Annotated in this window: 446 protein-coding genes, 9 tRNA genes, 3 rRNA genes, 1 other RNA gene, 6 pseudogenes and 1 other annotated feature (2 of these 466 running past the window's edge); of the genes and pseudogenes, 270 read left to right on the top strand and 195 right to left on the bottom strand. The window is 40.4% G+C overall.

Going from position 1 to position 461,373, the window contains the following annotated elements; genetic code table 11:
* From ygfZ to tsf, 4 genes are all read left to right on the top strand, one after another.
* Nucleotides 1–783: the 3' portion of a CAF17-like 4Fe-4S cluster assembly/insertion protein YgfZ gene (ygfZ, locus tag PNEUHYL_RS03865; RefSeq protein WP_059365950.1), read on the top strand. Its footprint begins 57 nt before the window's first position; only the last 783 of its 840 coding nucleotides appear in the window; its start codon lies beyond the left edge, outside the window; the stop codon is at nucleotides 781–783.
* 1 nt (nucleotide 784) lies between these two features.
* A complete protein-coding gene (locus PNEUHYL_RS03860) occupies nucleotides 785–1,909 on the top strand; it encodes an anhydro-N-acetylmuramic acid kinase (RefSeq protein ID WP_059365949.1) in 1,125 nt (374 codons plus the stop codon).
* Nucleotides 1,910–2,112: 203 nt separating this feature from the next.
* Complete coding sequence (gene rpsB / locus PNEUHYL_RS03855) at nucleotides 2,113–2,841, top strand: 30S ribosomal protein S2 (RefSeq protein WP_059365948.1); 729 nt, start codon at nucleotides 2,113–2,115, stop codon at nucleotides 2,839–2,841.
* Between the two features lie 135 nt (nucleotides 2,842–2,976).
* The gene (tsf, locus tag PNEUHYL_RS03850; RefSeq protein ID WP_059365947.1) at nucleotides 2,977–3,828 is read left to right on the top strand and encodes a translation elongation factor Ts; all 852 of its coding nucleotides are present in this window, start codon (nucleotides 2,977–2,979) and stop codon (nucleotides 3,826–3,828) included.
* A 53-nt stretch (nucleotides 3,829–3,881) separates the two neighbouring features.
* Here tsf and PNEUHYL_RS03845 read toward each other — a convergent pair whose 3' ends face one another.
* On the bottom strand, nucleotides 3,882–5,444 hold the full coding sequence (locus PNEUHYL_RS03845; protein WP_059365946.1) for a phosphoethanolamine transferase: 1,563 nt from the start codon (nucleotides 5,442–5,444) through the stop codon (nucleotides 3,882–3,884).
* Between the two features lie 131 nt (nucleotides 5,445–5,575).
* Here PNEUHYL_RS03845 and pyrH point away from each other — a divergent pair, with 131 nt between their 5' ends.
* From pyrH to PNEUHYL_RS03740, 21 genes and pseudogenes are all read left to right on the top strand, one after another.
* Nucleotides 5,576–6,289 (top strand): UMP kinase, encoded by a 714-nt coding sequence (gene pyrH / locus PNEUHYL_RS03840; RefSeq protein ID WP_059365945.1) that lies wholly within the window; start codon nucleotides 5,576–5,578, stop codon nucleotides 6,287–6,289.
* Nucleotides 6,290–6,380: 91 nt separating this feature from the next.
* On the top strand, nucleotides 6,381–6,938 hold the full coding sequence (frr, locus tag PNEUHYL_RS03835; protein ID WP_059365944.1) for a ribosome recycling factor: 558 nt from the start codon (nucleotides 6,381–6,383) through the stop codon (nucleotides 6,936–6,938).
* 188 nt (nucleotides 6,939–7,126) lie between these two features.
* Nucleotides 7,127–8,320: a 1-deoxy-D-xylulose-5-phosphate reductoisomerase gene (ispC, locus tag PNEUHYL_RS03830; protein WP_059365943.1), complete on the top strand. Its 1,194-nt coding sequence runs from the start codon at nucleotides 7,127–7,129 to the stop codon at nucleotides 8,318–8,320.
* 27 nt (nucleotides 8,321–8,347) lie between these two features.
* A pseudogene (gene uppS, locus PNEUHYL_RS03825) lies at nucleotides 8,348–9,070 on the top strand (polyprenyl diphosphate synthase); the annotation flags it as partial.
* Nucleotides 9,071–9,081: 11 nt separating this feature from the next.
* Complete coding sequence (locus PNEUHYL_RS03820) at nucleotides 9,082–9,948, top strand: phosphatidate cytidylyltransferase (protein ID WP_059365941.1); 867 nt, start codon at nucleotides 9,082–9,084, stop codon at nucleotides 9,946–9,948.
* A 9-nt stretch (nucleotides 9,949–9,957) separates the two neighbouring features.
* Nucleotides 9,958–11,289 (top strand): sigma E protease regulator RseP, encoded by a 1,332-nt coding sequence (rseP, locus tag PNEUHYL_RS03815; RefSeq protein WP_059365940.1) that lies wholly within the window; start codon nucleotides 9,958–9,960, stop codon nucleotides 11,287–11,289.
* A gap of 27 nt (nucleotides 11,290–11,316) precedes the next feature.
* A complete protein-coding gene (gene bamA / locus PNEUHYL_RS03810) occupies nucleotides 11,317–13,698 on the top strand; it encodes an outer membrane protein assembly factor BamA (protein WP_059365939.1) in 2,382 nt (793 codons plus the stop codon).
* Nucleotides 13,699–13,799: 101 nt separating this feature from the next.
* Nucleotides 13,800–14,411, top strand: coding sequence for an OmpH/Skp family outer membrane protein (locus PNEUHYL_RS03805; protein ID WP_059365938.1), 612 nt, complete (start codon nucleotides 13,800–13,802; stop codon nucleotides 14,409–14,411).
* Nucleotides 14,412–14,423: 12 nt separating this feature from the next.
* The gene (lpxD, locus tag PNEUHYL_RS03800) at nucleotides 14,424–15,449 is read left to right on the top strand and encodes a UDP-3-O-(3-hydroxymyristoyl)glucosamine N-acyltransferase (RefSeq protein WP_059365937.1); all 1,026 of its coding nucleotides are present in this window, start codon (nucleotides 14,424–14,426) and stop codon (nucleotides 15,447–15,449) included.
* A 102-nt stretch (nucleotides 15,450–15,551) separates the two neighbouring features.
* Complete coding sequence (gene fabZ, locus PNEUHYL_RS03795; protein ID WP_077545184.1) at nucleotides 15,552–15,998, top strand: 3-hydroxyacyl-ACP dehydratase FabZ; 447 nt, start codon at nucleotides 15,552–15,554, stop codon at nucleotides 15,996–15,998.
* A 19-nt stretch (nucleotides 15,999–16,017) separates the two neighbouring features.
* Nucleotides 16,018–16,806, top strand: coding sequence for an acyl-ACP--UDP-N-acetylglucosamine O-acyltransferase (lpxA, locus tag PNEUHYL_RS03790; protein WP_059365936.1), 789 nt, complete (start codon nucleotides 16,018–16,020; stop codon nucleotides 16,804–16,806).
* Nucleotides 16,807–16,895: 89 nt separating this feature from the next.
* Entirely contained in the window at nucleotides 16,896–18,068 is a 1,173-nt protein-coding gene (lpxB, locus tag PNEUHYL_RS03785; RefSeq protein WP_059365935.1) for a lipid-A-disaccharide synthase, read from the top strand.
* Entirely contained in the window at nucleotides 18,061–18,654 is a 594-nt protein-coding gene (gene rnhB / locus PNEUHYL_RS03780) for a ribonuclease HII (RefSeq protein ID WP_059365934.1), read from the top strand. Before lpxB ends, rnhB begins: the two co-directional genes overlap by 8 nt.
* Nucleotides 18,655–18,670: 16 nt before the next feature.
* Entirely contained in the window at nucleotides 18,671–20,527 is a 1,857-nt protein-coding gene (locus PNEUHYL_RS03775) for an SLC13 family permease (RefSeq protein WP_059365933.1), read from the top strand.
* Nucleotides 20,528–20,562: 35 nt separating this feature from the next.
* On the top strand, nucleotides 20,563–21,156 hold the full coding sequence (gene mog / locus PNEUHYL_RS03770) for a molybdopterin adenylyltransferase (protein WP_059365932.1): 594 nt from the start codon (nucleotides 20,563–20,565) through the stop codon (nucleotides 21,154–21,156).
* A 1-nt stretch (nucleotide 21,157) separates the two neighbouring features.
* On the top strand, nucleotides 21,158–21,496 hold the full coding sequence (gene glnB, locus PNEUHYL_RS03765) for a nitrogen regulatory protein P-II (RefSeq protein WP_059365931.1): 339 nt from the start codon (nucleotides 21,158–21,160) through the stop codon (nucleotides 21,494–21,496).
* Nucleotides 21,496–22,542 carry an AI-2E family transporter gene (locus tag PNEUHYL_RS03760; RefSeq protein WP_059365930.1) on the top strand — a complete coding sequence of 349 codons (1,047 nt, stop codon included), beginning with the start codon at nucleotides 21,496–21,498 and terminating at the stop codon, nucleotides 22,540–22,542. Before glnB ends, PNEUHYL_RS03760 begins: the two co-directional genes overlap by 1 nt.
* Before the next feature lie 153 nt (nucleotides 22,543–22,695).
* On the top strand, nucleotides 22,696–23,031 hold the full coding sequence (locus tag PNEUHYL_RS03755) for a hypothetical protein (protein ID WP_164703636.1): 336 nt from the start codon (nucleotides 22,696–22,698) through the stop codon (nucleotides 23,029–23,031).
* A 6-nt stretch (nucleotides 23,032–23,037) separates the two neighbouring features.
* Nucleotides 23,038–24,162, top strand: a complete 1,125-nt coding sequence (locus PNEUHYL_RS03750; protein ID WP_059365928.1) for a DNA cytosine methyltransferase — start codon at nucleotides 23,038–23,040, stop codon at nucleotides 24,160–24,162.
* Nucleotides 24,162–25,202, top strand: coding sequence for a restriction endonuclease PLD domain-containing protein (locus PNEUHYL_RS03745; RefSeq protein WP_059365927.1), 1,041 nt, complete (start codon nucleotides 24,162–24,164; stop codon nucleotides 25,200–25,202). The genes PNEUHYL_RS03750 and PNEUHYL_RS03745 overlap by 1 nt, the downstream gene beginning before the upstream one ends.
* Nucleotides 25,203–27,095 carry a Z1 domain-containing protein gene (locus PNEUHYL_RS03740; protein WP_059365926.1) on the top strand — a complete coding sequence of 631 codons (1,893 nt, stop codon included), beginning with the start codon at nucleotides 25,203–25,205 and terminating at the stop codon, nucleotides 27,093–27,095. It abuts the gene before it with no gap.
* Between the two features lie 44 nt (nucleotides 27,096–27,139).
* Here PNEUHYL_RS03740 and dsbB read toward each other — a convergent pair whose 3' ends face one another.
* Both dsbB and nhaB read right to left on the bottom strand, forming a co-directional pair.
* Nucleotides 27,140–27,673: a disulfide bond formation protein DsbB gene (gene dsbB, locus PNEUHYL_RS03735; protein ID WP_059365925.1), complete on the bottom strand. Its 534-nt coding sequence runs from the start codon at nucleotides 27,671–27,673 to the stop codon at nucleotides 27,140–27,142.
* 9 nt (nucleotides 27,674–27,682) lie between these two features.
* Nucleotides 27,683–29,224 carry a Na(+)/H(+) antiporter NhaB gene (gene nhaB / locus PNEUHYL_RS03730; protein ID WP_059365924.1) on the bottom strand — a complete coding sequence of 514 codons (1,542 nt, stop codon included), beginning with the start codon at nucleotides 29,222–29,224 and terminating at the stop codon, nucleotides 27,683–27,685.
* 133 nt (nucleotides 29,225–29,357) lie between these two features.
* Between nhaB and fadR the strand changes: the two genes are divergently transcribed.
* Genes fadR through ruvX form a run of 4 tightly spaced genes read left to right on the top strand, consistent with a single transcriptional unit; the run spans nucleotide 29,358 to nucleotide 31,854 of the window.
* On the top strand, nucleotides 29,358–30,083 hold the full coding sequence (gene fadR / locus PNEUHYL_RS03725) for a fatty acid metabolism transcriptional regulator FadR (RefSeq protein WP_059365923.1): 726 nt from the start codon (nucleotides 29,358–29,360) through the stop codon (nucleotides 30,081–30,083).
* Between the two features lie 54 nt (nucleotides 30,084–30,137).
* Nucleotides 30,138–30,875 (top strand): 16S rRNA (uracil(1498)-N(3))-methyltransferase, encoded by a 738-nt coding sequence (gene rsmE, locus PNEUHYL_RS03720; protein WP_059365922.1) that lies wholly within the window; start codon nucleotides 30,138–30,140, stop codon nucleotides 30,873–30,875.
* The gene (locus tag PNEUHYL_RS03715) at nucleotides 30,872–31,432 is read left to right on the top strand and encodes a YqgE/AlgH family protein (protein WP_059365921.1); all 561 of its coding nucleotides are present in this window, start codon (nucleotides 30,872–30,874) and stop codon (nucleotides 31,430–31,432) included. The genes rsmE and PNEUHYL_RS03715 overlap by 4 nt, the downstream gene beginning before the upstream one ends.
* Complete coding sequence (gene ruvX / locus PNEUHYL_RS03710) at nucleotides 31,432–31,854, top strand: Holliday junction resolvase RuvX (RefSeq protein ID WP_059365920.1); 423 nt, start codon at nucleotides 31,432–31,434, stop codon at nucleotides 31,852–31,854. The genes PNEUHYL_RS03715 and ruvX overlap by 1 nt, the downstream gene beginning before the upstream one ends.
* Nucleotides 31,855–31,889: 35 nt before the next feature.
* Here the strand turns inward: ruvX and pgeF are convergent, their stop codons facing one another.
* Together pgeF and rluD are read right to left on the bottom strand one after the other, a co-directional pair.
* Nucleotides 31,890–32,624, bottom strand: a complete 735-nt coding sequence (gene pgeF / locus PNEUHYL_RS03705; protein WP_059365919.1) for a peptidoglycan editing factor PgeF — start codon at nucleotides 32,622–32,624, stop codon at nucleotides 31,890–31,892.
* 1 nt (nucleotide 32,625) lies between these two features.
* A complete protein-coding gene (gene rluD, locus PNEUHYL_RS03700) occupies nucleotides 32,626–33,600 on the bottom strand; it encodes a 23S rRNA pseudouridine(1911/1915/1917) synthase RluD (RefSeq protein ID WP_059365918.1) in 975 nt (324 codons plus the stop codon).
* 110 nt (nucleotides 33,601–33,710) lie between these two features.
* On the opposite strand from rluD, the gene PNEUHYL_RS03695 reads away from it, so the two are divergent.
* Nucleotides 33,711–34,502 carry an outer membrane protein assembly factor BamD gene (locus tag PNEUHYL_RS03695; protein WP_059365917.1) on the top strand — a complete coding sequence of 264 codons (792 nt, stop codon included), beginning with the start codon at nucleotides 33,711–33,713 and terminating at the stop codon, nucleotides 34,500–34,502.
* A 93-nt stretch (nucleotides 34,503–34,595) separates the two neighbouring features.
* On the opposite strand, the gene PNEUHYL_RS13400 is transcribed toward PNEUHYL_RS03695, so the two are convergent.
* From PNEUHYL_RS13400 to pnp, 6 genes are all read right to left on the bottom strand, one after another.
* The gene (locus PNEUHYL_RS13400) at nucleotides 34,596–34,745 is read right to left on the bottom strand and encodes a hypothetical protein (protein WP_164703639.1); all 150 of its coding nucleotides are present in this window, start codon (nucleotides 34,743–34,745) and stop codon (nucleotides 34,596–34,598) included.
* 9 nt (nucleotides 34,746–34,754) lie between these two features.
* Complete coding sequence (gene mltF / locus PNEUHYL_RS03690; protein ID WP_059365916.1) at nucleotides 34,755–36,176, bottom strand: membrane-bound lytic murein transglycosylase MltF; 1,422 nt, start codon at nucleotides 36,174–36,176, stop codon at nucleotides 34,755–34,757.
* A 33-nt stretch (nucleotides 36,177–36,209) separates the two neighbouring features.
* The gene (locus PNEUHYL_RS03685; protein WP_059365915.1) at nucleotides 36,210–36,677 is read right to left on the bottom strand and encodes a hypothetical protein; all 468 of its coding nucleotides are present in this window, start codon (nucleotides 36,675–36,677) and stop codon (nucleotides 36,210–36,212) included.
* A gap of 61 nt (nucleotides 36,678–36,738) precedes the next feature.
* Entirely contained in the window at nucleotides 36,739–38,538 is a 1,800-nt protein-coding gene (locus tag PNEUHYL_RS03680) for a DEAD/DEAH box helicase (RefSeq protein ID WP_059365914.1), read from the bottom strand.
* A 93-nt stretch (nucleotides 38,539–38,631) separates the two neighbouring features.
* A complete protein-coding gene (nlpI, locus tag PNEUHYL_RS03675; RefSeq protein WP_059365913.1) occupies nucleotides 38,632–39,576 on the bottom strand; it encodes a lipoprotein NlpI in 945 nt (314 codons plus the stop codon).
* Between the two features lie 81 nt (nucleotides 39,577–39,657).
* The gene (pnp, locus tag PNEUHYL_RS03670) at nucleotides 39,658–41,787 is read right to left on the bottom strand and encodes a polyribonucleotide nucleotidyltransferase (RefSeq protein WP_059365912.1); all 2,130 of its coding nucleotides are present in this window, start codon (nucleotides 41,785–41,787) and stop codon (nucleotides 39,658–39,660) included.
* A gap of 316 nt (nucleotides 41,788–42,103) precedes the next feature.
* Here pnp and nanQ point away from each other — a divergent pair, with 316 nt between their 5' ends.
* Nucleotides 42,104–42,574 (top strand): N-acetylneuraminate anomerase, encoded by a 471-nt coding sequence (nanQ, locus tag PNEUHYL_RS03665; RefSeq protein WP_059365911.1) that lies wholly within the window; start codon nucleotides 42,104–42,106, stop codon nucleotides 42,572–42,574.
* A gap of 170 nt (nucleotides 42,575–42,744) precedes the next feature.
* Here the strand turns inward: nanQ and PNEUHYL_RS13395 are convergent, their stop codons facing one another.
* Nucleotides 42,745–43,044 carry a hypothetical protein gene (locus PNEUHYL_RS13395; protein WP_164703638.1) on the bottom strand — a complete coding sequence of 100 codons (300 nt, stop codon included), beginning with the start codon at nucleotides 43,042–43,044 and terminating at the stop codon, nucleotides 42,745–42,747.
* Between the two features lie 209 nt (nucleotides 43,045–43,253).
* On the opposite strand from PNEUHYL_RS13395, the gene PNEUHYL_RS03655 reads away from it, so the two are divergent.
* Nucleotides 43,254–49,109 (top strand): GA-like domain-containing protein, encoded by a 5,856-nt coding sequence (locus PNEUHYL_RS03655; RefSeq protein ID WP_059365910.1) that lies wholly within the window; start codon nucleotides 43,254–43,256, stop codon nucleotides 49,107–49,109.
* Nucleotides 49,110–49,303: 194 nt separating this feature from the next.
* Here the strand turns inward: PNEUHYL_RS03655 and PNEUHYL_RS03650 are convergent, their stop codons facing one another.
* The 8 genes from PNEUHYL_RS03650 to polA form a co-directional block, all read right to left on the bottom strand.
* The gene (locus PNEUHYL_RS03650; protein ID WP_059365909.1) at nucleotides 49,304–49,525 is read right to left on the bottom strand and encodes a sulfurtransferase TusA family protein; all 222 of its coding nucleotides are present in this window, start codon (nucleotides 49,523–49,525) and stop codon (nucleotides 49,304–49,306) included.
* 14 nt (nucleotides 49,526–49,539) lie between these two features.
* Complete coding sequence (locus PNEUHYL_RS03645; protein ID WP_059365908.1) at nucleotides 49,540–50,580, bottom strand: YeeE/YedE family protein; 1,041 nt, start codon at nucleotides 50,578–50,580, stop codon at nucleotides 49,540–49,542.
* 390 nt (nucleotides 50,581–50,970) lie between these two features.
* A complete protein-coding gene (locus PNEUHYL_RS13950) occupies nucleotides 50,971–51,117 on the bottom strand; it encodes a DUF1868 domain-containing protein (RefSeq protein WP_110890499.1) in 147 nt (48 codons plus the stop codon).
* Nucleotides 51,118–51,311: 194 nt separating this feature from the next.
* Nucleotides 51,312–52,613: an L-cysteine desulfidase family protein gene (locus PNEUHYL_RS03635; RefSeq protein WP_059365906.1), complete on the bottom strand. Its 1,302-nt coding sequence runs from the start codon at nucleotides 52,611–52,613 to the stop codon at nucleotides 51,312–51,314.
* 9 nt (nucleotides 52,614–52,622) lie between these two features.
* Nucleotides 52,623–53,894 carry an SLC5/6 family protein gene (locus PNEUHYL_RS03630; RefSeq protein WP_059365905.1) on the bottom strand — a complete coding sequence of 424 codons (1,272 nt, stop codon included), beginning with the start codon at nucleotides 53,892–53,894 and terminating at the stop codon, nucleotides 52,623–52,625.
* Nucleotides 53,895–53,968: 74 nt separating this feature from the next.
* Nucleotides 53,969–54,484 carry a PAS domain-containing protein gene (locus PNEUHYL_RS03625; protein ID WP_059365904.1) on the bottom strand — a complete coding sequence of 172 codons (516 nt, stop codon included), beginning with the start codon at nucleotides 54,482–54,484 and terminating at the stop codon, nucleotides 53,969–53,971.
* A gap of 173 nt (nucleotides 54,485–54,657) precedes the next feature.
* Entirely contained in the window at nucleotides 54,658–54,975 is a 318-nt protein-coding gene (locus tag PNEUHYL_RS03620) for a cupin domain-containing protein (RefSeq protein ID WP_059365903.1), read from the bottom strand.
* 11 nt (nucleotides 54,976–54,986) lie between these two features.
* On the bottom strand, nucleotides 54,987–57,785 hold the full coding sequence (polA, locus tag PNEUHYL_RS03615; protein WP_059365902.1) for a DNA polymerase I: 2,799 nt from the start codon (nucleotides 57,783–57,785) through the stop codon (nucleotides 54,987–54,989).
* 160 nt (nucleotides 57,786–57,945) lie between these two features.
* On the opposite strand from polA, the gene PNEUHYL_RS03610 reads away from it, so the two are divergent.
* The 4 genes from PNEUHYL_RS03610 to clpB all read left to right on the top strand — a co-directional run bounded on the left by PNEUHYL_RS03610 (nucleotide 57,946) and on the right by clpB (nucleotide 61,812).
* Complete coding sequence (locus PNEUHYL_RS03610; protein ID WP_059365901.1) at nucleotides 57,946–58,242, top strand: cell division protein ZapA; 297 nt, start codon at nucleotides 57,946–57,948, stop codon at nucleotides 58,240–58,242.
* A 76-nt stretch (nucleotides 58,243–58,318) separates the two neighbouring features.
* Nucleotides 58,319–58,524, top strand: a non-coding RNA gene (gene ssrS / locus PNEUHYL_RS03605) — 6S RNA.
* A gap of 12 nt (nucleotides 58,525–58,536) precedes the next feature.
* Nucleotides 58,537–59,103, top strand: coding sequence for a 5-formyltetrahydrofolate cyclo-ligase (locus PNEUHYL_RS03600; protein WP_059368809.1), 567 nt, complete (start codon nucleotides 58,537–58,539; stop codon nucleotides 59,101–59,103).
* A 138-nt stretch (nucleotides 59,104–59,241) separates the two neighbouring features.
* Entirely contained in the window at nucleotides 59,242–61,812 is a 2,571-nt protein-coding gene (gene clpB, locus PNEUHYL_RS03595) for an ATP-dependent chaperone ClpB (protein ID WP_059365900.1), read from the top strand.
* A gap of 42 nt (nucleotides 61,813–61,854) precedes the next feature.
* Here the strand turns inward: clpB and folA are convergent, their stop codons facing one another.
* The gene (gene folA, locus PNEUHYL_RS03590) at nucleotides 61,855–62,337 is read right to left on the bottom strand and encodes a type 3 dihydrofolate reductase (RefSeq protein ID WP_059365899.1); all 483 of its coding nucleotides are present in this window, start codon (nucleotides 62,335–62,337) and stop codon (nucleotides 61,855–61,857) included.
* Between the two features lie 119 nt (nucleotides 62,338–62,456).
* Between folA and proB the strand changes: the two genes are divergently transcribed.
* From proB to PNEUHYL_RS03575, 3 genes are all read left to right on the top strand, one after another.
* Nucleotides 62,457–63,557: a glutamate 5-kinase gene (gene proB, locus PNEUHYL_RS03585; protein ID WP_059365898.1), complete on the top strand. Its 1,101-nt coding sequence runs from the start codon at nucleotides 62,457–62,459 to the stop codon at nucleotides 63,555–63,557.
* 11 nt (nucleotides 63,558–63,568) lie between these two features.
* On the top strand, nucleotides 63,569–63,913 hold the full coding sequence (locus tag PNEUHYL_RS03580) for a hypothetical protein (RefSeq protein WP_059365897.1): 345 nt from the start codon (nucleotides 63,569–63,571) through the stop codon (nucleotides 63,911–63,913).
* Between the two features lie 93 nt (nucleotides 63,914–64,006).
* Nucleotides 64,007–64,294 carry a hypothetical protein gene (locus tag PNEUHYL_RS03575; RefSeq protein WP_129582397.1) on the top strand — a complete coding sequence of 96 codons (288 nt, stop codon included), beginning with the start codon at nucleotides 64,007–64,009 and terminating at the stop codon, nucleotides 64,292–64,294.
* Nucleotides 64,295–64,369: 75 nt separating this feature from the next.
* Here the strand turns inward: PNEUHYL_RS03575 and PNEUHYL_RS03570 are convergent, their stop codons facing one another.
* Together PNEUHYL_RS03570 and asd are read right to left on the bottom strand one after the other, a co-directional pair.
* Entirely contained in the window at nucleotides 64,370–64,993 is a 624-nt protein-coding gene (locus PNEUHYL_RS03570; protein ID WP_059365895.1) for a BamJ family beta-barrel-assembly machinery protein, read from the bottom strand.
* A 22-nt stretch (nucleotides 64,994–65,015) separates the two neighbouring features.
* Nucleotides 65,016–65,885 carry an archaetidylserine decarboxylase gene (asd, locus tag PNEUHYL_RS03565; protein ID WP_059365894.1) on the bottom strand — a complete coding sequence of 290 codons (870 nt, stop codon included), beginning with the start codon at nucleotides 65,883–65,885 and terminating at the stop codon, nucleotides 65,016–65,018.
* 191 nt (nucleotides 65,886–66,076) lie between these two features.
* On the opposite strand from asd, the gene tatA reads away from it, so the two are divergent.
* The 13 genes from tatA to PNEUHYL_RS03500 all read left to right on the top strand — a co-directional run bounded on the left by tatA (nucleotide 66,077) and on the right by PNEUHYL_RS03500 (nucleotide 77,303).
* Nucleotides 66,077–66,307: a twin-arginine translocase TatA/TatE family subunit gene (gene tatA, locus PNEUHYL_RS03560; RefSeq protein ID WP_059365893.1), complete on the top strand. Its 231-nt coding sequence runs from the start codon at nucleotides 66,077–66,079 to the stop codon at nucleotides 66,305–66,307.
* A 3-nt stretch (nucleotides 66,308–66,310) separates the two neighbouring features.
* A complete protein-coding gene (gene tatB, locus PNEUHYL_RS03555) occupies nucleotides 66,311–66,862 on the top strand; it encodes a Sec-independent protein translocase protein TatB (RefSeq protein WP_059365892.1) in 552 nt (183 codons plus the stop codon).
* A gap of 9 nt (nucleotides 66,863–66,871) precedes the next feature.
* A complete protein-coding gene (gene tatC, locus PNEUHYL_RS03550; RefSeq protein ID WP_059365891.1) occupies nucleotides 66,872–67,648 on the top strand; it encodes a twin-arginine translocase subunit TatC in 777 nt (258 codons plus the stop codon).
* A gap of 59 nt (nucleotides 67,649–67,707) precedes the next feature.
* Complete coding sequence (gene hemB, locus PNEUHYL_RS03545) at nucleotides 67,708–68,730, top strand: porphobilinogen synthase (protein WP_059365890.1); 1,023 nt, start codon at nucleotides 67,708–67,710, stop codon at nucleotides 68,728–68,730.
* Between the two features lie 230 nt (nucleotides 68,731–68,960).
* Nucleotides 68,961–70,310, top strand: a complete 1,350-nt coding sequence (gdhA, locus tag PNEUHYL_RS03540; protein ID WP_059365889.1) for an NADP-specific glutamate dehydrogenase — start codon at nucleotides 68,961–68,963, stop codon at nucleotides 70,308–70,310.
* Nucleotides 70,311–70,534: 224 nt separating this feature from the next.
* The gene (gene rpsP, locus PNEUHYL_RS03535) at nucleotides 70,535–70,783 is read left to right on the top strand and encodes a 30S ribosomal protein S16 (RefSeq protein ID WP_005540791.1); all 249 of its coding nucleotides are present in this window, start codon (nucleotides 70,535–70,537) and stop codon (nucleotides 70,781–70,783) included.
* A 31-nt stretch (nucleotides 70,784–70,814) separates the two neighbouring features.
* Entirely contained in the window at nucleotides 70,815–71,342 is a 528-nt protein-coding gene (rimM, locus tag PNEUHYL_RS03530; RefSeq protein ID WP_059365888.1) for a ribosome maturation factor RimM, read from the top strand.
* Nucleotides 71,343–71,399: 57 nt separating this feature from the next.
* The gene (trmD, locus tag PNEUHYL_RS03525) at nucleotides 71,400–72,149 is read left to right on the top strand and encodes a tRNA (guanosine(37)-N1)-methyltransferase TrmD (RefSeq protein WP_059365887.1); all 750 of its coding nucleotides are present in this window, start codon (nucleotides 71,400–71,402) and stop codon (nucleotides 72,147–72,149) included.
* Nucleotides 72,150–72,173: 24 nt separating this feature from the next.
* Entirely contained in the window at nucleotides 72,174–72,524 is a 351-nt protein-coding gene (gene rplS / locus PNEUHYL_RS03520; protein ID WP_059365886.1) for a 50S ribosomal protein L19, read from the top strand.
* 191 nt (nucleotides 72,525–72,715) lie between these two features.
* Nucleotides 72,716–73,567 carry a formate transporter FocA gene (focA, locus tag PNEUHYL_RS03515; protein ID WP_059365885.1) on the top strand — a complete coding sequence of 284 codons (852 nt, stop codon included), beginning with the start codon at nucleotides 72,716–72,718 and terminating at the stop codon, nucleotides 73,565–73,567.
* 52 nt (nucleotides 73,568–73,619) lie between these two features.
* Nucleotides 73,620–75,932: a formate C-acetyltransferase gene (gene pflB / locus PNEUHYL_RS03510; RefSeq protein WP_059365884.1), complete on the top strand. Its 2,313-nt coding sequence runs from the start codon at nucleotides 73,620–73,622 to the stop codon at nucleotides 75,930–75,932.
* A 127-nt stretch (nucleotides 75,933–76,059) separates the two neighbouring features.
* Complete coding sequence (gene pflA / locus PNEUHYL_RS03505; RefSeq protein ID WP_059365883.1) at nucleotides 76,060–76,800, top strand: pyruvate formate lyase 1-activating protein; 741 nt, start codon at nucleotides 76,060–76,062, stop codon at nucleotides 76,798–76,800.
* Between the two features lie 35 nt (nucleotides 76,801–76,835).
* Complete coding sequence (locus PNEUHYL_RS03500; protein WP_059365882.1) at nucleotides 76,836–77,303, top strand: surface-adhesin E family protein; 468 nt, start codon at nucleotides 76,836–76,838, stop codon at nucleotides 77,301–77,303.
* A gap of 53 nt (nucleotides 77,304–77,356) precedes the next feature.
* Here the strand turns inward: PNEUHYL_RS03500 and PNEUHYL_RS03495 are convergent, their stop codons facing one another.
* Nucleotides 77,357–77,695 (bottom strand): helix-hairpin-helix domain-containing protein, encoded by a 339-nt coding sequence (locus PNEUHYL_RS03495; protein WP_059365881.1) that lies wholly within the window; start codon nucleotides 77,693–77,695, stop codon nucleotides 77,357–77,359.
* A 187-nt stretch (nucleotides 77,696–77,882) separates the two neighbouring features.
* Between PNEUHYL_RS03495 and PNEUHYL_RS03490 the strand changes: the two genes are divergently transcribed.
* From PNEUHYL_RS03490 to PNEUHYL_RS03475, 4 genes are read left to right on the top strand one after another with little or no spacing between them, the layout of a single operon-like run.
* Nucleotides 77,883–78,677 (top strand): TroA family protein, encoded by a 795-nt coding sequence (locus PNEUHYL_RS03490; RefSeq protein ID WP_059365880.1) that lies wholly within the window; start codon nucleotides 77,883–77,885, stop codon nucleotides 78,675–78,677.
* Nucleotides 78,678–78,687: 10 nt separating this feature from the next.
* The gene (locus PNEUHYL_RS03485; RefSeq protein WP_059365879.1) at nucleotides 78,688–79,263 is read left to right on the top strand and encodes a L,D-transpeptidase family protein; all 576 of its coding nucleotides are present in this window, start codon (nucleotides 78,688–78,690) and stop codon (nucleotides 79,261–79,263) included.
* A gap of 27 nt (nucleotides 79,264–79,290) precedes the next feature.
* Entirely contained in the window at nucleotides 79,291–80,262 is a 972-nt protein-coding gene (locus PNEUHYL_RS03480) for a FecCD family ABC transporter permease (protein ID WP_059365878.1), read from the top strand.
* Between the two features lie 13 nt (nucleotides 80,263–80,275).
* Complete coding sequence (locus tag PNEUHYL_RS03475) at nucleotides 80,276–81,013, top strand: ABC transporter ATP-binding protein (protein WP_059365877.1); 738 nt, start codon at nucleotides 80,276–80,278, stop codon at nucleotides 81,011–81,013.
* Nucleotides 81,014–81,080: 67 nt separating this feature from the next.
* On the opposite strand, the gene PNEUHYL_RS03470 is transcribed toward PNEUHYL_RS03475, so the two are convergent.
* The 4 genes from PNEUHYL_RS03470 to metH form a co-directional block, all read right to left on the bottom strand.
* Nucleotides 81,081–81,545, bottom strand: a complete 465-nt coding sequence (locus PNEUHYL_RS03470) for a hypothetical protein (protein WP_059365876.1) — start codon at nucleotides 81,543–81,545, stop codon at nucleotides 81,081–81,083.
* A 453-nt stretch (nucleotides 81,546–81,998) separates the two neighbouring features.
* Nucleotides 81,999–82,889 carry a retron St85 family RNA-directed DNA polymerase gene (locus PNEUHYL_RS03460; RefSeq protein WP_059365875.1) on the bottom strand — a complete coding sequence of 297 codons (891 nt, stop codon included), beginning with the start codon at nucleotides 82,887–82,889 and terminating at the stop codon, nucleotides 81,999–82,001.
* Nucleotides 82,890–83,837 carry a retron St85 family effector protein gene (locus PNEUHYL_RS03455; RefSeq protein WP_059365874.1) on the bottom strand — a complete coding sequence of 316 codons (948 nt, stop codon included), beginning with the start codon at nucleotides 83,835–83,837 and terminating at the stop codon, nucleotides 82,890–82,892. It abuts the gene before it with no gap.
* A 253-nt stretch (nucleotides 83,838–84,090) separates the two neighbouring features.
* On the bottom strand, nucleotides 84,091–87,783 hold the full coding sequence (gene metH, locus PNEUHYL_RS03450; protein WP_059365873.1) for a methionine synthase: 3,693 nt from the start codon (nucleotides 87,781–87,783) through the stop codon (nucleotides 84,091–84,093).
* A 128-nt stretch (nucleotides 87,784–87,911) separates the two neighbouring features.
* Between metH and PNEUHYL_RS03445 the strand changes: the two genes are divergently transcribed.
* Nucleotides 87,912–89,549 (top strand): ShlB/FhaC/HecB family hemolysin secretion/activation protein, encoded by a 1,638-nt coding sequence (locus PNEUHYL_RS03445; RefSeq protein WP_059365872.1) that lies wholly within the window; start codon nucleotides 87,912–87,914, stop codon nucleotides 89,547–89,549.
* 583 nt (nucleotides 89,550–90,132) lie between these two features.
* Here PNEUHYL_RS03445 and PNEUHYL_RS03440 read toward each other — a convergent pair.
* From PNEUHYL_RS03440 to PNEUHYL_RS03430, 3 genes are all read right to left on the bottom strand, one after another.
* Nucleotides 90,133–94,401 (bottom strand): two-partner secretion domain-containing protein, encoded by a 4,269-nt coding sequence (locus PNEUHYL_RS03440; RefSeq protein ID WP_059365871.1) that lies wholly within the window; start codon nucleotides 94,399–94,401, stop codon nucleotides 90,133–90,135.
* Between the two features lie 455 nt (nucleotides 94,402–94,856).
* Nucleotides 94,857–96,005, bottom strand: a complete 1,149-nt coding sequence (locus PNEUHYL_RS03435; protein WP_059365870.1) for an esterase-like activity of phytase family protein — start codon at nucleotides 96,003–96,005, stop codon at nucleotides 94,857–94,859.
* Between the two features lie 321 nt (nucleotides 96,006–96,326).
* A complete protein-coding gene (locus PNEUHYL_RS03430) occupies nucleotides 96,327–97,673 on the bottom strand; it encodes an MFS transporter (protein WP_059365869.1) in 1,347 nt (448 codons plus the stop codon).
* A 287-nt stretch (nucleotides 97,674–97,960) separates the two neighbouring features.
* Between PNEUHYL_RS03430 and PNEUHYL_RS03425 the strand changes: the two genes are divergently transcribed.
* The 3 genes from PNEUHYL_RS03425 to PNEUHYL_RS03415 are packed head-to-tail and all read left to right on the top strand — an operon-like array spanning nucleotide 97,961 to nucleotide 102,332.
* Entirely contained in the window at nucleotides 97,961–99,178 is a 1,218-nt protein-coding gene (locus PNEUHYL_RS03425) for an ABC transporter substrate-binding protein (RefSeq protein WP_059365868.1), read from the top strand.
* 59 nt (nucleotides 99,179–99,237) lie between these two features.
* On the top strand, nucleotides 99,238–101,094 hold the full coding sequence (locus tag PNEUHYL_RS03420) for an ATP-binding protein (protein WP_255204486.1): 1,857 nt from the start codon (nucleotides 99,238–99,240) through the stop codon (nucleotides 101,092–101,094).
* Nucleotides 101,088–102,332 carry a sigma-54-dependent transcriptional regulator gene (locus PNEUHYL_RS03415; RefSeq protein WP_059365866.1) on the top strand — a complete coding sequence of 415 codons (1,245 nt, stop codon included), beginning with the start codon at nucleotides 101,088–101,090 and terminating at the stop codon, nucleotides 102,330–102,332. The genes PNEUHYL_RS03420 and PNEUHYL_RS03415 overlap by 7 nt, the downstream gene beginning before the upstream one ends.
* A gap of 1,237 nt (nucleotides 102,333–103,569) precedes the next feature.
* Here PNEUHYL_RS03415 and PNEUHYL_RS13670 read toward each other — a convergent pair.
* From PNEUHYL_RS13670 to PNEUHYL_RS03395, 5 genes and pseudogenes are all read right to left on the bottom strand, one after another.
* A pseudogene (locus PNEUHYL_RS13670) lies at nucleotides 103,570–104,015 on the bottom strand (IS1595 family transposase); the annotation flags it as partial.
* Nucleotides 104,016–104,182: 167 nt separating this feature from the next.
* A complete protein-coding gene (gene yczE, locus PNEUHYL_RS03410; RefSeq protein ID WP_059365865.1) occupies nucleotides 104,183–104,833 on the bottom strand; it encodes a membrane protein YczE in 651 nt (216 codons plus the stop codon).
* A gap of 160 nt (nucleotides 104,834–104,993) precedes the next feature.
* Nucleotides 104,994–105,323 (bottom strand): DMT family transporter, encoded by a 330-nt coding sequence (locus PNEUHYL_RS03405; protein WP_059365864.1) that lies wholly within the window; start codon nucleotides 105,321–105,323, stop codon nucleotides 104,994–104,996.
* 76 nt (nucleotides 105,324–105,399) lie between these two features.
* On the bottom strand, nucleotides 105,400–107,058 hold the full coding sequence (locus PNEUHYL_RS03400; RefSeq protein WP_059365863.1) for a phospho-sugar mutase: 1,659 nt from the start codon (nucleotides 107,056–107,058) through the stop codon (nucleotides 105,400–105,402).
* A 180-nt stretch (nucleotides 107,059–107,238) separates the two neighbouring features.
* Nucleotides 107,239–107,805 (bottom strand): DUF5358 domain-containing protein, encoded by a 567-nt coding sequence (locus PNEUHYL_RS03395; protein WP_059365862.1) that lies wholly within the window; start codon nucleotides 107,803–107,805, stop codon nucleotides 107,239–107,241.
* 147 nt (nucleotides 107,806–107,952) lie between these two features.
* Between PNEUHYL_RS03395 and menB the strand changes: the two genes are divergently transcribed.
* The 5 genes from menB to accC all read left to right on the top strand — a co-directional run bounded on the left by menB (nucleotide 107,953) and on the right by accC (nucleotide 112,402).
* A complete protein-coding gene (gene menB, locus PNEUHYL_RS03390) occupies nucleotides 107,953–108,810 on the top strand; it encodes a 1,4-dihydroxy-2-naphthoyl-CoA synthase (protein ID WP_059365861.1) in 858 nt (285 codons plus the stop codon).
* A 54-nt stretch (nucleotides 108,811–108,864) separates the two neighbouring features.
* Complete coding sequence (menC, locus tag PNEUHYL_RS03385) at nucleotides 108,865–109,857, top strand: o-succinylbenzoate synthase (RefSeq protein ID WP_059365860.1); 993 nt, start codon at nucleotides 108,865–108,867, stop codon at nucleotides 109,855–109,857.
* A gap of 57 nt (nucleotides 109,858–109,914) precedes the next feature.
* On the top strand, nucleotides 109,915–110,364 hold the full coding sequence (aroQ, locus tag PNEUHYL_RS03380; protein ID WP_059365859.1) for a type II 3-dehydroquinate dehydratase: 450 nt from the start codon (nucleotides 109,915–109,917) through the stop codon (nucleotides 110,362–110,364).
* Nucleotides 110,365–110,533: 169 nt separating this feature from the next.
* A complete protein-coding gene (accB, locus tag PNEUHYL_RS03375) occupies nucleotides 110,534–110,995 on the top strand; it encodes an acetyl-CoA carboxylase biotin carboxyl carrier protein (protein ID WP_059365858.1) in 462 nt (153 codons plus the stop codon).
* Between the two features lie 60 nt (nucleotides 110,996–111,055).
* Entirely contained in the window at nucleotides 111,056–112,402 is a 1,347-nt protein-coding gene (accC, locus tag PNEUHYL_RS03370) for an acetyl-CoA carboxylase biotin carboxylase subunit (protein WP_059365857.1), read from the top strand.
* A gap of 64 nt (nucleotides 112,403–112,466) precedes the next feature.
* Here accC and rhlB read toward each other — a convergent pair whose 3' ends face one another.
* From rhlB to PNEUHYL_RS03330, 8 genes are all read right to left on the bottom strand, one after another.
* Complete coding sequence (gene rhlB / locus PNEUHYL_RS03365) at nucleotides 112,467–113,714, bottom strand: ATP-dependent RNA helicase RhlB (RefSeq protein WP_059365856.1); 1,248 nt, start codon at nucleotides 113,712–113,714, stop codon at nucleotides 112,467–112,469.
* Nucleotides 113,715–113,814: 100 nt separating this feature from the next.
* The gene (locus PNEUHYL_RS03360; protein WP_059365855.1) at nucleotides 113,815–114,087 is read right to left on the bottom strand and encodes a GNAT family N-acetyltransferase; all 273 of its coding nucleotides are present in this window, start codon (nucleotides 114,085–114,087) and stop codon (nucleotides 113,815–113,817) included.
* Entirely contained in the window at nucleotides 114,084–114,290 is a 207-nt protein-coding gene (yacG, locus tag PNEUHYL_RS03355) for a DNA gyrase inhibitor YacG (RefSeq protein ID WP_059365854.1), read from the bottom strand. Before yacG ends, PNEUHYL_RS03360 begins: the two co-directional genes overlap by 4 nt.
* A complete protein-coding gene (gene coaE, locus PNEUHYL_RS03350) occupies nucleotides 114,283–114,903 on the bottom strand; it encodes a dephospho-CoA kinase (protein WP_059365853.1) in 621 nt (206 codons plus the stop codon). Before coaE ends, yacG begins: the two co-directional genes overlap by 8 nt.
* Before the next feature lie 9 nt (nucleotides 114,904–114,912).
* Entirely contained in the window at nucleotides 114,913–115,602 is a 690-nt protein-coding gene (locus tag PNEUHYL_RS03345) for a prepilin peptidase (protein ID WP_059365852.1), read from the bottom strand.
* The gene (locus PNEUHYL_RS03340) at nucleotides 115,602–116,819 is read right to left on the bottom strand and encodes a type II secretion system F family protein (protein ID WP_059365851.1); all 1,218 of its coding nucleotides are present in this window, start codon (nucleotides 116,817–116,819) and stop codon (nucleotides 115,602–115,604) included. The genes PNEUHYL_RS03345 and PNEUHYL_RS03340 overlap by 1 nt, the downstream gene beginning before the upstream one ends.
* 1 nt (nucleotide 116,820) lies before the next feature.
* The gene (locus PNEUHYL_RS03335) at nucleotides 116,821–118,209 is read right to left on the bottom strand and encodes a GspE/PulE family protein (protein WP_059365850.1); all 1,389 of its coding nucleotides are present in this window, start codon (nucleotides 118,207–118,209) and stop codon (nucleotides 116,821–116,823) included.
* Entirely contained in the window at nucleotides 118,206–118,643 is a 438-nt protein-coding gene (locus tag PNEUHYL_RS03330) for a prepilin-type N-terminal cleavage/methylation domain-containing protein (RefSeq protein WP_059365849.1), read from the bottom strand. Before PNEUHYL_RS03330 ends, PNEUHYL_RS03335 begins: the two co-directional genes overlap by 4 nt.
* A gap of 123 nt (nucleotides 118,644–118,766) precedes the next feature.
* On the opposite strand from PNEUHYL_RS03330, the gene ampD reads away from it, so the two are divergent.
* From ampD to tadA, 6 genes are all read left to right on the top strand, one after another.
* On the top strand, nucleotides 118,767–119,336 hold the full coding sequence (gene ampD / locus PNEUHYL_RS03325; protein WP_059365848.1) for a 1,6-anhydro-N-acetylmuramyl-L-alanine amidase AmpD: 570 nt from the start codon (nucleotides 118,767–118,769) through the stop codon (nucleotides 119,334–119,336).
* Between the two features lie 508 nt (nucleotides 119,337–119,844).
* Complete coding sequence (gene rppH, locus PNEUHYL_RS03320; protein WP_059365847.1) at nucleotides 119,845–120,426, top strand: RNA pyrophosphohydrolase; 582 nt, start codon at nucleotides 119,845–119,847, stop codon at nucleotides 120,424–120,426.
* Nucleotides 120,427–120,429: 3 nt separating this feature from the next.
* Nucleotides 120,430–121,227 carry a sulfite exporter TauE/SafE family protein gene (locus tag PNEUHYL_RS03315; RefSeq protein ID WP_059365846.1) on the top strand — a complete coding sequence of 266 codons (798 nt, stop codon included), beginning with the start codon at nucleotides 120,430–120,432 and terminating at the stop codon, nucleotides 121,225–121,227.
* A gap of 8 nt (nucleotides 121,228–121,235) precedes the next feature.
* Nucleotides 121,236–122,039, top strand: a complete 804-nt coding sequence (gene lgt / locus PNEUHYL_RS03310; protein ID WP_259370290.1) for a prolipoprotein diacylglyceryl transferase — start codon at nucleotides 121,236–121,238, stop codon at nucleotides 122,037–122,039.
* Between the two features lie 9 nt (nucleotides 122,040–122,048).
* Nucleotides 122,049–122,900, top strand: a complete 852-nt coding sequence (locus PNEUHYL_RS03305) for a thymidylate synthase (protein WP_059365844.1) — start codon at nucleotides 122,049–122,051, stop codon at nucleotides 122,898–122,900.
* 9 nt (nucleotides 122,901–122,909) lie between these two features.
* The gene (tadA, locus tag PNEUHYL_RS03300; RefSeq protein ID WP_256892853.1) at nucleotides 122,910–123,404 is read left to right on the top strand and encodes a tRNA adenosine(34) deaminase TadA; all 495 of its coding nucleotides are present in this window, start codon (nucleotides 122,910–122,912) and stop codon (nucleotides 123,402–123,404) included.
* Between the two features lie 56 nt (nucleotides 123,405–123,460).
* Here tadA and PNEUHYL_RS03295 read toward each other — a convergent pair whose 3' ends face one another.
* The gene (locus PNEUHYL_RS03295) at nucleotides 123,461–123,820 is read right to left on the bottom strand and encodes an MmcQ/YjbR family DNA-binding protein (RefSeq protein ID WP_059365843.1); all 360 of its coding nucleotides are present in this window, start codon (nucleotides 123,818–123,820) and stop codon (nucleotides 123,461–123,463) included.
* Between the two features lie 79 nt (nucleotides 123,821–123,899).
* Nucleotides 123,900–124,559 (bottom strand): uracil-DNA glycosylase, encoded by a 660-nt coding sequence (ung, locus tag PNEUHYL_RS03290; protein WP_059365842.1) that lies wholly within the window; start codon nucleotides 124,557–124,559, stop codon nucleotides 123,900–123,902.
* 248 nt (nucleotides 124,560–124,807) lie between these two features.
* Here ung and grcA point away from each other — a divergent pair, with 248 nt between their 5' ends.
* The 5 genes from grcA to era all read left to right on the top strand — a co-directional run bounded on the left by grcA (nucleotide 124,808) and on the right by era (nucleotide 129,796).
* Nucleotides 124,808–125,191: an autonomous glycyl radical cofactor GrcA gene (gene grcA, locus PNEUHYL_RS03285; protein WP_059365841.1), complete on the top strand. Its 384-nt coding sequence runs from the start codon at nucleotides 124,808–124,810 to the stop codon at nucleotides 125,189–125,191.
* Nucleotides 125,192–125,351: 160 nt separating this feature from the next.
* Nucleotides 125,352–127,148 carry a translation elongation factor 4 gene (gene lepA, locus PNEUHYL_RS03280; RefSeq protein ID WP_059365840.1) on the top strand — a complete coding sequence of 599 codons (1,797 nt, stop codon included), beginning with the start codon at nucleotides 125,352–125,354 and terminating at the stop codon, nucleotides 127,146–127,148.
* A gap of 8 nt (nucleotides 127,149–127,156) precedes the next feature.
* Nucleotides 127,157–128,206: a signal peptidase I gene (gene lepB / locus PNEUHYL_RS03275; RefSeq protein ID WP_059365839.1), complete on the top strand. Its 1,050-nt coding sequence runs from the start codon at nucleotides 127,157–127,159 to the stop codon at nucleotides 128,204–128,206.
* A 1-nt stretch (nucleotide 128,207) separates the two neighbouring features.
* Nucleotides 128,208–128,891 (top strand): ribonuclease III, encoded by a 684-nt coding sequence (rnc, locus tag PNEUHYL_RS03270; protein ID WP_059365838.1) that lies wholly within the window; start codon nucleotides 128,208–128,210, stop codon nucleotides 128,889–128,891.
* Nucleotides 128,888–129,796 carry a GTPase Era gene (gene era / locus PNEUHYL_RS03265; protein WP_059365837.1) on the top strand — a complete coding sequence of 303 codons (909 nt, stop codon included), beginning with the start codon at nucleotides 128,888–128,890 and terminating at the stop codon, nucleotides 129,794–129,796. Before rnc ends, era begins: the two co-directional genes overlap by 4 nt.
* 111 nt (nucleotides 129,797–129,907) lie before the next feature.
* Here the strand turns inward: era and PNEUHYL_RS03260 are convergent, their stop codons facing one another.
* The 12 genes from PNEUHYL_RS03260 to radC form a co-directional block, all read right to left on the bottom strand.
* On the bottom strand, nucleotides 129,908–131,116 hold the full coding sequence (locus PNEUHYL_RS03260) for a BaiN/RdsA family NAD(P)/FAD-dependent oxidoreductase (protein ID WP_059365836.1): 1,209 nt from the start codon (nucleotides 131,114–131,116) through the stop codon (nucleotides 129,908–129,910).
* Nucleotides 131,113–132,168: a heme lyase NrfEFG subunit NrfF gene (nrfF, locus tag PNEUHYL_RS03255; protein ID WP_059365835.1), complete on the bottom strand. Its 1,056-nt coding sequence runs from the start codon at nucleotides 132,166–132,168 to the stop codon at nucleotides 131,113–131,115. Before nrfF ends, PNEUHYL_RS03260 begins: the two co-directional genes overlap by 4 nt.
* Nucleotides 132,165–132,695, bottom strand: coding sequence for a DsbE family thiol:disulfide interchange protein (locus tag PNEUHYL_RS03250; RefSeq protein ID WP_059365834.1), 531 nt, complete (start codon nucleotides 132,693–132,695; stop codon nucleotides 132,165–132,167). Before PNEUHYL_RS03250 ends, nrfF begins: the two co-directional genes overlap by 4 nt.
* Nucleotides 132,695–134,602 (bottom strand): heme lyase NrfEFG subunit NrfE, encoded by a 1,908-nt coding sequence (nrfE, locus tag PNEUHYL_RS03245; RefSeq protein WP_059368807.1) that lies wholly within the window; start codon nucleotides 134,600–134,602, stop codon nucleotides 132,695–132,697. The genes PNEUHYL_RS03250 and nrfE overlap by 1 nt, the downstream gene beginning before the upstream one ends.
* A gap of 88 nt (nucleotides 134,603–134,690) precedes the next feature.
* A complete protein-coding gene (nrfD, locus tag PNEUHYL_RS03240) occupies nucleotides 134,691–135,656 on the bottom strand; it encodes a cytochrome c nitrite reductase subunit NrfD (protein WP_059365833.1) in 966 nt (321 codons plus the stop codon).
* Complete coding sequence (nrfC, locus tag PNEUHYL_RS03235; protein WP_059365832.1) at nucleotides 135,653–136,330, bottom strand: cytochrome c nitrite reductase Fe-S protein; 678 nt, start codon at nucleotides 136,328–136,330, stop codon at nucleotides 135,653–135,655. The genes nrfD and nrfC overlap by 4 nt, the downstream gene beginning before the upstream one ends.
* Nucleotides 136,327–136,965: a cytochrome c nitrite reductase pentaheme subunit gene (nrfB, locus tag PNEUHYL_RS03230; protein ID WP_059365831.1), complete on the bottom strand. Its 639-nt coding sequence runs from the start codon at nucleotides 136,963–136,965 to the stop codon at nucleotides 136,327–136,329. Before nrfB ends, nrfC begins: the two co-directional genes overlap by 4 nt.
* Before the next feature lie 72 nt (nucleotides 136,966–137,037).
* Nucleotides 137,038–138,561, bottom strand: coding sequence for an ammonia-forming nitrite reductase cytochrome c552 subunit (nrfA, locus tag PNEUHYL_RS03225; RefSeq protein WP_059365830.1), 1,524 nt, complete (start codon nucleotides 138,559–138,561; stop codon nucleotides 137,038–137,040).
* A 540-nt stretch (nucleotides 138,562–139,101) separates the two neighbouring features.
* On the bottom strand, nucleotides 139,102–139,917 hold the full coding sequence (mutM, locus tag PNEUHYL_RS03220) for a DNA-formamidopyrimidine glycosylase (RefSeq protein ID WP_059365829.1): 816 nt from the start codon (nucleotides 139,915–139,917) through the stop codon (nucleotides 139,102–139,104).
* A gap of 71 nt (nucleotides 139,918–139,988) precedes the next feature.
* Nucleotides 139,989–140,159: a 50S ribosomal protein L33 gene (gene rpmG, locus PNEUHYL_RS03215; protein ID WP_005613503.1), complete on the bottom strand. Its 171-nt coding sequence runs from the start codon at nucleotides 140,157–140,159 to the stop codon at nucleotides 139,989–139,991.
* Nucleotides 140,160–140,175: 16 nt separating this feature from the next.
* On the bottom strand, nucleotides 140,176–140,412 hold the full coding sequence (gene rpmB, locus PNEUHYL_RS03210; protein WP_005542826.1) for a 50S ribosomal protein L28: 237 nt from the start codon (nucleotides 140,410–140,412) through the stop codon (nucleotides 140,176–140,178).
* Between the two features lie 211 nt (nucleotides 140,413–140,623).
* A complete protein-coding gene (gene radC, locus PNEUHYL_RS03205; protein WP_059365828.1) occupies nucleotides 140,624–141,286 on the bottom strand; it encodes a RadC family protein in 663 nt (220 codons plus the stop codon).
* Nucleotides 141,287–141,462: 176 nt separating this feature from the next.
* Here radC and coaBC point away from each other — a divergent pair, with 176 nt between their 5' ends.
* The 9 genes from coaBC to rpoH all read left to right on the top strand — a co-directional run bounded on the left by coaBC (nucleotide 141,463) and on the right by rpoH (nucleotide 149,398).
* A complete protein-coding gene (gene coaBC / locus PNEUHYL_RS03200) occupies nucleotides 141,463–142,662 on the top strand; it encodes a bifunctional phosphopantothenoylcysteine decarboxylase/phosphopantothenate--cysteine ligase CoaBC (RefSeq protein ID WP_059365827.1) in 1,200 nt (399 codons plus the stop codon).
* Between the two features lie 52 nt (nucleotides 142,663–142,714).
* Nucleotides 142,715–143,170, top strand: a complete 456-nt coding sequence (gene dut / locus PNEUHYL_RS03195) for a dUTP diphosphatase (protein ID WP_059365826.1) — start codon at nucleotides 142,715–142,717, stop codon at nucleotides 143,168–143,170.
* A 3-nt stretch (nucleotides 143,171–143,173) separates the two neighbouring features.
* Nucleotides 143,174–143,830: a nucleoid occlusion factor SlmA gene (gene slmA / locus PNEUHYL_RS03190; RefSeq protein WP_059365825.1), complete on the top strand. Its 657-nt coding sequence runs from the start codon at nucleotides 143,174–143,176 to the stop codon at nucleotides 143,828–143,830.
* Nucleotides 143,831–143,851: 21 nt separating this feature from the next.
* Nucleotides 143,852–144,070, top strand: coding sequence for a YheU family protein (locus PNEUHYL_RS03185; protein ID WP_059365824.1), 219 nt, complete (start codon nucleotides 143,852–143,854; stop codon nucleotides 144,068–144,070).
* Between the two features lie 19 nt (nucleotides 144,071–144,089).
* Nucleotides 144,090–144,761: a cAMP-activated global transcriptional regulator CRP gene (gene crp / locus PNEUHYL_RS03180; RefSeq protein WP_059365823.1), complete on the top strand. Its 672-nt coding sequence runs from the start codon at nucleotides 144,090–144,092 to the stop codon at nucleotides 144,759–144,761.
* Between the two features lie 547 nt (nucleotides 144,762–145,308).
* The gene (gene narQ / locus PNEUHYL_RS03175; RefSeq protein WP_059365822.1) at nucleotides 145,309–147,012 is read left to right on the top strand and encodes a nitrate/nitrite two-component system sensor histidine kinase NarQ; all 1,704 of its coding nucleotides are present in this window, start codon (nucleotides 145,309–145,311) and stop codon (nucleotides 147,010–147,012) included.
* A 9-nt stretch (nucleotides 147,013–147,021) separates the two neighbouring features.
* Nucleotides 147,022–148,047 (top strand): UDP-N-acetylmuramate dehydrogenase, encoded by a 1,026-nt coding sequence (murB, locus tag PNEUHYL_RS03170; protein WP_059365821.1) that lies wholly within the window; start codon nucleotides 147,022–147,024, stop codon nucleotides 148,045–148,047.
* A 70-nt stretch (nucleotides 148,048–148,117) separates the two neighbouring features.
* Nucleotides 148,118–148,435 (top strand): DUF2322 family protein, encoded by a 318-nt coding sequence (locus tag PNEUHYL_RS03165; RefSeq protein WP_059365820.1) that lies wholly within the window; start codon nucleotides 148,118–148,120, stop codon nucleotides 148,433–148,435.
* Nucleotides 148,436–148,552: 117 nt separating this feature from the next.
* Nucleotides 148,553–149,398: an RNA polymerase sigma factor RpoH gene (gene rpoH / locus PNEUHYL_RS03160; protein WP_059365819.1), complete on the top strand. Its 846-nt coding sequence runs from the start codon at nucleotides 148,553–148,555 to the stop codon at nucleotides 149,396–149,398.
* Between the two features lie 55 nt (nucleotides 149,399–149,453).
* On the opposite strand, the pseudogene PNEUHYL_RS13665 reads toward rpoH, so the two are convergent.
* The 3 genes and pseudogenes from PNEUHYL_RS13665 to dapA form a co-directional block, all read right to left on the bottom strand.
* Nucleotides 149,454–149,756 (bottom strand): annotated as a pseudogene (locus PNEUHYL_RS13665) (IS3 family transposase); the annotation flags it as partial.
* A gap of 1,045 nt (nucleotides 149,757–150,801) precedes the next feature.
* A complete protein-coding gene (gene bamC / locus PNEUHYL_RS03150; protein ID WP_059365818.1) occupies nucleotides 150,802–151,806 on the bottom strand; it encodes an outer membrane protein assembly factor BamC in 1,005 nt (334 codons plus the stop codon).
* Between the two features lie 94 nt (nucleotides 151,807–151,900).
* Nucleotides 151,901–152,797, bottom strand: coding sequence for a 4-hydroxy-tetrahydrodipicolinate synthase (dapA, locus tag PNEUHYL_RS03145; RefSeq protein WP_059365817.1), 897 nt, complete (start codon nucleotides 152,795–152,797; stop codon nucleotides 151,901–151,903).
* Between the two features lie 106 nt (nucleotides 152,798–152,903).
* Here dapA and bcp point away from each other — a divergent pair, with 106 nt between their 5' ends.
* The 4 genes from bcp (at nucleotide 152,904) to PNEUHYL_RS03125 (ending at nucleotide 155,615) form a co-directional block, all read left to right on the top strand.
* Entirely contained in the window at nucleotides 152,904–153,377 is a 474-nt protein-coding gene (bcp, locus tag PNEUHYL_RS03140) for a thioredoxin-dependent thiol peroxidase (protein WP_059365816.1), read from the top strand.
* Between the two features lie 599 nt (nucleotides 153,378–153,976).
* Nucleotides 153,977–154,429 (top strand): TonB-system energizer ExbB, encoded by a 453-nt coding sequence (gene exbB / locus PNEUHYL_RS03135; RefSeq protein ID WP_059365815.1) that lies wholly within the window; start codon nucleotides 153,977–153,979, stop codon nucleotides 154,427–154,429.
* A gap of 2 nt (nucleotides 154,430–154,431) precedes the next feature.
* A complete protein-coding gene (gene exbD, locus PNEUHYL_RS03130) occupies nucleotides 154,432–154,836 on the top strand; it encodes a TonB system transport protein ExbD (RefSeq protein ID WP_059365814.1) in 405 nt (134 codons plus the stop codon).
* 8 nt (nucleotides 154,837–154,844) lie between these two features.
* Entirely contained in the window at nucleotides 154,845–155,615 is a 771-nt protein-coding gene (locus PNEUHYL_RS03125; RefSeq protein ID WP_059365813.1) for an energy transducer TonB, read from the top strand.
* Nucleotides 155,616–155,656: 41 nt separating this feature from the next.
* Here the strand turns inward: PNEUHYL_RS03125 and glmU are convergent, their stop codons facing one another.
* On the bottom strand, nucleotides 155,657–157,027 hold the full coding sequence (glmU, locus tag PNEUHYL_RS03120; protein ID WP_059365812.1) for a bifunctional UDP-N-acetylglucosamine diphosphorylase/glucosamine-1-phosphate N-acetyltransferase GlmU: 1,371 nt from the start codon (nucleotides 157,025–157,027) through the stop codon (nucleotides 155,657–155,659).
* Between the two features lie 121 nt (nucleotides 157,028–157,148).
* On the opposite strand from glmU, the gene PNEUHYL_RS03115 reads away from it, so the two are divergent.
* From PNEUHYL_RS03115 to PNEUHYL_RS03045, 15 genes are all read left to right on the top strand, one after another.
* Nucleotides 157,149–157,898: a DeoR/GlpR family DNA-binding transcription regulator gene (locus PNEUHYL_RS03115; RefSeq protein ID WP_059368806.1), complete on the top strand. Its 750-nt coding sequence runs from the start codon at nucleotides 157,149–157,151 to the stop codon at nucleotides 157,896–157,898.
* Between the two features lie 228 nt (nucleotides 157,899–158,126).
* Nucleotides 158,127–159,896, top strand: coding sequence for an L-fucose isomerase (gene fucI / locus PNEUHYL_RS03110; protein ID WP_059365811.1), 1,770 nt, complete (start codon nucleotides 158,127–158,129; stop codon nucleotides 159,894–159,896).
* Between the two features lie 122 nt (nucleotides 159,897–160,018).
* Complete coding sequence (gene fucK, locus PNEUHYL_RS03105; protein WP_059365810.1) at nucleotides 160,019–161,440, top strand: L-fuculokinase; 1,422 nt, start codon at nucleotides 160,019–160,021, stop codon at nucleotides 161,438–161,440.
* A gap of 11 nt (nucleotides 161,441–161,451) precedes the next feature.
* A complete protein-coding gene (gene fucU, locus PNEUHYL_RS03100) occupies nucleotides 161,452–161,886 on the top strand; it encodes an L-fucose mutarotase (RefSeq protein WP_059365809.1) in 435 nt (144 codons plus the stop codon).
* A 20-nt stretch (nucleotides 161,887–161,906) separates the two neighbouring features.
* Complete coding sequence (fucA, locus tag PNEUHYL_RS03095) at nucleotides 161,907–162,554, top strand: L-fuculose-phosphate aldolase (protein ID WP_059365808.1); 648 nt, start codon at nucleotides 161,907–161,909, stop codon at nucleotides 162,552–162,554.
* Between the two features lie 43 nt (nucleotides 162,555–162,597).
* Nucleotides 162,598–163,887 (top strand): L-fucose:H+ symporter permease, encoded by a 1,290-nt coding sequence (gene fucP, locus PNEUHYL_RS03090; RefSeq protein WP_059365807.1) that lies wholly within the window; start codon nucleotides 162,598–162,600, stop codon nucleotides 163,885–163,887.
* Nucleotides 163,888–164,112: 225 nt separating this feature from the next.
* A complete protein-coding gene (pyrG, locus tag PNEUHYL_RS03085) occupies nucleotides 164,113–165,747 on the top strand; it encodes a glutamine hydrolyzing CTP synthase (protein ID WP_059365806.1) in 1,635 nt (544 codons plus the stop codon).
* 260 nt (nucleotides 165,748–166,007) lie between these two features.
* Nucleotides 166,008–166,889: a pirin family protein gene (locus PNEUHYL_RS03080; RefSeq protein ID WP_059365805.1), complete on the top strand. Its 882-nt coding sequence runs from the start codon at nucleotides 166,008–166,010 to the stop codon at nucleotides 166,887–166,889.
* A gap of 174 nt (nucleotides 166,890–167,063) precedes the next feature.
* Entirely contained in the window at nucleotides 167,064–167,864 is an 801-nt protein-coding gene (gene nudC, locus PNEUHYL_RS03075; protein WP_059365804.1) for an NAD(+) diphosphatase, read from the top strand.
* Nucleotides 167,865–168,929 (top strand): uroporphyrinogen decarboxylase, encoded by a 1,065-nt coding sequence (gene hemE, locus PNEUHYL_RS03070; protein ID WP_059365803.1) that lies wholly within the window; start codon nucleotides 167,865–167,867, stop codon nucleotides 168,927–168,929.
* A gap of 8 nt (nucleotides 168,930–168,937) precedes the next feature.
* Nucleotides 168,938–169,528, top strand: coding sequence for a YjaG family protein (locus tag PNEUHYL_RS03065; protein ID WP_059365802.1), 591 nt, complete (start codon nucleotides 168,938–168,940; stop codon nucleotides 169,526–169,528).
* Nucleotides 169,529–169,675: 147 nt separating this feature from the next.
* Nucleotides 169,676–169,948, top strand: coding sequence for an HU family DNA-binding protein (locus tag PNEUHYL_RS03060; RefSeq protein ID WP_059365801.1), 273 nt, complete (start codon nucleotides 169,676–169,678; stop codon nucleotides 169,946–169,948).
* A gap of 133 nt (nucleotides 169,949–170,081) precedes the next feature.
* A complete protein-coding gene (locus PNEUHYL_RS03055; RefSeq protein WP_059365800.1) occupies nucleotides 170,082–170,855 on the top strand; it encodes a DeoR/GlpR family DNA-binding transcription regulator in 774 nt (257 codons plus the stop codon).
* A gap of 57 nt (nucleotides 170,856–170,912) precedes the next feature.
* On the top strand, nucleotides 170,913–172,745 hold the full coding sequence (glmS, locus tag PNEUHYL_RS03050) for a glutamine--fructose-6-phosphate transaminase (isomerizing) (protein WP_059365799.1): 1,833 nt from the start codon (nucleotides 170,913–170,915) through the stop codon (nucleotides 172,743–172,745).
* A 182-nt stretch (nucleotides 172,746–172,927) separates the two neighbouring features.
* A complete protein-coding gene (locus tag PNEUHYL_RS03045) occupies nucleotides 172,928–174,145 on the top strand; it encodes an MFS transporter (RefSeq protein WP_059365798.1) in 1,218 nt (405 codons plus the stop codon).
* 337 nt (nucleotides 174,146–174,482) lie between these two features.
* Here PNEUHYL_RS03045 and nagE read toward each other — a convergent pair whose 3' ends face one another.
* From nagE to PNEUHYL_RS03025, 4 genes are all read right to left on the bottom strand, one after another.
* The gene (nagE, locus tag PNEUHYL_RS03040) at nucleotides 174,483–175,946 is read right to left on the bottom strand and encodes an N-acetylglucosamine-specific PTS transporter subunit IIBC (protein ID WP_059365797.1); all 1,464 of its coding nucleotides are present in this window, start codon (nucleotides 175,944–175,946) and stop codon (nucleotides 174,483–174,485) included.
* A 78-nt stretch (nucleotides 175,947–176,024) separates the two neighbouring features.
* Entirely contained in the window at nucleotides 176,025–177,152 is a 1,128-nt protein-coding gene (locus tag PNEUHYL_RS03035) for an N-acetylneuraminate epimerase (RefSeq protein ID WP_059365796.1), read from the bottom strand.
* Nucleotides 177,153–177,261: 109 nt separating this feature from the next.
* On the bottom strand, nucleotides 177,262–179,112 hold the full coding sequence (locus PNEUHYL_RS03030) for a TRAP transporter large permease subunit (RefSeq protein ID WP_059365795.1): 1,851 nt from the start codon (nucleotides 179,110–179,112) through the stop codon (nucleotides 177,262–177,264).
* Nucleotides 179,113–179,188: 76 nt separating this feature from the next.
* A complete protein-coding gene (locus PNEUHYL_RS03025) occupies nucleotides 179,189–180,175 on the bottom strand; it encodes a sialic acid TRAP transporter substrate-binding protein SiaP (protein ID WP_110890427.1) in 987 nt (328 codons plus the stop codon).
* Nucleotides 180,176–180,457: 282 nt separating this feature from the next.
* Here PNEUHYL_RS03025 and PNEUHYL_RS03020 point away from each other — a divergent pair, with 282 nt between their 5' ends.
* The 7 genes from PNEUHYL_RS03020 (at nucleotide 180,458) to PNEUHYL_RS02990 (ending at nucleotide 186,921) form a co-directional block, all read left to right on the top strand.
* Complete coding sequence (locus PNEUHYL_RS03020; RefSeq protein WP_059365793.1) at nucleotides 180,458–181,144, top strand: N-acetylmannosamine-6-phosphate 2-epimerase; 687 nt, start codon at nucleotides 180,458–180,460, stop codon at nucleotides 181,142–181,144.
* An 18-nt stretch (nucleotides 181,145–181,162) separates the two neighbouring features.
* Nucleotides 181,163–182,065: an N-acetylmannosamine kinase gene (locus tag PNEUHYL_RS03015; RefSeq protein ID WP_059365792.1), complete on the top strand. Its 903-nt coding sequence runs from the start codon at nucleotides 181,163–181,165 to the stop codon at nucleotides 182,063–182,065.
* Entirely contained in the window at nucleotides 182,058–182,924 is an 867-nt protein-coding gene (locus PNEUHYL_RS03010) for a MurR/RpiR family transcriptional regulator (protein WP_059365791.1), read from the top strand. The genes PNEUHYL_RS03015 and PNEUHYL_RS03010 overlap by 8 nt, the downstream gene beginning before the upstream one ends.
* A gap of 9 nt (nucleotides 182,925–182,933) precedes the next feature.
* Nucleotides 182,934–183,812, top strand: coding sequence for an N-acetylneuraminate lyase (gene nanA, locus PNEUHYL_RS03005; RefSeq protein ID WP_059365790.1), 879 nt, complete (start codon nucleotides 182,934–182,936; stop codon nucleotides 183,810–183,812).
* Between the two features lie 139 nt (nucleotides 183,813–183,951).
* Nucleotides 183,952–184,758: a glucosamine-6-phosphate deaminase gene (gene nagB, locus PNEUHYL_RS03000; RefSeq protein WP_059365789.1), complete on the top strand. Its 807-nt coding sequence runs from the start codon at nucleotides 183,952–183,954 to the stop codon at nucleotides 184,756–184,758.
* 123 nt (nucleotides 184,759–184,881) lie between these two features.
* A complete protein-coding gene (gene nagA / locus PNEUHYL_RS02995; RefSeq protein ID WP_059365788.1) occupies nucleotides 184,882–186,036 on the top strand; it encodes an N-acetylglucosamine-6-phosphate deacetylase in 1,155 nt (384 codons plus the stop codon).
* 129 nt (nucleotides 186,037–186,165) lie between these two features.
* Entirely contained in the window at nucleotides 186,166–186,921 is a 756-nt protein-coding gene (locus PNEUHYL_RS02990) for a class I SAM-dependent methyltransferase (protein WP_059365787.1), read from the top strand.
* A gap of 113 nt (nucleotides 186,922–187,034) precedes the next feature.
* Here PNEUHYL_RS02990 and PNEUHYL_RS02985 read toward each other — a convergent pair whose 3' ends face one another.
* The gene (locus tag PNEUHYL_RS02985; RefSeq protein ID WP_059365786.1) at nucleotides 187,035–188,132 is read right to left on the bottom strand and encodes a porin; all 1,098 of its coding nucleotides are present in this window, start codon (nucleotides 188,130–188,132) and stop codon (nucleotides 187,035–187,037) included.
* Between the two features lie 214 nt (nucleotides 188,133–188,346).
* Nucleotides 188,347–188,823 carry a ribonuclease HI gene (gene rnhA, locus PNEUHYL_RS02980; protein WP_059368805.1) on the bottom strand — a complete coding sequence of 159 codons (477 nt, stop codon included), beginning with the start codon at nucleotides 188,821–188,823 and terminating at the stop codon, nucleotides 188,347–188,349.
* Nucleotides 188,824–188,883: 60 nt separating this feature from the next.
* Here rnhA and dnaQ point away from each other — a divergent pair, with 60 nt between their 5' ends.
* The 4 genes from dnaQ to der all read left to right on the top strand — a co-directional run bounded on the left by dnaQ (nucleotide 188,884) and on the right by der (nucleotide 191,575).
* On the top strand, nucleotides 188,884–189,651 hold the full coding sequence (gene dnaQ, locus PNEUHYL_RS02975) for a DNA polymerase III subunit epsilon (RefSeq protein ID WP_059365785.1): 768 nt from the start codon (nucleotides 188,884–188,886) through the stop codon (nucleotides 189,649–189,651).
* A 77-nt stretch (nucleotides 189,652–189,728) separates the two neighbouring features.
* Nucleotides 189,729–189,805: transfer RNA gene (locus tag PNEUHYL_RS02970), tRNA-Asp, on the top strand.
* Between the two features lie 60 nt (nucleotides 189,806–189,865).
* Nucleotides 189,866–189,942 (top strand) — tRNA-Asp (locus tag PNEUHYL_RS02965).
* A gap of 118 nt (nucleotides 189,943–190,060) precedes the next feature.
* On the top strand, nucleotides 190,061–191,575 hold the full coding sequence (gene der, locus PNEUHYL_RS02960) for a ribosome biogenesis GTPase Der (protein ID WP_059365784.1): 1,515 nt from the start codon (nucleotides 190,061–190,063) through the stop codon (nucleotides 191,573–191,575).
* 39 nt (nucleotides 191,576–191,614) lie between these two features.
* Here der and hda read toward each other — a convergent pair whose 3' ends face one another.
* The 3 genes from hda to upp form a co-directional block, all read right to left on the bottom strand.
* Nucleotides 191,615–192,310, bottom strand: a complete 696-nt coding sequence (gene hda, locus PNEUHYL_RS02955; protein ID WP_059365783.1) for a DnaA regulatory inactivator Hda — start codon at nucleotides 192,308–192,310, stop codon at nucleotides 191,615–191,617.
* Between the two features lie 65 nt (nucleotides 192,311–192,375).
* The gene (locus PNEUHYL_RS02950) at nucleotides 192,376–193,632 is read right to left on the bottom strand and encodes a nucleobase:cation symporter-2 family protein (RefSeq protein WP_059365782.1); all 1,257 of its coding nucleotides are present in this window, start codon (nucleotides 193,630–193,632) and stop codon (nucleotides 192,376–192,378) included.
* A 112-nt stretch (nucleotides 193,633–193,744) separates the two neighbouring features.
* On the bottom strand, nucleotides 193,745–194,371 hold the full coding sequence (gene upp, locus PNEUHYL_RS02945) for a uracil phosphoribosyltransferase (RefSeq protein ID WP_059365781.1): 627 nt from the start codon (nucleotides 194,369–194,371) through the stop codon (nucleotides 193,745–193,747).
* A 291-nt stretch (nucleotides 194,372–194,662) separates the two neighbouring features.
* Here upp and PNEUHYL_RS02940 point away from each other — a divergent pair, with 291 nt between their 5' ends.
* The 6 genes from PNEUHYL_RS02940 (at nucleotide 194,663) to PNEUHYL_RS02915 (ending at nucleotide 205,097) form a co-directional block, all read left to right on the top strand.
* Nucleotides 194,663–195,271 carry a hypothetical protein gene (locus PNEUHYL_RS02940; RefSeq protein WP_059365780.1) on the top strand — a complete coding sequence of 203 codons (609 nt, stop codon included), beginning with the start codon at nucleotides 194,663–194,665 and terminating at the stop codon, nucleotides 195,269–195,271.
* A 10-nt stretch (nucleotides 195,272–195,281) separates the two neighbouring features.
* Nucleotides 195,282–197,471: a 1,4-alpha-glucan branching protein GlgB gene (gene glgB, locus PNEUHYL_RS02935; protein ID WP_059365779.1), complete on the top strand. Its 2,190-nt coding sequence runs from the start codon at nucleotides 195,282–195,284 to the stop codon at nucleotides 197,469–197,471.
* A gap of 63 nt (nucleotides 197,472–197,534) precedes the next feature.
* Nucleotides 197,535–199,529, top strand: a complete 1,995-nt coding sequence (glgX, locus tag PNEUHYL_RS02930; RefSeq protein WP_059365778.1) for a glycogen debranching protein GlgX — start codon at nucleotides 197,535–197,537, stop codon at nucleotides 199,527–199,529.
* 21 nt (nucleotides 199,530–199,550) lie between these two features.
* Nucleotides 199,551–200,846 carry a glucose-1-phosphate adenylyltransferase gene (gene glgC, locus PNEUHYL_RS02925; RefSeq protein WP_059365777.1) on the top strand — a complete coding sequence of 432 codons (1,296 nt, stop codon included), beginning with the start codon at nucleotides 199,551–199,553 and terminating at the stop codon, nucleotides 200,844–200,846.
* Nucleotides 200,847–200,961: 115 nt separating this feature from the next.
* Nucleotides 200,962–202,389 (top strand): glycogen synthase GlgA, encoded by a 1,428-nt coding sequence (gene glgA, locus PNEUHYL_RS02920; RefSeq protein WP_059365776.1) that lies wholly within the window; start codon nucleotides 200,962–200,964, stop codon nucleotides 202,387–202,389.
* A gap of 242 nt (nucleotides 202,390–202,631) precedes the next feature.
* Nucleotides 202,632–205,097: a glycogen/starch/alpha-glucan phosphorylase gene (locus tag PNEUHYL_RS02915; protein WP_059365775.1), complete on the top strand. Its 2,466-nt coding sequence runs from the start codon at nucleotides 202,632–202,634 to the stop codon at nucleotides 205,095–205,097.
* Between the two features lie 76 nt (nucleotides 205,098–205,173).
* Here the strand turns inward: PNEUHYL_RS02915 and PNEUHYL_RS02910 are convergent, their stop codons facing one another.
* The 3 genes from PNEUHYL_RS02910 to gap form a co-directional block, all read right to left on the bottom strand.
* Complete coding sequence (locus PNEUHYL_RS02910) at nucleotides 205,174–206,976, bottom strand: AMP-dependent synthetase/ligase (RefSeq protein ID WP_059365774.1); 1,803 nt, start codon at nucleotides 206,974–206,976, stop codon at nucleotides 205,174–205,176.
* A 289-nt stretch (nucleotides 206,977–207,265) separates the two neighbouring features.
* Entirely contained in the window at nucleotides 207,266–208,993 is a 1,728-nt protein-coding gene (gene ltrA / locus PNEUHYL_RS02905; protein WP_059365773.1) for a group II intron reverse transcriptase/maturase, read from the bottom strand.
* 1,582 nt (nucleotides 208,994–210,575) lie between these two features.
* On the bottom strand, nucleotides 210,576–211,595 hold the full coding sequence (gap, locus tag PNEUHYL_RS02895; protein ID WP_059365772.1) for a type I glyceraldehyde-3-phosphate dehydrogenase: 1,020 nt from the start codon (nucleotides 211,593–211,595) through the stop codon (nucleotides 210,576–210,578).
* Between the two features lie 363 nt (nucleotides 211,596–211,958).
* On the opposite strand from gap, the gene PNEUHYL_RS02890 reads away from it, so the two are divergent.
* The 11 genes from PNEUHYL_RS02890 (at nucleotide 211,959) to rrf (ending at nucleotide 224,304) form a co-directional block, all read left to right on the top strand.
* The gene (locus PNEUHYL_RS02890; protein WP_059365771.1) at nucleotides 211,959–212,300 is read left to right on the top strand and encodes a hypothetical protein; all 342 of its coding nucleotides are present in this window, start codon (nucleotides 211,959–211,961) and stop codon (nucleotides 212,298–212,300) included.
* An 80-nt stretch (nucleotides 212,301–212,380) separates the two neighbouring features.
* The gene (locus PNEUHYL_RS02885; RefSeq protein ID WP_059365770.1) at nucleotides 212,381–212,734 is read left to right on the top strand and encodes a transferrin-binding protein-like solute binding protein; all 354 of its coding nucleotides are present in this window, start codon (nucleotides 212,381–212,383) and stop codon (nucleotides 212,732–212,734) included.
* Nucleotides 212,735–212,754: 20 nt separating this feature from the next.
* On the top strand, nucleotides 212,755–213,393 hold the full coding sequence (gene gmk, locus PNEUHYL_RS02880) for a guanylate kinase (protein ID WP_059365769.1): 639 nt from the start codon (nucleotides 212,755–212,757) through the stop codon (nucleotides 213,391–213,393).
* A 54-nt stretch (nucleotides 213,394–213,447) separates the two neighbouring features.
* Entirely contained in the window at nucleotides 213,448–213,714 is a 267-nt protein-coding gene (gene rpoZ, locus PNEUHYL_RS02875) for a DNA-directed RNA polymerase subunit omega (RefSeq protein WP_059365768.1), read from the top strand.
* A gap of 77 nt (nucleotides 213,715–213,791) precedes the next feature.
* The gene (spoT, locus tag PNEUHYL_RS02870) at nucleotides 213,792–215,903 is read left to right on the top strand and encodes a bifunctional GTP diphosphokinase/guanosine-3',5'-bis pyrophosphate 3'-pyrophosphohydrolase (RefSeq protein ID WP_059365767.1); all 2,112 of its coding nucleotides are present in this window, start codon (nucleotides 213,792–213,794) and stop codon (nucleotides 215,901–215,903) included.
* 6 nt (nucleotides 215,904–215,909) lie between these two features.
* Entirely contained in the window at nucleotides 215,910–217,991 is a 2,082-nt protein-coding gene (recG, locus tag PNEUHYL_RS02865) for an ATP-dependent DNA helicase RecG (protein WP_059365766.1), read from the top strand.
* Nucleotides 217,992–218,018: 27 nt separating this feature from the next.
* Nucleotides 218,019–218,828: a glutamate racemase gene (gene murI, locus PNEUHYL_RS02860; RefSeq protein ID WP_059365765.1), complete on the top strand. Its 810-nt coding sequence runs from the start codon at nucleotides 218,019–218,021 to the stop codon at nucleotides 218,826–218,828.
* 321 nt (nucleotides 218,829–219,149) lie between these two features.
* Nucleotides 219,150–220,685: ribosomal RNA gene (locus tag PNEUHYL_RS02855) — 16S ribosomal RNA — on the top strand.
* A gap of 141 nt (nucleotides 220,686–220,826) precedes the next feature.
* Nucleotides 220,827–220,902 (top strand) — tRNA-Glu (locus PNEUHYL_RS02850).
* Between the two features lie 215 nt (nucleotides 220,903–221,117).
* Nucleotides 221,118–224,015, top strand: a 23S ribosomal RNA gene (locus PNEUHYL_RS02845).
* A 173-nt stretch (nucleotides 224,016–224,188) separates the two neighbouring features.
* Nucleotides 224,189–224,304: ribosomal RNA gene (gene rrf, locus PNEUHYL_RS02840) — 5S ribosomal RNA — on the top strand.
* The 16S, 23S and 5S rRNA genes sit together here with 1 tRNA gene alongside, the layout of an rRNA operon.
* A 158-nt stretch (nucleotides 224,305–224,462) precedes the next feature.
* Here the strand turns inward: rrf and PNEUHYL_RS02835 are convergent.
* The gene (locus tag PNEUHYL_RS02835) at nucleotides 224,463–225,167 is read right to left on the bottom strand and encodes a YggS family pyridoxal phosphate-dependent enzyme (protein ID WP_059365764.1); all 705 of its coding nucleotides are present in this window, start codon (nucleotides 225,165–225,167) and stop codon (nucleotides 224,463–224,465) included.
* Between the two features lie 309 nt (nucleotides 225,168–225,476).
* On the opposite strand from PNEUHYL_RS02835, the gene thrA reads away from it, so the two are divergent.
* From thrA to PNEUHYL_RS02765, 14 genes are all read left to right on the top strand, one after another.
* Nucleotides 225,477–227,924, top strand: coding sequence for a bifunctional aspartate kinase/homoserine dehydrogenase I (thrA, locus tag PNEUHYL_RS02830; RefSeq protein WP_059365763.1), 2,448 nt, complete (start codon nucleotides 225,477–225,479; stop codon nucleotides 227,922–227,924).
* Nucleotides 227,925–227,936: 12 nt separating this feature from the next.
* Nucleotides 227,937–228,881: a homoserine kinase gene (gene thrB / locus PNEUHYL_RS02825; protein ID WP_059365762.1), complete on the top strand. Its 945-nt coding sequence runs from the start codon at nucleotides 227,937–227,939 to the stop codon at nucleotides 228,879–228,881.
* A 79-nt stretch (nucleotides 228,882–228,960) separates the two neighbouring features.
* Nucleotides 228,961–230,235, top strand: coding sequence for a threonine synthase (gene thrC, locus PNEUHYL_RS02820; protein ID WP_059365761.1), 1,275 nt, complete (start codon nucleotides 228,961–228,963; stop codon nucleotides 230,233–230,235).
* A 49-nt stretch (nucleotides 230,236–230,284) separates the two neighbouring features.
* On the top strand, nucleotides 230,285–230,992 hold the full coding sequence (locus PNEUHYL_RS02815; protein ID WP_059368804.1) for a 4'-phosphopantetheinyl transferase family protein: 708 nt from the start codon (nucleotides 230,285–230,287) through the stop codon (nucleotides 230,990–230,992).
* A 125-nt stretch (nucleotides 230,993–231,117) separates the two neighbouring features.
* Complete coding sequence (gene hflK / locus PNEUHYL_RS02810) at nucleotides 231,118–232,332, top strand: FtsH protease activity modulator HflK (protein ID WP_059365760.1); 1,215 nt, start codon at nucleotides 231,118–231,120, stop codon at nucleotides 232,330–232,332.
* Entirely contained in the window at nucleotides 232,332–233,219 is an 888-nt protein-coding gene (gene hflC, locus PNEUHYL_RS02805) for a protease modulator HflC (RefSeq protein WP_059365759.1), read from the top strand. The genes hflK and hflC overlap by 1 nt, the downstream gene beginning before the upstream one ends.
* Nucleotides 233,220–233,362: 143 nt before the next feature.
* A tRNA-Gly gene (locus PNEUHYL_RS02800) sits at nucleotides 233,363–233,438 on the top strand.
* A 2-nt stretch (nucleotides 233,439–233,440) separates the two neighbouring features.
* Nucleotides 233,441–233,527 (top strand) — tRNA-Leu (locus PNEUHYL_RS02795).
* Nucleotides 233,528–234,284: 757 nt separating this feature from the next.
* The gene (locus tag PNEUHYL_RS02790) at nucleotides 234,285–234,614 is read left to right on the top strand and encodes a YbaB/EbfC family nucleoid-associated protein (protein ID WP_005629464.1); all 330 of its coding nucleotides are present in this window, start codon (nucleotides 234,285–234,287) and stop codon (nucleotides 234,612–234,614) included.
* A gap of 63 nt (nucleotides 234,615–234,677) precedes the next feature.
* Nucleotides 234,678–235,280, top strand: coding sequence for a recombination mediator RecR (gene recR / locus PNEUHYL_RS02785; protein ID WP_059368803.1), 603 nt, complete (start codon nucleotides 234,678–234,680; stop codon nucleotides 235,278–235,280).
* A gap of 8 nt (nucleotides 235,281–235,288) precedes the next feature.
* The gene (locus PNEUHYL_RS02780) at nucleotides 235,289–237,214 is read left to right on the top strand and encodes a DNA topoisomerase III (RefSeq protein WP_059365758.1); all 1,926 of its coding nucleotides are present in this window, start codon (nucleotides 235,289–235,291) and stop codon (nucleotides 237,212–237,214) included.
* A 144-nt stretch (nucleotides 237,215–237,358) separates the two neighbouring features.
* Entirely contained in the window at nucleotides 237,359–237,700 is a 342-nt protein-coding gene (gene secG, locus PNEUHYL_RS02775) for a preprotein translocase subunit SecG (RefSeq protein WP_059365757.1), read from the top strand.
* Nucleotides 237,701–237,723: 23 nt separating this feature from the next.
* Nucleotides 237,724–237,809 (top strand) — tRNA-Leu (locus PNEUHYL_RS02770).
* Between the two features lie 217 nt (nucleotides 237,810–238,026).
* Nucleotides 238,027–239,016 (top strand): tyrosine-type recombinase/integrase, encoded by a 990-nt coding sequence (locus PNEUHYL_RS02765; protein ID WP_059365756.1) that lies wholly within the window; start codon nucleotides 238,027–238,029, stop codon nucleotides 239,014–239,016.
* 32 nt (nucleotides 239,017–239,048) lie between these two features.
* Here the strand turns inward: PNEUHYL_RS02765 and PNEUHYL_RS02760 are convergent, their stop codons facing one another.
* The 11 genes from PNEUHYL_RS02760 to PNEUHYL_RS02710 all read right to left on the bottom strand — a co-directional run bounded on the left by PNEUHYL_RS02760 (nucleotide 239,049) and on the right by PNEUHYL_RS02710 (nucleotide 244,933).
* Nucleotides 239,049–239,330: a helix-turn-helix transcriptional regulator gene (locus tag PNEUHYL_RS02760; protein WP_059365755.1), complete on the bottom strand. Its 282-nt coding sequence runs from the start codon at nucleotides 239,328–239,330 to the stop codon at nucleotides 239,049–239,051.
* On the bottom strand, nucleotides 239,317–239,886 hold the full coding sequence (locus tag PNEUHYL_RS02755; protein ID WP_059365754.1) for a MazG-like family protein: 570 nt from the start codon (nucleotides 239,884–239,886) through the stop codon (nucleotides 239,317–239,319). The genes PNEUHYL_RS02760 and PNEUHYL_RS02755 overlap by 14 nt, the downstream gene beginning before the upstream one ends.
* A 10-nt stretch (nucleotides 239,887–239,896) precedes the next feature.
* Nucleotides 239,897–240,208 (bottom strand): hypothetical protein, encoded by a 312-nt coding sequence (locus PNEUHYL_RS02750; protein WP_059365753.1) that lies wholly within the window; start codon nucleotides 240,206–240,208, stop codon nucleotides 239,897–239,899.
* 17 nt (nucleotides 240,209–240,225) lie between these two features.
* Entirely contained in the window at nucleotides 240,226–242,406 is a 2,181-nt protein-coding gene (locus PNEUHYL_RS02745) for a replication endonuclease (protein ID WP_059365752.1), read from the bottom strand.
* A gap of 108 nt (nucleotides 242,407–242,514) precedes the next feature.
* A complete protein-coding gene (locus PNEUHYL_RS02740) occupies nucleotides 242,515–242,727 on the bottom strand; it encodes a hypothetical protein (protein WP_255204457.1) in 213 nt (70 codons plus the stop codon).
* Nucleotides 242,728–242,736: 9 nt separating this feature from the next.
* Complete coding sequence (locus PNEUHYL_RS02735; RefSeq protein WP_059365751.1) at nucleotides 242,737–242,934, bottom strand: hypothetical protein; 198 nt, start codon at nucleotides 242,932–242,934, stop codon at nucleotides 242,737–242,739.
* A gap of 119 nt (nucleotides 242,935–243,053) precedes the next feature.
* Entirely contained in the window at nucleotides 243,054–243,299 is a 246-nt protein-coding gene (locus tag PNEUHYL_RS02730; protein WP_059365750.1) for a hypothetical protein, read from the bottom strand.
* Nucleotides 243,300–243,662, bottom strand: a complete 363-nt coding sequence (locus PNEUHYL_RS02725) for a hypothetical protein (protein WP_059365749.1) — start codon at nucleotides 243,660–243,662, stop codon at nucleotides 243,300–243,302.
* A 15-nt stretch (nucleotides 243,663–243,677) separates the two neighbouring features.
* Nucleotides 243,678–243,947 carry a hypothetical protein gene (locus PNEUHYL_RS02720; protein WP_059365748.1) on the bottom strand — a complete coding sequence of 90 codons (270 nt, stop codon included), beginning with the start codon at nucleotides 243,945–243,947 and terminating at the stop codon, nucleotides 243,678–243,680.
* A gap of 90 nt (nucleotides 243,948–244,037) precedes the next feature.
* Complete coding sequence (locus tag PNEUHYL_RS02715; RefSeq protein WP_059365747.1) at nucleotides 244,038–244,283, bottom strand: hypothetical protein; 246 nt, start codon at nucleotides 244,281–244,283, stop codon at nucleotides 244,038–244,040.
* Nucleotides 244,284–244,423: 140 nt separating this feature from the next.
* Nucleotides 244,424–244,933, bottom strand: a complete 510-nt coding sequence (locus PNEUHYL_RS02710) for a hypothetical protein (protein ID WP_059365746.1) — start codon at nucleotides 244,931–244,933, stop codon at nucleotides 244,424–244,426.
* Between the two features lie 133 nt (nucleotides 244,934–245,066).
* Between PNEUHYL_RS02710 and PNEUHYL_RS02705 the strand changes: the two genes are divergently transcribed.
* A complete protein-coding gene (locus PNEUHYL_RS02705) occupies nucleotides 245,067–245,300 on the top strand; it encodes a hypothetical protein (protein ID WP_059365745.1) in 234 nt (77 codons plus the stop codon).
* Here PNEUHYL_RS02705 and PNEUHYL_RS02700 read toward each other — a convergent pair.
* On the bottom strand, nucleotides 245,287–245,538 hold the full coding sequence (locus tag PNEUHYL_RS02700) for a helix-turn-helix domain-containing protein (RefSeq protein WP_059365744.1): 252 nt from the start codon (nucleotides 245,536–245,538) through the stop codon (nucleotides 245,287–245,289). The genes PNEUHYL_RS02705 and PNEUHYL_RS02700 overlap by 14 nt on opposite strands.
* Nucleotides 245,539–245,666: 128 nt before the next feature.
* Here PNEUHYL_RS02700 and PNEUHYL_RS02695 point away from each other — a divergent pair, with 128 nt between their 5' ends.
* Genes PNEUHYL_RS02695 through PNEUHYL_RS02670 form a run of 6 tightly spaced genes read left to right on the top strand, consistent with a single transcriptional unit; the run spans nucleotide 245,667 to nucleotide 248,843 of the window.
* The gene (locus tag PNEUHYL_RS02695) at nucleotides 245,667–246,362 is read left to right on the top strand and encodes an XRE family transcriptional regulator (protein WP_059365743.1); all 696 of its coding nucleotides are present in this window, start codon (nucleotides 245,667–245,669) and stop codon (nucleotides 246,360–246,362) included.
* 31 nt (nucleotides 246,363–246,393) lie between these two features.
* Nucleotides 246,394–246,726: a zinc ribbon domain-containing protein gene (locus PNEUHYL_RS02690; protein ID WP_059365742.1), complete on the top strand. Its 333-nt coding sequence runs from the start codon at nucleotides 246,394–246,396 to the stop codon at nucleotides 246,724–246,726.
* Nucleotides 246,727–246,741: 15 nt separating this feature from the next.
* Nucleotides 246,742–247,176, top strand: a complete 435-nt coding sequence (locus PNEUHYL_RS02685) for a hypothetical protein (protein ID WP_129582406.1) — start codon at nucleotides 246,742–246,744, stop codon at nucleotides 247,174–247,176.
* A 9-nt stretch (nucleotides 247,177–247,185) separates the two neighbouring features.
* On the top strand, nucleotides 247,186–247,410 hold the full coding sequence (locus PNEUHYL_RS02680; protein ID WP_059365740.1) for an excalibur calcium-binding domain-containing protein: 225 nt from the start codon (nucleotides 247,186–247,188) through the stop codon (nucleotides 247,408–247,410).
* A 28-nt stretch (nucleotides 247,411–247,438) separates the two neighbouring features.
* Complete coding sequence (locus PNEUHYL_RS02675; protein WP_059365739.1) at nucleotides 247,439–248,056, top strand: hypothetical protein; 618 nt, start codon at nucleotides 247,439–247,441, stop codon at nucleotides 248,054–248,056.
* A 10-nt stretch (nucleotides 248,057–248,066) separates the two neighbouring features.
* Nucleotides 248,067–248,843 (top strand): DUF3800 domain-containing protein, encoded by a 777-nt coding sequence (locus PNEUHYL_RS02670; RefSeq protein ID WP_059365738.1) that lies wholly within the window; start codon nucleotides 248,067–248,069, stop codon nucleotides 248,841–248,843.
* A 201-nt stretch (nucleotides 248,844–249,044) separates the two neighbouring features.
* On the opposite strand, the gene PNEUHYL_RS02665 is transcribed toward PNEUHYL_RS02670, so the two are convergent.
* The 17 genes from PNEUHYL_RS02665 to PNEUHYL_RS02585 form a co-directional block, all read right to left on the bottom strand.
* The gene (locus tag PNEUHYL_RS02665; RefSeq protein ID WP_059365737.1) at nucleotides 249,045–250,223 is read right to left on the bottom strand and encodes a phage late control D family protein; all 1,179 of its coding nucleotides are present in this window, start codon (nucleotides 250,221–250,223) and stop codon (nucleotides 249,045–249,047) included.
* Complete coding sequence (locus tag PNEUHYL_RS02660; RefSeq protein ID WP_059365736.1) at nucleotides 250,223–250,660, bottom strand: phage tail protein; 438 nt, start codon at nucleotides 250,658–250,660, stop codon at nucleotides 250,223–250,225. The genes PNEUHYL_RS02665 and PNEUHYL_RS02660 overlap by 1 nt, the downstream gene beginning before the upstream one ends.
* The gene (locus PNEUHYL_RS02655; protein ID WP_059365735.1) at nucleotides 250,661–250,999 is read right to left on the bottom strand and encodes a hypothetical protein; all 339 of its coding nucleotides are present in this window, start codon (nucleotides 250,997–250,999) and stop codon (nucleotides 250,661–250,663) included.
* A 162-nt stretch (nucleotides 251,000–251,161) separates the two neighbouring features.
* Entirely contained in the window at nucleotides 251,162–251,281 is a 120-nt protein-coding gene (locus tag PNEUHYL_RS02650; RefSeq protein ID WP_059365734.1) for a GpE family phage tail protein, read from the bottom strand.
* A gap of 29 nt (nucleotides 251,282–251,310) precedes the next feature.
* Nucleotides 251,311–251,607 carry a phage tail assembly protein gene (locus PNEUHYL_RS02645; protein ID WP_059365733.1) on the bottom strand — a complete coding sequence of 99 codons (297 nt, stop codon included), beginning with the start codon at nucleotides 251,605–251,607 and terminating at the stop codon, nucleotides 251,311–251,313.
* Nucleotides 251,608–251,702: 95 nt separating this feature from the next.
* The gene (locus PNEUHYL_RS02640) at nucleotides 251,703–252,209 is read right to left on the bottom strand and encodes a phage major tail tube protein (protein ID WP_059365732.1); all 507 of its coding nucleotides are present in this window, start codon (nucleotides 252,207–252,209) and stop codon (nucleotides 251,703–251,705) included.
* A 3-nt stretch (nucleotides 252,210–252,212) separates the two neighbouring features.
* Nucleotides 252,213–253,397: a phage tail sheath protein gene (locus PNEUHYL_RS02635; RefSeq protein ID WP_059365731.1), complete on the bottom strand. Its 1,185-nt coding sequence runs from the start codon at nucleotides 253,395–253,397 to the stop codon at nucleotides 252,213–252,215.
* 134 nt (nucleotides 253,398–253,531) lie between these two features.
* A complete protein-coding gene (locus PNEUHYL_RS02630; protein WP_059365730.1) occupies nucleotides 253,532–253,801 on the bottom strand; it encodes a hypothetical protein in 270 nt (89 codons plus the stop codon).
* Nucleotides 253,786–254,388 carry a hypothetical protein gene (locus PNEUHYL_RS02625; RefSeq protein ID WP_059365729.1) on the bottom strand — a complete coding sequence of 201 codons (603 nt, stop codon included), beginning with the start codon at nucleotides 254,386–254,388 and terminating at the stop codon, nucleotides 253,786–253,788. The genes PNEUHYL_RS02630 and PNEUHYL_RS02625 overlap by 16 nt, the downstream gene beginning before the upstream one ends.
* Entirely contained in the window at nucleotides 254,379–256,178 is a 1,800-nt protein-coding gene (locus tag PNEUHYL_RS13655; RefSeq protein ID WP_077665737.1) for a phage tail-collar fiber domain-containing protein, read from the bottom strand. Before PNEUHYL_RS13655 ends, PNEUHYL_RS02625 begins: the two co-directional genes overlap by 10 nt.
* Nucleotides 256,179–256,180: 2 nt before the next feature.
* A complete protein-coding gene (locus PNEUHYL_RS02615) occupies nucleotides 256,181–256,720 on the bottom strand; it encodes a phage tail protein I (RefSeq protein WP_059365728.1) in 540 nt (179 codons plus the stop codon).
* On the bottom strand, nucleotides 256,710–257,624 hold the full coding sequence (locus PNEUHYL_RS02610) for a baseplate assembly protein (RefSeq protein ID WP_059365727.1): 915 nt from the start codon (nucleotides 257,622–257,624) through the stop codon (nucleotides 256,710–256,712). The genes PNEUHYL_RS02615 and PNEUHYL_RS02610 overlap by 11 nt, the downstream gene beginning before the upstream one ends.
* Nucleotides 257,621–257,959: a GPW/gp25 family protein gene (locus tag PNEUHYL_RS02605; protein WP_059365726.1), complete on the bottom strand. Its 339-nt coding sequence runs from the start codon at nucleotides 257,957–257,959 to the stop codon at nucleotides 257,621–257,623. Before PNEUHYL_RS02605 ends, PNEUHYL_RS02610 begins: the two co-directional genes overlap by 4 nt.
* Complete coding sequence (locus PNEUHYL_RS02600) at nucleotides 257,956–258,546, bottom strand: phage baseplate assembly protein V (protein ID WP_059365725.1); 591 nt, start codon at nucleotides 258,544–258,546, stop codon at nucleotides 257,956–257,958. The genes PNEUHYL_RS02605 and PNEUHYL_RS02600 overlap by 4 nt, the downstream gene beginning before the upstream one ends.
* 137 nt (nucleotides 258,547–258,683) lie before the next feature.
* On the bottom strand, nucleotides 258,684–258,968 hold the full coding sequence (locus PNEUHYL_RS02595) for a type II toxin-antitoxin system RelE/ParE family toxin (protein WP_059365724.1): 285 nt from the start codon (nucleotides 258,966–258,968) through the stop codon (nucleotides 258,684–258,686).
* Nucleotides 258,961–259,140, bottom strand: coding sequence for a hypothetical protein (locus PNEUHYL_RS02590; protein ID WP_059365723.1), 180 nt, complete (start codon nucleotides 259,138–259,140; stop codon nucleotides 258,961–258,963). Before PNEUHYL_RS02590 ends, PNEUHYL_RS02595 begins: the two co-directional genes overlap by 8 nt.
* 82 nt (nucleotides 259,141–259,222) lie before the next feature.
* Nucleotides 259,223–262,120 carry a phage tail tape measure protein gene (locus PNEUHYL_RS02585; protein WP_059365722.1) on the bottom strand — a complete coding sequence of 966 codons (2,898 nt, stop codon included), beginning with the start codon at nucleotides 262,118–262,120 and terminating at the stop codon, nucleotides 259,223–259,225.
* A gap of 71 nt (nucleotides 262,121–262,191) precedes the next feature.
* On the opposite strand from PNEUHYL_RS02585, the gene PNEUHYL_RS02580 reads away from it, so the two are divergent.
* Complete coding sequence (locus PNEUHYL_RS02580) at nucleotides 262,192–262,491, top strand: hypothetical protein (RefSeq protein WP_059365721.1); 300 nt, start codon at nucleotides 262,192–262,194, stop codon at nucleotides 262,489–262,491.
* Here PNEUHYL_RS02580 and PNEUHYL_RS02575 read toward each other — a convergent pair.
* The 12 genes from PNEUHYL_RS02575 to PNEUHYL_RS02520 form a co-directional block, all read right to left on the bottom strand.
* A complete protein-coding gene (locus tag PNEUHYL_RS02575; protein ID WP_059368802.1) occupies nucleotides 262,488–262,958 on the bottom strand; it encodes a phage virion morphogenesis protein in 471 nt (156 codons plus the stop codon). The two genes, PNEUHYL_RS02580 and PNEUHYL_RS02575, sit on opposite strands and share 4 nt — an antisense overlap.
* Nucleotides 262,958–263,425 carry a phage tail protein gene (locus PNEUHYL_RS02570; protein WP_059365720.1) on the bottom strand — a complete coding sequence of 156 codons (468 nt, stop codon included), beginning with the start codon at nucleotides 263,423–263,425 and terminating at the stop codon, nucleotides 262,958–262,960. Before PNEUHYL_RS02570 ends, PNEUHYL_RS02575 begins: the two co-directional genes overlap by 1 nt.
* Nucleotides 263,422–263,637, bottom strand: coding sequence for a TraR/DksA family transcriptional regulator (locus tag PNEUHYL_RS02565; RefSeq protein ID WP_059365719.1), 216 nt, complete (start codon nucleotides 263,635–263,637; stop codon nucleotides 263,422–263,424). Before PNEUHYL_RS02565 ends, PNEUHYL_RS02570 begins: the two co-directional genes overlap by 4 nt.
* A complete protein-coding gene (lysC, locus tag PNEUHYL_RS02560; RefSeq protein WP_059365718.1) occupies nucleotides 263,630–263,899 on the bottom strand; it encodes an Rz1-like lysis system protein LysC in 270 nt (89 codons plus the stop codon). The genes PNEUHYL_RS02565 and lysC overlap by 8 nt, the downstream gene beginning before the upstream one ends.
* Nucleotides 263,814–264,173, bottom strand: a complete 360-nt coding sequence (locus PNEUHYL_RS02555; protein WP_059365717.1) for a hypothetical protein — start codon at nucleotides 264,171–264,173, stop codon at nucleotides 263,814–263,816. Before PNEUHYL_RS02555 ends, lysC begins: the two co-directional genes overlap by 86 nt.
* The gene (locus PNEUHYL_RS02550; protein ID WP_059365716.1) at nucleotides 264,149–264,676 is read right to left on the bottom strand and encodes a lysozyme; all 528 of its coding nucleotides are present in this window, start codon (nucleotides 264,674–264,676) and stop codon (nucleotides 264,149–264,151) included. The genes PNEUHYL_RS02555 and PNEUHYL_RS02550 overlap by 25 nt, the downstream gene beginning before the upstream one ends.
* Nucleotides 264,657–264,884, bottom strand: coding sequence for a phage holin (locus tag PNEUHYL_RS02545; RefSeq protein ID WP_059365715.1), 228 nt, complete (start codon nucleotides 264,882–264,884; stop codon nucleotides 264,657–264,659). Before PNEUHYL_RS02545 ends, PNEUHYL_RS02550 begins: the two co-directional genes overlap by 20 nt.
* 1 nt (nucleotide 264,885) lies before the next feature.
* Nucleotides 264,886–265,095, bottom strand: a complete 210-nt coding sequence (locus PNEUHYL_RS02540) for a tail protein X (protein ID WP_059365714.1) — start codon at nucleotides 265,093–265,095, stop codon at nucleotides 264,886–264,888.
* Complete coding sequence (locus PNEUHYL_RS02535) at nucleotides 265,095–265,604, bottom strand: head completion/stabilization protein (protein WP_059365713.1); 510 nt, start codon at nucleotides 265,602–265,604, stop codon at nucleotides 265,095–265,097. The genes PNEUHYL_RS02540 and PNEUHYL_RS02535 overlap by 1 nt, the downstream gene beginning before the upstream one ends.
* 119 nt (nucleotides 265,605–265,723) lie before the next feature.
* Complete coding sequence (gene gpM / locus PNEUHYL_RS02530; protein WP_059365712.1) at nucleotides 265,724–266,374, bottom strand: phage terminase small subunit; 651 nt, start codon at nucleotides 266,372–266,374, stop codon at nucleotides 265,724–265,726.
* Between the two features lie 4 nt (nucleotides 266,375–266,378).
* Entirely contained in the window at nucleotides 266,379–267,434 is a 1,056-nt protein-coding gene (locus tag PNEUHYL_RS02525; protein WP_059365711.1) for a phage major capsid protein, P2 family, read from the bottom strand.
* 21 nt (nucleotides 267,435–267,455) lie between these two features.
* Nucleotides 267,456–268,253, bottom strand: a complete 798-nt coding sequence (locus PNEUHYL_RS02520; protein ID WP_059365710.1) for a GPO family capsid scaffolding protein — start codon at nucleotides 268,251–268,253, stop codon at nucleotides 267,456–267,458.
* A gap of 159 nt (nucleotides 268,254–268,412) precedes the next feature.
* Here PNEUHYL_RS02520 and PNEUHYL_RS02515 point away from each other — a divergent pair, with 159 nt between their 5' ends.
* The 3 genes from PNEUHYL_RS02515 (at nucleotide 268,413) to PNEUHYL_RS02505 (ending at nucleotide 273,094) form a co-directional block, all read left to right on the top strand.
* Entirely contained in the window at nucleotides 268,413–270,191 is a 1,779-nt protein-coding gene (locus PNEUHYL_RS02515; protein WP_059365709.1) for a terminase large subunit domain-containing protein, read from the top strand.
* A gap of 10 nt (nucleotides 270,192–270,201) precedes the next feature.
* A complete protein-coding gene (locus tag PNEUHYL_RS02510) occupies nucleotides 270,202–271,212 on the top strand; it encodes a phage portal protein (protein ID WP_059365708.1) in 1,011 nt (336 codons plus the stop codon).
* A 682-nt stretch (nucleotides 271,213–271,894) separates the two neighbouring features.
* Nucleotides 271,895–273,094, top strand: coding sequence for a tyrosine-type recombinase/integrase (locus tag PNEUHYL_RS02505; protein WP_059365707.1), 1,200 nt, complete (start codon nucleotides 271,895–271,897; stop codon nucleotides 273,092–273,094).
* 163 nt (nucleotides 273,095–273,257) lie between these two features.
* Here PNEUHYL_RS02505 and PNEUHYL_RS13945 read toward each other — a convergent pair whose 3' ends face one another.
* The 24 genes from PNEUHYL_RS13945 to gpU all read right to left on the bottom strand — a co-directional run bounded on the left by PNEUHYL_RS13945 (nucleotide 273,258) and on the right by gpU (nucleotide 288,208).
* A complete protein-coding gene (locus PNEUHYL_RS13945; RefSeq protein ID WP_239690317.1) occupies nucleotides 273,258–273,950 on the bottom strand; it encodes a primase-like DNA-binding domain-containing protein in 693 nt (230 codons plus the stop codon).
* Nucleotides 273,947–275,026 (bottom strand): hypothetical protein, encoded by a 1,080-nt coding sequence (locus PNEUHYL_RS13940; protein ID WP_059365705.1) that lies wholly within the window; start codon nucleotides 275,024–275,026, stop codon nucleotides 273,947–273,949. The genes PNEUHYL_RS13945 and PNEUHYL_RS13940 overlap by 4 nt, the downstream gene beginning before the upstream one ends.
* The gene (locus tag PNEUHYL_RS02495) at nucleotides 275,010–275,429 is read right to left on the bottom strand and encodes a hypothetical protein (protein WP_059365704.1); all 420 of its coding nucleotides are present in this window, start codon (nucleotides 275,427–275,429) and stop codon (nucleotides 275,010–275,012) included. Before PNEUHYL_RS02495 ends, PNEUHYL_RS13940 begins: the two co-directional genes overlap by 17 nt.
* Nucleotides 275,413–275,634, bottom strand: a complete 222-nt coding sequence (locus PNEUHYL_RS02490) for a hypothetical protein (protein ID WP_059365703.1) — start codon at nucleotides 275,632–275,634, stop codon at nucleotides 275,413–275,415. Before PNEUHYL_RS02490 ends, PNEUHYL_RS02495 begins: the two co-directional genes overlap by 17 nt.
* Nucleotides 275,631–275,846, bottom strand: a complete 216-nt coding sequence (locus PNEUHYL_RS02485) for a hypothetical protein (protein ID WP_059365702.1) — start codon at nucleotides 275,844–275,846, stop codon at nucleotides 275,631–275,633. The genes PNEUHYL_RS02490 and PNEUHYL_RS02485 overlap by 4 nt, the downstream gene beginning before the upstream one ends.
* Nucleotides 275,824–276,012 (bottom strand): hypothetical protein, encoded by a 189-nt coding sequence (locus PNEUHYL_RS02480; RefSeq protein WP_059365701.1) that lies wholly within the window; start codon nucleotides 276,010–276,012, stop codon nucleotides 275,824–275,826. Before PNEUHYL_RS02480 ends, PNEUHYL_RS02485 begins: the two co-directional genes overlap by 23 nt.
* Complete coding sequence (locus PNEUHYL_RS02475; RefSeq protein ID WP_059365700.1) at nucleotides 276,005–276,340, bottom strand: hypothetical protein; 336 nt, start codon at nucleotides 276,338–276,340, stop codon at nucleotides 276,005–276,007. The genes PNEUHYL_RS02480 and PNEUHYL_RS02475 overlap by 8 nt, the downstream gene beginning before the upstream one ends.
* Complete coding sequence (locus PNEUHYL_RS02470; protein WP_059365699.1) at nucleotides 276,333–276,524, bottom strand: host cell division inhibitor Icd-like protein; 192 nt, start codon at nucleotides 276,522–276,524, stop codon at nucleotides 276,333–276,335. Before PNEUHYL_RS02470 ends, PNEUHYL_RS02475 begins: the two co-directional genes overlap by 8 nt.
* Nucleotides 276,525–276,850: 326 nt before the next feature.
* Nucleotides 276,851–277,645: an antA/AntB antirepressor family protein gene (locus tag PNEUHYL_RS02465; RefSeq protein WP_059365698.1), complete on the bottom strand. Its 795-nt coding sequence runs from the start codon at nucleotides 277,643–277,645 to the stop codon at nucleotides 276,851–276,853.
* Nucleotides 277,646–277,656: 11 nt separating this feature from the next.
* Entirely contained in the window at nucleotides 277,657–278,397 is a 741-nt protein-coding gene (locus PNEUHYL_RS02460) for an antA/AntB antirepressor family protein (protein ID WP_059365697.1), read from the bottom strand.
* A 9-nt stretch (nucleotides 278,398–278,406) separates the two neighbouring features.
* Complete coding sequence (locus PNEUHYL_RS02455) at nucleotides 278,407–278,610, bottom strand: helix-turn-helix transcriptional regulator (protein WP_059365696.1); 204 nt, start codon at nucleotides 278,608–278,610, stop codon at nucleotides 278,407–278,409.
* Between the two features lie 179 nt (nucleotides 278,611–278,789).
* Nucleotides 278,790–279,389 carry a hypothetical protein gene (locus PNEUHYL_RS02450; protein WP_059365695.1) on the bottom strand — a complete coding sequence of 200 codons (600 nt, stop codon included), beginning with the start codon at nucleotides 279,387–279,389 and terminating at the stop codon, nucleotides 278,790–278,792.
* Nucleotides 279,390–279,552: 163 nt separating this feature from the next.
* Complete coding sequence (locus tag PNEUHYL_RS02445; RefSeq protein WP_059365694.1) at nucleotides 279,553–280,104, bottom strand: hypothetical protein; 552 nt, start codon at nucleotides 280,102–280,104, stop codon at nucleotides 279,553–279,555.
* 18 nt (nucleotides 280,105–280,122) lie between these two features.
* Nucleotides 280,123–280,494: a hypothetical protein gene (locus PNEUHYL_RS02440; RefSeq protein WP_059365693.1), complete on the bottom strand. Its 372-nt coding sequence runs from the start codon at nucleotides 280,492–280,494 to the stop codon at nucleotides 280,123–280,125.
* Between the two features lie 370 nt (nucleotides 280,495–280,864).
* Nucleotides 280,865–281,335: an HK97-gp10 family putative phage morphogenesis protein gene (locus tag PNEUHYL_RS02435; RefSeq protein ID WP_059365692.1), complete on the bottom strand. Its 471-nt coding sequence runs from the start codon at nucleotides 281,333–281,335 to the stop codon at nucleotides 280,865–280,867.
* 72 nt (nucleotides 281,336–281,407) lie between these two features.
* Nucleotides 281,408–283,063 (bottom strand): terminase large subunit, encoded by a 1,656-nt coding sequence (locus PNEUHYL_RS02430; protein ID WP_059365691.1) that lies wholly within the window; start codon nucleotides 283,061–283,063, stop codon nucleotides 281,408–281,410.
* The gene (locus PNEUHYL_RS02425; protein WP_059368801.1) at nucleotides 283,060–283,419 is read right to left on the bottom strand and encodes a phage terminase small subunit P27 family; all 360 of its coding nucleotides are present in this window, start codon (nucleotides 283,417–283,419) and stop codon (nucleotides 283,060–283,062) included. The genes PNEUHYL_RS02430 and PNEUHYL_RS02425 overlap by 4 nt, the downstream gene beginning before the upstream one ends.
* A 326-nt stretch (nucleotides 283,420–283,745) precedes the next feature.
* The gene (locus PNEUHYL_RS02420) at nucleotides 283,746–284,108 is read right to left on the bottom strand and encodes an HNH endonuclease signature motif containing protein (protein ID WP_059365690.1); all 363 of its coding nucleotides are present in this window, start codon (nucleotides 284,106–284,108) and stop codon (nucleotides 283,746–283,748) included.
* Nucleotides 284,109–284,117: 9 nt separating this feature from the next.
* Entirely contained in the window at nucleotides 284,118–284,426 is a 309-nt protein-coding gene (locus tag PNEUHYL_RS02415) for a head-tail connector protein (protein ID WP_059365689.1), read from the bottom strand.
* Nucleotides 284,413–284,769 (bottom strand): phage head closure protein, encoded by a 357-nt coding sequence (locus PNEUHYL_RS02410; RefSeq protein WP_059365688.1) that lies wholly within the window; start codon nucleotides 284,767–284,769, stop codon nucleotides 284,413–284,415. The genes PNEUHYL_RS02415 and PNEUHYL_RS02410 overlap by 14 nt, the downstream gene beginning before the upstream one ends.
* On the bottom strand, nucleotides 284,753–285,991 hold the full coding sequence (locus PNEUHYL_RS02405; RefSeq protein WP_059365687.1) for a phage portal protein: 1,239 nt from the start codon (nucleotides 285,989–285,991) through the stop codon (nucleotides 284,753–284,755). Before PNEUHYL_RS02405 ends, PNEUHYL_RS02410 begins: the two co-directional genes overlap by 17 nt.
* Nucleotide 285,992: 1 nt before the next feature.
* On the bottom strand, nucleotides 285,993–286,559 hold the full coding sequence (locus tag PNEUHYL_RS02400; protein WP_059365686.1) for an HK97 family phage prohead protease: 567 nt from the start codon (nucleotides 286,557–286,559) through the stop codon (nucleotides 285,993–285,995).
* Between the two features lie 46 nt (nucleotides 286,560–286,605).
* Entirely contained in the window at nucleotides 286,606–287,796 is a 1,191-nt protein-coding gene (locus PNEUHYL_RS02395) for a phage major capsid protein (protein WP_059365685.1), read from the bottom strand.
* A 13-nt stretch (nucleotides 287,797–287,809) separates the two neighbouring features.
* Complete coding sequence (gpU, locus tag PNEUHYL_RS02390; protein ID WP_059365684.1) at nucleotides 287,810–288,208, bottom strand: phage tail terminator protein; 399 nt, start codon at nucleotides 288,206–288,208, stop codon at nucleotides 287,810–287,812.
* A 607-nt stretch (nucleotides 288,209–288,815) separates the two neighbouring features.
* Here gpU and PNEUHYL_RS02385 point away from each other — a divergent pair.
* The gene (locus PNEUHYL_RS02385; RefSeq protein WP_059365683.1) at nucleotides 288,816–290,237 is read left to right on the top strand and encodes a sucrose-specific PTS transporter subunit IIBC; all 1,422 of its coding nucleotides are present in this window, start codon (nucleotides 288,816–288,818) and stop codon (nucleotides 290,235–290,237) included.
* Between the two features lie 45 nt (nucleotides 290,238–290,282).
* On the opposite strand, the gene mtgA is transcribed toward PNEUHYL_RS02385, so the two are convergent.
* From mtgA to PNEUHYL_RS02350, 7 genes are all read right to left on the bottom strand, one after another.
* Nucleotides 290,283–291,026, bottom strand: a complete 744-nt coding sequence (gene mtgA, locus PNEUHYL_RS02380) for a monofunctional biosynthetic peptidoglycan transglycosylase (protein WP_059365682.1) — start codon at nucleotides 291,024–291,026, stop codon at nucleotides 290,283–290,285.
* Nucleotides 291,013–291,318 (bottom strand): trp operon repressor, encoded by a 306-nt coding sequence (trpR, locus tag PNEUHYL_RS02375; RefSeq protein ID WP_059365681.1) that lies wholly within the window; start codon nucleotides 291,316–291,318, stop codon nucleotides 291,013–291,015. Before trpR ends, mtgA begins: the two co-directional genes overlap by 14 nt.
* A gap of 32 nt (nucleotides 291,319–291,350) precedes the next feature.
* Nucleotides 291,351–293,531 carry a transglycosylase SLT domain-containing protein gene (locus tag PNEUHYL_RS02370; RefSeq protein ID WP_059365680.1) on the bottom strand — a complete coding sequence of 727 codons (2,181 nt, stop codon included), beginning with the start codon at nucleotides 293,529–293,531 and terminating at the stop codon, nucleotides 291,351–291,353.
* Nucleotides 293,532–293,663: 132 nt separating this feature from the next.
* Entirely contained in the window at nucleotides 293,664–293,960 is a 297-nt protein-coding gene (locus PNEUHYL_RS02365; RefSeq protein WP_059365679.1) for a YciI family protein, read from the bottom strand.
* Nucleotides 293,961–293,971: 11 nt separating this feature from the next.
* Complete coding sequence (yciA, locus tag PNEUHYL_RS02360; RefSeq protein WP_059365678.1) at nucleotides 293,972–294,454, bottom strand: acyl-CoA thioester hydrolase YciA; 483 nt, start codon at nucleotides 294,452–294,454, stop codon at nucleotides 293,972–293,974.
* On the bottom strand, nucleotides 294,454–295,014 hold the full coding sequence (locus PNEUHYL_RS02355; RefSeq protein ID WP_059365677.1) for a septation protein A: 561 nt from the start codon (nucleotides 295,012–295,014) through the stop codon (nucleotides 294,454–294,456). Before PNEUHYL_RS02355 ends, yciA begins: the two co-directional genes overlap by 1 nt.
* Nucleotides 295,015–295,761, bottom strand: a complete 747-nt coding sequence (locus tag PNEUHYL_RS02350; protein WP_059365676.1) for a hypothetical protein — start codon at nucleotides 295,759–295,761, stop codon at nucleotides 295,015–295,017.
* A gap of 279 nt (nucleotides 295,762–296,040) precedes the next feature.
* Here PNEUHYL_RS02350 and PNEUHYL_RS02345 point away from each other — a divergent pair, with 279 nt between their 5' ends.
* On the top strand, nucleotides 296,041–296,724 hold the full coding sequence (locus tag PNEUHYL_RS02345; RefSeq protein ID WP_059365675.1) for an OmpW/AlkL family protein: 684 nt from the start codon (nucleotides 296,041–296,043) through the stop codon (nucleotides 296,722–296,724).
* A gap of 57 nt (nucleotides 296,725–296,781) precedes the next feature.
* Here the strand turns inward: PNEUHYL_RS02345 and purN are convergent, their stop codons facing one another.
* The 3 genes from purN to PNEUHYL_RS02330 all read right to left on the bottom strand — a co-directional run bounded on the left by purN (nucleotide 296,782) and on the right by PNEUHYL_RS02330 (nucleotide 298,933).
* Nucleotides 296,782–297,420 (bottom strand): phosphoribosylglycinamide formyltransferase, encoded by a 639-nt coding sequence (purN, locus tag PNEUHYL_RS02340; protein WP_059365674.1) that lies wholly within the window; start codon nucleotides 297,418–297,420, stop codon nucleotides 296,782–296,784.
* Between the two features lie 58 nt (nucleotides 297,421–297,478).
* A complete protein-coding gene (purM, locus tag PNEUHYL_RS02335) occupies nucleotides 297,479–298,516 on the bottom strand; it encodes a phosphoribosylformylglycinamidine cyclo-ligase (RefSeq protein ID WP_059365673.1) in 1,038 nt (345 codons plus the stop codon).
* A gap of 129 nt (nucleotides 298,517–298,645) precedes the next feature.
* Nucleotides 298,646–298,933 carry a YfcZ/YiiS family protein gene (locus tag PNEUHYL_RS02330; RefSeq protein ID WP_059365672.1) on the bottom strand — a complete coding sequence of 96 codons (288 nt, stop codon included), beginning with the start codon at nucleotides 298,931–298,933 and terminating at the stop codon, nucleotides 298,646–298,648.
* A gap of 197 nt (nucleotides 298,934–299,130) precedes the next feature.
* On the opposite strand from PNEUHYL_RS02330, the gene PNEUHYL_RS02325 reads away from it, so the two are divergent.
* The 3 genes from PNEUHYL_RS02325 to mutH all read left to right on the top strand — a co-directional run bounded on the left by PNEUHYL_RS02325 (nucleotide 299,131) and on the right by mutH (nucleotide 301,721).
* Nucleotides 299,131–300,438 (top strand): outer membrane protein transport protein, encoded by a 1,308-nt coding sequence (locus tag PNEUHYL_RS02325; RefSeq protein ID WP_059368800.1) that lies wholly within the window; start codon nucleotides 299,131–299,133, stop codon nucleotides 300,436–300,438.
* Between the two features lie 69 nt (nucleotides 300,439–300,507).
* Nucleotides 300,508–301,047 (top strand): methylated-DNA--[protein]-cysteine S-methyltransferase, encoded by a 540-nt coding sequence (locus tag PNEUHYL_RS02320; protein ID WP_059365671.1) that lies wholly within the window; start codon nucleotides 300,508–300,510, stop codon nucleotides 301,045–301,047.
* The gene (gene mutH, locus PNEUHYL_RS02315) at nucleotides 301,044–301,721 is read left to right on the top strand and encodes a DNA mismatch repair endonuclease MutH (protein WP_059365670.1); all 678 of its coding nucleotides are present in this window, start codon (nucleotides 301,044–301,046) and stop codon (nucleotides 301,719–301,721) included. The genes PNEUHYL_RS02320 and mutH overlap by 4 nt, the downstream gene beginning before the upstream one ends.
* Nucleotides 301,722–302,158: 437 nt before the next feature.
* Here mutH and PNEUHYL_RS02310 read toward each other — a convergent pair whose 3' ends face one another.
* The 6 genes from PNEUHYL_RS02310 to znuC form a co-directional block, all read right to left on the bottom strand.
* Nucleotides 302,159–302,776, bottom strand: a complete 618-nt coding sequence (locus tag PNEUHYL_RS02310; protein ID WP_059365669.1) for a MarC family protein — start codon at nucleotides 302,774–302,776, stop codon at nucleotides 302,159–302,161.
* 84 nt (nucleotides 302,777–302,860) lie between these two features.
* A complete protein-coding gene (gene tilS, locus PNEUHYL_RS02305; RefSeq protein ID WP_059365668.1) occupies nucleotides 302,861–304,150 on the bottom strand; it encodes a tRNA lysidine(34) synthetase TilS in 1,290 nt (429 codons plus the stop codon).
* Nucleotides 304,150–305,016, bottom strand: coding sequence for a pyridoxal kinase (gene pdxY / locus PNEUHYL_RS02300; protein ID WP_059368799.1), 867 nt, complete (start codon nucleotides 305,014–305,016; stop codon nucleotides 304,150–304,152). The genes tilS and pdxY overlap by 1 nt, the downstream gene beginning before the upstream one ends.
* A gap of 183 nt (nucleotides 305,017–305,199) precedes the next feature.
* Nucleotides 305,200–306,147, bottom strand: a complete 948-nt coding sequence (accA, locus tag PNEUHYL_RS02295; protein ID WP_059365667.1) for an acetyl-CoA carboxylase carboxyl transferase subunit alpha — start codon at nucleotides 306,145–306,147, stop codon at nucleotides 305,200–305,202.
* A gap of 90 nt (nucleotides 306,148–306,237) precedes the next feature.
* A complete protein-coding gene (znuB, locus tag PNEUHYL_RS02290) occupies nucleotides 306,238–307,023 on the bottom strand; it encodes a zinc ABC transporter permease subunit ZnuB (protein ID WP_059365666.1) in 786 nt (261 codons plus the stop codon).
* Complete coding sequence (znuC, locus tag PNEUHYL_RS02285) at nucleotides 307,023–307,826, bottom strand: zinc ABC transporter ATP-binding protein ZnuC (protein ID WP_059365665.1); 804 nt, start codon at nucleotides 307,824–307,826, stop codon at nucleotides 307,023–307,025. Before znuC ends, znuB begins: the two co-directional genes overlap by 1 nt.
* Nucleotides 307,827–308,003: 177 nt before the next feature.
* Between znuC and mepM the strand changes: the two genes are divergently transcribed.
* Together mepM and PNEUHYL_RS02275 are read left to right on the top strand one after the other, a co-directional pair.
* A complete protein-coding gene (mepM, locus tag PNEUHYL_RS02280; RefSeq protein ID WP_059365664.1) occupies nucleotides 308,004–309,449 on the top strand; it encodes a murein DD-endopeptidase MepM in 1,446 nt (481 codons plus the stop codon).
* Between the two features lie 347 nt (nucleotides 309,450–309,796).
* A complete protein-coding gene (locus PNEUHYL_RS02275; protein WP_059365663.1) occupies nucleotides 309,797–310,750 on the top strand; it encodes a sigma 54-interacting transcriptional regulator in 954 nt (317 codons plus the stop codon).
* 25 nt (nucleotides 310,751–310,775) lie between these two features.
* Here PNEUHYL_RS02275 and hflX read toward each other — a convergent pair.
* From hflX to rluC, 3 genes and pseudogenes are all read right to left on the bottom strand, one after another.
* Nucleotides 310,776–312,132: pseudogene (gene hflX / locus PNEUHYL_RS02270) on the bottom strand (ribosome rescue GTPase HflX).
* Between the two features lie 8 nt (nucleotides 312,133–312,140).
* Entirely contained in the window at nucleotides 312,141–312,419 is a 279-nt protein-coding gene (gene hfq, locus PNEUHYL_RS02265; protein WP_059365662.1) for an RNA chaperone Hfq, read from the bottom strand.
* Nucleotides 312,420–312,509: 90 nt separating this feature from the next.
* Entirely contained in the window at nucleotides 312,510–313,478 is a 969-nt protein-coding gene (rluC, locus tag PNEUHYL_RS02260) for a 23S rRNA pseudouridine(955/2504/2580) synthase RluC (protein WP_059365661.1), read from the bottom strand.
* Nucleotides 313,479–313,880: 402 nt separating this feature from the next.
* Here rluC and rne point away from each other — a divergent pair, with 402 nt between their 5' ends.
* Both rne and PNEUHYL_RS02250 read left to right on the top strand, forming a co-directional pair.
* A complete protein-coding gene (gene rne / locus PNEUHYL_RS02255; RefSeq protein WP_059365660.1) occupies nucleotides 313,881–316,682 on the top strand; it encodes a ribonuclease E in 2,802 nt (933 codons plus the stop codon).
* Between the two features lie 139 nt (nucleotides 316,683–316,821).
* Nucleotides 316,822–316,911 (top strand) — tRNA-Ser (locus tag PNEUHYL_RS02250).
* A gap of 48 nt (nucleotides 316,912–316,959) precedes the next feature.
* On the opposite strand, the gene priC is transcribed toward PNEUHYL_RS02250, so the two are convergent.
* The 4 genes from priC to gloA all read right to left on the bottom strand — a co-directional run bounded on the left by priC (nucleotide 316,960) and on the right by gloA (nucleotide 320,400).
* On the bottom strand, nucleotides 316,960–317,544 hold the full coding sequence (gene priC, locus PNEUHYL_RS02245) for a primosomal replication protein PriC (RefSeq protein WP_059365659.1): 585 nt from the start codon (nucleotides 317,542–317,544) through the stop codon (nucleotides 316,960–316,962).
* A gap of 35 nt (nucleotides 317,545–317,579) precedes the next feature.
* Nucleotides 317,580–318,932 (bottom strand): Na+/H+ antiporter family protein, encoded by a 1,353-nt coding sequence (locus PNEUHYL_RS02240; RefSeq protein ID WP_059365658.1) that lies wholly within the window; start codon nucleotides 318,930–318,932, stop codon nucleotides 317,580–317,582.
* An 89-nt stretch (nucleotides 318,933–319,021) separates the two neighbouring features.
* Nucleotides 319,022–319,144: a sequence feature (His leader region), on the bottom strand.
* A 123-nt stretch (nucleotides 319,145–319,267) separates the two neighbouring features.
* Nucleotides 319,268–319,918 carry a ribonuclease T gene (gene rnt, locus PNEUHYL_RS02235; protein WP_059365657.1) on the bottom strand — a complete coding sequence of 217 codons (651 nt, stop codon included), beginning with the start codon at nucleotides 319,916–319,918 and terminating at the stop codon, nucleotides 319,268–319,270.
* A 74-nt stretch (nucleotides 319,919–319,992) separates the two neighbouring features.
* Nucleotides 319,993–320,400, bottom strand: a complete 408-nt coding sequence (gene gloA / locus PNEUHYL_RS02230) for a lactoylglutathione lyase (RefSeq protein ID WP_059365656.1) — start codon at nucleotides 320,398–320,400, stop codon at nucleotides 319,993–319,995.
* 271 nt (nucleotides 320,401–320,671) lie between these two features.
* Between gloA and pgtP the strand changes: the two genes are divergently transcribed.
* The gene (gene pgtP, locus PNEUHYL_RS02225; RefSeq protein ID WP_059365655.1) at nucleotides 320,672–322,003 is read left to right on the top strand and encodes a phosphoglycerate transporter protein PgtP; all 1,332 of its coding nucleotides are present in this window, start codon (nucleotides 320,672–320,674) and stop codon (nucleotides 322,001–322,003) included.
* 67 nt (nucleotides 322,004–322,070) lie between these two features.
* On the opposite strand, the gene cmoA is transcribed toward pgtP, so the two are convergent.
* Nucleotides 322,071–322,796, bottom strand: a complete 726-nt coding sequence (gene cmoA / locus PNEUHYL_RS02220; RefSeq protein ID WP_059365654.1) for a carboxy-S-adenosyl-L-methionine synthase CmoA — start codon at nucleotides 322,794–322,796, stop codon at nucleotides 322,071–322,073.
* Nucleotides 322,797–322,939: 143 nt separating this feature from the next.
* Between cmoA and aspS the strand changes: the two genes are divergently transcribed.
* From aspS to ruvB, 9 genes are all read left to right on the top strand, one after another.
* On the top strand, nucleotides 322,940–324,706 hold the full coding sequence (aspS, locus tag PNEUHYL_RS02215; protein WP_059365653.1) for an aspartate--tRNA ligase: 1,767 nt from the start codon (nucleotides 322,940–322,942) through the stop codon (nucleotides 324,704–324,706).
* Nucleotides 324,707–324,791: 85 nt separating this feature from the next.
* Nucleotides 324,792–325,115, top strand: coding sequence for a MazG nucleotide pyrophosphohydrolase domain-containing protein (locus tag PNEUHYL_RS02210; RefSeq protein WP_059365652.1), 324 nt, complete (start codon nucleotides 324,792–324,794; stop codon nucleotides 325,113–325,115).
* Nucleotides 325,112–325,672, top strand: coding sequence for an LOG family protein (locus tag PNEUHYL_RS02205; protein WP_059365651.1), 561 nt, complete (start codon nucleotides 325,112–325,114; stop codon nucleotides 325,670–325,672). The genes PNEUHYL_RS02210 and PNEUHYL_RS02205 overlap by 4 nt, the downstream gene beginning before the upstream one ends.
* Complete coding sequence (gene nudB / locus PNEUHYL_RS02200) at nucleotides 325,673–326,143, top strand: dihydroneopterin triphosphate diphosphatase (RefSeq protein WP_059365650.1); 471 nt, start codon at nucleotides 325,673–325,675, stop codon at nucleotides 326,141–326,143.
* A 27-nt stretch (nucleotides 326,144–326,170) separates the two neighbouring features.
* Complete coding sequence (locus PNEUHYL_RS02195; RefSeq protein ID WP_059365649.1) at nucleotides 326,171–326,911, top strand: YebC/PmpR family DNA-binding transcriptional regulator; 741 nt, start codon at nucleotides 326,171–326,173, stop codon at nucleotides 326,909–326,911.
* Nucleotides 326,912–326,932: 21 nt separating this feature from the next.
* The gene (locus PNEUHYL_RS02190; protein ID WP_059365648.1) at nucleotides 326,933–327,460 is read left to right on the top strand and encodes a hypothetical protein; all 528 of its coding nucleotides are present in this window, start codon (nucleotides 326,933–326,935) and stop codon (nucleotides 327,458–327,460) included.
* A gap of 63 nt (nucleotides 327,461–327,523) precedes the next feature.
* Nucleotides 327,524–328,096, top strand: coding sequence for a crossover junction endodeoxyribonuclease RuvC (gene ruvC / locus PNEUHYL_RS02185; protein WP_059365647.1), 573 nt, complete (start codon nucleotides 327,524–327,526; stop codon nucleotides 328,094–328,096).
* Between the two features lie 60 nt (nucleotides 328,097–328,156).
* The gene (gene ruvA, locus PNEUHYL_RS02180) at nucleotides 328,157–328,771 is read left to right on the top strand and encodes a Holliday junction branch migration protein RuvA (RefSeq protein WP_059365646.1); all 615 of its coding nucleotides are present in this window, start codon (nucleotides 328,157–328,159) and stop codon (nucleotides 328,769–328,771) included.
* A gap of 10 nt (nucleotides 328,772–328,781) precedes the next feature.
* On the top strand, nucleotides 328,782–329,789 hold the full coding sequence (gene ruvB / locus PNEUHYL_RS02175) for a Holliday junction branch migration DNA helicase RuvB (protein WP_059365645.1): 1,008 nt from the start codon (nucleotides 328,782–328,784) through the stop codon (nucleotides 329,787–329,789).
* A gap of 65 nt (nucleotides 329,790–329,854) precedes the next feature.
* On the opposite strand, the gene PNEUHYL_RS02170 is transcribed toward ruvB, so the two are convergent.
* Entirely contained in the window at nucleotides 329,855–330,160 is a 306-nt protein-coding gene (locus PNEUHYL_RS02170; RefSeq protein WP_059365644.1) for a DUF5339 domain-containing protein, read from the bottom strand.
* A gap of 410 nt (nucleotides 330,161–330,570) precedes the next feature.
* Here PNEUHYL_RS02170 and PNEUHYL_RS02165 point away from each other — a divergent pair, with 410 nt between their 5' ends.
* The 21 genes from PNEUHYL_RS02165 to iscX all read left to right on the top strand — a co-directional run bounded on the left by PNEUHYL_RS02165 (nucleotide 330,571) and on the right by iscX (nucleotide 346,034).
* The gene (locus PNEUHYL_RS02165) at nucleotides 330,571–332,136 is read left to right on the top strand and encodes a cytochrome ubiquinol oxidase subunit I (protein ID WP_059365643.1); all 1,566 of its coding nucleotides are present in this window, start codon (nucleotides 330,571–330,573) and stop codon (nucleotides 332,134–332,136) included.
* 14 nt (nucleotides 332,137–332,150) lie between these two features.
* A complete protein-coding gene (gene cydB, locus PNEUHYL_RS02160) occupies nucleotides 332,151–333,287 on the top strand; it encodes a cytochrome d ubiquinol oxidase subunit II (RefSeq protein WP_059365642.1) in 1,137 nt (378 codons plus the stop codon).
* Nucleotides 333,288–333,397: 110 nt separating this feature from the next.
* Nucleotides 333,398–333,682, top strand: a complete 285-nt coding sequence (ybgE, locus tag PNEUHYL_RS02155) for a cyd operon protein YbgE (protein WP_059365641.1) — start codon at nucleotides 333,398–333,400, stop codon at nucleotides 333,680–333,682.
* Between the two features lie 89 nt (nucleotides 333,683–333,771).
* A complete protein-coding gene (gene ybgC, locus PNEUHYL_RS02150; RefSeq protein ID WP_059365640.1) occupies nucleotides 333,772–334,182 on the top strand; it encodes a tol-pal system-associated acyl-CoA thioesterase in 411 nt (136 codons plus the stop codon).
* A gap of 18 nt (nucleotides 334,183–334,200) precedes the next feature.
* On the top strand, nucleotides 334,201–334,893 hold the full coding sequence (tolQ, locus tag PNEUHYL_RS02145) for a protein TolQ (protein WP_059365639.1): 693 nt from the start codon (nucleotides 334,201–334,203) through the stop codon (nucleotides 334,891–334,893).
* Between the two features lie 67 nt (nucleotides 334,894–334,960).
* On the top strand, nucleotides 334,961–335,380 hold the full coding sequence (tolR, locus tag PNEUHYL_RS02140; protein ID WP_059365638.1) for a colicin uptake protein TolR: 420 nt from the start codon (nucleotides 334,961–334,963) through the stop codon (nucleotides 335,378–335,380).
* Nucleotides 335,381–335,396: 16 nt separating this feature from the next.
* Nucleotides 335,397–336,563 carry a cell envelope integrity protein TolA gene (gene tolA, locus PNEUHYL_RS02135; protein WP_059365637.1) on the top strand — a complete coding sequence of 389 codons (1,167 nt, stop codon included), beginning with the start codon at nucleotides 335,397–335,399 and terminating at the stop codon, nucleotides 336,561–336,563.
* Nucleotides 336,564–336,607: 44 nt separating this feature from the next.
* Nucleotides 336,608–337,891 carry a Tol-Pal system beta propeller repeat protein TolB gene (gene tolB / locus PNEUHYL_RS02130; RefSeq protein ID WP_059365636.1) on the top strand — a complete coding sequence of 428 codons (1,284 nt, stop codon included), beginning with the start codon at nucleotides 336,608–336,610 and terminating at the stop codon, nucleotides 337,889–337,891.
* Nucleotides 337,892–337,912: 21 nt separating this feature from the next.
* Nucleotides 337,913–338,380 carry a peptidoglycan-associated lipoprotein Pal gene (pal, locus tag PNEUHYL_RS02125; RefSeq protein ID WP_059365635.1) on the top strand — a complete coding sequence of 156 codons (468 nt, stop codon included), beginning with the start codon at nucleotides 337,913–337,915 and terminating at the stop codon, nucleotides 338,378–338,380.
* Nucleotides 338,381–338,550: 170 nt separating this feature from the next.
* A tRNA-Lys gene (locus PNEUHYL_RS02120) sits at nucleotides 338,551–338,626 on the top strand.
* Nucleotides 338,627–338,647: 21 nt separating this feature from the next.
* Nucleotides 338,648–338,723: transfer RNA gene (locus PNEUHYL_RS02115), tRNA-Lys, on the top strand.
* Nucleotides 338,724–338,916: 193 nt separating this feature from the next.
* Complete coding sequence (gene trmJ / locus PNEUHYL_RS02110; protein WP_059365634.1) at nucleotides 338,917–339,651, top strand: tRNA (cytosine(32)/uridine(32)-2'-O)-methyltransferase TrmJ; 735 nt, start codon at nucleotides 338,917–338,919, stop codon at nucleotides 339,649–339,651.
* Between the two features lie 50 nt (nucleotides 339,652–339,701).
* Complete coding sequence (gene iscR, locus PNEUHYL_RS02105) at nucleotides 339,702–340,157, top strand: Fe-S cluster assembly transcriptional regulator IscR (protein WP_059365633.1); 456 nt, start codon at nucleotides 339,702–339,704, stop codon at nucleotides 340,155–340,157.
* 59 nt (nucleotides 340,158–340,216) lie between these two features.
* A complete protein-coding gene (locus PNEUHYL_RS02100) occupies nucleotides 340,217–341,431 on the top strand; it encodes an IscS subfamily cysteine desulfurase (protein WP_059365632.1) in 1,215 nt (404 codons plus the stop codon).
* Between the two features lie 71 nt (nucleotides 341,432–341,502).
* A complete protein-coding gene (iscU, locus tag PNEUHYL_RS02095; RefSeq protein WP_059365631.1) occupies nucleotides 341,503–341,886 on the top strand; it encodes a Fe-S cluster assembly scaffold IscU in 384 nt (127 codons plus the stop codon).
* A 51-nt stretch (nucleotides 341,887–341,937) separates the two neighbouring features.
* Complete coding sequence (iscA, locus tag PNEUHYL_RS02090) at nucleotides 341,938–342,261, top strand: iron-sulfur cluster assembly protein IscA (RefSeq protein WP_059368798.1); 324 nt, start codon at nucleotides 341,938–341,940, stop codon at nucleotides 342,259–342,261.
* 19 nt (nucleotides 342,262–342,280) lie between these two features.
* Nucleotides 342,281–342,802 (top strand): Fe-S protein assembly co-chaperone HscB, encoded by a 522-nt coding sequence (gene hscB, locus PNEUHYL_RS02085; protein WP_059365630.1) that lies wholly within the window; start codon nucleotides 342,281–342,283, stop codon nucleotides 342,800–342,802.
* Between the two features lie 44 nt (nucleotides 342,803–342,846).
* On the top strand, nucleotides 342,847–343,533 hold the full coding sequence (locus tag PNEUHYL_RS02080) for a DUF2625 domain-containing protein (protein ID WP_059365629.1): 687 nt from the start codon (nucleotides 342,847–342,849) through the stop codon (nucleotides 343,531–343,533).
* A gap of 26 nt (nucleotides 343,534–343,559) precedes the next feature.
* Nucleotides 343,560–345,419, top strand: coding sequence for a Fe-S protein assembly chaperone HscA (gene hscA / locus PNEUHYL_RS02075; protein WP_059365628.1), 1,860 nt, complete (start codon nucleotides 343,560–343,562; stop codon nucleotides 345,417–345,419).
* A 79-nt stretch (nucleotides 345,420–345,498) separates the two neighbouring features.
* A complete protein-coding gene (gene fdx, locus PNEUHYL_RS02070) occupies nucleotides 345,499–345,840 on the top strand; it encodes an ISC system 2Fe-2S type ferredoxin (protein WP_059365627.1) in 342 nt (113 codons plus the stop codon).
* Nucleotides 345,840–346,034: a Fe-S cluster assembly protein IscX gene (iscX, locus tag PNEUHYL_RS02065; protein ID WP_059365626.1), complete on the top strand. Its 195-nt coding sequence runs from the start codon at nucleotides 345,840–345,842 to the stop codon at nucleotides 346,032–346,034. Before fdx ends, iscX begins: the two co-directional genes overlap by 1 nt.
* Before the next feature lie 102 nt (nucleotides 346,035–346,136).
* On the opposite strand, the gene recF is transcribed toward iscX, so the two are convergent.
* From recF to dnaA, 3 genes are read right to left on the bottom strand one after another with little or no spacing between them, the layout of a single operon-like run.
* Entirely contained in the window at nucleotides 346,137–347,237 is a 1,101-nt protein-coding gene (gene recF / locus PNEUHYL_RS02060; protein ID WP_059365625.1) for a DNA replication/repair protein RecF, read from the bottom strand.
* Between the two features lies 1 nt (nucleotide 347,238).
* On the bottom strand, nucleotides 347,239–348,339 hold the full coding sequence (gene dnaN, locus PNEUHYL_RS02055; protein WP_059365624.1) for a DNA polymerase III subunit beta: 1,101 nt from the start codon (nucleotides 348,337–348,339) through the stop codon (nucleotides 347,239–347,241).
* Nucleotides 348,340–348,348: 9 nt separating this feature from the next.
* On the bottom strand, nucleotides 348,349–349,713 hold the full coding sequence (gene dnaA / locus PNEUHYL_RS02050; RefSeq protein WP_059365623.1) for a chromosomal replication initiator protein DnaA: 1,365 nt from the start codon (nucleotides 349,711–349,713) through the stop codon (nucleotides 348,349–348,351).
* 326 nt (nucleotides 349,714–350,039) lie between these two features.
* Between dnaA and rpmH the strand changes: the two genes are divergently transcribed.
* The 11 genes from rpmH to rlmC all read left to right on the top strand — a co-directional run bounded on the left by rpmH (nucleotide 350,040) and on the right by rlmC (nucleotide 359,451).
* Complete coding sequence (rpmH, locus tag PNEUHYL_RS02045; RefSeq protein ID WP_005539760.1) at nucleotides 350,040–350,174, top strand: 50S ribosomal protein L34; 135 nt, start codon at nucleotides 350,040–350,042, stop codon at nucleotides 350,172–350,174.
* An 11-nt stretch (nucleotides 350,175–350,185) separates the two neighbouring features.
* Complete coding sequence (gene rnpA / locus PNEUHYL_RS02040; RefSeq protein WP_059365622.1) at nucleotides 350,186–350,545, top strand: ribonuclease P protein component; 360 nt, start codon at nucleotides 350,186–350,188, stop codon at nucleotides 350,543–350,545.
* Nucleotides 350,509–350,769: a membrane protein insertion efficiency factor YidD gene (gene yidD / locus PNEUHYL_RS02035; RefSeq protein WP_059365621.1), complete on the top strand. Its 261-nt coding sequence runs from the start codon at nucleotides 350,509–350,511 to the stop codon at nucleotides 350,767–350,769. Before rnpA ends, yidD begins: the two co-directional genes overlap by 37 nt.
* A complete protein-coding gene (gene yidC / locus PNEUHYL_RS02030; protein ID WP_059365620.1) occupies nucleotides 350,769–352,388 on the top strand; it encodes a membrane protein insertase YidC in 1,620 nt (539 codons plus the stop codon). Before yidD ends, yidC begins: the two co-directional genes overlap by 1 nt.
* Before the next feature lie 139 nt (nucleotides 352,389–352,527).
* Complete coding sequence (gene mnmE, locus PNEUHYL_RS02025; RefSeq protein WP_059365619.1) at nucleotides 352,528–353,886, top strand: tRNA uridine-5-carboxymethylaminomethyl(34) synthesis GTPase MnmE; 1,359 nt, start codon at nucleotides 352,528–352,530, stop codon at nucleotides 353,884–353,886.
* Nucleotides 353,887–353,897: 11 nt separating this feature from the next.
* Nucleotides 353,898–354,464, top strand: coding sequence for a manganese efflux pump MntP (locus tag PNEUHYL_RS02020; protein WP_059365618.1), 567 nt, complete (start codon nucleotides 353,898–353,900; stop codon nucleotides 354,462–354,464).
* A 62-nt stretch (nucleotides 354,465–354,526) separates the two neighbouring features.
* Nucleotides 354,527–356,389: a peptidylprolyl isomerase gene (gene ppiD / locus PNEUHYL_RS02015; RefSeq protein WP_059365617.1), complete on the top strand. Its 1,863-nt coding sequence runs from the start codon at nucleotides 354,527–354,529 to the stop codon at nucleotides 356,387–356,389.
* Between the two features lie 142 nt (nucleotides 356,390–356,531).
* Nucleotides 356,532–356,882 (top strand): purine nucleoside phosphoramidase, encoded by a 351-nt coding sequence (hinT, locus tag PNEUHYL_RS02010; RefSeq protein ID WP_059365616.1) that lies wholly within the window; start codon nucleotides 356,532–356,534, stop codon nucleotides 356,880–356,882.
* Complete coding sequence (locus PNEUHYL_RS02005; RefSeq protein WP_059365615.1) at nucleotides 356,882–357,232, top strand: DUF1425 domain-containing protein; 351 nt, start codon at nucleotides 356,882–356,884, stop codon at nucleotides 357,230–357,232. Before hinT ends, PNEUHYL_RS02005 begins: the two co-directional genes overlap by 1 nt.
* 3 nt (nucleotides 357,233–357,235) lie before the next feature.
* A complete protein-coding gene (gene nagZ, locus PNEUHYL_RS02000) occupies nucleotides 357,236–358,279 on the top strand; it encodes a beta-N-acetylhexosaminidase (RefSeq protein WP_059365614.1) in 1,044 nt (347 codons plus the stop codon).
* Nucleotides 358,276–359,451 carry a 23S rRNA (uracil(747)-C(5))-methyltransferase RlmC gene (gene rlmC, locus PNEUHYL_RS01995; protein ID WP_059365613.1) on the top strand — a complete coding sequence of 392 codons (1,176 nt, stop codon included), beginning with the start codon at nucleotides 358,276–358,278 and terminating at the stop codon, nucleotides 359,449–359,451. The genes nagZ and rlmC overlap by 4 nt, the downstream gene beginning before the upstream one ends.
* A 31-nt stretch (nucleotides 359,452–359,482) precedes the next feature.
* Here rlmC and PNEUHYL_RS01990 read toward each other — a convergent pair whose 3' ends face one another.
* From PNEUHYL_RS01990 to PNEUHYL_RS01970, 5 genes are all read right to left on the bottom strand, one after another.
* A complete protein-coding gene (locus tag PNEUHYL_RS01990; protein WP_059365612.1) occupies nucleotides 359,483–360,295 on the bottom strand; it encodes a metal ABC transporter permease in 813 nt (270 codons plus the stop codon).
* Nucleotides 360,288–361,136, bottom strand: coding sequence for a metal ABC transporter permease (locus PNEUHYL_RS01985; RefSeq protein ID WP_059365611.1), 849 nt, complete (start codon nucleotides 361,134–361,136; stop codon nucleotides 360,288–360,290). Before PNEUHYL_RS01985 ends, PNEUHYL_RS01990 begins: the two co-directional genes overlap by 8 nt.
* Before the next feature lie 3 nt (nucleotides 361,137–361,139).
* On the bottom strand, nucleotides 361,140–362,045 hold the full coding sequence (locus PNEUHYL_RS01980) for an ATP-binding cassette domain-containing protein (RefSeq protein ID WP_059365610.1): 906 nt from the start codon (nucleotides 362,043–362,045) through the stop codon (nucleotides 361,140–361,142).
* A complete protein-coding gene (locus tag PNEUHYL_RS01975) occupies nucleotides 362,045–362,926 on the bottom strand; it encodes a metal ABC transporter substrate-binding protein (protein WP_059365609.1) in 882 nt (293 codons plus the stop codon). Before PNEUHYL_RS01975 ends, PNEUHYL_RS01980 begins: the two co-directional genes overlap by 1 nt.
* Nucleotides 362,927–363,175: 249 nt before the next feature.
* Nucleotides 363,176–364,060 (bottom strand): D-alanyl-D-alanine carboxypeptidase family protein, encoded by an 885-nt coding sequence (locus PNEUHYL_RS01970; RefSeq protein ID WP_059365608.1) that lies wholly within the window; start codon nucleotides 364,058–364,060, stop codon nucleotides 363,176–363,178.
* 211 nt (nucleotides 364,061–364,271) lie between these two features.
* Between PNEUHYL_RS01970 and rlmN the strand changes: the two genes are divergently transcribed.
* The 7 genes from rlmN (at nucleotide 364,272) to PNEUHYL_RS01935 (ending at nucleotide 370,557) form a co-directional block, all read left to right on the top strand.
* A complete protein-coding gene (gene rlmN, locus PNEUHYL_RS01965; protein ID WP_059365607.1) occupies nucleotides 364,272–365,426 on the top strand; it encodes a dual-specificity RNA methyltransferase RlmN in 1,155 nt (384 codons plus the stop codon).
* A gap of 25 nt (nucleotides 365,427–365,451) precedes the next feature.
* Complete coding sequence (pilW, locus tag PNEUHYL_RS01960) at nucleotides 365,452–365,997, top strand: type IV pilus biogenesis/stability protein PilW (protein ID WP_059365606.1); 546 nt, start codon at nucleotides 365,452–365,454, stop codon at nucleotides 365,995–365,997.
* Nucleotides 365,998–366,088: 91 nt separating this feature from the next.
* Nucleotides 366,089–367,051: a RodZ domain-containing protein gene (locus PNEUHYL_RS01955; RefSeq protein WP_237184476.1), complete on the top strand. Its 963-nt coding sequence runs from the start codon at nucleotides 366,089–366,091 to the stop codon at nucleotides 367,049–367,051.
* Between the two features lie 12 nt (nucleotides 367,052–367,063).
* Nucleotides 367,064–368,170 (top strand): flavodoxin-dependent (E)-4-hydroxy-3-methylbut-2-enyl-diphosphate synthase, encoded by a 1,107-nt coding sequence (gene ispG / locus PNEUHYL_RS01950; protein WP_059365605.1) that lies wholly within the window; start codon nucleotides 367,064–367,066, stop codon nucleotides 368,168–368,170.
* A gap of 9 nt (nucleotides 368,171–368,179) precedes the next feature.
* On the top strand, nucleotides 368,180–369,451 hold the full coding sequence (hisS, locus tag PNEUHYL_RS01945; protein WP_059365604.1) for a histidine--tRNA ligase: 1,272 nt from the start codon (nucleotides 368,180–368,182) through the stop codon (nucleotides 369,449–369,451).
* Between the two features lie 18 nt (nucleotides 369,452–369,469).
* Nucleotides 369,470–370,084: a YfgM family protein gene (locus PNEUHYL_RS01940; RefSeq protein WP_059365603.1), complete on the top strand. Its 615-nt coding sequence runs from the start codon at nucleotides 369,470–369,472 to the stop codon at nucleotides 370,082–370,084.
* 29 nt (nucleotides 370,085–370,113) lie between these two features.
* Nucleotides 370,114–370,557, top strand: a complete 444-nt coding sequence (locus PNEUHYL_RS01935) for a methyltransferase family protein (RefSeq protein ID WP_059365602.1) — start codon at nucleotides 370,114–370,116, stop codon at nucleotides 370,555–370,557.
* Nucleotides 370,558–370,598: 41 nt separating this feature from the next.
* Here the strand turns inward: PNEUHYL_RS01935 and sodA are convergent, their stop codons facing one another.
* Nucleotides 370,599–371,246 (bottom strand): superoxide dismutase [Mn], encoded by a 648-nt coding sequence (gene sodA, locus PNEUHYL_RS01930; RefSeq protein WP_059365601.1) that lies wholly within the window; start codon nucleotides 371,244–371,246, stop codon nucleotides 370,599–370,601.
* A 291-nt stretch (nucleotides 371,247–371,537) separates the two neighbouring features.
* On the opposite strand from sodA, the gene ccmA reads away from it, so the two are divergent.
* From ccmA to PNEUHYL_RS01875, 11 genes are all read left to right on the top strand, one after another.
* Nucleotides 371,538–372,176 carry a cytochrome c biogenesis heme-transporting ATPase CcmA gene (gene ccmA / locus PNEUHYL_RS01925; RefSeq protein WP_059365600.1) on the top strand — a complete coding sequence of 213 codons (639 nt, stop codon included), beginning with the start codon at nucleotides 371,538–371,540 and terminating at the stop codon, nucleotides 372,174–372,176.
* A gap of 4 nt (nucleotides 372,177–372,180) precedes the next feature.
* Nucleotides 372,181–372,846, top strand: coding sequence for a heme exporter protein CcmB (gene ccmB, locus PNEUHYL_RS01920; RefSeq protein ID WP_059365599.1), 666 nt, complete (start codon nucleotides 372,181–372,183; stop codon nucleotides 372,844–372,846).
* Nucleotides 372,847–372,905: 59 nt separating this feature from the next.
* Nucleotides 372,906–373,649, top strand: coding sequence for a heme ABC transporter permease (locus tag PNEUHYL_RS01915; RefSeq protein WP_059365598.1), 744 nt, complete (start codon nucleotides 372,906–372,908; stop codon nucleotides 373,647–373,649).
* Nucleotides 373,650–373,676: 27 nt separating this feature from the next.
* The gene (gene ccmD / locus PNEUHYL_RS01910; protein WP_059365597.1) at nucleotides 373,677–373,880 is read left to right on the top strand and encodes a heme exporter protein CcmD; all 204 of its coding nucleotides are present in this window, start codon (nucleotides 373,677–373,679) and stop codon (nucleotides 373,878–373,880) included.
* Nucleotides 373,877–374,401, top strand: coding sequence for a cytochrome c maturation protein CcmE (ccmE, locus tag PNEUHYL_RS01905; RefSeq protein WP_059365596.1), 525 nt, complete (start codon nucleotides 373,877–373,879; stop codon nucleotides 374,399–374,401). The genes ccmD and ccmE overlap by 4 nt, the downstream gene beginning before the upstream one ends.
* The gene (locus PNEUHYL_RS01900; RefSeq protein ID WP_059365595.1) at nucleotides 374,398–376,344 is read left to right on the top strand and encodes a heme lyase CcmF/NrfE family subunit; all 1,947 of its coding nucleotides are present in this window, start codon (nucleotides 374,398–374,400) and stop codon (nucleotides 376,342–376,344) included. Before ccmE ends, PNEUHYL_RS01900 begins: the two co-directional genes overlap by 4 nt.
* 126 nt (nucleotides 376,345–376,470) lie before the next feature.
* Nucleotides 376,471–377,019, top strand: coding sequence for a DsbE family thiol:disulfide interchange protein (locus PNEUHYL_RS01895; protein WP_059365594.1), 549 nt, complete (start codon nucleotides 376,471–376,473; stop codon nucleotides 377,017–377,019).
* Complete coding sequence (locus PNEUHYL_RS01890) at nucleotides 377,016–377,480, top strand: cytochrome c-type biogenesis protein (protein WP_059365593.1); 465 nt, start codon at nucleotides 377,016–377,018, stop codon at nucleotides 377,478–377,480. Before PNEUHYL_RS01895 ends, PNEUHYL_RS01890 begins: the two co-directional genes overlap by 4 nt.
* Entirely contained in the window at nucleotides 377,481–378,398 is a 918-nt protein-coding gene (ccmI, locus tag PNEUHYL_RS01885) for a c-type cytochrome biogenesis protein CcmI (RefSeq protein ID WP_059365592.1), read from the top strand.
* Nucleotides 378,399–378,712: 314 nt separating this feature from the next.
* Entirely contained in the window at nucleotides 378,713–379,270 is a 558-nt protein-coding gene (locus PNEUHYL_RS01880) for a DUF8095 domain-containing protein (protein ID WP_059365591.1), read from the top strand.
* Nucleotides 379,267–379,560 carry a hypothetical protein gene (locus PNEUHYL_RS01875; RefSeq protein ID WP_059365590.1) on the top strand — a complete coding sequence of 98 codons (294 nt, stop codon included), beginning with the start codon at nucleotides 379,267–379,269 and terminating at the stop codon, nucleotides 379,558–379,560. Before PNEUHYL_RS01880 ends, PNEUHYL_RS01875 begins: the two co-directional genes overlap by 4 nt.
* Before the next feature lie 246 nt (nucleotides 379,561–379,806).
* Here the strand turns inward: PNEUHYL_RS01875 and mglC are convergent, their stop codons facing one another.
* The 4 genes from mglC to PNEUHYL_RS01855 form a co-directional block, all read right to left on the bottom strand.
* Complete coding sequence (gene mglC, locus PNEUHYL_RS01870) at nucleotides 379,807–380,817, bottom strand: galactose/methyl galactoside ABC transporter permease MglC (protein WP_059365589.1); 1,011 nt, start codon at nucleotides 380,815–380,817, stop codon at nucleotides 379,807–379,809.
* A 22-nt stretch (nucleotides 380,818–380,839) separates the two neighbouring features.
* Nucleotides 380,840–382,360 (bottom strand): galactose/methyl galactoside ABC transporter ATP-binding protein MglA, encoded by a 1,521-nt coding sequence (mglA, locus tag PNEUHYL_RS01865; RefSeq protein WP_059365588.1) that lies wholly within the window; start codon nucleotides 382,358–382,360, stop codon nucleotides 380,840–380,842.
* 68 nt (nucleotides 382,361–382,428) lie between these two features.
* Entirely contained in the window at nucleotides 382,429–383,421 is a 993-nt protein-coding gene (mglB, locus tag PNEUHYL_RS01860; protein WP_059365587.1) for a galactose/glucose ABC transporter substrate-binding protein MglB, read from the bottom strand.
* A 175-nt stretch (nucleotides 383,422–383,596) separates the two neighbouring features.
* Nucleotides 383,597–384,598: a substrate-binding domain-containing protein gene (locus PNEUHYL_RS01855; protein ID WP_059365586.1), complete on the bottom strand. Its 1,002-nt coding sequence runs from the start codon at nucleotides 384,596–384,598 to the stop codon at nucleotides 383,597–383,599.
* Between the two features lie 212 nt (nucleotides 384,599–384,810).
* Here PNEUHYL_RS01855 and galT point away from each other — a divergent pair, with 212 nt between their 5' ends.
* The 12 genes from galT (at nucleotide 384,811) to murA (ending at nucleotide 395,505) form a co-directional block, all read left to right on the top strand.
* Nucleotides 384,811–385,857: a galactose-1-phosphate uridylyltransferase gene (gene galT / locus PNEUHYL_RS01850; protein WP_059365585.1), complete on the top strand. Its 1,047-nt coding sequence runs from the start codon at nucleotides 384,811–384,813 to the stop codon at nucleotides 385,855–385,857.
* 75 nt (nucleotides 385,858–385,932) lie between these two features.
* Nucleotides 385,933–387,087: a galactokinase gene (galK, locus tag PNEUHYL_RS01845; protein ID WP_059365584.1), complete on the top strand. Its 1,155-nt coding sequence runs from the start codon at nucleotides 385,933–385,935 to the stop codon at nucleotides 387,085–387,087.
* Between the two features lie 9 nt (nucleotides 387,088–387,096).
* Nucleotides 387,097–388,119, top strand: coding sequence for a galactose-1-epimerase (gene galM / locus PNEUHYL_RS01840; RefSeq protein ID WP_059365583.1), 1,023 nt, complete (start codon nucleotides 387,097–387,099; stop codon nucleotides 388,117–388,119).
* Nucleotides 388,120–388,246: 127 nt separating this feature from the next.
* Nucleotides 388,247–389,140 (top strand): CNNM family magnesium/cobalt transport protein CorC, encoded by an 894-nt coding sequence (gene corC, locus PNEUHYL_RS01835; RefSeq protein ID WP_059365582.1) that lies wholly within the window; start codon nucleotides 388,247–388,249, stop codon nucleotides 389,138–389,140.
* A 71-nt stretch (nucleotides 389,141–389,211) separates the two neighbouring features.
* Complete coding sequence (gene lnt / locus PNEUHYL_RS01830) at nucleotides 389,212–390,750, top strand: apolipoprotein N-acyltransferase (protein WP_059365581.1); 1,539 nt, start codon at nucleotides 389,212–389,214, stop codon at nucleotides 390,748–390,750.
* A 93-nt stretch (nucleotides 390,751–390,843) separates the two neighbouring features.
* Entirely contained in the window at nucleotides 390,844–391,638 is a 795-nt protein-coding gene (gene mlaF, locus PNEUHYL_RS01825; RefSeq protein ID WP_059365580.1) for a phospholipid ABC transporter ATP-binding protein MlaF, read from the top strand.
* Complete coding sequence (gene mlaE, locus PNEUHYL_RS01820) at nucleotides 391,635–392,417, top strand: lipid asymmetry maintenance ABC transporter permease subunit MlaE (RefSeq protein ID WP_059365579.1); 783 nt, start codon at nucleotides 391,635–391,637, stop codon at nucleotides 392,415–392,417. The genes mlaF and mlaE overlap by 4 nt, the downstream gene beginning before the upstream one ends.
* An 11-nt stretch (nucleotides 392,418–392,428) precedes the next feature.
* The gene (gene mlaD / locus PNEUHYL_RS01815) at nucleotides 392,429–392,935 is read left to right on the top strand and encodes an outer membrane lipid asymmetry maintenance protein MlaD (RefSeq protein WP_059365578.1); all 507 of its coding nucleotides are present in this window, start codon (nucleotides 392,429–392,431) and stop codon (nucleotides 392,933–392,935) included.
* Nucleotides 392,936–392,959: 24 nt separating this feature from the next.
* Complete coding sequence (mlaC, locus tag PNEUHYL_RS01810; RefSeq protein ID WP_077663953.1) at nucleotides 392,960–393,607, top strand: phospholipid-binding protein MlaC; 648 nt, start codon at nucleotides 392,960–392,962, stop codon at nucleotides 393,605–393,607.
* Nucleotides 393,608–393,611: 4 nt separating this feature from the next.
* Nucleotides 393,612–393,947, top strand: a complete 336-nt coding sequence (locus PNEUHYL_RS01805; RefSeq protein ID WP_059365576.1) for an STAS domain-containing protein — start codon at nucleotides 393,612–393,614, stop codon at nucleotides 393,945–393,947.
* A 13-nt stretch (nucleotides 393,948–393,960) separates the two neighbouring features.
* Entirely contained in the window at nucleotides 393,961–394,218 is a 258-nt protein-coding gene (locus PNEUHYL_RS01800; protein ID WP_059365575.1) for a BolA family protein, read from the top strand.
* A gap of 15 nt (nucleotides 394,219–394,233) precedes the next feature.
* Nucleotides 394,234–395,505, top strand: coding sequence for a UDP-N-acetylglucosamine 1-carboxyvinyltransferase (gene murA / locus PNEUHYL_RS01795; RefSeq protein WP_059365574.1), 1,272 nt, complete (start codon nucleotides 394,234–394,236; stop codon nucleotides 395,503–395,505).
* Nucleotides 395,506–395,537: 32 nt separating this feature from the next.
* On the opposite strand, the pseudogene PNEUHYL_RS01790 reads toward murA, so the two are convergent.
* Both PNEUHYL_RS01790 and tesB read right to left on the bottom strand, forming a co-directional pair.
* Nucleotides 395,538–396,394: pseudogene (locus PNEUHYL_RS01790) on the bottom strand (ferritin-like domain-containing protein).
* A 17-nt stretch (nucleotides 396,395–396,411) separates the two neighbouring features.
* Nucleotides 396,412–397,272 (bottom strand): acyl-CoA thioesterase II, encoded by an 861-nt coding sequence (gene tesB, locus PNEUHYL_RS01785; protein WP_059365573.1) that lies wholly within the window; start codon nucleotides 397,270–397,272, stop codon nucleotides 396,412–396,414.
* A 229-nt stretch (nucleotides 397,273–397,501) separates the two neighbouring features.
* Between tesB and PNEUHYL_RS01780 the strand changes: the two genes are divergently transcribed.
* The 8 genes from PNEUHYL_RS01780 (at nucleotide 397,502) to PNEUHYL_RS01745 (ending at nucleotide 404,417) form a co-directional block, all read left to right on the top strand.
* Nucleotides 397,502–399,460, top strand: coding sequence for a site-specific recombinase (locus tag PNEUHYL_RS01780; RefSeq protein WP_059365572.1), 1,959 nt, complete (start codon nucleotides 397,502–397,504; stop codon nucleotides 399,458–399,460).
* 131 nt (nucleotides 399,461–399,591) lie between these two features.
* Nucleotides 399,592–400,230 carry a nucleoside recognition domain-containing protein gene (locus PNEUHYL_RS01775; protein WP_059365571.1) on the top strand — a complete coding sequence of 213 codons (639 nt, stop codon included), beginning with the start codon at nucleotides 399,592–399,594 and terminating at the stop codon, nucleotides 400,228–400,230.
* Nucleotides 400,227–400,697: a YjiG family protein gene (locus tag PNEUHYL_RS01770; protein WP_059365570.1), complete on the top strand. Its 471-nt coding sequence runs from the start codon at nucleotides 400,227–400,229 to the stop codon at nucleotides 400,695–400,697. The genes PNEUHYL_RS01775 and PNEUHYL_RS01770 overlap by 4 nt, the downstream gene beginning before the upstream one ends.
* A gap of 17 nt (nucleotides 400,698–400,714) precedes the next feature.
* Nucleotides 400,715–401,845, top strand: coding sequence for a M20/M25/M40 family metallo-hydrolase (locus PNEUHYL_RS01765; protein WP_059365569.1), 1,131 nt, complete (start codon nucleotides 400,715–400,717; stop codon nucleotides 401,843–401,845).
* A 206-nt stretch (nucleotides 401,846–402,051) separates the two neighbouring features.
* The gene (locus PNEUHYL_RS01760) at nucleotides 402,052–402,990 is read left to right on the top strand and encodes a LysR family transcriptional regulator (RefSeq protein WP_059365568.1); all 939 of its coding nucleotides are present in this window, start codon (nucleotides 402,052–402,054) and stop codon (nucleotides 402,988–402,990) included.
* Nucleotides 402,991–403,713: an azaleucine resistance protein AzlC gene (azlC, locus tag PNEUHYL_RS01755; RefSeq protein ID WP_059365567.1), complete on the top strand. Its 723-nt coding sequence runs from the start codon at nucleotides 402,991–402,993 to the stop codon at nucleotides 403,711–403,713.
* A complete protein-coding gene (locus PNEUHYL_RS01750; protein ID WP_059365566.1) occupies nucleotides 403,710–404,039 on the top strand; it encodes a branched-chain amino acid transporter permease in 330 nt (109 codons plus the stop codon). Before azlC ends, PNEUHYL_RS01750 begins: the two co-directional genes overlap by 4 nt.
* 132 nt (nucleotides 404,040–404,171) lie before the next feature.
* Nucleotides 404,172–404,417: a YgjV family protein gene (locus PNEUHYL_RS01745; RefSeq protein WP_059365565.1), complete on the top strand. Its 246-nt coding sequence runs from the start codon at nucleotides 404,172–404,174 to the stop codon at nucleotides 404,415–404,417.
* Between the two features lie 127 nt (nucleotides 404,418–404,544).
* On the opposite strand, the gene PNEUHYL_RS01740 is transcribed toward PNEUHYL_RS01745, so the two are convergent.
* On the bottom strand, nucleotides 404,545–404,883 hold the full coding sequence (locus PNEUHYL_RS01740) for a hypothetical protein (protein ID WP_059365564.1): 339 nt from the start codon (nucleotides 404,881–404,883) through the stop codon (nucleotides 404,545–404,547).
* 170 nt (nucleotides 404,884–405,053) lie between these two features.
* Complete coding sequence (gene ffh, locus PNEUHYL_RS01735; protein ID WP_059365563.1) at nucleotides 405,054–406,442, bottom strand: signal recognition particle protein; 1,389 nt, start codon at nucleotides 406,440–406,442, stop codon at nucleotides 405,054–405,056.
* Nucleotides 406,443–406,580: 138 nt separating this feature from the next.
* Between ffh and PNEUHYL_RS01730 the strand changes: the two genes are divergently transcribed.
* The 4 genes from PNEUHYL_RS01730 (at nucleotide 406,581) to PNEUHYL_RS01715 (ending at nucleotide 410,062) form a co-directional block, all read left to right on the top strand.
* Nucleotides 406,581–407,366, top strand: coding sequence for a cytochrome C assembly family protein (locus PNEUHYL_RS01730; RefSeq protein ID WP_059365562.1), 786 nt, complete (start codon nucleotides 406,581–406,583; stop codon nucleotides 407,364–407,366).
* A 79-nt stretch (nucleotides 407,367–407,445) separates the two neighbouring features.
* Nucleotides 407,446–408,708, top strand: coding sequence for an HlyC/CorC family transporter (locus PNEUHYL_RS01725; RefSeq protein ID WP_059365561.1), 1,263 nt, complete (start codon nucleotides 407,446–407,448; stop codon nucleotides 408,706–408,708).
* Between the two features lie 117 nt (nucleotides 408,709–408,825).
* Nucleotides 408,826–409,596, top strand: a complete 771-nt coding sequence (locus PNEUHYL_RS01720) for a threonine/serine exporter family protein (protein WP_077663954.1) — start codon at nucleotides 408,826–408,828, stop codon at nucleotides 409,594–409,596.
* A 4-nt stretch (nucleotides 409,597–409,600) separates the two neighbouring features.
* Nucleotides 409,601–410,062: a threonine/serine exporter family protein gene (locus PNEUHYL_RS01715; RefSeq protein WP_059368796.1), complete on the top strand. Its 462-nt coding sequence runs from the start codon at nucleotides 409,601–409,603 to the stop codon at nucleotides 410,060–410,062.
* A gap of 61 nt (nucleotides 410,063–410,123) precedes the next feature.
* On the opposite strand, the gene PNEUHYL_RS01710 is transcribed toward PNEUHYL_RS01715, so the two are convergent.
* The gene (locus PNEUHYL_RS01710; RefSeq protein ID WP_059365559.1) at nucleotides 410,124–411,431 is read right to left on the bottom strand and encodes a nucleobase:cation symporter-2 family protein; all 1,308 of its coding nucleotides are present in this window, start codon (nucleotides 411,429–411,431) and stop codon (nucleotides 410,124–410,126) included.
* Nucleotides 411,432–411,624: 193 nt separating this feature from the next.
* On the opposite strand from PNEUHYL_RS01710, the gene PNEUHYL_RS01705 reads away from it, so the two are divergent.
* From PNEUHYL_RS01705 to PNEUHYL_RS01695, 3 genes are read left to right on the top strand one after another with little or no spacing between them, the layout of a single operon-like run.
* Nucleotides 411,625–414,042: a type VI secretion system Vgr family protein gene (locus tag PNEUHYL_RS01705; RefSeq protein ID WP_078061246.1), complete on the top strand. Its 2,418-nt coding sequence runs from the start codon at nucleotides 411,625–411,627 to the stop codon at nucleotides 414,040–414,042.
* 9 nt (nucleotides 414,043–414,051) lie between these two features.
* On the top strand, nucleotides 414,052–416,214 hold the full coding sequence (locus PNEUHYL_RS01700) for a phospholipase D-like domain-containing protein (protein ID WP_059365558.1): 2,163 nt from the start codon (nucleotides 414,052–414,054) through the stop codon (nucleotides 416,212–416,214).
* Between the two features lie 2 nt (nucleotides 416,215–416,216).
* Nucleotides 416,217–417,374: an SEL1-like repeat protein gene (locus tag PNEUHYL_RS01695; RefSeq protein ID WP_059368794.1), complete on the top strand. Its 1,158-nt coding sequence runs from the start codon at nucleotides 416,217–416,219 to the stop codon at nucleotides 417,372–417,374.
* Nucleotides 417,375–417,651: 277 nt separating this feature from the next.
* On the opposite strand, the gene PNEUHYL_RS01690 is transcribed toward PNEUHYL_RS01695, so the two are convergent.
* From PNEUHYL_RS01690 to pth, 6 genes are all read right to left on the bottom strand, one after another.
* On the bottom strand, nucleotides 417,652–419,193 hold the full coding sequence (locus tag PNEUHYL_RS01690) for a glycosyltransferase family protein (RefSeq protein WP_069029744.1): 1,542 nt from the start codon (nucleotides 419,191–419,193) through the stop codon (nucleotides 417,652–417,654).
* A gap of 552 nt (nucleotides 419,194–419,745) precedes the next feature.
* A complete protein-coding gene (locus tag PNEUHYL_RS01685; protein WP_059365556.1) occupies nucleotides 419,746–421,161 on the bottom strand; it encodes a basic amino acid/polyamine antiporter in 1,416 nt (471 codons plus the stop codon).
* 38 nt (nucleotides 421,162–421,199) lie between these two features.
* Entirely contained in the window at nucleotides 421,200–421,781 is a 582-nt protein-coding gene (locus tag PNEUHYL_RS01680; RefSeq protein ID WP_059365555.1) for a uracil-DNA glycosylase family protein, read from the bottom strand.
* A 49-nt stretch (nucleotides 421,782–421,830) separates the two neighbouring features.
* Nucleotides 421,831–422,730, bottom strand: coding sequence for a homocysteine S-methyltransferase family protein (locus PNEUHYL_RS01675; protein ID WP_059365554.1), 900 nt, complete (start codon nucleotides 422,728–422,730; stop codon nucleotides 421,831–421,833).
* 65 nt (nucleotides 422,731–422,795) lie between these two features.
* A complete protein-coding gene (gene ychF, locus PNEUHYL_RS01670; RefSeq protein ID WP_059365553.1) occupies nucleotides 422,796–423,887 on the bottom strand; it encodes a redox-regulated ATPase YchF in 1,092 nt (363 codons plus the stop codon).
* A 48-nt stretch (nucleotides 423,888–423,935) separates the two neighbouring features.
* A complete protein-coding gene (pth, locus tag PNEUHYL_RS01665; protein ID WP_059365552.1) occupies nucleotides 423,936–424,520 on the bottom strand; it encodes an aminoacyl-tRNA hydrolase in 585 nt (194 codons plus the stop codon).
* A gap of 176 nt (nucleotides 424,521–424,696) precedes the next feature.
* On the opposite strand from pth, the gene PNEUHYL_RS01660 reads away from it, so the two are divergent.
* Genes PNEUHYL_RS01660 through xseA form a run of 3 tightly spaced genes read left to right on the top strand, consistent with a single transcriptional unit; the run spans nucleotide 424,697 to nucleotide 427,546 of the window.
* The gene (locus tag PNEUHYL_RS01660; protein WP_059365551.1) at nucleotides 424,697–425,011 is read left to right on the top strand and encodes an RnfH family protein; all 315 of its coding nucleotides are present in this window, start codon (nucleotides 424,697–424,699) and stop codon (nucleotides 425,009–425,011) included.
* Nucleotides 425,008–426,234 (top strand): ribosomal protein uL16 3-hydroxylase, encoded by a 1,227-nt coding sequence (locus tag PNEUHYL_RS01655; protein ID WP_059365550.1) that lies wholly within the window; start codon nucleotides 425,008–425,010, stop codon nucleotides 426,232–426,234. Before PNEUHYL_RS01660 ends, PNEUHYL_RS01655 begins: the two co-directional genes overlap by 4 nt.
* Nucleotides 426,227–427,546 (top strand): exodeoxyribonuclease VII large subunit, encoded by a 1,320-nt coding sequence (gene xseA, locus PNEUHYL_RS01650; protein ID WP_059368793.1) that lies wholly within the window; start codon nucleotides 426,227–426,229, stop codon nucleotides 427,544–427,546. Before PNEUHYL_RS01655 ends, xseA begins: the two co-directional genes overlap by 8 nt.
* A 159-nt stretch (nucleotides 427,547–427,705) precedes the next feature.
* Here the strand turns inward: xseA and PNEUHYL_RS01645 are convergent, their stop codons facing one another.
* Nucleotides 427,706–428,077, bottom strand: a complete 372-nt coding sequence (locus tag PNEUHYL_RS01645) for a helix-turn-helix domain-containing protein (protein ID WP_059365549.1) — start codon at nucleotides 428,075–428,077, stop codon at nucleotides 427,706–427,708.
* Nucleotides 428,078–428,932: 855 nt separating this feature from the next.
* On the opposite strand from PNEUHYL_RS01645, the gene PNEUHYL_RS01635 reads away from it, so the two are divergent.
* Nucleotides 428,933–438,802, top strand: coding sequence for a YadA-like family protein (locus PNEUHYL_RS01635; RefSeq protein ID WP_059365547.1), 9,870 nt, complete (start codon nucleotides 428,933–428,935; stop codon nucleotides 438,800–438,802).
* Nucleotides 438,803–439,372: 570 nt separating this feature from the next.
* A pseudogene (tnpA, locus tag PNEUHYL_RS01630) lies at nucleotides 439,373–439,808 on the top strand (IS200/IS605 family transposase).
* Between the two features lie 132 nt (nucleotides 439,809–439,940).
* Here tnpA and PNEUHYL_RS01625 read toward each other — a convergent pair.
* From PNEUHYL_RS01625 to PNEUHYL_RS01605, 5 genes are all read right to left on the bottom strand, one after another.
* Entirely contained in the window at nucleotides 439,941–441,113 is a 1,173-nt protein-coding gene (locus PNEUHYL_RS01625) for a hypothetical protein (RefSeq protein ID WP_059365546.1), read from the bottom strand.
* 3 nt (nucleotides 441,114–441,116) lie between these two features.
* Entirely contained in the window at nucleotides 441,117–444,053 is a 2,937-nt protein-coding gene (locus PNEUHYL_RS13640; protein WP_059365545.1) for a toxin VasX, read from the bottom strand.
* Nucleotides 444,054–444,057: 4 nt separating this feature from the next.
* On the bottom strand, nucleotides 444,058–445,473 hold the full coding sequence (locus tag PNEUHYL_RS01615) for a DUF4123 domain-containing protein (protein ID WP_059365544.1): 1,416 nt from the start codon (nucleotides 445,471–445,473) through the stop codon (nucleotides 444,058–444,060).
* 262 nt (nucleotides 445,474–445,735) lie between these two features.
* Nucleotides 445,736–447,826: a type VI secretion system Vgr family protein gene (locus tag PNEUHYL_RS01610; protein WP_059365543.1), complete on the bottom strand. Its 2,091-nt coding sequence runs from the start codon at nucleotides 447,824–447,826 to the stop codon at nucleotides 445,736–445,738.
* Between the two features lie 63 nt (nucleotides 447,827–447,889).
* Entirely contained in the window at nucleotides 447,890–448,159 is a 270-nt protein-coding gene (locus PNEUHYL_RS01605) for a PAAR domain-containing protein (protein WP_059365542.1), read from the bottom strand.
* A 288-nt stretch (nucleotides 448,160–448,447) separates the two neighbouring features.
* On the opposite strand from PNEUHYL_RS01605, the gene tssB reads away from it, so the two are divergent.
* The 12 genes in view from tssB to tssM are tightly spaced (at most 17 nt apart) and all read left to right on the top strand, a layout consistent with a single transcriptional unit that may run on beyond the window.
* Nucleotides 448,448–448,945 (top strand): type VI secretion system contractile sheath small subunit, encoded by a 498-nt coding sequence (gene tssB / locus PNEUHYL_RS01600; protein ID WP_059365541.1) that lies wholly within the window; start codon nucleotides 448,448–448,450, stop codon nucleotides 448,943–448,945.
* Between the two features lie 10 nt (nucleotides 448,946–448,955).
* Complete coding sequence (gene tssC, locus PNEUHYL_RS01595) at nucleotides 448,956–450,443, top strand: type VI secretion system contractile sheath large subunit (RefSeq protein ID WP_059365540.1); 1,488 nt, start codon at nucleotides 448,956–448,958, stop codon at nucleotides 450,441–450,443.
* A gap of 8 nt (nucleotides 450,444–450,451) precedes the next feature.
* Nucleotides 450,452–450,868, top strand: coding sequence for a type VI secretion system baseplate subunit TssE (gene tssE, locus PNEUHYL_RS01590; RefSeq protein ID WP_059365539.1), 417 nt, complete (start codon nucleotides 450,452–450,454; stop codon nucleotides 450,866–450,868).
* Nucleotides 450,869–452,620 carry a type VI secretion system baseplate subunit TssF gene (gene tssF / locus PNEUHYL_RS01585; protein ID WP_059365538.1) on the top strand — a complete coding sequence of 584 codons (1,752 nt, stop codon included), beginning with the start codon at nucleotides 450,869–450,871 and terminating at the stop codon, nucleotides 452,618–452,620.
* Nucleotides 452,584–453,582 carry a type VI secretion system baseplate subunit TssG gene (gene tssG / locus PNEUHYL_RS01580; protein ID WP_059365537.1) on the top strand — a complete coding sequence of 333 codons (999 nt, stop codon included), beginning with the start codon at nucleotides 452,584–452,586 and terminating at the stop codon, nucleotides 453,580–453,582. The genes tssF and tssG overlap by 37 nt, the downstream gene beginning before the upstream one ends.
* A complete protein-coding gene (locus tag PNEUHYL_RS01575) occupies nucleotides 453,583–454,359 on the top strand; it encodes a hypothetical protein (RefSeq protein WP_059365536.1) in 777 nt (258 codons plus the stop codon).
* A gap of 13 nt (nucleotides 454,360–454,372) precedes the next feature.
* Nucleotides 454,373–455,050: a type VI secretion system lipoprotein TssJ gene (gene tssJ / locus PNEUHYL_RS01570; protein WP_059365535.1), complete on the top strand. Its 678-nt coding sequence runs from the start codon at nucleotides 454,373–454,375 to the stop codon at nucleotides 455,048–455,050.
* Nucleotides 455,050–456,396 (top strand): type VI secretion system baseplate subunit TssK, encoded by a 1,347-nt coding sequence (gene tssK / locus PNEUHYL_RS01565; protein WP_059365532.1) that lies wholly within the window; start codon nucleotides 455,050–455,052, stop codon nucleotides 456,394–456,396. The genes tssJ and tssK overlap by 1 nt, the downstream gene beginning before the upstream one ends.
* Nucleotides 456,396–457,241, top strand: a complete 846-nt coding sequence (icmH, locus tag PNEUHYL_RS01560; protein ID WP_059365529.1) for a type IVB secretion system protein IcmH/DotU — start codon at nucleotides 456,396–456,398, stop codon at nucleotides 457,239–457,241. The genes tssK and icmH overlap by 1 nt, the downstream gene beginning before the upstream one ends.
* Before the next feature lie 17 nt (nucleotides 457,242–457,258).
* Nucleotides 457,259–457,894: a type VI secretion system-associated protein TagO gene (locus tag PNEUHYL_RS01555; RefSeq protein ID WP_059365528.1), complete on the top strand. Its 636-nt coding sequence runs from the start codon at nucleotides 457,259–457,261 to the stop codon at nucleotides 457,892–457,894.
* 1 nt (nucleotide 457,895) lies between these two features.
* Nucleotides 457,896–459,353: a type VI secretion system protein TssA gene (gene tssA, locus PNEUHYL_RS01550; protein WP_059365527.1), complete on the top strand. Its 1,458-nt coding sequence runs from the start codon at nucleotides 457,896–457,898 to the stop codon at nucleotides 459,351–459,353.
* A protein-coding gene (gene tssM / locus PNEUHYL_RS01545; protein WP_059365525.1) for a type VI secretion system membrane subunit TssM crosses the window boundary here: on the top strand, nucleotides 459,350–461,373 show its 5' portion. Its footprint extends 1,663 nt past the window's final position; only the first 2,024 of its 3,687 coding nucleotides appear in the window; it begins with the start codon at nucleotides 459,350–459,352; the stop codon falls past the right edge of the window. The genes tssA and tssM overlap by 4 nt, the downstream gene beginning before the upstream one ends.

The following is a 461,373-nucleotide window of genomic DNA, read 5'->3' as shown; positions in this document are numbered from 1 at the left end:
GCTGAAAAATATTTACAAGGACAACTTACCACTGATGTTGTGGCATTAGCCAGCGGAGCGAGCACGATCACTGCACATTGTGATCCGAAAGGCAAAGTGAATGCCATTTTTCGTTTATTGAAAGTGAGTAGCGAGCGGTTTTTTTTATTAGTGAACAAGGATTTGCTACCAAGTGCCCTAGAGGCCTTGAAAAAATATGCCGTGTTTTCCAAAGTCAGCTTTGATTTACGTGATTGGCAAATTGTTGGTGTGATCGGTGAAAGATGCGGAAAAATTCAACCGCTCTTTACATTAGAAATTGATGAACAGCGAGCGATTTTATTAAATGAAATCCCATTCGCAATGACTTTCAATGCCGATGAGAAAGCATGGCATATTGCCGATATTCAAGCCGGAATTCCTCATTTAAGTGCAAAAATGCAGAATGAATTGATTCCTCAAGCAATGAATTTACAAGCTATCGAGCAGGCTATTTCCTTTACTAAAGGTTGCTATATCGGGCAAGAAACCGTAGCACGGGCGAAATATCGCGGAGCAAACAAGCGGGCGATGTTTGTTTTCAAAGGTGACACCCAAGAAACACCTGAAGTCGGTAGTGAAATTGAAATGCAGCTTGAAAGCCACTGGCGCAAAACCGGCACAATTATAAGTGCGGTCAATATTGAGGGCGTTTTATGGTTACAAGTCGTGATGAACAATGATATTAATTCGATTCAAACCTTCCGTTTACCGGAAGACGGTTGCATTCTGACTATTCAACCTTTACCTTATATACTCAATTAAAATGAATGCAAAATATTATATCGGCATTATGTCCGGTACGAGCTTGGATGGCGTAGATATTGCATTAGTCGATTTTAGTTTACCCAAACCCAAATTAGTGGCATCGGATTTTACCCCGATGCCAAAGGATTTACGTGAAAAAATAACCGAACTTGTACGGTTGGGCGAGACAACATTACAGCAGTTGGGTGAGTTGGATCATCAACTTGGCTTACTTTATGCGGATTGCGTAAACCGTTTTTTACAGTCTAGCCAGATTCCTGCGGAACACATTCAAGCCATTGGCTGCCATGGACAAACCGTATGGCATTCACCGCAAGGGCAATTTCCTTTCACAATACAAATTGGCGATATGAATTTGCTTGCCGCCCGTACCAATATAACAACGGTGGGGGATTTCCGTCGTAAGGATATGGCATTTGGCGGACAAGGTGCACCGCTCGTGCCGGCGTTCCATCAAGCGGTTTTTTTTGATCCGAATTATGCCACCGTCGTGTTGAATATCGGCGGAATAAATAATCTATCTTTATTGATTCCAAATCAGCCTGTTATCGGGTTTGACACCGGTACGGGGAATACTTTGCTTGATCAGTGGATCGAAAAACACCGCGGCATACCCTATGATAAAAATGGTGAATGGGCGGCAACAGGTCTGGTTAATGAAGCCTTGTTAGAGCATTTGTTAGACGAGCCTTTTTTTCGACAAGCTCCACCTAAAAGCACAGGGCGGGAATTATTTAATCTGCCTTGGTTAGCACAAAAAATTCAGCATATTGCAGCAAATTCAACCGCACTTTTACCACAGGATGTACAGGCAACATTGGTAGAATTTACCGTGAGTAGTATTACCGCAAGTCTGAATAGTATTGATACTACCTTGCCAAAACGACTACTGGTTTGCGGTGGAGGGGCAAAAAATAAATTCATGATGCAGCGTCTTGCAAATTGTTTATTGCACTGGGAAATTTTTACGACTAACGAATTTGGTATGGAGGCGGATTATGTGGAAGCAGCGGCTTTTGCATGGTTGGCTTATCGAAGAATGAATCACCAAACAGGCAATTTGCCCGAGGTTACCGGGGCGCAAAGTGCGGTAGGATTAGGTGCTATTTTTCCTATGCCATAAATATCGTTATTGCGCATTTTCGAATAAAAATAAACTAGAATTTAACCGCACTTTGTGGTATAAATCGCACCACTCTTTTTCTATCTGAAAAGAGTAAATTTTTAACTTAAATAACACACACATATCACCAAGGCTTCATCGGGGTGCCAAACGGTCGATGAGCTGATATGTGGAGGCTCAACCCCAATTAAAAGGAAAATATTATGGCACAAGTTTCAATGCGCGATATGATCAACGCAGGCGTACACTTCGGACACCAAACCCGTTATTGGAATCCACAAATGAAACCTTTCATTTTTGGTGCCCGTAATGGTGTTCACATCATCAACCTTGAAAAAACCTTACCATTATTCAACGAAGCATTAGCGGAATTAACCCGTATTGCAAGCAACAACGGTAAAGTGCTTTTCGTCGGTACAAAACGCGCTGCGTCTGAAGCCGTTCAAGCTGCAGCATTAGACTGTCAACAATATTATGTAAATCACCGTTGGTTAGGTGGTATGTTGACTAACTGGAAAACAGTACGTCAATCAATTAAACGTTTAAAAGATTTAGAAGCGCAATCTCAAGACGGTACATTTGATAAATTAACTAAAAAAGAAGCGTTAATGCGTACCCGTGAGATGGAAAAACTTGAATTAAGCCTTGGCGGTATCAAAGATATGGGCGGTTTACCGGATGCATTATTTGTGATCGGTGCTGACCACGAACATATCGCTGTGAAAGAAGCAAATAATCTGGGTATCCCTGTATTTGCTATCGTCGATACCAATTCTACTCCGGCCGGCGTAGATTTCGTTATTCCGGGTAACGATGATGCGACCCGTGCGATTCAACTTTACTTAACGGCTGCAGCTGCGGCAGTAAAAGAAGGTCGTGGCAACGAAGCAGCGGTGACTGAAGAATTAGTGGCTGCGGTTGAAGCGGAATAATTTAAGTTTTGCAATAAGGCGAAAGCCCTTATTAATCAAACGATTAATTGGCACAGGGGCGAGAAATTGCCCCTGTATTTTTATCTAAAAAGTTCGGTAAAAAATAACCGCACTTTCAGACAGAGGATTGGAAAAATGGCTGAAATTACAGCAGCATTAGTTAAAGAACTTCGTGAACGTACCGGCGCAGGTATGATGGAATGTAAAAAAGCATTAGTTGAAGCGAACGGCGATATTGAATTAGCCATCGATAATATGCGTAAATCCGGCCAAGCAAAAGCAGCGAAAAAAGCGGGCCGTGTGGCAGCTGAAGGCGTTATTATTGCACGTGTTGAAGCAGGTTTCGGCGTGTTAGTGGAAATGAACTGTGAAACCGACTTCGTGGCAAAAGATAGCGGTTTCTTAGCATTAGCCAATGAAGTAGCTGATTACGCAGCGGCAAATAAAGGTTCTACTATCGAACAATTACAAGCACATTTTGAAGAAAAACGTGCAGCATTAGTTGCGAAAATCGGTGAGAATATGACTATCCGCCGTGTTGCTTACTTAGAAGGTAACGTTATCGCACAATACTTACACGGTGCGAAAATCGGTGTATTAGTTGCCGGTGAAGGTTCTGTTGAAGAATTGAAAAAAGTGGCGATGCATGTTGCCGCATCTAAACCTGATTTCGTCAATCCGGAAGATGTTTCTGCCGAAGTTGTGGAACACGAGCGTCAAATCCAAATCGATATAGCTATTAATTCAGGAAAACCAAAAGAAATCGCAGAGAAAATGGTTGAAGGCCGTATGAAGAAATTCACCGGTGAAGTTTCTTTAACCGGTCAAGCGTTCGTTATGGATCCTTCTCAATCTGTGGGTGACTACTTAAAATCAGTCAATACTTCTGTTTCTAACTTCATTCGTTTAGAAGTGGGTGAAGGGATTGAAAAAGTAGAAGAAGATTTCGCGGCAGAAGTGGCGAAAATCACTGGCGGTAACGCTTAATTCTTCTATTTTAAAAGATTAAAAAAGCCGATAAATTAATATCGGCTTTTTTATTATTTGCGTTTTAGACGAATATCAATGGCGGGATCATCTCCTTTTTCGTATTTTTCATCGATCCGTTTTTGTAACCCAAAATCATCTTTATCCGCTTCAGGAGAAAATAAATCTTCGTCCCTTGTGAGTTTTGGATTTTTGATACCTATCCAATTTGCAATGCCTTCCACAAAATTCAAACCGGATTTAAATACCTTATATTCTTTACGTTCGGTATCGTCAGAAGCGATTTTAAACAATGGAATATTGTGATGGCTGCGGCTAAAGCAGTTTTGATTGAACAATATTAGATTATGTTTTTCATCTTTTTGGTGGCATAACCCGTGATCAGAGAAATAAATCATCGAAAAAGTGCGGTGATTTTTTTGTGCGTTTTGTTGCAGTTGTTTATAGACGCGTTCTAAAAATTCATCGGTTTTCTTGATAGAAGAAATATAACAATTTAAATAGGCATATTTCGGATCAATTTCGTCATCCTTAAAAATTTTCGGGTAGTCTTCCACACGATCGCAAGCCCAAGGGTGAGAACCGTAAATATGCAAGACAATGAAGCGTTTGTTTTCTGTCGGGTTTTCCAATATTTGGACGAATTTGGGTAATAAATCAAAATCGCTATAATTCGTGGAGTTGGAACTGCCGCCTTTTTTTAAAAAGAAGGTTTCATCGGATTTTGCAGCAAGAGAGGAAACCGGCGTATCAAATTCACCCAGTAACCCTTGATTGGATAACCAATAGGTTTTAATACCGGCAGATTTGATGAGATCCACTAAACTTAAATCATAGTTCGGTTCCCATTTTTCTTTGTTTGGTAGCGTAAGCATTAAACGTAAAGAGGCGATTGTATTGGTACCGGCAGAGCGGAATCCGTTAATGAGAGTACCTTTTGCATTTGACATAAAAGGCGTGTTTTTCACGGGATAACCATAAGCATGATGATAATCTTGGCGTGCACTTTCTCCAATGATTAACACATAATCATCGTAGCGGGAATCTTCTAAAGTTGATTTTCCCCAGTTATGCGAATGCGACATTTGTTTGAGTTTTTTGACTTCATCATAAATTTTTAACGTTGAATTAACGCTTTCTTTTACGGGAGCGGCGAGGGGAAGATGATAAGCAAAAAGTAATGCCGACAGGGTAAGAAAAGTTTTGTTACGATAAAATTTAATGCTGAATTTGACCGCACTTTTATATTGGATAAATATTAAAATCGGAATAGCCAAAGCAATGAGGTAGCCGAGCGTCGGAATTTGCAATAAAAATTCTCTGGTTTCCAACATATCCGTGGCAAAAACCGAGGCAATATATTGATAGCTCGGTGCGCCGAAATTGAGGCCGACAGGTGTGTAAAACGCATGTACACAGGCGATCGGCAACAAAATAAAATAGAACGTTTTTTTACTGCTACTCAATAAAAGAATCAGGACGGCGGCAAGTAAAATGAATCCAATATTGGGTTGAGGAAACATTCCTGTGCCAATCAGTATGAAATAACCTGCCACCATGGCACAAATAAAAATCCAAAGTGTGGTTAAAATCAGCGGTATTTTTAGGGTGTTCATACTATCTCTATGGAGAAATAAATGCGCTTATTATCCAGTTTTTAATGAGAATTTCAATCTCTAATATCTTCACTCTTGCGCAGTTATTTTATAGAATAGGGCAATTTTTTAAGCCCAAAAAGGAAAAGACAATGAGTCAACCAATTTACAAACGTATTTTATTGAAATTAAGCGGTGAAGCATTACAAGGTGATGAAGGGTTTGGGATTGACCCGTCAATTCTCGATCGTATGGCATTAGAGATCAAAGAATTAGTGGAGATGGGGGTTGAAGTTGGTGTTGTGTTGGGCGGCGGTAATTTATTTCGCGGCGCAAAATTAGCGAAAGCCGGTATGAATCGTGTAGTGGGCGACCATATGGGTATGCTTGCTACGGTGATGAACGGTTTGGCAATGCGTGATGCACTACATCGTGCCGACGTGAATGCAAAATTAATGTCGGCTTTTCAGTTAAACGGTATTTGCGATACTTATAACTGGTCGGAAGCGATTAAAATGTTACGGGAAAAACGTGTGGTGATTTTCTCGGCAGGAACGGGCAGTCCATTCTTCACGACCGATTCTGCTGCCTGCTTGCGTGGCATTGAAATTGAAGCGGATGTGGTGTTAAAAGCGACTAAAGTGGATGGCGTGTATGATTGCGATCCGGCTAAAAATCCACAAGCAAAATTATATCAACATCTTACCTATGCAGAAGTAATTGATAAGGAATTACAGGTAATGGATTTAGCCGCGTTTACCTTAGCCCGTGACCACGGCATGCCGATTCGTGTCTTTAATATGGTTAAACCCGGCGCATTACGCAATGTGGTACTGGGTACAACGGAAGGCACAACGATTTGTTAATTGAATCGGATTGGTGAATTGAACTAGGAAAACGCAATGGAATTGAGTACAATCGTTGCGTTTTTAATTTTTACTAAAAGGAATAGAATACATGATTAATGAAATTAAAAAAGATGCGCAAGATCGTATGGATAAGAGCCTTGAAGCGTTAAAAGGACATATTGCTAAAATTCGTACAGGTCGTGCCCAACCAAGTTTATTAGATGCGATCCAAGTAGAATACTACGGCGCTGCAACACCACTTCGCCAATTAGCCAATGTAGTCGCGGAAGATGCGCGTACACTTGCGGTAACGGTATTTGATCGTTCATTAATCGGAGCGGTGGAAAAAGCGATTTTAACTTCCGATCTCGGTTTAAACCCGTCTTCTGCCGGTACGACGATTCGCGTACCGCTTCCGCCATTAACGGAAGAACGCCGCCGTGATTTAATTAAAATTGTTAAGGCAGAAGGTGAGCAAGGCAAAGTCGCTATCCGTAATGTACGTCGTGATGCGAATGATAAAATCAAAGCATTGCTAAAAGACAAAGAAATCAGTGAAAACGAACAGCATAAAGCGGAAGAGGATATTCAAAAAATTACTGATCAATTTATTAAGAAAGTTGATGAAGTTTTAGCAGAAAAAGAAAAAGAGCTATTAGATTTTTAATTGTTACCAAGGTAAAGATACAAACATGTTTGGCGGATTAATGATAAAAAATATTAAATCTGATTTGGTTACAGGTTTATGTTTTTCTATTATTTTGCAAGTATCTTTGAAACAAAAATAATCTTAATCGCGAAATAAAGGACGCATTGGCGTCCTTTTTACTCAATATAAAGTGCGGTCAAAAATTTATGCAAAAACAAAATATTGTGATTCTTGGTGCAACGGGCTCGATTGGACAAAGCACCTTATCCGTAATTGAACATAATCCGGAAAAATATCATGCCTTTGCCCTTGTCGGTGGAAAAAATGTTGAGGCAATGTTTGAAAAATGCGTGAAATTTCGACCGCACTTTGCTGCGCTTGATGATGTCGCGGCCGCCAATATGCTAGGTAAAAAGCTTTCGGCACAGGGCGTGGTAACGGAAGTATTGGCGGGACAAAAGGCAATTTGTGAACTCGCCGCACATCCTGATGCCGATCAAGTTATGGCCGCCATTGTTGGTGCGGCGGGGCTATTACCGACTTTATCTGCGATAAAAGCCGGTAAACGCGTGCTATTAGCCAATAAAGAGGCGTTGGTAACTTGTGGAAAAATTTTCATTGATGCGTTGAAACGGCACAATGCCACTTTGTTGCCGGTAGATAGCGAACATAATGCGATTTTCCAGTCTTTACCGCCTGACGCACAACAAAAAATCGGTTTTTGCCCGTTAGCCGAATTAGGCATTAGTAAAATTGTGCTAACCGGATCAGGTGGCCCTTTTCGTTATACCGCATTAAACGAATTTAAACATATCACACCGGAGCAAGCGGTTGCTCACCCGAATTGGTCAATGGGTAAAAAAATTTCGGTGGATTCAGCCACAATGATGAATAAGGGGTTGGAATACATTGAAGCACGTTGGCTGTTCAATGCCAACGCGGATGAAATGGAAGTTATTATTCACCCGCAATCCATCATTCATTCTATGGTGCGTTATGTGGACGGATCGGTTATTGCACAAATGGGGAATCCTGATATGCGAACGCCGATTGCCGAAACGATGGCTTATCCCTATCGTACCTTTGCCGGGGTTGAACCTTTAGATTTCTTTAAAATCAAAGAACTCAGCTTTCTTGAGCCTGATTTTAACCGTTATCCGAATTTAAAACTTGCGATAGATGCCTTCGCCGAAGGGCAGTATGCGACAACCGCAATGAATGCCGCAAATGAAATTGCGGTACAGGCTTTCTTGGAGCGTCGTATTTCATTTACCGATATTGCCAAAATTAATCAAGAATCGGTATTAAAAATGCCAAGTATGGTTATCTCAAATATTGATGATGTGTTAGCTGTTGATGAGCAGGCTCGTATTATTGCCAAACAATTAATTGAACGATAGTAAAAGTGCGGTCACAAACAAACTTATTTTATGATAGAACTTGATAAGAATAATATCCCGTTACATGTCGCCATTATTATGGATGGTAACGGACGTTGGGCAAAGCAGCGTAATAAATTACGTGTATTTGGTCATACCCAAGGTGTCGGTGCGGTTCGCCGGGCTGTCAGCTATGCCCGTCAAATCGGTGTGAAAGTGCTGACACTTTATGCTTTTAGCAGTGAAAATTGGAATCGTCAGGAACACGAAGTCAGTGCCTTGATGCAACTTTTTATGCAAGCATTGGATCGTGAGGTGAAAAAATTACATAAAAATAATATTTGCCTAAAAATTATTGGCGATACCTCACGTTTTAGTGAAAAATTACAAGAAAAAATTAAAAGAGCAGAAAATTTAACGGAAAAAAATACCGCACTTACTCTAAATATTGCCGCGAATTACGGTGGTTGTTGGGACATCGTACAGGCAACCAAACAAATCGCGAATAAAGTAAAAAATAATGAGATAGAGTCGGAAGAAATTACCGAACAATATTTTCAGCAACATTTGATCACGCAAGATCAGCCGCAAGTGGATTTATTAATTCGTACCAGCGGTGAGCAGCGGATTAGTAATTTTCTACTTTGGCAAATTGCCTATGCGGAACTGTGTTTTTTAAATGTTTTATGGCCGGATTTTAATGAACAGGATTTTAATCAAGCCATTGCGAGTTATCAACAACGTCATCGCCGTTTTGGCGGGACAGAATAAATGGAGAAATTATGCTTAAGGAACGTGTATTATCGGCTATTGTGCTTATTGCGCTGGTACTTTGTGCCTTGTTCTTGTTTAGCCCTTTTTATTTTGCTTTAGGATTAGGTTTTGTCGCCACATTGGGGATCTGGGAATGGACTCAATTTGCACGTTTTAAACAACCACTGATACGCTTAGGTATTGCCGCATTTTTAGGGTCGTTTATCTTCTTATGGATTTTCACCGAAAGTCATTATTTAGATGCCGGTCGTGTTTTTGAGAATTATCTTCCGTTTATATTGCTTAATTCGGTGATTTGGTGGGGGATTGCATTATTGTTTGTTATCACTTATCCCAATTCTGCAAAATATTGGGGCAAAAATAAGCCTATTCATTTGCTATTTGCTTTTGCAACCTTGATTCCTTTCATTGCTGCTGTCTTGCGTTTGCGTCTGGAACAATATACGCAAAATCCTCATCACGGCTTATTTTTACTGCTTTATGTGTTTGTGCTGGTTTGGGCGGCAGATTCCGGGGCATATTTTGCCGGTCGGGCATTGGGTAAACATAAACTTGCCCCAAATGTTTCACCAGGTAAAACTTGGGAGGGCGTATTCGGTGGGTTAATTACCGCGGCACTCCTTGCTTGTGCATTTATTTACTTTTCTCGTGAAACCTTACTTGGTAACCGTGCGATGACAGAATTTGTGATTCTCTCGGTGGCGACGGTTGCGATTTCGGTTTTAGGTGATTTAACGGAGAGTATGTTTAAGCGGGAATCAGGGATCAAGGACAGCAGCCAACTTATTCCCGGTCATGGCGGGATTTTGGATCGTATCGATAGCTTAACGGCAGCCGTCCCCTTTTTCACCTACTTTTATTTCTTTGTATTGTAAGGATTGATCATGTCATTTTTATGGTCGCTAGGTTCTTTTCTGATCGCTATCTCGGTATTAGTGGCGGTTCACGAATACGGCCATTTTTGGGCGGCACGCAAGTGCGGTGTAAAAGTACATCGTTTTTCTATCGGTTTCGGTAAAGTGCTTTGGCGGCGCACCGATAAACAAGGAACGGAATTTGCCCTATCGATGCTCCCCTTGGGGGGCTACGTTAAAATGTTAGACGGACGGGTGGAAGATGTCCCTCAATCATTAAAATCCCAAGCGTTTGATCAAAAGTCGGTATTACAACGCGCCTTTATTATTGTCGCGGGACCGTTAGCCAATTTTATTTTTGCGATTATGGCGTATTGGCTGATTTATTCCGTTGGTATTCCAAGTGTAAAACCGGTGATTGAAAGTGTTGCACCGAACTCCATTGCCGCGCAGGCAAAAATTGAAGCAAACTCACAAATTATGACAATCGACGAACGAGAAGCGCCGGATTGGGAAACCATTAATATGCTACTGGCTGCAAAGTTAGGGGAATCTCAAGTGGATATTGGTTTTGCACCTTTTGGCTCAAGTGTTACTTATGAAAAACGCTTGGATTTATCCGATTGGCGATTTGATCCTGAAAAAGAGAATGCTTTTGAATCTTTGGGAATGAACCCGGTTCGTGCGAAAGTGGAAATGACTTTATCTAAAGTAGTCGATAATTCACCGGCACAGAAAGCTGGCTTGCAAGTCGGCGATAGAATTTTAAATGAAAATTTGACCGCACTTTCTTGGCAGGATTTTGTTAAACAGGTCGAACAAGGCTTGCCGATTCCTTTAAAAATTGAACGTGACGGCAATATTTTTGACAAAACGGTGCAGCCGGAAAAAAATCAAGAGAATCGTTGGTTTGTGGGAGTAAGCCCAACCTTTTTAAATATCGGTGAGCAGTACCGTACAGAATTAAAATATGGTATTCTTGACGCGCTATCGAAAGGCATAGAAAAAACGGGACAATTATCTTGGTTAACCGTTAAAGTGATTGGTAAATTATTTACCGGTGATCTTTCTTTAAATAATTTAAGCGGCCCAATTTCGATTGCAAAAGGCGCAGGCGTTTCATCAAGTATAGGATGGGTTTATTTCCTGAGCTTTATGGCGTTAATCAGCGTCAATTTAGGTATTATGAATTTATTTCCGTTGCCGGTTCTGGATGGAGGACATCTGGTGTTTTTGGCAGCTGAAGGTATTAAAGGAAAACCTGTTTCCGAACAGGTACAAAATTTAAGTTATCGCATTGGGGCGGCATTGCTATTAAGCTTAATGGTATTTGCACTTTTCAATGATTTCTTACGTTTATAAATTTTTATAGTAAATAGGATACAGTCGATGAAAAAACTTCTAATCGCAAGTTTATTATTCGGTACGACAACAAGCGTGTTTGCTGCTCCTTTCTTGGCAAAAGACATTCGCATAGATGGCGTTCAGGGTGAATTAGAACAGCAAATTCTCGCAAGTTTGCCAGTTCGTGCAGGTCAACGTGTGACCGATAATGATGTGGCAAATATTGTTCGCAATTTATTCGTAAGTGGTCGATTTGATGATGTAAAAGCTTATCGTGACGGAGATTCTCTTGTCGTGAGTATCATTGCTAAACCGATTATTTCGGAAGTGCATATTAAGGGGAATTCTTTAATTCCAACGGAAGCATTAAAACAAAATTTGGATGCGAACGGCTTTAAAACCGGTGATGTACTGAATCGTGCAAAACTTGATGAATTCGTGAAAGGCGTAAGAGAACATTATAAAAGTGTTGGACGCTATAATGCGAAAGTCGAAGCGATTGTAAATACGCTGCCAAATAATCGTGCGGAAATCAATCTTCAGATTGATGAAGATGATACGGCAAAATTAAAATCCGTTACCTTTAATGGTAATACGGCGGTTTCCAGTAGCACATTGCAAGAACAAATGGAGTTACAACCGGACTCATGGTGGAAGCTATGGGGCAATAAATTCGATGCAACCCAATTTGATAAAGATTTACAATCTATCCAACAGTACTATCAAAATAATGGTTATGCAAAAGCGCATATTACTAATACGGATGTCCGGTTAAATGATGAACAAACCAAGGCGGAAGTCACTATCGATATTAACGAGGGTGAAAAATACGATTTAACCGGCGCGCGTATTGTTGGTAACTTAGGCGGTATGGCAGAAGAATTACAACCGTTATTAAACACCCTTCACTTAAACGATACTTTTAGCCGAGCTGATGTTACCGACGTTGAAAATGCCATCAAAGCAAAATTGGGTGAGCGTGGTTACGGTAGTGCAACCGTTAATGCGGCTCCGACATTTGATGATGCGAATAAAACAATCGCACTAACTTTTGTGGTTGATGCCGGTCGCCGTTTATCTGTTCGTCAAGTTCAATTTGAAGGTAACACCGTTTCAGCCGATAGCACGCTACGTCAAGAAATGCGTCAACAGGAAGGCTCTTGGTACAACGCTCAATTAGTTGAATTGGGTAAAGTTCGTTTAGATAGAACGGGTTTTTTTGAAACCGTTGAAAGCAGAGTTGATCCGGTTGAAGGTACTAATGACGAAGTTAATGTGGTGTATAAAGTAAAAGAGCGTAATACAGGTAGTATTAACTTTGGGGTAGGGTATGGTACGGAAAGCGGTATCAGCTACCAAGCCAGTATTAAACAGGACAACTTTTTAGGTACGGGAGCTGCGGTAAGTTTAGCCGGTTCGCGTAATGACTACGGTACGACAATTAACCTTGGGTACACCGAGCCGTATTTCACGAAAGATGGCGTAAGTTTGGGCGGAAACGTATTTTATGAAACTTACGATAACTCTGATAGCGATACATCGTCTAACTATAAACGTACGACTTACGGTGGCAATGTTACTTTAGGTTTCCCGGTAAATGAAAATAACTCCTACTATTTAGGACTAGGTTACACCTATAATAAAATTAGTAATTTCTCTAGAGAATATAACCGTGACCTCTATTTGGCATCAATGAATTTCAATTCTACCTCAATTAAATCGAGTGACTTTGATTTTTCCTTTGGCTGGAACTATAACAGTTTGAACCGTGGTTATTTTCCAACTAAAGGGGTGAAAGCAAGTATTGGTGGTCGTGTCACCATTCCGGGATCCGATAACAAATATTACAAACTTAGTGCTGATGTTCAAGGCTATTACCCGCTTGATCGTGAACACCATTGGGTTATTTCTGGGAAAGCCGGCGTGGGTTATGCAAACGGTTTTGGCGGTAAACGTTTACCGTTCTACCAAAACTACACGGCGGGTGGCATTGGATCATTACGTGGCTTTGCGTATGGTGCAGTAGGACCGAACGCGATTTATTGGGTAAAAGATCAGAGTGGTAATGAAGGATATAACACTAAAGGTAGTGATGATATTGTTGGTGGGAACGCTATTGCCACAGCGAATGTTGAATTGATTATACCGACGCCGTTCGTGGCAGAAAAAAATCAGAATTCTGTAAGAACCTCGTTGTTTGTTGATGCGGCAAGCGTTTGGAATACAAAATGGAAGGAACAGGACAAAGCAAGATTCCCTAATTTACCGGATTACAGCGATCCAAGCCGCGTTCGTGCTTCTGCCGGTGTGGGCTTTCAATGGCAATCACCAATCGGGCCGTTGGTATTCTCTTACGCTAAACCGATCAAAAAATATGAGAATGATGATATAGAACAGTTCCAATTTAGTATTGGTGGTTCTTTCTAATCGAACTTTTTATTTATCTTCTAGTCAAAACAAACACTTGCACAGCACTTATTCAGGCTGTGCAAGCATGATTAACTACTTAACCTAACAAGGAAATTTCAATGAAAAATGTTTTAAAAGTGACCGCACTTTCAGTAGGTATTGCACTTGCATCAGGTTTTGCTGCGGCAGATGAAAATATCGCATTCATTAATGCAGGATATTTATTCCAAAATCACCCGGATCGTCAAGCTATTGCCGATAAATTAGATGCAGAATTGAAACCGACGGCAGACAAATTAGCCGCAAGTAAAAAAGAAATTGATGATAAAATTGCCGCAGCACGTAAAAAGGTAGAAGCAAAAGTTGAAGCATTGAAAAAAGATGCGCCGCGTTTACGTCAAGCTGAAATCCAAAAACGTGAAGAAGAAATTAATAAATTTGGTGCGAATGAAGAAGCTGCATTGACTAAATTGATGCAAGAGCAAGATAAAAAAGTGGCGGCGTTCCAAGAAGAAAGCGATAAACGCCAAGCAGAAGCCCGTGCAAAATTATTAGAAAGTATTCAAGTGGCAACCAACAATGTGGCAAAAACAAAAGGTTATACCTATGTGCTTGATGCAAACTCTGTGGTATTTGCAGTAGAAGGTAAGGATATTACCGAAGAAGTATTAAAATCAATTCCTGTGACAGAAAAAGCTGCCGCACCGGCTAAAGCGGAAGAGAAAAAATAATAGGTTCTCATAATGCAAAAATCCTATTCTTTACAAGAATTGGCCAATCAAATCGGCGCGACCATTCGTGGTAGCGCCGATACTATTGTCACAAACATCGCTCCTCTTGATAAAGCGCAAGCTCATCAACTCACTTTCATTTCCAATGCAAAATTTCGCCCATTATTAAAAACATCTCAAGCCGGTATTTTAGTGGTGTCCGAAGCAGACGTTGAGTTTTGTGCGAAAGAAAGTAATTTACTCATTGTTAATGATCCTTATGTAGCTTATGCGATTTTAGCGCAATATATGGATACTACACCAAAAGCAGCGCAAGGTATCGAACCAAGTGCGGTGATTTCTGAGGGCGTTTCTTTGGGTGAAAATGTGTCAATTGGAGCAAATAGCGTTATCGAAGAAGGGGCGGTATTAGGCGATAACGTGATTATCGGTGCAAATTGCTTTGTGGGTAAAAACACAAAAATTGCGGCCGGCACGCAACTGTGGGCGAATGTAACCATTTATCATGATGTGGAAATCGGCAAAAACTGCTTAATTCAATCCGGTGCGGTGATTGGCAGTGATGGTTTTGGTTATGCCAATGATCGTGGTCGTTGGATTAAAATTCCACAAGTAGGGCAAGTTATTATCGGTAACAATGTTGAAATCGGCGCTTGTACCTGTATCGATCGGGGCGCATTAGATGCAACGGTGATCGAGGATAACGTTATTATTGATAATCTTTGTCAAATTGCCCATAACGTTCATATTGGCACCGGCACGGCAGTTGCGGGCGGTGTGATTATGGCGGGTAGCCTGACAGTAGGACGCTACTGTTTGATTGGTGGTGCGAGTGTGATTAACGGTCATATGGAAATCTGCGATAAGGTGACAATTACCGGTATGGGAATGGTAATGCGGCCAATTACCGAACCGGGGGTTTATTCTTCCGGTATTCCATTACAAACCAATAAAGAGTGGCGTAAAACAGCGGCGCTGACTTTAGGTATTGATGGAATGAATAAGCGTCTAAAAGCGCTTGAAAAGAAAATCGGCTAATCCGTTTTAAAAACGCACCGCACTTTAGTGGTGCGTTTTGTTTTTAACCGTAAATATCGTATAATTCATGCGAATTTAGTGTTTATTTGTAAAGGTATCAACGTGTCAGAACAGCAAACAAGAGTGATCGAAGCAAAAGAAATTATGACTTTATTACCACACCGTTATCCGTTTTTGTTGGTGGATCGCGTGTTGGATTTTAAGGAAGGCGAATGGTTAAAAGCAATCAAAAATATCAGTGTAAATGAGCCTTGTTTTACCGGTCATTTTCCTGGTGAACCTATTTTACCGGGCGTGTTGATTTTAGAAGCGCTTGCACAAGCCATGGGAATTCTGGCATTTAAAACCCATGAATTAAAAGGTGGAGAATTATTTTATTTTGCGGGAATTGACGAAGCGCGTTTTAAACGTCCTGTGTTACCCGGTGATCAAATGGAATTGAACGTTCAAGTCGTCAAAGAACGCCGCGGAATTACCGCTTTTACCGGTATTGCAACGGTAAACGGTGAAGTAGCTTGTGAAGCTAAATTAATGTGTGCTCGTCGTTAATATAAATAAGGGGATAAATATGATCCATCCAAGTGCAAAAATTCACCCGACGGCACTCGTTGAACAAGGGGCGGTTATTGGTGAAGATGTTTTTATTGGCCCTTTCTGTATTGTTGAAGGTTCCGTTGAGATTAAAGCACGCACCGTGTTGAAATCACACGTCGTTGTACGCGGCGATACCGTGATTGGTGAAGATAACGAAATTTACCAATTTGCGACGATTGGTGAAGTCAATCAAGATTTAAAATACAAAGGCGAAGCAACGAAAACCGTTGTTGGCAATGGCAATCGAATTCGCGAGCATGTCACCATTCACCGTGGCACAATCCAAGGCGGAGGCGTAACGAGTATCGGTAATAATAATCTTCTGATGATTAACGTACATATAGCGCATGATTGCCAAATTAAAAATAATTGTATCTTGGCAAATAACGCGACTCTTGCCGGTCATGTCGAATTGGATGATTTCGTGATTGTAGGCGGTATGTCGGCGATTCATCAATTTGTCGTTGTGGGGGCGCATGTGATGTTAGGCGGTGGCTCCATGGTTAGTCAAGACGTGCCGCCTTATGTGATGGCACAAGGTAATCATGCCCGTCCGTTTGGGGTTAATTTAGAAGGTTTAAAACGCCGAGGGTTTGATAAGCCGACTATGCACGCAATTCGTAATGTGTATAAAATGATTTATCGCAGCGGTAAAACTCTTGAAGAAATCATCCCGGAAATTGAACAAATTGCTGAAACCGATTCCGCAATCAGTTTCTTTACCAATTTCTTTAAACGCTCAACCCGCGGAATTATTCGTTAACAGCGTTTCTCTCTTTAGACAGAGTAAACCTCATTAACCAATTAACCGCACTTTAGTCCAAAGTGCGGTTATTTTTTAGGATAAATTTAATGAACAAGGAAAATCCTACTATTGCGCTTGTGGCCGGAGAAATCTCGGGGGATATTCTCGGTGCAGGCTTAATTAGCCGGCTTAAAGCCCATTACCCCAATGCTCGTTTTATCGGAATTGCCGGCCCTAAAATGATCGCTGAAGGTTGCGAAACTTTAGTGGATATGGAAGAACTTTCCGTTATGGGCTTAGCAGAAATTGTTAAACATCTGCCACGCCTACTAAGAATCCGTAAAAATGTGATTCAAACCATGTTACGTGAAAAGCCCGATGTCTATATCGGCATTGATGCACCGGATTTTAATTTAGATGTAGAACTGAAACTCAAAGCTGGAGGCATCAAAACTATTCATTATGTCAGCCCTTCCGTATGGGCGTGGCGACAGAATAGAATCCACAAAATTGCTAAAGCGACAAATCAAGTGCTGGCATTTTTACCTTTTGAAAAAGCGTTTTATGATAAATTCAATGTGCCTTGCCGATTTATCGGTCACACGATGGCGGATGCAATCCCTCTAAAACCTAATCGGGCGGAGGCTTGCCAATTTCTCAACATTGATCCTGCACAACGTTATTTAGCGATTCTTGTGGGAAGTCGGGGCGCTGAAGTAGAATTTTTAACCGAGCCTTTTTTGAAAACGGCATTATTGCTGAAAGCGCAATTTCCGGATCTGCAATTTCTTGTTCCCTTAGTGAATGAAAAACGGCGACAACAATTTGAAGCAATTAAAGCCCGAGTGGCTCCGGATTTAGCGATGCATCTGATTGACGGCAATGCACGTCAAGTATTAATCGCAGCGGATGCCACTTTACTGGCTTCCGGCACCGCTGCTCTTGAGGCGATGCTGTGTAAATCACCCATGGTGGTAGGCTATAAAATGAAACCGCTCACTTATTTCTTAGCGAAGCGTTTGGTGAAAACCGACTATATTTCTCTGCCGAATCTATTAGCAAATGAAATGTTAGTACCGGAAATGATTCAAGAAAATTGTGAGCCGACATTACTCGCAGAAAAACTGGCAGTCTATTTTTCGGATGAACAAAGTGCGGTTAAAAATCGCCACATATTAATTCAACGTTTCACGGATTTACACCGACAAATTCAATGTGATGCGGATAAGCAGGCCGCTCAAGCGGTGATTGAGCTATTAGAGGAAAAACAACATGTTTGAATATCCGCAAGGTTATCAGTTAATTGCCGGCGTAGATGAAGTGGGACGGGGGCCTTTAGTGGGAGCTGTCGTGACGGCGGCGGTGATTTTAGATCCCAATAATCCCATTGAAGGATTAGCCGATTCAAAAAAACTCACTGAGAAAAAACGTCTTGCCTTAGCAGAAGAAATTAAACAAAAAGCACTTGTATGGTCATTAGGGAGAGCGGAAGCGGAAGAAATTGATGAACTGAATATTTTGCAGGCATCCTTACTTGCCATGACGCGAGCGGTAAAATCGTTAAAAATTCAACCGCACTTTGTACTGATCGATGGTAATAAAATTCCTAAAGATCTCAATATTCCTGCCCAAGCTATTGTGAAAGGCGATAGCTTGGTGGCGGAAATTAGTGCCGCTTCTATTTTGGCAAAAGTTGCACGGGATCAAGAAATGGAAGCGTTGGATCGCCAATACCCGGAGTATGCTTTTGCCCAACATAAAGGATATCCGACGAAGTTACATCTAGAAAAATTAGCCGAATTAGGGGCATTGCCACAGCACCGCCGTAGTTTTGCTCCGGTTCGTAAAGTATTAGAACGTCGCTAAACATAAGAGGTAGGAGATGAATACCATATTCACAAATGCACTTTGGGTTAGCCCGCTTTTCTGGACACTTGCTCTGTTAGCCGTTGCAGTGATTTTATTCGTGAGAAATAAAGTGCGGATGGATGCCGTGGCACTTTTAGTGATGTTGGCGTTTTATTTGAGCGGTATTTTAACCACCAACGAAATTTTTGCCGGATTTAGCGATCCGAATATTATTTTGATCGCATTGTTGTTTATTATTGGCGAAGGATTGGTGCGTACTGGGGTTGCCTATCAAGTGAGTGAAGGGATCTTAAAACTTGCCGGAAATAGTGAAACCAAAGTCTTGGTGTTACTCATGCTTGCCGTGGCAGGCTTAGGGGCGTTTATGAGCTCCACAGGCGTGGTGGCGATTTTTATCCCCGTGGTTCTGATGATTTGTCGCCAAATGAACCTTTCCCCAAAACGCTTAATGATGCCGTTGAGTGTGGCAGGTTTGATTAGCGGTATGATGACACTTATCGCCACCGCGCCTAACTTGGTGGTGAATGCAGAATTAGTCAAAGATACCGGCACTCGTTTAAGATTTTTTGACTTCACCCCGATTGGTCTTGTCATTTTGTTGTTAGGTATCGGGTATATGTTGCTAACCCGCCGCTGGCTTGGGGGAAACATTGCTACGGATCACCAAGAAAATAACCAACGCTCCATGGCTGAATTGATTGATGAATATGGTTTACGCGGTCGAGCAAAACGTTTTGTGGTGCGTACCGGTTCGCCTTTTATCGGCAAAAATTTAGATGAATTACATTTACGTTCTAACTATGGGGTGAATGTGTTAGCGATTGAACGTTGGAAACGTTTTCGCCCAACTTATATGATGCCCCTTGCCACCTCTGAAATTCACGAAAAAGATATTTTAATGATCGATATCGGGCAGCAAGAATTTAATTTAGCGGAGTTTTGTCAAACCTATAATTTGGAGCCGGCAGAGATCAAGTCTCAATCTTTTGACGAACAGGCAAAATCTATTGGGATGGCAGAATTAGCCTTAGTACCAGGTTCGGCGTTGATTGATAAAACCACACAAGAGGTGGCGTTTCGCTCTCGTTACGGATTAAATGTGGTGGGTATCAAGCGGGATGGCGAATTGATTTCCGACAGTTTTTCCGGCACGCCTTATAAGCTTGGCGATTTAATTCTTGTTATTGGCGATTGGAAAGTGATTCAACAAATGCGTAACCGCACCAAGGATTTTGTTGTGCTCACCTACCCGAAAGAAATAGATCGTGTTGCACCAGCACAAAGCCAAGCTCCGCAAGCCTTGCTTTCTGTATTGGTGATGGTGTTGTTAATGGTATCCGGCCTTGTACCGAATGTGATAGCCGCCCTCATCGGCTGCTTAATGTTAGGCTATTTCCGTTGCGTCGATGCGAAAAGTGCTTATGATTCTATTCATTGGCCAAGTTTAATTTTGATTATCGGTATGATGCCGTTTGCCACCGCATTACAAAAAACCGGCGGGATTCAACTTGCTGTGGAGACGATGTTGCAATTAGTGGGGGATTGGGGAATGCATTTCGTGTTGATGATGTTATTTCTTTTTTGTGCTGTGATCGGATTATTCATTTCTAATACCGCGACAGCGATTTTAGTTGCCCCTATTGCCATTTCATTGGCACAGCAACTCCAAGTATCGCCTATCCCCTTTGCGATGGTGGTGGCAATTGCCGCATCAGCTGCCTTTATGACACCGGTTTCTTCACCGGTTAATACAATGGTTGTGGGGCCCGGAGGATACAAGTTTAGTGATTTCTTAAAAATTGGTGCTCCCTTTACATTGATTGTAATGGTGGTGAGTGTATTTTTAATTCCACTTTTATTTCCATTTTAAACATATAGATTTAATACAAAAATTTAAGGAAAAATATGACCGCACTTTTAAAAATAGGCCTTGTTTCCGTATCTGATCGGGCTTCATCAGGTGTCTATCAGGATCAAGGTATTCCCGAATTACAGGCTTGGTTAGAGAACGCGCTAATCGATCCTTTCCATCTGGAAACCCGATTAATTCCCGATGAACAAGAAATTATTGAGCAAACCCTAAAAGAATTGGTGGATGAACAAGGTTGCCATCTTGTCTTAACCACCGGCGGAACGGGGCCGGCAAAACGTGATGTTACCCCGGATGCCACGCTTGCCGTTGCCGATCGTGAAATGCCCGGTTTTGGTGAGCAAATGCGCCAAGTGAGTTTATACTTTGTACCTACGGCAATTTTATCCCGCCAAGTGGGTGTGATTCGTAAAGCAAGTTTGATTTTAAATTTACCGGGGCAACCCAAAGCCATCAAAGAAACCTTAGAAGGCGTGAAGGATAAAGACGGAAACGTGCTTGTGAGCGGTATTTTTAGCGCCGTACCTTATTGTTTACAACTCATTAATGGTTTGTATATTGATACTCACCCTAATGTGATTGAGAGTTTCCGCCCAAAAGCGGCAAGACGAGAAAATTTGGAGAAATAGGATGAAAAAGATCGAAGCGATGATTCGCCCCTTTAAACTTGATGATGTGCGTGAAAATCTTTCCGATATAGGCATTGCCGGGATGACCGTGACCGAGGTACGTGGTTTTGGCCGCCAAAAAGGGCATACGGAACTTTACCGAGGGGCAGAATATATGGTGGATTTTTTACCAAAAGTCAAAATGGAAATTGTGGTGCCTGATGATTTGTTGGAACAGTGCCTTGAAACTATTATCGAAACCTGCCAAACCGGTAAAATTGGTGATGGAAAAATTTTTGTTTATGACGTGGAACGGGTGATCCGCATTCGCACAGGTGAAGAAAATGAGGAAGCGATTTAGTGGAAAATAACCTAAATTTACACCGCACTTTACTGGGGATCGCCGCCGTTATTATTATTTTAGCGGGCATCAAATTAGCCGCTGAAATTGTTGTGCCGTTTTTGCTGGCACTCTTTATTGCGATTATTTGTTCACCTATCGTTAAAACAATGACTGACCGCCGTATCCCCCATTGGCTTGCGATAGTATTACTCTTTGTCTTGATTTCCCTGATTTTCTTCTTTTTAGTCGGACTAATTAATAGCAGCGTACGAGAGTTTACCCAGTCTATTCCTCAATATAAAGTCTTGCTTTCCGAACGAGTGAATGATCTGATGGCATTGGCACAACGTTTCAATTTGCCCGTTTATTTTTCACGGGAAACCATTCAAGAAAATTTCGACCCAAGTATCATTATGAATTTTGTGAGTCGTGTCCTGCTCAATTTTTCCGGTGTGGTGAGCAATGTGTTCGTCTTAGTGCTTGTGGTGATTTTTATGCTCTCTGAAGCCCCGACAATGAAACACAAAGTTGCGGTGGTAATAAGCGCTGCACCGAATGATGTAGAAAAGGAGGAACGCCATATTAACCGCATTTTGCAAGGTGTGATTGGCTACCTTGGAATTAAAACTATCACCAGTCTGCTTACGGGGATTGCTGTGTTTATTCTATTGGAAGTATGCGGTGTACAATATGCGATTTTGTGGGCGACATTAAGTTTTTTATTAAATTACATTCCGAATATCGGTTCTATCATTGCCGCTATTCCTATTATCGTACAGGCTCTGTTGTTGAATGGTTTCGGTATCGGTTTTGGTGTGACAGTTGGTGTGATTGTGATCAATATGGTCATCGGCAATATTCTTGAACCTAAAATGATGGGGCAACGCCTCGGGCTTTCCACTTTAGTCGTTTTTCTTTCCCTCTTATTTTGGGGATGGTTGCTAGGGACGGTGGGAATGCTACTTTCCGTTCCCCTTACCATGGCACTAAAAATCGCCTTAGAATCCAGCCCAAATATGGTGAAATATGCCGCCTTGTTGGGCGATGTGGAAAGTAAATTTTGAGTATATTAGAAGGCAAAGTACAATTAATTTAAGATCTTAATAAATTTAATTATACTTTTTTATTATGTTTATATTTTTTGCGGCATAATACTAAAAATTTATACGGAAAATAAAAGATGTACTTTACTTCATTAATAAAACCAAAATACACTTTTGCGTTGCGTTGCGTTGCGTTGCGTTGCGTTGGGCGTTGCGTTGCGTTGGGCGTTGCGTTGCGTTGGGCGTTGCGTTGCGTTGGCGTTGCGTTGCGTTGCGTTGCGTTGCGTTGCGTTGCGTTGCGTTGCGTTGCGTTGCGTTGCGTTGCGTTGCGTTGCGTTGCGTTTGCGTTGCGTTGCGTTGCGTTGCGTTGCGTTGCGTTGCGTTGCGTTGCGTTTGCGTTGCGTTGCGTTGCGTTGCGTTGCGTTGCGTTGCGTTGCGTTGCGTTTAAAACGTATCAGTTTTTACAAAAATTCTTTCAAAGAATTTTCTCAATTTGTTGTATGGGAGTGATATTCCATGCAATCTAATCAACTCTCATTTTTTAATACTTCTGATTCCTACAAACCCAAAATCCTATCTTTATTTTCTGGTTGTGGAGGCTTAGATCTAGGTTTTCATCAGGTTGGCTATGAAACAGTTTGGGCAAATGATTTTTCCCATTGGGCTTGTGAAAGTTTTCGTAAGAATATTGGGGATGTCATTGTAGAAGGTGATATTGAAAAAATTGATCCAAACGATCCATCCATTCCTGATTGCGACATCATTTTAGGTGGTTTTCCCTGTCAAGATTTTTCAATGATTTGGAAACAACCTGGCTTAGATGGCGAACGAGGTAATCTTTACAAAAGTTTTCTACGATTTGTGAATGCCAAAAAGCCAAAGGTCTTTGTTGCAGAAAATGTAAAAGGTTTGCTGACTGCTAATAAGAAAAAAGCTATTCAGCAAATTATTACTGATTTTGAAAGTTGTGGTTATTACGTCCAAGCAAAACTTTACAATTTTGCTGAGTTTGGAGTGCCACAATTTCGTGAACGGGTATTAATTGTTGGTATTCGATTAGATACGGGGTTTGATTTTAATCATCCAAAACCAACGCATAATGAAAATGGAGATGATGGTCTAGAGCCATATGTTACGGCAGGTCAGGCTATATCTGATATTCCTCAGAATGCGACGAATAACGAGTTGTTAAGGATTAGTGATAAAACTCGCAAAATGCTAAGCATGATTCCTGAGGGAGGGAATTTTACAGATATTCCTAAAGATCATCCTTTATATGTAAAAGGAATGATTAGCCATGTTTATCGTCGTATGCATAGAGATGAACCTTCAAAAACAATTATTGCTGCTGGGGGAGGTGGAACTTGGGGATATCATTATCCTGAACCAAGGGCATTTACTAATCGAGAAAGAGCAAGATTACAAAGTTTTCCAGATGATTTTGAGTTTGTTGGTTCAACTACAGAAGTTCGTCGTCAAATTGGAAACGCTGTACCACCACAGGGAGTCATTGAATTAGCAAAAGCTATTCTCCCTATTTTTGATGGAAATTATACAAAAGTAGATCTAAACAGAAAATTGGAATCAGAAAAAGCTTCTCTATTTCAGGATCGCCTTAATAAAATTCGTGGAGGTAAGTGATGAATGCTACAGTTTTCTCAAATATTGCGAATGCAAAAATTACAGAAAAGCCACTAAATAACGTTTGGATGGACTTGTTTAAATCCTCTGATGAAATCTTAATGGCTACAGGCTATGTTTCAAACGATGCGATCATTGAACTACATAAAATATTAGAGCTAAACAATCGAATTAGAAAAATTGATTTATTAATAGGAATGCACTATTTAGAGGGATTTAGTCGTTTACAGTATGACAGTGTATGTAGATTGAATCAGTTTCTTCAAAGAGAAAAACGTGGTTCAGTCTATGTCTCACCATTTGTGAAATTCCATGGAAAAATGTATTCCTTTAAGAATCAGCAAAAGATTAACGGTTTAATTGGTTCTGCGAATTTAACATGTTTTTGGGATAGAACAGAGAGAACTTATGAAACTATGCTGTATTTGGAAGGAAATTCGGCATTAAGTTTACAAACTGATATTAAAAATACGATTCAAAAATTAGGCAGAAATATAAGTGAGGTTGAAAAACCTAGAAAATTCATTGAATACAACAATAATTTAGAAAACTGTCTAGGAGTACAAAAAGTTGATTCTACAGAAGTCGCTAGATTATTTATTCAATCATCTATTTATCAATTTTTTATACCTGCGAAGACCGAAGAAAAAAGCAATCTTAATGTGTTTTTTGGTGAAGGGCGCAAGGATAAACGTGGTTTTATAAAACCACGTCCATGGTATGAAGTCGAAATAATTGTACCGAAACAAATTACATCTCAAGAAGGCTATCCTTTACACCGTACGTTTACTGTTATTACTGATGATGGTTGGAAATTCCAATGTAAAACATCTGGTGATTATTCAAAAAATTTTCGTTCCGAAAATGATCTAAAAACATTAGGGAAGTGGATTAAAGGAAAGTTAGAGGGTTCTGGGTGTTTACAAACTAATGAAATGATCACTGAAAAAACATTGCTTAAATATGGCAATGACCATTTTGAATTTCGTTCTACCGATAACCCTGATATTTGGTTACTTTCATTTAAGGGGAAGAATTAAATGCTACAAACCTACTTGAACCAACTTACTCCACATGAATTAGCTGAATCAGTAGAAAATACAGTTAAAGGCTTTATTACAAAGCTTTCTAAAACTGGATATGAACAGAAGAAGGCTCAGAATGTATTATTGTTAGGAAATGTACAAAGTGGCAAAACTGCTCAGGTATTAGGTATCTTAAGTGCATTAGCTGATGGAGATAATAAAGTTTTTCTCTATCTCACTACTGATAGTGTTGATTTGCAGGAACAGACAGTAAATCGTGCCAAATCTAATTTAGAAAACTTTATTGTTTTATCAGAAAATGATGATAAAAGTTTTACTCAGGTTATGAAAGCAAACAACCCTATTTTAGTGGTGATTAAAAAGAATGCTAGAGTGTTAAAACGGTGGAGAAATTTATTTACTAGCCAAACAAATTTGAAAGGTTACCCTTTAGTTATTGTTGATGATGAAGCGGATGCTGCAAGTTTAAACACTAATGCAGATAAGAAAAATAAAGAGGCGAGTACAATTAATAGATTGCTTGATGATATAAAAAATGCTTGTTGTCAAAGTTTGTTTATCCAGCTTACAGCTACACCTCAATCACTTCTTCTACAGCATGAAGAATCTAATTGGCAACCTGAGTTTATTCATTTTTTTGAAGCGGGAGAACAATATATTGGTGGTAATTTTGTTTTTTCCGTTCCACCAAGCTATATTGTTCGCTTTATTGATAGTGAGTTAGAAGAAATGAAAGATGAAAGTGATGAGCTTTCTGATGGTGTTGCTCAAGCATTGCGAGGTTTTCTTTTAACATGTTCCGAGTTTGATTTATGTGGAAAAACAAATTGTAATTTTGCCTTACATCCTAGTTATAAGATCCAAGATCACCAAGCTTTTGCTAATAAAATTCAAGCAGCTTTAAATGATTTGGTGCAAGCAATTAATAATGGCGAAGATTTAGTAGTAACATTTCAAGATAGTTATAACGATCTAAAGAAAACTAAACCAGATATACATCATTTTGAAGATTTATACGAAAAAGTGACCGCTCTTTTGGAGAATAAGCAAATTAATGTTGTGGTATTAAACTCTAAAACAGAAGCAAATTTTGAATTAGAAAAAGGTTTTAACGTTATTATTGGCGGTAATGTTATTGGACGAGGTTTGACTATACCTAAATTGCAAACGGTTTATTATAGTCGTACTTCTAAGAAACCAAACGCAGATACTTTCTGGCAACATTCCCGTATTTTTGGTTATGACCGTGATAAATCATTACTAAGGCTTTATATACCGGATGATGTTTATCATTTTTTCGTACAACTTAATCAGGCTAACAATCTTATCATTGAACAGGCTAAGAAAACAAATGGTGAAATTCAGGTAATTTATCCTAAAAATATTAGCCCTACGAGAAAAAACGTACTGAAGTCAGAAAGTGTAAATCAACTTGTTGGTGGAGTTAATTATTTCCCATTCAAACCAAATGAAAGAAATTTACAGGCGGTAAATGAATGTTTACCTACGATTTTAGGAGAGAAAGTTCAAGACGATTTATATCAACTCGGTATGGAGGATTTATTCTTGCTTTTAGATAAGCTGGGGAGATATTCTCCTGATGATTGGAATAAAGAAAAATTTATTTATAGTATAGAAGCATTGAATAGCCAGAGACCAAGTTTTAAGATTTATGTTTTAGTTAAACGAGAAAGACATTTATCTAAGGGGACAGGAACAATGCTTTCTGAAGATGATCGTAAGTTGGGAGAAAAATATCCGGATGATTTATTTTTAACTCTTTATCAAGTTATTGGAAGTAAAGAGAAAAAATGGCAGGGAAATGATTTTTGGTTACCAAATATTAAACTACCGCATAAAGGAATGGTTTATTGGAGTGTGAAATAAACGATATAAGAGATGCCATTTGGTTTTATTCAAATGGCATTTTGTTAATTAAACAACATTCTCTGTTTTCTGCTTTTCTTCATTTGTGCAACCAATATCACCACGAGAACAAGCACATATACGGCAAAGATAAACACCAACCATTGCACCATGGTGATACCGAATAGCGACCATTGGATGTTATCGCAGGAGCCTGTGGGCTTGAAAATGCTTGGTAACCATTGGTGGAATGGGAGGGTTTCCGGGAAATTAGGGATAAATTCACATTGTTTCCAAGGTGCAGGGTTCATTTGTAGATCAAGGTGACGAATGGAGATCATCAAGCCTTTAACCGCACTAAATAAACCTAATGCAAGGGCGATTAAGCGCAGGAACAGCGAACGGGGCGCGAGAAGACCAATAATGCCCGCAAGGAATAAACCACTCATTGCCAAACGTTCATACACGCAAAGAACACAGGGTTGTAACCCCATACCATATTGGAAATAAAGTGCGGTCAATTCTAAGGCTAAACTCGAAAGCACAAGTAATAACCAGGATGAGCGTTTTTCTGAAAATTGTTTAAAAAATGCGAGCATTTGTTCTCCTTAAATTGGCTGAATTAGGCCTAAATTTGCTAACCAAACGGTAGCAGTCGGTAAAATATACTCAATGGCAAATAAGCCCACTAAGGATAACACAATGGTATAAGGTAATGCCATGTAAACCATTCTGCCATAGGAGAGACGAATTAACGGGGCAAGCGATGAGGTTAATAAGAATAAGAAGGCGGCTTGACCGTTTGGTGTTGCAACTGACGGCAAGTTTGTTCCGGTATTGATTGCAACAGCAAGTAATTCAAATTGATGTGGTGTAATCACACCGTTAGTAAGTGCAGTTTTGACCTCATTAATATAAACAGTTGCGACAAAAACATTATCGGAAATAGCAGAGAGCAAGCCATTAAAGGCATAGAATAAAATAAGCTGCGTGCTTTCACTGGCAGATAAAACATAGTGAATAATGGGTGAGAACAGTTTTTGATCGATAATCACGGCAACCACAGTAAAGAATACGACAAGTAATGCGGTGAATGGTAAAGATTCTTGGAATGCTTTGCCAATCACGTGTTCATTGGTAATGCCGGTTAATGCAGTTGCGAGAACGATCACGCTTAAACCTATTAAGCCCACGGCAGCTAAATGAAATGCCAAACCGATAACAAGCCAAAGTGCGATAACAGCCTGCACAATCAATTTTATCTTTTCTTGTTTTGACATTTTTTGCGTGTTATTGCGATCTAAACGTGCTAATACCGCCCATACTTTACGAGGTAGTTTTGCACCGTAGCCAAATAATTTAAATTTTTCTACCAAATAGCAAGTCAGCAAACCAAACATTAAAACAGGTAGGGTGACGGGCGCCATACGGAAGAAAAATTCAATAAAGTGCCAATTTGCTTGTTCTGCAATAATTAAATTTTGTGGTTCGCCTACCATGGTCATAACACCGCCGAGTGCGGTTCCTACCCCGGCATGCATCATTAGACTTCTTAAAAATGCACGAAATTGTTCCAATGTAGCACGTTTATCACCTAATTTATCATCGTTGGTGATATCCACAAGATCATTTAATTTATTGCCTGAGGCAACTTTATGATATACACCGTAAAAGCCCATGGCGACACTAATAATTACGGCTACGACGGTTAATGCATCTAAAAACGCAGATAAAAATGCGGCACTGATACAGAAAGCTAAAGAAAGGGTAATCTTAGATTCAATGGCGACCAGCAAGCGGGTAAATACAAACAATAGGAGCTGTTTCATAAAATAAATGCCTGCCACCATAAACATCAGTAATAAAACAACTTCAAAATTTGCCATAATTTCAGTCTTTACATGGGCAGGATGTGTCATGCCGATAGCAATGGCTTCAATGGCGAGTAAACCACCGGGTTGTAGCGGATAGCATTTTAACGCCATTGCGAGGGTAAAAATAAACTCGGCAACTAAAACCCAGCCGGCGAGAAAGGGACTGATAAAAAAGAAGATAATCGGGTTAATAATAAGAAAGAGGATAATGGCAAATTTATACCAATCCGGGCTGGCGCCTAGGAAATTTTTCATAAAAGCTTGTGTGTAAGTCATAAATGGCTCCTGTTTTTTATAATACGCTCATTGTAATATAGTGTGCTTTAAAGGATAATAACGAAAGTAAGAATTTGTCAAATAAGTTACATTTTTTTGATCTTGTTAGGTTTTTTCCTAACATCTGGTTATTATGAATACAGAAAACACACTTTTAAAAGCACAAAGTCCCGCAGCGCTTGCCGAAGAATATATTGTAAAAAGTATTTGGAGTAATGTATTTCCTGCTGGTAAAAATTTGCCTTCAGAACGGGATCTCGCCGATAAAATCGGAGTAACCCGTACGACATTACGAGAAGTTTTGCAACGCTTAGCACGAGACGGTTGGTTGACTATTCAACATGGTAAACCAACCAAAGTAAATAATATTTGGGACACTGCAAACCCCAGTATTATTGAAACCTTGATTACCCTTGATCAAAATTCCGCACCGCTCATTATTGATAATATGTTGTCGTTACGTAGCAAAATGTCGGAGTTTTATATTTATGAAGCGGTGAAAAACTCCCCGCAACAATCTGCCATGTTATTTAGTGAATTGAGCGAATTAAAAAATTCGGCGGAAGATTATACGGAGTTTGATTATTGTATCTTTCGCCAATTTACCGTACTGGCAAAAAAACCTTTTTACCGTTTAATCTTTAACAGTTTGAAAGGGGTATATCAGAAAATTGGGCTGCTGTTTTTCAGTTATGAAAAACACCGTGAATTGGCGAAGCAGTTTTATCTCGAATTACAAAAAATTTGTCAAGAAGGCAACGCAGATGCCGTGGTGGACTGTATTCGTAAACATAATCTAAGATCGGCAACTCATTGGCGTATGATTTTAGAACATCTGCCTCAAAATCTTTCCGATTAATCATCAAAAGTGCGGTTAAATTAATCGTACTTTTTACATATATCTTTATATCTTATGCGCATACCTCGAATTTATCATCCTGAATCCCTTGAAAATCAAACTCAGTGCCATCTTTCTGACGAGGCGGCAAATCATGTCGGTCGAGTGTTGCGGATGGTTGAGGGCGAGCAAATAGAGTTATTTGACGGCTCTAATCATATTTATCCGGCACGGATTATTGAATCGGGCAAAAAAAGAGTCAAAGTTGAGATTTTAGGATCTGAATTTGTCGATAAGGAATCAAATCTCAAGATTCATTTGGGGCAGGTCATTTCTCGTGGCGAGCGTATGGAATTTACCATTCAGAAGTCAGTAGAGTTGGGCGTGAATGTCATTACGCCGCTTTGGTCGGAACGCTGCGGGGTGAAATTAGACGGCGAGCGTATGGATAAAAAAATTCAACAATGGCAAAAAATTGCTATTGCCGCTTGTGAGCAATGCGGTCGTAATGTGGTGCCCGAAATTCGACCGCTAATGAAATTGCAGGATTGGTGTGCGGAAAATGACGGCGCACTAAAGTTGAATTTACATCCTCGTGCCCAATATTCGATTAAAACCTTGCCGAATATGCCGACGGCGGGCGTGCGTTTGTTGATCGGTTCCGAAGGCGGTTTATCGCCACAGGAAATTGCTCAGACGGAGCAGCAGGGTTTTACTGAAATTTTATTAGGAAAGCGTGTATTGCGTACTGAAACCGCCTCTTTAGCGGCAATCAGCGCATTACAAATTTGTTTTGGAGATTTAGGTGAATGATGGAATTACAAGGAAAATTGTTAATTGCAATGCCTCATTTGGAAGATTATTTTCAGCGGACGGTAATATTTATTTGTGAGCATAACGATCAGGGTTCTATGGGATTAGTCATCAACCAACCGACTGATTTAAGCATTGCAGAACTTTATTCCAAACTGAATTTTATGATGAAAAATGACCGCACTTTTGATGATGCGATGGTGGTGGCAGGCGGTCCTATGCATACGGAACGCGGTTTTATTGTTCATAAAAAAACAGCAAATGATTTTCAACATAGCTACAAGATAACGGAGAATCTTTTTCTTACAACCTCTGCCGATGTTGTAGATACTTTCGGTGCATTGCAAGCGCCGGAAAAATATTTAGTGGCATTAGGGTGTTCAAGTTGGTCAGCCGGTCAGTTAGTGAAAGAAATCGCAGATAACGCTTGGTTGGTTGTGTCATTGGATGAAACCATTTTATTTGATACGCCTTACGAAGAACGTTATCTTGCGGCAAATCAATTGTTAGGTATCAATTTGCATAATTTTGCTCCGGCACAAGTGGGGCATAGTTAATGGGCATTACCGCACTTGCTTTTGATTTTGGCACAAAAAGCATCGGATGTGCCGTGGGACAGAGTATTACCGGTACGGCACAGGCTTTACCGGCTTTTAATGCGCGAGACGGTATTCCAAATTGGGAAAATATCGAAAAATGCTTAACGGAATGGAAACCCGATCTTGTTGTTGTGGGGCTTCCGTTGAATATGGACGGTACGGAACAGGAATTAACATTGCGGGCGAGAAAATTTGCTCATCGCTTAAACGGGCGTTTCGGCGTTAAAGTCGTATTCCAGGATGAGCGCTTAACCACAACTCAAGCACGTAGTGAAATCTTTGATCGCGGCGGTTTTCGAGCATTGAAAAAGGGCAAAGTGGATGGCATTTCCGCTTGTTTAATTTTAGAAAGCTGGTTTGAAAATAATCCGGATTTTTGATGAAAAATCGGGTTTAAATAGGATACTTCAAAGACCTAATCAAACCAAATAACACTCGCCATTCTGCCTGTTTTTCCGTCTCGTCGATAAGAGAAAAACAGGTCTTTCTCATTAAATGTGCAATGATCCCCGCCCGAAATTTCTGTAATCCCCAATTTATTTAAGCGTTGTCTGGCAATCTGATAAAGATTACCGAAGTACTTGCCTTGTACGGAAGAATCGGTTCGGAAAGCGGTTTCTGCAATCGGGTCAATGCGTATAAATTGTTCAAGGACTTCACCCCCTACCTGAAATGCGTTCGGTCCGATAGCGGGGCCAAGCCAAACGATAATATCTTGTGCTTGAGCTTTAAAACATTTTACCGTTTCCTCTAATATCCCATCACATAATCCACGCCAGCCGGCATGAGCCGCAGCCACTTCATTGCCTTGACGGGTAGTGAACAATACGGGCAAGCAATCGGCGGTCATTACGGTACACACTTGATTGGACTGTCGGGTATAGACCGCATCCGCATTAAAATTATTGCCGGAATAAGGGAGTTGGATAACCTCAGTGCTATGAGTTTGAGTGAGAAATAACGGCGGTTGCGGTAAATTGAATTTTTCCACTAATAAAGTGCGGTTAGTTTTGACCGCACTTTTTTCATCATCAACGTGATCGCCTAAATTAAAACTATCAAACGGTGCAGCACTCACTCCCCCTTGGCGTGTCGTTGTAAACGCGTGGATATTGGAGGGTGCTTGCCAATTGGGAAAAATCGCCTGCATATTAATAATCCAAACTGTCTTTGTGTTCAAGATAATCTGTTTTTAGCGCATTAAGCAATTCGACAAAATCCTCCGGTAGAGGGGCGTGCCATTCCATCATTTCACCGGTAATAGGGTGGGCTAAACGTAGCATAACCGCATGCAAAGCCTGACGTTTGAAATTACGCAATACTTCCATAAAATTTTCACTGGCATTTTTGGGTGGGCGAGGGCGACCGCCATAAGTTTGATCGCCTAATAACGGGTGGGCGATGTGTGCCATATGAACGCGAATTTGATGGGTTCTGCCCGTTTCCAAACGTAAGCGTAAGCGGGTATAGTTACGAAAGTTTTCCATAATGCGGTAGTGGGTTACTGCCGGTTTTCCCATTGGATGAACCGCCATAAGTGTACGCTTAGTCGCATGGCGTGCCATCGGTTGATCGACCAAGCCACCTTTGGTCATAATGCCTAGGGCTACGGCTTCGTATTCACGGGTAATTTTTCGTTTTTGTAAATCTCGCACCAATTTTGTTTGGGCGGGTATAGTTTTTGCTACGACCATTAAGCCGGTAGTGTCTTTATCTAAACGATGCACAATACCTGCACGTGGTACTTCGGCAATTGGCGGGTAGTGGTAAAGAAGAGCGTTTAATACCGTACCGTTTGGGTTGCCCGCACCAGGGTGAACGACAAGATCTTTGGGTTTATTGATAACGATAATGTGCTCATCTTCATAGACGATATTAAGTGGGATATTTTCAGGCTCAAAGCGTGTTTCGTCTTCTATCTCAACGATGATTTCGATATGCTCGCCGCCCAATACTTTTTCACGGGGAATATTGGCAATGCAATTGTTGATTTTCACCAGATCCGCTTCAATCCAAGTTTTTAGACGTGAGCGGGAATATTCGGGGAACAACTCAGCAAGAGTCTGGTCTAAGCGCTGTCCGATTTGTTCAGGTTGTACCTCTGCCGAAAGGGTAATTTGTGGCATAAAATTTATCTCAATAAGTTTAAAAAGTTGGCTTATTTATTAATGTTCTATACAATGTCGGCTAATTGTATCTTATTTATTGGTTTTCGTAAAAATTAAGGAAAAAAACAATGCGTAAAATGAAATCATTGGCTTTGCTTGCGGTAGTATTTGCTGTGATCGGTTGTTCAAGCGGTAAACAAGAAGTCGAGCAATTATCGGTAGATGAACTTTACAATAAAGGTGCGAGTTCTTTACAGGAAGGCGGTTATTCCGAAGCTATTCGTTATTTAAATGCGACCACGGAACGTTTCCCGGGAAGTACATATCAAGAACAAGCAATGTTGGATCTCATTTATGCAAACTATAAATCGCAGGATTACACAGCCGTATTGGTGACGGTAGATAATTTCTTAAACCAATTTCCACAAAGCCCTAATCGCGATTATGCGGTGTATATGGCAGGTCTCACTAATGTTGCAACGGCGGATAATGCTATTCAGGATTTCTTTGGCATCGATCGTGCAACGCGTGAAACAACCTCTTTAAAAACCGCATTTTCAAATTTCCAAAGTTTAGTACGCGCATTTCCTAATAGTCCTTATGCACAAGATGCCTTAGCCCGTATGGTGTATATTAAAGATTCTTTAGCACGCCATGAATTGGAAATTGCTAAATTCTATGCAAAGCGTAATGCGGATGTTGCGGTGGCAAACCGTATTGTAGGAATGCTGCAATTATATCCTGACACGCAAGCGACTTATGAAGGTTTATTCTTAATGCGTGATGCGTACCAAAAAATGGGGCTGGACACTTTGGCAAATCAAACCCAACAAATTATTGATGCAAATAAGGATAAACAGTTTGCAAAAGTAGAAAGACCGGAAGAACCGGAATTGGTTGTTCCCACGGCAACAAAATAATTAATAAAAACCCCGATACTGATGTCGGGGTTTTCTATACATAAAATACCTTAAGATTTAACCGCACTTTGGGAAACGAAAGTGCGGTTTTATTTAGCAATAAATTTCTTGTACGACAAATTGCATAGCATGGCGTTCAAATTGCTTTTGTTTACGATGTTTTAATCGTTTTAAACGTAAGTTACGTGAAGTGGAGATATCGCGTGATTTTATTTTCTTCAAAAAGGTTTTGCGTTTTAACATATTACTCTCCTATTCTGGTTTATTTTCCATGATATTGTCAGAATCGTTGTTGTTCTGATTTCCTTGAACCCGATGGTAATTCACAATACTTTTCATATAGCGGCGGATATTTTCCACATATTGGTAGGCTTCATAGCCACGGGCATAACCATATTTTAGATTATTATAATGACGTTTTTCTGACAGTAAGGGTAAGTTATTTTTTACATCCAGCCAATTATCCGGATTTCCCCCTAATTTTTTTGTTAAGCGACGTACATCCAACACATGGCCCAATCCCATATTATACGCGGCGAGAGCGTACCAAATGCGATCCTCTTGTGTAATGCTGTCGGGTATTTGGCTCAATAACCAATGTAAATAATCCGACCCTGCTTTGATACTTTGTTCCGGATCCGTTCGATTGCTGATTTTCATTCGTTCCGCCGTATCTTTGGTGAGCATCATCATTCCCCGCACACCGGTAGGTGAGGTGGCATCAGGGTTCCAATGGGATTCCTGATATGCCATGGCTGCCAACAAACGCCAGTCTAATGTGCCTTTGTATTTTTCAAAGATCGGTTGATACTGGGGGAGCGTTTTTTCTATGGCATTTAAATAGGCACGGCTATCGACATAATCGAATTGGGCGATATGACGGAAATATTTCTCTTCAATACGATCAATTAAACCGGTGTCTAATGCATTGTTCATAAAATCTAACAAACCGGCTTGTAGTTCATTATAAGAATTATTGGCGAGATACCAATGAACCGTCGCTTCATCCGTTACATCAAAGGCGATCGCAAGATTGGGACGGATTTGTTGCGTCGTGGCGACATCAATGGAGTTAGCAATCGTGTAAGGAATCTTACCTTCTGCCACTTGAATTAATAATTCTTCTTGAGTGAGTTGCTTGTTATTTTTCCACTGTAAATTAGGGAATTGTTTCTTAAATTGAGTCAATAACTCATTGAGTTCTTCTCCACCGGCGATGGTGATTTCTTGTTGTATTTGGCTTAAATCTTTTGGTCGATTTTCCCCTTTTTTATAGACTAATTGCCAAGACGCAGAGGTATAAGCCGGCCCGATTTGGAACTGTTCCGCACGGCGGGGGTAAAAAAGTAAATTGGCGGCGGCAAAATCAATTTGGTTATTGGCGAGCGCATTAAAAAGTGAATCCGTATTTTCAAGGGTTTTAATTTCAAGCGTTACGCCTAAATAATCAGCAAAATTTTTTGCTAATTCGTATTCTAAACCGGATTCCCCTTCAGGGCCGATCAAATAATAAATAGGGTTGTTGATTGTTCCAACAATAAGGCTGCCTCGAGATTTAATTGCCGTATAATGATTTTCTTCCGAGCGCATTATTTTTTGCCAAGGAAACACCATATCAATCGCCCAAAGTAGCAGCGCAAGCGCAGCGATAATACGTAAAAATAAACCTTTCAAATATATGTTCCTATTTATAAGAGTACCAAATAGCTAATTTATATCCGATGAATGATACCAGCGATTGTTCCGGTTTGTATCATCATATTCATCAAGTAGATGGCATTTAAAATCAATGGAATCAAAGATTTCATTGAGAAATTTTTGTGTTTTATTCATACTGGAAACTACTTTATCATCATAGTTTGCTTCATTATCATAATTTAATTTTTCATAGATGTGAATTTCCAACAACCAAGCACAATTTTTATATTGTTCTTCCCGCCATTTCCTCGCTAAGTCTTGATTGGGAATAATAGCAATGAATGTTTTCATTTCTTTATTTAAATTCCAATAAAAATGCTTATATTTAAAAGGTAAATAACTTTCCAAAAGAGTAGATTTGCATTTTGTGAAGGTTCTATTGTGTGTTTTAAAGTAGGCTTGAATTGGTTTTATTAACCTGCTTTCATCTTTTGCTACGCTTTGAATGGCCCAATAACTGTGATTTTTAAAATTCATTTTTTTATCCTTAATAGAAAGGGTAGGGATATATCCTATCTCTACCCTTTAATATTAACTATTAACTACGGCGACCTCTTCGAGGTTTCTCGTTAAAAGTGCGGTTATTTTTTTCACTAAATTTCCGCCCGCCGCGATCACCATTATCGTTACCACGACCTTTCCGTTTTCCTCCGAAATCATCACGTTCGCGTGAGTTTTCAGCTTTTACCTCGCCAAGGAATGACATTCTCATTTGCTTGTTTAGCACTCGGGTTTTGCCGAATTGTTGAAGCAATTCTTTTGGCATACCTTGTGGTAATTCCACCGTGGTGTAGTCATCATAAAGTTTAATATGACCGATATAACGACTATTAATATCGCCTTCGTTTGCAATTGCTCCGACGATATGACGAACTTCAACACCATCCATTCTTCCGACTTCAATACGATATAAATCCATCGGTTGCGGATTGCCGTAACCTTTTCGTTCACCGCGACGCTCTGCCGAACGAGGATTTTCGCGACGCTCACCACGATCACTACGGCGACGTTTTTCCATTGGCGGATCCGGTGGAAGAATCAGTTTTTGCTTGCCTTGTAGTAACATTAGCATAGCTGCCGCAATATCTTCTTGATCTTGATCCGCGGTAAATAAATCTTCTAACAGGCTACGATATTGTTCTAAATCGTGATGTTCAAGTTGTTTGGTGATTTTCGCCACAAATTTTTTACGGCGGCATTCTTGCAATATTAAATGATTCGGCAGTTCTACTTCATTAATCGGTTTTTTCATCAAATGTTCAATATTGCGGAGTAAACGGCGTTCCCGAGACTCTACAAACAACAATGCACGACCGGAACGACCGGCACGACCAGTACGACCGATACGATGCACGTAAGATTCAGCGTCAAGCGGAATGTCGTAGTTCACGACAAGGCTGATTCGTTCAATGTCAATACCGCGTGCAGCAACATCCGTTGCGACAACAATATCAAGACTGCCGTTACGTAAGCGATCAAGGGTTTGCTCACGCAGTTGTTGGGTCATATCACCGTTCAGTGCGGCAGAACGGAAACCGTTTTTCTCTAATAGCTCGGTAATATCCAATGTGCCTGTTTTAGTACGGGCAAAGATAATGGCGGCATCAAAATCTTCCACTTCTAAGAAACGAAGCAGTGCTTCATTTTTACGCACACCGTGCACATACCAACAACTTTGTTCAATATCCGGCGCATTTTCGTTATTAACTTTAATCTTCACTTCTTGCGGATCATTCATAAAACGCTTGGTGATACGACGAATCGGTTCCGGCATTGTGGCAGAGAAAAGGGCAGTTTGATGATGTTCCGGTAATTCGGCCATTACCGTTTCAACATCGTCAATAAAGCCCATGCGTAGCATTTCATCAGCTTCATCTAACACGATGAAGCGAAGTTCGGATAAATCTAACGTGCCACGACGAATATGATCAAGGATACGCCCCGGCGTACCTACGACGACTTGTGCACCTTGTTTTAATGCGCGTAATTGAATGTCATAGCGTTGCCCGCCGTAAAGGGTAACAACACGTATGCCCTGTATATGTTTTATAAATTGATCGCAGGCATCCGCCACTTGAATGGCAAGTTCACGTGTCGGAGCCATTACTAACATTTGAGGGTGTTTTGCTTCAGTATTAATTTGAGCCAGTAAAGGCAATGAGAAAGCTGCAGTTTTACCACTGCCAGTTTGTGCCATACCCAACACATCTTTGCCGTTGAGCAAGTGAGGGATACAGGCTTGTTGAATTGGAGAAGGTGTTTCAAAACCTAGGTCAGAAACGGCTTTTAAGATGAACTCAGGCAGCCCTAAGTCATTAAAAGTGATTTTTTCAGTCATTAAAATACTCGAATATAAAAAGGAAAGCTCAATAGGGCCTTCGGTTTAATTGTTGAACACCAAGAATAAATTATCCTCAATGTAAAGTGCGGTCTAAAAATTTCCTGTTTTTGTCACCGCACTTTTTACTTCTTTTTCCTGTTCTGTTTGAGCCGGTTTTAATTTCATTAGCTCAAAAGAGGCAAAACGATACTCAACAAAGTCATAAACCTGATTCGCCATAGCCAGTTTAAATAAAGCTGCCGCTTCATCAACCAGCCCTACATTGAGTTTTTGTTTTGCTAGATAAAAATAGGTTTCTGTGAGAATTTCAGCGTATTGTTGTACGTTTTCAGCGAATTTGCCGGCACGTTGCTGTAATTCTTCCAAAGAAATGTGTCCTAAGTAGTATTGAACGATATTTGTACCCCAGAAGTCCTTTGACAGCCCTTTTGCTCGTTCGACAAGGTTTTTACGGGCTTCTTGCGGTTTTAATTTTTGTTCGTTCAAATACAACCATAAAACACGATAAGGATCAGTTGTATCGGCTTGGTAGAACTGTAAGAAATCCTGTTCGGCAAGATTATAACGTCCTACATAATAAAAATTTAAACCACGATTAAGGTGGGTGTAATTATAACTTGGATCTAATTCAAACACGGCATTGAACGTTTCCAATGCGCCGTCATAATCTTCCTCAAGCAATAAATAAAGCCCTAAATAATTATACACGGCCGCCATTTTCGGCTGCAATGCAAGGGCTTGAGTAAAATCGTAACGAGCCAGCCCCCATAAACCGAGGGAGTCATACAGAACGCCGCGTTCAAAATGCAACAAAGCACGTTCTTCATTACTCATTTTTCCAACCAATAATACTTGGCTAATCCGTACAATCATCACTTCTTGTTCAAAGTGTGAATTCGGGTTTTGCTCAGCAAGTATTACGTGATTTTTAGATACAAAAGTGCCTCTATACTGGACACAGCCGGCAAGAAACAATATCGCGCATAAGCCAAATAAATAGGCTAAATAATGGCGGGATAATCGAAAACACTGCATTGGCTTTCTTCTTGTGTACTAATATTTGTTGGAAACAACCAAACTTGACGGAATTTACCGTCAAGTTTTGATTTATCAAGATTATTCTTGTTCTTCGCTAGAATTTTCTTGGATTAGTTCAGCTTCTTGTTTTGGTACAAGGTCTTTCATCGTTAAGCGAATACGACCCTGACGATCGATTTCCACCACTTTCACACTAACCTCTTGACCTACTTGAAGATAATCGCTGACTTTTTCAACGCGTTCTTCGGCAATTTGTGAAATATGGACTAAACCTTCTTTATTGCCGACAATAGCAACGAATGCACCGAAATCAGCCAAGCGGCTTACTTTACCTTTATAAATTGCACCGGTTTCAACTTCCGCCACAATTTCTTCAATACGAGCCATCACATTTTTTGCCGCATTATTATCGACTGCGGCAATTTTTACCGTACCATCATCGTCAATATCAATTGACGTACCGGTTTCTTCGGTTAATGCACGAATTGTCGCTCCGCCTTTACCAATTACATCTTTGATTTTTTTCGGATCAATCTTCATTGTGTGAATACGCGGTGCGTAGTCGGAAATATCTTCACGCGGAGCAGGAATTGCTTGTTCCATCACACCAAGAATGTGCATACGTGCGCTTTTCGCTTGGTTTAAAGCGATTTGCATAATTTCCGGTGTAATCCCTTCAATTTTGATGTCCATTTGAAGTGCGGTCACACCTTCACGTGTACCTGCTACTTTAAAGTCCATATCGCCAAGGTGATCTTCATCACCCAAAATATCGGAAAGTACAACGAATTTTTCTTCTTCTTTCACGAGCCCCATAGCGATACCGGCTACTGCTGCTTTAATCGGTACACCGGCATCCATTAAGGCAAGAGAAGCACCACATACGGAAGCCATAGAGGAAGAACCGTTAGATTCGGTGATTTCGGATACGACACGTACTACATAAGGGAACTCTGCAAGGCTTGGCATCACCGCAGCTACCCCGCGTTTTGCTAAACGTCCGTGACCGATCTCACGACGTTTCGGTGAACCGATCATGCCGGTTTCGCCGACAGAGTATGGCGGGAAGTTATAGTGGAATAAGAAATGATCGGAACGCTCACCGGTCAATTCATCAATAATTTGTGCATCACGCTCAGTACCAAGAGTTGCAACCGCTAATGCTTGGGTTTCACCACGGGTGAAAATTGCTGAACCATGGGTACGCGGTAATACGCCTGTGCAAATATCTAAAGCTCGAACTGTATCTACGGTACGACCATCAATGCGTGGCTCGCCGGCAATGATACGACCGCGTACGATTTGGCTTTCAAGTGCAGTGAAAATATCAATGATTTTGCCTTCACTGATTTCCTCGTCTTCTGCAGTAATTTGTGCGATAACATCAGCTTTAATCGCATCAATTTGCTCATAGCGAGTTTGTTTTTCTGTAATACGGTACGCATCACCTAAACGTGCTTCCGCAATGACTTTTACTTTATTGATTAAATCGGTATTTGGTTCAGGAGCTACCCAATTCCAACGAGGTTTACCGGCTTCTGCTGCAAATTCTTTGATCGCTTCAACCACAACTTGTTGTTGCTGATGACCGAATACTACGGCAGACAGCATTTGTTCTTCCGTTAAAATATCGGCTTCGGATTCCACCATTAATACGGCTTTATCCGTTCCCGCCACGACTAAATCCAAACGGCTTTGTTTTTGTTCCGCCATGGTCGGATTCAATACAAATTGATCGTTAATAAAACCAACGCGTGCTGCGCCGATTGGACCGTTAAACGGCACACCGGATAAAGATAACGCGGCAGAAGCACCAATCATCGCCACTAAATCAGGGCTAATTTGCGGATTGACGGAAACAACGGTTGCTACGACTTGAATTTCATTGAAGAAACCTTCCGGGAATAATGGACGGATAGGACGATCGATTAAGCGGGCAATTAAGGTTTCGCCTTCGGATGGACGACCTTCACGCTTGAAAAAACCGCCGGGAATACGACCGGCAGCATAAGTACGCTCTTGATAGTTAACGGTTAACGGGAAGAAATCTTGGCCTTCTTTCACATCTTTTTTAGCCACAACGGTAACGAACACACTGGTGTCGTCCATACTAGCCATCACTGCGGCTGTGGCTTGGCGAGCAATCGCACCGGTTTCTAACGTGACGGTGTGTTGCCCGTATTTAAATTGTTTAACAATTGGATTCACAATGTTTTCCTTTGATTTTGATATTAAAACAACGCTTTATTTTCCAGATTGCGACTAGCAAAAGAAATCTTTGAGAAAATTATTCACAAACCCGTTTACCCATCTTTATACGTGGTATTAGCAAAGCTAAAGTTCAAAAAACGTTGTTTTTTGTGACCGCACTTTTGCGAAAAAATTTCTTTTGTTAGCCGCACGCTAATACAGAAAATAAAACTTGTACATTATACAGATGTTTTGATGTGATTGGTAACTTTATTTCATACCACCAACTTGTTATGATAGGTCAATTTTCATTCAGGCATCATAAGGAGGAAATATGATTATTAGTAGCCTAACCAATCCGAATTTTAAAGTGGGTTTACCAAAAGTGATTGTAGAAGTGTGCGATTATCTCAATACATTAGACCTAAATGCATTAGAAACCGGTCGCCACGATATTAACGATCAAATTTATATGAACGTGATGGAGCTGGAAACCTCCGAATCAAGTAGCAAAAAAGCGGAATTACACCATGAATATTTAGATGTGCAAGTCTTAATTCGAGGAACGGAAAATATTGAAGTCGGAGCAACCTATCCGGATTTAACAAAATACGAAGATTACAATGATGCTGATGATTATCAACTGACTGCAGAGGATATTGAGAATAAATTTACGGTTACATTAACGCCTAAAGTGTTTGCCGTATTCTACCCTTACGAACCGCACAAGCCATGCTGTATTGTGAATGGGAAATCGGAAAAGATTAAAAAATTAGTTGTCAAAGTACCGATTAAATTACTTTGATTTTATATAAAAGTAGCACTCTATCGGAAGGGCGCTACTCCTATCATATTCGCTTAGTTTCTTTCTATCGCTTTTGGCGCAGATTTCAGTTAAATAGTTTCAAAAAAGTTGCATTCTGATCTTGATTTTCTTATATTAGCACTTGACTTCGTTTAGGAGGATTTATCTAATCATGACGAGCAACGAGCAACGAGCAACGAGCAACGAGCAACGAGCAACGAGCAACGAGCAACGAGCAACGAGCAACGAGCAACGAGCAACGAGCAACGAGCAACGAGCAACGAGCAACGAGCAACGAGCAACGAGCAACGAGCAACGAGCAACGAGCAACGAGCAACGAGCAACGAGCAACGAGCAACGAGCAACGAGCAACGAGCAACGAGCAACGAGCAACGAGCAACGAGCAACGAGCAACGAGCAACGAGCAACGAGCAACGAGCAACGAGCAACGAGCAACGAGCAACGAGCAATTAGCTACTAGAACTGCATCGGAAAAAAGAACAGAACACAGGGATAATTTAATTATCCCTGTGTTCTGTTCTTTTTTTTAGATAAGGGACAGAGTGCTGCTTAGAGAATGCTAATTTTGATCCGTTAATAAAGTAAATTTATCGGAACAATTTTAGCTTTAGCGGAAATTTAGAAACATTTATTTTATTGACGAATTTAGGGGGGATGTATGTCTACCACATTAAAAGTGTTAAATGCCAAAACGGTTATTGCAGAGCACAAAATTAAGCAAGGCGAAACGTTAACGTTAGCTGCAAAAGTCGAAGCTAATTATCAACTTATTGATGATAAAACAGGCTTTGGGCCGGAGAATATTATTACTAAACGGGAAGATAATGATTTAAAAATCTTCTTAAAAGATGGTGACGTTAAAGAAGATATTGTCATCAAAGATTACTATGATGAAGAGGCAGGAAAAGAAACAAGCAACTTATTAATTGGTCAAGCCGATAATGGCAAGATCTATGCATATATTCCAGAATCGGGTGTAAAAACTGATGCGGTGAGTTTACTTGCTGATCAAGTAGCAGCACCACAAATTCTAGGTGGTGACGAATTAGCTAGTGCGTTCTGGGCATTTAACCCATGGTGGTTAGCCGCATTAGTTCCATTGGCAGCAGGTATCACTATTGCAGCGAGCAACAGCGGAGGTAGTTCAGGCAACAATAATGGTTCTAATAATGAAGAACCGGACAATACAGCTCCAGTAAAAGCAGCAAAAAATGCAGTAGCTGCAGCAGAGAAGGCAGCATCTGACCTAGATAAAGCGATTGCGGAAGCCCAAAAAGGCGGTTTAACTGCGGAAGAAAAGTCTAAGTTAGACGAGCAAGCAAAAGAAGCGGATGCATTAAAAGATGCAGCGAAAGCGGCAGTGGATGCGTTACCGGATACGAGTACGGATAAAACGGATTTAACTACACGTGTTGAGGTGATTGACAACCGTGTGCCTGATGTAACGGAAGACCCGGCAACTGAAGCGAAAGCCGCAGTAGAAGCAGCAGAAAAAGCGGCCAAAGTATTAGATGAAGCGATTGCAAATGCGGAGAAAAATCCGGATGGCAGCTTAAAAGATGAAGCGGCATTAAAAGCCCAGCAAGATGAAGCGAATGCATTAAAAGAGGCGGCGAAAGAAGCGATTGCGAAAGTGACCGATGATGCACAGAAAGCCGAGCTTGATAAGCAAGCAGATGCGATTAACAACGACTTCCCGACGGCAGACCCGGTGAAAGCGGCGGATGAGGCGTTAGCGAAGGCAAAAGCAGCGGAAGCGGCATTAGATGAAGCGATTGCAAATGCGGAGAAAAATCCGGATGGCAGCTTAAAAGATGAAGCGGCATTAAAAGCCCAGCAAGATGAAGCGAATGCATTAAAAGAGGCGGCGAAAGAAGCGATTGCGAAAGTGACCGATGATGCGCAGAAAGTCGAGCTTGATAAGCAAGCAGATGCGATTAACAACGACTTCCCGACGGCAGACCCGGTGAAAGCGGCGGATGAGGCGTTAGCGAAGGCAAAAGCTGCGGAAGCGGCATTAGATGAAGCGATTGCAAATGCAGAGAAAAATCCGGATGGCAGCCTCAAAGATGAAGCAGCATTAAAAGCACAGCAAGATGAAGCGAATGCGTTAAAAGAGGCGGCGAAAGAAGCGATTGCGAAAGTGACCGATGATGCACAGAAAGCCGAGCTTGATAAGCAAGCAGATGCGATTAACAACGACTTCCCGACGGCAGACCCGGTGAAAGCGGCGGATGAGGCGTTAGCGAAGGCAAAAGCAGCGGAAGCGGCATTAGATGAAGCGATTGCAAATGCGGAGAAAAATCCGGATGGCAGCTTAAAAGATGAAGCGGCATTAAAAGCCCAGCAAGATGAAGCGAATGCATTAAAAGAGGCGGCGAAAGAAGCGATTGCGAAAGTGACCGATGATGCGCAGAAAGTCGAGCTTGATAAGCAAGCAGATGCGATTAACAACGACTTCCCGACGGCAGACCCGGTGAAAGCGGCGGATGAGGCGTTAGCGAAGGCGAAAGCAGCGGAAGCGGCATTAGATGAAGCGATTGCAAATGCGGAGAAAAATCCGGATGGCAGCCTCAAAGATGAAGCAGCATTAAAAGCACAGCAAGATGAAGCGAATGCGTTAAAAGAGGCGGCGAAAGAAGCGATTGCGAAAGTGACCGATGATGCGCAGAAAGTCGAGCTTGATAAGCAAGCAGATGCGATTAACAACGACTTCCCGACGGCAGACCCGGTGAAAGCGGCGGATGAGGCGTTAGCGAAGGCAAAAGCTGCGGAAGCGGCATTAGATGAAGCGATTGCAAATGCAGAGAAAAATCCGGATGGCAGCCTCAAAGATGAAGCAGCATTAAAAGCACAGCAAGATGAAGCGAATGCGTTAAAAGAGGCGGCGAAAGAAGCGATTGCGAAAGTGACCGATGATGCACAGAAAGCCGAGCTTGATAAGCAAGCAGATGCGATTAACAACGACTTCCCGACGGCAGACCCGGTGAAAGCGGCGGATGAGGCGTTAGCGAAGGCGAAAGCAGCGGAAGCGGCATTAGATGAAGCGATTGCAAATGCGGAGAAAAATCCGGACGGCAGCTTAAAAGATGAAGCGGCATTAAAAGCCCAGCAAGATGAAGCGAATGCATTAAAAGAGGCGGCGAAAGAAGCGATTGCGAAAGTGACTGATGATGCACAGAAAGCCGAGCTTGATAAGCAAGCAGATGCGATTAACAACGACTTCCCGACGGCAGACCCGGTGAAAGCGGCGGATGAGGCGTTAGCGAAGGCGAAAGCAGCGGAAGCGGCATTAGATGAAGCGATTGCAAATGCGGAGAAAAATCCGGACGGCAGCTTAAAAGACGAGTCAGATGTAGACTTACTAGTCGCTCAAAATAACGCTAATGCCTTTAAAGAGTTTGCTGAAAGATTAATTGAACGTTTGCCGGATAGTATGAAGAAAACTGAGTTAGCAGAACAAGTTGAGTCAATTAACAATGATTTTCCGGTAGGGGATCCCCTGAAAGCGGCGGAATATATCTTAGCAGAAGCGAAAGAGGCTGAAGCGGCATTAGATGAAGCGATTGCAAATGCGGAGAAAAATCCGGATGGCAGCCTCAAAGATGAAGCAGCATTAAAAGCACAGCAAGATGAAGCGAATGCGTTAAAAGAGGCGGCGAAAGAAGCGATTGCGAAAGTGACCGATGATGCACAGAAAGCCGAGCTTGATAAGCAAGCAGATGCGATTAACAACGACTTCCCGACGGCAGACCCGGTGAAAGCGGCGGATGAGGCGTTAGCGAAGGCGAAAGCAGCGGAAGCGGCATTAGATGAAGCGATTGCAAATGCGGAGAAAAATCCGGATGGCAGCCTCAAAGATGAAGCAGCATTAAAAGCACAGCAAGATGAAGCGAATGCGTTAAAAGAGGCGGCGAAAGAAGCGATTGCGAAAGTGACCGATGATGCACAGAAAGCCGAGCTTGATAAGCAAGCAGATGCGATTAACAACGACTTCCCGACGGCAGACCCGGTGAAAGCGGCGGATGAGGCGTTAGCGAAGGCAAAAGCAGCGGAAGCGGCATTAGATGAAGCGATTGCAAATGCGGAGAAAAATCCGGATGGCAGCTTAAAAGATGAAGCGGCATTAAAAGCCCAGCAAGATGAAGCGAATGCATTAAAAGAGGCGGCGAAAGAAGCGATTGCGAAAGTGACCGATGATGCGCAGAAAGTCGAGCTTGATAAGCAAGCAGATGCGATTAACAACGACTTCCCGACGGCAGACCCGGTGAAAGCGGCGGATGAGGCGTTAGCGAAGGCAAAAGCAGCGGAAGCGGCATTAGATGAAGCGATTGCAAATGCGGAGAAAAATCCGGATGGCAGCTTAAAAGATGAAGCGGCATTAAAAGCCCAGCAAGATGAAGCGAATGCATTAAAAGAGGCGGCGAAAGAAGCGATTGCGAAAGTGACTGATGATGCACAGAAAGCCGAGCTTGATAAGCAAGCAGATGCGATTAACAACGACTTCCCGACGGCAGACCCGGTGAAAGCGGCGGATGAGGCGTTAGCGAAGGCGAAAGCAGCGGAAGCGGCATTAGATGAAGCGATTGCAAATGCGGAGAAAAATCCGGATGGCAGCTTAAAAGATGAAGCGGCATTAAAAGCCCAGCAAGATGAAGCGAATGCATTAAAAGAGGCGGCGAAAGAAGCGATTGCGAAAGTGACTGATGATGCACAGAAAGCCGAGCTTGATAAGCAAGCAGATGCGATTAACAACGACTTCCCGACGGCAGACCCGGTGAAAGCGGCGGATGAGGCGTTAGCGAAGGCGAAAGCAGCGGAAGCGGCATTAGATGAAGCGATTGCAAATGCGGAGAAAAATCCGGATGGCAGCTTAAAAGATGAAGCGGCATTAAAAGCACAGCAAGATGAAGCGAATGCGTTAAAAGAGGCGGCGAAAGAAGCGATTGCGAAAGTGACCGATGATGCACAGAAAGCCGAGCTTGATAAGCAAGCGGATGAGATTAACAATGACTTCCCGGAGGTAGAAGAGCCATATCCATTGCCAGATCAAACGGATACAAGCGCTTGGGAAGATGATGGCGAGGATTCGGATGACCCGAGAGATGCAGATCCTAGAGATGATAGTGAAGTAGATGATACACCGCAACTTGAACCGAATGTTATTATAACAGGTCGTCCAATTCCATCGGCTAAGCCTAGTAAATCGGTTGTTGATAAGATCAAAGCAAAAAATCCTAATTCAGTTGATCAAATTAATGATCAAGCTCAGATTGATGGAAATGAGGCAGCCAATCTTGTTGTCGTTGGTCGGGGGACGGATAGTACTAATATTGCGGGAAGACAATCAATCACTGCTGGTAGTATTAAAACTAACGGTGGTGATGATACGGTGGTTATTACTAATAATGTGATTCGTTCCACAATTGATACCGGTGCTGATAATGATAAGTTGGATATTCGAGGTAATTCCCGTTCCTCTATCTTATCAATGGGAACCGGAGATGATGTACTCACCATTCGTGGTAAGTTAGCCGGTGTAAATAATCAAGTGAACCTTGGAGATGGTGATGATACGATGATTGTTGCTGGTGGTGCGGTATTCAACGGTTCTGCAGCGAGTAGCCATGCAACTAAGACAAACTGGAATAAGATTGATTTAGGTGCAGGTAATGACAAATTATCAATTGGTGAAAAAGGTGCAGGTAATATCCAATATACGGATATTCAAGCAGGTAGCGGAGATGATGTGATCACGTTATCTCCAAACAGAGGCAAAGGGGATTTATTCTGGGTCAATGTTGATTTGGGCGATGGAAATGATGAACTTATCGTCAAAGCCAGTGATTTACGTATGACGTATATCAATGGAGGGGAAGGTAATGATACGATTGATTTAAGCCAAGCTCAATTCACAACCACTTATCATACTCATGTAGGTGATACACGTATTGATGGTGGAAACGGCAACGATAAGATTATTTTAGGTGATGTTGGTTATACTACAGATGCTCATTACTATAAGATAACTGGTGGTGCTGGCGATGATATTGTTGAATTTACTCAAGATTATAGTATTCATGAATATAATACTGGTGGAGCTGAAATAAACACTAATCGTAATCAAGTTGATATTCAAGGCGGTGAAGGTTTTGATACCGTATCAATTACTGGTAGTGGTACAACAGTGGATATGAGTTCGGGCACTAGCGGTTCAAATAGACCGGAAGGACTGAGAGATTTTGAAGCGGTTGATATGACTGCGAGCGGGAGTCAAACGGTAAAAGTGAAATTAGCTGATGTATTGGCAAATTCTGGTACTCTTTATGTTGCAGGGGATAGTTCCGATACCGTTGATCTTGGATCTGACGGAAATGGCAGTTTAGGTGGATTTAGTAAAACGACCGAAACAACGACAAGAACTGCGTTAGACGGTTCAGAACATACTTATACTGCTTATACAAACGGGAATGCTAAAGTATATATTGATGATACAATCACTAATATTATCTAATTGCAGATAACTAAAGTTTACCAAAGAGGGTAAACTTTTAAGTAAGCTGAATCAAAATGGTACGATTGGCAATATTTGCTGTTCGTGCCGTTTTTTATTCTTGTAAAATAATATCTTAATTTTGTTTTCACTATGGAAAGGAAAAATAAAAGTGCGGTTAAAAATCAGAAAGTTTTTAACCGCTCTTCATTGGGTTATTTCTGGATGGTAATTGTCCACTTTGCATCACCGATTTGTTCAAAATTGGTGATTTCATAACCTTCCTCTGCCGCCCAGGCTGGGATAGCTTCTGTGGCTTGAGTACAGTCAAATTCAATTTCAAGACCGTCGCCTTTATTGAGTTTCGCCATTTCTGCCTTTGCTTCCACTAATGGAAAGGGGCAAACTAAACCAAGTGTCGGTAATTTAACAATCATTTTTTCTCCTCAAATTAAGCGGTTACTGCTTTTAATCGTTGTGGACGGATAATGGTGAAATAAGCGGCAAACCAAGTGCCAAGCACCATTAATGGGAGGGAGATCCAACCCTGCCATGAAAAGTATGCCGTGGCGACAAGGGCATTACCGATTGAGCAGCCTCCTGCTAAGCTCGCCCCGATACCCATTAGTGAGCCGCCGAATGCACTATGTACCATGGTTTGCGTATCCGGTAGGCGGAGACGAAATTCATTACTGCCTTTTGCCGCAATAAATGAACCGATAAAGATTCCCAATACTAAGAATATGCCCCAATTAATAAATTTTGCTTCATTGGTGATGAGGTATTGCATAATGTTTGCCGATGGTGTGGTGATACCCAAACCGCCAATTCGTCCGGTTGCCACACTTAACGGCCAAGCTGCAAATGCAATCAAACCGATTAATATGGCTGAAACAAAGGGATGCCAACGTTTTTCAAATAAAATGTGGGCAATGCCGGTTTTTTTAGGTTTTAGCGTGGCGACCTTTGCCTGTGGCTTCGCAAGATGTTTGTACACGTAATAGCCTGTGATAACGGTTAATAATGCCACGAGCCACCATGCGGATACACCGATGCTTTCATAAATATTGCGTTCGTCTATTTTGATACTACGCAGTGTTTGATTGAATTCGCCAAGCGGGCCGGTACGCATCATGGCACTAAATAACATATACATGATTAACGCCGCCCAGCTACCGATTAAACCTTCCGCTGCACGATACCAAGTTCCCGTCGCACAACCGCCGGCATAAATAATACCGATACCGAAAATAAATGATCCGACGATCACGGCAACAAATTCAAAATTTTTGGTGGGCTCAATATTCAACCAGCCAATTTCTTTTAAAATGAAAAAACCGATAGATTGCACGGTGATAGCAATGAGTAAGGCGACAAACATTTTATTGTTTTTTGTCACATATAAATCACGAAATGCGCCGGTGATACAAAAACGTCCGCGTTGCATGACAAAGCCGAGCAAAATACCACAACATAACCCTGTCAAAAGCATAAAACCTCCTTAGATTAAAAATCGTTGGTTTTATTTTTAATAAAATTAAGTTATATGCGCCAAGAATTTTTAGTTAATTGATATGTGCTTTTGGAATAAAAAGTGCGGTTAAAAAACGGGCTCTGTATAGCAGCCAGATAAAAATTTAATCGACTAAAAAGGGTAAAATCCCGATTGAATTTAACTCAATCGGGATTTTATTATGTTCGAAAGCGATTTGAGTTCGCCGCATTGAATATCGCTTAATACGCTTAGACGGAAGTATTTAAGTGGTATTTTAATAATGGAGAATAGGCTAACATATCGTCGAAAATAGAAAATTCAACCGTATTTATTTCAAGCAACGGATTTTGTTGTTTAAACGTGTCGGACCAAATTTTTCTTTGGATTTCAATACGGACTAATTGTTCCGGTGTATATTTTTTCCAGTTGTGTGCTAGTATCTTGTGGAACATGGCTAACAATTGAATTTCCGGGATAACGTAGTGCTTGCCCGTCATAATCAAATTTATAGCTTGTCCCTACGGTTGGTAAAATTCATTTTGAAACAATAATTTTTACAGGCGAAAACAACTGTTTTAATTATAAAAATTGCGGTGAATTGAAGAGTATTTACCTTGAGAGTGACTCTGTAAATTGGATTGGTCGATAAATTGCGCTTTTGCAACGGTCATCGGGGAAATCCCCTTAATTGGCGGTATCGCCTTTGGGGGGAGTTTTTGACGAAGAAATTAAGAGCAGGGTTTACTCACCATAATTTCAATCACTTGGCGATCAATATACTGCATACTTTTTGAGGCGATGGCGCAGAGGTTGTCGATAGTGCGATCGAGATCATGTTCAACGATACCCTCGTTGCCAGTGACACGGGTTTCATCCATTGCCATCAATACGGATTTGTAGCCTGATGCCACACTGGTGGAGACTTTCATTGCACAGCTGTTTGCCGCACCGTCGCAAATGATGCCGCTAATATCGCCGATCATACTGCAAATGCCCATGCTGGCAGTTTCAAATTTCCCCGTTAATAAATAAGCAATGCCGGCACAGCTTCCCATGGATGCGGTGGTTACCGCACAAAGTGCGGATAATTTCGGCAGTTTACTGTGAATATAAATCGCCATTAAATGTGATAAAAATAACGCGCGTAGGCGTTTTTCTTCATTGATATTTAAATAATCGGCGATCACCACCACGGGCATGGTGGCGGTAATCCCTTGATTTCCCGAACCGGAATTACTCATTGCAGGCAAGGTTGCCCCACCCATTCGGGCATCGGAGGCTGCGGTGGTTTCGATCATTATTTTGCTAAGTAGATCGTCTGAAATTAGGCCGCTGCCAACTTGTTTACGTAAAGTTCGCCCGATATGTAAGCCGTAGTTTTCCCGTAAACCCTCATTAGAAAGGGCTCGATTGAGTTCGGCGGTTTGCCCGATAAAGCGAATTTTGTCTAGCGGAACTTGGCAGGAAAATTCAAAAATTTCACGCGCGGTGACCTGTTTGAAAATCTCGTAGGGATCATCATCGGTATATTCATTTTCTGTTTTTTCAAAGAGGATTTCGCCATTTTTTTCAACCAAAATTACATTCGTATGTTGATCTTGAATGACCACTCTCACCCAATCTTTATCGGCTAAAAGCACCGCCTCTGAATAGAGAATGTGATCCGTTGGGTGAATATCAACAGTCACAAGTTTTTGATTAAGCATGGCTCTTGCTACTGAAACTTGTTGTGGTGTGATATGTTTTAACACTTCCAATCCCCCCTCAGAATCGCCACCTAATGCACCAATTGCTGCGGCAATGGGCAAGCCAACCATACCCGTTCCCGGCACGGCTACACCCAAACCGTTTTTCATTAGGTTTGGTGATACTTTGGCTGCAATACGTTCCGGCTTTTTGCCTAAATATTTAGCCGCTGTTGCAGAGGCAAGGGCAAGAGAAATCGGTTCGGTACAACCGAGTGCCGGAACCACATCTTTTTGAACGATGGCGATGAGTTGATCGCTAATTTGTTGTAATTTGTTATTCATAATGGGCTCCTATAAAAAGGTAAGGAAAGGAGATATGCACAATAAAATACCTGTGATGATAATGATGTAAAGTGAGACACCTTTGTATTTATGTAACATTGGCACTTTATACACTAAGTATGCAGGGATTAAACAACCGACTAAACCAAAAATGGGGCTACAAATTGAAGTGAAGCTCAATACTGGCGCATTGAGTACAATAGCTCCCCAAGCCAGTAAAATTGCGCCAATCATAATGCCTTTTTGTACATAATGTTGATTGATTTTATCTTCAGGCATAATACGCGCGAGTAGGTTTATTACAATCCCTTGGGTGGCTTCACGAAAGCCAAGATATACACCAAAGAATGCTGTCATTACGGCGAAGATATTTAAAATCATGCCAACATAGGTTGCCCAAGAGCCCGGGAAGAATTGTGCGACGATGGCAAGGGCTGAAATATTTTGTTCATAGGCTTTTACCGCTTCTTCGTGCCCTATGGCAAGGGTGAAAGATACTGCGTAGAAAAATACTGTGGTAAACAAAATAAAGAATGCGATATTCATGGCGCGTAAGGCTTTACGGCGGGCTATTTCATGATTCACTTCTTTTTGACGGTAGGATATGACCATCGGACTCAAGGTTTGAATAAATAAAATTGAGGTTAAGGTGAACGGCAGGGTGATGATTGCGTTTTTAATTAACAAACCGGCAGGCGGCAGTGCAGCAATGTTATATAAATGCCACATACCGATCATGGCAAAGCCAAGTGCAGCGACGACAAATAATTTAGTCAGAACCATAAAGCTGGAAAGTTTAAATAATAGTTTTTCACCTCTAGATGAAATTGCTACCAAAATACAGATAAGAATTAAACCGTAAAATGGATTTTCAGAGAGTAAGGTTTTGGTTACGCCAAAGGTGTGTAAATATGAGGCACTGTCATTTGTAATCGCGGTGGAATACACAAACATCCAAATAATTAACATCACAAAATAAAGTGCGCCTAATAAAATCCCCCAGTTTTTGCCAAGATAACCTGAAATGACACTTGGATAATCTTGACATTTTGGTGATTCGGCAAGGGTGTTAATAAATAATCGTTGAAACAAATACATGGCGGGGTAGCCAATGACGGAGGACAACAAAAATACCCACATGCCCATCAATCCCACTTGTACAGGCAAAAATACGATGCCCGCACCAATTGCCATACCAATACTCATAATGACCCAACCGAAATCGGTAGCATCAAATTTCATTACGGCTTTAAGTTCCGCTTTTGAAAGTTCATTTTTCATCGTTTTCTCCAAGTAAGAAAATAAGTTTGTTTCTTTATTTGCTTTCCTTGAGTGAAAAGAACATCAATTAAAAATTATTCACCTTTGAGTTGGCGAAGGTGCTTATAAAGGGCATATTTGGTTAAACGAAGGTTCTCTGCCACAAACCTTTCGTCTTTTGATGGAATCGCTAAATTTTGTTGTGGCATTAAATTTGCCATAGTTTTATCTAATGGGTAAGACAAATTCAGATTCATGCAAAGTAATCCAGTGGGGTTGCCGTTTCCGACTAAAATAACAGGCGTGGTGGATTTGACTAAATGTCCATCATTTCTGGTGGAAAAATAAATTTGTTCTAACTGTTTGAGGGCTTTTTGATCGTTTTTGAGAATTTTTAAGGCGTTATCTGTAATCGGCGCCCCGATAGAACGCCCTGTGTGAAAGCCGTTTACAATTTTTACTACAGAACAACTGAGTTCACCTAACCGGTGAACCACTACTTCGCAACATTGCCCCAGTAAATTGGCGAGGGAGTCGGCTAAATGAAAATAAGATTGTAGTATATGTTGAACGACATCTTGTGTAATTGAAGTTGGCTGTGCATCGTTCATTTTTTCTTCTCATCACTTTACGGTTGAGGCAAAGTATGATGAAGTTATTTTGAACGGTCAAACTAATTTAACTACAATCTTGATTTTGGTTAAGTTTTTTATACTTTTTAGAAGAAAAAATCCATTGTGAAAACACAGGGGATGTTAAACTTAGCAACTATTTTATGGCTCAATTAAATTGAACCTGCTTTCTCGATCACCAAAATCCGAGCTTCACCTTGTGGGATAGCGAGATGTTCAGTGCCAATTCCGGCGTAGAAAATGTCGCCGGTTTTAAGTAATGTCATTTTTTCTTCGTTATTTTCTTTGTAATGCATTTCTACTATACCATCCAAGACAGCAAAAACTTCTTCGCCATCATTGATATGCCATTTATAAGGTTGATTCGTCCAATGTAAACGTACACTGATACCGTTCATTTCAGTGATATCTAGGGCCCCCCAGGGACGTTTGGCTGTGAAATCTTTACTACAAATAATTTGATATGTCATATTGCCTCCATTTAATGCGCTTCATCCCAGTTTTTCCCGACGCCGACATCTACAATCAAAGGTACGACAAGTTCAGCGGCGGTTTCCATATTTTGTTTGATTAGTTTGCTAAAAAACTCGACTTTTTCCGACCGCACCTCAAACACTAATTCATCATGTACTTGCATAATCATATCAATATCGGGATCCTGGCGAAAGAGTTCGTCAAGTTTAATCATCGCACGTTTAATAATATCTGCTGCCGTGCCTTGCATTGGGGCATTGATGGCAACCCGTTCCGCTCCTTTTCGGCGCATTGCGTTAGCGGCATTAATATCCGGCAAATATAAACGACGACCGAATAGGGTTTCCACATAGCCTTGTGCTTTGGCTTTCTCGCGGATATCCTGCATAAAGGTTTGTACCCCCGGATAACGTTGGAAATATAAATCCATATATTTTTGTGCATCGCCACGTGGAATGCCAAGTTGGCGGGAAAGCCCAAAAGCGGACATCCCATAAATCAAACCAAAGTTGATGGCTTTTGCATTGCGGCGTTGCTCACCGGTTACTTCATTCAATGGTACGCCAAAGATTTCAGCAGCAGTGGAACGGTGAATATCTTTACCTTGTGCAAAGGCATTAATCAAACCTTGATCCTGAGATAAATGCGCCATAATGCGCAATTCGATTTGGGAATAGTCGGCAGCCAAGACGGAATAGCCTTCACGGGCAATAAAAGCTTGACGAATACGGCGACCTTCTTCATTACGGATCGGAATATTTTGTAAATTCGGATCACTGGAGGATAAACGCCCTGTTGCGGTTACCGCTTGATGGTAAGAGGTATGAACACGCCCTGTGTTCGGAGCTACCATTTGCGGTAATTTATCCGTATAGGTCGATTTTAATTTGCTTAAGCCTCGATGTTCCACTAATACTTTTGGCAATTCGTGACTGTATGCCAATTCTTCCAATACTTCTTCATTAGTAGAAGGAGCACCTTTCGGGGTTTTTTGCAGTACCGGTAAACCGAGTTTATCAAATAAAATTTCTTGTAGTTGTTTGGTGGATGCTAGATTAAAGGTTTGCCCGGCGAGTTCGTAAGCGCGTGCTTCAAGTGCGGTCAATCTTGTTGCAATTTCATTAGATTGCATGAACAAGGCATCACTATCAATCAATACGCCGGTGCGTTCCATACGGGAAAGTACGCTTAACAACGGCAATTCCATTTCTTCAAAAAGTGTGACTAAACTTGGCGTTTGCTGTAATTTCTGCCATAGTGCTTGTTGGAGTTTCATCGTGACATCTGCATCTTCGGCGGCATATTCCGCCGCTTGTTCCAATGGAATTTGATTGAATGTCAGTTGATTTTTACCTTTACCGGCAATATCTTCAAAGCTGATAGTCTGATGTCCTAAATAGCGTTTAGCGAGATCATCCATATTGTGACGACCGGTGCTGTCCAGCACATAGGATTCTAACATCGTATCAAAAGCAACACCTTGCACATCAATGCCATTTCGCACCAAAATGGTGAGATCATATTTGATATTTTGTCCTACTTTTTTGATGTTGGCATTTTCAAGAATCGGTTTGAGTGCAGAAAGTGCGGTTGTTTTTTCGAGTGTTTGAGGCGCACCGAGATAATCCAGTTGTAGCGGAAGGTAAGCCGCTTCACCGTTCTCAAGCGCAAAAGAAAGCCCGACAAGATTCGCCGCCATATAATTCAGACTGTCGGTTTCGGTATCTAAGGCAAATAGGGAGGCTTTTGATAGCTTATCAATCCAACGCTCAAGATCAGCTGAAGTGAGTAAGGTTTCATATCGGCTGCGATCAATTTGAATTTCCGGTAATTTTTCAACCGCACTTCCCGACGGAATACTTTGTGTGGCTTGATACGGATTTATTTTCACCGATTGATCGTTTGCCTGTGTGATGGAATCCGAACCGTTCATGACTTCATTTAACCAACGTTTAAATTCATAGCGACCAAAATATTCAATCAATCGGTCATTATCACTTTCACCGAGCAATAATTCGTCAGGCGTTATGTTTAATAGCACATCGGTTTTAATCGTTGCAAGGGTGTAAGATAAATCCGCATTTTGTTTTTCGGCAATCAATTTTTCACCGAGCTTTTTTGCCCCTCGAATCGGCAACTCAGCCACCTTATCAAGATTGGCATAAATTTCGGCCATATTGCCGAGACCTTGTAAAAGCCCCAGTGCGGTTTTTTCTCCCACACCGGCAACCCCCGGAATGTTATCCGAGCTATCGCCCATCAGTGCAAGGTAATCAATAATGAGTTCCGGCGGAATACCGTATTTTTCAATCACACCTTGGCGGTCCAATAAGCTATTGTTCATGGTATTGATGAGCATAATATTGTCATCTACCAGTTGTGCCATATCTTTATCGCCGGTGCTGATAAGCACTTTTTTACCGTTGTGGGACGCTTGTCTGGCGAGTGTGCCGATAACATCATCCGCTTCTACGCCCTCTACCACTAAAAGGGGAATACCAAGGGCGCGGATCATATCGTGTAACGGTTGAATTTGCTTTCTGAGATCATCGGGCATAGGCGGGCGATGAGATTTGTATTGTTCGAACAGCTCATCCCGGAAGGTTTTCCCTTTGGCATCAAATACCACGGCAATGTGGCTAGGCTGCACCTGTGAAATCAGGCTTTTAAGCATATTTAATACACCATACATTGCACCGGTTGGCTCACCAGCGGAATTCGTTAAAGGGGGAAATGCATGAAATGCGCGATATAAGTAAGAAGAACCATCCACTAATACCAATGGATTTGCTGCGATCTGTGCCATAAAAATCTCATATGAAAGCTAAAGATGGCGACATTATAGCGTAAATTCAGAGTCGGAGCGAAGCGCTAAAGCCGACTGACGCGATGTAAAAAATATGACGAAAAAGTTTGCTTATGGCATAATGCCGTCCCGTTCAAAAATGAAAATTAAAGGAAATACAATGTCATTAAAATCGGTTGAAATTGTCGTATTGGGACAAGTATTACGTTTAAATGTGCCTTATGAGCAGGAAGAGGATTTACGCCAAGCGGCACGTAATTTAGATGCGTTGGTTTCTGAAATGAAAGAAAAAACAGGGTTAATTCAGCTTGATCGTGTGCTTTCTATTGTGGCATTAAATTTGAGTTTTGAACTGACTCAAGAGAAACACAAAAATGCACAAATCGAAGAAGTGTTGAAAACACGGATTCGCCAGTTAGATCATTCTTTGGAGAGCATTCGTTCTGCAAGAGAATAATTTGTGAGCAAGATCGCAGATTTTAAAAATAAAGGCTGGTAAAAACACCTGCTTTTCGCTAGTATAACGGCATAGAGATTTCCTGGAATGTTCGACAATGGGTTATGTCCCTGAGCCGATACTTAAAATCTTATAAATCGGTTTCCGTCATTGGTGTGTAGGCTTTGCCTTTATTCTTCTCCTGAAAAATAAAGGAATTAAGAAACCTGAAAATGACCTTATCGATTTCCTTGAACCGTCGGGTTCAAGGACTACCACCCATAACGGCATTCCGGGTTCTTTCCTTCTACCTTTATGAATATTCAGCAACAACGCCAACAAATTCGTCGTCAGATTCGAAAAACTCGCTCGAATTTGACCGCACTTCAACAACAGCAGGCAGAGCAAACCGTTACGCAGCAAGCCCTTAATTTGATAGAACGCCGTCAGGCAAAAAATATCGCGTTATATCTCTCTTTTGATGGTGAAATTTCAACCCAATCCCTAATAAAAACCCTCTGGAAAAAAAATAAAAAAGTATTTTTACCCGTCTTGCACCCTTTTGCGAAAAATCACTTACTCTTTTTACAGTATTTGCCTGACACTCCGATGGTGCAAAACCGTTTTGGCATTTGGGAACCAAAATTGAATGTTCAGAATGTGTTACCAATCAATGAGTTGGATATTCTTTTTACTCCCTTGGTCGCATTTGACAAACAGGGAAACCGATTGGGAATGGGCGGTGGATTTTATGATCGTACATTGCAGAATTGGCAACAAAAAGCCTTTATTCCTGTTGGTTTAGCCCATGCTTGCCAGCAGGTTGAGACATTGCCAATTGAACATTGGGATATCCCGCTTTTTAATATTTTGATTGGGTAAAATCTATCATTTCAATTTAATTGATAGGTAAAATCAAAAATATTTCATTTTTCCCCTTGAAATCCCCCCAAATGATCTTACTTACCTTGTGTGAACGGCGAAAGCCAAATTGAATGTAACTTAAGAGGGAAAGATAAAATGAATATAGAAAAATTTACCACAAAATTCCAACAAGCCTTGAGTGAGGCACAATCTCTCGCGCTTGGCAAAGATAATCAATTTATCGAACCGGTGCATTTATTGACCGCACTTTTAAACCAACAAGACGGCTCGGTTGCCCCGATTTTAACTGCAAGCGGGGTAAATGTTGCCTTATTGCGTAATGAGTTAAATAGCGAACTCAATAAATTGCCGCAAGTTTCCGGCAATGGGGGAGATGTGCAAATTTCCCGTCAATTACTTAACTTATTGAATTTATGCGACAAACTTGCCCAACAAAGACAAGATAAATTTATTTCAAGCGAGTTGTTTTTGCTTGCCACATTAGAGGAACGCGGCGTGTTAAAGGATGTTTTAACCAAATGCGGGGCGAAAAAAGAACAAATTGCGCAAACGATTCAACAAATTCGTGGAGGACAAAGCGTGAACGATCAAAATGCGGAAGAAAGCAGACAAGCTCTTGAAAAATATACGATTGATTTAACTAAACGGGCAGAAAGCGGCAAACTTGATCCGGTGATTGGACGTGATGAAGAAATCCGTCGAACCATTCAAGTTTTGCAACGCCGGACTAAAAATAACCCGGTCTTAATTGGCGAACCGGGCGTGGGGAAAACCGCCATTGTAGAAGGTTTGGCGCAGCGTATTGTAAACGGTGAAGTGCCGGAAGGGCTGAAAAATAAACGTGTTCTTTCTTTAGATATGGGCGCGTTGATTGCGGGCGCAAAATATCGTGGTGAATTTGAGGAACGCTTGAAAGCGGTATTGAATGAATTAGCAAAAGAAGAAGGCAGAGTCATTCTATTTATTGATGAAATTCACACCATGGTTGGCGCTGGTAAAACAGATGGTGCCATGGATGCCGGTAACTTGTTAAAACCAAGTTTGGCACGTGGTGAATTGCACTGTGTAGGGGCGACAACCTTAGATGAATATCGTCAATATATTGAAAAAGATGCGGCATTGGAGCGTCGTTTTCAAAAAGTGTTTGTGGACGAACCAAGCGTAGAAGATACTATCGCCATTTTACGTGGTTTAAAAGAGCGTTATGAAATTCACCACCATGTGGATATTACCGACCCAGCGATTGTGGCGGCGGCGACCCTTTCACATCGTTATATTTCCGATCGCCAATTGCCGGATAAAGCCATTGATTTAATTGATGAAGCAGCATCCAGTATTCGTATGGAAATTGATTCCAAACCGGAACCGCTTGATCGTCTTGAACGTCGCATTATCCAATTAAAATTGGAGCAACAAGCACTGAAAAAAGAGGAAGATGAGGCAAGCCGTAAACGTTTGGAAACCTTAGAAAAAGAACTTGCCGATAAAGAACGTGAATATGCGGAATTAGAGGAAGTATGGAAATCTGAAAAAGCCACACTTTCCGGTTCACAACATATTAAACAAGCACTGGATGCGGCGAAAACTGAAATGGAGCAAGCCCGCCGTGCCGGTGATTTAAACAAAATGTCGGAACTACAATACGGTCGCATTCCTGAATTGGAAAAACAACTTGCTCAGGCTGAAACGAGCGAAGGCAAAGAAATGAGCTTATTACGTTATCGTGTGACCGATGAAGAAATTGCAGAAGTGCTTTCCAAAGCGACAGGGATTCCAGTGTCCAAAATGATGGAAGGGGAAAAAGAAAAACTGTTGCGGATGGAAGAAGAATTGCACAAACGTGTGATTGGTCAGAACGAAGCGGTGAATGCCGTAGCCAATGCGATTCGCCGTAGCCGTGCCGGGCTTTCCGATCCAAACCGTCCGATTGGTTCTTTCTTATTCTTAGGGCCAACCGGTGTAGGGAAAACGGAATTGTGTAAAACTTTGGCAAAATTCCTCTTTGACAGTGATGATGCAATGGTGCGCATTGATATGTCGGAATTTATGGAAAAACACAGCGTTTCCCGTTTAGTCGGTGCGCCTCCGGGTTATGTGGGCTATGAAGAAGGCGGTTATTTAACGGAGGCGGTTCGTCGTCGTCCTTATTCTGTGATTTTACTTGACGAGGTTGAGAAAGCGCACGCCGATGTATTCAATATCTTGTTACAAGTGTTGGATGACGGGCGTTTAACCGATGGTCAAGGAAGAACGGTGGATTTCCGTAATACCGTGGTGATTATGACCTCAAACTTGGGTTCCCATTTAATTCAGGAACATCAAGGCGAAGGCTATGAGGAAATGAAAAATCGAGTGATGTCGGTTGTGGGGCAACATTTCCGTCCGGAATTTATCAACCGTATTGATGAAACCGTGGTGTTCCACCCGTTGGAGAAAGAAAATATCCGTTCCATTGCAAGCATTCAATTAGAACGTCTGGCAAAACGTATGGAAAGCCGTGGCTATGAAATTGTATTCAGCGAAGCACTCATTGATTTCATTGGTGAAGTAGGCTATGACCCTCTTTATGGTGCGCGCCCGTTAAAACGAGCGATTCAGCAAGAGATCGAAAATCCATTGGCACAACAAATCCTTTCCGGTAAATTGCTGCCAAGCAGTGTGGTAACTGTGGATTATACCGATGGCAAGGTTGTAGCAAAACAATAAATCTAAAATACAAAAAGTGCGGTCATTTTTAACCGCACTTTTTTACTTTCTACTTAAAATCAAAAACCGACAATTATAAGGATTTTTTTTGTCTTTTTCTCGATATTCTTCAAATTCAATATGCCATTCATCCCAATTTAATTCAGGGAAAAAGGTATCGCCATCAATTTCCGCTTGAATTTGGGTTAAATAGAGTTTATCCGCTTGGGGTAAATATTGTTTAAACAGTTCACCGCCGCCAATTAGCATAGTTTCCTCAGAATCTCTGACAAAATCAACCGCACTTTCGAGGCTGTTTTTCCAGATGATACCTTCCTGTTCAAACGGTTTGCGCGAAAGCACAATATTCACCCGTTTAGGGAGAGGGCGACCAATACTCTCAAAGGTTTTGCGCCCCATAATGACCGGTTTCCCTGTGGTATTTTTTCTGAACCAAGCAAGGTCAGCCGGCAGATGCCAAGGCATTTGGTTATCTTTGCCGATTACATGGTTAAGGGTTGTTGCGACAATTAAACTGAACGTCATAAAAGCTCCTTGTTGAATTGCTGAGCAATATATCATAGCACAATACAAATTTAATGCTTTTTAATGAGTTTAGTGCTAACGTATGCGACATTTTTTGATAATTAAAAAGGGTTAATAAAATGAATAAAACCATTGTTGTGAAGTTCGGTACCAGCACCTTAACCCAAGGTTCACCCAAATTAAATTCACCGCATATGATGGAAATTGTGCGACAAATTGCACAACTTCATCATGAAGGTTTTCGTATTGTGATTGTTACCTCCGGTGCTATTGCCGCAGGTCGCTATTATTTGAACCACCCGCAATTACCGCCAACCATTGCATCGAAACAATTACTTGCCGCTGTGGGGCAAAGCCAGCTCATTCAAGCGTGGGAAAAATTGTTTGCGATTTATGATATTCATATCGGTCAAATTTTACTGACTCGTGCGGATATTGAAGATCGCGAGCGTTTTCTTAATGCGCGGGATACCTTGCACGCATTGTTAGATAACCGAATCATTCCCGTGATTAACGAAAACGATGCGGTGGCAACGGCGGAAATTAAAGTAGGGGATAATGATAACTTATCGGCATTGGTGGCGATTTTGGTGCAAGCGGAACAACTTTATCTTTTAACGGATCAGCAAGGGTTATTTGATAGTGATCCGCGTAAAAATCCGGAGGCAAAATTGATTCCGGTCGTGGATAAAATTACCGATCATATTCGTTCCATTGCGGGAGGAAGTGGTACAACCCTGGGTACGGGCGGAATGAGTACTAAGATTATTGCCGCTGATGTAGCAACACGTTCCGGTATTGAAACGATTATTGCTCCGGGTAATCGTTCAAATGTGATTGTGGATTTGGCACACGAACAGGATATTGGCTCGAAGTTTACCGCCCATCATACCGATCGCTTGGAAAGTCGTAAGCAATGGTTATTTGCCGCACCTTCAGCCGGTGTGATTACTATTGATGAAGGGGCGGAACAGGCGATGCTGGTTCAAAATAAATCCCTTTTACCGGCGGGGATTGTTGCTGTGGAGGGGCGTTTTTCCCGTGGTGAAGTCGTGAAAATTCGCAATCAGGCGGGCAAAGACATTGCGCTCGGCATGCCACGTTATAACAATGAGGCTTTGTTACGCATTATGGGAAAAAAATCGCAAGATATTGAAGCGATTTTGGGCTATGAATATGGCGCAGTTGCGCTTCACCGTGATGATATGATTATTTTATAAAGGATGTAGTTGTGAAAAAAGTGTTTATTTTTAGTTTTTTATGTGGTTTTTTTACGTTAAATGTGTCGGCAGATAGTGGTGTCGGGCGTTCTCCCTTTTATGTGAATGCCTCAACAAAACGCCTAAATACGGCTGATTGTAATGATGTCGATGATTGGTACTTGGATGGTTTTAGAGTGGGAAAAACGTTCAGCACCTATCAACAAAGTTTATTGCAGCAGCGTATTAGCTACTGCCAACAGTACGGTGGCGTTTCTAATGGGTTGAAATCTGCATGGATGCAGGGCTACAAAAAAGGTGCGCCGGTTCAGAAAAAACAAGGGAAGAAAAAACGAAAAAAACAAGCTCGAGTTTAGTCTTCAAGTGCGGTCAGAAAATCACATAACTTTTTGACCGCACTTTTCTTTTAAATTATTGTCCTCAATTTGTGTTTTTATTTAAGGAAGTAAATGATGAAAAAATTAATGCTCGCGTCGATGATTTTAGCTTTATCCGCTTGTGGGCAACATTCCACACGTTCGCCTATTTCAGTCAATCAATATGAAAAGCGCCTTAACACCATTGTTTGTCATGATGTGGATGATTGGTATTTGGATGGCTATCGTGTGGGAAAGGATTATGCCAAATACAGTCAAAGCCAATTAAATCAACGTATTCAATATTGTGACGGGATGACAAGTACGCAACGTAGCGCATGGTTTGACGGATTTAGTTCGGGTAATGGGGGGACGCAATAGATACCGTTAAAAAGACGAAGAATAAAAAAGTGCGGTGAATTTCAACCGCACTTTTTATCTTTTTGTTATTGAGAATTAAAGAATATCCAATAATTCCACTTCAAATACAAGGGTAGAGAATGGTGGAATAGAAGCACCTGCGCCCCGTTCACCGTAGGCTAATTCGTGTGGAATGGTGAGTTTCCATTTAGATCCTACCGGCATCATTTGTAATGCTTCTACCCAGCCGCGAATCACACCATTTACCGGAAATTCCGCAGGCTGACCGCGTGATACCGAACTATCAAACACGGTTCCGTTTGGTAACGTACCGGTATAGTGAACGCGAACTTTATCGGTTGCCGACGGTTTTGCGCCCGTACCTTCCGTCATGATTTCATATTGAAGTCCGCTGTCAGTGACGGTTACACCTGATTTTTTCGCATTTTCTGCTAAAAAGGCTTTCCCTTCTTCTTCAATGGCTTTGAATTGAGCTTGTTGCGCTTCTGCCGCTTGTTGCTGAAGTTGTTGTACGGAAAGCATTAATTCATTAATGTCTAAGGCAGGTTGATTATGATTTAACGCATCGAAAATGCCTTTTGCGAGAGCTTCTACGGTAATATCCATTTGGCTTTCGAGTAATTGCTGACCGATTTGTAAACCAATACCGTAGCTTCCTTTTTCAGAAAGGTTTTCTAATTTAATTTGTTCAAAATTCATGTGTTTTCCTTTTAATTAAAAATTAATTTTTATATGCCAAAATTTCACCCATGCGCACCGGCTCGCCCGCAGTGAGGTGAGAGGCTAAATGCACTTGATTTTCTTGGAATAAATTGATGACGGTCGAGCCGAGTTGGAACCAGCCCATTTCTTGACCTTTGGTAAATTTCACCGCACTTTCACCTTCATAAGTCCAAGTTTTCACTTCATTGTGACGTGGCGGATTAATTATTCCCGCCCACGTTGTGCCGATACTGGCGGTAATGGTTGCACCCACGAGGATTTGCACCATTGTGCCGAATGTCGTATCAAAAACACAAATAAGGCGCTCGTTACGGGCGAATAAATTTGGTACGTGTCGGGCTAAAAACGGATTCACTGAAAATAAATCGCCCGGTACGTAAATCATTTTACGAAGCGTCGCATCACAGGGCATATGTACACGGTGATAATCACGAGGTGAAAGGTAAGTGGTGGCAAACTCCCCGTTTTTAAAGGTTTCGACCAATTCTTTATCCTCTGCTAAGAGATCTTCTAAACGAAAAAAATGGCCTTTTGCCTGCAATAAAAGGTTGTCATCAATATGACCGCATTCGCTAATATGGCCGTCCGCCGGTAGGCAAAGTGCGGTCGGATTTTGATTAATTGGGCGACTGTTGTTTTTTAGCGGACGAATAAAAAATTCGTTAAAACTGGCGTATTCATTGAATTGTTCTTTTTGTGCAATGCTCATATCAATGTTGTATTTTTTGGCAAAGGCTTTAATGGCAAGATGTGTCACGGCTCCCCATTTTTGCTTTGCAAACCACCCGGCAAATCGGGTTAAATAGAGTTGAGGCATCACATATTGAAAAGCGATTTTCAGGCGTTGCCAGTAAGAAATTGAGTTCATACTTGTTTTTCCTCATAAAAAATGAGGGGTGATTATAGCAATTTTTGTCGTTCTTCCAACTTTTAAATTTATAGAAAAAAACTACCGCACTTTGCGTTAGATCAGAAAATAATCCCCCTTAGCTATTGTTCAACGAAATCAAAAAGAGTATATTCAGCCCCAAATTTTCATTTTTAGAACGGAGTTTTATTATGTTTGGTTTATCCCCTGCACAAATGATCATTTTATTAGTGGTGATTTTGTTGGTTTTCGGTACGAAAAAATTAAGAAATGCAGGCTCTGATCTTGGTGCTGCGGTAAAAGGTTTTAAAAAAGCGATGCAAGATGATGAGCCAAAAACCAAGGATGCAGAGTTTAAGTCTATTGATAACAATACTGAAGCTGCAAAAACTGAGACAGTAAAAGAAAAAGAACAGGTATAACCCGTGTTTGATGTTGGTTTTTCCGAACTTGTTTTATTAATGATCGTGGGGCTGGTTGTACTGGGGCCTAAGCGCTTGCCTGTGGCGATCAGAACTGTTATGGGCTGGGTAAAAACCATTCGCGGGCTAGCGGCTAATGTTCAAAATGAATTAAAACAAGAACTGAAATTACAAGAATTGCAGGATAGTATTAAGAAGGCGGAATCTTTGAATTTGCAAACGCTTTCTCCCGAGCTAAGTAAAACCGTTGAAGAGTTAAAAGTACAAGCGGATAAAATGCGTGCCGAACTGGAAAGTAAGGCGGCAGAGGCGGGGACAACGGTAGAAGAGCAAATTAAAGAAATTAAAAGTGCGGCTGAAAATAGGGATAAATTTACGGAGTCGCCAATTCCTGAAGAAGAGCCTATGGAAAACCAAGAGGATGAAAAAACGGCGTCGAATTTGACCGCACTTGAGCCGCATGAGCAAGCGGAATTAACCGAACGCTTATCTGATTATTATCCGCCGGATGATATAGGTGTTGCGCCGCCAACAAAATTAAAATCCCAACCATAGAGAGTTTTTATGAGTCACGTGGATGAATCTCAACCCCTCATAACCCACCTTGTCGAATTAAGAAACCGCTTGCTACGTAGTGTGATTTGCGTGGTTTTGGTGTTTCTTGCCTTGGTGTATTTTTCAAACGATATTTATCATTTTGTCGCTGCGCCGCTAACAGCGGTGATGCCGAAAGGGGCAACAATGATTGCGACAAATATTCAAACACCGTTTTTCACACCGATTAAATTAACCGCAATTGTGGCGGTGTTTATTTCCGTTCCTTATTTGCTTTATCAAATTTGGGCGTTTGTTGCTCCCGCGTTATATCAGCATGAAAAACGAATGATTTACCCATTACTGTTTTCCAGCACGATTTTATTCTATTGCGGCGTTGCATTTGCCTATTACGTGGTATTTCCGTTCGTATTTGGCTTTTTTACCCAAACTGCACCGGAAGGGGTTGCTATTGCTACGGATATTAGTAGCTATCTTGATTTTGCTTTAGCATTATTCCTTGCTTTCGGTATATGTTTTGAAGTACCGGTTGCCATTATTTTGCTTTGCTGGACAGGCGTTACTACGGTGAAATCCCTTTCTGAAAAGCGCCCTTATGTTATCGTTGGGGCATTTTTTGTTGGGATGATTTTGACACCGCCCGATATCTTTTCACAGACTTTACTTGCCGTGCCGATGTGTTTATTGTTTGAACTCGGCTTATTAGTGGCACGTTTTTATCAACCGAAAGACAATGATGAAGAAAGTGCGGTTGAAAATTCGTCAGAATCTGAAAAATCAGAATAATGAATGGGGGCATAGCCCCCCTTATTGTAATTAAGCAGCCAGATAATTAAGGATGAAATATGACTCAACAAATTTTTACCGGATTTCCTGCCCGTCGCCTACGCCGTTTGCGTAAACAGGATTTTAGCCGCCGTTTAGTGGCCGAAAACAAATTGACAGCGGATGATTTAATCTATCCCGTGTTTATTTTAGAAGGCGAAAACTACCGTGAGCCCGTGCCTTCTATGCTGGGCGTGGAACGTTTAACCATTGATCAATTATTAATTGAAGCCAGACTTTTGGTGAAATATGGTGTGCCGGTTATTGCTCTTTTTCCAGTCATTGAGGCTGGCAAAAAATCCCTCATGGCAGAAGAAGCCTACAATCCGAATGGTCTGGTTCAACGAGCGGTAAGCGCGTTAAAATCGACTTATCCCGAATTAGGTGTGCTGACGGATGTAGCGCTTGATCCGTACACGATTCACGGGCAAGACGGTATTATTGATGAAGAAGGCTATGTACTAAACGACACGACAACGGATGTTTTAGTTAAACAAGCCCTTTCTCATGCCGAAGCCGGGGCGGATATTGTCGCACCTAGCGATATGATGGACGGACGTATTGGGCGAATCCGTCAAGCATTGGAAGACAACGGTTTTGTTAATACGCAAATTATGGCGTATTCTGCAAAATATGCCTCTAATTATTACGGGCCTTTCCGTGATGCGGTCGGATCATCGGGTAACTTGAAAGGCGGTGATAAGAAAACTTATCAACTGGATCCGGCAAACGGTGATGAAGGTTTGCAGGAAGTTGCCTTTGATTTACAGGAAGGTGCTGATATGGTGATGGTGAAACCGGGTATGCCGTATTTGGATATGGTTTATCGGGTAAAAGAATATTTCGGTGTGCCGACTTTTGCTTATCAGGTATCCGGTGAATATGCGATGCATATGGCGGCCATTCAAAATGGTTGGCTGAAAGAGAAAGAATGTATTATGGAATCGCTACTTTGTTTTAAACGCGCCGGAGCAGATGGTATTTTGACTTATTTCGCCAAACAAGTAGCTGAATGGTTGTATTTGGAAGGAAAGGATAAATAGCCTTTTTCGGTAAAATGTGATCTTTATCATCAAAATTAGATAAAATTCAATAGAAATGAGAAAATATTAAATATTTTCTCATTTTTTATTTTTTCTTCATTTTTTCCTTAAAAAAATAATTGCAATATTAAATAAGTCATTGCATATTGTTTCTCACTCCGTCATAGAACGGTGGTAAATAATAAAAAACAAACACAACATTAATACGTTAAGAAAAGAAGGAAACGAGTATGTCAACAATCACATCTTTAGACGAGTTTTTAGCAAAAGTTGCACAACGTGATGGTCACCAACCGGAGTTTTTGCAAGCGGTTCGTGAAGTTTTTACGTCCATTTGGCCGTTTTTGGAAGCGAATCCGAAATATCGTTCCGAAGCGTTATTGGAGCGCTTGGTCGAACCGGAACGAGCCTTTCAGTTTCGTGTAGCGTGGACGGATGATAAAGGTCAAGTTCAAGTAAATCGTGCATTCCGTGTACAATTTAATAGTGCAATCGGGCCTTACAAAGGCGGAATGCGTTTTCATCCTTCCGTTAATCTCTCAATCTTAAAATTTTTAGGTTTTGAACAAATTTTCAAAAATGCGTTGACAACCTTACCAATGGGGGGCGCTAAAGGCGGTTCGGATTTTGATCCCAAAGGTAAATCTGATGCGGAAGTGATGCGTTTTTGTCAGGCGTTGATATCAGAATTGTATCGCCATATCGGGTCGGATACGGATGTGCCTGCCGGGGATATTGGAGTGGGTGCTCGCGAAGTAGGATACCTTGCCGGTTATATGAAAAAATTATCCAATCAGGCTGCTTGTGTATTTACCGGTCGTGGTTTATCTTTCGGCGGTAGCTTAATTCGCCCTGAAGCAACCGGCTATGGTTTGGTTTATTTTGCCCAAGCCATGTTAGCGGAAAAAGGAGATAGTTTTGCAGGGAAAGTGGTGTCTGTTTCAGGCTCGGGAAATGTGGCGCAATATGCTATTGAAAAAGCTTTGTCACTAGGTGCAAAAGTCGTCACTTGCTCGGACTCATCTGGTTACGTCTATGATCCGGAAGGCTTTACCGCTGAAAAATTAGCCGCACTTTTAGATATCAAAAATGTGAAACGCGGTCGAGTGAAAGACTATGCGGAACAATTCGGCTTACAGTATGTGGAAGGTAAACGCCCTTGGGAAGTTAAAGCGGATATTGCGCTTCCTTGTGCAACACAAAATGAACTTGAAATTGCCGATGCAAAAGCATTAATTGCAAATAGGGTACAATTGGTGGCAGAAGGTGCGAATATGCCAACTTCTATTGAAGCAACCGATGCGTTTTTAGAAGCCGGTGTATTATTCGGCCCGGGTAAAGCGGCAAATGCAGGTGGGGTGGCAACCTCCGGTTTGGAAATGGCGCAAAGTTCGCAACGTTTATATTGGACGGCAGAAGAAGTGGATGCCAAATTACACCGCATTATGTTGGATATTCATGCGAACTGTAAAAAATACGGTGTGGAGAAAGGTCAAGAAAACATTAATTATGTTGTTGGCGCAAATGTTGCCGGTTTTGTAAAAGTGGCTGATGCGATGTTGGCGCAAGGGGTTTATTAACTTCTAAATGTTTAACAAAAATGACTGCTCTTTTTGTAAAGTGCGGTCATTTTGTTTATAGAATTTATGTCTCTCCATCGTTGTTTTAACTTGCCTTTTTGTTCAAAAAGTGTAAAATCCTTGGGCTTTTTGTCTATATATACAGAGAAAAAAGTAAGTTATATTTTAAGTGTCTTTCGAACTTGAAAATATTCTTTTAGTAATCAAACATTTAGAGGAAGGTTATGGTAACCATTCGTTTATCTCGTGGCGGAGCTAAAAAACGCCCATTTTATCAAATCGTAGTCGCTGACAGCCGTTCACCGCGTGACGGTCGTTTCATTGAGCGTGTAGGTTTTTTCAACCCTATCGCACAAGGTAAAGCAGAACGTGTTCGCATTGATTTAGACCGTGTAAACCACTGGGTAGGTCAAGGCGCATCATTATCTGATCGTGTTGCGAGCTTGGTAAAAGAAGTTCAAAAAGCGGCTTAATTCGCTTTTAAACGAGAGATAGGTGAAAAATATGGAACAACAACGTATTGAAGTTGTGGGCAAATTAGGCTCAACTTACGGTATTCGTGGGTGGTTGCGTATTTATTCATCAACCGAATATGCTGAAAGCATTTTTGACTATCAGCCTTGGTTTTTAAAAATTAAGGGTGAGTGGCAACCAACAGAACTTGAAAATTGGCGTCATCATAACCACGAACTGATTGTTAAGCTGAAGGGCGTGGATGATCGTGAATCCGCACAGGTTTTAGCAAATATTGAAATCGGTGTGGATTTGTCCGTTTTCCCTGAGCTTGAAGAAGGCGATTATTACTGGCATGATTTAATCGGCTGTTCCGTCGTAAATCTTCAAGGTTATACTATGGGAACGGTAACGGAGATGATGGAAACCGGTTCTAATGATGTTTTGGTGGTTAAAGCAAATACAAAAGATGCTTTTGGAAAACAGGAACGGTTAATTCCGTTTTTGTATGAACAAGTAGTTAAAAGAGTCGATCTCACCACGAAAACTATCGAAGTGGATTGGGACGCTGGTTTCTAATCTCAAGTATGCATAAACGTAATGCTGTATGTTTTTAAACTAAAGTAGGGTCAAATCATGTGGATTGGGATAATTAGTTTATTCCCCGAAATGTTTAAAGCGATTACGGAATTTGGGGTAACCGGCAAAGCTGTAAAACACAATCTCTTGCAGGTGCAATGTTGGAATCCTCGTGATTTCACGCATGATAAGCATAAAACCGTTGATGACCGACCTTATGGTGGTGGTCCGGGGATGCTGATGATGGTACAACCTTTACGGGATGCTATTCATGCGGCAAAAGCGGTTGCGGGAGAGGGTGCAAAGGTAATTTATCTTTCACCGCAAGGACGTAAACTTGATCAAAACGGTGTAACGACATTAGCACAAAACCAAAAATTAATTTTGGTCTGTGGTCGTTATGAAGGTATTGATGAACGATTGATTGAAACTGAAATTGATGAAGAATGGTCAGTCGGAGATTACGTCTTAACCGGCGGAGAATTGCCGGCAATGACATTAATTGATGCTATTGCCCGTTTTATTCCTGGTGTATTAGGCAAGCAGGCTTCGGCAGAAGAGGATTCTTTTGCAGACGGATTGCTGGATTGTCCGCATTACACCCGTCCGGAAGTGTTAGAAGGCTTAACCGTACCACCAGTGCTGATGTCGGGGCATCATGAAGAAATTCGTAAGTGGCGATTAAAACAATCACTAAAACGAACATGGCTCCGCCGCCCTGAGCTCTTAGAAAGCCTAGCTCTGACTGACGAACAATGTAGGCTGTTAAAACAGGTGCAAACCGAGCGTAACAGTAAAATCAGTTAATTCTAGGATAACAAAGGATTAAAAATGTCTAACATTATCAAACAACTTGAACAAGAACAATTAAAACAAAATGTACCTAGCTTTCGCCCAGGTGATACTTTAGAAGTTAAAGTATGGGTTGTTGAAGGTAGCAAACGCCGCTTGCAGGCATTCGAAGGCGTGGTTATTGCAATTCGTAACCGTGGCTTGCACTCTGCGTTCACTTTACGCAAAGTATCTAATGGCGTAGGTGTTGAGCGTGTATTCCAAACTCACTCACCGGCGGTAGATTCAATCTCTGTTAAACGTAAAGGTGCGGTACGTAAAGCGAAACTTTACTACTTACGTGAGCGTTCAGGTAAGTCTGCTCGTATTAAAGAGCGTTTGGGTGAATAATTTCACTGAAAAAAATATAAAAGCTTGGTTTTTTCCAAGCTTTTTTTATATTAAAAAATAAAACTTTAACAAAAGTTGTAAAATATCAAATTTTGTTTATTAATGTTTATTGCAAAGAATAGTTAAGAGAGTAAAATGTCTCCAAATTATAACTACAATACTAAAAATGAAGGCTCTATATAAGGTGTTTTATGCCAGATGTTAAAAATTCTTCAATAGTAGCATTAACTCCAATCGAAGCGACAAATTTCGCAGAAGATAGCGCAACTTATAAAGCTCGAAAACGACCTTTACTTTCTTTTATGTCGGGTATCAGTGCCGGTGCTTGCATTGCACTAGCATTTGTATTTTATACAACCACGCAGACCGCACTTGTTGAAGTATCATGGGGATTAGCTAAACTGGTAGGCGGAATAGTTTTCTCTATCGGAGTCATTATGGTGGTGTTATTGGGGGCGGAACTCTTTACTTCATCCACTATCACATTTATTGCCCGTATTGCTGGTAAAATCACAACATGGCAAATGCTTCGTAATTGGATTGCAGTATATTTTGGAAACTTTATCGGTGGTCTAATTATTACCGCGCTTATTTGGTTTGGCGGTCAAACTATGGTTGCAAACGGTCAATGGGGTCTAACTATACTTACAGTGGCACAACATAAAATTCATCATACTTGGTTTGAAGCCTTTAATTTAGGCATTTTATGTAACATTATGGTGTGCTTGGCGGTTTGGTTATCTTATTCGGGAAAGACAGTTGTAGATAAGGCATTTATTATGATTTTGCCGATTGCCTTATTTGTGGCATCAGGTTTTGAACACTGTGTGGCGAATATGTTTATGATTCCTATGGGAATTATGACCGCACATTATAGTAGTCCTGAATTTTGGCTACAATTAGGCATTGAAGCGAACAAATACGCTGATTTAAATGTCTACAATTTTATTGTAAAGAATTTAATACCGGTAACGTTGGGTAATATTGTAGGCGGTGCAGTTTGCGTTGCCTTATTTCAACGTTACTTGACAAGATCTCATTAGCCATTAATGAATTGAAAGGGTTTATTTTTAATAATTAACAAAGGAAATGACTATGTCAGAACTTAATGATGCACAAAAAGTTGCTTGGGCTGGTTTTACAGGCGGTGATTGGCAAGAAAATGTCAATGTACGTGATTTTATTCAAAAAAACTATACACCATATGAAGGTGACGATTCTTTCTTAGCAGGGCCGACCGAAGCGACAACTAAGCTTTGGGAAACCGTTATGGAAGGGATTAAAATTGAAAACCGCACACATGCCCCATTGGACTTTGATGAGCATACACCATCAACGATCATTTCTCACGCACCGGGTTATATCAATAAAGATTTAGAAAAAATCGTTGGTCTTCAGACCGATGCACCTTTAAAACGTGCGATCATGCCATTTGGTGGTATCAAAATGGTAGAGGGGTCATGTAAAGTTTATGGTCGCGAGCTTGATCCGGAAGTGAAAAAAATCTTTACCGAATATCGTAAAACCCATAACCAAGGGGTGTTTGATGTTTATACTCCGGACATTTTACGTTGTCGTAAATCCGGTGTGTTAACCGGTTTACCGGATGCTTATGGTCGTGGTCGTATCATCGGGGATTATCGCCGCGTTGCACTTTACGGTGTCGATTTCTTAATGAAAGATAAATACGCCCAATTCTCCTCTCTACAAGAAAATCTTGAAAATGGTATTGATCTTGAAGCAACGATTCGTTTACGTGAAGAAATCGCAGAGCAACACCGTGCACTTGCTCAAATGAAACAAATGGCGGCAAGTTACGGCTACGATATTTCTAATCCGGCAACGAATGCACAAGAAGCAATTCAATGGATGTATTTTGCTTATTTAGCAGCAATTAAATCGCAAAATGGTGCGGCAATGTCATTTGGTCGTACTGCTACCTTCATTGATATTTACATTGAACGCGACTTAAAAGCAGGCAAAATCACGGAAGGGGAAGCACAAGAATTAGTTGATCACTTAGTGATGAAACTACGTATGGTGCGTTTCTTACGTACGCCTGAATATGATCAATTATTCTCCGGCGACCCAATGTGGGCAACAGAAACCATCGCCGGTATGGGATTGGACGGTCGTACATTAGTGACCAAAAATACCTTCCGTATTTTGCATACCCTTTATAATATGGGAACTTCTCCGGAGCCAAACCTTACTATTCTTTGGTCTGAACAATTACCGGAAAACTTCAAACGTTTCTGTGCAAAAGTTTCTATTGATACTTCATCCGTTCAGTATGAAAACGATGATTTAATGCGTCCTGACTTCAATAACGATGATTATGCAATCGCATGTTGCGTATCACCGATGATTGTCGGTAAACAAATGCAATTCTTCGGGGCTCGTGCGAACTTAGCGAAAACCTTGCTATACGCAATCAATGGTGGTGTTGATGAAAAATTAGGTATGCAAGTTGGACCTAAAACTGCACCGATTACAGATGAAGTATTAGATTTTGATACTGTAATGACCCGCATGGATAGTTTCATGGATTGGTTAGCAAAACAATATGTGACTGCGCTAAATATTATCCACTATATGCATGATAAATATTCATATGAAGCGGCATTAATGGCATTACATGATCGTGATGTATATCGCACAATGGCGTGTGGTATTGCTGGTCTTTCTGTGGCGGCGGATTCACTTTCTGCAATCAAATATGCCAAAGTAAAACCAATCCGTGGCGACATTAAAGATAAAGAAGGGAATGTTGTTGCTTCTAACGTAGCAATCGATTTTGAAATCGAAGGCGAATATCCACAATATGGTAACAACGATAACCGTGTAGATGACATTGCGTGTGATTTGGTTGAACGCTTTATGAAGAAAATTCAAAAACTCAAAACTTATCGCAATGCAGTACCTACTCAATCCGTACTTACTATCACCTCTAACGTGGTATATGGTAAGAAAACAGGTAATACACCGGATGGTCGCCGTGCCGGTGCACCATTCGGACCTGGGGCAAACCCAATGCATGGTCGTGACCAAAAGGGTGCGGTAGCGTCATTAACATCTGTAGCTAAACTTCCGTTTGCTTATGCAAAAGATGGAATTTCTTACACTTTCTCAATCGTACCAAATGCATTAGGTAAAGATGCAGAAGCACAACGTCGTAACCTTGCAGGTTTGATGGATGGTTATTTCCATCATGAAGCAACAGTTGAAGGTGGCCAACACTTAAATGTTAATGTGTTGAACCGTGAAATGTTGTTAGATGCAATGGAAAATCCGGATAAATATCCACAATTAACTATTCGTGTATCAGGCTATGCGGTGCGTTTTAACTCTTTGACTAAAGAGCAACAACAAGACGTGATTACCCGTACCTTTACGGAAACCATGTAAAATTTTGAAAAAATTGACCGCACTTTAGCGGAAATATCGAAATAGTGAGCCTGAGTGAAATCAGGCTCATTTTTTATTATTGTATATTCTGATAAAATTTAGCTATATTTTTAATTGTGAGTTTATTATGTCTGTTTTAGGAAGAATTCATTCATTTGAGTCTTGTGGTACGGTAGACGGTCCGGGCATTCGTTTTATTTTATTTATGCAAGGCTGTCTTATGCGTTGTAAATACTGTCACAACCGAGATACTTGGGATTTGGATGGCGGTAGAGAAATCAGTGTTGACGAGCTAATGAAAGAAGTGGTGAGTTATCGTCATTTTATGAATGCAACGGGTGGCGGTGTGACGGCATCAGGTGGTGAGGCGATTCTTCAGGCGGAATTTGTACGGGACTGGTTCCGTGCTTGTAAAAAAGAGGGGATTAATACTTGTCTTGATACCAATGGTTTTGTCCGTCATTATGATCCCGTGATTGATGAACTCTTGGATGTTACCGATCTTGTTTTACTCGATTTGAAGGAATTAAATGATCAGGTTCACCAGAATTTGATTGGTGTACCTAATAAACGAACGCTGGAATTTGCTAAATATTTGCAAAAACGTAATCAAAGAACCTGGATTCGCTATGTAGTGGTTCCGGGTTATACAGACAGTGATCATGATGTCCATCTGCTTGGACAATTTATTGAAGGAATGGAAAATATTGAAAAAGTTGAGCTATTGCCTTATCACCGTCTTGGGGCGCATAAATGGAAAACACTCGGTTTTGATTATGAGCTTGAAGATGTAATGCCGCCGACACGTGAATCGTTGGAACATATTAAATCAATTTTAGAGGGTTACGGACATATTGTTAAATTCTAATTGAAGATAAACTCATTAAATCTAAGGAGGAAATGATGAAAAAACTGATTTTGGCCTTTCCTATTCTGTTACTGACCGCTTGTTCTATCCACTCGCAACAAAATACAGCGTTTCAGAATGTTAAACTGACACCGCCAACGCAAGATCGCCAGGGATATGTGCGCTTGGTGAAAGATGTGACTTATTACATAGATACGGATTCTATTTGGGTTGATAACGAAGAACCTAAAGAAGTGCATTTTGACGCAGTAATTAATTTAGACCAAGGTTTATATGTTTACCCAAAAGAATCGAAACGCTATGCACGTTCTGTTCGCCAATATAAAATTTTAAATTGTAAAAATTATCGCCTAACACAAGTACGCACTGATTTTTATGATGAGTTTTGGGGAGAGGGGCTACGTGCCGCACCGAAAAAACAAGAGAAGTATAGTATTCGTTTAATACCCAAAACCACGCTTTATAATGCAGCACAGATTATTTGTGTGAATTACAGTAAATAATCTAGTTAGATAGTAAAAGGTCGCTCATCTGCGACCTTTGCATATTTCAATATTTAAAAAGTTAAGCGATCACGATTTTTTTCAAGGGTTGCTTTGCCAATCCCTTGCACTTCAAGCAGTTGCTCGGCTGTAGTGAAATTACCGTATTTTTCACGATATTGCACGATTGCTTCTGCTTTTTTCGCCCCAATACCGGTTAAGAATTTTTGAATTTCACTTGCCGTTGCCGTATTGATATTGAGTTTATCGCCTATATTTTTTGAGAGCACATTTTCGGTAATCTCGGTTTGTGTAGCCGTAGGCTCCACAGTTTTTTCTTCTGCAAATGAGCTTGCACTAATTAATGCACTTCCTAAAAGGAGTGTGCGAATTAAGGTTTTAATTAATTTCATAGTGTTTCCTTGTTAATGATGAAAATGTTGATAAAATCAACACCAATATTTTTTCTATTTCCATGAAAATAAACAAGAAATCAACCGCCCTTTTGCGATCATGCTCGAAAAGTTTAGGTGTTATGAAATAAAAACGGCTGTTTATGAATAATGGTCGCCATTGATTTAGTATCAAAATTGGTATGCTATGTTTAAATTTTTAGTTTGTTCAACCGCCCTTTTTTTTGCGATGGCAACGGCACGGGCAGAACAGTTTGTCTCCTTGACCCTGTGTAGCGATCGCCTGTTACTGGACATTGCCCGCCCGGAGCAAATCGCAGCAATGTCCGCCTACTCTAAAAAACCGTTGATGATGTTAGACAAAGTGAACACCGATAAGCCCGCTCTTGAGCCGCAGCTAGCCGTTTTATTACCTTATTTAGACAAAACTATATTTATCAACGAAACATTTTATCCTCAGCTTGTACAGGATTTGAAAAAACTGGGAGCAAATATTATCCCCCTTAACGATACTCCGCAAACACCCGATGAACTCTTCGCGTTGATATTGAAGCTGGGCAAAATCACCGGTAATGAAATTCATGCAACGCATTTGGTAAAAACATTGCAATTAAAGAATTTTAAGTTAAATCTATCTTTTACCGATACCTTAATGCTTTCTGATACAGGCGTAGCGGAGAGTGATTTTCCACAATATTCCACGTTGCTTAATGTGCTTGGATTAACCCCGCTGAAAATGCTGCTCACTGCACAAAATTTTTCTCTCGAAAGAATGTTGCTTTCCCAGCCGAATGTACTGATTGAAATCTCAGATAAACAAAGTTATAACCAACAAGCGGCGTTACTTAATCATCCGATTTTACAAAAACTTTTTCAAAACCGACCGCACTTTCGTATTCCAATGAAATACACCTATTGTTTTGATCACGGCGTGTGGCAGGGGGCAGAACTGATTTATAACCAATACAACACCTTACATTAGGGCTAGCGAAATGAAGAAAATAATATCCATTGTACTGTTATTTGTTGTGATTATTGGTGGTGTGGCTTTTTTAATGCTAAAATCAATGCCCGACAGTATTTTAAAAGGCGAAAAAGAAGCCAATCCACAGGTTTTAAATACGCAACCATTACCCGAAAATACGCCGATTACCCGATTAGTTGTGATGAAAAGTGAACGGCAAATGTGGGCATATCATCAAGATAAACTTGTGAAAATTTACCCGATTTCTCTTGGCAAATCACCGGTGGGACATAAGCAATTTGAAGGGGATAAAAAAACACCGGAGGGGGTTTATCGTATTAACGAACGTAATGCCAATAGTCATTATCACAAAAATTTAGGCATTTCATACCCCAATTCTACCGATAAAGCCTATGCCCAATCTCAAGGAAAATCGCCCGGCGGATTAATAAAAATTCACGGATTACCCAATAAATCCTTTGATATTGGTCGCCAACATTTACGCAAAGATTGGACCGATGGCTGTATTGCCGTAACTAATGAGGAAATTGATGAACTATTTAATGCCGTGATACACAATGCTGAAATTGATATTCGCCCATAAACGTAAATTAAAATGACCGCACTTTAAATGAAAAAATATCTTAACCTATTATTGTTTATACTTTTAATATTGATTGTGGTGTTGGCTCTCAATTACCAACTTCATCATTTCAGCGCATTACGCAACGCGGACGGTATTATCAGCGATATGCGTTCATTAGTGATATGGGATATTCGCCTCCCCCGCATTTTATTGGCTGTGCTGACAGGGGCAAGTTTAGCCCTAGCCGGCAATGCAATGCAGGGCATTTTCCAAAATCCCCTTGCCAGCCCCGGTTTACTCGGCAGTGCCAACGGGGCAACCACCACCAGCGTTTTTCTACTCTACTATTTTTCTCTTCCCGCCGTGCTATTGCTGATGGGGGGCGTATTGGGCGCATTAGCCAGCTTTATGCTGGTTTATATGATCGCCCGCAAACAAGGCTCAACAGTGATGATCTTAAGCGGTGTGGCAGTCAATATGCTGTTAGGCTCAGCAATCGCCCTATTGCTCTCGAACGCTGACAGCCCGTGGGCATTGGCAGAACTCTACCGCTGGTTACAAGGCTCGCTGGTTTGGGCAAAAAGGGAGACACTATTGTGGTCGTTACCGATTATATTACTCGGTATACTTTGCATTTTTCAGCAACGCCGCTATGTGGATTTTCTCACCTTTGGCGAAGAAACCGCCGCCACAATGGGCATCAACCCCAAACGGAGCTTTTTCATCACCGCACTCGGCGTAGCGTTATTGGTCGGGGCAACCATTCCGCAAACCGGCACAATCGGCTTTATCGGTTTAATCGCCCCCCATTTAGCCCGAATATTACTCAAAAAACGTCCGTCCCAACTCTATTTGACCAGTGCGTTAATCGGGGCATTATTGTTATTGATCGCTGACTTATGCGTGTTATACCTCCCACTCTTCTCCCATATCTATATCGGCACGCTCACCGCTATTATTGGTGCCCCTTGCCTGATCTGGATTTTACTGACTCAACAACGCAAACTCGCCGGCTAAACGGAGTAACGCAATGATTAAAATCGACAATTTAACCCTAGCTTATGCTTTAACCGACGTCAGTTGCCATATATCCAAAGGAAAATTGGTCGGCATAATGGGGGCAAATGGGGCGGGAAAATCCACGCTGTTGAAAAGTATTGCAGGGATCTTACCCTTTGTAAGCGGTCAGATTTGGCTAAATGCTTGCAAATTAAGCGAAATGACCGCCCGCCAAAAAAGCGAGCAGTTGGCATATCTGGCACAAAATACTGCTATTCAATGGGACTTATCCGCCTATGACGTGATTGCGTTAGGTTTGCCTTTCCCGCTCAAGCCCAAGTATGAGCAGGAAAAAGTGCGGTCGATTTCAGACAGATTTTCTGTTTCCGCCTTATTGGATAAACCCTTTCAGCAACTTTCAGGCGGTGAAAAAGCCCGTGTACAACTGGCACGTTGCTGTATTAAAAATGCCCCATTACTGCTTGCTGACGAGCCAATCGCTTCGCTCGATCCTTATTATCAGCTCGACATTATGGAGCAGCTTAAATCCCTCACACCCAAACAGACGTGCGTGGTGGCAATCCATCATTTACCACTGGCATATAAATTTTGTGATGACGTGATTTTGCTTGATAAAGGGAAAATACTCGCCTACGGCGAAACGCAAGCGGTGTTAAATGCGGAAAATCTTGCGAAAGCCCTTGGCGTACGTGCCAAATTTGATTTAGAAAAAAAAGAGATGTTTTGCGTAGAGAAGTTGGAACGCTGATCCCAACTTCTTAGATTTTTAAAATTGGAAAGCCGATTTCCAATTTTCAAATCAACCATGCAACCGCCTAACCTTCTTTACAACTCAGCCAACGCACTCGAGAGCCTTGATCGTTTTTATAATAAGTCGAACTATGCTGACGTGCGACTAAATCCACAACGCTCCCCTCAATCGGCTGATAAGAGCGATAAATCACCTCAAATCTCGAACCTCGGGTGTTTAAAGCTCGGTTTTCAATATGATCAAATGGTACTGCTTTACCCCCATCTAATTGAAAATAGATCCCAAAATTCTCTTTCAAACGGCTCTCTCTCGACAGCGGGAAATAGGTTGTTAAATAAGAAGTGGACTGGGTTTCTCTGTTTTGACAAGTATAGTCATAGCGTTTATAAGCCGTTGGATTATTTAGCTCTGCTTGGGTGATATTTTCTTTTAAGAAACGGGTTTTAATGGGTTTCTTCGGTGACTGTGTGGTACAGGAAAAGAGTACGAAGACCATAGCCGAAAGGATAAGTAATTTAAATTTGTTCATCGTCAAAAATGAATAATAGGAAATAGATGCGTATGATAGCGGAAATTGGGGAGAGTGCAAGTTGGAGAAAATAGACGATTGGAAGCTGATTCCTATTTATAGGAAAATTTCACAACACTGAACGATATTACCCATTGAGTAGGCGTTAACGATATGTATATTCTCAAGTTATCTTTAAAATCCCTGAAAATATCCAAGAAAATAATAATTTGTTGCATATTAAGGATAATTATAAAAAGGTCTTATAGAGAAATACTATGAACAGAATAAAATTGATAAGGCTGAGGTGGTTTTACAAAGTTTTAAATGAAAGTGACTGTTTGATAACGGCCTAAGGCTCACATCGTGAGTTCGTATAGTGTTGTTCTGCTGAGGCATGCTAGAAATATAGCATTATGTTCCATCTAGGGAAAGTCCCTAGATAGATTAGGTCATAGGAAAAGAAAAGGGAATTTAAATTTTGGCTTTGTTCTTTAAAGAACGGGATAATTCAGGATCTATGCTTAGTAAAAAGGCAAGCATTCCTTTAAACTTTTCAATTTCTATAGATTCTAAAAGCCCTAAACTAGCTTTATGAGCTATAGCTCTTAATTGACGTTTTTTTTCTCTACCTATACTTATATCTCCATTATTAGAAATTACTAATCCCGTTAAAGTTCTATTATGTTTTCTAGACGTAAATACTGTTTTTTCTTTATTAATTTTCAATTTTTTGGGACAATCAATATTTTCAAGGATTTTTTCTATTTCTAATGGTAAAAGAGATAATTTATTAGGAGTATTTGTAGAAAAAGCCAAATCATCAGCATATCTAGTATAAACTATGTCATTTTTAGCACAAAAATCAGATAATCTTGTGTCAAAATCCAACATTATTATATTTGAGATAAATGGGGAAGTGGGTGCTCCAATTGATAGATAAAGATCATCATTATTTTTACAGAAAAAGATGTTCGTTATAAGCTTAATATCATCTTTATCTAAAGTGATATTACTTTTCTCTAAAAAATATTGAAAATCATGGCTTTTAATAGAGTTAAAGAAATCTTTAAAGTCCATTTTCAAAAGATAGTTATTTTTAGCGTGTGGTGACACAAAGTCTTTAATATTTTTATTTTTGATATATGCTACTGCTGCGGAGTGAATCTCAAAATTTATAAGAAATTTGTTTAACACCCAGCGTTGGAGAGTTTTCAAACTTTTTGTAGGCTCTGCTATTTCCCTTTCTCCTCCATGTCTTTTCTTTATGTTATAGCGTTTATATCTGTTAGGGGCTGAGTTTATAAAACTAAGTGCTTCAGTTTCATTAAGGGAAAAGTATTTTCTCAATTTTTCGAGTAACATTTAGTATTTCCTTATTTTTATTTTAAAATCAGCTCTCTCAAATTTCTTAGGTGAATCCGCTTGATAATTTAGACAGCTAGTGTATAACTTTGAAGGGTTGATTTTATATAAAACATTTTTGCCAGATTGTCTAATTATTATTAACTCTAACAACTCTAAAATAGTTATAATTTTCCTAAAAACATCATTAACTAGTTTGATTCCAAATTTTTCTAATATTATTCTATAAAAACGTATTGTTTGAGATGGAAATAAGTCTATTAAATCTAATATCAAAAGAATTATATGATATCTATTCTTTTTATCAAATTTGATTTTTATGTTTTTAGCAGTAATAATATCTAAAAAATGATTAGATATATCTAGAAATAATTTATTGTATGATTCGGTATCATTACTTATACCACTATCTAACGCCCAAACATTAATAAGTTCATCAGAAAGCATATTTTCTTTTATTTTACGAATTGCACCATAGTTAAAAAAACTTTCACAACTATCTTTTATATATTTTTCAGGTGCTATAACTAAAATATTTTTATGTAATTTAGGAAAGCAAGAAAACATTCCAATTTCTGTATAAGCTCCGATGCTTTCTGAAAAAATAATTGTGCCTAAAGATATAGATACAATATCTAATTCAAAATCTACTAAATTAGAATATTTGTTAAAATTTAACCATTCTGGGTATGTTTCAGGAACACTTAAATATTCTGAAATATCATGTTTGTTAATTTTACTCCACTGAATAAACTTTGCTCGGTTAGATTGAATGCTGTTATATAATTTAAATGCTTTATGCCCGGGGTTTAGCGGATCTTTTATTTGTTCTATTTTTTTTATATCATCACCGCCAGAACCAAAAACCCAAATAAAGGGTAGCTTTCCTTTAATTTGGGTTTTGTCTGGATTAATTAATTCAAGAAATTTATCTTTAGCATTATTCATATATTACTAACTACCTAAATAAGCGAGCTTAAGGAAAAATTTCCGTTTAGCGGGCGAGCGGAAATTTTTCCTTAAGCTCGCCATAAATGGAACAATTAATATTCAGTCTGGCGATCCGCCCGACAATAGATAGAAATGTCTACCCAAACGCGTAATTAGTGTTTGCTATTATAGTTTGAAATATTTACTAATAAAAGTATAAAATGAAGTGTAGTATCAAATTTACAAAGTACGTTAGCAACGCACTCTACGATCACTTCATCACCACCTCTAACCCCAACCACTTCTCTACATCCTTCTCTCCCCAACCTTTCCGCTTAGCATAATCCTTCGCTTGATCTTCATCAATTCTGCCTAATGTGAAGTAATTGGAAGCTGGGTGGGTGAAATACCAACCACAAACACTGGCCGCTGGCCACATTGCGTAGCTTTCGGTGAGTTTCATTCCGATGCGTTGTTCCACTTCAAGCAAATCCCAGATAATCTGTTTTTCAGTGTGTTCCGGGCAGCTTGGGTATCCGGGGGCGGGGCGGATGCCGATGTAATCTTCTCGGATCAAGCGGTCGTTTTCAAAGGTTTCTTTGCTATATCCCCACACTTTGGTGCGTAGCTCAAAATGCAGATATTCCGCCATTGCTTCGGCGAGGCGGTCGCCGACCGCTTGCAGGAGAATAGCGTTATAGTCGTCCCCTGCCGCTTTGTAACCTTCGACTAAATCGTGTTCTTCAATGCCTGCGCAGACGGCGAACATTCCGAACCAATCTTGTTTTCCACTCGCTTTGTCGGCGATAAAATCGCTCAAACAGAGGTTGTACGGGCTTTTGCTGTTTTTGCCTCGTTCGCTTTGTTGGCGAAGATGATAGGCTTTGCCTGCGACTAAAGTGCGGTCAGCATTTTGGTAGATTTCAATATCATCACCCACGCTGTTAGCAGGGAAAATCCCCATTACACCACTTGGGTTGAGTTTGCGGTTTTGTTCGAGCTCGTCTAGCACTTTCTGCGCATCATTATAAACTTTGCGGGCTTCTTCGCCACCTTCAGGGTAATCAAAGGCATCGGGATAACCACCCATCAAGCCCCATAAGCGGAAAAACGGCGACCAGTCGATAAATTTTCGCAGCGTGGAAATCGGCACATTTTTATATTCGATAATGCCCGTTTGATTGGGTACAGGCACTTGGTAATCCGCCCATTCGCCACTGAACCCGTCAAAACGGTTTGCCCGTGCTGCCTCAATCGGTAACTGTTTACGGGGTGCTTTTTTATTGGCAAACGCCTGTTGAATTTGCTCGTACTCTTTTTTCGTTCTCGCCCACAATTCCGCTTTGGTATCGGGGTTCATTAAGGCAGCACACACGGTTACAGCACGGGAGGCGTTGGTGGTGTAAATCACTTCGTGTTGATATTTCGGGTAAAGTTTAATTGCCGTATGTTCTTTGGAAGTCGTCGCCCCGCCGATAATCACCGGAATATTGAGGTTGAGACGGTTCATTTCACCCAAAAAATACTCCATTTCATCAAGGGACGGCGTGATTAAGCCGCTCAAGCCGATAATATCCGCCTTTTCCCTGATCGCCGTGTCGATAATTTTATCCGCCGGTACCATCACGCCAAGGTCAATCACCTCAAAATTGTTACATTGCAACACCACACTCACAATATTTTTACCGATGTCGTGAACATCGCCTTTCACGGTCGCAATCACTACTTTGCCGCTACTTGAGCCTTTTTGTTTGGTCGCATTGATAAACGGCTCTAAATAGGCGACCGACTGTTTCATTACCCGAGCGGATTTCACCACTTGTGGCAGGAACATTTTGCCGTCCCCGAACAGATCGCCCACCACGTCCATTCCAGCCATTAGCGGCCCTTCAATCACCTCCAGCGGCGAGCTGAACTGCCGGCGGGCTTCTTCGGTATCTTCAATAATAAAATTGGTGATCCCTTTCACCAAGGCGTTTTTTAAGCGTTCTTCTACCGCCCACGTCCGCCATTCCGCCACGCTGTTATCCTCATTGCAAGCGGTCTGATTGCGGTATTTTTCTGCAATCTCCAACAAACGTTCGGTTGCATCCGAGCGGCGGTTTAGCACTGCATCTTCCACTACTTCACGCAATTCCGGATCGAGATCGTCATAAATCGCCAACTGCCCGGCATTGACAATCCCCATATCCATTCCCTGCTTAATGGCGTGATAGAGGAACACGGCGTGAATCGCCTCACGCATTGGATTATTGCCTCGAAATGAGAACGATACGTTCGACACACCGCCGGAAATCTTGGCGTGCGGCAAGGTTTGCTTAATCCGCCCTGTCGCATTGATGAAATCCACGCCGTAGTTATTGTGTTCCTCAATCCCCGTGCCAATCGCAAAAATATTCGGGTCGAAAATAATATCTTCCGGCGGAAAACCGACTTGATCGACCAAGATCCGATAAGCACGGGTACAAATTTCGACCTTGCGTTCTTCCGTATCCGCCTGCCCGACCTCATCAAACGCCATTACCACCACAGCCGCACCGTAGCGGCGGACTAATTTGGCTTGTCGGATAAATTTTTCCTCTCCCTCTTTGAGTGAGATGGAGTTCACAATCCCTTTGCCTTGAATGGACTGCAAACCTGCTTCAATCACTTCCCATTTTGACGAGTCGATCATCACCGGCACTTTTGCAGCTTCCGGTTCGGTCGCCATAATGTTGAGAAAACGGGTCATACATTTTTGGCTGTCGAGCAATGCCTCGTCCATATTGACGTCAATCACCTGCGCCCCGTTTTCCACTTGATCGATCGCAATTTCAATCGCTTCCGCAAATTTTTCTTCTTTAATCAAGCGTTTGAATTTTGCCGAACCGGTAACATTGTTCCGCTCGCCCACATTCACAAAGAGACTTTCATCATCAATCGTCAGCGGCTCTAAGCCCGACAAACGCATTGCGGTTTTAATGTTGGGAAGTGGACGAGGTTTTATCCCCGCCATTGCCTCTGCAAAGGCTTTAATATGCTCTGGTGTTGTGCCGCAACAGCCGCCAACAATATTCAAAAAGCCGCTTTGCGCCCATTCTTTGAGTTGTGCCGCCATTTCAGCTGTGCCCAAATCGTAACCGCCAAAGGCATTCGGCAAGCCGGCGTTCGGGTGTGCCGACACATAACATTCGCAAATTTTCGACAGTTGCTCCATATACTGACGCAGCTCTTTCGGGCCGAGCGCACAGTTCAAGCCAAAACTGATCGGCTTAACGTGGCGGAGGGAGTTATAAAACGCTTCGGTCGTCTGCCCTGACAAGGTACGCCCCGATGCATCGGTGATCGTGCCGGAAATCATAATCGGCAATTCTACGCCCAGTTCTTCAAACACGGTGTCAATGGCAAAGGCTGCCGCTTTCGCATTCAAGGTGTCAAAAATCGTTTCGATCAACAACAGATCTGCCCCACCTTCGATCAGCCCTCGCGCTGCCTCGGAGTAGGCTTCGACTAATTGCATAAAGGTAATATTGCGAAATCCGGGGTCGTTCACATCGGGGGAAATCGAGGCAGTGCGGTTGGTCGGGCCTAAAATCCCTGCCACAAAGCGCGGCTTTTCGGGGGTGCTATATTTATCAGCGGCAAGGCGCGCCAATCTCGCTCCTGCAACATTCAGCTCATAAGCGACCGCTTGCAGATCGTAATCGGCTTGGGCAATGGTGGTCGCACTGAAAGTATTGGTTTCAATAATATCTGCCCCTGCCTCAAGGTATTTTTCGTGAATGGCGGAAATCAATAAAGGCTGGGTAAGGGTCAGTAAATCATTATTGCCACGCAAATCAATCAGACTATCGGCAAAACGCTCGCCCCGGAAATCGGCTTCGGTCAGCTTATATTTTTGGATCATCGTCCCCATTGCACCATCTAAAATTAAAATGCGTTGGGCGAGGGCGGTTTTTAAAAGTGCGGTTGTTTTTTCTGACATATTATCTCGTTATTTATGAATAGGGTGAGGAATAGAAAAATAATAGAAAGATGTCACAATGCTGTCAAATTTTATCTCTAGCAAAATATAGAGTATGATTAGACGCTTAGTTTATTTTAGGATCTCGTATGAAATATCTTATCCCCCTTATCTTTTGCAGTCCTTTGTTCGCTTTGGCAAACAACGTAATAACTTCCTCAGCGACTGAATTTAACCGCTTTCAACAGCAAAACAAAAACCGAAATGAAGAATTACAACAGGCGCAGCAGCAACGTTGGGTAGAACAACACCAATATCAACCCAAACAAAAAGAGGAAACCGTTTCCGATTTATCCCAAGTTTGCTTGCCTTATGAGCGTGTGCGCTTTGTCGGTTTCACCTTGATTGATCCAACGACGTTTGCACCAAAGCCGAACGAATGTTTAAACGAAGTGAGATTAAATCAGCTCAGCCAAGACATCACCGCTGCCTATTTACAAAAAGGCTATATTTACAATCCATTCCGATTTGAGAACGACCACAGCGGAACGCTCACCATGCGAGTAACGGAAGGGCGGGTGAGTAAAATATCAGGCGACAGCAAGCGATTAAATTTTTCGACCTTATTACCCAATGTAGAGGGGCAGGCGCTTAATATTAAAGATTTAGACCAAGCCCTTGATCAAGCCAATAAAATGCCGGGGAGTAAAGTGACGGTTGATGTGTTGCCGGCAACAAATGGGGAAATCGAACTCGCTTTTGTTAATGAGGAAAAATCCCGCATTAGTGGATTTATCGGGTTGGATAATTTCGCCTCTCAACGTGCGGGACGTTGGCAGGCAAAAACAGGGGTTCAATTCGATAGTCCGCTCGGTTTATCCGATACCCTCTATGTGAATGCCGCCCACACCTTAAAATCGTTTCATCGAAATTACAGCCGCTCCCTCTCATTTTTTCATACCATCCCTTACGGCTATTGGACATTCAGCAGTTTTGGTTCTTTTTCGTCCTTTAAATCCGATGTACCGTTACAATATCTTAAAGCACAACAAAACGGAAAAAACTGGCAAATTGCGTTCCGCACAGATTACACGTTCCAACGGGATTCAAATTCTATCTCTTCTCTCTACGTCCAACTTGAGCGAAGCAAAAACAGAAGTTATTTTCAAGACAGTCTGATTCTATTACAAAGCCCAACGCTGACGACAGCCCAATTTGGTATCAATCATCTACAACTCTTTCCGAACGGTTCATTAATTGCTGATTTTAGTTACGAACGGGGATTAAAATGGTGGAATGCCACGCCAAGTCAAGGACGGGATCAACCTGAAGGGCAATTCAACCTATGGCGTTCGGATTTACAGCTCCACTATTATCACCAAGTAAAATCGCAAATTATTCACCAATCCGCACGCCTAATCGGACAATACAGTAAAAATTATTTACCTGCCATTAAACAAGCGGATCTATTAGGGCGATATTCCGTGCGGGGCTTTAATGATCTTTTTCAATCTGCGGAAAAAAATCTCGTGTTACAAAATAACATAGGGTGGCTATACCGATACAATCAATGGCAACTGGAACCTTACCTTGGTGTGGATTTCGGCATACAAAAAACCACTGCCAGCGATGCGAAAAGCCAAAAAGCCTTCGGATATGCCGTCGGTATCAAAGCTACTCACCCACATTGGCAAATGCAACTGGAATGGGCGACTGGACGGCTGTTTCAAGCAGATAAAATTCAGCAAGAGCGTAGTGTTAATGCAAATATCAGCTATATTTTCTAAGCAGTTGTAAAAAGGTCGGCAAGCCGACCTTTTATTCTGACGAAAAGTGCGGTCTAAAAAATCATTGATTCTTAATAAGTGAACCCGTTCCCTATTTAATCAATGTTAAGTAGGGAATAGCGTTATCACTTCACCGATTAAGGCATTTTTCTTGAAGTCGTTTAATCATGTCGCTTTAACCGACCGGCTATTGCTCTTTAAGACCGTTAGTTTTCGTAGTGATAAGCTTTAGCCGCACGGTTTTTAGTTGCGCTAAGTCAGCTCTCTATTCAATTCGCCTGCTAACTATTACTTTCCGTAGTAATTTATTTTCTTTCCAATCCTAGTTAATAATGAGCGATAAATTTCTTCCGAAATTTTGACCGCACTTTCCTGTGCGTCGCTAAATCTGTCGGTATAAAAACCGTGGCTAACCACGAATCTTAGCGCATTTCTGGTACTCAAATTAATATGAAACATATTCCTTAAAAGCAAGCAATAGCTCTGTACAGAGGTTAAATAAGCCAGTAAATGAAAACCATGATCAAAACAAAAAAATTGGCTAAGTTTCCTTAGCCAATTTTCGTTCTTTAGAAAATAATGATTATCTGCGTCTTCTGGCTTTCATCATATTGAGAAGCTGTTCTTTCTTTTTGGTGGTTAAAACAACATTGGTTTTCACCACCTTGTCTTTGACTACTTGAGGTTTCTCCTGATTAATCCCGCCTTGTTTTATTGTTTCGGTTTTGGTGGAATCTACTTTCACATTCACATCGGCTTTCACGCCTGCGATTGTGCCGTTATCCCAATCCTTCTTAACACTTTCAGTCCATTTATCCGCCGGATATGGAGTAAATTTACCACTACCGTTCGCAGAAAGATGAACGCTGGTTTCATTGATTTTATCAGTAACCGGAGTAGTGGTAATGCTACCTGTAAGATTGTTATTCATATTTTCCGCATTAATGCTACTGCCGTTAAAATGGGCATTATTACCGGAGATTGTGGCATTTTGAACATTCAAATCAGTTGTCGTGTGAGTTTCATTACGCACCACATCAACATTTAATTTTCCCGAGCCTTCTGCCGGCGTCCATTTATTCTCGCTAATGCCACCACTCAGTGATAAACCGACATCCACTCCAGTTTTGTTCACATTGTTTTTCGCCGCATTTAAGATCACATCACCTTTGCCACTATTGAGGTTAAGGTCGGTGCTGTTTGAGCTTACACCGGTTAAATTCACACCATTATTAGCTTGAATGTTCACGTTTTGACCGTTGATCGACACACCTTGATGAGTGGTACTGTTTTCGTGTTGTACGTTCACATTGCCGTTAATGCCAAGACTAGAGGTATTTGCACCGACGCTTACTCCGCCACCAACACTTACATTGAGATCCTGTACTTGGCTTTTACCTGGCTGTACGTTGACGATTTCGCCAGTGATCGATACATTATTGCCTGCCACAACATTTGTTCCTTGTAAATTCACACCCTCTTTACCGTGAATACCCACATTGTTGCCACTTTGAACATTATGCGAGACAGCATCTGTACGCTTACCTTTATGCCCATTAGCCGTGAAATTTACATCGACAGATGGTACTGCTGCACCAGCAGCTGGAACGACAATCGCACCAACACCAACATTAAGGGTAAAACCCCCTCCTTTATGGCTACTAGTATTTTGCGATTGAGTAAAGTTTGCTTGATCAGCATTGATATTCACATTGTGTGTTGCCGAAATATCCCCCTGGCTGTTTAATGTCCCTGTGGTGATATTAACATTATCCCCCTGTACATTTGCTTTATGAGCTGTTGTTGAATTGCTCTGATCTTTTTGGAAATGAATGCCTGCATTTACCCCAACATTTGCACTTGCAAAATCTTTTGTACTGGCACTAACCCCAATAGTAACCCCCGCATTTAATTTATCATTCTGCTTGGTGTTTTGAGCCGATTGAATATTGTGCGACTGTGAGTTGAGATTTACATCGCCACCACCTTGATATTGTGTCCCTATATCAGTTAGTTGATTGGCATTCACGTTTACATTTTTACCTGCAGTTATAGTCGTACTTTGAGCATTTGTCGCAGAGCTTTGCTCACGACCACCCGAAGCTCCCAATACAAGGCTACCACTTACAACTTTGTTTTTATCAAGGGAGGTCGTTAAGGTTAAGCCAACATCAACATTTTTCTTATTGCTGTTTTCTGTATTTTTTTCCGATTTATGACTCACATTTTGTGCGTTTTCAGCTATATTCTGTCCGGCATTAAGCTGTGAACCGTTATGGTTAATGGCTTGATTTGCATTGATATTCAGATTATTAGCAGCAGATAATTGACTGCCTTGTGCGGAAGTTGTTGAACTATTGGCTTGTGAATGTTGGATTCCTAATGAGAGTTTATTTGTAATACCGCTTTCGGTTACGGTTACCGTATTAGTAATCCCTACATCCGTATTTTTCTTCGTAGAAGTCGCAGAATTATGCTGTGCCTGCGTATTGACATTGTTTGCATTGATATTCAAATCGGTCTTTGTTGCAGACACTTTACTCCCCGCTATATTTACATTATTAGCGGCTAAATTGGTTTCACCACCGCTCACTGACGATACGGTATACGTACCTTCCATCAATGATTTATTATGTTTATAAAAACCGAGAGTGGCGCTAGCTTCGCCTTTAAACTTCAAATTGTCTTTGACATTACTCACTAAATTTTTAGCGAACTCATCACGTTTAACCTTACCCTCAATCACATTGACAAGAAGATCAACGGAAGATTTTACAACGCCTTCTTTATCCAGCGATAATGTTGGTTTTTCCACTTTAGTGGTAAACCCAATACCTGATTGGGTATGATTTTGGGATAAATAGTCTCGGCTGCCTTGAATATTAATATCGCCACCGGCAACAATATCAAGTACGGCACCAGCTTGTATGCGACTACCAATAATATCTACATTTTTATCGGTAACTAATTTCAAATTGGACTGAGAACGTAAAACTGCCCCCTGTTGGGTAGAAACAACCTTATAGCCCTTAGTACGCTCTTTCGTAATATTGAAAATTGTCCCTATACGACCTTGTTCTTGATAAGAGCTGAAGTTTTCTACAGAATCTAATTGCAGGCTCCCTTCATTCGCTTTAACTAACGCATCTTTACCTGCAATGACCCGGCTACCTGAAATATTCACTCCTTTCTTAGCATCAGCTAAAATTGTCCCTTGTACAGTAAAATCCGCTCCGTGCTGCTCTCTATCATTACGGGTAGAAACCAAGGTTTTCGAGCCTGCTAAACCTCCCCAGTATTTTTCTTTATCATCAACATTATGACTATTTTTAACTTCCTCTGACTTGAACTGAAGTTCCCCATTATTTGCAACAACCACATCACCATCAATACGTCCAATTGTTCCTGCAAATTGAATATCTGCCCCACTTGAAATAATCAAATTATCTTTCACATTCAATTCGCTTGCCACATAATTCTGAGTAGCTGCAGATTGTGAACTTTTACCGGTCTTACGTTTAGACGAAATATTTTTAAAGGTTGAAGAATCAGCATAGTAGCTCTGTTCTGTTACTCCTTGGAACGTAATCCCTTTTTCACCGTGTAAAACAAGATTTTTAGCATTAATCTTAGACGCATCACCTGTTAATTTTCCATTTGTTGCAATGAGTTTAAGATTATCCGATACAATTTTTGTGCTGTGAGCCTTTTCAGTCGTACCAAATGAACTTTCGGATATTTTTGCATTTCCTTTTGCACGATCTTCAGATGATATAGTTCTTTCTTTCGTTTTTACCGTGCCTAAATGGGTTTTTCCACCGACTAATACTACATCTTTAGCTTGAATATCTGCACCCTCTAATGTCAAGTGATTAGACGCAACCACAGTCGCAGAATCCGCATTCACATAGGTTTTATCAAACTGTTGAGTGTCTTTACGTAATTTACCTTTACCGACAAGCCGATCCTTATCACTAATATTTTTAGAGGAAGAAGCAGTATTGTTAACCATCTTCCCATTTAATTTCACATTACCGCCAGTTACTGTCACTTGCTTCGCGGTTAAGTTGCTACCGGTAACCTCTAAACTAGCACGCTCGTCTGTTGAATGGATACGAATACGCCCCGCTTGAATACTACCTGCGACTGTGCCGTCTAATACTTTTTCTTGCTGTGGTAGTACACTAACGGTTAATTGACCATCATCCGCACGTTCAATTTTATTACGACCTTGTAAAATATTAACACTACCGTCTTTAGCCTGAATTTTGCCGGAAATATTCACTGTTGGAGCAATTAAATCAATATTTGATGCACCAGATATTTCACCTTGAGTGGTTAAACGATTTTCGCCATCCACTTGATAGCCGGTTAATTTACCGCTTTCAACCGTTGCTTTACCAACGACTAATGATGCTCTTGGTGTATTAATAAAACCACCGCCATCAACACTGATACCGTTCGGGTTAGCTAATACATAGTCCGCTTTTTGCCCTGCAATTTCCTGTTTACCGGCAATATGTGAAGGATTACGGCTCACCACTTCATTAAGAATAACCGTTGCCGCTTGCCCTCTTAAATTTGGGTTGGCAGAAACCTGACCGGCTAACTGGGTTTGAGCATTTTGCTGAGCATTATTTAAAACTGCACCCGCTTTATCTACGTTATATTTATTATATTGGTTATGTGACAGCCCCGACTGACTTGGCGTAGCAATATTAATAATTTCCACACCTTGTTGACGGGCAACTTGAGTATTACCATTAGCGGATTGAATATCAGCGTAGCTGAACGGAGTTACATAGCATAGAGATAATGCAATTGTAATTTTGGAAGGAGACATTTTCTTCATAATATATCCAAAAAATAAGGGGAACTTGAATCGACAAACACTATTAGTGATATTTGCCACCGGAAGCTAAATCACGACAATTTATGATGTGATTGTGCCTATTTTTAACAAAACCAAACCATCATTTGGTACACCGCGTATGTTATATCACCTCCACATTAAAATTTGGTGACATGTTTCAATAAAAATGTAAATTTTGTGATGAGTATCACAAAATTTAATGTAATTAAATTCGAATTCTATTGCCTTTGGTACTGAATCAAAATAATAAGATAGTTTAAGAAAATACATTTGATCGAGAAAAAGCCGGCTATCCGCTACACGGCACACGAATTTAAATTTATTTGATTCTAGAGTGAAAGGGGAACATAGATCAATGTCGTTCATCAGTTGAATTATACGGCGGATACAGTGAAATAAAGGCATTATTAATTAGGTGATGTGAGGAAAATTTGTTACCTATTTTGTAACGATAAGCGAATAATGCGTATTTTATCCCCATCAATACCAAAATCATTGTCATTAACTAAAATCCATTCTTGAGGTGAAATAATCGCTAATCCTTCGATTTTAGTTGGAAACTTGTCTAAATCATCTGTGTTGACTATTAATTCTTTATTTACGGCTTTTTCAGTTGTGTTAGGTTTAAGTTTAATTTTGTAAAATTTAGTCGTTTTACTAATCCGTTCTAAAACGATCAGTTCATTATCACCGATGGTGGCTATTTCGCTTATTTTTACATCATTTTGAATACGTGCTTTTTTAGCATTATCTTTGATAAAAGTATCTGGAGTATCCAATTCATATAGCCATTGCCCGTTAATGGTTTGAGATTGAATATCCATAGAATATAGTGTAACGGTTCGTTTTTCGGGATCATAAGGACTTTGTAACATAAAAAAGAGTGTTTTTTCATCTTCGCTTAAGGCTAGGGCTTCAAAACCTCGGTTAAGTTGGCGGTTTCTCAATTCTGCCGGTAAGTTCTCTGTTACGGTATAATCTGCGCCGTTTAATTCAGATTTCACACCCTTAGGCACAAAACGATTCTTAATCCCCCCATTTTGATCCGCATAAATAATACTCGGGCCATATTCATCGGCAAGGTAAAATTCACCGCTTTGTGTGACAACTAATGCTTCGGTATCAAAACCGTTTACCTCATCCTTGAGTAAGTTTTTATTAATATCATACGCCGTTTCGGTATTCGGATTGGATATACCCGAGGCAAGTTTTCCTGATTGTGTTCTGAGCGGTATTTTATCTAAAATCTTTGCGGAAGATTGGTTATTTTCAGACAGTTGTAGGCGGTAAATAGTGGGGGCAAAATTAGGAACAGGAAAAACTTTACCTTTAGCACAATATGATAAGCCTAAAATTTTAGGGCTATCGCCACAATCAATATTAGGTCCTCGATCCGTCACCGTATAAAAAACATCGGCTGGATCGCTCCGGCGATGAAATGCCCCACTTCCGATTCCGACCGATAAGTTTAATGTTTTTTCTGGTGTGGTTATTGTACCGAGTGCTTCATGAAATGATGAACTACTATAAGTATGCGCCATCGCGATACTTGGTATAAAAACAAATAAAGCCAATTTTTTCATATTTTTCCTCAACGGATTTAGCGATTATCGGCAGTATTTTATTGTTCTTTGATGTCAAAAAGATGACATCGCTTTACTCATACTTCACCCGTAGGCCTTTTCCATCAGTTTTGCAAAAATTTAGTGAAATTTGACCGCTCTTTTCTGTTTTAACAGTTATCACATCAAGTCACGTAACCCGGAAAAGTGCGGTCAAAATTCCTTGATTTTTTGGTTAATTCTCAGTGCTAACCATGGAGGGAGGATTAAGATGATCCCCGAAAGTTATCTTTTGGGGATCTTTTATAAATTAGTGTTATATCACGATTGTTGATGGCTAATTTATTTAGACTTATTATTTCTTCTTTCTAAACGTAGCACACCTAGGTGGGTCATATAACAGCAAAAAATACAACCGCATACTGCAAACAGAAGTAAATAAAAGCCTGCATTCCAGCCAAAACGTTCGGCGAGAATACCAAACAATGCAGTGCCGGAGAAACTTCCGAGAATATAGCTGAGTAATCCTCTTAAACCCGTTGCGGAACCCGCAGCAAATGAAGGCACAAGTTCAATGGTTTGCAAAGAAGAAAGGAACATTGGTACATAGATTAAGCACCCGATAACACCTGCACCGATAGTAACGGTGAGCAAATCTTGCCCTCCCCAGTACGCAAACATCGCTATACCGACCCCAAGCAGTGTTATGATTGCTAATGGCATACGGCGACCTTTAAAGTAGGTATCCGTCAACCAACCTGCTAACAGGGTAGAGGGGATGGCAGCCCATTCAAAGATAGCAAAAGCGGTTGCCATTTGCCCCTTAGAAAAGCCTTTAGTTTCCAGTAAATACAGAGGAAGCCAAGTTAATACCCCGAAACGGATCATATAGGTGAATACATCAATAAAAGAAACAAACCAAACGTTAATGTCTTTAACGATATAATCTCTAAAAATTTCCCATGTGGTTAAATTGACATTTTCTTCTTTGGTGACAACCAATTCTTCTTGTTCTGTTCCCAGAATTTTACTGGTAGGCGGTAAACCTTCGTTATAGGTTCGACCCGTGCCGAAAATATAGAAAATAATCGCAACCACAGTAGCTATGGCAGTAGGCACGATAAAATGTGCCGCTTGCCAATGTTCCTGTCCTAACCAGGCAATACTTGCACCCGCTATCGGTGCAACCAAGCCACCTCCCACATTATGAGAAATATTGAATGCCGCCGTTGTAACGCCACGGGACTTTCGAGGGAACCAACTGGCTAGTACAACATAAGCAGGCCCGGCTCCCATTCCTTGAAAAATACCATTCAAAATACATAAAAATAAGAATACCCAAAATGATGCACTAAATCCCATCATTAGGTTTACGACTGCTGACATCATTAAGCCGAAAATCATAAAATGTTTTGGATTGGATTTGTCGGCAAAAGCAGACATAAATCCTTTACTCAATCCGTACACAATCAGCATTGTGCCGGAAATAAAACCAATATCTTTTTTGCTAAAGCCAAATTCACTGATTAGTTCTGGTGACGAAAGTAAAAAATTATTGCGTAAAATATAGTAGGCGGCATAGCCTATAAAAATCCCAAACAATGCGTGCCATCTCAGACGGTTGTAACGTTCTCTGATTTCACTGTCGGGAATGGGTTTACCCGGTTTAGATGCTAAAAAAGAAAGCATAGAAATTCCTCTTATTTAAATGATGAAAAAAGAATGTTTCTTACTTTGTAGTAATTATTTGGTATGTTAGCCTGATTAAAACGATGGGTAAAATCAGTGAAAAATGTACAAAAATGACCGATCTTTTATTTTTTCCGTGTCAAAAATGACCCATAACTTATTAAGCTGAAGAAAGTGATTTGTTGAATATCGAAATTGAGTTAATTTCACGCCATAATGAAAAATAATTAGAAAAAAGAAAATTTAAAATTTGTGATTTAGATCACAAAATAGAGACGAACTGTGTGATGAAATTTTTACTTTTTATTTTGCTGTCTTGGATTAGTCCGTTGTTATTAGCCAATGAAATTGTGATAGCGACGACCTTTTCTCCGGAAACGACCGAACATATCATTAAACAATGGCAAAATAGTTTTCCCAACCAAGAAGTCCGTTTGATTAATCGAACATCAAATTCACTTAAGCGTTTATTAGTCCAACCGGATATAGAAAAAGTCGATTTAGTGTTGAGTTCTTCTCCTTTTCTGTTTCAAGATTTACAGGAAAAGGGATTATTGTTGGAATTGCCGAAAACTTATCAAAATGCACTTGTACCCTCTCAACTAAAATCAACGACAACGGCGATTGCTTTTTCCGGTTACGGCATTTTATTCAACCGAAATTTACTTAAACAACGCCATTTAGCCGAGCCTACTGATTGGAACAGTCTCTCTGATTCGGCTTATTTTAATAGTTTGCTAATCAGTTCTCCTTCTCGCTCGGGCAGCACCCACATTATGTTGGAAATGCTTTTACAACAAAAAGGGTGGGGTAGCGGATGGCAAGAAATTTTAACGCTATCAGGTAATCTATCCTTGATTTCTTCCCGTAGTTTTAATGTGGCAGAAAAAATTAAACTAGGCTTAGCAATCGCTGGCATTAGTATTGATAGTTATGCGAATAATCTAAATAGTGATCCTGATTTTGGTTTTGTTTATTTTCCTCATTCTATTGCTTCACCGGCATTTATTTCCGTATATAAAAATAACCAAAATCCGAAACAGGCTCTTGAATTTATTCAATTTTTGTTAAGTGCGGAAGGGCAGGAGGTTGTTACTTCTCCAAATATTGCAAAATTTCCACTTAAACCTTCTGCGCCGAGTAACCAGCAATACAAACAACAGCAAAAATTGTTGACGCAGACACCGATTGATTACGAGATTTTGTTATTAAGACAACATTTAATCGAGAAATTATTTGATAATGCAATCACATTTCGTCTCAATCAGTTTAAAGATGTGTGGGCGTTAATTTATCAACAAGAGCAAAAAACAGCTCGCAAATTGACCGCACTTCGTCATCAATTAACTTTAGTTCCGGTGAGTGAACAGCAAGCGATAGATCCTATTTATTTGGAAAAAATTAAAAATGACCGATATTTTTTGTTGGAGCAAGAGAAGCAATGGACGGACTTTTTCCAACAACGGATTAATACGGTACTTGCACAATTAGAGGACATAAAATGAAACAGGGAAAAATAACCCAACATTTGAAAAGAGCCTCAATGATCGGATTAATATTGACCTTGTTTATTGGTATTGTGAGTTTATCTGCTTGGTATATTCAGTATCGGCAAGTGAATTATATTATTGAAGATTATTTTCCAAAAACCAATGCCGCCCTAAAATTGGAGGATAAGTTTAATGTTTTTTTTAATGATCTGGAACGTTTTTACTATTTACAAAATAATTTGAACCGGCAGGTTATGTTTAAAAATCTTAAACATCAGCTAAATGAAATTGAAACATTATCTTCTTTGTTATTTGAACAGAAAAAAAGATCAACGATTAAGCAATACTTAAATGATTTAATTCAACTCACTACCCAAATTGATAATAATTTATCTAATAATTTTTTGATTTTACAGCAAAAACAAACATTATTAACGAAGATTCAATGGCTAAATGATGATTTTAATAATGAAATTATTTCTCAAATTCAAGAATTAAACTGGCAGAATAATTATTTTTTGAAACATTCTTCTTTGCTTAATGAGAAAAACCAAGCTAAATCAGAGAATGAGTTATTTTATTTATATCAATTAGCAGATAAAGAAGAGCAAATTAGAACCGAGTTAGTACAATTTTTATATAACTTATATCCTAATCAAACTACAATTTTGCAGGATTATGCTTATTTAAAGCAACTAATTACAGCATTAATTCAAGCCCCTTCCCACATGATCAAGAATCCAAGTATTGTGCCATTGCAACAGATGTTTAATGATTTATATCAAATGATTGAACCTCATCATGAATTAGATAATCTTGTTCAGGAAATCACTCATTATCAAACTGAATTAAAAAATATTCAATCTCAGAAAAATGATATCGTTGCAAAAACTCAAGAAATGATAAAGCAAGAATTAAATGAAACCAGAGGAAGTTTTACCCGACTAAATGAGAATTTAAAACAACAGACAAAAATAAGTGGAGTAATTATTATTTCTTCATTGCTTATTTTTCTTATTCTAATTGCTTTATTTAATCAATATTATGTTAAGCGCCGTTTAAGTTACCGTTTTTCACAACTCATTTATGCTATCGAAAACCTTAATCTGGGTAGAATAAATCAACCGATCAATGTCAGTGGAAAAGATGAGCTGACAGAAATTGGTTTATTATTAAATAATCATATTCAAATTTTGCAAGAACGAGAAAAAATTGAAAAAGATTTACAGGAAACCCAAAATGAATTGCTCCAAGCGGCTAAAATGGCGGTTGTCGGGCAAACAATGACGACACTTGCTCATGAAATTAATCAACCTTTGAATGCCATATCAATTTATCTTTTTACGCTAAAAAAACGTCTTGAACAGCAAAAAGATAAGCAAAGTTATCTTGATATTGAAAAGATAGAAAAATTAATAGAGCGCATCGCTAATATTATTAAAGCATTACGTCAATTTGCTAAAAATGAAATTTCATCGACACCCCATCAAGTGGTTTCCCTTAAACAAAGTTTGACTGAAGCATGGAATGTATTAGAACTCCGTCATAAACCTCTCAATGCCGAGCTGCAGATTAAAGGGGATGTTTGCTTGCTTGTAAATCCAATTTTGTTGGAACAGGTTTTCGTTAATATCCTCTCAAATGCTCTGGAGGTGGGTCAAGCTATACCTATTATTCAAGTTGATGTAGTCTGCTATCAAGACAAAACTTGTGTTTTTATTGAAGACAATGGTAGTGGCTGGCAAACGGATAATGCTGATAAATTATTACAACCTTTTTTCACCACTAAAAGTGTCGGATTAGGATTAGGTTTAACAATTTGCCAGCGTATTATGCAACAATTTGGGGGGAAATTGGCGATTGCTTCCAGCTTTTCTAAAAGTGCGGTTGTTATTTTAGAATTTTTACATAGTGGGGAAGAAAAATGTTAGATCAAGAAACGGTGTTACTGATTGATGACGATAATGATGTATTGACTGCCTACCAATCACTATTAAATGCAGAGGGATATCGAATTAAGGCGATCAATAATCCGTTAGATGCACTGGAGATCATACCTGAAAATTGGAAAGGTGTCGTGGTGAGCGATATTTATATGCCACAACTGTCAGGCTGGGAACTCTTGAGCCGTTTACATCAAAGGGATAAACATCTTCCGGTGATTTTCATCACCGGACACGGTGATGTGCCAATGGCCATTGAAGCCATGCAACAAGGGGCGTTTTATTTTATTGAAAAACCCATCAAACCGGAAAAATTATTAATACAGCTTGAACAAGCGTTGAGCCAACGACAACACCAACTCGCGATTAAAAATGCCCAGCAAGAAGCATTAGAAACCGGTTTTATCGGACAGAGCCATTGGATTAAACAATTTCGCCAACGTTTACAACAACTCGGGGAAACCTCATTACCGATTTTTATTTTTGGTGAGGTTGGCACAGGGCGAACTCTAGCCGCCCAACATCTTGCCCGCTTTTCGGCAGACCGATTTTCGCCTCAACATAGCCTAGAATTGCTTGCCCCCTGTGATATTGAAGCATTACAGCCCCATCTTGAACAAGCCAAACAGGGGCTGTTACAGCTTAAAAATATAGAATATCTCTCACAAGCGGCACAGAAAAGGCTGGCATTATCAATTCAGCAACAGCATTTTCGTTTTATTGGAATTAGTCAATATTCACCATACCAATTATTGACAGAATTTAATCTTTTACCGGAGCTTTTTTATGCGTTTAATTTAACGCAAATAGAATGTTTGCCGCTTTCTCATCGAACTTCTGATATCGAGCCGATTTTCCGCCATTATTTAGCCCAAACCTGTCAAAAATTAAATAAAAAGAAACCGCTTGTGAGTGAAAATTTTATTAAGCAGCTACTCTCCCAACAGTGGCTTGGCAATATCACCCAATTAATTCACACAGCCGAACTTTATGCAGTCGGTGTTACCGTCCAAAATGATCGTTTCTCGTTGATGCAGGAACAAAGTGAACTATCGCTTGATCATCTTATTGATGAGTATGAAAAGCAGATCATTATAGAGGTGTTAGATCGCTTTCAAGGAAGAATTAATGACGCGGCAAATTATCTACAAATTCCCCGTAAGAAATTGTATTTACGAATGAAAAAATATGCCTTGAATAAAGCGGATTATAAAGAGTTGTTTTAACTTTTTTATAGGTGAGAGTGGTTGAGCGTAGTACAAAGTAGCAATGTGATAATAAATATATCTGGTATTGTGTACCAACCAAGTCACTTTGGTATAGTAAAATGTCTGGAAGTCTTATAGAAATATTTAGTGTTTAGAGGCAACATGAATAGTATATTAGGTTAGATAATATTTCCTCGAAGTTTTCTCTGTCGATTGTTCTATTTAGAAATATATAAAGCCGAATTATATTGATGCTATTTTATACGCCTTAAATAAGGACGTTTATGACAAGTCAATCTGGCTACTGTTATACCCTCAATACAATTTTGATGTAGTTAGTTTTCATTTAACTTAAGGGTTTTACGAATCGTTTAAATTAGAATTGATGTTATTAAGTTTTGACCCGAATATTCTGTTTTCGGTATTGATGGTAAATAGGTGATCCTCACTTTTAGGGCAATGACCGTGCCGAATAAGTTAGTTATAACGAAACCGTCCCCCAAGCCCGCACTATCAGTCGAGACCAAATCCAAAATATTGGATGCAATCACATTACTAAAGTGGAATAAAGCAACATACTCAAGGCTATAAACTGATATGTGAATGTCCATGGTGACACCATCACCACGTTGGTAATGATCTCAACACCGAAGTAGTGTAAACGGCATCTGGTATATTGGCTAGTTGTTTGAGCAGATTTTTTGAACAATTTGATTTGTAAGGTTATGAAACAGTAAGAATCAGTGGGCAGAGTGGTTTAATAATCATTAACTGAGAGGGGATGGAGTTGGTGGGGAATGTGTATATTGAGGAGGGACTTTGCAAGTAAAATGCAGCTAGTGGAAAACGTTACGTGTTCTGAAATGGAAAATCATACGATAAATTTTCCTATAATGCAGATTCACTTTTTCTTATCGCCTAATTCAATAGGACCATTAGTGGGAACCTATACGATATATGCTGATAGAAAATAAATTAGCAAAGATATTACTGATGATAAAGGGGAAATTGAAAATAATATGAAGTTAAATTTATTAATCGTACTTATTATGAAATTTTAATGAGTTAAGGATTTGAAGTGAATTCTGAAAAAGATGAAGTAGTGAACCAAGGTATTTACTTAGATTTAGGAAAACATAAATACTGCTTTGGAAAAATCTAAAAATTACGTAACGTTAATTGGAAAACTGATATAAGAAAAGGTAATTGTATGATTAGACACCAAAAAATAAGGGGTTGCCCTAGATAACTTGGCTAATCTATTCTTCACTAGATGTTTTAAAATGGAAATCAGAGATTTTTTATATCTCTGTGATTGCAACTTGCATTCCCTTAAACAGAGCTTAAAATGCGCTGCACTTTAGAATACCCTTAAACTTGTACAAATGACCTTATTTGGTTCCAAAAATTCTCAATTTCGTTTATGTGCTCATGATTTTCAGTAAAATGTGTGTTGCGATGAGTGCAAAATCGGCTAAATTCATCATCAAGGAGATCATAACTACGATAGATATCGGTACAAGTCTGACTCTAGCTTCTCTCTAATAATCGGGAGCAATGTTGATTGTGTATTCGGTACAGCAACGGTATAAATCTTACCATTAAGTTTGGGAAAACCAAATACTGCGGCTTTGCCCCATGCATAATACCGCCTTTACTTTGAGCGTCATTGGAATAGCTTTCATCGGCTTTAATTTCACCATAAAGCACTCTATTTAGACAACAAGCTATTGCAAATAGGGTAACTAAAATTGTAAATAATGACCTAAATGATAGAATATCTAGTACAGTAAGATTTTAAATAGTATAAACTAATGCTCCTAGAGGATATATAAGAGTTATTTTAATGTTTTTTAATTTATTACCTCTCAGGTTTCTAATGAATGCGAGAAACGAACGATTAATTCTAGGCAACCTTGTACAATCCAACCGATTCCAGCGGCAAAAATAAGCGTGCCGATACCCACTGTTCCTCCCAGAAAAAAACCGAATAAGCAAACCGATATTTCAATAGCGGTACGGACGAATCCTACTTTTAGGTGGAAGCGTTGACAAATCCCCACCATAAGCCCGTCACGAGGGCCCGCCCCCAAATGGCAAGTGAGATATAATGCTGTGCCTAACCCATAGAGAAAAATCCCGATTATTCCAAAAGCCATGCGTGACAAAAGTGCGGTCGGTTCCGGTAGAATTTTTGTCGTAATGTCTAAGAAAAAAGCAATCATAATAATATTTAGAAGAGTGCCTAGTCCAAAACGTAGTTTTAAAGGTAGCCATGCCAACATTACTACAACGCTGATAAAAAACGATGTCCAACCAATGCTGATTCCACTTTGTAAGGCAATGCCTTGAGAAAGTACTGTCCAAGGCGTGGAACCAAAATTGGACAATACAATTAGCCCGTCGCCGATTCCCAATATTGCTAATGCAAATAACAACACGCAGATCGTTTTACTTTCTATCGACCATAATGAACTTGCCGCCCAGTTTGTATGAGGTATTGCTCGTGCTTTTTTCATAACGTACCTATTTAAGAAGATATGGCTATCATAAAGGGGAATAAGTGAAAGGCAAAACACTTTAATACCATATTATATAGCGGAATTAACTATGTAGATTTTCACTTTTTGTGAAATCTAGGTATTGGTTAATATAGGAATGACATAATACAGCTCTTTTTTAATGGGATGCACTTGAAAATAGGTTAATAACCAACACGCCGGCAATAATTAACCCGATTCCAATTGTTCCAGCCGTATCAATTTTTTGTCCAAAAGCAAAATAGGCAACGACTGCCGTAAGGACAATCCCCACCCCTGACCAAATGGCGTAAACCAAACCAACGGGTAAAGAACGAAAAATAATTGAAACAAAATAAAAAGAAATTGCATAGAGCGTGAGTGAGCCTACGGTAGGAAGAAGTTTGGTAAAACCATCGCTCAGTTTTAATAAATTTGTTGCAGCAATTTCTAAGCAAATGGAAATTGCGAGTAAAATCCAAGGGTTCATTTGTTTATTCCTCATGAAATAAAAAAGAGATGCAATTAGGCATCTCTTTTATTGCATTATCGTAACTGTTTAATTATTAACATTCTTGTTTGCCGTAGGCATCTTGGCGAAGAATGTTACGCACGCCTTCATCAAAATCAGCAAGCACTTGTTCTGCATTTTTCGGATCGGTACCCCGTGCATCCAAATAGAATTTAATTTTCGGTTCGGTACCGGAAGGACGAACGATTAAGCGACCACCGTTTTCAAGTGTGAACACCAGAATATCACTTTGACGATCGGTTTTGGTGTGGTCAATCAATTGTGTCACATTCACACCGCCGATGATACTTGGCGGTGTATTGCGAAGTGCGGTCATTAATTTACCGATTTCGGCAAGATCGCTGACACGAATAGAGATTTGTCCGCTTACATAAGCGCCAAATTCTTGAGTAAATTCATCGGCATAATCCGCCAAGGTTTTACCTTGTTTTTTCAAGTTACGAACAAGATCTAAGAACATAATCGCCGCCGAGATACCGTCTTTATCGCGTACTTTATCTGGATCAACTAAATAACCGAGCGCTTCTTCAAAGCCGAATAATAAGCCCTGTACTTTACCGATATATTTGAAACCGGTTAAGGTTTCTTCCGATTGGAAACTGTACTTTTTGGCAATTTCCGCTAGTGCCGGTGAGGAAACGAGCGAGCAAGCCAATACTCCTTGTTTGCCTTGTGCGTGGTATTGTTTGGCTAAATACCAACCTAAGAAACACCCCACCACATTGCCGTGTAAAGATTTCCAGTTACCTTCCGCATCAGGTACGGCAACGGCTAAACGATCAGCATCAGGGTCGTTTGCGATAATAAATTCTGCATTGTTTTCTTTCGCCACTTTAATTGCAAGATCCAAGGCGCCTTTTTCTTCCGGATTAGGGAAATTAACCGTTGGGAAAGAGCCGTCCGGCCAGACTTGTTCTGCGACAATATGAGGTTGTGGTAAACCCGCTTTGGCTAGCGTTTTGCTTAGGACTTCATAACCCACGCCGTGCATAGCGGTGTACACATAGTTGATGTCGCATTGCGGTTCTTTGGCGAGAGAGGCGGTTTTCGTAATATAAGCCTCCACCACTTCATCATTTAATACCACATAATCATCACTACGCGGTAAATCTTGAATATTGCCGGCTGCGACCTTGTCGATTAATGCGGCAATTTGTTGATCTGCAGGGGAAACGATTTGACCGCCACCGTTGGCCTTACCCAAATAGACTTTATAACCGTTATCTTCAGGTGGGTTGTGACTTGCGGTCACCATCACGCCTGCTGTGGTATCGAAATATTGAATCGCATAAGCTAATACCGGCGTTGGCAGTTTGCGTGGTAACAAATACGCTTTCACGCCGGCGCCCGCCATAATCTCCGCGGTATCGCGTGCAAACACATCTGAATTTTTACGTCCGTCGTAGCCTATCACGATAGAAGGTTGTTTGTCGTAGTCTTTCAAGAAATCCGCTAAACCGCCGGCGGCTTGCGCCACTAAAACACGGTTCATCCCCATTGAACCGGCTTGTAAGGGGCCGCGTAAGCCGGCAGTACCAAATTGCAAACGACCGTCAAAACGAGCCTGTAATTCAGCTTCGGCTTTTACATCGCCTTCTTTTGCCGCTTCTAAAAGTGCGGTTAATTCTGCGCGGGTTTCTGCATCAGGATCCTGGTTTAACCAATTTTGTGCTATATCAAAAAGAGTTGCCATAATTTCACCTTCTTAAGTTAAAAGAAATATTCTCGCTAGACTATCGGAAAACGATTAAAGTTCAAAGGCTTATTTACTGAAAGTTTGATCTGTTTAACACTTTTTATTCGTCTAATCGTTTACTTAAAAAACGGTATTTGATTTTTTATGTTAAGTGATGTCTGGGGTTATTGATCAACCTTATAGTAGTAGCGCCGAACCCCATTTTATAATGTCAAAAAAGAATTTATTTTGATTGGTTGCAACACCGTCAGTATTTTTTTGTGTGCCGTCTTCATTCTTTGAATTATCCACCATGCCGTTTTTATATTGCCCTTTCACGACATCTAAGTCATCACGTGCTTGGGTGCGTAAAATTAGGCAGTTTTTATTTTCCAACGGTTCAACATTAGCTATTTCCGTCCGAAATTTTTTAAATTGATACGTGGCGTAATTCATCGATTTTTCATCGTTCTGAATGATTTTGACATAATCTTCACCAATAATTTTTTCCAATGGATAGAAAAAAATATATTGGGAGTGAATATAACTGTCCTCTTTAGCGAAATGCTGTTGCTGAATACGGGTGAGATTGGGATAAATGCATTGTTCCGCCTGTTTGCTGGCTATCGCCCATTGTTTCGCATTTTTATCCGACAGTTGATAATCCGCCCCCGCAAATTCGGCCGGAATAGGGGATTGTGAAGCGTTGAAAAAGCTGCAAGCACTGAGTAATAGTATGCTGCCGAGTGTAAAAATAAATTTCATATTTGATCTCGAGAGATTGCTTTAATGTGGACTAAATTTTAGCAATAAGCACAGAATAGATAAAGGCTGAAATAAATTTTCATTTTCCCGAACCGAAAAACTTCCGTTATAATGACCGCACTTTTCATTAATTAAAAAGGAATATTCATGCAAAATCCAAAAGATGATGTGCTTTATGCACCCGTTGAATGGGTCGATCACAGTGAGGGCTATACGGACATTCGTTATCATAAGTCCACCGATGGTATTGCAAAAATCACCATTAACCGCCCTGAAGTGCGTAATGCCTTCCGTCCGCAAACCGTAAAAGAAATGATTCATGCCTTTTCTGATGCCCGTTTTGATGAAAAAATCGGGGTAATTGTTCTGACCGGCGAAGGTGAAAAAGCATTTTGTTCCGGCGGAGATCAGAAAATTCGTGGGGATTACGGCGGCTACAAAGATGAAAGCGGCGTACATCATCTAAATGTATTGGATTTCCAACGGGATATTCGTACTTGTCCAAAACCGGTGGTGGCAATGGTGGCTGGTTATGCCATTGGCGGCGGCCATGTATTACATATGTTATGTGATTTAACCATTGCCGCGGATAATGCTATTTTTGGTCAAACGGGGCCGAAAGTAGGATCCTTTGACGGTGGTTGGGGGGCAAGCTATATGGCGCGTTTAGTCGGTCAGAAAAAAGCCCGTGAAATTTGGTTCTTATGTCGTCAGTATAATGCGCAAGAAGCCTTGGATATGGGCTTAGTGAATACCGTAGTACCTTATGCCGATCTTGAAAAAGAAACCGTGCGTTGGTGCCGTGAGATGTTGCGTAACAGCCCGATTGCTTTACGTTGTTTAAAAGCCGCATTAAATGCGGATTGCGACGGTCAATCCGGTTTACAAGAGCTCGCAGGCAATGCCACTATGTTGTTCTATATGACGGAAGAAGGTCAAGAAGGTCGCAATGCGTTTAATGAAAAACGTGCGCCGGACTTCAGTAAATTCAGACGTAATCCTTAATTATTCAGTCAAAAGTGCGGTTTATTTCAACCGCACTTTTTGTAAGCAAAATTTATGACAATTCGACACTATAATCTTTATCGTTATTCTATTCCTGTTGATAGCCAACTCATTTTGCGGGGGCGCTTTCTAAAACGTCGTGAAGGCTTGCTCGTGCGTATCCAATGTCAGCATAATGAAGGTTGGGGAGAAATTGCGCCGTTGCCGGGATTTAGTGAAGAATCCTTAGAAATGGCGGAAAGCCAAGCGATACAATGGCTTGTCGATTGGGATGTGGCACGTAGTCGTGATGAAAAATTATCTCTTGATGGGCTTTATCCGTCCGTAGCCTTTGGCTTGAGCTGTGCACTGGCAGAACTCAAGGGTAAACTCAATGCAGAGGGAAATTATCACACTGCTCCTTTGTGTTATGGCGATCCCGATGAGCTTTATGGAAAATTATCCCATCTTTCCGGTGAGAAAGTGGCAAAAATCAAAGTGGGGATGTATGAAGCTAACCGAGACGGGTTGATCGCGGATATGTTTTTAGAAGCCATTCCCGACTTACAACTGCGTCTTGATGCAAACTGTCGTTGGTCGCTTGAAAAAGCGTTGTTGTTTGCGGCAAAAATAAAACCGGCGCATCGTGCCCGCATTCAATTTTTGGAAGAGCCTTGTCATACGCAGGAACTAAGCCTTGAGTTTGCGGCTCAATCTGGAATTGCTATTGCTTGGGACGAATCGTTACGAGCTCCTGATTTTCAGCTTAAAAAAGCGCCTCAGCTGATGGCAATTGTGATTAAGCCGACATTAATCGGTTCCCTTGAGCGCTGTATTGAATTAATCAAAAAAGCTCATACGTTGGGATTAAAAGCAGTGATTAGTTCAAGTATTGAAAGTAGCTTTGGCTTAACCCAACTGGCACGAATGGCACAACAATATACACCGAATGTGACACCGGGTTTAGATACGTTGGATTTAATGGCTTATCAAGTGCTTCGTCCATGGAAAGAATCGACATTACCGCTTATTGATTTGGATTCCGAATTGATCACAAGGATTATCTGATTCGACCACCGTTTATTGAAAAATCCGTATAATGCACAACCTTAAAAGGAAGAGAAAATGTCGCAAAAATCCCGAATTTTGTTACTAAATGGCCCGAACTTAAATATGTTAGGCGTGCGTGAGCCTAAACATTACGGTAGTTTATCCCTTACGGTCATTGAAGAAAATTTGAAAGCATTAGCTAACCGGCACAATATTGAACTGGATTGTTTCCAAGCAAATAGCGAGGAAAAATTGATTGAGAAAATCCACCAAAGTTTCCAAACGATAGATTTTATTTTAATTAATCCTGCCGCTTATACGCATACGAGCGTAGCTTTGCGAGACGCGTTATTGGCGGTATCCATTCCTTTTGTGGAAATTCATTTGTCTAACGTACACAAACGTGAGCCGTTTCGTCATCATTCTTATTTTAGTGATGTTGCGGAAGGTGTGATTTGCGGGTTTGGCGCAAAGGGGTATGAATTTGCCTTTTTATTTGCCTTGGATTTTTTGGCGAAAAAGTAATGAAAATAAGCATTTTAGGCGAAATTCATAGAATTTTATCGCAATTTAGCTAAATTTAATGTAATCTTTGCCTGTTTAAAGACAAGTTTATAACTGATCGCAATTTTGTGTACTTAATTTGGATAGATAAAAGTGCGGTCAAAAATTTTATTCTTTTAGGAAGAACATAATGGACATTCGTAAAATTAAAAAACTGATCGAATTAGTGGAAGAATCAGGTATCACTGAATTAGAAGTTCAAGAAGAAGAGGGGACGGTTCGTATTAGTCGTGCCGCTCCTGCCGTTGTACCGGCGGCGGTACAATATTCCGCACCTGTTGCGGCACCGGCAGTTGTACCGGCTCAGGTCAATGCACCTGCGCCAACTGCTGCTCAGGCAGTGTCTGAAGAAGTGGTTGGTCACCAAGTTCGTTCCCCGATGGTTGGCACATTCTACCGTAGCCCAAGCCCGGAAGCGAAAGCATTTGTTGATGTAGGACAGTCGGTTAAAGTCGGTGATACGCTTTGTATCGTTGAGGCAATGAAAATGATGAACCGTATTGAAGCGGACAAAGCCGGCGTAGTAAAAGCAATCCTCGTCAATGATGGCGAGCCGGTTGAATTTGATCAACCATTGATCGTTATCGAATAATCCTATCAATTATCCAAAATGGCGGGCTTGCCCGCCATTTTTTAACAAGTGGAATTTCTTATGTTAGAAAAAGTTGTGATTGCCAACCGTGGTGAAATTGCGTTACGCATTTTACGCGCGTGTAAGGAATTAGGCATTAAAACCGTTGCGGTTCACTCCACAGCAGATCGTGATTTAAAACATGTATTATTGGCAGATGAAACTGTTTGCATCGGGCCCGCACCTTCGGCAAAAAGCTATCTAAATATTCCTGCGATTATTGCAGCAGCCGAAGTAACGGGGGCAGATGCCATTCATCCGGGATATGGTTTTTTATCTGAAAATGCGGATTTTGCCGAGCAAGTAGAGCGTTCCGGTTTTACCTTTATTGGGCCGACAGCAGATGTTATTCGTTTAATGGGTGATAAAGTCTCTGCGATTAAAGCAATGAAAAAAGCCGGGGTGCCTTGTGTGCCGGGGTCTGATGGCCCTGTAGGAAACGACATAGCCAAAAATAAAGAAATTGCAAAACGTATCGGTTATCCAATTATTATTAAAGCCTCCGGTGGCGGTGGCGGTCGCGGTATGCGTGTTGTCCGTAGCGAAGAAGCATTAGAAGAATCCATTGCGATGACAAAAGCGGAAGCAAAAGCGGCGTTTAATAATGATATGGTTTATATGGAAAAATACTTAGAAAATCCACGTCATGTGGAAATTCAAGTACTGGCGGATACTCACGGCAATGCGGTGTATTTGGCGGAGCGTGACTGTTCTATGCAACGCCGCCATCAAAAAGTGGTGGAAGAAGCGCCGGCACCGGGAATTACCGAAGAATTACGCCGTGATATCGGTTCTCGTTGTGCCAATGCTTGTGTGGAAATTGGTTATCGTGGTGCGGGTACCTTTGAGTTCTTATATGAAAATGGTGAGTTTTATTTCATCGAAATGAATACCCGTATCCAAGTAGAGCACCCTGTTACCGAAATGATTACCGGCATTGATTTGGTGAAAGAGCAGTTACGCATTGCCACAGGGCTACCACTTTCCTTTAAACAAGAAGATGTGAAAGTGAAGGGGCATGCGATTGAGTGCCGTATCAATGCGGAAGATCCAAAATCCTTCTTGCCTTCACCGGGCAAAGTTGCTCACTTACATTCACCGGGTGGGTTTGGTGTACGTTGGGATTCTCACGTGTATGGTGGTTATACTGTGCCTCCGCATTATGATTCCATGATTGCAAAATTGATTACTTATGGCGATACACGTGAAGTGGCAATTCGTCGTATGCAAAATGCCTTAGCGGAAACTATTATTGATGGCATCAAAACAAATATCCCATTGCATGAAATGATTTTAGAAGATGAAAATTTTCAAAAGGGAGGAACAAATATTCACTACCTTGAGAAAAAACTAGGATTACATGATTAACAAAAAAGCTCACATCGGTGAGCTTTTTTTATTACCAACTAAAAATCTTTCTAAAGATGAAGTTTTATTTCCGATGTACGCGATTTCTTAGCGGTACTCGGGAATTATTTGAGCGGGATTTTAAAGGAAACGGCTTAGGTAAACTTAATAAAGAATTCTGATCATATTGGCTTACCGGAATTGAATGCCCGATATATTCCTCAATAGCAGGCAGATTCATTGCATATTCTTCACAGGCAAAACTAATTGAAACACCGCTTTCACCGGCGCGACCGGTACGCCCGATACGATGTACGTAATCTTCACGATCATCCGGTAAATCATAGTTAAATACATGGGTAACATCTGCAATGTGTAAACCTCGAGCCGCCACATCGGTTGCGACAAGAATATCTAGCACACCGTCAGTGAATTGTTTTAATAGTGTCAAACGTTTTTTCTGTGCGACATCGCCGGTGAGTAATCCCACACGATGTCCGTCAGCCGCTAAATAACGCCAAATTTCTTCACAACGATGTTTCGTATTCGCAAATACAATACAGCGCTCAGGCCATTCTTCTTCTATTAATGTTAGCAATAATGCCATTTTGTCTTGGTTAGAAGGGTAAAATAATTCTTCCTTAATACGATGACCGGTTTTTTGTTCGGGTTCAATTTCGATGTACTCCGGATCATTCATATCTTCAAAGGCAAGTTCACGTACTTTGTAAGATAGGGTTGCCGAGAAGAGCATTGTTAAACGCTTTTGTGGGGAAGGACATTTACGCAATAAATAACGAATATCGCGAATGAAACCTAAATCAAACATTCGATCCGCTTCATCCAATACCACAACTTGGATCTGTTCCAAACGAATCGTACCTTGTTTTACATAATCAATAATACGCCCCGTGGTGCCGATTAAAATATCTACTCCGCGCTCAATGGATTGTAGTTGTTTGTTATAACCGTCCCCACCATAGGCAAGCGCGGTTTTTAATCCGCTTGCATTTGCCAAAAACTCCGCATCGTTGCTAATTTGAACTGCAAGTTCACGGGTTGGAGCAAGGATCAAGGCGCGTGGTTGGTTATAGTCCGTCTTATCTTTTTGATAAGCCAGTAAATGATGAAAAGTTGTAGTTAAAAACGCGATGGTTTTACCGGTACCAGTTTGCGCTTGTCCTGCAATATCTTTACCTTGCAAGCTTATAGGCAATGAAAGTGCCTGAATAGGTGTACAATACTCAAAGCCTTTGATCTGTAAGGCTTTTAAAACAATCGGGTGTAAAGGAAAATCAGTAAATCGCTGTTGGCTTAAATAATCTTGTTGCATGGAAATTATAGTTTCTTAAAAATGCACTGAGGATAGCACAGATGGGAAAATTACTCAAAAATGACCGCACTTTACATTAACATAGAATAGGAAAATGATTTTATCCCTTGTTATTATTTCTTTCCCATTTGCATTTGATATAACTGCAAGTCGGATGAAGTGCTAACTGCTTTTCCGTGATAAAGGTAAGTAATGCTTGATAAAGTTTATCGGCGATACCTTGCCCGCGGAGTTGGTTTGATACAAAGGTGTGATTCGCATTAATTGTATTTTCCGTTTCGTAAAAATACGTGAGTTCGGCGATTTTCTCCCCTTGTTCATTTAAAATAAAAAATTCACCTTGTTGGTGATCTTCCTGATGTTGAATTCTCATTTTATATTCCATTCATCGCTTAAATTAGGATCCATAGCAAAATCGGCGGTATCGCTTGGAATGGCTTTTTCTTCAGCGGCCCATTCGCCAAGATCGATAAGTTGGCAACGTTTGCTACAGAAAGGTCGAAACAGACTTTCTGTCGTCCAGGGAACGGCTTTTTGGCAAATCGGGCAGGGGACTTCAATAATTTCTTCAGACATGTGTCATTTTCGCTTGTTGTAAATAAAATTGGTGCAATTCTAGCACTTTTTGCTTTAAGTGCGGTAAGTTTTCAGCCAGATCTTTATCATTGTTAATGATATCCGTTGCCCATTTTAAGCGTTCTGCCCGACTGACTTGTGCATTCATAATTTGTCGGATTTGTTCAAGGTTATTTTTATCGCGTTTTGCCGCCCGCATCAGTTGGGTTTGTGGGCTGACATCAATAACAAGCACACGATGACAAAGCTCGGTAAGGTTATTTTCAATAAGCAGCGGTACAACAAAAAGCGTATAGGGAGCGGTTTGTGCGGAAAGTTGTTTTAGCATGGATTCCCGAATAGCCGGGTGTAATAAACCGTTGAGCCAATTTTTTTCCGATTCCTTAGCAAAGATAATCTTGCGTAGTGCAGGGCGATTGAGTTCGCCATTTTCTAATAAAATAGATGTACCGAAATGTTCGGTAATTTGTTCAAGCAAAGGTGTGCCTTTTGCAACTACTTCACGTGCAACAATATCAGCATCTACTATGGGTACGCCAAGCTCGGCAAATAAATTGGCAATTGTGCTTTTGCCGCTGCCAATACCGCCGGTCAATCCTACGATATAAGTCATTGCGATTCCTTATGAGTAATAATTGAATAACCATACTACAAAACTTGAGAGACAGAGAAAAGGCGCAAAAGGCAAAAAAGCCTTTCTTTTTTGGGAAAGTAGGGCAAATAAAATACCGGATAAACAGGCGAGCAATAAAAAGACGGGTAATTGTTTTAACGGTAAGTAACTACCGATTCCAAGTGCGAGCCAATAATCACCTTGTCCAAACGCTTCTTTTTTATAGTGCCACTTTGCTAACCAATAAATACTATAAAAAACGAAGAAAAAAATAACCGCACTTTGTAGGCTTTCTTCCAATATTAAAAAAGAAAAGGATTGAGAAGCACCAATGAAGCCTAAAGCAGTTAATATGAGACAAGATGTTGTTGATATCAGTTGATATTGCCAGTCGAGATAAGCGATTGTCCACAGTAAGAGGAGTGTACAGGCTAACCATAAACTAAAAAAAGCATTTTCTGTGGTGAAGAGCAGCACGCTAAATAGCGATCCAACGGTAAAAAAATAGCGAAAAAAATGACCGCACTTTTTTTCTTGAATAGCGGCAAAATGCGGTTGAAATATGGGGGGATTTTGTGGGAACAGCGCTGTGTAAGTGCTATAAATATCGGTTTGTAAGCGTTCAATAAAAGTGGAGATATAAAGCCATAAAGTGATACCGAAGATTCCACCGAGTAAAAAGCCAGCAAGATAGATCATTACACCACCGATCCCATATTAAAAATCGGTAAATACATTCCCATCATAATGATGCCTATGAGGCTTCCAATAATCACCATCATCATTGGTTCTAACATTTGAGAAAGGAGGTCAATTTGATGATTGAGTTTTTCCTGATAGTTTTCTGCAATATGTTGTAACATCAAAGCCAGTTTTCCACTTTTTTCTCCGATTTGCAGCATTTGTTGTGCCTCCATAGGAAATAGGTGGCTACTTATGCTATCTGAAAAGGCATAACCTTGTGAAACCCAATGTAAAATTGACCTAACTTCAGTATCAAGAATTTGATCACTCAAGATGGCTTTTTTAGTTTGCCAAGTTTGTATGCGTGGTAGAAAACTATGTAAAGCCTGATTAAGTGGCACACCGGCTTGTAACATAATGTATAGACTTTGGCTGAAATTTACTAAACGGGAGAGCTGCTGAATATTGCCAAAAATCGGCATCACAGCAATGATTTGAGCTTTTTTCCGTTGAAAGTGTGAGGAATGCTTTAATTTTAATTGATAAAACAGGATGAATATCAGCGTAAAAAATAGCAAGATGCCGATATCTTCTTTAAGCAGATTTGAGGTGGAAAGTAACAGCGAAGTGAGTGCGGGTAACTCAGTATTATTACCTTGATACATTTCGGCAAATTGCGGCACGATAAAAAGTAAAAGTGCAAGTGTTAGCAATAAAGAGATTCCCAATACCATAGCGGGATACAGCATAATTTTTTGTAATCTGCGTTGTAGTGTTAGGGATTGATGGCGATGTGATGCAATTTTGCTGCAAACAGTTGCCAGTTTTCCCGTCATTTCGCCAACCTGAATTAATTGAATTTCTTGTTGGGTAAGATACTTGCCTTGTTGCTCAATACTTTGGGAAAAAGATAATCCGGCTTCAATAGATTTTAACAGCTGTTCCAGCCAGGCATTTAAAGCAAGTTGGGTACAATTTTGTTGCAAAATTTGTAAACTGTGTTTAAGCGGAATCGCAGATTGTAGAAGCGTGGTAAGTTGATTCAATAATGCACTAATTTCTGTTTTTTTCGGTTTACTGTTGAGTTGCCAGTTTTTTTGTAATTTGACATTGGTGAGCCCTCGGTTCATCAATCGAAATTGCGCTTGTTGCATTGAGTCGGCAATGATTGAGCCTCTTTGCATTTGCTTTAGGGCATTATGTGCCCGGTAGTAAAAAAGTTTTTTTGCCATTTTATTCGCCTCCCAAAACACGATAAATTTCCGCCTCATCGGTGATGCCTTGTTTTACTTTTTCTAACCCGCTTTGACGGAGATTGGCAAAATCGGTTTGATAGTTGTTTTGTTGACGATGTAAGAATTGATAAACGCCAATTCTGCCGCGATAACCTTGATGGCAATCGCAAGAATCAATGGAAAATTGACCGCACTTTTGGCAGCGTTTTCGCACAAGCCGTTGGGCTATCACCAGTAATAAACTACTTTCTATTTCGTGTTGTTGAATCCCAAGTTGTTGTAAGCGTGATATAGCAGAAATGGCATCATTTGTATGTAAGGTTGAAAGCACTAAATGTCCGGTTTGCGCCGCCCGTAGTGCCATTGTCGCACTTTCTTCATCTCGGATTTCACCGAGCATAATAATGTCGGGATCTTGTCGTAAAAATGAACGTAATAAGCGGCTAAAATCCAGTCCGATTTGCGGATTAATTTGGCTTTGGATAATCCCCGTTAATTCAATTTCGATGGGATCCTCTGCGGTCATAATGTGTTTATCGGGTGTATTTAACCACTGAAGTGCGGTATAAAGGGAGATACTTTTTCCGCTACCGGTTGGGCCGGTAACCAGAATTAAACCTTGAGGTTGACGGAGTGCCTGCTGAAAAGTGTGTTGTTGTGATTCCGTCATGCCCAGTTCTGCAAAACTCAATTCCACCGGTTTATTTTGTTGTGCGCGAAGTACGACTTTTTCGCCCCAATGGGTAGGCAGTGTAGAAAGGCGAAAATCAAGAATATCGGAGAACGTTGTTTTAAATTGAAAACGCCCGTCTTGTGGTAATCGGGTTTCGCTGATATCAAGTTTAGCAAGCAGTTTTAATCGGGAAATTAACCGATTGGCTAAATTTTTACTAATCGGTGCTTGGGGTTGTAAAACCCCGTCAATTCTAAACCGCACTTGAAAACAATCCTGTAAAGTTTCTAAGTGAATATCGGAAGCGTTTTTTTGTAGTGCTGCCTCAAAAATACGATTGAGTAATTGGATAATAGGTTCGTCATCGTTTTTTTCCTGATGTTCTTGCTCTTGAGGGTGGTAGAAATTTATTTGCTCTTCTACTTGTACGGATTGCGGCGAAAGTTGTTGCAGAAGATCTTTGAGTTGTGTGCTGTCAAGCAAAACCGGTTCAACCAATTTTCCGGTAACAAAAGCAATAGTTTCGCAAGCTGAGAGATTGGAGAGAGAATCGACACCGAGCCATAGACGATTTTCCTCTTCTTTTAAAGGCAGGGAAAAATAGTGCAAAAATAGAGCCTGTTGCTGTTTATTGCGTTCCCATAGCTCTGATGAGATCGAAAAGATCTCACCGTTTTGTGCCGTTATACGATGTTCAAGTAATGCCGGTGTCATTTTGAACAGAATCCTGCCGGAAATAAGGACGTATCGCCGATACAGGTGGTTGACCAAGTCACACCTTTCGATTTATCGCCGTTTGCGGTGAGGGTATATTCTATTCCATCTAATGTGCCGTTACCTGTAACAGTTATTACGCCTGCACTCGTGTTTACACTTTTTATGTAGCCTTTTGCGGTGGTAATGTTGGCGGCAACACCATTTGAGCCGCCACTACAATTTGAGGTGTTGCCGGTGCCGTAAACACAGAGTTCGACATCTGATTTAAATGGGGCAGAGGCTTGTAGCAATTCGGACATTGCCGCCTTTTTGGTATAATTTTGATAAGACGGAATGGCGATAGTGGCAAGAATTGCAATGATTGCAATCACGATCATTAATTCAATGAGCGTAAATCCTTTTTTCAGTCCGGGTTGAGAGATGAGTTTCATTGATTTTCCTTTATAAATGCGGGTTAAGCCGATATTGGCGAGAGCATTGTCTAGAAGGAAAAAAACTTTGTAAAATTGACCGCACTTTTTCTGCGATCATACTCGCAAAAATAGGAGAAAATAATGAAAAAACTGAAATGTATTGAACAAGGTTGGTTGACTGATTGCCGACGAATTCTTTCGCCCCATTTTGATGAACGTTTGGATAAGGAAGATATTTCTTTGTTGGTGATTCATTATATTAGCCTACCACCGGAACAATTTGGTGGTGGGTATATTGATGATTTTTTTCAGGGTAAGTTAGATCCTAAACTTCATCCTTATTTTGAGGAAATTCATTCAATGCGTGTATCGGCCCATTGTTTGATCGATCGTTGTGGCATTATTACACAATATGTGAATTTTAATGATCGTGCCTGGCATGCTGGGATCTCCAGCTTTGAGGGACGTGAAAGATGTAATGATTTTTCCATTGGTATTGAGCTTGAAGGGAGTAATGAGCAACCTTTTACCGATGCTCAATACGACGCGCTACAACAACTTACCAAGTGTATTATGGCGGCTTATCCAAACATCACGCAAAACCGTATTGTGGGACATTCGGATATATCTCCAGGGCGTAAGATCGATCCGGGTCAATACTTTGATTGGGAACGTTATTTGAACGGGATCGACGGTCAGCCTAAAAAATAGACAGCAATATTTATTCTGTTATTCACATTACAGCTGCTTGATAGAATTTAATCTAACTATTTGAATTATAAAGAATTAAATTAACTGTAAAATCTCGCCTAGCGGATTGGGAAAAGTTATACCGCCTTTTGAATTTTCTCAATCACAATTTTATCCACAGAAATATTGGATAATCTTCAGGAGAAGCTGAAATTTCAGCTGACAATTGCTTACTTGGGAATAATGAATAGTTTTCAACCGTACTTTGATGAAATAAAGTGCGGATCCTTTTTAAAAAAGGATCTTGGCAAAAAATTTTATTAAAGTGAGAGGATCCAACGAGAATAAAAGCCTCTTGTAATTTTTCACACAGATTTATTGTGGATTATGATTGAGTTAATCACAATGTTATCCACAATCTGAAAATGGTTTGAGAAATGACCGCACTTTTGCCGCTTTGGTTGATAAAAACACGGATTTATGGAACAATTCACAGATTATTTTTATAAAAATTTAAGGTAAAACGATAGTGATCGATTTTGATGGCTACCGTCCAAATGTGGGAATTGTGATTTGCAATCGAAAAGGACAGGTGCTTTGGGCTAAACGCTATGGGCAGAATTCTTGGCAGTTCCCACAAGGCGGCATTAATGATAATGAGAGTGCCGAGCAAGCGATGTATCGCGAATTATATGAAGAAGTGGGATTACAGCCGAAAGATGTACGTATCTTATCTGTTTCGAAACATTGGCTGCGTTATAAATTACCAAAGCGTTTGTTGCGTTATGACAGTAAGCCGATGTGTATCGGGCAAAAACAGCGTTGGTTTTTATTACAGCTGATTTCTGATGAAAAAAATATCAATATGCAAACGACTAAATCCCCTGAATTTGATGGCTGGCGTTGGGTAAGTTTTTGGTATCCCGTACGCCAAGTCGTATCATTTAAGAAAGAAGTGTATCGTCGGGCGATGAAAGAATTTGCTACTTTTTTATTTTCTAATGAGAAAGAGAAATCGGTAGATCAATCGGAACGAGAACAAAAATTCACACCTTCGCGTAAATCCCATTATTCAAAATATTCTAAACGTCCGTTTAATAAAAGAGGTTAGGCTATGCTGGCTTTTATTGTAATTTGCCTGTTAGTTGGCGCCCTTGTCGGGTTTCTTGCCGGCTTATTCGGTATTGGCGGCGGTTTGGTGATCGTGCCTGTATTGGTTTATTTGTTGCCAATGATGGGGGTACCTGAACCGTTGCTGATGTCAACCGCACTTGGCACTTCTTTTGCTACTATTGTGATTACAGGATTTTCTTCGGCACAACGTCATCATAAATTGGGCAATATTGTGTGGGAGGCTGTAAAAATTCTCGCTCCCGTGATTATGATTACAGTCTTTATTTCCGGTTTATTCATTGGCAAATTAGATCGCGATATTGTGGCAAAGTTATTTGCTTGCCTTGTGGTTTATTTAGCCGTAAAAATGGTAATTTCTATCAAACCGAAAGCAACGGAATCGACAAAAACACTGACGACAAAATCCTCCATTATCGGCGGTATTTTAATCGGTATGGCATCCAGTGCGGCAGGTATTGGCGGTGGCGGTTTTATCGTGCCGTTTTTAAATTCACGCGGAATCGATATGAAAAAAGCGATCGGTTCCTCCGCTTTTTGCGGTATGTTACTTGGTCTATCCGGTATGTTGAGTTTTATGGTGAGCGGTTGGGATAATCCTGCTATGCCCGATTATTCTTTGGGTTATATTTATTTGCCCGCAGTATTCGGTATTACCGCTACCTCGTTTTTCACCTCGAAATTAGGCGCAACGGCAACCGCGAAATTACCGGTGTCAATGTTGAAAAAGGGCTTTGCATTATTATTAATTGCCATCGCCATTGATATGTTTCTGAAATAAGGAAAATTATGAATCAATATCTACTCCTTCCCCATTTTGATCCGAGCATTTTTACCTTTGGTGATAGCAATATCGGCTTGCGTTGGTACGGTTTAATGTATTTGCTTGGTTTTGTTTTTGCCCGTTGGCTTGCCGTGAGACGTGCTAACCAACCCAATAGCGGTTGGACGGTTGAACAAGTGGATACCTTACTTTTCAACGGTTTTATGGGGGTATTTTTAGGAGGGCGTATTGGTGATGTGTTCTTCTATAACTTGGATCATTTCTTACGGGATCCGCTTTACTTATTCCGAGTATGGGAAGGAGGAATGTCGTTCCATGGCGGGTTAATCGGGGTAATTGTTGCGATGATTTGGACTTCCCGTTCGCAAAAGCGTCAGTTTTGGGTAACGGCAGATTTTATGGCACCGTTGATCCCATTCGGTTTGGGTTTAGGGCGTATTGGCAATTTTATTAACCTTGAACTTTGGGGACGTGAAACCGATGTACCTTGGGCGATGATTTTCCCGAATGACCCGCTTTTATTGCCACGCCATCCTTCACAGCTTTATGAAGCCTTTTTAGAAGGCTTGGTGTTATTTACTATCCTTAACTTTTTCATTAAAAAACCACGTCCGGCAGGATCGGTTTCCGGTCTATTTTTAATCGGTTATGGTGTATTTCGTTTTGTTGTGGAATATGTGCGTGAACCGGAGGTTGAATCATTCCTAGGGGTGATGACCCGCGGTCAAGCATTATGTTTACCAATGATTATTGGCGGCGGTTTGATTATGTTATGGGCTTATACCCGCAAAAGTGCGGTGAAAAATTAAGGAGTTTTTATGAAACAATATCTTGATCTTTGCCGTCGAATTATTGATGAAGGAGAATGGATCGCCAATAAACGCACGGGCAAACGTTGTCTAACGGTGATTAATGCCGATTTGGAATATGATGTTGCGAATAACCAATTTCCGCTTATCACGACTCGCAAAAGTTATTGGAAAGCCGCGATTGCGGAATTTTTAGGCTACATTCGGGGCTATGATAATGCGGCGGACTTCCGCAAACTCGGCACCAAAACGTGGGATGCAAATGCTAATGACAATGTGGCTTGGTTGGCAAATCCTCATCGTAAAGGCACTGATGATATGGGGCGTGTTTACGGTGTTCAGGGCAGATCATGGCGAAAACCGAACGGCGAAACCGTCGATCAGTTACGTAAAATTGTGAATAATCTTACTCAAGGCATTGATGATCGTGGTGAAATTATGACGTTTTTCAACCCGGGGGAGATTGATCTTGGCTGCTTGCGCCCTTGTATGCACACCCATACCTTTTCCCTGGTAGGCGATACTTTACATCTCACCAGTTATCAACGTTCTTGCGATGTGCCGTTAGGATTAAATTTCAATCAAATTCAAGTTTTTACTTTTTTAGCGTTAATGGCTCAAATTACCGGAAAGAAAGCGGGCAAAGCCTTCCATAAAATTATTAATGCACACATTTATGAAGATCAATTGGAATTAATGCGTGATGTGCAATTAAAACGTGAACCGTTTCCGTTACCGAAACTGGAGATAAATCCGGATATCAAAACCCTAGAAGATTTGGAAACTTGGGTAACGATGGATGATTTCAAGGTGATTGGCTATCAATCTCACGAGCCGATTAAGTATCCTTTCTCTGTATAAGGCGGAAAAGTGCGGTCGGATTTTGATGAAAAATTTATGCGTCTTGCTCTAGACTTGGCGGATAAGGCCGAATCTTTAGGGGAAATTCCGGTGGGAGCTGTGTTGGTGGATAGCGAGGGGAATGTACTCGGGGAAGGTTGGAATCTTTCGATTACTGAAAATGATCCGACCGCCCATGCAGAAATTGTGGCATTACGCCATGCGGCAAAAAAGGTACAAAACTACCGTTTGCTTGATACTACCCTTTATGTGACACTTGAACCCTGCACGATGTGCGCCGGTGCAATTTTACACAGCCGAATTCGGCGTTTGGTATTTGGTGCGTCTGACTATAAAACCGGGGCGGTTGGTTCCCGTTTCCATTTCTTTGATGATTATCAAATGAATCATACCGTAGAAATTACCGGCGGAATATTAGCGGAAGAATGTGGTGAGAAATTAAGTGCATTTTTTCGTAAAAGGCGGGCTGAGAAGCGGTCAGAAAAGGTAAATGCAAGATTGTAGGTTACACTTTTCCCTCCCATAAACATTTTTTAATACTTATTTAAGCGGTTTTGGAATTACCCTGTTAATCTATAACTTTCTTCCATTAACCGACATAACTCATCATCAGGGACGTTGTTATCCAGTATAACGGTAATCCAATGCTCCTTGTTCATGTGATAAGCGGGGAAAATATTTTTATTTTGTCGTAAGGCTCCGACTAATTCGGGAATACACTTAAAATTGGCAATTTCTACATTTCCTTCCTCGTTTAAACCCAGTTTCATTTTAGGTACGTTTGCAATGAGGGCATACCATTTTGCTCTCAGATTATTATGGCGAAGAACGGCATAACTTGGGAATTTTTTCCATAAATATTCAGGTGATGTACCATATTGTTCGGCAGCGTAGGTCAGCAACATCTCACGCTGATTCATTACTTTCCTCCTTTAATTGGAATTTACTTAGCGAATCACTAAATGTCTCTATAAAAAACCATGAAAAATTGACCGCACTTTAAACTTGCCAATTAATTTCTTTGATCCCGTTTTCCCTCAGGTAAGCATTGGTTTGGGAAAAATGGCGGCAACCTAAAAAACCTCGATGTGCTGAAAGGGGAGACGGGTGAGGCGCACTAAGAACCAGATGACGAGAGCGATCAATCATTCTACCTTTTTTCTGCGCATGGCTACCCCAGAGCAAAAAAACTAAATTTTTACGATAGTGATTAAGTGCCTCAATAACGCGATCGGTAAAGGTTTCCCAATTTAAATTGGCATGTGAATGGGCAAGTCCCCGCTCAACGGTTAATACGGTATTGAGCAATAACACCCCTTGTTCCGACCATTTCACTAAATAACCGTGGGAGGGCATTTGAAAACCGGCAATATCTTGGCTTAATTCTTTATAGATATTCACGAGGGACGGAGGGATTGCCACCTCCGGTTTAACTGAAAAAGCAAGCCCGTGTGCTTGATTTGGACCATGGTACGGATCTTGACCTAAAATGACCACTTTAACATCTTCAAATGCGGTGTATTTAAACGCGTTGAACACTTCATCTTGCGGAGGATAAACGGTTTTCCCACTTTGTCTAGCAAGGTGAACTTGTTTTAATGTGTGCTGGAAATAAGGTTGCTCTTTTTCTTTGCCGATCACATCTGTCCATGTTTTCATTATTGAATCCTCTTTAAATTGAGTTGTCGCATTATAAACTAAGTTATAACCTATGGAACGAGATAATTTGTTGATGAACTGTTAATTTAAGTCTTGTAACTCGATTAGGCTACAAGAAAATTTTTTGATCTCACGAAAAATTTGCAAAAAGCTGCTTATTCTTAATCAAAAGAATTTGATGTATTAAAATTTTTTGATAAAATTTGCACAGTTTTATGATTATACCCATACCAACTTAGGAGTCTATTATGATTAAAGGTATTCAAATTACCCAAGCAGCAAATGACAATTTACTCAACTCATTCTGGTTGTTAGATAGTGAGACGAATGAGGCTCGTTGCCTATGCGCAAAAGGGGATTTCAAGGAAGATCAAGTTGTTGCAGTAAGCGAACTTGGTCAAATCGAATACCGTGAATTATCGGTAAACGTTGCGCCAACCGTAAAAGTGGAAGGCGGTCAACACTTAAATGTGAACGTGTTACGTCGCGAAACATTAGAAGATGCGGTAAACAATCCGGATAAATATCCACAATTAACAATCCGTGTTTCCGGTTACGCAGTGCGTTTCAATTCTTTAACTCCGGAACAGCAACGTGATGTTATTACCCGTACTTTCACTGAAAGTCTGTAATTGAAAGATTAAATAGAAACCCCGATTTTGTCGGGGTTTTGTTTTTCTAAAACTCAGAAAAAATCCACCGCACTTTCCTTTCTTCCCTAGCGGTTTTGGTGCTTTTCAGGTACAATCCGCCAGTTAAATTTGATGATTTTTTGAGAAAACCAAAACTTTTATGAAGAATATTCGTAACTTTTCTATTATTGCCCATATTGACCATGGTAAATCAACCCTTTCCGACCGTTTGATTCAAACCTGTGGAGGTCTTTCAGATCGTGAAATGGAAGCACAAGTGTTGGATTCAATGGATCTTGAACGTGAACGCGGTATCACCATTAAAGCTCAAAGCGTAACTTTAAATTACCAAGCCAAAGATGGGGAAACCTATCAATTAAACTTTATTGATACACCGGGACACGTGGATTTTTCCTATGAGGTTTCCCGTTCTCTTGCCGCTTGTGAAGGCGCATTGTTAGTGGTGGACGCCGGGCAAGGGGTAGAAGCACAAACTCTAGCGAACTGCTATACCGCCATTGAAATGAATCTGGAGGTTGTGCCGATTTTAAATAAAATTGATCTACCGGCAGCAGATCCTGAACGGGTTGCCGAAGAAATTGAAGATATTGTGGGTATTGACGCGATGGAAGCGGTGCGTTGTTCTGCAAAAACCGGACAGGGTATTGAAGATGTATTAGAAGAAATTGTGGCGAAAATCCCTGCTCCTGAGGGCGAACCGAATGCGCCGTTACAAGCCCTGATTATTGATTCTTGGTTTGATAACTATCTTGGCGTGGTTTCGTTAGTACGGATAAAAAATGGCGTATTACGAAAAGGCGATAAAATTAAAGTGATGTCCACAGGTCAGGCTTATAATGTGGATCGTCTTGGTATTTTCACACCAAAGCAAGTGGACACAACGGTATTAAATTGTGGCGAAGTCGGTTGGGTCGTTTGTGCGATCAAAGATATTTTAGGTGCACCGGTGGGGGATACATTAACTCATCAACATAACCCGGCAAGTAGTGTTTTACCCGGCTTTAAAAAAGTAAAACCTCAAGTTTACGCCGGTTTATTCCCTGTCAGTTCGGATGATTATGAGGCGTTTCGTGATGCGCTGGGTAAACTAAGTCTCAATGATGCCTCATTATTCTATGAACCGGAAAATTCAACCGCACTTGGCTTTGGTTTCCGTTGCGGCTTCTTGGGACTTCTTCATATGGAGATCATCCAAGAACGCTTAGAACGGGAGTATGATCTTGATTTAATCACCACGGCACCAACGGTAATTTATGAAGTTGAAATGACTAGTGGTGAAGTGGTGTATGTGGATAGTCCGGCTAAATTACCGCCGCTTAATAATATTTCCGAAATTCGTGAGCCGATTGCAGAATGTAATATGCTCGTGCCGCAAGAATACTTAGGAAACGTTATTACATTATGTGTGGAAAAACGTGGTGTACAAACCAATATGGTCTATCACGGGAATCAAATTGCATTGACTTATGAAATTCCAATGGGCGAAGTGGTGCTGGATTTCTTCGATCGTCTAAAATCAACCTCTCGCGGTTATGCCTCATTGGATTATGGTTTTAAACGTTTCCAAGCGGCGGATATGGTGCGTGTCGATATTATGATCAATGGTGAGCGTGTGGATGCGTTAGCGTTAATTGTACACAAAGATAATTCCCAATATCGTGGTCGTGAATTAGTGGAAAAAATGCGCGAGCTGATCCCTCGCCAACAATTTGATATTGCTATTCAAGCCGCTATCGGTAATCACATTATTGCACGTTCAACGGTGAAACAATTACGCAAAAACGTGTTAGCGAAATGTTATGGTGGTGATGTTAGCCGTAAGAAAAAACTTTTACAGAAACAAAAAGAAGGTAAAAAACGAATGAAATCCTTAGGTAATGTAGAAGTACCGCAAGAGGCGTTTTTAGCAATTTTACACGTAGGTAAGGATAAATAAGGAAAGCTATGTCGAATTTATTTTTTATCATTTTACTGGCCGTTGGTTTCGGTATTTGGAAAGCTTTGGATTATTTCCAGTTGCCGAATACCTTCGGTATTTTATTGTTGATTTTGACCACGGTTTCAGGCGTATTATGGTGTTACCATCGCTTTGTTGTTATGCCGAAACGCCAACGTAAAATAGCTCGTGCCGAGCAGCGTTCTGGTCAGGCATTAACAGATGAAGAAAAGGCAAAAATCGAACCTATTTCAGAAGGTTCGGAGTTTTTGTCTTCATTATTTCCTGTGCTTGCTGTGGTGTTCTTTGTCCGTTCGTTTTTATTTGAACCTTTCCAAATTCCTTCCGGCTCAATGGAATCAACATTGCGTGTAGGTGATTTTCTGGTGGTGAATAAATATGCTTATGGCGTCAAAGATCCTATTTTTCAAAATACGATTATTGCAGGTGATAAGCCACAACGTGGTGATGTCATCGTATTTAAAGCGCCGGAACAAGCCTTACTTCGTACCGGATTGGGGGCAACCCGAGCGGCTTATGCGGAAAATTTAGCGTTAACCTCAAAAAATAATATGTCCGGTGTGGATTATATTAAACGTATTGTAGGGCAAGGCGGAGACCGTATCATTTTCGATATGGATCAAAAAACATTGAAGATTGTGTATGGTAAAGAAGGTAAACCTTGCGAAGTAAACTGTGAAAGTAAAGCGTTTGAATATAGTCAAAATCCAACGAATCCGGCATTTCCGAATGAATTGGAATTGACAGAAAAAGGTGATGTGGTACACAACGTATTGATTAGCCCGTATCGCTATTATGCCGGCCCGGAATTTTTTACCCAAGAGGGGAATCCGATCGCAGAATGGGTCGTACCGGAAGGGCAATATTTTGTCATGGGTGATAATCGCGATCACAGTGATGATAGTCGTTTTTGGGGATTTGTGCCGGAAAAAAATATCGTCGGTAAAGCCACTTATATTTGGATGAGCTTAGAAAAAGAACCAAACGAATGGCCGACAGGCTTACGTTTCGAACGTTTCTTTACAGCAATTAAATAAAATGAATCATTTAGAGAGATTAGAGCGAAAAATCGGTTATCAATTTAGGGATATCTCGCTCTTAAAATTAGCACTCACCCACCGAAGTGCTGCCACAAAACATAATGAACGCCTAGAATTTCTAGGCGATTCTATCCTCAATTTCACGATTGCCGAAGCCTTGTATCATCAATTCCCTCATTGTAACGAAGGTGAACTGAGTCGTATGCGGGCGACTTTAGTGAGAGAAAAAACATTAGCAGTGTTAGCACGTCAGTTTGAACTGGGAGAATATATGTCGCTTGGTTCCGGGGAGTTAAAGAGCGGCGGTTTTCGCCGTGAATCAATCCTTGCGGACTGTGTGGAGGCTATTATTGGCGCGATGTCGTTGGATCAAGGCATTATTCTAACGACACAAGTGATTCGAACTTGGTATCAAACTCTGTTGGCAGAAATCAAACCGGGTGATAACCAAAAAGACGCGAAAACCCGCCTACAGGAATATTTACAAGGTAAAGGGTTGGCATTGCCAAGTTATGAAGTTATTAATATTCAAGGTGAACCCCATTGCCAGACTTTCACTGTTGAATGCAAAGTGAAAAATGTAGCTAAAATTGACCGCACTTTCGTGGCGAAAGGATCAAGTCGCCGTAAAGCAGAACAGGCTGCGGCAGAACAAATTTTACAAGAATTGGAAATCAAATGACCGAACAATTTAACAAAACCTATTGCGGCTTTATTGCCATTGTAGGTCGCCCGAATGTCGGGAAATCAACGCTCTTAAATAAAATTTTAGGGCAGAAAATCTCAATTACTTCACGTAAAGCCCAAACCACCCGTCACCGTATTGTGGGGATCAAAACAGAAGGGGCTTATCAAGAAATTTATGTGGATACTCCGGGGCTTCATATTGAAGAAAAACGTGCTATCAATCGTTTAATGAACCGTGCGGCGAGTAGTGCCATTGGCGATGTGGATCTTATCATTTTTGTGGTGGACGGCACCCATTGGAATGCCGATGATGAAATGGTGTTAAACAAACTTCGCAACGCGAAAGTACCGGTAGTATTGGCGATTAACAAGGTAGATAACATCAAAAATAAAGATGATTTATTGCCGTTTATCACTGAATTAAGCGGTAAATTTGATTTTGCACATATCGTACCGATTTCTGCCCAACGTGGTAATAATGTTGGTGAACTTAAAAAAATTGTGCGTGTTTCCTTACGGGAAGGTGTACATCATTTTCCTGAAGATTATGTCACAGATCGCTCGCAACGTTTTATGGCATCGGAAATTATCCGTGAAAAATTAATGCGTTTTACCGGCGAAGAATTGCCTTATTCGGTCACTGTTGAAATTGAACAATTTAAACTGAATGAACGTGGCACTTATGAAATCAACGGGTTGATTTTGGTTGAACGTGAAGGGCAAAAGAAAATGGTGATTGGCGCACAGGGGCAGAAAATTAAAACTATTGGTATGGAAGCCCGTGCGGATATGGAACGTTTATTTGATAACAAAGTCCATCTCGAACTTTGGGTAAAAGTGAAGTCCGGCTGGGCGGATGATGAACGTGCATTACGTAGCTTAGGCTATATGGACGAATAAAAGTGCGGTTCGTTTTCCGTAAGTTTTATCATGTAGAAAGCCAAGGTGAATCCTTGGCTTTTTGTTTGAAAATGAACTAAAAAAACAACCGCACTTTATGCTTAAAAAGGATTAAGCCTCATTGCCAATCCCTAAGGCACAAGCATAAGCGGAACTCCATGCCCATTGGAAGTTATAACCCCCAAGCCAACCGGCAACATCCAATACTTCACCGATAAAATATAGTCCTTTTATTTGCTGACTTTCCATAGTTTTGGAAGAAATATGATGAGTGTCCACCCCACCCATGGTAACTTCCGCCGTACGATAACCTTCCGTTCCATTTGGTACAAATTGCCAATGATGAACTAAATCCAGCAGATTTTTTAACCGCTCTTTGTTGAGGTTAGCGATCGCTTCATCTTGAATAAACCCTTGTTCGAGCCAAAGCTCGACTAATTTTTTCGGCAGTAATCGCGTCAGCACGGTTTTTAGCATGAGTTTTGGTGATTGTTGCTTGGTTTGATGGATTTCTTCTTGCAGATTGTGTGTCGGCAATAAATCAATTTCCACACTTTCATTCAGTTGCCAATAATTAGAGATTTGTAGTACGGCGGGACCTGAAATACCACGATGAGTGAAAAGTAACTGATTGTGAAAAGACTTTCCGCATGTTGCCGTGATCGTGACCGGTAGGCCAATGCCTGAAAGTGCGGTCAAAAATCGATCGGTTTCCCGATAAGTGAAAGGCACAAGGCTGGCTCGTGGTGGAATGACGTTAATGCCAAATTGTTCCGCCAGTTTATAACCAAAGGGGGTTGCGCCTAAGCCGGGCATTGAAAGTCCGCCGGTTGCGATAACCAAATTTCTACATTGCCATTGAGCTGAATTTACCTGCAAAATGAACCGCACTTTCTCATCATTTTCAATCCGTTCGACCTGCGATATTTCATTGCGTAAGTGTATCTTTACTTGGTATTTCTTACATTCATTCGCCAACATTTCTACAATCTGTTCTGCGCCTTCATCACAAAAAAGCTGTCCAAGCTCTTTTTCATGATAAGCAATACCGTATTCTGCAACCATTGAGATAAAATCCCAGTTGGTATAACGGGCAAGCGCGGATTTCACAAAATGTGGATTTTGCGAAAGATAGTGTGCCGGTGTCACCTCAAGGTTTGTGAAATTACAAAATCCGCCGCCAGACATTAAGATTTTTCGTCCAATTTTTTTACCATTATCCAGCACGGTTACTTCTTTGCCTAATTTTCCTAGTTGTGCCGCACAAAATAAGCCGGCTGCACCGGCACCGATAATCAGGGTTTCGGAATAATGGCTCACTGTGTTTGTCCTCGGTCTAAAAATTCTAACATCTTCATACGTTGAATCACCATGCGGCGATCAACAGCAGCATTACCGGTATCTAATAATTGCTGTAAATAATTTTTTGCTTGTGAATAATTACGTTGTTCAAGTTCAATTGTAGCCAGCAAAGAAATACTCGACACTTCTTTTTTATCCTGTTCTAGGGCTTGTGTTAAAAGTTGCTGAATTTCGGGCGTAAGCCGCTGACCTGCTTGGTAATAAAGTGCGGTCGCTTTTAAGCCTAAAATATTCGGTTTGCTGCCCGATAATTTTTCTGCGTTTGCATAGGCAATGAGGGCATGGTCAAACTCATTATTTTGTACATAAGCCTCGCCGAGTTGAATCCACGCCTCGTCGTTATTTGGATTGGCACGTAATTTATCTTGGATTTTACTAATTACATCTTCTTTTTTGTGAAAGTCTGCCATTTCAATTTGCTTGTTATGTTGGGAAATCATCGCTTGCTTACCTTCTTGTAAGCGTGAAAAACGATCAAGAGATAAATAATAGCTAAGTGGGATGGCTAGGAGTAACGCAAAAATACATAGCATGATTTTTCCATTGCTCTTTTGCGGAAAATGCGTATTTTGCTCGACTTGCTCAAGGTTATTGAATGCTGAAAGGGAAGTATTATCCTCAAGCCGAGAAGTTCTTTGTCGGGAATACCAAATCAACCCGAAGGCTAAAATAAGTAATCCTATCGGTAATAGCCATAATAATGCCGTATTCCATTGGAAAGGCGGTTTGTAATTGACAAAATCACCGAATCTTGCCTTCATTGTGTCGATAATTTGCTGATTTGTTTTGCCTTCATTCACCATATTATAGACTTCAATCCGCAAGTCATAAGCGATGGGTGAATTGGATTCTACCAAGTTTTGGTTTTGGCATTGCGGGCAACGTAAAGATTTTGCCAGTTGTACGGCTCGGGTGCGATCCGCCTGGTTTTTAAATTGGTAGGTATCGACTATTTCAGCTTGGGCAAACAAGCTGAATAGGAATAAAAGTGCGGTTAAAAACGTTCTCATTTTTTCATTAATTCTTGAATTTTCGGCACAAAAATGTTTTCCCAGGTTTCACGTTCAAGTAATCCTGAATGGCGATAACGAATCACGCCGTGCATATCCACCAAATAAGTTTCCGGTGCGCCATCTACGCCAAGTTTTAGAGCAAGCTCGCCGTGGCTGTCATCAATCGTGAAAAGAAAGGGATTGCCCATTCTTTTGAGCATTTCACGTCCATTTTGTGGGTTGTCCCGATAATCAATACCGATGATCGGTGTGGTTTTGGCAATATCCATTAATAGCGGATGTTCTTCCTTGCAATAGCCGCACCAACTGCCCCAAACATTCAATAAAAATGCTTGCTTCGGGAAATTTTTCGGGCTGATCTTTTGCGAGGGGGCAAGTAAATTTGCCTGATAAAATTCCGGTACGGGTTTATCAATTAGCGCAGAGGAGATTTTTTTCGGATCCTGATTTAGCCCGGCGATTAATAAAATACATACCGCTAAAAGCATAAAGAGCGGTGTAAAAAAAAGTAGTTTTTTCTTCATTATTTTTCCCGTTTTCGACGCAAAGTCAGCGTACTAAAAAATGCGCCCAATGCCATTAAAATTCCGCCAGCCCAAAGCCAACGAATCAGCGGTTTATAATGTAGGCGGAAGGTAAATTCGCCTTTGCCGAGGGCATCGCCCATGACGATATATAAATCCCCCCAAAAATTTCCGTTTAAGCCGACTTCACTCATAGTCATGGTTCGAACATCGTAATAACGGCGTTCGGGAACAATTGTTGCGTAAACTTTACCATTTTCGGTTACATCGAAAACAGCGACTTCAGCGGTGAAATTCGGGCCGATTTCATTAGAAAATTGACGGTAATAAAATTCATATTGCCCTAGTTTTTGGCTTTGTTGCGGCGCAAGACGAGCACCAATTTCACTACCAAAATAACTGCTCATCACCGCCCCCATCGTTGCAATAGCAACACCGCAATGGGCAAGAATCATACCAAACTGAGTTAAACGAATTTTGCGCCAGTTTTGCCATAAAGTAGCAAAGAAAAGCCAGATAGCAAGACTTAATAATGAGAAAGCAAAGCTGTGAAAAGTGAGCGTATCATTATTGTGAATTTGCTGCCAAATCATTAAGGCGGATAGTCCGAAAGAGGGGATGAGTAGTAATAAACAACGTGCGAAAAAAGCACGATCAAATTTTGATTGGCGTAATGCGAGGGAAACGACCATGGCAATGAGCATCCCCGTTAAAATAGGTAAGAAAATACTGTTGAAATAGGGGCTGCCGACAGAAATCGATCCCCAATTCATAGCTTGAAACAGCATAGGATAGAATGTGCCTAAAAAGGTGGAAACAATCGCAATCGTTAATAGAATATTGAATAATAAAATACCGCCAGTTTTAGAAATCAGCCGAAATCTGACCGCACTTTGCGTATTATTGCTTGCGCGCAGAGCAAATAACCCGAAGGCAAATAGCGTGAGTAAAAAGAAAATTAATAGCAGTATATAACCACGGGTGTTATCCAAAGCAAAAGCATGAACCGAGGTGAGTGCACCGGAGCGTACGATAAATGTTCCCAGTATGCTGAAGGCGAAAGCAAGGAGAGAAAACAGGGTTGTCCAATAATTAAACGCCCCTTGTTTTTCAGTAATCGTTAAACTATGCAACAAACCAAGCCCCACTAACCATGGCATCAGCGAGGCATTTTCCACCGGATCCCAAAACCACCAGCCGCCCCAACCCAGCTCGTAATATGCCCACCAAGCACCCAATACAATACCAAGTGTGAGAAATAACCAAGAAAACAATATCCAGCCACGCATTTTATGGGCAATTTGTTTGACAGGCAGGTTATAAATCAGCGCGGATAGCGTCATTGCAAAATTCACTGCAAAGCCCACATAACCAATATAGAGCAATGGCGGGTGAAAAATTAATCCCACATCTTGAAGCATTGGATTGAGATCCCGCCCTTCCATTGGTGCGGGAAAAATACGCCCAAAGGGATTAGAATAAAATAGAATAAAAACGGCAAATCCTAAGCAAATTAAACCGAGTAAGGAGAGCGTTTGCGTGGAAAAAGTGCGGTCATTTTTTCGGTTGAAAATAGCAAAAGCGGCAAGCCATAAACTTAATGAAAATAACCAGAACAGCATGGATCCTTCGTGTCCTCCCCACGTGGCGGCGACTTTGAAGAATGTCGGTAGCTGGGAATTGGAGTGCGCTGCCACATATTCAAGCGTGAAATCGTCCACGGCAAAAGAATAGGCGAGAATGCTAATGGAGATGATCGTTGAGAGGGTAAAAATATAGCTTAACCACCAAGCGGAATTAATTAACGTTGAATTTTTTTTGAGTAAGCCGATTTGTGGCAGCAATGCAAGGAACAAAGCACTAATAGTGGCAACTAAAAGAGAAAGGAAACCAAGTTCTGGGAGCATAATAAAATTTATTTTTAAATGATTAAAATCGGGTTTCAAAAAAGAAAGGCGCATATTAATACGCCTTTCTCTATAAAACAACTATTACCTAAGCAACCGTTAACTGTCCCGCATACAAAATAAAGTACCGCAGACAGAGTACACCGATTAAGTCAAAAACCGATACTAGAATGATAAAGTTACGGTTATATTTGAGTCGTTCGGATGAAAGCATATTTGCAATTAACGGTGTTAAAATCCCGATAAAGAATACACCAATCCAGAATACCATTCCCCAAAATCCGGAAAGCGCGTTGTGAAGTGCAACGGTTTTTTGCCCGCCACCAAAATGTAATCCCACAAAGAAACACACTAACAATCCAAGCTCTGTTACCATAACCGGCACTTCAAATTTGTGTATAAAGTGGGATTCGTGGGAATCGCCTTTTAGTTTGCCGGCAATCAAAATCATTAAGAATGTTGCCGCAATACCGGAGGATGTGCCTGAAGCTAAGAACAATGCCGGCAATACAGGGTTATTCAGCATTGGATAACTAATTAGGGCAGAAAGTAAGAAACCGGTGTAAGCGCCTAGTACTGCCGCCAATATGAATAAAAGTACTTCCACCGGATTGGTTAAACGTTCTGCAAAGTTAATTAGCTTCATCACAAATTTTAGTTTTGGCATAAAGCGATGGACGATTGCTTCAATTTCATTTTTGAATATCGTAATGCCCCATAATACCAAGAACAGCATATAAATTTGGAAGAGCATAACCCCCATAGACATGACGGAATCAAACTGATAGTTGAACATCAATTTCCAGAATGTCCAAGGGCGTGCCAAGTGGAAAATTAACAGTGTTAAGCCGATTAATGTCGGTACCGAGCCTAAAATCAAACCGGCACGAATAATCCAGTTTTGGCTTGGATTTTCCAATTTATGGCTACGTTTAAATGCAACGGCTAATTGTACTGCACCGGATGAGATCCCGAGTAAAAACAAATAGATCGCAATGGTTGAGTCCCACACTAAATTTGGTGTGTGGAACGGAACTGGATAATCTAACATCATCTTCTAGGCTCCCCATGTTGGAATGGAATATGGTAGAGATTTGGTTGTGTCCCTAATTCCACTTTTGTGCGATAAACCGGTTTTTCTTTTACCTTACGGGCTACTTCACTGGTCGGATCGTTCATATCGCCAAAGGTTAATGCTTTTGTCGGACAAGCCTCTACACAGGCAGGCTGTTTACCATTGGCTAAATTAGTGTCACGACAGAAGTTACATTTATCTGCTGTTAAATGTTCCGGATGAATGAAACGTACACGATACGGGCAAACTGCAATACAATATTGGCAGCCTACACATAAATCTTTATGCACATCGACAATACCGGTTTCTTTATCAATGAAAGATGCCCCGGTTGGACAAACCGCCACACAAGGCGCATTTGTACAGTGTTGGCAAGATTGACGGAAAAACTCATATTTTTGGTTTGGAAATTCGCCATAAGGTTCGCTGCGCAAAATCTCTAAACGAGATACGCCTTGCGGCACTTGGTTGACATCACGGCAAGCATCCATACAGGCCGTACAGCCAATGCAAGTCGTTTCATCATGCACCATTGCGTAACGTTTGGTTTTATCCGCCTTGTCTTCTTTTGCTAAAGAAGTTAAGGATGTTCCCGTCATAAGGATCACTGCCCCCATGCCGGAAACAAAGTTTCGGCGTGAGCAAGTTGTCATTGTTTATCCTTTTGTTCGGTTGATTTTTCTTGTTCGGCTTGGCGTTTTTGTTGTTCACCATGACAGTCAACACAAAGTTTTACACGTTGTTTTGGTTCAATACCTTTCATAGCATCATCTTTAGGATGAAGTGTGTGGCAGCTGGCACAAGGTAATTTCATTGCGTGAACGTCATGAGCCCAAAGTTTTTCACGTAATTTATCAGGTTGGTGGCAAGCAAAACAAACTTGATTTTGTTCTTGCACGGAATACATCGGTTTTTTCTCACCAAAAATATCACCTTCAAAACGCATTACATCTTTTGCACCACGGCGGTGGTTTTCAGTGATATCTCCGTGACAGCTTACGCAGGTGATCGGTTTGCCGTTGTTTGGATTTTTTTGGTTTAAGTGTGCACCATGGAATTTGCCAAAGTGTAGCTCACCACCGGATTGATCCAATGTTTGATTTTTATCTACTTTGTCAAATTTATGACATTTCGCACAATATTGGTTTGGATCACGTTGGTTGTCTAATTGCGGTTCGTAATTTTGTGTAGAATCCGTTTGTGCATGTGCAATCATTGGTGTTGCAGCAGCAAAAATAAGCAATGCTACTGCTTTTGCCATATTGCGAATAAAAGAAGTTAAATTCATTTGGATTACCTCAAATTTATTGTTGAAAATAACCGCACTTTTTTGTTAAGACGCAAAGTGCGGTGATTTTTCTTATTGTTTTGGCCCTGCACCTTCAGCTAATTTGCCGTTGGCTTTTGCTTCTTTTTCCCATTGAGGTACAACTGTTTTTAAGAATTCTTCTTTTGCTTGACGTTCTTTTTCAATATCAATACCCATTACTTTCCAAGCTTTTTCTGCTGTGGAAATATCAGGGATTTCAACCGGTGTTTTCACGCCATGTTTGGTTAAAATAACGGCAAGTTTAGTGCGTGCATCAGCGGCTTTATCTAAACCGGAACCTAGTACACGAAGCATAATATCCGGTGCGTGCATATGACCGCCATGGCTCGCTGCCGAATAGTCCCAACGCCATTGTGCGTGACGGATATTCATTAATGCAGGTTCCATTTCTTCTTTACTTGCACCCGCATCCCAAGCTGCTTTTGCCTCAAAGTGAGCTTTCACAACTTGATCTTCTAAACGACCCATTACATCTTTAACATCTTTTTTACGTGAAGCAACGATGTCTTTTAGTTTTTCTTTGCTTTGATCGTGACAGTTTGCACAAGTTGATTCAAAGGCATCAAACGGATTTTGGATTTGGTGATCGGTATAAACTTTTCCATCTGCATCCTGTACTTTTGGCATATGACAATCCACACAGGTTACGCCGTTTTTACCGTGCATCCCTAAAGACCAAATTTCAAAGTCCGGATGCTGTGCTTTCAACATTGGTGCTTTAGAAAGAGAGTGAGTCCAGTCGCTGAAGCCAATATCATCATAGTATTTTTCAATGTCATCAACCGTTTGACCGTTATTCCAAGGGAATGTGACTTGTTTTATATCACCGGCAAAGTAGTATTCAACATGGCAGTTTGCACAGATTTCCGCACGTTGTTCTGTACGTGCAGCTGTGTTGAAACTAAGGTTCGCTTGCTCTTTTCCTTCTGCTTTTGCCTTGGCTTGTAAAGCATTGTTGAGGTGATCTAACGCACGTAAAACGTGTGGGCGTGCAATACGCAACGCAGGCTTTCCTTCTGCAAAATCTTTAGAGGTGGTATCGTGACAATCTGCACAACCTATTGCATTCACGATTTCAGGCCCGCCTTTTGCCCATTTCGCATTAAAGTAACCTTCTTCGCCCCATTCAGCGATTAAACGGGGAACATCAGGACCTTTACATGTCCAACATGCCATAGGCTGAGGACCGTCATTGGCCGTTTTCGGCGCACCGGTACGCAAAATATCACGCACGTCTTTAACCGCATAAGCGTGACCACGTGGTGCATTATATTCTTTAGAGAAAGCATATCCGCCCCAAAGTACAATCAAGCGTGGATTTTCTTCATTGGCATAAATTAATTTATCCCCTTTCTCCGTCGCTTTCCAAGACTGGAATTGTTTTGGATATTTTTCTGCGAATTTTTCATTTACGGCTTCAATTTTTAAATTTGGATTTGGTGCTTCAACCGGTTGTTCAACAGGTTTATAGACCATTTCTGCCATAGCTGAATTGTAGGTACCTAAAGTTGCGAAAGAAATTGCCAAAATCAGGCTTTTTCTCAATGCTTTCATAATAATCACTCCATAAAAAATAAGGAAAGTAAAATAGCATTAAATGCGAACCATTATTATTGATAAGCTATTGAAATAGCTTAAAAAAATAGAGGTTCATGTAATGGTAACAATAGCAAAAGTTCAATGATTTTCTAGAACGATTTGAGAAAAAGCTGTTTTAGATCAAAGTAACAATAAAAAATACCTCTAAATGAGTAATGATTTAATATGGTTAAAATGAGGATGTAGAGAGAGGGAAAACAGAGAACTGTTTGGTTATAAATAGTCTGCTTATCTAAATGATTCTTTTAGTTTTTTTATAATATTCATTACAGAAAAACCACTACTGTAATCTGTGTTTTATTATTAAATAAAATTCTTTTTTGACAGATAAAAAATTGTGTTTTTTATAGGTAGATCCCATCAGATTTGTTATTCATTTGCAATGAAATAGTCGGATAAATAAAAAGAAACTTTTGCGATCCGGTTTGAGCAGGTTTTTACGAAAACTTCAAATTTAAAGCCCGTTAAATCGGGCTTTAAAATAGAGATAAGCGTTTATTTTTTCTTCTGGCAATTCGGACAAATATAGCTATTGCGTTGTCCAATAATTAAACTTTCAATTTTTGTACCGCACTTTGGACAAGGTTTGTCTTTGTTACCATATACTAATAATTCTTGTGCGAAATAGCCGGGGCGGCCATCCGGTTGTAAAAAATCTTTGAGTGTTGTTCCACCCTGTTGTATTGCTTTTTCTAACACAGATTTGATCGTATCTACTAATAATATGCATTGTTTTCGGGTGAGATTTGCTGTCACTTTTTGTGGATGTAAGCCGCATAAAAATAAACTTTCATTGGCATAAATATTACCGACGCCGACCACGACGGCATTATCCATTAAGAAAGTTTTAAGTGCGGTCAATTTTTTACGGGATTTTTTGAAGAGATATTCAGCATTAAACTCATCGGAAAGTGGCTCAGGGCCAAGTTTCAAGAAAAGATGAAATTCGTCAAGATTTTCTGTCCATAGCCATGCGCCAAAGCGGCGGGGATCGTTATAGCGCAATAATTTCCCGTTATTCATAATAATATCTAGGTGATCGTGTTTATCAATAGGGCTGTCGTGCGGCACAATTCGAACTGAGCCGGACATACCTAAATGCCCGATGATATAGCCTTGTTCTGTATGGATGATAAGATATTTTGCCCGACGTGAGAGTTTTAGAATTTTCACATTGGTCAGTTCCATTAATTCAGGTGAAACAGCCCAACGTAATTTAGGTTGGCGAACAGTTATTTTTTCAATAGTAAAACCTGTTAAATAGGGGCTTATACCACGTAGGGCAGTTTCAACTTCAGGTAATTCCGGCATAATTGAGTTCTCTAATGAATTTTTTGTACAAAAAAACCCGAGCGATGTCGGGCTTTTTCAAATCGGCAAAATTATTTGATTTTTGCTTCTTTATAGATAACGTGTTTACGTACTACCGGATCAAATTTTTTGATTTCCATTTTTTCAGGCATGTTACGTTTGTTTTTATCGGTTGTGTAGAAGTGACCGGTCTCTGCAGTAGAAACTAAACGGATTTTCTCACGAGCGCCTTTCGCTGCCATGTCTTAGCTCCTTTTATTAGATTTTTTCGCCACGAGCACGGATTTCAGCTAACACTGCATCAATGCCTTTTTTATCAATAATACGCATACCTTTTGCTGTTAAGCGCAAAGTTACGAAACGGTTTTCACTTTCAACCCAAAAACGGTGAGTGTGAAGGTTTGGAAGAAAACGACGACGTGTCGCATTCATTGCGTGTGAGCGGTTATTACCCACAGCCGGACGCTTGCCTGTTACTTGACAAACTCTAGACATAATAATCTCCAATAATTAAATATAAGCTCGAGCTTACGGTTCGGATTGCTCTAAATCTGGCTTAACCAGATTTGCTGCCTCGTCAGGTCGCGCAAATCCGACCCGCTTACTATATTAAAGGTGGCAGATTATACTGACTTTATTTCCATTTCTCAAGCATAAATACGATTTTCCTAAGGGAGTAGAAAAAAATCAGTAATTTTTATGAGAACTAAAGGAAATTATGCTCGGCAAAGGAATAGCAATCGCTTTTTCCCACAATGAAATGATCAAGAACACGAATTTCCATTAATTCTGCCGCCTCACAAATTTTTTGTGTGACGAGTTGATCCGCCTGGCTAGGTTCTGCTACCCCTGAAGGATGGTTATGTACCAAAATGAGCGCTGCAGCATTGCAATAAAGCGCTTCTTTGATTATTTCACGCGGATATACGTTTGCGACATTAATTGTGCCTAAAAACAACCGCTCTTTTTTAATGAGTCTGTGTTGATTGTCTAAAAATAACACCATAAAAATTTCACGTTCTTCATGTTGTAGCTCAATTCTTAAATAGAGTTTGACTGTCTCCGGGTCGGTAAAAATTTGTGAATGAAGCATTTCTTGTTTAAGGTAGCGCTTGGTCATTTCAGTAGTCGCTTGGAGTTGAATAAATTGCGTAATACCTAAACCTTTCATTGCACAAAAAGAAATTTGATCGGCTGAAAGCAGGGCTCGAAGCGAACCAAAATGCTCAATGACTTGCTGTGAAAGTTGCAGAACAGGGCAGTCTTTTATGCCGGTACGTAAAAAAATTGCTAAGAGTTCTTGGTCTGAAAGAGTGGCGGCTCCATATTTTAATAACTTTTCTCGCGGCATAAGTTGGTGAATTTCCATTGGTTTTACCTTATATCAATAAAAATCTCCCAGATTTTGACCGCTCTTCTATGATTTGACTATTGAGGCATGTAAATACTGCGTAGCGGATCGTGAAAATAAAATTTTTTATTCAACTAAATTGAAGTAAAATACATAAATTGTGGTTAACCACTAACAAATTAAACGGAGAGGAAATGAAGCTAAGTGGAAAATGTATTGTTGTGGGAATAACAGGAGGAATTGCAGCCTATAAAACCATTGAGTTTATTCGCTTATTGTGTAAAGCGGAGGCTGAAGTCCGTGTGGTATTGACACCCGCTGCCGCAGAATTTGTTACCCCCCTGACTTTACAAGCTATTTCCGGTAATGCGGTCGCACAATCTTTACTTGACCCGCAGGCGGAACTCGCTATGGGACATATTGAGCTTGCAAAATGGGCTGATGCGGTGATAATTGCGCCGGCTAGTGCGGATTTTATTGCTCGTTTTGCGGTGGGGATGGCAAATGATTTGCTTTCTACAATTTGTTTAGCAACCGATGCACCGATTTTTCTTGCTCCGGCAATGAATCAACAAATGTTCCGTCAACAAATTACCCGACAAAATTTGACCGCACTTCAAGCGAGAGGCATACAGATGATAGGTCCAAATAGTGGTTTTCAGGCTTGTGGTGATATGGGAGCAGGGCGGATGTCGGAGCCGATGGAAATATTTACGGCACTTTCGGTTTTTTTCACACAACGCCAAGACTTACAAGGATTAAATGTGGCGATCACTGCAGGCCCGACTCGAGAAGCCATTGATCCTGTCCGTTATATTTCCAATCATAGCTCTGGAAAAATGGGCTTTGCTATTGCAGACAGTTTTGCAAAACGTGGGGCGAATGTCACATTAATTAGCGGCCCTGTAAATTTACCGACACCGAATAATGTGACACGTATTGATGTCGTATCGGCAAAAGAAATGTGGCAAGTTTCCCTTGAAAATGCCGTTAAAAATCAGATTTTTATTGGCTGTGCAGCGGTGGCCGATTATCGTGTTGCGGATATTGCCGAACAGAAAATTAAAAAATCTGCTGAGGAAATGTTGCTTAAATTAGTTAAAAATCCGGATATTATTGCAGATGTAGGGCATTTAACGAGAAATCGTCCTTTTACAGTGGGATTTGCAGCAGAAACGCAAAATCTTGCTGATTATGCAAAGGCGAAACTAAAACGTAAAAATTTAGATATGATTTGTGCGAATGATGTATCTGGCGGGCAAGTGTTTAATGCTGATGACAATGCTTTACAGCTTTTCTGGAAAGCAGGCGGGGCAACCCTTTCTTTTAAATCGAAAACTGAACTTGCAGCTGATTTAGTTGATGAGATCGTTAAACAATATCAAAAAACATAGTAATTTTTGACCGCACTTTATGCAAGAAATAGAATTTCAAACGGAGTATAAAATGAAAAAAATTGATGTAAAAATTTTAGATCAACGTATTGGAAAAGAATTTCCTTTACCTACTTATGCCACTGCAGGCTCTGCCGGTCTGGATTTGCGGGCTCTAATTGATGAAAGTTTTGAAATTCAACCGAATGAAACAAAATTGATTCCGACAGGTTTATCCGTCTATATCGCCGATCCCAATCTAGCAGCGATTATTTTACCGCGTTCCGGTTTAGGGCATAAACACGGAATCGTGTTAGGAAATTTAGTGGGGTTGATTGATTCGGACTATCAAGGTCCATTGATGGTTTCCGTGTGGAATCGAGGTTCTGAACCTTTTAAAATTGAAGTGGGTGATCGGATTGCGCAGTTAGTATTTGTTCCCGTGGTACAGGCAGAATTCAATCTTGTTCAGGATTTTCAACAAACCGAGCGTGGTGAAGGCGGTTTTGGACATTCAGGCAAACAGTAACCTATGATAGAAGAACAGTTATCTTTATCCGGTGTAGATGAAATTGCACCGGAAGTAAAAATACCGAAAATTGAAAAACGTACCGTGAAAGAGCGTCGTCAGCAAGTATTAACGGTATTAACCCATATGCTACATTCTGAACGGGGAATGGAGCGTATGACTACTGCCCGTCTGGCACAGGAAGTTGGTGTGTCGGAGGCTGCACTCTATCGTTATTTCCCGAGTAAAACAAAAATATTTGAAGCGTTGATTGAAAATATTGAAAGTAATTTATTGAGCCGAATCAATGCTTCTATACGTAATGAAACCAATACGCTGAATCGTGTCCATGATATTTTACAAATGATTTTGGATTTTGCCCGTAAAAATCCCGGTTTCACACGCATTTTAACGGGGCATGCGCTAATGTTTGAAGGGGCGGAATTACAGGCACGCGTAGCAATGTTTTTTGATCGCCTTGAAATGCAATTTGTGAATATTCTACAAATGCGTAAATTACGGGAAGGAAAGGGATTTGCAGTGGATATTCGTATTATTGCCGCACATTTAGTAACCTTATGCGAGGGACAATTTATGCGTTATGTTCGAACGAATTTCCGCGTAACATCAAGCCAATCTTTTGAACAACAATGGCGCTTTATTGAACCTTTATTTGCCTAATTGACTTTCTTAAGGAAATGTATGATTATTCCATGGCAGAGTTTGGAATCCGAAACCCTTGATAATATTGTTGAAAGTGTCATATTACGCGAGGGTACCGATTACGGAGCGGAAGAAATTCCATTTGCACGTAAAAAAGAACAATTATTAGAAAAAATCCGTAATGGAAGTGCGGTCATTATCTGGTCAGAATTACACGAATCCATTGATATAAAAGATAAAATGGAGTTTTTGAAGTAGAAACTGCTAAGGAGTCAATATGTCAAATTACATTGATGCTGACATTGAGGTGGAACAATTACATGCTGAGCACCCAGCAAGAGATCCGGCTTTAGATTGGTTTTTGACACATTGCCATTTACATAAATACCCAGCGAAATCAACTTTGATTTATGCCGGGGAAGATGCAACCACGCTTTATTATGTAATTAAAGGTACTGTGATGGTTTCAGCAAAAGATGATGAAGGCAAAGAGATGATTTTAACTTATCTCGGCGCGGGGGAATTTTTTGGTGAAGCGGGTTTGTTTGATGAAGGATCAAAGCGCTCGGCTTGGGTAAAAACCAAAACACCTTGCGAGATTGCTGAAGTTTCTTATAAAAAATATCGTCAATTGATCCAAATTAATCCTGAGATTTTAATGTTTTTAACTGCACAATTAGCACGTCGGGTGCAGAATACTTCTCGCCAAGTAAGTAATTTGGCATTTTTAGATGTTGCCGGACGTATTGCTCAAACGCTGATTAACCTTGCCAAACAACCTGAGGCAATGACTCATCCGGATGGTATGCAAATTAAAATTACCCGCCAAGAAATTGGGCAAATGGTCGGCTGTTCTCGTGAAACAGTAGGACGCATTATCAAAATGCTAGAGGATCAAAATTTGATTTATGCCCATGGTAAAACGATTGTTGTTTATGGCGTAAGATAACAGGTAAGACCACTGAAAAGTGGTTTTTTTATAATGTCGGAAAAGTTTTTTGCATATTTAATATTCAAATAGATATACATTAAATTGACAATAGGGGAAAAGGATTCTATTATACGCACATTCTTACAAATGTGTAGGAATACAGGATTGGTCTCCTGAAAAGTGGCTTAAAAGGTTGAAAAACCTTTTTTATTGTTTTATGTCGCGCAGACTAGAACACCTCCATGGTGAGCTAGGTAGAAATTCCGCAAGGATGCGTACAGTAAGCCACTTGCTGTTAAGACCAATTCTGCTTAGTTCACCACCCTAGAAATAGTCTAATAAACTTTCCAAATTTTATTCTCCCAAATTAACGTGTCATAAATAATCCTGAGCGTAGTTTTTATCTTTAGTTTTTTATTAAAATATTGCTTAATGGTTTGAATAGTATGTAAAGTCATTATTTTTTAGCTAACTAAAAACTCCCTTCTGTGAAAGTGGATTTTCACTTAAAAATCAGGGTATTTTTATGTTAGACTGACACGAATTTTTCTATAAAGGCATTCCAGTGCAGTTCACTCGTTCAGTTTCTTTACGTATTGCAAAATATCTTTCTCTTATCATTATTGCTGCCGGGGTTATCAGTTCTCTGAGTTTAGCGATTATGGCGAGTAATGAATCCGATGCTGAAGCGATTAACGTTTCCGGTTCATTGCGTATGCAAAGTTATCGTTTGTTGTACTTGATGGAAAAGCGGCCGGATACCGTTGAAAAAAATCTAGGTTTTTATGAAAAAAGCCTCTATGCCCCAAGTTTGGTGAATATTCAGCATCAATTATTTGCTCCCGATGCAGTGAAACAATCGTACCAAACTATTCTTCAACGTTGGGCAGTAATGGAAAATTTTGCCCGACAAAATGATATTCAACAATACAGTCAAAATCTCATGGATTATGTGAGTGAAGTGGACTATTTTGTGTTTGAATTGCAGCGTTTTAGTGAGCAAAAATGGATTTTTGCGTTATCCGTACTGTGTTTTTCGATGTTACTCATTGTGGGGATGGTGTCTTATGTCATTTGGTTTACGCAACGTGAAGTGGTTAAACCGTTAAAATTGCTCACACGAGCCAGTATACAAGTACAAATGCGCCAGTTTAACCATATTCCGCTTGATACGAAAAATGATAATGAGCTTGGTACGTTAGCGCGTGTGTTCACGCAAATGTCAACAGAATTGGGTAAACTGTATTCACGTCTTGAAGATGCAGTGAATGAAAAAACGCAAAAATTACGTCAAACCAACCGCTCTTTATCGACCCTCTACCAAAGCTCACAGTTACTTACTGTGAATGCCATTAATGATAAAATTCTTAGCCAAGTATTGCAGCAGATTTTTGTTAGTGAACATTTGAGCTATATTGAACTGGATATTTTGGGGGCGGAACATTGGGATATTGCATTAGGACAGAAAAACACGTCTCAGAGTTTGGAAACACAAGAATTGAAAGTGGAAAGTGAGACCCTGGGTGTACTTTCATGGCAAGCAGGACTACCTTGCCCTGATCCTCGAATGATGCAAAATTTGGTGCAAATGTTAGCTCGAGCCTTATATTTCCACAAAAATCAACGTCAGCAAGAACAACTTTTATTAATGGAAGAACGATCAATTATTGCACGAGAGTTACATGATTCATTGGCTCAAGTATTATCTTTTTTACAGATCCAACTTGCCTTGTTGAAATATAATTTGAAGAAGAATGATGAGGCGGCACAACAGAAAAGTTTTGCCATTATTGATAGCTTTGAACAAGCCCTTTCTAGCGGTTATGTGCAGTTGCGTGAGTTGTTGGCTACCTTTCGTCTAACCGTACAAGAGGCTAATTTACAACAGGCATTGGAACAAGTTGTTGATTCTTTGCGTCCGCAAACCAATATGCGAATGAGGGTAAATAGCCAACTCCCGTCACAAAGCTTAAATCCTCAGCAACTCGTCCATTTGCTGCAAGTTGTACGTGAAGCTACTTTAAATGCGATTAAGCATTCTCAAGGAACAACAATTGAAATTACCGCGCATATCAATACGGAGGGGGAGTACGAAATCCTTATTCAGGATGACGGTGTTGGTATTCCAAGTTTAGATGAACCGGAAGGTCATTACGGATTAAATATTATGGCGGAACGTTGTGGTCAGCTTGGTGCAGAATTAACCATTAGTCGCCGTGAACTGGGCGGGACACAAGTTAAAATCACGTTGCCGCAAAAATTATTTTAAGGAAATACAATGAAAAGTTTACAACCCTTTCACACCTTTCATATCTCAGCCAATGCAAATGAGATTATTGAAGTAAAAAATCTTGAACAGTTGAAAAGGGCTTGGATTGGAGCAAAGGCTCAAAATCTTCCCGTGCTTTTTCTTGGGCAAGGGAGTAACATGCTTTTTGTCGAAGATTTTAATGGGATCGTTATTATCAATCGACTGTTGGGGATTACTCATGAACAAGATGAGCATTTTCACTATCTCCATGTTAATGCCGGGGAAAATTGGCATAATTTAGTGAGATACAGTCTTGAACAGGACATTGGAGGGCTAGAAAATCTTGCACTGATTCCGGGCTGTGCTGGGTCGGCACCGATTCAAAATATTGGCGCTTACGGTGTGGAATTTAAAGATGTTTGCCATTATGTTGATGTACTTGATTTGGCAACGGACAAACAATTTCGATTAAGTACGGAAGAATGTGATTTTGGTTATCGGGAAAGTATTTTTAAGCGCCGTTATCGGAATGATCACGTGATTACCGCGATAGGATTAAAACTGTCAAAAAATTGGCAACCCGTATTGGAATACGGTACGCTTGTGAACTTTGATAGGGAAAAGGTAACCGCGAAGGAAATATTTGATGAAGTTTGCCATATTCGTCAAAGTAAATTACCGAATCCTGACGAGTTTGGCAATGCGGGGAGTTTTTTCAAGAACCCGGTGGTTAGTGCCGAACAGTTTGCCGAACTGAAAAAACTTAACGAAAATCTACCGCACTTTCCACAGCCTGATGGACGTGTAAAGCTCGCGGCAGGTTGGCTAATTGATCAATGTAATCTTAAAGGCTTTAAAATTGGTGGTGCCTCAGTGCATAAAAAACAAGCATTAGTGCTGATTAATGAAAGTAATGCTATGGGACAAGATGTCGTGGATCTCTCTCGTTATATTCGTCGGTCGGTAGCTGAAAAATTTGCTGTCTATCTCCAACCGGAAGTTCGTTTTATCGGTGCAGAGGGAGAGATCGATAGTGAAAAGGCGATTGCTTAATTTTTTCGTGTATAAGTGGTAGAATCTGTCGTCATACTGAATAAAGATTCCTATCGATAAAGGAAATAAAATGAGTTTTAAAGAGATTTTGGATACGTTTCCAGCAATTGATCACCTAACAGGGTTAAATGTAAAACAAGATGGCGAGATCATCCATAATATTCCCGCCATAGCGGGAAAACTAGGGTCATTGCGCCTTTATAATGCCCTTGCAGAAAAATTTAATGGAAAATTAGACCGCACTTCGGCGCAACAGGGCATAGATTGGTTTGCGGAATATGTGGAAGATGCGAAGAAAAATCCGGGTAAACACCCTAATATTGACTTGCTTTTTAAGGTACTTAATGAAGGTTTGGTTTTAGAACTTGAAGTGCTAAAAAATAACTAAGTATATTGAACTTTTAATAGGTAAAACCTGTCTTAGAAAGCAAATTAGTTCAATAAACCTTTTTATTGTGCTATAAGGAAAATCACTAATTGGCAAAGTCCAAACAGAAGGAAAAAGATGGATAAAGAGACACAAATGATGTTAGTTCCTCAAGGTAGCATTGAAGGCTATATTCGTGCGGCAAATGAATATCCAATGTTGACCGCAGAGGAAGAAAAAGAATTAGCGGAACGTTTATATTATAACGGTGATATTGACGCAGCTAAGAAATTAGTGTTGTCACATCTTCGTTTTGTTATTCACGTTGCGCGTGGCTATTCCGGTTATGGTTTACCGCAGGCAGATCTTATTCAAGAAGGCAATATCGGTTTAATGAAAGCCGTGAAACGTTTTAATCCGGAAGTCGGGGTGCGTTTAGTTTCCTTTGCTGTTCATTGGATTAAGGCTGAAATCCATGAATATGTATTGCGCAACTGGCGTATTGTGAAAGTGGCGACTACAAAAGCACAGCGCAAACTATTTTTCAATCTACGCAAAATGAAACAGCGCTTAGGTTGGTTCAATGAAAATGAATTAGACATCGTGGCAAACGAGTTAGGCGTATCAAAAGAAGATGTGATCGAAATGGAATCACGTATGACCGGTGCCGACGTTGGCTTTGACTTACCAACCGATGACAGTGAAAGCGAAACTTATTCACCATCGCTTTATTTGGAAGATAAAAGTTCTAACTTCGCTGCGGAGTTAGAGAACGAAAATTTTGAAAGCCAAGCGACTGAGCAGTTAAGCAATGCCTTGCAAAGCCTTGATGAACGTAGTCAGGATATTATTAAAGCTCGTTGGTTAGATGAGAATAAAGCGACATTACATGATTTAGCAGCAAAATATAATGTGTCTGCAGAACGTATCCGCCAACTTGAGGCTAATGCTCTTAAAAAATTGAAAAATGCGGTGAGTTTTTAGTGACTTTTGAAGAAAGAAAACCTGCTAAATGATCAGCCCAAAAAGTTAGATTCATTTAATTTGAGGACTGAGTCCTGTGGAATACAGAGCTCAGTCCTTTTAACTTTACTTGAATACGCTCATTATTGTAGTAATGAATAGACTGGTGAATCGTTTCTTCAAGTTCGACGAAAGTATCAAACCGCCAGCCCAAATAACATTCTGTTTTTAACCGACCGAAAAGCTTTCCATCATCCTGTTATCCAAGCAATTTCCTTTTTTCGACATACTTTGCACAATGCTATTTGTCTCCAATATCGCTCAATAGTCCGGCAATTTGATATTGCCAACCTTGGTCGGAATGCAATATTGGCTTCGACCTGGTAAGTCTGACCGTTGCATGATGATCTGAACCCGTTTGTGGTTAATTGTCCGGTTTTTTCAATGCAAGCGTGATTCGTCGGTAACTATAGTTTCTATTGTTTTCATGATAAATCTCGGTAACTGCCTGTGTAGTCGAAAATTACCTATTTTTAACCACTTGTATGACGGACAATTTAAATTCAGGTAGGTTTTGTACCAAGTACAGCTAATTCGTTGCAACCATTAATGATTATATTGGTTAATCTAATACTGTAATGTTATTTCTTCCAGCTGAAAAGATTGATGGGTGAGTACGATTTTTCTATTTCGAAGATAAAACTCAATCACTTGTTATTTGAAAGACAGGCTGTATTCAGTCGTAAAAAATCTGCATCTCAATCAGTTGGTTGTTTACTCCAACTTTTGAGGGTAGAGCAGTTTTATGTGCGGATTGTTATTTGCTAACTCAAAAAACTATTTGTGAGGATAGTTATAGGTTTAAAAGTTTTATCTGGGTAAATTGCCTCAGAGAATATCCTTTTGGAAGTATTTCCATAATCAATGTATGGAAAATGTATGAGGCGGTTTAAAAGATCATCGCATTTGATATGGATACCGAAATTCTGTTTTAGAATATTAAAAGATAAAAGAGCCTATGTTCAGCTAGGAGTTTTATATGGATAACTGAAAATGGAAATAATAGAATTAAATGTCTAAGTGGCTTATGTTTATTTGTTAGTCTAAACTTCATTCGAAACTGTCAGTTTCAGCGGTAATGGGATCTTTAGAAAGTAGGATAGTGATAAGGTTGTTCAATAAGTTCTCGTATTTAAGGACAAATTAATTATGTGGTGAATAGTTTTGGACAAGAGAGTTACTGTGTATACCGCAGGTGTTAATGCAGAAATGATACAAAGATATGTGAAGTATCAAGAGATGAAGATAAGTAATTAAGTCTTTTAACAATTTAAAAATGTAAACTTGGGTTCTAAGAGTCGGTACTTAGAAACGCCTCTATGAGGCGTTAATCAAGGTCATCTTCTATCTATGAAGGATTATTTCTATTTAGCCAGTAGAACGCTTAAAGCAGTATAGAGCGTTTTAGCCGCTTCGTCGTTTATTGTGTTGCCATCTTCATCGCTAATGACAACGGCACTTTGTTTTCCGATAGCAGAAATCTGCATCATATAAGTGCCTTTTTCAAGCTCCAGTTCATCGACTCCTAAACGTAACCAATCTTCTTTATCCAACGGCGAATATTTCAATTCCCGTTGTCCGCGACCGGCAGTTTCCGATTTGATGGCAAATCCCAATTTTGGCAAGACAGCACCTAATTTTTCCCATGCTTGACCAAAGGAGGCATTCATACCCAATGCGGTTCTCCCGTTTGTATCGGTAATTAACTCAGATTGAAATGCGTCCACTGAGACATTATTGAGATCTTGCTGTTGCTTATTGTAATTATGGGTTAATGTTGAAACAAAACGATTTAAACGAGCAGAGGTGTAGCGCTGTTTTTCTGCTACACTTGGCGTGAAAAGAATATTATTGCGACGCATCTGCGCTACCGAAACACCTAATGCACTGGCGTCATGTGTGGTAAATTGTTCCACTTGATAACGAATTTCCATGTCGGATTTGTCGTCTGCCCGTTCCGTACTGTGCCAATCTGTTAATAAAACCGCACCATCAATAGTAGAATCAATCCCTTCTTCTTTTAGTAAGCGTTGAATTTGCTGTAAGTTGTAGAGAGAGGCTTGCTCGTTGGAATAAACGATTAAAGCACGTTCACCATCAAATTGTGTGAGTGAATTTTTTATGATCGCCAAGGGGACTGATGGCGGACGAATATCAACGGTTGTATCTTTTTTTATGGCAATATTGGGTAAATCATAGGTGGATGCCTGTTGTGGCAGATTAACCCCACCGCTTGCTAAAGGTGCGAAATTTGGAATAGGAGAGTTTGATTTTTGATAACTATCATTTGCGCTTTGTAATTTTTCAGGATCGGTCGAACAGGCGGATAGTAAGGCTGCCGTTGCTAATCCTAAGAAAATTTTCTTCATAATAAATCCTTAAAAATAAATGAAAAACTGACCGCACTTCGACAATTAGTTATTCAGAAAGTTTGGGGGCTGGCAGTCAGTCCCTTATGATTAATTAAATCAAACCTGCTGTTTTTAATGCTGCTTCAACTCTTGGTTGTGCGTTTTCACTGAGAATTGTTAATGGTAAACGAAGAGAAGGCGATTTTATTAATCCCAAACGATAAGCCGCCCATTTCACCGGAATTGGGTTGGGTTCCACAAACAAATCACGATGTAATGCCATTAAACGCCGGTTAATTTCTTCTGCTTTGGAAAGTTCGTCAACACGCACTAAACGACACATTTCCGCCATATCTTTTGCAGCCAGGTTGTTGGTAACGGAAATGACACCTTCAGCCCCTAGCTTCATCGCTTCTAATCCCGTTGCATCATCACCGCTTAATACGATGAAATTTTCTCCTGCTAATTTTTTGATTTCTGTTATACGATGGACTTCACCGGTTGCTTCTTTAATACCAACGATATTTTCAATCTGTGCCAAACGGGCAACGGTTTCAGGTTTCATATCGCTTCCCGTACGCCCCGGTACATTGTAAAGAATTTGAGGTAAATCGGTACATTCCGCAATAGCTTTAAAGTGTTGGAACATTCCTTCTTGTGTCGGCTTGTTATAATACGGCACAACGGAAAGACACCCGGCCACACCGCTATCACGCAATAGTTTTGTCATCACAATCGCTTCGCTGGTTGCATTTGCGCCTGTTCCTGCAATGATTGGAATACGTCCTTTTGCCAGTTCTACAGTTTTCTCAATCACCTTAACATTTTCTTCAATACTTAATGTAGCGGATTCACCGGTCGTGCCTACTGAAACGATAGCATTAGTGCCTGCATCAATATGAAACTCTACTAATTTTTCTAGAGCTTCAAAATCAATTCCTCCGTGATTATCCATTGGGGTGACTAAAGCAACAATGCTGCCAAAAAATAAGGGATTTTGCGTAGACATAAAACCTCCGTTTCAGATTATCGTGATTAATATTTGAAAAACACCTGCTAGGATCGCTAAAATGATTAAAATTTGCAAATCATTTTTTTATTTTAAGGAATTTTCTATGAAAACATTACAAGCGGGTGATACCGCGCCGCAGTTTACATTACATAATCAGGCTGAAATACCGGTTTCCCTTGCGGAATTTAAAGGTAAAAAAGTGCTTGTTTATTTTTACCCCAAAGCACTCACACCCGGTTGCACAACACAAGCTTGCGGATTACGGGATGCAAAAAATGAATTAGAAAAATTGGGTATAGTCATTTTAGGTATTAGCCCTGATAGCCCTAAAAAATTAGCGCAGTTTGCTGAGAAAAAAGCACTCAATTTCACTTTACTTTCGGATGAAAACCATCAAGTTGCCGAGCAATTTGGCGTATGGGGCGAAAAGAAATTTATGGGAAGAACTTACGATGGTATCCATCGAATAAGCTTTCTCATAGATGAACAAGGCAAAATTCAGCAAGTATTTGATAAATTTAAAACCGGCGACCATCATCAGGTGGTTTTAGACTATCTTCAATCCCTCTTTTTATAAAATTGACCGGTATGATGTTGCAAACTCACAAAACAAAATGTAGGTGCGAATTGTATGTGCCCTAATCGATAAATTTGATAGCGGGCGCACATAGTGTGTTCCTACACTCAGATTAAATCGAAAAAATTGACTGTACTTTAAGATTTAAACAATAGGAATCAAATGAAACTTCTCGAAAAATGACTTCATTTTACCGCACTTACACCTTGAGTTATTCCATTCGCCGGGTGAATCCCGATGAATTGGAAATTCGCCAAGTCTGAAATATATCGGACGTTGCTATACATTCCCGTATCTATTTTGAAAAAAGTAGGGCGTTTTGCTATCAAGCGGTTAATTTTTACGGATAATTTGAAAAAAATTGCGTAGGGGTAAAAGCCTACGTAGTGTCATATCAATCCACTTTTACAGTGTTACAAGAGCGTTGAAACTGCTCATCTTTCGACAGGCTCAGGAATCATAATTTCAGCGTTGTACAATGGCTACGCAATTTCGGCGTTTTTCCCCAATTAATATTTACGAGCTCATTTCCTTTTGCTAGAATTTAGTTTCTAATTGAAACTAATTCTCAATTGCCTTTTATGTTTTAAGGATAAAAAATGCCTCAACTTTTTGAATTTTTACAACAATACAGTGATTACATTATTATCGGGCTTTTATTTGTGATGAGCGTGATTATGCTTGCGATGGTTATTGAACGCTTTATTTTTCTAAGCAGGATTAATGTAGGTAAATATTCTAATATCCATGCGCTGGATATTGATTTGAAGCGTAATATGACCACGATTTCAACTGTTGGTGCGAATGCGCCCTATGTAGGGTTATTAGGTACGGTTATCGGTATTTTATTAACTTTCTATCAAATTGGTCAGGGTGGTGGCGATGTGGATGCCGGTAAAATTATGCTGCATCTTTCTTTAGCGTTAAAAGCAACCGCACTTGGGATTTTGGTGGCTATTCCGGCGATGGTGTTTTATAGCGGTTTAAACCGTAAAATTGAAGTAAACCGCTTAAAATGGAAAGTGTTAAATTCACAGAAAGATAAGGAATAATCGTGAAAAAATTTGATGAAATCAATATTATTCCTTTCATTGACATTATGTTGGTGCTGTTAGCCATTGTTTTGATTACCGCTTCTTTTATTTCTCAGGGAAAAATTCAAGTCAATGTGCCAAAGGCAAGTACGGCGGTCGCTTTTAAATCTGATGATTTGGCTAAATTACTCACGGTTACGGCGAAAGGAGAGCTCTACTTCAACGATAAACCTATCTCACAAGATGCACTAGAGGTGGAAATTAACCAATGGGATAAGGGGCAAAAAGTGACATTAAAAATTGATGCGGAAGCGAGTTTTCAGGATTTTGTCACTATTACCGATTTACTTGCCAAAAATGAGATCAAAAATGTGGCATTGGTATCAATGAAAGATAAAAAACGTATGACACCTGCCGGAAAATAGGAATGGTTATGCAACAAGCTAAACGTTTATCCCTAGCTTTGCTTATTTCTCTTCTCGTTCATAGCTCTGTGGTTGGGGCATTGTTGTGGAATTGGCAGGAATCTGATGATAGTGCAAATAACCATATTGGTGAGTTGGCGACGACAATTTCAATGGAAATGTTGCAGGGAATGCGCATTGAAGAGCCGGAATCGGAGCCGACATCTCAAAAGAGTGAGCCAGAGCCGGAGCTAAAAGAAGAGATAGTCGCGGATCCGACAAAAAAACCGGAACCTGAGAAGAAAAAACAACCTGAGAATAAACAGGAAAAACCAAAACCGCCCAAAGAAAAACCAAAAAAACAGGTTCAACAAGCTGAAAAACCACAGAAATTACCGCAACATTTGCCGGTAGGCGAGCGTAATGTCAATTCTGCTTCGGTGGTAAATTCAAAAGCGACAACAATTGGAACGGCGGTAAATACCAATGCCAATATGGTAGGGAGCGGTTCAAATACCAATGAAATTGCTGCGTATCGGGCCGCACTTTATCGTGAAATAGAGCGTCGAAAAGAATATCCGACACGGGCTAAAATGATGCGTAAACAGGGAATCGCTTATGTTTCATTTAGTGTTGGTCATGACGGCTCATTAAGCGGAGAAAATTTGGTGAAATCCTCCGGCGATGAAAGCTTGGATAAGGCCGCATTAAAAGCAGTGAAAAGAGCAAGATCTGTTGGACCTAAACCAAATGGATTTGAGAGTAGAGTTTCTGTCCCGATTCGCTTTAGTTTGCAATAAAAGCAGAGTTTAACTCTGCTTTTTTATTATGACATCAGCTCTTATTTTTTCTTAACAGGGCGTTGCCAGCCCTGAATATGACGTTGTGGCACACGTGTAATCACTAACTCATCTTTTGCGACATTACGCGTGATGGTTGAACCCGCACCAATTGTTGCACCGTCTTCAACCGTAACAGGTGCTACTAATTGTGTATCGGAACCCACGAAAACATTATCACCAATAATGGTTTTAAATTTATTTGCTCCGTCATAATTACAGGTGATAACCCCTGCGCCAATATTACAATGTGCGCCGATTTTACTGTCTCCTACATAGGTTAAATGGTTCACTTTTGAACCTTTACCGACGACGGATTTTTTAATTTCTACAAAGTTACCAATGTGGGTTTCGGCAGCAAGTTCTGTGCCGGGACGTAAACGGGAGAACGGACCGATTGCCGCTTTTTCGCCAATGCTGGCATCTTCTAGTACGGAATAAGGTTTTACTTCCACATCATCACCGATCACTACATTTTTCAATAGACAACCGGCACCAATTTTTACCCGATTTCCTAACCGCACTTTGCCTTCAATAATCACATTCACATCAATTTCAACATCTTTACCGTGTTCTAGCGAACCACGTAAATCGAAACGAGTCGGATCAAATAACATCACACCTTCTAACAATAAGCGTTCAGCTTGTTTATGTTGATAGTAACGTTCAAGTGCGGCTAGCTGTAAACGATTATTCGCCCCTTCCACTTCCATTCTATCCATTGCTTGAACGGCAACAACTTGGTAACCGTCTTGGTTTGCGAGAGCAATTAAATCCGTTAAATAATATTCGCCTTGTGCATTATTGTTGCCGACACGTGCAAGCCATTTTTTGAGGCTTGCCCCATCGGATACCATCACACCGGTGTTTACTTCCTGAACCTTTAATTGTTCTGCATTCGCATCTTTTTGTTCCACAATGGCAACGACACGACCATTTTCACGAATAATACGCCCATAGCCGGTCGGATTGTCGAGCTGTACGGTCAATAAGGCAATGCCGTTTTCCGGTTTTGCTGCGATCAGTTTTTCTAGGGTTGCTTTGGTAATGAGCGGTGCATCGCCGTAAAGCACCACAATATTTTCATCGTCTTTAAAAAACGGCGCAGCCTGTTGCACTGCGTGTGCCGTGCCAAGTTGTTCGGTTTGCAATACCCAATTAACGTTCTCATTGGCAAGGCGTTCACGCATTAATTCACCGCCATGTCCGTAAATTAAATGTACGTTTTCAGCCCCTAATGAATTTGCCGTATCAATCACGTGCTTCACCATTGGCTTGCCTGCCACCGTATGCAATACCTTTGGCAAATCCGAGTACATCCGCGTACCTTTTCCTGCCGCCAAAATGACCGCACTTAATGTTTTGTTTATCATAAATTCTCTCTTGTAATCAAAAAGTCGAAATATTTTATCGTAGAAAGGAAAAGATGATAAGTTGTTTATTTTTTCTAAAAAACTCTATAATGAGACAATTTTTGAGCGATTTGGGGTGAATATGCGTAATAGAGATGACATGATTTTGCAATGGATTAATCAGCAAGGAAAAGCGAGTGTGATTGAACTGGCTGAAAAGTGCGACATATCTGTTGAAACCATCCGACGTGATCTTAATCGACTTGAAAAACAAGGATTGCTTTATCGTACCCATGGTGGGGCGATAAGTAATAAAACGACAGATCTGGGCTCTTTTTTTCAGACTCGGCGATATATTAATGCAACAGAAAAACGCTATATTGCTAAAAATGCGCTTGAATTACTTTATGAAAATGCGGTGATTGGATTAGATGCAAGTTCTACAAGTTGGTATTTTGCACATTTAATGCCGGATATCCCTTGTACTGTGGTAACTAATTCTATGCTGAATATCAACGCATTGGTTAATAAGCCCAACATCAAAACCATTGTGACCGGTGGAGTTTATTCATCAAAATATGAAGCATTTTATGGGCCGTTATCAGAATATTTATTACAACGCCTCCATATTAACTTTTCTATTTTTTCTTGTTCCGGTATTGATAATCAAGGAAACATTTGGGAGTCCAACGAGTTAAATGCATCTGTAAAGCGTAAAATGATGGAAGCATCAGAGCATGCTTATCTTTTGGCGGATCATTCCAAATTTGAGAAAAAAAGCCTTATCCAATTAACTGAATTGAGTGAAATTAATACTCTTTTTACTGATTCCGATTTGTCCGAAACGCTTCAGGCATATTGTGAAAAAAACGATATTTTGACCATTTTATAATAAATAATGACCGAATTTACCGTTTTCTAAAAATATAAGCAATAATCGGGCATTATTTTCCCGAAAAAATACCCAATTATTGTGATCCCTTTCACAAATTTGAAATCAACTTCATTTTTCTCCTATTTTCTTTCATTTTTTTATTCAAAAATAATTTCAAGTTAAGCAGATAAACCGCTTATCCGAGATTTCAATATGAATGTTAAAAATGATAGGAGAGACTCTATTATGACATCTTTTACCCAAACCAATCGTATTAAAATCGGTATTCGTCCAACCATTGACGGTCGTCGTATGGGCGTACGTGAATCGTTAGAAGATCAAACCATGCGTATGGCAAAATCTGTTGCAGACTTATTACAAACACATATCCGCCATACTGACGGTTCTTTTGTCACTTGTGTGATTGCCGATACTTGTATCGGTGGCGTTGCGGAAGCCGCAGCTTGTGCGGATAAGTTTAAACGTGAAAACGTGGGATTAACCATTACTGTAACCCCTTGCTGGTGCTACGGTTCCGAAACTATTGATATGGATCCACATATGCCAAAAGCCATTTGGGGATTTAACGGCACTGAGCGTCCGGGCGCGGTTTATCTTGCCGCTGCACTTGCAGGTCATTCCCAATTAGGTTTACCGGCATTCTCAATTTATGGAACAGAAGTTCAAGAAGCGGATGACACAGAAATTCCGGAGGATGTAAAAGAAAAACTCTTACGTTTTGCCCGTGCCGGTCTCACCGTCGCAACCATTCGCGGTAAATCTTATTTGTCCATCGGTTCTGTTTCTATGGGGATCGCCGGCTCCATTGTGAACCAACAATTTTTCCAAGAATACCTCGGTATGCGTAATGAATACGTTGATATGACCGAAATCAAACGTCGTTTAGATCGCAAAATTTATGATCAAGAAGAAGTGGATCTCGCACTTTCTTGGGTAAAACAATATTGCAAAGAGGGCGTTGATGTAAATAGCCTTGAAAATCAACGCAGTGCAGAAGAACGTGCCGAGCTTTGGGAAAATGTGGTGAAAATGACCATCATTACCCGAGATTTAATGGTGGGCAATCCAAAATTAGCGAAATTAAATTATGCGGAAGAAGCATTAGGTCATAACGCCATTGCAGCCGGTTTCCAAGGTCAACGTCATTGGACCGATCATTTACCAAACGGTGACTTTATGGAGGCGATGTTGAATTCTACTTATGATTGGAATGGCGTTCGACCACCCTATATTCTCGCCACTGAAAATGACAGTTTGAATGCGGTGTGTATGCTGTTCGGACATCAATTGACCGGTCAGGCTCAAGTTTTTGCTGATGTGCGTACTTATTGGAGCCCTGAATCCGTTGAGCGTGTGACCGGTTGGAAACCGGAAAGCGGCTTTATTCATTTAATTAACTCCGGTTCCGCAGCGCTTGACGGTACGGGGCAACACAGAGATGAAAGTGGCAAACCCGCCATTAAACCGGTTTGGCAAGTAACCGAACAAGACGGCAAACGTTGTTTGGCGCATACCCGTTGGTGTCCGGCAGTACATGAATATTTCCGTGGCGGTGGTTTATCTTCTCAATTTTTAACTCAAGGCGGTATGCCGTTCACAATGCATCGTATTAACCTGATCAAAGGATTAGGGCCGGTATTGCAAATTGCCGAAGGTTGGTCAATCGATTTACCAGAACAAGTACACGATATCCTCAACAAACGCACGAATGAAACTTGGCCGACGACGTGGTTTGTTCCTCGTTTAACAGGCAAGGGCGCATTCACCGATGTGTATTCCGTCATGGCAAATTGGGGAGCGAACCATTGTGTCGCCACTTATGGACATATTGGTTCAGATCTCATCACCCTTGCCTCAATGTTACGTATTCCGGTTTGTATGCATAACGTTGATGAACGCAATATATTCCGTCCAAGTGCTTGGAATGGTTTTGGTCAAGATAAAGAAGGCCAGGATTATCGCGCCTGTAAAAACTTCGGGCCACTTTATAAATAAGTGATGATTGGCACGTGCTTTGCAACGCGTGTCACCATTCCATCCAGAACCCACATTGAAGTGCGGTCAAAAATTCATTTATTTTTTCAACCGCACTTTTTTCTCAATTTTAGGGAGGGCTTATGCCTATCGTACTGATTTTTGATTGCGGTGCGACCAATTTACGTACTATTGCGATGAGTGATAAAGGCGAAATTTTGGCATCCCATCATATTGCGAACAATACCCAACCTGATCTCAAATTCGCTGATTATCATATTTGGGATTTTGAAGAAATTTGGCAAAAGTTATCCGATTGTGCTGATCACACGATTAATCAATTAAAACAACAACATATTGATCTAAACGATATTGTTGGCATTTCCGTTACCACATTTGGTGTGGATGGCGCGCCATTTGATCATGAGGGGCAACAGCTTTATCCGATTATCTCTTGGAAATGCCCGCGTACACTTCCGGTGATGGAAGCCCTACCACGGTTGCTTGATATTGAAGATCTCTATCAACGCAATGGTATCGGGCAATACAGTTTTAATACCTTATTTAAATTGCTTTGGTTGAAAGAACATGAACCGGAAATTTTCCAAAAAATGGATAAGTTTATGTTCATTTCTTCCATGATAACCCAACGTTTAACCGGCGAATGGACAACCGATCACAGCATGGCGGGCACCTCTATGATGACGGATCTTGCTAGCGGTGATTGGGACGAAGGCATTTTGCAGTTGCTTGGGTTAACCCCAAATCATTTTCCACCAATGCGTCATGCCGGTGAAAAAGTGGGAGAACTCACCAGCGCACTTGCCGCCCGTTGGGGGCTAAATTGCATTCCGGTGATTGCTTGCGGACATGATACTCAGTTTGCCGTATTCGGTTCCGGAGCAGCATTAAATCAACCTGTGCTGAGTTCCGGTACGTGGGAAATTTTAATGGTTCGTACGCCATATGCAAAACCGCAATTTGATTTTATTTCGCAAGGATTAACAACGGAATTTGACGTTCAACCGAATTGCTTTAACCCGGCGGTGCAATGGGTCGGCTCAGGCATTATGGAATGGCTTGGAAAACTGTTGTTTGCAGATGTATATGGCGCAGACAAATATTATTCGACGATGATTGCAGAAGCGATAGCGGCTGAGAAAAGTGCGGTTGATTTTCAGGGCGTTTTTAGCCAACTAGGACAAGGGCATATTGCCGGACTTTCTATGTTTACTTCTCGTGGCGAAATTTATCGTGCGGCACTTTATTACATGGCAAATCAGCTTAAGCAAGGCTTGGCGGTGCTACAACAGGTGAGTCATTTTAAAGCGGAAAGTTTGATCTGCGTTGGCGGCGGATCAAAAAATTCATTATGGAACCAAATTCGTGCCGACGTTTTAGGTTTGCCCATTGATGTAGTTGATGTTGCAGAAACAACAGTATTAGGTGCAGCGATGTTTACTTTTGCCGGTATTGGTGTTTATGACAACGCGGAAGCGGCACAAAAAGCGATGCAACCGAAGCGCAAACGTATTTATCCTCAGTTTAATTTTGCAAACCAATAGGAGCAAATCTCATGTTAAAAGGTATTCATCCGGCAATTTCCCCGGAATTACTCAAAATTCTAACCGAAATGGGGCATGGCGATGAACTCGTGCTTGCTGATGCGCATTTTCCCGCTCATTCGCTTCATCACAATGTAGTGCGTGCCGATGGGATTTCTGTTGCCACCTTATTACAAGGAATCGCACCGTTATTTGAGTTTGATGCTTATGTGGCGGCGCCGCTTGTCATGATGCAGGTAGTACAAGGGGATACCTTGGATCCCGAGGTGGAAAAACGCTATTTAGCGGCAATTCAATGTGCGGTCGATTTTGTGCCGAATCTCAGCCGTATCGATCGCTTTGATTTCTATCAGCGTGCAAAACATGCTTATGCCGTTGTCGTGAGTGGCGAAACCGCAAAATACGGCAACATTATTATCAAAAAAGGGGTTACACCTGTTTTATAACAACTTAGAGGTACTTAAAAATGAATAGAAAAGCGCTTTCACAAAAAATTATTGACACCTGCCTTGAAATGACCCGATTAGGGCTAAACCAAGGTACCGCAGGAAATGTAAGTGTACGCTACAAAGACGGTATGCTGATTACCCCCACAGGTATGCCGTATCATTTAATCACACCGGAAAACATCGTTTATGTCGATAGTAACGGTAAATACGAGGACGGAAAGTTGCCTTCCAGCGAATGGCAATTTCATTTAGCCGTCTATCAAGTCCGTGCCGAAGCCAATGCGGTGGTACATAATCATTCTCTTCATTGCGCCGGTTTATCCATTCTCCAAAAACCGATTCCGGCTATTCACTATATGGTTGCGGTAGGGGGAACCGATCATATTCCTTGCGTACCTTACGCAACATTTGGTACGCAGGAACTTGCCTCTTATGTGGCGGATGGAATCAAAAAAAGTAAGGCAATTTTGTTGGCTCACCATGGTTTAATTGCTTGTGCTGAGAATCTTGATAAAGCGTTGTGGTTGGCGCAAGAAGTAGAGGTATTGGCTTCTTGGTATTTGAAATTACTTGCCACCGGGTTGGAGATTCCGCTTTTGAGCCGTGAGCAAATGCAGGTGGTATTAGGAAAATTCCATACGTATGGATTACGCATTGAAGAATAGCAATTCTTTACTCCTCTCTACTAATTAATATAAGGAAGGTATTATGAGTGCCAAAGTATTAGAAAAGAAATTTGTTGTCCCATTTATTTTAATTACCAGCTTATTTGCATTATGGGGATTTGCAAATGATATTACCAATCCCATGGTGGCGGTATTTCAAACCGTGATGGAAATTCCGGCTTCAGAAGCGGCTTTAGTCCAGTTCGCTTTCTATGGCGGTTACGGCACAATGGCGATTCCTGCTGCGATATTCGCCAGTCGTTATAGCTACAAATCAGGGATTATGTTAGGGCTTATTCTCTATGCTATCGGTGCTTTTTTATTCTGGCCGGCGGCAAAATATGAAGTGTTTAATTTTTTCTTGATCTCGCTTTATATTTTAACCTTTGGTCTGGCTTTCTTAGAAACGACGGCAAACCCTTATATTCTCGCGATGGGCGATCCGCAAACGGCGACTCGTCGCTTGAATTTAGCTCAATCTTTTAACCCGTTAGGTTCAATTACAGGTATGTTTGTGGCTTCTCAACTGGTGCTAACAAATCTTGAGTCCGATAAACGCGATGCGGCGGGTAGTTTGATTTTCCATACTTTATCTGAAGCAGAAAAAATGAGTATTCGTACACATGATTTGGCTGAAATTCGTGACCCCTATATTGTATTAGGTTTTGTGGTGATTGCAGTACTCGTGATTATAAGCCTCTATAAAATGCCGAAAGTAAGAGTTGAAGAGGGAGATTGTCATATTACCTTTAAAGAGGCGGTTAGTCGCCTGATACAAAAAGCAAAATATCGCGAGGGCGTTATTGCGCAAGTCTTTTATGTCGGTGTGCAAATTATGTGTTGGACATTTATTGTTCAATATGCGGAACGTTTAGGCTTTACTAAGGCGGAAGGGCAAAATTTCAATATTATTGCGATGGGTATTTTTATTGCCAGCCGTTTCATTAGTACCAGTTTAATGAAATATCTCAAAGCCGAATTTATGTTAATGCTCTTTGCTATCGGTGGTTTCTTTAGCATTCTCGGGGTGATTTTTATTGATGGTATCGGGGGATTGTATTGCTTAATTTTAACTTCCGGGTTTATGTCACTGATGTTCCCGACTATTTATGGTATTGCGCTTAATGGTTTAAAAGAAGAATCGACAATCGGTGCCGCAGGCTTAGTGATGGCGATTGTAGGCGGTGCATTGATGCCGCCACTGCAAGGTATGATTATTGACCAAGGTGAAGTCATGGGGCTACCAGCGGTGAACTTCTCCTTTATTCTACCGCTTGTCTGCTTTGTCGTCATTGCTATCTACGGATTTAGATCTTGGAAAATTCTTAGCTAATCGTAAATTTGACCGCACTTAAAGTGCGGTCATTTTTTTATCAGTTTATTGATAATCCTGACGTTTAATTCCCGTATCCCCGTTGAGTTGGATCAATAAATCGGGTAAACTATCGTCCCGTCTTTGATAGCTAATCTTCTTCAATTTCCGACCGCACTTTTGTGAAATGTCTAGCAAGATGATTAGCTATAATCATTTATATCCCAATAAAGAATTAGGTTCCCTATGGCTACAAATTATATTTTCGTCACCGGCGGTGTTGTATCATCGTTAGGTAAAGGCATTGCGGCGGCATCATTGGCGGCAATTTTAGAAGCGCGTGGTTTAAACGTTACGATTATGAAACTTGATCCCTATATTAATGTGGATCCGGGAACGATGAGCCCTACTCAGCATGGTGAAGTCTTTGTGACACAAGACGGCGCGGAGACCGATTTGGATTTAGGTCATTATGAGCGTTTTATCCGCACGAAAATGACAAAACGCAATAATTTCACTACCGGTAAAATTTATTCGGAAGTGTTGCGTAAAGAACGCCGTGGTGATTATCTCGGTGCGACCATTCAAGTGATTCCGCATATTACCAATGAAATTAAAGATCGCGTAATTGCCGGTGCGCAAGGTTATGATGTGGTTATCGTGGAAGTGGGCGGAACAGTAGGTGATATTGAATCCCTCCCATTTTTGGAGGCGTTACGCCAGCTTGCCGTACAAGTGGGGCGCGAGCATACGTTGTTTATGCACTTAACCCTTGTTCCTTATATCCCGACAGCCGGTGAAGTAAAAACCAAACCGACCCAGCATTCGGTGAAAGAATTATTGTCTATCGGGATTCAGCCGGATGTATTAATTTGTCGCTCCGATCGTATGATCCCGCCAAATGAACGGGCGAAAATTGCGCTATTTTGTAATGTACCGGAACGTGCGGTAATTTCGTTAAAAGATGTGAATTCGATCTATCAAATTCCTGCGTTATTGAAATCGCAAGGTTTGGATAGTTTTGTCTGTGATCGTTTCCGTTTAAATTGTCCAGAAGCGGATCTTTCCGAATGGGAACAAGTACTTTATAAACAAGCTAATCCGGTAGGTGAAGTGACGATTGGTATGGTGGGTAAATATACGGAATTGCCGGATGCTTATAAATCGGTGAATGAAGCCTTAAAACACGCGGGCTTGACCAATCGTTTATCGGTGAACATTAAATACATTGATTCGCAAGATGTGGAAACTAAAGGCGTAGAAATACTGAAAGGTATTGATGGGATTTTGGTTCCGGGCGGATTTGGTTACCGTGGTGTAGAGGGGAAAATTCGCACGGCGCAATACGCACGTGAGAACAACATTCCTTACCTCGGTATTTGTTTAGGGATGCAAATTGCACTGATTGAATACGCACGTAATGTAGCGGGGCTAACCAAAGCAAATTCTTCAGAATTCGATCGTGATTGCGAACAGCCGGTAGTGGCATTAATCACCGAATGGCAAGATGCCGAAGGCAATACTGAAGTGCGTTCCGACAAATCCGATCTTGGCGGAACAATGCGTTTAGGGGCGCAGCAATGTCATTTGGTAGAGGGTAGCCGAGTTCGTGAATTATATGGAGCCGAAACGATTGAAGAACGTCATCGTCATCGTTATGAAGTGAATAACGTATTACTTCCGCAAATTGAAAAAGCCGGATTAAAAGTAACGGGTTTATCCGCAGATAAAAAATTAGTGGAAATCATTGAAGTGCCAAATCACCCTTGGTTTGTTGCCTGTCAATTCCATCCGGAATTTACTTCCACACCACGTGATGGTCATCCGTTATTTGCCGGTTTTGTGAAAGCAGCCTACGAAAATCATAAAAAATCAGCCTAATTTTTGAATATAAAAAGTGCGGTTAAAAATCTTGATGAATTTTAACCGCACTTTTTTGTTTTATTAAGCATTGGAAGTGCGCTGGGCTAGTAAAGTGATTTGTCAAAAAGCTGCCAAAATTTATTCATATAATTAAGACTATTATTTCTTTTTAGTAAATTATATTTTAACTGATTGGTTGTTTATTTAATTTTTTGAAATTATATAATGCGCTCCATCAACAGAACAATTGGTTCTAACAAGAAATGAAGGAGTTTTATATGAAAAAAGTAGCAAACGTTTTTACTGCACCGGAAAAACACTGGGTAGGTAATGGTTTCCATGTTGCGTCAATGTTTAGTTACAACGATAAAGATAAAAATCTTGATCCGTTTCTTTTAATGGATTACAACCCGCCAAAATACTTCCAAGGCGGTCGTCGTGATAATTCTGAATTTGATTTACGCGGTGTAGAAGAACATCCTCACCGTGGTTTTGAAACAGTAACGATTGCTTATCAGGGCGAAGTTTCTCACCGCGATTCTCACGGTGGCCGCGGTACAATCGGTACGGGCGACGTTCAATGGATGACAGCGGGTTCCGGTGTGATGCACGAAGAAATGCACTCAGAAAAATTTGCTAAAGAGGGCGGATTATTCGAAATGGTGCAACTTTGGGTAAATTTACCGGCAAAAGATAAAATGACCGAACCGAAATATCAAGCGATTAAATCGGCGGATATTCCGGTAGTAAAATTGCCTAACGATGCCGGTCAAGTCCGAGTGATTGCCGGTGAATTGTTAGGAGCAACAGGGTCTGCCAGTACTTTTAGCCCGATTAATATGTGGGATACGACCATGAATGCAAATGCGACACATACTTTTAGTGTGCCGGAAAGCCATAATGTCGTCATCCTTGTATTAGAGGGAACGATCCAAGTCGGCGGAGAGGCGATTGCACGGCGTGGAGAGTTAGTCACTTTTGAGCGTGGCGGTGCGGATGTACTCATTGAATCTAACAATGAAGCGAAATTGTTAATTCTTACCGGTGAACCGCTTAATGAACCGATTGTCGGTTACGGCCCGTTCGTGATGAATACCCGCGAGCAAATTGTTGAGGCTTTTAACGATGTGCAAAGCGGTAAATTCGGTCGTTTAAACTAAAAAATGCTTTAGGTATGATATGACTCAATCTAGGGGTAAATTCTATTAGTTAAGGATTTACCCCTTAATTTTTCCCGAATGTTTGACAAATTTTATCGTGAATTAAAGCTAACCTTGTCGGTTTGGAAATTGCTACAATAATTAAAAAAGTGCGGTCATTTTGGAGAAGATTTTATGCGCGACATTCAATCAACGGACTTAGGCTATTGGCTCCTCACACAGGGTTCCAATTTACATTTAATACAGGGCAAATTACCTTACGGAACGGCTGCCTCATTTGGCTTGGAAAATTTAAAAGGTATGTTAATTGGCGAATGGGAAGAGCAGCCCCTATGGCTTATTGAAGAACAGCAAGATGATCAACGCGCCTATTTTAGTTTACGGGATTTGCTTTTTCTTCCCGAAGAAAAGTTTTATTTATTAAATCGTGGTGTGGAAATTAATCATTTTTTGAAAACCCACCAATTTTGTGGTCGGTGCGGTCATTCCAATAGCCAAACGGAAGATGAACTTGCTATGCAGTGTACACAGTGCGGTTATCGTACTTATCCCGTCATTTGCCCTTCCATTATTGTTGCCGTACGCCGTGACACGCATATTTTACTCGCCAATCATAAACGCCATTATCAGCCCGGTGGAGGAATGTACACAACGCTTGCCGGTTTTGTCGAAGTAGGGGAAACGTTTGAACAAACGGTTCAACGCGAAGTTTTTGAAGAAACCGGTATTCGAATTAAAAATATTCGTTATTTCGGTAGCCAGCCTTGGGCATTTCCGAATTCACAAATGGTAGGATTTTTGGCTGACTATGAAAGTGGTGAAATTGCTTTACAAGAAACGGAAATTCATGATGCACAATGGTTTTCTTATCATCAACCCTTGCCAGAATTGCCGCCAACAGGTACTATCGCACGTAAATTGATTGATGCTACGCTTCAACTTTGCAAAGCATCTGATAACAGAAAGGAAACCTAAATGTCAGCACTAAAAAATGATCGTTATTTAAAAGCCTTATTACGCCAACCTGTGGATTGTACGCCGGTTTGGATGATGCGTCAGGCAGGACGTTATTTACCGGAATATAAAGCAACACGGGCGCAAGCAGGGGATTTTATGTCGCTTTGCCGCAATGCGGATTTGGCATGTGAGGTGACTTTACAGCCGCTCCGTCGTTATGCTCTAGATGCAGCAATTTTATTTTCCGATATTTTAACCATTCCGGATGCCATGGGGCTTGGTTTAAGTTTTGGTGTTGGCGAAGGCCCTAAATTTGCCAGACCGATTGAAAGCAAAAGTGCGGTTGAAAATCTGCCGATTCCTGATCCGGAAAAGGAATTGCAATATGTGATGAATGCAGTACGCACTATTCGCCGTGAACTAAACGGCGAAGTCCCGCTTATCGGTTTTTCCGGTAGCCCGTGGACGCTTGCTACTTATATGGTGGAAGGCGGCAGCAGTAAAACTTTCAATAAAATCAAAAAAATGATGTATGCAGAACCGCAAACATTGCATTTATTGTTAGATAAACTTGCAGATGCCGTGATCCTCTATCTTAACGGGCAAATTAAAGCCGGTGCGCAATCGGTGATGGTTTTTGATACTTGGGGCGGAGTATTGGGCCATCGTGAATATTTGGATTTTTCTCTTCAATATATGCATAAAATTGTTGATGGTTTGATTCGTGAAAATGAGGGACGTGCTGTACCAGTAACGCTGTTTACCAAAGGCGGCGGATTATGGCTTGAAGCGATCGCGAATACCGGTTGTGATGCTATCGGCTTAGACTGGACGGTCAATCTGGCTGAGGCAAAAGCACGTGTCGGACATAAAGTCGCTTTGCAAGGCAATATGGATCCAAGTGTACTTTACGCGCCGGCAGAACGAATTGAGCAAGAAGTGCGGTCAATTTTGGCAGATTTTGGAGAAGGCAGTGGCCATGTGTTTAATCTCGGGCACGGTATCCATCAAGATGTGCCGGAAAATGCACCAAAAGTGTTTGTTGATGCGGTTCACGAATATTCTAAAATCTATCATAAATAAAAAATAAGATGCGAAATCCTATCCATAAACGTCTGGAAAACCTTGAGAGCTGGCAGCATTTAACTTTTATGGCGGCATTATGCGAGCGTATGATGCCGAATTTTAAATTATTCTGCCAAATGAATAATCAGGAAACCGAAGGCAAAATCTACCAAAATATTCTCAACTTAGTGTGGGAATATTTAACGGTAAAAGATTGTAAAATTAATTTTGAGAATCAGTTGGAAAAATTGGAAACCGTTATTCCCGATGTGAATAACTATGACAATTTTGGTGTTGTACCCGCACTTGATGCTTGTGAAGCCTTGGCAGAGATTTTGCATGCTATTATTGCAGGAGAAACCTTAGAAAGAGCGGTTAAAATTAGCCACATTTCTTTGGGGACGGTGACGGCATTATTGGAAACGGAAAACGGCCGCCATTTTTCTGAAACTGAGCTCAAAGAAAATGGAGATATTCAAGCCGAATTGGATGTGCAGTGGCAAATTTATCGTTTGTTAAAAGAATGTGAAAAACGAGATGTTGCACTGATTTTAGATCTAAAAAATGAGATTAGAACTGAAGGTATATCCAATATCGGTATAGAATTTAACCAATAACGTGAGATTTATCACAAATTTAAAAAATCTTACTTTTATTTCATTGAAAGTTAGATTATGCTTTACGTAGCCGTTGTTGCCTGGGCTGAATGCTTGGTGGCGCGCTTTATTAAAGAAACAAATTAAATTTAACGAAAGGTAAAGTCTATGAACAAAACAGATTTAATTGATGCAATCGCAAGTGCTGCAGAGCTAAATAAAAAACAAGCTAAAGCAGCATTGGAAGCAACTTTAGAAGCAATCGCTGCAAGCCTTAAAAAAGGTGAGCCGGTACAATTGATTGGTTTCGGTACATTTAAAGTAAATCAACGTGCGGCACGTACAGGCCGTAACCCACAAACCGGTGCGGAAATTAAAATTGCTGCATCTAAAGTGCCTGCATTTGTATCTGGCAAAGCATTAAAAGAAGCAATCAAATAATTCATTGCATAAATTATTATAAACCCTGCTTTGAGCAGGGTTTTTTGTTGCTTGAAATTTCCTTTACAAAATAGTTCTATTTCTATAATATTTTGAACCGAAATTTTATTCGAAAGTTATTTTGCATTTTAAGATGAAACGAAATAATCAACCCCGTAATACACAGCAACGTCGCCACAAGATAATGCAGCTTTTACAGCAACAAGGTGAAGTTGGTGTGGAGCAGTTAGTTAGGCTATTTGACACCTCTGAAGTCACCATTCGTAAAGATTTAACCGCGTTGGAGAGCAGCGGTTTTTTATTGCGTAAATATGGCGGCGCGATCTTAATGCCAAAAGAAATTATTGATGAAAGCGAAAATGAAGAACTTTCGAAACGAAAGATTGTCATAGCCAAGGCTGCAGCAGAGCGTATTCGCGATCATAATCGTATTATTGTAGATAGTGGTAGTACGACGGCGGCTTTGATTAAGCAGCTCAACCGCAAACAAGGTTTGATTGTGATGACAAATTCCCTTTCTGTGGCAACAGAGCTGAGGGCTTTGGAAAATGAACCGACGCTACTAATGACTGGGGGAACATGGGATACACGCTCCGAATCATTCCAAGGCAAAGTAGCGGAGCAGGTATTACGATCCTATGATTTTGATCAGCTCTTTATTGGAGCGGACGGTATTGATTTAGAACGGGGAACAACGACATTTAATGAGTTAGTCGGGCTAAGTCAAGTGATGGCAGAGGTTTCTCGTGAAGTGATCGTGATGGTAGAGTCCCAAAAAATTGGCAGAAAAATGCCCAATTTAGAATTAACTTGGCAGAAAATTGACGTACTGATTACCGATAACGGGCTGTCCGAACAAGACAAGCAAGCAATTTTGGCACAAGGTGTCGAAGTCATCTGTGTGTGAAAGTGCGGTCAAAATAACAATTATTTTTTAAATTAATCAACAAATAAAGGAAAGCTTATGTGTGGTATTGTTGGCGCAGTGGCGCAGCGTGATGTTGCAGAAATCTTAATTAACGGGTTACATCGTTTAGAGTATCGCGGGTATGACTCTGCTGGAGTGGCGGTGGTCAATGAACAGCATGAATTACAACGTGTACGTTGTTTAGGTAAAGTTAAAGCATTGGACGAAGCTGTTGCGACGAAGCCGTTAATTGGCGGGACGGGGATTGCCCATACCCGTTGGGCAACTCATGGTGAACCGTCAGAAGCCAATGCCCACCCTCATATTTCAGGCAATTTTGCCGTGGTACATAATGGCATTATTGAAAATCACGAAGAATTGCGTGAATTACTAAAATCACGGGGCTATGTGTTCCTTTCTCAAACCGATACCGAAGTGATAGCACATCTTGTGGAATGGGAAATGCGTAGCACGGATTCTTTGCTTGAAGCAGTACAAAAAGTAGTGAAGCAACTCACAGGTGCTTATGGTATGGTCGTGATGGATCGTAATCAACCGAAGCATCTTGTGGCAGCCCGCTCAGGCAGCCCATTAGTCATCGGTTTAGGTATCGGTGAAAATTTCCTAGCCTCAGATCAACTGGCATTATTAAGTGTGACCCGTCGTTTCATTTTCTTGGAAGAGGGGGATATTGCAGAAATCACCCGTCGTACGGTAGATATTTATGATGTGCAAGGTAACAAGATTGAACGTGACGTGCATGAATCCAATCTTGAGAATGATGCTGCCGAGAAGGGCAAATTCCGTCATTTTATGCAGAAAGAAATTTTTGAACAACCGACCGCACTTATCAACACAATGGAAGGGCGTATTAATCACAGTAACGTGATTGTAGAATCTATCGGCAATGGCGCGAAAGATATTTTAGAGAAAGTACAACATATCCAAATTGTCGCTTGTGGTACATCTTATAATGCCGGTATGGTGGCACGTTATTGGTTTGAGGCGCTTGCAGGTGTCAGTTGTGATGTAGAAATCGCCTCTGAGTTTCGTTATCGCAAATTTGTTACCCGTCCAAATAGTTTGTTGCTTACCCTTTCTCAATCCGGTGAAACCGCGGATACATTAGCTGCACTCCGTTTAGCAAAAGAAAAAGGTTACATGGCGGCAATGACAATTTGTAACGTTGCAGGTTCTTCTCTGGTGCGTGAATCCGATCTTGCCTTTATGACTCGTGCAGGGGTAGAAATTGGCGTGGCATCAACAAAAGCCTTTACTACCCAATTAGCTGCAATGCTAATGTTAGTGACAGCGATTGGAAAACTTAACGGTAATATTTCCGATGAAAAAGAGAAAGAAATTGTTAAAGCATTGCATTCTCTTCCGGCCGATATTGAAAAAAGTTTAGCTTTTGACAAAGATATTGAACTTCTTGCCGAAGATTTTGCTGAAAGACATCATGCGTTATTTTTAGGTCGTGGTGAATATTATCCGATTGCCATGGAAGCCTCTTTGAAATTAAAAGAAATTTCTTACATTCATGCGGAAGCCTACGCAGCAGGTGAATTAAAACATGGCCCGTTAGCATTAATTGATGCGGATATGCCGGTGATCGTAGTGGCTCCAACTAATGATTTATTAGAAAAAGTGAAATCGAATGTTGAAGAAGTTCGCGCCCGTGGTGGTCAGTTATATGTCTTTGCCGATCAAGATGCCGGTTTTACCGAAACGGCAGGGATGAAAATTATCACTATGCCAAAAGTGAATGAAATTATTGCGCCAATTTTTTATACGGTACCGATGCAATTATTGGCTTATCACGTGGCTTTAATTAAAGGAACGGATGTGGATCAACCGCGTAATCTTGCAAAAGCGGTAACCGTTGAATAAAGTACGGTTGGTTTAGTCATTATTTTAAAGGCACGAAATATGGTTTTCGTGCTTTTTTATTTGCCTAAAATAAAAAGATTCTTTAAACTACGCCCCGGTTTTGAGCATGGGCAATTTTGCCGCTCATGACATAGTCTTATCCCTCTTTAAACACTACCTGTGAGTAGTAAAAGGACATCAACATGACAACTAAAGTCAATCAATATGGCTGGAAAGCCCTTATCGGATCTGCCGTCGGTTACGCTATGGACGGTTTCGATTTACTTATTCTTGGTTTTATGCTCAGCGCTATTTCTGCCGATCTGAGTCTTACGCCTGCTCAGTCAGGATCGCTTGTTACTTGGACGCTAATCGGCGCCGTATTCGGTGGCATTGTATTTGGTGCATTAAGTGATAAATACGGTCGTGTACGTGTACTGACTTGGACAATCGTATTATTTGCCGTTTTCACCGGTTTATGTGCATTAGCCCAAGGTTACTGGGATTTGCTTATTTACCGCACTATCGCAGGTATTGGTTTGGGCGGTGAGTTTGGCATCGGTATGGCACTTGCGATTGAGGCTTGGCCGGCACGCCATCGTGCTAGAGCTGCCTCTTATGTCGCTTTGGGCTGGCAAGTCGGCGTGTTAGGCGCAGCATTATTAACGCCGGTATTACTACCGTATATTGGCTGGCGTGGTATGTTTATTCTTGGTATTTTCCCTGCATTTGTGGCGTGGTATTTACGGGCCAGATTGCACGAACCTGAAATTTTCACCCAAAAACAGACCGCACTTTCAGCACAAAAAACATCAAAATTGGAATCCTTTAAACTTTTAGTGAAAGATAAAGCGACGGCTAAAGTGAGTTTAGGCGTTGTTGTGCTGACATCCGTACAAAATTTTGGTTACTACGGCATTATGATCTGGATGCCAAATTTTTTAGCTAAACAACTTGGCTTTAGTCTAACAAAATCAGGTATTTGGACAGCGGTAACGGTATGCGGAATGATGTTAGGCATCTGGGTTTTTGGTCGCCTTGCCGATAAATTAGGGCGAAAACCAAGTTTCTTATTATTCCAATTCGGTGCGGTTGTCAGCATTATTGCCTATTCTCAACTTACCGATCCGACCATAATGCTTATCGCCGGTGCGTTTCTCGGGATGTTTGTGAACGGTATGATGGGAGGATACGGAGCATTAATGGCGGAGGCTTACCCTACGGAAGCGCGGGCTACTGCACAAAATGTCTTATTCAACTTAGGACGGGCTGTCGGTGGTTTTGGGCCTGTTGTAGTCGGCGCGATTGTTTCTGCCTACTCATTTAGCCTTGCTATTGCATTCTTAGCGATTATTTACCTCATTGATATGATTGCCACCCTTGTGCTTATTCCGGAACTAAAAGGTAGCGAATTAAAATAAAGGTTGATTTTGAGCTTATTTTAAATCCGTCTTATGGTAAGGCGGATTTTTTATTGCTAACGAAACACCACTATTGAAAAGATAGCACCGCCATAAGGTTGCGAATAAGTTTCCGTATTTAAAAAAACGAAATGATATGGGATTTACTTTTGAGCAAGAGGTGGCTGTGCGGACAGAGTAGGTATCAATGTAGAAATGATATGAAGGTATGGTGAAGTCTCAAAAGAAACATGAGATTAAGGATAAGCAATGAAAGTTTTCAACGAGGTAAAATTCGGATTCAGGGAGGCGGAATTTAGAAACGCCCCTTGGGCGGGGCGTTAATTAAAAGCGTTGCTTAATGGAGCTGGCGTTTAATGGCGTCAGCAACTAATTCCGCTTCAGGGCCTAAGATAACTTGTAAACCATCATTACCAATTTTTACCGTCCCTTTCGAACCTAATGATTTGAGTTGTTCTTCATTAATATTATTGTGATCGTTCAAGGTTAGTCGCAAGCGGGTAATACAAGCATCAATATTCTTGAGGTTATTTTTTCCACCCAACGCATCAATAAATTTAATCGCTCTTTCTTCGCGCGAAGATGTTGTTGTAGCGGGAGCCTCAAGAGACTCTTCTTGTTCCTCACGACCAATTGTTTTAAGGTTAAACGCTTTGATTGCCACACGGAAAATGACATAGTAAATCACAAAGAAAACAATGCCTTGTATGATGAGCATATACCAATCTACGGCAAGTGGATTACGTGAAGAAAGTACCATATCAACTAAACCGGCACTGAAACCAAAACCGGCGATCCAATGCATACTTGCTGCAATAAATACCGAAATCCCGGTTAAAAATGCATGGATAACATAAAGAATTGGCGCGACGAACATAAATGAAAATTCAAGCGGTTCGGTAATTCCGGTAAAGAACGAAGCAAATGCACCGGCAAGCATAATTGAGGCGACTTTTGCTTTTTGACTCGGTTTTGCACTGTGATAAATAGCAAATGCCGCGCCGGGTAAGCCAAACATCATAACTGGGAAGAAGCCTGCTTGATACATTCCTGTTACCCCTACGGTTGCGGTTCCTTCAGCAAGGGATTTTGCCCCGCCAAGGAAGTTCGGAATATCGTTAATGCCTGCCACATCAAACCAGAAAACAGAATTTAATGCGTGGTGTAAGCCTACCGAAATCAGTAAGCGGTTAAAGAAACCGTAAATTCCGGCACCAACCGCACCCAAATCTTTAATTGATTCACCAAAAGAGACAAGCGCATTAAAAATATGCGGCCAAACATAGAGGAGAACAAAAGAAATGGCGATCATAACAAAAGCGACCACAATGGGTACGAGACGTTTTCCACTAAAGAAGGAAAGGGCTTTTGGTAATTCTACTTGGTAGAAACGATTATAAAGTTCTGCAGAAATCACACCTATCAAAATCCCAATAAATTGGTTATTGATTTTATTAAATGCTGCCGGAACCTGATCCGATGCAATATGTTGTAGCTGTGCAACTCCGGCTGGAGAAAGAAGGGTGGTAACTACATAGAACCCGACCAGACCGGAAAGTGCGGCCGAACCGTGCTTATCTCTTGATAAACCGAAAGCAACCCCCACGGCGAATAATAAGCCCATATTATCAATAATTGCCGCTCCGGATTTGATTAATAATGCCGCTAATTGACTGTTGGCCCCCCATCCGTCAGGATCGATCCAATAACCGATTCCCATTAATAACGCCGCTGCCGGTAATGCAGCCACGGGGACCATTAAGGCTTGACCAATTTTTTGTGCATAACTGAGAATACTCATAAATACTCCTTAGGTTTCACTAAAATGCTTGTGAACAAATAGAATGTTCCCAAGCAGTCCTTGTTACGTGATTGACGATTATTCTATTGTCAATTTTTTACCGTCGTAGCTTAATGTTTTCACGGAAGTTAAGGCTTTTCCGCCATCAGTTTCACCACCAATTAATAGCATTTTATTATCATAAGAAACGGATAATCCATAGCCGATATTCATTGGTAACTCGCCAATAATACGCCATTTGCCATTATTTAACGTATAAATATCCTTGTGCCATGTTTTGGTTAAACCTTTGTGTGCGTGTAGCATACCTTCTTTAAATTGTTTAACGGAGCCGGGGAAGTTTGCCCCTCCGGTCACTAAATAATGACCATGGCTATAGCCCGCCATAGCGCCGGCTAAACCATCTTGGCTTTTACCTTTTGGAGCCGGTAAATCCGGTAAGTTTTTCCATTGCACGCCTTTGGCGGTGAATTTACCTTGGTGGGTTTCAGCAGTACGAAGTCCGGGCTTAATTTCCCCATTTACGACGATTAAATCATTGCCTTGAATGGTAAATGCCGCACCTGCACGACCGGAGAACGGTACTCGACTTTCGTTACGCCATTTATTCGTAGAAGGTTCATAACTTAATAATTCCGTAGTAAAGAAGTAATCTTCCGGACGTTGGTTGAAATAGGCCGCCGTTATTTCGTCCTTTTTCATTTTATCTTCTCCGGCAGCGATTGTATCTTGAAAGAAACCGTTAAAGATAGACAGATTGGAGCCACCTATAATATAAACTTTATCACCTTGTGAGGCACCGGATGAGCCGACTAAACCACGTGGAGAACGAGTTGGCAGCTGCGTCCAAGTATTATCTGTCGGGTTATATTGATAGGCATCATTGATCAGTTGCAGCTCGCCTTTTTCATTTTTTTGCAAGCCGCCAAACACGTAGAGTTTCCCATCTACGGCGGCAGCAACGGGCTGGTTACGCTCTCCACCCGGGAACGTGGCAATCTCTTTCCATTGTGCAGCCGGATCTTTTAAGTTGAGGGAGTAGAACTTGTCTCCGCCGGAACCTAATCCTACATATACAATATCGCCGATTAACGCACCTGCACCGCTTTTAATGCCTACCGGAAGATCAGGATAGGCTTGAATGCTTGCGGAAAATGCGAGGGTGGTGAAAAGTGCGGTGCATAATGCTGTTTTTGTTAATGTCATAATAAACCTCATTTGAGTAATGTTATGATTTGCTATTCATAAAACGGCATTGAATAGAGTGTTATTTAAAGTGCGGTCAAAAATGTGATGATTTTTAACCGCACTTTAGCTATGGAATCAAGAGATTCGGTATAAAGGTAATAATTTGTGGGAAGACAGTGATTAAAACCAACATAGCAAAAATTGGAATTAAGAACGGTAGTACACCTTTTGTTACAGTGGATACCGACATATTGCCAACACGTGCTACGACAAAGAGAGCCATTCCCATTGGTGGTGTTAAAATTCCGATCATCATATTTAGTGTTGTCATCACACCGAAAAAGACAAGATCGATATTAAACTGCATGGCAATTGGAATCAGCATCGGCAGAACTAAGAATTGTAATGCCAGAGCGTCAATAAACATACCGAGGAAGAGCAACAAAGCATTGATCATCACAAGTACCATTAACGGTGAATCCGCAACGGCAACAAAGACATCGGCAATACGCATTGCCACTTGTTCACGGGCGATCATATCTCCGAAGAAGGTAACCGTCATAATCATTAATGCAACGACACCGGTAATCGCCATGGCTTCCACACAGCTGTTGAAGAGCATTTTTAAGGTGAGCTCTTTATAGACAAACTTACCAATAATGACGGAGTAAGCCGCCGCAACTACGGCAGATTCTGTCGGGCTGAATAGACCGGAGAATATACCTCCAATAATCAATATTGGCGTTAAAATTGCCCAGAAAGCACGCTTGAATGAATCGCATAGCTCTGCACGAGTGGCTTTTGGCGTTCTTGGATAGCCGCGTTTTTTAGAAACGTAATAGTTCATTGCCATGAGCGCGATAGTCACTAATACACCGGGTACAAAGCCGGCAATAAAGAGTTTGGCAATGGATTCGTTAGCAATAACACCATAAATAATCATTGCAATACTTGGCGGTACCAAAGGGCCGATAATGCAAGAAGCCGCGGTAATTCCACCGCAAATGTCATCATCATAACCTGCATCGCGCATCGCTTTAATTTCTAACTGGCCTAAACCGCCTGCATCAGCAAGGGCTGATCCGGACATACCTGAAAATAGTAAACTTGCACCGATATTTACGTGCCCCATTCCGCCGGTGTAGTGGCCGAGTAAGGCTTTTGCAAAGTTGAAAATACGTTCCGTGATTCCGCCCGTATTCATCAAAATACCGGTTAAGATGTAGAACGGTACGGCAAGCAGTGGGAAACTATTCAGGCTATATACTAATTTGTCCGATGCCGCATTCACGACATTCCACCGAGTCATGGTGAAATAGAGAAGGGTTGCAATGAAAAGTGACCAACCCACAGGCACACCTAAGAACATAATGACAAGCCATACAAGCAGGGCGACATAAACGGCACTAGAACCCAGTTTTATGTAGTTTGTAATACGTAAAACTTTAAACCAATCCGGCGCAAAAAATAAAATTGCCAGTAAAATGACCGCACTTACAATAAAGAAAGTGGCGGGTAAATAGCTTTTATCTTCCTTGAAATTTTGTGCTTGAGCCTGAAAAAAGCGAATCATCATTAAGGCAGCAACAACAGGTAAAGCGGCAAAAATCCACTTTTCCGAAATACCGCCCAAAGCATCAATCGGGAAAGACGCATTGGTAAAGGTTCGAATGCCGAAATGGATAAAAAAGAAGATACAGGCAAAAATAATGAGTTGTACAAAGGTATTTGATAGCTTTCTCACTTTAGCCGGCATTAAATTGGTTAAGAAATCAATGTAAACATGATCTTGTTTTCTGATAGCAACGCTAATGCCGAGCATACCTACATATACAAAAAGCAGTTTGGTAAGTTCCTCACTCCAAATAAGGGGGGAGTGAAATACCTGTCTGGAAAGAATTTGCGCGATAAGAATGCAGAAAATGACGAGAAATAGAGCGCCACCAATCCATTCCTCTAATTTATTAAAAATTTTCATGCTTTACTCCATGCACGAAGACGAAAAGAAAAGGACGAAATTGAATGCACCGGACAGTAGGTGCATTCAAGGTTAATTATTTGATTGCTTGAATTTCTTTTAAAGCTTCTTCACCTTTGCTACCGGTTTGTTTTACAAAGTCATCATAGAAAGGTTTCATTGAGGCTTTGAACGGTGCAAGATCAGGTTTGGTTACTGTGACACCTTGCTTTTCAAAGAAAGAAATCAAATCTTTTTCACCATCGGAAAATAATTGGGTGTGATATTTTGCTGCCGTTTCAGCAGCCTCTTTCACCACTTTTTGTAAATCTTCCGGTAGATCTTGGTAGGTTTCATTGCTCACCAAATACAGTTGATCGTTCAAAATGTGGTTTGTCATGGCTAAGAATTTTTGTACTTCATAGAATTTTTGTGCTTGTACGGTCGCTAACGGATTTTCCTGACCGTCAACCGAGTTGGTTTGAAGGGCAAGATATACCTCAGAAAATGCCATCGGTGTTGGAGAGGCTCCTACATATTTTGCGTATGCCAAGTTGGTTGCCGCATTAGGTACACGGAGTTTCAAACCCTTCATATCTTCAATACTGTTAATGGCACGATTTGAGGTCGTTTGACGTGTTCCGTTATAGGCTTGAGAAAGTAAAGTTACCCCGAGATCTTTATTCATTTTTTGAATTAAATCTTTACCGAATGCGGTTTCATACAAGGCTTTCTGTGCTACATTGTAATCAGTGATCACATAAGGAAGGGCGAATACGGCAACTTCAGGATAGAATAATTGGAAACGTGCCGATTCAGCAAAAGTGAAATCAAGGGAACCATCTTTTAGCTGTTTTAGCATGGCACGATCATCGCCCAATTGTGAGCTGGGATAGAGTGATACTTCAATTTTGCCGCCTGATTTTTCTTTTACTTCTTTCGCGAACATTTCTGCAGCTTTATATTCATTAGACGATGTTCCGGCATTCATACCGAATTTTAAATCATAGTCTGCAGCGAAAACGGCGGAAGACAGACCGGCAGTCATGGTAGCTGTAAGAAAAAGTTTAGTAAATTTCATAATGTGGCTCCTAATGTGGAAACTATCAGATTGGTAGTACTAGCATAAGAATTTTGGTAAAACAGTACCCAAAACAATTCTTCAATTTTTATTCTAAGAGTAAAAAAACAGTTTTTAAATAGCCCTATGGAGTTTTATTTCAAAATTGAGACATTGATCACATTTAAGAAAATATGCTTCAAAAATAAATTTAAAATGAAGTTTTATTTCTATATAATGAGGAAAAGTAACGGAACTTGAGATTTTAATGATCTCGGTTTATCCGAAGATGAAATGAGGGTTTTTATGTCTAGATTTACACACGAACAGATTTTTCAGCGTATTCAAAATGGTTTAATCGCCTCTTGTCAGCCGGTGGATGATGGTCCGATGGATAAACCGGAAATTGTGGCGGCAATGGCTCAAGCTTCAGTAGTAGGCGGTGCGGCCGGTCTCCGTATTGAAGGCGTAGAAAATTTAAAAGCAACCCGTCCAACGGTAAATGTTCCGATTATCGGCATCGTAAAGCGTGATCTACCCGATAGTCCGGTTCGTATTACCCCGTTTCTGAATGACATTGAAGATCTTGCTAATGCGGGGGCGGACATTATTGCGGTGGACGGCACTCATCGCCCTCGTCCGGTTGAATTGGAAAGTGCGGTCAAAAAAATCCATGAATTGGGTTGTCTTGCGATGGCGGATTGTTCCAATTTGGAAGAAGGATTACACTGCCAAACATTAGGATTTGATATTATTGGTAGCACTATGTCGGGTTATACCGGCGGAACAGTGCCAGAAGAACCGGATTATCAATTAGTGAAAGATTTAAAAGCCGCTGGTTGTCGGGTGATGGCGGAAGGGCGTTACAATTCTCCTGAATTGGCTAAAACCGCCATCGAAATCGGGGCGGATTTTGTGACGGTTGGTTCCGCATTGACCCGTCTTGAACATATTGTCGGTTGGTTTGCCGAAGCAGTGAAATGGGCAAAATAAGATAAGAAGGAATTCACGATGCGTTGTTTGGCTTTAGATATTGGCGGAACTAAGATTGCCGCTGCAATTGTTGAAAAGGGCGGAGTTGCTCAACGCCAACAAATTTCTACCCCTCAAAATAATGCAGCAGAAGCATTACACCAAAGTATCGCTCAATTATTAACGGAATATGCCGGCCAGTTTGATTATGTTGCGGTTGCTTCTACCGGAATTATCAATCAGGGTATTTTGACCGCACTGAATCCTAAAAATCTAGGGGGACTAGCGGAATTTCCGCTTAAAGCAAGTATTGCCCGCCATACGGATAAACCGATAGGATTGCTAAATGACGTTCAGGCTGCCGCTTATGCGGAATATCAATTACAGGAACGGGATACATTAGCCAATTTTGCCTTTATCACTGTTTCGACTGGAGTGGGCGGCGGATTGATTATTAATCGTCAGTTACTCACGGAACCGAATGGTATTTCAGGGCATATCGGTCATACCTTGGCAGACCCGAATGGGCCGTTGTGCGGTTGTGGTCGTCGCGGTTGCGTAGAAGCAATCGCTTCAGGTCGTGCTATTGAAGCGGTATCTTCCACTTGGGATGTTTCTTGTTCTCCAAAAGAAGTATTTGATCGTTTTAGAAAAAATGATGAAAAAGCAACCGCACTTGTTGCCCGTTCAGCCATTGCCATTGCTAATTTAGTCGCCGATTTAAAAATTACTCTAGATATGCAGAAAATTGCTATTGGAGGAAGTGTTGGTTTGGCGGAAGGTTATTTGCCTTTGGTGCAGCAGTTTTTGAATGAAATGCCGAAAGTTTATCATTGTGAACTGATTCCCGCCCAACTCGGGCAAGATGCCGGTTTAGTGGGAGCCGCCTATTGGGTAAAAGATTGCTTACTCGCACAATTGCAAGGAGGAAGTCATGACTAGAAATGGGAATATTTTAAATACCATAAGCTCGCTTTATCAAAGTTTGACCAAAACCGAGAAAAAAATTGCCGATACCGTTTTAACCTCTCCGGATCTTGTTGTGGGGTATCCGCTTTCCGAAATTGCCGAGAGTTTAGGCGTAGGAGAAGCTACTTTCGTCCGTTTTTGTCGCTCGGTGGGCTTTAAAGGTTTTAGTGATTTTAAACTGGAGCTTTCCATTGAATTGGCGACAAAAGACAATCATTCCCACCCATTGTTAGAAAACGATATTGAACCTACCGATAGCTCACGCCATATTGCACAAAAATTACAAACCTCTATTACTAGCGTAATAGATGAAACCATTAATTTACTCGATTTTAATCAGTTAGAAGAAACCGTTAGTGCGATACGCCGTGCAAATCGTGTTTTTTTATTTGGTGTGGGTTCATCGGGGATAACGGCAGAAGAGGCAAAAAATAAATTAATGCGTATCGGGTTCCAAGTCGATGCGACCGGCAATAACCATTTTATGTATATGCAGGCGGCATTACTCAAACCGCGGGATGTTGCTATTGGGATAAGCCATTCAGGGTATTCGCAAGAAACCGCACATGCGTTAAAAATTGCCAAACAAAATGGGGCAACGACAGTGGCAATCACTCATAGCTTGCGTTCGCCGGTTACAAGCTCTGCGGATTTTGTTTTAGTAAACGGTAATAAACAGGGTAAATTGCAGGGGGATTCCATTGGTACCAAAATCGCCCAGCTTTTTGTATTAGATTTGATTTACGCTTTATTAGTGCAAAGTGAGCAAGATAAAGCGATAGAGATAAAGCAAAAAACGCTCGATGTGATTCTTGAACAACGTATAAAATAGGAGAAAAGTATGCGTGATTTAAAGGGTATTTTCAGTGCGTTATTAGTGTCATTCAACGAAGACGGTTCAATCAATGAAAAAGGATTGCGCCAAATTATTCGTTATAACATTGATAAAATGAAAGTGGACGGTTTATATGTCGGTGGTTCTACCGGTGAAAACTTTATGCTTTCTACCGCAGAGAAAAAAGAAATTTTCCGTATTGCAAAAGATGAAGTAAAAGATCAAGTAGCGCTTATCGCCCAAGTAGGTAGCGTCAATTTGCAGGAAGCCGTTGAATTAGGTCAATATGCAACCGAATTAGGCTATGACTGTTTATCGGCAGTTACTCCTTTCTACTATAAATTCAGTTTTCCTGAAATCAAACATTATTACGATACCATCATTGAGAAAACCGGTAATAATATGATCGTCTATTCCATACCGTTTTTAACCGGTGTTAATATGGGAATTGAGCAATTCGGCGAACTTTATAAAAACCCAAAAGTGCTTGGTGTGAAATTTACTGCGGGCGATTTCTATCTCTTAGAACGTTTGAAAAAGGCGTATCCAAATCACCTCATTTGGGCTGGGTTTGATGAAATGATGTTACCGGCAGCCTCTTTAGGGGTGGACGGTGCAATTGGTTCGACATTCAATGTGAATGGTGTACGTGCCCGCGAAATCTTTGAATTAACCAAAGCGGGTAAACTTCAAGAAGCCCTAGATATTCAGCATGTAACTAATGATTTGATTGAAGGTATTTTAGCCAACGGTTTATATTTAACCATCAAAGAATTGCTCAAATTAGAAGGGGTCGAAGCGGGGTATTGTCGTGAACCGATGACGGCAAAAGCCACACCGGAACAGCTTGCAAAAGCAAAAGAATTAAAACAGAAATATTTATAAATTCATAAAAATTGATCGCACTTGTTGAATGAGTCTTTCTTTTTATTTATAGAAAGGGGAGGGGAAACTAAACGTTTATATTAAAGTTTTCCGTGAGATATGATGGGATAAGTGCGGTCAAACTAAAGGAAGTTTTCTTATGCGTCTTATCCCTTTACAAACAAATGATCAAGTGAGCCGTTGGGCAGCTCGTCATATTGCGGATCGAATTAACCATTTCAAACCGACTGCAGAACGTCCGTTTATACTTGGTTTGCCTACCGGTAGCACACCGCTTAAAACCTATCAGGAATTGATCAAACTTTATCAAGCCGGTGAAGTGAGTTTCAAACATGTTGTTACCTTTAACATGGATGAATACGTGGATTTACCACAAGATCATCCTGAAAGTTATCATAGCTTTATGTATAAAAACTTCTTTAATCATATCGATATTCAACCGCAAAATATTAATATTTTGAATGGTAATACGGAAGATCATGATGAAGAATGTCGCCGCTATGAAGAAAAAATTAAATCTTACGGAAAAATCAATTTATTTATGGGCGGAGTGGGAAATGACGGACATATAGCCTTTAATGAGCCGGCATCATCATTGAATTCTCGCACACGGATTAAAACTTTGACGCAGGATACGCTTATTGCCAATTCCCGTTTCTTTGATAATGATGTGAATAAAGTGCCGAAGTATGCTCTAACCATTGGCGTTGCCACCTTATTAGATGCGGAAGAAGTGATGATTCTTGCCACCGGGCATCAAAAAGCCCTTGCCGTGCAAGCCGCTGTTGAAGGGGCGGTGAACCATATGTGGACGGTCAGCGCATTACAGTTGCATCGCCACTTTATCTTAGTATGTGATGAACCGGCACAGCAAGAATTAAAAGTGAAAACAGTAAAATATTTCAGTGAATTAGAGCAACGAGCCATTCATAGCGTGTTGTCATAATTCAGCAACACCGCAGAAAGTGCGGTCACAAAAACACTGTTTTTGGAATGTTGGCTTTGCCAACGACCCCTTTAGGGGGAACAAACGAGTAAGCGAGTTTGTGAATAATTTTAGGAAGATAAAATGAAATACGCATTAGTTAATTCAGTGATTTACACAAAATACGAGGTATTGCGTGATTTTGCGGTGGTGATTAACGGGGAAATCATAGAAGCCGTTATTCCGCAAAATGAACTTGAGGCGGGCATTAAAACCATTGATTTACAGGGCAATAATTTAACTGCCGGTTTTATTGATCTTCAACTCAACGGTTGTGGCGGTGTGATGTTTAATGATCAAACCACGGTGGAAACCTTGGAAATTATGCAAGCCACCAATTTAAAATCCGGCTGTACCAGTTTCTTACCAACCTTTATTACCGCACCGGACGAAGGCATTAAAAGTGCGGTTAAAATTATGCGGGAATATTTAACTAAGCATAAGAACCAAGCACTCGGTTTACACATTGAAGGGCCTTATATTAGCGTGGAGAAAAAAGGCGTACACCGTCCTGAATATATCCGTGAAATCTCGCCTGAAATGAAAGGTTTTCTGTGTGAGAACGGTGATGTGATTACTAAGATCACGATTGCCGCGGAAAATCCAACCTCACAATATATTCCCGATTTTGTAAAAAGCGGTATTGTTGTTTCCATTGGGCATTCTAATGCGACTTATGAAACCGCTAAAGCGGCATTCCGTAAAGGCGCAACCTTTGCAACACATCTACATAATGCTATGTCGCCAATCAGCTCCGGTCGGGCTATGGGGGTTGTCGGTGCGGTGTTGGATTCTGATATTTACACCGCTATTATTATAGATGGCGTGCATGTTGACTATGGTAACGTCAGAATCGACAAGAAGATTAAAGGTGATAAATTGTGCATTGTGACCGATTCTATTGCGGCAGCGGGTGCAGGGCCTGAATTAGAAAGTTTCACCTTTGAAGGCAAAACCATTTATGTAAAAGAAGGTCGTTGTTATGATGCTAACGGTACTATTGCGGGAGCTTCGATCACGATGATGGAGTCCATCAAAAATGCGGTGGAACATGTAGAAATTCCTCTTGCAGAAGCGATTCGTATGAGTAACCTCTATCCGGCACGGGCTATTAGCGTGGATGATCGTTTAGGTTCGGTAGAAAAAGGTAAAGTGGCAAATCTTGCCGTGTTTACACCAAATTATGAGGTGATTGGCACGGTGGTGAATGGGGAATGGAAACCGAATTTGTCATCATAAAAAATAGACTGAATAAAAAATAAGAAAAATCCATATCGTAGCCACGGTATGGATTTTTTTCTTTATTGCTTTAATAAGAATAATTTTTATCTATAATGTAAAAACTTAGTTTAAGAGTAGGAGATTAAAATGGCGAAAGAAGAAGTCGGACATAATTTTTTGGCCCGTTTAGGAAAAACACGTTTACGTCCCGGCGGTAAAAAAGCAACGGATTGGTTGATTGGTAACGGTGATTTTAATCAGAATAAAAAAGTATTAGAAGTGGCGTGTAATATGGGGACAACGGCGATTGATTTGGCGAAACAATTCGGTTGTCAGATTGAGGGCGTTGATTTAGATGAGGAGGCGTTAGAAAAGGCGAAAGCCAATATCGTCGCCAATAACTTGCAAGATAAAATTCACGTTCAGCGTGCCAATGCAATGAAATTACCTTTTGAAGATGAGACTTTTGACATTGTGATCAATGAGGCGATGTTGACGATGTTGCCGGTAGAGGCGAAGAAAAAAGCCATTGTAGAATATTTTCGAGTGTTAAAACCGGGCGGTTTTTTGCTCACTCATGATGTGATGCTGGTAGGCGAAGATCATCAAATTATTCTTGATAATATGCGTAAGGCGATTAATGTAACGGTAACCCCTTTAACTAAAGAAGGTTGGAAAGGGCTTTTCCAAGAAAGCGGATTCCGTAATGTGGATACATTTTCAGGCGAAATGACATTACTTTCACCAAAAGGAATAATTTACGACGAGGGCGTTTTAGGCACACTAAAGATTGTTAAAAATGCGATGAAAACAGAAAACCGTGAGCAATTTAAACGTATGTTTAAAACCTTCAATGATCCGAAACATAAATTGCATTTTATTGCAGTGTGTAGCCAAAAATAATCAGGAAGTTGAAAAAACAATGTTCAAAAAACGTTGGTTTTTATGACAGGTGGTTAAAAGTAAAAAGGCGAATCTTAAGATTCGCCTTTCTTGTGAGTTCTCTAGTTTAACAATTAGAAGAATACACGCAGACCTACACCAATAGCTTTATCTTTGACTTTTGAATTTTCGTCATAATTGCCGTTAGTATAGTCTTTAGACTGAACATACTTACCTTCTACATAAGTGATAACTTGTTTATGAAGTTTATAATCAACACCTAACAAGAAACCATGAGTTTTGGTTTTATCATCACCAGATTTAGATTGCTCATATAAGTAGTTACCATATACCTTACTGACATCAGCAATTACAGGAACTTGGAAACCTGGAGAAACGAAGAAAGATTTAGTAGATTCACTACCATCAGTTTTATCTTTTTTGTAGCCTGCATCAACTGATACTAAGAAACTTTTGAAATCATAACCTGCACTCAACATCAAACCATCGACATTGCGTTTAGCATTTGAATTAAGTTCTGATTTATAGTTAGTGCGACCATAAACCCCTTCAAGGATTAACCCATTGTTTTCATATAAGAAACCTGCTTGAACACCATTTGATAATGAGCCGTGGTTAACTTCATTGTTAGTACGGTCTTCAGCAAATTGATAGCTTGCACCTAATTGTAAACCTTCAACACCATAGTAGTCATAACGGATTACAGAGCGACCGGATGTTGGTACATAATCCGGTAAAATACCATAGTCGTAGTCTTCTGCAATACCGACATCATCGCCGATAGTTACTTGGCGACCAAAGGTTACTTGACCTAATTCTTTTTTACCAAGACCAATATAGGCACGGTGAGCTCTAACAGAACCAAATCCGTCTTCTTTTGCCGCACTCTTCCCGCTCTCATCTTTTCCATCAAAACGTAGCTCTGCACGACCCAAAGCATAGAAATCATCGCTTAAATCATGTTTCACTTTAAATTCAACGCGAGATCCCGCATTTCTTAAGCCAGTATGAGAATACTTTTTACCTTCAGAAGTAACATCCCCATTGGCATCTTTCTTTTCCCAATGACCGCCTTGGTTAGACTTCTCTAACATAAGACGAAGCGAACCGTTTACTTCAAATTTAGTACCTTCGTTGTCATAAACTACTGCTGCATTCGCTGCTGAAGCTGCAAATGCACCGACGATTAATGCTGCTAGTGTTTTTTTCATAATTGTTATTCCTTATTGGTATGTTAATGACCAAGACTGAACTTTTCATTATTTAAAATGTCAATCGCCTAAATAGGCGATTCGGATCTTTACAAAAAGCAATTTTTCTGTCAATGGAAAAGGGCTGTAAAATTTTAAATATCAGATCAAGATCACATTTTTAAATGTGATAAGTTCGAAATTTAAACAATCTTTGCTTATAAAACAGAAAAATTTAATCATCATTTTGTTCTAGAGAGTAGCCTTTATCCTCAAAAGTAGGATTTTCCGCCCCTTTTTTTGCCAAAACATCACAAATTTCATTTTCACGGTGTCCTACATGGCCTTTTACCCATTGCCATTCAATTTTGTGAGGTTGAATAGCATCATCAAGTGCCAACCATAAATCTTGGTTTTTTACCGGCTTACCGTTGCTGGTTTTCCAATTATTTTTCTTCCAATTTGTTATCCACTTAGTGATACCGTTTTTCATATATTGGCTATCACTGTAAAGAGTAACTTGGCAAGGTTCTTTTAATGTATTGAGCGCTTCGATTACTGCACGTAATTCCATGCGATTGTTTGTGGTGTTGAAATAACCTTTGGAAAGTTGTTTTTCATGCTCTTTATAGCGTAATAGAATACCAATTCCCCCTGTACCGGGATTGCCGAGGCACGAACCGTCAGTAAAAATTTCAATCTGTTTTTGCATAACAAAATCGTTGTTGTGTAAAATACCGGTCATTCTAAAGGAAAGAAATAGGTTGAACAAATGATTAATCCAAATCGCCAAATTGTACTGGATACGGAAACAACGGGGATGAACCAGCTAGGTGCACATTATGAAGGACACGGTATTATTGAAATTGGTGCGGTTGAATTGGTGAATCGCCGTTATACGGGAAATAATTTCCATATTTATATTAATCCGAACCGACCGGTCGATCCAGAGGCAATTAAAGTTCACGGTATTACCGATGCGATGCTTGCCGATAAACCGGAATTTAAGGCGGTCGCCCAAGAATTTTTAGATTATATTAAGGGGGCGGAACTTTTAATTCACAATGCGCCCTTTGATGTGGGATTTATGGATTATGAATTTCGTAAATTAGGATTGGATGTCAAAACAACGGATATTTGCGTGGTAACGGATACCTTGCAAATGGCACGTCAGATGTATCCGGGGAAGCGTAATAGTTTGGATGCGTTGTGTGATCGATTAGGTATTGACAATAGTAAGCGAACGTTGCACGGGGCATTACTGGATGCGGAAATTTTAGCAGACGTTTATCTTTCCATGACAGGCGGACAAACCAGCTTGTTTGAGGAGGGGGAAGAGGAAACCCCTATGGTAGCCACGATGGAAAGAAGTGCTGTGGAATCAATGGAAAGTGCGGTTACTTTTTCTAATAATTTAAAACGCTTACAACCGAATGAAGAAGAATTACAAGCCCATTTGGAGTTATTGAAAATGATCAATAAAAAGAGTAATGGAAAATGCCTGTGGGATTTACGTGCAAATGATGAATCCGTGCATTAAATGAACGAATAGGTGTGAAATTAGAAAAAAAAGATTGACGAGACAAAGGCGGATCATTATTATACGCTCCACTTAGCGGAGTGGTAGTTCAGCTGGTTAGAATACCTGCCTGTCACGCAGGGGGTCGCGGGTTCGAGTCCCGTCCATTCCGCCAATTTTCGTTTACTCCTTATTGATGTGTTTACAAAAGTGAACAATAACGATATTTAGTTGCGGAGTGGTAGTTCAGCTGGTTAGAATACCTGCCTGTCACGCAGGGGGTCGCGGGTTCGAGTCCCGTCCATTCCGCCAATTTTTTAACAATAAATAGCACCTATAGGTGCTTTTTTATTTGTTTTCAAATGATTTTTTACCAACACCCTAACTTCCGCTATAATGCCCCCATTTTTGACAAGATAAGAGATTTTTTATGGCAACTCCTGTTGTAGCCCTTGTTGGGCGTCCAAATGTAGGGAAATCAACGCTGTTTAATCGCCTAACACGCACCCGTGATGCCTTGGTAGCAGATTTTCCCGGTTTAACCCGTGATCGTAAATACGGTCATGCACATATTGCCGGACATGAATTTATTGTGATTGATACCGGTGGTATTGATGGTACGGAAGAAGGCGTAGAAGAAAAAATGGCAGAGCAATCACTGCTTGCTATTGAAGAAGCGGATATTGTGCTTTTTCTCGTTGATGCTCGTGCGGGGCTGACCGCCGCAGATATCGGCATTGCAAATTATTTGCGCCAACGGGAGAATAAAATCACGGTTGTGGTTGCAAATAAAACCGATGGCATTGATGCTGATTCTCACTGTGCGGAATTTTATCAATTAGGCTTGGGCAATATCGAACAAATTGCCGCATCGCAAGGTCGTGGCGTTACCCAGTTAATGGAACAAGTGCTTGCTCCTTTTGCCGAACAAATAGAAAACGTAGAAGAAACCGACCGCACTTCCGATGAAGAGCAGGATGAATGGGCGCAAGGGTTTGATTTTGATTCGGAAGAAGATACCGCATTACTTGATGAAAGTCTGGAAGAAGAAATTGATAGCGAACAAGATAAACATATCAAAATTGCGATAGTCGGTCGTCCTAATGTCGGTAAATCCACGTTAACCAACCGTATTTTAGGGGAAGATCGGGTGGTGGTTTACGATATGCCGGGAACCACACGTGATAGCGTTTATATTCCAATGGAACGTGACGGCCAGCATTATACGTTGATTGATACGGCAGGGGTGCGTAAGCGGGGGAAAGTACATCTTGCGGTCGAGAAATTCTCCGTGATAAAAACCCTGCAAGCTATTCAAGATGCGAATGTGGTGTTGCTTACCATTGATGCACGTGAAAATATTTCAGACCAAGATTTGTCTTTGCTTGGTTTCATTTTGAATGCAGGTCGTTCTCTTGTCATTGTGGTGAATAAATGGGACGGTTTGGATCAAGAAATCAAAGATCGTGTGAAATCGGAACTTGACCGCCGTTTAGATTTTATTGATTTTGCCCGTGTGCATTTTATTTCTGCGTTACACGGCAGTGGTGTGGGTAATTTGTTTGATTCCATTAAAGAAGCTTATGCTTGCGCCACACAAAAAATGACGACCTCAATGCTTACCCGCATTTTGCAAATGGCGACAGATGAACATCAACCGCCAATGATCGGGGGGCGTCGTATTAAATTAAAATATGCCCATCCGGGTGGTTATAACCCGCCGATTATCGTAGTACATGGTAATCAAATGGAAAAATTGCCGGATTCCTACAAACGTTATTTATCAAACTATTATCGTAAAAGCTTGAAAATTATCGGTTCGCCGATTCGTTTGATCTTCCAAGAAGGCGATAATCCGTTTGCCGGACGTAAAAATAAGCTCACGCCGAATCAGTTACGCAAACGTAAACGTTTGATGAAATTTATTAAGAAATCGAAAAAATGATAGGGAAAAGTGCGGTTAAATTGACCGCACTTTTTGTCTTTATAGTCCCAACGTTTCCTTCACAAAGGGAATAGTAAGGTTACGTTGAGCCTGTAATGAGGCTTTATCGAGCCTTTCTAAGGCTTGTAATAAGGTGTGTGTGTCGCGATTTAGGCGTTTAAGTAAAAACTGTGCCGTTTCAGCAGGTAAGTCAATACCGCGTTGACGGGCGTTTTTTTGTAACACCTCAAGTTTTTGTTCATCCGTTAGCGCTGAAAGATGATAAATTTCACCCCATTTTAAACGTGACGCTAAATCGGGTAATTGTACGTTTAATGCGGAAGGAGAGAGTGTGGCACTCACGAGCAAAAGCGTTTGACCGCTTGCTTTGATTCGATTAAATAAATCGAAAATTGCGATTTCCCACTCCGGATCGCCCATAACGGAATCAAGATCATCCAAACAGACTAATTCCTGTTGTTCTAAATTTTCCAGCACTGCCGGAGAGAAATAACGGGATTTGCTTAGCGGCACATAAATTGCGACACGTTGTTCATTTAAATATTGATTGTTGAGGGCGCGAAGTAAATGGCTTTTACCACAGCCTGTCGTTCCCCAAATATAGAAAAATTGTTGTTGAATCTGCTGTGAATTTTTGCGTAGAGAATCAAGCAGTAACAAATTATTGTCTGCATAAAAATTCTCAAATGTACAATCATCAATTTGATGAATGGGCAAAGGTAATTGCTGATTCAAAATGATATAACGCTGTTGATTTAGGGGGAAGAAAGGGCTATTTTTTTAGCCCTTAATTTTAGGCTTTATTCTACGTTATTTTTTGCTTTTGGCAAAATCAAGTTCAACACAATTGCAACGATCGCACATAAACTAATGCCTTTTAACGCAACGATATCGCCGACATTGACAAACATATTGCCGATACCAAAGGTCATTACTACGGAGATAATACAAAGGTTGCGAGGTTCGGTCACATCGACTTTACCTTTGATTAAGGTACTCATCCCTACTACGGCGATAGAGCCAAAGACCAGCATCATAATGCCGCCCATAACGATGGTAGGAATGGTGGAAAGGAATGCGCCTACTTTACCGCAGAACGAGATTGCAATTGCCCACACCGCTGCCCAAGTCATGATATTAGGGTTAAAGTTACGGGTGAGCATAACCGCACCGGTGACTTCCGCATAAGTTGTATTTGGCGGGCCGCCAATCAATGAAGCGGCAGTGGTTGCTACGCCATCACCTAATAAAGTGCGGTGTAATCCCGGTTTTTTTAGGAAATCTTTTCCCGTCACGGAGCTAATCGCCATAATACCGCCCACGTGTTCCACAGCAGGGGCAATAGCAATCGGCAGCATATAGAGAATGGCTTCAAGGTTAAATTCCGGTTTTGTTAATTTAGGCAGTTCAAACCAAGGGGCGTCTATTACTGGTTGAAAATTGATTAAACCGAGGAAAAGACAAAGAATATAACCTGCCGTGATACCAAACATAATCGGGATTAACTTCATTAATCCTTTTGCAAATACCGCAACAGAAAGGGTAACGATTAAGGTGATCATAGAAACGAGCACGGCGTCGTTATAAGCATAGGCACTATCTTTGCCCAATGCCATATTGACGGCAACAGGGGCAAGCCCCATCCCAATAATGATGATTACCGGCCCGACAACAACCGGTGGGAAGATACGCTCTAAGGCTTGGCTGCCACGAATTTTAACCAGTGAAGAAAGGGCAAAATAGACCAAGCCGGCACAAGCCAAGCCTCCCATCGTAGTTGGGATTCCCCAAGTTTGTACGCCATATTGAATAGGGGCAATAAAAGCGAAAGAGGAGGCTAGGAAAATGGGCACTTGTTTGCCGGTACAAAGCTGAAATAATAGCGTGCCTATGCCGGCGGTAAGTAAGGCGGTATTTGAATCTAAACCGGTGATGAGCGGTACAAGCACAAGGGCACCAAAGGCAACGAAGAGCATTTGTAAGCCGACAAAGGATTGCTTGGCAAGGCTTTGTACTTCTTCTGTTTGAGTAGAAGGTGTTTGATTTTGATTGGTCATTTTAGTTTCAACTCTCTGTTTGAATTAACTTGAAAGTGCGGTCAGTTTGATATCTGTTTTCCGCCCGAAAAAAGACGGCTTGAAAGCCGCCTTGATGTTTTAGAACCTTGTCTTATTTTGTTCCAAAAATTTTATCACCCGCATCACCCAATCCCGGGATAATGTAGCCGTGTTCATTTAAGTGATCATCGACAGAAGCGCAATAGAGCTCAATATCGGGATGTACCGCTTCTAATGCTTTAATTCCTTCAGGGGCTGCCACAAGCACTAATACTTTAATGTGTTTACAACCTTTCGCTTTTAATAAATCAAGGGTTGCAATCATTGAACCGCCGGTCGCCAACATCGGGTCGACCACAATCGCAAGACGTTCTTCCAAATCGCTCGCTAATTTTTGAAAATAAGGTACGGGCTCAAGGGTTTCTTCATTACGGTAAATCCCCACAACGCTGATACGTGCGCTTGGAATATGTTCCAATACGCCGTCCATCATTCCGAGACCGGCACGCAAAATCGGTACGACGGTTACTTTTTTTCCTTTAATGCGATCAATTTCAACGGGGCCGTTCCAACCATCGATAATGACTTTTTCCGTTTCTAAATCAGCCGTAGCCTCATAGGTTAATAAACTGCCGATTTCTGTTGCAAGTTCACGGAATTTTTTCGTATCAATTTCTGCTTCGCGCATAACACCCAATTTGTGTTTTACCAGCGGATGTTTAACTTCGACAAGTTTCATGATTTTACCCCTTAGCTGCAAGTGAATGGATTAATGTGAGTGATGAAAAATTAAATCGCACGATTCTAAATCAGAAAATAGAAAAACTCTAGTAATTTATTGATAAAAAATCTTATATAGCGTTTATATTTCTGTGGTTTAAAACGTGATTTTGGAAAAAATTTTCAAGAAAAACGAGGAGATAGAAAATTAAATTTTGACAGAGATCACTAATTTAAATAAAAGTCGTTGTATTTATTTTAAGCAAGACTAGAATGAAATTAAGTTGTTATTTGTTGTGTGTTTAGTCGTATGGAATGGGAACTGCTTCAACAAACCGCCCAAAAGTTGGGAATTACCCCCACAAATGATAATCTTGATGGGAGGCTCATTTATGCAGAAACGGAAAGGTTATCACGTTTTATTGAGTTGCTGAAGCCGATTGAAAGTAAATGCCGAATAACTGAGTTTGATGATGTTTTGGCTTGCTTTGAAAATGAGCCTATCAGTTATAATGTTGAACGGATTGCTCTTACCGAACCGATAATATCCCTTGAATTGCTTGATGAACATAGCGTTTCAATCGCACAAAAAACTACTCAAAATTCTACCGCACTTTCTTTACCTCCGCTTTCTTTTGGTTATTGTCAATTACTTGTTTCAACAAAATCCCAACAGGCTTCAATTCGGCTACCGGTTGCTGCAAAGAATGTTTCTGCCGTACTGAAACGGGTAAGATCTTATAATGTTTTTTTTCTCTGTTGGTTGAAGTTCCTCTATTTAAATATTCCAAGTTTATCCGGCATTTTGTATGAATATCCGAATTGGCGTAAAAAACTCACCCAATTCTTGGAATTGATGTTTAACAATGAATCATTAAAAACTTGCTTTGCGATGCTTAAGACAGGGCGAAAAGTGTAAGGAGTCTGCTATGACAACAGCGATTACCCATTCCATAATTGATAGTTTCTTTGAAGCAACCAATGGTGATCCTTTTACCACATTGGGAATGCATAAAACGGAAAACGGCATTGAAGTTCGAGCCCTATTACCCGATGCAAATCGTGTGCTAGTGATAGATCGTGAGTCCGGTGAATCGGTTGCTGAACTAGCACGATTAGACGAACGTGGTTTTTTTGCTGCGGTGATGTTGAATCGTCAGCAATTTTTTGCCTATCAATTACAGGTTTTTTGGGGAAATGAAGCTCAAATTATTGAAGATCCATATCGATTCCCTTCCATAACGGACGACTTAGCGCAATGGTTACTTTCAGAAGGTTCGATGTTACGGCCTTATGAAGTTTTAGGCGCGCATTTTATTGAGTGCGATGGGGTGAGCGGGGTGAATTTCCGATTATGGGCGCCGAATGCAAAACGGGTTTCCTTGGTTGGAGATTTCAACTACTGGGACGGTCGCCGTCACCCGATGCGGTTTCATTGCAATAGTGGTATATGGGAACTGTTTTTGCCAAAAGCCAGCCTTGGGCAGCTCTATAAATTTGAATTAATTGATTGTTACGGCAACCTTCGCTTGAAAGCCGATCCTTATGCTTTTAGTTCACAGCTCCGCCCTGATACGGCTTCTCAAATCGGTGTTTTACCGAATGTGGTCGAAATGACGGATACCCGTGCTAAGGCAAATCAAGCAAATCAACCGATTTCTATTTATGAAGTACATTTAGGATCGTGGCGGCGTAATATTGAAAATAATTTCTGGTTGGATTATGACCAAATTGCGGCTGAACTGATTCCCTATGTGAAAGATATGGGCTTTACCCATATTGAATTTTTACCGCTTTCTGAATTCCCCTATGACGGTTCCTGGGGCTATCAACCGCTTGGACTTTATTCGCCAACCAGCCGTTTTGGCACGGCGGAAGGTTTTCGCCGCTTGGTGAAACAGGCGCATGAAGCCGGTATTAATGTGATTTTAGATTGGGTGCCGGGGCATTTCCCAAGTGATACCCATGGACTGGTGGCTTTTGACGGCACAGCGTTGTATGAATACGCAGATCCGCGTGAAGGTTATCATCAAGATTGGAATACGCTGATTTATAACTACGGTCGCAATGAAGTTCGTAATTTCCTTTCAAGTAATGCACTTTATTGGCTGGAGCGTTTTGGCTTGGATGGTATTCGGGTTGATGCGGTTGCTTCAATGATTTACCGAGATTATAGCCGTACTGAGGGAGAATGGATTCCTAACCAATATGGCGGACGTGAAAACCTCGAAGCGATTGAATTTTTAAAACATACCAACTGGAAAATTCACCATGAAATGAAAGGCGCTATTTCTATTGCGGAAGAATCCACGTCATTTACAGGGGTAACCCATCCTAGTGAAAATGGCGGTTTAGGCTTTAATTTCAAATGGAATATGGGTTGGATGAATGACACGCTTTCTTATATGAAGCTTGATCCGATTTATCGCCGATATCATCACGATAAAATGACTTTTGGTATGGTGTATCAATACAGTGAAAATTTTGTGTTACCGCTTTCGCATGATGAAGTGGTGCATGGAAAATGCTCTTTACTTGACAAAATGCCGGGCGATACATGGCAAAAATTTGCCAACTTACGTGCTTACTATGGCTATATGTGGGGATATCCGGGTAAAAAATTGCTCTTCATGGGAAATGAATTTGCTCAGGGGAGAGAATGGAATTACCAAGAAAGTCTAGATTGGTTCCTACTTGATGAAAATATTGGCGGTGGTTGGCATAAAGGTGTGTTGAAACTGGTTAAAGATCTGAATCATATTTACCGAAAAAACTCACCGCTCTTTGAACTTGATCATTCCCCGGAAGGATTTGATTGGTTAGTGGTGAACGATGCGGAACATTCCGTTTTCGCCTTTGAACGTCGAAACAGTAACGGCGAACGAATTATAGTCATCAGTAATTTTACCCCAGTTCCCCGTCATCATTACCGTATGGGCGTGAATATGGCAGGTAAATATGAAGAAATTTTGAATACCGACTCCATGTATTATCAGGGTTCTAATTTGGGTAATTTTGGCTGTGTTCAAAGTGAACCGATCGAAAGCCACGGAAGGGAAAATTCATTCTCTGTTTCCATTCCTCCGTTAGCAACGATTTATTTGAAATATTTGGGATAGTTTATTTTTTTATCTTCGCCGATTAGCCGGGCGAAAACATATTTAGGAATGGATGGTAAGGCGATGTTCAAGGTTTTTGATTTAGGCGAACCCACCCCGTTTGGCAGTTCGGGAAAGGTCGAAAATGGCGTGAAATTAACAAATTTTAGCCTGTTTTCGGCTGCGGCGAGTAAAGTAGAACTCTGTTTATTTGATGGTGAAATTGAAACCCGTTTCCCGATGGCTTGTACCGATAATATTTGGCATTTGGCACTGACCGGTGTACGACATGGCACGCAATACGGCTTTCGTATTCACGGCCCGTATGCAAACCCGCAAAAATTAATGCTCGATCCTTACGCTAAAGCGGTAAGTCATAAGCCTGATTTAAGTAGCTCGGAAAAACGGCAGTGGTTTTTGCTCAATGATCATCGTGACAACGCCCATATTGCCCCAAGAGCGGTTATTTTTGAAGAGGATTTCGACTGGAGCGGTGAGCAAAAACCTCATATTCCTTGGGGGGAAACCATCGTATATGAATTGCATGTTAAAGGTTTTAGCCGATTAAACGAGAAAATCCCTGCAACCTTGCGGGGGACGTATGCCGGGTTGGCACACCCGATTAACCTTGCGTATTTAAAAGAGTTAGGTGTGACGACAATAGAATTATTACCTGTCAATTTTCACCTCAATGAACCGCACTTACAGGCACGTGGTTTGCAAAATTATTGGGGATATAATCCCCTTGCTATGTTTGCTGTTGAGCCTAAATATGCCGCAACGGATCAGCCGCTGACCGAATTTAAGTCGATGGTGAAGGCTTTTCACCAAGCGGGTATCGAAGTGGTGTTAGATGTCGTATTCAATCATTCCGCAGAATCAGAACAACATTTTCCCACATTTTGTCAGCGCGGAATTGATGATCAAACCTACTATTGGCGCAACGATAACGGGCATTACATTAACTGGACGGGCTGCGGCAATATGCTTAATTTATCCTCTGAGGTCGGGCGTAAATGGGTGGTGGATTGCTTACGTTATTGGGTGGAAGAATGTCATATTGACGGCTTTCGGTTTGATTTGGCAACGGTGCTTGGGCGGGATAAACCCGATTTTAATTCTTCAGCCCAACTTTTTGCCGATATAGTCAATGAACCGGGTTTACAAAATATTAAATTGATTGCAGAGCCATGGGATATCGGACATTACGGTTATCAGGCGGGGCATTTCCCCGATTATTTTGCCGAATGGAATGATCGTTTCCGTGATGATATTTGTCGTTTTTGGTTGTGGAAAAGTGGCGAAATCGGAGGATTTGCCGAGCGTTTTGCCGGTTCGAGCGATTTGTTTAAAAAAGAGGGGCGTTTGCCGCATTGTTCACTGAATTTTATCACTGCCCATGATGGTTTCACGTTACGGGATTTAGTCAGTTATAACGAAAAACACAATGAAGCGAATGGCGAACAAAACCGAGACGGGCGTAATGAAAATTACAGTTATAACCATGGCGTAGAAGGGGAATCCGTTACTCTTTGCGAAGCACAAAAAAATAGGATAGAAAACGACCGCACTTGCGCTCAAACGGCATTGTTAATGACTTTATTGCTCGCTAATGGAACGCCAATGTTGTTAGCAGGCGATGAGTTTGGTAATACGCAGAACGGTAATAATAATGCTTACTGCCAAGATAACGAAATTGCTTGGTTGAAATGGGAAAACTTTAATAAAAATTTATTTGAAGTTACGAAGCAAACGATTGCACTTCGCAAAAAAATTTGGAGTTTGCAAAAAAATGCTTGGTGGTCAAATGATAATGTCAGTTGGTTGAGTGTATGGGGAACACCTATGCAGCAAGAGGATTGGCATAACTTTGGAGTTAAAGCGTTACAAATTTTATTGGACGAAAAATGGCTCTTTTTAATTAATGCGAAAGCAGAATCTCAGACTTTCATATTGCCTAATAGTGCTGTAAGCCAATGGAAAGCCTTTGTGGACACAACAAACTTAACATTTATCCAGTCACAGGAAGTAACGGTAAGCAGTATGGCATTTTGTTTGTTGTATAGCGTGGATAACTAAAGACAAACGGAGTTAATTATAATGAAAAGCCCTGACAAAAACGCTCTTGTAAAAGATACCTTGGTTCTTATTTTAGCCGGTGGACGCGGCTCACGTCTTCACGAACTAACCGATAAACGAGCGAAACCCGCACTCTATTTTGGCGGTAATCGTCGTATTATTGATTTTGCCCTGTCAAACTGTATTAATTCCGGCTTAAATCGGATTGGTGTCGTGACACAATACGCGGCGCATTCCTTATTACGCCATTTACAAACCGGTTGGTCATTTTTGCCACAGGAACGCGGCGAGTTTGTGGATATGCTCCCCGCCCGTCAACAAATTGACGATACCACTTGGTATCGCGGTACGGCTGATGCGGTTTATCAAAATATGGCGATTATTCGTGATCACTACTGTCCGAAATATATTTTAATTTTGGCGGGGGATCATATTTATAAGCAAGATTACAGTGTGATGTTGATGGATCATATAACCAGTGGTGCAAAATGTACCGTCGGTTGTATTGAAGTTCCCCGTTCGGAAGCCCATGAATTTGGTGTGATGGCGGTAAACGAAAACTTAAAAGTGAAAGCGTTTGTTGAGAAACCGAAAGATCCGCCGGCGATGGTTGGCAAGCCTGATATATCGCTTGCCTCAATGGGCATTTATGTATTTGATGCGGATTATCTTTATAAAATGCTGGAGTGTGAGGTACATAAGCCGCAAACCAGTCATGATTTTGGCAAAGATATATTACCGAGATGTTTAACGGAAGAAACACTTTATGCCCACCCATTCAGCCGTTCTTGCATGGGACGTAATACGGAGGGGGAAATCTATTGGCGCGATGTGGGAACATTGGATAGTTTTTGGCAATCCAATATCGATTTAGTATCGGAAAGACCACAATTGGATATTTATGATCAAAGTTGGCCGATTCGTGGTAATCCGGTACAAGCGTATCCTTCAAAATTTTTCTATAAAAATGCGAATATTCGTCCGGTTGATAATTCTTTAATTGGTGGCGGTTGTGTGATTACGGATGCGTCCATTAATTATTCCGTGCTTTTTGATCGCATCAAAATTGAAGAAGGCTCCCGTATTGATTATTGTGTTATCTTACCTGAAGTGGAAATCGGTAAAAATTGTACTTTAAGAAATTGTATTGTTGATCGTAATTGCAAAATTCCTGACGGTATGCGAATCGGTTTTGACATCGAAGAAGACAAAAAACATTTCCGAGTCAGCTCGACAGGCAAAGTCATTTTAGTAACTCATAGTATGCTACAAAGATTGAAAGGAGAGGAAGTGGCTTCGGAAGCGCATTTAGACTAATCAAATAAAAAGTGCGGTTGAAATTGACCGCACTTTGTTAATTAAATTTCTCCTGATTTTGATTAAATAATGGAAGTTGGGAGCGTGGTGTATGGTTAAAAAAATAGGATATCTAATGAAAGTATTACATGTTTGCTCGGAACTCTATCCCCTATTAAAAACAGGGGGGCTTGCCGATGTTATTGGCGCGCTGCCTTTTGCTCAAAAACAGATAGGGATAGATGCAAGAATTTTATTGCCTGCCTATCCTGCTATTTGTCGGGGGATTGGCGAAACTCATATTGTGGCTGAGTTTGATAATTTTGCGGGGCATGTTGTATTACGCTACGGCGAACACAAGGGTGTGGGAGTTTATTTAATTGATGCACCACATTTATATGATCGTGAGGGCAATCCTTATCACGATATACATTACAATGACTATACGGATAACTATAAACGTTTTGCTTTGTTAGGTTGGGTAGGGGCTGAATTGTCCACCGGGCTTGATTCGTGGTGGCGGGCTGAAATTGTACATGCGCATGACTGGCACGCCGGACTTAGCGCCGCGTATTTGTTTAATAAAGGCAAACCGGCAAAATCCGTTTTTACTATTCATAATTTAGCTTATCAAGGGATATTTCATCATCGTCACCTATATGAAATTGGGCTACTGGAAGGAATGTTCCACATAAATGGTCTGGAATTATTTGGTCAAATATCTTATTTAAAAGCCGGTTTATATTATTCCGATGTGGTTACTGCCGTGAGCCCGACTTATTCTCAAGAAATTACCACAGAAGAATTTGCTTATGGTTTGCAAGGTTTGTTAATCGGATTACGTGAACAGGGGAGATTGGTCGGTATTTTAAATGGCGTAGATGAAACAATTTGGCATCCGAGTGGTGATGGGTATATCCAGTATCACTACAAACAAAAAGCTATGGATGGCAAAAAGAAAAATAAATCGGCGCTTCAGACTTACTTCAATTTACCGGTAAGCGATGCGTTACTTTTTGTTATGGTTACCCGTTTAACAGAGCAAAAAGGCGTTGATTTGTTAGTTGAGAGTGCGGACGACCTTGTTAAACAAGGCGGGCAACTCGTCATTCTCGGCTCAGGTTCCGCCCATTTGGAAGAGGCTATTCGCCGGCTTTCTGCCACTTACCCTCAAAATATTGCAGTGAAAATCGGATATGACGAAGCGCTTTCCCATTTGATGATCGCAGGCGGAGATGTGATTTTAGTGCCAAGCCGTTTTGAGCCTTGTGGCTTAACCCAACTTTACGGCTTGCAATATGGGACGTTACCGCTGGTAAGAAAAACAGGAGGACTAGCCGATACCGTTGTAAACAGCACATCGGAAAACATCAAAAAGCATACAGCAACAGGCTTTGTTTTCGACCATGCTAATCCGGAGGAACTTCGTTGTTGCTTACAAGAGGCTTTTGCTCTCTGGCAAGAACCTCGTACATGGGCAACGATTCAACGCAATGCAATGGAACAAGATTTTAGTTGGCGTAAAGTTGCCAAAGAATATGTTGGCTTATATCAGCGTTTATAATGGTGATTAAAAAACACCCAAATAAATATAAAATTTGGTTGTTTTTTAACTAATAAAGGCTAAAATTCACACGTTTTTTTGTGGTTAGATACTTGATAGTTAATCCAAAGGGATGTTTAGAAATAGGCTGTATTATTTTTGAAGTTTAGTATTTTTTTAAAATGCCTACTTGGTTCACGATGGAATTTTATATTGTTTAGCTATCTCTCCTGTTTCTCATTTTTTAATAGAGGTTTATTACCATGATAATGGATAATTTTGATTCTCCATTTCTTTATAATCGTCCTAAATTGGATGTTCAAGCACTAAAAAAATCCATCGTTTATAAATTAATTTTTTCTATCGGCCGCTCACCGCGGGAAGCAAGTAAACGGGATTGGTTAAATGCAACCTTATATGCGGTACGGGATCTTGTTACCGAAGGTTGGATTACCGCTGCACGTCAAGCTCGTACTGAAGGTGCTCGGCGCGTTCATTATCTTTCAATGGAGTTTTTAATCGGACGAACACTGTCTAATGCTCTGATTGCAGAAGAAGTCTATGATTTAACGAAAGAAGCGTTAAGTGAGCTTAATGTCGATTTAGAAGACATTATTGCAAAAGAAGTAGATCCGGGGTTAGGAAATGGCGGTTTAGGCCGTTTGGCTGCGTGCTTTATGGATTCTATCGCTACGCTTGGTTTGCCGGGAATGGGATATGGGATTCGTTATGAATACGGTATGTTCCGTCAAAAAATCGAAGACGGTCAGCAAGTAGAACGCCCTGACGCGTGGTTGGAAAAGGGGGCTCCGTGGGAGTTTTTACGTTTGTCCAAGCGTTTCCATGTTGCCTTTGGCGGCAACATCCATTTTGAGGGGGGAAAATGTATCTGGAATCCACAGGAAAAAGTCACCGCACTTGCTTATGATCAAATGATTCCGGGTTATAAAAATGATTCGGCAGCGACTTTACGCTTGTGGTCGGCTCATGGCGGTGAAATGTTTAATCTTGCGGAATTTAATCGTGGAGAACATTTGGCTGCGGTAGAGGCTCGTGCTTCCAGCCGAAATTTATCACGGGTTCTTTATCCTGATGATTCCACATGGAATGGGCGGGAGTTACGTTTACGTCAGGAATATTTTTTGGTGTCGGCGTCTCTACAAGACATTATTCGACGTCATAAGCGTGTTCACAATAGCCTTGAAAATTTAGCCGATAAAGTAGCGATTCACTTAAACGATACGCATCCAGCCTTAGCGATTCCGGAATTAATGCGGATGTTAGTTGATGAGGAAGGCTTTGAGTGGGAAAACGCCTGGGATATGACATGCCGTATTTTCTCTTACACTTGTCATACACTCATGTCAGAAGCGCTAGAAACTTGGCCGGTTGAGATGATGGCGAAAGTCTTGCCACGTCATTTACAAATGATTTTTGACATTAATGACCACTTCTTAGAATACGTGCGGACTTACATTACAACGGATAATGAGTTTATTCGTCGCGTATCACTGATTGAGGAAGGTTATCAACGCAAAGTACGTATGGGATGGTTATCCGTAGTCGGTTCACACAAAGTAAACGGCGTGGCGGCAATCCATTCCGATTTGATGGTGAAATCCACTTTCGCTGATTTTGCACGTATTTATCCGGAACGCTTTACTAATGTGACGAACGGTATTACGCCTCGCCGTTGGTTGGCTGTGGCAAACCCTCAATTAGCCGCGTTATTTGATCAATATATCGGTCAGGAATGGCGTTGTGATTTAAGCCAAATCAAAAAATTAGAAACCGTAGCGCATGAAAAGGCGTTTAAAGAAACGATTGCAGATATTAAATATGCCAATAAAGTTAAACTTGCCGATTATGTGAAACGGGAACTCGGTATTGAATTGAACCCTAAAGCTTTATTTGATGTACAGGTAAAACGTATTCACGAATACAAACGCCAAATATTGAATGTGTTACATATCATCGCCCGTTACAATGCGATGATTGCTAACCCTGAAAAAAATTGGCAACCGCGCGTATTTATCTTAGCGGGTAAAGCAGCCTCGGCTTACTACGCGGCAAAACAGACGATTCATCTTATCAATGATGTAGCCAAAATCATCAATAATGATGAACGCTTACAAGGGCGTTTAAAAGTAGTGTTTATTCCGAATTATAGTGTGAGTTTGGCACAACTTATCATTCCTGCGGCGGATATTTCCGAACAGATTTCCCTTGCGGGTACTGAGGCTTCGGGAACCAGTAATATGAAATTCGCGCTCAACGGCGCATTAACACTCGGAACCTTAGATGGTGCGAATGTGGAAATTTTGGATAATGTCGGCGAAGATCACATTTTTATTTTTGGTAATATGGTAGCACAAGTAGAGCAGCTTCGTCGTGATGGTTATCATCCGTTTGATTATTATCAAAATGATGTGGAATTACGCACGGTGGTTGAGCAGATTATTGCCGGGGTGTTTTCACCGGAGGAGCCGCAACGCTATTTACCACTATTGCAGGGATTACAATATTATGATTACTACCAAGTGTTTGCCGATTTCCGTAGTTATGTAGAGGCACAAAAATTGGTGGATGAAAAATACAAACATCGCGACCAATGGATTGAAAGCACCATCCAAAATATCATTAACATGGGATTTTTCTCATCAGATCGGACGATTTTGGAGTATGCAAAAAATATCTGGAAAATTGAGCCGCTTAATAAAACCAACTAAATAAAAATCCCCGTAAGGGGATTTTTTCTTTCGTTTACATAAAAAGTGCGGTTAAAATTGACCGCACTTTTCTTGTTTATGTCTCATTATTTTGCTTATACATCGCCTCAATCTGATTGCGATAACGCTCCATAATGACCTTACGTTTTAATTTCAACGTTGGTGTAATTTCCCCCAATTTAATACTAAAAGCTTGAGAGAGTAAGGTGAATTTTTTGACCTGTTCAAAATGAGCCAACTCTTTTTGTACCGTATTAATACGTTGTTCAAACATCTTCAAAATGTCAGAATTTTTAATCAATTCCATCCGATCTTTATATTTGATATTCAGTTGTTTGGCGTATTCTTCCAAACTATCAAAACACGGCACAATGAGAGCTGAGACATATTTCTTGGCATCGGCAACGATAGCAATTTGTTCGATGAATTTATCTTTACCGATTTTACTTTCAATATATTGTGGGGCGATATATTTCCCGTTAGAGGTTTTCATTAATTCTTTAATACGATCGGTAATAAAAAGGTTACCCTTTTCATCAAACTTGCCGGCATCGCCGGTTTTTAGGAAACCGTCTTCTGTAAAGGCTTGAGCGGTTTCTTCCGGTTTTTTGTAATAACCTTTCATTACCATGTCGCCACGCACCAGAATTTCGTTATTTTCACCAATTTTGACTTCTGCTTTCGGCATTAAAGTGCCAATAGAATTAGGGTTGAATTGATTATCCTGCCAACATGAAACAGTGGCGGTAGTTTCTGTCATCCCGTAACCAAGTTTAACGTTAATACCAATGCTATGAAAAAACAGCCCGATAGCCGGTTCTAATTTTGCACCGCCACAAGGCATCATTTTAATTCTTCCACCTAATAGACGGCGAAGTTTGGATAAGACGAGCTTATCTGCAAGTACATATTGTTTTTTTAGTAAAAAATGAATCGGTTTTTTTTCTGTTATCAATGTGAAATATTTTTGTCCGACAGCGATCGCCCAGTGAAAAAGAATCTGGCGAAATTTAGGCGCCTTTTGTACTTTATCTAATACGGCTGCGTAAATTTTTTCGTAAAAACGCGGTACGGCACACATGAGTGTTGGACGAATCTCGGCTAAAACCGACCGCACTTGGTTTGTGTCCTCCAAGTAACAAAGCATTGCACCACGATGAAGAATATAAGCCGCCCATGCCCGCTCGAAAATATGTGAGAAAGGCAAGAATGAGAGAGAAATATCCTGTGGTGTGACGTGAAGTGTAAGATCGTGCGCTTTTAATTGATGAGCAAGATTTGAATAATCCAACATCACGCCTTTTGGTTCACCTGTTGTTCCTGAGGTGTAGATAATGGTGAATAAGTCGTCCATTCGTTTATCATGCAAACGTCGATTTAATTCGGTTTGATGGTCCATTGTGCCTAGCTCAATAAATTGCTCCCAAGAACAAGAAAGAGTGCTGGGCTGAAGTTTGATACTAGGTTTCATCGCCACGATTTTTTGTAATTGAGGACAGAGTGAAGCAATGTCTAAGGCGTGGTCATATTGTTCTTGATCGCCTACGAATAGAATTTTGACATCGCCATGATTTAGTACAAATTCAGCCTGTTGTGCCGTGTTGGTTGCATAAATAGGAACTGTCACAGCGCGAATTTGTAATGCTGCAATGTCGGCAACCGTCCAACGTGGCATATTATGGGCAAAAATTGCAATTTTATCTTGTACTTGAATACCGCAAGCAAGTAATGCACGAGAAAGTTGGTTTAGCTGATTTTGGAATGCTATCCAAGTGATGTCTTTCCAAATGCCGTTTTCTTTATGGCGAAGTGCGGTCGTATTTCCCCGTGTTTTTACTTGTTGTTCAATACGATGAATAAAATGAAGATTGAGATTCATATTAACCTTATTTAGTTTAATGTTAATTGAGCTAACAATTGTGCGCTAATATAAGGTTAAATGAAAAGAAAAGCCAGATAAATCTTTAATATTTTTGATGATTTTGAGTGAACTTTTGTTCAATTTGTGAGGGGCGTAATATTATTGAAGATAAAAAAACCGCTCCGAAGAGCGGTTAGTCTGTGAGCTATTTTAAATCGGGTAGCCAAGTTGTATTACTACAACTTAGCCCCCTAAGAACTGTACAGGCAAATTTCTCTGCATACAGCTCAAGCCTTTCTATTAACTGCTACGCAGTCGGTTTCGCAACGTTCAAATTCAGGCGATGAATTTGTTGGTGACACTCAGGATGTACTAAACATCTGTTATTTAGTGAATCTGTTCCACCATACATTTTGTAAATTATATGATGATCGTGCCAGCCGCTTTCTTTCGTTATTGACGTATTACACAATGCACATTTTCCTTTCTGCTCTTTGTAAAGAGCTTGCCATTGCTGTCTGTGTGATTGTTCATCATACATTCTGGCTTGAGCAAGGTTTTCTCCATACATTTCCCATTCAGGTAAAAATGGTTTGTATTGTGATTTTATCTTTCTGTGTCGCTTAATTTTCACATATCCACAATAGAGTAAATCTATTGGGATTTGTTCTCCTTTATTGCTGTTGGTGACTGTGCCGAAAATCCAATTCCGAGTTGCATTTGAATAAAAGTATTTCTCTTTAATCCAAATTTTTCCTTTGTTTGGATGTCTTCGTCTGCACCAACGCCATAAGGCTTTCCAAATTAAACTATCCATTCGGTTAAATATCACTTTAGCCACAACGTGTTTATGATAGTTTGTCCAACCTCTTATCATTGGATTTAATACTTTTATTAGGTCATCTTGTTTCGCCATTTTCATTTTTGAAATTGATTGTTTTACCTTGTCATAAAATGCTTTTGCATTTTTCTTACTTGGTTTAATAATCAATTTTTTATCAAAACGTTTAACAGTCCAACCTAAAAAGTCAAATCCGTGTTCGATATGCACTACCTTGGTTTTACTTTCCGATAAGGAAAGTCCTCTTTCTGCAAGAAAGTTTTTCACCATAGGGATAACTTGTTCTTCCAGTAATTCTTTTGATATACCTGAAATAATAAAGTCATCTGCATACCTAACGAGGTAGGTCCGATGTTTTGCTATTTTAAGACTATTCTTTGCACCAAAGTGCTTGATTAGCTCTTTTTCTAACCCATCTAACGCCATATTTGCCAACGTTGGAGAGATAATACCACCTTGCGGTGTCCCCTCCGTTGTTGGTTTTAGTTGACCGAACTCAACAACACCTGATTTTAACCATTTCTTGAGTATTCGCTTATTCATTGGAATATGCTTGAGTAGCCAGTCGTGGTTAATAAAATCAAAACAACCATGTATATCTGCATCCAGTACCCATTCTGCCATTTGACGAGATTGGTTTCCTTTTGTTGAAAATATACTATGTATATGTGATATAGCATCTGCCGTTGAACGGTTTAATCTAAATCCATACGAATTATTGTCTGCTGTTGTTTCTGCTATGGGTTGCAATGCTAGTAAATACAACATTTGCATTGCTCTATCTTTCATCGTGGGTATGCCTAATGGACGTTTCTTCCCATTTGACTTTGGAATGAAAACCCGTCTTAATGGTTTAGGTTGATACCCTTTACTTGATAGATCTTGTATAGCAATCCATTTGGATTCAGGTGTATCCCAAATCCGTTTATCAATACCAGCGGTTCGTTTGCCTGTATTTTCCGTCACCCGTCGTACTGCTAATGCTTTTGCATAAAACGAGTGGGTAAGCATTCGTTGTAAGTTTTTAACCTTACGCCAATTGCTTTCCTGTGTTGCCTTCGCAATCCGCACCTGCATTCCTTTCACATATCGGTTTGCTTTATACCAATTGATATAATGCCATTGCGATATATGTGAGGTCGCTGGAGCTAGACTGCTTACTAATTTCTTAGTATGATGAGTTTGCTCTTTCATACTTACCTCCGTTGAGAGATAAGTTTTCTTGGTAAATTAATAGTTCCTCTTTCTGTTTGGACACTTCAAGAGCTGCTATGATTACCAATAAACTTACACTCTTGAATCACTAAGGATAAAGAGTGCGTGCGTTGGTTTTATTTGATTGGTTTTCAATCTGCAAGCCAACGCTCGCTTTTATCCCGTCAAACTTTAAAGGAATTTGTCAGACATCTTGCGATGAAAGACCGGTTAGAAGTCTGCACCCTTTCGGGTTAGGTCATATTTCATACCCTATTTGCACCATTACAGTACAACCTTCGCTTTCTCTAACTTCTTTTACCTACACCACCAACAGCATTGCTTACGCGTTGCCTGCCATTTTTCAGGCGGAGATATAGGCTTACCAAGTTCCATTATTACTACATGGATAGGGAAGATATAGTCTTTTTTCCCGACAGTGTTTATGATGACGTATCCCAAGGCTAAAATGAGATAACCCACTGCATACCTTTTGGTTCAAGCCGATAGCGACCGTAGGCTTGTTCTACATAACGAGAATTACGACTATTCACTTACGTTTATCTTTCTATCCAACCTAGTCCCTCAACCCAGTGGTCGTTTCGAGTCTCTTATTAATACTTCACAGTATTAATAACCTTATCGGGGGTACATTGTCAGGAAGCTCCGCACAAAATCGTTGCCAATTATGCACTATCCCTAGGTTACTGTTAGTCATATAACAGGTTACACTCATTTATTTCTTCGCAACTGCATATATCAACGTTGAAACAAATTGTAACAATAGTAATAACAGCTTACTCATACTTAACTAAGTTGTTACCTAATACAGCAATAAATAAGCCCTTGCTGGTTTACTTTAAAACTTACTTTATCCATTAAACAAATGTTTAATAGTACTTTGTTTACGTTTAATCCTCTAATAGGAAATAACTAACCTTTAACAAATAAAAGCTCATTTGTTAGTAATGATTATTTCAATGAAAGGGAATTTGGGTAAATTTAGACCGAGAAGTAGCCGTGCTGTTCCGCAAGCCATTCACGGGCAACTATTACTTTCAAGTTGCTGAGGGTGTTTCTTAATAAAAGAATATCCCGAAGTACAGTAAATAAAGATAAGTGTAAAGGTGGCAACCAAATAGAAGAAATTCCACTTTCTTATACTCGAACCGTCTCAGATTGCTACGGTATCTTTCGGACTTTATTTATAGTAGGGTTGAATAATCATTCTTTATGGACGATATGACGTTTTGGATTTGACCCAAGTCACTCTATAAATAGGCGACTAACGGTAGTCCTATCTTTCGATAACAGATCTTGCTTGCTTACTCCTCTTAATATTTATCTAAATATTAAGTACATAAAAGTGAAGACCATACCTTATTACCGCATAAAGTTGGAGATATTCTTACCAACTTAGAACTAGATCTTGAGCAACGCTCCTTTTCTAGTCTGCTACCCAAACTCTTCCCGAGAAGATCTGAATAGTCAAGAGAAAGCTACATTATATAGCTTTCTCTTAATTGAGTTAAATCCTTGATATATAAGGACTTAACCCCAGTAAGCACGACACTTGTCGCACTTAGCCTTTGTAGTTGTAAACGTGTGCGACTAAGTCTAACACTTTGTTTGAATAACCGGTTTCGTTGTCGTACCAAGATACAAGTTTAACGAAAGAATCGGTTAATGCGATACCCGCATCAGCGTCAAATACAGAAGTTAATGCACAGCCGTTGAAATCGGTAGAAACTACCGCATCTTCGGTGTAACCTAAAACATCTTTTAATTCGCCGTTGAAGGTTTTACCTTCTGCCGCATCTTTGATCGCTTGTTTGATTTGTTCGTACGTTGCTGGTTTTTCTAAATTAACGGTTAAGTCAACTACTGAAACGTTTGGCGTTGGAACACGGAAAGCCATACCGGTTAATTTACCGTTTAATGCCGGTAACACTTTACCTACTGCTTTAGCCGCACCGGTAGAAGAAGGAATGATGTTTTGTGCTGCACCACGACCACCGCGCCAGTCTTTTGCAGAAGGACCGTCAACAGTTTTTTGGGTTGCTGTGGTTGCGTGAACGGTTGTCATTAAACCGTCTTTAATACCAAAGGTTTCGTGAATAACACGTGCTAAAGGTGCTAAACAGTTTGTTGTGCAAGAAGCATTAGAAACGATATCTTGACCAGCGTATGCATTAAAGTTTACACCACGCACGAACATTGGGGTTGCATCTTTAGATGGACCGGTTAATACGACTTTTTTCGCACCGGCAGTGATGTGTTTACGTGCAGTTTCATCTGTTAAGAATAAACCTGTCGCTTCAACAGCGATATCAACACCGATTGCACCCCAGTTTAAGTTTGCCGGATCGCGTTCTGAAGTTACGCGAATAGTTTTACCGTTAACCACTAAGTTACCGTCTTTAACTTCAACAGTGCCATCGAAACGACCGTGAGTTGAGTCGTATTTTAACATGTAAGCCATGTATTCAACATCAATTAAGTCGTTGATACCGACAACTTCAATGTCATCACGTTGTTGTGCTGCACGGAATACGATACGACCGATACGACCAAAGCCATTGATACCAATTTTAATTGCCATAAGATTTTACCTTCTTAGTTAAGTTAAACAAATCGTTGTGTTTAAGAAAAAAGAGTATTCCCTAAAACTTTTGGCAGATTATAGCATGAGCGTTTAGATAAAACTAGAAATCCGATTTTTTTGTGATCTGCATCAAAATTTAGAAATGAAAACTATCACTTTTAGCGATTTTTGAGCGAATGGCGTGTTTACTTTATGTTTCAATAATATTATATTAACCGGCTCAGTAAAAAGCATGTTTCATTTAAGGTAGTGTTTATTTGACACACTTTTTTGAAGAATTTAATGAAGAATGAACCTCATGTGAGGTTTAGCTGGTCTATTTAAATTTCATTTGATTAAAAACAACAAGGAGAATACAAAATGAAAATTTTGTTAAAATGCAGTTTATCCGCGATTTGTTTAGCATTAGTAGTTGGTTGCTCCGGTTCGGGCGATCACAGTGATGCACAACCACAACCACAACCACAACCACAGCCACAACCACAACCACAGCCGCAACCGCAGCCACAACCACAACCGCAGCCGCAACCGCAGCCACAACCACAACCTGAAGCTCCTCAATTATCTAAAAATATTGTTGGTTTTTATAGTAACTATTTGGAGAGTAACGGAATAAAAGAAACCGGTGATAATACGGTGGGGCTGACAACTTTGGTCATTGATGGTCAGTCGCTTGATTTAATAGGTATGTTCAATCTATAGAATATTCACGTTATGGTGGTGATAAATCACCTACTGGTAGTGGTGATTGGGTTTTTTTCTCACAAGGACATGATGTAACTGTGCTACCAACCGGAAAGGCAACATATGAAGGTGGTTTTTTGGGGTTTGCAGGTCTCGGTGAAAATATATCCGGAATTACCCATTTTGATGTGGATTTTGCAAATAAGAAAATAGATGGTCGTTTTGAAAGGAATGTTAAGGTTGGAAACACTCCTTATTTTCGTTTTTCTGGCTCTATCGCAGGCAATAAATTTGAAGGAAAAGGGACTGCGGAGGAGTATCAGGTAGGTTCAAATTTGGATATAAAAGGGCGTTTTTATGGTCCGAACGCTGAAGAACTAGGCGGCATTTATGAATCTGATGCGACCAAGGGGGCGTTTGGTGCGAGTCAAATTAACAAACAAGACAGATAGTCCTAAAATTAGAGGTTTTTATGTCGCAAGGCAATTTGTACATTGTATCCGCTCCTAGTGGAGCGGGAAAATCGTCGCTGCTTACCGCATTGTTGGAAAAAGAGGACAACATGCCGAAAATGATTTCCGTTTCGCATACAACACGCGATCCGAGACCTGGTGAAATTGATGGCGTACATTATTATTTTGTTTCTAAAGAAGAATTTGAATCCTTGATCAAACAAGATTTATTTTTGGAATATGCTACGGTATTCGGTGGGAATTATTATGGCACCTCTTTACCGGCAATTCAGGAAAATCTCGCAAAAGGAATTGACGTTTTTTTAGATATTGATTGGCAAGGCGCACAACAAATTCGTAAAAAAGTGGAAAATGTGAAAAGTATTTTTATTCTTCCTCCTTCGTTACAGGAATTGGAGAGCCGTTTGATTGGTCGCGGTCAAGATAGCGAATCGGTGATTGCGGAACGTATGGCAAAAGCCAAGGATGAAATTTCTCACTATGATGAGTACGATTATGTCATTATCAACGATCATTTTGACCAAGCATTAGCGGATTTACAGAGTATTTTGCGTGCGGAGCGTTTAACAAAACATTATCAACAAACAGAAAATATCGGCTTAATTGATCAGCTACTGGATAAAAAGCATAAGATTTAGTATGATAGCTCTCTTTTATATCCCTTATTTATAGATGAACCGGAGTAATCGAATATGGCACGTGTTACAGTACAAGACGCAGTAGAAAAAATTGGCAACCGTTTTGATTTAATTTTGACCGCAGCACGTCGTGCGAGACAATTGCAATTGCATCAACGTGATCCCTTGGTACCGGAAGATAATGATAAACCGACCGTTATTGCATTGCGTGAGATAGAAAAAGGATTAATCTCTGATGAGATTATGGATGCTCAGGAACATCAAGCTATTACAGCAGTTCAGCATGTAGAAGCAGCTGCAGTGGCATTAATTTCCGAATAATTTCAAAAGTGCGGTTGATTTCAACCGCAGTTTTATTTCAACCATTCATTTAATAATCCGAAAAAGTCAGGTGTCCTTTGGAATTGTTTGCAGATTTAGAACGAATTATTCAAGGGTATTTGCCCGAAGATAAAGTTGAATTAGTCAGACGTGCATTTGTTATAGCAAGAGATGCGCACGAGGGACAGTTTCGTTCAAGTGGTGAACCCTATATTACCCATCCTGTATCAGTGGCTTCCATTATTGCGAAAATGAATCTTGATCATGAAGCAGTGATGGCAGCGTTGTTGCACGATGTTATAGAGGACACACCTTATACGGAAGAAAATCTTAAAAAAGAATTTGGTGCAAGCGTTGCCGATATCGTTGAGGGGGTCTCAAAACTTGACAAGCTAAAATTCCGTACCCGCCAAGAAGCTCAGGTGGAAAATTTTCGCAAAATGATTTTGGCAATGACCCGTGATATTCGAGTAGTATTGATAAAACTTGCAGACCGTACTCACAATATGCGTACGTTGAGGTCACTGCGTCCTGATAAACGCCGTCGTATTGCTAAGGAAACCCTTGAGATTTATTGTCCGCTTGCACATCGTTTAGGTATTGAACATATCAAAAATGAATTAGAGGATTTATCCTTTGAAGCGATGTATCCGTACCGCTATGATGTGTTGAAAAAACTAGTGGAAGTTGCGCGAAATAATCGTCAGGATCTTATTGAACGTATTTCTAATGAAATTAAAGAGCGGTTAGAAAATACGGGAATTTTTGCACGAGTGTGGGGACGAGAAAAACATCTCTATAAGATCTATCAAAAAATGCGTGCAAAAGATCAAGAATTTCACTCTATTATGGATATTTATGCGTTCCGCATTATTGTGAAAAATATTGATGATTGTTATCGCGTGTTAGGTCAAATGCACAACCTATATAAGCCCCGTCCGGGACGTGTAAAAGATTATATCGCCGTACCGAAAGCGAATGGCTACCAGTCTTTACAAACCTCTATGATCGGCCCGCATGGCGTACCGGTAGAAGTTCACATCCATACTGAAGATATGGAACAAGTAGCGGAAATGGGGGTGACGGCATATTGGGTATATAAAGAAAGTGGTAAAAATGACAGCACAACCGCTCAAATTCGCGCTCAACGCTGGTTGCAAAATTTGGTTGAAATTCAACAAAGTGTAGGAAACTCCTTTGAGTTCATTGAAAATGTAAAATCTGAATTTTTCCCAAAAGAAATTTTTGTTTTTACTCCAAAAGGACGTATTGTTGAATTGCCGAAAGGAGCAACTGCGGTAGATTTTGCTTATGCGGTGCATTCTGATATTGGTAATACTTGTGTAGGGGTAATGGTTGAATATAAACCTTATCCGTTATCAAAGGCGTTGGAATCCGGTCAAACGGTGAATGTTCTCACTGACCCGAATGCACATCCTAACACTTCTTGGTTGAATTTTGTTGTAACTGCTCGTGCTAAAACCCGCATACGTCACTATTTAAAACAACGCTGTGAAGATGATGCTGTAAAACTTGGTGAAAGAGAATTAAACGCTGCATTGCAACCGCATCGTTTATCGGATCTTTCTCTACAACAAATTCAAACGGTTTTGGATGAACGAAAACTTTCTTCACTTGATGGATTGTTGCGCGAAATCGGTTTAGGCAATCAACTTGCCTCTGTTATTGCCCATCAATTAGTAGGAGAGTCAATGGAAATTGATGTGGACGGTAATACGGAAAATCATTCAAATACCTTAACAATTGCGCCAGCTTTAATGACTAACATGCAATTTGCCAAATGTTGCCACCCGATTCCGAATGATCCAATTATGGGATGTAGTACTCTGAATCATGGGCTCATTATTCACCACCAACAATGTGAAAATCTTAGAAATGCCCACCAATTAGTCAAAGCTAAATGGGAAAAAATGCAAAGTGCGGTTAATTTTGATGCTGAATTACAAATTGAAATCTTAAATGAAAAGAGTGCTTTGCCAAGTTTAATGACAGCGATCGGAGCAAGCGAAAGCAGCATTCAAAATATTTGGACGGAAGGGCTGGAAAATAATCTATTGCTCGTGATTTTACAAATTAGTGTAAAAGACACAAAACACCTCGCCAATATTTTATATCGCATTAAGAGAATTACCGGTGTGGTGAGTGCAAAGCGTAATATTAATGCCTAGTACATTATGGTTTCTTCTCTTCTTGACTCCGTCCCTCTTACCACGCTTTCAGGTGTAGGGGCTGCGGTTTCCAATAAACTCGCTAAAATCGGTATTCATAGTTTACAAGATCTGCTTTTTCATTTGCCGATTCGTTACGAGGATCGTACTCGTATCACACCGATTGCCAATTTACGACCTGAGCAATATTTCACGATTGAAGGGATTGTGCAAACCTGTGAGGTTACTTTTGCCCGCCGTCCGATTTTATCTGTCAGCTTATCTGATGGTACCTCAAAAATTATGTTACGTTTTTTCAATTTTAATACGGGAATGCGTAACAGTTTTCAAATCGGTGTGCGTGTTAAGGCGTTTGGTGAAGTAAAACGCGGGCGCTATATGCCGGAAATCCATCATCCGGAGTATCAAATTATCCGTGACAATACACCGATTGTACTGGAAGAAACGCTGACGCCTATTTATTCCACGACGGAAGGGCTAAAACAAAACTCATTACGAAAGTTGGTAGATCAAGCCCTAAATTTACTGGATAAAGTGAAAATTGAGGAAATTTTACCTAGTGAATTTAATCCACATCAATTCAGCTTAAAAGAAGCATTGTATTTATTGCATCGTCCGCCACCGGATATCCCCCTAGAAATATTAGAAAAAGGGCAACATCCCGCTCAACAACGATTAATTTTTGAAGAATTGCTCGCACATAATCTCGCTATGCAAAAAGTGCGGTTAGGAACACAACAGTTTTCTGCCTTGCCTTTAGGTTATCAAACGGATTTAAAACAACGATTTTTGATAAGTTTGCCTTTTCAATCAACGAATGCCCAAACGCGGGTCGTTGCCGATATCGAACAAGATTTAATAAAAGATTATCCCATGATGCGCTTAGTGCAAGGGGATGTCGGATCGGGAAAAACATTGGTAGCGGCATTAGCGGCGTTAATGGCGATTGATAACGGTAAACAAGTGGCCTTGATGGCACCAACAGAAATTTTAGCCGAGCAACATGCGAATAATTTTCGTCATTGGTTTGAGCCTTTAGGGATCAATGTTGGTTGGTTGGCCGGCAAAGTGAAAGGCAAAGCACGTCAAGCCGAGCTGGAAAAAATTAAAACCGGTGCAGTGCAAATGGTGGTGGGGACACACGCGCTATTCCAAGAAGAGGTCGAATTTGCGGATCTTGCTTTGGTCATTATTGATGAACAACATCGTTTTGGCGTACATCAACGTTTGATGTTACGTGAAAAAGGTGAAAAAGCGGGATTTTACCCTCATCAATTAATTATGACGGCAACCCCGATACCGAGAACGTTGGCAATGACAGTGTATGCGGATCTGGACACCTCTATTATTGATGAATTGCCGCCGGGGCGTACGCCAATTACAACGGTCGTGATTTCAGAAGAACGTCGCGATGAAATTGTTCAACGTGTGAAAAAAGCTTGTATAGATGAAAAGCGCCAAGCTTATTGGGTGTGTACATTGATTGATGAATCGGAAGTCTTAGAAGCACAGGCCGCCGAAGCGATTTGGGAAGATTTAACCAAAGCCTTACCAATGTTGAGAGTTGGTTTGGTACATGGAAGAATGAAACCGCAAGAAAAGCAAGACGTTATGCTGCGCTTCAAAAATGCCGAATTGGATTTGTTGGTGGCAACGACTGTGATTGAAGTCGGTGTTGATGTGCCGAACGCAAGTTTAATGATTATCGAAAATGCCGAACGTTTAGGATTATCGCAACTTCACCAATTACGTGGTCGTGTCGGACGGGGCAGTACGGCATCTTTTTGCGTATTGATGTATAAACCGCCATTAGGAAAAGTTTCACAAAAACGTTTGCAGGTGTTACGAGATAGCCAAGACGGTTTTGTTATTTCTGAAAAAGATTTGGAGATTCGTGGCCCCGGTGAAGTGCTAGGTACAAAACAAACGGGGGTTGCTGAGTTTAAAGTCGCCAATTTAATGCGTGATCGTAAAATGATTCCAACAGTGCAGTATTACGCTAAGCAACTAATACAGCAATATCCTGATGTTGCAGAGAGTTTGATTAAACGTTGGTTAAATAATAAAGAAATTTACTCAAACGCCTAAAGTGCGGTCAATAAAGGAAGCGTTTTTATGGATATAAAAAAAGAACGCCCGACAATCCTCTTCTGTGATTCGGGAATGGGCGGATTGAGTGTATATCGCGAAACAAAAAAATTATTACCCGATTGGCATTACCTTTATTGTTTTGATAATGGCGGTTTTCCCTATTCGGAACGCAGTGAAGAAAGCATTGTTCAACGAATGTTGGCGATATGCCAACGGATTGATGATTCACATCCTTTAGATGCGATTGTGATTGCTTGCAATACGGCAAGTACGGTCGCATTGCCGGTGTTACGGGAAAACTTTTCTATCCCCGTTATCGGTACAGTGCCAGCAATTAAACCGGCAGCAGAGGTCTCAAACACAAAACATATTGGTTTGCTGGCGACAAAAGGGACGGTAAAGCGTCACTATGTAGATGAACTGATCAATAAATTCGCGGTAGATTGCAAAGTAGAACGGCTAGGCTCGACAAAATTAGTTGAAATTGCCGAACAAAAGATTCGTGGACATTCCGTGGATATGAGTGCGTTAAAAAGTGAATTGTTACCTTGGATTAATATAATGGATTTGGATACAATGATTCTTGGGTGTACGCATTTCCCTTTAATTCGGGATGAAATTCAGTTTTGCTTACCGCAAGTGAAACACTTTATGGACTCGGGGGAGGCCATTGCAAAACGAGTTCAATCTTTATTGAGAGAAATAGAGATCAAAAATAAAAGTAAAAAATATAATGAAATGTTTTGTACCCAACATTTTGATGAAGAGGTGGGGTTCAAACAAATATTAGATTTGTGGGGATTTGAGTCCATAGAGGTTATAAAAATCGGGTAAAATATGTTGCTCTGTATGATTTTTCGGCAAACTAAACTTTTTTAAATTTTTTTGTAAAAAAGTGCTTGCATTGATTTTGAATTTCCCTATAATGCGCACCACACAACGACGCGCTGTTGTGAAGTAAGAAGATTTGCCGGTGCGTCGTTATTTTTTGCTCTTTAACAACGAATCAGACAATCTGTGTGGGCACTTGTTAATAGACTTGTTGAAAATATTTTTAATTTTGAAGTCTTAATAGGTGCTTAAACTAGAAATTCATTATTACTTTTATAGTAGTGTTTATTAATAGCTAAGCAGTTTATTGAGCGATTGAACTTTGAATTGAAGAGTTTGATCATGGCTCAGATTGAACGCTGGCGGCAGGCTTAACACATGCAAGTCGAACGGTAGCAGGAAGGAAGCTTGCTTTCTTTGCTGACGAGTGGCGGACGGGTGAGTAATGCTTGGGAATCTGGCTTATGGAGGGGGATAACTGCGGGAAACTGCAGCTAATACCGCGTAAAGTCTTTGGACTAAAGGGGGCGTTTGCTCTTGCCATAAGATGAGCCCAAGTGGGATTAGGTAGTTGGTGGGGTAATGGCTCACCAAGCCGTCGATCTCTAGCTGGTCTGAGAGGATGACCAGCCACACCGGGACTGAGACACGGCCCGGACTCCTACGGGAGGCAGCAGTGGGGAATATTGCGCAATGGGGGGAACCCTGACGCAGCCATGCCGCGTGAATGAAGAAGGCCTTCGGGTTGTAAAGTTCTTTCGGTGATGAGGAAGGCAGTTTGGTTAATAGCCAAGCTGATTGACGTTAGTCACAGAAGAAGCACCGGCTAACTCCGTGCCAGCAGCCGCGGTAATACGGAGGGTGCGAGCGTTAATCGGAATAACTGGGCGTAAAGGGCACGCAGGCGGATTTTTAAGTGAGGTGTGAAAGCCCTGGGCTTAACCTGGGAATTGCATTTCAGACTGGGAATCTAGAGTACTTTAGGGAGGGGTAGAATTCCACGTGTAGCGGTGAAATGCGTAGAGATGTGGAGGAATACCGAAGGCGAAGGCAGCCCCTTGGGAATGTACTGACGCTCATGTGCGAAAGCGTGGGGAGCAAACAGGATTAGATACCCTGGTAGTCCACGCTGTAAACGCTGTCGATTTGGGGGTTGGGGTTTAACTCTGACGCCCGTAGCTAACGTGATAAATCGACCGCCTGGGGAGTACGGCCGCAAGGTTAAAACTCAAATGAATTGACGGGGGCCCGCACAAGCGGTGGAGCATGTGGTTTAATTCGATGCAACGCGAAGAACCTTACCTACTCTTGACATCCAGAGAATCCTGTAGAGATACGGGAGTGCCTTCGGGAGCTTTGAGACAGGTGCTGCATGGCTGTCGTCAGCTCGTGTTGTGAAATGTTGGGTTAAGTCCCGCAACGAGCGCAACCCTTATCCTTTGTTGCCAGCGATACGGTCGGGAACTCAAAGGAGACTGCCGGTGATAAACCGGAGGAAGGTGGGGATGACGTCAAGTCATCATGGCCCTTACGAGTAGGGCTACACACGTGCTACAATGGCGTATACAGAGGGAAGCGAAGCAGCGATGTGGAGCGAATCTCACAAAGTACGTCTAAGTCCGGATTGGAGTCTGCAACTCGACTCCATGAAGTCGGAATCGCTAGTAATCGCGAATCAGAATGTCGCGGTGAATACGTTCCCGGGCCTTGTACACACCGCCCGTCACACCATGGGAGTGGGTTGTACCAGAAGTAGATAGCTTAACCGTAAGGGGGGCGTTTACCACGGTATGATTCATGACTGGGGTGAAGTCGTAACAAGGTAACCGTAGGGGAACCTGCGGTTGGATCACCTCCTTACCGAACGAGCTATAGTAAGTGTCCACACAGATTGGCTGATATGTTGTAAACAACGTAGTGAAGAGTCCGTGACTTAAGAGCAACATCTAATTGACTCAAATAGTCTGCGTAAAGATAAGTAAAAGGGTATCTTTTATTGTTGTCCCCATCGTCTAGAGGCCTAGGACATCGCCCTTTCACGGCGGTAACCGGGGTTCGAATCCCCGTGGGGACGCCAATGAAAGATAACTTTAACGAATTATCTTCTGTTCTTTAAAAAATTGGAAACAAGCTGAAAACTGAAGAGACTTTTAAGTTCCAAAAGGAATAGAGGAAGTCTGAGTAGAAAAATCTTGACTGGAGAAAGGCAGTCAAGTGTTTAGTTGAATTAAAGATTCGCTTCAAGATGTAGGCCTGACTGAGTAGGCAGGCTGAAAACATTTGAGGTTGTATAGTTAAGTGACTAAGCGTACAAGGTGGATGCCTTGGCAATCAGAGGCGATGAAGGACGTGCTAATCTGCGAAAAGCTTGGATGAGTTGATAAGAAGCGTTTAATCCAAGATATCCGAATGGGGAAACCCGATGGATGAAGAATCCATCATTTCATTATGAATTCATAGTAATGAAAAGCAAACCGGGAGAACTGAAACATCTAAGTACCCCGAGGAAAAGAAATCAACCGAGATTCCGTGAGTAGCGGCGAGCGAAGGCGGAAGAGCCGGTAAGTGATAGTGAGCGTGTTAGGAGAATGAGTTGGGAAGCTCAACCGTAGGGGGTGATAGTCCCGTATCTTAAAACATGTTGATGGTACTAAGCTTACGATAAGTAGGGCGGGACACGTGATATCCTGTCTGAAGAGGGGGGGACCATCCTCCAAGGCTAAATACTCCTGATTGACCGATAGTGAACCAGTACTGTGAAGGAAAGGCGAAAAGAACCCCGGCGAGGGGAGTGAAATAGAACCTGAAACCTTGTACGTACAAGCAGTGGGAGCCTGAAAGGGTGACTGCGTACCTTTTGTATAATGGGTCAGCGACTTATATTTTGTAGCAAGGTTAACCGAATAGGGAAGCCGAAGGGAAACCGAGTCTTAACTGGGCGATTAGTTGCAAGGTATAGACCCGAAACCCGGTGATCTAGCCATGGGCAGGTTGAAGGTTGGGTAACACTAACTGGAGGACCGAACCGACTAATGTTGAAAAATTAGCGGATGACTTGTGGCTGGGGGTGAAAGGCCAATCAAACCGGGAGATAGCTGGTTCTCCCCGAAATCTATTTAGGTAGAGCCTTGAGCGGACACCTTCGGGGGTAGAGCACTGTTTCGGCTAGGGGGCCATCCCGGCTTACCAACCCGATGCAAACTGCGAATACCGAAGAGTGATACTCAGGAGACACACGGCGGGTGCTAACGTCCGTCGTGGAGAGGGAAACAACCCAGACCGCCAGCTAAGGTCCCAAAGTGTATGTTAAGTGGGAAACGAAGTGGGAAGGCTTAGACAGCTAGGATGTTGGCTTAGAAGCAGCCACCATTTAAAGAAAGCGTAATAGCTCACTAGTCGAGTCGGCCTGCGCGGAAGATGTAACGGGGCTCAAACATAGCACCGAAGCTGCGGCATCAGGATTAATCCTGTTGGGTAGGGGAGCGTTGTGTAAGCGGATGAAGGTGTATCGGGAGGTATGCTGGACGTATCACAAGTGCGAATGCTGACATAAGTAACGATAAAACGGGTGAAAAACCCGTTCGCCGGAAGACCAAGGTTTCCTGTCCAACGTTAATCGGGGCAGGGTGAGTCGGCCCCTAAGGCGAGGCTGAAAAGCGTAGTCGATGGGAAACGGGTTAATATTCCCGTACTTGGTAAAGCTGCGATGTGGGGACGGAGCAGGTTAGGTTAGCGTGCTGTTGGATATGCACGTTTAAGTTGGTAGGTGGGGTGCTTAGGCAAATCCGGGCGCTTATTAACACCGAGAAATGATGACGAGGCCTCAAGGGGCTGAAGTAACTGATACCACACTTCCAGGAAAAGCCACTAAGCTTCAGGCTTTATTAAACCGTACTGAAAACCGACACAGGTGGTCAGGTAGAGAATACTCAGGCGCTTGAGAGAACTCGGGTGAAGGAACTAGGCAAAATAGCACCGTAACTTCGGGAGAAGGTGCGCCGGCGTAGCTTGTAGCCCCTAGCGGGTGAAGGGTGAACCGGTCGAAGATACCAGCTGGCTGCAACTGTTTATTAAAAACACAGCACTCTGCAAACACGAAAGTGGACGTATAGGGTGTGATGCCTGCCCGGTGCTGGAAGGTTAATTGATGGTGTAATCGAAAGAGAAGCTCCTGATCGAAGCCCCAGTAAACGGCGGCCGTAACTATAACGGTCCTAAGGTAGCGAAATTCCTTGTCGGGTAAGTTCCGACCTGCACGAATGGCATAATGATGGCCAGGCTGTCTCCACCCGAGACTCAGTGAAATTGAAATCGCCGTGAAGATGCGGTGTACCCGCGGCTAGACGGAAAGACCCCGTGAACCTTTACTATAGCTTGACACTGAACATTGAATTTTGATGTGTAGGATAGGTGGGAGCCTTTGAAGCGGTCACGCCAGTGATTGTGGAGGCGTCCTTGAAATACCACCCTTTAACGTTTGGTGTTCTAACGAAGATTGCGGAACGCGGTCTCGGACAGTGTCTGGTGGGTAGTTTGACTGGGGCGGTCTCCTCCCAAAGAGTAACGGAGGAGCACGAAGGTTTGCTAATGACGGTCGGACATCGTCAGGTTAGTGCAATGGTATAAGCAAGCTTAACTGCGAGACGGACAAGTCGAGCAGGTACGAAAGTAGGTCATAGTGATCCGGTGGTTCTGAATGGAAGGGCCATCGCTCAACGGATAAAAGGTACTCCGGGGATAACAGGCTGATACCGCCCAAGAGTTCATATCGACGGCGGTGTTTGGCACCTCGATGTCGGCTCATCACATCCTGGGGCTGAAGTAGGTCCCAAGGGTATGGCTGTTCGCCATTTAAAGTGGTACGCGAGCTGGGTTTAGAACGTCGTGAGACAGTTCGGTCCCTATCTGCCGTGGGCGTAGGAGAATTGAGGGGGGCTGCTCCTAGTACGAGAGGACCGGAGTGGACGCACCACTGGTGTTTCGGTTGTGTCGCCAGACGCATTGCCGAGTAGCTAAGTGCGGAAGAGATAAGTGCTGAAAGCATCTAAGCACGAAACTTGCCTCAAGATGAGTTCTCCCAGACTTAGAGTCTGTAAGGGTTGTTGGAGACGACGACGTAGATAGGTGGGGTGTGTAAGTGTAGTGATACATTGAGCTAACCCATACTAATTGCCCGAGGGGCTTAACTATACAACGCTCAAGTGTTTTTGGGCGGTTAATGTGAAGTACAACGAATTAAAGTATACCGTAATCAGTCATCAGCTTGTATCCGATAGAACAGATGAAAAAGATAAAAGAGATAAAACGAGATAAAAAGATAGAACAAGATAAAACTTGAAGAGAAGAAGTTATCGAAGAATTATCCCGGCGGCGAGAGTGCAGTGGTTCCACCTGAATCCATCCCGAACTCAGAAGTGAAATGCTGTAATGCCGATGGTAGTGTGGGGTATCCCCATGTGAGAGTAGGGCACTGCCGGGTGTATACTATACAATCCCCCTGAATCGAGCGGTTCAGGGGTTTTTTGTTATATGTAGAAAAAATGTTCTTTATACATTTATACATATGAAATTAAAGAATGAGAGTTTTAGCCCAAAAAAATAATCCGTACGTTTTACGTGCGGATTTATTGATATAAATTATTTGTGTGAATAATCTCTAGCACCAAAAATAGCCGTACCAATTCTAACCATGGTTGAACCACATTTTATGGCGATCGGCATATCATCTGTCATTCCCATTGAAAGTGTATCAATTGGCTGATTTGGAAAGGCTTGTTTGAGTTGTTCAAATAACTCCGCCATTTTTTTAAAGACATTTTCTTGCTCGGCAGTATTTGCTGTTGGGGCAGGAATTGCCATTAAACCGCGTAAACATAAGTGCGGTAGATTTTCGACCTGTTTTGCAAGGTCGAACAGTGTTTCGGGCTGAATACCGGATTTGCTTGCTTCATCACTGATATTAATTTGAATCAGCACATTTAGCGGGGCTTTATTTATGGGTCTTTGTTCATTCAAGCGTTCGGCAATTTTTACTCGATCAAGAGTTTGCATCCAATCGAAATGCTCTGCTACCAAACGGCTTTTATTGGATTGCAAAGGCCCGATAAAATGCCACTCAAGTTTGATTTTTTGTTGTTCAAAATATTGAATTTTTTCCACCCCTTCTTGCACATAATTTTCACCAAAAGCGATTTGTCCTGCTTGATAGGCGGCTAGAATATTAGAAACAGGTTTGGTTTTGGAAACAGCCAGTAGTTTTACCTCATTTAAAGGTCGCTCGGCTTGTTCACACGCAGTATGAATACTTTGCTGAATACGTTGTAAGTTATGTTGAATATCCATTGAATTCTCCTTATTCAAAGTGCGGTTAGTTTACACGAAATTTAATGAGTTGAGAAAATTTCAGCTAAATTGTTATTTTATGTTTGACAACTTTATGAAATTTCGGTATTTCTTAGTGCGCTCGTTTTTGAAAGATAAAAACACTGTGAAAATTAACCGCACTTTTTCTATTACCATTATTATGATGACCATTACGATGTTTAATGGAGCGGGTTAGTGCATGAAAAACAGAGTATTGAAAGCCCGCAATTCTGCTGAATGCGGGTTTTTTTATCAGTTTAAATAAAAATATTTCTAGGAGAATCAATTATGCGTGTACTCAAATTTGGTGGCACTTCCCTTGCGAATCCGGAACGTTTTTCCCAAGCCGCAAAACTTATTGAACAGGCTCATTTAGCTGAGCAGGCTGCCGGTGTTTTATCTGCCCCCGCTAAAATCACCAATCATCTTGTTGCTCTTTCCGAAAAAGCTGCTTTAAACCAACCTACCGATACGCATTTCAATGAGGCTCTTGAAATTTTCCATAATATTATTAATGGGCTGCATGCTGAAAATAATCAATTTGATTTAGAGGGTATGAAAGCTTTAATTGAGGCGGAATTTGCTCAAATTAAGGGGCTATTGGAAGGAATTCGCCAAGCGGGCAAAGTAGAAGATGCGGTAAAAGCGACGATTGATTGTCGTGGCGAAAAACTTTCAATTGCTATGATGAAAGCTTGGTTTGAAGCGCGTGGTTATGGCGTTCATATTGTTGATCCGGTAAAACAATTATTAGCTAAGGGCGGCTATTTAGAGTCTTCTGTTGAAATTGCCGAATCGACCAAACGTGTGGATGCGGCAAACATTGCAAAAGATAAAGTCGTATTAATGGCAGGTTTCACCGCAGGTAATGAAAAAGGCGAATTAGTACTTTTGGGACGTAACGGATCTGATTATTCTGCCGCCTGTTTAGCTGCCTGCTTAGGTGCAAGCGTATGTGAAATTTGGACGGATGTTGATGGCGTTTATACTTGTGATCCTCGTTTAGTGCCTGATGCTCGTTTGTTACCAACTCTATCTTATCGAGAAGCAATGGAGCTTTCTTATTTTGGTGCTAAAGTGATTCACCCTAGAACCATTGGTCCATTGTTGCCAAAAAATATTCCTTGTGTCATTAAGAATACCGGTAATCCGTCTGCACCGGGATCAATTATTGACGGTAATGAAAAATCCGAGGGGTTACAGGTTAAAGGCATCACCAACTTGGATAATTTGGCTATGTTCAATGTTTCCGGACCGGGAATGCAAGGTATGGTTGGCATGGCATCTCGAATCTTCTCTGTTATGTCAGGAGCCGGCATTTCAGTAATTCTCATCACTCAGTCTTCCTCTGAATACAGTATTAGTTTTTGTGTGCCGGTAAAATCTGCCGAGGCGGCACTCTTAGCACTTGAGAGTGAGTTTACGAGTGAGCTGAAAGCTAATCAATTAGAGCCGATTGAGGTGATTAAAGATATGTCTATCATTTCTGTCGTAGGAGATGGCATGAAGCAAGCGAAAGGTATTGCTGCCCGTTTCTTCTCGGCATTAGCTCAAGCAAATATTAATATTGTTGCGATTGCGCAAGGTTCTAGTGAACGCTCTATCTCTGCGGTGGTGCCACAAAATAAAGCAATTGAAGCAGTCAAAGCTACCCACCAAGCCCTTTTTAACAATAAGAAAGTTGTGGATATGTTTTTAGTCGGGGTAGGCGGTGTAGGCAGCGAATTAATTGAACAAGTAAAACGCCAGAAGGAATATTTGGCAAAGAAGGATATTGAAATTCGTGTTTGTGCCATTGCAAACTCTAATAAAATGCTGCTTAATGAAAATGGCTTGAATTTGGATAATTGGAAAACTGATCTTGAAAATGCAACACAGCCTTCCGATTTTGATGTATTACTTTCTTTCATTAAATTACATCACGTGGTCAATCCGGTGTTTGTGGATTGCACTTCGGCGGAATCTGTGGCAGGTCTTTATGCACGTGCTTTAAGAGAAGGTTTCCACGTAGTAACACCAAATAAAAAAGCGAATACGCGTGAATTGGCATACTATCACGAGCTACGCAAGAGCGCTCAGGTCGGTCAGCATAAATTCCTCTATGAAACAAACGTAGGGGCGGGTTTACCTGTGATTGAAAATTTACAAAATTTATTGGCTGCCGGTGATGAATTGGAACGTTTTGAAGGGATTTTATCCGGTTCGCTTTCCTTTATTTTCGGTAAATTGGAAGAAGGTATTTCGTTGTCAAAAGTGACCGCACTTGCCCGCGAAAAAGGTTTTACCGAACCTGATCCGCGTGATGATTTATCCGGTCAAGATGTGGCCCGCAAATTATTAATTTTAGCCCGTGAAGCCGGATTGGAATTGGAGCTTTCCGATGTCGAAGTAGAAGGCGTATTACCGAAAAGTTTTGCGGAAGGTAAATCCACCGATGAATTTATGGCTATGCTGCCACAGCTTGATGCTGATTTTAACGCTCGTGTAGAAGCAGCAAAATCAGAGGGTAAAGTATTACGTTATGTGGGGCAAATCAATGGAGGAAAATGTAAAGTTTCGATTGTGGCAGTAGATCAAAACAATCCGCTTTACAAGGTGAAGGACGGTGAAAATGCCCTTGCTTTCTATACCCGCTATTATCAACCGATTCCGTTGTTATTACGTGGCTATGGTGCAGGCAATGCGGTTACCGCAGCAGGTATTTTTGCCGATATTTTAAGAACATTACAACATTAACAAGGAGCCACAATGTTAAGAATTTATGCACCGGCATCCAGCGCAAACATTAGTGTAGGCTTCGATACATTGGGGGCGGCGATTTCCCCCATTGACGGTTCATTATTAGGTGATGTTGTTCAAATTGAAGAAATTGCAAGCGGTTTTGAATTGGAAAGTGCGGGCTATTTTGTCCGTAAATTACCGAAAGAACCGCAAAAGAATATCGTCTATCAAGCCTATGTACTGTTTAGTGAACGCTTGAAATTACGTGGAACTCAAGTGAAACCGCTACGTTTAACGCTCGAAAAAAATATGCCGATTGGCTCAGGCTTAGGTTCAAGTGCTTGTTCCATTGTTGCGGCATTAGTCGCATTAAATCAGTTTCATCATGACCCCTTTTCTAAAATGGAATTACTTGAAATGATGGGCGAGTTAGAAGGGCGAATTTCCGGTTCTGTGCACTACGATAATGTTGCACCTTGCTATCTTGGCGGTGTACAGTTTATGGTGCAGTCGCTCGGTAATATTTGCCAAACACTGCCGTTTTTCGATCATTGGTATTGGGTATTGGCTTATCCTGGAATTGAAGTTTCTACTGCTGAAGCTCGGGCAATCCTGCCGAAAAGTTATACCCGACAAAATGTGATCGATCATGGTCGTCATTTGGGTGGTTTTGTGCATGCCTGCCACACGCAACAAGAAAATCTTGCTGCGATTATGATGAAAGACGTCATCGCTGAACCTTATCGTGAATCCTTGTTACCTAATTTTGCAGAAGTGAAACAGGCTACACGTGATTTAGGGGCATTAGTGACGGGAATTTCAGGATCGGGGCCAACTATTTTTTCTATCGGCTCGGATTTACAGACAGCGACGAAACTTGCAACTTATCTAGAAAACCATTATTTACAAAATAACGAAGGTTTTGTACATATTTGCAAAGTGGATAATCAAGGGGTAAGAAATTTAGCCTAATGTAAAGAAAACAGAGGTTTAATTTCAAAACAAGATAACGTTTAATCTATTTTATTTATCATTTATAAACGGTTTAACAATGAATTTATATAACATCAAACACCCGGAGGAACGGGTTAGTTTCGCTCAGGCTGTTCGTCAGGGGCTTGGAACAAATCAGGGCTTATTTTTTCCGGAAATCATTCCAACATTAAATAACATCAATGAATTATTAGATTTGCCATTGGTTGAACGTAGCCAAAAAATACTTTCCGCCATGATCGGCACGGAAATTCCAACGGAGACGCTCAATGCGATGGTCAAAAATGCCTTTACCTTTCCGGCACCTTTAGAAAAGGTAGAAGATAACATTTATGCCTTAGAATTATTCCACGGGCCGACCCTTGCTTTTAAGGATTTCGGTGGACGTTTTATGGCCCAAGCACTTGCTAATGTGCGTGGTGACGGCAAAATTACCATTTTAACGGCTACTTCAGGGGATACCGGCGCAGCGGTGGCTCATGCCTTTTATGGTTTAGAAAATATTAATGTAGTGATTTTATATCCGAAAGGTAAAATAAGCCCACTGCAAGAAAAATTATTCTGTACCCTTGGCGGTAATATTCGCACTGTTGCTATTAATAGTGATTTCGATGCCTGTCAGGCATTGGTTAAGCAAGCCTTTGATGATGCGGAACTGCGTGAAGCGATAGGGTTAAACTCCGCCAACTCCATTAATATTAGCCGTTTACTTGCACAAATTTGTTATTATTTTGAAGCGCTTGCTCAATTACCAAAAGAAAAACGCAATAATGTAGTTGTTTCTGTACCAAGTGGGAATTTTGGTAATTTAACGGCAGGATTAATTGCCAAAGCCTTAGGTTTACCAATTAAGCGCTTTATTGCGTCAACCAACGCTAATGATACCGTGCCGCGTTATTTACAATCAGGCAAGTGGGAACCGAATGAGACTGTGGCAACACTCTCTAATGCAATGGATGTTAGCCGTCCGAATAACTGGCCGCGTGTGGAAGAATTATTCAAGCGTAATGGTTGGGAACTAACCGATTTAGGTTCAGGTATGCTTACCGATGAGCAAACGGAAGAAACCTTAAAAGCATTGCATACAGAGGGGTATATTTGTGAACCGCACGGTGCGATAGCTTATCAGCTGTTAAAAGATCAACTAAATGCCGATGAAACAGGTATTTTCCTTTGCACGGCACATCCGGCGAAATTTAAAGAGTCCGTTGAGAGAATTTTGAACCTTGAATTACCTCTCCCGGAAGCATTAGATAAGCACAATAAGTTACCGCTACTTTCCGATGAAATGGAAAATGACTTTGCGCAATTACGTGCTTATTTACTGAAATAACAAAAAAGTGCGGTTAAATATGACCGCACTTTCACTTTTCAACTGTGCTATGACAACCTTAATCGCTTACGCCAATATTCAACTGCCTTTCTCTTTTGGTGAAATTCCGTCTGAACTGGTGCCGGAAAATTTACTTGCCCCTCAATCTGACAATCCACGAGTGTGGCAACGTCATCAATGTCGGAGATTAGCACATTTCTTACTTTGGCAATTATTAAAAATGACAGGAAAAAATACCGCACTTTTAGGACAAATTGAACGCACAGAGAGTGGGCGACCTTATTTTTCTAATGAAACCATTGATTTTAATATGAGCCATTCGGGAGATTGGGTGGCGGTTATTTTAGAGAACAATGGGGAAAGGGAAAGTGTGGTTGGTATTGATATAGAATTTCCAAAACAACGTCATTTCCTTGACTTAATGAAACATTTTGCAGCGGAACAGGAAGTTATGTGGTTTACTCAACAATCGGACAGCGAAAGAGCGTTTTATCGTAGCTGGTGTTTGCGTGAAGCCATACTAAAATCCCAAGGTGTGGGCATTATGAAATTGTCTGAAGTGCGTCATTTACCCAATGAGTTAAAAATTTTTTCGGATTATTGTCCGCAGGGCGAACTGTTTTTTACTGATGAACTGCCTTTTTATTTAGCGTTTTTTGTCAATCAACGCCAAAATCAACCGCACTTTTTCCATTGGAATGGTGAAGAATTAGTGAAAAGAACGCCAAATCATCTTGTTAGATATAACGTAAATTAGCGCAAAAAATCCTTGAAACCACTCAAGGATTTTTTATTGCTTGCATTCCTTGTATTTTCATAGACTAACCCCATTTATTTCGCTAAACTCGTAACAATTTTTTGACAAATGGAGAATGAAACGACATGTCGCAGAATTCAGGGCAAGACCCTTGGGGCAAGCCGGGGCAAAGCAATGAGCAAAAACCTGAAAACTCATCAAATAACGGATGGGATTCAAATCAAAACCGTGGAAAGCAAGATCAATCTCCACCGGATATTGAAGAAATTTTTAATAATTTACTGAAAAAACTCGGTGGTGGTAAAAAGGGCGGTCAAAATAATAGTAGTTCTAACAATCCGCCTTCTATTCCATTTAATTGGGGTAAAGTGTTACCGATTGCAGTTGCATTAGGTGCGATTGTTTGGGGCGCAAGCGGTTTCTATACCATTAAAGAAGCCGAGCGTGGCGTTGTGTTGCGTTTTGGCGAATTACATTCTATTGTTCAACCCGGTTTAAACTGGAAACCGACTTTTGTGGATAAAGTCTTGCCGGTCAATGTGGAACAAGTGAAGGAATTGAAAACCCAAGGTGCGATGTTAACCCAAGATGAGAACATGGTAAAAGTGGAAATGACCGTGCAGTACCGTGTGCAAGATCCGGCAAAATATCGTTTTAGCGTGACAAATGCTGATGATAGCTTAAATCAAGCGACAGATAGTGCGTTACGCTATGTGATCGGTCACATGACAATGAACGATATTCTTACCACGGGGCGTGCCGTGGTGCGTGAGAATACTTGGAAAACTTTAAACGAAATTATCAAACCTTATGATATGGGGCTTGATGTCATTGACGTGAACTTCCAATCTGCGCGTCCGCCGGAAGAAGTAAAAGATGCTTTTGACGATGCAATTAAGGCACAAGAAGACGAGCAGCGTTTTATTCGTGAAGCGGAAGCTTATGCCCGTGAAAGAGAGCCGATAGCAAGAGGTGATGCACAACGTATTTTAGAAGAGGCAACGGCTTATAAAGATCGTATTGTGTTAGATGCGAAAGGGGAAGTAGAGCGACTACAACGCTTATTGCCGGAATTTAAAGCCGCGCCTGATTTATTGCGTGAGCGTTTATATATTCAAACCATGGAAAAAGTGATGGCTAATACACCTAAAATTATGTTGGACGGAAACAACGGTAATAATTTAACGGTGTTACCACTTGAACAAATTATGGGAAAAAGAACTGAATCAAAAGTACAAAGTGCGGTTGATCCTATGCCTGTTTTAATGCAACCGGAAAATCAATCAAATAATTCCAAAAATAATATGGTTGAACCGATTCGCCAAGGGAGATTCAATTAATGCGTAAATTTTTATTACCCGTTATTTTCGTTATCGCTGCGGTGATTTATTCAAGTGTTATTGTTGTCGCTGAAGGTACGCGAGGCATTATGTTGCGGTTTAACAAAGTGCAGCGTGATTCGGATAATAGAGTTGTTGTATATGAGCCGGGCTTACATTTTAAACTGCCGCTTATCGATAGTATTAAGGTGTTGGATGCTCGTATTCGCACTTTAGACGGTTCTGCAACACGCTTTGTCACCGTGGAGAAAAAAGACTTGTTGGTGGATTCCTATGTTAAATGGAAAATCAGTGATTTCGGGCGTTTTTACACCTCAACCGGTGGTGGAGATTACAGCCAAGCAGCAAGTTTATTAAGCAGAAAAGTAAATGATCGTCTTCGTTCTGAAATTGGTTCGCGCACAATTAAAGACATTGTTTCCGGTACCCGAGGCGAATTAATGGAAGGGGCAAAAAAAGCCCTGAATTCCGGTCAGGACAGTACGGCTGAACTTGGGATTGAAGTAGTTGATGTACGTGTAAAACAAATTAATTTACCGGACGAAGTTTCTTCTTCGATTTATCAACGTATGCGGGCAGAGCGTGATGCAGTGGCACGGGAACACCGTTCACAAGGTAAAGAAAAAGCTGCTTTCATTCAAGCTGACGTCGATCGTAAAGTCACATTGATTTTGGCAAATGCTAATAAAACGGCGCAAGAGTTGCGCGGTTCGGGCGACGCGGCAGCGGCAAAACTTTACTCTGAGGCATTTTCACAAGAGCCACAATTTTTTAGTTTTGTGCGTAGCTTAAAAGCCTATGAAGAGAGTTTTTCAAATCCGGATAATATGATGATCTTAAAGCCGGATAGTGATTTCTTCCGCTTTATGAAAACACCGAATAAGTAGTTTGAAATAGCATAGAAGTGCGGTCTTATAATACCGCACTTTATTTTTGAGTTTTTTTTAAGCAATCAATCTATTTTTTACTATTTCTGTTTGACAGCATTTCATAAATCAGTAAAATGCACCCCGTTGTCCTGACAACAAATGCGGGAATAGCTCAGTTGGTAGAGCACGACCTTGCCAAGGTCGGGGTCGCGAGTTCGAGCCTCGTTTCCCGCTCCATCGCCCGAGTGGTGGAATCGGTAGACACAAGGGATTTAAAATCCCTCGCCTTTCGAGGCGTGCCAGTTCAAGTCTGGCTTCGGGCACCATTTGAGATATCCACAAAATCAAGAATATAGTATCATCAAGTTCCTTTTTATACCAGAAATTTACTACTTAGTTTGCCACTGATAGTTAGGTAGCGTCTAATTTTATATTGTTAATACTCTTCAAAGGTTGAACCGCGAAGCTCATTACAAAAGTTCTCCGTTTATCATGCGAGATTACTGATGTTTAAAACGGTAAGATTCATTGCCTCTTTAAGTCATGAAGGATCGATATTCTTTTGTACTGTCCCCTCAAACTGATATAAATACTTTCCAACAACCAATCTAAATAGAGTTTTGTGCATAAACCATCCAATACCACAGGATGTTGTTATAAAACCCCGTTAGTAGACTTACTGATTATAGTAATCGGTACGCTTGATGCGTTGAGATTTTTGTCTTACATTTACTGTCGTAAATGAGGTATCTCCAAGCATCATGCTCAAATCTGTTTGCTCTGACTGTCGGCTATGTCCTGTGGTATACTGATTTGGTCGTAGTAGAAGTAGTTTATCTCTAGTTTGATTTAGTTACCTATATTCATCAATATAGTCAATACATTGTGGCAGCGGCTTGTAACTGTTTGGGGCTGGTAGATGTAGGTAAAAGTACTGGTCATTTTCTAGGGCGTTTTGCACTGGGTGACTACCAAATAGGGTATAACGACTATCCTAGCTTATTGAAAATAAGACAACATGTTCCCAAAGACGAATTTTTTCGCTAGAATGCGCCTAATTTTTTGACTTAAAAGGATAACATCATGTTTGGAAAAGGCGGTTTGGGCGGTTTGATGAAACAAGCTCAACAAATGCAAGAAAAAATGCAGAAAATGCAGGAAGAAATTGCACAACTTGAAGTGACCGGCGAATCGGGCGCAGGATTAGTGAAAATCACAATTAATGGTGCGCATAACTGTCGTCGCATTGATATTGACCCTTCTTTAATGGAAGATGATAAGGAAATGTTGGAGGATTTAATTGCCGCTGCATTTAATGATGCTGTTCGTCGTGCGGAAGAATTGCAGAAAGAAAAAATGGCATCAGTAACCGCAGGTATGCCATTACCGCCAGGAATGAAGTTTCCGTTTTAATTCATAGGGTATGTGAATATCATTATTCACATACCATTTCACCTTTCCTTATCATTTATCATTATGCAAAGTAGTCCGCTTTTAGAACATCTCATTGAAAATCTTCGTTGTTTGCCGGGGGTTGGCCCTAAATCGGCACTGCGTATGGCATATCATCTTCTGCAACGCAATCGTAGTGGAGGAATGAATTTGGCTCGTGCGCTAACGGAAGCGATGTCTAAAATTGGACATTGTTCACAATGTCGTGATTTCACGGAAGAAGAAGTGTGTAATATTTGCAATAATCCGCGTCGTCAAAATTCAGGATTATTGTGTGTGGTGGAAATGCCGGCGGATATTCAAGCCATTGAACAAACAGGGCAATTTTCCGGTCGTTATTTTGTATTGATGGGGCATTTATCTCCACTTGACGGCATTGGTCCTCGTGAAATCGGTTTGGATTTATTACAAAAACGTTTAGCGGAAGAATCGTTTCATGAGGTCATTCTTGCCACCAATCCGACCGTAGAGGGTGATGCTACGGCAAATTATATTGCGGAAATTTGTCATCTGCATAATATCAAGGTGAGCCGCATTGCTCATGGTATTCCGGTAGGCGGTGAGCTTGAAACCGTGGACGGTACAACACTTACTCATTCCTTTTTGGGACGACGCCAAATCGATTAGTTTTCATTATGCGTTTGTTTATCGCCGAAAAACCGAGTTTGGCCCGAGCCATTGCCGATGTATTGCCAAAGCCTCATCAGCGGGGCGATGGCTTTATTAAATGTGGCGATAATGATGTCGTAACCTGGTGTATTGGGCATTTATTAGAACAAGCCGAACCCGATGTCTATGATCCCAAATTTCAAAAATGGCGTTTAGAACATTTACCTATCATTCCTGAAAAGTGGAAACTGTTGCCTAAAAAATCGGTGAAGAAGCAGCTATCCATCGTAGAAAAACTTATTCATCTGGCAGATGAGCTGATCAATGCAGGTGACCCGGATCGAGAAGGGCAGCTTTTAGTGGATGAGATATTTAGCTATGTTAATTTAGGTTCGGAAAAACGTAATAATATCCAACGTTGTTTAATCAGCGATCTGAATCCAAGTGCGGTAGAAAAAGCCGTTAAAAAATTACAACCGAACCGTAATTTTATTCCTCTTGCCACCTCCGCTTTGGCTCGTTCTCGTGCCGATTGGCTTTATGGTATTAATATGACGCGGGCTTACACTATTCGAGGACAGCAAGTCGGGTATAAAGGCGTACTTTCTGTCGGACGGGTGCAGACGCCCGTATTAGGGTTGATCGTACGCCGAGATCTTGAAATTGAGCATTTTCAGCCGAAAGATTTTTACGAAGTATTGGCTTGGATCAATCCTGAAGGCAAAACTGAAAAAACACAGGAAAAATCGACCGCACTTTTTAGCGCATTATGGCAGCCGAGCAAGGCATGTGAAGATTATCAAGATGAAGATGGGCGTGTACTTTCTAAAGGTTTGGCGGAAAATGTCGTAAAACGCATTACGGATCAGCCTGCTGAAGTTACGGATTATAAAGATGTACGGGAAAAAGAGGCTGCGCCTCTACCTTATTCGTTATCAGCTTTACAGATTGATGCAGCAAAACGATTCGGTATGTCAGCACAAACGGTATTAGATACCTGTCAGCGCTTGTATGAAACTCATCGTTTGATTACTTATCCACGTTCTGACAGTCGCTATTTGCCAGAAGAGCATTTTGCCGAGCGGCACAATGTGTTAAATGCTGTTTCCGTTCATTGTGAGGCGTTTCAAACTTTGCCAAATGTAGTGGATGTCAATCTGCGTAATCGTAGTTGGAATGATAAAAAAGTAGAGGCTCACCACGCGATTATTCCTACCGTTAAAAATCGTGTGGTAAAACTGAGTGATGATGAACGCAATATTTATGGCTTAATTGCTCGTCAATATTTAATGCAATTTTGCCCTGATGCGGAATATCGTAAAAGCAAAATAACGTTGAACATTGCCGGCGGCACATTTATTGCTCAAGCCCGAAATTTACAAAAAGCAGGTTGGAAAGAATTGCTCGGTAAAGAAGATGAAACGGAAAACCAAGAGCCGTTGTTACCGATTGTGAAAAAAGGGCAGATTTTGCATTGTGAACGGGGTGAAATCCTGAGTAAAAAAACGCAACCGCCAAAACCTTTTACTGATGCAACGTTGCTTTCAGCCATGACGGGAATTGCGCGTTTTGTGCAAGATAAAGAGTTGAAAAAAATTCTGCGTGCCACTGATGGATTAGGTACGGAAGCAACCCGAGCAGGGATTATTGAGTTACTTTTTCAACGAGGCTTTTTAATGAAAAAAGGACGAAATATTCACAGTACGGAAACGGGACGGATTCTAATTGGCGCATTACCGGATATAGCCACTCAACCGGATATGACCGCACATTGGGAGGCTCAACTCACCGACATTAGCCAAAAACAAGCCACTTATCAACAATTTATGTCTGATCTGGAGCGGATGCTGCCGGACTTGGTGCGATTTGTTGATCTTAATGGATTGCGGCAGTTGAGTAAGATCAATCAAATGCCAAAGACAGTAGTAAAATCACGAAAAAAGAGCGGTTAAAAATAAATGGATTCTATATGGCGAAATCTATTGCTTAAACTTGAGCCAATTAAATTAGAAATAGGAAAAATAACTTGCCAAAAAGGTGAAATGTTTATATTATTCGCCCCAGTTTTTGCGTAACCCGCAATTTAGAGTGGAAAAATGTATCAAGTTCTTTTATTTATTTATGTTGTTGTTGCAATTGCTTTGATCGGGTTTATTCTCGTTCAACAAGGCAAAGGGGCAAATGCTGGTGCTTCCTTTGGCGGCGGTGCATCGGGTACAATGTTTGGTTCGGCGGGGGCTGGTAACTTTTTAACCCGTACCAGTGCTATCCTAGCAACAGCATTTTTCGTTATCGCACTTGTATTAGGAAATTTAAATTCTCATCGTAGTAATGTAGAGAAAGGTGCGTTTGATGATTTATCAAAAACAGCGGAACAAGTTCAGCAACAACAATCTGTTCCTGCAGTGGAAAATAAAAATAACGATATCCCGCAATAATTAAAACAGATAAAAAATTTAACGCTCTGGTGGTGGAATTGGTAGACACGCTATCTTGAGGGGGTAGTGACCGTAGGTCGTGCGAGTTCAAGTCTCGCCCAGAGCACCACAACATAAAACCCAATGCTTTGCATTGGGTTTTTACTTTTCTAAAATACACCTTATTTTTCAATACCTTACATCGCCACAAATAACTTCTATTTTGTCATTTGCTGTATTAAAATACAGTTATTTGATGTATAAGCGATCACTATTTATGATCTGTTATGATCTGCTTTACAATTCTTTTGCACCAAACTTTGCACCAAAAAAATAGAAGACTGAATATGGCAACTTTTACCAAAAGAAACAATAAATGGCGTGCGCAAGTGCGTAAAAAAGGCATAAGTAAATCTGCTGAATTTGAAACAAAATCAGAAGCCCAAAAATGGGCCGCTGCGCTAGAAAAAGAAATTGAGTTAGCCAACTACAACCCATTGGCAAACACAACATTTTCTCAAGTTATCGACCGATACATCAAAGAATATACGGTTAAAAAACGCGGAGCACGTGAGGAAAAACTACGACTATTTAGAATTTGCGATACCTCACTAGGGCAAGTAGCAATGGACGAGTTAAGCCAACAGGATTTAAGCGAATGGCAGAATAAACGACTATCTGAAGTATCATCAGCAAGCGTACTACGTGAACGTATTGCAATTTCTGCCGTATTAACTCAAGCAGTAAAATGGGGATATATTGAAAAAAATCCACTTTATGGCTTAGATAAACCCGAACAACCGAAAGCCCGCACCCGTTGCTACACAAAACAAGAAATCAATGCGCTTGTTGAAGCATCAGGGTTTACTTTTGATGAAGAACCCAAAACAAAATATGCCGCCGTTGGTGCTGCATTTTTATTTGCGTTAGAAACGGCTATGCGAGCCGGAGAAATATGTTCACTAACGTGGGAAAATGTAAATCTAACTGCTCGCACGGCTTTTCTACCTCTCACTAAAAACGGTCACTCCCGAACAGTGCCACTTACACAGAAGGCAATTAAAATTATTGAGAGAATGCAACGAGATGATGAATCAACGGTTTTTGGTTTAAATGTAAATGTACTGGGTTCTTTGTTTCGGAAGCTAAAAATAAAGGCGGGATTAAATGATGCTGACTTACATTTTCACGATACAAGACGAGATGCTCTGACCCGTCTATCAAAAAAAGTGGAAGTGATGACATTGGCAAAAATTAGCGGTCATCGTGATCTAAAAATCTTACTTAACACCTATTATGCACCTAATATGTCAGAAATTGCCAAGATGCTTGATTAAAAAATAAAGGCATTGTTTCCAATGCCTTCCCTTTAGACTCTATGCTTTTTCTTTTTATTTTTTACGAAAAATTCAATCACTTCATCTTTCACAAAAAGGGTTTTACATTTTCCCCCTGTGCGTGATTGCAAATTGACAGGAGCGGGAAATTTCGGATCAGAAATAATATTGCCGTAAGTGTGGCGGTAACTAAAACCGCTGTAATCGGCGACATCTTGAATATCCCATAATCCTTTAGATTCTTTTGCCTGAACAGCAAGAATTAACCCTTCAAGCTCCACTAATTTTTCCATCACTTGTTCATTTGTTACCATAGCTTGCCCCTAGTAATTTACTTCGTCCCACTGGTCGAAAATCCCCCTCTTTCACAAACACCCCATCAATCATTTTTCCCTTTCTGTCTTTGATTTGGTCGTATGCATGTTGAACACAGTCCTTAAAGCTCAAATTGTTAAATAATGAAATAATAACTAGGTTAATGAAAAACAATTCAAGCCACTCTTTTTGAAAGGTCCACCCTTGGTTTATGGGGATTGATATTGCGCCTAAATTATGAATGGCTTCCAATAATTGTTCTGTAGTTGATGTATCTTCGTATTTTCTATCGTGGTATTCATCGATTACATCAGAATTATAGAAATTTACACAGTTTGAAAGTCCAAGTTGTTTACATAAAATAATGGATACCACAAAACAATCCCCAATACTGTCTTTCACCACATCTACTTTATTTTTAGACACACCGGCGCAAAGCTCACCAAATTCTTCCATCAATTTAATAAACTGTTTTTGTGGAGTAGAGCCGTTAATTAAATTTCGCTCTTCTGCCCATTGCTCAATGTTTTTGATTAGTTGTTGTAAATTAGCCATTTAGTTTCTCCTATATAATTCTCAAGCTATTAAGCAAATTTATCTTGTGTTGAATTAGCTCTGCTAATGTACTTCGCCCTTCAGTAGTAAGTCCTTCAGTTCTTTCAATTGCCATATACTTCTTGATTTCCGCTTCAATATTATCTAGTTCAATCTCCTTATCTGAAAAATCTTGTTGTGGTATTTCAGGGAACTTTATCCATTCTTGCTCTTTAAACAACCATAGTGTCCCGTCATCACATAATGCAATAACTTTTCTTGATTGACTGTCACTCGATACATACTCGGCTATTTGAACGATCTTTCTTTTTCTAGTTTCCATAATTCACCTCTTTTTACTTAATTAACCCTAAAATCCCCCAAACTCTCACCCCAACCAAAGGCTTGAGCCAAAGGAATTTTCACTTCTTCGATGAAAACGTGGTCGTTTTCACAACAAATCCACCGATAGTCATTAAGCCGTAACCTTCCATATTTCATCAACATATCAATTTGACGTGGTTTTAACGGAAAACCGATAGACAACATCAATTGATTGGCTTGATGCTCAATTTTTGAACGGTTACAGTTACTGACACAAGTCCAAGCGGCGCGCTGCGCCTTGTTTGTTTCGGTGGACTCCGAATCGGCAGACGTGGAAACCACACTGCCTTTCTTAATCACCCAATTTTTCACTTTGGTGATAATGGTTTTTAAACTAAATCTGTTTTTCACCCCCACAATTTTCTTTCTTGTTTCGCCGTATTTATTCGGCTCGGTTTCTTCATACTCAATGCAAATCGGCTGATCGCAACGTTTCACCATTGCCCCGCCTTGCACATTCAAATAACTGCCAAAACAGCCCACATCAGCCACCGCACGTCCGGTGTCTAATACATCATCATCGGCATAAGATGCCATGGCATCATCAATCTTGCGTAACTCACGCCATGTCGAAATTGGCGGTGTGCCGTAGAATTGAAATTGACGAATGCCCCAAAGATTCGCCCATGCACTCACACGCATCACGTTTTCACGCAAGGTTAAATCTTCCACTTCATCTGATTTTTCGTCCGCCTGTTTGCCGGCATAAATATTTTTGGCGATATATTTCGCAATGTAGCCAATGGCAGAACCTTTTTCAGGGTCGATTTCATCCACCTTACAACGGTGTTTTTTCGCCCCAAATTCCTCTCCATCAAGCTCCAATGCTTTTTTCTTGAATAACTTAATCACCGTTTCTTTGTGTTCCGGTGCGACATAAATCAGTAAATGCCAGTGTGGAGTGCCATCATGGTGCGGTTCCACACCACGAAAACCGAAAAAGCCAATATCACGTTTGGCAAATTGTGCACGCAACTGCGCCCACACTTTATTTAAATAGCGTTGGGTATCTCGTGGGCTTGAACCTTGCCAGTTTTTATTATTTGTTCCATTGTGATGTGTCGCATGGAAAGAAGAGGGTGCAGTCAAAGTTAAAAACAACGAAACATAGTGGTTTTCCTCCGCCCATTCATCAATGCCACGCAAGCGGTTCATCATCTCGTTAAAACGAATGGCAGGGTTGCCGACCGATTTTTTCCACATCTCAATCAGCGGCATACGTTCCGTTTCATCGTCTAAATTTTCCAACTCCATCTGCTCGAGATACTCCATATTCGCCGCTCTCTGCGTACGGTATTCACTCAACGCACTTTGTGAAACATAAGGACTGACTTTTGCCGAAACCGCCCCACAACCAATTTCCACGTGTTCTTTTAATCGTTTTTGAGCGGTTTTTAACTGACGTGTCCAATGCTTTTCACAGACGGATTTCTGTAAATCAATGTCGATTTTGTTCACATCTAAAAAAGGATTCTCAAGAAAGGCGTGCCAGTTCTTGAGTGGAAAACCAATGTCCGCACAGACTTCACCGCATAAGCGGTACATCTCATGCGCAAGATCAGCAAAGTCATCAAGCGTGATTTCACCTTTTGCCTTGCGTTCCGCTTGTTCATTGACAAAATCCGACTGCAAACCGGAAAACAACAAAGCCAGTTTGTATGCCATATCTTTTAACTGGTGTTCTCCCAACAAATAAAATGGCAACTGCGGAATAGATTTACCTTTATTAAGTGCAACTGCACGGGAATGAGTATCCCGTTCGGCAAGCCAATCAAGGCTAATGTGATAATGTTGAAAAACCGCTTTTAATCGTTTGGTTAAAATTTCGCGTAAATAGCTATTGGCATAAGCCGCTTGTTTATTGCCAAATTTAAACCCGATAGAACCGTCATCAGCAACAGAATCAAAGGCACGTAACCAAACATTGCGAAAATGTTCACGTTGGCGTTTGCGTGGTAGAACGGAAAGCAGTTTTTCAACATAATCAAACTGGTGTGGTGCAGCAGAAAATAACGCCATTTGTGCACTGGTTGCCTGTGCATGGTCTAAAGTGCGGTTGATTTTGACCGCACTTTCCATTATCAACGCACGTGCTTCTGCCATCGCGTTTTCACGCTTGGCAAGATTAAGATCACGTTCTGCTACCCAGTTCATCATTTAAAACCTATTACATCGCCGTATTGGCTAAATATTCACTATGCAATTCAAAGTATTCTTTAATTTTGGCGTTGGTCGAATTCACCGCACTTAGCAAATCTTCCAAACTCAATACTTCATATTGAGCCAAGTCATAACGGCGGACTTCTTCAATCGCACCCCAAACCGTGCTATGCAAGCCACCAATCGCACGGGTTTTTTGTTTGCCATGCCAACTATTTGATCACCTAAAATTTCCAATACTTGAAAACGTGCGCCAATTGGCATAATTTCTAACGTCGCCCCACAATCTAATGCGATACAAATATTTGTTTCTGCCATTTTTTCTCCTTATTCAATCTTTCCTGCACCACGTAACCATTCACCAATCCATTCATATAACTTGAGCAATTCATCGGGTTCTAATGAAAAGCCATTGTCAAAATGGAGTATCGGCTTTCCTTCAACTGTTGTACCTACATAAATTTCAAACGAATCTTCTTCCGTGTCTATCACGCCAAGCGTGCCAAAATCAGTAAAAATCGCCATATTTGCCCCCTAAAAATATTGACTAAGCCAATCCGCTAACAATCCCAACACTACATTCAACACTGCAGCCAAAAGCATTAAACCTAGCACTGCCACAATGAATCCCACAATTACATCAATCATCTTCTATTCGCTCTCCACATTGCCCAATCGTTATGTTTTTCTAAATAAATTTTGTGTGCATCTGCCGCCTCGTTGCCACATCTTAAAAATTCATTAAAAGCGGCTATTGCTAGCTCATCATCTCCACTGTTTAAGTGGTGGTAGTAAGCAAAGAGCTGTTCTTGCGCAAGTTCTCTTTTTTCGTAGTAATCTTTAGCAGCAGAAACAGAAATTGCAGCAGGAGTAAAAATCACGGTTGCCATTTATTCCCCTCGTCTGTCGATTTGTAAAAATTCCCGTTCTGTAATACTTTCCGGAAATGCTTGTGAAAGTAACCGCACTTTGCGAAAAGCACGGGCTATCTTGCGTTGCCCTTGTTTGGTGTAGTGGTGTAGTTTGAAACCCGTGTAATGACGGCTTTTTAAATCGCTCAAATCCACTTCGGCGATAGTCAGCAAAAGCTCACTAAAACCTTGTTGTAAACGGTCAAAGCTCCGTTCAACACGGAAACGGCTTTCACCGTTTAAATAATGCAGTGAATCATCAATACTGCTGATTTGTGGTACAGCTACTTGATGTTCTTTGCAGAATTTTTCCGCTGCGCTTTCTGTTTCTAAAACGTACACCGCACACCCCCTCGCTTATTTCCCCGTGACGAAATCAACCCATTTCTTAAACCAACGTTTCACAGGGTTGTGCCACTTCGCCATTTCGAGTTCTGCTACACGGTCGTGCAAGGATTCATTCAATAAAACCTGTTGCGCATTTAAGCCGACTTGATGTGTGATATGACGTTCCAACACCTTCACTTTCAGCTCCAATGCTTTCACCTTTTGGTTTAGCTGCCACATATTTACCCGCTCACGCTTGCGGGCATTTTGGCTGTCGTAGGTATATTTTTTGCTTGTCATTTGCTCAAACTCCTAAATTTTGGTTGCAAAAATCCTGTCGATTGATTTTCATCAAACGACAAGGGTTAAAATTAAAAGGAAAATTAAAGATTAATCGGTGGCGATTTCTAACTGACGCTCATCAATCTGTTTTAACGGCTTACTCACCCTCAACGCCTCAGGGCGTTCGTGATAAGTCGGTGTTCTCACCCGCGTGATTTGGCTGGTGACTTTCAACTCCGTCCCACAATTGTTGCAATAAGCAATCACATCAATCACCAACAACCCGATTTTTTCAGAAGTCCGAACCCGAATATTATTGCTTCCGCAGTTCGTACATTTATGATCTACATTCATTCACACACCTTTGTTATACTTTGCCCTAAACAACTAATCAGGAGACACTATGAAAACCGCATTAAATCCGCCCCACATTCCAGAAAATGACGCTGAACTTCTTGCGTTTTTAAACACCTTTGAAACAGACACAGATCAAATCATTTCTTGTCAACGCATTTATCGCATTGGCATTGCCCATCTTGGTTATCTTTATCGAACAATTGAATGTCACCATTGGCAGGAATTTGAACAGATTGAGCAATATCTTCGCCGCTCTTATTACCTTGATGAGGAACATTGTCCAAATCCTTTTGACCGTCTGTTTTACACGGATGACAAGCACGCTTGGTTTGCTCAAAATGAATAAATGCACGACGCCACTTTTCTTCATAATATTGTTTGAGCAATTTTTCCTGCTCGGCAAGCGCAGCACGATGTAACACCCAATTTTGCTCGGCAAAATCTAATTCAAGTTTTGCATAAGCCTGCTCAAAACCTTTCTCTTTCGCCAAATCAAGATAAGCTCGAGATTTAGCCAAGGTTTCTTTCTTATCAAATTGGCTCTTCACATCGACCTTTTCCCAATTGGCTTGTGAAACCGCCAAAAATTTATTCATAAAATACTGCTCAAAAATCCCAATTTCTTGTGGATCACGTAATTCACACATACACATCCCCTTTCTCTTACTCAAAAACCTTTCTCAATTGTTCATCAACGTTGTTTGCCATAATGCCTCCTGTTATGCCAAAATGTGTACTAACACACCTGAAAGAAAAACAACTAACGCTGCGATATACGCTATGTTTAAACGATTATTAAATTTCATCATTAATTGGTCTCTCTTTGCCGCCATCTCCACCCTCACTTTTATCTTATTGAGTGATAATCCTACGCTAACAATACAAAACTATGCGTTTACGCAAGGTCACCTTCGTTGGTTTATTGGTTTACTGATGGCACTGTTTACTTATAAAGAACGCCATTACATCAAAAACGAAATTGAGCGTTTTGTTCGTTGGATTAAAGCGCTTTAGCTTTCTTCTCAAAAACCTTTTTCAACCCTTCATAAATCGTCTGCCAATCCACATCCGGTCGCAATTCTGTTGGGTTCACTTCAAAATTTGTGGCTTGCAGAAAGGGCGGAATATATTTCACGTCCATTTTTCCTCCATTTAGCCAAAGATTTACTGTAGGTTGGCTAACACCACATGCTCTTGCTAATGCAGATTGACTTTTACAAATATCAATCGCTTTACTCACAGATTCATTCATGTTCTAGATTATAACCTTACTTATAATTTATCTTTGAATTAAATTATAGGAAAACTTTAAATTATTGCAAGAAATATTTTATTGTTTTGTTCAAGGTTTACCTATAACTTATACGCAAGGAGAAATTTATGTCTGATTTATCGACCCGTCTTAAAACTTTACTTGATGAAAAAGGGCTATCAATGAACGCTTTTTCAAAGTTAGTAGGAGTGAGCCAACCAGCCATTAGCGATATTGTGAGTGGTAAAACGCGTGCGCCTAAAAATATTGTTGAAATTGCGACCGCACTTGGTGTGAACGTGCATTGGCTGAAAACAGGGGAAGGGGAGCGAGAACTTAACGATAAAGTGATCACTGCACTTTATACGGAGGAACAGGACGAACAACATCATTTACGGGTTGATTTGTTAGATGTGCAGTTGGCAGCAAACTCAACAGGCATTATCAATAGTGATTATCCTGAAGTATTATCCCGCCTGTATTTCACAGAAGAAGGCGTGCAACGTTTACTCGGACGCTCAACAACAAAAGGGATTTATCTCTTTAGCGTGCCAACCGACAGTATGGTGCCGACCATTATGCCCGATGATTTAGTGTTTATTGATACCAAAATTAAAGAATATATCGGCGATGGGGTTTACGCCTTTAACCTTAACGGCGAACTCTATATCAAACGCCTGCAACGTTTGCCGACCGGTATTTTTCGGGCATTAAGCGATAACCCGCTTTACCCCCCGTTTGATATTACAGACGAATTATTCGACACCGCCGTGATTATCGGTAAGTTTATTCGGGCGGTTGAGTTGAAAGCGAAGGTTTTATAAAACAATATCAGGAACCAATAGGAGAAAAATTATGGCATTAATTAATTGTCCAGAATGTAGTAATCAAGTGAGTGATCAAGCTCTAAAATGTCCATCATGTGGTAAGCAACTAAGGAAGCCTAAACGCACTTTTATGGGAAAGGTGTTTAAATGGGTGTTCATTTTGTTTAATGTGCTGATGTTAATTTGGCTTGTTGGCGGTGTTGGCTCTAGTGCTGAAGTAATCAATAGTGCAACAAGTGAGGCTGAAAGAGCCGGAGCTGCAATCGGTACGGGATTAGGTGCAAGTATTATTTTAACCCTTTGGGTGATTGGTGATGTTATTCTTGGCTTGTTCGTATTGTTCACTCGCCCTAAATCTTAATTTTATAGATGCCCAATGTTATGGGCATTTTTTATAGAGGAAAAGATGAGAAAGAATTTGCTATTTCTCGCTTTATTATTTTGTAATTTTTCTCAAGCTCAAACTGTACCTGATGAAATTGTGGATTTATTCGATGAAGTTTTATCTGTGGCAGATCCGGAAGAAGATGTGAATTATAAAAATTACATTTTTTCAGTAAAAATTGATAAATCAGTGATTCAACGTGATTATGCAAAATATATTGTTAGTTTGATTTGTGAAGATTCTTATTCAGAACCTGATTACTGGCGTAATATTAATTTTAAATCAATAGAAGTGAGAAACCGTGATAATAATTCAGGGTTCAAAATAAATATTAATAAAGACCGTTGTGCCTATTTTTTCAAGAAAGATCTATCTGATTATGAAATTGAACAACAAATTTTCAAATATGAGTTACAAAAATTTTAAGGATAGGTAATGAAAAAACTCACCTTCATTTTAACCGCACTTTTTCTGATTTCTTCCCCTGTACTTGCCAAAGGGAAGAAAGCGGATTCAGAGCAATTTAGTTGTAATGATGGCAAACGCACCTGCAAAGATATGGATAATTGTGACGATGCCAAATTTCATTTACATCAGTGCGGTATGAAAAAACTTGACCGTGATCGTGATGGTGTGCCTTGTGAGAGTATTTGTGGGTAGATGTGCTATGTATGGGGGATAAAAGAGAATGTTTATAGAATTACCTAATATAGATGAAGAAATCTATCCCATTGGAGGTTTTAATAAACCGGAAGATTTCTTTCAGTTCTTTATCTTTGAGAAAAATTCCGCTTTATTAGATGAGCCTTTATGGAACAGTGCTAAACGTAAAGAATGGGTTAATAACTCACCCGATTTACAACAATTTCCATTTACAACACAATATATCAAGGAGGAAAAATCTGTTGAATTATCTGATGTAGCACAAGAATTATCAACAGTTAATTTTATTTTACCCGTCGAACAAGTGCTATTTCATCAAGGAGATCTTCCTCCGTCAATTCCATTAAACAAAGAGGCAATAGGAAAAGAATTTAAATTATTAGAGATTTTTTCAACCACATTAGATCCATATATCGCTAATGTTCATGAAGATAGTGACGTTCATTGGTGTATAAGAATAAAAGGAGATAATATCCGTTGTTATCCTATTCCTGAACAAGATTGCAATGAATATGAAGTAATTATTCTTGGCTCACCTAAAGCAAGAATAGTAGATATCGTACAAAAAGAAAGAAATCCTTATTATGTAGGGGTAGAGTATAGAGGCTGCTTCAAAACATTGGTTTTCTTAGAATTATATTAGGTTATTAAATATGAGTCATACTTGGCATTTATTCTGTGATGAATCTGGTATAAGTGGGAAACCGTTTTATGCTTTTGGGGCATTATGGATTCGGGAAGATAATTTGGCTCGATTCGAAAAAGAAGTCACCGCACTGCGCCAAAAACATTTCTGTACAGATGAGATAAAGTGGCAAGGCGCAAATTCTAAGCGTTATGCAGAATTTTATAATGACTTGGTTCGATTCTTTTTTCAGTCTAATTATCTATTCTTTAATTGTATTGTTGTGCAATTAGCCATAGTAAATAAATCTTTTCATAAGGGTAATTATGAAACAGCTAAGCAGAAACATTTTAATATGTTGCTTTGTAATAAAATAGAGAGATCACTCTATAAAAACAGAGAGCATCGTTTTATTTTATCTGTTGATGATTTACCCTTTAGCTATCATAAAGCCGATGAAGCAATGCATATTATCGCCAATCATATTATTCGTAGAAAAACAGCTATCCCCAATGCTATTTTAAAGTTAAATGAAGTCAATTCTAAGAGCTGCCATGGTGTTCAACTTTGTGATTTATTGCTAGGAGCTGTATTGAGTGGGTATCAGAAAGATTCATCTTCAGAGCGAAAACAAGCACTTTCGGCTTTCATTGCAGAACATCTTGGTTGGGATAAATTGATGTACGATACCTTAGATACAGAAAAAAAATTTAATATTTGGTATTTTTATGATCCGACTAAAGGACCAAGAATAGTGCAGACAAAAGAAACGAGGCTAAAATACCCGCTTTTAGAAAAAAAGTGACGGACCTTTCAGCCCGTCCGTTGAGTGTCCTCGCACACACATGCAATTTCCCCACTGGGCGGGATCACACAAAGTAGCCGCCCCTATTACTCTTTGTGCTTTGTTACTATTACATAACGTCAGTGCAATAATAACTTTTTTTGCCTTAAATGCAATCTTTTATTATTGTGAATTTATAAATTTGTGAGTCACTTCTCAATTTTATTTTTCTTCTTTCTTAATAGCCATTTCTTCCCCCTCAACCTTCAACTCACACTCCACTTGCGAAGTATAGCCATTATCACTGATACTATGCGAAACCTTCGTAATCAACCAATCCGCTCCATCAATTTCTTGCTTAAATCCGCTCAACTGCACCGGGGTTTCCGGCATTAAATCCGGTATGCCGTAGGCAAGGGTGATGCTAAAACTGGCTACACCACGCTTGAGTTTGTCAAAAGCGGATTTTGCCGCGTTAATCGCACTGGCTTCTGTGGCGTAAGTGTGGCGTAGGGTTTTGATTTGATCACTATTGCTTGTGACCGGCTCTTGTTGTTCTACGGTGTTGTATTTCCGCTTGCTCAATCGACTGCCTTTTACTGTGCCGTTTTTCAGCGTTCTGCCTTTTGTCATACGTTGTTTTTTCACAATTTTAGTATTGGTATCAACGGTGATCTCCCCCCGTTTGCCGGTGTCCGTATTGTGCCAATAGGCACGCACGGCTTTGTAGTTGTCGCTTTCGGCAATGCTGAAGTTGTAACTGTCGCCTTTCGATTTAGTGATTTGCACCGTTGGAATAGGTTTGCCCGTGGCGGTTTTGGCTGCGCCCAATGGCATAAACAGCAACACGCCATTTTTCACTGTTGCCATTGCGCCATATTCTTCTGCAAGACGTGTCAGTAAATTAATGTCGCTTTCGTTGGTTTGGTCAATGTGCGAAATGGTTTGTTCGGTATATTCTTTGGCACATTGGCTTTCCAATTTATTTTCTTTGGCGATTTGGTCAATCAATGCACCTAATTTTATGTTGTGAAATGACCGCTCTTTTTGCTCGCTAAGACTTCCTTTTAAATCTGCCGCTCTTGCCCGAATGGTGAGGGTATCGGGCGAGCCGGAAAACTGCACTTCATCAACCAAATATTTTCCTTTATCAATCAACGGCTCACCTTGCCAGCCTATCGCCACTTGAATGGCGGCGTTACGAGGGGGAAGGGCGAGTTTGCCGTCGTGGTCGGAAAGCTGCAAATCAAGCATATCCGCTTCAAAGCCTCGATTGTCCTCAATCTGCATACTCATTAAACGGTCAGCGACAGTTTGGGTGATGTCGTTCTTCTGTTTGTCCTGTGTGATCACCACTACAGAAAATTTAGGTGTGCGGTGATTCGTGGCAAACTCAAACATTAAAATGCTCCCATTATATTTTGCGCAAGATCAATCAATAGCGGATCATCAGTACGTTTTAAATTAAGGGTAAAATCAATGGCGCGTGCCGTGCCATCTCCAAATAGTTCGGTTCGGGTTTCTTGGATTGATTCGATGACAAAGAACCCCATCAACATAAAATTTGCCCCTTCAATCAGAGGAAATGCCGCACCGCTTTCCGCCATTAATTCCAACATGGCAAGGCTTAATGTACCACCTGTGATTTCAGGGATTAATCGACCGCTAATAGTAACGGTTTCAGAATCTTTACCAGTAAACTGGGTTTTTGGCATTTGCCCCACAACGGAATTGGTGGGATGTCGCCACGATGATTGACGGTCTAAACTCTGAAAAGGTACAGTTTGACGGGTAAACACAAACACGCCAAGAGCAGCAAGGGTGGAGTTTTGGAGCATTTAGTTGTCCTTTTTATCCTGATTTATGCAAGAGGCTATAAATACAAAATTAGAGACAAACACCAATGTTGCAATGACCCAATGCTCAAAATAAACCACGATAAGACACAAGGCTAAAAGTGTACAAAACTCAAACCTTGTTTTATTTTGAGTGAATCTTGTTTTAGGATTTGAACTGTTTACGCCGGCAGCCATAAATGCCAAAAATGAAATTAAACAAAAAAACCAAAGAAGAGTTTCTTCTGCCGCTGAATTACCAAAAAGAAAAATGGCAAGTACAACGGAAAAAATAAATAATTCACGGAAAAAATCTAAAATATGTAATGATTTAATCTTCATAATAAAATCCTGTAAAAATGCGGTCAAAAAATCCCTTGATTTCTGACCGCTCTTGATTAGTGAAAAAGAAAAGCAATGCTAAAGATAACAATCAGCCAAAAGCAGAGAAGTGCGGCCAACAAAATGCGCCAAATCACATAACGGGGTTTTGCCATTAAATAATCAATCACTTTCTGTCTCATTGAGTTCTCTCGCTTTTTCCCGCCATTGCATAAGCTCGCTAAATGTCATCTCGTCAAAGGCTTGTGGTTGCCAGTGGAAAATCAGGGCAATATCTGCCATGGCATCTTCCACCGTGGCAGCGATTAAGATTACTCGGTCGGATCTTCCGTTTCCGAGTTCTTCCCTAAAAAACCGACAGCCGCCGCAGATAATTCGGTGAAATCTGCCACTTCCATAGTGTCAAAATCAGCCTTGTGTAAAACAGGTTGTGTTACGCGCGGCAATAATTTTTGCAATGAATCGACATCCATTTGCAACACATCAAACATTTTCAAGCCTTTTAGTGCCGGCACAGTGGGTTTAATCACGGTGATGTCGGTGATTTTCTTGTCACCACGCATAATCGGCAAGCTAAGTGTAATAATTTTTGAGGTTTCGTTTTTCATAACATAATTTCCGTTTTTAAATTGGAAATTTCCAAAAATAATGTGGAAATTTCCAAGAGTGAATAAATGCCCCTTTCGGGGCAAGGTGTGTGAAATTAAATGCCGATGGCTGCACGGTGTTCCGCTAAGCGGTCTTTACCGTCCACGATAAACACGGAATTGAGCAGATCAATTTCGATAATATCTTTGCCGTTTTCGATGATTTTGTAATAAGTCAAAGGCACAGTGTAGCTTTGTTCGGTGTCATCGCCCGATTTACTGGTACCATTGTCGATTTCACCAAAACGACCACGCATAACAAGTTCAATACCGGTGACTTCTTCGGCGTCGTCTTGTTGATATGCACCGGCAAAACGTAGAGGTGTGCCGTCAATCGCTCCGCCAAATTGTTTCAAAAGCTCGGTCATATAACCGCCCATTTTGAATTGTGCTTCAAGGGCTTCAACACCGAGATTGACTTTAACCGGTCCGAACATACCGCCTGCACGGTATTCTTCCAGTTTCAATGCCAATTTAGGTTGAGTGATTTCGGTGACTTGACCACGATAAGAATTGCCGTCAGCCAAGAAATTCATGAGTTTTAATTTGCGGGGTAAAGCCATTTGTTACGCTCCTACTTTTGCGATGTTGGCTGCAAATTCAACCAAATATTCATCGCTGATATATTGGTTAAAGCCAAGCTGTTCTAATGGTGGCACAGGGCAGTAATCATAAGAGACAATCAATTTCGCATCTTTTAAGGTTGCTGCGGTGTTTAATTCAGGATTGATAAAGGCTTTGCCGCCAACCAAATAACCTTTCGCCACAAACTCACGCCATTTCGCATTGATTGCTTCCACAATCTCTTTTACAAGATTGACGGAAATATCTTTATCCACTGCCCAATCGAATGATTGCGCAATAGTGTCTTTCAGCACTTGTGCGGTGCGGGTGTAGTTTTCGTAGATGAACAATTTGTCGGCAGAACAGGTACGCAAGCCCCAGAATTTGTAGCCGTTGTAATTGATACAAGCGGTAATGCCTTGTTCATTGAGATAATTCACATCCGTTGCGGAATCATTAATATCAAAGGAAAGTGGCTTAGTAACACCTGTCACACCGTTTAAGCCTTTGTTTGAAATGGAGGTATGCCAGCCAAATTCTTTGTCTTGATACGCACGCATCGCTGCAGCGCGGGTAACGGCATAGTCGATTTCTGTTTGTTTAGTGTGCGGATTGAAGGAAAGGAAATCGCCAAAAATCAACATCAACTCACGCTGTGAGAACTGGCGGCGATAAGTGACGGCTTGTTCTTTCGTGTTGCAACCGTAGCAAGAGGCATAGACAAAACCGTTGAGTTTTTGCGCCACGCTGATTAATTCAACGGCGACATCTTGCGAATCATATTTCGGCACACAGAAAATGCGGGGTTTAACACCGCAAACGGCAGCGGAAACTAAAAAGGCTTTTAAGCCGGTGTAATTGCCTTCTTCATCCACACCGCCGATCACGTTTGCTTTCATTTGTGATTCATCGTCACTTTCTTCCACACGGATCACAATGACTTTACAATTGACAATATCTAAAATGCCGTCTAATGCACGGGAAAGTGTGCCTGTTTTGCCTGCTTTGGCAATCATTGACGGTGTAATGCCGGTGAGTAAGGTCGGTTTATTGAGTGGGAAGGTGTCATTGTCTGCATCAGATGCTGTCGCAACCAAGCCAATGACGGCAGTAGAGGATGTCGTCAAGGTGCGCAAGGCTTCGGAAATTTCCGTAACTTTGACACCGTGTAGATATTCTTCAGACATAATTTAGCCCTATGGTTTCAGATTGAAATATAAAAAAGCAAGGCTATTTTGTCGGAAGCTGTGAGGGAGTGCGAGTGGGGGAAAGTGTGAGCAGTAAATTAACAAAATGCGGTCAGTTTTGACCGCATTTTTTGTTATGCAAAATCCTGTGGATATTGTTTGCGTGAAATCTCGCTTTCATAGGCTGTTTTGCAGTGATTTTTGTCAAGGAACAGCCCATTAATCACACGATATAACACGCGCCACCGTTTTTTCGGCTTATCTGCCAATATTGCACCACGATAACAACGGCTTGAAAAGGTTTCATCTGCCGCACCGCCTACCAAGGCATTACATAGTTGATCAACAGCGATTAAGATGTGATAAGCCCAATTCTTCATTTTTTGTTTTACAGTTTTTGCCATTGTTCAATCTCCTGTTCAATTTTGTCTAAGTCTTCCAATGTTTCAGCTTGCTCAATATGGGTTTCAAAATTTTGTTTAATCGCAAAAAGTTTACCCATGACGATAGCGAATAAATCTGCTTTTTCGATGACTTTCTTTTTCAGCTCTTCAATATTTTCTAAGTCGTCGCGACCTTCAAAAATTGTCGTTAAAATCATTTCCGGCAATTCATTTCTCGCTTCACGTTCTTGACGGTAAAAACTGTCAATCTCGGCTTGAGAATACCCTTGCAGATATTGCATTTTAAATTGATCGGTTTTGTCCGCAATGCGTTGTAAAAGGGTTGTTTTGCGTTGGGTGGTAAGTGCGGTTATTTTGGTTTTTGAAATAATCCACTCACCATCTTTTAATTCGTGAGCCGGACTGGGTTGTGGCTCAAGCAGTACTGGGGTTCCTTGTTTATCACTGATGATTTGTTTTCCTTGCTCTTGCCCCTCAAGCAACTCAATATATTTTTCTTCGCTGATTTCTATCGCGCCTTCCGGCACAAACCCGCCAAAATCATCATTAAAAAATCCGTCTTTAAAATAAATTGCCATTATCTCCATCTCCCGATTGCCAAAAATTGCAAGCGGCACAACCTCTGATTAGCGCTACCACTCTCATAGTTATACCAATATAATGTAGTGTTTGTTGATTTAGTAAGTATATTTACTCCTGCATTATGATTCTCCTCTAGAGATGTGGTGATGTTGCCAAACACTATGGGTTTACCAACAAAAGCCGCAGCCCAAGTTAATTGTTTTTGCCCAGAACCGCCCAGTCCGGAGTTAGCGCCGAAAATATCATTGAATTCAGCGAAATAAGTCTGAATCATCGTTCCGTCTGGATAGCGTCTAACTTCGAAATTACCAATTTTTTGATAGGTAAAATCTTCAAGTAATGCCAGCGTACCGCCTTTCTTCCGCAAAGAAACCGTATTAATATTTGTTCCGTTTGCTTCCCTATACATAATAGTCAGCATGTTAGTTGCGGAATGAGGATTGCCTTCAAATCTGACGTAGCGACCCGATAAATTTTTTATATTTAATCCCGTCCAATCAGAATCCTCCAGAATCATTCCCGGCGCGACAAGCGTTTTATTTGAGTAAACCGAATTCGCAAGCAATTCGATCGAGGTATTATCAGTATAATTGAGCACGACAACATCGTTACTTGTACTATTTCGTAGCCCGACAGCATATTTATTCACCCCGCTTCTTTTACCTTTAAGCAACGAATCATCCGTATCAATGACCAGATTTCCGGTCATCGTATCGCCCGATTTTGACACTCCGTTTAAGCCGTCAATGCGTTTCCAGTCACTCCAACCATTTTGATTTTTCCCTCGCGCATAAATGTGATTATCGTGATAACTGATATAAAGCTGCTGTGCGCCAAAGCCGGAGCTTCCAGTCACTATCAGCTTCCCGGCTTGTTCTATTGGATAATGTCGAGCTGATGTTGAGTTGGAATTTAAAGATTGTCCGTAAATGCCGGTAACAGCAATGCTGTTTAAATCCTCGTTTGATAATGCAAGTCCAAACGCACGTCTGTTTACATTGTTGTTAGCATTATCAGCAGCGTTTTTTGCTTCCACTCCTTTGTCATAAGCTGTTTTAACCGCAACCGAAGTTGCCACCGTATCAGATGACGCACTATTAACCGCATTGGATTTTTTGCTGTTGGGAATGTAGTTATCCAACAAACGCCGCAATCCGTCATAAAGCCCTTTGAGTTTTTTAATCGCTTTTAATGTCGGGGCTTTGGTTTCATCATCGCTGTTGTCGTCATTTGAGAGCTGAACAATACCGGCTTTTTCCGTATTCGCACGATCAATTTCGTGAGTGTGACCACTTTCATCAAATCCGTTTTGTGTTTCTGCGGTGATAGTTTTAGGGTTTAGTTGTTGGCGTGTAACAAAAATCACGCTGTGATCAATGCTCAATGTGACTGCATCTGATGATGAAACTTTGAGAATCATGCGTAATACTTGAACTTTTCCGCTACCACTGCTTTCGGTCGGTTTAAAACTTTCTGGGCAGTTGGCATAGGCAACCAGTTTGTTTTGATTATCAAATACGCCCATTTCGCGAATATAGAAACCGCCCACATTTTCAGGAATGGTCAGTTCGACAATCACTTGTTTATTGTTGCGAGGATCGAGCGAAACTGCACTTACCGGCGCACGGTGTTTTTCACGTGCAAGTGCGGTGCGATTGGCTGTTGGGGTAACGACTTGTCCGTTCCCGTCACCCACGGCAAAGGTGGTGAGTTGTAACGGCTGTTTACTGCTTAATGCGTTGGCAAAAGCGGTTGTGCCGTAATCCGTCAAAATTGCAAAATATTGTGAAGCCATAATTATCCTTGTGGGTAAATGGTGATAACTTCGCCCTCTTGTTGCCCGACAAATGTGTTAAGTGAGCCGGTAGGCGAGATAGCGATAGCAAGCTGTATTAAGTGGCGTGAGACAGGTTTTACATCATTGACCAGTCGCACTAATTCATTGTAGGTTTGTTCACTCAGGCCACTTTCCGGCACTTCCACAGTTAGGCTAAATGTGCCGGGGATTCCTTGCGGTTGAGTGTTAAACCATTCTTTCAGCTCAACTAAATAGCCGATAGGTTCAATCACCCGTTTAACGGCGGCAATCGTCCCCTTATGTTTATGTACAAAGTAGGATTGTTTGATCGCAATACGTTTTACTTCCTCCGTCCAATGTTCGTCCCATTTATCAACGGAAAACGCCCATGCAAGATAGGGGAGCAATTCAACAGGGCATCGGTCAGGATTGATTAAATCCGCAATAATGATGGGATTTTCAACCGCACTTTTTAGAATTTCCGCCGCCCGTTTTTCCAGTGGTGTTGAACCAATCGGCAATAAGTGGCTAGTAATCATCACTGGTCACAATCTCAAGATTAATGTCGGTGCAATAAGCGGATTTTGAGCTTGGTAGCACAATGTCGGCAGTGGGGCTTAATAATTCCACACGTTGCACGCCTTCTAAATGCAAAGCGGCATAAATACCAGAAAGGCTAATATCACGCCCAAGTCTTCGTTTTTCTTCCGTGTAGGCAGTGAGTTTTTTCAATGCCTCGGCTTTGATTGGTTCATATTCCGGCCCACGGTATAAGTGTAATTTGGCTCGGATGCTATAAGCGTGGATCACCGCACTTTGCACAGTCACACGATCACCAATAGGGCGGATATTTTCATCATTGAGTTTTTTACGCACCGCATTTAATACGCTTTCACTTGCCGTGCCTTGCCCGATTCGGCTTAAAATCGTGACGGTCACTTGTGCCGGTTCGGGTGAAACCACTGAAACATCGGCGACTTCCGGATGAGCGGAAAGGGCGTGAAAGACGTAAGCGGAGCGAGGACCCGCAACGGAAAGCCCCTCAAATGCAAGTTGGGTGCGTAATCTTAATGAGGTGTCATTTTCTAAAATAGCCGGTATTTTTGGCGTAACGCTGTTGTCCTCTGCTTGAATGACTTGTCGTTGCACGTTGAAGTTGGCAGCGATGACATCAAGATCCGAACCTGTGGCATACGCCAACATAGTCGCCTGTGCCGCTTGGTTAATTCGAGAACGTTCAAGCAACTGCAGATAAACCACTTCTTGCAGTAATTTAGTGATAGGTTCGCTTTCAAGGTTTAATCGGGCTTGCCAAAATGCGCGTTCTTCTTGTGGGAATAAAGCAATAAATTCTGCCTTACGCTCGGCGAGTAAGGTTTCAAAATTTAAATCTTCAAGCACTTTGGGTGCATCAAGTTTTGATAAATCGACAAGTTCACTCATTGTTTGCCACCGAGTAAGAGTTGTTCATTACGAATTTCTTGATTATTTTTGCGATAACGTACTACATAACTGGCGGTAATACCTTGCTCTGTCAGTTGCGGTTTAAATTGGGTAATTTGTACACGGGGTTCCCAACGGTTAATCGCCGTCACCGCACAAGCGGCAAGTTGTAGCATAAGAATGCGACTAATCGGGCGGTCAATCAGCATAGGAATTAGGCTGCCATATTCCCGCCGTTGGATACGTGAGCCAATGGGGGTGAGTAAAATATCTGCAATAGACTGTTTGATGTGGGTGGATTCGTCCGCTAATCGTTCGCCTGTGAATCTGTTCATCTTGCTTTGCTCGTTTCTTGTCCGTCACCTTGTTCAAGGTGTTTATGGTTTTGTAGGCTAATACTGCCGCCTTTAATATCACCGCTTGCCGTTACGCTGCCTTGTGTACTGATATTGCCTTTTGTGGTGCTGGTACCGCTTGTAGAAAGTGAACCATTAATATTGACATTGCCTTTGATGTTTACTGTGGGGCAAAAAATATCTATTTGTTCACTGGCATTGATAAAGGCGGATTTAATCCCTACAACGTTCAATCTCCCGCTTACTTGGTTGTATTCAATGGTTGCATCATCGGCGAATTGAATAATGTGTAAATCAGGGGAGTGGCTTGGGCTGTTTTGCGTGTAAAGCCCAACCAATACGCAAGCCGTAGTAAATTCTCCGCTTGCCGCCAAAATCACACATTGCTCACCCACAGTAGGGGGCGACCACGTTTTTGTTGTGCCGGCACGGAGCGTAATAAAAGGTAAAAAATCCGTCAAAATTTGACCGCTCTTTACCCGTACACGGGCTGTTGTGTAATCAACTTCGTCAATGGTGCCAAAGCGAATAAGGTTATCTAATCGGCGGTTGAACTCGGCGGACATAAAGCCTTTTTTCAGTTGTAATAAATAGCGTTATTGTTGGCGAGATGGGGGATAAATGCGAGGGTGGGGAAGTGTGGATTTTGGTGTAACAAAAAAGCAAGTCATCAGACTTGCTTTCATAGATAATTCAAAAAGAATTATGGACGAGGATATAATCGGCGGGAGTGGATAATGGTTTGAATATAGACCTCATTTCCGACAATATCATAAACAATACGATAACCACGACAGAATGCCTCACGGCGGTTATCCTGAATAATTCTACCAGCAGCGGCAGGCATATAGGCGATAACATCAATTTTAGCTAAAATATCATTGGCTAATTTAATTCCACTGACCTCATAACCCGTATATTCAATCACGTTGGCAACAATTTCATTTAAGTTGCGGTCGGCTTCTTGGGTAAAAATGATATTAGCCATAAATCAACATTTCACGTTCGGCTGCTTCAAGCTCCTGTGCTTTTTGTTCGATCGTTTTTTGTAGATGTGCTTTGGTTTGTTCTAAAGTAAAGACACGCCCTGCCGCAACATCTTCTTCACCACGTTTAATACTTGCCACTAGAAATTCATCATAGCCTTTTTCTTTAAACATTTTTCACACTCCTATGGGTAATGCCCCTACTATAACGCGAGTTATTTTTTTAATCAAACAAAAAAGGGCTTTCGCCCTTTGGTTAAACACGATCTCGTAAAATGCTCCGTGAACGTGCTTGTTCTTGGTTTTGGATTTGCCTAAATTTTTGTTCAATAATGCGTCCAATATCTTTTTCATTCATGCCCGGGGCAGCATTGATGGTGATTTGCACATTCATCGGCTGTGCAACCTGTGTTGCAACAGGGCGTGCCGAAATTGGCGGTCGTTGATCTACTTGCACCGGTGCGGCTGTGGCGACACTGATGCCTAACCCACCTGCAATCAAGGCTTGTTTGCCGTAATTGAGGGCGTTTAGGGTGTGAATGCCAAGGCGTGACGTGGCTTCTTTTGTCATCACATATTCGCCACCGTGGAAAATGCCTTTAGGCTCATATTTTCCACCGTTGCCTGCATAACCACCTGACCATTTGTTTACATTTGGTACTTTTGGGGGCGAGGGGATAAACTCTTCCATGCCCATATAATTCGCCATATTTGCCGTTTTTTCGAGTTGTGCAGCATGCTCTTTAGATACAAGCGTTGTAGCGATTTTATCTACACTTGGCATATTATCAACAACCCACTTGATACTATCCATCACCCATTGCAACGGTTTAGTGACTAAATCAATCCCTGCAGCAAGCCATTCACCAAATTTTTTACCGGCACTTGCGGCGGCATCTAGATCATCTCTGGTGCTTTGAACCGGTGAGAGTAAATCAGTAAACCATTTTACTGCTTTTTCAATCCAACCGACCACAACACCAAACAGATCGCCCAATGGTTTGAATTTTTCAATGACAGGGGCGAGACCGGATTTTAATCCTTCCCAAAAGCCACCAAAAAATGCCCGCACTTTTTCCCAATTTCGGTAGATATAAACACCGGCAGCTACAAAAGCGGCGGTGAGTAAGCCAATCGGCGATAGCAAGAAACTTAATATAGAACCGATTCCTACCAATGCCAAACGCAACGGTGAGAGTGCTACACGAGCAAGCATTTTTAATCCGTTCAGCCAAAAAGAAAGGGATTTCATTTTACTCAATATGGCAAGGAATTTTGCTGGTATTAATTTTATCAATGATAAAAATTGCCGTCCTGCATAAGAGGCTCCATTGAATGTTGTTTTGCTGGAAAATAAGGATTTATTAAGTAATTTAAATTTATTATCAGAATTAAATAAAACGAGATTTAATAATTTACTTGCACCGGTAAATTTATTGAAAAATAAAATAGCACGTCCAACAGGATATAATAAGTAACTAAAAACTAAACTTAATGCGCCTACGGCGACTAATCCGGCACTAATTCCTGCAACCCACTTAGTAATGCTTGCGGCAAGTTGTGGATTAGCTTTTATCCATTGATTTGCGGTGCGTAAAAATTGAGTTGATTGTTGAATGAGTTCCCGTAGGCTATCTGATGTTTCATCAAAGATAGAAATAGTAAGAGCTTCACTCGCACTTTGCAGATTTTTAAGATCCCCCATAACATTATCTGCCATGGTTTCTGCTACTTTTTCTGCTGTGCCGGCAGCGCTTTGGAGCTTATCACTCATTTCTTGAATGCCATTAATTCCGGCTTGTTTAACCAGTTCTACCATTGCTGTTGCGGCTTCTGCACCAAAAATAGCTTTGTAATAGGCCATTTTGTCCGCAGATCCCATCTTAGCCGTTTTCTTTTCCACATCGACAAGAATATCGGTTAATGCCCGCATGTTGCCTTTGCTATCTTTTGCGGATAAACCTAATTTTTTCATTGCTTTTGCAGCTTGTTTTGGCGGCCCTGCAAGGCGTAACATAGCGGAACGTAGAGATGTACCGGCTTGAGAACCTTTAATCCCTACATTACCTAATAACCCCACCATAGCTGACATTGTTTCAAAATCCTGCCCGGTACTCGCAGCAATAGGGCCAAGATATTTCATCGTTTCACCCAATAATTCAAGGTTGGTATTACTTGAGGTGAACGTGAGAGTTAGCACATCGGCGACACGATTCATTTCTGCTGCAGGAATTTTAAACCCGGATGAAATATCCGAACTAATATCTGCAACCCGTCCCATTTCCATTCCAGCTGCTTTAGTCATATTTAACACGGCAGGCATAGAGTCTAAAATTTGTTTATCATTAAACCCAGCCATAGCTAAATAACCTTGCCCTGCAGCAACATCTCTTGAGGTAAATGAGGTGGTTGCGCCAAGTTGAATCGCTTGATCTCTTAATTGCTTAATTTTTTCGGCATCTTTGGTTTTATCTAATCGAGCTAAAGCCTGCACATTGGAAAACTCTTGTTCAAATTCAAGGGCGGGTTTCATCATCAATGAACCACTTCCCAATACAGCGCCACCGTGAGCCATAGCACGCATACCAAAACCTGCAGCAAAATCACTGCCTGATTTTAATTTTTGCACTTGTTTTTGATAACGGGCTTGTTCTTTGGTACGTTGATTTAATTTTTGTAGCCGCTGTTCTTGCTTTTGAATAGATTGATTAGCCGCTTCTATTTTTCTTTTTAGTTCCCTTTGTGACTGTGACAAGTTTTTTGTACTTATACCAGCTTCAGATAATGCACGGCGAGCTTGATTGAGTTTATTATTTTCGGCAATTTGCGCTTGTTTCAATTGGGTGATTGCACGTTTTGCATTTTCAAATTCTCGTTTTAGTTTTTTGGTTGGATTACTCGTCGCATTAAATTGTTTCGCTAAATCTTGTGCTTTCTTTTGCGCTTCCGTCAATGCTTGTTTATTTTGACTGACTGATTGTTTTAGCGCAGTAAAACTATTAATTAATTTTTGCTGATCTTCTAAACCTTTCTTTGCTGTTTTGGTTTGATTAAGTGATTGAGCGAGCTTTTGCGCCTCTTTAGAGGCATTGCGAAAGGGCGCAGTTAATTTATCAATCGCATTTAGGGTGACTTGAATGGCTAATTTATTCATTTTTTATACTCTTTATATTGACAAAGTTTGATTATTTTTCAAAAATGAAAATATCTACTAAGGAGAATGCCATGGAACTTATCCTAACCTTACTGTTACTTGTGTTTGGATTGCCTGCTATTATTGCTATGGCTATCAGTGGTGTTGTCACTATTGGTTATCTAGCTATAGTAGTATTTGGTCTTGCTATGCGGTTTTGGTATATCACGTTAGCTGCTATAGTATTGGCTCTAGCCCCGCTTTTTTATTTAAGCGATTGGTTTATTTATGCGCTTTGTGCCGTTCTTTTTTATGCAGCGGCAACTATTCTTTTGTATATCGTTAATTGGTTAAATAAACACCTTGATCGCCTCAATCAAAAACTAAGTTAATTAATCCCTTCTGCAATAGCTTTTATAACAAAGCGTTTAATCATCTCAATATCTTCATCATTAAAGCCTAGCAATTCACGCTGGGCGTATTTCACTTTGAACGCTTTATGTTTAGATGGGCTACTCTGTAATCCGTATTGGTGAACAGAAGCGATAACTGCATCTCCCCCATAAAAACCTAACAAAATTTCATCTTGTCCATAACGTAATTTCATATGTGCGGGCATAGCGAGCTTTCTAAACATTAATTGACGTTTAATTCGCCCTTTTTTCTTACCAAATTGTTTTCGGGGTTTTCTAGGAGCATAATTTGAACCATCGGGATTTTGTTGCGCTTTAATCCTTCTTCTTTGATTCCGAGCAAGCTCCCGACCAATTTGTTGATAGAGTAAACGTCGGCGTGGTTTACTAATATTTTTCAACAGTTCGGCAAAAGCGAGTTTGACTTGTTGAATGTTGTCTTTCATCATGCTTTACCCTCAAAAATCAAATTATCCCAAGTCTGCAAATAAACTTTTACCAAGCGTGGATCCTCAAGTACCGGTTCTTTTGCATAATTCAGTTGCACGCTGTCGCCGTCTTTTTTTGAGATCACACGCTCGGTGAGTTTGATTTCAAAACTGATGTCTGCGGTGTCGTTATTGTTGTAATCCACCTGAAACTTGAAGGCATTTTCACGCAGTTGGGGATTTTCAAAGATTTCCGGTTGATTGGTGCGTAGATAGGCAATCATCGGCACAACCAATGAAGCAATGTCACCGGCATAATCGGTCACAATGATGTTCAGTGTGTAGCGATATTCAAAACTAAATGAGCTTGCTCCGGTAGCGATGATTTGTCCGCCATCCGTGTAGAGCTGTAATTTGTCGGGATTTTCAATAAAATCCGGCAAACTTTGCTCAAGGATTTTGCGCAGTTGGTTGGGCTTTTTCATTTTCTAACATTCCGTTGGCGTTTTTCCTCAATTTCTTGGCACGTCACGCAACGGGTGACACCCTGAATGGTTTGGCGGCGTTTTTCGGGAATGGGCCCATCGCAATCTTCGCAGTAAAGGCGGCTGACCGCTTTAAAAGTGCGGTGTTTTTTAAGGGCGATTTCGCGGTGCATTTCTTCTAATTGTTGTGCACGGTCAAATTGATCAGTCATTGGCTTTTTCCTTTTGATTAAACTCATCAATACATTGTTTCAGGCTGTGATTTTCAACCACGCATAAATTTAAACGGTGTTGTGCCTGTTGATAGGCTTCCGCCAGTTCGCCGTTGGTGCGAATTTGTGGCGAAAATTGACCGCACTCTGCCGTTTGCGGACAAAGTATCGGTTGTTTAATGGCTTGCGGATCCGTTGAGCACGCCACGCACGCTGTCAGGAATAGGGCTGTCAGCCCAAGTTTGATGTTGTTTAAGTGCATTTTTTAAATCCTGTGTTTGCTGGGTTTGTTGTTGTTTTAATTCATTGACGGCTTGGGTCAATTGCTTTTGTTGTTCGGCAAACTGTTGCACGTGTTCGTTTAATGCCATGTAAGAGGCTTGCCATTTGGCTTTAAGCTGTTCTTCTTTCACCATTTCGGCGTGCCAGTGGTTAGCCTGCCAACCTTGAAATAGGATTAGCAGCACGAGTAGTAGCGGGCCAACTAATAACAACCATTTTTCTTTTGAACTTAGGAAGTTAAGGAAGTTAAACATAGGGCTTTTTCCTTTTGTCTGCGCTCGATTAAGCCTTTCAGCGGTTTGCCACCGGCATAAATCCAACGTTCAAATTGACCGCACATAGCTTTGCTGTAACCTTTTCTTGCCATTTTAAAAAGCGTGCTGTTTTTGAGTTTTCCGCACCCGACATTGAACGTGATGGATGTGAGCGCATCAAACGCACCTTGCGGCATAGCTTGTCCGTTGGCGTAGGTGTTTACACATTTTTCTGCTTGCTTAATCCCTTTGGCGAAAGCGTGGGCGATTTCTTCATCGGTATAAGTTTTATTGGGGATGATTTTTTCTACGGCTTCCGTTGTGCCGATACCAAAGGTTAGAATATCAGAAGGGCAGTGATAGGGTTTTCGTTGGCAACCTTCCGCATTGCCAATTAGTAATACCCCTTTTTCCGAGGTGCGGATCTCATTGCCGTATAAAGCGAGGGTTAAACCGACAATGGCGGTGATACCGCAAGCCCATTTAGCGGTTTTTCTTATCATTGATTTTTCCTTCTACTTCTAATTTTCTTAATTCAAAATCTTTTTTCTTGTAATACCAATTAATCAGAAATGTGGCGACAGCGATGACAATACCGACCACAGATGCGACATCGGCCCAATTAATATTTGCGAACATATCGGCAATGCGCCCCATAATAAAACTTGTGAATGCGCCCGTGTAGGCGGTTTTAGTGGTTGTTTCGTGCATATCAGCTCCAGAGTTGCAAGGTATCTTGTGCAACGCTGATTTTTTCGTTGTCAGGCTCGGGTAATGTCACCTCTGTTCCAATTGGAATAATGGGTAAGTGCATTAAGTGCGGATTTAATTCGCATGCGATTTCTAAATAGCCTTGGCTTTTGCCTAAATGGCGGTAAACAATGGCATCGAGATTGTCATTTTGTTGGGCTCGCACTTTCATTAGATCAGCTCCACGTCAATTCTTCGGCGTTTCAACATATCGCTAATAGCAAAACGGGCATCTCGGCGGAGTTGGTCGATGATGTCTTTAAGTTGTTCCATTTTCTTTTCGCCCTCATGGGTGCTGTCGTAGCTGGCATAGCGTTCGTATAAATTGGCAACGGCAAGGCAAATGACGGCACGTTGATAACGTTGCACTAAGATGCTTTCTTCATTGATAACCGGCGCAGGAATATTTTTCAAATGAGCGTATTTCGCATTTTCCTGTTGAAATTCGGTTAATTCTTCATTGACCGATGCCATCGCTTCAATTAATGAATCTTTTAATCGATATTCGGTCACTGTGCCGTCAAGTCGCATTTGATTTCGACATTGCGACATCGACAAATCAGGGAAAAAGGGTTCATTGGTGATTAAATCATCGGTGTTAGGGTAGGTTTCGACCTGTTTTTGCACTGCGCCCATTTCATAATCGGGGGCAAGTTTGATTGAGATTGCACCGTCTGACATTGTGTTTACCTATAAAAAAAGCGGGGTGGGGATTCATCAAGTGCGGTGTAAATTTAAGTAAATTTGACCGCACTTTGAATCCGCCCCGCGGCTGCGTGGTTTGCTCTGTATAAAAACCGTTATTCTTCGGTTTTGTTTAATTGTTTCCGGAGTTTTTTAATTTCACCTTTCACGCCGATTTTCTGATCTAAACCGAGGGCAGATTCAAGGTATTGCAAGGCTTGTTCGGGATTTTTTACTGCAGTAAGCAAGCCCAATTCACGCAATAATCTGGCACGGCTTTCGTCCGGCATATCGCAATCGGCAGTGATGCGATTGGCTTGTTCCAAATACGTCACTTCAAAAGGTTGATTTGCCGCTTGTGCCGCTTTGGCTTGGTCGGCAAATTCTTCTGCGATAAGCGTGCCTAGTGTTCGGCTGAACGGTTCAGGCAGTCGCAAATCGTGAAAAACAGCATATTCGGCAATGGTTAAAGCAAGGTGATATTCGCCACAATCAATCGCCCACACGCACCACGTCATCACCACATTATCTTGTTTACCTGTTCCGGCAGATAATGCGCCTTCAATCCAAGGCAGATAATCCGGCAAAATACGTTTTTTAAACGCTGCTTTACGTACCGTGGATTGAATTTGTTTCAAATCCTTTTTGTGACGGGCAAGCAAACGTAGCATTTTGTCGTATTCGCTAAATTGGCTTAAATCTTCGGTTTCTGCCGCATTGGCTAAAGCGGCAGAGACTTCGATAAAATGACGTTTAGTCGGGCGCATTGGCTTATTCCGTTGCGCCGTTAGTGGTTTCGGTAGCCGGTGCATCAACAATCGTGATGTTTTTCGCCAGTGCGACAGCCTCATAGTTTTCGACTACATACGCCTCATTTGAGGATAAATAGTCTTCTACACGGTTGCGTTCCGGTTTATCTTTAAAATGACGGCGCACTCTGCCTTCTTGTACGTAGATTGACAAGTTATCCAATGCAGTGATAAGCACTGTGCCTTTCGGGAAATACGGCACGGAAACTGCTTGTAAACCGCCCACGCGTTTTTGGCTGATGACTGTATCACCGGCAACCTGTTCGCTTGGTTTTTCTTGGTTAAATAGTGGGAAGTATTTATCCGCTAATAAATCACTACCCATGATTGCCACTAATTTAGTGTCGTCACGGTATTGTTCGGGGATAAAGTCTTCTTTGAGGGCGAACACAAAGGCATCAAGATTTTTGTAGGTTTTACCTGTGCCAATTTCGATTTTGCCGCTACCTTTGGTTTCTTCTTTCATCACACGGGCGGTGGCTTTGGTTTCGATTTGGTGTAACCAGCCGACATTAACATCTTGCAATAATGGGTTTGTTTTGAGGTTAGTTGTTGCGGCAACACTTGAACCATGAAACCCGATCATAATACGGTCATGGGCAATGCGTTCGGCTTTGAGATTGCCTATGCGTGCAGCAAAGTCGGGGAATTTTGACCAACTATCCAAGGTGGCATAGTTTAAATGGGTGTCAAAATTGGTTTGCTCACAAGAGTAGGTGTTTTCTTCAAGACTGTGAATGTCTCTTGTTTCACGTTCTTTTTTGTTGGTATCGGTGCGGCTTGCAATCGGACCTAATACGCCTAAGCGCAAAGTTGCCCCTTTCATTTCAGTGACCATCACCACATTAATGCGTTTTAGAAAATCGGAGTTTTCCAATACGGCATTTTCGAGTTTTTGTTGAATGGTTGGCTCAACGGTAAATTGACCGCCTGCGGCAACAAATTCTACGGATTCACCATTGTCTGCAGCAACACCGGCGAAATAATGGGCTAATTTGGTTTTGGTAAATTTATTCATTTTGGCTTCCTGTGGTGATGATTAGAAGAAACGTCCGTCTGCTTCGGCTTTTTCGCCTGCTACAAGAGGGCGTTCGGTATAGTCGGCAGATGGCGTTTGTTCAAGTTGGGTAAACTTGCTTTGCATAGCGGAAAATTCCGTTTTCTGTTTTTCAAAATCGGCAGAAAGTGCGGTCAATTTTTCCAAGGTTTCTTTGGTCTGCTCGGCTAACAATTCGATGGATTGCTCATGCACGGCAAAACGTTCATCATCGGATTTTTCTTTTTTGGCGAATAATCCTTTGATTTTTTCAAGAATAGACGGGGATTTTTCCGCTTCTTCCACAAATTCCAATTCTGTTTCAATGGCCGCTGTAAAAAGGTTATCCGCTTTTAATTTGCGTGAACTTAATCCGTTATGTGAAAAAGAAAGCATTTCTGTGCCAAGGCTTGCCGGATTGTCTGTCACCGCTAATCCGACTAAATAGGCTTTGCCGGTATCGGCAAAATTGGTGTCGATTTCAACGGATGTATAAACTTTTTGCCCTGCCTGATTGAGTTTAATCAAACTTTCCGTCGGGATGATTTCAGCTAATAATTGCAATTTACCGTCTTCACGTTTTTGGGTTTTCAACGCAATCACATCACCGAAACAATGGGCATTCGGCATATCTTCAAAAAATAGGGTGAATTTGATGTGATCTAAGTTAATGCGTGCGCCGTAAGTATTTTTCGGATCATAGCTTTCAGCCATTTCCTCAATCCACTTACCCTGAATTTCACGACCGTCTGTGGTTGCGCCCTCTGTCGCAACAACAAACCATTTTGATTTTTTCGGCATGGGTTATCCTTTTTATGGTTCAAGTTGCGCTCATTCTGAAAGACTTTTCACACCTGTGCGAGTGCTTGCCATTGTTGCTTTAGCTTTCACAAAACGCCTTGAAAGACGACCGCACTTATCCTTTCTACTATGCCGTTATTAAAATTTAAGAGATAACGCATGACAGAACCTATCAACAATACACCTCAACAGGAAACCACGGCAGACATAAAACGCCAAGCACAAGTGATGTATTTCAGCGGTTATAAAATTGCGGAAATATCACGTCAGTTAAATATTCCGACATCGACGATTTCCAGTTGGAAAGAGCGTGAAAAATGGGATGACTTCGCACCAGTCGGGCGTGTAGAACTGACCCTTGAAAGCCGTTTGAATTTGCTCATTCTGAAAGAAAACAAAAATGAGAAAGACTATAAAGAAATTGATTTACTCGGTCGCCAAATGGAACGTATGGCACGAGTGAAAAAATATTCCTTTGGAGAAGGGAATGAAGTGGATTTGAATCCGAAACTGGCTAATCGCAATAAAGGCGAACGCAAGAAAGCCGAGCAGAATGCCATTGATCAGGAACAAGAGGAATTGTTGATTAATGGCTTTCTTGAGGGAATGTTTAATTATCAGCGGGTGTGGCACAAGGCGAAGGAATATAGAATCCGCAATATTTTGAAAAGTCGTCAGATTGGGGCGACTTATTATTTTGCCCATGAAGCTTTTATTGATGCGTTGACAACGGGGCATAATCAAATCTTTCTTTCAGCCAGTAAAAAACAGGCGTTGCAGTTCCGTTCTTATATTGTCAATTATGCCAAGCAGACGGCAGACGTGGATTTAAAAGGGGAAACGATCAAATTGCCGAATGGGGCAGAATTGATTTTCCTTGGTACAAACTCGGCCACCGCCCAATCCTATCACGGCAATTTGTACTTTGACGAAGTATTTTGGGTGCCGAAATTTGATGTGATGCGTAAAGTGGCATCGGGGATGGCAGCGCAAAAGATGTATCGTCAAACCTACTTTTCTACGCCCACTACCATTGCGCACCCCGCTTATGCGTTCTTTTCCGGCAAAGCCTTTAATCGCAACCGTGCGAAATCGGAAAAAGTGGAAATTGATATTTCCCACGAAAATTTAAAAAGTGGGAAATTGTGCGCAGATCGCCAATGGAAACAAATTGTGAGCATTTATGATGCGATGGAAGGTGGCTGCGACCTGTTTAATATTGATGATTTGATTGCAGAGAACAGCAAAGAAGAGTTTGAGCAGTTGTTTTTGTGTCAATTTGCCGATGATGATAGCTCTGCTTTCAAATTTGCTGATTTGCAGCTATGCCAAGTGGATAGTTTAGAAGAGTGGACGGATTATAAACCCTTTTGGCAACGGCCTTTCGGCAATCGTGAAGTTTGGCTCGGTTATGACCCCGCATTTACCGGCGACCGTGCGGCACTCGCCATTGTTGCCCCGCCTAAAGTGGAAGGGGGCGACTATCGTGTGTTGCATTGGCAAACCTTTCACGGCATGGATTATGAAGCGCAAGCAAATCGAATCAAACAATTTTGTGATGATTATAACGTCACCCGTATTGTGATTGATAAAACTGGGATGGGTTCGGGCGTGTATCAAGAAGTGAGAAAATTTTACCCGATGGCGCAAGGGTTAGATTATAACGCTGATTTAAAAAATGAAATGGTGCTGAAAACGCAAAACCTCATTCAAAAACGCCGCCTAAAATTTGACGGCAAAGAAATTATCACCAGTTTTATGACAGTGAAAAAACGCACAACCGGAACAGGCAGAATCACTTATGTTTCCGACCGTTCGGAAGAAGCAAGCCACGGCGATTTATCGTGGGCGATTATGAATTGCATTTTAAACGTTCCTTATGGCTCCGGCGGTGATGTTGCCGGCAGCGCACAAACCACAATTTTCACCTTTGAATAGGATTTAATAAATGAAAAAATCACGTAAAAAAACGACCGCACTTTCTTCACATTCCAACGCTGAAGCCTTTAGTTTTGGTGAGCCGATTCCCGTGCTTGACCGTGCGGAAATACTCAATTATTTCGAGCCGGTGTTGATGTATCAAAAATATTACAATCCGCCAATTAATTTGAGTTATCTCTCTAAAGCATTGAACGCCTCGGCACATCATCAAAGTGCGATCACGGTGAAGAAAAATATTTTGCTTTCAACCTGTAAAACGACCGCACTTTTACCACGCACGCAACTTGAAAAATTGGTGCAAGATTATTTAGTTTTTGGTAATGCCTATATTGAAATCAAACGCAATCGCTTTGGGAATGTGATGGCATTAAATGCACCACTGGCGAAATATATGCGGGTTGGCGTAGAACAGGGCGTATTTTATCAAGTGGTGAACGGCTTTGATGAACATGAGTTTGCAAAAGATTCGGTTTTCAATCTGGTTAATCCTGATGTGAATCAAGAAATTTATGGCGTGCCGGAATATTTGGCGGCATTGCAATCCGCATTTTTAAATGAGAGTGCAACATTGTTCCGCCGTAAATATTATTTGAATGGTGCACATGCAGGGTCGATAATTTATTTAACAGATCCGACGCAGAATAAAGATGATGTTGAAGCCATTAAAGAGCAGATTCGACAAACCAAAGGTAAGGGCAATTTCAAAAATTTGTTCATCAATATTCCTAATGGTAAAAAAGACGGATTGCAAGTGATTCCACTGTCGGACGCAGTTGGCAAAGATGAATTTTTAAATATTAAAAACACCAGCCGTGATGATGTGTTAGCGGCGCACCGTGTACCTCCGCAATTGATGGGGATTATCCCAAACAATACTGGTGGCTTTGGTGATGTAGAAAAAGCGACGAAAGTGTTCTTCGTGAATGAGATTATACCTCTACAAGAACGCTTGAAAGAAATTAATATGATTGTTGGAAAAGAAGTAATCACTTTCAGCGAATACAAGCTGTTTGAATAAAAACAGATCCTTTTAAAATAAAAATTCCCGTGCTTGACACGGGTTTTTTACCGCCAAAACAAAGCTGTTTTTGTCCCTTATTTATTAAATTCCACCCCAGTTTATTATATCAAAACACCCCATAACACAAAGGCGAAAACCTTATTTTCCCCTGATTTTTCAGCCACTTTCACGCACGAAAAATCGCAGACAAACCTTCGCCACGCCCGCACACTAAATGTGTGTATTTCAACGCAAATTGCGATCTTCGTTCAAGGCTTTTCAGATCTAAAGCCTTTTAGATCTTTTTATTCAGATCTTTCAACGCAAAACAACGCAGAAAAACGCATTTTCCGATTGGATTTAAACGTGCGAGTTCAAGTCTCTATATTTTTTTAATCAAAAAAATGTAAAAAATATTTGGTTCATTAAAATTTGCACCAAGATTTGAATAAGGCTTTGATAAATATAGTAAGCATTTTCACGCCCAGAGCACCAAAATACTTTTCAAAGCCTTTCGTAATCACTCGAAAGGCTTTTTTAATGCCAGTAACCACAAGGGTTTATCGCTATTTTACCTTTCTTAGCTTATCGCCTTTATTCGCCTTTGACCGCTGATTTTAGTAACACAGATAGTAACACAGTTTAAAATTGTGTTACCATGCCGCAAAACTGTGTTACTAAAACTGATGAGGTGCTAGATATGGCAAGGGCTGTCCTACCTTTAAACAATACCAAAATAGAAAAATCTAAGCCTAAAGAAACGGAATATAATCTCTCTGATGGGGAAGGGCTTAACTTAAGGATAAAACCGTCAGGAAGTAAAATTTGGTTGTTTAATTATGTTTCACCAGCCACTAAAAAACGCACTAATTTAAAAATAGGGAGGTATCCTGAAGTTTCTCTCGCTGATGCCCGTCTTAAGCGTGGAGAATATCGCACTCTTTTAGCGCAAGGAATCGATCCGCAAGCACAGAAAAAACTGCAGGAACAAGCAGAAGAGAAAAAGTTAGAAAACCAGTTCTATTCAATCGCTGAAAAATGGAAAGAAAAAAAAGCCACCGAGATTGAGCCGCTAACATTAAAAAAGAACTGGCGCAGATTAGAAACTTATGTTTTCCCAATTTTAGGGAATATGCTCGTTGCTGACATTCTTCCTAATGTTGTGATTGAAATGTTAGAACCGTTAAATAAACAAGGCAAAGGCGATACATTAAAACGCATTATTCGGTTGATTAATGAGATTTTAAACTATGCCGTTAATTATGGTTTACTGCCGTTTAATCCTTGCCTAAATGTCAATGCGGTATTTAATTTTGGCAAAAATGAGAATAATCCCACAATCAGTCCAGAAGAATTGCCGGCACTACTGCGTAAAATTCAACACTCAAAATTATCATTATTTACCCGTTGTTTACTTCGTTTTCAATTATTGACAATGACCCGTCCGGCTGAAACCAGTAATGCAGAATGGGCGGAAATAGATTTAGATAAAAAAGAGTGGTTGATCCCGCCTGAAAAAATGAAAACAAGAAAGGCACATAGAGTACCTTTATCAAGACAATCTCTTGAAGTGTTGGCAATTATGTATGAATTTACAAGTAATGCTCAATATGTTTTTCAAAGTGTCAGGGCGCGTGATAAACCAATGAATAGTCAAACGGCAAATAAAGCACTTGTTGATTTAGGCTATAAAAATAAATTGACCGCCCACGGTTTACGATCTATTGCCAGCACTTACCTTAATGAGAAATTGATTAATTATGATGTCATTGAGGCTTGTTTATCTCATGGCATAAAAGATCAAGTAAGAAAAGCATACAACCGATCAGATTATTTTGAAGAGAGAAAAGCAGTAATGCAACTTTGGGGCGACTATGTAGAACAATGTGAAAAAGAGTAAAAGTATAACGTGTGAAAAAATATACCCCAAAAGGTGTTTACCTATTCACTTTCACTATTTTTATTTTATTTATCATATAGTTAAGCAGTGATGACTGAGTTCACAAGGTATGCACACTTTTAGTGAACACCATACACAAAAAAGGGCATTTCTGCCCTTTCTGCTAATTTCTCTTGATAAAATGCTCAAAAAATTCATCAAGATTTTTAAATTTTACATTGGTTCTAATCCCTTGATTTGTCCGCCTGCTTTGATAGTCAAAAGGGTTTTTATATTGATCTAATCCTTGTCGCAGAGCCTCGGAAAAGTTATTCAAGTTTAGTTCCCCTTTAATGTTATTTGCATCGACAAAAGCTAAATAAGCCGGATAGAGATGTGTGCGCTCCTTATTAAACATTCGGGCGTTACCGATAAATAGCCCGTCTGCTTGCTCGGTTGTATAAAAATAGCCACAAAATGCGGTGATATGGTCGGCTTTTACCTTAAATCTCAAGGCTTCTTGACTGCTCATTTGTTTATCGAGGGCTTTCTTTGCTGTCATTGGGTCGGGAAAAGTATTCAGCAATTTATGCACGATTCCACCGACTTCCTGCGCCAGTTTGTCAATAAGATATGGATCTCGTTTATCTTTCGGAACGGCTTTGTCAAAAGCAAAAATAACCCTGCGCCGCTCAATACCACCTGCCCGTTCAGTAAATCGGGTCGGTTCGTTATTGACTATCAAAATGATTGCCGGAATAATCGCTTTAAAGGCTTTTTTATTCTTCGGGTCAATCGTAACCGGGTCGCCTCCGCTGATACTTTTTAATCCCGAACCGTCTCCGCCATAGCGAGATTGTTCCGGGCAAATAATCAAGGTTTTATCTTTGTAAGGCTCTCGCCCTCGAGGTTCGTCAAAATCGCCAATCTCGCCGTGTCAGTGTTTTCTTCTCCGGCTAACATTGTAGCAATTTGTGCAAAAATAGATTTACCACTTCCCCCTACGCCTGTTATTTCAAAGAACATTTGCCAGTTATAGCGGTTGGTTAAAATAGCGTAAAGTGCGGCTAAAATATTGTGCTTTTTGTCGGCGTTCCCCTCTGAAACAAAGTCTAGCCATTTATCAAAGTGCGGTGTATTTTGCGCTTGATTTTGATAATTGACCGGGATTAATGATGTTAGCCAATGTTCCCGACTACTCGCCTCAAAAACAAGAGTATTACGGTTTAGCACACCGTCATTGAATGCAAGCAAGCCGGATGATTGATCACCCATTCGCGGTAGTTGCGCTTTCAATGTCCCGATTAAACTTTCAATGCTGCGGATACTGTAACCTAAATCGCTATCATTGAAAAATTGCACTGCTTTTTCCTCTAAATCTTCGCTATCTAATTGCGCCCAGATTTTACCGTCATAATGATAAATTTCTCGGCTGCCACGCTGTAAAGCAAGGTCTAAATTTAACCATTGGCGGAATGATTGCGCCTTTTCACTAAAAGGGGATTTGTCCTTGATTTTCGCAGGTTCGACGACTAAATTCGCAATGCTCCTATCCTCGCTTCGCAACCGCTGAATATAAGCGCTTAAATCTTCTTTTAGCTGTGCTGAATTATCGTAAAGTTCGACGGCTTTAACCTGTGTATTATCGGCTAAATTTAAGCAAATAGCGGTAATTTGTGCGGCTGTAAGCTCGCCATATTGAAACAGTTTGATGGTTTGTTGTTCCGGTTCGGCAAGTTTAATCCCTGTAATATTATCAAGCTGCTTGTCGCCTAGAATAACAGGTTTTTCAGTCGGTTTTAACCCGTATACCAATTCAAACAATAATAACCATTCTTCGCCTTTCCCTTTATTCCATGCTTGCCAGGCTTTACGCCCAGCAAGAATAATTAAATCAGAATAAGGTTCATGCGGTTGATCGGCAAGGTGAGGTGCATTAATTAATCGTGCCATTGTATGCTCCCATGATTTCAAGCCCATTTTTTGAAATAGTCATTAATCGTATATCTGCCGCATTTTGTAATGTGGCCAATATATCAAGAATGCTTTCGGCTGCGGCAATCATTAAGCCCACTTTTACCAATCCTTCATCGCTTAATGGTTTTTTAGATAAACGCGCTTTTATGGTTTCATCTTTCAATTCAGTAAAATGAAGTCTAAGGAAAAGCAGCTCATTTCTTGTCTTTGTTAATTGTTCGCGCTGTGTTTCCGGCATAGTTTTAAAGACTTCCGCCAATTCGGCTATACATGCCATCAAATAAGGAATCGGGCTAACATCTTCTCCGTTAAGTTGTCTTATTCTCGCTGTTAGTGCGGTTACTTCTGTTTCATTGAGGTTATTAATATCTATGTTCATGCTTTGCCACCTTTTTAATCTGTTGGAGCGTTTTTTCTATGCATTGTGAATAATGAAGGCATACGATAATTTGATGCCGCAGTACATCGTCTTGAATGTTTTCCGGCTCACCGGCTATCGCCAATATCTGATTATTTAAAATCATTTGGTCGTATAGCCCACGTTCACAAATTGCGGTGAGTTTATCGCTTGTTTTGCTATTCATCGTCCACCGCCTGTCGCTGTTCTCGGCTTTCTAATCGTTGCCGCTTTCTTAATTTGCTCGATTGATGTGACTAACCCGTTATAGTGTCCGTTATGCAAATAATCTTCAGCGAATGCTAAAAACTGCTTGATACGTTTTACCGATTTTTCTAACTGCTCCGGTGTAGGGCTGTATGGTTCCTTGAGTGCTTTAATCGTTCTCGGCTTTTTCATCATTTCCCCCTGTGTGCTTAATCTCCACTGCCACAACATCACGATAGCTAAAATCATCTTTGTTTGATTCAATGTAGGCTTTGATTTCTTCCGCTCGTGCAAGGGTGACACCTTCCGCGCCAATAAACGTGCGCCCGTCTTGATAGTGTAGGATAACGTTATTCATTTACGCCCCCTTTCATATTGCTAAGGTGAAATTCGGCATTGCTTGCGCTATCTCGTAACGCATTGAGAAGATAAGCATTAGCGGAAATTAATCCGCCTAATTGTCTAATCGAGCGATTGTCTAAGGCTTGATTGCTGAAATTCTGCTCTTTCTCATCGGCAAAAAAGCCTAAGTGTTCCATCATCTTCCCTATGGCAAATAAACCATGTTCGATTGATTCGCAAAGATGTTCGCTTTCGGTGCGGATAGCCTCTAGGCTTTCTTTGGTGGTGTCGTCACTATCTACTTTTTCAAATAGTGTGCATTGAATAGCGTTATATTTAAGCATGATTCACCCCCTTATGACTTAAAGAGGAGGTTGGGGATACTTTTATTCTTCCCGCAAAAATAAGCACGAATTGACGGGATAACTTGGCTCTCGCCTCATTTTCTGTTTTAGCTGTAATTCGTAAATAATGGATTTGATTAGATAAGTCTGTGCGGATTACGCCCGCAAATAGGTAAGTAAACATTCTGATAGCTCCGTTAGTAAACTCGAGGGCTACCGCTAAACTTTCCTACGGTTTGGGCGGTAGCGTAACGGGGTAGGAAATATCGCCACTAACGGAGAGCGATCAGCCTTTCGGCTGCCCGTTACACTACCATTGAGAACAAGCCTATTGGCTTATTTTAGGTGTGTGGGTGCTACAAACAAAAATAACACGATTAAAAGGCGTGTTACTGTTCGCCGTTAATTAAATTTTCGAGTTTCCTACGCTCGGCAATCTCTTTTTCAGACTGCCTTTTTACTCTATGCCTATCGTGGGAAAGTGTCAAGCGGTAAATTTATTTTGTTGTCTTATGCCGCCAACTGCTCGCTTAAATAACGCTGACTTAATTTCTCCAACTGTGCCTTACGTTCTTGATACGGCATATCTAAATTAATCAGGCTTGCATTGGTCTTTAATAAGAGTTTGAGTAAAGTCATTTGATTCACATTAAAACTATCTCGTACTCTGCCTAAAATTCCGTGCTTAGCTTTCCACTGTCGAACGTTCTCACCTAAGACAAGGCTATCTACCAGTTCATGATTAATGCTGAAATGGTGCGGTTTTGGGGCTTTCCCTTGTCGTTTTAAACTGGCTTGGATTGCGTCAGTCATTTCCCGGTTATGATCGATAGCCTCTAATCTTGCTTGGGTTTTGGCTAAGGTGTTTTTATAAATCTTTGGTGCAACCTGTTTGAGCTGTTTCTCTGCCTCGATAAAGTGTTGGCGGATAGCTCGCCCGATTTCGTTTTTCTCCATCAAGCAAAGGTGCTTAGCAGTGTCTAGGGTGATGATGTAGTCAATAAGTTTTTGAGGGCGTGCCATTGATAACCGCTTATTTTTTGCGCTCGCCAAATTTGGTGAGCTCAATTCTTCATCACTTTTGCTTAACAAAGCTGGCGAGCTCAAATTTTCTACAATCACAAAATCTTGATTTTCAATAAATCCAGCTTGTTTAATTCGGGCTTTAATCCAGTTTGAATAATCACGCCCCACTTTCAAAAGTCTATGCACATTACGGGCATTAATGCCTTCTACTCCCTCAAATAAATTCAAAGGGTGAGCAAGTAGAGCTGTGATTTCGGTTTTCGCTTGGGTAGTTTTCACTTGTTATTCTCCTATGCTGCCAATTTCTCAAAACGATTGTTCCGCATTGCAATTAGCTTTAATCGACGGGCTTCAAAGTCGTTCACATCACTGTCTAACAGCATTTCGTCCGCTCGTTCTAGATATTCCAGTTCGGCGAGTTGGTCGGCGGTTAGGTGAGAACGGATTTCGCCCGTGATTTGATGAATTGTTTTGTATTTGTGAACACTCATTCCTAGCACGATACTTGTCAGCATGTTGGTTTCGTTAGTGAACAAATAACGAGGAATGGGTTTTCCTTGCCGTTTGCGATTGCGGTCAAGCGCGGCGCATAGTGGGCGGTAGCCTTTGCCGGTGCTGTCTCTTGTCGCTTTCCATTGTGTTAATAGTTCGGAATGAATCTGCGGTGCGACAGTCTGTAAGGCTTTTTCGCATTGAATAAAATAACGTCTTGCTAATTTTCCCTGCTCGTTGCTTTCCACCATGGCTAACTCCTTCGCCATATCAAGAGAAATGCGGTAATCAATTTTGTTATGCCCACCTCGCCCTTTTGATTTTTTGCGTGATAAATTTATTACGCAAAAATCTTCATTTTCGATAAAGTCATATTTCTCTACACGGCTATCGAACCAGTTTGTAAACTTTTGCTTGCTCCCTAAAAAAGCGTGCAATGTTCTTGCAAAGGTATATTGCATAACTTCGCCTTTGATACTGATTTCTTGTACCGGCAGAAGTAGATTAATATCTTGGGTAACTTGTTTAGTTGTCATCATATTCCCTCCTTAAACTCGAGCCGCTTTTTGTTCTTCAATCCAGTTATTCACTTCTTCTAAATCCCACCGGATAAAGTTTTGTGAAAAGCGGATCGGCTGTGGGAATTGTTTGGCTTTAACTAATTCGTTTAATTTAGTTCCACCAAAAGAAACTAAATGTAATACATCTGCTTTGCTGATTAATTTTTTAGGTTGGGTTTGAGGTCTGTTCATAAGATACCTTCCGTTAGTTAAATATTTGTGAGGTTGTGTAACGTTACGGGTGGTATTAGAAGGGATTTTTGGAAGGTTGAAAAACGGATAAGCAGCTTTTCAACGTATAAAAGCTGCTTTTGAACATATATAAGTTGCTTTTCAACATACAAAAGCAACTTATGATCATTGGTAAATTTTTATTTTTTCGGCTGAAAAGGTTTAATCCAGCGGATGATTGTTTGGATACTTTGTTTCAGCTCTAACTTATCTTTGAGTTGATAAGCCATATTTTCTTGAGTGATACTCGAATCTTTCTCCCATATATCTTTAGCAAGCTGTTCGGCTTCAATTTGGGATTGTTTTTTGCGTTTAGGTGCTTTTCCTCTGATATGGTTTTGAACTTTTGGTGAAACTTTGGCGCAAATTAAAATCTCATTTATATCTTTCTTTATAGATGAGGTTATCATTTTTAACCCTAATAAATATTTTCTATCTATATCTTTATGCTCGCTTGTTAAATTATTTCCTATTAACTTATTTTTATTATAGATAAAATTTAAAAATAGTTTTTCTAAAATATTTATAAAATACAGGGCATTCTCCTTTGTGTCTGATATATCTATTTCATTATTTAATAAGTCATCAAGTATATCATCCTCATCTAGTCCAAATTCACTAAACATATTAATGCATTTTTCTAATGATTTATTAAAATCCTTTTCTGTAAGCCCATATTCAGATGTTATTTTTTGTATTTTATTTACGCCATTTAAAACAATAGATAACATTTTATCCATACATGCCCCTTTCGCATTTTCCCTTATGATAGGAACGCACCAACAAGATAAGGTGTCTTGCTTTCGGGGATCAGCCTAGGTGCGTTAAAATTATTCTTATAGCTATTTATTTTTTCTAGCCAAGAATAAATAAAACCACCTATAATAGGTGGTTTTAACTAGCTTATGTTAGATTGACATATTTCTCATCTAATTTCTCTATATTTGCATTGGATATTCTAATTTCATATATTAGATCTTTTATAGAATTTGCTAAAAGTCTATATAATAAATACAATAAAACTATAGGTAGCCAAGTTAAGAATGTAATTAAATTATTATATAAAGAAACTTTTTGTAATATATCCATCATATCTATAAAACTTTCTTTGATTTCAATGGTAGAACAGTTTATTAGTAAATCAAACTCTTTTTTTACCTCAATATCTATTTTTTTTGCTATTTCAGGATTGTTCTTCATAAATACTTGCGTTCTAATTTGGTTACTCATATTCAAAATATGTAACCTATTAATAAAACTATTTAATCTAGAATTCATCAAATTTGCAGCGTTTAAATCAGTTTTGTTTAAATTACCTTCAATTATTCTAATTCTAATTTTATCTCGTATTTGAAAGAGTCTATCTCTATATTGTTGTCGAATAGAAGGTAAAATAATTTTTCTATAAATAAAATCTATAAGTAAGTATGTTACTAATATATGGATCGTTAACATATATTCACCTTTAGTTTATTAATCGTCACTACTGCCTAAATTCTTTCCGGCTAGCTTACTTTGCAATTTAGATTTTTCTAATCCTGCAGCTCTCATATTACTACTATGTAATTGGCGAATGAGCTTTACGTGAATAAACCAAATTATCGCCATAATAACTATTACTACATAGGGCCATATTGGAGCTGAGTCTTTCTCAAAAATGGTGCTTAAGATTGACTCTCTTTTTTCATCGCTTAAGTAAATTGTACTATATATAATAAAAAAACTAAATGCCACAGCTGGAGCATTGGTCAAAGCAGTAACGGCAATATGTGTAAGATTATCACCTACACCATACCCGTATCTAGGTTGTGTACTTGAATTTTTTTTAGAATTTTTTCTGGTCATCGTTTTAGATTACTAAACAGGCAGTTAGTTCATATTTTATTTGGGTATTCTAATATTAAGAATGATCTGTAGTCAATTATGATTACATATCATTCATTGTATTAGTTCAATCTTTAATCGTTAAACCCCTATAAGCTACGGCTATTTATCTCAATGATTGGGCGTTGTATAATATTGGCACTATGTATTTAGGCATATTTGCATAGTTCTTTAGTTGGCGGTGAGCTTGAAAGAGTAAACCGCCCGATTGAAAACCTTTGATAGCGCATATTGGCGACAAATCAAGTTCGGTTGTCTTATCGTTTTGGTGATTTCATGTTTTTCCTTTTGGGGTTAAACAAAAAAGCCCGTAGTGATTACGGGCTTTTGTTCATTTTGGCATTCTTTCTTTAAGTTCTTTTTTAAAGGTTTCTTCCGTTATTCTCAGCGCTTCAGTTTTGCCGGTTTGCGCGCCTTTTTCCATATAATGACGACCTTTCATTTTAACCGTGCCATATTCCACCATCCACCAGTAAAATGGATCTCGTCTATCTTTGGTATTTTCTCCTACTTTCGCCATTCTTTGACCTTTAGGACGTATAACTTTGATCGTTGTAATTCCGCTTAATCCGTGTTTGGCGACTTTTGTTTTATGGCGAACATTGTTTTTTATTGTGCCTTTTTGGCGAAAATCGGTACTTTTACTAATAACCGGTACTTTAGGTTTAATTGATTTCTTAAGCGATTTTGCACCGGCATTTAGGGCTTTTCTAATTGATGGTTTTACCGCTTTCTGTGTATCTTTTACATAGCGTTTAATATTTCGCTCAAGTTCTTTTAAACCTTCTATTTTTGCTGCCATTTTATTTACTCCAATAATAAAAAAGAGAATAAAGCACTAATGCATAAGCGAGCGTATTTAGTAACTCTATGTTCATAAGTCTAGTCCGTTGAAATTCTCTAGTGCTTGTTTGTGTTCTTCTGATAACTCAAAAATCAGATCACCATATTCAAGTTGATAGGTTCCGAATGACATCAAGAAAGCCACTGCCGGATCGATTTTATTCGCTGCCTTCTTCTTGTTTGGCTTAATGTTTGCGTTTGCGTCTGTTTCCATCACTACGTTTGATAATGCCCATTCAAGCACCGGATCGCCGTTGTGTTCTATCACTTGGCGATTAATCAGCACTTCCGTACTTTTTGCCACTGGGCTAAAGCGTTGATAGGTTTGTGGGAATGGTTCAACCTCAAGCCCAGCCGCTTGTAATTGGGTCCTAAGGTGGGTGGCGTTCCATACATCAAAGCCAATCATTTTGATATTGAAGTTTTCGGCATCTTTTAAAATATCATCTCGGATTTTGTTATAGTCGATACAGTCACCCTCTGTAGCAATAAGCCAACCATTTCGCACCGAGTTTTGATATATGGCCCGGTTTTTATTTGCCACGTTCTCAAGCTGAAATTCGGGGATATAGTGGCGCGTAAGTAACCGCACTTTTTTCCCTTGTGGGAAGGTGTAGCAAAGGCTGGTTAAGTCGTTCGTACTGGATAAATCCAACCCTAAATAGCAATCCTGATGCAGTAAATCGCTTTCGGTGTAGTCTCTAGTACATTGTGCCCAATTTCCTTCGCCTAGCCATGGTGTTGTTCCCTGACACCAGACATTAAAGCGTTTAGTGAGCATTTCTACCCATTCAGACGGAATGCCACGGGCTTTTTTAATGGTGTTCTCAAAATCAAGGTAAGGAATGGATTTGCCAATATTCGGATTGGCTTTTATCCAGTTTTCCGGGTTATCTATTTCGCTTTCTTCGTCCAATTCAAAAATCATGATGAAAATACTGTCGTTTTGTTCGTTTCCCTCTAAGATTTGGCAGCAATAATCATAATGTTGTTTACAGGCGGAAATGGTGTTACTTCCTGCCGTGGTGATAGCAAATAAAAGCCCTTCGGGGCGTGCGCCTTGACCTAATTCTAAGGCGCTATAAACGCTGTTATCCGGGTGTAAATGAATGGCAAGGCTAGGATTTGTTCCCTCAATGGTGCTTGATTTAGCCGCCAATGGTCGCATTAAGCTGTTTGATTTGGGATTGATCATCTTGTGTTGCAAAATGCTGATCCGCTTTTTTAACGGTTTGGATAATAAGCACATTTGACGGGCATCATCAAAGACAATTCGGGCTTTGTCTCGGCTGACGGCGGCGGTGTAAATATCCTGTTGTCCGTTTTCCATTAATAAAAACCAGTTGGCAAGCACAGCGGCCACGGTTGATTTTGCGTTTTTGCGGGCAACTTGTACATAAGCGGAACGATATTTACGCAATTCCGTGTCTTTGTATTTAAAGCCTAGTAGATTCGCAAACAGGAAGATTTGCCAGTCTGAAAGCTCGATTGGCTTTCCTCGCAGTGGTCCTTTAACGTGCGGGCATAACCGGGAGAACTTAATAAACCGTTCCACAATGGCATTATCAAAGTAGAAATTCGGGTTTTCTAAGTCTAGAAAGTAACGGTTCACGGCTTGTCTTATGCGTTTGCAAGCGATAATTTCACCGCTTTTAACCTGCTGTGCGTACATTTCCCACGCTTTCATAGTTCGTCTAACTCGTCTTTTTCTTCGGTATCTATTGGGGTTTTACGGCGACTAACCGGATCAAAGCCTAAAAGTGCGGACATTTTTATCATTATTTTTTCAGCGTCTGCTTTGGCGGTAAGTGCCGGATTACGTGCTTCCGTGCCTTGTGAGTTGGTAATACTAAACCCTCGTTCGGATAAGTCTTTTACTTCGGCCCGATAAAGAGAATAGTTTGTACAGTACATTTCAAGGTGGATTAAATCAGCGTCTTGAATATCTCCCCGTTCAATCAGTTGTTTGATATGCGCTTTCCATTGTGATTTAGCTATATCGTCTAAATAATCGGGGGCTTTGGGTATCTTTTTTCGTGTCATTGATATTCCTTGTGATTCTTTTGGTCGACGCAATTTTGCGTTCACCTTTAACCAATCCATTTTTGGTTTCGTTGTTTATCCTCAAATTTGAGGAGACCGATCCAAAATTGGATCGGCTACTATATTTTCAAAAAAATTGCCGTGCGTAAAAATTGAGTTGGGGGGGCGGTTCTTAGCAAGGCGGATTTTCTTTCCAAAACTCCCCCCACCCGGTCTATCTGATTGTTTTAAAGGTATGGTGATAATAACCATTCCTTAGCTGCCTGTATGATAAGGTGTTCGTGTTATACGAATAGTTCAACCGTTACCATATAACCACGATTGATTTACTTCTTCGCACCATAACCACGCTTATCTATCACTCTTGTCTTATAACTGTGGCAATCACGACATAAGGCTTGATGATTAGATTGCACCCAAAACAACGGATCAGCCTGCCCGTTCTCTACGGGTTTAATATGGTCTATTACAGTTGCTGGTGTGTAGATTCCTTTCTCTAAACACATTACACAAAGCGGGTTATGCTTTAGATATTGTGTGCAGTATTTCGTCCATTTATGATCGTAACCGCGCTGACTTGCCGGCAATCGGTTATCTTGTTTCTTCTGTTGATGTTCATCACATCGCCCGCTTTTCACCCGGTTACGACAACCGGGAAAGGAACAACGTCTTAACGGTTGATATGGCATAGATTCACCTTAATACGCGCAAGGTTCTCTATAGACTTCCCATAATGCACTAATCGCCATGGGTGCGGGTGCAAGGTTAGCTGTATCGGTTACTGCTTCACGGTTTGCATAGAGATAGGCAATATACATTAAGCAACCAATCTTAATAGAATCATAGAAAGGGATTGTTTTATCCGTTTCATCATCGGCAAAGGTTTTCCCGATATGGCGTTGTGCAACCTCAAGGGCTGCGGATTTATAACCTTCAAGCAATGAATCATCATAATCGTGATCGATGTTTAAATGCGCTTTGATTTCATCAAGATCAATGTTCGCCATAGGCTTCACCTTCCTTACACATTAATTGCAGTTCTCTGTGTGATTCTCTGCTATCAATAACCGAATAAATATCAAATAGACGTTTACCATACTTAACCCGCATTTTATTTGTTATTCCTTCTTGATAACGAATGCGGATTCTTATAATGTTCTCACCCATTTGGAATGGGCCGCTAAAATATTCTCGCCCTTGTAATGGTTCAATACTTGCCCGCACTTCTGCAACGTCTTTCCAAATGGGTGTTGATGCGCCGTAAGTATTGTTCTCTCGTTCCTTTTTGTAGTTACGTTTTTGAATAGTGATCACCTTGTTGTAAATACCGGCTCTAATTATTCTCGCCATCGTTTACCCCTGTTTTCTGATTCCCACCATCACCGCGCTTAACTTCTACAGTTTGTTTCCATGCTTGGCTAAATTCATCTCCACCGTTATAAGGTGGCAAGCCTTCACGTCTGCGCACTTCATTCGGCGACATCACTCCCGCTTTAATTGCTACGTCATAACTATTGAATCGTTCGCTTTGACTTGTTCGTAAAAGATCGCTTGTGTCAAACTCAATCAAATAACGTTTTGAAGAATTGACCATTAAATCAATCATCAACGCGTCCTTTAATTGCTGTTCAAAGTTAGTGAGCCACGGACGCAAAGTTTGAGATAAAAACGCCCGGCTTGCTTCACTGAAATTGGCATAGCTACTGTTTGAATAATCTTGAAGAAAAATTGGGCTGATGTTGTAAATTCGAGCAATATCGGAAATAGTAAACGTGCGGCTTTGTAACCATTCCGCATCTTGGTTTGTCATACCTAATTGTTTATATTCCATTGAGCCTTCAAGAACGGGTGTTTTCCCCGCATTCCTTGCGCCTTTGTAACGTTCAAGTGCTTTGATTGCTTTCTGCGCTTTCGCCTCGTCTAGCCACTCTTTTGTTGTAATTAAACCGCTAGCCATCAATCCGTTTTTCATAATGGCTGATCCGTGTTTCTGTTGGGCTAATCCTAATCCCACTGTTTCACGACAAATTGTTACCGGCGAACGTCCCATAAATCCATCAAGGGAAGAATGGCGCAAATGCAAGATTTCATCTTGTAAATAGTTTGTGGTCTTACCGTCTAAATCAATGATTTGATAAATATATTCACCACCGACTTTACGATAAATATTAACCGAACTTGGCGGATAAGGAATTAAGCTGATTGGTTCGCCCTTGCTATCCCACCCAATCACCGCATAAGCATTGCCAGTTAAAAGACAATGGCGCATCGTGGTATATTTGAACTGATACGGGGTTTGGCTACGATTCGGCATTTCATTTAATAAATAATCTACCGGATGTTTATAAATTCGTTCTCGGCCATCGTCCTTTAATCGATACAAATAACAAGGCATAGACGCGACCGCTTTGGCAATCACCGTGACCGCATTCATCACTGCCGGCAAGGCTTCGGCTGTTTGTGGGCTGACAAATTCACCTGCACCGGTATTAGATACGCCTAAGTAAGAGAGAAGTTCATCAATAGCAATGGGCGCACTACGTTGTTCTTTTCGTTTAAATGGATTCCACATATTAAGCCCCCACCACATCAAGCCATTGTTTAAAAAGTGCGGTCGGTTTTGATTGTGTTTTTTCTTTGGCGGCCACCATCGAGCGCTTAGCAATTTCTACGCTACTTTCCGGATATGCCGGAATGCTTGTTACGGTGATCTCAAATAGTTCAGCTTTGCTTACCGTGCGTTGACAAGGTTCGGTGTCAAAATTCCATTTTTCTTCTTTGGCCCAAAAACCGAAAGACATTCCTCGAATATCACCACGTTCTACGCTAATTAATAAATCTTTTCCGAGCGTAGTTTCAGGTGGGGTAAGTTCAAAACGCAAACCAATAGAATCTTCTTCAAGTTTCAATGTTCCCGCACTGGTGCGTCCTAATAGTTTCGTGTGATCGTGTTCAAATAACGCTCTCACATCATCGCTACTGCTTAAACTCTCTGTAAAGGCATTCGGGCTAAATTGCTCGACAAAATCGCAATATAGGACTTCCGAGGGGCTATTCCACCGAACCACATAACCGACTAATTTTTGATTTTCTTTATCCGTTGAAAGTGTGGAAGAACGGATCTCAAATTCTTTACTCATACATGACCTATTAAGCAAAAAAGGGGCTTTCTTCGCCCCTTGTGGTTTATGCTGTGGTTTCAATCAATTTGATAGCATTAGAATCAACCACGCCACCACCTAAATATTTATCGGTGTGGACCTTATAAAAGCCCGGCTTGGTTAAATTATCCGGTCGGGTTCTTACGCCTGTTTCATGATCGACAATGAAATAACCGCGTTTAAAATCACCGAAAGCTAACACGGCTTCATTTGCACCACCCGCTGGAATCGTTTCGAGGAAATAAACAGGGCGACCCAAAAGGGTAGAAGGTGCACCAACAGTTAAACCATCACGCCAAATAAAATCACCGTTTTTATTTTTGAGTTTCTGCAATGCAGCAGCAATAGTAGAAGACATCACCCAAACGGCATTTTTACGGTATTTACTATGAAGGGTATAGAACAAGTCAATTAGTGTGTCTGCCGTGATTTTATCTGCGCCGGCAACCTCTAATTTCTGTAATTTACCAAAGGCGCGCACTTTGTCGTTTTCGGTTGTGCGCTCATAAGTCAGTAAACCTTTTGATTTTTTAGATCCATCACCGGAAGTTAAATCCACTTCTTCGGTTTCGGTGAAAGTTTCTGAAATTTCATCAGTTAGCCAACCTAAAACATCAATGCTTGAGAAGTCCAAAATCTCTTGTGTGGTTTTCGGATAAGCATAGATAGAATTTAATGCAATGGTGACTTCATGAAGTTTTGGCGTTGCCGTACCATTACGCGCAACACCTTCCTCACCATGTTCCACTACTGCGCCACCGGCGGAGACTAATTTTTTGTATTCTTTCGCACCAATAGGCAAACGCACCACATTACAAATTTGGCGCATTACGCTATCATCGGTTAAGCGTTTCATGACTTCTTTGTCTAATTGAGGGATCACGGAATAGCCGCCATCTTCTCCATTGGCCGTGGTAAGGTTACGTAGTTCACCTGTTTTAATGTAATGGCGCAATTCATCATTTGAGAATTGTTTTGCGCTGCGCTGTTCTACCGGATTTACATTGCCGGCAAGATTGCGTTCTTCATCTGCTACGGTTTCATAACGGGTGATTTCATCAGTTAATTGATTAATTTCACCTTTTACCGCTTCAAAGTTTGCCGTTTCGGTTTCATCTAAAGAGCGGTTTTCTTTTTCTGCTTTTTCAAGCATAGCGCGCATTTCTGCGACTTTAGCTGCCTTTTGTTGGCGTAATTCTAAAAGTTTTTTAAACATAATTTTCTAATCCTTAATCATCATAAGAAACGGCAAATTGAACAGTCGCACTAATCCATGTTGCTTGCTCTTCGTCATAATCATAACGATAACCTTTTAAAGAAGTATCATTTAAAAAGTTGAATTCATTATTACGGATAGCAAGGCGAACCGTTTCCGCAATATCGTCTAATTCGCCTTCTCCACTATTCGGTTTCAAGTAGATAGCAACATTCAAAAGTGCATCAAATTCACCATCACACATTGATACTTCTTGAGCGCCAATATCTTCTAAATAGATAGATAATGCCGGACATTGTTCTGTTGCGTTTAATGCAACCAATCGACCATTAAAGAAACGGCTGATTTTATTTTTTAATAAGGGTGTTAAAACACTGATAACTTCAGTTCTAATCTGATCGTGGATAATCATAATCTGTCCTTTTGGGTAGCCTTAATTAAGACGGCTTATAAAAAGCCCATAGAACAATATAATCACCTGAAAACTAAAGTAAATAGCTTAAATTTCAATAGATTAGCTACGAAAAGATACGATAGGTAAGCTAAATTTAATTGATTGTTTTTTAATCAGGCGAGTAAAAGAAAAAAGGATTTTTTATAGATTATTTGAAATTTTATATTAGTGAATAGTAGTGAATACCTAGTGAACACTATAATAAAAGGTATTCACTAATATAAATATATAATAAATAAAGAGTTTTTATAGAAAAATAGTTAAAAGTGAACAGGTGAACACCTTTTTATAAAAAAATAAACTATTAAGCAAAAAAATGGTAAAATCCGATACACGATTAGGTAATTTTAGTCTGGGTTTAAAATATAGTAACACGTTTTGTAACACAGATTCGTGTGTGCAAAAATAAGTCTTTTAATATTAATGTCTTATGGCTTATATCAAGTCTCGCCCAGGCACCAAAATACTTTTCAAAGTCTTTCGTAATCACTCGAAAGGCTTTTTTACGTTAGTTAATTTAGTCAGAATTTGTCAGTTTTATTTTTTAACTAATTAGGAGAAATCTATGAACTTCCCCAAAATCGCTGAACAAGTGATAGAAAAGCTAGGTGGTAAAAGTAATATCGCCACGGCGGCACATTGTGCGACGCGCTTACGTATCGTTTTAAATGATGAAAGCAAAGTTGACAAAGAAGGTATTGACAATATTGAGGGGGTGAAAGGACAGTTTTCTGTTGCCGGTCAATATCAAATTATCTTCGGCTCCGGTACTGTGAATAAAGTCCATACAGAGCTTACCAAACAACTAGGTATTGGTGATGTCAGTAAAGCGGAAGTGGCGGAGGTTGCAGCTGGTAACCAAAGTTTATTACAACGTTTGGTGAAAGGTTTGGCGGATATTTTCGTACCAATTATTCCGGCAATTGTGGCGGGCGGTTTATTGATGGGGATCCACTCCATGCTAACCTCTGTCGGTTTCTTTTGGGAAGGGCATTCAGTCGTCAGTAAATATCCTAAAGTGTCTGATTTAGTTGATTTCATCAATACGATTGCTAACGCGCCATTTGTGTTTTTGCCGGTATTACTTGGTTTCTCGGCAACCCGAAAGTTTGGTGGCAATCCGTTCTTAGGGGCGGCTTTAGGGATGCTTTTAGTTCATCCGGCGTTGGCTGATGGTTGGAATTATGCAAAAATCTTAATGGAAGATAAGATTCAGTATTGGAATATATTTGGGCTTGCAATTGAGAAAGTCGGCTACCAAGGAACCGTGATCCCAACTATTATTTCTGCTTGGGTATTAGCGACGTTAGAAAAAACACTCCGTAAATTTGTGCCTTCTTATCTGGATAATCTTGTCACACCATTATGCTCGCTTTTTATTGCCGGTTGCTTGGCATTCACTGTCATTGGGCCGATTGGTCGTGAAGCGGGTTCATTAATTTCAACGGGTTTAACTTGGCTATATGATACGCTTGGCTTTGTGGGCGGGGCAATTTTCGGTACTTTCTATGCGCCAATCGTGATTACCGGTATGCATCAAACCTTTATTGCGGTGGAAACCCAGTTATTGGCAGAGGTTGTCCGCACAGGCGGTACATTTATCTTCCCAATTGCCGCGATGTCAAATATTGCGCAAGGGGCGGCATGTTTAGGGGTAGCATTGGCATTAAAAGATCCAAAAGTGCGTGGTTTAGCCGTACCATCAGGGATTTCCGCATTATTAGGAATTACGGAACCGGCAATGTTTGGTGTGAACTTACGTTATCGTCAGGCTTTCTTTGCTGCAATGATTGGTTCTGGCTTGGCAAGTGCTTTTATCGCATTCTTCAACGTGAAAGCCATTGCATTAGGGGCGGCGGGGTTCTTAGGTGTGCCGTCTATTAAACCGGATAGTTTGGCTATGTATAGCGTTGGTATGGCAATTTCCTTTATCGTAGCATTTAGCCTATCTTTTGTTATGGTAAAACGTGCGAACGTAAAAGCTTAATCTACTATTAAAAAGTGCGGTCAATTTCGACCGCACTTTTATCTTCTAATCTAATTGTTTTAAATAATTTATCCCTAGATTTCTCATTTGTTTGATAATCCATTGCTGTTTTTTACGTACCAATGCACTCGGTTTTTTGACTTTATAAATAATGGGGTTTGGCAAAACTGCTGCCAGTAATGCCGCCTCGGATTGCGTTAGATTTTTAGCTGATTTATTAAAATAAAAACGACTTGCTGCTTCAACACCAAAGATTCCATCACCAAATTCTGCAATATTTAAATACACCTCTAAAATCCGTTTTTTTGACCAACTCAGTTCTAATAACATAGTGGCGGGAACTTCCAATCCTTTACGGAACCAACTTTGTCCATGCCAAAGCATCAAATTTTTAGCCGTTTGTTGAGAAATGGTCGAGGCGCCACGGACTTTACGTGTCGATTTCTCGTTATATTTGAAGGCTTTTTGAATTGCAGTGAAATCGAAACCGTAGTGAGAGGGAAATTTTTGATCTTCCGCTGCAATCACTGCAAGTTGCATATGGGGCGAAATTTTCTCAATATTTACCCAACTTGACGTTGCCCGATAATAGAAATCGCCTTGTAGCCAATGTCCGACTTGCTGTTGAATCATATAAGAAGAACAAGGTACGGGAACAAAACGAAAAAGAAGGATAAAAACAAAAACAGCGAAAAAAAGCCAGATTGTAATACGTTGCCAATTTTTCTTCCACCATTTAGGGCTGAATAACCGTAAAAGTGCGGTTAAAAGTTGCTTAGTTTTTTTCAACGCTATCAAGATGTTGTTTCATCCATTCCATAAAATCCGGATCCATCGTTTTGATCATATTTGAACCGCGTGTAATGGTGGCGGCACTGGTATTCAGATTTTGCTGAATTTCACGTTGAGATAAACTTTTATCTAAGAGCTGTGAAACAATTTGTAGGCGTAAGCCCACCGCATCACGTTCGTCAGCGGTGAGAAGTAAGGTTAAAAAATCTTGTGCTTTACCTTGTTCAAAAGCGGTTTGTAGCATGGCAAGAAAAGCGTTCCATTGATCTAAATTGCGACTGATATACATGAATCTCATCCTATACTATTAAACTAGTGCGCTTAGTATAGCCGATCAAACTCTTCCTGGCTAAAGGTTTGTGGATTTTCTTTATGTTGTAGCAGTTGGTAGTAAAAATCATAGGCTAACACATTTTGCACATAACCACGGGTTTCAAAAAATGGAATTGAGGCGATAAATTCATCCATCGCTAATTTTCCTCCTGCCCTTGACAGCCATTTTTCCACCCTATTTGCTCCGGCATTGTATGCGGCGGCAATGAGAATACGATTATTCGGGTATTTCATATTCAGTTCATTTAAATGTGCCGTACCGAGCAAAATATTATTGAACGGTTTGAATAAATCCTTTTCCGTTTGATAAGGTAATTGATTGTTATCGGCGGTTGCTTTGGCGGTACTTGGTAAAAGTTGCATTAATCCGCGTGCATTGGCGGAAGATTGCGCCATTGGATTCCAAGCACTTTCCTGACGAGCTATTGCCATTGCAAAGGTTTTACTTATAGAGTTATTAACTTTGACTGATTGGGGCATTAAAGCAATATCAAAATAGCTTTGGTAAGCGTTTGGCAGGCGTAAGGAAATATGATTCCAAGCTTTCGCAATAATTGATCCGTCCACACCTAAATCAAACCAACCTTGCCGATTAGAATATTCACTCAAAGCAATTTGTTTCGCTTGTTTTGACTCGGCGGAAATATGCTCAAGTAAAAAACGCCAACGCTGTTTAGCTGCACCTAGACGATCTAATTGTCGCAGTTCGGCAATTTCCTCTAGTGCGGCACGGTGATGCTTTATAAGAGCAAGTGTTGCTTTCTCATTTAATGTGGTTTGAGGCAATTCAATGCGATAGTCCGCACCACGATTTTGAGGGTTAAGCATGGCTTTGGCTAACATTGGATAAAAACCACGTTCTTTGGCAAGTGCGGTTAAAATTTCTTGTGTTTTTTGTGGATCACTTTTTGCGAGCCAATAACGCCATTCTTGTTTTTCCTTGCCTTCTTTCGAAAGCGCATTTAGCCAAGGCATAAGATCGGTTTTCTGCCAAATTGCCATACGGAGTCGGCGTTCAATCAGATTATCGGCATTTAATGCTAAGATCTCAGCATCACGCCATTGCTGAAAATGAGGGGTTTCATTATCAAAAAAACGGCTGATAAACGCGATTTTCCAATCACGAATTTGCGTGTCGCTTAGTTGCCAATTTTTCGCCCATTGTAAATAAGGGGCAAAATCAGGATTATCCATATTTTCGGGGAGCGTACGTAAATAACGTGAAAACCCTTGTATGACGGCAAATTGGTCTCGGATTTTGCCATTCTTGTCATCAGGTAATGTATCCGCAAGTGTTTTTAAATTTGCCGGATTTTTTAGTAAATCAGCATAAACTTTTAGTTTGATCAGGATTGTTGGATCTTCTTTTATATTATTAGAGTTCTCTAATTCTCCCGCCAGTAATACTAAGCCTTTCACATCATTTTTTGTGAATAAGTTTTGCGCTTTTTGATAAATTTTGTCTGTTGTTCTGCCACCTTTGGAATACCATTTTTTCCATAGCTCGGAATCGTTCGTAAGTTCGCCATTATTGAGCCAGAATATTTCAAAGCGGTTCAAAATATCCGTTTCTTGAGTGGGTTGATTTTTATTGGACGCTGATGGTTTTTGAGCGAGCTGATATTCCATGTTTAATGTGGCAATTTGCATTGCTAAACCATTTGGTTTGATCTTTTTGGCATAATCCGCTAGGTACTCGGAGCCACTGTTATTTAGCAAGGTAAGAATACTTTGTTCTAAACGGGAACGGAGAAAATGTTGGGGATGTTTAGAGATATAATCCTCAATATCTTTTTTTAATGCCATCAGTTCAGTTGAAGGTGTATCACGAGTAACCAATTTTATTTGGCTGTCAAAATAGGCAAACCAAGCATCGGCTTGCAACGGATAGCCTTCCAAAAAATGGAGTAATGATAGAAAAACAGCTCGGTTTTCAAAAACACGGTTATTTTTTACCGCACTTTTCAATAGATTCTCAAGTTGTAAGAACGTTGCCCGCTGCTTTCGCTGTTTTAACTCGGCATGGTGTTGGCTTTGCTGCCATTTCAACTGTTCTTCCGCGAGATTAACGGTTGGTGTGTTTGCGAATTTATCGGTATTTGTATTCGCTCTGATGGATTGAGAAAGTGCGGTTAAAATTGCAAGCGAAATAAGGGGGAGTTTTTTCATACCATTCCTGTAAAATGAGAATTTATGCCTTGTTAGGTGGCGTTAGCTTTACGGTATTGATGTTCAAATTTATACGGTTTAATTAACAAAAAAAGCGAATTCTTAGATTCGCTTTTTCATATATTAGTTCCCTTAGAACACTTTTTTGAACGGTTTCACCGTCACTTCACCATAAACCCCTGCTGCTACATAAGGATCTTGTGCAGCCCAGTCTTTTGCAGCGAGCAGGCTGTCAAATTTTGCTATGACGGTAGAACCGCTGAATCCCGCATCGCCGGGATTTTCGTCATCAATAGCCGGATTTGGGCCGGCAGTAAGCAAACGATCTTCGGCTTGTAACTGTTTTAAACGGGCTAAGTGTTGTTCTCGAACGGCAAGGCGTTTTTCAAGCGTGCCGGGAATATCTTGAGCAAAAATAACGTAATACATGGTTTTCTCCTTTAAATATTTTTAGTTTGTTGGTTTTCATATTCTTGAATGGAGGCGAGGGCTTTTTCCAGTTCATGGTTGCCTTCGCGTGGAATACTACGTGATTTACCGTTGCTATCTACTGCGACAAAGGTAAATACAGCATCGGTTACGCAGTAGCGTTCACCGATAGGTTCACTGGCAACTTTTTTCACCCAGACTTCAACTTTAATTTGAATAGAAGAGCGCCCGATTTTTAGGCATTGACCGTAGCAGCATACCACATCACCCACTGCAATAGGTTTGATGAAATTCATTCTTTCTACGGCAACGGTAACAACCCGTCCGTGAGCAATTTCTTTAGCTAAAATTGCACCGCCCATATCCATTTGCGACATAATCCAGCCACCGAAGATATCTCCGTTTGCATTGGTGTCGGAAGGCATAGCAAGGGTGCGGAGTAGTAATACGCCTTTCGATTGGCGACCATCTTTATCAATAAAATTTGAGGACATTAATTCTCTCCATCTTTATGGTTATTTTGTTCGTCTTTTGGTAAATATTTATAAATGTAAGCCGCGGAAATCAGCGTGGCAATGATCGTCATTCCAATTAAGCCGAAAGATTTAAAATCAACCCAGGCTTCTTCCGACATATTGCGGCTAATATAAATATTCACCAACATACAAATGATAAAGAAAATTGCCCAGCCGAGATTGAGTTTATTCCAAGCCTGCTCCGGTAACTTAATTTCTTTACCGAGTAATTTTTTCACTAAAGGTATTTTGAATTGAAATTGTGCCACAAGCAATATGATGGCAAAAAGCGCATTTACAATAGTGACTTTCCATTGCAAATAACGTAACTCATTGAAATAAGCGGTTAAAAGTCCGAAAAAAACAACCGCACTTGCCATGATTTTTTGTTGTTTTTCAATGGCGCCGTATTTCCATTTTAAGATCACCATTTGTAAGATGGTCGCCACCACTAAGACGATTGCCGCATCGCGTACGCCGCTCAGTTTATAAGTGATAAAAAATAAGATTAGCGGAATAAATTCAAGTAGTTGTTTCACTTATGACTCCTTCATAAATAAGCTGTAAAAACGATAGGTTACCACCAGCATTAGGATATTTAATAATGAGGCAAAGCCGCTTACGATCAGTATAAAAATCATATTGTTAGATAGGGTGGTGAGCTGAAAAACTAATGTCGGTACAACAAAATACACTAGTAGGGAGTAAATAAACAATGCGCTTTTTTGCGTTCGCCCTTGTAGCCAAATTTTTTGCAGACTTTGTCCGATACCGTCTTGTGTCGTTAAGTAGTGGGTAGTCGATAAATTTACACGTATAAAGAACCAAATACCGAAAATAACCGCTACAAGCGAAATTATTGAGGGAGAGGTTTTAGTGAGTACTGCCGCACCGATTTCAAATAAGCCAAGAAATATAGGAATAACAACAATAAGTTCTAAGATCACAACACCGATAAAACGTGAAAGAGTTGTACTGAATGTTTGCCCTAAAGTGCGGTAATTTTGTTGGCTGATTTTATGAATTGTCAGCAATCCCCACGCACTCAAAAAAGTGGTTGCTAATTGTGCGATAGAAAAGGATGTTAAAAAGCCAATGACATCTATATTTGCCATATCAAAAGTATTGGTATCGACCAAGGCTTCTTGAGAATTAATCGATGGGCTTAATAATATGCTTAAAACTTGTATCATAAATAGGATTAATACAAGTTGAAGCATTATTTTTTGCTGATTACGGAAAAAATTCCAGCTATCTTGTAAAACCTGCGTAAAGTTAATTTTCATTCAATTTTCTCTTTGTCAAAAGTGAGGCAATTATACCTTGTTTATAGGGTTCTGCCATTTATCTATATAAAAATTCTACCCCTTGATAGGGAATAAATTTTGTGATTTTAAGTTTTTAGGCTGAAAATTGTACTGATTTCACCTAAATAATTTTATTAAATGTTTAAAACCTTGAATTAGATCACAGAATTGATACTCAATATGGAGTATATTACAAACCGCAAATAGCCATAGTCTTTTTATGGTTATGAATTAAACATTATACTTAAGGAGTTCAATATGAAAAAAACAGCACTAGCATTAGGTTTAACCGCCGCATTATTTGCCGGTGTAGCAAATGCTCACCAAGCCGGGGATGTGATTTTACGTGCCGGTGGCGTGTTTGTGTCAGCAAATTCTGAATCTACTACTAAAACTGCAGTGCCGGTTAATTTAGAGGTAGGTGATAATGCACAGTTAGGCTTAACCGGTACCTATATGTTTACTGATAATATCGGTTTAGAATTGTTAGCTGCAACGCCATTTTCACACAAAGTGAAAGCAAACGTGCCAGGATTAAGTGCTTTAACGAATGGTGCTGTTGGCGATAATTTAGGTAATGTAGTGAAAGTGAAACAATTACCTCCGAGTCTATATTTACAATATTATTTCTTAGATAAAGATGCTGGTTCTCGTCCATACCTTGGTGTAGGTTTAAACTACACTCGTTTCTTTAATGCAAAATCAACAAATACGTTAATTACCGATGTTAACGTGAAGAAACATTCTTTTGCTCCGGTTGTCAATGCGGGTATTGATATTAAATTAACCGATAGTTTATATTTGAATACGGCAATGTGGTACACCCGCATTAAAACTACCGCTAAATTTAAAGTTCCGGCTGTAACAGCTGGCTATGAACACGAAGTAAAACTTAAACTTGATCCATTTGTGTTCTTCGCAGGTTTAGCGTATCGTTTCTAATTGTAAATTGTCCTCTAGTTATCAAAAAAGCGATGAAATCATTCATCGCTTTTCTTTTTACTCACAGGCATAACCTTGCTTTGGTAGTGGTTTTCCGTCTAAATAGGCAATGCCTTCTTTTAGACTTAAGCGATCTTCAATAAACCATTTAATCACCATCGGGTAAATACGATATTCTTGCTCTCTTGTACGTAATTCAATATCTTCCACAGTATCGTTTGGGAAAATGGGAACTTTTGCCTGCAAAATAATGGCACCGCCGTCCATTTCTTCATTAACAAAATGAATGGTTGTACCGTGTTCCGTATCGCCCGCCTCTAAGGCACGTTGGTAGGTATTAAGTCCCGCATATTTCGGCAGTAGGGAAGGGTGAATATTTAAAATTTTTCCTTGGAAGCGTTGGGTAAACTCAGGCGTAAGAATCTTCATATAGCCGGCAAGCACAATCAGGTCAACGTCAAAACTTTCCAAATAATCGCCAATTTTGCGATCCATTTCCTGATTATTTATAAAATCTTGGCGCAAAAAAACACTTGTAGGAATGACCGCACTTTTAGCCCGTACAAGCCCGAAAGCCTCAATTTTATTACTAACAACGCATGCAATTTTGGCCGGGATAAAACCTTTTTCACAAGCATCAATGATAGCTTGCAGATTACTTCCTTGTCCTGAAATCAGAACGGCAATTTTTTTCATAAGTGTCCTAAATATAAAAGAAAAGGCGAATTTTTATTCGCCTTAAATGGAAAGAAGATTATTGAATCACAACTTGCGCTTCGTCGTCCGCAGCCTGTTCAATATGCCCAATAAGCCAAGCATTTTCACCGGCTTGTTTTAAAATCGCTAAAGCGGTTTCCACTTGATTTTGTGGAAGGGCAATTACCATACCGACACCACAGTTAAAGGTGCGGTACATTTCATAAGTGGAAATATTACCTTGTTCTTGCAACCATTTGAAAATCGGCTGCCATTCCCAACTTTTTTCATCAATGACAGCTTTAGTATTTTTTGGTAAGACGCGTGGAATGTTCTCCCAAAAACCGCCGCCGGTAAGATGGGCGATAGCGTGAACATCCGTTTGTTTGATCAGAGATAAAATAGATTTTACATAAATTTTAGTCGGCGCAAGCACTTGTTCGCTTAATGGTTTACCGGCTAATTGTTCGGTTGCCGGATTCACACCGGAAACATCAATCACTTTACGGATTAAAGAATAACCGTTTGAATGTGGGCCGCTTGAACCTAAAGCAATTAATGCATCACCGCTACGTACTTGACGACCATCAATAATTTCGGATTTTTCAACTACCCCAACACAGAAACCGGCTAAATCGTAATCGCCTTCATGGTACATTCCGGGCATTTCGGCTGTTTCACCGCCGACCAAGGCACAGCCTGATTGAACACAGCCTTCTGCAATACCTTTCACCACATCCGCCGCTACATCGACTTCTAGTTTTCCGGTTGCATAATAATCTAAGAAAAAGAGAGGCTCAGCCCCTTGTACCACCAAATCATTGACGCACATTGCCACCAAATCCACGCCGATAGTGTCGTGTTTTTTTAAATCAATCGCTAAGCGTAATTTTGTCCCGACACCGTCCGTACCTGAAACCAAAATAGGTTCTTTGTATTTACTTGGGATGGCACACAATGCACCGAATCCGCCTAAACCGCCAATCACTTCAGGGCGGGTTGTACGTTTTACGTGTGGTTTGATTCGTTCGACAAGTTCGTTCCCGGCATTAATATCCACACCGGCATCTTTGTAACTTAATGATGGTTTGCTCACAATGTTTTCCCGTATTAATTAAATGAAAAAATCAGTGCGGATTGTAACAGCTTAGGCAATCGTTTGCGACAAAATTTTGAGATAAAAAAGACCGCACTTTTTGAAAGTGCGGTCAAATTTAATGGGGTTTTAACGATTAGCCAATTCAAAGATCATCGCTTCCGCTTGGCAACTAAAGGTAAAACTTGCGCTTAATTGTACACCATCTTCAACCGGTGATATTTCACTCACAATCTCGCAAGGCTCACTTTCTGTTTTACGTGCTTTTTCCGTTAAACGGGCAAGGACTTGCTCTGCTTCAGCTTGGGTAGAGTAGATTTGAACCATATTTACGGTACAATCCGAGCCGTCAATAATTGTGCCGACATCTACACAGCTACAAGTTAAAGATTCTTCTGCTTTACATTTTACAGTCATATTTCGTCCTTATTTTTGAAATTTAGTGGCGTTATTTTAGCATTTTTAGAAATCGATTGAAAACCGACCGCACTTAAAATCAAAATTTCTACTGGTCGGAACTCTATAAAAATAAACAAAATAAATTTGCACTCTAATCAATGGAGTTTTAGAATTCCGCGTATTTTATTTTTTGTATGAATAACAAAGGGTTCCAAATGAAAAAATTTAATCATTCCTTATTAGCAAGTATAGCGTTAATTACAGCAGGTGGTGTAAATGCCGCAGCATTCCAGTTAGCGGAAATTTCTACCTCCGGTTTGGGGCGTGCCTATGCCGGTGAAGCTGCGATAGCGGATAATGCTTCTGTCGTGGCAACAAACCCGGCGTTGATGACTTTATTTAAACGTCCTGAAATTTCTTTTGGCGGTGTTTATGTTGATGCAAAGGTTAATCTAAAAGGAGAATTTACTTCAGATTCACCACAAGTCAGTAGATTGTTGGCTAATAAAAATGCAAATCAAAACAAGGTTGTACCTTCGGCTTTTGTTCCAAACGCTTATTTTGTTTATCCGATTAACGAGAAATTTTCTGTTGGTGGAGGAATGAACGTTCCTTTTGGATTAAAAACGGAATTTGATTCAGATTATAGTGCGGGTATATTTGGCGGAAAAACAGATTTAACGGCGATTAATTTAAATCTTAGCGGTGCTTACCGTATTTCAGAGGGCTTGAGTTTCGGTTTAGGTATTAATGCACTTTATACCAAGGCAAAATTAGAGCGAACAGCTGGTGTTGGAGCTGATTTAATTAATGCCCAGGTAAGTGCTCAAGCTGGTCGCCCTGTGAAAGTGTTGGATAGCAGTGATGTTGTGACACGTTTACAAGACAATGAATGGGGATTCGGTTGGAATGCCGGATTAGTTTATGAATTTAATGATCGTAACCGTTTAGGGGTCGCTTATCATTCTCCAATTACTGTGAATTATAAAGATAATACCGCTTTCAATCGTACGTTAAATCGTACCGATACGGCAGAATTGGATCTTGATTTACCGGCGTATTGGGAGATTTCCGGTTATCATAAAGTAACGGATAAATTTGCGTTCCACTATAGCTATAAATATACAGATTGGAAACGTTTTAAAGAGCTGAAAGCAACCTATAATAGTGATGGCACTACCGCTTTACAAAAAGATGAATATTTCCGTGGCAATTCCCGTATTGCCTTAGGGGTTTCCTATGAGGCGACAGATAAACTGACTTTACGTAGCGGGATTGCCTATGATGAAACAGCCGCAGATTCGTATCATTCTGCTTCTATCCCGGATACGGATCGGACTTGGTATAGTTTAGGCGCAACCTATAAAGTGACGCCGGATTTATCAATTGATCTTGCCTATGCTCATTTAAAAGGTAAGAAAATCACCTTTAAAGAGGAGCAAGAAAAAGTTCCTTTTGCGGTGAATTATACGAGCAAATCCACGGCTAATCTTTACGGTTTAAACGTAAATTATCGTTTCTAATTTAGTTAAAAATTTCGCATAATAAAGCGTACTTCGGTACGCTTTTTTTATATTAAAACGAGGCTCAAAATGACCGCACTTTACTACACTTATTATCCTTCTCCGGTGGGAAAACTCTTGATCTTGTCTGACGGTGAACACATCACGCATATTGATTTTGAAAAAGAGCAGTTCGAGCCGAATCCTAAATGGGTTGAAAAAAATGATCTCCCCCTTTTTCAAAAAGTGCGGTTGGCTTTTGATCGTTATTTTAAGGGAGAAGCGGAGACATTTTCAGATATTCCCTTGAAAGCTGAGGGAACGCCATTCCAGCAAGCAATTTGGCAGGCTTTACGACAAATCGGTTATGGTGAAATATCGAGTTATGGCGAATTGGCGAAAATGATTAACAATCCAAAAGCGGTGCGTGCTGTGGGCGGCGCGGTTGGCAGTAATCCGATTAGCATCATCATTCCGTGCCATCGTATTTTAGGCAAGGATAAAACTCTAACCGGCTTTGGTGGTGGCTTAGCTGCAAAACGCTTTTTACTGGAGCTAGAAAAAATTTCTTACGTTGATAAAGGAACGGAATATACCCGCCCCCGTTTTTTTAAGAAATATAACGAATGATGCCACAAACATTAACGCAACTTCTTCAACGGGCGCAATCTATTGCCGGATTAACTTTTGGTGAACTTGCCGATGAGCTTACTATCCCCGTTCCCCCCAACTTAAAACGTGATAAAGGCTGGGTGGGTATGCTTTTAGAAACGGCATTAGGGGCTACTGCAGGCAGTAAAGCCGAACAGGATTTTGCCCATCTAGGGGTGGAGCTTAAAACCTTGCCGATTAATGAGCAAGGTTTTCCGTTAGAGACGACATTTGTCAGCCTTGCGCCATTAACACAAAATTCCGGTGTGCAATGGGAAAATTCACATGTTCGCCATAAATTGTCTTGCGTACTTTGGATCCCGATTGAAGGGAGCCGACATATTGCGTTGCGTGAGCGCCATATTGGCACACCGATTTTATGGCAGCCTAGTTCTGAACAAGAGCAGCAATTAAAGCAAGATTGGGAGGAATTGATGGAATATATCACCATGGGAAGGCTTGATGAAATTACCGCCCGAATTGGGGAAGTGATGCAGTTACGACCAAAAGGCGCTAATAGTAAAGCGATCACAAAAGGGATTGGAAAAAATGGGGAAGTGATAGATACGCTGCCATTGGGATTTTATTTGCGGAAGGAGTTTACAGCGGGGATATTAAGGGAGTTTTTGAACGATGAGTTTTTCCGATGGTAGCTTACTTTTTTCTGCACGACTCTTTTTCCTTGTTTCCTTTGTTCAATTAAATTGGATTAACAGAAATTTTCTGAACTCGCTACAGGCTGCTCAAACAGACTAAAATTTTCTATTGTCAGTGATGGTTAATTAAAGAAAAACAATCTCAAAATCAACCGCACTTTTTTAATATTCGAATGAAACAGTGCCCCATATAAATCGCCTTTACGACTTGGCATTTTTAGCTAAATTTGTATTGTTTGAGCGTAGCGAGTTTACAAATTTAGCGTTAAGAAAATGACAATAAAGTAAAGAGCAGTGATTTAACTGGGGAGTGTTTTCTTTTACACTAGTAAAAGAAAGTAGGTCGCCATCGGCGAAGCCCGATATTAATATCCCTAAAAGAAAAAGGTTTCTACTACAGAAACCTTTTCCAATATCAATTTTATTTAAATTCTTTACGCCACCTGAGTAAAAAAGTCCTTCAATCCGATTAATACATTATTTACCGCCACGGTTGCCAAAATTAACCCCATTACACGACTGATAATTGCTGCGCCGGAATTTCCAATAAAATGCTGAATCCGATTCGCGGCAAGTAATAGGATATAAGTGATTAATAATACGGCTAACATGATTCCAGCCGTAATAAATTGTTCGGTAAAATTAAAACGATGGTTATCGGTTAACAGTACAATCGCCATCATCGCACCCGGAGAGGCAATAGAAGGCACGGCAAGGGGATAGACGGCAACTTCGGTGATATTTGCCCTCATTTTCATTTCTTGTTCCGGTTTGCTTTCACCAAAAATCATGGTTAAAGCAAATAAGAAAAGCACAAGCCCGCCGGCAATTTGGAATGCCGGAAGCGGTACTTCCATTGCTTCAAATAAAACTTGCCCGCCTACAAGGAAAAAAAGCAAAATTCCGGCAGAAATAATCACTGCATTACGTGCGATTTTTCTGCGTTCTTCAAGAGAGAATCCTATGGTTTTTGAAAGGTAAACGGGAATTGAGCCGATAGGATCAATCACCGCCCAAAGTACAACGAACTGAACAATCAAAGAATCAAACATTTGCCTTCCTTTATTTATAGATTAAAAAACAACAAGTCCCAGCATTCTATCAGATAAATCGCGTAAAGTGCGGTTCGTTTTGCGCTATTTTGTGATATTTCCGGAAATGTGAAAAAAACCGACCGCACTTTGTAATTCATCGCCATAAAAAATTAACGGTATGCGGTTACGTTGCCAAGGTGGGACTTGTAATTCTTGCCAAATTTTTTTGATATCTTCTTTTGGGCGTTTAGGATGGCGTTTTATTTTTCCGGAATAACCAAAGCGAATTTGAATCGGTAAATCAGTGTGTGGCAGCTCGACAGAATATTGTTGCCAAGAAAAAATTAAATTTTCCGTTGTGCGCTGCAAATAAAGTTTACCAAGCTTGTCGGGAAGCGAAAGACAAGAATCCTGCATTTCAAGACAAATACCGCTTAGATCGGCAAAATTATCGGTAAGATACAGACAGGATTGATAACGGCGGATAACTTTTTTGCCTAAATGAAATTGCGGATTGGCCTCTTTTTTTGCCGTAATCACATCTTGTATCAGCTGTTCAATTTGGCGTTTACTCGGCATTTCACATTGATTTTGAGCCAACCACATTCTTAAAAGTGCGGTTTGTTTTGAGTATGAATATTGAAGGAAATTGTGCAGTTGGAATTCCGTTGGCGTTTGACAATGTTCAAGAAAACAGTCTTGTAGTAATTCATCAATCAGTTGTTGTTGCTCAAAACAATGTTGCGCGGAGCGTTGAACGGTCTGATCAAAATGTCCCCAACGTTCACGTAGTTTAGGCAAAATTTTATTGCGTAAAAAATTGCGCTCATAACGGCTATCATCGTTACTTTCATCGTGAACCCAGGTCAAATTTTCAGCCTGTGCATAGTTTTCTAATTGCTCACGGGTAACATTCAACAATGGGCGAAAAATGCTCATCCCGAATAATTCGCTTTGAGGCTGCATTGCGCTCAAGCCTTGTAGTCCACTCCCACGTTTGAGTGCAAGGAAAAAAGTTTCCGTTTGATCGTTTAAATGGTGGGCGGTTGCTAAGCATTCATTCGGCAGTATATGACGTCGAATAGCCTGATAACGAGCCTCACGAGCCCCCGCTTCAATGCCCTTGGTTCGATCGACTTGAACATATTCGATAACTAACGGAATATAAAATTGCTCGCATAAAGATTGACAGTGTTTAACCCAACTGTCGGCATTAGCGCTTAAGCCATGGTGGATATGGATTGCGCGAAGGTTAAAGTGCGGTTGGTTTTCGCTGTATTTTTTAAATAAAGCAAGCAGTGCGGTAGAGTCTAAACCACCGCTCAAGGCAATAAGGTAGTCTTGAGCGGGATTTTTTTTGAGTTGTTGTTCAAAAATAGAGAACAGATCCATCAGGCAATTTTTTCAGCTTTATATTGGCTGGTCGGATTTAAAATTTCAAAGCGTGCAGCAATGGTTTGTAATTCGTAAGAATTCAGTTCGAAGGTGGTTTTCATCACACCGGCAACTTCATTATTCATCGCTTCAAAGGCTTCGACATCCGATTTTCCGTTGAGTAAGTTCGCTAAGAACGTACCGGCAATTAAATCACCCACACCGACCGGTTCAAAATTGAACTGATAAAGCGGACGGCTTAAATGCCAGATCCCTTCAGGGGTTGCCATGATAATTTCAAAGGTATCGGGATCATTAATTTTTCCAACTTTACCCAAATGTTTTACCAGCACTTTTTTAACGCCTTTATCCAGCAAACCCCGTACTGCTTTTAATACGTCATCAAAAGAATTGATAGGGAAATCGCTGAGTTGGCGTAATTCATTAAGGTTTGGCGTCATAATATCCGCAACAGGGATAGCTTTCTCAATCAGTGCTTCTCGAACGCCATTTGCCACGACACAAATTTTTTCCGGATTCGGCATGACGGGATCGCATAAATAAAGCGCATTAGGATTGTGTTTCTTAATTTGTTCTAAGGCGTAAAGAATTTGATCTACTTGTTCCGGCGAACCTAAATAACCGGAAAGCAATGCATCGCATTCTTGTAATTTTTCGATATTATCTAAGCCGGTAACAATTTCACGAATTTGTTCTTGCGGAATAACCATCCCTGTCCATTTACCATATTGAGTATGGTTGGAAAATTGTACGGTATTTAATGCCCACACATCTACGCCTAATAGTTGCATTGGGAAGGTGGCGGATTTATTGCCGGCAAAGCCATACACGACGTGTGATTGGATGGAAAGTACGTTTTTCATAATTGCCTCTTGTTGGTTAATATTACATTCCATTATAAAACTTAGATAGCGCAAGCAGTATCTTGGATAGTTTATTGTTTAGGGGTAAGCCGTTTAATATCTTGGTAGATAATAGTTAATCAAAAATGGCTTACGGTTAAATTGAAAAGAGCGGATAAAATAACCGCTCTTTTTTTAAATTAATTAGCAATAGCCGTAAGACATCAAACGTTGATAACGTCTATTTAATAATTCTTCTTTATCTAATTTGTCAAGTTCTGCCAAATCTTCATTTAGGCGTTTTTTCAAATTGTTTGCCATCAACGTGTAGTCACGATGCGCACCGCCTAACGGTTCCGGTACAATGTTGTCGATTAATTCAAGTTCTTTTAAACGGGGAGCGGTAAGCCCCATTACTTCAGCCGCGGTTGAGGCTTTTTCTGCACTTTTCCATAGGATTGAGGCACAACCTTCTGGTGAAATCACGGAATAAGTAGAATATTGCAACATGTTTACTTTATCACCCACCCCGATCGCCAAAGCACCGCCTGAGCCTCCTTCGCCGATGACGGTACAGATTACCGGTACGGTCAATTGCGCCATTTCCCGTAAGTTATGTGCAATAGCTTCGGCCTGTCCGCGTTCTTCCGCACCGATTCCCGGATAAGCCCCCGGCGTGTCAATAAAGGTGATTATAGGAAGTTTAAAACGCTCAGCCATTTCCATTAAGCGTAAAGCCTTGCGGTAGCCTTCCGGTGCTGGCATACCAAAGTTGCGTTGTACTTTCTCTTTTACCGTGCGACCTTTTTGATGACCGATTACCATCACCGGACGACCGTCCAAACGTGCCAAACCGCCAATAATCGCTTTATCATCGGCAAATGCACGATCACCGGCAAGTTCGTCAAATTCAGTGAAAATATGGTTAATATAGTCAAGCGTATAAGGACGGTTTGGGTGACGGGCCATACGTGAAACTTGCCACGCATCAAGATTGGCAAAGGTTTTTTTGGTTAATTCATCGCTTTTCTTTTGTAAGCGTTTAATTTCATCGGTTAAATCAACTTCATCATTAGAGGCGGAGCGCAATGCACCGATTTTTGCTTCTAACTCGGCAATCGGCAATTCAAAATCTAAATATTCCGGAGTCATTTTTGTTATCCTAAAAAACACCATAAAAATCCACCGCACTTTATCAAGAATTAACTGGCGGCGCAAATAGTTTTCACTGGTTGGGCGAGCTTACAAACGAGCCTTTTTTAGTAATGACAGAACAAATAAAAATGTCGAGCAAATGACAACCGATGGGCCGGCTGCGGTGTCATAAAATGCCGAAAGCATTAATCCGCCAATAATTGAAAGCATACTGATCCCCACCGCAAAACCAGCCATGGATTCGGGGGTTTTGGCGAAACGGCGTGCCGTCGCTGCCGGAATAATTAATAGTGAGGTAATAATTAATGCACCGACAAATTTCATACTTAGCGCAATCGTCAGTGCGGTTAAAATCATCAAAATAAAACGCATTTTTTTGATGTTGATGCCTTCCACTTGGGCGAGTTCGGGCGAAACGGTAGTGGAGAGAAGGGCTTGCCAAAAATAGAGTAACGTACTGAGTACGATGGCTACACCGATACTGATATAAATTAAATCGGTGTAATTGATTGCCAACAAATCCCCGAATAAATAACTCATTAAATCAACCCGAACATTTTTTAATAAACCAACGGTTACAACGCCGAGTGATAAGCAACTATGGGCGATAATGCCCAATAAGGTATCAATAGAAAACTGCGTATGACTTTCTAGCCATACCATAACTATCGCTAAAATAAGAGTGAGGACGACTATCGCAATATAAGGATTGATTTGTAAGAAAATCCCCAATGCAACGCCAAGTAAGGCCGAATGAGCAAGCGTGTCACCAAAGTATGCCATTTTACGCCATACTACGAAGACCCCAAGCGGTGCGCTGATAAGAGACAACAAAATGCCGGTGAGCAGTGCCGGAAATAAAATTTCAAACATTACATATCCTTATTTTGACAACGATCGGCTGTGCCGTTACAACTACAGACATCGCCGTGTAAATTATGATGGTGATTGTGGCGATGAGTATAAAAGCCGACATTTTGTGAGAGTCGGTTGCCCCATAAACGTATAAATGTAGGATCATTTGACAGGGTTTCCGGTGTTCCGGCGCAGCAAATGTGTTGATTAATGCAAATCACTTCTTTACTGTCCGCCATTACAATATGTAAATCATGAGAAACCATCAACACGGCACAATTTAATCGTTGTTGGGTTTGATGAATGAGTTGATAAAGTTCCGCCTGACCGGTGATATCCACGCCTTGAGTAGGTTCGTCTAATACTAATAAATTCGGTTTGTTTAAAATTGCACGGGCGAGCAAGACCCGTTGCATTTCACCGCCGGAAAGTTTTTGCATATTATTTTTGCGTAAATGTGTAATGGAAAGTTGCTCAAGTGCGGTTGAAATTTCCTGTGTTTTCGCCCCTTTTTTTAAGGCAAGAAAACGTTCTACCGTAAGAGGTAAATTATGATCTAAGTAAATTTTTTGCGGCACATAGCCGATACGTACATTTTTACTATAAATGACTTCGCCTGAGGTCGGTTGTTGTAATTTTAAGAGGGTTTTTAATAATGTGGATTTCCCCCCGCCGTTTGGCCCGACGATAGTAATAATAGAGTGGGGATAAATACTTAAATTAATATTTTGTAGTGCTGTTTTTTGTTCAAATACCACATTGATATTCTTGAGTTCAATTAATGGAGAACTCGGATCGCATTGAATGGAATGAATTTGCATAATGCCGCCTATGTCAAATTTAGCGGCTAACCTTAGCTCATTTTGCCGTCTTTCTCAAGATATTCTCTCTTTGTGATGAATATTTCTACAACTTTTTTATCTGTTTTAGGGTAGAATGAACCTCTTTTATGATTCGTAGTCTGAAGACGATATTATTTCCACTTTAGGTATTTACCTTTGCAACACGTTAAATTAGCCCGAGACAGACGAAAGAGAAAATCCCGCATTAAAGTGGCGATTTTTTTTGTCGCATTGGCGTTAATTTTCAGTGGCGTTATGTTGGGTTTAAAAGAGAGTACGGAATCGGAACCTTCGGTTCAAACTAATCTTGAACCCGAAATGGTGGACGATGTGCAGTATCAACCCCTTAAACCTGAAGAAAATACACAGATCTCACAGGCGCCCGAGCAATTACAGACTGAGGAAGCAACTTCTTATGACGATGAATTGCAGGAACAAGACGATGAAGTGGAAGAAGTTAAGCCTGAATTTGATGATCTTAATGATCTTCCGCAAGATGCTCAGGATGCGTTGAGCGGTTTATTGGATGTCGCAGATCAAGCCTTACGTATTACTCATCAATTTAGCCATACTGTTGTACGTGGCGATACGTTAAAAGATGTATTGGAACTTTCGGGATTAGAAGATGATACGGCAAAGGGATTAATCGCTTCTTATCCGGAACTTAAAAATCTCCGTGTCGGGCAGCAATTTTACTGGATTTTAGATAAAAACGATCAATTGGAATATTTAAATTGGCTTGTTTCTGAAAAAGAAGAGCGAATTTATGAGCGTGTCGAAGAGGGAAAATTCAAACGTCAAATCTTAGAGAAACAAAGCGTTTGGAAAAAAGAAGTATTGAAAGGGAAAGTGAGCGGCTCTTTTGCAGCCAGCTTACGTTCTTTAGGTTTAGAAGGACGCCAAATTGCCCAATTAACTTCCGCGTTACAATGGCAAGTGAGTTTGAGAAAACTTAAGAAAGACACCAAATTTTCAATTTTGGTTTCCCGTGAATATTTGGGTGACAAATTGACCGGACAGGGTAATGTTGAGGCGATCCATATCCTTGCGGACGGCAAGAGTTATTACGCAATTCAAGCGGCAAACGGCCGTTATTATAATCAACAAGGTGAAACCCTAGGCAAAGGTTTTGCTCGTTACCCATTGCAACGTCAGGCTCGGGTGTCTTCAGGTTTTAACCCGAATCGCCGTCATCCGGTGACCGGACGTATACGCCCTCATAAAGGCGTGGATTTTTCTGTGCCGCAAGGTACACCGGTTATTGCACCGGCAGACGGTTTGGTGGAGAAAGTCGCTTATCAAGCAGGAGGAGCGGGGCGCTATGTCGTGCTACGCCACGGACGTGAATATCAAACGGTATATATGCACCTAAGCCGACCGTTGGTTCGAGCCGGACAAGCGGTGAAAAAAGGTGAACGTATCGCGCTTTCCGGTAATACGGGGATTTCAACCGGTCCGCATTTGCATTATGAATTCCACATTAATGGACGGGCGGTTAATCCGCTTACCGTAAAATTGCCGGGAACAAGCAGTATGGCAACCGCAGAACGTAAGCAATTCCTGAGAAGGGCAAAAGAAGCGGAGCGAATGTTAAAAATATAATTTAGATTTAATGGAAAAAAGTGCGGTTAATTTAACCGCACTTTGAGTTTCTCGATATTATGTAGCCGTTGTACCATACCTAAAAAGTGCCGGATAATGACATCATCAAGCAGACGAAAGCTTATCAAAACGAACATATCATTTTTGGGATTCGGTAAATTGGTATCTCGCCTTTAGCGGTTTAGAATTTATGGAGATCATCTCAAAAGAACTGAATAATACAGTACAGAAATAAGTTTAATAAAAGCCCCTTTTACGGGGTTTTTGTTTATCTGTAAAATAATCTTTACAGGCTTGTGTAAACCACTTATTATAGGTTCGATTTCCATTTATTCGGACTGTTCAACATGACTTCTAAATTTGATCCTCAACATCCTTTCGCTTGCTTTGTTACCCACAGTGAAACCATGAAAAGTGCGGTAGAAAATGCCCAACGTTTTGCGATGTTTGACGTGCCGTTATTGATTCAAGGTGAAACCGGAACGGGAAAAGATTTATTGGCAAAAGCATGCCACTACCAAAGTTTACGCCGAGATAAAAAATTCATTGCGGTAAATTGTGCTGGTTTGCCAGATGAAGATGCGGAAAGCGAAATGTTTGGGCGGAAACGGGGAAACAGTGAGACGATCGGTTTTTTTGAATATGCTAATGAAGGGACGGTATTGTTGGATGGGATTGCGGAATTATCGCTCAATCTTCAAGCTAAATTATTGCGTTTTTTAACGGACGGTTCATTCCGCCGAGTAGGGGAAGAACAGGAACATTATGCGAACGTGCGGGTTATCTGCACTTCTCAAGTTCCTCTCAACCTTTTAGTTGAACAAGGTAAAGTACGTGCCGATTTATTTCATCGTTTGAATGTGTTGGTCATTAACATACCGCCGTTACGGGAGCGTATTGCGGACATTCAACCCTTGGCAGAAGGCTTTTTACAAGAAATAAGTGATGAATTGAAAATAAAATTACCTACCTTTAATCAGGATTTTCTTGTTTATTTGCAGCAATATGATTGGCAGGGAAATGTTCGGGAACTTTATAACACCTTATATCGTGCTTGTTCTTTATCGAAAGACAATCAGTTGAGTGTGGAAAGTTTAAATCTTACCTTGCCGCAAAGTGCGGTCATTTCTGTTGATGAATTTGAAAATCAAACATTAGAGGATATTATCGGGCAATATGAAGCGAAGGTTTTGCAGGCTTTTTACAAAGAATATCCGAGTACCCGCAAACTGGCGCAACGCTTGGGCGTATCGCATACCGCGATTGCAAATAAGCTAAAGCAATATGAGATTGGAAAATAGTATTGCTTGGTATAAAAATTGCCGACTAAATCTTTATCCGCATTAAAGTTGGAAATTGCTTACATAATTTTAGCCATTCCACTCGATTGATTTGCACATCTAAGGCAAATTCGCCTTGTTCTGTAATTTGTTCGTTGCGGATTGTATCTTGTTGATAAAGGGTATGACGAAGTTTTCCTTCATAAGGTTGAAGAATAAGATTTAGCGAAAGTATTTCATTTTTTAACCGCAGTTTGATGGCTTCCAATAATAAATCAATGCCTTCCCCGTTATGTGCAGAAAGATAAACTGCGATGGGTTTATTGTCATCATCATATTCAATATGGGGTAACACGCCATTTAGTAAATCAATTTTATTGTAAACCAACAAGGCGGGAACATTATCCGCTTTGATTTCTTCCAATACTGAAACTACCGCTTCTATATTTTCCGACATTCGAGGATCAGTTGCATCAATGATATGTAATAAAAGGTCGGCTTCGACGGTTTCTTGTAAAGTGGATTTGAATGCGGAAACCAAATCGTGCGGCAGTTGGCGTACAAAACCTACCGTGTCGGCAAGAATGGTTGTGCCGACATCTTGAATGTGTAAACGGCGTAAAGTGGGATCGAGTGTGGCAAAGAGCTGATCCGCCGCATAGACCTTAGCTTGTGTGATTGCATTAAAAAGGGTTGATTTTCCTGCGTTGGTATAACCCACCAGTGAAATAGTCGGAATATCTGCCTTTTGTCTTGTTTGACGATTTTGATGACGTTGTTTTTCGACTTTTGCTAAACGATTTTGTAACTGACCAATACGCACTTTGATGAGACGGCGATCTGTCTCTAAGCTGTGTTTCCCCCGGCCCTCTTAGCCCAACCGCACCTTTTTGTTGATCTAAACCGGTTTTACGGCGAACCAAACGCGTTGCTAAATGTTTTAATTGTGCCAGTTCTACTTGTAATTTCCCTTCGTGAGATCTTGCCCGTTGGGCAAAAATATCTAATATGACACCCGTTCGATCGACAACACGACAGTGACATAAATTTTCTAAATTACGTGTTTGGGCGGGCGTAAGTTGATGATTAACCAATATCACATCCGCATTGTATATTTTTACCGTATCGGCAATTTCTTGGGCTTTTCCTTCTCCCACAAAATATTTAGCTTGGGGCGTACTACGACTGGTTGTTATTACTTCCAAAGTATTCACATTGGCTGATTTAGCAAGCAAGAGAAATTCTTTGAGATCGTCAAGATTTTTATTTTGCGAAAAGAAAACATGTACAACGATAGCGGTATCACACTGAGAAACCGAGTCTTGATGAGCTTGGGGCAAAGAAAGTGCGGTTGAAATTTCAGGTAAATTTTCAACCGCACTGAGTGTTTTTTTACAATCCATTGAATCAATTATTCTGATTGTGTTCCGGTTTCTTCCGTAGCTTCTACAGGCTGCACATTATGGTGATTATTATTGTGATGAGAAACAGAACGCGCCGGCACAACAGTAGAAATTGCATGCTTGTACACCATTTGGTTTACGGTGTTTTTTAACAAAATTACAAACTGATCGAATGATTCAATTTGCCCTTGTAATTTAATCCCGTTTACCAGATAAATTGATACGGGAATACGCTCGCGACGTAGCGCATTTAAATAAGGATCTTGTAAAGATTGTCCTTTTGCCATTTTGCTATCCTTTGTGTTGTCGTTATTATGAAATCATGATAGAAACGAGTTGTCTCCGGGTCCAAATATAACAATAAATGCCAAATTTGTCTATTTGCTTTCCCGTAACTTTTTCAATACGGCTTTTATTTTTTCATCAAGCGGTGCATTGAAGCGTAAGGTTTCGCCTGTTTTGGGATGTTCAAAGCGAATCGAAAAAGCGTGTAAAAACAAGCGGTTTAAGCCAAATACTTGTATTTGTGCATCAAAATCCTTATCTCCGTATTTGGCATCTAATGCAATGGGATGACCGGCATACTGAGTATGCACGCGGATTTGATGGGTTCGTCCGGTGATCGGTGACGCCTTTATTAAGGTTGCGTTAGAATAACGTTCCTCAATAGAAAAACGTGTTTCGGAAGGTTTACCTTGTTCACTCACACGCACGATACGTTCTCCGCCGGCAAGCTCATTTTTTAGCAACGGAGCTTTTACCACTTTAACATGCGATTGCCATTGTCCTCTTACTAGTGCCAAATAATCCTTTTGCACAGTTTTAAGGCGGAGTTGCTCGTGTAGATTGCGTAATGCCGATCGTTTTTTAGCGATTAACAAAATGCCCGAAGTATCGCGATCTAAACGATGAACGAGTTCTAAAAAACGTGCTTCGGGGCGTAATGCCCGTAAGGCTTCAATTACGCCGAAGTTCAAGCCGCTACCGCCGTGCACAGCAATACCTGAAGGTTTATTTAATATGATTAACTGATCGTCCTCAAATAAAATTTTATGTTCAAGATCCGCAACTTTATTTAAATTCTTAGAGACCGGCGGATTATTTTTTTCTGTTGTACGCACAGGCGGTAAGCGCACTACATCACCGCTCTGCAATTTATATTCCGGCTTAATCCGCCCTTTATTTACCCGTACTTCACCCTTACGTACAATGCGATAAATCAAACTTTTCGGCACACCTTTTAACTTTGCCAACAGATAATTATCAATGCGCTGACCGGCTTCGTCTTCATTAATTGTGAGCATTTTTACGGAGGAATTGATGATATTTTCTTTTTGTTCTGTCATTTTTTCACCTTTTGAAAATTGGCATAAATCATATCATAAAAGCCTTATCTAAGGTAATTATGACCTTGCTAATTTATCGGTTTCTATGGATAATAGAGCGTCTTTTTACGTATAAAATTGGGCGTAAAAAATGACAAATCAGGTTGGTGGAAACTCAATGCGGCATTTGGCATAAGACATTGATAATCAACATTTTTCTTGAAAATAAACAAGCTGCTTGTAACGCGTGTGAAACATCGCGTTATTTTATTAAACAATCCTTTTATCGTTTCATAACGTTATCAATGCACCCAGCAACATACAATCGTGAGATTGATTGGCGCGAGAAACACGAGGTCGATAACGAAGCAAGGTGCGGTTTATTTTGAGGTACTTTTAAAAATTTTAAAAAGAGAATCGACAATGAAAAGAATGTTAATCAATGCGACTCAAAAAGAAGAGTTGCGCGTGGCGCTTGTTGACGGACAACGCCTTTTTGACTTGGATATTGAAAGTCCGGGACATGAACAAAAAAAAGCCAATATCTACAAAGGGAAAATTACCCGAGTAGAACCAAGCCTTGAAGCGGCTTTTGTGGATTATGGTGCGGAACGCCATGGTTTTTTACCTTTGAAAGAAATTGCACGAGAATATTTCCCGGCTGATTATGTATTCCAGGGGCGTCCTAATATTCGTGATATTTTGAGCGAAGGACAAGAAGTTATTGTTCAAGTAAATAAAGAAGAGCGCGGTAATAAAGGTGCTGCGCTGACAACCTTTGTTTCCCTTGCCGGCAGTTATTTGGTGATTATGCCGAATAACCCGCGTGCGGGTGGGATTTCTCGCCGTATTGAAGGCGATGAACGCGTAGAATTAAAAGAAGCACTAAGTTCATTAGATGTGCCGGAAGGTGTGGGCCTCATCGTTCGTACTGCGGGCGTAGGTAAGTCGCCGGAAGAATTACAATGGGACTTAAAAGTGCTATTACATCACTGGGAAGCGATTAAACAAGCCTCGCAAAGCCGTCCGGCACCGTTTTTGATTCATCAAGAAAGTGATGTGATAGTACGTGCAATTCGTGATTATTTACGTCGTGATATCGGGGAAATTTTAATTGATAGTCCGAAGATCTTTGAAAAGGCGAAAGAACATATCAAGTTGGTTCGTCCGGATTTTGTGAACCGTGTGAAATTATATCAAGGCGAAGTTCCTCTCTTCAGTCATTATCAAATTGAATCTCAAATTGAATCTGCCTTTCGACGCGAAGTCCGTTTGCCGTCAGGCGGTTCAATCGTGATTGATGTAACGGAAGCCTTAACTGCGATTGATATTAACTCTGCGCGTTCAACCCGTGGCGGCGATATTGAAGAAACCGCACTGAATACAAACCTTGAGGCCGCGGATGAAATTGCACGCCAACTACGTTTACGCGATTTAGGCGGATTAGTGGTTATCGACTTTATTGATATGACGCCAATTCGTCATCAACGCGAAGTAGAAAACCGAATTCGTGATGCGGTACGCCAAGATCGTGCTCGTATTCAAATTAGCCGTATTTCACGTTTTGGCTTGTTGGAAATGTCTCGTCAGCGGTTGAGCCCGTCACTTGGCGAATCTTCCCACCATATTTGCCCACGTTGTCAAGGAACGGGCAAAGTGCGTGATAATGAGTCCCTTTCTTTATCAATTTTGCGTTTAATTGAAGAAGAGGCTCTGAAAGAAAATACTAAGCAGGTTCATACCATTGTGCCGGTGCAAATTGCCTCTTATCTGTTAAATGAAAAACGTAAAGCAATCAGTAGTATTGAGAAACGTCATGACGTTGATGTGATTGTCGTTCCAAATGAAGCCATGGAAACGCCGAATTTTAGCGTATGCCGTATGCGTGAGGGGGAAGAACTGAATGAGCTCAGTTACAATTTAGCAAAAATCCATTGCGCGCAGGATGATGTTGCTGATGAATCATCGGTTTTACGAAGCATTGAAACGACGGTTGTTTCCGAGCAACCGGCAGTAGAAAGTGCGGCACTCTCACTTTCTATTTCCGAAGCCGCTCCGACACCGTTAGAACGTAAATCGAACGAGTTGTCGTTATTGGCAAAAATTATTGCAAAAATTAAAGCGTTATTTACCCCTGAACCGGTTGTTGAGGAAAAACCAAAACACAATCGTAATAGCAATCGTCACCAACGTCGTTCTCAAGATCGCCGTAATGCGTCGCATCGTTCTAAATCCGAGAATGCGGCAGAGAAAACAGAGCAGGAAAATGCACCTTCTACGCGTGAGCGTAATCAACGTCGCTTACGTCGTCATTCCGTTGCAAATGAAAATCCAAATGAAAGTGCGGTCAATTCTACGCTTGTTTCCGATCATTCTGATAATAAAGCTGATAAAGCAGAGCAGCCGGCGCAACAACGTCGTCAACGCCGTGATTTACAGAAACGTGTGCGCATTGATGAGCCTACTGTTAATGTCTCTCCTGCACCGGTGTCAAACGTTGAAGTTGTTGAGGAGACGGTAGAAACAACACCAACTGAAGTTACCCAAGTAGTAGAGGTTGAGGAGAAACAAAATCGTCATGATCGTCAGCGTCGTACGCCACGTCATTTGCGTGCAAATAATCAACGTCGTCGCCGTCAAGAGCCTAAATCGCCAATGCCGTTGTCTTTCGCTGTTTTTTCTCCTGAATTGGCAAGCGGGAAAGTATGGGTGGATTATTCGACATTGAATGCGGCGACAAAAGAAAATAGTTTCTTGTCTGTTGATGAATTGCTTGAGCAAGAAAAAACGAAGAAAGGATTTATCACGCCGGCTACCGGTATTGTGATTGAAAATACTTCAGTCGAAGTAAAACCTGCTTTAGATTTTATTACGCAACCGGCAAATGAATCGGTACAGAAAAAAGTTCAGGAGTCATTGGAGCGTCTTAATGCAGAGAAAGGGCAAGAGCAAGATGAAGTTGTTCCCAATGAGATTGCTGAAGTCGAAAACTCGGCTAAATTTGACCGCACTTATGAATTTTCAGGCCGTTTAGGCACGATTTCTTCGGTTACTCACACTAAGGCTGAGATGACACTTGCAAAAGCCGGCGAAGAAATAGCCGATCCTTTCCCGATTGTGGAATGGTCGGAGTCGCGTTACTACTTCTACGGAAAAGGGGCGGCGGGGCATCATAGTGCGATTAGTCATGTGTATTCCGAGCCAACTCATGCAAAAGCGGAATAGATAAAAATTAAATTGGTACGAAAGTACCAATTTTTTTTGCGTTTAAAATTGAACTAAAAATAAGCACTCAAGAAAAAGAGGCCTTTTTATTCTTGACGAGATTGGGGAAAAAACGTATTATTCCCCTCGCTTAAATCACGGAGGAATGGTCGAGTGGTTGAAGGCACCGGTCTTGAAAACCGGCGAGGGTTTACGCCCTCCGTGAGTTCGAATCTCACTTCCTCCGCCATCAAATTCAAAAAATCCCTTAATCTTTTGGTTAAGGGATTTTTCTTTGCTATTTATCTGTTTTATTGTTGCTTTTTTGTTCGTCTTTAAAGCTTAAATATTCTTCTAATAAATCAATTGCTTCTTGGCATTTTTGACGACGACATTTATAGCTATTGGCTAGCTCCTCCATTCTTTTTTGTTCTATAGGATCATTTTTTGTTTGAGCGGAATCTCGATACTGTTGATACAAATTATTCAGCTGCTCAAGTGCTTCGTAGTATTTCTCTAAACGTTCGCGAGGAGGTAATTTATGGATACTATGCTGTGCTTTTTTTACAGCCGGATTTGGTTGCCGTTTTTGTCGGGTAAAAACCGTATTGTTTCGATTTAGCGTTTCGGACAATGCGTTACATTGCTTGAACAAATGTTCTGTCATAAAGCGGTAATGATTTGCATCATTAGAATTAAGCGATTTTATTCTTATCAGCGTTTGGTTAATTTCAGCAAAATAAAATGACAGGGTTTGCCCGTTTTCACTAAATAAAGTGCGGTCAAATTTCGTGAATATTTTTTCTTCAAGTTGGGCTGAATGGATTTGATAAAGCTGTTGAACCTTTTGTTCCAGCTTTTCAATGAGTTGTTGAATGAGCATAAAAAAATCCCCCGATGAGTGGGGGATTATAATCGTTAAAGATACATTGCTGCAATCCAACCGAATACCAATAATGGAATATTGTAGTGAATGAAGGTTGGCACAACAGAATCCCAAATGTGATCATGTTTACCATCTATATTCAATCCTGAGGTCGGCCCTAAGGTGGAGTCGGAGGCCGGAGAACCTGCGTCACCAAGTGCCGCAGCTACGCCCACTATTGATACGGTTGCCAGTGGTGAGAAACCAAAGGAGAGACAAAGCGGTACGTAAATTGAGGTTATAATTGGTACGGTAGAGAAAGACGAGCCGATTCCCATCGTGATTAATAAACCGACAATCAACATCAGAAACGCGGCTAAGCCCTTACTTTGAATTGCGCCATTACTGAGGCTCTGCACCAAATCCGTTACGCCAGTGGTGGCATTAATTACATTTGCAAAACCTGAGGCGGCAATCATCACAAAGCCGATCATAGCCATTAAACGCAAGCCTTGTTGGAAAATATCATTACTTTCTTTGAGTTTGAAAATACCGAATAGGGCAAAGACCGTTAAACCGACTAAACCGCCAATAATTGTCGAACTGGTAACAAGTTGCGTTGCAAAAGTTGCAAAAATTGCAATCAGGCTTGCTGTAATTTGTTTTGGTTTAATATTGGCAATATGTGCTTCAATTTCTTTTGTTGTTGGTTCTTCAACAAGAACGTTGTATGTACGAGGTTTGCGATAGGTGATAAATACGGCGGTTAATAAACCTAAGATCATACCGATTACCGGTAGTAACATTGCAAGAGAAACTTGGGCGATATCCGTTTGCAAGCCAAGATTTGCCCCTGCTTGATTGATATTTTTTACCAAGATACTTTCAATAAAAATTTTACCGAATCCCACCGGTAGCAACATATAAGTGGCGGTTAAACCGAAAGTGAGCACGCAAGCAATAGCACGGCGGTCAATGTTTAAGCGATTAAAGATTGAAAGCAATGGCGGCACGACAATTGGGATAAAGGCAATGTGAACGGGTAGTAGGTTCTGGGATGAAATAGAAAATAAGACTAAAATGCCGAAAATTAAATATTTTAACCATGCAAGATTGTTACTTGTCGGTGTTCTATTTATTTTTGTGATGATTTTATAGGCGATTAAATCAGTAATACCGGATTTAGAAATCGCGATAGCAAAAGCGCCGAGCATGGCATAGTTCATTGCGACTTCCGCTCCGCCTCCCAGTCCACCGGTGAAGGTTTCAATGGTTTTAGTTAAACCAAGACCACCGCATAAACCGGCTGTAAGTGCGGCAATGACTAGCGCGATAATGACATTAATACGCAGTAAGCTGAGCGTCAGCAAAACGATAATTGAGATAACAACGGGGTTTGATAACATTGTGTTTTTCCTTATAAATTAATGTGTAAATTGAATTGGTTATAATTTTATTGAATGTGTAATATTGATGGTTTGCACTCCTCTAATCATAAAATAACCCCTCGAAAGTTGCCTTCCGAGGGGTAAGATTTTTTATTATCCTGTCTGCTCGGAAGAAATCTTCCAAGCACACCAAAAACCTGAAAGATTATTCAGTTAAATGGTGGCGATGATGGCGACGGATTAGGTTCATTTTTAAATCTCCAAATAAGAATTGCTGTCTAAGCTACTGTAAAATGAGAAAAATTGCAACCTAATTTTTAAAAATAAAGTGCGGTTATTTTTTATTCCGTTTTTCATTGTGCGGCAATATGCGGAAAACCACCTAAATTTTTTAAATGATTTACCATATAGCAAAATAATTCAGCAGTACGTTCCGTATCATAGAGGGCTGAATGGGCTTGTTTTCCATCAAAAGGAATATTGGCGGCTTGACAGGCTTTTACTAATACTGTTTGACCAAACATTAAGCCTGCCAGACTTGCCGTATCAAACATGCCGAAAGGGTGAAACGGATTGCGTTTTACACCGGTGCGTTCTGCCGCTGCCATCACGAAACTTTGATCAAAGGTCGCATTATGGGCTACGATGATGGAACGCTGGCATTCAGCCTCTTTTTGCCCTCGGCGTACCATTTGAAACAGTCCGGTAATTGCATCTAACTCTGATACGGCACAGCGCAACGGGTTATGAATATCGATGCCGTTAAATTTTAATGATTCCGGATTGATATTTGCGCCTGTAAAAGGCTCAATATGAAAATGGCATTTTTGATCCGGCTGTAAATAGCCGTTTTCATCCATTTTTAACGTAATTGCCGCTAGTTCTAATAAGGCATCTTTTTTGGCGTCAAAACCTGCGGTTTCCACATCAATGATGACAGGAAAATAACCGCGAAAACGATTTTTTAATTGATTGTGATAAGGAATTTCTGGAGAATCGGGCATTATTTATCCTTAAAAAATAAAATAACGCAGGTGAACCTACGTTATTAAAACATTGTAGAAAATGACCGCACTTTTTAATTACCCAGTCCGGCTTTTGCGTTTTTATTTTCAATAAATTCGATTTTGTAACCATCAGGATCTTCTACGAAGGCAATTACCGTGCTACCGCCTTTCACCGGACCAGGCTCACGGGTAACTTTACCGCCGTTTGAACGCACTGATTCGCAGGTTGCATAGATATCATCCACGCCAATCGCAATATGTCCGTATGCCGTACCGAGTTCATATTCCGTGACGCCCCAATTATAAGTCAGTTCAATAACCGAGGATTTATCTTCATCGTCATAGCCTAAAAATGCTAAGGAATATTTATATTCGGGATTTTCACTGGTACGCAATAAACGCATTCCTAATACATCTTGATAAAATTTAATTGAGCGCTCTAAATCACTTACTCGTAACATAGTGTGTAAAATTCGCATGGGTCTAATCCTTTTTGAACAGGGAAAGAAACGGGCTGATTATGTCATAAATTGAGTAATAAATCAGTAAAAGCGATTAATAAAGCATTATCTTTTTGAAATTATTGGGATGAAAGTGACATTATTTGATTTAAAACAAAATTGTTAAACAGTACAAATGCTACACTTCACCCCCTATTTTGTGCTGATGTTCATTTCAAATGTGTTAGTAACAAAACACAAATCTTTTGTTTCAATCAGTGTGTTTAAATCTTACCTATAAGGGGTTTGTATGTTTTCTTTTTTAAAGGCCTCTCCACCGGCTCCACGAATTGATCGTTCTAGAACCGATTCTGAATATAAAAAATTACGTTGGCAGGTTTTTGCAGGAGTGTTCATCGGTTATGCTGCGTATTATCTTATTCGCAAAAACTTTTCTCTCGCAATTCCTTATTTAATTGATGAATATGGTTTTACCAAAGCCGACTTAGGTACTGTCGGGGTTGCATTATCACTTGCTTATGGTTTTAGTAAGTTCATTATGGGGAATGTATCTGACCGGAGTAATCCAAAATATTTTATTACTATTGGTTTACTTGGTTCTGCCGTGGTGAGCTTGATTTTTGGTTTAGTGCCGGCTGTGTTGGCTTCTATTCCGTTAATGATCATTTTAGCTGCCTTAAATGGTTGGTTTCAGGGGATGGGATATCCACCGGGTGCAAAAACGATGACTAACTGGTTTTCTGTGTCTGAGCGTGGTGTTTGGTGGAGTTGGTGGAATATATCTCACAATTTGGGCGGCGGTTTAATTGGGCCGTTGGCGATCCTTGGATTAGCCATTTTCGGTTCATGGCAATCGCTATTTTATTTGCCTGCATTAATAGCCATAGTGTTAGCTTTTATTATGTTTGGGCTAATGCATGACACACCGGAATCTAAAGGACTACCGCCGGTTGATGAATGGAAAGGCGAAAAAATCGTGCAGCATGTTGAGTCTGCGCATACGCTTTCTTCTAAAGACATTTTCAAAAAATATATCATCAATAACAAGTTTTTATGGTCAATTGCTATTGCAAACGTTTTTGTGTATTTCATTCGTTACGGCATTATTGACTGGGCGCCAACATACTTAAAAGAAGTGAAACATTTTTCTGTGGATAAGCAGAGTTGGGCATATTTCTTATATGAATATGCGGGTATTTTCGGTATGTTAGCCAGTGGTTATTTAAGTGATAAAGTCTTCAAAGGGCATCGGGCGCCGCCAATGTTATTATTTTTAGTCGGTGTATTAATCGCAATTATTGTTTATTGGAAAAACCCGGCGGGTAACCCGTTAGTTGATAATGTTTGTCTTGTTGCAATCGGTTTCTTAATTTATGGACCGGTGATGATGATTGGGTTACAGGCAGCCGATCTAGTTCCGCGTATCGCAACAGGTACGGCAACAGGTTTAACCGGTTTGTTCGGTTATTTATTAGGATCGGCAAGTGCAGGCTATGTAATGGGTAAACTGGTTGATTTATTTGGATGGGACGGTGGTTTTTATGCACTGATTGTGTCTTGTTTCTTAGGATTCCTCTTTATTGCATTCACTTTATTTCATAAACCAAATGTATCGAACTAATTCTTAGTTTTTCTATAAAAAGCGCTCATTTTAAAGCCTATGTAACATTGAGCGCTTTTTTATTTCACTATTTCACTGCCACCATTGAGCCAAAATTAAAACATTGGAACCAAAGCTCGACTTGTGAAAATCCTACGTTTTTTAACCGCACTTTGTGGGTTTCAATGCTATCTGTACGCATCACGTTTTCCAAGGCCGTACGCTTTTGGCTCACTTCCAATTCGCTGTAACCGTTGGCACGCTTAAATTGGTGATGTAAATTAATCAGCAATTCATTCACTTTTTCATCTTCAAAACGAAATTTTTCTGAAAGCACTAAAACGCCATTAGGATTTAAACCTTGGTAAATTTTGCTGAGTAACGCTACGCGATCTTCAGGCGGTAAAAATTGCAGGGTGAAATTTAAAATCACCATGGAAGCATTTTTGATTTCAACATGGCGAATATCGTCACATAAAATTTCTACAGGCACGTCGCTATGATAGGCGGTAACATGTTGGCGACAGCGTTCCACCATTGGTTGGGAATTATCAATACCAATAATTTTTACATTGGGGTGATGAATATTACGACGTACGGAAAGGGTGGCGGCACCCCGCGAGCAGCCGAGATCATAAACATTGCTGTTTGCCGTCACAAAGCGTTCGGCAAGCATACCGATGGCAGTAATAATATTGGAATAGCCGGGAATCGATCGTTGAATCATATCGGGGAAGACTTCGGCAACGCTTTCGTCAAAAGTAAAATCGCCCAGTTTTTCAATAGGCGCGGAGAAAAGGGTATCTTTTTGCATATCATTTTGAAGAGAGTTAAAAGTGCGGTTATTTTAGAGAAAGTTTTATCAGGCGCAAATAAATTTCCGTTTCCAATTTAAAAGCAACATCAATTTCCGTATAATCAGCCCGTTAATTTCAGAATATAAAAGGAATATAAAAAATGATGCGTACACATTATTGCGGTTCTCTAAACCGTAGCCATGTCGGACAAGAAGTGATATTAAGCGGTTGGGTTCATCGTCGTCGTGATTTAGGCGGTTTGATTTTTATTGATATGAGAGATCGCGAAGGGATCGTACAAGTCTATTTTGATCCGAAATTTCAAGATGCCCTTACTGCCGCAAGTACGTTGCGTAACGAATTTTGTATTCAAATCAAAGGGGAAGTAATCCCGCGTCCAGACAATCAAATTAATCAAAATATGGCAACGGGTGAAGTGGAAGTGCTTGCCAAAGAACTCAAAATTTATAATGCTTCCGACGTATTACCGCTCGATTTCAACCAAAATAATACCGAAGAGCAGCGTTTAAAATACCGTTATTTAGATTTACGCCGTCCGGAAATGGCGGAGCGTTTGAAAACCCGTGCCAAAATCACCAGTTTTGTGCGCCGATTTATGGACGATAACGGCTTCCTTGATATTGAAACCCCAATGCTCACTAAAGCCACACCGGAAGGCGCGCGGGATTATTTAGTGCCGAGCCGTGTGCATAAAGGCAAATTTTATGCCCTGCCACAATCGCCGCAGCTTTTCAAACAGCTTTTGATGATGTCGGGGTTTGACCGTTATTACCAAATCGTCAAATGTTTCCGTGATGAAGATTTACGTGCCGACCGCCAACCGGAATTTACCCAAATCGATGTGGAAACCTCTTTCTTAACCGCGCCGGAAGTACGTGAAATTATGGAAAATATGATCCATGTCTTATGGAAACATATTCTCAATGTCGATCTCGGCAAATTCCCGATCATGACGTGGCATGAAGCGATGAGTCGTTTTGGTTCCGATAAACCGGATTTACGTAATCCGCTAGAGTTGGTCGATGTCGCAGAGATTGTTAAAGATGTGGATTTCAAAGTATTCCAGGGACCTGCGAATGATCCGAATGGCCGTGTTGCCGTGATTCGTGTGCCGAACGGTAATGAAATGACACGTAAGCAGATTGACGAATACACCCAATTTGTCGGCATTTACGGCGCAAAAGGCTTGGCGTGGTTAAAAGTGAACGATGTGAATACCGGTCTTGACGGTGTGCAAAGCCCGATCGCTAAGTTTTTAAATGAAGACGTGCTAAAAGCCTTGTTTGCCAAAGTTGGCCCGCAAACTGGAGACATTCTATTCTTTGGTGCGGATAAATGGAATGTTACTACCGATGCAATGGGCGCATTACGTTTGAAGTTAGGGCGTGATCTCGGTTTAACCCGTTTAGACGAATGGCAACCGCTTTGGGTTATTGATTTCCCAATGTTTGAACGTGATGAAGAAGGCTGTCTTGCCGCAATGCATCATCCGTTCACTTCACCGCGTGATTTTACCCCAGAAGAATTGGAAGCCAATCCGACTAATGCTGTTGCCAATGCCTACGATATGGTGATTAACGGCTATGAAGTCGGCGGTGGTTCTGTGCGAATTTTCGATCCGAAAATGCAACAAACCGTATTCCGTATTCTTGGTATTAACGAGCAGGAACAGCAAGAAAAATTCGGTTTCCTACTTGACGCTTTAAAATTTGGTACACCGCCGCACGCAGGCCTTGCCTTCGGTTTAGATCGCTTAGCGATGCTGCTTACCGGCACGGAAAATATCCGAGACGTAATCGCTTTCCCGAAAACCACCGCAGCAGCGTGTTTGATGACAGAAGCGCCGAGCTTTGCGAATCCGCAGGCGTTGAATGAGCTGGCAATTAGCGTTACTGCTAAAGAATAATCACAAAGCCCTTTAACTCACGGATTTAAGGGGCTTTTGTTAAGCGCAAGGGGTTACATTTCCTTGAAATGATGCAAAAAATAAAATGACACTACAAACTTATCAACACTGGCTAGTAAAATATTATAAACGTCGGCAGTGGTATGACTATAATCCCTTTATTCGTTTGAATTTTTTAACGGAGGAAGTCGGGGAATTAGCACAAGCGGTGCGGGCGTATGAAATCGGGCGGGATAGAGCTGATGAGTCGCAATTATCTCGGCAAGCCCGTTTGGCACATATTCGGGAAGAGTTAGGCGATGTGCTAAATAATGTGCCGATTTTAGCGGACAAATACCAACTTGAGCTGGCGGGGATAATGCAAGACAATCAACAAAAATTACAACGGCGTTTGGAGGAGACAGAATGAATATTACCGTTTATTGCGGTGCAAGTTTGGGCAATGATCCGGTTTATCAGGCTTCGGCGGTAAGTTTGGGTAAATGGATCGCCGCTAATCGGCATACGTTAATTTACGGTGGCGGACGAGCGGGGCTGATGGGCGTGATTGCCGACACCGTACTGGCTGAAGGCGGTAAGGTTATCGGCGTTATCCCAACTTTTTTGCAAGCGAGGGAATTGGCTCATGGCGGCTTAACTCAGCTGATCACCGTAGAGACGATGCAGGCGCGTAAGAAAAAGATGATTGAGCTGGGCGATGCTTATATTGCCTTAGCCGGCGGGCCGGGGACGCTAGAGGAAATTAGCGAGGTGATTTCGTGGGCGAGAATCGGGCAAAACCCGAACCCGTGTATTCTGTTTAATCAAAGTGGCTATTACAATTCCCTCAAAATGTTGTTTGAGCAAATGGTGAAATCAGCATTTCTCACAACAGAGGATTACCAAAAAATTTTATTTTCCGATGATTTAGAGGAAATCGCCCGCTTTATTGCCACCTATCAAGCGCCTGAGATTAGACGTTATTAAATGAAGTATAAAAATCCCTATTCCGTTTTAGTGCTGATCTATGCCCAAAGTAGCGGGCGAGTGCTAATGCTTCAACGTCAAGATGATCCGACTTTTTGGCAATCCGTTACCGGTTCTTTAGAAGAAAATGAAACGCCACGTCAAGCGGTAATTCGGGAGTTGTGGGAAGAAGTGCGGTTAAAAATAACGGAAAATTCTACCGCACTTTTTGATTGCAATAAGAGCATAGAATTTGAAATTTTTCCACATTTCCGCTATAAATACGCACCGAATGTTACCCATTGCCGGGAACATTGGTTTTTGTTGGCAGTGGAACGGGAATTTATCCCACAATTATCGGAACATTTGGCGTATCAATGGGTCTCGGCGGAACAAGCCGTTAGAATGACAAAATCCCCGAATAATGCTGAAGCGATCAGAAAATATTTATTAAATGATACATTTGTTGAAACGAAAAATTATCCGTTTTAACAAAATAATTTTAAGAAGGAAAACAAAATGGCAGGTCATAGTAAGTGGGCTAACATTAAACACCGCAAAGCGGCACAAGATGCGCAGCGTGGGAAAATTTTTACAAAATTAATTCGTGAATTGGTGACTGCCGCAAAATTAGGTGGTGGCGATGTGTCGGCAAACCCACGTCTGCGTGCAGCGGTGGATAAAGCCTTATCCAGCAATATGACACGGGATACGATTAACCGCGCGATTGAGCGGGGCGTCGGCGGTGGCGATGACACCAATATGGAAACAAAAGTGTACGAAGGTTACGGTCCGGGTGGAACTGCTGTGATGGTTGAGTGTCTAAGCGACAACGCAAACCGGACAATCTCTCAAGTTCGTCCAAGTTTTACCAAATGTGGTGGAAATTTGGGTACGGAAGGCTCGGTCGGCTATCTCTTTAGTAAAAAAGGCTTGATTTTGATTGGAGCCGCAGATGAAGACGCTTTAACGGAAGCGGCGATTGAAGCGGGCGCAGACGATATTCAGCAGCAAGAAGACGGTAGCTTTGAGATTTATACCGCTTGGGAAGAATTAGGGACAGTGCGTGACGGTATTGAAGGAGCCGGTTTTAAAGTGGAATCTGCTGAAGTAACAATGATTCCTTCAACTACTGTTGATTTAGACGCAGAAACCGCACCGAAATTATTAAAATTGATCGATATGCTGGAAGAGTGTGATGATGTCCAGAATGTCTATCACAACGGTGAGATCAGCGATGAGGTTGCTGCACTACTTTAGTTTTTGCTCGAAGGAGTTCGAATGAAATTGATGAAATTTGCCCCGGCACTTGCAGCGGCACTCGTATTATCTGCCTGTTCAACCGCATCTGATGTTGTCTCAAACACCACAGATGCTATCAGCAAAACAACTAATGCGGTTGTAGGCGGTGCTTCACAAGCGGTAACTAGCGTGAAAGATGGTGTATCTAGCACAGTGAAAACCGTAACGGATAAATTAGATACTGCAACAAAATCGGCTGTGTATCTTTGTAAAGATAACACATTGGTTATTGCCACTTATGGTTTTGAGGCCGGTAAAGCGAAAAATGTAAATATTGCTTTTGGTAAAAAAGCGATCAAAGACTTAAAAGTCAATGAAAAAGCCCCAAACCCAGTAACCTTTGAATCTAAATCTTACCGTTGGAATGCTGATGTAGATTTCTCACTTGAAACATTTGATAAATCGTCTTCAGTAATGTTGACCAAATTAGGTAAACAAACCGATCAAATTTTAGTGAAAAACTGTAAAATTGATGAATTGGCTACCGCTAAAATGAATAATGAATAAGTAAGTATTTCAATTTGTTTTAAGGGACACCCAGTGTGTCCCTATTTTTTAGGTTGAGCGTAAATGACAATAATTTTAGGTATCGATCCAGGATCAAGAGTGACTGGTTACGGTGTCATTAAGCAAACAGGGCGACAATTAGATTACCTCGGCAGCGGCGCAATTCGTACGGTGGTGGACGATCTCCCCAGCCGTTTAAAACGCATCTATGCCGGAGTCAGTGAAATTATTCAGCAGTTTCAGCCGGATATGTTTGCGATTGAACAAGTCTTTATGGCAAAAAATGCAGATTCAGCACTGAAATTGGGGCAGGCAAGGGGCACAGCGATTGTCGCTGCGGTAAATCACGACTTGCCGGTATTTGAGTATGCGGCGAGATTAGTGAAACAAACCGTTGTTGGTGTGGGGGCAGCAGATAAGATTCAGGTTCAGGATATGGTTACGCGTATTCTGAAACTTTCCGATAAACCGCAATCGGATGCGGCAGATGCCTTAGCAATTGCGATTACCCACGCCCATACTATGAATCATTCTTTGCATATTGCGGGTTCTGCAAAAATAGTGGAAACCCAAGAAAAAATCACCGCACTTTTAAAAACTCGTTATAGCCGAGGGCGTTTTCGGTTAAAGAAATAACTGGATGTTCGTCCAGTTTTATTTTATTCTATGCAAAACTTTTATGCTTATGGATAAATTATGATTGGTCGTTTAACAGGTATTCTATTAGAAAAACAACCTCCTGAAATTTTAATTGATGTGCAAGGCGTTGGGTATGAGTTACTTTTGCCGATGACGAGCTTTTATGACTTGCCTGAGCTCGGACAGGAAACAACCTTGTTTACTCATCTTGCTATTCGAGAAGACGCCCATTTACTTTTTGGATTTGCACAAAAAACTGACCGCACTTTATTTCGTGAATTAATTAAAACCAATGGTGTTGGACCAAAATTGGCACTGGCAATTTTATCAGCAATGTCTGTTGAGCAATTTGCTTATGCAATTGAACATGAAGAGCTTTCCAAACTCGTTAAAATTCCGGGCGTAGGCAAAAAAACCGCAGAGCGTCTATTGGTTGAATTAAAAGGAAAATTTAAAGGTGTGAAACAAAATGAATTCTTTATAGAAAGTAAGCATATATCTAGCGAGCCTGCGGCTATTTCATATCAAGAAAACTCAGAAAATGAAGCCGTTTCGGCATTGATCGCATTAGGGTATAAACCAGCGGATGCTGCAAAAATGGTTAAAAGCGTGATAAAACCGGAATTAAATAGCGAACAACTAATTCGTGAAGCCTTAAAAGCGGCGTTATAAGGGAAAACGGATGATTGAAGCAGATAGAATTATTAGTAGTCAAGCGAAACTTGATGAAGACGTGATCGACCGTGCAATTCGTCCCAAATTACTGGCTGATTATGTTGGGCAGGCACAAGTATGCGAACAAATGGATATTTTTATTAAAGCCGCAAAATTACGCAAAGATGCTTTAGACCATTTGTTGATTTTCGGCCCTCCCGGGTTGGGTAAAACGACGCTTGCCAATATTGTAGCGAATGAAATGGGCGTGAATATTCGTACAACCTCAGGCCCTGTTTTAGAAAAAGCCGGTGATTTGGCAGCAATGCTAACGAATCTCGAACCCTATGATGTGCTGTTTATTGATGAAATTCATCGCCTTTCACCGGCTATTGAAGAAGTGCTTTATCCGGCAATGGAAGATTACCAATTGGATATTATGATTGGGGAAGGGCCGGCGGCACGTTCCATAAAATTGGAGTTACCTCCCTTTACTTTAGTAGGAGCAACAACGCGAGCCGGCTCTTTGACTTCGCCTTTACGCGATCGTTTTGGTATCGTACAGCGTTTAGAATTTTATTCGGTAGAAGATTTAACCTCAATTGTTGCTCGAAGTGCGGTTTGTTTAAACCTTGAATTAGAACAACAGGCTGCTTTTGAAGTTGCCCGCCGTTCTCGCGGCACTCCACGTATTGCTAATCGTTTATTACGCCGTGTACGTGATTATGCTGATGTAAGAAATGGAGGGGTGATTTCTTTGGATATAGCGAAGCAAGCGCTTTCTATGTTAGATGTTGATGATGCCGGCTTTGATTATTTAGACCGAAAATTATTGAGTGCCGTAATTGAGCGTTTTGATGGCGGGCCGGTTGGATTGGATAACTTGGCTGCAGCGATAGGTGAGGAGCGTGATACTATTGAAGATGTATTGGAACCTTACTTAATTCAACAAGGCTTTTTACAGCGTACTCCACGTGGAAGGATTGCAACAGCACAAACTTATCGCCATTTTGGTTTGCAAAAACTGGCATCTTAAACAAACGAATAACAAAAAAGACTTACTGAAATTTTCAATAAGTCTTTTTTGATTTAATACTTAGGTTAATTAGTTTGTTCGGAACTATCTTTCATACTATTTAGTTTCGCCAGTCCTACATTACAACTTTTTAGTTGGGTAGCAAGTTCCATTTCGAGAATTTGTTTTTTACTTTGATTGAGTTTATTTTTAATTTTACTAACCTGAGTATGTGTACCGGGCTGTTTTTCCGCTTGAATGATTAAATTTTCTGCTTCTTTAAATAATTGAGCACATTGCGGTAGCATTTCATTAGATTTCTGCGGTGCGGCAATTGTTGAAAATGACCCGAGTGAAAAAAGTGCGGTCAAAATCATTGAAATTTTCTTCATTGTGAAATCCTTTAACAAAAATTATCCAAATATCTCTAAATTTAGCCGTCGGTGAAAATAGCAAAATATGCAGTGAATGTCTAGATATTAATCAATATTTTTGTAGATGATTAATTTTTATTAGAAAATAGGCAAAATTTTTTCCAGTTTATATCAAAAATGTGAGCGAGATAACATTTTAGCTGTTTTTTATCCTTATGATTAGTTGTAGAATACTACCTATTCTGAGTTGTCTGCTTCATAATTCATCGTTTTATTTTATTGTAATTCTTAAAAAGGTTTATTATGTGTAGTGATTTAGTGTTTGCTTAATTGGATCTAGTGGTTTAATTAGGTATTTGGGGTGGTTATTTAAAGAATAGTCTTTATTAATCATAGTGAGTGACTTGTCATTTTTACAAGAGGTTGGGATGTTAGACGTTGTTGAACTTTCTCGCTTACAGTTTGCCTTGACTGCGTTATATCACTTCATTTTTGTCCCTTTAACATTAGGTTTGACTTTCGTATTAGTAATTATGGAAACCACCTATGTTGTAACAGGCAAAGAAGTCTATAAAGATATGACAAAATTCTGGGGTAAGTTATTTGGTATTAACTTTGCCCTTGGGGTGACTACCGGTATCATTATGGAATTCCAATTTGGTACTAACTGGTCTTACTATTCTCATTATGTAGGTGATATTTTCGGTGCGCCGTTGGCGATTGAAGCATTGCTTGCATTTTTCTTAGAATCAACATTTGTTGGTTTATTTTTCTTCGGTTGGGAGCGTTTATCGAAAGGTAAACATTTACTGACCACATACTGTGTTGCGTTTGGTTCAAATCTCTCCGCAATGTGGATCCTTGTTGCAAATGGTTGGATGCAAAATCCGGTCGCATCAGAATTCAACTTTGAAACTGTACGTATGGAAATGACCAGCTTCATGGATTTATGGTTAAATCCGGTTGCACAAAGTAAATTCTTACATACGCTTTCTGCCGGTTATGTAACGGGGGCATTCTTCGTATTGGGGATCAGTGCATACTATTTATTAAAAGGTCGTGATCTTGGATTTGCAAAACGTTCTTTCTCTATAGCTGCAACCTTTGGTTTTATTGCTTCTATCTCAGTATTAATTCTTGGTGATGAATCAGGTTACGATATTGGTAAAGCTCAACCGGTAAAATTAGCAGCGATGGAGGCAGAATTCGAAACCCAACCAGCTCCGGCATCATTTCATATAGCTGCAATTCCTAATACTGCTGAAATGAAAAATGATTTTGAAATCAGCGTACCGATGGTTGGAGGTATAGTTGCAACCCGTTCTTTTGATACTGAAATTACAGGTTTGAAAGAACTTCAAGCTTTAAATGAGCAAAGAGTGCGCAATGGTATTGTTGCTTATGATCTTTTCACTCAATTGAAAGCAGAGAAAAAAGCATCAGGTCAAGTTAATCCGGAAACGAAAGCAAAATTTGAAGATGTGAAAAAAGATCTTGGTTTCGGTTTATTGTTAAAACGCTATACGGATAAAGTAGTGGATGCGACAGAAGAACAAATTAAACAAGCTGCACGCGACACTATTCCAAATGTAGGCCCTAACTTTTGGGCATTCCGCGCAATGCTTGCTGTAGGCGGTTTACTTGCACTATTAGCACTGGGTGCTTTTGTTCAAAACTTACGTAATAAAGTGACTCAAAGTCCATTATTGTTAAAAGCATTATTATGGAGTTTGCCTTTACCTTGGATTGCTATTGAATGTGGTTGGTTCTTAGCTGAGTATGGTCGTCAGCCATGGGCTATTTATGAAGTGTTACCGGTCGGTGTATCCGCTTCAAATTTAGCTGTAGGTGATCTTTGGTTCTCTATTGGTTTAATTTGTGCACTTTACTTAGCGTTTATCATTGTTGAAATGTATTTAATGTTTAAATATGCACGTTTAGGTCCGAGTGCATTGAAAACCGGCAAATACTACTTTGAACAATCATCTAAATAAGCAGGAGACGAATTATGATTGATTATGAATTTCTACGTTTTATTTGGTGGGTGTTAGTCGTTGTATTGCTAATCGGTTTTTCTGTAACCGACGGATTTGATATGGGCGTGACCGCACTTTTACCTGTTGCGGGTAAAAAAGAAGTGGAACGCCGTATTATGATTAACTCAATTGCTCCTCACTGGGATGGTAACCAAGTTTGGTTATTAACTGCCGGTGGTGCAGTGTTTGCGGCATGGCCAATTGTATATGCTGTATCGTTCTCAGGTTTCTATATTGCACTTGTGTTAGTATTAGCCGCACTATTCTTCCGTCCAATCGGTTTTGAGTATCGTGCAAAAATTGATAACCCGACGTGGCGTGCTGTATGGGATTGGGGCTTATTTACCGGTGGTTTTGTTCCTGCATTAGTTTTCGGTGTGGCATTTGGTAACTTATTACAAGGTGTTCCATTTGAATTTAATGAAATCGCACAGGTGACTTATACCGGTTCGTTCTTTGCATTGTTAAATCCATTTGCTTTGCTATGTGGTGTGATTAGCTTAGCAATGCTTGTAACACACGGCGCAAATTGGTTACAAATGAAAACGACCTCCGAATTAAGAGATAGAGTCCGTGCAATAACTCAAGTTGGTGCATTTGTAACTTTAATCGCCTTTATCCTTGCAGGTGTATGGTTATACTTCAAAGATGGCTATGTTGTTACCAGTACTATCGATCACTTTGCGCCATCTTCACCTATGGGTAAAGAAGTGGCAGTTGAAACCGGAGCATGGTTCAGAAACTTCAATGAGATGCCTATTTTGTGGATTTTCCCAGCCCTAGCAGTGGTGAGCGCATTATTGAATGTGATTTTCTCAAAAGCGAATCGTTGTGGTTTTGCATTTTTATTTTCTTCATTAACTATGGCTGGTGTGATTATTACTGCAGCAGTTTCTATGTTCCCATTTGTGATGCCTTCAAGCTCACATCCTGAACAGAGTTTATTAATGTGGGATGCAACATCAAGCGAATTAACGCTAACTTGGATGCTTTTCTTAGCGCTGGTATTTGTGGTTATTTCCCTTGCTTATACCGTTTGGTCATACTTCAAAATGTTTGGTCGTTTGGATGAAGGCTTTGTGGAAGAAAACACAAACTCATTATACTAAAGGAGATATGAGATGTTATATGTAATTTGGGTAGTGGGTATTTTAGCGGCAATTTTTGCTAGTGTAAAAGTCACAAAAAACAAAGAAAATTTAGGGCAATTTGACGAATAATGATTCAATTTCTCTATCAATATGTTAATAAGGGTTCGTTAAGAACCCTTTCATTTATCTTGGCGATTCTATTAACGCTTGCCTTTTTATTTAACTTCGATCTGTTTTCCACTCAATTAAGAACAACTAATCCATTTTGGGTTCTTTTCATTCTATGGGGAGTAGTTTGTGCATGGATTCATGGAATTGGCTTTGAAATTAACCGCACTTTTTGGCAGATAGTTTTTTTTCCTTATTTTGGCTATTTTGCGTTTTTACTTGCAATAGTTGTACATTATACATAAATCATACTCTAGCCATTTGAAAGTACTTGCGCAGAGTGAAAACTGACTCTAGAATAGCCGATTTCAAGCTGTTGAATGAGGAAAACAAAATGGATTCAAAAGTTTTTCGTTTCTCTGTGCGTGTTTACTATGAAGATACTGATGCCGGCGGTGTGGTTTATCATGCTCGTTATTTGCATTTCTTTGAACGAGCACGAACGGAGTATTTAAGAAAACAACGTTTTTCTCAGCAAAAATTATTGCAGGAACAACGAGGCGCATTTGTTGTCAAATCGATGGCAATTGATTACTGTGTTCCGGCAAAACTGGATGATTTTCTTATTGTTGAAACAGAGGTCGTCACAATAAAAGGGGCAACAATCCTCTTTGAGCAACGACTAATGAGAGATACAGTAATTTTGTCAACGGCTACTGTTAAGGTAGCCTATGTTGATCTAGGTAAAATGAAACCGGTAGCTATTCCAGCGGAAATAAAAGCTGCCTTTTCAGATAATATATAACCTTTCTCGGAGTAGGTAATGACTGCAGAATTGAACTTTTTAGATCTTTTTCTAAAAGCAAGTATTGTTGTTCAACTTGTAATTGTAATTTTGATTTTATTCTCAATTATTTCGTGGGCAATTATTATTCAACGTAGCCGTGTATTAGCTAGCGCGTTGAAAGAGGCAAACACATTTGAAGATCGTTTTTGGTCCGGTGAAGATCTTAATAAATTATACGAGGGGCTATCAAACCGCCGAGACGTATTAAGCGGCAGTGAACAAATTTTCTTTGTAGGATTTAAAGAATTTTCACGTTTAAAACAAGTCAATGCTGATGCGCCGGAAGCGATTATTAAAGGAACGACTCGAGCGATGAATTTGGCTATGAATCGTGAAATTGAAGGTCTTGAAAGTCGGGTTCCGTTTTTAGCGACCGTTGCTTCCGTCAGTCCTTATATCGGCTTATTCGGCACGGTTTGGGGGATTATGCATGCATTTATGGCGTTAAGTGGTGCGAAACAAGCTACATTACAAATGGTTGCTCCGGGTATTGCAGAAGCATTGATTGCTACGGCGATTGGTTTATTTGCAGCGATTCCTGCTGTAATGGCTTATAACCGTTTAAGTTTGCGTGTAAATGCAATTGAGCAAAATTATGGTAACTTTATTGATGAATTTACTACAATTTTACACCGCCAAGCCTTTGGTAAAGCACCACATTCCCATTAAAAAAATAACAGAAAAATCAACCGCACTTTAAAGTGCGGTCATTTTTAGCGAAGTTTTAGAGGAAAATATGGCTCGTCGCTCACGTAAAGAAATTAAATCTGAAATTAATATTGTCCCGTTTTTAGATGTTTTACTTGTATTGGTGTTGATTTTTATGGCAACTGCGCCGATCATTAGCCAAAGTGTTCAAGTTGAACTTCCCGATTCAGTGCAAAGTCAAAATGTATCGAACGAAGATAAAACCCCTGTTATCCTAGAGGTATCCGGTGTTGGTCAATATACACTTTCTATTGCGGGTGATCGTCAAGAAGGTTTAACGGAAGAAATGGTGACTCAGTTATCAAAGCAGGAATTTGATAAAGACAATAATACAATGTTCCTCGTTGGAGGTGCAAAAGAAGTGCCTTATGAAGAAGTCATTAAAGCGTTGAATTTACTTCATCTGGCAGGAATTAAATCGGTTGGTTTAATGACAAACCCAATTTAATAAAAGTAGGTAACACGTGCAGAATAATCGACAGAAAAAGGGGGCGAATGCGTTTGTTATTTCGATCCTAATGCACCTTGTCATGTTCGGATTGTTAATTTGGAGTTCTTTCTATCAAACCGTTGAGATTATGGGCGGCGGAGAAGGTGATGGCGATGCATTAGGTGCTGTTATGGTTGATACCGGAAGTGCTGCGCAGGAATGGGGACGAATCCAACAGCAGAAAAAAGGTCAAGCCGATAAGCAGAAAAAGCCTGAACCTGTTGTTGAAGAGAAACCGACAATAGAACAAGAGGATGTTCGTCAACAAGAAATTGCGAAACAGGAAGAACTAAAACGCCAACAGGAAATTCAGCGTCAAAGGGAAATTGAACGTCAGAAACAAGAGGCTGCGGAAAAACAGAAACAGCTAGAAATAGCTCGTCAGGAAACCTTAAAAAAACAGGCTGAAGAAGCGAAGGTAAAACAGATGGCTGAAGCCGCTAAACTAAAAGCAGAGGCTGAGGCAAAACGTTTAGCAGCAGCGGCAAAACAGGCGGAAGAGGCGAAAGAAAAAGCAGCAGCAGAAGCTGCTGCGGAAAGAGCAAAAAAACAGGCAGAAGAAAAAGCTAAAAAACAAGCAGAAGAAAAACAAAAAGCTGAATTAGAAGCTAAAGCTAGAGCTGCCGCCGAGGCAAAAATAAAAGCTGAGGCAAAGGCTAAAGCTGATGCCGAAGCAAAAGCTAAGGCCGCAGCAGAAGCTAAAGAGAAAGCTGCCGCTGAGGCTGCTGCGAAACGTAAGGCAGATCAAGCTGCTTTAGATGATTTTATGAATGGCGGTAATATTGGTGGCGGTAGTGCTTCTAAAGGAGGCAGTGCCAATAAAGGGGGAATTCAAGGTAGTGGAGCCGGATTAGGCGCTGGTGACGGAGGCAAGGTTGGTGATCAATATGCCGGTGTAATTAAGAGAGAAATTCAGCGTCGATTCTTGAAAGATCCTAGTTTTGCCGGCAAAGTTTGCCGTATCAAAATTCAGTTAGGCAGAGATGGTACGATTTTGGGTTATCAAAAAGTATCAGGCCTGGAAGATATTTGTACAGCTGCGTTGAGTGCTGTTGCAAGAACAAAAAAAGTTCCTGCTGCGCCGTCTGATGCAGTGTACAATAAGTATAAAGCACCAATTATTGATTTTGATATTAAATAATTAATTTTTGGAAAGTGTTAATCAGTTTACTCAAGGGTAACAAAATGAAATTAATTAAAAAGCTTGTAGGCGTGTTTACAATCGTTCTTGCTGTTGTAGGCAATGCTGTTGCAGAAGATGAAGTTCGTATTGTGATTGATGAAGGTGTTGATGGGGCTCGTCCAATTGCAGTTGTGCCATTTGCAGGATCCGCAGCGGAAGATATTGGTAAAATTGTTGCGGACGATTTACGTAATAGTGGTAAATTTAATCCAATCCCTGTGGCTCAAATGCCGCAAAAGCCGACTTCCGCGTCTGAAGTTAATCCGGAGGCTTGGAGTGCTTTAGGTATTGATGCCGTTGTGGTAGGACAAGTAACAGCAACAGGTAGCGGTTATAACATTTCTTATCAGCTTGTTGATACGGTTGGCGCATCCGGTAATGCGGGGGGGGTGCTTGCTCAAAACAGCTATACTGTAACGAACAAATGGTTACGTTATGGTGCGCATACTGTAAGTGACGAAGTATTTGAGAAATTGACAGCTATTCGCGGTGCTTTCAGAACACGTATTGCCTATGTGGTACAAAAAAATGGTGGTTCACAACCTTATGAAGTACGTGTAGCGGATTATGATGGTTATAATCAGTTTGTAGTAAATCGTAGCTCCCAACCAATTATGTCTCCGGCATGGTCTCCGGATGGTAAACGTTTGGCGTATGTATCATTTGAAAATAGAAAATCACAGTTAGTTGTTCAGGATCTAGGTTCCGGTGCTCGCAAAGTTGTCGCTTCATTTTCAGGTCATAATGGTGCTCCGGCATTTTCACCGGATGGTTCTCGTTTAGCTTTTGCTTCGTCACAAGACGGAACCCTAAATATTTATGTGATGAGTTCAAATGGTGGAACGCCAACACAATTAACACGTGGATCTGGTAATAATACAGAGCCATCATGGTCACCAGATGGCAGCTCAATTTTGTTTACTTCAGATAGAGGCGGTTCACCTCAAGTTTATCGTATGAGCGCAAGTGGTAGTGGAGTAACCTTAGTAGGTGGTCGCGGTAGTGCTCAAATTAGTGCTGATGGTAAAACGCTTGTTATGATCAATGGTAATAACAATGTGGTTAAGCAAGATCTTGCAACCGGTGCTTCTGAAGTTTTAAGTACATCTTTCCTAGGTGAAAGCCCGAGTATTTCTCCTAATGGTATTATGATTATCTATAGTTCTACCCAAGGATTAGGAAAGGTGCTACAATTGGTTTCTGCTGATGGTCGCTTTAAGGCGAGTCTTCCAGGAAGTAATGGCCAAGTAAAATTCCCAGCTTGGTCTCCATATTTAACTAAATAAAAATGTGATTAGGAGAATCTAATGAACAAATTTATTAAATCATTATTAGTTGCAGGTTCTGTAGCAGCATTAGCAGCATGTAGTTCTTCTAGCAACGATGCAGCTGGCAACGGTGCAACAAACGGTCAAACTTTCGGTGGTTATTCTGTTGAAGATCTTCAACAACGTTACAACACAGTATATTTTGGTTTTGACAAATATAATATCGAAGGTGAGTACGTTCAAATCTTAGATGCGCATGCTGCATACTTAAATGCAACTCCGGCATCAAAAGTGATTGTTGAAGGTAATACTGATGAGCGTGGTACACCTGAGTACAATATTGCTTTAGGTCAACGTCGTGCGGACGCTGTTAAATCTTTCCTAGCCGGTAAAGGTGTGGAAGGTAGCAAAGTTTCAACAGTTTCTTATGGTGAAGAAAAACCTGCAGTATTAGGTCATGACGAAGCGGCATATTCTAAAAACCGTCGTGCTGTATTAGCATACTAATTTTAGATAAGTTTGATTTTCTAAGGGTAGAGATTTAGATCTCTACCTTTTAGTTTTTATCCCTATATTTAGAAAATTGGTGACTATTCCATCAATTAAATAAAAAATAGAAAAATTTTCTTGCGTAGAAAAATAAAATCAGTATTATACGCGTCTGTCACAAATGATGTGGGTCGTTAGCTCAGTCGGTAGAGCAGCGGACTTTTAATCCGTTGGTCGAAGGTTCGAATCCTTCACGACCCACCACTATCGTACAGATCTCATTATGGGTCGTTAGCTCAGTCGGTAGAGCAGCGGACTTTTAATCCGTTGGTCGAAGGTTCGAATCCTTCACGACCCACCATCTAATTTTATACTTCTCCTCTAGTCATTACTAATTAGTGCTTGTACTTAGGTATCTAATCTCTTTCTAACTAAGTCTGACTTTTCGTTTTATTGATAAGTAATCCTTATTTTTAAAATAAGGAAATTCTTGACCTAAATTCAAGGTTATTATGATAGAATGCCCCGAGTTTTTAATCAGATAATGAGGCGTAATGTTTGATCGTGTTCGAATTGTTCTCATCGAAACCTCACATAGCGGGAATATTGGATCTGCAGCAAGAGCGATGAAAACAATGGGGCTGTCTCAGTTGTATCTTGTTTCGCCTAAATCTATTGATGAGCAATCTATTGCACTTGCCGCAGGTGCGGATGATATCGTTAATAATGCAAAGATAGTGTCAAGTTTTGACGAAGCGGTGGCTGATTGCTCTTTAGTAATTGGAACAAGTGCACGCTTACGTCATTTACAAAACACATTAATCGAACCAAGGGCATGTGCAGAAAAAGTGGCAAAGCATCAGGGTAAAGTCGCCATTGTTTTTGGGCGAGAGCGTGTGGGATTGTACAATGATGAATTATTGAAATGCCATTATCACTTAACGATTCCGGCTAATCCTGATTATTCTTCATTGAATTTAGCAATGGCTGTTCAGTTGGTTAGTTATGAATTGCGTATGGCGTATTTAGCCAAGGAGCAGGATTTCTCGTCGCTTGTCTCAAAAAATTCGACAGAAAGCCAATCGGTGACGCTTCAAGATATGGAGTATTTTTTTAATCATACCGAACAGCTGTATCAATCTCTTGGATTTATTCAAAATCAAGGGGTGATGCAGAAATTAAGACGTTTATACAATCGTGCAAATATAGAAAAAAATGAGCTAAATATTCTGCAAGGTATGCTAAGTGCGGTTGAAAAACGGTTAAATTTGCCCAAGATAGATAGTTGATTATTTTGGTCAGATATGTAAACATTGGCGCAATTTTTTAAGGAAACTTTATGAAACTTACCTCAAAAGGACGCTATGCGGTGACCGCAGTGCTAGATATCGCACTAAATGCAGAATCTGGTCCGGTGAGTCTTGCTGATATTTCTGAACGTCAAAATATTTCATTATCTTATCTAGAACAACTTTTTGCTAAATTGCGTCGTGACGGATTAGTGAAAAGCGTCCGTGGACCTGGTGGGGGGTATCAGCTTGGATTACCAAGTGATAGCATTTCTGTAGGCATGATTATTTCTGCAGTAAATGAAAATATCCACGTGACAAAATGTCTAGGTAGAGGAAATTGCCAAAACGGGAAAGAATGTTTAACTCATGCTCTTTGGGAAGACTTAAGTAATCGTATTGAAAGTTTTTTGAATGAAATTACTTTAGCGGAACTTGTTAGTAAGCGTGAACAAAAGCGCCAATCGCATCATGATTTTGAAAATTTAATATTAATGAATCCATAAAGGAAAGTAGTCGCACGTTTTAAAGTGCGGTCAAATTTGGAATGTTTTTAGGAGTGAAAATGAATTTACCTATTTATTTAGATTATGCAGCAACCTGTCCGGTAGATGAGCGTGTTGCAAAAAAAATGATGGAATTTTTAACCATTGATGGCACCTTCGGAAATCCGGCTTCGCGCTCACATAAATTTGGTTGGCAAGCGGAAGAAGCCGTGGATATTGCTCGTAACCAAATTGCCGATTTAATCGGTGCGGATTCTCGCGAAATCGTATTTACATCCGGTGCAACGGAATCTGATAACTTAGCAATTAAAGGGGCGGCTCATTTCTACCAAACCAAAGGTAAGCATATTATTACCTGTAAAACAGAACATAAAGCGGTATTGGATACTTGCCGCCAGTTAGAGCGTGAAGGTTTTGAAGTAACATATTTATCGCCGGAATCCGATGGGATAATTGATTTAGAAAAATTCAAGGCCGTACTTCGTCCGGATACGATTTTAGTTTCCATTATGCATGCAAATAATGAAATTGGTGTGTTGCAGGATATCAAAGCGATTGGGGAACTTTGTCGTGCAAATAAAACCATTTTTCATGTAGATGCGACCCAAAGTGTCGGTAAGATAGCAATTAATCTTGCCGAATTACCGGTGGATTTGATGTCTATGTCCAGCCATAAATTGTATGGACCTAAAGGTATTGGGGCGTTGTATGTTCGTCGTAAACCGCGAGTGCGTTTAGAAGCGATTATCCATGGTGGTGGCCATGAGCGAGGTATGCGTTCCGGTACGTTACCAGTTCATCAAATTGTGGGGATGGGCGAAGCCTATCAAATTGCAAAAGAGCAAATGGCAACTGAAATGCCGCGTTTAAAAGCACTTCGTGATCGCTTATATAACGGTTTAAAAGATATCGAAGAAACCTATGTAAATGGCTCAATGGAACATCGTTTAGATAATAATTTAAACATTAGCTTTAACTATGTAGAAGGAGAATCTTTAATGATGGCATTGCGTGATATCGCGGTATCATCAGGTTCTGCTTGTACTTCTGCAAGTCTTGAACCGTCTTATGTATTACGTGCATTGGGTTTGAATGATGAATTGGCTCATAGTTCGATTCGTTTCACACTAGGGCGTTATACTACCGAAGAAGAAATTGATTACACCATTAATTTAGTAAAAGGTGCGGTTGAAAAATTACGCGCATTATCCCCATTATGGGATATGTTTAAAGAAGGAATTGACCTCAACACGATTGAGTGGTCAGCTCACTAGGACTTCACTTGCCGTTCGTGATGTTTCGGATCAAAACGGCATTTATCTCAATTTAAAAAAGGAAAGTTAAAATGGCTTATAGTGAAAAAGTAATCGATCATTATGAAAACCCGCGTAATGTAGGTTCTATGGATAAGAAAGACAGCTCGGTCGGTACCGGTATGGTCGGTGCACCGGCCTGTGGTGACGTGATGCAGTTGCAAATCAAAGTAAATGATAACAACATCATTGAAGATGCAAAATTTAAAACTTATGGCTGTGGTTCTGCTATTGCCTCAAGTTCACTCATTACGGAATGGGTGAAAGGTAAATCTCTAGAGGAGGCCGGAGCGATTAAAAATAGCCAAATTGCTGAAGAGTTAGAGCTTCCTCCGGTGAAAGTTCACTGTTCGATTTTAGCTGAAGACGCTATTAAAGCGGCGATTGCCGATTATAAAGCAAAACAAGGCAAATAATGGAAAGTGCGGTTGATTTTGACCGCACTTTTACTGATTTTGGGGAAAATCATGAGCATAACATTAACAGAAAAAGCGGCACAACGTGTTAAGGCTTTTTTGGATAATCGAGGTAAGGGGATTGGTTTACGCTTAGGTGTGAAAACATCCGGTTGTTCAGGTTTGGCATACGTGCTGGAATTTGTCGATGTATTAAATGATGAAGATCAGGTTTTTGAACAAAATGGCGTGAAATTGATTGTGGATCCGAAAAGTTTGGTATATCTCAATGGTATTGAGTTGGATTATGTAAAAGAAGGGCTAAATGAAGGCTTTAAATATAATAATCCAAATGTGAAAGAATCCTGTGGTTGTGGTGAAAGTTTCCACGTTTAACACTTTAGGTTAAAGAATAATGTTAAATCCCTTTGAAATTTTTAATTTACCGGTTGATTTTCAACTTGATATGCAAAGTTTAAATACACGTTATTTAGAGATGCAAAAAACCTTGCATCCAGATAATTTTGTCTCTTCAACTGCCGTTGAGCAACGCATTGCAATGCAAAAATCAACAGAAGTGAATGATGCCTTAAAAACGTTAAAAGATCCTATTTTACGAGCCGAAGCAATTATCTCAATGAATACTGGAGAACAAAAAGATCTTGAACAGAAAAGTGTGCAAGATGTGGCGTTTTTAATGCAACAGTTACAGTGGCGTGAACGATTGGAAAACCTAGAAAATCAAAAAGATGAAGCGGCGTTAGATAATTTTGCAAAGGAAATTAAGCAAGAAACATTGCAATTATTAACCGCTCTTTCCGATACATTGCGCTCCCAACAATGGGAAAAAGCCTCACAGTTATGTGATAAATTACGTTTTACGCGGAAACTAACCGAAGAAATTGAACGTGTAGAAGAACACCTATTTACGTTTTAAAGTACAATGAAAATTGCTCGAACTTAGCGATATATCCATAAATTATGCAAACCATTGAACAATTGACTTCTCAGGAAAATTCCGCTTGGCCAATCCTTTCCCAATGGATCGCTCAGGCACGCAATGATTGCCAGGTGATCAAAAAAGAGCAAACCAGTGCTGAGCGAGAACTGTTTATGATGCAAATGCCGATTTCCTCCCCAATAGGAGCAGTAATTTATGAAACAGGCGGTATTCTCATTCATTACGGTTGGTTACGAATTTTGGGATCCGGTAGCTTTACATTGCCACGCGGTTTAATGGATTGGAATTTCAGCAAATCATTCCAAAAATCAGGTGAAAAACCTAAATATTTATTAGTGGCAGATGATGTCATTGGCGGTTATTTTGCTTTAAACGGTGGATCTTTGGGTGATGCGCTCGGCAAAATTTATTATTTTTCACCAAAAGATTTAACTTGGCATAATCTGAATTTTACTTATACCGAATTTTTAGCTTGGGCGTTAAATGGCAATGTAGAGGCATTCTACCAAGATCTATTTTGGCAAAATTGGCAAGAAGATGTGAAACAGCTTGATGGTAATCAAGTGGTTGTATTTACACCGGATCTAAGTGAAGACAAAACAACTGCAATCGGATTACGCCAAAAACGTGAAGTGAATATTGAAACCCACTACAATGCTTGTTTTGCTGAAAAAGAAAAATTTGACATGGCATACTCTGTGACATAACGAATAAAAAAATAGAAAGAAATATTATGGCATTATTACAAATTGCAGAACCTGGGCAAACACAAGCACCCCATCAACATCGTTTAGCGGTAGGGATTGATTTAGGTACAACCAACTCTTTGATTGCGACGGTTAGAAGCGGTCAAGCCGTGATTTTAAATGATGAGCAAGAGCGTAGTTTGGTTCCTTCAGTGGTTCATTATGGTAAAAATGAAAAACAAGTGGGTGTGGAAGCCTTTGCTCAAGCATCAAGCGATCCTAAAAATACTATAATTTCTGCGAAACGCTTGATTGGACGCAGCCTGACAGATGTACAGACACGTTATCCGAATATGCCTTATGATTTTGTGGCGAGTGAAAATGGCTTGCCATTAATCATTACAAATCAAGGAAAAAAAAGTCCGGTAGAAGTTTCTGCGGATATTTTGGCGCATTTAAACTGTATCGCAGAACAGCGTTTTGATAACGCGCTTTCAGGAGTGGTGATTACCGTTCCCGCCTATTTTGACGATGCCCAACGCCAAAGTACAAAAGATGCGGCACGTTTGGCGGGTCTGAATGTATTGCGTTTACTGAACGAACCCACTGCTGCAGCGGTGGCGTACGGTTTGGATAGTGGGCAAGAAGGCATTATTGCCGTTTATGATTTAGGTGGCGGTACTTTTGATATTTCTATCTTACGTTTGTCTAAAGGCGTGTTTGAGGTACTAGCGACCGGTGGCGATACGGCATTGGGTGGTGATGACTTTGATCATTGCATTGTCGATTGGGTGATAAAACAAACACAATTCCAACCACAGAATGTTAATCAACAACGTGAGCTATTAACCCTTGTCGGTCAAGCTAAAATTGCCTTGAGCAAGGCTGAAAGTGCGGTCATTTCTTGGCAAGATTTTTCCATTACAATAACGCGTGAACAATTTAACGAAGTAATTCACCCGCTGGTAAAACGTTCTTTGCTCGCTTGTCGGCGTGCATTAAAAGATGCCAATGTGGCGGCAGATGAGATTCAAAATGTGGTGATGGTTGGTGGTTCAACACGAGTGCCTTATGTTCGTGAGCAAGTGGGCGAATTTTTTGGCAAAACACCATTAACGTCCATTGACCCGGATAAAGTGGTTGCACTAGGGGCGGCGATTCAGGCGGATATTTTAGTCGGTAATAAAACTGATACTAATATGTTATTGCTTGATGTGGTACCGCTTTCGCTTGGTATTGAAACTATGGGCGGATTGGTAGAAAAAATTATTCCACGTAACACAACCATTCCTGTCGCCCGTGCACAAGAATTTACCACTTTTAAAGATGGGCAAACGGCAATGACAGTGCATGTGGTACAAGGTGAACGTGAATTAGTGGCGGATTGTCGTTCACTCGGGCGTTTTACTTTACGTGGTATTCCGCCAATAGCGGCAGGTGCAGCACATATTCGTGTGACGTATCAAGTGGATGCCGATGGGTTGTTAAGTGTAACTGCGATGGAAAAATCCACCAAAGTGCAGGCATCTATTCAAATTAAACCTTCTTATGGTTTAACTGATGAAGAAGTGACGGCAATGATTAAATCTTCTTTTGACCATGCACAAGAGGATTTGCAGGCACGTGAACTAGCGGAGCAACGCGTAGAAGCAGATCGTGTGATTGAGAGTGTGATCGTTGCATTACAGGCAGACGGCTCGGAATTGCTGAGTACTGAAGAATTTCATCATATTGAAGCGGTGTTGAAGCAATTAGTGGAGGTCAAACAAGGTGTTGATCGTAATGCCATCGCACAGGGTATTAAAGCCTTAGATGCCGCAACGCAAGAATTTGCCGCAAGACGAATGAATGCCAGTATTAATCGAGCCTTAACCGGTAAGAATGTATCGGAGATGGAAACGCTATAAAAGTGCGGTAAGATTTAGCCGAGTTTTTAAAGTTTAAAGGAAGTTGTTTTTTTAATCATTGTGAGTTGAGGAAAGTATTATGCCAAAAGTGATTTTTTTACCTAATGAAGAATTTTGTCCGGAAGGAATGGTCGTGGATGCGGCTGCCGGTGATAACTTATTAGAAGTGGCACATAATGCAGGGGTAGAGATTCATCACGCTTGTGATGGTTCTTGTGCTTGCACAACCTGCCATGTAATTATTCGTGAAGGGTTTGATTCTTTAAATGAAACCAGCGATCAAGAAGAAGATATGTTAGATAAAGCATGGGGCTTGGAAATGGATAGTCGCCTTTCTTGTCAATGTATCGTGGGGGATAAAGATTTAGTAGTGGAAATTCCAAAATATAATCTTAATCATGCAAATGAGGCTGCTCACTAATGAAATGGACAGATTCACAACTCATTGCAGAAGAATTGTATGATCGCAACCCGGAGCTTGATCCCAAAACAGTACGTTTTACAGACTTACATCAATGGATTTGCGAGCTAGAGGATTTTGATGATGATCCGCAAAAATCTAACGAGGCGATTCTTGAAGCGATTTTGTTGAAATGGTTAGACGAATTTGAGTAAAAAACACCCGCACTTTTGCGGGTTTTTTAATCAAGGTTAAGGTCTTTTTTGCTTAATTTTTTGATCTGGCTAGTAATTCAAGTATCACTTATTGAGTTTTTCCTAAATCATCAATTGATTTGTTTTTTCAAGTGGAGATATCACACCGTTTTCTACTTCAAATAATCTTCCTTTTTCGGCTTCCATTTCTTTTAGCTGTCTCTGTGTAATTGCCGTTACAAATACCTGTGAACCGCTTTGTTGTAACCGTTCGGCAAGTAGTTCACGTTTGAATTGATCCAGTTCTGAAGCAAAATCATCAATTAAGAAAATACAAGGACGTTGTTTTTCTTTCATCAAATGTTCACCCTGAGCAAGACGTAAGGCACACATAAGTAGTTTTAATTGACCGCGTGAAAGCACGTCTTCAACCGGTAATCCGTTTGCTTTAAAACGAAAATCTGCTTTTTGTGGGCCTGAAAAAGTATAGCCTAACAATTTATCCCGTTCAAAATTTTGTCGCAGCAAATCGCTATATTCGGTATTTTTGTCCCACCCCTGATGAAAACTCACATTAATATCTAATTCCGGTAAAAAAAGTTGGCAGGTTTGTTCAATTTCCGGCCGTAGTGCTTCGGCATATTCTGCACGCCAATCGCTTACTTGATGAGCAAGTTTTGCAAGCTCAATATCCCAGGCTTTTATTGCTGTATAAGATTGCTGTTGGGTGAGTGCCGCATTACGCTGTTTTAGTAGGCGGTTCAGATTGCTCCAAGCGGAATGAAAGTGAAGGTGATGATGAAATAATCCCCAATCTAAAAATGCCCGACGATAACTTGGACCGCCATTTAGCAAAGTTAATCCTTCCGGTGTAATGAGTTGCATTGGGAGTAAATGAGCCAAGTCTGAAATTTTGTTTCCATCTTCACCATTGATTTTAACAAGGGTATTACCTTGTCGAAATTTTTGTAGTCCTACCGACCATTGATGCTGGCTTTCTTTAATTTGTCCGAAAAGAGTGAAATGTGGTTCGTCGTAAAAAATAATACGATTTGTGACCGCACTTTTAAAGGATCGCCCGTGACCAAGATAGAATATTGCTTCTAAAAGACTGGTTTTTCCACTGCCGTTATTACCGACCAAAAAGTTAAAGCCGTGATCAAATTCCAGATCCACGGCATTTAAATTTCTAAATTTTTCAATGAGTAAGCGAGAAATAGCCATCTTACAGACGCATCGGCATAATCACATATTCACTACTGTTGTCTTCACAATTTTCAATAAGACAGCTGGATGAAGCATCCGTTAAGCGGATACGGACTTGTTGACATTTTAGGGTATTTAATACGTCCAAAATATAGGTGACATTGAAACCAACCTCCAATTCTTCTCCGGAATACACGACATCCACAATTTCCTCCGCGACTTCGTGTTCCGGATTGGAGGCGGTAATTTTGAGTTGATTTTCGGTTAAATTCAAACGTACGCTACGTACACGTTCATTAGAAAGAATTGAGGCACGAACAAAAGCCTGTTTTAAGGCTTCCCAGCTACCTTCTACAATTTTATCCGCATTGCGTGGTAGCACGCGACGGTAATCAGGGAAACGCCCATCAATCAATTTTGATGTAAAGATAATATGATTTAAATGGATACGCAGGTTATTCGTACCTATTTGTAAACGAGCTGTTTCCTCTGTGTTTTCCAACAGTCGATTGAGTTCTAATACCCCTTTTCGTGGCAAAATTACTGAGTGATTTTGTAGTTCTTGTTCTAGGGCAATAGTACAAACTGCAAGGCGATGACCATCGGTTGCAACGGTGCGGAGTAAATTACCTTCCGTTTCAAATTTCATCCCGTTTAAGAAATAGCGGGCATCTTGGTTTGCCATAGAAAATTGTGTTGCTTCGATTAAACGGCGTAAGGTATTTTGTGGTAAAGCAAAATCCACTTCTGATTGCCAGTCTGTGAGATTGGGATATTCTTCTGCCGGGAGCGTAGCAAGGTTAAATTTACTTCTTCCTGATTGTACGATGGCGCGATCTTCTTCAAATGTGACGGTAATTTCAAATTCATCGGATAAAGTACGGCAAATATCTAAGAATTTTTTTGCCGGAATCGTGAAGTTACCGTTAGCGGAAGAAGAGGAAAGCTGAGTTTGAGTTGAAAGCTCAACTTCTAAATCAGTACCGGTAATGGTTAAACGATTGTCTTTAATCTGTAGCAAAACATTATTTAATACGGGAATATTTGGGCGACTGCTCAATACGCCACAAACTTGTTGTAACGGTTTTAAAAGGTTTTCTCTAGAAATACTGAATTGCATAGTGGCTCCTTATGCTGATAAGGTACGAATTAAATTCGCCCAATCTTCTTGAATGCTGTTATCTTTTTCACGAAATTTTGGCACTTCACGGCAAGCGTTCAGCACAGTAGTGTGATCCCGATCAAAGGCCCGACCGATTTCCGGTAAACTACGATTTGTTAATTCTTTTGCCAATGCCATCGCAATTTGACGTGGACGTGTAACAGAACGTTGGCGACTTTTTGATTTTAAATCGGATACTTTAATTCGATAGTACTCCGCCACGGTTTTTTGAATGTTATCAATTGTGACTAAACGTTCTTGCAATGCAAGAATATCTTTTAGGGTTTCACGCACAAAATCAATATCAATTTCTCCGCCTTTGAAATCTTGCATGGCTTTTACGCGATTTAATGCTCCCTCAAGCTCTCGAACATTGGTGCGTAAGCGTTGGGCAATAAAAAACGCGACTTCTTCAGGTAAATGAATCTGATGTTCCTCTGCCTTTTTTAACAAGATTGCCACGCGGGTTTCTAGATCGGGAGGCTCAATCGCAGTTGTTAATCCCCAGCCAAAACGGGATTTTAAACGTTCTTCAATTTTTTCAATTTCTTTTGGATAGCGATCGGACGTTAAAATAATTTGGCGACCGGTTTCAAATAAATTATTGAAAATATGAAAAAATTCTTCTTGGGTTTTCTCTTTCTCAGCAAAAAATTGAATATCATCGACTAATAGTGCATCCAAAGAACGATAAAACTTTTTGAATTGATCCATATTGTTATCACGCATGGCTTTCACCATATGCTGCATAAAATTGTTGGCGTGAATATAAAGTACCCGTGCATTGGGTTTATTCGCCAATATACCATTGCCAATAGCGTGTAATAAGTGAGTTTTTCCGAGCCCCGTTCCGCCATACAAAAAGAATGGATTGGCGGTTGCTTCACCGGGCGCTTGTGCCAACTTTTGTCCGACTGCTCGAGCTAATTGGTTTGATTTACCTTCGACAAAATTTTCAAATACATGCTTGGTGTTAAGATGCGAATCAAATTTTAGTGGTTTTTCTACTTCGGATTTAGCATCGGAATTGACCGCACTTTCTGTCGGTTGCACTACCGGCTTAATAACGGCTTTAGGTGTAGGTTTTACCCCCTCTTTCAGGATAATTTGTAGGTTTGGATTTTGTGAAAGCGCTTGGCAAATTTGGTGAATCAGCTTGAGGTAATGTGTTTCAACCCAGCCTTTTACAAACATATTTGAAGCATAAAGTACCATTTTATCTTGAGAGACAGTATCAGCTTGTAGTGGACGAAGCCAAGTGCTTAAATCGGTAGCGGAAACTTGATCTTGTAATTGAGAAAGGCAATCTTGCCAAAGGTTAGAGAGACTCACGATAGACTATCCTTAATGCTACGTTTTCTACTTACAATGAATTGGCGATACGGTAAGTACAATCAAAAAAATTTTTAGAGATTCTACAATAATCTCAAGAAAAAATCTTCTCCCGAAAAAGGAAAAAACGAAAAAGGTGACTTGATATTTTATTTGAATTACGTATGATTGCGAAGATTTGGGAAGGGCTAGCAGATTGTTTTGCAAAAATTCCCTTTCTTAGTTTGACGAACGTCTGATTTATGATTAGAATTGCGTCCTATTTTTTATAACCCTTATTTGTTTTGGATTCAAAACAGTAAACATTGAGATTTAGGTAAGTTACAATGAAACGTACATTTCAACCTTCTGTATTAAAACGTAGCCGTACCCACGGTTTTCGTGCTCGCATGGCAACCAAAAACGGTCGCCAAGTTTTAGCTCGTCGTCGCGCTAAAGGTCGTAAAAGTTTATCTGCATAATCGCGTTTTGAGTGGTTAGGTTTAACTTTTCTAGGGAGTTACGTTTGTTGACTCCCATTCAATTCAAAAATGTTTTCGAACAACCGTTCCGGGCTAGCACCCCTGAAATCACTATTCTTGCTCGTAAAAACAATCTTGATCATCCCCGCCTAGGGTTAGCTGTGCCTAAAAAGTGTTTGGCGCGTGCGCATGATCGTAACCGCATTAAACGCTTAGTGCGTGAAAGTTTTCGTTTATCTCAATATCAATTACCAGCGTGTGATTTTGTTGTGGTGGCAAAAAGCGGAATTGGTAAGCTTGATAACAAAACATTTCATCAGATGTTGGAAAAATTATGGCAACGGCACATTCGTTTGGCTCAAAAATTCTGATTGTTTTAATTCGGCTTTATCAAGTGGCGATTAGTCCGTTAATCGGGCCGCGTTGTCGATTTGTTCCTACTTGTTCATGCTATGGTATTGAAGCATTAAAAACACATGGAGCACTAAAAGGTGGTTGGCTTACGTTAAAACGTGTATTAAAATGTCACCCCCTGAACACGGGCGGATTCGATCCTGTTCCGCCAAAAATTAATAATAACCATGAGAAAAAGTAATGGACTCAAGACGTAGCCTATTAGTCTTAGCACTAATTTTTATTTCTTTCCTTGTTTATCAGCAGTGGCAAATGGATAAAAATCCGCCTCCGGTACCTGAACAAATAACTTCAATGGCATCTGATGTGCCGGCAAGTTCTGCTTCATCAAACCAAATTTCAGTAGATTCATCGGCTAAAGGTCGTCTTATCACTTTAGAAAATGATGTTTTCCGTTTAAAAGTGGATACATTAGGCGGTGATATAGTGAGTTCCGAATTATTAAAATATGATGCGGAATTAAACTCTCAAACCCCTTTTGTGCTTTTACAAGATTCTTCCAAACATATTTATGTTGCGCAAAGCGGTTTGATTGGAAAAAATGGCATTGATACTAAATCGGGTCGTGCACAATATCAAATTGAAGGCGATAATTTTAAACTGTCTGAAGGGCAAGATTCACTTTCAGTACCATTGACCTTTGAAAAAGACGGCATTACTTATCAAAAAATCTTTGTTTTAAAACGTGGCAGTTATGCCCTTGATGTTGATTACAAGATTAATAATCAAAGCGGTGAAACTATTGAAGTAGAGCCTTATGGGCAATTAAAACATACATTAGTGGAAAGTAGTGGCAATGTAGCAATGCCAACTTATACCGGTGGTGCTTATTCTTCATCAGAAACCAATTATAAAAAATACAGTTTCTCTGATATGAAAGATGCGAATCTTTCTATCAATACCAAAGCAGGTTGGGTTGCTGTATTACAACATTACTTTGTTTCTGCATGGATTCCGAATCAAGATGTGGATAATCAACTTTATACTCTCACTGATACAAAAAATAATGTGGCTTCAATTGGTTATCGCGGGCCAATCGTGACAATTCCGGCGGGAGCGCAAGAAACGATTTCCAGCTCACTGTGGACTGGGCCTAAACTTCAAAATGATATGGCAAAAGTGGCAAATAACTTAGACTTAACCGTTGATTATGGTTGGGCATGGTTTATTGCAAAACCGTTGTTTTGGTTACTCACTTTCATCCAAGGAATTGTTTCTAACTGGGGTCTGGCAATTATTTGTGTAACTATTGTTGTTAAAGCGATTCTATATCCACTCACAAAAGCACAATATACCTCAATGGCAAAAATGCGTATGTTACAACCAAAAATGCAAGAAATGCGTGAGCGTTTTGGTGATGATCGTCAGCGTATGAGCCAAGAAATGATGAAACTCTATAAAGAGGAAAAGGTCAATCCTTTGGGCGGTTGTTTACCGATTCTTCTGCAAATGCCGATTTTCATTGCACTATATTGGACATTTATGGAAGCTGTTGAACTTCGTCACGCGCCATTCTTCGGCTGGATTCAAGATTTATCCGCGCAAGATCCATATTACATTTTGCCGATTTTGATGGGTATTTCTATGTATTTGCTGCAAAAAATGTCTCCGACACCGGTGGCTGATCCAATGCAGCAAAAAGTGATGAATTTTATGCCGCTAATCTTTATGTTCTTTTTCCTCTGGTTCCCGTCAGGCTTGGTATTATACTGGTTAGTGTCTAACCTAATCACTATTGTACAGCAGCAACTGATTTACCGTGGATTAGAGAAAAAAGGGTTACATTCCCGTAAAAAATAATCCCTAATTATATGAAAAAGGCATCGAAAGGTGCCTTTTTCCATCATTGGGTGTTGATGATGTCTCTAAGGCTGTATAGCATACGCCCTATCGTATTTTAAGCCGCATAAAAGTGCGGTCATTTTTTAGAGAGTTTTTTATGAAAGAAACAATCGTTGCACAAGCCACCGCACCGGGACGGGGTGGCATTGGTATTTTAAGGATTTCCGGACCTTTAGCGGGTGAAGTTGCGAACAACGTCTTGGGGAAATGTCCCAAACCTCGTATGGCGGACTACTTACCTTTTAAAGATGTTGATGGAACGGTATTGGATCAAGGTATTGCCCTTTATTTTAAAGCACCGAATTCTTTTACGGGTGAAGATGTATTGGAATTGCAAGGGCATGGTGGACAAGTTGTCCTTGATTTATTGCTGAAACGTATTTTGCAAATTGAGGGTGTTCGTTTAGCACGACCGGGCGAGTTTTCTGAACAAGCTTTTTTGAATGATAAATTAGACTTGGCTCAAGCAGAGGCTATCGCAGATTTAATTGACGCGACCTCCGAACAGGCTGCCCGCTCAGCGTTAAAATCATTGCAAGGTGAATTTTCACATAAAGTCAATGCATTAGTCGAGGCGGTTATTTATTTACGAACTTATGTAGAAGCCTCCATTGATTTTCCCGATGAGGAAATTGATTTCTTGGCGGATGGCAAAATTGAAGCGAATTTACGGGGTATTATCACTCAGCTGGACGATGTACGCTGTGAAGCAAAACAAGGTGCGATTTTACGTGAAGGAATGAAGGTCGTGATTGCCGGTCGCCCGAATGCAGGGAAATCCAGTCTATTGAATGCTCTTGCCGGACGTGATGCGGCGATTGTGACCGATATTGCAGGAACGACACGTGATGTTTTGCGTGAACATATTCACATTGATGGTATGCCACTCCATATTATTGATACGGCGGGACTGCGTGAAGCCACCGATGAAGTGGAACGAATTGGAATTTCCCGAGCTTGGACTGAAATAGAACAATCGGATCGTATCATTTTAATGCTCGACAGTAGCGATACAGAGATCCAAAATCTTGAAAAAGTGCGGTTAGAATTTTTAGCGAAATTACCGACAAATATTCCAGTGACGATTGTGCGTAATAAAATTGATTTAACTGATGAAGAAGAAGGATTGAGTGAAGAAAAAGGCTATCAAATCATTAGCTTGTCAGCTCAAACACACAAAGGGGTACAGTTATTGCGTGAGCATTTAAAACAAACCATGGGGTTCCAAACCGGTATTGAAGGCGGATTCTTAGCCCGTCGTCGCCATTTAGAAGCATTAGAAAAAGCGGCGGAGCATTTGCAAATCGGTTTAGTTCAATTAACGGAATTTCATGCAGGAGAATTATTGGCGGAAGAATTACGCCTGGTACAGGCACAATTAAGTGAAATTACCGGTCAATTTACCTCGGATGATTTACTCAGTAATATTTTCAGCTCATTTTGTATTGGTAAATAAAGACAGAAATAATGGCATTTTATATATTGTGGATTATTGCACTGGGATTGTCGATGGATGCCTTTGCCGTTTCGATTTCGAAAGGACTCGCTATGCGATCTTTTCGATGGAAACAGGCAGTGATGATAGCCCTTTGCTTTGGTTGTTTCCAAGCAATCATGCCACTTATAGGTTATGTATTGGGTTCGCAATTTAGCAAAATTATTCAAGAATGGGATCACTGGTTTGCCTTTATCCTTTTATTATTGATCGGTGCAAATATGATTCGTGAAGGCTTCACCGAGGAGGAAAAGGAGCCGGTTTCAGAGATAATCAATGTTAAACGGCTACTTAGTTTGGGCTTGGCGACCAGTGTTGATGCACTGGCTGTCGGTATTTCATTTGCTTTTTTGCATGTGAATATTATTCAGGCAGTATGCATTATTGGTATTACAACGTTTGTAATTTCTTTTATCGGTGTAAAAAGCGGTCATTTTTTAGGAAGAAAATTTAAAAGTAAAGCCGAAATTTTCGGTGGTTTAGTCATTATTATTATGGGGATTAAAATTTTATTTGAGCATGATGCTTTGGTATTTTAAGGTGCGAATTTCCTCACTTTCGATTATAATTCCAAAAATTTTGTCTTTTAAAAAGGGTAAATATGTTTATCGAAAAAATGAACGGTATGGCGAATACCAAAATTGCTAAATTTATTCTCGGGTTGATTACCATTTCATTCTTAGTAGGGGGGATGTCTGGTTATTTATTTAGCAACTACGATTCTTATGCTGCAAAGGTCAATGGTGAAACCATTTCCCAGCAAGATTTTATGAATCGTTATAACCAAGAATTTGAAGCACGTGCGGCACAAGAAGGTGAGGCATTTTTAACTCAGTCCGATTCACCGGAATTTGTTAATGCTTTGCGTCAAGGGATTATTAATCGTTTGGTTGATCAAGAATTACTTCGCCAATACGCTAAAGAATTAAAATTGGGTGTGAGCGATGAAATGATTAAACGTGCCATTGTGCTTGATCCGAATTTTCAATCAAATGGGAAATTTGATAATGGATTATACCAACAAATTCTTGCACAAAACGGTTTAAGCTCTGATGCTTATGCGAATATTTTGCGTGGCGCACTGACCCTTGAGCAAATGCAAAACGGTATTGCGGATAGTGAATTTGTGGTGCCGGTTCAGGTAAAAGACAGTGCTCAACTTTTCTTTCAAAAACGTCTTGCCCGTTTAGCGACGTTATCCCTTGCCGATGAAATGGCAAAACAAAGTATCACTGAAGATGAAGTGAAAACCTACTATGAAGCCAACCAAAAAACGTTTGTGCAACCTGAACAAGTAAAAGTGCAATATATTCAAGTTTCAGGAGCAGATGTGGCGAAGGATATTCAAGTAAGCGATATCGAAATTGCACAATATTATCAAGATAATAAAGCACAGTTTATGACACAGCGAGTAGCGCATATACAATTTGCAAATGAGCAAGATGCGCAAACGGCTTATCAAGAATTACAAAATGGTGCAACTTTTGCCGAATTAGCCAAAACACGTTCGTTAGATAAAATTTCAGGTGAGAATGGCGGTGAATTGGGTTGGGTAAATGCTAATGAATTACCAAAAGCTTTTGAAGAGGCGACAACAAGACTTGAGGTCGGAAAATTCAGTGAACCTGTTAATGTTGACGGTAATTTTCACCTTATCCTGGTGGAAGAGCGTAAAGAAAAATCATTAAATGAAGTAAAAGCGCAAATCACAGATTTAGTACGTAAAAGCTTATTGGAAAACCGTTTCTACACGATTGAAAAAAATGTACGTGAAAAAGCCTTTGAAGACAGTAAATCTTTAGAGAGTGCGGCAAACGCAGCCGGTGTAAAAGTACAGGAAAGCGGTTATTTTTCTCGTGAAAATGTACCGACCGCGTTAAATTCACCTAATGTGATTTCTGCAATGTTTGATTCCGATATTTCAAATGGCGGGGCAAATTCCGAACCATTAAACGTAGGGGAACAAAATATCGTTTTGGTACGCGTGTTAGAGCATAAAGCAGAAGGCGTAAAAACATTAGATGAAGCAAAATCGGATATTGAAAACTTTTTAAAACGTGACAAAGCGGAAAAAACATTGATCACATCGGCAACACAGATAATCAATGATCTGCCGACGGCTCCAAATAAATTACCGGCGGGTATTTCTTTCGGTGCTGAGCAAACTTTCGCTTTTACTGAAAATCAAGATCCGATTTTAACCAATGGTATTTTCTCCATGGAAAAACCGACAAATGGTACAACCGTGTATAAAGTAGTGCGTAATGCGAAAGGCGATGTGATTATTGTGGCACTTAATAAAGTGGAACAAGGTGAGCTGAATGAGCAGGAATTAGCTCAATTTGGCGAACAATTACGTCAAACACAGCAACTTGAATTACGTGCACAACTGCTACAAGCATTACGTGATAAAGCACAAATTGAAATTAATGAAGCTTTTATCAAACAAGAAGATGAGAACTAATTAATAAGTTTTGAGTAAAGGCCTATGAGAACATAGGCTTTTTTCTTGAAAGAATAACGGTAAATTGCAATCAGAACTGATTTCTGATAAAAAGTGCGGTAGTTTTCAACCGCACTTTTTTCATTGATAGAAGGAAAATCCTATGGCAGAAGAAACCATTTTCAGCAAAATTATTCGTAAAGAAATCCCCGCCGATATTGTTTATCAAGACGAATTGGTGACCGCCTTTCGCGATATTGCGCCACAAGCTAAAACCCATATTTTAATTATCCCAAATAAATTGATTCCAACAGCCAATGAGGTAACCGAACAAGATGAAACCTCGCTTGGACGCCTGTTCACAGTCGCAGCAAAATTGGCGAAACAGGAGGGGATTGCGGAAGACGGTTACCGCTTAATTGTCAATTGCAACAAACATGGCGGTCAGGAAGTGTTTCATATTCATATGCACCTTCTAGGGGGCGAACCGCTTGGCAAAATGTTGGGTAAATAATGAAAAAATTATTGATTATTTTTGCGGGCTTGGTGCTTTCGGCGTGTTCCGTTTCAGGGCCGAATTTGGTTCACACGAATACCCCTATTTTGAATATAACGGCGGAACTTGCTTCGGTTGTTGAGGCAAACGTGTCAGCGGATTCTGCGTGGGTAAAAAATAAAACTAGCCAACCGGTTAATGTGAATTATCATCTTTTTTGGTATAACGCACAGGGCGTAACCCAAGTTTGGGCGGATCAGCGTGAAAGCGTTGTCGGCAATTTGCGTTTACAACCTCAAGCACGACAGTCTGTTGAGCTGATTAAACCAACGTTGGAAAGTACCAACTATCGTCTTTATTTACAGTAAATTATGTCTACTTTATTAATTGATCTTGAAGGTTACGAGCTAACTCAAGAAGAAGTTGAATTGTTGGAGCATCCTTTAGTTGCCGGTTTAATTCTGTTTACCCGCAATTTTTATGAGAGAGAACAGATTCAGGCATTGGTGAAATCCGTACGTAAGCGGGTGAAAAAACCGTTACTGATTACGGTGGATCAAGAAGGTGGTCGTGTGCAACGTTTCCGTGAAGGTTTTACACAGTTGCCGGCAATGCAAGCCTTTGCCTCATTATCCGATGTTTTGCAGCAGCAACATTGGGCGAGAGAATCAGGCTGGCAAATGGCGGCGGAAATGGCAGCGCTTGATATTGATCTCAGCTTTGCGCCGGTGTTGGATTTAGGCCATGAATGTCGTGCTATTGGCGATCGCAGCTTTAGTAGTGATGTGCAAAGTGCGGTCAATTTAGCAGGCGTTTTTATTGAGGGAATGCGTGAAGCAGGAATGGCAACAACGGGCAAACACTTTCCCGGTCACGGACACGTATTGGCAGATTCCCATCTGGAAACACCTTATGATGAACGTCCTCAGGAGGCGATTTTTAGTCGGGATCTCCAACCTTTCAAACAACTGATTGCTCAGCAAAAATTGGATGCTATTATGCCTGCCCATGTGATTTATACTCAATGCGATAGTCAGCCAGCAAGTGGCTCAGAATATTGGTTAAAGCAAATTTTACGTGAAAAATTGAATTTTAGCGGAGCGATTTTCTCCGATGATCTGGGGATGAAAGGTGCAGGGTTTATGGGGGATTTTGTCGCTCGTAGTGAAAAGGCATTGAATTCCGGTTGCGATTTATTGTTACTTTGTAATGAGCGGGCTGGTGTAATTCAAGTGTTGGAACAGTTAAAACTCACGGAAAATCAACCGCACTTTATTCAGCGTCAAACACGTTTAAATAGTTTATTTAAGAAAAAATCATATAGTTGGTCTGAATTGACCAAAACACCACGTTGGTTGGAAAACCATAAAAAATTGTCGGCGCTTCAACAAGCATGGTTGGCAGGCAAAGCATGATGGATTGCCGCCATTATCAAGCGGGAAATTGTCGTTCATGTCAATGGCTTAAAATGCCTTATGAACGGCAAATTTCTGAGAAAATCACTCATCTAAAAACGCAGCTTTCTCATTTGAATTGTGATGATTTGGTTTGGTTAGCCCCTTTCCAATCACAACCGTCGGCATTTCGTAATAAAGCTAAAATGGTTGTGAGCGGCTCGGTGGAACGACCGATTCTCGGTATTTTGCAAGATCCTAATGGTCCGAATAGTGCGGTTGATTTGTGTGATTGCCCTCTTTATCCCACGCATTTTGCAACGATCTTCCCGATTCTAAAAGATTTTATCGGGCGTGCCGGCTTAGTGCCGTACAACGTTGCCAAGAAGAAAGGTGAACTTAAATATATTTTACTGACGGAAAGCGTATCAACAGGAAAGTTAATGCTACGCTTTGTGCTGCGTTCTGAAAATAAGTTAGCGTTAATTTGTCGGGAGTTGGCCGGACTTATAGCTAAATTACCTCAACTGGAGGTCGTCAGTGTAAATCTGCAACCCCAACACGCCGCTATTTTAGAAGGGGAGCAAGAAATTTTTCTCACGAAACAACAATTTTTAGCGGAACGTTTTAATGATATTCCACTTTTTATTCGTCCCCAAGGTTTTTTCCAAACGAATCCTCAGGTTGCCGCAGGATTATATAAAACGGCACAACAATGGGTAAAAGATTTACCTGTAACAACATTATGGGATCTATTTTGCGGTGTGGGCGGTTTCGGTTTGCATTGTGCGTATGGATTGCAAGGAGAAAAAGGGCAGAACGTTGAACTGACCGGTATTGAAATTTCGCCATCGGCAATTTTAGCGGCAAAAATGTCCGCCCAAAAATTAGCTTTACGGAATGTGACATTTCAGTCTTTAGATGCGGCAAATTTTGTGTTGAACGGCAATGAGGAACGCCCGGATTTGGTTATTGTAAACCCTCCACGTCGTGGAACCGGAAAGGCAGTAAGCGAATTTCTCAACCAAATCCGACCGCACTTTATTTTATATTCCAGTTGTAACGCCATTTCTATGGGGAAAGATTTACGCGATCTGACACATTATCAGCCTGTTAAAATTCAGCTTTTTGATATGTTCCCGCATACGGCACATTATGAAGTGCTGACCTTATTAGCGCGTATCATAAATTAACGATTCGGGCGGATAATATATCCGCCTTGAATTATTGTTTAATTTTGCTATAGGCTAATGCAAGGATAAAAATTGCCGCCTGCAATAAAATAATACAAGCACCCGTTGAGGCATCAAAGTGATAGCTCAAAATCACGCCCATAAGGCTTGAAATAACTGAGGTTATGACAGAGACCCATAGCATTTTATCAAAGGATTTTGTCAATGTAAGGGCAGTAATTCCCGGTGCTATCAACATGGCAACCACTAAAATTACGCCAACTACCTGCATGGTGCTGACAATAGTGAGCGCAGTTAGAATGAGTAAGCTATAATGCAAAACCTGTGGTGAGAGACCGGCAACCCGAGCATGGCTTGCATCAAAACAATAAAGTAATAAATCACGGCGTTTAAAGAGAATAACAAGAAAAACAAAGGTAGAAATGACCGCAGTTTGTATTAATTCAATATTGCTGACCCCTAATACGTTGCCAAACAAAATATGGGTTAAATGTTGCTCGGTTTGAATTTTGGTAAACATCACCAATCCGATGGCAAACATGCCTGAAAACACAATCCCCATGGCGGTATCTTCTTTAATTCGGCTGTTTTCTTTTAAATAACCCACGCCGAAAGCACAAAAAATGCCGGATAGGAATGCCCCGATAGCAAGAGGAATACCTATCAGATAGGCTAATACAATTCCCGGTAGCACGGCATGAGAAATCGCATCACCCATTAATGACCAACCCTTTAATACTAAATAACAGGAAAGTAAGGCACAGATAGTAGAGACAATTAATGCTGTGAGCAACGCATTTTGCATAAAAGCAAATTGGAGAGGCTCTAAAAACCAATCAAACATCGGGTACCGCCTTTTTGTTGCGAGTAAGTAAGCCGTATTTTGGGGAAAACAAAAATGCGAGCAAGAAAAGTAAAGTTTGCAGTGTAACTATGATTCCTCCGCTTGCACCGTCTAAATAATAGCTCATATAAACGCCCACAAAACTGGTGATTGAGCCTAATATCACAGCAATGATCGCTAGGGTTTTAAACTTATCCGTCAGTAGATAAGCCGTAGCACCCGGTGTAATGACCATTGCGATTACAAGAATTGCTCCTACGGTTTGTAATGCAGCGACTACACAAGCACTTAATAAGGTAAAAAATAAGGTTTTATAGAAAAGTGGTGAAAGCCCTACGGTAATCGCTTGAGTTTCGTCGAAAAAAATCAGTAGTAGATCTTTCCAGAATAATAAAAGCAAGACTAAACAAATACCGATAATGATCGAAACTTGGTAGATATCTTCATCTGCAATGCCCAAAATATTACCTAAAATAACACTTTGCACATTTACGGCAGTCGGATTTAAGGAAATAATCAATAATCCGAGCGCAAAAAATGTACTGAAAATAAAACCGATAACAGCATCTTCCTTTAGCTTAGAAATGGATTTAATCCATAAAATAGAAATTGCGGCTAAAATACCTGAAAAAAATGCACCGAGCGCATAAGGTAAGGAAAACGCATAAGCAATGGCGACACCCGGTACAACGGAGTGGGATAAGGCATCACCAATTAATGACCAGCCCTTGAGCATTAAATAGGAAGACAAAAAAGCGCAAATTCCTCCGACAACCGTGCTCAAAATCATTGCTTTCAACATGTAGTCATAAGAGAAGGGCTCGAGTAATAAATCCAGCATAGGTTATTCCTTCTCTTTTTTATTCGCGGACGTGTCAAAATTGCAATCTTGTGTTGTGGCAGGGGGATCCTGTTTGGTTTCACCGTAGAATACCACCGCTTTTTCATCATCGGTCAGTACCGTTACTGCGCGTTTGTCTTCATCATTATGTAAGTCTTCACCTTGCAATCTGATATGGCGCAACACACCACCAAAGACGAGCTCTAAATTATGTTGATTAAAGGTGTCTTCTGTTTTTCCGGCTGCAATAACTGTGCGGTTGATCATCACCACTTGATCACAAAAATCAGGCACAGAACCTAGATTGTGAGTCGAAACCAAAATTAGATGCCCTTCACTACGAAGTTGCTGCAACAAATCCACAATGGCGTTTTCCGTTTTAACATCTACGCCGGTGAAAGGCTCATCCAACAAAATTATTGGGCTTTGTTGCGCCAATGCGCGAGCTAAAAATACCCGTTTCTTTTGCCCGCCGGAGAGTTCGCCAATTTGGCGATGTGCAAGATGCTCAATGTTTACACGTTGCATCGCCTCTTGCACTTTTTGTTTATCAATAGATTTTGGGATACGTAAAAGGTTCATGTATCCATAACGTCCCATCATAACGACATCATAAACGGAAACGGGGAATTGCCAGTCCACTTCTTCCGATTGCGGAACATAAGCAATCAGATTACGTTTTAGGGCTTGAGAAATCGGTAGGTTGCATAGTTTTATTTCACCTTTTTGTGGTTTTACTAACCCCATTAGACTTCTAAACAGGGTTGATTTTCCACTACCGTTCACGCCAACCAGTGCGCAAATCGTACCGTCATTGAGTGAAAAGCTCATATCGTGAATAGCAGTATGTCCGTTGTTATAACGAACGGTTACGTCATTCACCCAAATTGATGTCGAAAATGATTCCATTATTTTTCAAATCCTTTAACTATGGTGGAAACGGTGGTATTCAATAGGTCGATATAGGTTGGTACAGGGCCCTCTTTGGTTGAAAGAGAATCTACATATAATACTCCCCCATATTTTGCCCCACTTTCTTTCGCCACTTGTTGTGCCGGCTTAGGTGAAATAGTACTTTCACTGAACACTACCGGAATATTATTTTTACGAACCAAATCAATGACTTTACGAACTTGTTGAGGCGTTCCTTGTTGTTCGGCATTAATTGGCCATAAGTAACCTTCTTTTAAGTTGTAATCTTTCGCCAAATAGCTGAAAGCTCCTTCGCTGGTGACCAGCCAACGTTTGGACTCCGGAATTTGTGCAAGTTTAGCACGAAGCGGTTCATCTAACTGTTTAATTTTTTGTGTGTAATCCGCTGCATTTTTTTCATATACATCGGCATTTTGAGGATCATGTTTAATCAGTGCGTTTTTAATATTTTCAATATAAATTAATGCATTAGAAGGCGACATCCAAGCGTGTGGGTTAGGCGCGTCTTTGTAAGGCCCTTCATAAATAGAAAGAGGTGTAATGCCTTCTGTCACCACTACGGCCGGTTTATCTTTAATATTTTGGAAAAAACGCTCAAACCAACGCTCTAAATTTAAACCGTTCCATAGAATTAAATCGGCAGATTGTGCCTTTACAATGTCTTTTGGGGTCGGCTCGTATTCATGAATTTCCGCGCCGGGTTTCGTGATAGATTCCACCGTTGCTGCATCGCCCGCTACATTTTGTGCAATATCTTGGATAACGGTAAAAGTCGTAACAACTTTAAATTTTGCATTGGCTTGCATCATAAATAAACCTAACGTAAGTGCGGTCATAATTTTTAATGAAATTCGCATAAGATCTCCTTATAAAGTAGAATTCGTTTTACTTGAATGATAGGTGAATACAGTACAGTTTACATTCACTGGGGACAATAGTACTACTTTTTGTAGAGATTTCAAATAAAAATGATTATCAAATTCTAAAGATTTTATTTTACGCCGGTTAGCATATCAAAAAGGATGATAGATTTTTTCTATGCTTTTAAATGTTGATGATTGTAGGAATAAAAATATACCGGCGTGTTGCCGGTAGAATAGCGAAACTTATTGTTTTGAAAGTTGTTCAATCAGATTGCTTAGCCCTTCTTCATCGTAACCTTCTTCATATTGTGCATCATCAGGTGTGAAATTATTGAGCCGGTGTCCGGCAATACAACCATATTTTTCTAATTTGTTTTTGGTGAAATTAGTGCGGAATTGGGAGGAGCTATTATTTAAACTAATCACCCCAATGGCTGAATTTCGGCAAAGATGTTTATTAACAAATACCAGATTATAGCCTGATTCACGAATATAGCCGGTTTTATTAATTGCTGCATCGAATACGGCTTCTCGTACCAGTTTGTTGGTATTTCTCACCAATACCTGACGTCCGCCGGCCTGAATATAAGCGCTTGGCATATTAGAAAAATCCTTAATTTGCGGTTTATTCAAGGAATATTTAGTCAGCTTAACCAGATCCATCACACTGGAAATATTACTATCCGATAAACCTGAACTATCAGTGAAGCGGGTGGAACGCATACCAAGTTCACGAGCCTTTTCATTCATTTTCTGAATAAACTGTAGGCGGCTCATTCCGGCTGAACGGGAAAGGGCATGGGCTGCATAGTTATCGGAATGAACTAACATTGCTTTTAGTAGTTCATTACAAGGAATGGGCGTATATGTCGGTAATTTTGTACGGGTACCTTTGATATAGTCATGATCATCATCTGTAATGGAGGCGGCACAACGAGGATTTTTATTATTTTCTAAAAATACATTTGCAGTCATTAGTTTTGTTACTGATGCAATAGGTTGAACATGGTTTGGTGAGCTGCTTTCCAAGACTTTATCGTGAGTGAAATCGTAAACGACATAGGATTGTGCCATGGTTAAGGGGGCTGGGATACATAGACACAAAACTGAAAAGCATTTTTTAAACATTTTTAGTACCGATAAATAAAACAGAGGCGTATTCTACCGCACTTTTTTCTAAAAGATTGCTTATTTTTGCGATCTGAATCGTAAAAAGTGCGGTCAGAAATGTTCTTGTTTTTGAAATCTGCTAGCTTATCTTCTAACAAATCTGTAAAATCGCTGCTCATTTTTATATCAGGCTTTTTTGTAGTAAATCACTACAATTTTTATTGCCATAATGTGTAGCAACGAGGCTTTAATGTTAGAACAAATATCAAACAAAAAAATTAATTTAATGGATTTGACGCGCCAACAAATGCGTGAATTTTTTCAAGAACTTGGGGAAAAACCGTTTCGAGCCGATCAATTAGTAAAATGGATTTATCATTTTGGCGAAGATAATTTCGACAATATGACAAATATCAATAAGAAATTACGAGAAAAGTTAAAATCCGTTGCTGAAATTAGAGCACCTGAAGTGGCGGTAGAGCAACGTTCTGCAGACGGCACGATAAAATGGGCAATGCAGGTGGGCGATCAACAAGTAGAAACCGTGTATATTCCTGAAGCGGATCGTGCCACGCTTTGTGTTTCTTCTCAGGTTGGTTGTGCCTTGGCCTGTACCTTTTGTTCTACCGCTCAACAAGGCTTTAATCGTAATTTGACCGTATCTGAAATTATTGGGCAAGTGTGGCGAGCCTCAAAAATTATCGGTAATTTTGGCGTGACCGGCGTTCGTCCAATAACGAATGTGGTGATGATGGGGATGGGGGAACCGCTATTAAATGTGGCAAATGTTGTTCCTGCAATGGAAATCATGTTGGACGATTTTGCTTACGGTTTATCTAAACGCCGTGTGACACTTTCTACTTCAGGAGTTGTGCCGGCATTGGATAATTTAAATAAGATGATTGATGTTGCATTAGCTATCTCCTTACATGCACCGAATGATGAATTACGTGATGAAATTGTACCGATTAATAAAAAATATAATATTAAAATGCTGATTGATTCTGTGAATCGTTATTTGAGTGTTTCCAATGCCAATCATGGCAAAGTCACGATTGAATATGTGATGTTGGATCATGTTAATGACAGTGTGGAGCATGCTCATCAGCTTGCGGAAGTGTTGAAAAATACACCTTGTAAAATTAATTTAATCCCGTGGAATCCGTTTCCTGAAGCCCCTTATGCCAAAAGTTCAAATACCCGTATCGATCGATTCCAAAAAGCATTAATGGAATATGGTTTTACTGTCATTGTGCGTAAAACTCGGGGAGATGATATTGATGCTGCGTGCGGGCAACTGGCCGGTGATGTTATTGATCGTACTAAACGTACAGCAATGAAACGTCAATTTGGGCAGAATATAGGAATAACCCAAGTTAATTAGTGAAACTATAGTAATTGGAGGAAAAATGAGATCTTTATTTATTCGATTTTTAAGTGCGGTCATTTTTCCTCTTGTTTTTTCAGCTTGTGTTTCGCAAGCACCCTCTTCTGATTTTAATAAACAACAGGCGGCAAAAGCGCGAGTCGAACTGGCTCTCGGTTATTTGCAGCAAAATAATTTTATTCAAGCAAAACAAAATCTTGATAAAGCGTTAGCACATGATCAAGAGTATTATCTTGTTCATTCTGCCTTTGCACATTTTCATCAATTGCAAGGCGATGTTAATGAAGCAAGAAAATCTTATCTAAAATCCATAACACTTGATGAAAAACAAGGCGATGTACATAATAATTTTGGCGCGTTTTTATGTAGTCAAGGTGAGTTTGAACAAGCCAATAAGCAATTTGAACTTGCCTTACTTTCGCCTAATTATTACCGTCAGGCAGATACTTATGAAAATATGGCACTTTGCTCACAGGCGCTAAATCAATCGGAGGCTTATCAAAAAGCAATCGACAAATTACGACAAATAGATGTGAATCGTGCGGAAAAACTAAGTCTAATCAAATAAAACATTGCCAAAAATTGCTTTGGACTTTAAAATTCAGCCTTTAATTATGTCTCATAAATTAATAAACATTATGGATGCCCAGGCTGAACAAATGGAAACGAAAACGCAAGCAGATCAACCTATATCTTTGGGAGATAAATTTCGTGAGGCCCGCGAAGCCTTAAATCTATCTCTTGAAGATGTCTCTAAGCAAATTACATTACGTCCCGCGATTTTAGCTCAAATCGAAAATAATGAATTTATCCAAAAAAATGTGCCTGCGGCTTTCATGAAAGGCTATGTACGCAATTATGGGAAGTTTCTGCGTTTACCTGAAAGTCTTTGGGCCGATCTCTCTTTTGGGGAAGACGAACAAAATGATTTGGGAAAAAATGCTCGTTCTACTCGCTCGGTAAATCAATATTCTTCTCACAGTCGTTGGGTTGGCTATTTAACCGCATTAGTGCTTTTAGTCGCATTAAGTATGACGGGCTTGTGGTGGTGGCAGAACTATCAAAAATCTAATGAAGAGCGTGATACCTTAGTGCAAAGTTATGTGTCAAATGTAGAAACTACCCAAACAGTATCGGAAAGTTCCTCCGTTTCACCTACTGAACTGCCAAGTGTTCAACCGATCCAGCCGGAAAATACTCAAGCTAATAGTATGGAAATGGCTGAAGTAAAAGCTAGCCAAGAGGTTATTTCTGCTCAGACTGAACAAAATGTATTACCTAAATCAATCACTTCTGGCGAAGACACAACGTTGAACGAAATTGCGATTCCTGATACGCAAAGTGCGGTTGAAGATCCAACTATTTCTCCACCTCCGCCGGCTGCTCAAGGTGATTTAGTCGTGGAAATATTAAAAAATACCAGTTGGTTAAGTATAAAAGATCAGAATCGAAAAGTGCTTGCACAAAAAGAATATAAGCAAGGTGAAGTCTTAACCTTTAGCGGTAATGAATTTTCATTGATTGTAGGGGCACCGGGGAATGTTCGTATCACTTATAAGGGGCAGGATTATCCTCTAAAAGTGGACGGGCGTGTCGCAAAATTTAAACTTTCACAACCTTAATAAGGAATGATAATGTCAGCTTTTCAACCGATAATTAAGCGTCGTGAATCGACAAAAATTTATGTAGGTAATGTACCGATTGGTGGAGATGCACCGATTGCCGTGCAATCTATGACAAATACGCGCACTACGGATATTGATTCTACGGTTGCTCAGATTAAATCTTTAGAGCGTGTAGGCGCCGATATTGTGCGTGTTTCGGTGCCGACCATGGATGCTGCTGAAGCGTTTAAAATTATTAAACAGCAAGTTAGTATACCATTGATAGCAGACATCCATTTTGACTACCGTATTGCATTAAAAGTTGCTGAGTATGGTGTAGATTGTTTGCGTATAAATCCCGGTAACATCGGACGAGAGGATCGTATTCGTGCAGTAGTGGATTGTGCTCGTGATAAAAATATCCCTATTCGCATTGGTGTGAATGCCGGTTCTTTAGAGAAAGACATTCAAGAGAAATACGGTGAGCCTACTCCCGAAGCACTTGTTGAGTCTGCATTGCGTCACGTAGAGATTTTAGATCGTTTTAACTTTGATCAATTTAAAGTAAGCGTGAAAGCATCCGATGTGTCTTTGGCGGTAGAATCTTATCGTTTACTGGCAAAAGCGATTAAACAGCCGTTACACCTAGGGATTACCGAAGCCGGTGGTGCGCGTGCCGGAGCTGTTAAATCGGCAATCGGTTTAGGAATGCTACTCGCTGAGGGAATAGGAGATACCCTACGAGTTTCCTTGGCGGCAGATCCTGTGGAAGAAATCAAAGTAGGTTTTGATATTTTAAAATCGTTGCGTATTCGTTCCCGAGGAATTAATTTTATTGCCTGTCCAACCTGTTCTCGTCAAGAATTTGATGTGATCGGTACAGTGAATGCTTTAGAACAACGTCTTGAAGATATTATTACACCGATGGATGTATCTATTATCGGCTGTGTCGTAAATGGACCGGGTGAAGCCTTAGTCTCTGATCTCGGCGTAACAGGTGGGAATAAGAAAAGCGGTTATTATATAGATGGCGAGCGTCAAAAAGAGCGGTTTGATAACGAAGATATTATCAATCAATTAGAAGCAAAGATCCGTGCGAAAGTCGCATTGCAAGATCCCAAAAATCGTATTATTTAAGGAAAACTTGTGGCAAAAACAATTCAAGCAATTCGTGGTATGAACGATTGTCCACCAACAGAATCCCCATTATGGCAATGGGTTGAAATGCAGGTACGTGAAGTATTAAACAGTTATGGTTACTCTGAAGTGCGTATGCCGATTGTTGAAAGTACACCGTTATTTGCCCGTGCTATTGGCGAAGTAACGGATGTTGTTTCAAAGGAAATGTACACTTTTTGGGATAACGATGAACAATTAACCCTTCGCCCTGAGGGGACTGCAGGTTGTGTGCGGGCAGCGATTGAACATGGTTGGATTTATAATAATGAACAGCGTTTGTGGTATATGGGCCCGATGTTTCGCCATGAACGTCCGCAAAAGGGACGTTATCGCCAGTTCCATCAAGCGGGAGTAGAAGTTTTTGGTATTGCAAATCCGGAAATCGATGCCGAGCTAATTATTTTAACGGCGAGACTTTGGAAAAAATTAGGTATTGATCAGCAGGTTTCTCTGCAACTAAACTCAATCGGTTCATTGGAAGCAAGAGCAAGTTATCGCTCCGCATTGGTAGAATTCTTGGAAAAATATCAAGATCTAATGAGCGAAGAAGAAAAAGAACGTTTAGTGAAAAACCCTCTGCGTATTTTAGATACTAAAAATCAAGAATTACAAAAAGTATTAGATAATGCACCGAAACTCCTTGATTATTTGGATGAAGAAAGCCGTGTACATTTTGCTCAATTATGTGCTTTATTAGATGCAGTGGGAATTCAATATGAAATTAATCCAAAGCTTGTACGGGGATTGGATTATTACAATAAAACGGTGTTTGAATGGGTAACTTCTGCACTGGGTGCGCAAGGCACGGTATGCGGCGGCGGTCGCTATGACGGTTTGGTTGAGCAGCTTGGCGGACACGCTACGTCCGGTGTAGGCTTTGCGATGGGACTGGAGCGCTTAGTTTTATTGGTACAAGAACTTAATGTAGCCATACCATTAAAAAGTGCGGTCGATATTTATGTAATTCATCAAGGGGAAGATACGACTTTAGCTGCTTTACAAATTGCTGAAAAAATTCGTTCAGCATTGCCGCACTTACGGGTTATGCAACATTGCTCGGGGGGTAATTTTAAAAAACAATTTAAACGTGCGGATAAATCCGGTGCGACTTTAGCTTTAGTCATTGGTGAAAGTGAAGTGCAAAATAGTCAGGTAGTTGTGAAACATTTACACGGTGGGGTTGAACAACAAACCTTTGAAGTTGAACAAGTTATTGATTATATTCAATCTCAATTTTAATTTATAAAGGAAAAAGATATGGCATACTCCATTGAAGAAGAACAAGAGATTAACCAGTTAAAAGAATGGTGGAAAGAAAACGGCAAAACTATCATTGTCGCTTTTATTTTGGGGGTGGCCGGCGTGTTTGGCTGGCGTTATTGGCAGACTTATCAAGCAAATCAAATAGCTGAAGCCTCGGCAGGATATGATGCTTTAGTTTATGCGGCCGAGCAAGATCCTACCGCTCAGAAAGCGAAATTAACGGAATTCATTCAAGCGAATAGTAAAACCAGTTATGCAGTCTTTGCCTTGTTTGACGAAGCAAAAAATGCGGTGGCAAAACAAGATTTTGCGAGTGCCGAAGTTGCTTTACAGCAGGTTTTAACACAATCTCAAGATGACTTATTGACATCACTTGCCGCGTTACGTTTAAGTGCCGTGCAGTTCCAGTTAGGTCAATTAGATAGTGCATTATCAACACTCGAACAGGTAAAGAGTGCTGGTTTTAATGCACGCAAAATACTTTTAGTCGGTGATATTCAGTTGGCAAAAGGCGACACTGTTGCGGCAAAAAATAGTTTTGAGCAAGTGCTTCAAACGGGTAGCTCGTTAGAACAGCAAATGGCTCAAATGAAGTTAAACAATCTTTAGTATAAAGCGCCCGAGAGGGCGTTTGTTTTATGCGCTTTTTATTTCCACTTCCTCCCCCGATTCTTTGTTTCTCCATTGGTGTGGTGATGTATGCTTTACCTCAAATAGGGCGATATTCCAGATTTTTTTATGCGATTTGGTTTTTTATTCTAGTCTCTATTTTGGTTGCTGCTGCGAGTGTATGGCAATTTTATCGCAATGACACATCTATTGATCCGAAACAGTTGGATAAAACGACAAGGCTTGTCACATCCGGTATTTTTCAAATCACGCGTAACCCAATGTACCTGAGTCTATTACTGATTCTTGTATCATGGGCATTATGGTTAGGGCATTTATTGGCTTGGAGTGGGGTCATTATCTTTATATTTTTAATGAATCGATTCCAAATTTCTCGAGAAGAAATCTATTTAGAAAAGAAATTTGGGGATACATATCGTCGGTATAAATCGAAAGTTAGGCGGTGGATATAAAAAGTGCGGTCAAAATTGACCGCACTTTTGTCGTTCATTGATTATTTGGCGTGATTGCAATCAGCCGCTTTCTTTTCAAAACGCTCTGCAACATAATCCCAGTTTACAACATTCCAAAATTCTTTAATGTAATCCGGGCGACGATTTTGGAATTTCAAGTAGTAGGCGTGTTCCCAAACGTCTAAGCCTAAAAGTGGGAAACCTTCACAACCTGCAATTTCTTTACCCATTAGTGGATTATCTTGGTTTGCTGTGGAAACAACCGCGAGTTTTCCTTCGGTAGTTAACACCAACCATGCCCAACCTGAACCGAAGCGGGTTGCCGCCGCTTTTTCGAATTCGGCTTGAAAGGCTTCGACAGAACCAAAATCGCGTAAGATTGCTTCTTTCAATGCACCTTGTAATGTAGTTCCTTTTTTCAAGGATTTCCAGAATAAACTATGATTTGCGTGACCGCCGGCATTATTACGTAATGCGACACGTTTTTCTGCCGGAAGTTTGTCAAGTTGAGAAATTAATTGACCTGCGCAAATTTCGGTAAATTCAGCCGGTAAGCCTTCTAGTGCCGCATTGGCATTATTTACGTAGGCTTGGTGATGTTTACTATGGTGAATTTCCATCGTTTGAGCATCAAAATGAGGTTCTAAGGCATCATAAGCGTAGCCTAATTCAGGTAGAGTGTAAGCCATAATTCATTCCTTCTTATAAAATGAGTTTTCATTTGAGCCGATTTGGCTGTCAGCTAAAAATGCAAAAGCTTTAACCAAAAAGTACTAAGGGGAAAATACTAGCAGAAAAGTTGATTTAGATCATTAAATGTTTTCCCTTTTGTAGAAATTGAGTATTCAAATGAAGCTTGTTCTAAGTCAATAAAACCTACAATCTACTACCAAATAGTTAATTGTTTTGACTACTTAAAATCTCGTTAAATTTTTCACTTGTGATAGAATGACCGCAATTCAATATTCGTGTTTTTCTTTATGTCTAAGTCTCACAATTTATCTATCAAAGAGCTTGCCTGCCAACGTGGTGAGAGTTTGCTTTTTTCCGGTTTATCGTGCAATTTTAACAGTGGTGATTTTGTGCAGATTGAGGGACATAATGGTATCGGAAAAACCAGTTTATTGCGTATTTTAGCCGGGCTTGCACAACCCTTAGAAGGTGAAGTGCGGTGGAATTCTGAACTTATTTCCAAACAACGGGAAATTTACTATCAGGATTTACTTTATCTAGGGCATTTTTCCGGCGTAAAACCAGAACTGACAGCGTTAGAGAATCTGCAATTTTATCAACGCATTAGCCAAGCGGAGCAGGGAGATGACGCACTTTGGGACGTATTAGCGAAAGTCGGACTTTTGGGGCGTGAAGATCTACCCGCCGCACAACTTTCAGCGGGGCAACAACGACGTATTGCATTAGCAAGATTATGGCTTTCTCATGCACCGTTATGGATTTTAGATGAACCTTTTACGGCGATTGATAAAAAAGGCGTGGAAATTTTGACCGCACTTTTTGATGAGCATGCAAAACAAGGTGGCATTGTATTAATGACAAGCCATCAAGATGTGCCGAGTATGCGTTTGCAGAAACTTAATTTAGTACAGTATAAAGCGGAATAAGTGAATGATTTTTCTAGAAGTAATTAAACGTGAATTAAAAATTGCAATGCGTAAACGGTCAGAGATTTTAAATCCACTGTGGTTTTTTTTGATTGTTATCACGTTATTTCCACTTGTGATTGGGCCGGATCCTAAATTACTTTCACGCATTGCACCCGGAATTGCTTGGGTGGCGGCTTTACTTTCTGCATTGCTTTCTTTTGAACGTTTGTTCCGTGATGATTTTATTGACGGTTCACTTGAGCAATTAATGCTGACCAAGCAACCTCTCGTATTAACGGCGTTGTCCAAGGTTATCGCACATTGGCTTTTAACCGGTTTGCCACTGATTTTACTTTCGCCAATTGCGGCATTATTACTTTCTCTTGAAGTACATCTTTGGTGGGCGCTAGTGCTAACCTTGCTTCTTGGTACGCCGGTATTGAGTTGTATCGGTGCGATTGGTGTTGCATTAACCGTAGGATTACGTAAGGGCGGTGTGTTGCTCAGTTTACTTGTAGTGCCGTTGTTTATTCCCGTGTTGATTTTCGCATCTTCCGTATTGGATGCAGCCGGTTTGAATTTGCCTTATACGGGGCAACTTGCAATTTTAGGTGCGATGATGGTAGGTGCGATGACGCTTTCGCCTTTTGCGGTGGCTGCGGCATTGCGTATTAGTTTGGATAATTAATTCGACAACTGTGCGAAAGTGCGGTTGTTTTTCTTTTTATTTTTTTGTGAGGCTTTGTTATGTGGAACTGGTTACATCCCTACGCTAAACCAGAAACCCAATATCGAATTTGTGGTAAATTGAGTCCAGTGTTTGCTCTATTGAGTTTGTTATTGTTAAGTGTCGGTATTGTATGGGGCTTGGCCTATGCGCCGGCAGATTATCAACAGGGGAACAGTTTCAGAATCATGTATGTACATGTGCCAACGGCGATTTGGTCAATGGGCGTGTATGGTTCAATGGCGGTAGCCGCTGTGATCGCACTGGTATGGCAAATTAAACAAGCTCATTTAGCAATGATTGCTATGGCACCTATTGGCGCATTATTCACCTTTCTCGCACTGATTACCGGTGCGATTTGGGGCAAACCGATGTGGGGGACTTGGTGGGTATGGGATGCCCGTCTGACTGCTGAATTAATTCTATTCTTTTTATATCTTGGTATTCTTGCTCTTTATTCCAGTTTTTCCGATCGGGCGATCGGAGCAAAAGCCTCGGGTATTTTATGTATTACTACTGTGGTGATTTTGCCGATTATTCATTTCTCTGTGGAATGGTGGAATACGCTTCATCAAGGCGCAAGTATTACAAAATTTGAAAAACCGTCTATTGCTGCTCCGATGTTAATTCCATTGATTTTATGTATTTTTGGTTTTTTAGCTTTATATATTTGGCTGACCCTGGTGCGTTATCGTGCGGAATTATTAAGAGAAGATGCAAAACGCCCATGGGTGAAAGCTCTGGCAAAAGATTGTAGTAAATAGTTTTTATATTTTTATGGAGGAATAAAAATGTTTTTCCAAACTTGGAGTGATTTTTTTGATATGGGTGGCTATGGCTTTTATGTATGGCTATCTTACGGCATTAGTTTGGTTGCGATTGTTGCGTTGATCATACAAAGCCTCAAACAACGTAAAACGATTTTGAAAAATGTTCTGCGTGAAACCCAACGTGAAATGCGTTTACAACAAGCTAATAAAGGAAACACACTATGAACCCGAGACGTAAATCCAGACTTAAATTAGTTGTTTTTGTTGTACTTGGTATTGCCATTGCTAGTGGCTTGATACTCTATGCGTTACGTCAGAATATTGATTTATTCTACACGCCGTCGGAGGTGGTTTTGGGTAAAGATAATAACCCGAACCAAAAACCTGAAGTCGGGCAGCGTATCCGAGTCGGTGGAATGGTGGTTGAAGGAACTGTAGAGCGTGACCCGAAAAGTTTAAAAGTGCGGTTTGATTTGAACGATATTGGCCCTGCGATTACCGTAGAATACGAAGGTATTTTGCCTGATCTTTTCCGAGAGGGGCAGGGTATTGTTGCACAAGGCGTATTAACCAAACCGACCGTACTGACCGCTACTGAAGTGTTGGCAAAACACGATGAAAATTATGTACCGCCTGAATTAGGCGAAAAAATGCAAAAAGTGCATAAACCGATGGGTGTAGATGAGGCGGATTTGAAAGGTGAAAGTGTGCGTGATCGTCAAGAAAAACAAGAAGGCAACAAATGATCGCTGAAATCGGAAATTATGCGCTCGCCTTGAGTCTTGCCGTGTCATTAATGCTCGCGATTTTTCCATTGTGGGGCGCAGAGAAGGGGAATACCCGCTTAATGGCATTAGCACGACCAATGACCTACGGATTATTTGTCAGTCTTACCATTGCTTTTGTCGCGCTGTTTTACTTGTTTGCAGTCAATGACTTTAGTGTGCAATATGTAGTAAATAATTCTAACAGTACCTTGCCGATTTATTATCGTTTATCCGCTGTTTGGGGATCACACGAAGGCTCATTATTGCTTTGGATTTGGTTGCTTGCCCTTTGGTCCGCCGCGGTTGCGCTATTGAGTAAACATTTACCTCAAGAAGCGGCAGCGAGAGTGCTGGGTATCATGGGAATCATTAGCGTGGGTTTCGTGCTGTTTGTATTATTTACATCCAATCCATTTATCCGCACTTTCCCTAATTTCCCTGTGGACGGTAAAGAACTTAATCCTATGCTACAAGATGTAGGATTGATTTTTCACCCTCCGCTACTCTATATGGGCTATGTCGGTTTCTCTGTCGCTTTTGCGTTCGCGATTGCTTCTTTAATGACCGGTAAACTTGATTCGGCGTGGGCGCGTTGGTCTCGCCCTTGGACGCTTGCCGCATGGGTATTTTTAACACTTGGTATCGTTCTCGGTTCTTGGTGGGCGTATTATGAATTAGGCTGGGGTGGCTGGTGGTTCTGGGATCCGGTTGAAAATTCATCCTTTATGCCTTGGTTAGCCGGTACAGCGCTGATTCATTCTCTTTCGGTGACGGAAAAACGCAGTTCATTTAAAGCTTGGACGGTACTCCTCGCTATTTTGGCTTTTTCCCTCTGTTTACTCGGCACATTCTTGGTGCGTTCGGGGATTTTGGTGTCAGTCCATGCCTTTGCCTCTGATCCGACGCGCGGTTTGTATATTTTGGCATATCTAGTGGTTGTCATTGGCGGCTCACTCGCACTTTATGCCTATAAAGGCAGTCAAATTCGTTCACGTGATAATGCGGAGCGCTATTCTCGCGAAAGTATGTTGCTGTTAAATAATATTCTATTAATGACCGCACTTTGTGTGGTGTTTTTAGGTACATTGTTACCTTTGGTGCATAAACAGTTAGGATTAGGCACAATTTCAATCGGTGCACCGTTTTTTGATCAAATGTTCTTGATTATTATGACACCGTTTGCGCTATTGCTGGGCATTGGGCCGCTAGTAAAATGGCGACGGGATCAATTCTCAGCAATTCGAACGCCGGTTATCATCAGTGTTGTTATCATGCTGATTGTGGGATTTGCCTTACCTTATTTCTTGCAAGACAAGATTACCGTAAGTTCCGTTCTTGGTGCGATGATGACTATTATTATCCTATTACTCGCACTTTACGAATTACAACAACGGGCTACCCATCGCGAATCGTTTTTTGTCGGTGTGCGCAAATTATCCCGTTCTCATTGGGGAATGTTATTTGCACACTTAGGTGTGGCAATGACGGTATGGGGGATCGCTTTTAGCCAAAACTTTAGTGTAGAACGTGATGTACGAATGCAAGTAGGGGATAGTGCTCAGATTGGTCGTTACGATTTCAAATTTGTCGGTGTCAGTGATGCCAATGGGTCTAATTATATTGGTGGTAAAGCACAAATTGATATTACAAAAGACGGAAAACCAGAGGCAACCTTATTCGCTGAAAAGCGTTTTTACACCGTTAGCCGTATGTCAATGACAGAAGCAGCTATTGATGGGAGTTTAACACGTGACTTGTACGTGGCGCTAGGCGAAAAACTTGATGACAATTCTTGGGCATTGCGTTTGTATTATAAGCCTTTTATTCGTTGGATTTGGATTGGTGGTGTGTTTATGGCATTGGGTGGTCTGTTGTGTATGTTTGACAGACGTTATCGGTTTAATAAATTATTAAAAAAATAACTCCCGTATTGCATTCCTGATTTTCCTTATGGAAGTGTGAAACCCTGTGGAAAATATAGCGTGATTGATTTTTTCGCAACCTTTTCCAAATAAGGAAAGGACAAGTTACTTAAAAGAGCGGTAGAAATGAAAAAAAAATTATTGATTCCTCTTGTTCTCTTTTTAGCAGTGGTTATTGCCTTTTTAGTGCAACTTAACCGTAATGCTCAAGGTGAAGATATTAAGGCTTTAGAATCGGCGTTGGTTGGAAAACCTGTCCCGACGAAAAGCTTAACGGAACTCTTTGAAAACAAGGTTTATGGCAATGAACTATTCCGTCAAGGCAAACCGGTTTTGCTAAACGTATGGGCGACTTGGTGTCCAACCTGTTATGCCGAACATCAATACTTAAATAAACTGGCGCAACAAGGTGTGAATATTATTGGGTTGAACTATAAAGATGAATCGGCAAAGGCAATAAAATGGTTAAAAGATTTGGGTAATCCTTACCAACTTGTGCTAAAAGATGAAAAAGGATCTTTTGGCTTAGACTTGGGGGTATATGGTGCACCGGAGACTTTCATTGTGGATGGTAAAGGAGTGATTCATTATCGTTTGGCCGGGGATGTAAACGAAAAAGTATGGCTGGAAACGTTGAAACCGATTTATGACAAACTTGCGGAGCAGACACAATGAAAAAATTAGGGCTTTTTTTAGCCGCACTTTTATGTAGCACGGTGGCATTTTCCGCCATTGATGCACTGAATTTTAGCTCGCAACAGCAAGAAAACGATTATCACCGACTTACGCAATCTTTGCGTTGTCCGCAATGTCAGAATAATAATATTGCAGACTCAAATGCCACAATTGCGGTAGATATGCGTAACAAAGTCTTTGAGTTGTTACAAGAGGGAAAATCGAAAAATGATGTGGTGGAATATATGGTGGCGCGTTATGGTAATTTTGTGACCTATGATCCTCCGATGACGGCGAGTACCTTAATTTTATGGTTTGCACCATTATTTCTTATATTATTCGGCGTTTTTTTCCTAATGAAGCCTAAGTCTAAAAAACAAAGTGCGGTCAAAACCGACAATGTTTTAACGGAAGAAGAAAATGCGCGTTTAGCTGAATTATTGAATCAAAAGGATAAATAGATGAGTTTTGCATTGAGTTTGGTCGCCATTACTTTACTGGTAGCGTTAATTTGTTTTTATCCTTTGCTGTATCGGTTTAAGACACAAAATGAACAAAAACGTGATGAGCTGAATAAGGCACTCTATTTCTCACGCCTGCAAGAAATCGAACGGGATAATGCGCAAGGGCTAGTGGAAAATGTAGAATTACTTAAACAAGAATTGCAGAAAACGTTATTGGATGATGTCCCTTATCAGGAAGAAAAGACAATCCAAAATGAAAAATCTTATGGAAAAATTTGGTTTGCTTCAGGTCTGCTTGCTATAGGGATTGTTGCAGGAGCAAGTTACTTTATGGTTGGATCTTGGCAGGCAGAATCCATGTTAGAGCAAACTTATGCAAAATTGCCTTATTTTTACGAGAGAATGAAAGAAGAGGAGACAAATCCTCTTTCGGATAGTGAAATGCAGCAATTTTCAATCGCACTTCGTATTGATTTACAGAAAAATCCACAGGATGCCCAAAAGTGGTGGTGGCTGGGACAAATTGGTATGAATTTAGGTGATGCCCGTTTGGCGTTCGATAGCTACCAAAAAGCAAATAAGCTTGAGCCTGATAATTTACAATATAAACTGGGTTATGCACGTGTATTAATGTTTTCGGAAGATGTGACGGATAAACTAAAAGGTAGTGATTTATTAAGAGAAGTTATCCGTAAGGATCATAGCAATATTGAAGCATTAAGTTTATTGGCATTTCGTTACTTTGAAACGGAAGATTATAAAATGGCGGCAGTGACTTGGGCGATGATGTTACGGTTAATGCCAAAAGATGATAAACGGGTAACGTTAATTGAAAAAAGTATTCGTGCTGCACGCGATGCGTTAGAAGTTCAAGAACAGGAAAAAACAAAAAGTATTACACCAGAGAAAAATTAGTCATGCTTGCAATTGAAGGTGTTCATCAGGTTGTCATCATTGTTTTGGATTAGCTGTGTTCTAAGCAATTTTATACAGAAATTTCAGGCGCAAAGATGATAGCCGAACCTTATCGGTAGAACGGGATAGTTAAAAATTAGATTTGGAATTAAAGTTAAGGAGATGGAATTCTGTATTTTTTATTTGTGGCTAATAAGGGGCCTGTGTATCTGTTGGGGTAGATGATTTTATAAAAATAAAGTATACTTTCTGCACAAATCCGGACGGTTTACCTGTAGAATTCTATCAAACTTATTAATAATATAAGGATGAATATGAAGTATTATACTTATCTCTTATGTTTTTTTATATTATCTTTTTTACCTTTGTCGGCTTCTGTTAGTGCAAAAACGATTGTGGTTAAAATATCAGAAGATACTCAGAATTTAACGCGCTATATTGATAGTAAAGAACAGCGGGTTTTAGATCCGAACAGTTCTGTTCGGGATGCGAAAAATTTAGCTAACAGTGTTGAGTTTGAAGTGTATATGGTGAGTGAGAATTTTTCTTCTAAAAGTGTTTTTGTATCTGGTGAGGGGGTATGTAATGGCTTTGAGGGAGATAATGGAGTAGATTTTACAAATTCTACGAATAATTACATACATCCTAGTGATGATAGTCAATATTACGGTGGAATTATAGGAGCTTCGCTTTATCGGCAAGATGAGCCAAGAAATGTGCAGTACGTACCTGTTTACGTTATTGATGATCCTCAGTTAGAGCAAGAGATTCGTGAGCGGGAAGGGAGACAAACAAAGCAGATTATTAGAGATAAAGTGGATAGCAATAAACAACTTTTGGATAAAATGGTTTGTAAAAAGGGAGCAAAATGAAAAAATTATTAATTACATGTCCGATATTATTTCTTGTTGCTTGTAGCTCACAACAAGTAGTGCAACAGGATACGGGTATCTATGATATGAAAACGGTGCAAGAGTACCAAGCTCGCGTAGCTAGTGGTAATACGGTAACTGCCGAACAAAAAGCAAAAGCTGCAAAAGATATTTCAGATCCGATTAAAATGAATGCGAGTGACAGTCGCCAGAAAGTTATTTATCAACGCACACCTGTTGTTGTACCGAGTATTGGGTTTGGTTATTACAGAGGTGATCATCATTGGTAATGAAAAATTAGCTGAATTTAGCCACTCTTTTGCTTTGAATTAAGATAATAAACCGTACTAAAAAAGTGCGGTTTATTTTTTTCGATATTATGTAGCCGTTGAAGAAAACTGATATTAAGGTGAGTGTAGGGACATATGTGTGTTTAATATCAAAAATTTTAGCTTACCGACTAGGGCATACGCAGTATGCCCTACATTTTGTATAAATTTTATTTTGTGTATTTACTACATCACATCGTATTTTTGCTATTTTTTCTTCGCGTATTTTAATGAGTCTATCGCAACAGCTAAAATGATGATGCTACCTTTGATGATATATTGCCAATAAGGGTTTACCCCAATATAGGTTAAGCCGTAGTTGATTACGGTAAAGATGATAACACCGGTAACTACACCAATTACAGTACCAACACCACCGGCAAACGATACGCCACCAACTACGCAGGCTGCAATTGCATCTAATTCATACATAAAACCTAAGTTATTCGTTGCAGAACCGATTCGACCGGCTTCTAACATTCCGCCGAAGGCATAGAACATCCCTGCAATGATATAAATAACAACAAGGTTGCGTGCAACGTTTACACCGGATACTCTTGCTGCTTCAGGGTTACCGCCGATAGCGAAGATGTTCTTACCAAAACGGGTTTTATTCCACATTACCCACACTAAAAATGAAGCAATAGCTGCATAAATCGTGATATATGAAAGTTTAAAGCTACCAATTTGGAAGAATCCTTGGGCAAATTCAGAAAAATTTTTATTAAAACCGGCGATAGGGGAGCCACCTACTGCATCGTAATAAAGGGAGTTGAAACCATAAACAATGATCATGGTTCCCATAGTAGCAATAAATGGTGTGACGTTTAGATAGGCAATGACTAAACCATTAACTAAGCCGATAACAGCACCTACGGCACAAACAGCTAGAATCACAACAGGAATCGGGATTTCACCTAAATCAGGGAAAACACGGTTCATATTTTCCATAGATTGTAACATGGTTGCAGAAATTACTGCGGCTAAACCGACCTGACGACCGGCAGATAAGTCCGTACCTTGCGTCACCAATAATCCCGCTACACCCAATGCGATAATTAAACGCACGGAGGATTGAGTAAGAATATTACTAAAATTGATAAGATTTAAGAAAGTTGGATCTTGTGCAATGATAATGCCGAGTAAAATCAATAGCACAAAATAGATCGCATTTTGTTTTAGAAGATCAAAGGATTTATTTTTTTCTAGGGCACTCATAATTCATTTGTTCCTTATATTGTTATAAATATTTCGCTGCCAACTGTAAAATTTCTTCCTGAGAAGTTTTTGCAGTCTCTACAATACCGGCAACCCGACCGTTACTCATTACGAGAATTCTATCGGTTGTCCCTAATAACTCCGGCATCTCAGAGGAAATCATAATGATACCTTTGTCTTTTTTAGCAAGCTCTTGAATGAGTTGGTAAATTTCAAATTTAGCACCGATATCAATGCCTCGGGTTGGTTCATCAAGCATCAAAATTTCCGGTTGGGTAAGTAACCAACGACCAATAATAACTTTTTGTTGATTACCGCCGGAAAGCGATCCAATCGTGGTTTTGTGTGAAGGCGTTTTTACATTCATTGAATCAATGACCCATTGGGTATCACTACGCATTTTCTTATTGCTAAGTAATTTCCAAGGCGTAAGGTAAGATTTCATATTTGAAATCAAAGAATTGAATTCAATGCTTAGATTGGAGTATATCCCAGTGGTACGGCGTTCTTCAGTGACAAGTGCAAAACCGTTATTAATTGCTTCAAGTGCGGTTCGATTTTTGACAATTTTATCGTGTAGCTTAATTGTACCGCTTTTCAGTTCACGCACGCCGAAAATAGCTTCGACAATATCTGTACGTTTTGCACCGACTAGACCCGCAATACCTAAAATTTCACCCTTACGCAATTCAAAAGAGACATCTTGAATAGAGGGCTGATTGATGGCAGTTAAATGTTCGACTTTAAGTACAACTTCTTTCGGGACATTTGTTTTTTCAGGGAAACGCTGGGTAAGTTCGCGTCCTACCATCATTGAAACAATTTGTTCCATACTGGAGGTTTTTACCGGCACGGTATTGATCCACTTCCCATCACGTAAAATAGTAATTTCGTCACAAATTTTGAAAATTTCATCCATTTTGTGAGAAATGTAAATAATGCCGCAGCCGCGATCTTTTAATTTTTGAATAATTTTAAACAGATGTTCGACTTCTTTTTCAGAAAGCGATGATGTTGGTTCATCCATAATGACGATTTTGGCATCATAAGAGAATGCTTTTGCAATCTCGATCATCTGCATTTGAGAAACAGAAAGTTTGGCGACTTTTCCTTTTGGATCAATATCAATCTCCAATTCATCAAAAATCGCTTTGGTATCACGATACATTTTGGCGTGATCGACAAATGGTCCCTTAAGCGGATAGCGTCCAAGCCAAAGGTTGTCCATGACACTGGTCTGGCGTACGAGATTGAGCTCTTGGTGCACCATAGAAATGCCATTTTCGAGGGCTTCTTTTGATGTTTTAAAATTGACGGGTTTACCTAAGAAAAAAATCTCACCTTCATCTTTGGCATAAATACCGAACAAACATTTTAATAATGTAGATTTTCCCGCTCCATTTTCTCCCATTAAGGCATGAACAGAATGAGAACAGACGGTTAAGTTTGCACTATCTAAGGCTTTTACGCCCGGAAAGGATTTACTGACATTGGTCATCGTAAGCAGTACCTGACTACCTTGACTTAAATCTTGAGTTGTCATATCCAACCTCATTTGAAATAGGGGAAGTAGAAATACTCCCCCTAAAGGTTACATCACTGATATTAGTTTTATTTTAAGAATTCAGCTAAATTATCTTTATCCACACCTACATAAGGGATACGTACAACGCGATCTTTTAATTCCCATTTGGTGCCTTCGGTAGCTGGTTTGCCTTGGGCGAGGTTATTGGCTAATTGAACAACGGCTTTACCTTGATTTACGCCGTCATTTAATACGGTACCGGCCAATTCCCCTTTCTTAATAAGTTGTAGGGCTTCAGGTAATGCATCGACACCGAAAATCGGTAATTTTTTACCGTGCGCTTTTGTCGCTTCCAATGCACCTAATGCCATACCGTCATTATTAGAAATGATCACTTCAATATTATTGGCTTTAGAACTGGATAACCAAGCATCCACTTTGTCTTTTGCCATTGCGGCATCCCACATACCGGTATCAATAAATAATTGCTCTGTTTGAATACCCTGTTTATTTAATTCATCTATAACATATTTTGTACGGGCTTCAGCATCAGGATGTCCGGGTTCACCTTTTAGTAATACAAATTGGATTTTACCGTCTTTGTTTAAATCAAATTCAGGTGTTGCTTTCCATTGTTTTGCAATTAGGTTGCCTTGGATAACGCCTGATTCTTTTGGATCGGTACCGACATAGTAGGCTTGTTCATAGCTACCAATCGCTTTGGCACCGGGATCTTTATTGAAGAACACCACAGGAATATTATCCGGTTTTGCTTTACTGATAATGGTTGGTGCGGCAGCCGGATCTACTAAGTTGATTGCAAGCGCTTTCACACCTTTAGAAAGTAATACATCAACTTGGTCATTTTGGATGGATTGGGCATTTTGAGAGTCATTCATTAATAACTCAATGCCTTGTAATGTTTTTGCTTCTTTATCAATTTCTTTACGCATTAATGACATAAAGTTGTCATCATATTTATAAATGGTGACCCCAATACGGTTATCCGCTGCGTAGCTTGCCGTAACCGAGCCTAAACCTACTGCTAAAGCGATTGCGCTTAATACTGTTTTTTTCATAAAACACTCCTAGTTGGAAGGTTGATGTGAACAAAGAAGACACTGTACGTTATTATGACAGTTGTCATAACTGTCTTGGCATAATACTGAGCAAATTCCCGTAAGTCTGTGATCAAACTCACATAAATGAAAACGATTACAAAGGAATATTAAAATTTGTGATCTTTATCACATTTTAATTTGCCGGTTCCACAGAAAAACGACGAACCAATGTTGGGTTAAATTGAATCGTTGAGGGTGTTGCAATGTTTTCATCAACTAAACTTAATGCTAAATTGGCTGCATAAGTTGCCATTAAATCAATAGGATAGCGAATTGTCGTGAGTTTAGGGATTAAATAACGTGCAATCGGCATATCATCAAATCCGATAATGGAAAACTGACTTGGTACCTTGATATTGTTTTCATTTAGCACCGAAATTGCACCGGCAGCCATAGAATCGTTGTAGGCAACGACAGCGGTCAAATCTTTGTTGTAACTGAGTAAATCAATCATTGCCTGTTCTCCACCCTCAAAATCCGGAGAATTATGCACGATTGCGTGTTTAACGATAGGGTAATTGTGCATTTTTAACGCTTCCAAATAGCCGCTCCGACGCTCAATTTCATCAAAAATAGCATGATTGGAACCGATGTAAGCAATCTTTTTATGCCCGCACTGAATGAGCATTTCCGTTGCAATATAAGTCCCCTTTTGATTATCCAAACTGATGCAACGGTTTTCATAGCCTTTAATGACACGGTTAATCACCACCATTCCTTTCACTTTATCAAGATAATCTTTAAGTTCTTCATCTGAAAGCGCTTTAGAATGGACAACCAAGCAGCTACAACGTTTACGTAATAACGTATTAATCGCCTCGCGTTCTTTTTCCGCATGATGATAACCAATACCGATTAAAATCGTTTTATTATGGGATTCAGCCACTTTATCCACTGCTTTCACTAAAATAGCAAAAAAAGAATCCGTGACATCTGTTACCACAACACCAATCGTATCGGTATTTTGTACAGCAAGTGCCTGTGCATTGGCATTAGGCTGATAACTTAATTGTGAAATCGCATTTTGTACGGAAAGACGGGTTTTTTTACTGACTGACGGATGATTATTTAACACTCGAGATACTGTTGCAACGGAAACTTTAGCGAGCTTTGCAACATCATGAATGGTACTCATAATATGCCCTCTTTCTTCTTAATTTGTAATTGGTCATCATAATAACTTAGTACAGGATTGAAAACGGTTACTTTTTAATTTTGTAATATAGATCACAAAAATCACCCTTAAAATTCTAATTTTGTGATATGGATCACGGTTTATTATTGAGAAGTTAGGTATCTTACAACGTAATTAAATGTAACCGATTACAAATAAATAAGGGAGCCATTATGAGTGATAGATTATTTGAACCGACGGAGCACCCGCATCGCCGTTATAATCCGTTAATTAACCAATGGGTTTTGGTTTCACCACATAGAGCCAAACGCCCATGGCAGGGGCAGCAAGAGAAAGTGATAGAAGAACGGAAACCAAGCCATGATCCGAATTGCTATCTTTGCCCGCGTAATAAACGTATTACGGGGGAGTTAAACCCTGATTATGATAAACCTTATGTATTTAAAAATGATTTTTCCGCTCTTTTAGAGGATACGCCCACACCGGAAAAATCAAATGATCCGCTTTTTCAAAGTTCACAAGCACGTGGAGAAAGCCGGGTAATTTGCTTTTCACCGGATCACAGTAAAACTTTGCCATTATTGACCGCACTTGAAATTGAAGAAGTGATTAAAGTTTGGCAAATGCAACTTCGTGAGCTTGGAGAAAAATATCAATGGGTGCAAATTTTTGAAAATAAAGGGGCGACGATGGGCTGTTCTAACCCTCATCCTCATGGTCAAATTTGGGCAAGCAGTTTCTTACCGAATGAAGTGGATAGCGAAGATCAAAGCCAACGTCATTATTGGCAAAAATACGGTTCGGTTATGTTACTGGATTATGTAAAGCGTGAGCTTGAATTAAAAGAACGAATTGTTGTGGAAACCGAACACTGGGTGGTGGTTGTCCCTTACTGGGCTGTGTGGCCGTTTGAAACCTTGCTGTTACCAAAAACACATATCAAGCGTTTAACGGATCTTAGTGAAACACAAGCTAAAGATTTAGCCCTCATTCTGAAAAAACTAACCACAAAATACGACAACTTATTTGAAACCTCTTTTCCTTATTCAATGGGGTTTCATGCTGCGCCTTTTAATGGAGAAGAAAATGCGCACTGGCAACTCCATGCGCATTTTTATCCACCACTGTTACGATCTGCTACAGTACGAAAATTTATGGTGGGGTATGAAATGCTTGGTGAAAGCCAACGTGATTTAACCGCAGAGCAGGCGGCGGAAAGATTGAGAGCGTTGAGTGAAATTCATTATACCGAGAGATGATAGATTTTCCCTTCTCTCCTTTTATGAAATAGGGGAGGGGCTCCAAGAATAAATTTAGATATGAAGGATAGAAATATGACGCCAATCAAAACAGCACAACACATCTTCAGCCAAAAATTCCATACCGCACCCGAATTAACTGTTTACGCTCCAGGTCGTGTAAATATTATTGGGGAACATACGGATTACAATGAAGGCTTTGTGATGCCTTGTGCGATTAATTTCGGCACGGCGGTGAGCGGTAAAAAACGAGACGACCATATTTGGCGTGTTTATGCGGCAGATTTGGATAAAACCGATGAATTTTCTCTTAAAGAAACAATCGAACAAAGCCCGCATAAATGGGCGAATTATGTCCGTGGCGTGGTGAAATTTATACAAGAACGTTACCCTTATTTTAACCAAGGCGCGGATCTTGTCATTTCAGGTAACGTACCGCTTTCTTCCGGTTTAAGTTCATCGGCTGCACTGGAAGTTGCTGTGGGGAAATTCTGTCAACAATTGGCTGATTTACCCATTTCTCATATTGATATTGCACTCAATGGTCAAAAAGCCGAAAATCAATTTGTCGGTGCGAATTGTGGCAATATGGATCAACTTATTTCTGCTCTTGGGCAAAAAGATCATCTTTTGATGATTGACTGTCGAAGCCTTGAAACAACCCCGACGCCGGTGCCGGAGGACATTGCGGTGATTATTGTTAATTCTAATGTACCGCATGATTTAGTGACGGGCGAATATAATACACGCCGTCAGCAATGTGAAAAAGCGGCGGCATTTTTCGGTGTGAAAGCGTTGCGTGACGTGTCGGTATCTCAATTTAAAGAAAAAGAGGCAGAATTGACCGCACTTGATCCGATTGTGGCAAAACGTGCCCGCCATGTTGTGACGGAAAATCAGCGGGTATTGGATGCTGTGGCGGCGCTAACAGATAATGATTTGACCCGATTAGGCGAATTAATGGGGCAATCTCATGATTCAATGCGTGACGATTTTGAAATTACCGTGCCGCAAATTGATTATTTGGTAGAATTAGCCCAATTAGTTCTTGGTAAACAAGGTGGGGCAAGAATGACTGGAGGCGGTTTTGGCGGTTGTATCGTTGCCCTTGCGCCGCAGGATAAAGTCGATGCCGTCCGCAAAACTATTGCCGAGAATTATGAAAAAACAACCGGATTAAAAGAAACCTTTTATGTGTGCCATGCTTCACAAGGCGTACGAGTGATTTAAGGAAAATCAATGCTGGAAAAAACAATGTTTAATGCCCCTGACGGTAACCCTTATCAGCTCATTTCTATACAAAATGAAAAAGGAATGTGTATCAAATTGATGGATTGGGGAGCGACTTGGTTATCTTGTCAAGTGCCGGTAAATGGTGAATTGCGAGAAGTATTATTGGGTTGCAAAGTGCAAGATTACCCGAATCAGCAAGCTTATTTGGGGGCAAGTGTGGGGCGTTATGCCAATCGTATTGCAAACGCTCAATTTGAATTAAACGGTGAAACTATTCAATTGGCAGCCAATCAAGGCAAACACCAACTTCACGGCGGGAACGGTTTTGCTCAACGCCGTTGGGAGATTGAAAAGTGCGGTGATAATTTCGTTTGTTTTTCGTTAAATTCTGCCGGTGGCGATCAAGGTTTTCCGGGAAATGTGAAGGTAACCGCGACTTACACGCTTACGGAAGATAATTCCGTCAAAATTGAATATGAAGGTTTGAGTGATAAAGACACGGCATTAAATCTCACCAATCACGCCTATTTTAATTTAGAAAATGCCGAACAAGGCTCGGATATACGTGAACATAGCCTACGCTTGAATGCGGATTTTTATTTACCGGTAAATCATGAAGGTATTCCGAATTCCCCACTTAAACACGTGGGTGGAACAAGTTTTGATTTTCGTCTTATTAAGCCGATTAAACAGGATTTTCTACAAGGTGATCAGCAAGTGACCAAAGGTTATGATCACGCTTTTGTCGTCAATAAGGCTTGGCAAAAGCCTTGTGTTCTGCTGATCTCGCCGAATGAGGATTTAAGACTTGAAGTGCGAACATCTCAAGCTGCGTTACAGGTGTACACGGGAAATTATCTTGCCGGCGTGCCGACCCGTAGTGGAGAAGAGTACGGCGATTTTGCAGGTATTGCATTGGAAACCCAGTGTTTACCGGATACACCGAATCACCCCGAATGGCAAAATTACGGTGGGATTCAAAAAGCCAATGAACGATATTACCAGTGGACGGAGTTTAAGTTTTTATAAAATTAAGTGCGGTAAAAAACGAGTATATTTTTTACCGCACTTTACTTTTCTATGCTTTCACTTTGCGAACTTGGTCAAAATATGATACTTTTCTGCAGCGAATTTAGTAGAGTCAAAATAAAATAATATGAGTGACGAACAGCAAAATTTAATTCAATCGGAAAACACTAAAAAATCTTTTTTCCAATCTTTATTCGGTCGTTTTTTTCAAGGCGAGTTGAAAAATCGTGAAGAACTGGTGGAAGTGATTCGTGATTCCGAGCAAAACGATTTAATTGATCAAAATACCCGTGAAATGATAGAGGGCGTGATGGAAATCGCCGAGCTTCGGGTGCGTGATATTATGATTCCGCGTTCACAAATTATTTTCATAGAAAGCGAACAAGATTTAAATTCTTGCTTAAATATTATTATTGAATCGGCGCACTCACGCTTTCCCGTCATTGCAGATGCCGATGATCGAGATAATATCGCAGGGATCTTACATGCAAAAGATTTACTGAAATTCTTACGTGCCGATGCGGAAGACTTTGATATGTCGAAACTTTTACGTCCGGCAGTGATCGTACCGGAAAGCAAACGTGTGGATAGAATGTTAAAAGATTTCCGTTCCGAACGTTTTCATATGGCGATTGTGGTGGATGAGTTTGGCGCGGTCTCGGGTTTGATTACTATTGAAGATATTTTGGAACAAATTGTAGGCGATATTGAAGATGAATTTGATGAAGAAGATATTGCCGATGTTCGCCAGCTTTCCCGTCATACTTATGCGGTACGCGCCCTGACTGATATTGATGATTTCAATGAACAATTTAATACGCGTTTTGATGATGAAGAAGTCGATACCATTGGTGGTTTAGTGATGCAGGCGTTTGGTTATTTACCGAAACGTGGTGAAGAAATTACCTTGGAAAATCTGCAATTTAAAGTTACTTCCGCAGATAGTCGCCGTTTGATCCAGCTGCGCGTTACCGTACCGGACGAGCATTTATCGGATATGAAAAACCTAGAAAACGAATAGCTTAGCCTTCTCCGATTAAATTTCCCCTCTCATTTTATTGGGGGGAATCTTTTTTGTGATATTGAAATGAGATGAAAAATTTATTGATTTATTTTGTTGCTTTTTTTTCCGGCTTACTCGGTGTTTTTGCTTTTTCGCCTTTTGATTATTGGGGATTGGCGTATGTTTCTTTGTTGGGTTTAATTTATGTTGCTAAAACCCCAAAAAAATTTACCGCACTTTTGGGCGCGTTTTTATGGTCAATGGGATTTTTTTGTTTTGGGGTAAGCTGGTTGAATGTCAGCATTCATCAATTCGGTGGCGCTTCTCTTGGCGTAAGCTACCTTCTAGTCGGTTTGCTTTCTGCTTATCTTGCCCTTTACCCTATGTTATTCACCTATTTCGTACAGCGTTTTCAGGTAAAAAGTGCGGTTATTTTTGCGGTAATTTGGACGTTTACGGAATTTCTTCGTGGCTGGGTCTTTACCGGTTTTCCTTGGTTACAATTCGGTTATACGCAAATTGACAGCCCGTTTTCCGGAATTGCCCCTATCTTTGGCGTAAGCGGATTAACCTTTTTTACCGTGTGGGCAAGTGCGGTCATTTTTAACGGTATTTTGGTTTTATTTAAACAAAAAAATATCAAATTATTCGTGGCGAATATTCTACCATTTGCCCTTGTCTGTGGGCTGGCCGGTTATGCTCAAAAAATGACATTTGTGAAATCAGTGCAAGATAAATCCTTGAACGTAACACTTGTGCAAGGCAATATTGAGCAAAATTTAAAGTGGGATCCTGAGTATCTCTATTCAACCTTAGAGATTTACCAAAAATTAATTGCAGAAAATTTAGGGAAAAGCGATTTGATTATTTTGCCTGAATCGGCGTTGCCTACCTTAGAAAATTCGATTGTTCCTTTTTTTGACAGGCTTGATCGTGTCGCACAGGAAAATAATACGGAAATTATGATTGGTACGGTGTATCAGGATGAGCAATCGGGCAAATTGTTGAATTCTATTGTGACAGCCGGTAACCCTGATTTTCCTTATCGATTAGATACGCCAAATCGCTACAATAAACATCATCTGGTACCATTTGGCGAATATGTTCCGTTGGAAAATTTGTTGCGTCCGTTAAATTCCGTGTTTAATTTACCGATGTCCGCTTTCCAAAGTGGTGAGGCAGTCCAGCCTGCTTTTATGGCGAAAAAACGCGCTTTTTCACCGGCAATTTGTTATGAAATTATCTTTGGCGAACAAGTACGGGAAAATTTGAAAACCGAAACCGACTATTTGCTGACAATTTCCAATGATGCTTGGTTTGGTGATTCTATCGGGCCTTGGCAGCATTTACAAATGGCGAGAATGCGGGCATTGGAATTAGGCAAACCTTTAATTCGTGCGACCAATACGGGAATTTCGGTGTTTATTAGTTCAATGGGGGAAATTCTGGCACAAGCGCCGCAATTTGTCGAAACAACCTTGACCCATAAAATTGCACCGACTGAAGGCAAAACACCTTATTCTGTGTTAGGCAATCTGCCGCTTTATGGGCTATCCTTGTTGTTTTTATTGTTACGTGGGATGATGGCGTTTGTTCGTCAACGTATGAACCTTTCACAAAAACAATAGTCAAAACGACCGCACTTTATTGATGAACTTATTCATCATGAAATTAAGTATAATCGGTGGTTTGAAAGATCACCCAACTAAAATGAGATTTGAATGGAGCAAAACCTAATCGAAGTCAAAAACCTCACCTTTAAGCGGGGTGAGCGTGTGATTTACGATAACTTGAATTTGAAAGTTCGAAAAGGGAAAATTACGGCAATTATGGGGCCTTCGGGCATCGGAAAAACCACACTGTTAAAATTAATTGGCGGACAGTTACATCCGGAACAAGGTGAAATTTGGTTTGATGATAAAGATATTTGTCGTCTTTCTAATCGTGAGCTTTACGAAGTACGCAAACGTATGGGGATGTTATTTCAATCCGGTGCGCTTTTTACCGATATTTCCACTTTTGATAATGTGGCGTTCCCGATTCGGGAGCACACCCGTTTACCGGAAAGCTTAATTCGCCAAATTGTATTGATGAAATTGGAAGCAGTCGGTTTACGCGGTGCGGCACAGTTGATGCCGTCCGAACTTTCCGGCGGTATGGCACGTCGAGCGGCACTTGCCCGTGCGATTGCATTGGATCCAGATTTAATAATGTTTGATGAACCCTTTACAGGACAAGATCCTATTAGCATGGGGGTTATTGTGAGTTTAATTAAGCGTTTCAATGAAGCATTGAATTTAACTTCTATTGTGGTGTCGCACGATGTTCAAGAAGTATTAAGTATTGCCGATTACGCTTATATTATTGCCGATAAACGGGTGATTGCAGAAGGGACGGCAGAACAACTATTGGCAAGCCAAGATCCGCAAGTGTTGCAATTTTTAAAAGGGGAAGCGGACGGGCCGGTGAAATTCCATTATCCGGCGGAAAATTATATTGGGGAGTTATTTCAATGATTGAGATGATTTCTTCTCTTGGACGACGTGTCATTCGTTTTTTCCGTGCGTTAGGGCGTGCCGGTTTTATGTTGTTCGGGGCTTTGGTCGGCAAACCGCAAATTCGCCAACATTTCCCGTTATTGATTAAACAGTTGCACGTTTTAGGTGTGCAATCGTTGTTAATTGTGCTGTTATCCGGCTTATTTATCGGAATGGTCTTGGGATTACAGGGCTATGTGGTATTGGTCGATTTTTCGGCTGAAACCAGTCTTGGTCAGCTTGTGGCATTATCGCTTTTGCGGGAATTAGGGCCGGTAGTGACCGCACTTTTATTTGCCGGACGGGCGGGCTCGGCATTGACCGCGGAAATCGGTTTAATGAAAGCTACCGAGCAGCTTTCCAGTCTTGAAATGATGGCGGTTGATCCGCTTCGCCGTGTTATCGCTCCACGTTTTTGGGCGGGCATTATTGCGATGCCGATCCTTTCCATTATTTTTATTGCGATTGGGATATGGGGCGGTTCACTGGTCGGTGTAGATTGGAAAGGGGTTGATGCCGGTAGTTTCTGGTCTGTCATGCAAAATGCGGTGAGCTGGAGCTACGATATTCTTAATGGATTTATTAAGAGCCTGTTCTTCGCTGTTGCAGTGGTGTGGATTGCATTATTTAACGGCTATGATTGCATACCGACATCAGAAGGCATCAGTCAAGCCACAACGCGAACCGTCGTTCATGCCTCATTAGTGGTGCTTGGATTAGATTTTATCTTGACTGCCATCATGTTTGGGGCAGGTTAAAAGGGTATTTTATGCGACAAACGATTAAATATGAATTTTGGGTAGGATTATTTTTATTACTCGGTATTGGGGCGTTGGTATTTTTAGGCTTACGCGTGGCAAATGTGCAGGGTTTCGGTGAGAATAAATCTTATACGGTGACTGCAACTTTTGATAATATCGGCGGACTAAAAGTCCGTGCGCCGTTAAAAGTCGGCGGAGTGGTGATAGGGCGGGTCAGCAGTATTGATCTAGATGAGAAAACCTACTTACCGAAAGTGAATATCGCGATTAACGAAGAATATAATGAAATTCCGGAAAATAGTTCGTTATCGATCAAAACATCGGGCTTATTGGGTGAGCAATATATTGCATTAACTATGGGATTTGATGACGGTGAAACCGCAATGTTAAAAAACGGTAGCCAGATTCAAGATACCAAATCAGCTATGGTATTGGAAGATTTGATTGGTCAATTCCTTTATGGCGACAAAAAAACAGAAGGGAATGCGGAAAACGCAGAACCGACAGCAAAATAATAACAATGTTTAGTTAGGAGATTTATGATGAAAATCACTCAGTTGAAAAAATGGTGTGCAGTTTTAGCGTTTGCACTGACCGCACTTTTTATGGCACGCACGGCAATGGCGGAAACCAGCCCTTATGTGTTAATGCAGCAAGCCTCGGATAAATTGTTTTCGGACATTAAAAGCAGCCAAGCCAAAATTAAACAAAACCCAAACTATTTGCGTACTATCGTGCGTAATGATTTATTACCCTATGTACAAGTGAATTATGCGGGCTCTTTAGTATTGGGTTCGCATTTTAAATCCACGACGCCGGAACAACGGGAAAAATTCTTTAAAGCGTTTGGGGATTTTATTGAGCAGGCTTATGCACAAGTGCTGACGGCATACAGCAATCAAAATATTCAAATTGAACCGGCGAAAGATATTGCAGGTAAAAATTTAGTGAGCATTCGTGTGAACATTATTCAAAACGGCGGTGTCGCACCGATTAAACTGGATTTTAAATGGCGTAAAAACAGTAAAACCGGCGAATGGCAAGCCTATGATATGGTGGCTGAAGGTGTGAGCATGGTTGTTACCAAACAAAACGAGTGGAGTGGTATTTTACGCCAACAAGGTATTGATGCGCTAACGGCTCAAATTCAAAAATCAGCCGCTCAACCTGTCACATTAAGCAAATAATCTCATGGCAAGATTAAATTGGGATTTGGTTCAAAATAATGATAAGATAGCGATCCGATTTTCCGGGGAGCTATCTCGCAACACGTTGTTAGCCTTATGGCAGCAACGTGCTTCTTTTTTATCTGGGGCTAAGTTAAATCAATCAATTATCGAATGGGATTTAACGGCGATCACAAAAATGGATTCTGCAGGTTTTGCACTCATTTGCGATTTTTTGCATATCAGTAAACAATTGCCTAATAAAACGGTGCGTTTAGTTAATCCCCCCCAACAATTATTGACGCTTGCGGATTTAGTCAATCTCTCTGATTGGATCGCAGCTTTTATTGACCATCATTAAAATGGGAATCCGAATGGAACTGCAAGAAATTGAACGAATTTTAAAAGAAACGTTAAATGTTGATGAAGTGTATGCTCAGGGTGAAAATGCACATTTTGGTGTGATAGTCGTGAGTGATGAAATTGCAGCCTTGTCAAAGGTTAAACAACAACAAACTATTTATGCCCCATTAATGTCTTATTTCACAACTGGTGAAATTCACGCATTAACCATCAAGACCTATACCACGGAAAAGTGGAAAATGGATCGTCTTTTACATCAATCCAGTTAAATTAGGATTTCTACCATGGAAAAATTTCGTGTTTATGGTGGTTCTTCCCGTTTAAGCGGTACAGTAACCATCTCTGGCGCTAAAAATGCTGCCCTTCCGATTTTGTTTGCCTCAATTTTAGCTACCGAGCCGGTAAAATTGACGAATGTACCGGAACTCAAAGATATTGAAACTACCCTTAAAATTTTACGCAAACTTGGCGTGATGGCGGAACGTGATGAAAGTGGTGCCGTGTTACTTGATGCGTCAAAAATTGATCACTTTATTGCACCTTATGATTTAGTGAAAACAATGCGGGCTTCAATTTGGGCGCTTGCACCCTTGGTTGCACGTTTTTGTCAAGGGCAGGTTTCATTGCCCGGCGGTTGTTCAATTGGCGCACGTCCGGTAGATTTGCATATTAGCGGTCTTGAAAAAATGGGTGCAAACATTGCGCTTGAAGAAGGCTATGTAAAAGCACAGGTTACGGATCGTTTAATCGGTACGCGTATTGTTATGGAAAAAGTCAGCGTCGGCGCAACGTTGTCTATTATGATGGCGGCAACCCTTGCGAAAGGGAAAACTGTGATTGAGAATGCGGCCCGTGAGCCGGAGATCGTTGATACGGCGGACTTCCTTAATAAAATGGGCGCAAAAATTAGCGGAGCAGGTTCAGATCATATCACGATTGAAGGTGTGGAGCGTTTAACCGGTTGTGAACACAGTATTGTGCCGGATCGTATTGAGACGGGAACATTTTTAATTGCCGGTGCGATTTCCGGTGGACGGGTAGTGTGTAAAAACACCAAAGCCGATACGATGGATGCTGTTATTGATAAATTACGTGAAGCGGGTGCGCAGGTTGATATTACCGAAAATACAATTACTTTGGATATGTTTGGTAATCGTCCAAAAGCAGTGAATATTCGCACTGCACCACATCCGGGATTCCCTACGGATATGCAGGCTCAGTTTACTTTATTAAATATGGTGGCACAGGGAACGAGTATTATCACAGAAACTATTTTTGAAAATCGTTTTATGCATATCCCTGAATTAATCCGTATGGGTGGAAAAGCGGAAATTGAAGGTAACACTGCAATATGCCACGGTGTGCAGCAACTTTCCGGTGCGGAAGTGATGGCAACGGATTTGCGTGCTTCAATTAGTTTGGTTTTAGCCGGATGTATCGCAACCGGCGAAACGATCGTTGATCGTATTTATCATATTGATCGAGGTTATGAACATATTGAAGAAAAACTTCGTTGTTTAGGTGCGAGAATTGAACGTTTTTCAGACTCAGATTAGTTAAAAAGTGCGGTCAAAATTGACCGCACTTTTTACTTCTTAATATAGGATTTTAATGTTTGTTCCACTTCATAAATCCAATCCAATTCATGTTGAGTAAAACCTGCCTGAATCCGCGCATCGGTATTAATCACACCTTTAAAAATTACAATGCGATATTTACGTAATAATTCACTAAAACATTTCATCGCATCCAGTCCGCGTTTTGCCGAAAGCGCATGATACCAATGATTACCAATGTAAACGTGGCCAATTTCATCCCGTAGAATAATATCTAAAATATCAACGGCAGCAAAATCTCTACGTTGGGCAATTTTTCTTGTAAAACGGGTGTCGCATCCAATCCTCTTGCTTCCAATACCCGTGGAACAAGCGCCATTCTTTCCCAAATATCATGAGCAGTGGCTTGTGCCATTTCCCATAAACCGGCATGTGCCTCAAAATCACCATATTGATACCCTAGGGTTTTTAAATGGTTATTTATTAAAGTAAAATGCGTACTTTCTTCTCGTGCTACGCGTAACCAATCTTTTACAAAAGCCAGCCCTTCTCCTAACTCTTCTTGTGCATTTCGTCCGAATCGCCATGCGGCATCCAGCCCCAAATTAATCGCATTAAATTCAATGTGCGCAATGGCGTGTAAGGTTGCGGCATAGCCCTCTTCTGTTGCAAATGCGCGTTTAGGCACATCTTTAGGGGCGACAAGGTTAGGTTTTGAAGGGAATCCCGCAATATTTTGTTCAACGCCAATTTGGGGGAAATCATGGATTTCCGTAAGTGAAATGGTCGGTAAAATCTCATCATAGAGCTGATTAACAAGCTCACATTTTATATTCGGATCGGTTTCCTGTAAGGCTTGGGTAACCTTATGCCAAAATTCTATTTTCATTATTGCCTCAAGTGCGGTTATTTTTGGTAACGAATTAAACCTTCTTGCTGTGTTGTCGCGATTAGTTTTCCATCTTGTGAGAAAATTTGTCCGCGTGCTAGTCCACGCCCGCCAAAAGCATTATTACTTTCAATTGCGTGGAGATGCCAATTATTTAAATCAAACGGGCGATGAAACCAAATACTGTGATCAATCGTGGCAACTTTCATACCCTGTTGTAAAAAGCCTTTTTCATGAGGATGAAGTGCGGTCAAAAGACAGTGAAAATCGGAAAAATAGGCAAGCAAACATTGCTGTATGGCAAGATTATGCGGAGCTTTCCCCTGAGTTTTAAACCATGAGTATTGTTCAGGCGGCAATTTTACGCCGTTGAAAGGATTATTGAGATATTTTGTCCGTATTTCAAAAGGACGTTCAGCCATAAATTTTTCTTTTAACGGCTCAGGTAAGCCGGAGGCCATTTTTTGTATCATTGCGTTTTCATCAATAAAACTTTCGGGTTGTCCGACATTTGGCATTGCACTTTGGTGCTCAAAGCCTTCTTCAGACATTTGAAAAGAAGCCGTAATGTGGCAAATCGGCTGGTTATGCTGAATCGCCTTCACTCGCAATGCAGAAAAATTTCTTCCTTCACGTAGTGTCTCTACAGCGTAAATAATAGGATATTGACTATCCCCCGGTGCGAGAAAATAGGCGTGGCACGAATGTAAAAGGCGATCTTTCGGTGCGATTTGCATTGCCGCCGACAACGCCTGTGCGACAACTTGCCCGCCAAAAACTTGGCGTAAACCTAAATCTTGATTTTCCCCACAAAAAGTCAAATCATCAATTTTTTCAAGTTTAAGTAGATGAATTAAATGGCTAAGCACCTCTGACATTTTGCCTTCCTCATAACAAATAAAAGTGCGGTTATTTTAACGAAGATTTTGGAGAATGCCAAAAAAGTGATTGTGGAAGTCATCAAGCAAATATAGGTGAACAGCGGGTTATGATTTATGGCGAATTTATAAATTTACCCGCAAAACCAACCGCACTTTTCCAATTTTCTTTTCAATCTGTATAATGGTACGCTTTCGCAATTTAGAGGGGGAAGATAATTTGAAGTCAATGATTGTAAAGCCGGAAACCTTGCCGCAATTTATTCATAAGAAACTTGCCGATAATGATGCCTTTGGATTGATGGAAGGATTTTGTCGGCTTTTGCGTGAAAGCCGTGAAGAGCAGGTTGTTCCTCATCTGCGTTTAATTAAACGTATTTTAAAGCAAGATCATGAACTTGCCTGTTCGGTGGCGGCCTTATTATGTGATTGGTTATGTCGTTTGCGTTTGTATCCGATTTTTATTAGTAGCGGAATTCTACCGCGTGAAGGGTTTGGTCGTGAGATGAAAAAACGTCTTTATGAACGATTCAGCCCTTCTTTTAAAGATGTGAACGATTTACGCGATATTTTTTATTTACTTTTTAATGATAAAGACGACGCTCGTTGGATTGATGCTGTTCCATTGAAAGAATGGCGGGCGATATTTGGCGTATTGGCACGTAAAACGACGGAAAAGGATCGTGAGCGCTTACGTGTGCATTTTCAAAATGAAGGGCTATTTGCTATCGAAATGCTCTCTATCTGGATTGCCGCTGAAGAGATGGAACCGGAGTTAATGCGTATGGAGCCGTCATTGTTAAATGCCGATTCACCTTTTGTTGCATTACATCGAGAAGTCGTTGATTGGTTAGTGGCCCGTCGTCAAAATGAAACTTTTGATGATAGTCATTTACAGGTGATGTTTGATCAATGTCAGCAACTGATTGAGCGTTTGCAAAAACGGGGGGCGGTAGTCGGTTCATCTCTTCACGTTGCGTATTTGTTGGAGCGACTTTCACAAACCCTTGAACGCCTAGAGAAATTGATGGCAATTTTTGTATCAAATCGTTATTTGCCACGACGTATTTTGTTATTGACGGCTTGTTTTGCCCGTGCCTCGGCAGAGCAACATAGTGTGTCCCGTCTATGGAAACAAAGCTCAAAGCTGATTGCACGAAGCATTACACAGAATGCCGGGGATCATGGCGAGCATTACATTACACGGGACAAAAAAGAATATTTTGCTATGTTTTATTCTGCCGCTGGCGGTGGGGTATTGATCGCAGTAATGGCGTTATTGAAAATCTATTTGGGCGGTATAATTGATGATAAAGTCTGGAAAGGTATTGCAGAAGGGCTTAATTACGGTTTAGGGTTTACGTTGATTTTTATGTTGCATTTTACTGTGGCAACGAAACAGCCTGCAATGACGGCAGCCCGTTTTGCTGAAGCGGTCGAAAAGAATCCGCAAGGTAAAAGCCTAAATGTAAAATTGGCACAATTATTGGTGGATGTATTTCGCTCTCAAAGTATTGCGGTTCTCGGTAATGTGATTGTCGCGATGAGCTTGGCGATGTTTATTGCTTTTGCCTACCGGTATCAAATCGGTGAAGAGCTGATGAATCAGGAACAGATTGAGTATCAGCTACACAGTATCGATCCTTTTGCCGGCACATTATGGTTTGCGGCAATCGCAGGAGTATGGCTATTCTGTTCAGGTATTATTTCAGGCTATTTTGATAATCGTAGCAATTACTTGAATATGCGAATGCGTTTACGCCAGCATCCGTTATTGAAAAAATTGCTGCCTTTGAGACTGCGTGAAAAACTGGCGGATTATATGCACGAAAATTATGGTTCCATCATCGGAAATCTTTGTTTTGGGTTATTGCTTGGTTTAACGGGTGTGGTCGGGTATTTAACCGGTTTGCCGTTAGATATTCGTCATGTGGCATTTTCTTCTGCTAATGTCGGTTATATTGCCGTGAGCGGACATTTCGATTTTGCATTTTTATTACAATGTATCGTTTTTGTCTTGTTAATCGGTTTAGTGAACTTGGTGGTGAGTTTTTCTTTAACCCTCTGGGTGGCATTACGTTCCTTAAATGCAGAAATAACCAGTTGGTGGGTCATTTGGCGTGAAGTTGCAGAGATTATCAAACAGCGTCCGTTGAGTTTATTTTTACCAGTCCAGTTGGAAAAATAAAAAAGCGCGGTTAAAAACGAAAGAAATTTTAACCGCGCTTTTGTTCTTGTGATATTTATCACATTTCAGCTATTTGTTTTATTGTACACTCTTATTGGTATTTTATTTCTTGTGATAAGGAAGGAGTGTGTATGAAAAAAGAAATTAATACGAATACCCTCATTATTGGCACACTTTCATTCGTGTGTGCCATTATCTTTTTTGGTGGATTTGCCAAAGATTTTTTGGGCGGTATTTTTGATTTTAGTAGGTTAACCGGTCAATTTCCTGAATGGCTTAAAACATCAGGCGGTACTAGCGCAAAAGGCGGTTTCTTATTTGCTTTGACGTTAATTCCCAGTGTGATGTTGGCGTTGGGATTTGTAGCGATTTTTGAACACTATGGTGCATTACTCGCCGCTTCTAAATGGCTAAGTCCCGTGCTTAAGCCGTTAATGGGAATTCCGGGGAATTGCTCTATTTCGCTTATTGCCAGTACACAAAGTACAGATGCCGGAAGTTCTACCGCTAAGTTCTTATATGACGAAGGTCAAATCACCCACCATGAATTGTTAATTTTCTCTGCCTTTCAATTTAGTGCTGGCGCATTTCTGACAAACTTTCTCGCTTCTTTTGCCCCCCTTCTATTGATCACCGATAAAGCTGGTGCAGTTGCACCCGTGTCTATTGCGATGGCATTAGGGGTGATTTTCTTATTTAAAGTTTTTGGGGCTAATTTAATGCGACTTTATGTGAAAAAGTTTGTGAAAGAAAATGAGGTAGCACTATGAGTAAGCAAACGAATACAGAATCAAAGTTAATTACCGATATTTTTGTTGAAGGGGCAAGAAAAGGCTGGAATATCGCGATACATAGTACGATTCCTAATGTATTAATGGCTTTTGTGATTATTTATATTTTAAATGCCTCCGGCTTGTTGAAACTATTAGGAGAATATGTCGGTTTTGTGATGACTCCATTGGGTTTACCGGGTGAATCCATTGCGGTTTTCCTTGCCGCATTTTTAAGTTGGGGTGGTGCCGCAGGTGTATTGGTTGCCTTAGTTCAGGAAGGTACGCTTAATACACAACATATTGCGATTCTTATTCCGGGAATGGCGTTAGTCGGTTCTACGGTTCAATATATGGGGCGTGTTTTAGGAGTATTGGGTGTACCTGGAAAGCATTATCTAGTGCTTTTTGGTATTTGTATTATTAATGCTTATTTAGCGATGTTCTTAATGAGGGTATTAATTTAGCAATGGAGGAATAAACCATGAATAATGAGCAGTTAGATATATTTTTAGATGAACTTAAAGAACTCACTGATATTGAAAGCCCAACGAACGATATTAATGGAGTTAATCAGGTGGCGGAGTGGTTCATAAAAAAAGCAGAAACACAGGGATTACAACATAAACGAATTTCCATGACTTCAGATAAGGTTGCTCAGGGGGTATTTATCAGTAACCGTTTAGACGCTGAGAAATTCGATATTCTTTTTGTTGCGCATATGGACACTGTATTTCCATTAGGAACAGGGAAGGATGTGCCTTTTACAAGGAAAAATGGGGAGATTAATGCATTAGGTGTGATTGATGATAAATCTGGTGCATTATTGTCTTTTTATATCACTCAGGAATTGGATTTATCAAAATACACAATCGGGATTTATTTAAATTCTCACGAAGAAAACGGCTCACTCTATGCAAAAGAAAGTATTCGTGAATATGCACGCAAAGCACGTTATTGTTTTGTGATGGAACCAGCACGTGAAGACGGTTCAATGGTTTCTACCCGAAAAGGAATGGTCACTTACCAAATTGAATTTCACGGTGTGGCGGCTCATGCGGGAAATTGCCCTGAGAGGGGACGTTCCGCATTGGTTGAAGCGGCACATTTCATAACTGAATTTTATAAATTGAATGATTTTGATGCCGGACATACGTTTAATTATGTGATAACCCATGGTGGTAGTGGGCATAATGTGATTGCGGATTATGCTGCGTTAATGATCGAAATGCGCTATAAAAAATCTTCGTCTATTGAATTTTTTGAACATCATTTGCGACGCGTGCTTGAAAATCCGTTGGTGGAAGGGGTCACTTCAACAAAAACGTTAATTAATAAAGAACCCCCAATGATTGATGAAAAATATCTTCCTTTAATTAAAAAAGTATTTGATGAAGTGGGAGAAAAATTGGCTATACCTATAAAATGGGTTGATGCAGGTGGATTAAGTGATGGTAATATTGCGGCTTCGGCAGGGTGTCCGACGATTGATGGTTTGGGACCAACCGGTGGTAATATGCATGCGAAAACGGAATATTTGGAGATAAATTCAGTTATTCCTAAATGTAATCTTGTAGTCGGGGTGATTAATGCATTAATGTCCCATCCGGTTTGAGTTTCAACGTAAAAAAGTTCATAGAAAATAGCGGCATCAACTGATGCCGCTATTTTTGTATATATGCTCAGAGTAACTGTATTTAATATAGTAAGTAATGAAAATATCACTAAGAAAAAAAAGGTTCTTATTCCTTAAACTTTAATTTTCCCTGTTTTACGGTATCATATTGCTCATTCATTTTTATTATTTTATGAATGGTACTCATGAAGCCCACATTTCTTGAATTTCGACATCTTAAAACATTACTAGCGTTAAAAGAAACCGGCAGTGTTTCTTTGGCGGCTAAGCGGGTTTATCTCACCCAATCCGCATTGTCTCATCAAATTAAACTGATTGAAGATCACTTTGATTTGCCCTTGTTTGAGCGAAAAAGTAGCCCGCTCCGTTTTACTGCAGCAGGAGAACGCTTAATTCGTCTGGCTAATGAAGTCATACCGAAAGTGGTTGATGCGGAACGTGATTTAACCCGAGTAAAACATGGTGATGCGGGGCAGTTACGCATAGCGGTAGAATGTCATACTTGTTTTGATTGGTTAATGCCTGCGATGGATGAGTTTCGTCAGCATTGGGGTTTGGTTGAATTGGATATTGTATCCGGCTTTCACACGGATCCTGTTGGTTTATTACTTTCCCATCGCGCAGATTGGGCAATTGTATCTGAAGTTGAAACAAATGATGATGTGGTTTTTAAACCGCTCTTTTCTTATGAGATGGTTGGAATTTGCTCGAAAGATCATCCCTTGGCTGCGAAAGAAATTTGGCAAGCGGAAGATTTTGCCGATGAAACTTGGGTAACTTATCCTGTACCGGACGATATGTTGGATTTATTGCGTAAAGTATTAAAACCGAAAGGCATTAATCCCACACGCCGTACTACTGAACTGACCATCGCAATGATTCAATTAGTGGCAAGCCGTCGGGGTATTGCGACCGTTCCTTATTGGGCGGCGTTACCTTATCTTGAAAAAGGCTATGTAGTGGCGCGCAAAGTGACGCAAGAGGGTCTGTATAGCAATTTATATGCAGCCATTCGTAAAGAAGATGAAAGTCTTGCGTATATGGAAGATTTTTATCAAACCGTTAAATCTCAAAGTTTTTCCACTTTACCGGGATTGTCCGTTTTAGAGTTAGCGAGGGAATAAATGAATTCTTCTCAGATATCGCCTATCCGTGCAGCAGCCAAAGCAGCATTGTCTTACAGCGCCCCCATGATCGCAGGATTTTTATTTCTTGGCGCAGCATACGGCATTTATATGAAAGCACTGGGTTTTGGTGCTTGGTATCCCACCCTGACGGCATTATTAATTTATGCCGGTTCGGTGGAGTTCATTGCCGCTAGCGCGTTGGTATTGCCTTTTTCGCCGTTAAGTGTGTTATTAGTGACACTGATGGTGAGTGGCAGACAAATTTTTTATGCTATTTCTATGTTGGAAAAATATGGCGTGCATCTTGGTAAAAAACGTTGGTATTTAATTAGTTCCTTAGTGGACGAATCTTTTTCATTGAATTATATGGCAAAAATTCCACCGCACTTAGACAAAGGCTGGTATATGTTCTTTGTGAGTTTGTATCTGCACATTTATTGGGTATTGGGCGCGGCGATGGGGAATTTGTTTGGCGGGATTTTACCCGTTGATTTAAAGGGGGTTGAGTTTGCCATGACCGCACTTTTTCTGGTGATCTTTGCGGAAAATTGGATGAAAGAAAAATCCCACGAAAGTTCTTTGCTCGGTTTAGGAATCGCCTTAATTTCTCTGCTTATCGTGGGGAAACAACATTTTTTAATCCCAACCTTAATCGGAATTTGGTTAATCCTGACATTACGCCGCCCTAAAATGGAATATAAATTGGAGTCACTAAAATGACCTTAACGGAACAGATTATTACCATTGGTATTTGTGTGCTGACAGTGCAATTTACCCGACTTTTACCTTTCTGGATTTTTCCGGCAAATCGTCCGATTCCTGAATATATCCGTTATCTTGGTAGAGTACTGCCTGCTGCGATGTTTGGTATGTTGGTGGTTTATTGCTATAAAAATATTGATCTATTGAGCGGCTATCGGGGTATCCCCGACTTTCTTGCCGGCGCATTGGTGTTGGGGCTCCATTTTTGGAAGAAAAATATGTTTTTATCCATTGCGGTAGGGACAATTTTTTATATGGGGTTGGTTCAAACTATCTTTATTTAATCTAGGTATTGAGGGCATTTTTAGCGAAATAAAAAATTCTTTACCGTGCAACCGATTGCTTTTATTTCGCTCTCTTTTCCTCTCGCTAAAAATCTTCTATTATGCGACAACTCATTTTTAGAGGATCGTTTTATGGCACTCAATTCTATTGAATTATTAGGTTATATGGCGACATTTTTTGTTGCAACCTCATTCTTGTTTAAATCTATTGTCCGCTTACGCATTGTAAACACAATTGGCGATGTCTTATTTGTTATTTACGGAATGATTATTGAGGCGTATCCGGTTGCCTTATTAAATATTTTTCTTGTTTGCGTGAATCTTTATCAGCTTTATTGTTTGAAAAGAGAGAGGACAGGTTCAAAAATACCGGAATAATTAACCGCACTTTTTGCTCGCTTCAGCAGAGTTGATAAGGTGTTATTACAAGGCGCATAGTAAACTGGCAAGGAAAAATATTGAGCCATTAAACTATAGATGGTGAGAAAGGGCAAAATGATTTATTTTAAATACAGCCGCCGCAACTGCCACAGCGCCAATCTTCTTTATTTACGGCTTGATAAAAAGCCCGTATTGTGTTTTCTTCCAGCGGAATATTGTGTTCAATAAACACATCGGACAGCCATTCAATGTTCTCGACAATCCAGTCATCTTCCCCTAATCCCTCGCGATAAAGTTCGTCCTCGGGATCCATAAAATTATAAATATTTTCTGTACCCATATCTTGATCACGACGTTCGCGAGGTAACACAACGGGCAGATCAAAATAAGAAATCTCCCAATGTCCCAAGCAGAGGGTATTACCCGGCATAGACCAACAGGCTTTAAATGGATTATTACTCATGTTGAAATTTTATAAGAAAAATTGAATATAAGTGCAGTATAAAGTTGATGGGGAAGAAAACCCATACTAAAAATCGGGTATGGGCTTGATCGAGATCAAGAGGAGATAAAAAAGTGCGGTTAAAAAATACGGTATTTTCAACCGCACTTTGTTTTTGCTGTACTTATTTTTTAACGTTTAAACATACCGCCCAGACCACCAAGACCGCCTAAGCCGCCGCCCATGAGCCCTTGCATGCCCCGCATCATTTTTGCCATACCGCCTTTACGCATTTTTTTCATCATTCGCTGCATTTCATCAAATTGTTTGAGCAATTTATTCACGTCTTGCACTTGCGTGCCGGAACCTAAGGCAATGCGGCGACGGCGGGAACCTTTGATAATGTCAGGATTAGCGCGTTCTTTTAGCGTCATAGAGTTAATAATGGCTTCCATTTTAATGAACATTTTATCGTCCACTTGGTTTTTGACGTGATCCGGTAAATTTTTTGCCCCGGGGAGCTTTTCCAACATCGACATCATTCCGCCCATTTTTTTCATTTCGATCAATTGTTCACGGAAATCATCAAGAGTAAAGCTATCGCCTTTCTTGAATTTTTGTGCCATTTTTTCCGCTTTTTCGCGATCTACCGAACGTTCAAGATCTTCGATCAGAGAAAGCACATCGCCCATGCCTAAAATACGAGAAGCAACACGATCAGGGTGGAACGGCTCAAGCGCCTCGGTTTTTTCTCCCACCCCGAGGAATTTGATCGGTTTACCGGTGATCTGACGAATAGACAACGCTGCCCCACCACGAGCATCGCCATCTACTTTAGTAAGAATGACACCGGTAAGCGGTAATGCCTCATTAAAAGCTTTCGCAGTATTTGCCGCATCTTGACCCGTCATCGCATCAACGGTAAAGAGCGTTTCAATAGGATTTAATGCACTGTGGATTTGTTTGATTTCATCCATCATTTCGCCATCCACGTGCAAGCGACCTGCGGTATCCACGATGAGTACGTCGTAGAATTTGAGTTTTGCTTCCGCAAGAGCGGCTTTGGCAATATCGATCGGATTTTGTTTAACATCAGAAGGGTAGAAATCCACGCCTACAGATTGTGCCAAGGTTTCCAATTGCTTAATTGCCGCCGGGCGATATACATCGGCAGAGACAACCAACACTTTCTTCTTATGGCGTTCGCGCAAAAATTTTGCCAGTTTTCCGACACTGGTTGTTTTCCCTGCCCCTTGTAAACCCGCCATTAAAATCACCGCCGGTGGTTGGGTTGCCAGATTCAGACTCTCGTTTGATTCGCCCATGGCTTTTTCAAGCTCTCGTTGAACGATTTTTAAGAATTCTTGTCCCGGTGTTAAACTTTTATTAACCTCTTCCCCAACGGCACTTTCTTTCACTTTAGCGATAAATTCACGAACGACAGGCAATGCCACATCCGCTTCCAGCAATGCCATACGTACTTCACGTAGGGTATCTTTAATATTATCTTCCGTTAAACGACCTTTCCCCGTGATATTACGTAGGGTTTTAGAAAGGCGATCAGATAAATTCTCAAACATGATTAATCCTGTTTTCTCATCAAAAATTGCCGTGATTATACCGAAATCTAGGCGTTTTTCACCATTTCAAATAAATTTATGGCGAATTCGGAATCAGAACGTTAAAATAATAACAATTCCTAACAAGAGACAACGATTATGTGGTTTGCCATTTTTTCGATTTTGTTTTATTTAATTAGCGCCTTGATGATTGCGCCGTTGCTTAATTCTTCGGATAACGAAAAACGCCGTCCGAAAAAAACGTTATTCTTTTTGACCGCACTTTTAGCCGTGGTGTTTCATTTAGTGAGCCTTTATCCCGCATTACAGGAATTAGCCATAGAACGTAAGTTCAGCCTGGTGGAAATTAGCTCATTAATGAGTGTAAACATTGCAATTTTGGCAATATTGGCAATGTTGGTGGTAAATTCCATGTGGTTTTTACTGCCGATTGTGTTTTCCTTTTCTATTTTTAATGTGATTTTGGCGACATTTATACCGAGTTATATGATTCAGCTATTGAATCAGGATTTAGCAATGCTATTTCATATCGGTTTATCTATTTTTACTTATGCAGTGTGTTTTATTGCAATGTTATACGCCATTCAAATAGCCTGGATTGATCGTACTTTAAAAGCGAAGAAAACCGCATTTTCACCGGTGATGCCTTCTTTGATTACCGTTGAACGGCATTTTTTCCGTTTGTTTGCTGCCGCTGAATTCTTACTGACACTAACATTAATCTCTGGCACCTACCATTCTATGAATGCTTTAACTGCTGAAAATATTCACAAAGGCGTTTTATCATTATTTGCGTGGATTGTTTTTGGTGTGGCGCTATTCGGGCATTGGCGTTTAGGCTGGCGTGGAAAAAGGATGATTATTTACGCTATTTCAGGTATTATTTTGCTCACGATTGCCTACTTCGGTAGTCGGTTAATGTAGTCAATAAGGGCGGGCAGAGGTTCGCCTTTATCGTTGGTTTTTTATCCAACTCCTGTTTAACTAATAAAAGGATTTTCCCTTGGACAGTATTCCCCTTAGTACGTTATTTATTACACTCGTTATCTGTTTAGTTTTATCCGCTTACTTCTCAAGCTCCGAAACCGGCTTACTTTCTTTGAATAAATATCGAATGCGTTATCTTGCCGAGCAAGGTAACAAAGGCGCACAAAAAGCAGAGAAGTTATTAGAAAAGCCCGACACATTATTGAGCTTTATTCTTATCTTTAATAACCTGGTAAATATTAGTGCGTCAGCAATTGCGACGATGATTGGAATGCGCCTTTACGGTGATGCTGGTGTCGCCATTGCAACGGGATTATTGACTTTCGTGATGCTTGTATTTTCTGAAATTTTCCCTAAAACAGTGGCAGCACTTCATCCTGAAAAAGTGGCTTTTTTGTCTAGCCATATTTTGAATTTTTTGCTTAAGATTTTCTATCCGGTTGTGTGGTTTATGAATTTATTTACCACGCTGTTAATGAAAATGATGGGACTAAAACCGGAAATGCAAAAACAGGTAATCAGCAGTGAAGAGCTACGGAGTATCGTGAGTGAAGCGGGAGAAGCGACACCGGGCGAACAGCACCCGCAAATGTTGCTGTCTATTTTGGATATGGAAACCGTCACTGTGGACGATATTATGGTGCCGCGCAATGAAATTGGCGGTATTGATATTGATGACGACTGGAAAGCCATTATGCGTCAGCTTAATCATGCGGCACATAATCGCGTAGTGTTGTATAAAGGCAGTCTTGATAAAAATGTACTTGGTATTCTGCGTGTTCGTGAAGCGTTCCGATTATTACTCGAAAAAAATGAATTTACCAAAGAAACGCTTATTCGTGCGACGGACGAAGTGTATTTTATTCCGGAAGGGACACCGCTAAAAACACAATTGGCTAATTTCCGTGCGAATAAAGAGCGCATTGGACTTGTGGTAGATGAATACGGTGATATTAAAGGCTTGGTTACACTAGAGGATATTTTGGAAGAAATTGTTGGTGATTTTACTACTTCCACCGCACCGAGTATTCACGAGGAAGTAACCCAGCAATCTGACGGTTCAATCATTATTGACGGCTCAGCCAACCTTCGGGATCTGAATAAAATGTTTGGTTGGGGATTGGATACCGAAGATGCCCGCACTTTCAACGGATTAATTCTAGAGCACCTTGAGGAAATCCCTGATGAGGGGGCGGTTTGTGAAATCGAAGGTTTGCAAATCACCATTCTTGAGGTGGCAGATAATATGATTAAGCAGGCTAAAGTCGTTAAACACTAAAACGAACAAAAACCTTACCGCACTTTTGATTTGGATCATAAGTGCGGTTTGTTTTTTCACCGTTTTTTATCAAGCTATCTATAATTCATCCAATTAATTTTAGCTATGAGGATGATGATGGAACAAGCGTATCAACGGGGAGTCACGCGGGCTTGTGTGCAAACGGCATTATTGTTGTTACAGCATGGGGCGGAAAGTGCGGTGGTGGTGCAAATGGCACAACGTTTAGGGATTGCTCTTGGCGTGGAAAGTGTAGAATGTGCCCTTACGGCAAATGCGGTGGTGATTACAACGCTCTCCAACCATCATTGCATTACCACGGTACGAAAAAATACCGATAAAGGGATCAATATGCAAATGGTGACCGAAGTTCAGCGTATTGTAATTGCGGTAGAGCATAAATTATACAATTTGGATCTGGCACAAAAGAAACTGGATAATTTAAATCCCTTAAAGTATCACCGTGCTTTAGTGGTGCCGATGATTGGCTTATCTTGTGCCTCTTTTGCACATTTATCGGGAGGAGATTGGCTGATTTGCCTGATAACTTTTTTGGCTTCCGCCGTGGCGATGTTTGTTCGGCAAGAATTATCAAAATATCATTATAATCCGGCGATTGTTTTTGCGATTACTGCGTTTGTAGCTTCCCTCATTTCCGGTGTCAGTTTGAAATATCAATGGGGAAATGATCCGCAAATTGCCTTAGCGTCCAGTGTGTTGTTGCTTGTGCCGGGATTCCCCTTAATTAATTCGTTGGCAGATATTTTAAAAGGCTATGTCAATATGGGGTTAGGGCGTTGGACAATTGCGACGGTTCTGACTTTCGGTGCTTGTCTTGGCATTGTGTTGGCATTGAGTATGTTACATATCACGACATGGGGGCATTAAGATGATGTTTCTATTGAGTTTGCTTGATGATATGGCCTTTGCTGCCATTCCTGCGATTGGGTTTGCTTTAGCATTTAATGTACCGCCTAAGGCACTAAAATATTGTGCGATTTTAGGGGCTTTGGGGCATGTAACACGCACATTACTCTTGCATATTAATGTACCCATTGTATTTGCAACTTTTTTTGCCACTTGTGTTATAGGCTTTATTGGCGTGCACTTATCACACCGTTATTTGGCACATCCAAAGGCATTTACGGTAGCAGCGATCATTCCAATGATTCCGGGCGTGCATGCTTATAAAGCGATGATTTCGATAGTACAAATTCATCACTATGGTTATTCTCATGCACTTTTGGAGCAAATGATCAGCTCATTTATTAACACCGCCTTTATTTTAGGGGCGCTGGTTTTTGGGCTTGCGTTGCCCGGATTGATTTTTTATCGCCAAAAACCTGTGGTATGAATCCTCACAGATTCAAAAAACACGCATTGTTGCCTAGTATCATTGCGTGTTCTTTCTCTCATTACTCTTTTGTGATTTGCTTATCTTCCGGCAAAATTAAATTCAATATTAATGCCAATAATGAACCAACCGTTATACCCGAACCCAATACCTCTTTGAAAAAGTGCGGTAGTTTATCAAGCAGTTCCGGACGGGTGGTAACCGCTAAGCCGCAACCTATTGAAATAGCAATAATTAACCCGTTACGTTTGCTACGTTCCACTTTATCCAACATTTGAATTCCCGCAGCAATAATCATGGCGAACATCATTAAGCCTGCGCCACCGAGTACCGGTAGTGGAATAGAGACGATTAATGCACCAAATACAGGAAATAACCCTGCTAATGCTAATAACACACCGGTTAATGCGACCACATGGCGACTTGCGACACCGGTTAGCGAAATTACCCCGATGTTTTGTGAGAAAGAAGAAAACGGTGTGGTGGACATTATCGCCGCCAAGGCAGAGCCTAAACCGTCCGCCAATACCCCGCCACGTAAATGTTTGCCGGTAATTTCGGTTTTTGTTGCGTTACCCAATGCAAGAAAGTTACCGCTAGATTCAACAATAGTAACCAAATAAGCGATAGACATACCGATAATGCCGGAAATTGGAAAGGCAAGTCCAAAGTGGAGCGGTTGCGGAACCGCAAAGGTTTGTGCGTTCGATACACCTGAAAAATCAACCCAGCCCAGTGCTAAGCAGAGGGCATAACCCATCATCATGCCAATCACGATAGCCGCAGCAGAAAAGATCCCTTTACCCCATTGAACTAAAGCAACAACGATAATTAACACAAAGGTTGCCATCATTAAATTTTCCGGTGTGGCGTAGTTGGCATCGCCACGCTGACCGCCGGCAAACCAATCCACAGCAACGGGAATTAGGCTCAAGCCAATCATCATCACGACAGTACCGGTTACAATTGGTGGAAAAAGTTTACGGATATAAGGCATAAAAAAACTGCCGATAATCATCACTAAAGAACCGACCAAAGACGCGCCCAGAATGCCTGCTACGCCATAATCGCTAAAGCCGATTGCCAATGCGGCGGCAACAAAGGTAAAACTGGTTCCCATCACACTGGGTAAGCGAATACCAATCGGGCCTAATCCTTGACACTGAATCACCGTTACCACACCGGAAATTAACAAGGCAGCGTTTACTAAAGTAATGGTGTCCTCGGTGGATAATTTTAATACATTGCCGATCACCAAAGGTACGGCAATAATTCCCCCAAGTGCAGCCAATAAATGTTGTGCGGCGAGCAATAAACTCAATCCAAAAGGCGGTTTATCTTCAACGGAGTAGAGGAGTTGGTTATTCATATTGGATCCTTATGTAAAAGAAAGCGCGGATTATACGCTAAAGCACAACAAAGGGAAACGTTTGCGTTTTATCGTTGGGAATGAAAGTGCGGTTAAAACTAAGCTGATTTTTTGATATGGTGTAACAGTTGTGTGCAAAATAAACATATTTATCTTATACTAGCAACGTTTTGTACTAAATAAAGGATGATTTATGGCAACCCAATCCAACTACCGCTACACCCTTGATTCCAGCGATAAATACCCTTTTGATGTAGTGAGTTTTCAGTTAACCGAAGGGCTTTCCGAGCCCTTTCGTTTAGAACTGATGTTATCCAGTTTTGACCCGAATATTCCTTTTTCGGCACTGATGGATAAACCGGTCACTTTCACCTTTTGGCAGGGGGATAAAGCGGTACGCTATGTGAACGGGATTGTCACAGGATTCGGGTTAGGTAAAACAGGCTTTGTGCGCACGCATTATAACATGGTGGTAGAGCCGACATTGGTGCGGGCGGGGTTGCAGTCGGACAGCCGTATTTTCCAACATCAAAACAGCGAAAAAATCATCCGCACGTTGTTGCAAAAAAATCGGGTGGAAAAAGTCACCGTTGAACCGTTACCGTCGGATTGGGAACGGGAATATTGCGTACAATATCGGGAAACGGATGTCGCCTTTATTGAACGCTTGGCGGCGGAAGAAGGTTGGTATTATTATTTCAAACATGATGCCGACAGCCACGAATTATGTTTTGCCCATCAAAGTCGGTCTTCGCCCATTTTAGGCACCTTGACCTATAACGCCAACCCGGCAGGCGAGCGCCCTTTTGCCAGTCTTTGGCAGTTTGAATACCATCGAAAAATGACTGCCTCCCGGCAAACCCTCCGTGATTACACCTTTTTAAATCCTAACTACAATTTAGAACATCAACATACCGCTCAATCTGCTGCCCCAAACGGTTCTTCCTCACCTAAATCGTCCCAAAGTGCGGTCAATTCTGCGCGAGTTTATGAACACTACGATTACCCTGGTCGATACAAACGGGACGAACAAGGCAACCCCTTTAGCCGTTATCGTCTGGAAGCCGAACTGGCGCAGTCAGAAACGGCACAGGCTACGGGAGATGATATGCGCGTCATCCCCGGTTATGGTTTTCGCCTCGAAGGACACCACTCACCGACATTCAACCAAGCATGGTTAGTCGTACGTGTCGAACATAGGGGAAGCCAAATCGGCGTATTAGAGGAAGATGCGATAGAACGGGAAACGGTTGAAGACGAACCCTCAAAAAGTGGCAACCATTACGAAAACACCCTATTCCTCATCCCTCATCACAAACCTTGGCGCAGCCCGCCAAAACCCCGCCCGATTATTCGTGGCACCCAAGTGGCGCATGTGGTCGGCCCTGAAGGCGAAGAAATCTACTGTGACGAATGGGGACGGGTTAAACTACACTTCCCGTGGGACAGACGGAGCAACGGAGACGAACACAGCTCTTGCTGGATACGGGTGATTCAAGGCTGGGCGGGTGTGCAATACGGTAATATGATGATACCGCGAATCGGCGATGAAGTGCTGGTCAAATACCTCAACGGCGACCCCGACCAACCGATAGTGGTGGGGCGCACCTATCACAGCACCACCGAACCGCCCTATAAACTACCGGAACATAAAACCCGCACCACAATAAAATCCAAAAGTCACAAAGGTAACGGCTTTAACGAACTGCGTTTTGAAGACGAAAACGGACAAGAAGAGATTTTTATCCACGCCGAAAAAGACCTCAACCACCTCGTCAAACACGACGAAACCACCCAAATCGGGCATAACCGCACCGAACAAGTGAACCGAAATGAAACCGTCCACATCGGCAACAACCGCACGGAAAGCGTCAATCAAGACGAAGCCTTAACCGTCAACCGAGACCAAACCAACCACATCGGACGCAACCGCCTCACCAAAGTGGAACAAGATGACCTCCTTAACATCAATAACAACCGTTATGTCAATGTACATGGCGACACCATCATCCACGTCGGCAATGAACTCAACATCGACATCGCGCAAAACGGCAGTTGGCAGGCGGGCGAACTGTTTGAGCAAATCTGCGAACAATTTGATTTAGAGGGTTACGAAACGGTAGAAATCAGTGGCCCGGGCGGTTCGATAGTTATCAACCGAGAGGGAATTGAGCTGATAGGGAATGTGTATATTGAGGGGGAACTTTGTCAGGAAAGTACCGAGTTGGAACATGTGACGCGTTTTAATACGGAAGTGAATTCAGCCACATTACCGCCAATGCGATTGACGTTTTTCCAATCGCCGCATACTAAACGTCCGCTGATTGGCATGCCTTACACGCTTTATGCAGATGGTCGGGAATTGGGTCGAGGCGTGACAGATGATAAAGGGGAAATCGAAATTGTTCATGAAGAGCATATTGAAAAATATGAAATTCGATTTGTTAACGGTTTGAATTATGAAATTCCCATGATTGAGTCATTTGAAAAAGAGAGCAATAATGATGAACTAATGAATGAGGGATTCTATCAATATGACGAGACCAACCACCAATCTGTTTTAGATATTGCAAAAGTTTATGATGCGTTGGTAAAAGGACTAATCAAGTAAGGAAAGAATATGTCAGATAACGGTAAAATCATTCGTGTCCCCACAACGAAATATAAATTGTGTTCGACCATCAATTTTAGTTGGTTTTTAGAGAATGCGGAAAAATTTGACAATGGAACCCGTAGCCAACCGGTGCCGGCGACCTTTAAAGCTTTAGTCAACGGCAAAGAAGCCTTTGAAGAGTTGCATAACAGAATTGAAAATGCCAAATCCTCTATTGATATTGCGATTTGGGGCTTTCAGCCGTCTATGCATTTTAAACGGGACGGTCACTCGCCTTGTATTGGTGATTTATTGATTCAAAAAGCCCTTGAAGGGGTGAAAGTTCGGATTTTGGTATGGAGTATGCCTTTAAACCTACAAACGGTAATGGAAGCCAATTTAGGGTATCGACCGGATGCCTTTAAAAAAAGCGTCCAAGGCGTAACTCAGGAACAAAAGGATTATGATCGTTGGTGGTATGATGCAATTGAGGGGGCGTTAGATGAAGAACTGGTTAATTTTAAAAGTAGCAATCATGATTGGATGATTGATGAAATAGAGAAACATAAAACATTGATGGAATTTACCAAATCACCGCAACGGACAAATCTCATCTATAAAAATCGAAAGGTAGCAAAACAGGAAAATAATTATAAGGACAAAACATTACCCGAAGAAGCTCAACGCCGGCAAAAACATAACTTTAAAGATACGACCTTGCCGGACGGTTCTTATAACGTTGCCTTAAAATACGCCCCTTCCCACCATCAGAAAACGGTGTTAATTGATTATGACAAACCTGACGTTGCCGTAGGTTTTGTGTTAGAACATAACATGGTAGATAACTATTGGGATACCGGTGAGCATTCGCTAAAAACTACCGCGCCGAATCAAGGCAAAAACAGCAAGACACCACTTCAAGATGTCTCCAGTATCGTAACAGGACAAGTCTTATGGGATATTAACCATAACTTTTGTCAATCTTGGGATAGAAAAAATAATACGCAATGGGGTAGTGATGCTGTTGAGACCAATTTAACGGCACAGCGTAATGGATTGACCCGTGAACATTATCCGCCTAATCCATCACTGGTTGAGGGGAGTAAATTGTTGATGGCACAAATCCTGCGTACCTATGACCAACCGGATGTCGAAGACATTATGAAAGTCTATTTAAAAAATATTAAACAGACCACCAGTTATCTTTACACCGAAAATCAGTATTTTCGTTTTCCACCGTTAGTACGGGAATTTATCGCCCACTGGGAAAAACTGAAAAGTGGCGGACGGGCTGAAGGGCCGATACACTGGTTCACCGTAACGAATTCTTCCGATGAAGGCATTGGCAAGGGCACGTACACCACCAATGAAATGTTTAAATTATTGGGCAAACAAGAGGTAATGCCGGGGGTGGCGAGAGCGATTAAACGTCAAGAGCTGGAACTGGAATTAGGCAAACGCAAAGTTAATCAAGCGATTTTGTATAATAAGGCAAGGCTAACGCCTACCCCGGAGGGAAAAGCAGCGGCGCAGGCGGAGTATCAAGCCAACGAACAAGAAATTCAACGTCTTGAAAAAGAGCTTGCCGATATCAAAGCTAAACAGCGAGAGGCGGAGAAAAAACAAGGGGAACAGAAAGCCAAAAACCAAAATAACCAAGAGGCAAATCTCATTGAAAATCAAGAATTAAGCCAAGAAGAAACCAACCTCACCAAAGAATTAGGCTATAAAATCAGCGATACGCCGGGCATTAAAGCGCATATTTGCACCTTAATGCCGAAAGATGAACAGGGCAACTACGTACATAGTTACAAAGACAGCAAAGGCAACGAGATACCGGCGGAAGTCTATGTACATTCCAAGGTCACTATTATGGACGATGTGTTTACTGTCATCAGCTCAGCCAATCTGAACACGCGGAGTATGCAGGTGGATACGGAGCTAGGCATTATTATGGAATGTGGCGAAGTAGCGGAAGGGTTACGCAAACGCTTATGGGATTTGCACACCAATAAAAACAGCGAGGCGAATCCGGATAATATGCATGATTATGCGGTGGCGGTGGATACTTTTAATGTTTGGCAACAGTTAATTAAGGCAAATAAGAAAGCACAACAAACCAATAAGTCTCCTGATTGTGCCTTACGGGAATTTTATCGGGCGGATCCAACAGTGAGCAAGAGTGACTAATGATGAGAATCTTAACCTATATAATTCTAGCCCTTGTGGCATTAGTCGGGATTGGTATTGGCATAGTCGATCATTTTATATCCAACACCCATCTCACATTTGGCGGAGCGCCGGGGAATCCGCGTTCAAAAGGTATTACACAAGAAGAGAAACAAAAAATGAATCAGAATACAATGGAACAATTACAGGCAAGTCTAGCGTTCGTCTGCAAACACGAAGAAAAACCCGAGCTCTCGGCGGAAACCCAACAGCTGTATAACTATGCGTTGTACCACGACCTGCACAATATGTGGACAGGCAAACGAGGCGATGCAGTATGGAACGGCTTGGCGAGGTATTACCGCATTGCAGCACTAAACGGCGATTATAAAGCCAACATCCGCTTGCAATACTTATTAAAAAGCGGGCGTATCAGTGCCGATATGCCACAAACGGAAGTGCATAATCTCAATGAAGAATTAGCAAAACAGCTACCTGCCACCGCTTATTACAATCTGTATGGCTATTTAGATGTGGGATACGGGGTACGTACCGAAAAAGATGGTCAATATGCTTATTTAAGAAAGGCGGCGGATTTAGGGAGTCGTGAGGCACAATATGTTGTTTCCGAAATCTTAGGTGATATTAATGATGAAGAAACCTTGCAAATGCGTTTGAAATTGATAGAACAGTTACTTTCTTGTGCCTCTGAACAAGGGTTAGGGAAAGCTTCGGATTCCTTAGGGATAGGATTTCAGTTGGATAAAGAATATCAAAAAGCACTGGAAGTATTTCATCAAGGGGTTAAAAATGGAGATTCGCAGTCCGCATTACAATTAGCTAATGGATTTAGTGAGAAAACCGGACCGGATGATAAACTTAATTTTCTAAATTTACAGCCTGATTCCGAGCGTTCTCGTCGATATAAAATAATCAAAGATTATTTATCTTATAAAGACTACCTCCAACCCAAAGTCCCCGATCTTGACGATATTGTGCCGTTACCCCCAGCCCCTTTGCCGGAATGGGACGGCAAAATTGCCTTTCAGCGTTGGTATGAGGGGGAAGCTCCGCCAAAACCAAGTGAGGCATTAATGATGAAACTGGCAAATCAGGCGGGCGTTCGAGTGGATAACGGGTTAGATTTAGAAACAGGTTTACCGAAGAAACCAAAAAAATAACGGAAAAATGACTCATAACTTACTGAGTTGATTTATTCACTATTACAGAACCGTTGGCAAAGCCAATGTTCAAAATCCTTCGGATTTTGTGACCGCACTTTAGACGTGAAAGTGCGGTTTTATTTGACTATGTTGTTCTAATCGGATTATAGAATGAAAAAATGTTTAAAATTTTATTGGCGCTTAGCATAGTAAATAGAGCGGTTGAGCTTTGTAACAGTAGCGTTGAAATCATGATGTCTCTTGCTTTGGTATTGCCTGTTATTGAACCTCCGTGCTATTTTATCGCTCTTTTTTTCCAATTTATGCGTTCTAATAGCGCTTTTTTCACTTGTGGAATGACATTATCCCAGTTCGGTATTGGCATATTGCAACGAAAGATTTGTATGTTCGGATACCATATTGAATCTATCTGTTTGCTTCCCCAACGCCAATCACCAATATAAGGCAGCATTAATAAACTCGGTATGCCCATTGCGCCAGCAGCGTGAACCACGGAGGTATCGACGGCAACTAAACAATCAATATGGCTCAATGCCGCCGCCGTATCGGAGAAATCATTAAAATCTTTAGCAAGATGCACTATGTTATATTTTTCTAATAATTGAATTTCCTGCTCGTTACAGGCTTTTTGCATACAATACCAGTCGATCCCCTCTATTTTAAAGAGGGTTTCAATATAATTTAGATCGTGAATTGAGCGGAATCTATCATTTTCGTGAGTCGGATCGCCACGCCAAACGATGCCGACTTTCAGATTTACACTATCGGAAAACACCGTCTCTGCTTTTTGTCGTTTTCTTGGTTCGGCAAAAAGATAAGGTTGGTGTTTTGGTAAATGTTGAAAGGGAATAGGGATATGAGCCAAAATTTCGTGCGGATATGCCCAATAATCAAATTCGCATAATGTTTGCTCAATTTGATCAGAGGCAATCACTTGATCAATATACGGATGGCTTTTCAGGAGGGAAACGATAGGTTTTTGTACAATCCAGAGTGTTTTCGCCCCTTGTAATTTCAAATAATAGGCTAATTGGGCAAACATTATTTCATCGCCTAACCCAAATTCTGTCCAAATCACAATAGTTTTGCTCGATAAATTTTCTCCTTTCCAGCGCTTTTCGTAATCTTTTTCTTGCGGTGGTGTTGATGTGCGACGAAGATGAGAATTTCTCATTACCCACTCTCTTTGAACAAATCCGGCTTGATAATCGCCTCGTAGTAATGTGTGCAAGCTCGCATAAATTTTGCTCATATGTGTTAATGTACGATCAACATAATTTTGCCAATAATCCGATACGACAAACTCCATATCATACTGAGCAAATAATTTATTTCTCAATAAATTAGCAGAGGCAAGATGCGGATTCGCCCATTCCAGCTTTTCCAATAGAGGGTACAAGGTTTTTAATGGTTCTTTTTCTTCTAATTTATCAGTAATTTGAGTGTAAATTTCGGTAAAATCCGTTGAACGTTTAACAAAAATCCATATTTCCGGGTTATGATTTTCCACAAAGAACAATTGTTCAGGAAAAAGTGCGGTTAACATTTCCGGTGTTTTTTCTTGAATTTTTTCTAGCAATAATAAACCATTATTTTGTAGCACTCTTGACCAGCAAAGCAGATTTTCTTTGGAATAAGATAAATCTGCATCAACAAAAACGGCAGAAAACGTTTCTTGTTCGGCGTATTGGAGCTTATCTTTTGTTCCTAATTTGCGGTGCCAAACCATAATTTCTAAGCTATCAAGATAAGTTTGGTTAAAATGCTTCATCAGCGAATCGGAACAGAGTTGAAGGGCAGAATTTGATGTAGTCATTTGTAGATTACGTGGTTAATGTTTAGTTTATATGGCGAACATTTCAATACAAATTTCAAACGGCAAAAGTATAATTAAAATATTGTGAATAATATAATATCTTATTGATTTTATAGAGAAATATCATTTTTTGGCTTTTTAGTAAATTGCCACTTATTCTAAATTCAAATAAAAAAATTTCAAGAAGTTTAGTTGTACCGGTCAAAAATATAGATGTTAAAAAGCGGAATATAAAAGACAAATAAAACCAAAAGCAAACAGAAAATTATTACAACAAAGCTTATCTCTATTAATGATCATACAAAAATAAACCAAGCAAACGGAGTAAGAGCATCGAAAAGTGCTCTACTGCGTCTTTTAATAAACTTCTTATTATTTAAACAGGGAATAACCCGCTATGCTTTGCATTGAAACTCTCTGAAAAAATCCGCCTCCTTTATCATAAAGACGGTTTTCTCAGCGGTAACTTGTTGAAAAACTTTGGTTCAGTCATATTCGTTTTTATGTATTTCTACATAATACCGTGATATTTCACCGCGCTTGGCAAACGGATTAATGCCAATCAACACCGGTAAAGGCATTATAAACAGCCCAAATAAATAGCAGTGTAATAATGGCTATGACACATTTTTCCCTTTTGTTCAGATTGAAATTTTTTCCTTGATGTTGATAGCGGGAATATAAAAATAATCCAATTCCCGGCACATAGAGCAATACGGAAAGTAGCAAATAATCCAACCCTGCGGCGTATAAAATCCACAAACCGTAAAGCGATGCCATCAAGCCTGTGAGTTTAATGTACCAAGGGGCATTTTGTTGAATGGCAAGTTTAAACAAATAGGCACCAATTAAAAAATAAGGCACGAGGATCATTGAAGTGGAGATCAATAATAGTGCGTTATAACTTTTTCCAGTCAGTAAAACTAATAGTAAACAAAGTTGTACGACAAATCCGGTAAACCAAAGAGAGTGAATCGGCGTGTTGTTTTCATTGAGTTTGTCGAAAATTTTCGGGAATGCGCCGTTTTTAGCGCCACGATAAGGTACTTCGGCAGAGAACATCGTCCAACTAATGTAAGAAGCGAGTACCGAGACAATTAAACAGGCGGTAATGATGATTTTTCTGCTACTCCCGATCATATGTTCAAGCAAGCCTGACATAGAGGGATTTGACATTGCAGCGATAGTTTCACGGGGTAAAATTCCTAAGGAAAGCACGGTGATTGCCACATATAAGGCAAGGGCGATGACAATCCCCAATACAGTGGCAAGCCCGACATCCGTACGTTTTTTGGCATGCGCCGATAATACCGCAGCGCCTTCCACGCCGGTAAACACCCACAGGGTGATTAACATGGTGTTTTTTACTTGATCGGAGACATGATTATTTAACGCGGTCGCTTTTACATCATGGTTAAATATTTCAGGGTTGAAGAAGCATAGGGCGAGTATGATAAACAAGAACAGCGGAAAAACTTTTACAAAAGTCGCGATCAGGTTTACTGTCGCCGCTTCTTTTACTCCTTTGGCAATTAAAATATGCACAAGCCAGACAACGATTGAAGAACCAATAAACGAAGCGATAGTATTTCCTTGTCCAAAAATGACCGCACTTTCGCTATCGGTGAATGTACCCAATCCCTCAAAGGCAACCACTAAATAACCCACAATCCCGATAGTGGCGCATAGCCAATAACCCCAAGCAGACATAAATCCCATCAGTTCACCAAAACCTTCGCGTGCATAGGTGTAAATACCGCCGTCTAATTCGGGGCGAAGTCGGGAAATGAAAAAGAACGAAAGACCAAGAAAAATAATTCCTATGCCCGTAATTGTCCAACCGATAATAAGGGCTTCAGAGCCGGCAACTTCCGCCATATTTTGCGGTAGGCTAAAAATACCCGAGCCAATCATTGAACTTAAAACTAATGCGGTTAGCGAAAGTAAACCAATTTTTTTATTTGACATATTATTTCCTAAAACAGCTTTCCGAAAAAATAAGATAATCAACAGGATAAAATGCTTTTCACAAGTTGTTGTAAGGTCGGCACGACTTCTTGTTCAAACCATGAATTTTTCTTTAACCAAAGTTGATTACGCGGTGAAGGATGGACTAAGGGTAAAAAGTGCGGTAGAAATTCACGATAGTTTTTTACTGTTTCCGTCACGTTTAAGGTATTTTGCGGTAAATAGTATTTTTGCGCATATTGTCCGATTAAGAGTGTGAGCTGAATATTTGGTAAAGTGGCTAGAATTTGCGGATGCCATTTCTGCGCAAAGCCTTGACGAGGCGGTAAATCCCCTGATTTGCCTTTGCCCGGATAATAAAAATCCATTGGAATGACGGCAAATAGCTCCGAGTTATAGAAGGTGTCACGATCGACATTGAGCCATTCACGTAAGCGATCACCGCTTTGATCATTCCAATAAAGACGAGTTTGCTCCGCTTTTACGCCGGGCGCCTGACCGACAATATTAATTCGCGCGGTAGAGGGGGCGGCAAACAGCGGTTCGATATGACGTTCTGTGAATGATTTATTTTGAGGATCGGCAATAATTGCGGCTTTAATTTGATTGATCGTTTGCATAATTTATCTCGTTTCTATTCATTGATGGAGAAGATAGGTTATTGATCGCCTAGCCAAATTTTTCAGCTAACGCCTTAATATGCTCCGGCCCGATTCCGCAACAGCCGCCAATAATGGTCGCTCCGCTTTCAACCCATTTTTCCGCCCACATCAGATATTGTTGCGGATTAAGATCTTCTCGGATTTCATCCAGCCCGTCATTTGCGGTTGCATTTTTCGGTTGTGGAGGAAAAGCATTGGCATAAGCACCGAAACGAATCGTGGTGATATGGTGTTTTTTTAAGGTTTCCTGCGTGATGAGTAACGCCTGTTGAATGACTTCAGGTTGGCAACAGTTGAACAAAATTGCCGCTACGCCTAATTCGATCATTTTTTCGACCGTACTTTGCACCGTTTCACCGGAACGTAGGCGAGGGATATCAGTCGGTTCGTCGTCTTGTAAGGTAAAAGAAACCCAAAACGGGCGTGTATCTTTAGGCAATAGAGGTTTGATCGCTTGGGGTTCGGTGGCGGAACTTTGGGTTTCGCACAGCCAGAAATCCACATAAGGCGAAAGCCCGTCAATGATCGGTTGTGCAACTTCTTGTACGCGGTTCGGCTGATATAAATCGAAACGGTAAGAACCGAATAATGGCGGAATTGATCCTGCGATTTTGATAGGAGAAACGCCCGAATTTTTTACCGCACTTTTTGCCAATAGGCCGGCTAAATCCGCCAAACTTTTGCCATCGCTATGGAAACGTTGTTCACCGATATGAAAGGGGACGACGGCATAGCTATTTGTTGTAATCACTTGAGCACCGCTTTTAATAAAATCTTCATGCACAAGTTGAACGGCGGAAGGCTGTTGATACAATGCAAGGGCAGACCATTCGGGCTGTTGAAAAGGCGCCTTACGGCGTGCTAGCTCACGCCCCATTCCTCCGTCTAGAATGATGATATTTGACATGTTGCTTTCCTAAAATTTGCTAAAAAAAGACCGCACTTTAGGTGTGCGGTCGTGTTTGATTCAATTTATACATTGAAGCGGAAGTGCATCACATCGCCGTCTTGTACGATGTAATCTTTCCCCTCTAAACGCCATTTTCCGGCTTCTTTTGCGCCGTTTTCACCTTTGTATTGAATAAAATCTTCATAAGCAATAACTTCCGCACGGATAAAACCTTTCTCAAAATCGGTATGGATCACGGCGGCGGCTTTTGGTGCGGTTGCGCCTACGGAAACCGTCCATGCTCGTACTTCTTTTACACCGGCGGTAAAATAGGTTTGCAGATTTAATAGGGCATAGCCGGCACGAATAACACGGTTTAAGCCGGGTTCTTCAATACCTAAATCTTGTAAAAACTCGACTTTTTCTTCATCATCAAGCTCGGCAATTTCCGATTCAATGGCGGCACACACCGGCACAACCACAGACCCCTCTTTTTCAGCAAATTCGCGGACTTTATCAAGGTATGGGTTATTTTCAAAACCGTCTTCATTGACGTTCGCGATATACATAGTGGGTTTGAGGGTTAAGAAATTATAGCTTTTAATCGCAAGCAACTCCTCTTTATCAAGAGGAACGGAGCGAATCATCCCTGCTTCAGAAAGGACAGGAAGGATTTTTTCCATTACTGAAAGTTCAAATTTCGCTTCTTTGTCTCCGCCTTTTGCACGTTTTTGTAAACGCTGAATGGCTCGTTCGCAACTATCTAAATCGGCAAGCGCAAGTTCGGTATTGATGGTTTCAATATCGTTTAACGGATCAATTTTTCCGGCAACGTGTACAATATCGTCATTTTCAAAACAGCGAACAACATGCCCAATCGCATCGGTTTCACGAATGTTTGCTAAGAATTTATTACCCAAGCCTTCGCCTTTGCTTGCGCCGGCGACTAATCCTGCAATATCCACAAACTCCATCGTCGTTGGCAGAACCCGTTCAGGTTTGACTATTTCCGCAAGGGCATCGAGGCGGGGATCCGGCATTGGGACAACGCCTGTGTTTGGTTCAATCGTACAGAACGGATAATTTGCCGCTTCAATACCTGCTTTAGTGAGCGCATTAAAAAGGGTGGATTTCCCTACGTTTGGTAAGCCCACGATACCACATTTAAATCCCATATTTTTTCCTTATATTGAGTCAAAAAAGTTGCGAAAATGACCGCACTTCTAAATTTTAAAACTGTTTAAGCGATTGGTCGCTTTTACTATGCCGTCTTTAAAAATCATTTCCACGCAATCGGTGGCTTCATCTAGGGCTTTTTCAAGCGCGTTACGCTCTGTCGGAGACGGTTTATTAAGCACATAACCGGCAACCAAATCACGATGTCCCGGATGTCCAATGCCAAGGCGTAAACGGTAAAAATTGTTACTATTTCCTAACTGCGCCACAATGTCTTTCAAGCCATTATGTCCGCCGTGTCCGCCGCCTTGTTTGAGTTTTGCGACACCGGGCGGGAGATCCAGTTCATCATGAATCACAAGAATTTCTTCAGGTTTGATTCGATAAAATCCCGCCAGTGCGCCTACGGATTTACCACTTAAATTCATAAAAGTGGTCGGCACAAGCAAGCGGATTTCTTTTCCATTCACCAACGTGCGGGCGGTTTTACCGAAGAATTTATTGTCGGGGTTGAGCGTAGTATTGAAACGATGCGCTAAACGTTCTACCAACCATTCACCGGCATTATGGCGTGTCTCGGTATATTTATCCCCGGGATTACCAAGTCCAACGATGAGTTTAATTTCAGACATATTGCATAATGATGTTAAAAATAGTGGCGTATTGTAGCGAAATGCGGGTAAATTCTCAATCTATAACGCGAGAACAAGAACGCCTGCCCAAATTAATACATTTCCTTATTTTATCGTTAAAACTGACCGCACTTTTCCGCTATAATAGCCGAAATTTTTTGTATAAAGAAAGCATAATGAATCAGATTAATATTGAAATTGCCTATGCGCTGCCCGAACACTATTATTTGAAATCACTCAAAGTCGCTGAGGGAACAATGGTGCAAACAGCGATTTTGCAATCCGGTATTTTGCAACAGTTTACTGATATTGACTTACGTGAAAATAAAGTGGGCATTTTCAGTCGTCCGACAAAATTAACCGATATATTGAAAGAGGGCGATCGTGTTGAAATTTATCGTCCGCTGCTGGCTGATCCGAAAGAAATCCGCCGTAAACGGGCAGCAGAACAAGCCGCTCAAGCCAATAAAGAAAAAGGAGTCCAAAAATGACCGCACTTTCACTTTTCCCAACGGATTTTTGCTTACCCGAATCCATCACGCCTGAAATTTTCTTGCGGGATTATTGGCAGAAAAAGCCACTCATTATCCGCAACGGTTTGCCTGAAATTGTGGGGCAGTTTGAACCGCAAGATATTATTGAGTTGGCGCAAAATGAAGATGTTACGGCACGTTTAATTAAAACCTTTTCGGATGATGATTGGAAAGTGTTTTTTAGCCCTTTAACGGAGACGGATTTCAAAGAGTTGCCGGAAAAATGGTCGGTGCTGGTGCAAAATATGGAACAATGGTCGCCGGAATTAGGGCAATTTTGGAATAAATTTGGTTTTATTCCTCAATGGCAACGTGATGACATTATGGTGTCCTATGCGCCGAAAGGCGGCTCGGTGGGCAAACATTATGATGAATATGATGTGTTTCTGGTGCAAGGTTATGGCCGCCGCCGTTGGCAATTAGGGAAATGGTGTGATTCAAGCACGGCGTTTAAACCGAATCAGCCGATTCGTATTTTTGACGATATGGGGGAATTGGTGATTGATGAGGTTATGAATCCGGGTGATATTCTTTATATTCCCGCCCGTATGGCACATTATGGCGTGGCGGAAGAAGATTGTTTGACTTTTTCTTTTGGCTTGCGTTATCCGAATTTGACCCATTTAATTGATGGCATCAGTAAAGGTTTTTGCCATCAAGATCCGGATTTGAATTTAAGCGAATTTGATTTACCGCTTCGCTTAACGCAATCGGTACAGCGTAGCGGTAAGCTTGCCGACGAAAATATTCAGGTGATGAAACAACAGTTACTGGATAAACTTGCCCACTCCGAAGCCTTTGATAAGTTATTCAAACAGGCTGTGGCAAGTGCGGTGAGTTCACGCCGTTATGAACTGTTGGTTTCTGAAGAAATGAGCGATCCTGAGGAGGTGCGCGCCGATTTAGAAGAGGGGGCGTTACTTTGTCAGGATAATAATTGCAAGTTGCTCTACACGGAAAATCCCCTTCGCATTTATGCCAATGGTGAATGGTTAGATGAGTTAAACTTGGTGGAAACGGAAGTCTTGAAACGCTTAGCAGACGGTGAATGCTTAGATTGGGTATTTTTAACGGATTTAACGAATGAAACGGAAGATCCGGAAACGACGATGGAATTATTGTTAGATTCAATTTGTAACTGGCTGGACGATGGCTGGGTGTTGCTCGATGACTATGTCTGACAATATTTATTCCGTCTCCCAACTCAATAATGCGACACGCCAAATGTTGGAAAGTAATTTTTCACAAATTTGGCTGACAGGGGAAATTTCTAATTTTACCCAGCCGGTATCAGGTCATTGGTATCTCACCTTGAAAGATGAAAATGCACAGGTGCGTTGTGCGATGTTTCGGATGAAAAATTTGCGTGTGGCGTTTCGTCCGCAAAATGGGATGCAAGTCTTGGTGCGTGCTAATGTGAGTTTATATGAGCCGCGGGGTGATTATCAACTCATCATTGAATCCATGCATTCTGCGGGTGAAGGATTGTTACAACAGCAATTTGAAGCCTTGAAGATGAAGCTGGCGGCAGAAGGATTATTTGCTCAAAATCTCAAGAAAAATTTACCGCACTTTAGTAAATCCGTGGGAATTATCACTTCATCTACCGGTGCGGCTTTGCAAGATATTTTGCATATTTTGGCACGGCGGGATCCAAGTTTGAAGGTAGTGATTTATCCCACCGCCGTGCAAGGTAAAGAGGCAACGGCTGAGATTGTGCAGATGATCGAACTGGTAAATGCGCGGCGAGAAGTGGATGTGCTCATTGTCGGGCGGGGTGGTGGCTCTTTGGAAGATCTTTGGTGTTTTAACGAGGAATCTGTTGCACGTGCGATTTTTCGTTCTACGTTGCCGATTATTAGTGCCGTAGGTCATGAAACGGATGTCACCATTGCCGATTTTGTTGCTGATCTTCGTGCGCCGACTCCCTCGGCGGCGGCAGAATTGGTCAGTCGAAATCAAGGGGAGTTACTACAACAACTCCGCCATCAGCAACAGCGTTTAGATATAGTGCTTGACCGACTATTAACAGAAAAAAGCCAGCATTTAAAGCAACTAACATTGCGTTTGCAAAATCAACATCCGCAGAATCAACTGCGTGTTCAACAGGCAAAAAATGAGCAACTTGCACAGCGTTTACAATTTGCGATGAAACGTCAGGTTGAAAAAACACAGCAAAAATTGACCGCTCTTTCCCTTCGTTTGGCACAAAATCCCTTACCTTACCGTATTCAACGTCATCAGCAACAATTAGTGCAATTACAAGGGCGATTACATTTCAGCACAAGTCACCAATTGATAGAACGTCAAAATCGGCTTGCGTCATTGTGTGGAAAATTAGATGGATTAAGTCCGTTGAAGGTTTTGGCTCGCGGTTATTCCATTGCGACAACAGAGCAAGGAAAAACAATCACGAGTATGAATGACGTTAAACAAGGGGAAATGATTACCACAAAAGTGGCGGATGGGAATATCGTTAGTCAGGTGGTATGAAAGTCAGATAAAAGTAATTGATAAGTGATTTTGATGTATGTCTAACAAAAGTGCGGTTATTAACCGCGCTTTATTTTTAGTTATAACTTTTTTATTTCATGATCATTTTTGTTCCTTTCAAAATGCCGTGTGTTGGAAATAGCTGTCCCACGCAGGGTTTTATTGTCTTCCGGAGATGGCATCAAGCCAGTTGATTAAAGTACGTTTTTGTTCATTATTCATTTGTTGCCAATGGTAATCAAGACGAAAACGCAATGCATCATTATGTATGGGAACATACGGTTTGTCTTCTAAGTTAAGGCCTTTGCTATCACTGAAAAACCAATCAATTGGAGTATCTAAGCTAATGGCTATATCCACCAAATGATTCACATTTATTTTAGTTGCTCCTCGTTCATAACGAGAAAATTGTTGCTGTGATACCCCAATTTTTTCAGCTAATACTTCAGCACTGATACCCAGTTCCTTGCGGCGAAGTTGAATCCTTTTGCCGATAGCGATATCTGTTTCCGCTGCGGTAAATCTTGCCATGTTATCTCTCATTGTATGAAATCAGTATTATTTCCGTTGTTTGTGACAATATGATTTCAAGTTACTCAATGATTGATATTTTTTATTATTTTTTAAAAATAGTTGATTGTCTTGAGGTTGTAATATTATAATTTAACTCAACCAATGATTTTTCGTTGATTCATCATCTTACATTAGGAGATTTAATGAAAAATAGCTCTTGCATTGGGAGTTTTATCAATCACAAATAGTAATTTTAAAGCCAAAACCAGTGGATGTTGCCGAGCCATTTAAAACGATAACTATGTTTTTAGGTTGGGGAGGAGAACCATGGGAATATTATGGTGAAAAGATAACTAAATTTTGTTGGCTAAACCACAGGCTAAAAATATCGACAAAACCGATCTGGAAATGGGTAAGCGTATATCACTTTACTGTTTTGGAAATGAGTTTGCTACGCCGTTATATCAAAGGGTTTCGGCGTGGTATTTTTGCCTGATTTCTTAGCAAAGGTAAGGCTATTTTACTCGGCTTATATGCCGTGATGACGGCGACTGCAAATTTGCTCATATTGAGTGTTTAACTTACAACTAAAAGCCAACAAATTGAGAAATGAAACCATCATTGTAGGTAAAATTTTTGTTAGTGATAAAGAATAGTTTTAGAAGTTTATATTTTAGTCTAGAAGACTAACTCTGCTATACCGTTGGTAACCAAACATATATCAACATGTGGACAAACTTATTCAAGTCCAATTATTACCAATGTCTAGATAGTTATAAACTACGGTTATTTACACGCTATGGGAAAATTTTGCTTGAATGCAGATGGTTCTCTTCCTAAAGATAACCCTGAATTTAAAGGACAAGCAAATATATGAATAAAATTTTTAGAGTCATTTGGAATCATGCGGCTCAAACATGGGTTGCCGTTTCAGAGCTTTCTAAAGTGAAGGCAATCTCCTCCTCTTCTACTTCAACTAAGCCTGATTCGTTGAGTACTAATTTAATTAAAACTGTTGCAATTACATTGCCGCTTGTGGCTACACCTATCGTAGCTAATGCTTATATTGAGATGGGAGGTACACCAAGCCAAGGGCAAACTAGCACTAGCGCTAAGGCTAGACCTGGTCCTGCTAGTGCTAATACTTGGGCATACGATTATAAAAACCCTGGCAATAAATCTTATCGTGATACCAATAAGCAAGGCAACATAATCGATGGCTATTCAAGTAGTGGAGAATATGCATTTGGTATCGCAATTGGTAATAAGAGCAGTGCTGTTCAAAAAGATGGTACTTCAAATGGTATTGCGGTGGGGGACTATGCTCAAGCAACAGGTGGATTAGCTACCGCTATTGGTGCATTCTCAAATGCAGAGGATACAGGGGCAACTGCAATTGGTACCGCCTCTCGAGCCAAAGGGTTTAACTCCCTTGCAATGATGCGTCAATCTGCTGCAATTGGTGATTATTCTGCAGCAATTGGTTCTGTCGCCTATGCAAAAGGGAGTGCAAGTTTTGCATTTGGGGCGTCTGCGACATCAAATGGCAATCAATCTATTGCGATTGGTAATGCCGCACCGAAAACTCTTGATGGTTTACCCGGAGCGGCAGGGGAAGCGAAAAGAACCAAGTATGACGGTTTAAATAATACGCAATCAAACGGTGAGCGTTCTGTTGCAATTGGTTCAGGAGCGAAAACAAACGGTAATGATTCTTTTGCATTTGGTTCATTGGCAAGCACAGGCGAATTTTATTCTGCATATGATAATTACTTAGGTGAACAAGTAACTAAGCCCGCTTCTTCTAGTGCGGAAAAAGCCATTGCGTTTGGTACAAGTTCAAGAGCGATAGGTAATTCATCTATTGCTTTTGGTTACAATTCATTAGGTGCTAAAAACAATTCTATTGCATTCGGTGTAGAAGCTAAGGCACATAAGAATGATGCTGTCGCATTTGGTAGCAATGCGAATGCAACTGAGGCCAATTCGATTGCTTTCGGGAGTAATGCTCAAGCACTACATGAAAATGTGATAACGATCGGTAAGAACTCAAAAGCGACTAAAAAAGGTGCGATGAGTATCGGGGAGGGGGCAATATCTAATGCTAATAACTCGTTGTCTTTGGGAAATGGTACCGTTGTTAATCAAGCAGACATTAAAAACGCAAATGCAAAATACACAAATGATGCTTTTGATATTGAGAATGGTGTTGTTGCGATTGCCAATAAAGGTTCAGAGCGTCGTTTAGTGAACCTGGCGGCAGGTCGTGAAGATACTGATGCCGTAAATGTTAAACAGTTATCTGAGGTTAATGATAATTTAGCAAAATCCATTGCCGGAGATGGTTATATCGGCTATAGCATTGATGCCACCACTGGTCGCTATACTTATAAAGCACCTGAGTTTGATATTAAAAATCAGAAACTGAATAATGTAAAAAAAGCGGTAGAACTCGCTCAAACCAACTATGTCAGTGTTAATGCTGATAAAAGCAAACAAAAAGAAGTAAATAGTAATTATGATAATTTAGGCGCGAAAGGTACGGGATCTATTGCATTGGGTGAAATGACCGGTACAGGGAAAAATGCGAAAGATTCAATTTCAATCGGGCATAATACGAATGTAGCCGGTGCTAATACCGTTGCTATTGGTGCAAATATCAGTGCCGATACAGCCAGTTCGGTGATTCTTGGTGATAATTCTACAACGACAGGTTCACACGCAACTGAAACCGTAGCAAATAAAACGATTGGCGGACATACTTATAACTTTACCGGTTCTGTGCAAGATGCCGGCCATTTTGTCAGTATTGGTGGAAAGGGGAAAGAGCGTCAAATTAAAAATGTAGCTGCAGGTCATGTTGAAGCTAATTCAACAGATGCAATTAATGGTTCTCAGTTATATGCCGTTGCATCACGAATTGAGCAAGGCTGGAAAATCACAACTGATAAGGCCGGTTCGGGCGAAGTAGCCGGCAATAAAGAACAAAAAATTGCAATGGGCGATACCGTTAAAGTCATTGCGGGTAATAACATTAATATTACGCAACACAATGCCAATTTAACTATTGCGACTAAAGAAAATGTTAGTTTCACAAAAGTAGTAACGGGTAACACAACTTTAGATGATAAAGGTTTGACCATTAAAGACGGGCCAAAGATCACTAAAGATGGTGTTGATGCAGGCAATAAAAAAATTACCAATGTTTCAAATGGCACAATTGATGCAAATAGTAGGGATGCGATAAACGGTTCTCAACTTTTTGCAACTAACCAAAATGTGACAAATAACACCAATAATATTGCTAACAACACGCAAAACATTTCTAACAATACAAACGACATTGCCAAAGGTTTAAACTTTCAAGGCGATAACACAAGCGTAACTGTAAATCGTAAACTAGGGGAGACGTTAAGTGTAACCGGCGGTGCGGCAGAAAATAATTTATCTGATAATAATATCGGTGTTGTCGGAACGGCTGGCTCCGGTTCGGCACAAGGCGGTCTAGCGATTAAATTAGCAAAAGATCTTAAAGATTTAAATAGCGTTAATACCAAAGAAATTAAACTTGGAGATCAAACAAGTAACACGACTGTTAAGTATGATGGTGATCGTATTAAATACGGTGATCAAAGTATTGCTAATTTAGGTGACGAAAAACACATTACAAAAGGTGAATATGCTGTTCAGAATGATGGTTCTGTCACAATGACTTATACCGATGGTAATGGAAAAGCCGTCGCAAATGAAACAGCAAAAATCACGGGTATTGCCAAACAAGATCTTTCCAATATTAATAATAGTGGCGAAACTAAGATCAAAAACTTAGCGAAAGCTACAATCAATATGGAAGATGGCAAAAATACTAAAGTATCGTACCGTGATGTGAATGATGTTAAAACATTTAAGGTCGATGTTGAGGGTGCTTTAGCGGACGTTACTTCAATTACTAACGGTAATGGTTCAGGTAAAGTTGAATTCAGACCGGATGGTGTGGTGAATGTTAGCGGTAATAATGCAATCGGCCTAAATGGTAAAGACGGCCATATCACGGGTTTAACCAATACTGACTGGAATGTAACGAATCCAACTCCGGTGTCAGGCCGAGCTGCTACAGAAGATCAGTTAAAAACGGTATCGAATGTAGTAAACACCAAAATTGGTGATAACAATATCAAATTAGGCGGTAATTCAGGTACCACCGACGAACAAAATCTGTCTAAAGCGGGTGGTTTACAATTTTACGTAGTAGGCGGAGATAGTGCCAAGTATGTATCAACAACCGCAGCAGGTACGGATGTTACTGTTGATTTAACAAAAGATACAAAAGACAAAATCGATAATGCAGCCAATGTTAATTTAACTAATATCAATGATGGCGGTAAAACTGTAATTCGTAACGAGGCGAAAAAAGCAGTTAAAGTTATTAATGGCAAAAATACGGCTGTAACGAAAGGTGTTTATGGTGATGTCGATACTTATGCAGTTAATGTAGAGGGTGGATTAACCAATATTACTTCGATCACAGGTGATACCGGTACAGGTAAAATAAACTTTAAACCGAACGGTGTCGTGACAGTGGGGAGTGGTAATACTGCGATTAACTTTAACGGTGATACCGGAGATATAACCGGTTTAACAAATAAAACATTAGATGGTTCGGACTTCGGTACGAAAGGTCGTGCAGCAACAGAAGAGCAGCTCAGTCTTGTTAACAATAAATTTAATAATACGATTAAATTAGGCGGTGATAAATCAACTGCAACTGATGAGCAAGCTCTCAATAAAAATGGTGGTTTACAATTTAACGTTGTAAGCGGTGATAATGGTCAATATGTATCAACAACTGCCGCAGGTACGGATGTTACTGTTGATTTAACAAAAGATACAAAAGATAAAATTGATAATGCATCGGATAAAAACCTCAACAATATTACTAATGAAGGTAAGAAAGTTATTACCGGCTTAGGCACAATTGTTGAAGCTGGCAGTAATGTAATTGTAACCAATACAACCGATGCTACAACAGGGCAAAAAACCTATACCGTTAGCGCAATAGCGCAAAACTTAGGTGACGCAGAACTATCATACAAAGCCAATGGTGAGAATCAACAAAAAGTTAAAGTATCGCAAGGCTTAGATTTCACAGATGGTAACTACACAACCGCAACAGTCGCTGAGAATGGCAAGGTTCAATACGACGTAAACGTAGGCAATATTACAACCGGAGCAGATGGTAAAGCCGGTATTGATGGATCAAATGGTAAAAATACAGTTGCAACAGTGAAAACTGTCGTTGATGCAATCAATAATAGTGGTTGGTTGGCAAATGCGACAAAATCAGCAGGTGAGCTTGATGGCACATCTGTAGCAACTAAAGTAGCGCCAAGTGCGATCGTAAATTTCGATGCCGGTAAAAACCTAATGGTTAAACAAGATGTGACGGACCCTAATAACCAAACTTACACGTATTCTTTAGCAAATGACATTACTATTGGTGAAAAAGGTAAGCTGGGCACACCGGGTAAAGATGGGATTGACGGTAAGATCGGTATTAATGGCAAAGACGGTTCGTCCGTAGTTATTAATGGTAAAGACGGATCTATCGGTTTGAACGGCACAAACGGTAGTAACGGCTTAACTATCAAAGGTGATAAAGGCGCAGTTGGCGTTGATGGCACTGATGGTGCAAATGGTAAAGACGGTATGACCCGTATCGTTTATAAAGATGATAAAGGTACTAATCATACTGTTGCGACACTAGAAGATGGTTTGAGATTCACTGGTAATAATGAGTCTGTTGAAAATAAACACAAACTTAATACTTTGGTAAAAGTACAGGGTGAAGGTATTGATGAAGCCGCAGCCAAAGCGTTTGAATCTGCTGCCGGTAATATCAATGTTGTTGCAGATGGTAATAATAAGCTAGAGGTTAAACTTAACAAAGATATTAACTTAACTGATAAAGGTTCTGTAAAAGTAGGGAATACTGCCATAAATAACGGCGGTATGACTATTGCGAACCCGGCTGATACAACCAAAAACGTATCCTTAACAAACTCAGGTTTAAATAATGGTGGTAATCAAATTAAGAATGTAGCCAATGGTACGAATCCGACTGATGCAGTTAATCTAAGTCAGCTGGATTCGGTAAAATCGGCAGAACGTCATATCAAACCGGGTGAATACCAAGTAAATGATGCAGGCATAGTCACCATGAGCTATGTTGATGGTGACGGTAAAGATGTGGCGGGTGAAGCTAAAATCACAAATATTGCAAAATCAGATTTAAAAAATATTACTAATGACGGTAAGAAAGTGATTACCGGTTTAGGTACGATTGTTCAATCCGGTAGCAAAAATGTGACGGTGACACCAAACGAAGATCAGACGACAGGTCAGAAAACTTATACGGTTTCTGTTGCAGAACAAAATCTTGGTGATGCGCCATTAACCTACAAAGCAAATGGTACAAATGATCAAAGCGTTACCTTATCAAAAGGGTTAAATTTCACAGATGGTAACTATACAGCTGCCTCGGTAGGTAAAGATGGCATTGTTAAATATGATGTTAAGTTAGGTACAACGCCAACTACTCCAATTAATGGTAAGAACGGAAAAGATGGTGCAAATGGCATTGCAACGGTTCATCAAGTGATTGATATCGTAAACAACAGTGGATGGAATGCAAATGCAACCGGTAATGTAAACGGTTCTGCAGTAGCGAAAACAGTAAGGGCGGGTGCAGTAGTTAATCTGGATGCAGGTAAAAATTTAACTATCACTCAAAGCGGTACTGATGAAGCTCAAACTTACAGTTTTGCGTTGAACAAAGACTTAACTAATTTAGATAAGATTGTTGTAAACGGCACAAATGGTGTGAACGGTAAAGATGGAGTGACAATCACTGGTCCTAACGGTCAAAATGGTGAAGATGGTAAAGTCGGAATCAGCGGTAAAGATGGCAAAGATGCGGTTTCTATTTCCGCTAAAGATGGAGTGGGTCATATTGGTTTAACGGGGCCTAAAGGTGCTGACGGTAGCGATGGCGTGTCCGCTGATATTTCAGTAAAAGAGGGCAAAGCCGGTGTTGACGGTGAAGATGGTAAAGACGGAATTACCCGTATCGTTTACAAAGATAAAGATGGCAAAGAACATGAAGTGGCGACGCATGATGATGGTATGAAATACTATGGTGATGCAATTGCAAATACAAATGTCATCAAAAAACACTTAAATGAACAAGTAAACATTATAGGTGGTATTACGGACAGAAACGAACTTTCGGAAGATAATAACATCGGTGTTATTTCTGATGGTTCTAATAATTTAACCGTTCGTTTGGCAAAAAATCTTAACGGCATTAATTCGGTTGGTGGAAATAACTCATCAATTGTCTTTACCGGTAAAGATAATAATGATCCTTCCCAATCGGCTGTAACCATTAAGGGCGGAGACGTAAGTATTGATGGTAATAAAATTACCAACCTTAAAGATGGTGAGGTAAATGAAACCTCGAAAGACGCGGTAAATGGTTCACAACTTTATAATGTAACCAATGCAATCAATACTAAAGGTTTAGATTTTGGTACGCAGTCAGTCGGTAATGATTCTGTTATCCATAAAAATTTAGGTGAAAAACTTGAGATCGTGGGTAAAGGCGGAAAATCAGATACTGAGTATGATGCAACTAACATCAAAACTATTACTGAAAACGGAAAAGTTGTTATCGCTTTAGCGAAAGATCTCACCGCAAACAACGTCACTGTGGGTGAAAAAGGTGCTAATGGTAAAGATGGAGTTGACGGTAGTATCGGTGTGAACGGTAAAGACGGTTCTGCCGTGGTTATTAATGGTAAAGACGGTTCAATCGGCTTAAATGGTAAAGATGGAGCGAATGCGTTAACCATTAAAGGTGCCGATGGAAAAACCGGTGTTGACGGAAAAGCCGGTGAAAACAAAACCCGTATTGTTTATGAAACCAAAGATCCGAAAGACCCGAATAAAACCATCATCGAAGAAGTAGCAACACTTAACGATGGCTTAAAATTTAAAGGTGATAAAGGCGACGCTATAGCTAAAAAACTCAATGAAGAGTTAGAAATTTTAGGGAAATTAAATGCAAATGCTGATGTTACCGATAAAAACTTACGTGTTGATAATGAAAGCGATAAGTTAATTCTTAAAATGGCTAAAGTGCTACAAGATTTAACAAGCGCGCAATTCATTGATGAAATAACAAGTAGTAAATCCGTTATCAATGGCAATGGTTTAACCATTACACCTAAAGATGCTCCTGTAAATAAAACCGTTAGCGTGACGGATAAAGGCTTGAACAATGGCGGAAACCAAATTGTTAATGTTGATAGTGGTTTGAGGGATGCTAATGGTAACAAGGTATCTTTAACGGATGCTAAGGGCGATACGTTAAATAATGCGGTTAATGTCGGTGACTTAAAAGAATCGATTAATAATATTACGGATCCATCAAAAGGTGGCGGATTTGGTTTAACGGATGAAAATGGTAATGACGCTAAGGCAAAACTTGGTGAAACGGTAACCGTAAAAGGTGATGTAAGTGTAACCACTAAAGTGGTCAATGAAAATGGCAAAGCTAAGTTACAAGTCGGCTTAAATAAAGATGTCACCATTGGTAATAATCAAGAATCGGGCGCTATTACGGTTAAAGGTGAAAATGGTCAGGATGGCGTTTCTATCAATGGTAAAGATGGTTCTATTGGCTTAAAAGACGCTGATGGTAAAGATGCGATAACATTGAATGGAAAAGACGGCACTATTGGTATTAACGGTAAAGATGGTTCGAGTGGGGTAATTACAGTTGTTCAAGGTCAGGCTGGGCTTGATGGTAATGACGGTAAAGATAGTAAAACTAAAACCCGTATCGTTTATAAAAAACCAAATGGTGAAACAGAAGAAGTAGCAACACTTAACGACGGCTTGAGATTTACTGGTAATAATGAGGTTGTTAATAGCCACAAATTAAATTCTGTTGTAACTATTAAAGGTGAAGGTATTGATAAAGATACATCTGAAAACTTTAAATCGGCAAAAGGTAATATCAATGTTAAAGCTGATGGTAAAGGTACTCTAGAGGTTCAACTTGCTAAAGATTTGAAAAATGTTGATTCTATCTCAAATAAAGATGGTCAAAAAATTGAGTTTAAAGCAGGTGGAACAACGATTTCCGGTGGAAACTTAAGTGTTGATGATAACAAGATTACTAACGTGAAAGCAGGTGAAGACGATACTGATGCAGTTAATGTAAAACAGTTAAAAGACGGTATTGCTCAAGCAACAACAACGGTTAATCCCGGTAAAAATATTGATGTGATACCGACTAAAAATGCCGATGGAAGCACGACATATACTGTGAAAACTAAAGATAATGTTGATTTCACTTCTGTAACCACAGGCAACACAACGATGAATGATAGTGGTATCACAATCAGAGCCTCTGACAATGGTAAAACCAATGTGGTATTAACCAATAAAGGTTTAGATAACGGTGGTAATAAAGTTGTAAATGTTGCTGATGGTGAGATTAGTTCAACATCTAAGGATGCTGTAAACGGTTCACAATTACACAATGTTAAGCAAGAACTGGTTAGAGAAGGTTTGAACTTCAAAGGTCAAAGCGGACAGAGTATTCATAAAAATCTTGGTGAAACACTTGAAATAGTCGGTAAAGGCGAGAAAGCTGATACTGAATATGATGCTGCGAACATCAAAACTTATGAAGAAAATGGCAAAGTTGTTGTCGCCTTAGCGAAAGACCTAACGGTAAATAAAGTCACTGTAGGTGAAAAAGGTGCTAACGGCAAAGATGGTGCCGATGGCTCTATCGGTGTGAACGGTAAAGACGGTTCATCAGTGGTTATCAACGGCAAAGACGGTTCAATCGGCTTAAATGGGAAAGATGGTAAAAATGGCATTTCTATTAAAGGTCAAGATGGAAAAGTTGGCGTTGATGGTAAAGATGGCGAAACTCGTTTAGTTTATGTGGAAAAAGACAATCCAAATAAAACTCACGAAATCGCAACGACTGATGACGGCTTGAAATTCACCGGCAATAATGAAGTAGTAAACAGCCGTAAACTTAACAGCACAGTCACAGTGAAAGGTGAAGGTGTTTCTAAATCGCAATCTGAAAACTTCAAATCTGCGAAAGGTAACATCAATGTTAAGGCTGACGGTAAAGGTACTTTAGAAGTGCAACTTACAAAAGATATTGATCTTGGTAACGATGGTTCTGTAAGAGCAGGTAATACCGTTGTAAACAATCGTGGTATTTCTGTGAAAAATGGCCCAAGCATGACTGCTGACGGTATTGATGCCGGCAATAAGAAAATTACCCATGTTGCACCTGGTGAAGTTTCCGCAACCTCTACAGATGCGGTGAATGGCTCTCAGTTATATGCAGTTAATCGAAATATCAATAATATTAACAATAATGTTAATAGCTTAAATAACAAGATTAACAAAGTTGATAAAGATCTGAGAGCAGGTATTGCCGGGGCTGCAGCGATTGCCGGTTTACCGCAGGTTCGAGGAAATGGCAAATCAATGGTTGCGGTTGCAGCGAGTAACTACCGTGGTGAAAATGCGGTAGCCTTAGGTTATACCAAAGCCAGCGATAACGGAAAAGTATTGCTGAAACTAAGCGGTAGTACCAATACCCGTGGTGATGTTGTAAGTGCGGTCGGTCTTGGTTATGAATGGTAATTAGTATTCATAGCTAGCCAGATGTTATAAAGCTCAATCTTTTAGATAAAGATTGAGCTTTTTTCATTCACCATGTAAACACTTGTTTTGGACTGAGAGAATCAATTTAACTATTGAGAAGAAATGAATTTGGTCGCCTCTTGTTTAAAATTTCGAACTTACCTGCTTGGATTAAACTTAAATCTTTTTTACTTAATTTATTTTCTACGTTTCCACAATATCAAAAATAGGGAAATTACATTACTTATTTTTTTAGATTCATTTACATATTTGAAGATTAAGGATACGCCAATTTTGATTTATTGTTATAGCGATAGATTTCATCCTATTAGATAAAAAAATAAACTATTATTAAATATAAAATCCCTGATATTGTGGAGTGTTAATGATTATTTAATATTTTAGATGTCAGTTTTCGTGATGCTTGTTTATCCTGAAAAAACTTAATACAACAGATAAAAACCACCTTCTGTGAAGGTGATTATAGCCTTAAAAGGCTTTGCCTGAATAAATCGACTCATAGAAAATCCTTTTGGAAGTTATCCCCATAACGCATATAAGGAAAAAAATATGAGTCGATTTAAGAAATCATCGCATGTGATTTGGTATTGTCAATATCATTTAGTTTGGACGCCGAAATGTCGTTTTAGAATATTAAAAGATAAAGTAGGTAGGGAAGTTTATGTTCATCTAAGAATATTATGTGAGCAGCTTAAAGTAGAAATAATAGAATTAAACGTTCAAATAGATCATGTTCATTTGTTGGTTAATATTCCGCCGAAGATATCAGTTTCAGAAATAATAGGACATTTAAAAGATAGGACAGCGATAAGATTGTTCAATAAGTTTCCCTATTTGAGGAAGCATAAATTATGGGGCTCACTTTTGGGCAAGAGGTTACTGTGTTGACACCGTAGGTGTCAATGCAGAAATGATACTAAGATATGTGAAGTATCAAGAGAAACATGAGTTTGAAGACAAGCAATTAAGTCTTTCAACGGAATAAAATTTGGATTCTCAGAATCGAAATTTAAAAACGCCCCTATGGGGCGCAAATTAAAGCCACCTTCTATGAAGGTGGATTTTTACTCTCACCAAAACACTCAAAATTTTAACCGCACTTTTAGATGGGATGTAACTACTTTCTTTTCTTCTGTTTAGGTTTTCCACGTTGTTTTTGTAACACCTCTAATGGCGTATTACTTTCATCTTGGATATTGCCCCAATAACCGAGTAAACGACCGGCGTGTAATGAGAGTACCTTTGGATATTCAAATAAGTTTGGACAGGGGGCTTGATAACCAAATTTTTTGTTTTCTTTTACGCTGATAATCACATAACCTTTGACTTGATCACATAATGAATCAAAGCTGGTTGCAGGGTGAAAGGAAGGTAATCCTTCGATTTTAGGTGATTCCTCTTTGAAATAATGCGCAATTTTTTCTTCTAGAAAGGCTTTTTTCGGCAATGTCTTACAATATAACCCGCCGTCAATCCAGTTAAACATCAAACCGAATAGCCATTCAGAAATGCCTTTTCTACCCTCAATTGCGTTCATAATTTCATCAATCCGTTCTTGTGGCGTTGCAGGGTTCATAAAATCAACGAGTATTTTTTTCAAATAAGGCGTGGTATTAAATTTTACTAACTCTTGTCTTAAAAAAGGCAATAAGGTAAGAGCCAGCATGGGGAACCAAGAAGAGCGATCGGCAATCGCAAACTGCGGTCCTCTGAAACAGGGTGTGCCTGTTCCTTTATCATGATAAGGATGTACCCAAAAAAATACGGTGGCATTAACCGCTGAAATATATTCGGGAAATGGGCGCATTAATTTATTGAGCTCGGTAATATAAAATTTTTTGCCAATATAAGTATAAATAATACCTCGTTTGCGATCGAATCGGGCCCGTTTTTTACTTGGTCGGAAAAGAATAAAAAAGAGTACGAGGTATTTGCCTACATAGTAGTAGCCTTTCCAAACTTCATGTTTATGGCGATTCCACATTCCTGCTAAATATTCTTCTTTTGTTTTTCCATGTCTAGTATATCCGGGCTTTGAAAAATCAGCTGCAGATAGCCACTCCCTTTGGAATCTAGTTTCAGGTTGAAAAGTAAATTGTAAGTCTTCCAAAACGCTATATCTGTGACTTGAATCAATAAAATCAAAATAAATTGAGGCTGCAGTGATTACAATAAACACCAGTTTAAAGAAAATGCCCTTTCGTTCCTTAATTTCAATCGTATTATCATCAATTTTAACAAAACAACGGCGGAGTGCTTGTTGTAATGTTTTACTTAATAAATTAGCCATTTACTATTCCCCTAGCGCTTCTAATTTTTGTAAAGCTCGTGTATTTTGCTGGCTCATAAATTTTTTAAAGCCATCACTTTGATAAAGTTTGTTTACATTATCTCCTTCTTTGTCTGTAAATGTTACATAAGCAGTAAAAGAAGATGAAGTAATTCCATTAGCAGATAACGAGAAGTTGATGCTAATTCCTGAATAATTAAAATCAGTAATATATATGCCTTTCCCAGGAAATTCATGACAATATATCTTGAGATTGTTTGAATTTGGATGTGATTTGGTAAATTCCGCATAGGTTATTGTGATAATATCGTTAGTATGACTAATTTGCATTCCATGTTGAATAAAATAATCATAGAGTTCTTCATCAAAACCGTATTTTATTTTTATATATTGAGACAATTTAGATGATTTAGTCGCTATATTATCTGTATATGAAAATATTGAATTATCGGTTACTTGTGAATATAGTTGTTTAATCAAATTTTGATTTGAAAGAATTTTTGCATCTTCAATTTGCTCACTGATGTGTTCGGCTCTTTTCTCATTTGCCCAGTAGTAATATTTATCTCCATTCCCCCAAAATCCTCGTTCAACCCAAAGGGCAAGTTTTGATTTTCCCCAATAAGTAAAAATCACGCTGCCAATGACTATTAAGACAAGGGCAATTGCACCCGCGATACCTAACGCAAGCATGCCTGAAAAACCGCCCATTGTACCTATTGCACTTGCCGTTACGCCAACAATAGAGCCGGTTAATACTAAGGAACTACCGATAATAGAGGCTTTATCGCCACTATCAATGGCTTCGGCAAGATCCCCCATTGCGATAATAACCGCAATGACCCCCACAATAATACCGCCACCTAAAAAAGCATAAGCACGGATATTTGTGCCGATGGCTTTTAGAGTACCACCGGGAAGCTGAGGAGCTTTTGCCAGAGGAACTGTCGCGCCGGGATTACGGATAATTCCTAAGCCATAAGCAATATCCGCTGTACTGATAGAGATATCAAGAATAGATGAGGTACGTTGCAGCCATTCTTGTTGTGACCATTTCCCTAGTTTGGTTTTATTGAGTTTTTTATTGATCGGATCGTAACCTTCAAGGGATTTTATTCCATTGAAGACGGCGAGCATACCGATAAAGCGTTTTGAATTTTGTAGTTTTTCTGCTTGATTGGAATAGGATTCAAAATCGGCGATCCAGCTTCTTTTTTCTTCTCTTAGTTTCGCTTTTATTTTTGAAAGCGCCTTTTGACGTTCTTTTCTTGTTGCATTATCCGTTTTTGCTTGTGTATCTAAGTGTTCTATTAGATTTTTATGTAACCCCATAAACATAGCCTCAGGATTACCATGCATGGTCAGAAAGCCGTAAACCGATAAGATCTTTTTGTAATCAATCACACAATCTTTATTGGTTGACCATATTTTTATAATCGTATTTCCCACAAAAGTTAGGGTACTGTCCACTGAAGAGAACAACCGTTTTAAATTAGCTATCCTATGTGAAATGTCTGCAATCGTTTCCATTGAGGAAAATATCGCATCAAATGCCTCTTTAATAGATTTGCGGTATTGTTCTCCCCCGATAGCACCTTTTGAGGAATCGGGAGCGGTAAATAATGTTTCCAGTTCCTTTTGACCTTCCTGTGTACTTTCCAAGCCAATGCAAATATCAGCAAGAAGGCGACAATACACAAAAGCTGTGCGATCGAGTCCGGTTGTATTTATCGATTCTTTTTTGGATATTTCTTTAAGTAACGTAGGCATAAACTCGGTTAATAAAACACGTAACGGTTTACGCCGTTTTAATTGGATAAGTTGTTCTGTAAGCGCTTTTGCTGGAACATCGAATCGACTATAACTATCTGCAACTAATTTCGTGTATTTTCCAAAATCATTTGATAGTGCTTTTTTTACACCATTTTGATTAATGATTAGTTGTTCATTTTTGAATGGACATTCCTTTCCTTGGACATCATAGATCACTTTAGGATCAATGATATGACCAATGGTTAGAGGATAAGCGTATTCTTCGTGATAAGTTGCTTTTTTATCGATAAATTGAGTTAAAAGGTTTTGTAATTCACGCATTTCACCAATAGTATCTTCTAAGGCAACAATTAGACCTTTATCTTGTTCCCCGCATAGTGTTGGCGCTTTAAAGGCTTTTTTAATACGGGTAAAAGTATCCTTATTCAGCTCAATGCTTTTTTGCTCTTTGGAGAATTCAATAGCCAGTTCCCATAGCATTTCAAAAGGCGCACTATTTTTCGTGAGCTTTTTTGACTGAACATCTATTTTTGCCATAATAGCAGCGCGGGCTTGTTCATCTTTTTCCAGATGCTCAAATATCTCGGCTGACCAAGGATATTCACTGTATGCCATTTGAACCCATTGCTGGGTCTTATCGACAAATAATGTGTCTGTTATTAAAGGTAAACCTTCAACTGCTCTTTGTTCCCATTTACCGTTAGCCCCTTCATCCCCCCATTGATAGAGTACAAATTTAAAATTAGTTGTTTTAAGATTTTTATCTTCTTCAGTGATGAAGTTATTGCTATTTACATCATCTGCATGGGTTACATAACGAAAGACAAGCCATTTATTATTTTTATCGGTCGCAACGGCTCTATGTGTCGTTGGGGAGTAGATATAAATATACCCTTGACGTAATTGCTGGAGCTGATGGATACTTCCTCTTTTCATTTCGTTAGGTACTGATATATCAGCAATTTTGGAATATGGCAAAATTGCATTATCGTTTAATCTTTCACGTATGGAGTTTAAATAAAATCCACTTAAAGCATAACGAACGGGATAAATTGGGATAAAAGGTTGTTCACATTTATTGTTTGAGATAGATAAATTTTTACTTTCCTGAATCAAGCCTTCAAGTGGTTTTCTTTGTTGATTTGATTTTTCAGTGTTTTTTGTCATAGCTTTACCTGTTATTTATTGAGGCAATAAGTCGGTTTAATAAATATTCAGTTGCGTTAATTGTTTGGTAAGCGGTCTTTGCTTGAATTTGTGAAAGTAATTCAAAGTAATCCAATCCTTTTTCTTCGGCAATCGCCCGACCGCTTAAGTAAGTCCAATATTCTCGCTCTGATGTGTTTTCCGGCGCAGATTGTGTTTGTTTATATTCATCAAGCCAATGTTGCGCTTGGGACTCGGATAAATCAGGAAAATAAGGAAGAAGCATTGCAATGAGTTTTTGGCTTAATTTTTTCCAAGACACCTGTTCAAAGGCTCTTCTTTCCACTTCCCCCAACTCAATTTTGGCAGGCTGAGTATTTTCCGGTAACGGGTTTAAGCTAAAGCAAATAAATTCTTGCTCTACACGCACACCAAACGCTTCAATAATGGGGGCTTGCTTTTCTTGTGGTTGAACCGCTTGCTGCGCCGGCCGAGTATTTGAATTCACGCCAAACAATGCCGCGAGTTGAGCCGGGTAGTGGGTCAGTTGCGGCAGATAGCGATTGAGCACGAGCGGGTCGTAGAAGCGGAAAAAATACCACTTTTCAGCGTTTGGGTCATAAAGGTGGGTCCATTTTCGCAGGTGACGATAAACCTCATCAAAGGATTGACGGCTTTTAATAAAAATCACCGGATTAATCGCCCAATGGCTAAATACTTTGCTATCGGCTTTTCTAAACAAACGTTGTAAAAACGCCACAGTTTCTTCTTGGTACGGGTCAAATTCCAACAGGTAAGGAGATTGCTCTTCTAAGGTTTGCCCGATATTACCGGTATAAAGATTTGCCATACGACCGGCGCTCTCTAAGCGGTAAGGAAAACTGACGGCTTTGGCACAATCGACCACGGCATAAAAGTGCGGTGGATTTTGGCTGTGTTTTTCCGATTCTTTTGCTTTTTCTCTTTGTTTTTTATGTGCGGCTTGATTTAAGATTTGATGGTATTCCCCCAGCCCTTCAAAATCCGCAAAGAAAAGTGACCACACTTCGTCGGGCAGAACCGCAGGGGCAATAAACTCGGTAAAGGGGGAAAATCGGACGGACTGTCTGTTAAGAAAGGTGTCAAGGTGTTGTTTGGTTTGTCTCGCTTCATCGGTATATAAACAAAACAACGGCGAGTTATTGGACACTTGTTGCGCCGCCCGCCAAAGTGCTGCCTCAAAGCCATGTCGGGAGAGCCATGTTTGAATAGGAAGCGGTGCCAGTTGTGCTTGCCCGATAAGTTGATGTTGGTTGAGATAATACTCAACCTGCTGAAGGTAGTTTTCCGTATCTTCAGCCAAACAAAGTAAATAGGCGGTCTGTGTGATATGGGGTGTGACTTGATGGCTTAAATGATAATGGGTGAGCCAAATTTGTCCGGTCGGTTGTTGTGTGGACATAGTGTTATCTCCTATAACCCTTTGTTATTCGTGCAGAGAACAACAGGTTGTGGACCATATCATGGTAACGCATGATATAGGCAAAAATGCGGTTGATTTTTCAGATGTTTTTTTAATCTGTCTAATCATTCTCACTTTTCTCTCTTTTATCCGATAATGAAAACAGGCTGAAATTTGACCGCATTTTATTCTTATTTTTTATTATTATCCTTAATTCTTTATATTTTCATTCCTTCTTTTGAAGTCTATCGGCAATCACAAATCAGTTTTCCACTTTTTTATTTTTCATCGCTTCACATATTGGGCAAAGATCGTCTCCTTGGTGGGCAAGAAGGGCGAGGGTTTCGATTTTCTCCGGTGCCCCTCCACGAGTGATAAGGTCGCCTTTGACAGTAACTTTGCCTTTCAGGGTAATTCCTTTGGTGTCAATAATAATGGTACCGCCCGGACCAGCCACACGCACCTTATTTTCTGCCTCCATATTGGCGTGTTTGGTGTGATGTTTTAATAATTCGCCGACTTCCAGTTTGGCTTTAGCCTGTACCACATGTTTGTAATCCCGACCGGTTTTAACATCTTGATTGGCATAGATATCCATGGCGAGATGATTGCCGATATTTAACACCTCATCCTTTTCAATCTTAGTCATGCGGTTGCGATTGATTTTATTGGATTGGTCGCGCCCGACGGTTAAGGATTCATCCTGCCCGACGGTTTCCGTGCGGTTGTTGCCGATAGTGATAGTTTCGTCGTTTCCCACCTGTTCACTGCGATCATGTCCGATTTGGGTGGTTTCATCGTTTTTTACCACATTGTTTTGATCCCGCTCGGCATGAATAAAGACTTCTTCTTTGCCGTTTTCATCTTCAAAGCGTAGTTCGTTAAAGCCATTACCTTTGTGGGTTTTGGATTTAATTGTCATTCGGGTTTTATGCTCCGGTAGGGCATAAGGCGGCTCTGTTGTACTGTGATAGGTGCGACCCGTAATAATTGGTTGATCCGGATCACCCTCTAAGAAATCCACCATCACTTCATGACCGATACGCGGAATGGCGATATGACCGAACTGTGCCCCCGCCCAACCTTGGCTGACCCGAATCCAGCAAGAGCTGTGTTCGTTGTTTTGACCCTCACGATCCCATGGGAATTGGACTTTTACCCGTCCCCATTCGTCACAATAAATCTCTTCATCGGCAGGGCCGACCACATGTGCCATTTGCGAGCCCTCTACCACGGGGCGGGGCTGGGGTTCTGGTCGCCATTGGGTGGTGTTTGGAATGAGTTTAATGCGATTTTCGTAACGGTTTCCCTCTTCGCCGGCCTCTTCTTCTAATACACCGGGTTGCCAACCATAATGCTCAACGCCCACAATTAACCAATCCCGATTAAAGGCTTCACGTTGATGACCGGTCAATCCGAATACATAGCCGGGCTGCACGCGTAAATCATCACTTTGGGCAATGGCGAGTTCAGCCTCACGACGTTCATATTCCAAGCGATATTGGGTGAAAGGTTTACCTTGCGCATCACGTTTATAGCGTCCCGGATAATCATAACGTTCATAGATACCGTGATGGTTTTCGCTGAGTTCGCCTTGACGGATTTCGCCTAAGGCATTAGAGCCTTGCAAGGCGGCTTGGTGTTCTTGGTTATAGCGTGGATTGGTGAAGGTGTAATCCCGTAGTGTTTGAAGGGTAGGGCTGAGTTTTTCTTGATAAGCCCAATGCCACACGGCGGCTTCAGGGCGTTGTCCGGCAGGCATGGCGTTATAGACTAGATTGCCTTTTTTCTCAGAAAGTGCGGTGTTGTTGGAGAAATGAATGGTGTGATTGTCTGCGATGTGTTCAAAATAATAGTATGACCCTTCTTCGGCGGCGAGACGTTCAATGAAGTTTAAATCGGTTTCGCGATATTGCACGCAATATTCGCGTGTCCAGTAAGGATGTTGTAGATGAAATTGACTTTGTAGTGCGTTATTTTTTTGCAGCAGGGTTTCGATAATCTCTTGGGAATTTTGTTGTTGAAAAATACGTAAATCCGTTTGTAATCCGGCACGGCAAATAGAGGGTTCAATCACCATGTGGTAACGGGTGCGGGTAAAACCGGTTTTGCCTTGCTTCAAAGCCGTAACAACGCCATTAACATGACGTACTGCTTGTTCCCCTTGCCAGAAAGTTAGCGTAGCCGGGTGGTCGATGATAGTGAGGAAATCGGGTTCGGAACCGAAACTTGCGAGATCAAGTTCAAGACGGAATAGGGTGGAGAGGTGTTCTTTTAATTCGAAACGCACGACATCGAATTGGCCGGCTCCATTGACTGTGAGGCTATAACGGTAATCAGATTGAACGGTCATTTGAGATTCCTCCAAAAAAATGTATCGGGCAGTTAAAGACCATTATGAATGATAAACAATAAATTATGTTTCGGCTTTCATCACCGATTGTGAGGCAATAAGCTCCGCACCACAAGCGGTTTTCATTCTTTCAAGAGCGACAGCCCGCCCATTGGCGGACATTTTGGAGGAACCTTCTACAATAGGAAAGTTTCCTTTGCATTTAGGGCAAGCGACTAAATCACCTTGGCGGGCAATGGCTTTGCCTCCGGCTGTCATGGTTTGGGAGCCTTGTAATACTGTTCCGCCATGAGTAGTTTTATCTCCAATTACGATAACTCGACGTGCAGACATATTTTCCTCCTATACACAAAATTTGATTGGAGCATTTTAAACTAAAATGATTAAATTTTCTCTAGTTATTGTTTTTTTATCATTAAATAAGAAAAAGTGATGCTGATTGACTGATAAAGTAAATAAAGTGCGGTTAAATTAAGTCATATTATGCTTATACACATTAATTCATTTTAAATTTGACTCCTATCATTGATTTAGTAGAGGCGATTTCTTATAATTTGTACATTTTTCAGCATATCGCTTGTAAAATAAAAAAACAGTTTAACTTTCCAGAGAGGATTTTCTATGTCTAAAGCAGGTTCTGTCGCACCAAAAGAGCGCATAAATATTAAATACACACCCGCGACTGAGGGGCAAGTTGATGAAATTGAGTTACCGCTAAAACTTCTCGTAACGGGAGATTTTAAAGGTTCTCCTGAAGAATTAAGCCTTGAAGAAAGAAAAACCGTTTCTATTGATAAGCATAATTTTGATGCTGTGATGAAGCAGTCGGATTTATCTATTGAGATTGCCGTACCAAATCGTTTGGAGGAAAATGCGGAAGATCAAGATATAGGGGTAAACCTTAAAATTGAAAGCATGTCCGATTTTTCGCCTGATAGTATTGCGAAGCAAGTTCCACAACTGAATAAGCTTTTAGAATTGCGTGAAGCGCTACTCGCTTTAAAAGGCCCGATGGGAAATATCCCTGCATTTAGACATAAATTACAAGAGCTTATCGCTGATCCGAATGCAAGAGAAGCATTGGAGAAAGAGTTGGCTATCATTTTAGAAAAAGAATAAGGTGAAATCTATGGTTGCTAATAATCAAACAGCAGGCGCTGAGAAAAAAGTTCAAACAACAAGTTTGCTTGATCAAGTTATGGAGCAAACTCGTTTCAAACCGGAAAACGATGATTATAGTATTGCACAACGCGGTATTGCGGAATTTATTTCTGAAATGTTGAAATCGGACAGTAAAGACACTGTTGTAAATAAAACATTAATTGATGAAATGATTGTTCGACTTGATGAGAAAATCAGTCATCAGGTTGATGAAATTCTGCATAATGAAAAATTTCAAGAAATGGAATCTGCGTGGCGCGGTTTAAAATTACTTGTTGATCGTACCGATTTCCGTGAAAACATCAAAATTGAAGTGCTAAACGTTAGCAAAGAAGAATTACTTGATGATTTTGAATATGCAACAGATATCACGCAAAGTGGTCTTTATAAGCACGTTTATTCTGCTAATTACGGACAATTTGGTGGCGAGCCTGTTGCTGCCATTGTAGGTAACTATATGTTTACGCCGTCTGCGCCGGATATGAAGTTATTACAATATGTTTCTTCGGTTGGTGCGATATCTCATGCGCCGTTTATTTCTGCCGCAGGCCCTGAATTTTTTGGCTTAGACAGTTATGCCGCGTTATCTGAAATTAAAGAAATCAAGGATATTTTTGAAGGGCCGCGTTATGCGAAATGGCGTTCTTTAAGAGAGTCTGAAGATTCTAAATATCTGGCGTTAACTATGCCGCGTTTCTTATCGCGCTTACCTTATGATCCGGTTGAAAATCCGGTTAGAACCTTTAATTACTATGAAAGCATTGATGGTAAACACGAGAATTATTTGTGGAGTAATGTTGCGTTCTTGATGGCTTCAAAAGTAACTGATAGTTTTGCGAAATATCGTTGGTGTCCAAATATTATTGGTCCGCAAAGCGGCGGTGCGGTTGATGATTTACCATTGCATTTGTTTGAATCATTTGGGCACTTGCAAGCAAAAATTCCAACAGAAGTGTTAATCACCGATCGTAAAGAGTTTGAATTGGCTGATGAAGGCTTTATTCCTTTAACAATGCGTAAAGGAAGTGATAATGCAGCATTCTTTTCGGCAAACTCTGTGCAAAAACCGAAAAAATTCCCAAATACTGAGGAAGGAAAAGCCGCTGAAACCAATTATAAGCTGGGTACGCAATTACCATATATGTTTATTGTGAATCGCTTGGCTCATTATTTGAAAGTGTTACAGCGTGAGCAAATCGGTTCGTGGAAAGAGCGTCAAGATCTTGAACGTGAATTAAATGTATGGTTGAAACAATATGTTTCTGACCAAGAAAACCCACCGGCAGATGTTCGTAGCCGTCGTCCTTTACGTTCTGCAAAAGTAGAAGTATCTAGTGTGGCGGGTGAGCCGGGTTGGTATAAAGTTTCTTTATCTGTTAGACCGCACTTTAAATATATGGGCGCAAGTTTTGATCTTTCTCTTGTTGGCCGTTTGGACATTGATAACAGTAAGTAGTTATTTTTATGGGATTTTGGAATAGGATTAAAACAGCTTCGCAAAACACGGATGTTATAAAAAAGAAAACAGAAAGGGAAATTGTAAGCGATTTAATCCGTTCAATTAAAAAGAACATAGAACTAATCTTAAATTCAAAAGAAGGGTGCACATTATGTGCGCCCGATTTTGGTTTAAAAGACTTCAATGATGCAACTGCGACAACACGAAGTTTGGGGCAAGCGATAATCTCAAATATTCGTTCGAATTTGGAGCGTTATGAGCCCAGAATCCAAATTATGAGAATAGAATATATTCCTGATACGTATGATGTTCTGCAACTTAATTTTCGAATTACTTGCTCGGTATTATTAAAGCAAAGGAATGAATTAACAGAGCTAAATATTATTTTGGATAGTTCAAGTAAAAAATTTAAGGTTATGTAGATGTCTTTAAAAGAGTTTTTTCGGGCTGAATTAGATTTTCTGAAAAAAGACGGGCAGTATTTTTCAAAGATCTATCCTCATTTATCTCGTTTTTTATCTGACGAAATCGTTGATCCTGAAGCAGAAAGAATAATTGAGTCTTTTGCATTTTTGATCGCTCGATTGAAAGAAAAAGTACAGGATAATTTGCCGGAGATAACTCAATCAATGATTCAGCTTCTCTGGCCAAATTATTTACGTCCTTTACCAAGTTGTGCGATTTTAAATTTTAAACCTAAAGAAAGAGCTATTACAACAAAGCATATTATACCCAAAGGTACATTTGTCTCCTCTAAATCAGTAGATGGCACAGCTTGTCAGTTTCAAACAACCATGGATGTAGCCGTTTACCCAATAGTTTTAAATAGTGTAAAAAGTGTTACAGGTAACGAGTCGGCAGTCATTGAGTTAGAGCTAGAGAATATTACGGATGGTGATTTTGCGTCTATACAGTGTGATGAGCTATCGTTTTATTTATCTGGAAGCGATTACAGTGCATTAACTTGCTATCAGTGGATTTTTAATTATCTAACAAGAATTTTTATAAAAACAGAAGAAGGTATTATTAATTTACCACCTGATATTGTTTCTTCGGTTGGTTTTGATAAAAAAGAATCATTGATTCCTTATCCGGATAATGCATTTGACGGATATCGTTTATTACAAGAATTTTTCTTTTTTCCTAAGAAATTTTATTTTTTTAAGTTAAGAAAATTGCATCTTTACTTAAATAGATTAGCGGGTAAAAATTTTAAGTTATTTTTTGAGTTTGATCGTTCTTTTCCTAAAGATCTTAAGTTAACACAGGCCGATTTTTCATTGTATTGTGCGCCTGTGATTAATTTATTTGAACATGATGCTATTCCAATAAATCTTAATGGAGAGAAAGAGCTATATCCGATTATTCCAACCGGTTTTAATCGAGAACATTTTGAGATATTTGATATTAGAAGTGTTTCTGGTTCAAAACATTTGAAGGATATTGGAAATAAAATTTATAATTATCCAAAGTTTGAATCATTTGAGCATACGACATCTACCGGAAATAGGGAATACTATAAATCAACGATTAAAGATAATATTGAAGAAACAAGATATGATCATTTTATCTCTTTTGTATCCAGTTCAAATAAGCTTTTAGATACTTTAAGAGAAACTATATCAATAGATTTAGATTGCACAAATAATAATCTTCCCGAGTTGTTGGGCATTGGTGATATCTGTATTCCATCGCAGAATACGCCTTCTTATATTGATTTTAAAAATATTACCCTACCAGTAAAAACAATTAGAGCGGTCTTAGATGAGTCTGTTCACTGGAAGTTGATATCTAATCTCTCACTTAATTATCTATCTCTAACAAGATTGGATGTTTTAAAGGGGATTTTGTTAACTTATGATTTCCCAGCTATGAATGATGTCCAGTCATTAAGACGTACAGAGAAACGCTTGGCTGGAATGGAATCTATTGTAACCCGTTCTATTGATAAAGTAATAAAGGGCGTAGTATACAGAGGGCAAAAATCAGTATTAAGAATAGATAGTAATCATTTTCTGTGTGAAGGGGAGCTATTTTTATTTGGTACACTTCTTGCGGAGTTTTTTAGGTTATACGGTACGATAAATTCCTTTCATCTTCTAGAGGTTGTAAATACGAGCAACAACGAGATATTTAAATGGGAACAGAAAACTTCTCTACAAAGACTGATTTAAATCAGTACGGATTTCATCAACTCGTAGAGGCAATTGCAAAGTCATCATCTATAAGTCTGGATGAATTAGAAAATACTCTCATTGAGGAATCGGTATTTCGTTTTTTTAGTAACCCTAAACTTAACTTTCCTGTTGGGGATATTGAGCAACTTACTATTTTAGAGGAAAAGGAAGAAAAAAAATTTCAGTTTTTAGTTAATTTTCTAGGGCTGCAAGGGGCTGCAGGCCCACTTCCAGGCAGTATATTAGACGAGATCGCAGAAGAATCTTATGATAGCGAATCTATTCAAGCGAGATATTTAGATTTTTTTAATCATCATTTGATTGCAATTTTTCATCAGATTTGGCGGAAGTATAAGCATTATATAAGATTTAAATCAGACTTTTCTGATGATTACTCTTGCAACATGATAAATCTTTTGGGATTATCTAAGGATTTTATAGGGTATTCTAAGTTAAACTGGCATAAAATTTTTTACTATATTGGAATAATACAATCTGGGGTAAGAACGCCTGAAGTGTTAGCTGATATTATTCGGCATTATTTTGATTTAAATGATATTTTTATTGAAGAGCATGTAAGACGGATTCTTGAAATAGAAATTGACCAGAAAAATAAACTCGGTGTACAGAATGTAGTACTTGGAGATAATTTTATTTCGGGCAGTAATGTTGAATCGTTCTCAAATAAGTTCCGTATTCATATTAATAATCTAGAAGTTGATGAATTTTATCAATTCTTGCCAAATACTGAGAGATATAAACACTTAAAAGAATTGATTCGTTTTTTACTAAAAGATCCTTTACCTTATGAGCTTTCACTTAGTTTACGCCCTGATACAAAATCTACATTTATTTTAGGAATGGATAATTCTAGTTTTCTTGGATGGACAACTCTAATTAATGCAGATTCTGCTGGGAGTTATTCTTTAAAGCAGGTGATTATCGAAGGAGCCGTTTAAATGCATAGACTTTTATTAATGATAACAGATGCTTTTATGCTTGAAAAAGGAACATTACCTTATTGTTATTTTGATTCAGACGGCGGATTTGTTGGCTCGGCATCGGATATAAGTTGGAAATTAGATAATTGGAAAAATGAAATTTCTGATATAGAGTTTGAAATAAAGTATTACAACGCGAGTTTCTGCTTGATTTCTCACAGTAAAAAGGTTTTTATTAATGGTACAACTCAGGCGCTTCCTAAGGGGGGAATTGTTAAATTAAATGATAATGATCTTATCTCGTTATATAGTTATAAGATTCGAGCGAAAATATTTACTAACGAAGCTGAAGTTGTTACGTTACAAGATGAATTATCTCATTTACTTAACAAACAAACAGGTAATACAATTTTAAGTTTAGAGTGCTATCAATACAATTTTAACTATAATAATAAAGTTAATCGGGAGTTATTAGAGTTAAAAGTAAATGAAACCAATTTGGATCCATTATTAGCATTAAAAGCAGATGAAGAGTATTCTTTAGAGTTAGTTGATGCCTCTCCTCATCAAACGATATCCATAGAGGGATATAAATTCTTTAACCCTCATATTAATAGTTTTTCGGAATATTACACACCACCGGATATTATTTCATCCTCAAAAGTGCTAAGACAGACTACATTGGAATCCACAATTGAACATGAGTTGTTAGAAAATACCGTATCATCTTCTAATAAAAAAGTTGATGCCAAACCGGAGGAGCTTATTTTAGATCCTCTATTTTTTATTAAGTAACTAAGGAAATCTTATGAAATTAAAGTCTTTATTTATGCTTACAGCAGCATTAACTATAACAGCCTGCTCTTCGAATGAGCCGGCTGTGAACCCTCGTTTATTGAAAGCATCGACGTATTCACTTTCTATTTATGCAACAGATCGTGCAAATATCAATGTTTATTCTCCAAAAGATGATTCGGTAGCAGTGGTAAGTGATGAAGCATCGGCTGAGTTTGAAGAAGTACTTGATGTATCGAAAAGCCAGGTAAAACGTCCCATGACAACCACAGAATATAGAAAGAATGTGACTGCCAATAGTTCGAATTCAGATAAACAAATTATTGAACAAGAAAATGGAAAAGCAGATGCAAGAGCTACGCCTGTTATGCTGAAAGTTTTTCAATTAACGGATAAGTCCCTATTCCTAAGTAGCACATATGATGATTTTAGAGGTAATGATTTTACCGACTCATTAGGTAAAACCTATATTTCGAATATTGACCTAATCATAGCGCCAAATCAGTTCAGATTTGTTGATTCAGAAGCAATGAATGAGAAAACTCATTATATTGGCGTGGTAGCATTATTTAATGGTTATGAAAACCGTAAATGGAAAGGTATTGTACAAGTAAAACCAAAAGGTGGGGAAAGCTATCCTTTGCTAATCCGCGTATTAGATTCTAAAGTTGAAATTTATAAGGATAACTAATGTCTCTATCAAATCGTGTTTTATGGAAAGAAGGTCTATTCATTCGACCTCAACATTTTCAACAAGAAAGCCGTTTTTTAACATCGCAATTGAAGCAAGTTATTGATATTTCGGCTTATAATTTAGGTTTTGAGAAAATTGCATTTGATCAACAGCAGCTTTCTTTTGGAAAGGTAGGGCTTACTGAATGTAAAGGGGTGATGCCCGATGGAACACTTTTTGATTTACCTCTAACAGATAGCCTGCCTTCTCCGATTAGTGTGGATAGCAACTTAGTAGGGGAAACACTCTACCTTTGTTTACCTATTATTTCTAGTGGGGAAGGTGAAATTAAATATTCTGCAACTAATTTAGATTCGGTTGATTCACGGAGTGAGATTATTTTTACGGAAGTGAAAGATTCTCATAGTGAGAATGGGAGTTACACCCAACTTGAATTGCTAAAAAATCAATATTTCATAAAGTCCTCATTAGATGATCTAAGCAATTACCTCTCTTTACCTGTTGCAAAAATTAAAGATATAACATTAGATCATCAAGTAATATTAGACGAGGGTTTTTACCCTATGTCATTGCATATTACCGCAATGCCGCTATTTATTAATAAGTTAGCCGAGTTATCAGATTTAATTTTATTAAGAGCACAAAATATTGTAAACCGAATTGGTCGTCCGGAACAATCGGGAGTGGCGGATGTTAATGATTTCCTTATGCTTTTAACGCTTAATAGAGTTTCTCCTTTAGTGAAAAGCATCGTTAAATTAGGAAAATCTCACCCCTTATCAGTGTACGAATTGCTTGCTTCATTGCGTAGTGAGTTGGCAACTTTTGTATTAAAAGAACGTTTTTCAGAGACTTTCTATGAGTATCTTCATGATAATCCGGCGGCTTCATTAAATCCGCTATTTAGTGATATTAAATCTTACTTAAGCGTGGTGACAAATACAAAAGTAGTACCATTGCCGGTTGTTGCACATCAGTATGGCGTTTATACCGCTCAAGTTAATGATTCGTCACTCTATTCTTCGGCTGAATTTATTATTGCAATTAAAGCGCATTTACAGCCGGATTTGTTAAAAACTCAGTTTATTCAACAAACTAAAATATCCAGTATTGAAAAAATTAATCAATTGATTCATTTACAGTTACCAGGTGTACCGGTAAACGCTTTACCTGTTGCACCAAGGTACTTGCCTTATCATTCTGGCTTTATGTATTTCCAATTGGACAAAACATCACCATATTGGGAGAATTTGCTAACCTCGTCTGGATTTGGTTTCCATATAACAGGAAATTATCCGGGGTTAGAGATTGAATTTTGGGCAATTCGTGGAGATTTAGCATAATGAATAATCGTGAATTATTAAATACATATAATCCTGTCATTGATGAGCCTGCAGGGCGAGTTGTCATTACAAATAATGTGCCGGTAATTAATGAGAAAACAGATCTTCTTTATGAGCAAGTTGTCAATGTTGACTTTGATATTGACTACGACTTTCAGTTACAGACACATTCCTATAATGCCTTAATTGAATTGGCAAATCCGTTGTTGGCAACGGCACTTAGGTTAAAAAAGATATCTCATTTAGAAGATATAGGAAGTCTTTATTCCAGAATGCAAAATGAAGTGATGGTATTGAGTGAAAAAGTAAAAGAATTGAATTATGACAGTGCTTTTCAACTCTCGTTCAGATACTGCGTGTGCACATTTATTGATGAAATTGTTATGGCAACGCCTTGGGGAAACTCCTCAATTTGGGGACAACGTTCTTTATTAGCTCATTTCCATAATGAGACCTGGGGAGGAGAAAAGTTTTATTCGATTTTGTCAAGAACGATGCTAGAACCGGAAAAATATCATGAATTACTGGAGTTTATGTACATTTGCCTTGCTCTTGGATTCAAAGGGCAGTATGCAATTGGGCCACATGGTCAAGAAAACATTCAAAACACATTAATTAAATTACAAAAGACGCTTAGACCATTACGAGGATATGACTATCAAAGAAATCAGCAGATACATCTCTATAAAAGGGATTATACGGTGAAAAAACCATTATCACTAAATTGCTTTGTGTGGGGAACTTTGCTTGTCTTTGCGTTAATTTACTTCTTATATAGCATGTTTTTAGATTCATATTCGACTGAAATTATTAATAACGTCAATGATATTATCAATAATATGTAGCAATGAGGATCCTTTTGATGACACTACGTTTATCTTTTATATGTAAAACGATACTTGCTTCTTTCTTATCAATATATTCTATAAGTGCTTTATCTGAAGGGAGACTGGAACAAGCTGAACAATGTGTTTCAATCAAATCAAATATTAATCGCCTTGCTTGTTTTGACAGCGCATTTAATACACCGGTTAGAGAACAAGTGATTGATGAGCGTGTATTAGGTAACCTTGTGCCCAAATTGGTTGGTGATATTTTTACATTGGCAAAAGATGATGTCGGGAATTCAGCGGTTGAAAATAACTTAGAATTGGCTTTACTAAGTAATGATGGCGATGCCTCAGTGTACATTGCCTGTAAAGATAATATAACAAGATTCCAAATAGCATTGGGTAAACCGGTTAAACATAGTTTGCTGAATGTACATATTGCTAATACTGAAACGAATCAAACAGCCTCTAAAATTGATTGGCAAAGCGCCGAGCGAGGCTATTTACTTGATGCCGGTCGCGGACTTTATGCTATCAAACAACTAAAATCGATTTTATATATTGATACATTTTCTGTTTCCCTTCCCCAAGAGAATCGTCAGTACATCTTCAAAAACCATGGGCTTGCCTCTCAGGTTGCACCAATAAGAAAAGAATGTGGTTGGTAATATGAAATATCAAAATATTTTGGATGATATTGCCGGGGAGTATTTTCCGGTTGGTATTCCGGATGAGGGAAGCCAGCTCTTCTTTGCTATTGATGATCAAGTCATGAAGTTTGGTTCTTTACAACATGACACGATCGACTGGAACGGGCTTATTTCAAATTCTCATCAATATTTGGTTGAAAATTGCAAAGATTATAAGGTATTACAATATTTAGGATATGCTTTACTCTACAAAGAATTTAAGTCTAATTTGATTGAGTTTCTGTCGTTATTTTCAGAATTTAATAAGAAATTTCTTTTTAACGCTTATCCTAAACCTTCAGCAGATCATACGATTAATCGCTTTAAAGTAAAGTCAATCTCACTGATTCTTGAACGTTTTGAAAATGCAATATCAAATAACCTTGAGGTAAAATTTACCGCTAAAGAGAGTGAGACGATTAATCTGCTCACAGAAGCACTTTTAGACCAATTAAGAGAATATATCCCTAATGCGGAATCGATTTTAGTTCGGTTACAAAGTTTTGTAAAAGAGCGGTCAGATTCTGTTGAGAATATTTTAGTTAATAAAGAGAATGAAGTAAGCCAAAACAGTAATGCATTATCAGTCGAGCCGGTTCGTACATCAAAGACGGTTTCTGAAACAACTTCGTTAAATATTCCGGATATAAATGAGTTTCAACTGACAAATTCTAGACAGTTAAAGCAGTTCTATTTACAAGTAGCCGATACAAGTTGTAAATTGCAACCTTCATCAATATTGGGCTATGTCAGCCGTCGTTTTGGATTATGGCATAATATTACGCAATTACCGGAGATGAATGAACAAGGCATTACTGCAATGCAGTCTGTTCCGATTGATAAGGTCAGTGATTATCGGGATAAAGTGGTTTCATCTCCAAGTATTGAATTACTTGAGCGAATTGAAAAAACGCTAACAACAAGCCCATATTGGATTGAGGGTAGCTATTTATCGGCAAAATGTTGTGAGGCATTAAAGTTTCAAGATGTAGCTAAGTCTATCAGAAGTGTAACAAAGCAGTTTGTTGAAAAATTTCCTGCATTTCATTTGGCTAAGTTTCAAAATGGCGACTTTTTTTTAAGCCACTCTGTTTCTGATTGGCTTTTTGAAGAGGATAGTGCCAATTCAACATCTCAAGATGTGATACAAAATCAGCCGGATAATGGTTTTGATGAACTTTATTTATCTGAAGGTTTTGTTGCTGTACTCAAAAAAATTGATGAGCAACTGAAATCTGTGAAGGATATTCGTGCAAAGCATTATTTACAAATTGAAAAAATACGTTTCTTTTTAAAAGAGGGGATGGTTTCTATTGCACTTAATGAGCTCTCAGAACTAAATAATATTTGTAGAAAATATACTGTTGAAGAGTGGGATAGCTCCTTCTTTACTCAACTGGAAAAATTAAAAGATCAATTATTAAGGGATAATGAATGAATTACTTGAACCGATTATTAGGGATTTTTCGTCAGTTTACACGCCCTATTTTTTCACATCTTAAAAATTCACTTCCTGTGTTATTTGCATTAGGCCTTATCCTCATCTTTATTGGGATTTGGACTTATGGAAGTTCTTGGAGTTTCTCTGGTCTTTCAAATGAGGAAGGTTGGGATTATAAACTTGCTAAACAAGTTGGGATGGGAAGTCGAATTATTGCAACAGTAATTGTTTTGCTAACTTTAGCTATTATTGCGATTTTAAAACTTCAATTAAGAAATCTTCGTTTAAACAAAGAAAAGAATGAATTAGAAAAACAACAAGAAGAAAAAGACGTTATTCTCCCGTATATTAAAGAGCAAGATGATAGTCTTGAGTTAATGTCTGAATCACTAAAGAATCATTTATCTAATAAAGATTACATATACCAACTTCCTTGGTATATGGTGCTTGGCTCGCATAAGGCGGGAAAAACAAGTTTTATTAACCGCTCTAACCAAAAATTTACACTAACAGCCTTAGAAAGAACTTCTAAACGCTATATGCGTGAGAATTCTTTATATCAAATTGACTGGTGGGCAAGTGATGATGCGATTTTATTTGATCCTGAAGGAGGGATGATTCAACAGCTGGGGACTGAGCGTGATCAGGATGGAAAAATTGCAAAAGGATTGTGGAAACATTTACTTGATTGGGTTAGTGATGTTCGTCCGCAAAGGCCTATTAACGGTATCATTTTAGTTGTAGATCTTCCTAAATTAATTGCATCAAATCACAGTGACAGACAGGCATTAGCTGTGATATTACGCAATCGAATTCGTGAGGTTACGGAACAATTTGGTGCGCGTGTACCGGTGTATGTTGTTTTAAATAAAGTGGATCTTATTGAAGGTTTTGAAACATTTTATCGTGACTTAAAGCAATCGGAGCGCCATAAAAATTTAGGTTTCTCTTTTACCTTGAATACTGATGAACAAATTGATAACTGGACGAAAGAGTTCGCAGAGAGTTATGCTGCATTTGTAAAAGAAGTGGAAGAGGTCATCTTTGATAAATTAGCCGCCACGATTTCACAAGAAGATCGTGAATCTCTTTATATGTATGCGCGTCAATTAGGTGGAATGAAAGATATTTTGCTTCAGTTTATTAGCGATATCTTAGAGAGCGATCGTTTTACTACTACCCCTTATGTTCGAGGCGTTTACTTTTCTTCTATTTTCCAAGAGGGGATTCCGATGGATTTCTATCAAGCTGCGATTTCTAAGCAGTTTGATTTACCTCATGTTATACCAAGTTATCAGCCTGAGCGTACTCAGAGAGCTTATTTTACATATAATTTTTTCCAAAATATCATTTATCCCGAAGCCGGACTTGTTAGTGATAATAAAAAAGAAATTCGTCGCAATAAGCGTAAATTTATATTTGGTGCCGTTGCTGTTGCCGTATGCGGAATTTGCATTTTAGCAACCTGGCATAATTACTTTTATCAAAATAAAACGACTTCAGTGAAAATCTTAAAACTGACCGAAGAATTTCGCCAAATGAATATTAGCCAATCCATGGATCCGACCGGACGTAACCTATTAAAACCATTAAATATATTGCGTCAAGCGACCTATGGTTACGGAAATTACGAAGAGGCTTTACCGGTGATTGAGGATTTTGGTTTATACCAAGGTAAGAAAGTCGGTGAAAAGGTAAGTGAAGCTTACAAGAAATTTCTTTCTGAACGTTTTTTACCTGAGATTGCTATGGGATTAATTGAGCAAATGGATGCCTTACCGGAAGATAGCAACGAAGGATTAGAGCTGTTACGTGTTTATCGTATGATTGATGATATGGCAAACCGAAAAGTGAAGATTCCGGAACAGTGGATGACAAAATATTTACAAAAAAATTATCCTAAAAATCCTGATATTCAGCGTCAGCTCATGGCACATTTTAGTTATGCAATGAAGCACGTTGATCCCGATTTAACTATGTTTGATAAAAAAATTGCAGATAAACAGCAAGAATATAG

The organism is Rodentibacter caecimuris, from assembly GCF_001019715.1.
Classification (GTDB): domain Bacteria; phylum Pseudomonadota; class Gammaproteobacteria; order Enterobacterales; family Pasteurellaceae; genus Rodentibacter; species Rodentibacter caecimuris.
Note: the sequence above shows the minus strand (reverse complement) of the source record. Positions and strands in the feature narration are given on the sequence as shown.

Coding starts and splice junctions, on each gene's coding strand:
- PNEUHYL_RS03860 (WP_059365949.1), top strand. CDS start 785: ATGAATGCAAAATATTATATCGGCATTATGTCCGGTACGAGCTTGGAT.
- rpsB (WP_059365948.1), top strand. CDS start 2,113: ATGGCACAAGTTTCAATGCGCGATATGATCAACGCAGGCGTACACTTC.
- tsf (WP_059365947.1), top strand. CDS start 2,977: ATGGCTGAAATTACAGCAGCATTAGTTAAAGAACTTCGTGAACGTACC.
- PNEUHYL_RS03845 (WP_059365946.1), bottom strand. CDS start 5,444: ATGAACACCCTAAAAATACCGCTGATTTTAACCACACTTTGGATTTTT.
- pyrH (WP_059365945.1), top strand. CDS start 5,576: ATGAGTCAACCAATTTACAAACGTATTTTATTGAAATTAAGCGGTGAA.
- frr (WP_059365944.1), top strand. CDS start 6,381: ATGATTAATGAAATTAAAAAAGATGCGCAAGATCGTATGGATAAGAGC.
- ispC (WP_059365943.1), top strand. CDS start 7,127: ATGCAAAAACAAAATATTGTGATTCTTGGTGCAACGGGCTCGATTGGA.
- PNEUHYL_RS03820 (WP_059365941.1), top strand. CDS start 9,082: ATGCTTAAGGAACGTGTATTATCGGCTATTGTGCTTATTGCGCTGGTA.
- rseP (WP_059365940.1), top strand. CDS start 9,958: ATGTCATTTTTATGGTCGCTAGGTTCTTTTCTGATCGCTATCTCGGTA.
- bamA (WP_059365939.1), top strand. CDS start 11,317: ATGAAAAAACTTCTAATCGCAAGTTTATTATTCGGTACGACAACAAGC.
- PNEUHYL_RS03805 (WP_059365938.1), top strand. CDS start 13,800: ATGAAAAATGTTTTAAAAGTGACCGCACTTTCAGTAGGTATTGCACTT.
- lpxD (WP_059365937.1), top strand. CDS start 14,424: ATGCAAAAATCCTATTCTTTACAAGAATTGGCCAATCAAATCGGCGCG.
- lpxA (WP_059365936.1), top strand. CDS start 16,018: ATGATCCATCCAAGTGCAAAAATTCACCCGACGGCACTCGTTGAACAA.
- lpxB (WP_059365935.1), top strand. CDS start 16,896: ATGAACAAGGAAAATCCTACTATTGCGCTTGTGGCCGGAGAAATCTCG.
- rnhB (WP_059365934.1), top strand. CDS start 18,061: ATGTTTGAATATCCGCAAGGTTATCAGTTAATTGCCGGCGTAGATGAA.
- PNEUHYL_RS03775 (WP_059365933.1), top strand. CDS start 18,671: ATGAATACCATATTCACAAATGCACTTTGGGTTAGCCCGCTTTTCTGG.
- mog (WP_059365932.1), top strand. CDS start 20,563: ATGACCGCACTTTTAAAAATAGGCCTTGTTTCCGTATCTGATCGGGCT.
- glnB (WP_059365931.1), top strand. CDS start 21,158: ATGAAAAAGATCGAAGCGATGATTCGCCCCTTTAAACTTGATGATGTG.
- PNEUHYL_RS03750 (WP_059365928.1), top strand. CDS start 23,038: ATGCAATCTAATCAACTCTCATTTTTTAATACTTCTGATTCCTACAAA.
- PNEUHYL_RS03745 (WP_059365927.1), top strand. CDS start 24,162: ATGAATGCTACAGTTTTCTCAAATATTGCGAATGCAAAAATTACAGAA.
- PNEUHYL_RS03740 (WP_059365926.1), top strand. CDS start 25,203: ATGCTACAAACCTACTTGAACCAACTTACTCCACATGAATTAGCTGAA.
- dsbB (WP_059365925.1), bottom strand. CDS start 27,673: ATGCTCGCATTTTTTAAACAATTTTCAGAAAAACGCTCATCCTGGTTA.
- nhaB (WP_059365924.1), bottom strand. CDS start 29,224: ATGACTTACACACAAGCTTTTATGAAAAATTTCCTAGGCGCCAGCCCG.
- fadR (WP_059365923.1), top strand. CDS start 29,358: ATGAATACAGAAAACACACTTTTAAAAGCACAAAGTCCCGCAGCGCTT.
- rsmE (WP_059365922.1), top strand. CDS start 30,138: ATGCGCATACCTCGAATTTATCATCCTGAATCCCTTGAAAATCAAACT.
- PNEUHYL_RS03715 (WP_059365921.1), top strand. CDS start 30,872: ATGATGGAATTACAAGGAAAATTGTTAATTGCAATGCCTCATTTGGAA.
- ruvX (WP_059365920.1), top strand. CDS start 31,432: ATGGGCATTACCGCACTTGCTTTTGATTTTGGCACAAAAAGCATCGGA.
- pgeF (WP_059365919.1), bottom strand. CDS start 32,624: ATGCAGGCGATTTTTCCCAATTGGCAAGCACCCTCCAATATCCACGCG.
- rluD (WP_059365918.1), bottom strand. CDS start 33,600: ATGCCACAAATTACCCTTTCGGCAGAGGTACAACCTGAACAAATCGGA.
- PNEUHYL_RS03695 (WP_059365917.1), top strand. CDS start 33,711: ATGCGTAAAATGAAATCATTGGCTTTGCTTGCGGTAGTATTTGCTGTG.
- PNEUHYL_RS13400 (WP_164703639.1), bottom strand. CDS start 34,745: ATGTTAAAACGCAAAACCTTTTTGAAGAAAATAAAATCACGCGATATC.
- PNEUHYL_RS03685 (WP_059365915.1), bottom strand. CDS start 36,677: ATGAATTTTAAAAATCACAGTTATTGGGCCATTCAAAGCGTAGCAAAA.
- PNEUHYL_RS03680 (WP_059365914.1), bottom strand. CDS start 38,538: ATGACTGAAAAAATCACTTTTAATGACTTAGGGCTGCCTGAGTTCATC.
- nlpI (WP_059365913.1), bottom strand. CDS start 39,576: ATGCAGTGTTTTCGATTATCCCGCCATTATTTAGCCTATTTATTTGGC.
- nanQ (WP_059365911.1), top strand. CDS start 42,104: ATGATTATTAGTAGCCTAACCAATCCGAATTTTAAAGTGGGTTTACCA.
- PNEUHYL_RS03655 (WP_059365910.1), top strand. CDS start 43,254: ATGTCTACCACATTAAAAGTGTTAAATGCCAAAACGGTTATTGCAGAG.
- PNEUHYL_RS03650 (WP_059365909.1), bottom strand. CDS start 49,525: ATGATTGTTAAATTACCGACACTTGGTTTAGTTTGCCCCTTTCCATTA.
- PNEUHYL_RS03645 (WP_059365908.1), bottom strand. CDS start 50,580: ATGCTTTTGACAGGGTTATGTTGTGGTATTTTGCTCGGCTTTGTCATG.
- PNEUHYL_RS03635 (WP_059365906.1), bottom strand. CDS start 52,613: ATGAATAACAAATTACAACAAATTAGCGATCAACTCATCGCCATCGTT.
- PNEUHYL_RS03630 (WP_059365905.1), bottom strand. CDS start 53,894: ATGAAAAATGAACTTTCAAAAGCGGAACTTAAAGCCGTAATGAAATTT.
- PNEUHYL_RS03625 (WP_059365904.1), bottom strand. CDS start 54,484: ATGAACGATGCACAGCCAACTTCAATTACACAAGATGTCGTTCAACAT.
- PNEUHYL_RS03620 (WP_059365903.1), bottom strand. CDS start 54,975: ATGACATATCAAATTATTTGTAGTAAAGATTTCACAGCCAAACGTCCC.
- polA (WP_059365902.1), bottom strand. CDS start 57,785: ATGGCACAGATCGCAGCAAATCCATTGGTATTAGTGGATGGTTCTTCT.
- PNEUHYL_RS03610 (WP_059365901.1), top strand. CDS start 57,946: ATGTCATTAAAATCGGTTGAAATTGTCGTATTGGGACAAGTATTACGT.
- PNEUHYL_RS03600 (WP_059368809.1), top strand. CDS start 58,537: ATGAATATTCAGCAACAACGCCAACAAATTCGTCGTCAGATTCGAAAA.
- clpB (WP_059365900.1), top strand. CDS start 59,242: ATGAATATAGAAAAATTTACCACAAAATTCCAACAAGCCTTGAGTGAG.
- folA (WP_059365899.1), bottom strand. CDS start 62,337: ATGACGTTCAGTTTAATTGTCGCAACAACCCTTAACCATGTAATCGGC.
- proB (WP_059365898.1), top strand. CDS start 62,457: ATGAATAAAACCATTGTTGTGAAGTTCGGTACCAGCACCTTAACCCAA.
- PNEUHYL_RS03575 (WP_129582397.1), top strand. CDS start 64,007: ATGATGAAAAAATTAATGCTCGCGTCGATGATTTTAGCTTTATCCGCT.
- PNEUHYL_RS03570 (WP_059365895.1), bottom strand. CDS start 64,993: ATGAATTTTGAACAAATTAAATTAGAAAACCTTTCTGAAAAAGGAAGC.
- asd (WP_059365894.1), bottom strand. CDS start 65,885: ATGAACTCAATTTCTTACTGGCAACGCCTGAAAATCGCTTTTCAATAT.
- tatA (WP_059365893.1), top strand. CDS start 66,077: ATGTTTGGTTTATCCCCTGCACAAATGATCATTTTATTAGTGGTGATT.
- tatC (WP_059365891.1), top strand. CDS start 66,872: ATGAGTCACGTGGATGAATCTCAACCCCTCATAACCCACCTTGTCGAA.
- hemB (WP_059365890.1), top strand. CDS start 67,708: ATGACTCAACAAATTTTTACCGGATTTCCTGCCCGTCGCCTACGCCGT.
- gdhA (WP_059365889.1), top strand. CDS start 68,961: ATGTCAACAATCACATCTTTAGACGAGTTTTTAGCAAAAGTTGCACAA.
- rpsP (WP_005540791.1), top strand. CDS start 70,535: ATGGTAACCATTCGTTTATCTCGTGGCGGAGCTAAAAAACGCCCATTT.
- rimM (WP_059365888.1), top strand. CDS start 70,815: ATGGAACAACAACGTATTGAAGTTGTGGGCAAATTAGGCTCAACTTAC.
- trmD (WP_059365887.1), top strand. CDS start 71,400: ATGTGGATTGGGATAATTAGTTTATTCCCCGAAATGTTTAAAGCGATT.
- rplS (WP_059365886.1), top strand. CDS start 72,174: ATGTCTAACATTATCAAACAACTTGAACAAGAACAATTAAAACAAAAT.
- focA (WP_059365885.1), top strand. CDS start 72,716: ATGCCAGATGTTAAAAATTCTTCAATAGTAGCATTAACTCCAATCGAA.
- pflB (WP_059365884.1), top strand. CDS start 73,620: ATGTCAGAACTTAATGATGCACAAAAAGTTGCTTGGGCTGGTTTTACA.
- pflA (WP_059365883.1), top strand. CDS start 76,060: ATGTCTGTTTTAGGAAGAATTCATTCATTTGAGTCTTGTGGTACGGTA.
- PNEUHYL_RS03500 (WP_059365882.1), top strand. CDS start 76,836: ATGAAAAAACTGATTTTGGCCTTTCCTATTCTGTTACTGACCGCTTGT.
- PNEUHYL_RS03495 (WP_059365881.1), bottom strand. CDS start 77,695: ATGAAATTAATTAAAACCTTAATTCGCACACTCCTTTTAGGAAGTGCA.
- PNEUHYL_RS03490 (WP_059365880.1), top strand. CDS start 77,883: ATGTTTAAATTTTTAGTTTGTTCAACCGCCCTTTTTTTTGCGATGGCA.
- PNEUHYL_RS03485 (WP_059365879.1), top strand. CDS start 78,688: ATGAAGAAAATAATATCCATTGTACTGTTATTTGTTGTGATTATTGGT.
- PNEUHYL_RS03480 (WP_059365878.1), top strand. CDS start 79,291: ATGAAAAAATATCTTAACCTATTATTGTTTATACTTTTAATATTGATT.
- PNEUHYL_RS03475 (WP_059365877.1), top strand. CDS start 80,276: ATGATTAAAATCGACAATTTAACCCTAGCTTATGCTTTAACCGACGTC.
- PNEUHYL_RS03470 (WP_059365876.1), bottom strand. CDS start 81,545: ATGAACAAATTTAAATTACTTATCCTTTCGGCTATGGTCTTCGTACTC.
- PNEUHYL_RS03460 (WP_059365875.1), bottom strand. CDS start 82,889: ATGTTACTCGAAAAATTGAGAAAATACTTTTCCCTTAATGAAACTGAA.
- PNEUHYL_RS03455 (WP_059365874.1), bottom strand. CDS start 83,837: ATGAATAATGCTAAAGATAAATTTCTTGAATTAATTAATCCAGACAAA.
- metH (WP_059365873.1), bottom strand. CDS start 87,783: ATGTCAGAAAAAACAACCGCACTTTTAAAAACCGCCCTCGCCCAACGC.
- PNEUHYL_RS03445 (WP_059365872.1), top strand. CDS start 87,912: ATGAAATATCTTATCCCCCTTATCTTTTGCAGTCCTTTGTTCGCTTTG.
- PNEUHYL_RS03440 (WP_059365871.1), bottom strand. CDS start 94,401: ATGAAGAAAATGTCTCCTTCCAAAATTACAATTGCATTATCTCTATGC.
- PNEUHYL_RS03435 (WP_059365870.1), bottom strand. CDS start 96,005: ATGAAAAAATTGGCTTTATTTGTTTTTATACCAAGTATCGCGATGGCG.
- PNEUHYL_RS03430 (WP_059365869.1), bottom strand. CDS start 97,673: ATGCTTTCTTTTTTAGCATCTAAACCGGGTAAACCCATTCCCGACAGT.
- PNEUHYL_RS03425 (WP_059365868.1), top strand. CDS start 97,961: ATGAAATTTTTACTTTTTATTTTGCTGTCTTGGATTAGTCCGTTGTTA.
- PNEUHYL_RS03415 (WP_059365866.1), top strand. CDS start 101,088: ATGTTAGATCAAGAAACGGTGTTACTGATTGATGACGATAATGATGTA.
- yczE (WP_059365865.1), bottom strand. CDS start 104,833: ATGAAAAAAGCACGAGCAATACCTCATACAAACTGGGCGGCAAGTTCA.
- PNEUHYL_RS03405 (WP_059365864.1), bottom strand. CDS start 105,323: ATGAACCCTTGGATTTTACTCGCAATTTCCATTTGCTTAGAAATTGCT.
- PNEUHYL_RS03400 (WP_059365863.1), bottom strand. CDS start 107,058: ATGGCAACTCTTTTTGATATAGCACAAAATTGGTTAAACCAGGATCCT.
- PNEUHYL_RS03395 (WP_059365862.1), bottom strand. CDS start 107,805: ATGAAATTTATTTTTACACTCGGCAGCATACTATTACTCAGTGCTTGC.
- menB (WP_059365861.1), top strand. CDS start 107,953: ATGCAAAATCCAAAAGATGATGTGCTTTATGCACCCGTTGAATGGGTC.
- menC (WP_059365860.1), top strand. CDS start 108,865: ATGACAATTCGACACTATAATCTTTATCGTTATTCTATTCCTGTTGAT.
- aroQ (WP_059365859.1), top strand. CDS start 109,915: ATGTCGCAAAAATCCCGAATTTTGTTACTAAATGGCCCGAACTTAAAT.
- accB (WP_059365858.1), top strand. CDS start 110,534: ATGGACATTCGTAAAATTAAAAAACTGATCGAATTAGTGGAAGAATCA.
- accC (WP_059365857.1), top strand. CDS start 111,056: ATGTTAGAAAAAGTTGTGATTGCCAACCGTGGTGAAATTGCGTTACGC.
- rhlB (WP_059365856.1), bottom strand. CDS start 113,714: ATGCAACAAGATTATTTAAGCCAACAGCGATTTACTGATTTTCCTTTA.
- PNEUHYL_RS03360 (WP_059365855.1), bottom strand. CDS start 114,087: ATGAGAATTCAACATCAGGAAGATCACCAACAAGGTGAATTTTTTATT.
- yacG (WP_059365854.1), bottom strand. CDS start 114,290: ATGTCTGAAGAAATTATTGAAGTCCCCTGCCCGATTTGCCAAAAAGCC.
- coaE (WP_059365853.1), bottom strand. CDS start 114,903: ATGACTTATATCGTAGGATTGACCGGCGGTATTGGCAGCGGCAAAAGC.
- PNEUHYL_RS03345 (WP_059365852.1), bottom strand. CDS start 115,602: ATGATCTATCTTGCTGGCTTTTTACTCGGTGGAATCTTCGGTATCACT.
- PNEUHYL_RS03340 (WP_059365851.1), bottom strand. CDS start 116,819: ATGGCAAAAAAACTTTTTTACTACCGGGCACATAATGCCCTAAAGCAA.
- PNEUHYL_RS03335 (WP_059365850.1), bottom strand. CDS start 118,209: ATGACACCGGCATTACTTGAACATCGTATAACGGCACAAAACGGTGAG.
- PNEUHYL_RS03330 (WP_059365849.1), bottom strand. CDS start 118,643: ATGAAACTCATCTCTCAACCCGGACTGAAAAAAGGATTTACGCTCATT.
- ampD (WP_059365848.1), top strand. CDS start 118,767: ATGAAAAAACTGAAATGTATTGAACAAGGTTGGTTGACTGATTGCCGA.
- PNEUHYL_RS03315 (WP_059365846.1), top strand. CDS start 120,430: ATGCTGGCTTTTATTGTAATTTGCCTGTTAGTTGGCGCCCTTGTCGGG.
- lgt (WP_259370290.1), top strand. CDS start 121,236: ATGAATCAATATCTACTCCTTCCCCATTTTGATCCGAGCATTTTTACC.
- PNEUHYL_RS03305 (WP_059365844.1), top strand. CDS start 122,049: ATGAAACAATATCTTGATCTTTGCCGTCGAATTATTGATGAAGGAGAA.
- PNEUHYL_RS03295 (WP_059365843.1), bottom strand. CDS start 123,820: ATGAATCAGCGTGAGATGTTGCTGACCTACGCTGCCGAACAATATGGT.
- ung (WP_059365842.1), bottom strand. CDS start 124,559: ATGAAAACATGGACAGATGTGATCGGCAAAGAAAAAGAGCAACCTTAT.
- grcA (WP_059365841.1), top strand. CDS start 124,808: ATGATTAAAGGTATTCAAATTACCCAAGCAGCAAATGACAATTTACTC.
- lepA (WP_059365840.1), top strand. CDS start 125,352: ATGAAGAATATTCGTAACTTTTCTATTATTGCCCATATTGACCATGGT.
- lepB (WP_059365839.1), top strand. CDS start 127,157: ATGTCGAATTTATTTTTTATCATTTTACTGGCCGTTGGTTTCGGTATT.
- rnc (WP_059365838.1), top strand. CDS start 128,208: ATGAATCATTTAGAGAGATTAGAGCGAAAAATCGGTTATCAATTTAGG.
- era (WP_059365837.1), top strand. CDS start 128,888: ATGACCGAACAATTTAACAAAACCTATTGCGGCTTTATTGCCATTGTA.
- nrfF (WP_059365835.1), bottom strand. CDS start 132,168: ATGAGAACGTTTTTAACCGCACTTTTATTCCTATTCAGCTTGTTTGCC.
- PNEUHYL_RS03250 (WP_059365834.1), bottom strand. CDS start 132,695: ATGAAGAAAAAACTACTTTTTTTTACACCGCTCTTTATGCTTTTAGCG.
- nrfE (WP_059368807.1), bottom strand. CDS start 134,602: ATGCTCCCAGAACTTGGTTTCCTTTCTCTTTTAGTTGCCACTATTAGT.
- nrfD (WP_059365833.1), bottom strand. CDS start 135,656: ATGATGTTAGATTATCCAGTTCCGTTCCACACACCAAATTTAGTGTGG.
- nrfC (WP_059365832.1), bottom strand. CDS start 136,330: ATGACAACTTGCTCACGCCGAAACTTTGTTTCCGGCATGGGGGCAGTG.
- nrfB (WP_059365831.1), bottom strand. CDS start 136,965: ATGAATTTAACTTCTTTTATTCGCAATATGGCAAAAGCAGTAGCATTG.
- nrfA (WP_059365830.1), bottom strand. CDS start 138,561: ATGAAAGCATTGAGAAAAAGCCTGATTTTGGCAATTTCTTTCGCAACT.
- mutM (WP_059365829.1), bottom strand. CDS start 139,917: ATGCCGGAATTACCTGAAGTTGAAACTGCCCTACGTGGTATAAGCCCC.
- rpmG (WP_005613503.1), bottom strand. CDS start 140,159: ATGGCAGCGAAAGGCGCTCGTGAGAAAATCCGTTTAGTTTCTACTGCA.
- rpmB (WP_005542826.1), bottom strand. CDS start 140,412: ATGTCTAGAGTTTGTCAAGTAACAGGCAAGCGTCCGGCTGTGGGTAAT.
- radC (WP_059365828.1), bottom strand. CDS start 141,286: ATGGAAATTCACCAACTTATGCCGCGAGAAAAGTTATTAAAATATGGA.
- coaBC (WP_059365827.1), top strand. CDS start 141,463: ATGAAGCTAAGTGGAAAATGTATTGTTGTGGGAATAACAGGAGGAATT.
- dut (WP_059365826.1), top strand. CDS start 142,715: ATGAAAAAAATTGATGTAAAAATTTTAGATCAACGTATTGGAAAAGAA.
- slmA (WP_059365825.1), top strand. CDS start 143,174: ATGATAGAAGAACAGTTATCTTTATCCGGTGTAGATGAAATTGCACCG.
- PNEUHYL_RS03185 (WP_059365824.1), top strand. CDS start 143,852: ATGATTATTCCATGGCAGAGTTTGGAATCCGAAACCCTTGATAATATT.
- crp (WP_059365823.1), top strand. CDS start 144,090: ATGTCAAATTACATTGATGCTGACATTGAGGTGGAACAATTACATGCT.
- murB (WP_059365821.1), top strand. CDS start 147,022: ATGAAAAGTTTACAACCCTTTCACACCTTTCATATCTCAGCCAATGCA.
- PNEUHYL_RS03165 (WP_059365820.1), top strand. CDS start 148,118: ATGAGTTTTAAAGAGATTTTGGATACGTTTCCAGCAATTGATCACCTA.
- rpoH (WP_059365819.1), top strand. CDS start 148,553: ATGGATAAAGAGACACAAATGATGTTAGTTCCTCAAGGTAGCATTGAA.
- bamC (WP_059365818.1), bottom strand. CDS start 151,806: ATGAAGAAAATTTTCTTAGGATTAGCAACGGCAGCCTTACTATCCGCC.
- dapA (WP_059365817.1), bottom strand. CDS start 152,797: ATGTCTACGCAAAATCCCTTATTTTTTGGCAGCATTGTTGCTTTAGTC.
- bcp (WP_059365816.1), top strand. CDS start 152,904: ATGAAAACATTACAAGCGGGTGATACCGCGCCGCAGTTTACATTACAT.
- exbB (WP_059365815.1), top strand. CDS start 153,977: ATGCCTCAACTTTTTGAATTTTTACAACAATACAGTGATTACATTATT.
- PNEUHYL_RS03125 (WP_059365813.1), top strand. CDS start 154,845: ATGCAACAAGCTAAACGTTTATCCCTAGCTTTGCTTATTTCTCTTCTC.
- glmU (WP_059365812.1), bottom strand. CDS start 157,027: ATGATAAACAAAACATTAAGTGCGGTCATTTTGGCGGCAGGAAAAGGT.
- PNEUHYL_RS03115 (WP_059368806.1), top strand. CDS start 157,149: ATGCGTAATAGAGATGACATGATTTTGCAATGGATTAATCAGCAAGGA.
- fucI (WP_059365811.1), top strand. CDS start 158,127: ATGACATCTTTTACCCAAACCAATCGTATTAAAATCGGTATTCGTCCA.
- fucK (WP_059365810.1), top strand. CDS start 160,019: ATGCCTATCGTACTGATTTTTGATTGCGGTGCGACCAATTTACGTACT.
- fucU (WP_059365809.1), top strand. CDS start 161,452: ATGTTAAAAGGTATTCATCCGGCAATTTCCCCGGAATTACTCAAAATT.
- fucA (WP_059365808.1), top strand. CDS start 161,907: ATGAATAGAAAAGCGCTTTCACAAAAAATTATTGACACCTGCCTTGAA.
- fucP (WP_059365807.1), top strand. CDS start 162,598: ATGAGTGCCAAAGTATTAGAAAAGAAATTTGTTGTCCCATTTATTTTA.
- pyrG (WP_059365806.1), top strand. CDS start 164,113: ATGGCTACAAATTATATTTTCGTCACCGGCGGTGTTGTATCATCGTTA.
- PNEUHYL_RS03080 (WP_059365805.1), top strand. CDS start 166,008: ATGAAAAAAGTAGCAAACGTTTTTACTGCACCGGAAAAACACTGGGTA.
- nudC (WP_059365804.1), top strand. CDS start 167,064: ATGCGCGACATTCAATCAACGGACTTAGGCTATTGGCTCCTCACACAG.
- hemE (WP_059365803.1), top strand. CDS start 167,865: ATGTCAGCACTAAAAAATGATCGTTATTTAAAAGCCTTATTACGCCAA.
- PNEUHYL_RS03065 (WP_059365802.1), top strand. CDS start 168,938: ATGCGAAATCCTATCCATAAACGTCTGGAAAACCTTGAGAGCTGGCAG.
- PNEUHYL_RS03060 (WP_059365801.1), top strand. CDS start 169,676: ATGAACAAAACAGATTTAATTGATGCAATCGCAAGTGCTGCAGAGCTA.
- PNEUHYL_RS03055 (WP_059365800.1), top strand. CDS start 170,082: ATGAAACGAAATAATCAACCCCGTAATACACAGCAACGTCGCCACAAG.
- glmS (WP_059365799.1), top strand. CDS start 170,913: ATGTGTGGTATTGTTGGCGCAGTGGCGCAGCGTGATGTTGCAGAAATC.
- PNEUHYL_RS03045 (WP_059365798.1), top strand. CDS start 172,928: ATGACAACTAAAGTCAATCAATATGGCTGGAAAGCCCTTATCGGATCT.
- nagE (WP_059365797.1), bottom strand. CDS start 175,946: ATGAGTATTCTCAGTTATGCACAAAAAATTGGTCAAGCCTTAATGGTC.
- PNEUHYL_RS03035 (WP_059365796.1), bottom strand. CDS start 177,152: ATGACATTAACAAAAACAGCATTATGCACCGCACTTTTCACCACCCTC.
- PNEUHYL_RS03030 (WP_059365795.1), bottom strand. CDS start 179,112: ATGAAAATTTTTAATAAATTAGAGGAATGGATTGGTGGCGCTCTATTT.
- PNEUHYL_RS03020 (WP_059365793.1), top strand. CDS start 180,458: ATGTCTAGATTTACACACGAACAGATTTTTCAGCGTATTCAAAATGGT.
- PNEUHYL_RS03015 (WP_059365792.1), top strand. CDS start 181,163: ATGCGTTGTTTGGCTTTAGATATTGGCGGAACTAAGATTGCCGCTGCA.
- PNEUHYL_RS03010 (WP_059365791.1), top strand. CDS start 182,058: ATGACTAGAAATGGGAATATTTTAAATACCATAAGCTCGCTTTATCAA.
- nanA (WP_059365790.1), top strand. CDS start 182,934: ATGCGTGATTTAAAGGGTATTTTCAGTGCGTTATTAGTGTCATTCAAC.
- nagB (WP_059365789.1), top strand. CDS start 183,952: ATGCGTCTTATCCCTTTACAAACAAATGATCAAGTGAGCCGTTGGGCA.
- nagA (WP_059365788.1), top strand. CDS start 184,882: ATGAAATACGCATTAGTTAATTCAGTGATTTACACAAAATACGAGGTA.
- PNEUHYL_RS02990 (WP_059365787.1), top strand. CDS start 186,166: ATGGCGAAAGAAGAAGTCGGACATAATTTTTTGGCCCGTTTAGGAAAA.
- PNEUHYL_RS02985 (WP_059365786.1), bottom strand. CDS start 188,132: ATGAAAAAAACACTAGCAGCATTAATCGTCGGTGCATTTGCAGCTTCA.
- rnhA (WP_059368805.1), bottom strand. CDS start 188,823: ATGCAAAAACAGATTGAAATTTTTACTGACGGTTCGTGCCTCGGCAAT.
- dnaQ (WP_059365785.1), top strand. CDS start 188,884: ATGATTAATCCAAATCGCCAAATTGTACTGGATACGGAAACAACGGGG.
- der (WP_059365784.1), top strand. CDS start 190,061: ATGGCAACTCCTGTTGTAGCCCTTGTTGGGCGTCCAAATGTAGGGAAA.
- PNEUHYL_RS02950 (WP_059365782.1), bottom strand. CDS start 193,632: ATGACCAATCAAAATCAAACACCTTCTACTCAAACAGAAGAAGTACAA.
- upp (WP_059365781.1), bottom strand. CDS start 194,371: ATGAAACTTGTCGAAGTTAAACATCCGCTGGTAAAACACAAATTGGGT.
- PNEUHYL_RS02940 (WP_059365780.1), top strand. CDS start 194,663: ATGGAATGGGAACTGCTTCAACAAACCGCCCAAAAGTTGGGAATTACC.
- glgB (WP_059365779.1), top strand. CDS start 195,282: ATGACAACAGCGATTACCCATTCCATAATTGATAGTTTCTTTGAAGCA.
- glgX (WP_059365778.1), top strand. CDS start 197,535: ATGTTCAAGGTTTTTGATTTAGGCGAACCCACCCCGTTTGGCAGTTCG.
- glgC (WP_059365777.1), top strand. CDS start 199,551: ATGAAAAGCCCTGACAAAAACGCTCTTGTAAAAGATACCTTGGTTCTT.
- glgA (WP_059365776.1), top strand. CDS start 200,962: ATGAAAGTATTACATGTTTGCTCGGAACTCTATCCCCTATTAAAAACA.
- PNEUHYL_RS02915 (WP_059365775.1), top strand. CDS start 202,632: ATGATAATGGATAATTTTGATTCTCCATTTCTTTATAATCGTCCTAAA.
- PNEUHYL_RS02910 (WP_059365774.1), bottom strand. CDS start 206,976: ATGAATCTCAATCTTCATTTTATTCATCGTATTGAACAACAAGTAAAA.
- ltrA (WP_059365773.1), bottom strand. CDS start 208,993: ATGAAAGAGCAAACTCATCATACTAAGAAATTAGTAAGCAGTCTAGCT.
- gap (WP_059365772.1), bottom strand. CDS start 211,595: ATGGCAATTAAAATTGGTATCAATGGCTTTGGTCGTATCGGTCGTATC.
- PNEUHYL_RS02890 (WP_059365771.1), top strand. CDS start 211,959: ATGAAAATTTTGTTAAAATGCAGTTTATCCGCGATTTGTTTAGCATTA.
- gmk (WP_059365769.1), top strand. CDS start 212,755: ATGTCGCAAGGCAATTTGTACATTGTATCCGCTCCTAGTGGAGCGGGA.
- rpoZ (WP_059365768.1), top strand. CDS start 213,448: ATGGCACGTGTTACAGTACAAGACGCAGTAGAAAAAATTGGCAACCGT.
- recG (WP_059365766.1), top strand. CDS start 215,910: ATGGTTTCTTCTCTTCTTGACTCCGTCCCTCTTACCACGCTTTCAGGT.
- murI (WP_059365765.1), top strand. CDS start 218,019: ATGGATATAAAAAAAGAACGCCCGACAATCCTCTTCTGTGATTCGGGA.
- PNEUHYL_RS02835 (WP_059365764.1), bottom strand. CDS start 225,167: ATGGATATTCAACATAACTTACAACGTATTCAGCAAAGTATTCATACT.
- thrA (WP_059365763.1), top strand. CDS start 225,477: ATGCGTGTACTCAAATTTGGTGGCACTTCCCTTGCGAATCCGGAACGT.
- thrB (WP_059365762.1), top strand. CDS start 227,937: ATGTTAAGAATTTATGCACCGGCATCCAGCGCAAACATTAGTGTAGGC.
- thrC (WP_059365761.1), top strand. CDS start 228,961: ATGAATTTATATAACATCAAACACCCGGAGGAACGGGTTAGTTTCGCT.
- PNEUHYL_RS02815 (WP_059368804.1), top strand. CDS start 230,285: ATGACAACCTTAATCGCTTACGCCAATATTCAACTGCCTTTCTCTTTT.
- hflK (WP_059365760.1), top strand. CDS start 231,118: ATGTCGCAGAATTCAGGGCAAGACCCTTGGGGCAAGCCGGGGCAAAGC.
- hflC (WP_059365759.1), top strand. CDS start 232,332: ATGCGTAAATTTTTATTACCCGTTATTTTCGTTATCGCTGCGGTGATT.
- PNEUHYL_RS02790 (WP_005629464.1), top strand. CDS start 234,285: ATGTTTGGAAAAGGCGGTTTGGGCGGTTTGATGAAACAAGCTCAACAA.
- recR (WP_059368803.1), top strand. CDS start 234,678: ATGCAAAGTAGTCCGCTTTTAGAACATCTCATTGAAAATCTTCGTTGT.
- PNEUHYL_RS02780 (WP_059365758.1), top strand. CDS start 235,289: ATGCGTTTGTTTATCGCCGAAAAACCGAGTTTGGCCCGAGCCATTGCC.
- secG (WP_059365757.1), top strand. CDS start 237,359: ATGTATCAAGTTCTTTTATTTATTTATGTTGTTGTTGCAATTGCTTTG.
- PNEUHYL_RS02765 (WP_059365756.1), top strand. CDS start 238,027: ATGGCAACTTTTACCAAAAGAAACAATAAATGGCGTGCGCAAGTGCGT.
- PNEUHYL_RS02760 (WP_059365755.1), bottom strand. CDS start 239,330: ATGGTAACAAATGAACAAGTGATGGAAAAATTAGTGGAGCTTGAAGGG.
- PNEUHYL_RS02755 (WP_059365754.1), bottom strand. CDS start 239,886: ATGGCTAATTTACAACAACTAATCAAAAACATTGAGCAATGGGCAGAA.
- PNEUHYL_RS02750 (WP_059365753.1), bottom strand. CDS start 240,208: ATGGAAACTAGAAAAAGAAAGATCGTTCAAATAGCCGAGTATGTATCG.
- PNEUHYL_RS02745 (WP_059365752.1), bottom strand. CDS start 242,406: ATGATGAACTGGGTAGCAGAACGTGATCTTAATCTTGCCAAGCGTGAA.
- PNEUHYL_RS02740 (WP_255204457.1), bottom strand. CDS start 242,727: ATGGCAGAAACAAATATTTGTATCGCATTAGATTGTGGGGCGACGTTA.
- PNEUHYL_RS02735 (WP_059365751.1), bottom strand. CDS start 242,934: ATGGCGATTTTTACTGATTTTGGCACGCTTGGCGTGATAGACACGGAA.
- PNEUHYL_RS02730 (WP_059365750.1), bottom strand. CDS start 243,299: ATGGCAACCGTGATTTTTACTCCTGCTGCAATTTCTGTTTCTGCTGCT.
- PNEUHYL_RS02720 (WP_059365748.1), bottom strand. CDS start 243,947: ATGACAAGCAAAAAATATACCTACGACAGCCAAAATGCCCGCAAGCGT.
- PNEUHYL_RS02715 (WP_059365747.1), bottom strand. CDS start 244,283: ATGAATGTAGATCATAAATGTACGAACTGCGGAAGCAATAATATTCGG.
- PNEUHYL_RS02710 (WP_059365746.1), bottom strand. CDS start 244,933: ATGTGTGAATTACGTGATCCACAAGAAATTGGGATTTTTGAGCAGTAT.
- PNEUHYL_RS02705 (WP_059365745.1), top strand. CDS start 245,067: ATGTTTAAACGATTATTAAATTTCATCATTAATTGGTCTCTCTTTGCC.
- PNEUHYL_RS02700 (WP_059365744.1), bottom strand. CDS start 245,538: ATGAATGAATCTGTGAGTAAAGCGATTGATATTTGTAAAAGTCAATCT.
- PNEUHYL_RS02695 (WP_059365743.1), top strand. CDS start 245,667: ATGTCTGATTTATCGACCCGTCTTAAAACTTTACTTGATGAAAAAGGG.
- PNEUHYL_RS02690 (WP_059365742.1), top strand. CDS start 246,394: ATGGCATTAATTAATTGTCCAGAATGTAGTAATCAAGTGAGTGATCAA.
- PNEUHYL_RS02685 (WP_129582406.1), top strand. CDS start 246,742: ATGTTATGGGCATTTTTTATAGAGGAAAAGATGAGAAAGAATTTGCTA.
- PNEUHYL_RS02680 (WP_059365740.1), top strand. CDS start 247,186: ATGAAAAAACTCACCTTCATTTTAACCGCACTTTTTCTGATTTCTTCC.
- PNEUHYL_RS02675 (WP_059365739.1), top strand. CDS start 247,439: ATGTTTATAGAATTACCTAATATAGATGAAGAAATCTATCCCATTGGA.
- PNEUHYL_RS02670 (WP_059365738.1), top strand. CDS start 248,067: ATGAGTCATACTTGGCATTTATTCTGTGATGAATCTGGTATAAGTGGG.
- PNEUHYL_RS02665 (WP_059365737.1), bottom strand. CDS start 250,223: ATGTTTGAGTTTGCCACGAATCACCGCACACCTAAATTTTCTGTAGTG.
- PNEUHYL_RS02660 (WP_059365736.1), bottom strand. CDS start 250,660: ATGCTCCAAAACTCCACCCTTGCTGCTCTTGGCGTGTTTGTGTTTACC.
- PNEUHYL_RS02655 (WP_059365735.1), bottom strand. CDS start 250,999: ATGAAGATTAAATCATTACATATTTTAGATTTTTTCCGTGAATTATTT.
- PNEUHYL_RS02650 (WP_059365734.1), bottom strand. CDS start 251,281: ATGGCAGATATTGCCCTGATTTTCCACTGGCAACCACAAGCCTTTGAC.
- PNEUHYL_RS02645 (WP_059365733.1), bottom strand. CDS start 251,607: ATGAAAAACGAAACCTCAAAAATTATTACACTTAGCTTGCCGATTATG.
- PNEUHYL_RS02640 (WP_059365732.1), bottom strand. CDS start 252,209: ATGGCTTTACCCCGCAAATTAAAACTCATGAATTTCTTGGCTGACGGC.
- PNEUHYL_RS02635 (WP_059365731.1), bottom strand. CDS start 253,397: ATGTCTGAAGAATATCTACACGGTGTCAAAGTTACGGAAATTTCCGAA.
- PNEUHYL_RS02630 (WP_059365730.1), bottom strand. CDS start 253,801: ATGGCAAAAACTGTAAAACAAAAAATGAAGAATTGGGCTTATCACATC.
- PNEUHYL_RS02625 (WP_059365729.1), bottom strand. CDS start 254,388: ATGGAGATAATGGCAATTTATTTTAAAGACGGATTTTTTAATGATGAT.
- PNEUHYL_RS13655 (WP_077665737.1), bottom strand. CDS start 256,178: ATGGCTTCACAATATTTTGCAATTTTGACGGATTACGGCACAACCGCT.
- PNEUHYL_RS02615 (WP_059365728.1), bottom strand. CDS start 256,720: ATGATTACTAGCCACTTATTGCCGATTGGTTCAACACCACTGGAAAAA.
- PNEUHYL_RS02610 (WP_059365727.1), bottom strand. CDS start 257,624: ATGAGTGAACTTGTCGATTTATCAAAACTTGATGCACCCAAAGTGCTT.
- PNEUHYL_RS02605 (WP_059365726.1), bottom strand. CDS start 257,959: ATGAACAGATTCACAGGCGAACGATTAGCGGACGAATCCACCCACATC.
- PNEUHYL_RS02600 (WP_059365725.1), bottom strand. CDS start 258,546: ATGTCCGCCGAGTTCAACCGCCGATTAGATAACCTTATTCGCTTTGGC.
- PNEUHYL_RS02595 (WP_059365724.1), bottom strand. CDS start 258,968: ATGGCTAATATCATTTTTACCCAAGAAGCCGACCGCAACTTAAATGAA.
- PNEUHYL_RS02590 (WP_059365723.1), bottom strand. CDS start 259,140: ATGTTTAAAGAAAAAGGCTATGATGAATTTCTAGTGGCAAGTATTAAA.
- PNEUHYL_RS02585 (WP_059365722.1), bottom strand. CDS start 262,120: ATGAATAAATTAGCCATTCAAGTCACCCTAAATGCGATTGATAAATTA.
- PNEUHYL_RS02580 (WP_059365721.1), top strand. CDS start 262,192: ATGGAACTTATCCTAACCTTACTGTTACTTGTGTTTGGATTGCCTGCT.
- PNEUHYL_RS02575 (WP_059368802.1), bottom strand. CDS start 262,958: ATGAAAGACAACATTCAACAAGTCAAACTCGCTTTTGCCGAACTGTTG.
- PNEUHYL_RS02570 (WP_059365720.1), bottom strand. CDS start 263,425: ATGAAAAAGCCCAACCAACTGCGCAAAATCCTTGAGCAAAGTTTGCCG.
- PNEUHYL_RS02565 (WP_059365719.1), bottom strand. CDS start 263,637: ATGACTGATCAATTTGACCGTGCACAACAATTAGAAGAAATGCACCGC.
- lysC (WP_059365718.1), bottom strand. CDS start 263,899: ATGCACTTAAACAACATCAAACTTGGGCTGACAGCCCTATTCCTGACA.
- PNEUHYL_RS02555 (WP_059365717.1), bottom strand. CDS start 264,173: ATGTTTAACTTCCTTAACTTCCTAAGTTCAAAAGAAAAATGGTTGTTA.
- PNEUHYL_RS02550 (WP_059365716.1), bottom strand. CDS start 264,676: ATGATAAGAAAAACCGCTAAATGGGCTTGCGGTATCACCGCCATTGTC.
- PNEUHYL_RS02545 (WP_059365715.1), bottom strand. CDS start 264,884: ATGCACGAAACAACCACTAAAACCGCCTACACGGGCGCATTCACAAGT.
- PNEUHYL_RS02540 (WP_059365714.1), bottom strand. CDS start 265,095: ATGAAAGTGCGAGCCCAACAAAATGACAATCTCGATGCCATTGTTTAC.
- PNEUHYL_RS02535 (WP_059365713.1), bottom strand. CDS start 265,604: ATGTCAGACGGTGCAATCTCAATCAAACTTGCCCCCGATTATGAAATG.
- gpM (WP_059365712.1), bottom strand. CDS start 266,374: ATGCGCCCGACTAAACGTCATTTTATCGAAGTCTCTGCCGCTTTAGCC.
- PNEUHYL_RS02525 (WP_059365711.1), bottom strand. CDS start 267,434: ATGAATAAATTTACCAAAACCAAATTAGCCCATTATTTCGCCGGTGTT.
- PNEUHYL_RS02520 (WP_059365710.1), bottom strand. CDS start 268,253: ATGCCGAAAAAATCAAAATGGTTTGTTGTTGCGACAGAGGGCGCAACC.
- PNEUHYL_RS02515 (WP_059365709.1), top strand. CDS start 268,413: ATGACAGAACCTATCAACAATACACCTCAACAGGAAACCACGGCAGAC.
- PNEUHYL_RS02510 (WP_059365708.1), top strand. CDS start 270,202: ATGAAAAAATCACGTAAAAAAACGACCGCACTTTCTTCACATTCCAAC.
- PNEUHYL_RS02505 (WP_059365707.1), top strand. CDS start 271,895: ATGGCAAGGGCTGTCCTACCTTTAAACAATACCAAAATAGAAAAATCT.
- PNEUHYL_RS13940 (WP_059365705.1), bottom strand. CDS start 275,026: ATGGCACGATTAATTAATGCACCTCACCTTGCCGATCAACCGCATGAA.
- PNEUHYL_RS02495 (WP_059365704.1), bottom strand. CDS start 275,429: ATGAACATAGATATTAATAACCTCAATGAAACAGAAGTAACCGCACTA.
- PNEUHYL_RS02490 (WP_059365703.1), bottom strand. CDS start 275,634: ATGAATAGCAAAACAAGCGATAAACTCACCGCAATTTGTGAACGTGGG.
- PNEUHYL_RS02485 (WP_059365702.1), bottom strand. CDS start 275,846: ATGAAAAAGCCGAGAACGATTAAAGCACTCAAGGAACCATACAGCCCT.
- PNEUHYL_RS02480 (WP_059365701.1), bottom strand. CDS start 276,012: ATGAATAACGTTATCCTACACTATCAAGACGGGCGCACGTTTATTGGC.
- PNEUHYL_RS02475 (WP_059365700.1), bottom strand. CDS start 276,340: ATGCTTAAATATAACGCTATTCAATGCACACTATTTGAAAAAGTAGAT.
- PNEUHYL_RS02470 (WP_059365699.1), bottom strand. CDS start 276,524: ATGTTTACTTACCTATTTGCGGGCGTAATCCGCACAGACTTATCTAAT.
- PNEUHYL_RS02460 (WP_059365697.1), bottom strand. CDS start 278,397: ATGATGACAACTAAACAAGTTACCCAAGATATTAATCTACTTCTGCCG.
- PNEUHYL_RS02455 (WP_059365696.1), bottom strand. CDS start 278,610: ATGAACAGACCTCAAACCCAACCTAAAAAATTAATCAGCAAAGCAGAT.
- PNEUHYL_RS02450 (WP_059365695.1), bottom strand. CDS start 279,389: ATGGATAAAATGTTATCTATTGTTTTAAATGGCGTAAATAAAATACAA.
- PNEUHYL_RS02445 (WP_059365694.1), bottom strand. CDS start 280,104: ATGTTAACGATCCATATATTAGTAACATACTTACTTATAGATTTTATT.
- PNEUHYL_RS02440 (WP_059365693.1), bottom strand. CDS start 280,494: ATGACCAGAAAAAATTCTAAAAAAAATTCAAGTACACAACCTAGATAC.
- PNEUHYL_RS02435 (WP_059365692.1), bottom strand. CDS start 281,335: ATGGCAGCAAAAATAGAAGGTTTAAAAGAACTTGAGCGAAATATTAAA.
- PNEUHYL_RS02430 (WP_059365691.1), bottom strand. CDS start 283,063: ATGAAAGCGTGGGAAATGTACGCACAGCAGGTTAAAAGCGGTGAAATT.
- PNEUHYL_RS02425 (WP_059368801.1), bottom strand. CDS start 283,419: ATGACACGAAAAAAGATACCCAAAGCCCCCGATTATTTAGACGATATA.
- PNEUHYL_RS02420 (WP_059365690.1), bottom strand. CDS start 284,108: ATGCCATATCAACCGTTAAGACGTTGTTCCTTTCCCGGTTGTCGTAAC.
- PNEUHYL_RS02415 (WP_059365689.1), bottom strand. CDS start 284,426: ATGGCGAACATTGATCTTGATGAAATCAAAGCGCATTTAAACATCGAT.
- PNEUHYL_RS02410 (WP_059365688.1), bottom strand. CDS start 284,769: ATGGCGAGAATAATTAGAGCCGGTATTTACAACAAGGTGATCACTATT.
- PNEUHYL_RS02405 (WP_059365687.1), bottom strand. CDS start 285,991: ATGTGGAATCCATTTAAACGAAAAGAACAACGTAGTGCGCCCATTGCT.
- PNEUHYL_RS02400 (WP_059365686.1), bottom strand. CDS start 286,559: ATGAGTAAAGAATTTGAGATCCGTTCTTCCACACTTTCAACGGATAAA.
- PNEUHYL_RS02395 (WP_059365685.1), bottom strand. CDS start 287,796: ATGTTTAAAAAACTTTTAGAATTACGCCAACAAAAGGCAGCTAAAGTC.
- gpU (WP_059365684.1), bottom strand. CDS start 288,208: ATGATTATCCACGATCAGATTAGAACTGAAGTTATCAGTGTTTTAACA.
- PNEUHYL_RS02385 (WP_059365683.1), top strand. CDS start 288,816: ATGAACTTCCCCAAAATCGCTGAACAAGTGATAGAAAAGCTAGGTGGT.
- trpR (WP_059365681.1), bottom strand. CDS start 291,318: ATGTATATCAGTCGCAATTTAGATCAATGGAACGCTTTTCTTGCCATG.
- PNEUHYL_RS02370 (WP_059365680.1), bottom strand. CDS start 293,531: ATGAAAAAACTCCCCCTTATTTCGCTTGCAATTTTAACCGCACTTTCT.
- PNEUHYL_RS02365 (WP_059365679.1), bottom strand. CDS start 293,960: ATGTATTACGTTATTTTTGCTCAAGATATTCCCGGCACGCTTGAAAAA.
- yciA (WP_059365678.1), bottom strand. CDS start 294,454: ATGTCCTCAAATTTTATTGATAAAGATGGTCGCCAATCGAAAGGCGTA.
- PNEUHYL_RS02350 (WP_059365676.1), bottom strand. CDS start 295,761: ATGAAAATTAACTTTACGCAGGTTTTACAAGATAGCTGGAATTTTTTC.
- PNEUHYL_RS02345 (WP_059365675.1), top strand. CDS start 296,041: ATGAAAAAAACAGCACTAGCATTAGGTTTAACCGCCGCATTATTTGCC.
- purN (WP_059365674.1), bottom strand. CDS start 297,420: ATGAAAAAAATTGCCGTTCTGATTTCAGGACAAGGAAGTAATCTGCAA.
- PNEUHYL_RS02330 (WP_059365672.1), bottom strand. CDS start 298,933: ATGACTGTAAAATGTAAAGCAGAAGAATCTTTAACTTGTAGCTGTGTA.
- PNEUHYL_RS02325 (WP_059368800.1), top strand. CDS start 299,131: ATGAAAAAATTTAATCATTCCTTATTAGCAAGTATAGCGTTAATTACA.
- PNEUHYL_RS02320 (WP_059365671.1), top strand. CDS start 300,508: ATGACCGCACTTTACTACACTTATTATCCTTCTCCGGTGGGAAAACTC.
- mutH (WP_059365670.1), top strand. CDS start 301,044: ATGATGCCACAAACATTAACGCAACTTCTTCAACGGGCGCAATCTATT.
- PNEUHYL_RS02310 (WP_059365669.1), bottom strand. CDS start 302,776: ATGTTTGATTCTTTGATTGTTCAGTTCGTTGTACTTTGGGCGGTGATT.
- tilS (WP_059365668.1), bottom strand. CDS start 304,150: ATGGATCTGTTCTCTATTTTTGAACAACAACTCAAAAAAAATCCCGCT.
- pdxY (WP_059368799.1), bottom strand. CDS start 305,016: ATGAAAAACGTACTTTCCATCCAATCACACGTCGTGTATGGCTTTGCC.
- accA (WP_059365667.1), bottom strand. CDS start 306,147: ATGACTCCGGAATATTTAGATTTTGAATTGCCGATTGCCGAGTTAGAA.
- znuB (WP_059365666.1), bottom strand. CDS start 307,023: ATGTTTGAAATTTTATTTCCGGCACTGCTCACCGGCATTTTGTTGTCT.
- znuC (WP_059365665.1), bottom strand. CDS start 307,826: ATGCAAATTCATTCCATTCAATGCGATCCGAGTTCTCCATTAATTGAA.
- PNEUHYL_RS02275 (WP_059365663.1), top strand. CDS start 309,797: ATGACTTCTAAATTTGATCCTCAACATCCTTTCGCTTGCTTTGTTACC.
- hfq (WP_059365662.1), bottom strand. CDS start 312,419: ATGGCAAAAGGACAATCTTTACAAGATCCTTATTTAAATGCGCTACGT.
- rluC (WP_059365661.1), bottom strand. CDS start 313,478: ATGACAGAACAAAAAGAAAATATCATCAATTCCTCCGTAAAAATGCTC.
- rne (WP_059365660.1), top strand. CDS start 313,881: ATGAAAAGAATGTTAATCAATGCGACTCAAAAAGAAGAGTTGCGCGTG.
- priC (WP_059365659.1), bottom strand. CDS start 317,544: ATGCTCATTCAACAACTCATTGAAAAGCTGGAACAAAAGGTTCAACAG.
- PNEUHYL_RS02240 (WP_059365658.1), bottom strand. CDS start 318,932: ATGTTATCAAACCCCGTTGTTATCTCAATTATCGTTTTGCTGACGCTC.
- rnt (WP_059365657.1), bottom strand. CDS start 319,918: ATGCCCGATTCTCCAGAAATTCCTTATCACAATCAATTAAAAAATCGT.
- gloA (WP_059365656.1), bottom strand. CDS start 320,400: ATGCGAATTTTACACACTATGTTACGAGTAAGTGATTTAGAGCGCTCA.
- pgtP (WP_059365655.1), top strand. CDS start 320,672: ATGTTTTCTTTTTTAAAGGCCTCTCCACCGGCTCCACGAATTGATCGT.
- cmoA (WP_059365654.1), bottom strand. CDS start 322,796: ATGCAAAAAGATACCCTTTTCTCCGCGCCTATTGAAAAACTGGGCGAT.
- aspS (WP_059365653.1), top strand. CDS start 322,940: ATGATGCGTACACATTATTGCGGTTCTCTAAACCGTAGCCATGTCGGA.
- PNEUHYL_RS02210 (WP_059365652.1), top strand. CDS start 324,792: ATGACACTACAAACTTATCAACACTGGCTAGTAAAATATTATAAACGT.
- PNEUHYL_RS02205 (WP_059365651.1), top strand. CDS start 325,112: ATGAATATTACCGTTTATTGCGGTGCAAGTTTGGGCAATGATCCGGTT.
- nudB (WP_059365650.1), top strand. CDS start 325,673: ATGAAGTATAAAAATCCCTATTCCGTTTTAGTGCTGATCTATGCCCAA.
- PNEUHYL_RS02195 (WP_059365649.1), top strand. CDS start 326,171: ATGGCAGGTCATAGTAAGTGGGCTAACATTAAACACCGCAAAGCGGCA.
- PNEUHYL_RS02190 (WP_059365648.1), top strand. CDS start 326,933: ATGAAATTGATGAAATTTGCCCCGGCACTTGCAGCGGCACTCGTATTA.
- ruvC (WP_059365647.1), top strand. CDS start 327,524: ATGACAATAATTTTAGGTATCGATCCAGGATCAAGAGTGACTGGTTAC.
- ruvA (WP_059365646.1), top strand. CDS start 328,157: ATGATTGGTCGTTTAACAGGTATTCTATTAGAAAAACAACCTCCTGAA.
- ruvB (WP_059365645.1), top strand. CDS start 328,782: ATGATTGAAGCAGATAGAATTATTAGTAGTCAAGCGAAACTTGATGAA.
- PNEUHYL_RS02170 (WP_059365644.1), bottom strand. CDS start 330,160: ATGAAGAAAATTTCAATGATTTTGACCGCACTTTTTTCACTCGGGTCA.
- PNEUHYL_RS02165 (WP_059365643.1), top strand. CDS start 330,571: ATGTTAGACGTTGTTGAACTTTCTCGCTTACAGTTTGCCTTGACTGCG.
- cydB (WP_059365642.1), top strand. CDS start 332,151: ATGATTGATTATGAATTTCTACGTTTTATTTGGTGGGTGTTAGTCGTT.
- ybgE (WP_059365641.1), top strand. CDS start 333,398: ATGATTCAATTTCTCTATCAATATGTTAATAAGGGTTCGTTAAGAACC.
- ybgC (WP_059365640.1), top strand. CDS start 333,772: ATGGATTCAAAAGTTTTTCGTTTCTCTGTGCGTGTTTACTATGAAGAT.
- tolQ (WP_059365639.1), top strand. CDS start 334,201: ATGACTGCAGAATTGAACTTTTTAGATCTTTTTCTAAAAGCAAGTATT.
- tolR (WP_059365638.1), top strand. CDS start 334,961: ATGGCTCGTCGCTCACGTAAAGAAATTAAATCTGAAATTAATATTGTC.
- tolB (WP_059365636.1), top strand. CDS start 336,608: ATGAAATTAATTAAAAAGCTTGTAGGCGTGTTTACAATCGTTCTTGCT.
- pal (WP_059365635.1), top strand. CDS start 337,913: ATGAACAAATTTATTAAATCATTATTAGTTGCAGGTTCTGTAGCAGCA.
- trmJ (WP_059365634.1), top strand. CDS start 338,917: ATGTTTGATCGTGTTCGAATTGTTCTCATCGAAACCTCACATAGCGGG.
- iscR (WP_059365633.1), top strand. CDS start 339,702: ATGAAACTTACCTCAAAAGGACGCTATGCGGTGACCGCAGTGCTAGAT.
- PNEUHYL_RS02100 (WP_059365632.1), top strand. CDS start 340,217: ATGAATTTACCTATTTATTTAGATTATGCAGCAACCTGTCCGGTAGAT.
- iscU (WP_059365631.1), top strand. CDS start 341,503: ATGGCTTATAGTGAAAAAGTAATCGATCATTATGAAAACCCGCGTAAT.
- iscA (WP_059368798.1), top strand. CDS start 341,938: ATGAGCATAACATTAACAGAAAAAGCGGCACAACGTGTTAAGGCTTTT.
- hscB (WP_059365630.1), top strand. CDS start 342,281: ATGTTAAATCCCTTTGAAATTTTTAATTTACCGGTTGATTTTCAACTT.
- PNEUHYL_RS02080 (WP_059365629.1), top strand. CDS start 342,847: ATGCAAACCATTGAACAATTGACTTCTCAGGAAAATTCCGCTTGGCCA.
- hscA (WP_059365628.1), top strand. CDS start 343,560: ATGGCATTATTACAAATTGCAGAACCTGGGCAAACACAAGCACCCCAT.
- fdx (WP_059365627.1), top strand. CDS start 345,499: ATGCCAAAAGTGATTTTTTTACCTAATGAAGAATTTTGTCCGGAAGGA.
- iscX (WP_059365626.1), top strand. CDS start 345,840: ATGAAATGGACAGATTCACAACTCATTGCAGAAGAATTGTATGATCGC.
- recF (WP_059365625.1), bottom strand. CDS start 347,237: ATGGCTATTTCTCGCTTACTCATTGAAAAATTTAGAAATTTAAATGCC.
- dnaN (WP_059365624.1), bottom strand. CDS start 348,339: ATGCAATTCAGTATTTCTAGAGAAAACCTTTTAAAACCGTTACAACAA.
- rpmH (WP_005539760.1), top strand. CDS start 350,040: ATGAAACGTACATTTCAACCTTCTGTATTAAAACGTAGCCGTACCCAC.
- yidD (WP_059365621.1), top strand. CDS start 350,509: ATGGCAACGGCACATTCGTTTGGCTCAAAAATTCTGATTGTTTTAATT.
- yidC (WP_059365620.1), top strand. CDS start 350,769: ATGGACTCAAGACGTAGCCTATTAGTCTTAGCACTAATTTTTATTTCT.
- mnmE (WP_059365619.1), top strand. CDS start 352,528: ATGAAAGAAACAATCGTTGCACAAGCCACCGCACCGGGACGGGGTGGC.
- PNEUHYL_RS02020 (WP_059365618.1), top strand. CDS start 353,898: ATGGCATTTTATATATTGTGGATTATTGCACTGGGATTGTCGATGGAT.
- ppiD (WP_059365617.1), top strand. CDS start 354,527: ATGTTTATCGAAAAAATGAACGGTATGGCGAATACCAAAATTGCTAAA.
- hinT (WP_059365616.1), top strand. CDS start 356,532: ATGGCAGAAGAAACCATTTTCAGCAAAATTATTCGTAAAGAAATCCCC.
- PNEUHYL_RS02005 (WP_059365615.1), top strand. CDS start 356,882: ATGAAAAAATTATTGATTATTTTTGCGGGCTTGGTGCTTTCGGCGTGT.
- nagZ (WP_059365614.1), top strand. CDS start 357,236: ATGTCTACTTTATTAATTGATCTTGAAGGTTACGAGCTAACTCAAGAA.
- rlmC (WP_059365613.1), top strand. CDS start 358,276: ATGATGGATTGCCGCCATTATCAAGCGGGAAATTGTCGTTCATGTCAA.
- PNEUHYL_RS01990 (WP_059365612.1), bottom strand. CDS start 360,295: ATGTTTGATTGGTTTTTAGAGCCTCTCCAATTTGCTTTTATGCAAAAT.
- PNEUHYL_RS01985 (WP_059365611.1), bottom strand. CDS start 361,136: ATGCTGGATTTATTACTCGAGCCCTTCTCTTATGACTACATGTTGAAA.
- PNEUHYL_RS01980 (WP_059365610.1), bottom strand. CDS start 362,045: ATGGAATCATTTTCGACATCAATTTGGGTGAATGACGTAACCGTTCGT.
- PNEUHYL_RS01975 (WP_059365609.1), bottom strand. CDS start 362,926: ATGCGAATTTCATTAAAAATTATGACCGCACTTACGTTAGGTTTATTT.
- PNEUHYL_RS01970 (WP_059365608.1), bottom strand. CDS start 364,060: ATGTTTAAAAAATGCTTTTCAGTTTTGTGTCTATGTATCCCAGCCCCC.
- rlmN (WP_059365607.1), top strand. CDS start 364,272: ATGTGTAGCAACGAGGCTTTAATGTTAGAACAAATATCAAACAAAAAA.
- pilW (WP_059365606.1), top strand. CDS start 365,452: ATGAGATCTTTATTTATTCGATTTTTAAGTGCGGTCATTTTTCCTCTT.
- PNEUHYL_RS01955 (WP_237184476.1), top strand. CDS start 366,089: ATGGAAACGAAAACGCAAGCAGATCAACCTATATCTTTGGGAGATAAA.
- ispG (WP_059365605.1), top strand. CDS start 367,064: ATGTCAGCTTTTCAACCGATAATTAAGCGTCGTGAATCGACAAAAATT.
- PNEUHYL_RS01940 (WP_059365603.1), top strand. CDS start 369,470: ATGGCATACTCCATTGAAGAAGAACAAGAGATTAACCAGTTAAAAGAA.
- PNEUHYL_RS01935 (WP_059365602.1), top strand. CDS start 370,114: ATGCGCTTTTTATTTCCACTTCCTCCCCCGATTCTTTGTTTCTCCATT.
- sodA (WP_059365601.1), bottom strand. CDS start 371,246: ATGGCTTACACTCTACCTGAATTAGGCTACGCTTATGATGCCTTAGAA.
- ccmA (WP_059365600.1), top strand. CDS start 371,538: ATGTCTAAGTCTCACAATTTATCTATCAAAGAGCTTGCCTGCCAACGT.
- ccmB (WP_059365599.1), top strand. CDS start 372,181: ATGATTTTTCTAGAAGTAATTAAACGTGAATTAAAAATTGCAATGCGT.
- PNEUHYL_RS01915 (WP_059365598.1), top strand. CDS start 372,906: ATGTGGAACTGGTTACATCCCTACGCTAAACCAGAAACCCAATATCGA.
- ccmD (WP_059365597.1), top strand. CDS start 373,677: ATGTTTTTCCAAACTTGGAGTGATTTTTTTGATATGGGTGGCTATGGC.
- ccmE (WP_059365596.1), top strand. CDS start 373,877: ATGAACCCGAGACGTAAATCCAGACTTAAATTAGTTGTTTTTGTTGTA.
- PNEUHYL_RS01900 (WP_059365595.1), top strand. CDS start 374,398: ATGATCGCTGAAATCGGAAATTATGCGCTCGCCTTGAGTCTTGCCGTG.
- PNEUHYL_RS01895 (WP_059365594.1), top strand. CDS start 376,471: ATGAAAAAAAAATTATTGATTCCTCTTGTTCTCTTTTTAGCAGTGGTT.
- PNEUHYL_RS01890 (WP_059365593.1), top strand. CDS start 377,016: ATGAAAAAATTAGGGCTTTTTTTAGCCGCACTTTTATGTAGCACGGTG.
- ccmI (WP_059365592.1), top strand. CDS start 377,481: ATGAGTTTTGCATTGAGTTTGGTCGCCATTACTTTACTGGTAGCGTTA.
- PNEUHYL_RS01880 (WP_059365591.1), top strand. CDS start 378,713: ATGAAGTATTATACTTATCTCTTATGTTTTTTTATATTATCTTTTTTA.
- PNEUHYL_RS01875 (WP_059365590.1), top strand. CDS start 379,267: ATGAAAAAATTATTAATTACATGTCCGATATTATTTCTTGTTGCTTGT.
- mglC (WP_059365589.1), bottom strand. CDS start 380,817: ATGAGTGCCCTAGAAAAAAATAAATCCTTTGATCTTCTAAAACAAAAT.
- mglA (WP_059365588.1), bottom strand. CDS start 382,360: ATGACAACTCAAGATTTAAGTCAAGGTAGTCAGGTACTGCTTACGATG.
- mglB (WP_059365587.1), bottom strand. CDS start 383,421: ATGAAAAAAACAGTATTAAGCGCAATCGCTTTAGCAGTAGGTTTAGGC.
- PNEUHYL_RS01855 (WP_059365586.1), bottom strand. CDS start 384,598: ATGAGTACCATTCATGATGTTGCAAAGCTCGCTAAAGTTTCCGTTGCA.
- galT (WP_059365585.1), top strand. CDS start 384,811: ATGAGTGATAGATTATTTGAACCGACGGAGCACCCGCATCGCCGTTAT.
- galK (WP_059365584.1), top strand. CDS start 385,933: ATGACGCCAATCAAAACAGCACAACACATCTTCAGCCAAAAATTCCAT.
- galM (WP_059365583.1), top strand. CDS start 387,097: ATGCTGGAAAAAACAATGTTTAATGCCCCTGACGGTAACCCTTATCAG.
- corC (WP_059365582.1), top strand. CDS start 388,247: ATGAGTGACGAACAGCAAAATTTAATTCAATCGGAAAACACTAAAAAA.
- lnt (WP_059365581.1), top strand. CDS start 389,212: ATGAAAAATTTATTGATTTATTTTGTTGCTTTTTTTTCCGGCTTACTC.
- mlaF (WP_059365580.1), top strand. CDS start 390,844: ATGGAGCAAAACCTAATCGAAGTCAAAAACCTCACCTTTAAGCGGGGT.
- mlaE (WP_059365579.1), top strand. CDS start 391,635: ATGATTGAGATGATTTCTTCTCTTGGACGACGTGTCATTCGTTTTTTC.
- mlaD (WP_059365578.1), top strand. CDS start 392,429: ATGCGACAAACGATTAAATATGAATTTTGGGTAGGATTATTTTTATTA.
- mlaC (WP_077663953.1), top strand. CDS start 392,960: ATGATGAAAATCACTCAGTTGAAAAAATGGTGTGCAGTTTTAGCGTTT.
- PNEUHYL_RS01805 (WP_059365576.1), top strand. CDS start 393,612: ATGGCAAGATTAAATTGGGATTTGGTTCAAAATAATGATAAGATAGCG.
- PNEUHYL_RS01800 (WP_059365575.1), top strand. CDS start 393,961: ATGGAACTGCAAGAAATTGAACGAATTTTAAAAGAAACGTTAAATGTT.
- murA (WP_059365574.1), top strand. CDS start 394,234: ATGGAAAAATTTCGTGTTTATGGTGGTTCTTCCCGTTTAAGCGGTACA.
- tesB (WP_059365573.1), bottom strand. CDS start 397,272: ATGTCAGAGGTGCTTAGCCATTTAATTCATCTACTTAAACTTGAAAAA.
- PNEUHYL_RS01780 (WP_059365572.1), top strand. CDS start 397,502: ATGATTGTAAAGCCGGAAACCTTGCCGCAATTTATTCATAAGAAACTT.
- PNEUHYL_RS01775 (WP_059365571.1), top strand. CDS start 399,592: ATGAAAAAAGAAATTAATACGAATACCCTCATTATTGGCACACTTTCA.
- PNEUHYL_RS01770 (WP_059365570.1), top strand. CDS start 400,227: ATGAGTAAGCAAACGAATACAGAATCAAAGTTAATTACCGATATTTTT.
- PNEUHYL_RS01765 (WP_059365569.1), top strand. CDS start 400,715: ATGAATAATGAGCAGTTAGATATATTTTTAGATGAACTTAAAGAACTC.
- PNEUHYL_RS01760 (WP_059365568.1), top strand. CDS start 402,052: ATGAAGCCCACATTTCTTGAATTTCGACATCTTAAAACATTACTAGCG.
- azlC (WP_059365567.1), top strand. CDS start 402,991: ATGAATTCTTCTCAGATATCGCCTATCCGTGCAGCAGCCAAAGCAGCA.
- PNEUHYL_RS01750 (WP_059365566.1), top strand. CDS start 403,710: ATGACCTTAACGGAACAGATTATTACCATTGGTATTTGTGTGCTGACA.
- PNEUHYL_RS01745 (WP_059365565.1), top strand. CDS start 404,172: ATGGCACTCAATTCTATTGAATTATTAGGTTATATGGCGACATTTTTT.
- PNEUHYL_RS01740 (WP_059365564.1), bottom strand. CDS start 404,883: ATGAGTAATAATCCATTTAAAGCCTGTTGGTCTATGCCGGGTAATACC.
- ffh (WP_059365563.1), bottom strand. CDS start 406,442: ATGTTTGAGAATTTATCTGATCGCCTTTCTAAAACCCTACGTAATATC.
- PNEUHYL_RS01730 (WP_059365562.1), top strand. CDS start 406,581: ATGTGGTTTGCCATTTTTTCGATTTTGTTTTATTTAATTAGCGCCTTG.
- PNEUHYL_RS01720 (WP_077663954.1), top strand. CDS start 408,826: ATGGAACAAGCGTATCAACGGGGAGTCACGCGGGCTTGTGTGCAAACG.
- PNEUHYL_RS01715 (WP_059368796.1), top strand. CDS start 409,601: ATGTTTCTATTGAGTTTGCTTGATGATATGGCCTTTGCTGCCATTCCT.
- PNEUHYL_RS01710 (WP_059365559.1), bottom strand. CDS start 411,431: ATGAATAACCAACTCCTCTACTCCGTTGAAGATAAACCGCCTTTTGGA.
- PNEUHYL_RS01705 (WP_078061246.1), top strand. CDS start 411,625: ATGGCAACCCAATCCAACTACCGCTACACCCTTGATTCCAGCGATAAA.
- PNEUHYL_RS01700 (WP_059365558.1), top strand. CDS start 414,052: ATGTCAGATAACGGTAAAATCATTCGTGTCCCCACAACGAAATATAAA.
- PNEUHYL_RS01695 (WP_059368794.1), top strand. CDS start 416,217: ATGAGAATCTTAACCTATATAATTCTAGCCCTTGTGGCATTAGTCGGG.
- PNEUHYL_RS01690 (WP_069029744.1), bottom strand. CDS start 419,193: ATGACTACATCAAATTCTGCCCTTCAACTCTGTTCCGATTCGCTGATG.
- PNEUHYL_RS01685 (WP_059365556.1), bottom strand. CDS start 421,161: ATGTCAAATAAAAAAATTGGTTTACTTTCGCTAACCGCATTAGTTTTA.
- PNEUHYL_RS01680 (WP_059365555.1), bottom strand. CDS start 421,781: ATGCAAACGATCAATCAAATTAAAGCCGCAATTATTGCCGATCCTCAA.
- PNEUHYL_RS01675 (WP_059365554.1), bottom strand. CDS start 422,730: ATGTCAAATATCATCATTCTAGACGGAGGAATGGGGCGTGAGCTAGCA.
- ychF (WP_059365553.1), bottom strand. CDS start 423,887: ATGGGATTTAAATGTGGTATCGTGGGCTTACCAAACGTAGGGAAATCC.
- pth (WP_059365552.1), bottom strand. CDS start 424,520: ATGTCTGAAATTAAACTCATCGTTGGACTTGGTAATCCCGGGGATAAA.
- PNEUHYL_RS01660 (WP_059365551.1), top strand. CDS start 424,697: ATGAATCAGATTAATATTGAAATTGCCTATGCGCTGCCCGAACACTAT.
- PNEUHYL_RS01655 (WP_059365550.1), top strand. CDS start 425,008: ATGACCGCACTTTCACTTTTCCCAACGGATTTTTGCTTACCCGAATCC.
- xseA (WP_059368793.1), top strand. CDS start 426,227: ATGTCTGACAATATTTATTCCGTCTCCCAACTCAATAATGCGACACGC.
- PNEUHYL_RS01645 (WP_059365549.1), bottom strand. CDS start 428,077: ATGGCAAGATTTACCGCAGCGGAAACAGATATCGCTATCGGCAAAAGG.
- PNEUHYL_RS01635 (WP_059365547.1), top strand. CDS start 428,933: ATGAATAAAATTTTTAGAGTCATTTGGAATCATGCGGCTCAAACATGG.
- PNEUHYL_RS01625 (WP_059365546.1), bottom strand. CDS start 441,113: ATGGCTAATTTATTAAGTAAAACATTACAACAAGCACTCCGCCGTTGT.
- PNEUHYL_RS13640 (WP_059365545.1), bottom strand. CDS start 444,053: ATGACAAAAAACACTGAAAAATCAAATCAACAAAGAAAACCACTTGAA.
- PNEUHYL_RS01615 (WP_059365544.1), bottom strand. CDS start 445,473: ATGTCCACACAACAACCGACCGGACAAATTTGGCTCACCCATTATCAT.
- PNEUHYL_RS01610 (WP_059365543.1), bottom strand. CDS start 447,826: ATGACCGTTCAATCTGATTACCGTTATAGCCTCACAGTCAATGGAGCC.
- PNEUHYL_RS01605 (WP_059365542.1), bottom strand. CDS start 448,159: ATGTCTGCACGTCGAGTTATCGTAATTGGAGATAAAACTACTCATGGC.
- tssB (WP_059365541.1), top strand. CDS start 448,448: ATGTCTAAAGCAGGTTCTGTCGCACCAAAAGAGCGCATAAATATTAAA.
- tssC (WP_059365540.1), top strand. CDS start 448,956: ATGGTTGCTAATAATCAAACAGCAGGCGCTGAGAAAAAAGTTCAAACA.
- tssE (WP_059365539.1), top strand. CDS start 450,452: ATGGGATTTTGGAATAGGATTAAAACAGCTTCGCAAAACACGGATGTT.
- tssF (WP_059365538.1), top strand. CDS start 450,869: ATGTCTTTAAAAGAGTTTTTTCGGGCTGAATTAGATTTTCTGAAAAAA.
- tssG (WP_059365537.1), top strand. CDS start 452,584: ATGGGAACAGAAAACTTCTCTACAAAGACTGATTTAAATCAGTACGGA.
- PNEUHYL_RS01575 (WP_059365536.1), top strand. CDS start 453,583: ATGCATAGACTTTTATTAATGATAACAGATGCTTTTATGCTTGAAAAA.
- tssJ (WP_059365535.1), top strand. CDS start 454,373: ATGAAATTAAAGTCTTTATTTATGCTTACAGCAGCATTAACTATAACA.
- tssK (WP_059365532.1), top strand. CDS start 455,050: ATGTCTCTATCAAATCGTGTTTTATGGAAAGAAGGTCTATTCATTCGA.
- icmH (WP_059365529.1), top strand. CDS start 456,396: ATGAATAATCGTGAATTATTAAATACATATAATCCTGTCATTGATGAG.
- PNEUHYL_RS01555 (WP_059365528.1), top strand. CDS start 457,259: ATGACACTACGTTTATCTTTTATATGTAAAACGATACTTGCTTCTTTC.
- tssA (WP_059365527.1), top strand. CDS start 457,896: ATGAAATATCAAAATATTTTGGATGATATTGCCGGGGAGTATTTTCCG.